The organism is Enterobacter sp. SLBN-59 (assembly GCF_024807915.1).
In the GTDB taxonomy this organism is placed as follows: domain Bacteria; phylum Pseudomonadota; class Gammaproteobacteria; order Enterobacterales; family Enterobacteriaceae; genus Enterobacter; species Enterobacter asburiae_B.
In genome coordinates this window covers 461373-922745 of the sequence record NZ_JANUFI010000001.1, presented here as the reverse complement: position 1 = coordinate 922745, position 461373 = coordinate 461373, and the positions used below count along the sequence as shown (strand labels likewise).

Genomic DNA, 461373 nt, shown 5'->3' with positions numbered 1-461373 from the left:
TGGTGGACGGCGCCGCTATCGTCAATCAGGTGGCGCTGTGCCGGACCTCCTACGGTCCTTATGCCCGCGCGATGGTGAAAATCTGTAAAGAAGAGAGCTTCCACCAGCGCCAGGGCTTTGAGGCCTGCATGGCGCTGGCGCAGGGCAGCGAGGCCCAGCGTCAGATGCTGCAGGACGCCATCAACCGCTTCTGGTGGCCAGCGCTGATGATGTTCGGGCCGAACGACGACAACTCGCCGAACAGCGCCCGCAGCCTGGCCTGGAAAATCAAACGCTTCGGCAATGACGAACTTCGCCAGCGCTTTGTCGACAACACGGTGCCGCAGGTGGAGATGCTGGGCATGACGGTGCCGGATCCCGACCTGCGATTTGATGAAGAGAGCGGTCATTACCGCTTCGGCGAGATCGACTGGCAGGAGTTTGACGAGGTCATTAGCGGGCGCGGCATCTGCAACCACGAGCGCCTGGCCGCGAAACGTAAAGCCTGGGAAGAGGGGGCGTGGGTGCGCGAAGCCGCACTGGCGCACGCGGAAAAACAACACGCCCGCAAAGTGGCTTAAGAGGAATCACGATGAGCAACGTCTACTGGCCGCTGTACGAAGTGTTCGTACGCAGCAAACAAGGGTTATCCCACCGTCACGTGGGCAGTCTGCATGCCGCCGACGATCGCATGGCGCTGGAAAATGCGCGTGATGCCTACACCCGCCGCAGCGAAGGGTGTTCTATCTGGGTGGTTAAGGCGAGCGAAATCGTCGCCTCCCAGCCGGAAGAGAGCGGTGAGTTCTTCGACCCGGCGGAAAGCAAGGTTTACCGCCACCCGACGTTCTACACCATCCCCGACGGCATCGAGCATATGTGAGGCAAAGAATGAATTCAGTGACTGCCTATGCCCTGCGTCTGGGCGACAACGGTCTGGTGCTTTCCCAGCGTCTCGGCGCCTGGTGCGGCCACGCGCCAGAGCTGGAAATTGACCTCGCGCTCGCCAATATCGGTCTCGACCTGCTGGGCCAGGCGCGCAATTTCCTGACCTATGCCGCGGAGCGGGAAGGCCAGGGCGATGAAGACACGCTGGCGTTTGGCCGCGACGAGCGCCAGTTCCGCAACGTTCTGCTGGTGGAGCAGCCGAACGGCAGCTTCGCCGACACCATTGCCCGCCAGTACCTGATGGATGCCTGGAACGTGGCGCTGTACGAACGCCTGACCCGGAGCAGCGACGGCCAGCTTGCGGCCATCGCCGCCAAAGCGATTAAAGAGGCGCGCTACCACCTGCGCTTCAGCCGCGGCTGGCTGGTGCGTCTGGGCGACGGGACCGAAACGTCCGCGCAAAAAATGCAGCAGGCTATCGACAATCTGTGGCGTTTCACGGCCGAGCTGTTTGAAGCCGATGACGTCGAGCTGGCCCTGATTGACGCCGGCGTGGCGGTTGACCCGCGCGTCCTGCGCCAGCCGTGGGAAAGCGAAGTCTTTGCCGGTCTCAATGAAGCCTGCCTGCAGGTTCCCGCAGAGGTGGCGTACCGCACCGGGGGCAAGAGGGGGCTGCATACCGAACATCTGGGCCCGATGCTGGCGGAAATGCAGTACCTCCAGCGCGCGTATCCCGGTCAGCAGTGGTAAAGGAGAACGCTATGCAACGCCTCGTCGACATCGCGCCCGCGCAAATCCCGCAGATCTGGGCGCTGTTAAGCCAGATCCCCGATCCGGAAGTGCCGGTGTTAACCATCACCGATTTAGGCATGGTGCGCAGCGTGAAGGCGCAGGGGGAAGGCTGGGTCATTGGCTTCACGCCAACCTACTCGGGCTGCCCGGCAACGGAGCACCTGCTGGGGGCGCTCCGCGACGCGATGACCGCGAACGGCTTTACCCCGGTACACATTGTGCTCCAGCTTGAACCCGCCTGGACCACCGACTGGATGACCGCCGACGCGCGCGAGCGCCTGCGGTCCTACGGCATCAGCCCGCCCGTGGGGCATAGCTGCCACGCGCACGCGCCTGTGGAGGTGAGCTGCCCGCGCTGCGCCAGCACCGACACCGCGCTTATCAGTGAATTTGGTTCGACGGCCTGCAAAGCGCTCTACCGCTGCAACACCTGCCGCGAGCCCTTCGACTATTTCAAATGTATTTGAGGCTGCCATGACAACGTTTCATTCATTAACAGTGGCAAAAGTGGAACCCGAAACCCGCGACGCGGTGACCATCACGTTCGCGGTGCCGCAGGCGCTGCAGGACGCCTACCGCTTCCGCCCCGGCCAGCACCTGACGTTAAAAACGAAGCTTGACGGGGACGAGCTGCGCCGCTGCTACTCCATCTGCCGGAGTACCGCCCCGGGCGAAATCAGCGTGGCGGTCAAAGCCATCGACGGCGGGCGCTTTTCCCGCTATGCCCGGGATGAGATCAAAGCGGGTATGGCGCTGGAGGTGATGGTGCCTCAGGGGCAGTTTGGCTACCAGCCGCGGGCTGAACGCGAAGGCCACTACCTGGCGATTGCGGCAGGCTCCGGGATCACCCCGATGCTGGCGATTATCTCCGCGACGCTTGCGACCGAACCCAACAGCCAGTTCACCCTGATCTACGGCAACCGCAGCAGCCAGAGCATGATGTTCCGCCAGGCGCTGGCGGACCTGAAGGACAAGTACACGCAGCGGCTGCAGCTGGTCTCCATCTTCAGCCAGGAGCGGCTGGACAGCGATCTGCTTTACGGCCGCATCGACGGGGAAAAGCTGCAGGCGCTGGCGAAAACCCTGATTAACTTCCGCCAGTACGACGAGGCGTTTATCTGCGGCCCGTCGGCGATGATGGACGACGCCGAAGCGACGCTGAAGGCGCTGGGGATGCCGGACAAATCCATTCACCTTGAGCGCTTTAACACCCCGGGGACCACCGCTAAACGCGCGGTGCACGTCCAGGCGGAAGGACAGAAAGTGACCGTGCGCCAGGACGGGCGCGATCGCGAAATCACCCTGACGGCGGACGACGAAAGCATCCTGGATGCCGCCCTGCGTCAGGGGGCGGATCTCCCGTATGCCTGCAAGGGCGGCGTGTGCGCCACCTGTAAATGCAAAGTGCTGCGCGGGAAGGTGGATATGGCGACCAATTACAGCCTGGAGCCGGACGAGCTGGCCGCCGGATACGTGCTGAGCTGCCAGTCGCTGCCGTTAACCGCCGACGTGATTGTCGACTTCGACGCGAAGGGGATGGCATGAGCGAACTGATTGTTACCCGTCATGGCCGCGTGCAGCAGCTGACGCTAAACCGTCCGGCGGCGCGCAACGCCCTCAATAACGCGCTGTTAACGCAGCTTGCTGAGCAGCTTGAGTCCGCCGCCGTCGATGCCGACATCGCCGTCTGCGTGATTTACGGCAGCGAGCGCTGCTTTGCCGCCGGGGCCGATCTCAACGAAATGGCGGAGAAAGATCTGCCCGCCACGCTGAACGATATCCGCCCGCAGCTGTGGGCGCGCATCAACGCTTTTCCTAAACCGCTGATTGCCGCCGTGAACGGCTTCGCGCTGGGCGCAGGCTGCGAGCTGGCGCTGCTGTGCGACGCGATCGTTGCTGGCGATAACGCCCGTTTCGGCCTGCCGGAAATTACGCTGGGCATTATGCCCGGCGCGGGCGGCACCCAGCGTCTTATCCGCAGCGTCGGTAAATCGCTCGCCAGCAAAATGGTGCTGACCGGCGAGAGTATTTCCGCGCAGCAGGCGCTGAGCGCCGGGCTGGTGAGCGACGTTTTCCCGCCAGCGCTGACGCTGGAGTATGCCCTGAAGCAGGCGGCGCTGATGGCGCGCCACTCTCCGCTGGCGCTGCAGGCGGCGAAACAGGCGCTGCGCCAGTCTCAGGAGGTGCCGCTCCAGGCCGGACTCGCGCAGGAGCGTCAGCTGTTTACGCTGCTTTCTGCCACCGAGGATCGCCGGGAGGGCATCGACGCCTTCTTACAAAAACGCACCCCCGACTTTAAAGGACGCTAATTGTGGAATTTATTCTCAGTCATGTTGAGCAGGGCGTAATGACCATTACGCTGAACCGTCCGGAGCGTCTGAACAGCTTTAACGACGTGATGCACCAGCAGCTTGCCGAGTGCCTGAAACAGGCCGAGCGTGATGACACCGTTCGCTGCCTGCTGATCACCGGGGCGGGTCGCGGCTTTTGCGCCGGTCAGGATCTGAACGACCGCAACGTCGACCCCAACGGCCCGGCGCCGGATCTGGGGATGTCCGTTGAAACCTTCTATAACCCGCTGGTGCGCCGCCTGGCAAAGCTGCCGAAACCGGTCATTTGTGCCGTTAACGGCGTGGCGGCCGGCGCGGGTGCCACGCTGGCGCTGGGGTGCGACATGGTCATTGCCGCTCGTTCCGCCAACTTCGTGATGGCCTTCAGCAAGCTCGGCCTGGTGCCGGACTGCGGCGGCACCTGGCTGCTGCCGCGCGTGGCCGGACGCGCCCGCGCTATGGGGCTGGCGCTGCTCGGCGACAAGCTCAGCGCCGAACAGGCGCAGGCCTGGGGAATGATCTGGCAGGTGGTGGATGACGAAGAGCTCTCCGCTACGGCGCAGCAGATGGCGCTGCACTTTGCGTCTCAACCGACCTTCGGGCTGGGGCTGATCAAGCAGGCGATCAATGCCGCGGAAACCAACACCCTGGACGCCCAGCTCGATCTGGAGCGCGACTACCAGCGCCTGGCCGGGCGCAGCGACGATTATCGCGAAGGCGTCAGCGCCTTCCTGGCGAAGCGCGCGCCGAACTTTACGGGGAAATAAGATGCTGAACATACGGACTGTCGCCGTGATTGGCAGCGGCACGATGGGCGCAGGGATTGCCGAAGTCGCCGCCAGCCATGGTCATCAGGTGCTGATCTACGACATCTCCAGCGACGCGATATCGCGGGCCATCGACGGGATCCGCCAGCGTCTGACCTCCCGGGTGACGCGCGGAAAACTCTCCGCCGATACCGGGAGCCAGATCCTCGCCCGGCTGCTTCCGGTCACGGATATCGAGGCGCTCGCCGCGGCCGATCTGGTCATAGAAGCGGCCTCCGAGCGTCTGGAGGTGAAAAAGGCGCTGTTTGCTCGGCTGGCTGAGATCTGCCCGCCGCAGACGGTACTGACCAGCAATACCTCTTCCATCTCCGTCACGGCGATTGCGGCGGACGTCCACCACCCGGAGCGGGTCGCCGGACTGCACTTCTTCAACCCGGCGCCGGTGATGAAGCTGGTGGAGGTGGTCAGCGGGCTGGCGACCTCTCCGGAAGTGGCCGACGCGCTGTGCGAGCTGGCGCTGAACTGGGGCAAACAGCCCGTTCGCTGCCAGTCAACGCCGGGGTTCATCGTCAACCGCGTCGCGCGTCCGTTTTATTCCGAAGCCTGGCGCGCGCTGGAAGAGCAGGTCGCCCCGCCGGAGGTGATTGATGCTGCCCTGCGCGACGGCGGCGGTTTCCCGATGGGGCCGCTGGAGCTGACCGACATGATTGGTCAGGACGTGAATTTCGCGGTGACCTGCTCGGTATTTAACGCCTTCTGGCAGGAGCGTCGTTTTCTGCCTTCGCTGGTCCAGCAGGAGCTGGTGCTGGCAGGAAGGCTGGGCAAAAAGAGCGGGAAGGGCGTCTACGACTGGCAGGGTAACAAACCCGCCGTGCAGTGGGTGCCGGCCGTGAACGACAGCTACAGCCCGATGCGCGTGGAAAGGAGACGTGACGGTGTCACCGAAATTGATGATGTGTACCTGATTGAAACGCAGGGCGAAACCGCTCAGGCGCTGGCGCTTCGGCTCAACGGCGCGGTGGTGGTGGTGGACCGCATTGAGCGCGACGTGGCGGTGATTGCGGCGGCCGCCAGCAACCCGCACACCGCGACGCAAAAGGTCATCCGCTACCTGCAGCAGCAGGGTAACCGGGTGGTGCAAATTGCCGATTATCCCGGCCTGCTGGTCTGGCGCACGCTGGCGATGATTGCCAACGAAGCGCTGGATGCCCTGCAAAAAGGGGTCGCCAGCGAGAAGGACATCGATACCGCTATGCGCCTGGGCGTGAACTACCCGAGCGGGCCGATCGCCTGGGGCGAGCGGCTGGGCTGGCAGCGCCTGCTGACGCTGCTGGAGAACCTGCAGCGTCATTACGGCGAGGAGCGCTATCGCCCCTGTTCACTGCTGCGCCAGCGCGCGCTTCTGGAGAGTAGCTATGAGTCATAACGCCTGGCATAACGCCCGCGCGATGTACGAACGGGACGCCTGCGCGCAGGCGATGGGGATGGACATTGTCGCCATGGACGAGGGCTACGCGGTGGTGACTATGACCATCACCCCGCAGATGCTTAACGGCCACCAAACCTGCCACGGCGGACAGCTTTTTTCGCTGGCAGACACCGCCTTTGCCTACGCCTGCAACAGCCAGGGGCTGGCGGCGGTAGCCTCAGGCTGCTCGATTGATTTTCTGCGTCCGGGCTTTGCCGGGGACACGCTCACCGCCACCGCGCGGGTGATGCACCAGGGCAAACTGACCGGCGTGTACGACATTGAAATCCAGAACCAGCAACAGAAAACCGTCGCCCTTTTTCGCGGGAAATCTCACCGCATCGGCGGCAGCGTGACAGGAGAGGCAGATGCGTGACGCATTTATTTGTGATGGCGTTCGAACCCCGGTGGGGCGCTACGGCGGCGCGCTTGCCGCAGTCCGGACCGACGATCTCGGTGCCGTGCCGCTGCGCGCGCTGCTGGCCCGCTATCCCCAGCTCGACCTCGGGCGGATCGACGATGTGATTTTCGGCTGCGCCAACCAGGCGGGGGAAGATAACCGCAACGTGGCGCGCATGTCGTCCCTGCTGGCCGGGCTGCCGCAGACGGTTTCCGGAACCACCATTAACCGCCTGTGCGGGTCGGGTCTGGACGCGATTGGGTTTGCTGCCCGCGCCATTAAGGCGGGCGATGGCGAGCTGCTGATTGCGGGCGGCGTGGAGTCGATGTCGCGCGCGCCGTTTGTGATGGGCAAAGCTACCGCCGCGTTTCAGCGTCAGGCGGAAATCTTTGATACCACCATCGGCTGGCGATTTGTGAATCCGCTCATGCATCAGCAATTCGGAACTGACAGTATGCCGGAAACGGCAGAGAATGTAGCTGAATTGTTAAATATCAGCCGTGCCGATCAGGACGCGTTCGCGCTGCGCAGCCAGCAGCGTACCGCGCAGGCGCAGCAGAACGGCATTCTGGCGCAGGAGATCGTGCCGGTACCGGTGCTGGGCAAAAAAGGGGCGGTCACTGAGTTCTGCGTGGATGAACACCCGCGCGCGGACACCACGCTCGAACAGCTCGCCGGGCTAAAAACGCCGTTTCGTAAGAACGGGGTGGTTACGGCGGGGAATGCCTCCGGCGTCAACGACGGCGCTGCGGCGCTGATCGTCGCCAGCGAGAAGATGGCGCTGGCGCAGGGATTGGTCCCGCGCACGCGGATCGTGGCGATGGCGACGGCGGGCGTGGAGCCACGTCTGATGGGGCTCGGCCCGGTCCCGGCCACCCGTAAGGTGCTGGAGCGCGCCGGACTCAGCATTAACGATATGGACGTTGTTGAGCTTAACGAAGCTTTCGCCTCGCAGGCGCTGGGCGTGCTGCGTCAGCTGGGCCTGCCGGATGATGCCGCGCACGTCAACCCGAACGGTGGTGCGATTGCGCTGGGCCACCCGCTGGGGATGAGCGGTGCCAGGCTGGCGCTGGCCGCAAGCAATGAACTGCACCGACGCGGCGGGCGCTACGCGCTGTGTACGATGTGCATCGGTGTGGGTCAGGGCATTGCCATGATCCTTGAGCGTGTTTGAGCATAAAAACAATGTGAGTACCCTACAATGACAAATACAACAAAGCTTGATCCGATTGAAACGGCCTCCCTTGACGAGCTACAGGCGCTGCAGACCGAGCGTCTGAAATGGACGCTGCATCACGCCTACAACAACGTGCCGATGTACAAACGCAAGTTTGACGCGGCGGGCGTTCACCCTGACGATTTCAACGAGCTGGCGGATATCCGCAAATTCCCGTGCACCACCAAGCAGGACCTGCGGGATAACTATCCGTTCGATACCTTTGCCGTGCCGATGGAGCAGGTGGTGCGTATTCACGCCTCATCCGGCACGACCGGCAAACCGACCGTTGTCGGCTACACGCAGGGCGACATCGACAACTGGGCCAATCTGGTGGCCCGCTCCCTGCGCGCCGCGGGCGGCAGCGCGAAGGACAAAATTCACGTGGCGTATGGCTATGGCCTGTTTACCGGCGGGCTGGGGGCGCACTATGGCGCCGAGCGTTTAGGCGCGACGGTGATCCCGATGTCCGGCGGCCAGACGGAGAAACAGGCGCAGCTGATCCGTGATTTCCAGCCGGATATGATCATGGTAACGCCGTCCTACTGCCTCAACCTGATTGAGGAGCTGGAGCGCCAGATGGGCGGCGATGCCAGCGGCTGTTCCCTGCGCGTGGGCGTCTTCGGCGCCGAGCCGTGGACGCAGGCCATGCGTCGCGAAATCGAAAAACGCTTAGGCATTACCGCGCTGGATATCTATGGCCTCTCCGAAGTGATGGGGCCGGGCGTGGCGATGGAGTGTATCGAAACCGTCGACGGCCCGACCATCTGGGAAGATCACTTCTACCCGGAGATCGTCAACCCGAACGACGGCACGCCGCTGGATGACGGCCAGCAGGGCGAACTGCTGTTCACCACGCTGACCAAAGAGGCGCTGCCGGTGATCCGCTACCGCACCCGCGACCTGACGCGCCTGCTCCCGGCCACCGCGCGCAGCATGCGCCGCATGGACCGCATCAGCGGGCGCAGTGACGATATGCTGATCATCCGCGGCGTCAACGTCTTCCCGTCGCAGCTGGAAGAGGAGATCGTCAAGTTCGAACACCTTTCTCCGCACTATCAGCTGGAGGTGAACCGTCGCGGGCATCTTGATTCACTTTCCGTGAAGGTCGAGCTGAAAGAGAGTAGCCTCACGCTGACCCACGAGCAGCGCTGCCAGGTGTGCCACCAGCTGCGCCACCGCATTAAGTCGATGGTGGGGATTTCCACCGACGTAATGATTGTTAACTGCGGCAGCATCCCGCGCTCAGAGGGCAAAGCCTGTCGGGTGTTTGACTTGCGTAAAGCTGCGGCCAACGGCTAAGTTTTCCCTCACCCCGGCCCTCTCCCAAAGGGAGAGGGTGTAAAGAGTTCCCTCTCCCTTTGGGAGAGGGTTAGGGTGAGGGGGAAACCCCAAAATCCTATGCTATGATTCATCCAGGACAAAAATAACAACAGAATGAATCACATGAATAAACTCGACGCCTTTATCCAGCACGCGGTCAGCTCCGTTCCCGTCAGCGGGACCTCGCTTATCTCCTCGCTATACGGTGACGCGCTTTCCCATCGCGGCGGTGAGATTTGGCTCGGCAGCCTGGCCGCCCTGCTGGAAGGCATGGGGTTTGGCGAGCGCTTCGTGCGCACCGCGCTGTTTCGCCTCAACAAAGAGGGCTGGCTGGACGTTTCCCGCATCGGGCGTCGCAGCTTTTACCGCCTGAGCGATAAGGGGCTTCGCCTGACGCGTCGCGCGGAGAATAAGATTTACCGCGCGGAACTGCCCGCCTGGGACGGCAAATGGCTGTTGCTGCTCTCCGAAGGTCTGGATAAAACCACCCTTGCCGACGTCAAAAAACAGCTGATCTGGCAGGGGTTTGGCACGCTGGCGCCGAGCCTGATGGCCTCGCCGTCGCAGCATCTGGCGGACGTGCAGTCTCTGCTTCACGATGCCGGCGTGGCGGAAAACGTAATTTTCTTTGAAGCCCACTCGCCGCTGGCTCTCTCCCGTGCCGCGCTGCGTTCGCGGGTGGAGGAGTGCTGGCAGTTAACCGAGCAAAACGCGATGTACGAGACGTTCATCGATTCATTCCGCCCGCTTCTGCCGCTGTTGAAAGAGGCCGCGCCGGAGGAGCTGACGCCGGAACGCTGTTTCCAGATCCAGCTGCTGCTGATTCACTTTTATCGTCGCGTGGTGCTGAAAGATCCGCTGCTGCCGGAAGAGTTGCTGCCCGCGCACTGGGCGGGGCAAAGCGCCCGACAGCTCTGCATTAACATCTATCAGCGTGTCGCGCCGGGGGCGCTGGCGTTTGTCAGCGAGAAGGGCGAAACCTCCGTGGGCGAACTGCCCGTGCCCGGCACGCTCTACTATCAACGCTTTGGTGGTCTTACAAGCGCATAAGGAGCGAAGATGCCAGTTTATCAAATTGACGGTCTGACGCCGGTCGTACCGGACGAGAGCTATGTTCACCCGACGGCGGTGCTGATTGGCGACGTGATTCTGGGCAAAGGCGTTTACGTCGGTCCTAACGCCAGCCTGCGCGGTGATTTTGGCCGTATCGTGGTGAAAGACGGTGCCAACATTCAGGATAACTGCGTGATGCACGGCTTCCCGGAGCAGGACACGGTGGTGGAAGAGGACGGGCATATCGGCCACAGCGCTATTCTCCACGGCTGCGTGATCCGCCGCAATGCGCTGGTGGGCATGAACGCGGTGGTGATGGACGGGGCGGTCATCGGTGAAAACAGCATCGTCGGCGCGGCGGCGTTCGTGAAGGCGAAAGCGGAGATGCCCGCCAACCATTTGATCATCGGCAGCCCGGCCAAAGCGATTCGCGCGCTGAGCGAGCAGGAGCTGGCGTGGAAGCAGCAGGGCACGCGGGAGTATCAGGTGCTGGTGGAGCGCTGCAAGCTCACTATGCACCAGGTGGAGCCGCTGCGAGACGTTGAGCCTGACCGGAAACGGCTGGCGTTTGATGAGAACTTAAGGCCGAAGTCGGCGGTGTAGGGCTCAGACCGTCTTTTTTCGCCATATCCATCAACAGCGCGATGCCGATGTAATTACTCCAGTTAAAGGTATTTTGTAGCACCACCACCGCATTGCCTTTTTCTTTGTCATAGCCGATAAAGCTGGAGTAGCCGCCGATATAGCCGACCTGATAGGTGATTTTTTCCAGGCCGATAAAGTCGGTGGTCCAGGCAATACCCTGCACTCCGTCAGGGCGTTGAATATCGGTATTTCTCACTTCGGCAAAGACATTGTCCAGCAGGGGACTGTGGGTTGTCGAGACGTGATAGCGGGCATAGGCCGCCAGATCTTCGGCGTTGCTGTACAAGCTCGCTGCCGCCACCATGTTGTTGGAAAAATGCCAGTCCGGGGTGAGCTGCCCGCGCGGGATGAATTTAGGCTGATCGCCCGCGTGGCCGAGCGCACGCTGCGGGTAGCCTTTGAGCTGCTGGGGAATAAAGCTGCTGTTAGCCATTTGCAGCGGACGGAAAATATAGCGCGAGGCTAAACTCTGGATATCTTCGCCGGTTTTGTGCTTCAGGATATAGCCGATCAGGGCGTAGCCGGTATTGGAATATTGCGGCACTTTATTCTTTGGCGCCCGCCAGTCGGCGAGGTAACGCAGCACGTTATCGCTGTCCAGCTCGCTATAGAAATTTTCGCCCGTGCTTAAATAGCCGATAAATTTTCCAAGCATCGGAACATCCATATTCTGACGCGGCAGGCCGGAGGTGTGGGTTACCAGTTCGAGCAGGGTGATTTTTTGTGCATCCGCGCTAAGCGGCGTCCCCGGCGGAAGCAATGTCGCCAGGTTATCGTACCAGTTCAGTTGCCCTTCATTGACCAGACAAGCCACCACTTCCGCCGTGATCCCTTTGCTGAGCGAGCCGAGCGCAAACAGGGTGTCGGGCCTGACCGGATAGCGATTGACCGCATCGGTTACGCCCCAGGTGTAAAACTGCGGCGAGCCGTGATTATGGATCACCGCGACCGTCATCCCGGGAACGGATTTTTGCGCCATATAGTGACGCACCACGCTGTCAACGTCGCCATCCAGCGAATCATGGGTGAGAAGTTCCTGAGTACCTTCCGGGGAGGACATCTGTGAGAGCGTGCCACAACCGCTGAGGAGTGGGAGAGTAAGCAGAAGCCAGCGAATTTTTTTTGTTATGTTCTGCATACCTGATAGCGAGTGTGGTGGTCATTGGCGCGCCAGGAATGTATCACAAATAGCCTGCCTGAATGTAAACTTTCTAAACGGCGGCGGCCCTGTTGATGGTCACCGTGACTTTTCGGCCAGCCTTGAGGGATTTCAGTATGACTCGCTTTTATCAACTTACCGCCACCCGCCTGGATGGCCGCCTTATCTCAATGGCCGACTATGCGGGAAAGGTGGTTTTGGTCGTCAATACCGCCAGCCAGTGTGGCTTTACGCCGCAATATGCGGGCCTTGAAGCGCTATACAAGAAATACGCCGATCAAGGACTAGTGGTGCTGGGCTTCCCCTGCAACCAGTTCGGTAAACAGGAACCCGGCGGCGCCGACGAAATCTCGAAAACCTGTTACATCAACTACGGCGTGAGTTTCCCGATGTTTGAGAAGCTGGAGGTTAACGGTAACGCAGCGCACCCGCTGTATCGTTATCTGAAAAACGAATTGCCCGGCGTGCTGGGAGGGCGGATCAAGTGGAACTTTACTAAGTTTCTGATCGGCCGCGACGGTAAACCACTCAAGCGTTTTGCACCGATGACCACGCCAGAGAAAATGGAGAGGGCGATTGTGGAGGCTTTGGGGAGGTGAGAGTTTTGGTGAATGGAATTAACCATGAGTCGGGCACTTCCGGAATACCCGATGTCCGCTTTGTGCCAGGAGCGGACTTTTAGTTCGCTGTAGTTCCGTTTATAACCGTATGAGATGGAAAATAATGAAGCCGCCAACTGGCGGCTTTTGTGCAGGAAGGTAAATTTAGCTGTATTCGGTAATATCAAACCCTTCATCAGCCGTTGGCTCTTCGAAATAGCGCGTTATGATGTCAAATTGTTGGTCTGAGGCAGAAAATTCATGCACGCCTTCTGCATTACGGGCGCGCAAGCGGGATTTACATACTTCATCAGAAACTTTCAGATAGTGCAGCTGATTACTGGCACCTGACTCCTTAATAATGCTCATCATCCATTCACGATTTGTTTGTGTGTTTGCCGGGAAATCAAGAACTACTGATAAACCAGCTTTGAGTAGTGAAACCAGATGAGGCTTCATGGCATTTCTTAGTCTTAATGAATACTGCACATAATCAGATATGGATTGCATTTCATTGGTAAAGAGGGCAGCCAGCCAGCGATCCTCGCTGACAATTACAGTCCCAGGTGATGATCCTAATTTTGCTGACAATGTGGATTTTCCTGATGCAATTTTTCCACATAACAAGTGCAAGACAGGTTTTTCAGGCGTCGTTACTGCATTTGTGTCCATTCTTACCTCACTGGATTGTTACCGGTAAGGCCCACCTTACCGGCGGGAAAATGGCAAACGTTATCCCACCTGAGTCAGACAGGTGATAATAATCATTGAATAGGTTAGGACTGAGTGTGTTTTCATCGTCATTCAACTTAACAGAAAAAGACTCACACCGTTGGTGTAAATAGCATAAGGGTACGCCCACTGTTCGCTCAAAGCAGGCGTTTCCCCCTACTATGCTGCTTTCCAAAAACCATTTATCCCCGCAGCCACGGCGTAATCGTCAGCCCGGTAAGCAAGCCTTCCGGGCTGAGCAGGCGAGTGACGGTTTGCCCCCACGGTTCCAAACGGTTAGCCACCAGCATCCGATAGCCTTTTTCGCTCAGAACGCGTGTAGCCGAGTCCAAATCCTGTACCTCGTACTCAACCCATCCCTGCGGTATCGGGTGCTCAACTGGCCACTTTTCCTCTCCAAAACAGGATGCAGCCGCCTGTGCGAGCGGCCAGACGGCGAAATGCTTCACGCCTTCCAGCTGGCCCTCTTCAGTGAGCAGATAATCGGTGTTTCCCTCCATCGGCTTCAGCGGAAGGCCGAGTGTCTGAACATAAAACGCGCTGCTGGACTCAGTATCCCGCGAAATGGGCCCGAACCCGGCGACGAACAAGACATCAATTTCCGGTAACGTCTGCGGCATATCCACTCCTGAATGAGGTGAAATTCACCCTGAATTTATCTTACGATCGGCGGAAATACGACTCTCAAATCTGGTATCGCGTTCACCGTGCCTGCACGTCCACGACGGGTTTAAAATTCAGCGCGATAACAATCAGCAGCACGACTCCCGCACTCATGATCAGCCATGCGCTGGTCAGCGAGACCGAACTGTCGCGAACGATCCCCGCAATTAACGGCATAAGCGCGGCGATCGTGTATCCGCCTCCCTGAACTTTAGACAGCAACTTCCCGGCCTGCGCGGGCGTTCGCGCATGATCGAACGTGACGATGAGCGACAGCGGGAAGAGGGCGCCGATCCCGGTGCCAAGCAGCAACGTGGATAATACAGGCGTCGTACCCGGCGCAAAGACCAGACACAGTAATCCTGCCAGCAGCAACAGCAATACGGCGATCAGCGGCACGCGACGATCGGGGAATTTACCGATCAGCGCGGAGACGGCAAACCCGGCGACAACCTCGGTTAACGTCAGCCAGGCCAGCATGTAGCCGCTGCTGCGTGCGGACCATCCCGCCTGAATATAGAGCGGGGGCAGCCAGGCCAATACCAGCGTGTAGGCGCCCGTTCCCACGCCGAAAAAGAGCAGCAGTAGCCCTGTACGGGAGGACGAGAGCGTAACGGTTTCGCGTGCTGTTTTTTCCTCCTGAGGATGCTTAACCAGGGTTAACCACAGTATCAGCGCCAGCAGCGCTAACAGCCCGGCCATTGCCAGCGCGGGCTTCAGCGTCAGCCATGAAAATAACGGCTCGGCGCTGGCGGCGGCGACTGCCGCTCCTGCCATAATGCCCGTGCTGAAGAGCGACATCACCGTGCTGGCCGTTTGCGTATATTCCTTTTTTATCAGGGCAGGCATTAACGCCTGGATCGTGCCTATGCTGGCCCCGCCCAGTAACGCGGTGCCCATAAGACTCTCCGGTGAGGCGCTAAAACCGCGCAGCAAGGAGGCCGCAAGCAGGATAAAGAGCCCAAACATAATTCCCCGCACGGCGCCGACTCGGGCTAAAAGCCAGGGGCCACACAGGGCGGCAAGCCCCATCATCGCGACCGGCAGGGTGGTTAGCAGGCTGAATTGCGTAGCGGTCAGCCCCGCTTCGCGCTGCAGCACGGAAAACAGCGGTCCGACAGAAGCCAGAATGGGGCGCAGGTTCAGCCCGACGATAAAAGCGATAACGGCGAAGAGTAAAGGCGACGTGCGTTTCAACATGGAGTCCTTTTCGGTTGTGAATGGCCCGGGCAAATCGCACGAGCATTTATCTTAACGTTAAGATAAAATGCATTTTTGCGTAAGATGTACCGCACAACAGGATAAATTCGCACGCCATCAGGGGTGAAAATGCAAGACCACGTAGACTTCGTTGTCGGCCAGTGGAGCCGCGCCATGCCGGAGCTGGACGCCTCGTCGATGAAAATTTTTGGCCGAATGCTCCGGCTGATGAAGCATCTGGGAAAAGAATGGGCGCAGGCGATGGCGCAGTTTGGTTTTCACGAGGGCGAGTTTGACGTGCTCGCCACGCTGCGTCGCGCCGGTGAGCCGTACTGCCTTTCCCCCACGCAGCTCTATAAATCGCTGTTGGTAACCTCAGGGGCGATGACGAACCGGCTCAGCCATCTCGAACAGCTTGGGCTTATCAGGCGAATTGCCGATCCGGATGACAAGCGCAGCACCCTCGTAAGCCTGACGCCGCACGGGCAGGAGCGCATCGAACAGGCGCTGATCGTCCATACACAAACGCAAAATGCGCTGCTGAGCAACTTGTCTGACGCGCAGCGCGCGCAGCTTGAGTCCCTGCTCAGGGAGCTGCTGATGACGTTCCCGTCTGAGGACCTGAGCGACAAGTCACCGAGTGCCGATAATACAAAAACTGCATAGCTAAACCTCACAGAAAGGGAATGTATGTCTTTACCACCACTGTATGCGCTGCGCGCTTTTGAAGTTGCCGCGCGGCTGAACTCCTTCAGCAAAGCGGCTGAAGCACTGAATATCACGCCGGGCGCGGTCAGCAGGCATGTCCGGACGCTCGAGCAGTGGTTCGACTGTGAGCTCTTTAAACGCCAGGGGCCGAGAGTGGAGGTCAGTGATGCCGGACGTATTCTGGCCGGACAGCTCAGCGAAAGTTTCTCGAATATTGAGTGGGCCTGTCGCGCATTCAGAAGCGAAAACCACCTTCTGCGCCTCAAAGCCCCCAGCACCCTGACGATGCGGTGGCTGCTGAATGTGCTTAAATCCTTTCGCGAGAACCACGCTAAGCCAAAAATTGAAATTGCCAGCGTCTGGATGGACTTCGACACCGTTGACTTCAGCCGTGAGCCCTACGATTGTGCGATCCTGCTCGGTAATGGCTATTTCGGCGAGTCAACGGAAAGCCGGCTGCTCTTCAGTGAATGGCTCATTCCGGTTTGTACCCCGTCTTTGCTTGATTCAGCCCGGCATCAGCTTGCGCAGTGCGAGCTTATCCATCCCTCTCCGGACAGACGGGACTGGAAGCGATGGCTGAAAAGAACCGGGTCATTCCCCGGGCTCGACGTGAGTCGTGGAATCGTGTTCGACACCCTGGAGCAGGGAAGCCTGGCCGCCATGCACGGTCACGGTGTGGCGATGGCCGACCTCCGCCTCACGCTCGACGCGCTGAAAAGCGGCCTGCTCGCGCTGCCCTTCAGGGAAGCTATCGCAACCGGCGATGGCTACTACCTCGTCTGGCCGAAAAATTCGCTCAGAAGACAGAGTATTGAACGGTTGCTGGCGTGGCTTAACCTTAATGCGCCGGTGCTGCCTTCGTTGGATATCGTCTGTCTTGATTACAATGAAAATCGGGTTTAATAAATAGCGGAATATTTAGTGAAGGATATTCCGCATATAGAACATATTTACGCGTAGGGAATATTCGCCATCTGTTTATATCGCTCCGGCAGGGCGCTGTTCAGGTTGAGTAATTTATCCAGAATATAAAGCGCAGGCGTTCCCTTTGCTCGCTCGGCGTCGACCAGCGCAGTGCGTAACAGATTGGCAGCCGAGGTCATGTCACGGAAATACTCCTGCGATTCACGCGTCTGAGCTTCGCCTGACGCGGCGTAACGCACCTTTGGCCAGTCCGCAAAGTCCAGCAGCGGAAGGATCCCATCCTCTTTTGGTAAATGCGCTGAGAGCAACTCTTCGGCGTTACCCGGATTGCTTTGGGCGAAAGCCAAAAGATGCAGTCGATGTATGAAAGGCGATAGCGCTTCTGAGCTTTCCTTTTCTGCTGAAAGTAACGTTATCAGCTCATGCACATTTTTTTGGGCGCTAAATTTATGAGGCGAGATAATATTCAATACAGGGAATAAAACATCGAGTGTCATAGGTGCTCCATACAGGCTTAGTATTATTTATTTTTCTATCCCAGGGGTGAATGGATGGTATTTCAGGTGCGTCACTTTTGAAAAACGATAAATAGTGGCAATTAATGTGAGTTTTACTCAACGTTGCGCTTTGGGGGCGATCGCGCGCATCCTCACGCTGCAGCGATTTGTTTCACAAATGCCATCGCTCATCGACCGTCCAGAATGGTATAACGTCGTGCGGCTAAAGGGTTGCCGTCCGCTGACTCCATTCACAAAGGTGTATATGAAACAAATTACGTTCAGTGACCTGCAGCAACAAAGCGAGCAGGCTGCCAATTCTCCTCGCTTACGCGCGCACCGCAATTTACATCCCGAGCTGAGCGACCCGGTGCAGCGCCTGGCTATCGCGATGGAGCCTGGGACCTATGTTCGCCCTCATCGCCACCCGCACACGTTTGAACTGCTGACGGCTCTGAGCGGTCGCTTTCTGGTGTTGAATTTTGATGACGGCGGTAACGTGACCCAGCGCGTGGTGTTAGGTGAAGACTGCAAAGTGCTGGAGATGGATGCCGGTACCTGGCATGCCGTGCTGTCGCTGGATAAAGGCGGCGTCATTTTCGAGGTAAAACACGGCGGCTATCAGCCTGTTCCGGAGCACGATACCGCCCAATGGTCACCGGCTGAGAACGCGCCCGGTTGCGTGGAGCTGATGAAATGGTACGCCCAGGCGCAGGTGGGTGACGGGGGTTTTACCCTGTAAACCGGTGAATTTTGATAAAAATAATCACAAAAAGGATGTGCGTATGTTGAAAAGATTAGTCGCGGGGCAGATGAGCTTACCAATGACTTTCTGGGGATGGGGATTCTGCGGAGGTTTTCTGCTGGGTCTCATTGGGCTTGCTGGAGTGCATACCGGTCACCCGGCAATGGTTCCGCTTTCCTATATCCTTAAAGCCATTCTGTTCAGTGCTGTACTTTCCGGCATTACTTTCATTCTGCGTCGAAAAATCACAGTCTTGGGTGGGGTCGCTTTTTTTATTATTCTGATTCAGGTGATTATGAGCGTAGTGATGGCGATTGGCCTTTTCTCGTTATTTTTTGAATAATCGCTGGAAAGAGAGTTCCGGTTAGCCAGCAGGATTAAAAGATCGCCCCTGACGGTGGTAGGTGATAACGAGACACGCGCTTCCTTCTGGCGAAGGAGGCGCGCCTTTGCTGTGACTGGATAGCCGGGATTATTTAAGACTCTCTAGCCCCTGCAGGAAATCCTCAACCTGCTCAGGCGTCGCCGCGTCTGCCTGGTAAAGGATATCGAGCTTAACGTTCTTCAACCCGCAGAAGCCAAACACGCCTTCGATTATCTGGGTCTGAATCGCCGTCGAATAGCCGTGTTTGTCGAATCCGGTGAGATCGCTGCCGCCGGTGGCAATCAGGCGGACGGGAACGTCGCGTAAGCTGCCCACAATCCGGCCGTCGTCGGCCACCTTATACGCCCAGTTCAGGGTTAATACGCGATCGAACCAGCCTTTCAACAGCGCGGGGACCGACCACCAGTACACGGGGAAGACAAACACCAGCATATCCGCTCGCTCGACGCGCTGCTGCTCGCGCAGAATATCGTCGGGAAGGGCGCTCGGATCGCCGTGATACAAATCGAGATCGGCGCGGGTCATCGCCGGATTAAACCCTTCAGCATGCAGATCGGCAATCTCAACCTGCGTACCTTGCTCGCGTAATTTTCCGGCAATACGGGCTGCCAGCGAATGGGATAACGAATTGTCGACAGGATGAGCCGTCACGATCAGTGCGTTATTAATGGCATTTGTAGCAGACATAGCGACCTCGAATGGGTGAGAACTGACGCCTATATTACTATTGGTAACTTAGGTGTCAATCCGCCCCCAGCGATCATTTTGTGCTATTCACGTAGGTCTCCAGCACGCCGGTCATGGCGCCGCTGAGCGTATTTTCCGCCACGTTCCGGGCGAGCACGCCGTTGCCCGCGGCGGTGCTGAGCGCGTCCGCCGCGCCAATGATGGCCGTCAGTACCGCTTCTCCCTGAACGCCTTTCAGCGCGACGAACGGGGAAAGCGCGGTACGCAGGCAGTCGGCGCAGTCGGCCACGCATGCCTCACGAAACGTCTGCAGCGCGTGGGATCCGGACAGCGCCGCGGCGATTGGCCCGGTTTCAGGTCCGGCACTAATGGCGCAGTCTATATAGGCGGCGCTGAAAAAGCGGATCGTCTTCTCCAGCGTTTTGCTGTCGACCGCCAGCGTCTCGCGGAACTTCGCCAGCTGCCGGTCGCTATAATCCTGGTACAGCGCCATCAGCAGCCCTTCACGATCGCCAAAGTGATCGTAGGGGATAGGCTTGGTCACGTTGGCTCGTTCGGCCAGGTAGCCAAGGGTCAGCGCCTCCGTGCCTTGCTGACGAACGATTCCGCGCGCAACCTCCAGCAGCTGCACGCGGCGGTCCTCTTTTCTTAAGCGCTTAACAACCATGCTTTCCTCAGAAGTGTTATCTACTCATGGTAGTTTACACGTTTTCTGCAGGGTGCTGCACGCGTTGTTCCGCAGGGCGGATCCGGAACCAGATCGCATACATCGCGGGCAGGAAGACGAGCGTGACGATCGTCCCGCCCAGTGTTCCGCCTATCAGCGTGTAAGCCAGCGTGCCCCAGAACACCGAATGCGTCAGGGGAATAAACGCCAGCACGGCGGCCATGGCGGTTAGCAAGACCGGGCGCGCGCGCTGGACCGTCGCTTCAACCACCGCCTGGAACGGCTCGATGCCCTCCTTCTGGTTATGATCGATTTGACCGATCAGGATCAGCGTATTGCGCATCAGAATGCCGGAAAGGGCGATTAAGCCGACCAGCGCGTTGATGCCAAACGGCTGATTGAAAATCAACAGCACGGGCACTACGCCAATCAGCCCCAGCGGCGCGGTTAAGAACACCATCACCATCGCCGAGATTGAGCGCACCTGCAAAATGATGATCAGCAGCGTCAGGGCAATCATGATCGGAAACAGCGGGATCATGGCCTGCGTGGCTTTGCCCGATTCCTCAATCGAACCCGCCATGTCGATACGGTATCCGGCCGGCAGCGCGTCAACAATCGGCTGGAGCTGCTTCATGACGGCGACCGACACATCCGGTGGCTGAAGATGGTTAGCGATATCGCCCCGCACGGTAATCGTCGGGGTGCGATCGCGGCGGCGAAGGATCGGATCTTCCATACCGATCTCAATCTTGCCGATTTGAGACAGCGGAACGCGCTGTCCCGCATTGCCGACAAGGGTGAAACCCTCGATTTTTGCCGGATCGAGACGGATGTCTCCCGCCGCGCGGCCAATAACCTCTACCGAGCGAATATCTTCCCGCACGGAGGTGACGGGCACGCCAGACAGCAGGAACTGAAGCTGCTCGGCAACGGCACTGGAGGTTAAGCCGGTCGCCTGCAGGCGGTTTTGATCGAGAATGAAATGCAGGACGGGAACGCGCGACCCCCAGTCGGTGTTGACGGTTCTCATCATCGGGCTCGCCTGGAGCACGGCTTTCACCCTGTCAGCGATGTCATGCACCTGTTCGACATCCGGCCCCGACACGCGCCAGGCAACCGGGAAGGGCGAGTACGGGCCAAACACCAGCTGCGTTACCCGGACGCGCGCTTCGGGGGCAAGGCCGTTGGCGACAGCCTCTCTCAGCCGGAGCTTGAGCGCCTCGCGTGACGTCTCGCTGTCCGTCAGGATCACAATTTTCGCAAAAGACGGGTCGGGCAGTTCTGGCGCCATCGCCAGATAAAAACGGGGTGAACCCTGACCAATATAGGCCGTGACAATTTTGGCTTCGGGCTGCTGGCCCAGCCACGCTTCGATTTTTGCGGTTGCGGCGCTGGTTTGCTCAATCGAGGTACCGTAGGGCATCTGCACCTCAACCAGCACTTCCGGGCGGTCGGAGGTTGGGAAAAATTGTTTTTTAACCAGCCCCATGCCGAGCACGGCTAGGATGAAAATGGCGACCACCAACCCGGCCACCCGCCATTTTCTGGCGATAACGCGGGCCAGCAGCCGGCGAAAACGGTTATAGCGAGGCGTGTTATAGATGGCGGCATGACCCCCTTCGACTTTCGGGATCGCCGGCAGGATCTTCACCCCAAGATAGGGCGTGAACACCACCGCGACAAACCACGATGCAATCAGGGCGAGGCCGACAATCCAGAACATATTGCTGGTGTATTCCCCGGCGGTCGACTGGGCAAAGCCATTCGGCATAAAGCCAATGGCCGTCACCAGGGTACCGGCCAGCATGGGCGCGGCGGTATGGCTCCAGGCGAAGGCCGAGGCTTTGATTCTGTCGTAACCTTCCTCCATTTTTACCACCATCATTTCGATGGCGATAATGGCATCATCAACCAGCAGGCCGAGGGCGAGGATCAGGGAGCCCAGCGTCACGCGGTCAAAGTTTATCCCCGCGGCTTCCATCACCACGAAAACGACCGCCAGCGTCAGCGGTACCGCCGCCGCAACGACAACACCCACGCGCCAGCCCATGCTGACAAAACACACCACCATGACCACAAGCAGGGCGACGAAGAATTTGATCATGAACTCATCGACCGACGAGCGAATATTCACGGACTGGTCGGTAACTTTGGTCAGGGACATGCCCAGCGGCAGGCTATCATTTATTTTCGCCGTTTCCGCATCCAGCGCTTTCCCCAGTGCCAGACCGTTCCAGCCTTCACGCATCACGATGCCCAGCAGAAGGGCGGGCTCATGCTGATTGCGTATCAGCATCGCCGGGGGATCTTCGTAGCCTCGCTCAACCGTTGCCACATCGGACAGCTTGAGCGTTTTGCCCTGAGCCACAAAAGGCGTATCGCGGATTTTCTGCAGTTCATCGAACGCGCCGTCCAGGCGGATAAAAATCTGCGCGCCTCGGGTCTCAATAGAGCCCGCTGCAGCTAACGCGTTCTGGCTGTTGAGGGCGTTGAAAATATCCTGGGGTGAGAGCCCTATCGTCGCCAGACGGTCATGGGAGAAGGAGATGTAAATCCGCTCGGCCTGTTCGCCGATAATGTTCACTTTCTTCACGCCGGGAACGTGCAGGAGCTGCTGGCGCAGGCCTTCGGCATCGCGTACCAGCTGCCGCTGCGGTTCGCCTTTCGCTTTCAGGGCAAAGAGGGCAAAGGTGACATCCGAGAATTCGTCATTGATCATCGGGCCGATGACGCCCGCCGGAAGACGCTGAGATTCATCTCCAAGCTTCTTCCGCGCCTGATAGAACTCCTCCTGCACTTCGGCTGGCGGGGTCTTGTCCTGCAATGACAACGTGATAAACGCCATGCCGGGACGGGTATAGGTTTCGGTACGGTCGTACCATTTGAGTTCCTGCAGGCGCTTTTCCAGCGGCTCGGCGACCTGATCCTGAATTTCCTGCGCGGTCGCGCCCGGCCAGACGGTTATCACCGTCATTTGCTTTACCGTGAAGGGCGGATCTTCCGCGCGCCCGAGCCCAAAGAAGGCGTAAATTCCGGCAATCGTGACCAGAACGATCAGAAACAGCGTGACGGAACGTTCGCGGACGGCCAGCGCCGACAGGTTAAAGCGGCTTCCGCTCATGGTGTGTTCTCCGCCAGGGCGGCATTGCGCTGCTTAGCAAGCCTGACGACCTCACCTTCGTGCAGAAGATGGGCGCCTAACGCAACAATCTTCTCACCGGGCTTCACGCCGCCCGTGACCTGCGCCGCATCTTCACCCACGCTCAGCACCCTGACGGGCGTCCATGCGACCTTTGCCGGCTGGGCGGAAATGCGCCAGACGCCGGGACCTTTTCCTGCATCATAGAGTGAAGCCAGCGGGACCTGCATGACCTGACCTTCCGCTTTATTGTCCTGAACGTTCAGCGTGACGGTCGCCCCCAGCGGCGCGTTCGCCAGCAGGCCATCCAGCACGTAGCGGGCTTCATACGTGCGGGTCGCGGCATCGGCCGAATCAGACAGCAGGCGCAGCGTTGCGGTGACAGGATGTTTTTCATTGCCATACAGCGTGGCCTGCGCTTCGCTGCCGACGGCAGGGCGCAGCGTTTCCGGAAGCTGGACGAGCGCTTCACGCTGCCCGGCTCTGGCGAGCCTGATCGCCACCTGTCCGGCGCTGACGACCTGGCCCGGCTCGGCGAGCGTCTCCATGACCACGCCGTCTGAATCCGCCAGCAGCACGGCATACCCCGTGGCGTTTTGCGCCACGCTGGCCTGCGCCCGGGCGGCGCTGAGATCGGCCCTGGCCGTATCGGCCGCCGCTTTGATCTGGTCATATTCTGAGGCAGACACGGCGCCGGACGCCACAAGTCCACGATAGCGCGCCTCATCGCTGGAGGCTTTGCGCGCGCGCGCCTGAGCCGCATCCACCGCGCGCTGCTGCGCCTGAGCCTGTAACTTCAGGTCAACCGGATCCAGGCGCAGCAGGGGCTGGCCCTGTTTGACGGTCTGGCCCGTATCGACCAGCCGCTCAAGGATTTTTCCCTGAACCCTGAAACCTAAATCGCTTTGCGTTCTTGCGACCACCACGCCCGTGAAGGCGCGGGCGCTATTGTTCGCTAGCTCGACGGAGACGGATCTGACGAGCGGTGGCTTTGTGCGCGGATCGTCACTCGCGGAAATATCGCCGCACGCCACCAGGGCAAACGGCAGGAGACAAACGGCAACGCGGGCTGAAGTGAGCCTGATCATGGGAAACCTTTTTGACGTAACAGGACGGTATCCGCATTCTCTGACTAGTGACCAAAATTGTCAATGGTCACAAATTAGGGGGCCAGGCTTCTTAAAATCAGTGAAGAGAGAAGCACCGCCGCGGTGGGGGCCATTTCGAGGTTGTACTGAAGCTGAACGGGGTTAATGTAAGGGCACATCACCATGTAGACGGCACAGGTGACTTCATCCAGCGGCGTTTTTCTTTCAAACTCGCCGGCCTGCCTGCCTTCGATAATGATGCTCTCAATCAGCTTCATCAGGCTTTCGCTGTACTTTTGCGTGGAAGGCCACTGCTCCTGCGCGGCGACGGCGGCGATGTCGTATAGCTTACGGTCGTGGAAAAACAGCTCGCTTCCCGCCTCGGTGAGCGCTTTGAAAAGGCGGCGTAATTTTTCGCTTGCCGACGGCGCACCCTCGATGGCGGAAAGCACTGCCGCCATGATCAGCTCCAGGCGGTTAGCGCAGATCACCTCGCCGATAGCCTGTTTGGAATCGAAAAACTTATAAATGTAGGACTTTGAAAAACCAATGGATTTAGCCAGTTCGGCAACGGTGGTTTTTTCATAGCCGTAGTGGCCGAAGTGCTCAAAAGCCGCTTCGACGATTTGCTCTCTGACAGCGTGGTCAAGGGGACCACGTGATGATGGGGGATTCATATTTTTAGTCATTATTTAAGCTTAGCGTGACAGGCTACGATTAACAACGAGTGACCATTTTGAGATTTGGTTACCGTCATTCATCATGCGCCGTTCAGACGGGACGATCAACCAGGTGCGGTAAGTGTATCACTGTTTTTCGTGCACTATGGCATCTATCTGCCTGCGATAAGCGTGGATTTCAGCGCAACTCCCTTGCGCTGAACGGAGCCGTTTTTGCTCAGGCCGAGCGCGGACGCAATATTTTTTCAACGATAAGCACCAGACGCCTGCGCGTCACGAACCGGTGTAGCTGCCCCAGAAGCCAGTTACCGCATCCGGTAATCAGGTAGTTACGGTTACTCTCCACGGCCTTCAACGCCAGGGTGACCACCTTGTCAGCGGGCATTCGTTTACCGACCGAGGCTTCCTCAGCATTCACCACATCAAAAAAGGCCGTATCCGTTGCGCCGGGGCAAAGCGCCAGGACGCGGATGCCCTTTGAGCGATACTCTCCCCACAACGCGTTCGAAAACGAGAGCAGGAAGGCTTTGGTTGCGCCATAAATCGCCATATAGGGATCCGGCTGCATCGCGGCCGTTGAGGCAACGTTAATAATTACCCCGGAGCCCTGCTGCAGCATTCCCGGCAGCAAGGCGTGAGTCAGCTCCACGGGGACCATGCAGTTTACGTTTATCTCATCACGCTGCCTGTCGATGGACAGCTTTTCGAATGGCCCGTAGGTGGCGAAGCCGGCGCAATTGATCAGAATGTCGGGGACACGTCTTAAGGTTTCAAGCCGTTCCACAATGTGGGGAATGGCTTCCGGCTTCACTAAATCCTGCACGATAATCGTGATGGAGACGCCGTGCTTTCTGACTAACTCTACGGCAAGCGCCTGCAGCTTTGGCTCGCTGCGGGCGACCAGGATCAAGGCCACGCCGCGGGCGGCGAGCTGCCGGGCAAAATCACGGCCTATGCCCGACGACGCTCCGGTAATCAGCGCTGTTTTACCTGTATAATCAAAAGAATTCATATGTTTAATCCCGTTTCCCTAATGTATGCTGCACAGCATAAACCGTGCACTTAGGTACACGGTCAAGCGTGATTTTTACAAGGTGAGGGCGACGCGATGCGAATTGGTGAACTGTGTGCGAAAACGGGATTGTCGAAAGAGACGGTGCGTTACTATGAGCGACAGGGGCTGTTAGAGAATATCCCGCAGCCCAATCGCAGCAATAACTATAAAGTCTATTCCGCCGTCGATTTACAGCGTTTAAACATGATCAAGCATGCCAAAATGCTGGGTTTTACCTTAGCTGAAATTTCAGAGGTTTTGGCTGTCTGGGTTGACGACAAATTTACCGCTGAGCAAAAACAGGCTTCACTGCGCCGCAAGCTGCAGCAGCTTGAAGAGAAAGAAGCGGCGTTAATTGAACTCAGAGCCAGGTTGAAAAACGCCCTTAATAAGGTCGGCCAGCCTTGTGTCGACACGTTTTGAACGCCGGGTGAGAGGAGGCCGCAAAACCGATGCGGCCTTATCTGTCAGGCAGCCAGTTCAGGCATCTGCTCCTTCACGAAATTCAATACTTTCCTCGCGTCGAGAGAGGCATAGGGCAGGCTCTCAATAATGGCGATTGAACGCGTATTGCCCACCGTTTCTTTTATCTCATCGAGTTTGTACTGAATGTGCGGCGCGATGAGGAAACCATCGAAAGCGGGAGCGACGCTGGCGAAGTTATCCAGCCCAACAGCGCTAATCATCAGCGGATAGCCTTCGCGTTCTGCCAGAGACTGCATTTTTTTGGCGAGAGAGTTTGCGGTATTACCAAACAAACAACAGATCAGAAGCTTTTTCATATTTTGTACCTCCTGAAAACCGCACACAGAGTAGTCCTGAGGTTGTCACCGAAATGCGCGCCATCTCTTATTTTGGCGAGAAATTAACCGCAGATGCCTGACGCGATTTAATTTTACTGTTTTTTTAGCCAGTCGAGAAAAAACTGGCTAAACGCCGTGACCTGAAGCGGCTGCAGTTTGCGCTGGGGGTAAACAAGCTGCAGGCCGACATCTTTGCGATCGTATCGGCTAAAGCCGGTGAAGCTGTCGGCAAACAGTACCGTGAGCCTTCCGGTTTCAACATCGTCTTTGACGTCCCACCACGATTTCCCCGCAATGCCAGCCCCGCTGAGTGCCCACTGACGAAGCAAAGCCCCGTCGTCGCACACCATGGCTGGCTCTACGCGAACGACGCTTTCATCGCCATCTTTTTCAAAGCGCCATTCGTTCATCACCACGCCCTGAGACTCAAGCGCCAGGCACCGGTGCTGAGCTAAATCGGCAAACGTGGCGGGGATGCCGCGTTCGTTAAGATACTCCCCGGAGGCGACCAGCACCCGATGGTTCGGGCGGATATTTCTGACGACAAGGCTGCTGTCCGGCAGGTTGCCGAAACGCACGCTCATATCCAGCCGGTTAGCGACCAGATCCTCAACGTGTTCTCTTAGCGAGATGAAAAATTTAACGTCGGGATGGCGTCGGGAGAATTCCACGACGGCGGGGCTAAGATACTGCCTGCCAAAGTCCGAGGGCGCAGAAAGGCGAATGTTGCCGCTGAGCACGCCTTCCTTTTGCGTCATTAACGACTCGGCGTGATGCACTTCTTCCAGCACGCGCAGCGCGGCATGGTAAAACTCTTCCCCGGCGCGGGTCAGCGTGATGGATCGCGTTGAGCGGTGAAACAGGCGCGTCTGGTAACGCTCCTCAATCGCCTTCAGCCTGGCCGTCATGGTGGCGGGAGAAAGCGACAGGCGTCGCCCGGCGGCAGAAAGACCGCCGGCCTCGGCAACTTCCACCAGTAACGCCATGTCTTCGAGTTTACCCATTATTCATATATTCCGAAAAGTGCATCTGATTTTAGCGTAATTATCAAAATCAGATGCCGACTGTAAAGTGATTTCATCCAAACCATAAGGGATGAAAACATGCAACGTACCTCACTTTTTGAACGTTACAGGCTGGGTCAGCAAGACCTGAAGAACCGTATCGTCATGGCGCCGATGACCCGCGCGCGCTCCCTTCAGCCGGGAAATATTCCCTCGGCGCTGATGGCGGAGTATTACCGGCAGCGGGCCAGCGCCGGATTAATCATCACGGAAGCCACCCAGATTTCGCCTCAGGGCCAGGGATACTCCTGGACGCCCGGCATCCATTCGCCTGAGCAGGTTTCAGGATGGCAGCTCACCACGGGCGCCGTGCATCAGGCGGGAGGGGTGATTTTTTCGCAGCTCTGGCACGTCGGGCGGATGTCGCACGCCAGCTTTCATCAGGATGGTCAGCCCGTCGCCCCGTCAGCGCTGGCCCCGGACGCGCAGGTGTGGGTGGTGAATGAAAAGGGGGAAGGCCAAATGGTTGACTGCCCGCAGCCGAGAACCCTCTCGCGCAAGGACATCCTCAGCATCATCGCGGACTATCGTCAGGCGGCACTGAATGCCGTTCAGGCCGGGTTTGACGGCGTGGAGGTTCACGGCGGAAACGGCTATCTGATCGACCAGTTTCTTCGTCAAACCTCCAACAAACGCACGGACGAGTACGGCGGCACGCTGGCGAACCGGATCCGCTTTGCTCAGGAGGTGTTAAGCGCCATTGCCGAGGCCATTGGCCGCGAGCGTACGGGCATTCGCCTTTCCCCGTTTATTACCCAGCGCGGGATGAACGATCCGCAGGTGACGGAAGCCATACTCGCTCTCGCGGCCTGGTGTGAACAAGAAGGGATTGCGTTCATCCACCTGGCGGAGGCCGACTGGGACGATGCGCCGCAGGTGCCTGAGCCGTTCCGACAATCGCTTCGCGAGACGTTTAGCGGAACCCTTATCGTCGCGGGGAACTATGACCTTCAAAAAGCGGAAAAGATCCTTGCTGCCGGCTATGCCGATTTGATTGCCTTCGGACGGCCGTTTATTGCCAACCCGGATTTACCCCACCGTCTGGCGCACCAGCTGCCTCTGGCCCAGGTGCGCGATCCCGCCACGCTGTTTGGCGGCACCGCGACGGGATATACCGATTACCCCATTTACACCCTGCAGGAGAAGACGTTATGACCCGTAAAACCTTAATTATCGGCGGCGCTTCCGGCATCGGTTTCGCCGTGGGCAGCCTGCTTGCCGGGCGCGGCGAGGAGATTATTCTCGCGGGCCGCGACGGCGCGAAGCTGGACGCTGCGCGGCAACGGCTGAGCGCCCACGCCGCGTCTGTTCATACCCTCGTGCTGGACATCAGCCGTGAGGCAGAGCTTGTCGCACTCGGTGAAACGCTGGGTGAGGTCAATAATATTGTCGTTACGGCGGGTTCACAGGCACCGGGAGGGCTTCTTTCCGGGCTGGATCTCCGCGCGGCAAGGCTGGCTTTTGATACAAAATTCTGGGGAAGCATCAATGTCGCCCGCTATCTCAGCGGGAACATCGCCCCCGGCGGTACGCTGACGTTCACCAGCGGGTTCGTGGCGCGTCGCACCGTAGCGGGGGCCATTGTTAAAACGACGATGAATGCCGCCATTGAGGCCGCGACAAAAGTGCTGGCGAAAGAGCTTTCACCGCTGCGCGTCAACGTCGTGAGTCCGGGGCTGACCGACACGGAAGCGTATGCGGGCATGGACGCCGCCGCGCGGGAAAAAATGCTCGCTGGCGCGGCGGAAACCCTGCCAGCCAAAGCCTGGGGAAGGGCGGAGGACATCGCGCAAGGGTATCTTTTCGCCATTGATAATCCTTTTGTCACGGGGTCGGTCATTGATATTGAGGGCGGGGCGTTAATTAACTAACCCTGTCTGATTTGAACCGCAGGAAATCGACTGCGGGTAATGTAATACTCTATTGAGAGATATCATGAAATATACGACGTATTTTCATTCGGCTGTAGCGGTGATTATTTTTGCAGGTCTGTCGGGCAATGCGATTTCCGCGCAGGGGGAATGGCTTCAGCCGAAACAGCTTATAGTGGACAACAGCCTGCCGCAGGCGCAATTAAAGGCGAGTGAAGCCGTTGCCAGAGAATATGCCTCGTTCTGGAACACGGGTAATGAAAACCTGGCGCGTGATGCCCTGGCGGCAGGTTTTATTGATAAAACGCCTCCGGAAGGGCGTAAGCAGGGGCCGGAAGGCGCTATTTTAGCGTCCCGCGCGTTTCGCGCGGCCGTGCCTGATTTGCGCTGTGACGTTGAGCAAATGATTATTTCAGGCGATCGCGTGGTTTCGCATTTACATTTTCACGGCACGTTCACCGGAACATTTGGCAAGCTGAAAGGACAGGGGCAGAAAATAGATTTTATCGCCACGGATATTTATGAGATTGGTGACGGTAAAATTGTGGCTAACTGGCATATTGAGGACAACCTGACGCTGATGAAACAGCTGGGCGCGCTGTAAGTTCATCACTCCGGGGCGGCCCGGAGTGATGCAAAAATCCTATAAGCCAAGATCGCTCAGCGAAGGGTGATCGTCCGGACGTCTGCCCAGCGGCCAGTGGAACAGACGCTCAGAGGCTTTGATTGGCATATCGTTTACGCAGGCAAAGCGGCGCTTCATCAGTCCGTCCGGCTCAAACTCCCAGTTTTCATTGCCGTAAGAGCGGAACCAGTTGCCGGAATCATCATGCCATTCATAGGCATAGCGCACCGCGATCCGGTTCTCCGTAAATGCCCAGAGCTCTTTAATCAGACGATAGTCCAGCTCTTTTTTCCATTTCCGCTCCAGAAACGCCTGGGCTTCTTCACGGTTGGTGGCGAACTCTGCGCGGTTACGCCATTGGGTATCCAGCGTATAGGCAAGCGCGACTTTCGCCGGGTCGCGGCTGTTCCAGCCATCTTCTGCCAGTCTGACTTTTTCGATGGCGCTTTCACGAGTGAAGGGCGGTAAAGGAGGACGTGTGTTCATGGCGATTACCTCAGTGTTATATTATGTAGACAGGTCTGTCTACTTGCGGTAATCTATGCCTGTAAAATAACGCTGTCAACATTATTTTAGAGGCTACCCAAAAGTGAAAACAGAACCCGCAGGCAACGATACAAAAATCAGCGTCAGAGATAAGATATTACTCACGGCGCACGATCTGTTTTATTCCACGGGCTTCAGGGCGACGGGGGTGGATACACTTATTAAAGCGTCTAAAGTGACAAAGGTGACGTTCTATCGCCATTTCCAGAGTAAGAGCTTGCTTATTCTTGCCTATTTGAACTACCGGCATGAAATATGGATTAACTGGTTTGAGACCACGCTGCGTCGACATCTCGATCAAGGCGAAATACCTGCCGATGCGATATCCGCAACGCTTTACGAATGGTTTATTTCGCCCGAGTTCCACGGCTGCGCGTTTATTAACGCCAGCGCAGAGGCGAAATCGGAAGATATTGAAAACGAAATAAAAGAGATATGCCGCAGTCATAAATCAGAAACAAAGAAAATTATTGCCTTGCTGACGAAGAGTGCTGATGAGCGCGTCGTCAATGAAATCATGCTGCTCATTGACGGCGCAATTATTCATGCACAGATGGGTATGGATTCAGAAACGGTAAGACATGCGTTAAAAAAGGGCCTGGAGAAACTGTCCGATCGGTGATATTCCCCGGTGCTTAATCAACTCTCGCACCGAGCCGATTAAGCACCCGCGTTACACTGTGGGAATGGTGCCGCCATCAATCACAAATTCAGTACCGGTGATACTCGCAGCATGCGATGAAGCGAGGAAGACGATGAGGTTGGCCACCTCTATCGGTCTGGCAGGGCGTCCGAGCGGTATTCCACCTAGCGCCTTCATAATGATCTGCTTGCCGCCTTCGTAGTCTGTACCTGCCTGCTTTGCCAGCCTCTCCGCCAGTGCAACCGCCGCTTCAGTTTCGATCCAGCCGGGTGCAACGCGCACCACCCGAACGCCCTTCGGTGAGACTTCCTTTGAAAGGCTTTTACTGTAGGTTGAGAGGGCTGCTTTAGCCGCCGCATAACCCGTTGTTGATTCCGGTAACGGCAGCTCGCGCTGAATAGACGTCACGTGAATAATCACCCCATTTCCCTGCGCGAGCATTCCGGGAAGCAGGGCGCGATCTAAGCGTACTGCAGGCAGCAAATTAAGATTGAGCTCCTGCTGCCACTCTTCTTCGCCAAGCGCAGCAAAACCGCCACCGGGTGAGGTTGAACCGCCCGCAACATGGATAATCACGTCGACGCCTCCCATCTGCTCCTGAACCGCAGATGCGACAGCGGCACATCCAGCGACCGTCGTAAGGTCAGCGGCGACGAAAGTATCTGCGACATCTACGTCCGGCTCGTGGCGCGCAGTGGTGAATACCGTTGCACCGAGCTGTTTTAAAAGTCCGACGACCGCTTTTCCGAGCCCTTTCGTGCCAGCGGTAACAAGCACGCGTTTGCCTTTAAAATCAATATCTAATGACATGACCTTGCACTCCCGTTATTTACAGTACAGGTATATTCAACATAGACTGAGAAATTGACAAGTACGCACGAAAAAGTGAGCTACTGAATTATGAGTAAGTTATATAGTCCGGAATCTGCCGCGAGCGGCGTGGAGCAAGTGTTACGGCTGCTGGAAGGCCGCTGGAAATTAATTATTCTTTTTCATCTTTTCGACGGAAAAGTGCAGCGCTACTCTGATTTCGAAAAACTGATCCCCGGTATTTCCCAGAAGATGCTGGCGCAGCAGCTCAGGCAACTTGAATCCGATGGTATCGTTTCGCGGATGGTCTACCCGCAAGTGCCACCGAAAGTGGAGTATCGCCTCACCGATTGGGGGCAGGCATTATGTCCGGCGCTTGATGCCATGCTGAAATGGGCAGAAAAGCGCGAGGCTTACGCAAGCCAGTAAACCCGGCGGCCAGCACGCTGCAATGGGATAGCGTGCCCGTAACCCATTTATGCAAAGGAAACGAAAAATGAGAACACAGAAGCGATGCCTCGGCTGCGTGGCTATTGTGGTTGATGACTACGATCGCGCCATTGAATACTACACCGACAAGCTGGGGTTTACCCTCGTAGAGGATACGCCTCAACCAGGTAAACGCTGGGTGGTCGTCTCACCCAACCCGGAAAGTGACTGCAACATTTTGCTGGCTCGCGCTTCTAACGAGAGGCAGGAAAGCTTTATCGGCAATCAATGCGGCGGCAGAGTTTTCCTCTTCCTTCAGACGGACGATTTTTGGCGCGATTACCGTGCCATGAAAGACAAGGGCGTCCATTTCTGCGAAGAGCCTCGTGAGGAAGAGTACGGTACGGTAGTGGTGTTTGAAGATATTTACGGCAACCGCTGGGATCTCTACCAAAATGCCCAACGCGGGTGATTACCAGGGAGACTTTCCATGACGCTTCAAATTCGACAGGCCACCCGTGCCGATGCCGCGCTCTTAAGCGAGCTGGGATACCGAATCTATCCCGCCCATTTTCAGCATCTGTGGGTGTCAGACGCAGAGATGAAGGATTTTCTGGACGGCGAGTACGCGCTTTCCGTACTTGAACAGAGCCTGAAAGATAACGCTGTTTCCTGGTATGTTGCCGAGACCGATCGGCCAGTGGGATTTATGAAAGTGACCTGGGAAGCCCTTCTCCCGGAAACGGACATGAAGGGCGTTCTCCTCAACAAGCTCTACCTCGATCCCGCCGAGACCGGCAAGAACTATGGCCAGGTGATGTTCAACAGCATCACCGACATGGCCCGGAGCAGGGGAAAAGACTATCTCTGGCTGGAAGTGCTTGAGCAGAACGCGGGAGCGTACCGGTTCTACCAGAAGCAGGGCATGCTCTGCGTTAAGAACGTCCTTTTCGAAACCGCATCACAGCAGAGCATAATCAGGATTATGGGGATGTCTCTTTAGAGCGAGAGCTCTCGTCGCGCTGTGCCAGCGACAGTGCGCTGGCGCTGGCGGGATCGAACAGCGAGAGGCTCTCAATCTGATTGAGTAAAATCACCTTCCGGAATGACATGGCGCTGCGGGGCTCGGAGTCGAGCGTGATGTCATGCTCCGCATACCATTTGCTGTAGTTATTCTCGATGCGAAAGTTCATCGTCTTCGCATCTCTGTACCCGCTTAACATCGGAATCAGCACGATATTGGCCGTTTTTTCATATTCCAGCGTCGCGGTGTGGATCATGCCGACGTAAATCCGCCTCGACCGCAGCGTGACCTGCGCCAGTTCCCCTTGCTCCATACACTGATACAGCAGCTGTTCAATACCGCTCGACTGCGCCAGACGTTTGTAGAGCTTTTTCCGGCTTTCGCCGTCCAGCCTGGCGCTGCCTGCCCAGTTAGAGCGGTAGAGACAAAACAGGATGGCAAACGCCAGCATCACAACCACCGGCGCCTGAATGCCTAAAAAGCTCCAGTTCATAAAGTCGATTTGCCAGTCGGTATATTTCGGCGAGGCAAAGTGAAAAGCGTTGTTGGCCGCAGAAAGGGCGAGCAGGAGCAGCCAGAGCAGACCGGTGGCAATCACGCCCTGCAGAACGAAAATACAGCCGTACAGCGCCACAAGAAAATAGACGTCCCAGCCAAAGGAGCGCTTGATTTTAAAGCGGGTCGACAGGTCGCGGCTGGTGTACCAGTACCCGCATACCATCAGCACCATAAATATCGCCGTTCCCATATCAGGCCCTCTTCAGCATATTGACGTGACGCAGAAAATCCTGCCGCACCTCGTTGCTTTTGTAGTTCACCGAGGCGTTCCCGTCCTGGTCGATAATGATGCGATCGCCATCTTCGACGGCTTCAATGATTTCCTGCTGGCTCATCACCTGCAGTAAGGATTCCGGGCTGGAGAAAAGAGAGAGAAAGAAACGTTTCATGTCAGGCATCCTTATGAATAAAAAGGATAAGCCTGGAAGAAGACCGGCGAGTTTGCCTTAAGGAAATCCTGAAAGTTAAAGTCGGGTGGCGGCCACTCCTTACCTGGTCTACAAAACTCACTTTTTTACTGTTATTAACTTATTGATATATATTTAAAATAAAAAATAGATCATCACAAACTTGGACAAATAACATTAATTGTGTAAGTTTTAAGTATGCGATTACGCCACGTTGTTTACAGCCAGGATGTGACCCATGAGCACTTTGCCCTCTGTCGTGAGTCGGTTTGTTGAGTACTACGCCGCACTGGATAGCCAGCCGCCGTCCGCGCTGGTGGGGCTTTACCATTCGAATGCCACGCTTATCGATCCGTTTGGCGAGCATGACGGGATTTTCGCGCTTCAGCGCTATTTCACCCATCTGCTGGCCAACGTCGAGCATTGCCGTTTTACCATCGATACGCCGCTGTGCAGCGGGAACCGGTTTGCTGTGACCTGGGTAATGCACTGGTCGCATCCGCGCATTGCCGGGGGAGAGCCGCTCGAACTGCCGGGATGTTCGGTGGTGGACACGGAAAACGATCTCATCACGCACCAGCGCGACTACTACGATGCGGGAGAGATGATTTACGAACATCTTCCTCTGCTGGGCTGGGCGGTACGCGGCGTGAAGCGGAGGGTCAAATCATGAAAACGGTGCTGATCACCGGCGCAAGCTCGGGCATTGGGGCAGGGCTGGCGAAATCCTTTGCCGCAGACGGCTACCACGTGATTGCCTGCGGACGCGATCCGGCGCGCCTCGAAGCGCTGCATCAGACCTGCCCCAATCTCACCGTTCGCCTGTTCGATATGACAGACAGGGATGCCTGTCGCCAGGCGCTGACCGGCAGCTACGCCGATCTGATTATTCTCTGCGCCGGTACCTGCGAATATCTCGATGGAGGCGTGGTGGATGCGGCGCTGGTGGAGCGGGTTATGGCGACAAATTTCCTCGGCCCGGTGAACTGTCTTGACGCGCTGCAGCCCCAGCTGACGGCTGGCAACCGCGTAATGCTGGTGAGTTCCATGGCCCACTGGCTACCTTTCCCACGGGCAGAGGCCTACGGCGCGTCCAAAGCGGCCCTGAGCTGGTTTGCCGAGAGTTTGCGCCTGGACTGGGAGCCAAAAGGAATTGCCGTCACGGTGGTCTCGCCGGGCTTTGTTGATACGCCGCTGACGCGCAAAAACGACTTTGCCATGCCGGGCAGGGTGAGCGTCGACGAGGCGGTCAAGGCGATCCGTACCGGGCTGGCGGCAGGGAAAATGCATATCGCGTTTCCTGACGGGTTTGGCTTTATTTTGCGGTTGCTCTCCGGGCTGCCTGCGTTTCTTCAGCGCGCGCTGCTGCGCAGGATGGTGCGTTCATGAACATTGCGATTATCGGCAGCGGCATCGCCGGGCTGACCTGCGCCTGGCGCCTGGCCGGGCACCATCAGGTGACCCTGTTTGAAGCGGGCGCCGCGCCCGGCGGCCATACCGCAACGGTTGACGTCCCGACGCCACAGGGTACCTACGCGATCGATACCGGGTTTATCGTTTACAACGATCGCACCTATCCGCGCTTTATGGGCCTCCTCAGCGAGCTGGGCATCAGCGGACAAAAAACGCAGATGAGCTTTTCGGTGCACAACCCGGCGACGGGGCTGGAGTACAACGGACACACCCTGACGTCGCTGTTTGCCCAGCGCCGAAACCTGGTGAATCCGGCATTCTGGCGGCTGCTCGGGGAGATCGTCCGCTTCAATCGTCTGGCGAAACAGGCGCTGGACGGGGAGGTGGACCCGAACGCCACGCTGCAAACGTTTCTGGAACAGCACGGCTTCACGCCGTTTTTTGCGCGCCACTACATTCTGCCGATGGGGGCCGCCATCTGGTCCTCGTCGCTACAGGAGATGAAGCGTTTCCCGCTGCCGCTTTTCTTACGTTTCTTCCAGAACCACGGGCTGCTGGATATCACCCAGCGCCCGCAGTGGTACGTGGTGCCGGGCGGCTCGCGGGAGTATATCCGCGCCATGCTCGACAAGCTGGGCGACCGTCTGAATCTGCATCTCAATTCTCCGGTGCAGCGGGTGAGCCGCCACGAGCACGGGGTTACGCTTCAGCTAGAAAACGGCAGTCATACTTTCGATCGGGTGATTTTTGCCTGCCACTCCGCCAGCGCTCTGGCGATGCTTGATGACCCGACGCCCGCAGAGCGCGAGGTGCTGGGCGATATCGGCTGGCAGCGCAACGAGGTCGTTTTACACAGCGATCCGCGCTGGCTGCCGGAGCGGCGGCGCGCGTGGGCCAGCTGGAACTACCGCCTGAGCGCTCACGAGCAGGCCAGCGCCTGCGTCACCTACAACATGAACATCCTGCAGGGGCTCCCTGCGGGCAGTCCGCTGTTCTGCGTCACCCTCAACCCGGACGCGCCGGTGGATGAACGCTTCGTTCTGCAACGCTTTGTCTATGAACATCCGCTGTTTAACCCGCAAAGCTGGCGGGCGCAGGCGCGGCGCGGCGAGATCAACGGTCATAACCGGAGCTGGTACTGCGGTGCCTGGTGGTACAACGGCTTTCATGAAGATGGCGTGCGCAGCGCGCTGGACGTGGTCAACGCGATAGCGGTCGGAGAGGGGAACTGAGATGAACAGCTGCCTCTACCACGGCGTGTTACGCCACCGCCGCCTTCAGCCGAAAACCCACGAATTCAGCTACAGCGTTTTTATGGCCTGGCTGGATCTCGATGAACTGCCGCTGCTGCCGTCAGTCGGCGTGCGGCGCAATCGCTTTGCCGGCGCCTCGTTCCACGACGCGGACTATCCGCTCGGCACGCCGCTTAAAGAGAACGTGCTCAGCAGGCTGGAGAGCCTGACCGGGGAACGTCCGGACGGGCGGGTGATGCTCCTGACGCAGCTGCGCTATTTCGGCTTTCATTTCAATCCGGTCAACTTTTACTACTGCTACGACGGGAAGGGAACGCTGCGCTGGGTTCTGGCGGAGGTCCGCAACACGCCGTGGAATGAACGTCATTACTATGCCGTCAACGGACAGGATGCGCAGCCGACGGAAAAAGCGTTTCACGTTTCCCCCTTCAACCCGATGGACATGATCTACCACTGGCGCTTTAACGACCCGGATAACACGCTGCATATGCACATTGAAAATCATCAGGAAGCGAAGGTTTTTGACGCCACGCTGGCGCTGCGCCGGGAGCCTTTGACGCGCTCCGCGCTGCGCTCGCTGTTGCTGCGCATTCCGCTCATGACCCTGAAAACCGTTTTTGCCATTTACTGGCAGGCGCTGCGCCTGTGGCTCAAGCGCGTGCCGCTGTATAACCATCCCGTCAGCAGGAGTGAACGCTCATGACCGATCCCGTCTTTGCGTTAGAACCCGATATTCCGCGCAACGTCCGCATCGCGCGATGGCTGCTGTTTCGTCTGTTAAGCGGTATCCGCGGCGGCTCGCTCACGCTGCGTGAAGGGGCGCAGACCTTTCATTTTGGCGAGACATCCTTCGCGCTGCACGCCGACGTGCAGATCCTCACGCCCGGCGTCTACTGGCGCGTGTTAACAGGCGGGAGCCTTGCTGCGGCAGAAGCCTGGATGGACGGCGAATGGGAAACTGCGCACCTTACGCCGCTTCTGGAGCTGCTCGCGATAAACGGCCAGGTGCTTGGCCGTCTGGAAAACGGGTTCCGTCTGCTCGGCAGGCCGCTGGAGCGGATACGCCACTGGACGCGGCGTAACTCCCGCATGCAGGCGCGCGAAAATATTGCCGCCCATTACGATCTGGGCAATACCTTTTACGCCCATTTTCTGGATCAAGAGCTGCTCTATTCCAGCGCGCTATTTACCGCTGACGAGCAGGATCTGACGGCGGCCCAGCAGGCCAAAATGGCGCGCCTGTGTGACCAGCTGGCGCTAAGCCCGGGTGACCACCTGCTGGAAATTGGCACCGGCTGGGGCGCGATGGCGGAATACGCGGCCCGTCATTACGGCTGTCGGGTGACGACCACCACGCTGTCGCAGGAGCAATATAGCTGGGCGACAGAGCGGATCGCCCGCGCCGGGTTGCAGGATCGCGTTGAGGTACTGCTCTGCGACTATCGCGACCTCACCGGGCAGTACGACAAGCTGGTCTCGATAGAGATGATTGAGGCCGTCGGGCAACGCTATCTGCCCACGTTTTTCCGCACCTGCCAGGCGCGTTTGCGCCCCGGAGGACGGATGGCGATTCAGGCCATTACCATTCAGGACCAGCGCTATCGCGACTACAGCAAAAGCGTCGATTTTATCCAGCGCTACATTTTCCCGGGCGGCTTCTTGCCGAGCATCACCGCGATGAACGAGCTGATGACGCGCCACACCGATTTCGTGGTGCGCAATCTTTTCGACATGGGCCCCGACTACGCCCGCACGCTGGCCCACTGGCGGCAGCGGTTTGTCCATGCCTGGCAGGAGATTGAAAAGCTCGGCTTCGATGAACGGTTCCGCCGCATGTGGCTGTACTACTTTGGCTACTGCGAAGCCGGGTTTAACGCTCGCACCATCAGCGTGGTGCAGCTGACCGCCGAGCGCGTATGAGACGTTACCTTCAGGTCTTCCTGCTCGCCGTCGCGTTCGATCTCTACTGGGCGCTGGTGGTGCTCTTTCGCGAACAGGGCCTGATTATCTGGCTTGCGCTGGCGATCCTGGCGTGCCTGCTCTTGCCGCCTGCTTACCGTTTTTACGCCATTGGGCTGGCCGCGGCGGGCAGTCTGCTGGACGCACTCTGGGCCCTGACCGGGCTGATTGCCTTTACGGGCGAGTCCCTGATGCCGTTATGGATGGTGGCACTGTGGCTGATGTTCGCCACTGTCTGGACGCAGCTGACGCGCACCACCACGCTACCTGGCTGGCTGCTGACCCTGCTGGCCGCCGTGGGCGGGCCGGTGGCCTACCTGTTCGGAGAGCGGCTGGGGGGCATCACGTTTCTGGAGCCGACCTTTATCGTCGTCAGCTGGATGGCGCCGGGCTGGCTGGTGTTGATGCTGTTTTTCCACCTGCTGATGGGGAGACAAAAATGAGATCTGTGGTTTTGCTGCTTTGGCTGACGCTGGTTGTTCCGGTTGCGCAGGCCGCCGACTGGCTTGCCTGGCGGAAGGTGGGTGACGCCACGCTCACCTGGGGGCCTTTCACCGTCTACACCTCCCAGCTGCGCACCCCGGACGGCCGTTACAGCCGGGACCAGGATCAGGCGCTGATTATTACCTATGCGCGCGACATCGATCGCGATGAACTGGTTGAGGCGACCCGCGACCAGTGGCAGGCGCAGGGGATACTGGCGCAGGAGCCTCAAAGCGAAGCCTGGCTGCGGATGCTCCAGTCGCTGTGGCCGGATGTCCGCCCGGGCTCACAGCTGGCGTTTGTTCTCAACGATAAGCAGGGGCAGTTCTGGTATCGCGCGTCAGCGGCGCAAACATCCTTTATTCCACTCGGACCGCGCCAGTCGGAAGCGTTCAGCACCCGTTTTCTGGCCATCTGGCTCGATCCCCGAACGCAATATCCTGAGCTGCGTCAGCAGTTAATCGGAGGCCAAAAATGAAACGTATCCTGATGATGGGGCTGGCATTCACAATGCTGCTGGCGGGCTGTAGCACTGAGGTGGCCGAGTATCGCCAGCAGCAGCCGCGGCTTGATATCTTTCACTACTTCCAGGGCAAAACCGAAGCGTGGGGGATGGTGCAGGATCGCAGCGGCAAGCAGATCCGCCGTTTCCACGTTGAGATTGCCGGAGACGTTATCGGCGATACGCTGACGCTCAACGAGCACTTCGTCTACGACGATGGCGAGAAGCAGCAGCGGGTCTGGCACATCCGGCGCGTGGGGAACGACCGCTACGAGGGAACGGCAGGGGACATTGAAGGCGTTGCCACGGGGCAGGCTGCAGGCAACGCCTTTAACTGGCATTACAGCATGAACGTGAAGGCCAACGGCAGCACCTGGCTACTGAACTTCGACGACTGGATGTATTTGCAGGATGAGACGCATCTGTTTAATAAAACCGAGATGAAGAAGCTGGGCGTCACCGTCGCCACGGTGACGCTGTTCTTTACAAAGTCGCAGGGAACGTAAAGTGACCGGAATGACCATCACTGCGGTATGTTCCCCTCACCCTAACCCTCTCCCCGAAGGGGCGAGGGGATGTCCGTGCTCGCTGAGCGGGCTTTACTGCCCGAGTAAATGAAAACAAGCGCAATCCCCAGGCAGACAATTGCCCCCAGACGGCTCGTCGAAAACGGAATGGCGGGATTGCCCAGCCAGCCAAAGTTATCAATCAACATACTCATGGCGAGCTGGCCGAATATCACCGCCACCGTGGCGACGGCGGTGCCGATGCGCTGCACCGCCACGACCATGATCACAATGTAGGGCACGCCGAACATCGCCCCGATGAGCTGCCATTTCGGCACGTCCAGCAGCGTGACCGCCTGCTTCGGTTCAAAGAAGAAAATGAGCAGGGCGGTTACCAGCGCGCCGACGGAAAACGTCAGAAACGCGCTTTTAAATACCCCGACATTGCTGCCGAGCTGCCCGTTAATCGCGGCCTGAATGCTCAGCGTTGCGCCGCCGCAGAAGGCCAGAAGAATCATTATCAGCGTCATATCATCACCCCTGCGCGACCAGAACCAGTGCCGCAATAATAAAAACCAGCGCCACGATACGTTTTGCGTTTATCTTCCTGTTCGGCGTACCCAGCAGGCCAAAGTGGTCAATGATCAGGCTTTTAAAAACCTGACCAGCCAGAATGCCAATCATCGTCAGAGCGATGCCGATGGTCGGCGTGGCGATCGTCAGAATGACCACGTAAACAGGGCCAAGCACGCCGCCGAGCAGCTGCCAGCCGGGCTGGGCGAAAAACGACGGGCTGCTGCGCGGGCTGAAAAACAGCATCAGCAGAAACGTCAGCGCGGCGCCGACGCCAAAAATGCTGAACGTCGCCCATAAATCGCCCACTTCTCCCCCTAATGGCCCCAGTAGCCCCGCTTCGACGGAGAGGCCCATCCCGCCGGCAATCACCAGTAAAATCAAAACAAACTGCATTACGCTTCCTCCGTTTTCAGGCGAAGAAGATTACGTCGGTAGACCCGTGAGAAAAATGCCATAATGCAGGAAACACCTTTGCAGGAAATGCATCAATGTCAGATGCCGGAAGCATGAACCTTCGCTCACTGCTGCTGTTTATTGCCGTCTATGAAACGCAGAACTTTTCCGTCGTCGCGCGACGAGAGGGAATATCCGCCTCGCAGGTGTCGCGCATTGTTCATCAGCTTGAAGACGCGCTCGGCCAGCAGCTGTTCTATCGCAATACCCGTGCGGTGATCCCCACGGAAAGCGGGCATCTGTTTATCCGCTATGCCCGGGCGATGGTCGATAACTTCGAAGAGGCGCGCCGTGAGCTGGATGAACGTTCGACCGAACCCTCCGGCACGGTCCGCATAAACGGGCCGGTAATTTTTGCACAGAGACACGTTGCGCCCGGACTGGCAGGTCTGGCCGAGCGTTATCCACGGTTAACCATTGAGCTGACGCTGACCGATGACTTTATCGACCCGCACCGGGATGCCGCCGATCTCATCTTCCGCATCGGCACGCTGACGGATTCGACGTTCCACGCCCGTGTTTTTGGGCAGCAGCGCTACCACCTCGCCGCGTCGCCCGCGTATCTGCGTCAGCACGGCGTCCCGGCCGACCCGACCGAACTGAGCCAGCACAAATGTCTGGTCTATCGCGGTTCGTCCGGGCCTAACCGCTGGCTCGTGCGGCGCAAAGGGGAGAATTGGGTGCATTATCCCGTCGCGCCGCTGATGACGTCCAATAATGCGGAGTCGCTGCTCATTGCCGCGCTGGGTGGGATGGGGATCGTCCTGTTTCCGGACTGGCTGATTGGCGACAGGCTGAAGCGGGGGGAGCTGGTCGCCCTTTTGCCGGAAATGGCGTGCGCCATCAACACGGAGCAACTCAATATTGCGGCGATCTATCCTAACGCACGTCATCCGCCCCTGAACGTCAGGGCGGTGATTGATTATTACGTGGCGTTTTTCGGTACGCCGCTCTACTGGCAAACGTAAGGGATTACGCGCCGAGCTCCTTGCGGATAATCTCTGCGCCGGCGCTGAGCGCTTTCAGCTTGCCGTTAGCCACCTGACGTGAAAGCGGAGCCATGCCGCAGTTGGTTGACGGGTAAAGCTTGTCGGCATCGACGAACTGCAGCGCTTTACGCAGCGTATCGGCGACTTCCTCCGGCGTTTCAACGGCGTTGGTTGCCACATCAATCGCGCCGACCATCACCTTTTTACCGCGGATCAGCTCCAGCAGATCCATCGGCACGCGGGAGTTGTGGCACTCCAGGGAGATAATGTCGATATTAGAGGTCTGCAGCTTAGGGAAGGCCTCTTCGTACTGGCGCCACTCTGAGCCGAGCGTCTTTTTCCAGTCGGTATTGGCTTTGATGCCGTAGCCGTAGCAGATGTGTACCGCGGTTTCGCACTTCAGCCCTTCAATGGCGCGCTCCAGCGCGGCGATACCCCAGTCGTTCACCTCGTCAAAAAAGACGTTAAATGCCGGTTCATCAAACTGGATAATATCCACGCCCGCGGCCTCTAACTCACGCGCTTCCTGATTGAGGATTTTGGCGAATTCCCAGGCCAGCTTTTCGCGGCTTTTATAGTGCGCGTCGTAAAGGGTGTCGATCATGGTCATCGGCCCGGGCAGGGCCCATTTGATCGGCTTGTCCGTGAGCTGACGCAGGTATTTCGCATCGTCCACGAATACCGGTTTCTGACGCGCAACGGCTGAAACCACGGTCGGCACGCTGGCGTCGTAGCGGTTACGAATGCGCACCGTCTGGCGATTTTCAAAATCCACGCCGCTCAGGTGTTCAATAAAGGTGGTGACGAAGTGCTGGCGGGTCTGTTCTCCGTCGCTGACGATATCGATACCCGCGCGGATCTGCTCATCCAGAGACAGGCGCAGCGCGTCCTGTTTACCCGCCAGGAGTTCCTGATCCTGTAATTTCCAGGGTGACCACAGGGTTTCAGGTTGTGCAAGCCAGGTCGGCTTAGGCAGGCTGCCAGCCGTAGAAGTCGGGAGCAATGTTTTCATAATAAAAGACCTTTTTTGATGAATTAAAGCGTGTAGTTATCAGACCACTGCTCAAGAATGTGCTGGTAAGGCTTAATAAAGTACGCTTCGGTAAAGCGACCCTGTTCAATCGCCAGTCGGCTACGCTCTTCCCGGTCATAAACAATTTTGGTTAAGGAGTGATCCTGCTGGTTCAGATCCGGTCGGTAGCACAGTCCCGCCGCCGAGTTTGCGTTATAAATTTCCGGGCGATAGATTTTCTGGAACGTCTCCATCGTGCTGATGGTGGCAATCAGCTCCAGATCGGTGTAGTCACTCAGCAAATCCCCGGTAAAGAAGAACGCGAAAGGCGCCACGCTGTTTTCCGGCATGAAATAGCGAACCTGCAGGCCCATCTTCGCGAAGTACTGTTCCGTTAGCGACTCGCCATCCGGCTGATACTCAACGCCCAGCACAGGATGCTGGTTACCGTTGCGGCGATAGGTGTCTTTGCTGGAGACGCTCAGGCAGATCACCGGACCCTTGCTGAAGTTCTCTTTGTATTCCGGCGAGCTCACAAAGTGGCGGAAAATATTGCCGTGCAGTTCGCCAAACTTTTCCGGAATGCTGAAGTGCTGCTGGTTCTTGTTGTGTTCCAGCAGGCGCACGCTGAAATCATAATCCCGCACGTAAGAAGAGAAGTTATTTCCGACGATGCCAGGGATACGCAGGTTATTTTTTTTGTCGACAATCGTGGTTTGCAATATCTCAATGGCCGGGAACGGTTTTTCCGCGCCAATGTTCAAGTCGACAGAGATGATTTCCAGCTCAACCGCGTAGCGATCGGCGTTTGGGTTATCCCAGCGCGCCAGGGCGTTAAAGCGGTTGTTGATCATCACCAGCGTATTGCGCAGGTTTTCCTGACGCTTTTCCCCGCGCGCCAGGTTGGCAAAGTTGGTGGTCGTACGCGTATTTTCTGACGGGTTGTAATTCTCATCGAAGCAACTGCGCTTAAGGGTATATGTGAAAGCTTTGCTCATTGTGGTTATGCATCCTAAGTTCATGTTGCTAAGAAGTTACCGATGCATAATTTATGCCTGAGCCCGCGGCGCAGGGGAAGTGACTTAATTTCAATGCAACATGAGCGAAGTTCATGAACAGTGTTGCGCACAGGCTGGAGAGGGCAGTGAGAGAAGAGGTATCGGAATGCTTTCGTTATACCTCCTTATTAATGCGATCCAATAGGCTGGTTGAAAATACAACCAGCAATTGATGTTGCGGATTTCAGCTCAACGTATCAATCAGCGTGGACAACAATTCGCTGAGGTTAGCATGTGTTTCAATGGCATAATCCATTGATGCTTTATCACGGATCTCGAAACAGTCATCTGTGAAGTTGTAGGCAAACACGGTCATACCATCTTCACCAATGAGTACCTTGTCAGTAAGGTTCGGATCAACATAGCTTTCGTTGTCACGTATTTCAAAGTTACGAATGTAGATATTCGACCATACGGGTTCACCGTTCTCCGCCCCCACCAGGCTGTACAGCGTCAAACCGTTATACTCAAGGCCATCCATGATTTCGAACATACCAGTGTAGTCCAGCCGGTTAACCATCAGACGTTGGATATCCTGGTAAACTCTTCTCTTCTGAGCATCCCATTCAGCAGGGGCGGCTTTGTACATCAAGTCTGTCATTACGTCAGGATCTACTGGGTTGGCTACCGGGAAATTATTGTCAACCAGCAGTGTTTTAAGGATACCTGGAGTGAAATAACTCTTTAGTTGAGCGGGAAGCAAAGCAGGCATTGCGATTGTTCTTCCTTCCTCATCGCAAAACTCGACAAGATAGCCCCGCGTAGGGGTGTTGAAAACCATAACAATCGTACCAATAGTCCCTTTTACCAGTCCTTCATTCGGTAAATCCTCGCCTAAAATCACTACGTCTAATTCGGCTCTTTTCATTTGTATTTTCTCATTTAACAAATATGGTTGTCAGGCGAGGAACTAACGCGTCTGTTTCATACATCCAACCTGTACGCACGATCGCTGTTTCATCATTGACGCCTAAAATGGACATATCGACAGCAATTGTTTGGCCGTAATTATTTGCCTGCAACACTTTGGCTGGGGCCGATAATACGCCTTCCTTGATTCTTGCGGCTAAAACATCTGCATTAGTTGGGTTGTATCCCAGCGCTGATTCAAATACCCTGGCTTTGTGCCCCCCTGTAGGATGTGTTGAATCTAAAGCATAAGCCGCGAGTTTTTTTGGGTCGATAACGGCGTGTTCAGCATTCACTAATGTACCATTCTCAGAGGTGAAACCTTTTACATATGGGTTTTCTAGTGCTGGTATCTTACCGAGGCCCGATATTTCGTCTATTTCGCTTAAAGGGTTCAACCTGCCAATTGTCAATCCTGCTGCAATGGAGGCACCCGCAATCATTAACCCTTTGTTGTTCATGATTTGATCGTAGCCCGCGGGGGCATCCCCACCAAGCTGCTGTGCGGTTTCATGAAAACCTTTAATATTGCCGTTATACACCCCACCAGCGGCGAGCAGTCGACCAACAGCTTTACTATTCAGCGTTTTCCCCGACGGTGAAGTTGTTGGCCCGTAATAATCATAATGCATCCGTTGAGTGGGAGCAGACTTCCTGCCTTGCCGATCGGCAATAACGTTCCGGTAAGCGCTCATGATTTCGTCCTTATACCATGCATGCCACGATGAGGAAGTAGGGGTAAAAATTAGCTCGCCGTTATTGTCGATATAAAACGGGTTCCGGTCGCTGCTCCAGTGCCTGGAGGTATCTACTCCAACAAGCCAGCCAATTTGAAGTTCGCGTTCTACTTGATCATAAATGGGATCTGCGTAGCTGCATTGCCTTCGTTCATAGGGTCTTTTATGTGGAGATATGCTGTTTTTTCTTTTGGGAAGACCAAAAGAGAGGCTATGACCGTTTGCTTCATAAGACAGATCATAATGTTTACACGCCTCTTTCAGTGAACCTGCTGGAGTAAGAATGTATTGAAAATCTTCAGGGTTTAATTGCCGTGTTAAATCATGTGACCGGTAGAGTCGAAACATGCGGAATCCTTATCGTTAAGCATCATTGTTCCTTTTAAGGGCATATTTTTTTCATTCTCTTAATAAGAAAAAACAGCCTACGCCTGAAGCGATCGCAATTATTCAATCCGCATCATATTCACGAACTGCTCATTTTTTTTTAAGAAAATGACCTGACAATTTTTAATCACTCTTGCGGCTATAACGTTAGTAAACGCTGAATAAATAATAAACAAGGCTCAGGCGACAAAGCGCCATGCCTACTTCTCTGGCACACTCTCCGCAATTCCCGCTATAATCCCCAAAATTTCCAACCGGTTTAGAAACGATCATGACAAAACTCACCTTACAAGAGCAGATGCTGAAAGCGGGCCTGGTCAGCAGCAAAAAAGCGGCAAAAGTGCAGCGCACGGCAAAGAAATCACGCGTTCAGGCGCGTGAAGCTCGGGAAGCGGTAGAAGAGAACAAGAAAGCGCAGATCGAGCGCGACAAGCTGCTGAGCGAGCAGCAGAAGCAGGCCGTGCTGGCGAAAGAGTTTAAAGCACAGGTGAAGCAGCTGATTGAGATGAACCGCATCACCGTGGCGAAAGGTAACATCACCTTTAACTTCACCGACGGTAATCTGATCAAAAAAATCGACGTCGACAAGCAAACCCAGGCTCAGCTGATTAATGGCCGTCTGGCGATTGCCCGTCTGGTCATCAACGCCAGCGGCGACTGTGAATACGCGATTATTCCGGCGGTGGTGGCCGATAAAATTGCCCAGCGCGATGCCGACAGCATCGTGTTAAACAGCGCGCTAAGTCAGGAAGAGCAGGACGAAGACGATCCGTACGCGGACTTCAAAATCCCTGACGATTTGATGTGGTAAACCGCATTCAGAACGGGGCGGCGTGACGGGCGTTAACCGGCTCTCCGCTCACGGGATGAATAAAATTCAGTTCGCTTGCATGCAGCATCAGCCGGGGCGTTTTCTCCGCCCCCGGCGCTTCAAGACCGCCATACAGATCGCAGCCCAGAATCGGGTGCCCCAGCTGCTGACAGTGAATACGCAGCTGATGGGTTCGCCCGGTCTCCGGCGTAAGTATCACCCGCGTTAACGGCAGTCCCGTACCCTGATAAAACCGTTCCACCACCCGATAGCGGGAGCGGGCGGGTTTTCCGTTGAGGGCGCAGATCGACATCAGCGGGAACAGCGCCGGGTCTTTGGCAATCGGCGCGTCTATTATTCCCTCGTCGTTTTCCACATGGCCGCAAAGCAGGGCGCTGTAGATCTTCTCCACGCTGCGCTGGCTGAACTGCTGGCACAGCGCCGCGTTGATGGCCTTATTGCGCGCAACCACCATCAGCCCGGACGTGCCGAAATCCAGACGGTGTACCAGCGTGCAGCCGGGGAACGTCTGGACCAGACGATAATGGACGGAATCAAGGTTTTGCGGATTTTTGCCCGAGAGGCTGAGCAGACCGGAAGGCTTATCGATCAGCAGCAGATGTTCATCCTGCCAGAGGATCTGAATGTCGTCGTGACACGGTGGGGCTATAAAAGAATCAATAATCGCAGACATCAGGCCGCCCGGCTGGAGAGTGGGAGCGGATGATAACGAAATGCGGGGGAAAAGAAAAACCCTCCCACCAGGCGGTGAGAGGGCAAAATCTTAGGCTGCTACCAGGCTGTCGATGGCGGCTTTCGCATCGGTCTGCGCTTTGGTCGCCACTTCCGGACCGTAAGCGATACCTTCAGCGAACACGAAGTTCACGTCGGTGATGCCGATGAAGCCCAGGAACAGGCTCAGGTACGGTGCAACCAGGTCGGTTGGGGTGTCTTTATGGATACCGCCACGGCTGGTCAGTACGATCGCACGTTTACCTTTCACCAGACCTTCAGGGCCGTTCTCGGTGTAACGGAAGGTTACGCCAGCGCGCGCCACCAGGTCGAAGTAGTTCTTCAGCTGGGTAGGGATGTTGAAGTTGTACATTGGGGCGTTGATGACGATAACGTCGTGCGCCTGCAGCTCGGCAATCAGCTCGTCGGACAGGGCCAGGGCTTCCTGCTGACGTGGAGACAGCGGTGCATCGCCTGGACGCAGCGCGCCAACCAGCTCGCCGTCCAGCACAGGAATTGGGTTTGCAGCCAGGTCACGCACGGTGATTTCGTCAGCGGAATGCTGTTCACGCCACTGTTCAACGAAGTAATCAGACAGCTGACCAGACTGAGAGTACCCTGCCAGAATACTGGATTTCAAAACTAATACTTTGCTCATGGGTGATTCCTGTTGTTGCATTTGATTGAAGGGGGTTGCCCCGTTGCTTGTTGACACTCTATTCACAATCCTGCCACAGAGATAGCGCAATATATCGAAGTCTATGTTCGAATTTTTTGAATAAGGCGCGAAAGACGTCAATGTGGTACTCTATAGCAATCATTAAAAAGAGAGTTTATCAGGGCGTGTACTGCCCTTTAACGCTATGACAGAACAACAAAAATTAACCTTCCCGATGCTCCTGCAACAGCTTGATTCTCTGATGTTGCGCGATAAACAGCGCTTTGCCCGCCGTCTGCACGGCGTGAAGAAGGTTAAAAATCCTGATGCACAACAGGCCATTTACCAGGAGATGGCGAAAGAGATTGAACAGGCGGCAGGGAAGGTTGTGCTGCGCGAAGCCGCACGTCCGGCAATTACCTACCCGGAAAACCTGCCCGTCAGCCAGAAAAAACAGGACATCCTTGAGGCCGTCCGCGACCACCAGGTGGTGATTGTTGCGGGGGAAACCGGCTCGGGGAAAACCACCCAGCTGCCGAAAATCTGTATGGAGCTGGGACGCGGGCTAAAAGGGCTGATAGGCCACACCCAGCCGCGTCGACTGGCGGCGCGCACCGTGGCGAACCGTATTGCCGAAGAGCTGCAGACGGAGCCGGGCGGCTGCATCGGTTACAAGGTGCGATTCAGCGACCACGTTAGCGATAACACCATGGTCAAGCTGATGACCGACGGTATTCTGCTGGCGGAAATCCAGCAGGATCGCCTGCTGATGCAGTACGACACCATCATCATTGACGAAGCGCACGAGCGCAGCCTGAACATTGACTTCCTGCTCGGCTACCTGAAAGAGCTGCTGCCGCGTCGCCCGGATCTGAAAATCATCATCACCTCCGCGACCATCGACCCGGAGCGCTTCTCGAAGCATTTCAACAATGCGCCGATTATCGAGGTGTCAGGACGCACGTATCCGGTGGAAGTGCGCTATCGCCCGATTGTGGAAGAGGCGGACGATACCGAGCGCGACCAGCTGCAGGCCATCTTCGACGCCGTTGACGAGCTGGGCAACGAAAGCGCGGGCGACATTCTGATCTTCATGAGCGGCGAGCGCGAAATCCGCGATACCGCCGATGCGCTCAGCAAGCGCGACCTGCGCCACACGGAGATCCTGCCGCTTTACGCGCGCCTGTCAAACAGCGAGCAGAACCGCGTATTCCAGCCGCACGGCGGGCGACGCATCGTTCTGGCGACCAACGTGGCGGAAACCTCGCTGACCGTGCCGGGGATCAAATACGTTATCGACCCGGGCACGGCGCGCATCAGCCGCTACAGCTACCGCACGAAGGTTCAGCGGCTGCCGATTGAGCCGGTCTCCCAGGCGTCCGCGAACCAGCGTAAGGGCCGCTGCGGCCGCGTGTCGGAAGGGATCTGTATTCGTCTCTATTCGGAAGATGATTTCCTGTCGCGTCCGGAGTTTACCGACCCGGAAATTCTCCGCACCAACCTGGCGTCCGTTATCCTGCAGATGACCGCGCTGGGGCTGGGCGACATCGCGGCGTTCCCGTTCGTCGAAGCGCCGGATAAACGCAACATTCAGGACGGCGTGCGTCTGCTGGAAGAGCTCGGGGCGATCACCACCGACGAGCAGGCGACGGTCTACAAGCTAACGCCGCTGGGCCGCCAGCTCAGCCAGCTGCCGGTGGATCCGCGTCTGGCCCGTATGGTGCTGGAAGCGCAAAAGCACGGCTGCGTGCGCGAGGCGATGATCATTACCTCGGCGCTCTCCATTCAGGATCCGCGCGAGCGTCCGATGGACAAGCAGCAGGCGTCTGACGAAAAGCACCGTCGCTTCCACGACAAAGAGTCCGACTTCCTCGCCTTCGTAAACCTGTGGAACTATCTCGGCGAGCAGCAGAAAGCGCTCTCCTCGAACCAGTTCCGCCGCCAGTGCCGCGTGGATTTCCTCAACTACCTGCGCGTGCGCGAGTGGCAGGATATCTACACCCAGCTGCGCCAGGTGGTGAAAGAGCTGGGCATTCCGGTCAACAGCGAGCCGGCGGAGTACCGCGAGATTCATATCGCGCTGCTGACCGGCCTGCTGTCCCACATTGGGATGAAGGACGCGGAAAAGCAGGAATATACCGGCGCGCGCAACGCCCGTTTCTCCATCTTCCCCGGTTCCGGCCTGTTCAAGAAGCCGCCGAAATGGACCATGGTCGCCGAGCTGGTGGAAACCAGCCGCCTGTGGGGGCGTATTGCCGCGCGTATCGATCCGGAATGGGTCGAGCCGGTGGCGCAGCACCTGCTGAAACGCTCGTACAGCGAACCGCACTGGGAGCGCGCGCAGGGAGCGGTAATGGCGACCGAAAAAGTGACCGTTTACGGCCTGCCGGTGGTCGCCGCGCGTAAGGTCAACTACAGCCAGATTGACCCGGCGCTCAGCCGCGAGCTGTTTATCCGTCACGCGCTGGTGGAGGGTGACTGGCAGACGCGCCACGCCTTCTTCCGCGAAAACCTGAAGCTGCGCGCGGAAGTGGAGGAGCTTGAGCACAAGTCCCGCCGCCGCGACATTCTGGTGGACGACGAGGCGCTGTTTGAGTTTTACGACCAGCGCATCAGCCACGATGTTATCTCCGCCCGCCACTTCGACAGCTGGTGGAAGAAGGCCAGCAAAGAGACGCCGGACCTGCTCAACTTTGAAAAGAGCATGCTGATTAAAGAGGGGGCGGAGTCGGTCAGCAAGCTCGACTACCCGAACTTCTGGCATCAGGGCAACCTCAAGCTGCGTCTGACGTATCAGTTTGAACCGGGTGCCGACGCGGACGGCGTGACCGTTCATATTCCGCTGCCGCTGCTAAACCAGGTCGATGAGGGCGGTTTTGAATGGCAAATTCCCGGCCTGCGCCGCGAGCTGGTGATTGCGCTGATCAAATCCCTGCCGAAACCGGTGCGCCGCAACTTTGTGCCTGCGCCAAACTATGCGGAAGCGTTTTTAGGCCGCGTCACGCCGCTGGAGCTGCCGCTGCTGGACGCGCTCGAGCGCGAGTTCCGACGCATGACCGGCACCACCATCGACCGCGAAGACTGGAACTGGGATCAGGTGCCCGATCACCTGAAAATCAGCTTCCGCGTGGTGGATGATAAAAACAAAAAGCTGCTGGAAGGACGTTCGCTGAGCGAGCTGAAAGAGTCGCTGAAAGGGAAAGTTCAGGAGACGCTTTCTGCGGTGGCGGACGACGGTATCGAGCAGAGCGGGCTGCACATCTGGAGCTTTGGTCAGCTTCCGGAAAGCTACGAACAGAAGCGCGGTAACTATAAGGTCAAAGCCTGGCCGGCGCTGGTGGACGAGCGCGACAGCGTGGCGATCAAGCTGTTTGATAATCCGCAGGAACAGCAGCAGATGATGTGGCGCGGGCTGCGTCGCCTGCTGCTGCTCAACATCCCGTCGCCGATCAAGTATCTGCACGAGAAGCTGCCGAACAAGGCTAAGCTCGGGCTGTACTTTAACCCGTACGGCAAGGTGCTGGATCTGATTGACGACTGCATCTCCTGCGGCGTGGACAAGCTGATCCACGAGGCGGGCGGTCCGGTCTGGACGGAAGAGGGCTTTGCTCAGCTTCATGAAAAGGTGCGCGCAGAGCTGAACGACACCGTGGTGGAGATAGCCAAACAGGTCGAGCAGATCCTCACCGCCGTGTTCAATATCAACAAGCGCCTGAAGGGGCGCGTGGATATGACCATGGCGCTGGGGCTGTCGGACGTGAAGGCGCAGATGGCGGGGCTGGTCTATCGCGGCTTCGTCACCGGCAACGGCTTTAAGCGTCTGGGCGATACGCTGCGCTATCTGCAGGCGATTGAAAAACGTCTGGAAAAAATGGCTATCGACCCGCACCGCGATCGCGCGCAGATGCTGAAAGTGGAGAGCGTGCAGCAGGCGTGGCAGCAGTGGCTAAACAAGCTGCCGCCGGCGCGCCGCGACGATGAAGACGTGCAGGCGATCCGCTGGATGATCGAAGAGCTGCGCGTCAGCTTCTTTGCCCAGCAGCTCGGTACGCCGTATCCGATTTCGGATAAGCGTATTCTGCAGGCGATGGAGCAGATTTCCGCTTAAAACTCTTGCCCGGTTTTCTCCCTCTCCCTGTGGGAGAGGGTCGGGGTGAGGGCATCAGGCCGCACAATTTTCACCCGTTCACGATTGCCAGCGTAAACCCATCCCATCCCTTAACCCCCACCGTTTGCAGCGCGGTGGCGGTTAGGCGCGGGTTATCCCCAATCATTTCGATAAAACGCCGCACCCCCAGCACGCGCGCGTCGTCGCTTTGCCCGTTAATCACTTCGCCATCGCGCACCACGTTATCGCCAATGATTATCGTGCCGGGACGTGAATAGTGCAGCGCCCACTCCAGATAGCCGGGATTGTTTGGCTTATCGGCATCAATAAAGATCAGGTCGAACGGCGGAACGTCACCGAAATTCTCCAGTGAGCTCAGCGCCGGGCCTTCAATCAGTTCAATGCGATCGTTCAGCCCCGCGAGGTGAATATTCTGGCGGGCCACATCGGCATGCGTCGGGTCAGCCTCGAGCGTAATCAGCTTTCCGTCCGGCGGCAGGGCGCGCGCCATCCAGATTGAGCTATAGGCGCCCAGCGTACCAATCTCAAGGATGCGTCTTGCCTGGGTCATGCGCACGAACAGCGCCAGCAGTTGCCCCTGATTGGCCGCAACATCGTGTTCGGGTAGCCCGGCGCGTTTATTGTTTTCCAGTACCTGATGAAGCACGTCATCGTCAGGGATTAGCGAAGAAATCATGTAATTATCTACTGCAGACCATTGTTGATGCATAGATTGACTCCTTGGGTTTTTCTCCCTCTCCCTGTGGGAGAGGGTCGGGGTGAGGGCATCAGCGCGCAAGGGGGTTCACGCGCTCTTCCAGCCGCCGCCCAGCGCCCTGTACAAATCGATCTGCGCCAGCAGCAGGTTATTTTTCACCTGCACTACGCTGGTCTGCACCGAGTACAGCGTGCGCTGCGCGTCCAGCACGTCCAGATAGGAAGAGTAGCCGTTGCGATTGCGGTTCTGCGCAATGCGCAGCGTCTCCTGCGCCACCTCCTGCTGGGCAAGCAGCTCGGTCAGCTGTTCCTGATAGCGCGTAATAGCATCAAGGCTGTTATTCACTTCGGCAAACGCGTTACGCACGGTTTTTTCATAGGCGTACAGCGCCTGGTTACGCTGGGACTGGGAAATATCCACCTGCGCATTCAGCGCCTGGCGGTTCAGCAGCGGGGCGAGAATACTGCCCCCGACGCTCCAGAGCTGAAGCGGGTTGTCCAGCAGGCCGGACAGGGTGCGATCCTGTATCGATCCGGTCGCGGTCAGGTTGATCGACGGCAGCAGGCTCGCGCGCGACGCGGCAAGCGAGGCGTCTGCCGCAACCAGCTGGCGTTCGGCCTGAACGATATCCGGTCGACGGTTCAGGAGGGTGGAAGGCAGCTGTGACGGCAGCGTCAGCGGCGTTAGCGCCTCAAAGCTTTCGCTGCGCGCTACCGCGCCGGGATTACTTCCCAGCAGCAGGCTCAGGGCGTTCTCCTGCTGTGCAATCTGATGCTGCAGCACGGGAACCTGCGCTCGCGTCGAGCGGAGTTCGGAATCCGACTGCATCAGCTCCAGACGCGAGCTGTAGCCCGTCTCAAACTGACGTTTCGCGAGGTTAAATGCCTCTTCGCGCGATTTCAGCGTGGATTCGGTCACCCGCAGCTGTTCGTCAAGCGAGAGCAGGGTGACGTACCCGGATGCAACGGAAGACGCGACGGTCAAATCCGCGGCGGCAGCGGCGGCTTTTTGCGCCGCCAGCGAGGCTTCGGCGGCACTGGCCGTGCTGCGGTTGACGCCCCAGATATCCACGTCGTAGCTCGCCGTCAGGCTACCTCTGTACAGCGTGCCGTAGACCGGCAGCCCGGTCGCGGCGGATTGCGAACGGGCGCGGGTCCCCGTTACGCCCGCGTCAAGTGACGGAAACAGGCTGCCGTCGGCCGCAAAGACCCGCGCCTGATACTCGTTAATCCGTTCGCGGGCGATCAGCACGTCGCTGTTGTTCTTTAGCGCCCGATCCACGTAGCGGTTGAGGTTGTTGTCATGAAAATTGCGCCACCAGAGCTGCTCCGCCGGGCTGGCAGGACCGGCGTCAGCACGCCACTGGGCGGGGATTTGCAGCGTCGGCTGCGCAGGTTTTACGTCGACGGACTGGCATCCGGCGAGCATTACCGCCAGCACCAGACCGGCTATCGGGCGAAGGGTCATTGTTTGCCCTCCCGCGTATCAATGGTCACCTGCACCGACATGCCCGGACGCAGCAGGGCGGACTCCTCAGGCTTGCCGAGCACCTCGATGCGCACCGGAATACGCTGGGCGATTTTGACAAAGTTGCCGGTGGCGTTGTCCGGCGTGATGGCGCTGAATTCAACCCCGGTTGCCGGCGAGATGCTCTCCACGCGGCCCTGATACGCTTTGTTGTTCAGGGCATCGACGGTGAATTTTACCGGCTGGCCGACGCGCAGCTCCGCAAGCTGCGTCTCTTTGATATTGGCGATCACCCAGTGCTGCGGCGGAACCAGCGTGGTGAGATGGGTCCCGGCAGTCACGTAGGCCCCGAGACGCACGGCAATCTGGCCGAGCTGGCCGTCGCGCGGGGCGATGATGCGGGTGTTTTGCAGGTCAATTTGCGCCAGCTCCAGTGCCGCTTTCGCATTTTCGACATCCGCCTCCAGCGCGCCGCGGTTCACAATTACCGTCTGCAGATCCTGACGCGACATCTCAAGCGAGGCTTTGGCCTGCTCGATATCGGCGCTGCCCTGGGCCGCGCTGGCCAGCGCCGCGTCGCGCTCGCGAATGGAAAGCGATCCGTCAGCCGTCAAATCCTTCACGCGCTTTAAATCCGCCTGGGTTTTCAGGCTCTGGGCGCGGGCATTTTTCAGCGCCGCGTCATTTTTGGCGATCGTCGCTTCGGCGCTTTTACGCTGCTGCAGGTTGTTATTGAGCGCGGCAATTTTCATCGCCAGCTGCGCCTCGGCCTGATGCACGCGCTGACGATAGATACGGTCATCAATCTGCAGCAGCAGGTCGCCTTTTTTAACCTGTACAAAGTCCTGAACCTTCACCTCGGTGATATAGCCATTCACCTGGGGGCTGATAAACGTCGTCTGACCGCGCACGTAGGCGTTGTCGGTAAACTGCGCGTGGCGGGTGAACGGCGGAAGCTGCCACGCGTAAAGGATCACCAGCACGCCGACAATACCGATGGCGGCGGCGGTGAAAACGGAAACAATGCGCACATTTTTGCGGGTGTTGGCCTGCTCTTTGGCGGCATCCTGCTGACTCATAAACTCTCCAGAAATATTTCAATTATTTATTGCCGGTGGCGTTCTTAAGCGCCATACGGGCAGTAATGCGCAGGCGCAGCAAGCGCCATAAAATCCAGACCAGCGTGGCGGCAGCGATGCCCGCCGTCAGCAGGTAAGTATCGTTGTAAGCCAGAATATTCGCCTCAAGCGTCGTCACCGTTTGCAGCTGCGTTATCGCCTGCGTTCCCAGCAGCGAACTGTCGCCAATCAGGCTTCGGTACATCTGGGTGTAAATCTGGATACGCTCGTTGACCAGCGGATTGAGCGTGGTGAGCTGGTCCGCCAGCAGGCTGGAGTGGTACTTCTCGCGCCAGGTCTGGAAGGTTCCGAGGATCGCGGAGCCCAGCAGGCCGCCGAGGTTCTGGCTCATGCCGAACATCACCGAGAAGCTGACCAGGTTACGCGGATCTGCAATCACCCCGCCAATGGCGGCCAGCATGGCGGGTGCCAGGAAGAAGGCGCTGCCGAAACCCAGCAGAAACTGGCTTAGCATCAGCTGATCCGGCCGGGTCAGGTTGCTGGACTGGCTGTCCAGCAGCGAGGCAACAATCATCAGCGCCAGAGAGGTGATGATTGGCCACGCAAGTTTCGTCGGCTTGATGGTCAGACAGCTGGTGACGATCCCGCAGACGATCCCGGCGAAAATGGACCACGCCAGGTGGGTCATCTGCTCGTTCTGTAACCCCACGTACTGCAGCCAGCCGATGACCCCGGTGTTTTGCTCTGCCAGCACGATACGGATCAGCAGCATGATGAGCCCCAGACGGACGATGCTGCCGCTCGACAGCCAGCGGGTGTTCAGCAGCGGGTTGGCGCGGTTATGTTCAAAGACGATGGCAGCCACAATCAGCACCAGCGATAGCGCCAGCGACCAGCCGATCCACGGCGCCTCGAACCACCAGTCAAGGCGGCCCAACGAGAGCACGGCGCAGAGCAGGGCCATTCCGGGGGCCATTAAAAAGAAGGTGATGAAGTCTTTTTTCTCAAAAACCTTGCGCCTGTCGCCCGGGGGCAGTTTTAAGGCTATTACGCAGGCCAGGGAGATCAGCGCCAGCCCCAGCTCGAAGAAATAGAGCCCGCGCCATTCGTCCAGCTGCAGCAGTTCGGTGGAAAACAGGCGGGCAAGTGGGATAGCGAGCGACGACCCGGTAATCCCGATGGTGAGCGCCTTCAGGCGGTGCTTCGCAGGCCAGGCCTGGATCTGATAGTAAATCCCCAGCGAGCTGAGCGCGGCGGCCACCATCCCGTGCGCGGCGCGCACCATCAGCGCCGAGCTGAGATCGTTAACGAACAGGTGGAAAAAGGTCACCAGCACGTACAGCACCAGAAAACCTTCCGTGAAGGCGCGCAGACCGTACTGCTGGCGGAACTTGACCAGCAGCAGGTTGATAGAGATGTTGGTCATGACGTAGACCGCGGGCAGCCAGGCGATTTCGGTCGACCAGGCCCCGAAGGTCCCCTGCAGGTTTTGCAGGTTGGCGGTCACCACCGCATTTCCCAGCGCCCCCGTCAGGCACACCAGCAGGCCAACGACGCCGTAGGCAATGCGTTTTGGCGTACTGTGCTCGGGTGTGGAAGGCGAACCCAGCAGGGCGGGTTTCTCATGTGGCTGCCACTCGCGAGGAGCATAAGGGTCGCGTTCGGGCAGGCGCATAACGTCGTTTACCTTAGAAATAGTTGAATAATTAGCGGGCTAGCGATTCTACGTCTGCCGCAAATGATAATTCAAGTGAATATGATTTACGCATGTTAATCAAATGTAGAAGGGAAGTTTAAGGAAAAAGAGCGGCCCGATGTCGCCGTTGTGTTGAGAACCTGAAGTCGCTACCCTGAAGGGATAGAGAGAAGGAGTTCATCATGGAACAGCCCCATTTTCCCATCCTGCCGGATGCCACGCTGGCGGCCATCAATACTGTCTGTGAATGGCTGGCGCAGGACGACCTGAGCGACAGCCGCCAGCCCCCGGACGTCGATGCGGTGATCCTGGCAGGAAACGCGGTGATCCCGACCATTGAGGCGGCCTGCCGAATTGCCGTGCAGAGAGACATCCCGCTCCTGATTAGCGGCGGTATTGGTCATTCAACCGCATTTTTATATTCAGCTATCGGCAGTCATCCGCGTTATCACACCTTGCCCGTCGAAGGGCGGGCGGAAGCGAGCATTCTTGCCGACATTGCGCGGGAGTTCTGGCAGATCCCCGAGACGCGCCTGTGGATTGAGGATCAATCCACCAACTGCGGTGAGAACGCGCGTTTTAGCTGGAATATGCTGAAACAGCATCAGCGAGCAACCGGGCGGATGCTGGTGGTACAGGACCCGACGATGCAGCGCCGTACGATGGCGACGTTTGCCCGCGTTTGTCGGGATGAGCCCGTGTCACCGCAGTGGATAAGCCATCCCGGGTTTACGCCAACGCTGCACAATGGCAAAGTGGGCGTGGAGTTTAGCGCGGGCAATAGCGGACTCTGGCCCGTTGACCGCTACCTGTCACTGGTTTTGGGGGAGCTGCCGCGTTTGTATGATGACGTTAACGGCTATGGCCCGGCCGGGCGGGATTTTATCGCGCACGTTGAATTCCCGGATGCTGTGATTGCCGCATGGGGACAGTTACAGCAGGACCCGGTTCTCGCGGATGCGTTGTCCAGGCGCTCGATTTAAGGGTGTAATCAGAAGCGATAACAACCGCTTCAGAATAACATTTGGCTTACAGCAAAGTCCTGGTCCGGCTGTATATCGCCGAAGCGTTTCCGTAAGGCCGGGGCGAGGCGCAGGGATGCGCCGAGAGGGCGTGGCCTGCAGGGATGCAGGCTCATGCCCGACCCGATAGCCTGAAGGAATAAGCTGAGGGGACCGCGAAGCGGCGATTTACCGCCGGGAGCCCGGGTTGCCAGGGTGGTGGCGATTGAGCCACCCTGGCACGTTCACCGGTTATGTCGTTAAAGAGTAGCAAGGAACATAAAGTGAACGGAATGACCACCACACCCGTATGTTCCCCTCACCCTAACCCTCTCCCACAGGGAGAGGGGATGCTTCACTGCTCATATTAGCCCTGAATAAAGGCCTAGAATCACAGCGCCGCAAACTTATCCAGCGTCCGCACCAGCTGCGTCACGAAACCATATTCGTTGTCATACCAGGCTACCGCTTTCACCAGCTGCAGCTCTCCCGCTTCTGACACCTCCGTCTGCGTGGCGTCAAACACCGAACCGTAATGCGAGCCAATTACATCGGACGAGACAATCTCTTCGTCGGTATACCCGAACGATTTATTGCCCTGCGTCGCCTTTTTCAGCGCGGCGTTGATCTCCTCAACGGTCACTTTCTTGCCCAGAATCGCCACCAGCTCGGTGACTGAACCCGTTTTTACCGGCACGCGCTGCGCGTGGCCCTTCAGCTTGCCGCTGAGCGCAGGGATCACCAGACCGATGGCCTTTGCCGCACCGGTAGTGTGGGGAATGATATTCTCTGCCGCCGCCCGCGAGGCGCGAAGGTCTTTTCCGCGCGGGCCATCCACCAGCGCCTGCGTACCGGTATAGGCATGAATGGTGGTCATGGTGCCCACTTTTATTTCAAACGCATCGTTCAGGGCTTTTGCCAGCGGGGCGAGGCAGTTGGTGGTGCAGGATGCGACGGAAATAATGGTGTCACTGGCGTCAATGGTGTCGTCATTCACGCTGTAGACGATGGTTTTCATCTCGCCCGCAGGCGCAGAGATCAGCACTTTCTTCGCCCCGGCGTCCAGGTGCGCCCGTGATTTCTCTTCAGAGGTATAAAAGCCGGTGCACTCCACGACGATATCCACGCCTGCGGCTTTCCACGGAATGTGCTTCGCCTCTTTTTCGGCGTACACCGCAATGGTTTTACCGTCGACAATCAGCGCATCCTCGGTGAAATCGACGCTCCACGGGAAGCCACCGTAGTTGGAATCATGCCTGAGCAGGTAGGCCAGCACTTTCGGTGAGGTGAGGTCGTTGATGGCGACGACGGTATTGCTGTCCTGGGTTTCAAGAAGGCGACGCAGTACAAGGCGCCCAATGCGTCCAAAGCCGTTAATGCCAATTTTACTCATGGTGTTCTCCTGTAAACGTGTCGATGCGACAGTTTGAACTCATCCAGGCTTAGACCATCACGGGCAGGGCGGCAATTGAAGATGCTTCATGCGGGAGGAAGTATTTGAAAAACCATACAGAAAAGTTAATGAATTTTTAAGGAAAGGAGATTATGTTGGCGCGGTAACTGTTTTTAATCGGGAAATCACATGCGCACTAAATATACAAGCCTGCAAATCGGCATCCACTGGCTGGTGTTTCTGTTAATCATCGTCGCCTACTGCGCCATGGAGTTCAAAGGTTTCTTCCCGCGCACCGCGCGTCCAGCGATCAATATGATCCACGTCTCGTGCGGTATCAGTATCCTGGTGCTGATGGTGACGCGTCTGCTGGTTCGCCTGAAATTCCGCGCGCCACCGATTCAGCCGAAGCCAAAAGCGATGGTGACGGGGATGTCCCACCTTGGGCATCTGGTGGTGTATCTGCTGTTTATTGCGCTGCCGCTGATTGGCATTGTGATGATGTACAACCGGGGCAGCGACTGGTTTGCGTTCGGCCTGGCGATGCCGCATGCGGCGGAGTCCAATTTCGACCTGGTTGATATGTTGAAAGAGTGGCACGAGACGCTGGCGAACCTGGGCTACTTTGTGATTGGCCTGCACGCGGCGGCGGCGCTGATGCATCACTATTTCTGGAAAGATAATACTCTTCTGCGCATGATGCCGAAAAAGCGTTCGTAGTGCTGAAACATTGTCGCCACCTTTCTTGCCCGGCGGCGCTTCGCTTGCACGGGCCTACAAACGGCGCTGAATCGTAGGCCGGGTAAGCGCAGCGCCACCCGGCTTGTTTTTTTAACCCAGCAGCGCACGCTCTTCGGCAGTTAACGCCAGCGCCTGAGTTGATCCCGTCTCCGACGACTTCACCGCCGCTTCCAGCACGGCCATGACCGCCAGTGCCTCAACAGGGTGGACAGGATTGGTGATTTTCCCGAGCAGCGCATCACGTACGTTGACGTAATACTGGCGCTGATCGCCTTTCGGGGTTGGGATCGTCTGCGGTGCGCCGTCGGCGCCAAAGAAGACCATGCTGTCGCCGTCTTCGCCCCAGGTTTCACTGCCGGGGATCACCCCTGCGAGCAGCTGCGCTTCCTGCTGGTCAATTCTGGCTTTCACCACGCTGCCCTTGTCCCCGTGGACGCTAAAGCGCGCCGTACCGCCAGCAACCAGCATGCTGGCGTGCAGAATGACCTTATGCTCCGGGTAGTTTAAGACCACGTGCGCCCAGTCGTTAATTTCTGCGCCGTCGCGCAGCGTCGCGATATTCCCCTGAACCGACTCCGGCAGGCCAAAGAGCTGAAGCGTCTGGTCAATCAGGTGAGGGCCCAGATCAAACCACAGACCGCTCCCGGGGACGTTCTGCTCGCGCCAGCGCACGCGCACTTCCGGGCGGAAGCGGTCGATGTGCGATTCCAGGTGTTTAACCTTGCCGAGCGTGCCTTGCTCAATAATCTGCTTAATGCCGAGGAAATCGCTGTCCCAGCGGCGGTTGTGGAAGACGGAGAGCAGCAGCTGCTTTTCATCCGCCAGCGCAATGAGGTCGCGGGCTTCCTGCATATCGAGGGTAAAAGGCTTGTCCACGACCACGTGTTTCCCCGAGTTCAGGGCCAGCGTCGCCAGCGGGGCGTGCGTGGCGTTGGGGGAGGCAATCACCACCAGATCGATATCAGGATGCTGAATGGCCTCTTCCGGTGTCGCCACCACCTGTACGTCCGGCAGATCGCGTTTAACCTTCTCTTCATCACGAGAAGAGACCACGGCCAGCTTAATCCCGTCCACCGACTGGATCAGCGGGGCATGGAAGGTTTTACCGACAAATCCATACCCGATCAGCGCAATGTTGATTGTTTGAACTTTACTCATGACCTTCTCCACGTTAATTCGCGCATACCGTAACCTGCAGTGCGCTATGGTCCCCAAGCTCAGGCCAGGGACGATCTAAAAAGAGTTGTTGAATGCTGGATAACCCGGAAACCAGATACGGTTCGCAGCGGTTAATTTTCAGATGGTCGGCGACAATCCAGTGCGCATGGCTTGCGTCCAGCATCGCGCGTTTCACCTCGGCATCCGCTTCTTTACCGGCGCTCAAACCGAGTTCGGCATGAATGGCGCACGCCCCAAGAATGGCGATATCTGCCCGATAACGGGACAGCAAAGACAGCGTGGCGCTGCCGGCAAACAGTCGCTGCTTGTGGTCCCATTTCCCGCCGAGCAGGATCAGCTCAATGTCTTCCCGGTCGCTAAAATGCTGGGCGATATCCAGCGAGGGGGTAATAACGGTGAGCGGCCCCTGAAGAAAGGTGGCGACGGCCATCACCGTGCTTCCGGCATCCAGAAACAGGGTGGAGCCCGGTGGAACCTGCTGTGCGACCTGTTTACCCAGGCGCTGTTTGGTCTCCGGCAGCAGCGTATTGCGGCCCTGACGGTTCATGGCGGAGAGGTTGAGCGCGATGGCGCCGCCGTGGTTCTTCTGCGCAAGGCCCTGGTTTTCCAGGTCGGTCAGATCCCGACGAATGGTATCCGCCGAAACCTGCAGCTTTTCAGCCAGGTCGGTGATGCTGGCCTGGCCTTGCTCGCTGAGGATATCCAGGACGTAGCGTTGACGAGCGGTTTTGTGCATGGGGTACATTCCTGCAAAATGTCGCAATAGTTTGCATAATACAGCATTTTGACGCAGAGAGAAGGGGAATGTCCTCAGGACGATGTGCGGCGGCGTGATAATTCAGATAGGTGATTATTAAAATTTTATTAAGCAGGTATAAGTAAGCCGTTTTGAATGTTAATCACAATGTTATTGTTATGTTTTATTTGACGATTTGGGTTATGTAACCAGCGTATCGCCATTGAGTGGTGTTAAATGCTGTTTAATAGGGGTTATTCAGGTTTTAATTGCTTTAATTAGTTTTTTAAAAGTTTTTAATTTTAAATATATCCCTTTAGCTACGTAAACTGACACTTCTTTGAAAATCTTTGTGTCTGACTCACGCTGAAATTAACGCAAAAATGTGCACGGAGGGAATTAAGAATTTTCCTTAGATAACAGAGAGTTTATATGTTTCATCTGAAAGGATACTTTTAGAGTTTTGTCCAGAAACCCCATATTTTTTCTTGCTTGTAACACCACATTAACATTGTGGCTGTAGTGGGCTATAACACATTTTGTTATGCTGCTAACCAGTTTAAGAAATAAGTAAATTCTTAATTGAAATAAGATGCGGGCAGATCTCATCTCCGATGGAAATGGGTATGGGGAGTATTACCTGAAATTCAGCAAGGTAGCTAAATAAGATATTTGTCTAATTATCTGTACCTCTTTTTGGGTATTTGCTTGAGTATCACTCAGAGTCAGGGAGATAACATGACGATATTACGAAAGCCTATGTTACATAGATTTACAGCAGCACTGGCATTCATTTCATTAGCCATAAATACGGCTTTCGCCAATAGTAATCAGGTGGGTATTGCCCCGGTGGCAACCACAACCTTAAAAGAAAGTATTCTTTTTGCGATCGATCGCGATCCGTCAATTAGCCAGCAGGCCGCGCAATTAGGTATTGGCCAGGCACAAATAGATGAAGCGCGCAGCGGCTGGATGCCGCAAATATCGTTGAACGGAAGTACGGGGCACAGCCAGACCACCGATTCCAGCGGGTCGCTGAAGAATTCAGCCGCCTGGGGGCTGAGCCTGACGCAGCTGCTGTACGATTTTGGCAAGACCAATAACAGCATCAGCCAGTCCTCCGCCCAGCGCGATAGCTACCGCTATCAGCTGATGGGCACGCTTTCGGACGTGGCGGAAAAAACGGCGCTGAGCTACGTCGAGGTCAAACGCTATTCCGATCTGCTGCAGGCGGCAAAAGATAACGTGCAGGCGCTCAAGAACGTCGAGCAGCTGGCAAAGCTGCGCGCAGACGCGGGCGTGAGTTCGACCTCCGATGAGCTTCAGACCCGCACGCGCATTGCCGGCATGCAGGCGACGGTCGCGCAGTATCGCGCCGCCTTAAACAGCGCGCGCGCCAGGCTTGCGGTATTAACCGGAATGCAGGCAGAGGCCTATTCGCCGATGCCCGCGAATCTTGCCGTGGAGCCGGACTCGCTCAACCGCATCGATTATTCCCTGATACCGGCGGTGATGGCCGCGCAGAACATGGAACGTTCGGCTCAGTATGGCGTGGAAACGGCGAAGTCCCAGCACTGGCCTACGCTAAGCCTGAAGGGGGGGCGCACCCGTTATGAATCGGACAACCGTTCCTACTGGGACGACCAGATACAGCTCAATATCGACGCGCCGCTGTATCAGGGGGGCGCGGTTTCCGCACGCGTTCGGCAGGCGGAAGGCGCACGGGCCATGGCCTCCTCTCAGGTCGATCAGGCGCGTTTCGATGTCCTGCAAAAGGCCTCCGTCGCGCAGGCTGACTGGACCGGCGCGCGGGGACGAATGGAGGCGGGGAAGCAACAGCTGGAAAATGCGCTGCGGGCCCGCGATGTTTATAAAAATGAATACACCCTGAGCAAGCGGAGCATTAACGATCTGCTCAGCGTTGAGCAGGATGTCTGGCAGGCCACCTCAGCGAAAATAATCGCCGAGTATGACGGCTGGAGTTCGGCAATTAATTATGCTTCCGCGGTTGATAATTTAATGCCGCTTATTGGAATAGAGAAAAACGCTGCCGCAAAATTACCCGACTTGAGTTAATAAAAGACGCGCAGTGTTGCGCAAAGTAAGACTGAAAATAATGGGTGTTTTTTCCCAGGGATAGCTACATCCGTCTGGTGGACATATCCACAGGAATCCGTACACCTGCAAGGAGAAGAATATGAGTAACATGAAAGTTGTTGATGTCATCATTCGCAAAACGGCGGAGAAAACGAAATTAACCGGCGAAGGAAATCTGTCGGTCTCTATTTCATCGCCGAGCGTGATTGAAATCCAGGGCTCTGCTCAGGATGTGGCGCGTTATGTCCGCCAGGGTAAAGATCTCCTCATTTATATGAAAGATGGCAGCGTTATTCGCTGCAATAACTATTTTGTCGAAGATCCTGAAACGCATAATCAGTCAGAGCTGGTGTTCAACGATCGTCAGGAACTGACGCATATTTCTTTTGCCGATGCCGGGGAAGCGTCAGGCGCTGCGGTGACCGAGTTAACCGCGCAGGCCACACCGATTAGCAGCATTCAACCTTTCCTCGAGCAGGAAAGTGTTTTAAGCGACGCGCCGTGGGGCTGGATTGCGGGAGCGGCGTTAGGCGGCGGTGCCATCGGGGCACTGCTGGCAAACGGCGGTGACGGCGAAACTAAAACAAAAGTCATTGATAATACAAAAGAAGTTGAAAGCGCCACGCCGACCTTCTTGCTGTCGGATAAAGCGGGTGACAAGCAGGGCGTGCTGAGCGCAAACGAGATCACGGACGACAGCAACCCGACCTTTAGCGGCACCGGTCAGCCGGGCGCGACCATCCAGATCAAAGACAGCAGCGGCAGCACCATTGCCAGCGCCATGGTCGGTAAAGACGGCACCTGGACGGTAATATTACCGACCCAGACGGACGGGGAGCACACCTGGTCAGTCGTGCAGATCGACGGCAGTAAAACCACCTCTGCGGGCAGTATCACCGTGACGGTCTCTACCGCCGACGCCGCCATTACGCTGGCCACCACGGCGGGCGATAACGTGCTGAACGCCAGCGAGCAATCCGCGGGCTTTACGCTTTCCGGTGCCAGCAAAAACCTGGCGCAGGGTACCGCACTCACCGTGACGCTGAACGGCAAAACCTACGCGGCTGAAGTCGGGGCAGACGGCGCGTGGAGTGTTAACGTGCCTGCGGCGGACGCGCAGGCGCTGGGCGACGGTACCTGGACGGTCAACGTGAGCGGTAAAGACGCGGCGGGTAACACCGTCAGCGGAAGCCAGACGATTGGGGTGGATACCACCGCGCCAACCCTCTCTGTCGATACCCTCGCGCAGGACAACATCATTAATGCGGCTGAGCACAGCCAGCCGCTGACCCTGACCGGTAAAACGAATGCGGAAGCCGGTCAGATCGTCACGGTCACGCTGAACGGTAAAAACTATAACGCCACGGTGGGCAGCGACGGCACCTGGTCCGTCACGCTTGATGTGAACGACGTGCAGGCGCTGAGTGAGGGTAATCACACCCTGACGGTTAACGTGAGCGACAAAGCGGGCAACGGCTCGTCCGTGACGGCAGATTTCACGGTGGATACCGCCGCGCCGATCGTCACCATCCATACCGTGGCGGGCGACGATATCCTCAATATCAGCGAGCAGGGCCAGGCGCACATTATTTCCGGCCTGGCGAGCGGTGCCGCCGCGGGCGATGTGGTCACCGTGACGCTTGGCGGCCAGACCTTCACCGGCGTGGTGCTGGCGGACGGCAGCTGGAGCGTGGGCGTTCCGGCGTCCGTGCTGGGCGCGCTGGGTGAAGGCAACCACACGCTTTCGGTTTCCGTCACTGACGCGGCAGGCAACACCGGCAGCGCCACGCACGGCATTACGCTGAGCGGACACCCGCCGGAATTTACGATTGACGCCATCAGCCAGGATAACGTCCTGAATGCCCAGGAGGCGATGCAGCCGCTGAGCCTGACCGGCACCAGCAACCTGCCGGACGGCTCCACCGTCACCGTGACGCTGAACAACGTCAGCTATCAGGCAACCGTCGAAAACGGTATCTGGGCGGTCCAGGTGCCGGTGTCCGACGTCCTGAATCTGGCGAACACGCTTTATACCGTCAGCGTCAGCGGGACCGACAGCGTGGGTAACAGCGGTTCTGCCGAGGCGAATCTGCTGGTGGATACCGTTCTTCCGCAGGTCATTATCAATACGTTTGCGGGCGACAACCTGGTCAATAACGCCGAAGCGGGCGTCGATCAAACCCTCAGCGGTCGCGTTACCGGCGCGGCGGCGGGCGATACCGTCTCCATCACCGCAGGCGGCAAGAGCTACACCGCAACGGTTGGCAGCGACCTGACCTGGAGCGTGAAAATCCCGTCAGCGGATCTTCAGGCGTTCGGCGACGGGGATTTAACCTTCACCGCGTCCATCACCAACGGGCACGGCAATACCGGCACCGGCGAGCGTGATATCAACATCAACGCGGAGCTGCCGGGCCTGCGCGTGAACACCATTTCCGGCGATGACGTGATCAACGCCATCGAACAGCAGCAGGATCTGAGCGTCACCGGCTCCAGCACCCATCTGGCCGCGGGCACGCAGATTGTCGTCACCATCAACAATGTGGAGTACGTCACCGCGGTTAACGCCAGCGGCAGCTGGCAGATCGGCGTTCCGGCGGCGGACCTGCAGGCCTGGACGGCGGGCGGCATGACGGTTAGCGTCAGCGCGGTAGATGCCTGGGGCAATCCCGTTGCGGCTGAACACCCGATTGAACTCGATCTGAACGCCGTGGCGGTCACCATTGATACCGTCTCCGGCGATGACCTGCTGAATGCGGCAGAAAAAGTCAGTGATTTAACCCTTTCCGGCCAGACGCAGGGCGTGGAGGCGGGGCAGACCGTGGTGGTGAAATTCGCCGACCAGACCTTCACCGCGCTGGTGCAGCAGGATGGCTCCTGGAGCCTGACCGTACCCGCCAGCGCCATGGAAACCCTGATCGACGGGCGCGCGCAGGTGAGCGTCAGCGTCACTAACGTCAGCGGCAACAGCGCCGACGCCGCGCGTGTGGTCACGGTGGATACGCAGCCACCGGCGATTACGCTCGATAACCTGACCGCCGACAACATCATCAATGCCGCTGAAGCGCAGCAGGATTTACTGTTAAGCGGCAGCAGCAGTGCGGAACCTGGCCAGACGGTCACCGTGACGCTGAACGGCAAAACGTATCAGACCACGGTTCAGGCGGACGGTACCTGGCAGCTGAGCGTCCCGGCAGCAGACGTGGGTGCCCTGGCGGACGGCATTGTGACCGTGACGGCCACCGTCAGCGACGTGGCGGGCAACGCCAGCAGCGCGGACCGCGTGGGTCTGGTGGACGCAACCGTACCGCAGGTGACGATTAACGACTTTGTCACCAACACCAACACCGTTAACCAGCTCGCCCATTCACAGGCGCAGATCCTGAGCGGCTCCGTCACCGGTGCGGCCGCGGGCGACCTGGTCACCATCACCATTAACAGCGTCGATTACACCACCGTGGTGGATGCGGCGGGGAACTGGAGCCTTGGCCTGCCGGCGTCCGTCGTGCAGGGACTGACTGACGGCACCTGGACCATCGACGTCTCCGTGACCGACAGGTCCGGCAACACCGGAAGCAGTTCGCTGGATGTGGTGGTGAATACCGTGACGCCTGTCATCGGTATCAACACGCTGGCGGCGGACGACGTGATCAACGCGACCGAGAAGGGCGAAGATCTGCTGCTCTCCGGCACCAGCAACCAGCCGGAAGGCACGACCATTACGGTGACCCTGAACGGCATTCAGTACACCGCCACCGCTGACGCCAGCGGTAACTGGAGCGTGACCGTACCGGCCTCCGCCGTAAGCGCGCTGGGAGAAGCCCATTACACCGTGACGGCGAGCGTTACGGATAGCGCAGGCAACAGCGCCTCAACCTCGCACGACGTGCTGGTGGACAGCTCCCTGCCGGTGGTAACGATCGACACGCTGGCGGGCGACAATATCGTTAACGCAGCGGAAGTGGCGGCAGGGCAAACCCTGACCGGTAAGGTGACGAATGCGGCGCCAGGTGACACTGTCACTATTATCCTTGGCGGCCAGACGTACACAGCTACCGTGCAGGACGATCTGACCTGGAGCCTGCCGTTAAGCGAGAGCCAGTTAACCGCGCTCGGCAACGGCGACCTCACCGTATCCGCCAGCGTGACCAACGCGCACGGCAATACCGGCTCTTCTTCTCACGACTTCACCATCGACGCCCAGCTCCCGGGACTGCGTATTGATACCGTGGCGGGTGACGACGTAATTAACGTGATTGAACACGCTCAGAACCTGATTGTATCCGGTACCAGCACCGATCTGGCGGCGGGCAGCGCCGTGACCGTGACCATCAACGGCAAAGATTATTCCGCAACGGTACTGGCGGACGGCACCTGGCAGGCGGCGGTACCGGCGGCCGATGTCTCCCAGTGGGCGGACGGTTCGCTGGATATCAAGGCAAGCGCGCAGGATGCTTCCGGCAACCCGGTGACTATCGGCACCGTTGTGGACGTCGATCTCGCGCCTGTCGCCATCACCATCAGCAGCGTGACCGACGATAACGTGCTCAACGCGGCGGAAAAAGGCCAGGATCTGCTGCTTTCCGGCACCACCTCCAGCGTGGAAGCGGGCCAGACCGTGACTATTACCTTTGCGGGTAAAACCTATACCACTACGGTGGATGCTAACGGCGACTGGACCTGGACCGTTCCGGCAGCCGATTTGAGCGGCCTGAAAGACGGTGACGCCAGCGTGCAGGTATCCATTACCAACGTGAACGGCAACGCCGCGTCTTCGGCGCAGGAGTTCAGCGTCGATACCACCGCGCCAACGGTGACCATCAACACCATCAGCCATGACAATATGCTGAACGCGGCAGAGGCGGCGCAGGATCTGACCCTGAGCGGCACCTCTACTGCCGAAGCGGGCCAGACGGTCACCGTGACCTTCAACGGCAATCAGTACACCGCGCAGGTGCAGGCGGACGGCAGCTGGACGCTCGACGTTCCGGCGGCGGATATGGCAGGCATCGCCGACGGCAGCGCGGCGGTCACGGCGACCGTGTCCGATAAGGCAGGCAACCCGGCCAGCGCGGGCTCCTCGGTGCTGGTCGACACCACCGTACCGCAGATTAGCTTCAACATCGTCGCGGGCGACGACATCGTGAATATTGCCGAGCACGGCCAGGCGCTGATCGTCTCCGGCAAGGTCACGGGCGCGCAGGCGGGTGACGTGATTACCGTGACCCTGAACGGCAAAGACTACACCGCCGTGCTGGACGCGTCCGGCAGCTGGAGCGTGGGCGTTCCGGCGGCGGACGTGGGCGCGCTGGTTAACGGCGAACAGACGATCTCCGCGACACTCACCGATAAAGCCGGTAACAGCACCACCGCTACGCACGAGTTTGACGTTTCCCTGATCGCGCCGGTGGTTGCCATCAATACCCTGGCGGTTGACGACGTGATCAACGCGACCGAGAAAGGCCAGGATCTGCTGGTGTCCGGCACCAGCAACCAGCCGGACGGAACCACCATTACGGTGACCCTGAACGGTATCAGCTATACGGCCACCACCGACGCCAGCGGCAGCTGGAGCATCAGCGTTCCGGCGGCAAACGTCTCCGCGCTGGGCGAAGCGAGCTACGTGGTGACGGCGAGCGTAACCGACGCGGCGGGCAACAGCGCAAGCACCGGCCACAGCGTGCTGGTCGACAGCGCGCTGCCGCAGGTCACCATCAACCCTGTCGCCACGGACGATGTTATTAACGCAGCGGAAGTGGCTGCCGGGCAGACCCTGAGCGGGAAGGTGAGCGGCGCGGCGAGCGGTGACACTGTCACGATTTCAATCGGCGGCAATACCTGGACCGCGACGGTTCAGGACGATCTGAGCTGGTCGGTCAACGTGCCGTCCACGGTCTTAACCGCCATCGGTAACGGCGATCTGACGGTGTCAGCCAGCGTCACCAACGGCCACGGCAACACCGGCACCGGCGAGCGCGAAATCGTGATAGACGCCAACCTGCCGGGCCTGCGCGTCGATACCGTGGCGGGCGACGATGTCATCAACAGCATTGAGCATGCTCAGAACCTGATTATCACCGGCTCCAGCGAGGGCCTGGCAACGGGCGCGGCGTTAACGGTGACCGTCAACGGCAAAACCTATGCGGCGACCGTACTGGCGGACGGCACCTGGACGGCTGCCATTCCGGCGGCAGACGTCAGCGCGCTGAATGCGGGCACGATTGCCGTGACCGTGGAAGGCCAGAGCGCGGCGGGCAATCCGGTTTCCATCAGCCACGACGTGAAGGTGGATCTGGCGGCAGTCGCCATCAGCATTAACCCGATTGCCTCGGACGACGTAATCAACGCGGCGGAGAAAGGCGCGGACCTGGTGCTGTCCGGCTCGACCTCCAACGTGGAAGAAAACCAGACCGTCACCATTACCTTCGGCGGCAAGTCGTACACCGCGACGGTCGATGCCAGCGGCAACTGGACGGCGACCGTACCGTCTGCTGATTTGGGCAGCCTGAAAGACGGCGATGCCAGCGTGCAGGTGAGCGTCACCAACGTGAACGGCAACGGCGCGTCGGCGGGCCGCGAGTACAGCGTGGACGCGACCGCGCCGACGGTATCTATTGAGATCGTCAGCGACAACAACATCATCAATGCTGCCGAAGCGCAGCAGGATCTGGTCGTTAACGGCGTGACCAACGCCGAAGCGGGCCAGACCGTCACCGTGACGCTGAACGGCGTGGACTACACCACCACCGTGCAGGCAAACGGCAGCTGGAGCGTGACCGTGCCGTCCGCGGATCTGAGCGGTATTACCGACGGCAACTACACCATCAGCGCCGCCGTGTCTGATAAGGCGGGCAACCCGGCCTCAGCGGATCGCGACGTGCTGGTCGATACCACCGTCCCGCAGCTGACCATCCACACCGTTTCTGACGACGACGTGATCAACAGCGCCGAGCATGCGCAGGCACTGATTGTCACGGGTTCCGTGACCGGTGCGGCGGCGGGCGATGTGGTCACCGTCACCCTCAACGGCAAATCGTACACCGCCACCCTGGATGCCTCAGGCAACTGGAGCGTGGGCGTGCCTGCGGCGGACGTTACCGCCCTGGCCGCAGGGGATTACACCATCACCGCGGCGCTGACCGATAAAGCGGGCAACAGCAACAGCGCCACGCACGGCGTGGAGGTGAACCTGACCGCGCCGGTGCTGACCATTGACACCGTTTCCGGTGACGATGCGATCAACAACGCCGAGAAAACCCAGGATCTGACGATCTCCGGTACGGCTTCCGGCCTGGCGGCAGGCGCGGTGGTGACCGTGATGCTGAACGGCAAAGCGTACAGCGCGCAGGTGGACGATAACGGAAAATGGACGACTACCGTTCCGGCGAACGAGGTCGGTCAGCTGGGCGAGGCGCTTTATACCGTCACCGCCTCAGCAACGGACAGCGTCGGCAACAATACCAGCGCGTCGCACACCGTGAACGTGGAATCCGTTCTGCCGGGCGTGATTGTTAACACCATTGCAGGTGACGACGTGATTAACGCGGCGGAGCTGGCAGCCGGGCAGACCATCAGCGGTAAGGTGGTGAATGCCGAAGCGGGCAACACCGTGACCGTGACCATTGGCGGCAACAGCTACACCGCCACGGTGCAGAGCGATCTCACCTGGTCCGTTAACGTGCCGGAATCCGTGCTGACCGCGCTGGGCAACGGTGATTTGACGGTGTCGGCCAGCGTCACGAACGGCGTGGGCAATAGCGGAACGGGCGAGCGCGAAATCGTGATAGACGCTAACCTGCCGGGCCTGCGCGTGGATACCGTGGCGGGTGACGACGTGATCAACAGCATCGAACACGGGCAGAATCTGATTATCACCGGCTCCAGCGACGGGCTGGCGGCTGGCGCGGCGCTGACCGTGACCGTAAACGGCAAAACCTATCCGGCAACCGTGCTGGCGGACGGCACCTGGAGCGCGGCGATCCCGGCGGCGGACGTGGGTGCGCTGGCCGCAGGCACGGCTACCGTGACCGTATCGGGCCAGAGCAGCGCCGGTAACCCGGTCTCCATCAGCCACGATGTGACGGTGGATCTGGCGAGCGTTGCCATTAGCATTGATGCCATCGCCACCGACGACGTGATTAACGCGGCCGAGAAGGGCGCGGATCTGGTGCTCTCCGGCACCACCTCGAACGTGGAAGCAAACCAGACCGTTACCATTACCTTTGGCGGCAAGAACTACACCGCCACGGTGGACGCCGACGGCAAATGGACAGCTACCGTGCCGTCTGCGGATCTGGCGGGCCTGAAAGACGGCGACGCCAGCGTGCAGGTGAGCGTCACCAACGTCAACGGCAACAGCGCCTCGGCGGGCCGCGAGTACAGCGTGGATGCGACCGCGCCGTCCGTGACCATCAATACCCTGGCGACCGACGACATTCTGAACGCCGCCGAAGCGAAGAGCGATCTGACCGTATCCGGCACCACCACCGCCGAAGCGGGCCAGACGGTCACCGTATCGCTGAACGGCAAAGACTACACCACAACCGCAGGCGCGGACGGCAGCTGGACGCTGAACGTTCCGGCGGCGGATCTGGCAGGACTCACCGACGGCAGCGTGATCGTCACCGCATCGGTCAGCGATAAAGCGGGTAACCCGGCGTCCGTGGATCACAACCTGGCGGTAGATATCACCGCGCCTGCGGTGACCATTAATACCGTTGCGGGCGACGATGTCATTAACCTCGCAGAGCACGGCCAGGCGCAGATCATCAGCGGCACCGCCACCGGCGCGGCAGCGGGTGATAAGGTGACCGTCACCATCGGCGGCCAGACTTACACCACCGTGCTGGACGCGGCGGGGAACTGGAGCGTGGGCGTACCGGCCAGCGTGATTTCCGGCCTCAGCGACGGCACCGTAACCGTAACGGCGTCAGTCACCGACGCGGCGGGCAACACCGGCACCGGCACGCATAACGTGACCGTCGATACCGGTCTGCCATCGGTGGCCTTCAACGCCATCAGCGATGACAACGTACTGAACGCCGTTGAAAAAGGTCAGGATCTGAGCGTCAGCGGCACCAGCGCCAACCTCGCGGAAGGCACCGTGGTGACCGTGACCCTCAACGGCAAAAACTATACGGCGACGACCGCGGCAGACGGCACCTGGAGCCTGACCGTTCCGGCTGCGGATCTGGCCGGTCTCGGCCAGGCCAATTACACCCTGAACGCGACCGCCACCAACGGCGTGGGCAACAGCGTGAGCAACACCGCGAACCTGCTGGTCGATACCGCGCTGCCGACCGTCACCATCAACACCGTGGCGGGCGACAACGTCATCAACGCGGCGGAAGTGGCGGCAGGCCAGACTCTGAGCGGCACCGTGGCGAACGCCGAAGCGGGCAACACGGTAACCGTGACTATCGGCGGCAACAGCTACACCGCAACGGTGCAGAACGACTTCACCTGGTCCGTGAACGTGCCGTCTGACGTGCTGACCGCGCTGGGCAACGGCAGCCTGAGCGTAACGGCGACCGTCACCAACGGCCACGGCAACACCGGCACCGGCGAGCGCGAAATCGCTATCGACGCTAACCTGCCGGGCCTGCGCGTCGACACCGTCGCGGGTGATGACGTGATCAACACCATCGAACACGCGCAGAACCTGATCGTCACCGGCTCCAGCGACGGGCTGGCGGCAGGCACGGCGCTGACCGTCACCGTCAACGGTAAAGACTATGCGGCCACGGTGCTGGCGGACGGCACCTGGAGCGCGGCGATCCCGTCCACCGACGTGAGCGCGTGGCCGGAAGGCACCGTCAAAATCAGCGTGACCGGCGACAGCTCTGCGGGCAATCCGATCACCATCACTCACGACGTGACGGTGGATCTGGCGACCGTTGCCATCAGCATCAACGCCATCGCCACCGACGACGTGATTAACGCGGCGGAGAAGGGCGCGGATCTAGTGCTGTCCGGTGCGACCACCAACGTGGAAGCCGGGCAGACCGTGACCATCAGCCTGAACGGCAAAATCTATAGCGCGACAGTAGACGACAGCGGTAACTGGACCTACACCGTACCGTCTGCGGACCTGGTACACCTCAGGGACGGTGACGCCAGCGTGCAGGTGAGCGTCACCAACGTGAACGGCAACAGCGCTTCGGCAGGCCGCGAGTACAGCGTGGATGCAACCGCGCCGTCCGTGACCATTCATACCCTGGCGGCTGACGATATTCTGAACGCCGCAGAAGCGCAGTCCGATCTGACCGTATCCGGCACCACCACCGCCGAAGCAGGCCAGACCGTGACCGTGACGCTGAACGGCAAAGACTACACCACAACCGCAGACGCGGACGGCAGCTGGACGCTGAGCGTTCCGGCGGCGGATCTGGCATCGCTCGGCGACGGCAGCGTCACCGTGACGGCGAGCGTCAGCGACAAGGCGGGCAACCCGGCGTCGGCGGATCGCAATCTGACGGTGGACGTGACCGTGCCTGCGGTGACCATCAACACCGTGGCGGGCGATGACGTCATTAACCTCGCAGAACACAGCCAGGCGCATATCGTCAGCGGCACCGCCACCGGCGCGGCAGCGGGCGATAAGGTCACCGTTACGATTGGTGGCCAGACTTACACCACCGTGCTGGACGCGGCGGGGAACTGGAGCGTGGGCGTACCGGCCAGCGTGATTTCCGGCCTCAGCGACGGCACCGTGACCGTCACTGCGTCAGTCACCGACGCGGCGGGCAACACCGGCACCGGCAGCCATAACGTGACCGTCGATACCGGCCTGCCGTCCGTGGCGTTCAACGCCATCAGCGGCGATAACGTGCTGAACGCGGTGGAGAAAGGTCAGGACCTGAGCGTCAGCGGCACCAGCGCCAACCTGGCGGAAGGCACCGTGGTGACCGTGACCCTCAACGGCAAAAACTACACTGCAACGACGGCGGCGGACGGCACCTGGAGCCTGACGGTTCCGGCAGCGGATCTGGCCGGTCTCGGCCAGGCCAATTACACCCTGAACGCGACCACCACCAACGGCGTGGGCAACAGCGTCAGCAACACGGCGACCCTGCTGGTCGATACCGCGCTGCCGACCGTCACCATCAACACCGTGGCGGGCGATAACGTCATCAACGCGGCGGAAGTGGCCGCAGGCCAGACCATCAGCGGTAAGGTAGCGAACGCGGAGGCGGGCAACACGGTAACCGTGACTATCGGCGGCAACAGCTACACCGCAACGGTGCAGAGCGATCTCACCTGGTCCGTGAACGTGCCGGAATCCGTCCTGACGGCGCTGGGCAACGGTGACCTGACGGTGTCAGCATCCGTCACCAACGGCCACGGCAATACCGGCGTGGGCGAGCGCGAAATCACTATCGACGCCAGCCTGCCGGGACTGCGCATTGATACCGTGGCGGGCGACGATGTGATCAACAGCATCGAGCACGGGCAGAATCTGATCGTTACCGGCTCCAGCGACGGGCTGGCGGCAGGCACCACGCTCACCGTGACCGTCAACGGCAAAACCTATGCGGCCTCCGTGCTGGCAGACGGCACATGGAGCGCGGCGATCCCGGCGGCGGACGTTAGCGCGCTGAATGCGGGCACGGTCACCGTGACCGTTGCAGGCCAGAGCGCGGCGGGCAACCCGGTGACCATCAGCCATGACGTGACCGTCGATCTGTCAGCGGTGGCTATCAGCATCGATGCGATTGCCACCGACGACGTGATTAACGCGGCGGAGAAAGGCGCGGATCTGGTGCTGTCCGGCAGCACCTCGAACGTAGAGGAAAACCAGACCGTTACCGTCATCTTCGGCGGCAAGACGTACACCGCGAAAGTCGATGCCGACGGTAACTGGACGGCCACCGTGCCGTCTGCGGATCTCGCGGGCCTTAAAGACGGCGATGCCGGCGTGCAGGTGAGCGTCACCAACGCGCACGGCAACAGCGCCTCGGCGGGCCGCGAGTACAGCGTGGACGCCACCGCGCCAGCCGTGAGCATCGATACGGTCGCAGGCGATAACGTGATTAACGCCAGCGAAGCGGCTGCGGGCGTGGCCATTTCCGGCACCACCACGGCGGAAGTCGGTCAGACGGTCACCGTGACGCTGGGCGGGAAGAGCTATACCGCGCAGGTGCAGCAGGGCGGTATCTGGAGCGTGAACGTGCCGGGCACAGACCTGTCCGCACTGGCGGATAACGGCTACACCGTGCAGGTCAGCGTGAGCGACGCCGCGGGTAACCCGGGCAGCGCGGGCAAAGCGATTACGCTTGATACCACGCCGCCGACCGTCAGCTTTAACGCCGTCGCGGGCGATGACGTCATCAACAGCGTGGAGCACGGGCAGGCGCAGATCGTCAGCGGCACGGCAACCGGCGCGAGCGTCGGCGATAAGCTGGTCATCACCATCGGTTCGAACCAGTACACCACCACCGTTGACGCCAGCGGTAACTGGAGCGTGGGCGTGCCGGCCAGCGTGATTTCCGCGCTGACCGACGGCACCGTGACCCTCAGCGCGACGATTACCGACAGCGCGGGCAACAGCAGCACCCAGACCCACGACGTGGTAGTGAACACGGCCTCCGTGGCGCTGACCATCAATACCCTCAGCGGCGATGACGTCATCAACGCGGCTGAAGCCGGTTCGCCACTGGTGATTAACGGCTCCAGCGCCCAGTTCGCCAGCGGGACGCAGGTCACCGTGACGCTGAACGGCAAGAGCTATACGGCCACCATCCAGAGCGACGGCAGCTGGACGACCACCGTTCCGGCCGCCGACGTGGGCGCCCTGGCCGATGGCGCGAGCTACCAGGTGTCCGTCTCGGCACAGGACAGCGCGGGCAACAGCGCGTCGGCGACGCACGGCATCAGCGTGGATGCCACCGCGCCGGTCGTGAGCATTGCGACGCTGTCGGGTGACGACATGCTGAACGCGCTTGAAGCGCAGCAGCCGCTGACCGTGCACGGATCTTCCAGCGCGGAGGCGGGCCAGACCGTCACCGTGACGCTGGGCGGCAAAACCTACACTGCCACCGTCGCGAACGACGGGACGTGGACGCTGGATGTTCCGGCAGCCGATCTGGCCGCGCTGAGCCAGGGCGCGCTGACGGTGACCGCCTCGGTCAACGATAAAGCGGGTAATAACGGCCAGACCACGCACACCTTAACGGTCGATACCGTCGCGCCAAGCGTGACCATCAGCACCGTGGCCGATGACGATATCGTCAACAACGCGGAGCAGCTGGCGGGCCAGACCATCAGCGGCACCACTACGGCGGAACAGGGCCAGACGGTGACCGTCTCCTTCAACGGGCACAGCTATCAGGCGACCGTCGGGGCGGACGGATCCTGGTCGGTCTTCGTGCCGGGCCGTGATTTCCTCGGCCTGAGCGACGGGGATTACACCATCACCGCTTCGGTAAGCGACAGGGCGGGCAACCCGGGCAGCGCGACGCACGACGTGACGCTGAACGGCGATGTCCCAACCATCACCATCAACACCTTTGCGCAGGACGATATCGTCAACGCCGCCGAGCACGGCACGCCGCTGGTCGTCAGCGGCACCACCGACGCCCCGGCGGGCCAGACGGTGACCATCACGCTGAACGGTAAAACCTACACGGCGACCGTCCAGAATGACGGCAGCTGGAGCTATACGGTCGGCAGCGCAGACGTGACCGCGCTGGCGGACGGCGGTTCGTACGTCATTAACGCGCAGGTCAGCAACACCATCGGCAACAGCGGCAGCGATAACCACACCGTCACCGTGGATCTCACCGCGCCGTCGATGGGCATCAGCATTGATTCGCTGCAAAACGACACCGGCCTGAGCGCGAGTGATTTCATCACCAACGATAGCCAGGTGGTGGTCAACGGCTCGCTGACCGCGCAGCTCGGCAATAACGAGAAGGCGCAGATCAGCCTTGACGGCGGCACCACCTGGATTGACCTGACCGTGACCGGCACCACCTGGCGCTACACCGATGGCCGCACCCTGACGGACGGTACGTATCAGTATCAGGTGCGCGTTATCGATAACGCGGGCAACGTGGGGGCGACGGACAGCCAGGACGTGGTGATCGATCAGACGAAGCCTGTGGCGACGACGATTACGGTGGATTCCATCACCCAGGATACGGGTCTGTCCGGCAGCGACTTTATCACCAGCGACAGCCAGATCAGCCTGAAAGGGACGCTCGGCGCGGCGCTGGGCAGCGGCGACCACGCGCAGATCAGCCTCGACGGCGGCGTTACCTGGACAGACGTCAGCGTCAGCGGCCTGAGCTGGACCTATGTCGATGGCCGCACGTTGGCCGACGGGGATTACAACTACCAGCTGCGCGTGATTGACGACGCGGGCAATATCAGCGCCACCGCCAGCCAGGTGGTGACCATTGATACGGTTGCGCCGGACGCCAGCAAAACGATCGCCATCGACAGCATCAGCGACGATACCGGCCTGAGCAGCAGCGACTTTATCACCAACGATACGTCCCTGACGCTGCACGGCTCGCTCGGCGCGACGCTGGCCGACGGCGAATATGCCCAGATCAGCATCGACGGCGGCGTCACCTGGCAGAACGTGATTGTCACCGGCAACAGCTGGTACTACGTCGATAGCCGCACGCTGGGTAACCAGACCTATGACTACTACGTTCGCGTGGTGGATGCGGCGGGCAACGTGGGGGCCAGCGCCCATCAGCAGGTGACCGTCGATACGGTCGCCCCGGATGCGGCGATTACGGTGACCGTGGATAACATTACCGTGGATACCGGCTTCGACAATAACGACTTCCTGACCAGTTCGACCTCGTACACGCTGCACGGAACGCTCGGCGCAGAGCTGGGCGCGGGTGAATTCGTGCAGGTGAGCATGGACGGCGGCAGCACCTGGGTGTACGCCACCGTCAGCGGTACGCAGTGGAGCTACAGCGACACGCGTACCCTGACCGACGGCAGCCATAACTACCAGGTGCGGGTCGTCGACCAGGCGGGGAATGTCGGGGCAACCACCTCGCAGGCGGTGACGGTGGATACGCAGGCGCCGCAGTACGGCGTCACCATCGACAGCATCAGCGAAGATACCGGCCAGTCCGGGAGTGATTTCATCACCATGGACACCACGCTGACCATCAACGGTTCACTGGGCAGCGCGCTGGCAAACGACGAGCGCGTACAGATCAGCCTGGACGGCGGGAACACCTGGTCAGATGCCACGGTCACCAACCAGCGCTGGAGCTACACCGATACCCGCGATCTGGCTGACGGGGACTACACCTACCAGGTGAGGATTATCGACCAGGCGGGCAACGTCGGCTCCACCGCCTCTCAGGTGGTGACGGTGGACACCACGCCGCCAGCCACCGTAGGCACGGTAGTGAGCTATACCGACGGCGAAGGCGAGCGTCAGGGGACCTTTGGCAGCGCGGTGGCAACGGACGATAACTCGCCGCTGATCAACGGTACGCTTAACCGCGCCCCGGACGACGGTGAAATTGTGCAGCTCTACCGTGACGGGGTCCTGCTCGGCCAGGTGACCATGAACGGCAGCGCAAGCTGGTCCTTCCAGGACAACGGCCTGAGCGACGGCAACCACACCTACATTGTGCGCGTCACCGACAGGGCAGGTAACTACACGGAATCGGACGGCTTTGTGCTGAACGTTGATACCAGCATCCCGACCACCACGGCGGCGATTACCGCGCAGACCACGTCGGACACCACGCCGATTGTCAGCGGTACCGTCTCCGCTGATCTGGTGAACGGTGAATACCTGGTGGTAACGGTAAACGGAAAAACCTACACCTCCCAGACTGGCGGTGCGGTGGTGGTCGATCCGGATCACAACACCTGGTATCTGCAGATCCCGGACGGCGATGCGCTGAGCGTGTCGAGCTACAGCGTGACGGCGCAGGTGAAGAGCAGCGCGGGTAACGGTAATACCACCGGTACGGCGACCGGCAGCCTGGTGATTGATACCACCTCGGTGAATACCGACTGGGCAACCACGGCGGGGAACAGCAACAACTCCACCATGACCCTCGGCATGAACAGCAGCGGTCTGTGGAATATCATTGCTAACGGCCAGTCATACTCCAGCAGCGATAGCTCGACCTATGCCGGAAATGCGCTGACCAACACCCGCGGCTATTACGTGGTGAGCCAGACCGCCGCCGACTTTGACCGTAACGGCACGCAGGATATCTTCGCGACGGAAAATACCTACGCCGGGTCAACGCAGGTGATGTGGACCTACGATGGCAGCACCTATAACGCCAGCCAGCTGGCGATGGGCACCACCATCTGGTACGGCGGCGTGATTGCCTACGACAAAACCGGCGATGGCTATCTGGATCTGGCGTACGGTGATGCCGGCATGGACTCACTGACCTACCTGGTGAACAACAACGGCGTTCTGTCGCCGGACGGCACCGGTGGCGAAGGCGGTTTCTACGGCCAGTTCGATTCCGGGCGTGAAATCTCCGGCGTCGACCTGAACAACGACGGCACGGTGGATATCGTTCAGCACACCAACCGTAGCGGCGCGTACTCGTTAACCGTGATCAACAACAACGGTAACGGCACGCTCTCTATCGGTCAGAACCTGACGAACGTGTTTGTGGCAAACGCCTCGAATACCACCACGGCGGCGTCCATGACGTGGGCGGACTTCAACGGCGATGGCTACATGGATCTGTACCTGGGCAGCAGCTACAACAACAACGGCGGGGTGATCTACTACAACGACGGTACCGGGAAGCTCTCTGCCACCAAGAGCGCGGTGGAAGCCTCTAACGCCACGGCGGGGTATCTGTCGGTGGCGGTGGACTGGAACGGTGACGGGCAGATGGACATCATCAAGCTCAGCACCTACGGCGGCTCGCAGACGGCAACGCTGTTTACCAACAACGGCTACGGTTCCACCTGGACCTCCAGCCAGCTGGCTTCCGGCCTGGCGAACGTTACCGGTGTGGCCGCAGTCGACTACAACTGGGACGGCGCGCAGGATCTGCTGGTCTCTCAGCAGAACGGCAAGGTGGTGCTGGTGCAAAACAGCAAAACCATTGCTGACGGCACCGCGATGCACCTGCACATTGTCGACAGCGAGGGCATCAACGCCTACTACGGCAACACGGTCAATCTGTACAACGCCGCGGGCGTGCTGGTGGCCTCGCAGATCATCAACGCCCAGTCCGGTATCGGGTCGAACGATACTTCTGCGCTGGTGAGCTTCTACGGGCTGGATCCGAATGAAACCTATTCGGCCGAAATCCTGAAGATCACCAACGGCGTGTCGGATAACGTTACCTGGAGCGGTCTGGAAGCGGGCAACGGCAAAGAGGGCTACGTCCTGACGGCCGAAGCCGCCACCGGCGGCCACAGCGGGACCATAACCGGGACCGGGTATAACGACACCTTTATCGCAGAGAACGGCACCTATACCTACAACGGCTCCGGCGGCTGGAATACCCATTCCGACTACGACACCTGGAGCAACACCGGCGGGATGGACGTGGTGGATTACCGCAATGCGACCTCCGGCGTGACCGTTGATTTGCGCCTTTCTACCGCGCAGGACACCGGGTTCGGAACGTCACGACTGCTCAACATTGAGGGGATCAACGGCTCGAACTTCGACGACGTCATTACCGGCAACAGCGGTGATAACCGGTTCGAAGGCCGCGGCGGGAACGACACCTTCAACATCGGCAGCGGCGGTCACGATACGTTGCTCTACAAGCTGATCAACGCCTCGGATGCAACGGGCGGTAACGGTCACGACGTGGTGAACGGCTTTACGGTCGGCACATGGGAAGGGACCGCGGACACGGATCGCATTGATCTGCGCGATCTGCTCTCCGGCAGCGGCTATACCGGCACGGGCTCGGCAAGCTACGTGAACGGCGTCGCCACCCTGGACAGCAGCGCGGGCAATATCAGCGATTATATCCGCGTGGTGCAGAACGGCAGCAATACCGAGATCCAGGTTGACCTGGACGGTACCGGCGGTCAGTTCTCGCCAACCACGCTGGTGACCCTGAACGGCGTGCAGACGGATCTGGCGACGCTGCTGGCGAACCATCAGCTGTTAATTGCGTAAACCAACGCCGCGGGGAGCGATCCCCGCGGCCTTTTGCGTTTCTTTACATGAATAGCCATAACCCTATATTTCACATGATTATTTTGCGGGCTCGTTTAGAAAGCGTTCGATTTTTAATCATTCCGTAAAGGTATCATTTCAGTGCGAAATTACCGCTCTGGACAGGACGTAGCATTATGAAGACACATCCACAGTACGAACCCTGGCTGCAGGGCATGCTCATCATCGCGAAACACTACCGGCTGGACTTTTCGGCGGAGCATGTTCGGGTCACGATTAACCATGAAAGCCAGTCTCCGCGCCAGCTGGTGCTGGAGGAGATGGCGCGCCAGCTTGGGCTGGGGATGCGTATGGTGGCGGCTGAAGCGGTATCCCTCGATCCGTGGCGCCTGCCGCTGCTGGCGGAATTCACCGGCGGACAAATCGCGGTCATTAACCGCATGGACAGCGAAGGCAACGTCAGCCTGCAGTTTAGCGGCGACGCGGGGCTGGAGACGACGCTGACGCGTGACGAACTCGGGGCGCGGTTAAAGGGGCTGATGGTGTTGCGCCCGCTCGAATCCACGCCGGATGCCCGCGTGGACGACTACATCAAACCCTATGAGAAAAACTGGTTCTGGCAGCTGGCGCTGAAGGACTGGCGACGCTATAGCGACATTATGCTGGTGGCGCTGGTGGCCAACGTGCTGGCGCTCTCCGGCATGGTCTTCTCCATGCAGGTGTACGACAGGGTGGTGCCATCGCAGTCGGAAGCCACGCTGTGGGTGCTGTTTGGCGGCGTGATGATCGCCATCGTGTTCGAATTCATCATGCGCATGCTGCGCGTGCATATTTCTGACGTGGTGGGGAAACGCGCCGACCTGCGCATCTCTGAACGCGTGTTTGCCCACGCGCTGCGGATTAAAAACGGCGCGCGCTCCAAATCAACCGGATCCTTTATCGCCCAGATCCGCGAGCTGGAGTCGGTGCGCGAGCTCATTACCTCGACCACCATTGCGGCGATTTCCGATCTGCCGTTCTTCCTGCTGTTCGTCTTTATTCTGTGGATGATTGGCGGGCCGCTGGTGCTGGTGGTCCTGCTCGCCGTGCCGCTGCTGCTCATCCCCGGCCTGCTGGTGCAGCGCCCGCTGGGGAAACTCTCCAGCGAAGGGATGCGTGAATCCGCCATCCGTAACGCCACGCTGGTGGAAGCGGTGCAGGGCATTGAAGACATCAAGCTGATGCGCGCCGAGCAGCGTTTCCAGAACCAGTGGAATAACACCAACGACGTTGCCGCCAGCGTCGGCATGAAGCAGCGCTGGCTGACGGGCCTGCTGCTCACCTGGACGCAGGAGGTGCAGTCCATCGTCTACGCGGTGGTACTGCTGGTGGGCTGTTACCTGGTCATCAGCGGCGACATGACTACCGGTGCGCTGGTGGGAACCTCGATTCTGGCGTCGCGCACCATCGCGCCGCTGTCGCAGATCTCAGGCGTGCTGTCGCGCTGGCAGTCGGCAAAGGTGGCCCGCAAGGGGCTGGACGACCTGATGCAGCGCCCGATTGACGATCCGCAGCACGGCAAGAAGGTGCACAAAGCCCACCTGCGCGGCGACTATGCGCTTGAGGACGTCGGGTTTTATTACGACGAGGAAGAAAAACTCACCGTGCTCAACATCAGCAAGCTGCAGATCCGCGCCGGAGAGCGCGTGGCGGTGCTTGGGCGCAACGGCTCCGGTAAAAGCACGCTGCTGCAGCTGCTGGCGGGCATGCAGGAGCCGCAGCAGGGCAGCATCCTGCTCGACGATATCGCCCTCAATCATCTGGACCCGGCCGACCTGCGTCGCGACATGCAGCTGCTCAGCCAGCAGGCCCGGCTGTTCTTTGGCTCCGTGCGGGACAACATCCTGATGGGGAACCCGTTAGCCACCGACGATGAGATTCATCAGGCGCTGGTTAACAGCGGCGCGCTGGAGTTTGTGCGCAAGCAGAAAATGGGGCTGAACTACATCATCAACGAGGGCGGGGCTGGCCTCTCCGGCGGCCAGCGTCAGGCGCTGCTGCTGGCGCGAGCCCTGATTACTTCGCCGAATATCCTGCTGCTGGACGAGCCTACCGCCTGGCTGGACGAAATGAGCGAGAAGCAGTTTATTCAGCATCTTCACAAATGGCTGGGTAAACGCCGGACGCTGGTGGTGGCGACGCATCGCCTGCCGATTCTGGACCTGGTCGACCGCATCATCGTGCTGGAAAACGGCAAGGTGGTGATGGACGGCCCGCGCGATGCGATCCTGCACCAGCACGGCATGGCGCCGCAGAAAGCCGCGCAGCGCACCGTGACCATGAAGCCGGCGGCGGTTGCAGAGGAGGGCGCGGCATGAATGATTTCTCTCGTTTCAATAGCCGACTGAAGGAGCCGCGCCTGCCGCGCTCGTCGCTGGTGGCATGGTCCCTGTTCGCCCTGCTGGCGGTGTTTATCGCCTGGGCAAGCCTGTTCCATCTGGATGAAGTGACGACCGGCAGCGGCAAGGTCATACCGTCTTCGCATGAGCAGGTCATCCAGTCTCTGGAAGGCGGCATCATTCACAGCCTGATGGTGCGCGAAGGCGACATCGTGGAACGCGGGCAGCAGCTCGCGCAGCTTGACCGGACAAAAACCGAGTCGAGCGTGCTGGAGAGCGAGTCTCGTCTGAATGCGGCGCTGGCAACCGCTGCGCGCCTGAAGGCCGAAGTGAACGACACGGAGCTCGCGTTTCCGGAGGAGCTGGATGACGACGTTGAGCTGGTCAAACAGGAAACGGCGCTCTACCAGTCCCGTCGTGAAAGCCTCGAAAAAGGGCTGGCCGGGTTGCGTCAGGGTGCCGAGCTGGTGCAGCGCGAGCTGTCGTTAACCCGTCCTCTGGTGACCCAGGGAGCGGCCAGCAAGGTTGAGGTGTTACGTCTTGAGCGTCAAAAAAATGAGCTTGAGAATAAAATCACCGAGATGAAAAACCAGTATTACGTTCGCGCCCGTGAGGAGCTGGCGAAAGCCAATGCGGAGATTGAGGCCCAGCGTTCGGTGATGAAAGGGCGTGAGGACTCCCTGACCCGACTGACCTTCAATGCCCCGGTTCGCGGGATCGTGAAGGATATTGACGTCACGACCGTGGGAGGCGTTATTCCGCCGAACGGCAAGCTGATGAGCCTTGTCCCGCTTGACGATCAGATGGTGGTCGAAGCGAAAATCTCGCCGCGCGATGTGGCGTTTATTCATCCCGGCCAGAAAGCGCTGGTGAAAATTACGGCCTATGACTACTCCATTTACGGCGGGCTGGAAGGGGAAGTGACCATGATTTCGCCGGACACCCTGCAGGATGAGGTGAAAAGGGATGTCTATTACTATCGCGTCTATATCCGTACCGACAGTAACCATCTGACCAATAAGCAGGGTCAGGAATTTCCGGTCTTTCCGGGCATGATTGCCACCGTTGATATTAAAACCGGCAGTAAAACCATTCTGGATTATCTATTGAAACCGCTGAACAAGGCAAAAGAGGCGCTGCGGGAACGATAGGGAAATGGCGTTCGGAACTCCGAACGCCTGCTGGATTATACGGTTGACGTCACGTTGTGAGCGTGGCGTCGCTCTTTAGGCACAACGTTGATGTAATGCGTAACATACGCAAAATATAAACCGGCATAATTTTCGACAAGGTCGATAAACGCCGGGTATATCGACATCCGACCATCACCACGATCTTTAAGATAACCCGCCTCTTGTGCCGACTTGACAATTCGGTTGACGTGGATGCGCGAAACAAAAAATTCCTTTGCGAGCGTGCTGGCTGAATAGTCAATGACCGCACCGTGAGCGGATTTATTTTTCATGGCCTGCAGATAGATATAAAGCATAATCATGCGGCCGCCATCTTTATCAATAAATAACCCCACCTCAGGTAACACCTTTCTGAACGTTAATCCCCGGAAAAGATATTCAGCCGCGCGGCGGAAAAAGTTGTTTCTCAAAATATCATTATCCAGCAGGTTAACATTAATATTAAATGCCGGATAAAGAATGCTGACGGGCAAAAAAGCGCCGGACATATAGCGCTTAAGTTCATTGAGTCCTTTTTCGGTTGGCGCGATTCTCGTTTTGCGTCGGTCATCCGTGCAGCGCCAGGTCCTGATGCGCCCGGTGGTTCTCAGTATCGTAATGATCGCAATCACGCTGTTGGGGCTGGCTATTTTATAGCGAGAGCATAACTCTTTAATCTCTGAAACTGACTCGGCCTGATTTCCAAAAATAAAACAACACATGGAGAGGATAATGTTAAACCGTGATTCCTGCAGCATTGTCTTGTAGAACAAAGGTTGTTTTTTGTAGATGGTGTCATTAATTGTGTAGTGCTCTAATATTGCCTCACCGAATCGCGGATTGTTCTTTATAACATCCCTTCGATGTAGCAAGGCCCTGGATGAGATGTGATTATCCATAGCATTTTTCTCGTATTTGAATGAGCCGATAGATGAAGTGTCCACTCTTCTTTTTCGGAATTTTCATTATACCCTGAGAATAAGATATTTGCCGTTGTTATTTGCAAAGAAAAGTATATTTAAACGACGGTGATTAACGCAAAGATGTTCCTGTGAGTTCAGCGGATAACTGTTTCTTACCCTGAGGCTGTACTGTAAAATTAATGTTTATAACAGGTGCGTTAAATTTTACGTATTCACAAATGGAAATGGCGCCTCAGTGCCCAGGAGCAGTTTATGACCCACACAATTTCTCTCAGAAATGAGGCGTGCGATGAACATAAATTTGTCATCTCCGCCTGCGGTTTTACGTTCCAGGGATATCGTCTGATCCTTAACCAGTACGGAATACAGGCTTCGCATATTCACTTTGACGGGGATGAGGTATCCCAACAGGATCTTGAAAATATCCTTATAAATCAGAGTGCTCATATTGTGGTGTTTCTCGGAAAAGGTATCGTCAGTCTCCTGGAGAGCCTGAAGAGACTGGCGTCCGTACTCAATGCACTTCCCGTTATTCGACGCGTCACCCTGTATGGCGACCTGCCGGATAGCTGGCTATATCGCACCCTGGGCACTCTTTTAAATAATAGTTATCAATTATCGTTGATTCGACTGGCCCGCGTTTCAGATGTCATAACCTGTATTCATACACACCATAATGTTTTTAAAGATCGTTCGTACGTATTACGCGATCGCTACAAGGATAATTCTTCGCAAGAAACCGTAAAGTGGCTAACAAAAAGAGAAATTGACGTTTTATTAAATTTCTACCGCGGCATGTCCGTAAAAGAAATGTGCGACGAAATGGGGCTTTCTAATAAAACGGTTTATACCCACCGTAAGGAAGGCGTGCTGAAATTACGCTTAATTAAGCGGTGGCTAAACGATTCGCACAATTTCAGCGCGGAAAGACGTATCAAGCGGCGGAGCCAAAATACGGATTTTACGGATAAAGAATCAGAAATTTTTAATGCATTATATAAAAAAGAGATCTTCCCCGCTTATCAGATCATTACCGATCGTGACAAAAAGGGCGTAGGCTTTGAGATACTGATCCGCTGGAATAAAAACGGTAAAATTGTCAAGCCGGCCAGTTTTCTCACGGATATTTCAAATCATGAGATATGGTTGAAAATAACGGCGTTAGTCATCCATGCCGCCGTGTCAGGGATTAATAAGTATAATGGAAAATACTATTTTTCTGTAAATATTCCGCCTCGTCTGGCTTCCGGAAATGCATTGCCTGATATGGCAAAGAAAGCTATCGACATGCTGCTCAAGCCGCAGTGGGCCGAAAAGCTGGTCTTTGAATTTGCTGAAGATATTGACGTGACGAAGGACAAAAGGATCCCTGAAACCATGCGGCATTTGCGTAATACGGGGTGTCGATTATTTCTGGATGACTGCTTCTCTAACCATCAAACCATGTTCCCGGTGCGGCAGGTGCATTTTGATGGACTCAAGCTGGATCGCGACATCGTTGAGCATTTTGTGGCAAACGACAATGACTATAACCTGATTAAAGCGATACAGATTTATAGCGACATGACCGGAACGGACTGTATTGCCGAGGGGGTTGATAGTGAAGAAAAGTTTGAAAAATTAGTCGCGCTGGGCGTCAAAAATTTTCAGGGGTATTATTTATCGCGCGCAGTGAAAGAGGAAGAGTTAGACCGCATGGTCAGAATGTTTAGCTAAGAAAAATAAAGCCCCGAAGGGCCTTTTATTATTTTCGACCGAGCAGCAGGCCGAGAACAATACCGACCGCACCCGCTGCGACGAGGCCGGTAAGGGGATTATTTCTGACAGCTTCAGTAACGTCGGAAACGGCATCGCTGGCCTGCGCGGCATATTTTTTGGCCGCACCTTTTACCTGATGCTTTGGTGAATCAACGAATTCACCAAACTGCTGCTGCGCGGAACCTGCAAGCTCGTCAAATTTATTTTTTGCTTTATCTTCAGCAAACTGGGTGTTTTTATCAGTACCGAAATCAGACATTTTTGCCTCCTTTTGTTGATTATTAAAGGATAGCCGCTCTTTGTGGATGTGGGAGACGTTAGGCTAAATTCGGTACATATCAGGGGTGTTTTCGGATATATCTCTATACCGGGAACCCGTTATTTCTCATTGTCATCCTGACCGTAATACAGTTTCCCTATGCGAATCAGCGGGCGGCCCTGAGACTTACGATGCAGGTTACTGTCCCTGAGCGAATAAACGCACCCGCAGTATTCCTGCTGGTAAAACTGCTCCCGCTTGCTGATCTCAATCATGCGAGAGGAGCCGCCCTGTTTACGCCAGTTATAGTCCCAGTAAACCATACCCGGATAGCGCGCGGCAGCACGCTGGCCGCAGTCATTTATCTGCTGCATGTTTTTCCAGCGGGAGATCCCCAGCGAGCTGCTGATGACGCTGAATCCATTTTCTGCCGCATAGAGCGCCGTACGCTCGAAACGCATATCGAAGCACATGGTGCAGCGGACGCCGCGCTCGGGTTCCCATTCCATGCCTTTCGCGCGCTCAAACCAGTTATCTGTATCGTAATCGGCATCAACAAACGGCACGCCGTGTTTTTCCGCAAAGCGAATATTCTCCTCCTTACGAATGAGGTATTCCTTTTGTGGATGGATATTGGGGTTGTAGAAGAAAATCGTGTAGTCAATCCCCGAAGCCTGGATAGCCTCCATCACTTCACCCGAGCAGGGGGCGCAGCAGGAGTGCAACAGCAGCCTGTCGGCACCGTCTGGCAGGGAAAGTTGTGGGCGGATAAAAGGGGCTGTCGTCATGGCGTTCTGCAATATGTTTATGAAATTTATGGAAGGGTAGCATAAATTCATCATCTGTTGAGGCGGGATCAAGGCAGGTCAGAGCGACCCCGCGGGGCGGGATCTTCTCGGGTACCACGTGTTGCTATTCGGCAAATTTCAGCAGCGCGTCGCCATCAAGACGATAGCGAACCCATTCGGACTGCGGCAGCGCGCCTATGCTCAGGTAAAAATCAATGGCGGGCTGGTTCCAGTCCAGCACGCTCCATTCAAGGCGGCCGCACTGCCGTTTTACCGCGAGCTGAGCGATATGTTTCAGCAGCGCTCTTCCCGCGCCTTTACCGCGATACTCCGGGGATACGTACAGGTCTTCCATATAAATCCCGTTGCGTCCGAGCCAGGTCGAATAGCTGGTGAAGAACACGGCATAGCCGGCAGTCTTGCCTTCACACTCCGCGATCAACGCTTCGGTTTTTGTGCCTGTGCCAAAGAGCGTTTCGCGGATTTCCTCCGGCGTGGTAACCACTTCTTCCGGCGCTTTTTCATACACCGCCAGCTCGTAGATCATGGCGTATATTGCCGCCGCATCTTCGGGGCGGGCCTGACGAATGGTGATGCTCATTGTTTTTCCTGTGTTTTAGCCTGTGTACGATTGATGGCGTTAAGCATACGGAGTATTGTCCGAAGAATTAAGTGCAATGAAATCAACAAATGATGAATATTATGCATTCGGTACTGAGGCGTCTTGATTTAAACCTGCTGCCCGTTTTCGACTCGATTTACCGCCATCGTTCCGTTCGGCTGGCCGCTGACGAGCTGGCGATGAGCACATCGGCACTGAGCCATGCGCTGTCGCGTTTGCGCATCACCCTTAATGACCCGCTCTTTTTTCGGGAAGGGCATCGCATGTCCCCCAGCGTGTATGCCTCTCAGCTTGCGCCTTCCATTGCTTCCGCATTGTCGTTCCTCAATCATGAGCTGACCCCGCAGCCGGAGTTTGACCCGGCCAGCAGTACCGAAAGCCTACAAATTGGGATTACGGACTTTACCGCGCTGTGCATTTTCCCGGCGCTGATGCACAAACTGCAGCTTGCGGCCCCGGGTTTGCGTTTCGAATTGCGCTATCTGCCGCACAGCCCGGCGCTGACGGAACTGCTGGCGGGCGAAGTGGATCTCGCGCTGGGGTTCAGCACTCAGGATGATATCCGGCACCCGGAACTGGAAGAGATCGCCTGGTTTGAAGATGAGTATGTGGTCATCAGCAACGCGCGGCGGACGCGTCTGACGCTGGAGGAGTATCTCGCGGCCCGACACCTGGTGGTGACGCCATGGAATGAGAAGCAGGGCGTTCTGGACGTGCGGCTCGAACAGCTGGGCTATACCCGACAAATCGCGATCAAAACGCCGTCGATGCTCAGCGCGCCGTTTATCGTTGCCGAAAGCGACCTGCTGATGGCGATCCCCCGTTTTGCCGCTGAGAAGCTGGCTGCGGCAGCGGACCTGAGGATTTTTCCTTTACCGTTTTCGATACGCACGTTTGAAGTGAAAATTTACTCGCATAAACGCAGCGGCCAGCGGGGGGCGACCCGCTGGCTTAAGGAGGAGCTGCAAACGCTGGCGCAGGCGCTTCATTCCGGGCTGTCCGGCTCCCAGGAAAGGATGTCGCCGGGTTGACACTGCAGCGCTTCGCAAATTTTCGCCAGCGTATCAAAACGTATCCCTTTAACCTTGCCGGACTTGAGCAGCGACAGGTTTTGCTCCGTGATCCCCACAAAGGCAGCCAGGGCTCTGGACGTCATTTTCTTTTCTACCAGCATTTTGTCCAGATGAACCACGACAGCCATAATCAGATGAACTCCTTATTTTCTTCTTCCGCTTTGATCCCTTCGACCAGGGAGTGAAACGTTACCAGCAGCAAACCGCCGGTTAATAACAGAACAAAATCCCCAAGCAAAAGGGTGACCTGGTAGTAATGTCCCGGCCACGCGATCGTGAGAGGGATCAAAAAGCGACAGACCGGCAGCGCGATCCCAAGGCTTAGCATTGCGATTGCAATGTTGCGAACGCTGTTCGCCAGGGCCCGGGAGAGGATCTGCTTTTGACGAACCTGTCGCGTGACGCTCATTCCCTGCCAGATAGCGAAGGCAAAAAGCCCCGCCGGGAGATAAAGGATCGCCAGCAGGAGTATCTGGCGTAGCGGCGAAACCGTCGAAACCGCCAGATCGTCATTCTGAACCTCAGCGAGCTTTAGCAGAGTGGAAATGAAAAACGACTCGCCGGTGAAATAAATCCACAAAGGGGTGATTAAAACCAGGATGAGAAATAGCGGCAGCACCCCTGCGATGAGCACCAGACTGAGTTTATCCCTCGCACCATTCACGTCGAACCTTCCTGAATATTTCATATTATTTTAAGACCAGCATGCTCAAGCATGACATAAGCATCAGCGCGATGGCAATCTTGCCACCGTTCAGACAGTTAGCGCCGCGTTTCATCCACGGTTTTGGCCACACGTGATACACGCTAATGGCGAGATAAGAGGCCTGAATCACCCAGGTGAGCATTCTGAAAAAGTAACCTGAACTGTTCAGATGGGTGATGGTCTGCATCATCTCCATGCTATAGAGAATGATTCCGACGGTCAGCATTGTGTTCACCAGCCGAAGTTTATACCGCGCGGCCCAGGCTCCGCACGTAAACAGCAGGGCCGAGACGAAGGTCAGTATCGCCCAGAGAATATCAATCCAGTTCATGATGCGCCTCTGCTGCCTGATATGGCTGGGCTAACAGCAGCCGTATGGCCGGGACAACCACCGGCCACGCGGTGTCGGAAAGGATCACCACGGCGCTTTTACGCTGTCGGTCGAAGGCAATAGCGGAAGCAAACCCTGACGATTCACCATCATGCCAGGTGATATCGCGCCCCTGAATGCGCGTGGTGAACCAGCCATAGCCTACGCGTGAATCGGGATCGTCAGTCGCAAACTGTGGCGTCATTGCGTCGCTCCATGCGAGCTTTCCTTCCAGCAGCGACTGCGCGTAATGGGCCATGTCGACAATGGTTGAGCGCACGCCTGCGGCAGGGGCAAACGCGTGCATGACCCACGGCGCTTCGCTCAGGCCGGAAGCGGACCGACCGCGGCTGAATGCGAAAGAGGCGGGCGTCGTATCGCTGGCGACGACGGAGTCTGTCATATGCGCCTGAGCGAAAATTCGCGTTTGCAGGAGATGAGCAAAAGATTGATGCGATGCACGCGCCAGCGCCAGTCCCAGCAGCGCGTAGCCGGTGTTGGAATAGTCAAATTCAGCCGGGCGTTCGACGCTGGCTTTATTCACCATCTCTATTAATGTCTCCTCATCGAAGTTCCAGATATTGTCACGCAGGATGATGCTTTTAATGACCTGAACTTTCTCGGGTAACGACGTCGCCAGCGGCGGCAGGCCGGAGCGGTGCGAAGCCAGCTGCGCCAGGGTAATATCGCTCGCCAGGCCCGCTATCTCCGGAATAAGTTCACCGACGCGGGTTTGTGGCGCCGCTTCGCCGCGTCGCTGCGCCTCAATCAGCAGGCTGCTGGTCATGGTTTTGGTCAGGCTGGCGATTTCATACTGTTTCGTAAAATCGCTGTCCCACAGAGCGTACTGCACGCCTTTCGGCGTAATGAATGCGACGGCAACGCTGCCTCGCGCACCGCTGAGTAATGGCGTCAGGAACGAGACTATGGTTGCATCTCCCGTCTGGCGCGGGGACGGAGTGCTGACGCCCGGCTGCAGGTAGATGCCTGCAGCAATCAGCGACACAAAAACCACCCCTGCGGCTAAGAGTCGCCTGCGGCTGTACACATACCGTTTATTCATGGTTTTCGCCTCAGAACTCGTACTGGATCATGGATGACAGGGTGTACTGTATGCGGCTTTTCACCAGCGGGCTCTGACCCGCTTCATCAATCAGACAGGCTGCGCGGCCGGCCACCCCAGCCGCCAGATTTTCGCTGATGTGCCAGACCAGTTCGCTATCGACCCCAGCTTCCTGCAAACCCGATGAGGGTGAATATGCCTCAAACCCAGTGCGCTGAGACTGGTTCGCGGTGACGCCATAATGGCGCTGCTGATAGCCGCCGTTCGCCCAGGTGATGTCACCTGCGACCGAAAACTCGACGTCCTGCCCGCGCCAGAGGGTGGACTTTACGCCGCTGTTCACGGTCCTCGCCTGCGGCTGCGTCTCGCCACCGTACCGGTGTTTTTGCGTTGCGCTTAACGCCCGCAGCCATATCGTCCAGTCCTCGCGGTGATAACGCATCTCCGCGCCAGCCATCAGCATGTCGGACATATCGCCCATTCCCTGCAGGTCGCGGTTTTTTCGGGCGGAGAAGGGATAGTTAACTGTCTCTTTTCGCCCCTCATCAGAGGCCAGCAGCAGGCTCACGGCAAACGGGGCGTCGGGGCTATATGTCCATGCAAGACCTTCCGTAGAGAGATCCCACTGCCCATAGTCTTTACTCTTCAGACTCAGGCCGCCTTTAAGTAGCGGCCCGGGCGCGTAATGCTGCGATCCCGAATAAACGGGGCTGACCGCGACGCCCAGTCCCGCGTAACCGGACAGATCCGCACTGCGTGCGGGGGCGCAAAGCGCGATCCCCGCGAGCGAAACGCCATACAGCAGACTTCTTTTCATTCGATGCCTCTCCTGGCAAAGGGTAAGTTGAAGTGCGTGCAGGCTAGCCTGGGGATTATCGTAAAACAATAAACATTTATTGTTTTACACTAAAATTGGTAGGGTTGTTCAAGCGCTCACGATAAAAAGAGATGCGGCCGGGGAGGAAAGTACAATATCGTAACTCTATGATTAAACGTGTAGTTCGCAGGAACACCGTCGCGACAGGACGATAAATGATTGATGACATTCGTTGTGAACAAGGGCTCGTCAATGCCGGGTAAATTATGAAAACACAAATGCCAGGACATATGTCCTGGCATGACACAAGAAAAGAGAGATTAGGGGGACGTTATACTTGCGGCATATCGTTGTGCGGCAGCAATCGCCCTGTCGTCAAAAATATACTGTTCAAAATGATGGCTCGCATCGGTGACGCGATATATTTTCCACTTACCGTCTTCATTGCGCAGATACACGTTTAACTGCAGCTTCTGCTCATGACCCACACCCAGCTCGACGTTAACAAGTTTTCCGGACGCAGAGTTTATCGCGTTGCTTACGCTTAGGTCAGGGATCCACTCCGCGGCATAGTCTTGCGTATAGGTAAAATAGTCGGAACCGATAATTTCCTGCTCATAGAGAGAGAAAATTCTCTGCAGTCGGAAGAGCGTGTCTCGCGCGATATACTCACGCATTTTTGGGGAATCGAGATTATCTTCTTTGCTGTCTGTAACGAAAGCCGTGAGGTAAAACGTATAAAAGTCATGAGTGCGTTTTTCCGGCGTATCCATCTGTGTTGCACATCCTGTCAGTAACAGGCACATCAAAAGAACGTTACGCATCAGCTTTTCCTGTAAATTTTATAAGCAGGGCGTGCGGAGCGATATCCCGGACCACCCCACATATCTCTTTGTCTGAAATCAGAGTACCAGGTTGTACCGTCATAAATCGCCATGTGACCTGCCGGATTTCCTCCCTCATAGGGCTGAATAACAACCACATCGCCTTCCTGTAATGTTTCACCTTGCCCTAAAACTCTGAAACCTGCTCGTTCAAGGTTACTGCCATAGTCTTTTGCATTGGGTGCATTTCCAATATCCACGCCACCTGCTCGTATTGCCTTGCGAGTAAATTCACCACAGCGTTTTTGCGATGAAATGCCGGCACTCTGGCGTGCATGCAGGGCCGCAGCGTGTTTGTTCCATGCCATGTGTTAACTCCTGTTGTATATGAAATCGTCACTAAACAACGGGATCTTCAATTCGGTTAGGCAAATAATGTTATTAAAAAATTATATATTTCATATGGTTATATATTTTTAGGTTTCATTCTCTTGCTTGATGATATGCGGTAGATACGCTGATTTTGCAACGGAAATAGAAGGTTTACATCGCCAGGTAAGTAAAATACCATACCCCCCTATAGTATCAGGAGGGCGTATGCCACATTCACCCGAAGATAAAAAACGTATTCTTACTCGCGTCCGCCGCATTCGGGGTCAGGTTGATGCCCTTGAACGCGCGCTGGAGTCGGGCGACCCCTGTCTGGCCATCCTGCAGCAAATCGCCGCCGTGCGCGGGGCTGCCAATGGCCTGATGGGCGAAATGGTTGAAATTCACCTCAAAGATGAGCTGGTGACGGGGGAAACCACGCCGGATCAGCGAGCCGTACGCATGGCAGAAGTCGGCCATTTGCTGCGCTCTTATCTAAAATAAACCCACACACCTGACAAAAAGGGAAGACATGATGAAATCTCGCGCTGCAGTTGCATTTGGTCCCGGCCAGCCGCTGAAAATCGTTGAAATCGACGTGGCACCGCCGAAGAAAGGCGAAGTGCTGATCAAAATCACCCATACCGGCGTGTGCCATACCGATGCGTTTACGCTCTCCGGTGACGATCCGGAAGGCGTCTTCCCGGCGGTGCTGGGTCATGAAGGCGGCGGGATTGTGGTGGAAGTGGGCGAGGGCGTGACCAGCCTGAAGCCTGGCGATCACGTTATCCCGCTGTACACGGCGGAGTGCGGCGAGTGTAAGTTCTGTAAATCCGGTAAAACCAACCTCTGCCAGGCGGTTCGCGCCACTCAGGGGAAAGGGCTGATGCCGGACGGCACCACCCGTTTCTCCTATAACGGCGAGCCTGTTTATCACTACATGGGCACCAGCACCTTCAGCGAGTACACCGTATGCGCGGAAATTTCCCTGGCGAAGGTGAACCCGCAGGCGCCGCTGGATAAAGTCTGCCTGCTGGGCTGCGGCGTGACCACCGGTATCGGCGCGGTGCATAACACGGCAAAAGTCAAAGAGGGCGACACCGTTGCGGTGTTCGGTCTCGGCGGCATTGGTCTGGCGGTCATTCAGGGCGCGGTGCAGGCGAAAGCCGGTCGTATCATCGCGGTCGACACCAACCCGGAGAAATTCAGGCTGGCGGGTGAAATGGGCGCGACCGATTTCGTTAACCCGAAGGATCACGAAAAACCGATTCAGGATGTCATCGTTGAGATGACCGACGGCGGCGTTGACTTCAGCTTCGAATGTATCGGCAACGTGAACGTGATGCGTTCCGCGCTGGAGTGCTGCCACAAAGGCTGGGGCGAGAGCATCATCATTGGCGTGGCCGGCGCGGGCCAGGAGATTAAAACCCGTCCATTCCAGCTGGTCACCGGGCGCGTGTGGCGCGGTTCCGCGTTTGGCGGCGTGAAGGGCCGTACCCAGCTTCCGGGTATGGTTGAAGATGCCATGGCCGGCAAGATTCAGCTCGACCCGTTCATTACCCACCGTTTGCCGCTGGAGCAGATCAACGACGCGTTCGATCTGATGCACGAAGGAAAATCCATCCGTACCGTCATTCATTTCGGCGACAAGTAGCTCTTCTGCCAGCGGTTTTTCACCGCTGGCGTTTCTTTAATAATCTTCTCTAAAGTGTGACCAGTGCGGCGTTTTTAGCCGTAATCTAAATCTCTGCCGTGCCGATGACTATTTAACAGGCGTGTTTTTACGCATCTTACCTACAAGAGAGTCGACGGTCATGGACAACACTACTTCGATGCAGGCGCAGCGCAAGCTGGGCTTCTTGCATCACATCAGGCTGGTTCCGCTGTTTTCCTCCATTCTCGGTGGCATTATTCTTCTGTTCGCCTTGAGCTCGGGTCTGGCGGGGTATTTCCTGCTGCAGGCCGATAACGATCAGCAGGATGTCACATCCGAAATTCAGGTGCGTATGGGGCTGTCGAACAGCTCAAACCATCTGCGAACCGCGCGTATCAACCTGATCCACGCCGGTGCGGCAAGCCGTATCGCGGAGATGGATGCGATGAAGCAGAACATCAGCGAGGCTGAAAAGCGTATTAAGCAGTCCCAGGAGAGCTTTACCGCCTATATGAATCGTGCCGTGCGCACCGCTGAGGGCGCAGCGCTGGATGAGGATCTCAAGGCGCGGTACGACGCCTATATTGCGGGCATGCAGCCGATGGTGAAATTCGCCAAAAACGGCATGTTCGAAGCGATTATCAACCACGAAAACGAAACGGCGCGTCCGCTGGATGACGCTTACAACGCCGTGCTGCTGAAGGCGATTAAGATCCGTACCGAGCGTGCCAATGCGCTGACGGCGCAGGCGCACAGCCGCACGCAGCTGGGCCTGATGTTTATGGTGGGCGCGTTTGCGCTGGCGCTGGTGCTGACGGCGATGACCTTTGTCGTGCTCCGCCGCACGGTAATCAATCCTTTGCAGCGTGCAGCGAAACGTATCGAGAATATCGCCAAAGGCGACCTGACGATGCCGGACGACGTGGCCGGGCGCAGCGAAATTGGCCGCCTGACGCGCGATCTGCAAACCATGCAGCACTCGCTTGAAAACACCGTAGGCACCGTACGTCAGGGGGCGGAGGAGATCTACCGCGGCACGAGCGAGATTTCCGCCGGTAACACCGATCTCTCTTCGCGCACCGAGCAGCAGGCCGCCGCCATTGAGCAAACCGCTGCAAGCATGGAACAGCTTACCGCGACGGTGAAACAGAACGCCGATAACGCCCATCATGCCAGCAAGCTTGCGGAAGATGCCTCCGGGAAAGCCAGCCGCGGCGGCCAGATGGTCTCAGGCGTGGTCAAAACCATGGGCAATATCTCCACCAGTTCGAAAAAAATCTCCGAGATCACCGCCGTCATCAACAGCATTGCGTTCCAGACCAATATCCTGGCGCTTAACGCGGCGGTAGAAGCGGCGCGGGCGGGCGAGCAGGGGCGCGGTTTTGCCGTGGTGGCAAGCGAAGTCCGAACCCTTGCAAGCCGCAGTGCGAATGCCGCAAAAGAGATCGAAAGCCTGATTAACGAATCGGTGTCGCTGATCGACCAGGGCTCCGGTGAGGTCGTGGCTGCCGGTAACACCATGAATGAAATCGTCGAAGCGGTTAAACGCGTGACCGACATCATGCTGGAGATTGCCGCCGCGTCCGATGAGCAGAGCCGCGGTATCGTGCAGGTGAGCCAGGCGATTTCTGAGATGGATAAAGTGACCCAGCAGAACGCCTCGCTGGTGGAAGAAGCCTCTGCGGCCGCCGCGTCTCTGGAAGAACAGGGCGCGCGTTTGACCGAGGCGGTCGGCGCGTTTCGTCTGAGCAGTACAAAGCCAGGCCGCGCGGTGATGTCTGCGCCAGTATCGAAGAACGCGCCGTTGCGTCCGGCGGCGACGGTTTCCGGGGATAACTGGGAGACGTTCTGAGTTGTCGGCAGTGTCGGGTGGCGCTTCGCTTACCCGACCTACAAAATCTGACCTACAAAAAAGGGACCTTTCGGTCCCTTTTTCACATCTTATTGCTTATCGGGTAACGCGTACGCGATAACGTAATCACCGCGATCCGGCGACTGTCGAGCGCCCCCGGCGTTGATGATGATGTACTGCTTACCGGTTTTCGGCGACACGTAGGTCATCGGGCCGGACTGGCTGCCGACCGGCAGACGGTCTTTCCAGATCTCTTTCCCGGTGGCGGTATCAAACGCGCGCAGATAGAAATCCTGCGTGCCGGCGAAGAACAGCAGGCCGGACTGGGTAGAGAGTGATGCGCCCAGCGTCGGCATGCCGATTGGGATTGGCATGTGCATACGAATGCCCAGCGGGCCGGTATCTTCCACCGTGCCAACAGGCACCTGCCACACCAGCTTGCCGGTTTTCAGGTCAACGGCCGACATGGTGCCAAACGGCGGCTTCTGGCACGGAATGCCCAGCGGCGACAGGAAGCGTTCGCGCATCGCGCCGAACGGCGTGCCGTCCATCGGTACGATGCCCATCTCGATGCCGCTGGCGTTTTTCGCCACGTTAGCGCGCGGCACCATGTAGTTTGCCAGGCCCAGGCGCATATCGTTGACGAACATCAGGCTGTTGTTCGGGTCAACGGAGACGCTGCCCCAGTTCATCCCGCCGAGAGAGCCAGGGAACTGCAGGGAACGGTCGAGACCCGGCGGGGTGAAGACGCCCTGATGACGCATCTCTTTAAACTGAATACGGCACAGCAGCAGGTCGACAGGCGTCGCTCCCCACATGTCGGATTCGGTCAGCGTCTGGTTGCCAATCATCGGCATGCCCACGGAATACGGCTGGGTCGGAGAGTAGCGTTCACCTTCAACGTTACCCGCCGGGACAGGACGTTCTTCTACCTTCGCCACCGGCTTGCCGGTTTCGCGGTTAAGCATGAAGATCATGCCCTGCTTGCTGGTCTGCACCAGCACGGGCATGGTGCCGCCCTTACCGTCGGGCAGATCGTACAGCAGCGGCTGGGAAGGCAGGTCAAAGTCCCACAGGTCGTGATGGGTCGTCTGGAAATGCCAGCGCACCTGACCGGTGGTCGCGTCCACGGCGACGATGGAGGAGCTGTACTTATCGTCCAGCGCGGTACGTTCGCCCGCCCAGAAGTCCGGGGTGGCGTTGCCGGTTGGCAGGTAGATCAGGTTCAGCTTAGCGTCGTAGGACATTGCTGACCAGACGTTCGGCGTGCCGCGGGTGTAGGTCTGGCCTTCCGGCGGCAGGCCGGTCAGGTTCGGATTACCCGGATCCCACGCCCACGCCAGCTTACCGGTGTGCACGTCGTAGGCGCGCACCACGCCCGGCGGTTCGCCGGTGGAGTAGTTATCCGCGACGCGACCGCCGACGACAACCACATTGCCTGCGACCAGCGGCGTGGAGGTCTGCTGATAATACCCGGGCTTGATCTCGCCCATGCCGACGCTCAGATCCACGGTGCCATGGTCGCCGAAGTCTTCACAGACCTTGCCGTCATCCGCGTTGATGGCAATCAGGCGGGCGTCGGTGGTCGGCAGGAACAGGCGGCGAGGGCATGCCGCAGGCGGTGTCTCTGCCTGTGACGTTGTCACGCTGGAATGGTCTTCAAAATAGCCCAGACCGCGGCAGCGCTGCCAGTTAGGCGCCGTGGCTTTGGAATCGTAGCGCCATTTTTCTTTGCCGGAATCCACGTCCAGCGCCAGCACTTTACTGTACGGGGTACAGACGTACAGCGTGTCGCCAATCTGCAATGGCGTGTTCTGATCTTCCGCGCCGGAGCCGTTGCTCTGCGGAATATCGCCGGTGTGCGCAACCCACGCGACTTTCAGATCGCGGACGTTTTGCTTGTTAATCTGGTCCAGCGCGGCAAAACGGTCGCCGTGGGTGGTATTACCCCAGTGCGCCCAGTTCTTTTGCTGCTCGCCGGGGGCGACGGGTTTCACCGGAACGGGCTCGTTCGCTGCCACGAGGGTCTGCGGCTTAAACATCCAGCCCAGGCTGACCAGCATCGCCACCGCGAGCACGGCCGCGACGCCAAAAGCGGGAGCCTTGTTCGCGGCGCTGTGGTTTGCCGCGCGCAGGAAAGGCCAGACGATGGCGCAGAGGAAGGCCAGTACGGCAAAGGTAAACAGGCGAGAGAAGAGCGGCCAGAAATCCCAGCCCGCATCGCCTACCGCCCAGCACAGCGAGGCAATAAAGGCGATGCCGTAAAGCACGATCCCGCTGCTGCGATTGAGGAAAATCAGGATCGCGGCAATCACCATCACCACGCCCATTATCAGGAAGTATCCGCTTCCGCCTACGGTGACGAGCTTAAAGCCCAGCCCGCCGACTGCCAGACCGATGAGCAACATCAGTCCGGCAAGGAGCCACTGCAGGATACGCGGTATCCCACGTGGCGCGCTGCCAAATGCCATTTCTGTCTCCTTAAGATCCCCCCGCCGTGCTGGGTGTGTACCAGTTGGGTAATAAATGCGGAGGGAAGAATGATTAATACGGGTGAATTCGGGGTTGTAAAATTATTTACGAACCATTTGGTGAATTCGTCACTATGATAAAACTGTTAAATTGTTTTACGCAATTGTTAATGAATGATTTCGCATTAATTGATTAGGGCGCAGGAAGTGAGGTCGGATGGAACAGTTTGCTGGCCCTATGGGGGCTGCAGGATCCCCCTGTAATTTCTCAACATGAAGCGATGAATGTTGCTTTAGGGAAAATGAATGGCTTATAGCGACGCCCTGGTCCGGCTGTAAATCGCTGAGGCGTTTGCCTTCCGGCCGGGGCGAGGCGCAGGGATGCGCCGAGAGGGCGGGCTTTACAGGGATGTTACCTCCGCCCGTCCCCGATAAGCCGGAAGGAATAAGCCGAAGGGACCGCGAAGCGGCGATTTACCGCCGGGAGCCCGGGTCGCCAGGGTGGTGGCGACTGAGCCACCCTGGCACGTTCACAGGCCATGTCGTTACAGAGTAGCAAAGAATATAAAGTGAACGGAATGACCACCAGAGCCGTATGTTCCCCCTCACCCCAGCCCTCTCCCTCCAGGGAGAGGGGGCCGTCTGTGCATGCATTATTTTATGGCGAACCCTCAGCCTTTCAGAAAGGGTTAGGGTGAAGGGAGAAAAGTGTCAGACCGGCATTGATTTACGGATAGCGCTCAGCAGCGTCTGCGCGCCCGTTGAAAGCGGCGTGTCTACGCGGGTCAAAATGCCGATAGGTTCACCGGGGCCGGGGGAGGTAATCGGCAGGGCGATCAGCGTTCCCTGACGTAAATCATCTTTCACCGCACCGGAGGGGACGAACCAGACGTAGTCATAATCCAGCGTAAGCTGGCGCGAAAGCGAGGCCGACAGCGTTTCGATACATCCTGAGGGCAGCGTACACCCCTGCATTTGCAGCAAGGTTTCGGCGGTCTGGCGGGGCACGGTTCCTTTCGGGCAAACCACAACCGGCCACTCCATCACGCGGCTTAACGTGACCGTGTCCTGCAGCAGGGGGTGATCGGGACGAACCACCAGCTTCAGGGATTCCAGGAACAGCAGTTCATAGTTGAGGCCGCCCATCAGCTCAGGGTCGGACATGCGGCCGATTCCGAGATCCAGTTCGCCGGATTTCAGCCCCGCGAGCAGCATGGTGTTATTCATGGTGGCGACCTGAATCGTGGTATGCCGCTGCTGCTTGTGGAACTGGCCGATAACGGGCGGAAGAATGCCCAGCGCCGCGGTAGGCAGAGCGCCCACGCGCACCACCTCACTGGATTGCTCTTCTTTTCGGTGCAGGGACTGGCCAGCGGTATTGAGCGCATCCAGCACTTTAACGGCGTGCGTGAGGAACTGTTCGCCCACGATGGTAAGCTGCGCCCCCAGCCGGCCGCGGTCAAAAAGACGGGCGCCGGTCAGCTGTTCCAGCTCGTTGAGGGTTTTTGAGAGCGCAGGCTGGCTCAGGTTGAGAGTTTCAGCCGCACGCCCCAGCGTTCCCTGTTGAGCGACGGCCACAAATGTATGCAAATGGCGCAAGCGTATGCGCTGACTGAACAGACCATTTTTTTCCATAGGCGATGTTAAAAACAGAGCGATGCGGGTGACAAGTTAAGTTGTTTAATTTTGATAACCTGATAGCAAAATATTTTTAACATTTGATCTGTTTGAGTTACAACATGTTTTTTGGCGGGGGAATAAAAGCGAACATCCTTGTTCGTTTATTGCTCACTGCGGAGGGGGATCGTCTACCGGTTTAGATCACGCCGTCGCCGCCATCGGAGCACCACACCTGGCCGGACGTAAATGAACATTCATCCGAGGCCAGCGTGACGTACAGCGGGGCAATCTCGACGGGCTGGCCCGGACGTCCCAGCGGGGTATCGCCACCGAACTCCTTCACTTTTTCCATCGGCTGCCCGCCGCTGGACTGCAGCACCGTCCAGTAAGGGCCAGGAGCAACCGCGTTGACGCGAATGCCTTTCGGACCCAGCTGCTTGGCTAAGGATTTGGTAAACACCGCCAGACAGGCTTTCGTCTGGGCGTAGTCCAGCAGCACGGGGCTGGGCTTCACCGCCTGAACGGAGGAGGTATTAATGATAACGGACGACGCTTTCAGGTGGCGCAGGGCCGCCTTGGTGATCCAGAACGGAGCGTAAACGTTGGTTTTAAACGTTGCGTCAAAATCTTCCGTGGTCAGTTCCTCAAGCGATTCACGGAACTGCTGACGGCCGGCGTTGTTGACCAGAATGTCCAGCCCGCCCAGTTTCGACACGGCTTCTTCGACCAGATTCTGACAGAAGGTTTCGTCCCGGACGTCACCCGGCAACGCGATGGCCTTGCGACCTTCGGCTTCAATCAGGTCGATGACCTCAGCGGCGTCTTTTTCCTCTTCGGGCAGGTAGTTAATGGCAACGTCAGCGCCTTCACGCGCATAGGCGATAGCGACCGCGCGACCAATACCGGAGTCACCGCCGGTAATCAGCGCTTTTTTGCCGGCCAGGCGGCCATGTCCTTTGTAGCTTGTTTCCCCGTGGTCGGGTACAGGCTGCATTTCGGATGCCAGTCCCGGCGGCGTCTGAGGCTGTTCCGGGAACGGGGGCTGCGGGTAAGCGTTCGTACGTTGTTTAGTATCACTCATAGCTGACTCCTTAAGCCAAGGGGTGAGATTTGATGGATAACTGCAGCGTTAACGCTTCGCTGAATTATTTCTGCAAACGATCGACACGGACGACGGCAGGAGATGATTTTTTATCAAGCGAACCGTTGATACTGATCATCTGGTCGGGTTTTACCGTTCTGCCGTCGAAGACTGCCTGGGGAATAATAACGTCGATTTTTCCGGTTTTATCCTGAAATACAAACTTATCGCCGCTACCGTCAATAAGATTACCGCGTAATGAAATTGTCGCACCATCGTGCAATTCTTTTGCCTGCCTGATGGTCATAATACGCGCGTCGTCGGTTCCGCGATATCCGCTATCAAGCGCGTGGGGAGGCGGTGGTGCTTCGCCTTTTTGTAAACCCCCGTTATTATCTGCCCATGCGGCCGGAACCAGAAATATCAATAAAGCGGAAACAAGTGATAATTTCATCCGATATCCTTCATTTTGCGTGTCTTGACTTATTAAGTATTGTTGCTATTCCTTTATGTGGCAAATGTGATAAGTCCTAAAAACATTCGCGTTAGAAATCAAAATTATCGGATAATAAGCGAAACGGTGACGATGACCATGAAGCGTGAAAATGAAAAGTTACCCGGGATAGATGAGAGTTACCGTTTGCTGACGTTTGAATACGCGTTTCGTCAGGTGGGTTTTATTGTTCTGCTGGGTATTATCGTCGCGGCGATTGCCGGTCTGTTTTCCAGCGGAATGGTCAGCGACACGGTCAAAACGAATTCCGCTAAATCATTGACCATAGACTATGAACGCTTTGGACGACGGGAGACAGAGACGCGGATGGCGCTCGCGTTTCCGGTGCAGAGCGAGGGGAAGTATGTCCTCAGTATGACCAGCGAGAGCAGCGATGCGTATGAGCCCGGCAGCGTCTGGCCGCAGCCGGACGCTATGTTCAGCCGCGGGAAGACCCTCTTTTTTGTCTATAACAACCTGAAAAAATCCGACCGCTTCTCCGTGTTACTCTTCACGACACCTTCCAGAGCCGGTAAATGGAACACCGTCATCCGCGTCAACAGCGAGCCGGAAATTAACATCTGGCAATTTATTTACCCCTAGGAGGCTGATATGGATATGGTCTTTCGCGCGCTGGCTATTTATCTGTTTCTGGTGGTGGTATTTAAAGTGGCCGGGCGTCGCGCGCTGCTGCAGATGACCAGCTTCGATCTCATTCTGCTTCTGATAATTAGTGAAGCCACGCAGCAGGCGCTTCTCGGACAGGATTTTTCCGTTACCGGTGCGATGATTACCATTACCACGCTGGTGGTGGTGGATATTATTTTCGGACTAATGAAGAAGTATTTTTCGCCGGTGGAGAATATTCTGGATGGCACGCCTGTTATTCTTGTTGAGAACGGCGTGCCGTTAGCCGATAAACTGAAAAAAGTCGACGTGTCCTGTGATGATATTCTGGTGTCAGCGCGCCAAAATAATGGCATTACGGAAATAAGCGACATTAAATATGCCATACTTGAGCGCAATGGCCATATTTCAATCATTCCTTTCGAGAAATAAGAGGCGGCAAGATGAGCAATCTTTTTCACGACAGCAATAATACCGTGGGTGAACTGACGAAAAAGCTGGCGAGCAAATTAACCGATCTCGGGCTTCGCTTAACCACCGCGGAGTCCTGCACGGGCGGAAAACTCTCGGTGGCGCTTTGCGCAGAGGAAAACACCGCCGAATTTTATGATGTTGGGCTGGTCGTGTTCAGCGATGAAGCTAAAGCGCGGATCCTCGGCGTGCGTCCCGAGACGCTTGAGCGGTTTACGGCCGTGAGCGAGCAGACGGTAACCGAAATGGCCGCCAGTATCCGCGACATCGCCCAGGCCGATATCAGCATCGCCATCAGCGGCTACGCGGGTCCGGAAGGGGGCGACGACGGCACGGCGGCGGGGACGGTCTGCTTCGCGTGGAACATACGCGGCGAGACGAAGACCCGCACCGTGCTTTTCTCCGGTGACTGTCAGGATGTGGTCGAAAAAGCGGTGCATTACTCGCTGGCTGAACTGGTGACAACCTTGTCGGACTGGAATAACGGATAAACTCAGGTGGAGGTTCTATGGCTGTCATAGTGATTACCGGCGGGACGGCGGGCGTGGGAAAAGCCACGGCGCTGCACTTTGCAAAGGCGGGTTACGACGTGGGGCTCATCGCCCGTGATGAAGCCAGCCTGCACTCTACCCAGGAGGAGCTACGGCGCTTTGGCGTTAATGCCCACGCCGTGCAGGCGGACGTCGCCGACAGCCAGGCGGTGGTGGATGCCGCTAACGAAATTGAGTATCGCCTCGGCGCGATTGATGTCTGGGTGAACAACGCGATGGGGGCCGTGCTGGCACCGTTTCGAACCCTCACGCCGGAAGAGTTCCGCCGCGTGACTGACGTGACCTACCTCGGCTACGTGAACGGCACTCGCGCCGCGCTCGAACTTATGGTTCCGCGCGACAGGGGGGTGATTATCCAGGTGGGCTCCGCGCTGGCCTACCGTTCCATTCCGCTGCAGTCAGCCTACTGCGGGGCAAAGGCGGCGATCCGCGGGTTCACCGATGCGGTGCGTACCGAGCTGATGCATGAGAACAGCCGGGTTCAGCTTTCGATGGTCCAGATGCCGGGGCTCAATACCCCGCAGTTCGAATGGGCGAGGAACAAGTTCGCCTGGGCGATGCGCCCGGTGCCGCCGGTCTTTGAGCCTGAGGTGGCCGCCAGCGCCATCTTCAGGGTGGCGCAAAAGCCGGTGCGCGAGCTGTGGGTTGGCAGCAGCACCATTCAGTCAATCGTCGGGCAATTTTTCTTCCCCGGTTTTCTTGACCGGCTGATGGTGAAAAAGGCGTGGGAAGGCCAGATGACCGACGATCTCAACGCGCCGGATCGCCGGGACTACCTCGACCAGCCGGTTAACGATCTGCATAAAATCCATGGCCGTTTTACTGACGAGGCGAAAACCCGCGCGCCGTCCGTCACCTCCGGCATGCCGGGGAAAGTGGCCCTGGGCGCCCTCGCGGTGGCGGGAATAGTGCTGACGCGTCTGATAACTCGCCGGAAACCGTAGTCAGCGCAGCGCGCTACGGTGCGTCCAGAACCAGCGATAGCCGTAGCCGCCAAGGCTGAGCTGAACGGTTTTACCGCAAATCAGCGCGTCATCGTAGCGCTTGTCCTCGAGACAGGCGGTCCAGGTGGCGTTGCGGATCCCTTTGGCGGTGAACTGCACCGGCTGGTCGCTGAAGTTGACGAAGGTCAGGATGCTGCGCTCGTCGGTCTCGTAATAAAGCCCCAGCACCGCGTCATCATCGATTGCGATAAGGCGAAAGGGCGCAACGGCTATTTCGGGGAACTCCGAGCGGGTAGTGGCAATATCGATGATCCGGTGCAAAAGCGAGTTGTGGTGAAGCAGCGAATCGGCGACGTTGACTTTCTGATAGCGGTAAGGGCCATGGTCGATAATCGGCGCGATAAATTTTTCCGGGTCGGCTGCAGAGAAACCGCCTCCTTGCGAACCTGCCCACTGCATCGGCGTGCGGACGGCGTAGCGCTCCTCCAGATCCAGGTCGTCACCCATGCCGATCTCGTCGCCGTAGCGCATCACCGGGACACCCGGCAGGGAAAACAGCACCGCGTGGCAGAACGCCAGCCGCTTCCGATCGCCGTTGAGCATCGGGGCCAGGCGGCGGCGGATCCCGCGCTGATAGACGTTCATCTCCTCATCAGGGGCGAAGGTATCCAGGACAAACTGTTTGTCTTTCTGACTGATGCCTTCCAGATCCAGCTCGTCGTGATTGCGCAGCCAGTTGGCAAAACAGCAGGAGTCAGGCGGGACGATCATCTTCTTCACCGCATTGCGCAGCGGGCGGGCGCTTTTGCGGGCCAGGCTGACGTAGAAATACTTGTTGAGCCAGAAATTGAGCACCAGATTCAGACGGTCGTTATTGCCGAAGTAGTCTTTATAGGCCTCAACGTCTACGTCAACTTCGCCCAGCAGGATCGCGTCCGGATTGCGCTCTTCGATAAGACGCCGCATATGTTCGAGGATCCACAGGCCCTTTTTTTCATCACCGTTTCCCGCCTGGGTGGTGAGGTGGGACGCGGCATCGAGGCGAAATCCCGACACGCCCAGCTTGAGCCAGAAGAGGATGATGTTTTCAATCTCTTTAAGCACCGCGGGCGAGGTGAGGTTCAGATCCGGCTCGTGGCGATAAAACATGTGCCGGTAGTATTGTCCCGCCTCGTCGTCCCAGCTCCAGATGCTCTTTTCCACGCCGGGAAACATGGGGGGCGTATCGTCCTCGTCGTTATCCGACCAGAGGTAGTAATCACGATAGGGTGACGCCGGGTTGCGGCGGGCCTGCTGGAACCAGGGATGCGCGTCCGACGTGTGCTGGATCAGCAGCTCGATAATGACCTGCATGCCCAGCTCGCGGGCCTGCTCGATAAAGGCGATGATATCGGCCAGCTTTCCGAAGCGGGGATCCACCTGGAGGTGGTCGCTGACGTCGTAGCCTTCATCGAGAAAGGGCGTGAGGTAAAACGGGGTGATCCAGATGACCGTCGCCCCCATGCGGCGTATATAGCGCAGCTTGGCCGCGATCCCGGCGATGTCCCCGCAGCCATCGCCGTTCAAATCATAAAAAAGCGCGGTATCAATCTGATAAATAATGGCTCGTGTATGCCAGTCGGTCATAGCGTTCCTCAGTGATAGCCTTCAGTATCAGACACTTTGCCCCGAAAGACGTAGTAGCTCCAGGCGGTGTACACCAGGATCACCGGGATAATCAGCAACGTGCCTACCAGCATAAACAGCTGGCTGGCAGGCGGGGCCGCGGCTTCCCACAGGGTGATGCGCGGCGGAATAATGTTCGGCCAGAGGCTGATGCCGAGCCCGCTAAACCCGAGGAAAATAAGCCCCAGCGTCAGCAGGAAGGGTCGGGAGTGGCTGGCCGGGTTGCGGGTCAGGCGCCAGATCAGCACGCTGAAAAGCGCAACCAGCAGAGGCACCGGCAGGAACCAGACGAAGTTGGGCAGGGTAAACCAGCGGTCGGCCACGTACTGCCAGCCGAGCGGCGTCCAGATGCTCACTACCGCAATCACCACGACCAGCGCCAGCAGCACGTGGCGGGTCAGCTCGCGCATGCGGGCCTGCAGCGCGCCCTCACTTTTCATGATGAGCCAGGTGGTGCCCAGCAGCGTGTAGGCCACAACCAGCCCGATACCGCAGAAGAGGTTAAAGGGGGTGAGCCAGTCAAGCGCGGAGCCGACGAAACGCCGCCCCTCAACGTCAAAGCCGTTAATCACGGCGCCCACCACCACGCCCTGGCTGAAGGTGGCGAGCAGAGAGCCGCCGGCAAAGGAGTAATCCCAGAATTTGCGGTGCGACGGCGTGGCTTTGAAGCGGAACTCAAAGGCGACGCCGCGGAAGATGAGGCCGATCAGCATCGCGGTGAGAGGAATGGTGAGCGCATCAATAATCACCGCATAGGCCAGCGGAAACGCGCCGAAAAGGCCCGCGCCGCCGAGCACCAGCCAGGTCTCGTTGCCGTCCCAGACCGGCGCCACGCTGTTGACCATCACATCGCGCTCCTTCGCATCGCCCACGAAGTTAAACAGCAGGCCGATACCCAAATCGAAGCCATCCATGATGATGTACATCAGCGTGGCAAAGACGATGATGGCAAACCAGATAACTGAGATATCGACGCCCATCAGTTTCTCTCCTGTTCAGGAACAGACTCAGCGGCAGACAGCGGACGGGCGGGTGTGCCCGAGGTGTTTGACGTCAGCGTATCGACAGGCTGCGGTCCTTTCTTAATCAGCCGGATGAGGTAAACATAGCCCACCCCAAACACCGACGAGTAGACGACGAAGAACGCCAGCAGGCTGATGCTCATCTGCAGGGTGCTGTGCAGCGATACCGCGTCGATGGTGCGCAGATAGCCGTAGACCACCCACGGCTGACGGCCCACCTCGGTGGTGACCCAGCCGGCGAGCAGCGCCAGCAGCCCGGCAGGCCCCATGCAGAGGGCAAACCAGTGGAACGGGCGAGAGTGGAAAAGTCGATGACGATAGCGCAGCCAGACGCTAATCAGCCCGAGGGTAATCATCAGCAGCCCCATCCCGACCATGACGCGGAACGACCAGAAGACGATGGTCGAATTAGGGCGATCTTCTTTCGGAAAATCCTTCAGCGCCGGGACCTGCTTATCCAGACTGTGGGTCAGGATAAGGCTGCCAAGCGCGGGGATCTCCAGACCGTATTTGGTGCGCTCCTCCTCCATATCCGGCAGGCCAAACAGCAGCAGCGGGGTGGCCTCGCCCGGCGGATTTTCCCAGTGTCCCTCAATGGCGGCAATTTTGGCCGGCTGATGCTCTAGCGTGTTCAGGCCGTGCATATCGCCCACGACCGCCTGGATGGGAGCGACCAGCAGCGCCATCCACATCGCCATGGAAAACATGGTGCGGACGGCGGGGGTATCGTTACCGCGCAGCAGGTGCCATGCGCCCGACGCGCCAACAAACAGCGCGCTGCTCAGAAACGCGGCGATAGCCATATGAATAAGGCGATAAGGGAAAGAGGGATTAAAGACGATCGCCAGCCAGTCCTGCGGGATAACCTGTCCGTTCTCGATAGTGAAGCCCTGCGGCGTATGCATCCAGCTGTTGGACGCGAGGATCCAGAAGGTCGACATCAGCGTGCCGAGCGCCACCATGCAGGTTGAAAAGAAGTGCAGGCCCGGGCCGACCTTATTCCAGCCGAACATCATGACGCCAAGGAAACCGGCTTCAAGGAAGAAGGCGGTTAAGACTTCATAGGTCAGAAGGGGGCCGGTAATACTGCCCGCGAACTGTGAGAAACCGCTCCAGTTGGTGCCAAACTGGTACGCCATGACCAGCCCGGAAACGACACCCATCCCGAAGTTAACGGCAAATATCTTGAGCCAGAAATGGTACAACGATCGCCAGACGTCGTTTTTGGTGCGCAGCCACATGCCCTCCAGCACCACCAGATAGCTGGCGAGGCCGATGGTGATCGCAGGAAAAAGGATATGAAACGAGACGGTAAAAGCGAACTGAATTCTGGCCAGATGGAACGCGTCGAGTTCGAACATGGTCCGTACCTCTGAAACGATGGGGCACGAGAATTGCCGGGCAGTTTATGGCTGCCCGGCAAAACCGATTACGGTTTAGTCTTACCGGCACCCAGCTCGGCACCGGTCAACGGGTCAGAATGTGGATCGGACTTCGTGCGGGCAGACATCGCCTTGAGCAGGGTTGCCTGTTCGGTCGTGAGCGTGACGCTTGCGCTGCCATCGCCGCCGTCAACCGCAGGCTGGGGGGACTCAACGTAATCGAAATGTTTATCGCTGTTCCAGCTTCCGCGAACCTCTCCACCTTCAGACATATTGTAGTACTTGTTGGTGAATTCCTCGATTGGCGGCAATTTTCCCGGTGGGAAATTATTACGGATGGACTGCAGCGCCTTCTCAAAGGAGAGCTGATGCGCCGCCTCGCGCGTCATCAGAAACGCCAGGGCATCCTTTACGCCGGGATCGTCGGTCACGTTGATCAGCCGTTCATAGATGATTTTCGCTCTGGCCTCTGCTGCCACGTTTGAGCGCAGGTCCGCCGTCGGTTCGCCGATGGTGTCGACGTAGGCCGCCGTCCAGGGCACGCCCGCCGAGTTAGTGAGCGGGGTGCCGCCACCGTACAGCAGGGAGGTGATGTGGCTGTCATTGCCGTTTTCGGTCATGGAGCGATACAGCTCGGCCTCGTTTTCCACCCCTTCCGCCAGCGCGCCTTTGGCGCCTTTATTCAGCATGCCGACCAGGGTACCGATGATTTCGAGGTGGCTTAGCTCCTCGGTCGCGATATCCATCAGCATATCTTTACGGCCCGGATCGTCATCGCTCAATCCTTGGGTAAAGTACCGGCAGGCGGCAGCCAGTTCGCCCTGAGGCCCACCGAACTGTTCCAGTAAAAGGTTGGCGAGGCCTGGGTTCGGTTCGGCAACGCGAACCGTATATTGCAGCTGTTTGACGTGTCGGAACATGGCGATTCTCCCTGATTATTTTTTTGCTTCGACGCCCGATGCGTCTGAACGCAGCAGGAACTGTTCCGTGGTCTGCGGAATATGGCGAATCAGCCAGTCGGCCATTTCGCGTTCTTCGGCCAGAATCGTCTCGATGGCAGGTACCGAGGCCGTGTCGCCTGCTTTCTTCGCCGCCGCGAGCAGGGAGGTATAACAGGCTATTTCAAACTGTTCGAAAACATAGCCGCTGATCGAACCCTTCACGATCTCATCAGACGGGAACATGCCGCCGATGGACTGGCCGAGCGCCGCCATTTTGCTCATCGAATCTTTTAAAACCGAACGAGAAATATCATTACGGTCGAGGATTTCTTCCAGCAATGTAATTTGCCGTTTTGTCTCATTAATATGCTGCTCAATTCTGGCGCGAACATCAGGATAATTATCGATACGGCTGGCCATGGATTCCAGCATAGATTCGGCTTGCTTTTCCATCGCATGGGCATCGCGTAGCCAGTCATGGTAGTGTTCTACGTGATTCATCATTGTATCCTCATTAGGGGTTCGCTTATTTGGTCTCACTTTCAGCAGCCTGATCGGCACGCGCGGCACTGTAGCCAGATAAATGGCCGACAATATTGGCGTAAATGCTGATGATAATGACCCATAGCACGCTGTTCTTCCACCAAATTACGGAGGGAATGGCGAGAATGAACCATATTATGGCTGCCGCTAAATGGCACCGTTTAATTGTCCTGGGACTGATGCTCATTTTATTTAACCTGTATTATTGCGTCATTTCTGCGCTTTTTGGTTAATATTTCCTACGGCCAGGTCGGTGAGTTTAAGGTCGGTCTCTTTTTCTTCTTCCAGCGTTTCGGCAAGAAGCTTAACGGCTTTTTTATAGCCCAGTTGTTCTGCTAATGTGGCAAGGGTACCGTAGCTGGCAATTTCGTAATGTTCGACTTTTTGCGCGGCGGCAATAAGTGCGGCATCACGTACTTCATTTTTTTCCGTGCTTTCGATGACTTCGTTGGCTTCTTCAATTAAGCCTTCCATCGCCACGCACTTCATGCGCTTAAGCTTGATACCGTCTTCCTGCTCGACGATCTGGTCGATACGTTCGATCTGACCCTGCGTCTCCTCAAGGTGTGCGGTAAAAGCGGCGCTCAGCTTCTCGCTGGAGGCGGCGCGGGCAAGTTTGCTTAACGCACGGGTAAGCTGCTTTTCTGCGCTGTAGGTGTCCGACAGAAGATGAATAAAGACATCCTCGACGCTTTTCATATTCATAATAATTACGCTCCGGTAAAATAAAGAAAGGGTACTGCGAGCTTTTCAGCCCGCAGCATGCTCTCTGGTTTTATTAAAAGAGTATTAAATAAGATCAGGAGTTATCAGATTTACGGCCTCCGCCGTGACTGTTCTGTCCTCCTTTTTTACCCGCTTCAGAAGCGCGTTGCGGATCGTTTTTAAAGTTCCCACCGCTATGCTGGCCACCTTTACGTCCAGCTTCTGATGCTTTTTCACGGTCTTCAGCGAAATTACCGGAACCACCACGATGCTCTGCCATATTAAACCTCATAGTCATATATTGGTTATGTCAGTACGATACGAAAATATTCCGTATCACTCGTCGTTCGAGTAATAACTCTAGTCGCTGTGCGTCATCCGTCAAATGCGTTTTGCTATTTGCGGTTGCGTTATTTTTAAATATTTGTAAATTTGCGCTTCGCTTAAAAGAGAAATATGGATAGACAGGAAGGACTTGTAAACAACCATTCAGATTAATCCTAACTTCGAGCTAAAAATTTGAAAGAAGAGGATAAAAATAATGGCGTACTCGAATTGGTTAATTTGCATTCAGAAGAGAGCCAAAAAATACTCCTTTATAGATAGAAAGCGGAACCCTAAATAATTATAAGGAAAATCCTGGATAAAAGCGTTCAGGCTGAAAGGGCGGTTCCGTTCGGCACTGTTCAGGGGCCTGATAGCACACGGTTTGACCACTGTCGTCTTAAGATCACAATTCAGAAATTCTTCCCCCCGGAAGGAACGGGTTTCTCTACACTCCAGGTAATATTCACTGGAGGCATGACATCATGGCGAACACCATCACGGCTGATGACATTCGGGAACACTTTTCGCAGGCTATGTCGGCGATGTACCAGCAGGAAGTTCCGCAGTACGGCACCTTGCTTGAACTGGTTGCGGACGTAAACCTGGCGGTTCTGGAAAATAATCCACTATTACATGAACAACTGGCTAACGCCGATGAGCTTGCGCGCCTGAACGTGGAGCGTCACGGGGCGATCCGCGTGGGCACGGCACAGGAACTTTCAACCCTGCGCCGTATGTTTGCCATTATGGGTATGTACCCGGTCAGCTATTACGATCTCTCTCAGGCGGGGGTGCCCGTCCACTCAACGGCGTTTCGTCCGATAGAGGATGCGGCGCTGTGCCGAAATCCGTTTCGTATCTTTACCTCGCTGCTGCGTCTTGAGCTGATTGAAAACGTCGCGCTGCGCGAGCGGGCCGCGGAGATCCTGTCTCACCGCAACATCTTCACCCCGCGCTGCCTGGAACTGATCGACCTCCACGAGTCGGAAGGGCTGTTTACTGACGCACAGGCGCACGAATTTGTGCAGGAAGCGTTAGAAACCTTCCGCTGGCACCGCCATGCGACGGTCGATCAGGAAACCTATCTGGCGCTGCACAACGAGCACCGTCTGATTGCCGACGTGGTCTGCTTCCCGGGCTGCCACATTAACCACCTCACGCCGCGCACGCTTGACATTGACCGGGTGCAGGAGCTGATGCCGAAGTACGGTATCGAGCCAAAAATTCTGATCGAAGGGCCGCCGCGTCGCGAGGTGCCCGTCTTATTGCGTCAAACCAGCTTCAAGGCGCTGGAAGAGCCGGTGCTGTTTGCCGGTGAACATAAAGGCACCCACACCGCGCGCTTCGGTGAGATTGAACAGCGCGGCGTGGCGCTGACCCCGAAAGGCCGTGAACTGTACGATAGCCTTCTCGCCCAGGCCGGTACCGGTAAAGATAACCTGACCCATCAGCTGCATCTGCGGGAGATCTTTAGCGCCTTCCCGGACAGCGAAATGCTCATGCGCCGTCAGGAGCTGGCTTATTTCCGCTACCGCCTGACGCCAGCCGGGGAAGCGCATCGGCATGCGTTTCGTCCGGGCGACGATCCGCAGCCCCTGATCGAGCGCGGATGGGTGGTTGCCCAGCCGATCACCTACGAAGATTTCCTCCCGGTCAGCGCCGCGGGGATTTTCCAGTCCAACCTCGGGAACGAAACCCAGGCCCGCAGCCACGGTAACGCCAGCCGCGATGCGTTTGAAGACGCGCTGGGATGCCCGGTGTATGACGAGTTTACGCTCTACCAGGAGGCTGAAACGCGCAGTAAACAGCGTTGCGGTTTGCTCTGAAATCGTTACTCTGCTGGGGTGTGATGGAAAAATTAAGGTCGTTATGCAAAATCCTTCCGCCCCTGTGGTTGAAACGCGCCAGGGCGCACTGTCTGGTTTAACCGATGAGAACGTCCACGTCTGGTGCGGTATTCCCTACGCCGCGCCGCCCGTGGGGGAGTGGCGCTGGCGCTCGCCCCGGCCGCCTGAACGCTGGGATGGGCTGCGCGAGGCCACGGCATTCTCGCCCTCAAGCTGGCAAAGCAGCGAGTATTGTCAGGAGCTCGGCGGCGGCGATCCGGGCCAGTTTTCCGAAGATTGCCTCTACCTTAACGTCTGGTCTCCCGCAGAGCGGGCCGAGCCGCTTCCGGTTATGGTCTGGCTGCACGGAGGCGGGTTTACGATTGGTGCCGGAGGCCTGCCGCCGTATAACGGCAAAGCGCTGGCCACGCGCGGCGTGGTTGTGGTCACGATTAACTACCGTCTCGGCCATCTCGGCTTTTTCGCCCATCCCGCGCTGGAAGGCGAGGAAGGGCGCGTGGTGCATAATTTTGCCCTGCTGGATCAGATCGCCGCGCTCGAATGGGTGCGGGATAACATCGCCGGGTTTGGCGGCGATCCCGCCAATGTGACCCTGTTTGGCGAATCCGCTGGCGCGCGGAGCGTGCTCTCGCTGCTGGCCTCTCCGCTGGCAGCAGGATTGTTCCACAAGGCGATTGTGCAAAGCGGATACACCTTACCGGACACGCCGCGCGAGCAGGCGCTGCAAAAAGGGGAAGCGCTGGCCGCCCATTTCGGGCTGGAAAATGCGACCGCCGGGCAGCTGCGCGCCATTTCGCCCGAGGCGTTCTGGCCGCTCACCGCGCCGCTGAACGTCGCTCCGGCGCCTATCGCAGGAGACTGTGTTCTGCCGGAAGCCATGCTTGACGTCTTTTTCGCCGCGCGTCAGCATCCGGTGCCGGTGATGATTGGCTCCAACAGCGATGAAGCCAGCGTGATGGCGGTGTTTGGCATCGATCTCGCCGGACAAATTCAGAAGCTTCGCCGGGAGCGCCGCTTCGGGCTGGGGCTGATTAAGCTGCTCTACCCGGGCGTGAAGGGCGATGAAGAACTGGGCAGGCAGGTGTGTCGCGACATGGCGTTTACCACGATGGGCTACGTGGTGATGCAGGCCCAGCAGCGCGTCGGTGGGTTGTGCTGGCGTTACTGGTTTGACTATGTCGCAGAGGCGGAACATGCCACGTACATCAACGGTGCCTGGCACGGCAACGAAGTTCCCTACGTCTTCGATACGCTCGGTCAGGTGGAGCCTTCACGACAGTACGTCAATGAGCGAGATCTGCAGTTTGCTGCCCAGGTGGCGGATTACTGGGTGAGCTTTGCGCGTGACGCGGGTCGTCGCGACATCCTGCCCGGGCCGACGCACTGGCCCGCGTGCCGTAAAGGGCGGGACGTTCTGTTACGCATTGGCGTGAATAAACATGCAGCTTTCAGGCTTGAAAACCGCTTTATGCGCGCCCGCATGAGCCTCTTCAAACGGGTGATGAAGCACCACGTCAGCCTCGATTAAGCAAACAGGCGCGAAACGCCGCCAGTCCATTTTCCTCGCCTGGCGTTTCGCGCAGCACCAGCCGGTAGCTTGCGCCGGTTTTTATGCTTGTCTCATAGGGCCGTACCAGCCTTCCCGCGTGAATATCTTCTGCCACCAGCGTTTCGTCGGCGATGGCGACGCCGAGCCCCTGAATGGCGGCCGTAATGGCGAGATCCATCGTATCGAAGTGTTGATTTTTATGCATGGCAAAGCCCGGACCTTCCTGTTTCGTCAGCCACAGCGACCAGTCTGTCTTGTCCCTTGTCGGGTGCAGAAACGTCAGCGAACCCAGCGCAGCACCCGCCCGCACCGGGCTGAACACCGGCGTGAGCGCCTCTTCGAACAGCAAATCGCCTGCGCTCATGTGCGTGCCGAACACAATGGCCGCGTCGTAAGATTCGGTTTTGAAATTGACGTTGTGATCGGTGGTGGTGGTCAGCGCGATCTGCAGATCCGGATGCTCGCGCTCCACCTCCAGCAGGCGCGGCACCAGCCAGCGCATGGCGCAGGTGGGGGCCTTCAGACGGATCACGGTGTGTTGGCTGCGGGCCTGGTCGGCCACGGACAGCAGCTGCTCGAAAGCGGACTGCAGCTCCGGAAGCAGGGCGCTACCCTGCGGTGAGAGGCGCAGCCCGCGCGCGTGGCGTTCAAAAAGCGGAAAGCCAAACCACGCCTCAAGGGAGGCAATCTTACGGCTCACGGCCCCCTGCGTCAGACACAGTTCCGCCGCAGCATGGGTAAGATTGAGGTGACGCGCGGTGACTAAAAAAGCGTCGATGGCATTAAGGGGGAGCGAACGGCGTGACATAGAAAACACCTCAGCTATGCATTTTTCTCATGGCTATTATGACAACAATTCGATTGTCCCGACAGCACAGATGTTGTTTGAATAGTTATGCAATGTCCATGAGAAGGGAAAGAGGATGACTTTACGAACGCCAGTGCAAACGCGCTCCAAACTGCCGGATGTGGGAACCACCATTTTTACCGTTATCGGCCAGCTCTCGGCGCAGCATAACGCGATTAACCTTTCTCAGGGCGCACCGAATTTTTCCTGCGACCCGAAGCTGATTGCGGGCGTCACCCGCGCAATGGAGGCGGGGCATAACCAGTACGCGTCGATGACCGGTCTGCAGCCGCTCAGAGAACGTATTGCCGATAAAATTGCCACGCTCTACGGCACGCAGTACGACCCTGCCAGCGAGGTGCTGGTGACCGCCAGCGCCAGCGAAGGGCTCTATTCGGCGATTAGCGGGCTGGTGCATCCGGGCGATGAGGTGATCTACTTTGAGCCGTCCTTTGACAGCTACGCGCCGATTGTCCGTCTGCAGGGGGCAACCCCGATTGCCATCAAGCTCACCGTGCCGGATTTTGCCGTCAACTGGGATGAGGTTCGCGCTGCGATCACCCCGCGCACGCGCATGATCATCATCAACACGCCGCACAACCCGAGCGGTCAGGTCTTCTCCGCCAGTGACCTGCAGCAGCTGGCGGCGCTGACGCGCAATACCGACATCATTATTTTGTCTGACGAAGTGTACGAACACGTCGTTTTTGACGGCGAGCCGCATCACGGGATGGCCACGCACCCGCAGCTGGCGGAGCGCAGCGTGATTATTTCCTCTTTCGGAAAAACCTATCACGTCACCGGGTGGCGCGTGGGTTACTGTGTTGCACCGGCGGTACTGATGGACGAGATTTGTAAAGTCCATCAATTTTTAATGTTTTCTGCCGATACGCCAATGCAGTACGCGTTTGCTGAGCATATGGTCGACCCGCAAACCTGGCTGTCGCTGTCGGCGTTTTACCAGCGCAAGCGCGATCTGCTGCACAGCCTGCTGGCCGATTCGCCGTTTACCCTGCTGCCGAGCGCCGGATCGTTCTTCATGCTGGCGGACTACAGCCAGTTCAGCGACGAGCGCGACAGCGAGCTGGTGAAACGGCTGATCGTTGAGTACGGCGTTGCCACCATTCCGCTGTCGGCGTTTTATGCGGACGGTACGGATAATAAATTGATTCGTCTCTCTTTTGCGAAAGATGAGGCGACATTACGGGCAGGTGCCCAGGCCCTGTGTCGGGTTAAACCACGCTGAGGAGTATGAGATGAAATTACGCGCGTTAGTTGTCGGCATGGGATTGCTGTGTACTTTTTCTTCCTTCGCGGCTACCGAGCTGCGTTACGGGCTGGAAGCGGAATATCCGCCGTTTGAGAGCCGCAATGCGGCGGGCGAACTGGAAGGGTTTGACGTTGAGCTGGGGAATGCCATCTGCAAAGCGGCTGCGCTGAAGTGCAGCTGGGTTGAAACCTCCTTTGATGCGCTGATCCCGGGCCTGGTGGCGAAGAAATTTGACGCCATCAACTCGGCGATGAACATCACCGAGCAGCGCCGCAAGAGCATTGATTTTACCCAGCCGATCTACCGTATTCCGTCGCAGCTGGTCGGCAAGGCAGGTACGGCGGTTGAGGCAACCCCAGAAGGGCTGAAGGGGAAAACCATCGGCGTGCTGCAGGGATCCATCCAGGAAACCTATGCCAAAGAGCACTGGGAAAAGCAGGGTGTCACCGTGGTGTCTTATAAAGATCAGAATATGGCCTGGGGCGATCTGCTGAATGGCCGTATCGACGCCTCGCTGGTCATGTCCGCGGCCGGGCAGGCAGGTTTCCTCAGCAAGCCGCAGGGGAAAGGGTTTGGCTTCATCGGCAAACCGGTGTCTGACGACACTATCCTCGGCAGTGGGATCGGTTTTGGGTTGCGTAAGGGTGACGAGGCCACCAAAAAGCAGCTTGATGCCGCGATTGATAAAGTACGTGCCGACGGCACGATCGCTAAACTCGCTGATAAGTACTTCCCGGGTATCGATGTCAGCGTAAAATAACCGCCTCATTAGCCCCGTCAGCTGATGTCCTGACGGGGCATTTTTAATACACTTCATCCTTCAAGCTGCCTCTGCGTTGGCTGCGTCTGTTCACCCCAGTCACTTACTTAAGTAAGCTCCTGGGGATTCTCAGACTTGCCGCCTTGATCCAGCATGAATGATTTTGTGTATTTACTGTTTTTTACACCACTTTCGGGCCGTTCTGGTCGACAGAAAATATTTCTCACTTTGTTCATATAATCACCGGCCAACAATTGGATTCTTAACCATTTTTGTTTAGGCTGTGCGTTCTTTCTTGCCGTCATTTCGCCGAGCGCGAAACACATTCACACGACCATAAGGACGTTTTTCCAGGCATGAATCGCAGACGTTTTCTAAAAGGCTCGCTGGCAGTGGCAGCCCTGAGCGGCACATCTGGCCTTGCTTCCCTGTTTTCCAAAGCGGCATACGCTGCCGACTCTGACATTGCTGACGGCCAGAGCCGTCGTTTCGACTTCTCCGTACTGCAATCCATGGCGCATGACCTGGCGAAAACCCCGTGGGGTGGCGCGCCGCGTCCGCTGCCGGACACGCTGGCAACCATGACGCCGCAGGCGTACAACGCCATCCGCTACGATGAAAAACAGTCACTGTGGAACAACATTGAAGGGCGTCAGCTGGACGTGCAGTTCTTCCACATGGGGATGGGGTTCCGCCGCCGCGTGCGGATGTTCTCGCTGGACCAGTCAACCTCTATGGCGCGCGAGATCCACTTCCGTCCGGAGCTGTTCAGCTACGGTGAAACGGGTGTGGATACCAAGCAGCTGGAAGGGCAAAGCGATCTCGGCTTTGCGGGCTTCCGCGCCTTTAAGGCGCCTGAGCTGGCGCGTCGCGATATTGTCTCTTTCCTGGGCGCGAGCTATTTCCGCGCGGTAGATGACACCTACCAGTACGGCCTTTCCGCGCGCGGTCTGGCGGTAGACACCTTTACCGACACGCCGGAAGAGTTCCCGGACTTTACCGCCTTCTGGTTTGAAACCGTCAAGCCCGGCGACACGACTTTTACCGTCTACACGCTGCTGGACAGCCCGAGCATCACCGGCGCCTATAAATTCGTGATCCACTGCGAGAAGAGCCAGGTGATTATGGAGGTGGAAAACCATCTCTATGCGCGGAAGGACATCAAGCAGCTCGGCATCGCGCCGATGACCAGCATGTTCAGCTGCGGCAATAACGAACGCCGCATGTGTGACACCATTCACCCGCAAATTCATGACTCCGACCGCCTGGCAATGTGGCGCGGCAACGGGGAGTGGATCTGTCGTCCGCTGAACAACCCGCAGAAGCTGCAGTTTAACGCCTATATGGACAAAAACCCGAAAGGGTTCGGCCTGCTGCAGCTCGACCGCGATTTCTCGCACTATCAGGACGTGATGGGCTGGTATAACAAACGCCCGAGCCTGTGGGTTGAACCGCGTAACGACTGGGGTAAAGGCGCGGTTGGCCTGATGGAGATCCCGACCACCGGCGAAACGCTGGATAACGTGGTCTGCTTCTGGCAGCCGGAAAAAGCGGTGAAGGCGGGCGACGAGCTGGACTTTAAATATCGTCTGTACTGGAGCGCCATGCCGCCGGTGCGTTCTCCGCTGGCCAACGTCTTCGCCACCCGTACCGGTATGGGCGGCTTCCCGGAAGGCTGGGCACCGGGCGAAAATTACCCGAAAGTGTGGGCCCGTCGCTTTGCTATCGACTTCGTCGGTGGCGACCTCAAGGCCGCTGCGCCAAAAGGCATCGAGCCGGTGATTACGCTCTCCAGCGGTGAAGCGAAGCAGGTTGAGATCCTCTACGTTGAGCCGTTTGACGGCTATCGCATCCTGTTTGACTGGTACCCAACCTCGGATTCGACGGAGCCGGTGGATATGCGCCTGTTCCTGCGCTGCCAGGGCGATGCCATCAGTGAAACCTGGCTGTACCAGTATTTCCCACCGGCGCCGGATAAACGTAACTACGTTGACGACCGGATAATGCGTTAACGATCGATTCCCTCTCCCTTTGGGAGAGGGTTAGGGTGAGGGGCAATGACCGCAGCAAAATCCGAAATTATCCCGGTATCTGACGCTCTCGAGCTTCGCGCCGTCGAAGAGCGCTACGCCGCCGATCTGCATAATCTCGTCGTCAAAAACAAAACCTTTCTGCAAACCGCCTTTGACTGGGCGCAGCACGTGGGCAGCGAGGACGATACCCGCCGCAACGTGCAAAGTAACCAGATGCTGCACCAGCGCGGCTACGCCAAAATGTTTTTGATATTCAAGAGTGATGAACTGGTCGGCGTGCTGTCGTTCAATACGATTGAACCAGCCAACAAGGCCGGGTACATCGGCTACTGGCTGGATGAAAGCCATCAGGGGCAGGGCATTCTCTCCCGGTCACTGCAGGCGTTTATGCGCTACTACGTCGAACGCGGGGAGATCCGCCGTTTTGTGATCAAGTGTCGGGTGGCGAATCAGCACAGCAACAGCGTTGCCGTGCGTAACGGTTTTACGCTGGAAGGATGCCTGCGGGAAGCGGAATACCTGAATGGCCGCTTTGACGATGTGAATATCTACGGGAAGATCTACGCCCTATAACGCTCCCAGCAGCGGGGTGCGGGTGATGCGCTGGTCGCCGTTAATCACTTTTTCGCCGCGCAGGTGAATGCTCTCCCCGGTAAACGCTTCGATGACCGCATCATCGGTGATTTCAACCCGGTGCTCGATGAGTACATCCCCGCTGATCCTCGCGCGTCCCTGGATCACCACTTTGTCATCCAGCATGATCGGCCCGCCGCGCAGCCAGGCCTGACCGCCAATCAGAACGTGGTGCTTGATGACGCAGTTTCCCTCCACCACGGCATTCTCCGCAATCTGAGAGCTGTAGCGCACCGTCGGAATAGCATCGTCGTCATAACCGGCAATCACGCGGGCGTTGCCATAGACCTTTGCGCAGTCGCACACCCAGACGTTATTCAGGTCGTTACCTTCGAGGATGGCGTTGTCGAATACTTCGGCGCGGTGCTCAACAAAGGCAAAATTCACCATCGCTTCGCCGTAGATTTGCGCCTGGTGCACAATGCGCGACTGGCTGACGGTGGCCTTATCGTAGATTTGCAGGATCTGGTCATGGTCCGGCGTCAGCCCTTTGGCGGCGATGATAACGCTGTTGTGCAGAATGCGGGCGTCGCCGTAGAGATGGCACTCGCCCCTTACGCAGGAGTGCTGAATGGTGACGTTGTCACTTATACGCGCGCCGTGGCTGACTTCTGCCGCGTCCAGCCAGCAGCTGCCGCTGATATTCGCATCGTGACTAACGATGCACGGCAGGGTAAGACGCGCGTTGCCGGACACGGTTGCACCGGCGAACACCACGCTGTTTTCGTCGTAGATCCAACAGTCGCCGTCCTGCGCGAGGGCGCGCTCATCGTCAACCCAGCCGCCTTTCGTGCCGGCCGTCACGTCGTTAAAATCCACTGTCGCGATAATCTGCCGCAGCGTGACGGAGCGGGTAGTTTCGCCGTTTTTCCATTGCCAGGGGCGGGTTTCGTCGCTAAGGCGATATTTTTTCATCTTTTGGTCTCTGATAAGCGTCTTAACTAAACGTAGCAAATTTTTCGGTTTTCGAGCGGCTGGCAACCAGACGGTAAACGCCTTAAAATGGCATTCAGGATGCACTTTAAACTTATGCAGGCTCAGGAAAAAAAATAATGACCGTTGATGAGAATTACTTCACAGAGAAATATGGCTTAACCCGCACCCATTCAGAGGTGCTGTTCAGTGCGGCAAGGATTAAACCGGGCAAAACGCTGGATCTGGGCTGCGGCAACGGCCGCAACAGCCTTTATCTGGCGGCCAACGGTTACGAGGTGACCGCATGGGACAAGAACCCGATGAGCATCGAGAATATCGAGCGCATTAAGGCGGAAGAAGGGATCGATAACCTCCACACGGCGATTAAAGATCTCAACAACCTCAGTTTTGACGGCGAGTACGATTTCATTCTCTCCACCGTGGTGCTGATGTTCCTGGAGTCAAAAACCATCCCGGGACTTATCGCCAACATGCAGCGCTGCACCAGGCCCGGCGGCTACAACCTGATTGTTGCCGCGATGGACACGGCGGATTACCCGTGCACCGTCGGCTTCCCGTTTGCGTTCAAAAGCGGTGAGCTGAGCAACTACTACGAAGGCTGGGAGTTGCTCAAATACAACGAAGACGTTGGCGAACTGCACCGCACCGACGAAAACGGCAACCGCATCAAGCTGCGCTTTGCCACGATGCTGGCGCGCAAGCCCGCTTAGCGGGCAGCAAGCAGGCAGATCTGCAGGGCGGTGTTGTAAGACGCCTCGAACGACGACAGCGGCAGGAATTCAAACTTCGAGTGGAAGTTATGCGCGCCGGTGAAGAAGTTCGGCGTGAGCAGCCCTTTTGCCGAGAGCGCCGCGCCGTCGGTACCGCCGCGCATGGGCGTCGGCTTCGGCGTGATGCCGAGTGATTCCATTGCCTCGAACATCAGATCGATGGCGCGCCTGTCTTCACCAATCGCATTGCTGATATTGCTGTAGGTATCTTCAATGCGATAGTCCACCCTGGCCGTTGGATGTTGGGCGGCAATCAGCGCGGCTACGTCGGCAATCTGCTGCTTGCGCGCGGCAAAGCTGTCCTTGTCAAAGTCCCGGATATTGGCCTTAAGAATGGCCTCGTTCTGACCGGCCTGAATGCCGTTAAACCAGATATAGCCCTCACGTCCCTCGGTGCACTCCGGCGTTTGCTGGCGGTCAAAATGGTTGATGTAGTCAGTCGCCATCAGCAGGGGATTCACCAGCACGCCTTTGGCGGACATCGGGTGCGCCGTTACGCCGGTAAAGCGGATTTCAGCGGCTGCCGCATTAAAATTCTCGTAGACAATTTCTCCCAGCTCGCAGCAGTCGATGGTCCAGGCGAAGTCGACGTCAAAGCGCTTAAGGTCCAGCGCTTTTGCACCGTTCAGGCCGATCTCTTCGTCAGGCACAAACGCCACGACGATATCCCCGTGCTGATGTTCCGCCGTCAGGTTTTCCAGCACCGTCATGACCACCGTGACCGCCGATTTATTATCCGCGCCCAATACGCTGGTTCCGTCGCTGAAAATAATCTCCTCATTAGGATAAGCCAGAATTTCAGGATGCTCTTTAACCCGCAGCCAGATGTCTTTCTCTTTATTCAGACAGAGATCTTCACCGGTAAAGGTTAATATTTGTGGATGAATATCCGGTGATAATCCCACGTCCACGGTATCAATATGGGTAATAAAGCCGATGCGCGGCGCGCCGGGCACGTTGCCTTTTTTTACCGCCGTTACCGTAGCAAATTCATCAATCACAATGTCGTCTAACCCCAGCTGTGCCAGCTCCTGCGCCAGCTCCCGCGCCATGTCGTGCTGGCCCGGCGTTGAGGGCAGGGTTTTGACTTTGGGATCGCTCTGGCTGGTGATCGCGAGATAGCGGAAAAAACGGTGCGTTAATTGTCTGGAAAGCGGCGAGCCCATAGTGATTTATTCCTTATTTATTTTTCAGGTGTTTGCCACATCACTTTAATGTTATTTATGAAATGGCAAAAGAATTAATTAGCCGTCGAATTAAAAAGACAGGAATAAATGATGAAAAGCAAACTCACAACTATAACGCTGGCGCTTGCTGCACTCACGGTCAGTTCCACCGTCGCCGCGAAAACGCTGGTGTATTGCTCCGAGGGATCGCCGGAAAACTTTAATCCTCAGCTATACACCTCGGGAACCAGCGTGGACGCCAGCGCCGTGCCGGTCTATAACCGGCTGGTTGATTTCAAACCCGGCACCACGGAGCTGGTGCCAAGCCTGGCGGAGCGCTGGGAGGTGAGCGACGACGGCAAGGTTTACACCTTCCATCTGCGTAAAGGCGTCAAATTCCAGAGCAATAAATCCTTCACGCCGACCCGCGACTTTAACGCCGACGACGTGATTTTCTCGTTTATGCGCCAGAAAGACGTGAATCATCCGTATCACAACGTCTCTAACGGTAGCTATTCCAACTTCGAAAGTCTGGAGTTTGGCAGCCTGATTACCGGCATTGATAAAGTTGATGACCACACCGTTCGCTTTACCCTGGCGCACCCGGAAGCGCCGTTTGTCGCCGATCTGGCATGGTATTTTGCCTCGATCCTGTCCGCTGAATATGCCGACGCGATGCTCAAAGCGGGCACGCCGGAGAAGGTGGATATGGAGCCTATAGGTACCGGGCCGTTTAAGCTGGCGCAGTATCAGAAGGATTCGCGGATCCTGTTTACGGCGTTCGACGAATACTGGCAGGGGAAATCGAAGCTGGATCGGCTGGTGTTTAGCATCACGCCGGATGCCTCCGTGCGGTTTGCCAAAATTGAGAAGAACGAATGTCAGGTGATGCCGTTCCCGAACCCGGCGGACCTGCCGCGCATGAAGGCGAACAAAGACATCAACCTGATGAGCAAAGCCGGACTGAATACCGGCTTTCTGGCGTTCAATACCCAAAAGCCGCCGCTGGATAACGTAAAAGTCCGTCAGGCGCTGGCGATGGCCATCAATAAGCCGGCCATTATTGATGCGGTTTTCCACGGCACCGGCACTGCGGCGAAGAACCTGCTGCCGCCGGGCGTCTGGAGCGCAGACAGCGAGCTTAAGGATTACGATTACGATCCTGAAAAGGCGAAAGCGCTGCTGAAAGAGGCCGGTTTTGCCAACGGCGTGAGCGTCGACCTGTGGGCGATGCCGGTGCAGCGTCCGTACAATCCAAATGCGAAACGCATGGCGGAGATGATTCAGGCCGACTGGGCGAAAATCGGCGTACAGACCAAAATCGTCACCTACGAGTGGGGCGAATATCTGAAACGCGTGAAGGGCGGGGAACATCAGGCCGCGCTGATGGGCTGGACGACCGCAACGGGCGATCCCGACAACTTCTTTGGTCCGCTATTTACCTGTACCTCGGCAAACGGTGGCTCAAATTCGGCGAAATGGTGCTATAAGCCCTTCGATAACATTATTGCGGAAGCAAAATCAACCACCGATCGCGATAAACGCGTGGTGCTGTATAAAGAGGCTCAGCAAATAATGCATGATCAAATGCCGGCGGTGATGATTGCGCATTCAACCATTTTCGAACCGGTGCGCAAGGAGGTGACGGGCTATGAAATTGACCCGTTTGGCAAACATCTGTTCTGGCAACTGGATATAAATCAGTAATTTTTCACTGCCCGGCACGCTTCCGGGCAGTCATTTCGCAATTTGTGCTCTCCGCATCATTTTTTGTCACAACAAACCCGCCGGTCTTTTGCTATAACTTCAAATGCATACTTGCAGATAACATGGAAAACTATCATGCGTACTCAAACTTTTTTTAAAGTTGCAGTGCTTACTGGTCTGTTGGCGTTGGCGGGCTGTTCTTCAAAAGTCGCGGCTCCCGAACAATATTCTGGCTTTTTAAAAGACTATTCAGGCTTGCAGCAGACGACGTCTGCGACGGGTAAACCAACGCTGCGTTGGGTTGATCCTTCTTATAACGAAGCTAATTACGACAGTATTCTCTGGACGCCGATTACTTATTATCCTGCGCCTAAACCGACCACTCAAATTGGTCAAAAAACGCTTGATGAGCTGTTGAATTACACCAATAACAAAATGAAAACCGCTATTGGTACCCGTAAGCCAGTTGTGACCACGCCGGGTAAACACAGCCTGATTTTCCGCGGTGCAATTACCGGGGTGAGTTCGCAGAAAGAAGGTCTGCAGTTCTATGAAGTGGTGCCGGTCGCGCTGGTGGTAGCCGGTACGCAGATGGCAACCGGGCATCGCACCATGGATACGCATCTCTTCTTTGAAGGCGAACTGATCGATGCGGCCACCAACAAACCGGTCATGAAAGTGGTGCGTAAAGGCGAAGGTAAAGATCTGACCAACGAAAGTACGCCGATGACCTTTGCAACGCTGAAGCAGGTTGTTGATGACATGGCGACGGACGCCACCATGTTTGATGTGAAAAAGACCGCGAAATAAAATAAAACGGCCTGCGTAATGCAGGCCTTTTTATTTACGCCATTCGTAAGCGTCTGAACCAGGTTTCTGGTTTGGTAAACATCACCATATTTCCCCCCAGAATCAGCAATAACCCCACAATACCGTTGATATGCCAGACGTAGCCTTCATACACCGTAGAAATGGACAGCGCCACCAGCGGGAAGAGCAGCGTACTGTAGGCCGCTTTGCCCGGACCGATACGTCCCACCAGCGTGAAGTAGGCGCCAAAGGCAATCACCGAACCAAACACGGCCAGATAGAGCAGCGCGCCAATGTAGCTGACGGTCCACTCTGGCGCGAAGCTGTCGCCTCTGACCAGGGCAATGCAGCCCATCACCAGCGTACCGTAGAGCATCGCCCAGGCGTTGGTGGCCATGGTTTCAAGGCCTTTGCGCTGGTGACGCATGCTGATCATATTGCCCAGCGAGAAGCCGTAGGTGCCGAGCGCGGAGAGACCAATTCCGGTCAGGAGCGACGCGCTCCAGCCGCTGGCCAGCAGATCGTCCCAGAAGAGGGTGACGATCCCAGTCAGGCCCAGTGCCGCCGCCGTCCAGAAACGCGCGGGCGGGCGCTGCCCGAAGAAGATAAAGCTGTTAATGGCGTTATAGAGCACGGCCATGGAGAAGATCACCGATTCCAGCCCGGTGTTGATGTGCGAGGCTGCGGCGTAAAAACACCAGAAGTTAAAGCAGAAAACGCAGCATCCCTGGAGCATACAAAAAAGGTGATCCCGCAGCGCCAGCTGGCGCAGGCGGCGCAGGGCGATTAATACCACCATCATCGTGAGGCTGGCGACGGCGAAACGCCAGAAAATAGAGACGGGCGCCGCTACGGGACCCTGCTGCAGGAAAATCGCAATCCAGGTGGTTCCCCAGATGACCACCACCAGTCCGTATAATAATGCGTTCATATTTTTCTCTTCTCAAACCACGGAAGCCCGCAGTATGCCGCTGAGATCGGTCAGGGGCTTTCACCGGCTTGCGGTCGACTTGCAAAATCTTGCGCTTTTTTCTTTCCCGGGGGCTGGCAACGGGAGACAACTCTTCTTAGACTGATATTCCAGTCAATCACGCGCTTACGGTCATGTCTCACGCTTACGATACCTTTGAAACGCTTTGCCAACAGAATGCGGTCCTGCGGGAAACCGTCTCGCTGAATTCGGGCATTCAGCTGGCAGCGTGGTACAACAAGCACGATACGATAACGGTAAAAAGTAACCACCATACTCTGAGCCTGTACGTGGCGGACGGCTACGAAAGCTACCAAAAAACGCCGGGCGGCTGGAAGAACGGCGGGGGGCCGGACCGCTTCTGCTTGATGCCAAAAGAGAGCGAATCGACGTGGGATATCCGTGATGACCTGTCGTTTGTGCATCTCTACTGCACCGATGAACACCTGCGCGACGTGGGGGAAAAGATCTGGGACAAGCGACCGCTTTCGCTGACGCTCGACGAGCGCATTTTTGGTAGCGATCCGAAAATCACCGCGCTGTATCGCCAGTTTTTGCTCGGCTGCGACTGGCAGCAGCACGCTAACCAGCTCACCCTTAGCACGGCCTCTACGCTGCTCCTGACCCATCTGCTGCAAAACTACTCTAACGTTCAGTGGAAGCTGCCGGTCGTCACCGGCGGGCTATCGCCATTCGTACTGCGTAACGTGCTGGCCTTTATCGAAGAGAACCTCGGGCAACCTCTGACGCTGGCTGAACTGGCGGCGCAGGCCGCCCTCAGCGAATACCATTTTGCCCGCATGTTCCGCCAGTCGACGGGGCTGGCGCCGCATCAGTACGTGATGCAGAGGCGAATGGAAAAAGCGAAGGCGCTGGTGCAGAACACGGCGACGCCGCTAACGGACATCGCGCTTGCCTGCGGGTTTAACTCCGCCAGCCACTTCAGCAACCGCTTTCGCAGCGCGACGGGCATGACGCCTTCGCAGCTACGCGCGGCGAGCGCGTGAAAACAGGGCATAGCACACGCCGCCCAGCACCAGCCCCCAGAATGCCGAACCGATGCCGAGGATCGTGACGCCGCTCGCGGTCATCAGGAACGTGACGATGGCCGCGTCGCGCTCCGCCTCGTGGCTCAGTGCCTGATATAAACTCCCGCTAATGGTGCCCAGCAGTGCCAGACCGGCGAGCGTCTGGATCCAGCTGAGCGGCAGAGCGGCCATCAGCCCGGTAATCGAGCCGCCGAAAATCCCCGCCAGCAGATAAAATCCTCCGGCTGCGATGGCCGCCAGCCAGCGTTTACCGGCATCCGGATGCGCATCCGGGCTTTGACAAATGGCGGCAGTAATGGCCGCGATGCAGATAGAAAAGACGCCAAAAGGGGATAACAACAGCGCCAGCGCTCCCGTAACGATGATGAGCGGCGAGACCGCCAGCGGATAACCGGAGGCTTTCATCGTGGCGAACCCCGGCGCGTTTTGTGAGGCCATAGTCACCAGGAAGAAGGGCACGCCAATACTCACCAGGCTGGTGAAGGTGAACGTGGGGGCGATAAACTCAGGCATCACAAGCGAGAGCGTGAGCTTATCAGTGACAACGTCACCGCCCGCCCATGCCACGATACCGCCGACCAGCAGCGTGACCACGATGGCGTAGCGCGGTGCCAGCGCTTTTGCTATCAGCCACGCCGCAATCATGCTGCCGCACAGCAGAAAGTGCCCCTCAAGATGCGCAAACGCGTGCAGGCCAAACTGCAGCAACACGCCTGCCAGCATGGCGGCAGCAAGCGAATGGGGGATCAGCCTCATCAGACGGGCGAAGAGCCCGGTGATGCCGCAAAGTAAAATGAGCGCGTTAGCAAAGATGAACACGCCGATCGTTTCCGGCAGCGTTACGCCGTGCAGGCTGGTGGCGAGCAGCGCCGCGCCGGGCGTTGACCAGGCGGTCAGCACCGGCGCTTTGTACCACCAGGAAAGCGCCAGCGTGCTGACCCCCATCCCGATCCCCAGCGCGGTCATCCAGCCTGCGATCTGCTGTGCGCTGGCACCAGCCGCCGCGGCAGCCTGCCAGATGATGGCGGCCGAGCTGGCGTAACCGACCAGCACGGCGACAAATCCAGCCAGGGCGACTGGAACAAAGTGAGAGGAAGGGCGCATGAAAACTCCGTTGTGCGTTATAACGTCCGATATAAGGTAACACTGTGCGCTATAGCGTACAAGTGGTATGCTGATCGCCATCAGGAGGGACTATGGACATCACACTACACCTTGCAACAACGCTGAAAACGCTGCGCCAGGCGCGCGGCTGGAGTTTATCGAAGCTCGCGGACGAGACCGGCGTGTCAAAAGCGATGCTGGGACAAATCGAGCGCAATGAATCCAGCCCGACGGTGTCGACGCTGTGGAAAATTGCCACCGGGCTGAACGTGCCGTTTTCCGCGTTCATCACGCCAGAGGCGGACCGGCAGGCGGTGTTTGACCCGCAGCAGCAGGCGATGGTGGTCAAACCGCTTTTTCCGTGGGACGAGACGCTCGGGTTTGATTATTTCTCCATCACGCTGGCACCCGGCGCGCTGAGTGAATCCACGCCGCATGAGGCCGGGGTGATTGAACATGTGGTGGTGGTCAGCGGCGAGCTGGAGATGAAGCTTGACGGCACGTGGCAGACGATTTCTGCCGATTCGGGCGTCCGTTTCGCCGGCGATAAACCGCACGCCTACCGCAACAGCAGCGACCGGACGGTGCATTTTCACTCCCTGATTCATTATCCCCGCTGACGCTACGCAAAACTGTTTCGCTGGCGCATACTTCTGACTACAATAGCCGCCATTTTGACCATAACGGATAACGACGAAGTATGCGCCTGCAATCCCATCATCTTGAACTTTTAAGCCCGGCCCGCGACGCCGCCATTGCCCGTGAAGCGATCCTTCACGGCGCTGATGCCGTCTACATTGGCGGCCCGGGCTTCGGTGCCCGCCATAACGCCAGCAACAGCCTGAGCGATATTGCTGAACTGGTGCCGTTCGCCCACCGCTTCGGGGCGAAAGTGTTCGTGACCCTGAACACCATTCTTCATGATGATGAGCTGGAGCCTGCGCAACGTCTGATTACCGATCTCTACCAGGCCGGCATTGATGCCCTGATCGTCCAGGATATGGGCGTGCTTGAGCTGGATATTCCGCCCATTGAACTGCATGCCAGTACCCAGTGCGATATCCGCACGGTCGAGAAGGCGAAGTTTCTCTCCGACGTCGGCTTTTCGCAGATCGTTCTGGCGCGCGAGCTGAACCTGAATCAGATCCGCGATATTCACCAGGCGACAGACGCGACGATCGAATTCTTTATCCACGGCGCGCTGTGCGTGGCTTACTCCGGTCAGTGCAATATTTCCCACGCGCAGACGGGCCGCAGCGCCAACCGCGGCGACTGTTCTCAGGCCTGCCGCCTGCCGTATACCCTGAAAGACGATCGGGGCCGCGTCGTGGCGTTCGAAAAACACCTGCTCTCCATGAAGGATAACGATCAGACGGCCAACCTGGGCGCGCTGATCGACGCGGGCGTGCGTTCCTTCAAGATTGAAGGGCGCTACAAAGATATGAGCTACGTGAAGAACATCACCGCGCACTATCGCCAGATGCTGGACGCCATCATCGAAGATCGCGGTGACCTGGCGCGCGCGTCGGCCGGGCGCACCGAACATTTCTTTATTCCGTCGACGGACAAAACGTTCCACCGCGGCAGCACGGACTATTTTGTGAATGCCCGTAAAGGGGATATCGGCGCGTTTGACTCACCGAAGTTTATCGGTTTACCGGTGGGCGAAGTGCTGAAAGTGGCGAAAGATCACCTTGATGTCGAAGTGACGGAACCGCTGGCGAACGGCGATGGCCTTAACGTGATGATTAAGCGTGAGGTCGTGGGCTTCCGTGCCAATATGGTCGAGAAAACCGGCGAGAACCGCTACCGCGTCTGGCCGAATGAAATGCCCGCCGATCTCTACAAGGCTCGGCCGAACGCGGCGCTTAACCGTAATCTCGATCATAACTGGCAGCAGGCGCTGCTGAAAACCTCCAGCGAACGTCGTATCGCCGTGGACATTGAGCTGGGCGGCTGGGAAGAGCAGCTGATTCTGACCATGACCTGCGAAGACGGCATCAGCGTGACGCATACGCTTGATGGTCATTTCGAGGTGGCAAACAACGCCGAAAAAGCGCTTAACAGCCTGAAGGATGGCGTGGCGAAGCTGGGCCAGACGATCTACTACGCGCGCGCGATCGACGTGGCGCTGCCGGACGCGCTGTTCGTGCCAAACAGCCTGCTTAACCAGTTCCGCCGTGAAACGGCAGAGATGCTGGATGCCGCGCGCCTGGCGCAGTATCCGCGCGGAAGCCGTAAAGCGGAAACCGTCCCTGCGCCAGTCTACCCGGACACCCATTTATCCTTCCTCGCCAACGTCTACAACCATAAAGCGCGTGAATTCTATCATCGCCACGGCGTGCAGCTGATCGACGCAGCCTATGAAGCGCATGAAGAGAAGGGCGATGTGCCGGTGATGATCACCAAGCACTGCCTGCGCTTTGCGTTTAACCTGTGTCCTAAGCAGGCGAAAGGGAACATTAAGAGCTGGAAGGCCACCCCCATGCAGCTGGTAAACGGCGATGAGGTTCTGACCCTCAAGTTCGACTGCCGTCCTTGCGAAATGCATGTGATTGGTAAGATGAAAAACCACATCTTCAAAATGCCGCAGCCCGGCAGTATCGTGGCGTCCGTCAGTCCGGACGATCTGATGAAAACGCTGCCGAAACGCAAGGGCAGCTAATTACCGAACGTGCGTGTCCGGTTTGCGCGACTTCTGCCACAGGTGGTGCTCGCGCAAACCCTCCGCCGACTCTTCCGCAGCGCTTCGCAACTCATCGCTGTCGGCTTCATGACGAAGCTGATGCGCCACATTCTTGACCAATAAATATTCGTGTCCTTTGTGCCCGGCCATAAGCTGGCCGGAAAACAGCGCACAGATAAGCATGACGAAAGATAACCCTTTTTTAATCATGGATTCACCGCTGAAAAAGAATGCGGGATAATCATGTCGATTATTTTTTAGGGTTATTATTCAAAAATTAAAATTAGCGAAAAGAAAATGTCAAATAATGTGGGTTCGGAATTACGGCTAAGATATTTCCTAAAAAAACCATGACGCTTTGTAAAGTATCATTTCTGGACCTCAATTAGATATTTGCATTAAGGATAAACCTTATATAATAGTTAGTCTCTGGCTAAGGAACAGGTCATTTCTAAATGAAAAAAATAATAGCGCTTGCGCTTCTGGCGGTTGCTGTTGTGGCCGCTGCAGGGATTCGTTATGCAGGTAATGACGAACCAGAATATATTCGTTCTGCGGAAATTCGCGTGGGTTCCTATTTAACCAGCGATTATGGTGGCGTTGCCTGCTCCAGCAAAAAAATAAACGATCGGCGCTGGGAATTAGATTGTACTCATCAGGCAAGAGGAAAAACATTCCAGTTTGCGGTGTATCCCTCTGAAAAAGCACCTTATGGTGTCGCCCGTTCCTTTTATCTTGAAGCCCTTAATGACGACGCAAAACAGAGCGCTGAGCAGGGGCTTATGCGTTATTTGCAGATCAATACTCATGCAGGTTAATAAGGTTGTTTAGCGTTCGTTAAGACAACAGGTGTTAGGTTGTAAGGGATCCGCAGCCCGGCCACGGAGTGTCGGGACGTAGAGACCAAAACACAAATCTATCCATGCAAGCATTTACCGCCAGTTATTGGCGGTTTTTTTTTGCGCAGGCCGTCGCGATGGTTTTATGGCATCAGCCGATAATGTGACTGCACCAGACCCGAAGGGAAACTGCGGCTTGATACAAGCGTTAAATCGATATCCTGAGGAAGGGTTCCGAACAGCGGTTTTCCCGCTCCGAGCAGGACAGGAACGGTAGCGATCACCATATCGGCCACCAGCCCTTCGCGCAGGAATGACTGGATCACCTGTCCGCCATCGAGATAGACCCGATGAACGTTCTGCGCAGCGAGATCGTCCAGCACCTCCTTTGGCGTGCGGCAAGAGAACTGCACTTTTCCCTTCAGCGCCTCCGGCACGGGCGTACCGGCCAGCTGTCGGGAGAGTACCAGCACGGGCCGTTCATAAGGCCATGCGTCAAAGGTCAGTACCTTCTCATAGCTACCCCGGCCCATCACGATCCACTCTTTGTCCGCGATGAACGCCTCATAGCCATGATCTTCTGCGGGATCGTCTCGCTGCAGCAGCCAGTCGATATCGTCATTCTGTCGGGCGATGTAGCCATCAAGACTAACCGCGATAAAAACGTGTGTAGTGACCATCAGGTGCTCCGTATTACGAAAATTAAAAAATGAATCTTCCTCTTAGCGGAGAGGGGCCCCTTTGTAAACGTGTATTCTGAAGCAATAAGACTGTCTTCAGAATAATGACAGACTTACAGCGATGCCCTGGTCCGGCTGTAAATCGCCGAAGCGTTTCCATAAGGCAGGGGCGAGGCGCAGGGATGCGCCGAGAGGGCGTGGCCTGCAGGGATGCAGGCTCATGCCCGACCCGATAGCCTGAAGGAATAAGCTGAGGGCACCGCGAAGCGGCGATTTACCGCCGGGAGCCCGGGTCGCCAGGGTGGTGGCGATTGAGCCACCCTGGCACGTTCACAGGTTATGTCGTTAAAGAATAGCAAGGAACATAAAGTGAACGGAATGACCACCAGAGCCGTATGTTCCCCCTCACCCCAGCCCTCTCCCTCAAGGGAGAGGGGGGCGTCCGTGCAGGCATTATTTTGTGGGGAACCCTCAACCGTTAGCGAGCAGTACCCGGACGTGAAAATTGTTTGCGATACTGAGCCGGGGAAAGCGCGAACTGCTGGCGAAAATGATGACGCAGTGTCGACGCCTGACCAAACCCGGTCTGTTCAGCGATGCTGTCGATGCTCAACCGGCTGCTTTCCAGATAATCTTTTGCTCTCAGCAGGCGCTCATTGATTAACCAGCGCGCGGGCGTCGTCCCCGTTGCCGCCTCGAAGCGACGAAGGAAGGTGCGCTGGCTCATTCCGACCCGACGCGCCAGGGAGTCGACGCTGTGCGCCTCGATAAGATGCGTGTGCAGAAAGTCAAACAGCTGGCCGAGACGCTGGCTTTCCCGCAGCTGGGCTACCGGGCGGCTCAGCTGCTGTGGCTGTGAACCATCCCGGTGAGGGGGAATGACCAGCCGACGCGCCACGCTGTTGGCGGTTTCCATGCCATAATCCCGCCGCACCACGTGCAGACAGAGATCGATTCCCGCCGCGCTGCCCGCAGACGTCAGAATATCGCCTTCGTCCTGGTAGAGCACATCCTCAACCACGTCGATGTCAGGGTAGCGGGCTTTCAGCGCGTCAATGTAGCGCCAGTGGGTTGTGGCTTTGCGGCCGTTCAGCAGCCCCGTAGCGGCCAGCACAAACACCCCCGAACAGATGGAGAGCAGCCGGCATCCTCGCGCGCTGGCCTGGCGTAGTGCCTCGCAGAGCGCGTCCGGAACCGGTGAATCCAGCCCCCGCCAGCCGGGAACCACAATCAGGTCCGCAGACGCAAGCAGGCTTAAATCACCATCGGTAACGATGCGGATCCCGCCAGTTGCCCGAAGTTCACCGCTGTCCACGCTCGCCACCGCAAAACGATACCATTCATCGCCAAGCTCGGGACGCGGCAGGCCGAAGATCTCCACCGCTACGCCAAACTCAAAGGTACACAGACCGTCATACGCCAGCACGACCACCTGCGGGCGGGCAATTTGTCTTAAGTTTGTCATCTTTTTGCTGTTTTCTGGCATAAGCGAACGCATTCACGGGCTGAATTTGTGGATAGAGTAGTGTTAACACAAACGCCAAAGATGAGGAAGGATCATGAGCTATGTTACTGAATTTCCGGCTGCCGAGCCGCAGGAAGCCGTTACCCATTTTCTGCGCCGCCTGAGCGTTGAAACCGACTGCGCGGATGTGCATCACGCCATCGCCAATAATGAGCAGGACTTCGTGCTGCTGCACGTGGTGGGCAGCCCGGAGCAGTTTGCCCGCCGTCACGTGCCCGGCGCACTGCACCTGCCGCGGAGCCAGATGACCGCCGAGCGCATGGCCCAATGGCCTGAAGGCACGCTGTTCGTCGTTTACTGCGCAGGGCCGCACTGTAACGGCGCGGACAGAGCCGCGCTGAAGCTGGCGCGCCTCGGGCTGCCGGTCAAAATCATGCTCGGGGGGATCACCGGCTGGGAGGATGAAAAGTTCGCCTTTGCCAGCAGCGAAACCGCCGTCGCCCTGTGAAGATGAATTTTTTTCAACACCCGTGAAATTTTCTCGTTTGCCGGAACAGGACAGGTATGACATCTTTTTTGGACATTTAGACATCCAGAAGTCTAAATATTCAAATAATGAATTATCACTGCTGGCAATTATCGCCGGCAGACTGAGGAGATTTCCATGCAACGACAGCACGCCCCGTACCGCGCCGATGTAGTCGGCAGTTTTTTACGCCCGGATGCCATCAAAGAGGCTCGCCTGAAGTTCGCCAGCGGCGAAATTGACGCCGGACAGCTTCGCGCGGTAGAGGATGATGCCATTCGCCACGTCGTTGAGCAGCAGTGTGCGTGCGGCCTGCATGTGGTCACCGACGGTGAATTCCGCCGTGCCTGGTGGCACTTCGACTTCTTCGACGGTCTGCAGGGCGTTGAGCGTTACGATTCGCAGCAGGGCATTCAGTTCAACGGGGTACAAACCAAAGCCCACGGCGTGCGCGTCACCGGCAAGCTGGGCTTTGGCGACCACCCGATGCTCGAAGATTTCCGTTACCTGAAAAGCATCAGCGGCAATGCTCAGCCGAAGATGACCATTCCCAGCCCGAGCGTGCTCCATTTCCGCGGCGGCCGTAAAGACATCGATGCGACGGTCTACCCGGATCTGAATGACTATTTCGACGATCTGGCGACCACCTGGCGCGACGCCATCCGCGCATTTTACGACGCGGGCTGCCGTTACCTGCAGCTGGACGACACCGTCTGGGCCTATCTCTGTTCGGACGATCAGCGCCGTCAGATCCGCGAGCGCGGTGACGATGCCGATGAGCTGGCACGCATCTATGCCCGTGTCCTGAACAAGGCGCTGGAAGGCAAGCCGGACGATCTGACCATCGGCCTGCACGTCTGCCGCGGTAACTTCCGTTCAACCTGGATTTCCGAAGGCGGCTATGAGCCGGTGGCGGAAGTGCTGTTCGGGACGGTCAACGTTGACGCGTTCTTCCTTGAATACGACAACGACCGCAGCGGGGATTTCGCGCCATTGCGCTTCGTTCGCCCGGGCAAGCAGCAGGTGGTGCTGGGCCTGATCACCACGAAAAACGGCGAGCTGGAGAACCCGGAGGGGATTAAAGCCCGTCTGGAAGAGGCGGCGAAATACGTGGCAAAAGAGCAAATTTGCCTCAGCCCGCAGTGCGGCTTTGCCTCTACCGAAGAGGGCAACAGCCTGAGCGAATCCCAGCAGTGGGATAAAGTCCGTCTGGTCACGCAGATCGCCAGCGAAGTCTGGTAAAGCCTCTTCCACAGCGCTGCATTATAAAAGTGCAGCGCTGTGCCATTCTGAGACGTTCTCTTTACATCCCGCGTTCCCCCTCCAGAAATAGCGCTACCTCCATTCTGGCATCCTTTTTGCTCCTGCTTCGCTGACACATTTTTTTCCGCGTCCACGCCGTAACGGACGTTTTCGCACAGCGTTCTTTTTCAGGAGTGAAAATATGCAGCGTCGTACCTTATTAAAAGCCTTTGCGTTATCCGCGTCCGTCGTGACGATGGGAATGAGTTTTGGCGTGCAGGCGGCCGATACCATCAAAGTGGGGATCATGCATTCTCTTTCCGGCACCATGGCCATCTCCGAAACGCCGCTGAAAGACGTCGCGCTGATGACCATCGACGAGATCAACGCGAAAGGCGGCGTGCTGGGTAAAAAACTGGAGCCGGTGGTGGTGGATCCCGCCTCAAACTGGCCGCTGTTTGCCGAGAAGGCGCGCCAGCTGTTAAGTCAGGATAAAGTGGCGGTGGTATTCGGCTGCTGGACGTCGGTATCGCGCAAATCCGTGCTGCCGGTCTTCGAGGAGCTGAACGGTCTGCTGTTTTATCCGGTGCAGTATGAAGGCGAAGAGATGTCGCCAAACGTCTTCTATACCGGCGCCGCGCCGAACCAGCAGGCCATCCCGGCGGTGGAATACCTGATGAGCGAAGACGGCGGCGCGGCGAAGCGCTTCTTCCTGCTGGGTACGGACTATGTTTATCCGCGCACCACCAACAAGATCCTGCGCGCTTTCCTGCATTCGAAAGGGGTGGAGGATAAGGACATCGAGGAGGTTTACACCCCGTTCGGTCATAGCGACTACCAGACCATTGTCGCTAACATCAAGAAATTCTCCGCGGGCGGCAAAACCGCCGTGGTGTCGACCATCAACGGCGATTCCAACGTACCGTTCTATAAAGAGCTGGCTAACCAGGGGCTGAAGGCGACCGACGTGCCGGTGGTGGCGTTCTCCGTGGGCGAAGAAGAGCTGCGCGGGATCGACACCAAACCGCTGGTCGGCAACCTCGCGGCGTGGAACTACTTCGAATCCGTGGATAACCCGACCAACCAGGCCTTCGTGGCGGATTACAAAGCCTATGCGAAGGCGCATAAGCTGCCGAACGCCGATACCGTGGTGACCAACGACCCGATGGAAGCGACTTACGTGGGGATTCATATGTGGGCGCAGGCGGTGGAAAAAGCGGGTACTACCGACGTGGATAAAGTGCGTGCGGCGATGGCTGGCCAGTCCTTTAAGGCGCCGTCAGGCTTTACGCTCACCATGGATGCCACCAACCACCATCTGCATAAGCCGGTCATGATCGGCGAAATCGAAGGCAACGGTCAGTTCAACGTGGTGTGGCAGACGGAACAGCCGGTACGCGCCCAGCCGTGGAGCCCGTTCATCGCCGGTAACGATAAAAAGCCCGACCAGCCGATGAAAACCGCCAGCAACTAAGCCATCACCAGGGAGAAACGTCATGAACGCCATGCGCATGTTCATCGCTCTTGTATGGCTTTCCGGACTGCTGCCAGGGATGGCGCAGGCATCGGATGCCGATCGTTTTGTTGCCGCCAGCCGCAGCCAGCAGGCAGAGTTGCTGACGCAGTGGGCCGCCGCGCCGGACGCCTTGAGGCTGCCGCTGCTGCAGGCACTGCAAAAAGAAAACCTGTATACCGACAGTCAAAAGCACGCCTTTGCGCAGCGCAACGGTCAAATGGTTTCGCTCGGTGACGCTAAGTCGACCGAAGGGGCAACCAAAGCCGTTCGTCTGACCAACCGGCTGCGCGTGCTGGCCGCCACGGCTATCGCTACGCATCAGCTGGTGAGTGACAGTGTCACAGAAAGGCGGGCCGCAGCCCGTCAGCTTCAACGGGATGCCCAGCCCGGAATGCTCGCTTTTCTGGAAAAGCGGGTAAAGGATGAAACGGACGCGGTGGCACGTCAGGCGCTTTTACTGGCGGTGGCGAATCTCCAGCTAGCCAGCCCGCAGGCAGAGGTGCGCCGCAAGGCCGTCGAGTTATTAGGGCAGTCCGACGATCCGGACGTGGAGTCCAGACTTACCCCGTTTACCCAGGCACAGACAGAGCCGGATGCCGGGGTGCGCGCCGCCGCGCAGGAGAGCCTGAGCCAGATCCAGCATCGACTGATGTGGGGCGATCTGCTGGGCCAGGCGTTCATGGGGCTCTCTCTGGGGTCGGTGCTGCTGCTGGCGGCGCTGGGGCTTGCCATCACCTACGGCCTGCTGGGCGTCATCAATATGGCGCACGGTGAGATGCTGATGCTGGGGGCGTATGCCACCTGGATGGTGCAGCAGGCGATGGCCGGGCTTGCACCCCAGTGGCTGGCGCTCTATCCCGTTATCGCGCTTCCAGTCGCGTTCTGCCTGACGGCGGGCATCGGGATGGTGCTGGAGCGCACCGTGATCCGCCATCTGTACGGTCGTCCGCTGGAAACGCTGCTGGCAACGTGGGGGATCAGCCTGATGCTCATTCAGCTAGTGCGCATGACCTTTGGCGCCCAGAACCTGGAGGTGGCCAACCCGGCATGGCTGTCCGGCGGGGTGCAGGTTTTTGCCAACCTGACGCTGCCGTGGAACCGCATCGTGGTGCTGGGCTTCGTGCTGCTGGTGCTGTTCTTTACCTGGCTCATTCTGAATAAAACCCGTCTGGGGCTCAACGTGCGTGCGGTGACGCAGAACCGCAGCATGGCCGCCTGCTGCGGGGTACCGACAGGCCGCGTCGATATGCTGGCGTTTGGGCTTGGCTCAGGAATTGCCGGGTTAGGCGGCGTGGCGCTATCGCAGCTCGGTAACGTCGGGCCGGAGCTGGGTCAGGGCTACATTATTGACTCCTTCCTCGTGGTCGTGCTCGGTGGCGTAGGCCAGCTGGCAGGCAGCGTGGCCGCGGCGTTTAGTCTGGGTATCTTCAATAAAATTCTTGAACCGCAGATGGGGGCGGTGCTGGGCAAGATCGTGATTCTGGTGGCGATCGTGCTGTTTATTCAAAAACGCCCTCAGGGGCTGTTTGCGCTGAAAGGGAGGGTGATTGACTGATGAGCCAGCCGCTGACCTTAACGCTGGCGCGCAAAGCGCCGCGCACAACGCAACTTGCAGGCAGCCTGCTGGTGGTGTGTCTGCTGATATTACCGTTTTTCGCCTTACTGCCTGCGACGCATCCGCTGGCGCTGTCGACCTGGATGCTGACGCTGATTGGCAAGATCCTCTGCTATGCCATCGTTGCGGTGGCGCTGGATCTGGTGTGGGGCTACGCCGGGATGCTCTCTCTTGGGCACGGCATCTTCTTCGCCCTGGGCGGCTACGCGATGGGCATGTACCTGATGCGCCAGGCTGCGGGTGACGGTCTTCCTGCGTTTATGTCGTTTCTCTCATGGAGCGAGCTGCCGTGGTTCTGGTGGGGAACCCAGCATTTTGCCTGGGCGCTGGTGCTGATTGTGATGGTGCCGGGCCTGCTGGCGCTGGTGTTCGGCTGGTTCGCCTTCCGCTCAAAGATCAAAGGGGTCTATTTCTCGATTATGACCCAGGCGCTGACCTATGCCGGGATGCTGCTGTTCTTTCGCAACGAAACCGGTTTTGGCGGCAATAACGGCTTTACCGGCTTCACCACGCTGCTCGGGTTTTCGGTAACGGAAACGACCACCCGTATCGCGCTGTTTCTGGCGACCGTGCTGTTGCTGCTCCTGGCGTTAGGCACCGGATTTGCGCTGGCGAAGAGCAAGTTTGGCCGCATCCTGACCGCCGTTCGCGACGCCGAAAACCGCCTGACGTTTTGCGGCTACGATCCGCGCGGGTTCAAGCTGCTGGTATGGACGCTCTCAGCCGTGCTGTGCGGCCTGGCGGGGGCGCTGTACGTCCCGCAGGTAGGCATTATCAACCCCGGTGAAATGTCGCCGACGAACTCAATAGAAGCGGCAATCTGGGTGGCGCTGGGCGGGCGCGGCACGCTGGTCGGGCCGGTGATTGGCGCGGCGCTGGTGAACGGCGCCAAGAGCTTCTTCACCGTCGCGATGCCGGAATACTGGCAGCTGTTCCTGGGGCTGATTTTCATCGCCGTCACGCTGTTTTTACCGCGCGGCGTCTACGGTCTGTTTCGAAAGGGAGATAAATAATGCAGCCAGCCGAAGGGTTATTTACCCGCCAGTTGCCGGGCGATCGTTACCGTGAACAGACCGACCCGGTGCTGCAGCTTGAGGCCATTAACGTCAATTTTGATGGTTTTCAGGCCCTGACCGATCTGTCGCTGAATATCGGCGTGGGCGAGCTGCGCTGCGTGATTGGCCCTAACGGCGCCGGTAAAACCACGCTGATGGACGTCATCACCGGCAAAACGCGGCCAAAGAGCGGGAGGGCGATTTACGATCAGTCTATCGACCTGACCGCGCTGGAGCCCGCGGCCATTGCCCGCCAGGGGATCGGGCGTAAATTCCAGAAGCCCACGGTTTTTGAAGCGCTGACGGTGTGGGAAAACCTGGAGATCGCCATGAAAACCGATAAATCCGTCTGGGCGAGCCTGCGGGCAAAACTCAACGGTGAACAGCGCGACCGCATCGATGAGATGCTGGTTTTGCTGCGCCTTAGCAGCGAGCGCGACCGCCGCGCCGGGCTGCTTTCGCACGGGCAAAAACAGTTTCTGGAGATCGGTATGCTGCTGGTTCAGGACCCGCACCTGCTGCTGCTGGATGAACCGGCCGCCGGGATGACCGACGCGGAAACGGAATACACCGCCGAGCTGTTCAAAACGCTGGCGGGTAAGCACTCCCTGATGGTGGTGGAGCACGATATGGGCTTTGTTGAGACCATCGCCGACCACGTGACGGTGCTGCATCAGGGACGCGTGCTGGCGGAAGGCTCGCTTCGCGAGGTGCAGGCTAACGAGCAGGTGATTGAGGTCTATCTGGGGCGCTAAGGAGCGATGATGTTACAGGTTAACGAACTGAATCAGTATTACGGCGGCAGCCATATCCTGCGCGGCGTGAGTTTTGAGGCCGCCACCGGAGAGGTCACCTGCTTGCTGGGGCGCAACGGCGTCGGGAAAACCACGCTGCTGAAGTGTCTGATGGGGCTGATCCCGGCGAAAACCGGGGAGGTCATCTGGCAGGGTAAAAAGATCACCCACAGCAGGCCGCACCAGCGGGTGCACTCTGGCGTGGCGTACGTCCCGCAGGGCCGCGAGATTTTCCCGCGCCTGACCGTGGAAGAGAATCTTCTGCTCGGGCTGTCGCGTTTTTCCGCCCGCGAGGCGAAGCAGATTCCGGATGAGATCTGGCAGCTGTTTCCGGTGCTTAAAGAGATGAGGCATCGTCGCGGGGGCGATCTCTCCGGTGGACAGCAGCAGCAGCTGGCGATTGGTCGCGCGCTGGCGAGCCGTCCGCAGCTGTTGATTCTCGATGAGCCGACCGAAGGCATACAGCCATCGGTGATTAAAGAGATTGGACAGGTGATCCGCACCCTGGCGAACCGAGGCGACATGGCGATCCTGCTGGTCGAACAGTTTTACGACTTTGCCGCCGAGCTGGCCGACAGCTATCTGCTGATGTCGCGCGGCACCATTATCCAGCGCGGCCGGGGTGAAAACATGGAGCAGGAGGGCGTTCGCGGATTGGTTGCGATTTAAAATGTTATAATATAACATCCGCATTCTTATAAAACGGAATGAGGGTGTTATGTTGGCTGCACATTTTGGGAAATTTGCCATGACTCTGGGGGCGCTGCTGGTCAGCGGCCAGCTGTTTGCTCACTCGCACGGCCATCAGATGACCGAAGCGGAACAGAGGGCGGCGAACGGCGTGTTTGAGGATAAGGACGTGAAGGACAGAGCGCTGTCTGACTGGGACGGAACCTGGCAGTCGGTCTATCCGTTCCTGCTGGACGGTTCGCTGGATCCGGTGTTTAAACAGAAAGCGCAGAAAGACAAAAGCAAAACCTTTGACGAGGTGAAAGCGTACTACCGCAAGGGCTATGCGACGGACGTGGATGCTATCGGCATCGAAAACAACGTGATGGAATTTCATAAGGGCAAAGCGGTCAGCCGCTGTCAGTATGATTACAGCGGCTACAAAATACTGACCTACGCATCGGGCAAAAAAGGCGTTCGCTACCTGTTTGAGTGTAAGGATGCCGGCAGCAAGGCACCGAAGTTTGTTCAGTTCAGCGACCACACCATCGCACCGAAGGCCTCTTCGCACTTCCACATTTTCATGGGCAACACCTCCCACGAGGCGCTGCTGAAAGAGATGGATAACTGGCCGACCTATTATCCGAATGAGATGTACAAAGAGCAGGTGGTAGAGGAAATGCTGCACCACTGATGCTTTATTGCCGGGTGGCGGCTACGCCTCACCCGGCCTGGAAGCGCTACGCCACGTTGGGCGTTTCACACCACGCCTTCACGCTCATCCCACGCAAAATCATCAGCCACGCAATAACGATGGCGACCATCATGATGACAAATAGCGACCAGTGCGGCAGGTTGGTCAGGATAATACCGGTGATCATCGGGTTTGCCGCCGCGCCGAGCCAGCCCAGCGCCTGCGCGGAAAAATAGCTCGCCTTCATCCCGGGCGGGGCAATGTTGTCGATCAGCATGTATTCGCCCGGTGCATAGATAATCTCACCCAGGGTAAAAATGGCGGCTGCGATACCCCAGTAGACCAGGTTTTCCCCGGAGAGCATAAAGCCACCCAGTCCCACGATAAAAAACAGGGTGGCGAGGGTCATCAGCGGGCGAATATTGCTGGCCGAGATCTTGCGGCCCAGCGCATATTGCAGCGTCACCACCACGGCGGCGTTGACGGGCAATACCACGGCGACCACCTTTTCGGCGAAATTACTGTCTGCATGCGCGGCCAGAACGTATTGCGAAATGCAGGTCGCGAACGATCCGCCGACGTATGACGCCAGCAGGCCAGAGAGCGTATACCAGAACAGCGCGCGGTCTTTCAGCAATACCGACGGCTGCCAGGGCATTTTCTCCTCGGCGATATCCAGCGTAACGCTTTTCTGCACGAAGAAATGGATGAATCCGAGCGGCAGCGCGGCGCAGAAGGCTGCCAGCCAGAACGGCAGCTGCAGGCTGTACATCACCAGCAGGGTGCCAATCGGCGGCCCGATCGTCCAGCCAATGTTCAGAAAGCTGTAGTTAAGCGAGAAGACGCGCGCTTTCTGGCTTGCGGTGAGCACGTCGGAGAACCAGGCCTTCAGCACCGTCGAAAAGACGGAATAGGCGCAGTTGATCAGCGCAAAGAACAGCACCACCAGCGTGACGTTATCGACCAGCGGGATCGCGACAAACCCCGCGATAAAGGCCACGATCGCAATCAGCATGTAGCGCTTTTTATCAAACTTATCGGCAAGAATGCCAAATCCCAGGCTGAACACCACGCCGATTGTCAGCGCAATCGTCAGGGCATAACCAATATTCTCGACGCTCATGCTGTAGACGCGCGTGAGATAAATGGTCATGAACGGCAGCGTTGCTCCCCGACCGATGGTTAATAACAATGACGACGCCAGCAGCGCTGCGGTTGAGCGCCTGAGAGATGGTTTCATATTCCTGCCCGACAGTTGCTTATGCTTTTTTTAGACGTGTGTTAACAGGATTACCATGACATAAGGGGCTTGTATAGCACCTAATTTATCCGTAAGTGCTTCGCCTGACTGCCATAATTAATGATCTTCTCGCCGCGCGCTTTTTTCTGTTACCTTGAACTGTTAACAAATAATTAATAATTCAGGGGCAGGGTATGACGCGTAAAGACGGACTGCTGGCGTTGCTGGTGGTCGTAGTATGGGGGCTCAATTTTGTGGTCATCAAGCTGGGGTTGCACAACATGCCGCCGCTGATGCTGGCCGGTTTACGTTTTTTGCTGGTCGCGTTCCCGGCGCTCTTTTTCGTCGCCCGTCCGAAGATCCCGTTAAAGCTGCTGCTGGGCTATGGCCTGACCATCAGCTTTGGCCAGTTCGCGTTTCTCTTCTGCGCCATCAAGTTCGGGATGCCGGCCGGTCTGGCCTCGCTGGTGCTGCAGGCGCAGGCGTTCTTTACCATCATTCTCGGCGCCTTCGTGTTTGGCGAACGTTTACAGGGAAAACAGCTGGCGGGCATTACGCTGGCGGTGTTTGGCGTGCTGGTGCTTATTGAAGCCAGCCTGAACGGCCAGGATGTGGCGCTGCTCGGCTTTATGCTGACGCTGGCGGCAGGGCTGAGCTGGGCCTGCGGGAATATTTTCAACAAGCTGATTATGCAGCACGAGGCCCGCCCGGCGGTGATGTCCCTGGTTGTCTGGAGCGCGCTGATCCCGATAATCCCGTTTCTGGCGGCGTCGTTTATTCTGGATGGTCCGGATGTAATGCTGAATAGTCTGGTCGAAATCGATCTGACCACAATCCTTTCTCTTGTCTATCTGGCCTTTGTCGCCACCATTGTGGGCTACGGGATTTGGGGATCGCTGCTGGGGCGTTATGAAACCTGGCGCGTTGCGCCGTTATCCCTGCTGGTGCCGGTAGTGGGGCTTGCCAGTGCGGCACTCTTGCTGGATGAAACGCTGAGCGCGCTGCAGCTGTTTGGCGCCGTGCTGATCATGGCCGGGCTGTACATTAACGTGTTTGGTCTGCGGGTTCGTCGGGCGACGCGGGTAAGCGAAAAGGCATAAAAAAAGCCCCGCGTCTGCGGGGCAAAAACGAATCAGAGGCCGTGCTGATTATAATAAGGCACGCCTAATTCGTCGGATTTGTCGCTACCAGCACCCATATGGTTGAAATCATAAGGCGACTGGTCATGTGCTGACGGCAAAATCATCGTATCAGGATTATTTTGCTGCGTTGCACGAGGGGTTTGCTCCGCGAAGGTCTGGCTGGAGAACAGCACCAGCAAGGCGAGGGCGGCGGAGGCGGTAACTTTCATGATTTCCTCGGTTACGTCTTTACAGGCGATGATTAACTACAGTGTTTTAACGGATACAGGTATCGGGATTCGCCCGGCACGCTGGTGATTCGGTACTTATGAGGCGGCACGTCAAAATAGTTCTTGAACGTACGCGTCAGGGTCTGTTGCGATTCAAATCCGTAACGCTCCGCCAGATAAAGGATCGGCTCATTGCTTTCTTTCAGTTTCTGGGCAATTTCCGTCAGCTTGCGGCTGCGAATGTATTGACCTAATGAATGACCGGTCTCTTTTTTGAACATCCGTTGCAGGTGCCATTTGGAGTAACCTGAACGCTCTGACACTTTTTCAAGGGAGAGCGGCGATTCCAGGTTATCTTCGATCCAGTCCAAAATGCTATGAATGGTGATAGCGTCAGTATTGCGTCTGGACATCGTCATACCTCTTTTTCTGTTTACGGCAGTATTTTTTTGAGCAGAAGCTCAAGGGTTGCCACTTCATCTGCCGTTAAGTTTTTTGTTAGTTCCTGATGCAGTGTTTGTCCTACTAATTGATGACATTGCTCGCACATGGCCGCGCCATCGCTGGTCAGCTTCACCAGTACGCCGCGTTTGTCATTCGGGTTAGGGCTTCGTTCTATCCATCCTTTGCAGACGAGACGATCCAGCATGCGGGTTAACGCGCCCAGATCGACAGAGAGCACCTTTTTAAGCTCAACCGGTGTAATACACACTTCGCAGCGAATGGAACACAGCACTTTGAACTGTGTTGCGGTGATATCCAGCGGTGACAGATAGTCGTTGAGCAGGCGATCTTTTTTCTGATTTACCATATGAATAAGACGACCCAGCGGAACAACGTCGTTAAAGATATCACTGGTGCTTTTCACAATGGTTGCCCTGGCAAGTAGTTAGTCACGGCAGATATTATTGCTCAGGCAAGTATAAGTCAACTGAATGAGTCAGCCGATGCCACGAATTGCTAAAACGTTTCATGAACTTTTTTTGAGGTCTTTCAAATCATATAGATAACTGTCAGTTATCTTTCCAGGACGGAAATAATCGTTGCGTTGCACCCATGGCTCAATGTCACACTTTCACCCTATAATTGCTGTGTTAAATATGGATAAGGACGACAACGCACTATGTTGGATTTAATAAAAGCAATCAGCCTTGGGCTGGTGGTCTTGCTGCCGTTGGCTAACCCGTTAACGACGGTGGCGCTGTTCCTCGGGCTGGCAGGGAATATGAACAGCGCCGAGCGCAACCATCAGTCGATGATGGCCTCGGTGTATGTGTTTGCCATCATGATGGTGGCTTACTATGCCGGACAGGTGGTGATGAACACCTTCGGGATTTCCATCCCCGGCCTGCGTATCGCCGGGGGGCTGATTGTGGCCTTTATCGGTTTCCGCATGCTGTTCCCGGCGCAAAAAGCGCATGAGTCGCCGGAAGCGGCCAGCAAATCGGAAGAGCTGGAAACCGAGCCGAGTGCGAATATCGCCTTTGTACCGATTGCCATGCCGAGCACGGCGGGGCCGGGTACGATCGCGATGATCATCAGCTCCGCATCAACGGTGCGTGACAGCGCAACCTTCCCGGACTGGGTGCTGACGGTTGCGCCACCGCTGATTTTTGCGATTATCGGGGTTATCGTGTGGGCGTCGCTGCGCAGTTCTGGGGCCATTATGCGCTGGGTAGGCAAGGGCGGTATCGAGGCGATTTCCCGTCTGATGGGCTTCCTGCTGGTCTGTATGGGCGTGCAGTTTATTATTAACGGCGTGCTGGAAATTATTAAAACCTATCATTGATGTGATTGCCCGGCGGCGCTTCGCTTGCCCGGGCCTGCGGGTTTTGTAGGCCGGGTAAGGCGAAGCCGCCACCCGGCAAGAAGGCTTACCCGTGCTGACCCTGTTCCTCCAGCGCCACCGGCCATTTACGGAAGATGAGCACTGACCAGACCAGCGCCACCAGGGCCGGAATGGCGCCCAGATAGCCAATCGCCGACATCGATACGTGCAGTATTACCTGATTTCCCACCAGCGCGCCCGCGCCAATCCCCAGATTGAAAATCCCTGAGAACAGCGACATGGCGACGTCCGTTGCATCCGGCGCCAGGGCCAGGACCTTCACCTGCATGCCCAGACCAATAATCATGATCGCCACGCCCCAGAACAGGCTGAGGATCGCCAGATGGCTTTCACTGCCTGCGGCAGGCATCAGCAGCAGCAGGCAGGCCAGCAGCAGACCGATAGCGCAGCTCACCAGCGTTGACGCATGCCGGTTACCCAGCTTACCGAACAGCACGCTGCCAATAATGCCCGCTCCGCCGAGGATCAACAGCAGGACGGTGGCAAAGTTGGCGCTAAAGCCCGCCACCACCTGCACAAAGGGTTCAATGTAGCTGTATGCCGTGTAATGGGCCGTCACCACAATAACGGTAAGCAGGTAGATACCCAGCAGCGCCGGGCGACGCATCAGCAGCGGCAGGCTTTTCAGCGAGCCGGAATGCTCGCTCGGCAGCGCGGGGAGCAGCTTAATCAGGCATACCAGCGTAACCAGCGCGCCCATACCAATGGCGAAGAACGTCGTACGCCAGCCGAAGTATTGCCCTACGATGCGGCCAATCGGCAGACCCAGCACCATCGCCAGTGCGGTACCGGTGGCAATCAGGCTCAGCGCCTGGGCGCGTTTACCCGCTGGCGCGAGTCGAATAGCCAGCGACGCGGTGATCGACCAGAACACCGCATGGGCAAAGGCAATGCCGATTCGGCTGATGACCAGCACCGTAAAATTCCACGCCATAAACGACAGAACATGGCTGGCGATGAACAGCACAAACAGGCCGATCAGCAGCCTGCGCCGCTCCATCTGGCTGGTCAGCAGCATAAACGGCAAGGACATCAGCGCCACAACCCAGGCGTAGATGGTCAACATAATGCCCACCTGCGCCGTTTCCATCTGGAAACTTTCAGCGATGTCAGACAACAGCCCAACCGGAACAAATTCTGTGGTGTTAAAAATAAACGCGGCGATGGCCAGCGTGACCACGCGTAGCCACGCAACCCTGCGGGAAACTGTGTTCGTTGTCATAGGGATGTCGGAGATTCGTTGCTGAAAAGAAGAGGAGACGATCTTAAAACGTCGAACGGCGAAAACTCAACCATTATGTGACGCAGATCTCAATATTTACCTTATGAAAGCGGTAGCCGGGAACGCCGTTTTCATTGAATATAAAAGAACAACACAATAAAAACAGGCGGTAAGACAATGCAGGAGATTGATTTTTATCTGGTAGATGCGTTCAGCGACACCTCGTTTGGGGGCAATCCGGCCGCCGTTTGCCCGCTCAAGGAATGGTTACCCGATGAGACCTTGCTGAAAATGGCGCAGCAGCATAATCAGTCGGAAACGGCTTTTTTCGTCTGCAGTAAAGGGGGCATTGAGCTACGCTGGTTTACCACGCTTACCGAAGTCAATCTCTGCGGCCACGCTACGCTGGCGGCCGCGCACGTGCTGTTTACCGAGCTGGATTACCCGGATTCGCGGATCCACTTTGATACCGCCTCTGGCCGCCTCACCGTCAGCCGGGAGGGGGAGTGGATGACGCTGGACTTCCCTGCATGCCCAACCCATGAAGAGACACCCCCGCCGGAGATGCTCTCGGCGCTGGGTATCAGCCGCTACGTTGAAGCCCGTAAAGGGCGCGCATGGCTGATCGTTCTGGAAAATCGCCAGCAGGTTGAAGCGCTTGCGCCGCGCTTCTCGGTGATGACGCCGGGCGAGCATAAGGTGAGCGTTACGGCGCGCGGTGAGGGGAAATATGATTTTGTCAGCCGCTTTTTCTCACCGGGCGTTTCCGTCCCGGAAGACCCGGTCACCGGCTCCGCGCACACCATGTTGATCCCATACTGGAGCGAAAAGCTGGGCAAAACCACGATGTTTGCCCGTCAGGTTTCAGCGCGCGGCGGCGATGTGCGCTGTGAGCTGAAAGGTTCGCGCGTGCTGATGAGCGGGCAGGCCACGCTTTATCTGAAAGGCACAGTTTTTCTGCGCTAAAAACCCATAACAAGAGAGGAAGAGACAATGCAGGAAATTGATTTTTATCTGGTGGATGCCTTCAGCGATAAAACCTTTGGCGGCAACGCCGCAGCGGTATGTCCTCTGGAAGAGTGGCTGCCGGACGAAACGCTGCTCAAAATGGCGCAACAGCATAACCAGTCTGAGACCGCCTTTTTCGTGCGCACCGACGGCGGGTTTGAGCTGCGCTGGTTCACCACGCTGGATGAAATTAACCTGTGCGGTCACGCTACGCTTGCCGCATCGCACGTCATTTTCGAATACCTTGATTATCCGCATACCGAAATCACCTTCACCACGCGCTTCGTGGGCGAGCTGACCGTCAAGCGCAGCGGCGACTGGCTGACGCTGAACTTCCCCGCGTGGACGACGGAAGTCGTCGAAAACCCACCTGAGGTGCTGTTTAGCGCGCTGGGCATCACGGAGGCGAAAGAGGTGCGCGTCGGACGCGATTACATGGTGGTGCTGGAGAGCCAGCAGCAGGTGGAAGCGTTAACGCCGGATATTGGGGCCATGCTTCCGCTGGATAAAATGGTCTGCGTGACGGCGCCGGGAGAAGAATATGACTTCGTCAGCCGCTTCTTCTGCCCTGGCGAAGGGGTGCCGGAAGATCCCGTCACCGGATCCGCCCACAGCATGCTGATCCCTTACTGGAGCGAAAAGCTGGGCAAAATGTCACTCAATGCCCGCCAGGTGTCATACCGTGGCGGGGATCTGCGCTGCGAGCTGAAGGGCGACCGCGTGCTGATTGGCGGCCAGGCTACGCTGTATCTGAAAGGGCGAATCTTCCTGCGCTAGCTGAGTGACGCGCTATAAGTTAATACTATGAACCACCCCGGCAGGCCTGAGCTATGTTGATATAAAAACAGCAAGGAGCCTGCCATGTATTCCATTACCTCTGAATCTGCACGTCATCCGGACATTCTCAACCTGATCGCGGCGCTTGACCGCTATCAGAGCGAACTCTATCCCGCCGAAAGCAATCATCTGCTCGACCTGTCCGCGCTGCCGGAAGCCTCGCTGATCCTGATGGTCATTCGTGACCAGCAGCTGCACGCCGTAGGCTGCGGAGCCATCGTGCTCAACGGCGACGGAACGGGGGAGATGAAGCGGGTCTATATCGATCCGGCCCATCGCGGGCAGCATCTCGGCGAGACGCTGCTGGCCGCTCTGGAAGATGAGGCCCTGAGCCGCCATTGCCACACGGTAAGGCTGGAGACAGGCATCAAACAGCGCGCCGCGGTTCGCCTGTACGAGCAGTGCGGGTACGATTTGCGTCCGGCGTTTGCCCCGTACGCTGACGATCCGCTCAGCCTGTTTATGGAGAAGGCGCTGGTTGAAGACGTTCGTTTAGCAGCGCTATAAAAGCTTCCAGCTGGCGGGTCATCGCTCCGCGCCGCCACACCAGCCAGGTTGTAAGCCAGCGCCAGTTTTCCGCCAGCGGCCAGGCTTCAACCTGATGATGTCCCGGCATACTCTCCAGCATCGAGCGCGGCATCAGCGCGATGCCCGCGCCCGCAATGACGCAGGCGAGCATGCCGTGATAGGACTCCATCTCATGAATGCGGCCGGGCGTGGCTCTGTCCGCATGAAACCAGCTTTCCAGATGTCGACGGTACGAGCAGTTCGCGCGAAAAGCGTAAACGTCGCTGCCGCTAACCTGCGTGGCGCGGGCGACCTCCGCGTGCCCGGCAGGCGTGACCAGCATCATCTCTTCCCGGTAGACCGGCATGCCCTCCAGCTCCGGGTGCGACAGCGGCCCGTCGACGAAGGCGGCGCTGAGGGTTCCCTCCAGTACGCCATCAATCATCGTCCCGGATGGCCCGGTAGAAAGGGCAAACTGGATGCGCGGATAGCGCTGGTTAAACTGCGCCAGCGTTTCAGGAATGCGCACCGCGGCGGTGCTTTCCAGCGCGCCGAGGGCAAATAGCCCCTGCGGCTCATCACCCGCGACGACCATGCGCGCCTCATCCACCAGGGCGAGGATCTGCCTGCTGTAGCGCAGGAAGTTATGTCCGGCGGGAGATAGGCGCAAACGCTGGTTCTCACGAATAAACAGCTCAACGCCAAGATCGGCTTCCAGCTGGCGGATGCGGGTCGTCAGGTTAGACGGCACGCGATGCACCTTCTGCGCCGCCTGGGTGATGCTGCCCGTCAGCGCGACGGCGTTAAACATTTCAAGCTGGGTTAAGTCCATGGCATTCTCGTTTCGTGAATAAGGTGGTTAGTATTATTCATTTTTAAGAAATAGCAGAGTGAGCCACAATGAATCAACCGAAATGCGTGGAGAACATCATGAAATATTCATCTGCTACACATGCCCTGTCCGTTAACCCGGCAACGGGAGAAACCCTCGCTGCGTATCCCTGGGCGACACCGGAAGAGGTTGAACGCGCGATTGCTCAGTCTGACGCGGGGTATCGCCAGTGGCGACGCGAAAGCGTGTCCCACCGGGCGCAGAAGCTGCGGGATCTCGGCGCCGCGCTGCGAAACCGCGCGGAAGAGATGGCGCAGACGATCTCCCGTGAAATGGGGAAACCCATCCTGCAGGCGCGGGCGGAAGTGGCAAAATCAGCCGGTCTGTGCGACTGGTATGCCGGGCATGGCCCGGCGATGCTGCGTGCGGAACCCACGCTGGTGGAAAACCACAACGCTGTTATTGAATATCGTCCTCTGGGGCCGATTCTCGCGGTGATGCCCTGGAACTTCCCGCTCTGGCAGGTGCTGCGCGGCGCGGTGCCCATTCTGCTGGCAGGTAATAGCTATCTGCTTAAGCATGCGCCGAACGTGCTCGGCTCTGCGGAACTTATTGGGCAGATCTTTGCGGATGCCGGTTTCCCTGAAGGCGTATTCGGCTGGGTGAACGCCACCAATGACGGCGTAAGCCAGGCGATTAACGATCGCCGTATTGCGGCGGTGACCGTCACCGGCAGCGTGCGTGCCGGTGCGGCCATTGGCGCGCAGGCAGGAGCCGCGCTGAAAAAATGCGTTCTTGAGCTGGGGGGCTCAGACCCGTTTATCGTCCTTAACGATGCCGATCTGGATCTAGCCGTGAAGGCGGCGGTGGCGGGTCGCTACCAGAATACCGGGCAGGTGTGCGCGGCGGCGAAACGTTTTATCGTCGAGGAGGGTATCGCAGAGACCTTTACCCGGCGTTTTGTCGAGGCCGTCTCTGCGCTGAAACTCGGCGCACCGGATCGGGAAGAGAACTTTATTGGCCCGATGGCGCGTTATGACCTGCGCGACGAACTGCATCAGCAGGTGCAGGTCACCCTGGCCGAAGGGGCAACGCTGCTGCTGGGCGGAGAGAAAATCAGCGGAGAGGGCAATTACTACGCGCCAACCGTGCTGGCCAACGTCACCCCGTCGATGACGGCGTTCCGCCAGGAACTGTTTGGTCCGGTCGCGGCCTTGACTGTCGCAAAAGACGCGGAGCACGCCCTGGCGCTTGCCAACGACAGCGACTTTGGCCTGTCCGCCACCGTCTTTACCGCTGACGCAGCGCTTGCGGATAAATTCTCCCGCGAACTGGAGTGCGGCGGGGTGTTTATCAACGGCTTTAGCGCCAGCGACGCGCGCGTGGCCTTCGGCGGCGTGAAGAAAAGCGGCTTTGGCCGCGAGCTTTCCCACTTTGGTTTGCACGAGTTCTGCAACGTGCAGACGGTGTGGAAGGATCGCGTGTAATTTATTGCCCGCCTGTGATTACGGCCCTCATCACGAGGGCCGTTGTCATTTATCTGCAATGGTTCTGTCATTTTCATTTCGTAGACTCGCACGCGTCTAACGCATTGTTAATGAAGATAATTATGAACATAACGCAAATTTTTCGCCGTATTGCGCAGCGTCTCACCCCTCGTCACTTTGGCCTGTTGACGGGTATCTTTTGCATTATTGGCCTTTTCTCCGCGCTGCAGCTCTCCTCCTCATTCCTGCTTAACGCCTCCCTGAACGACGCCCAGCGCAACGAGCAGCAAAACCTGCTGGCCTGGCAGCAGCAGAGCAAGCTGGATCTGGCCCGCGTTTCCCTGCTGGCGGCAAGCGACCTGCTTAACCGCTCCGGCGTCTGGTTTATGCAGGATAAAGAGACCGGCTCCGATGGGAGCTGGCATAGCCTGATGGACGATGCGCAAAAGGCGCTGGCGGTTTCTCAGCAGGCGTGGAAGGCCTGGCTGGCGCTGAATCCGCCGAAAGACGATGCCCTGGTGAACAGCTATCAGCTTTTCTACGGCGCGATCAACGAGCAGGCTGAAGGTCTGATTAAGACCAACACCATCGACGCTTTTTTTGCCGTACCGGCCCAGGCGTTTCAGTCTGATTTTAACGACAACTATGCGCGCTATCAGCAGGCAAGCGAGAAGCAGGCCATGCAGGGGCGTCAGAGCCTAATGGCGCAGCTCTCCGGCCTGCAAACGTTGTTCCTGTTTGCGCCGGTGCTGTTGCTTGCCATCGCGGCTGTCGTCTGGTTCGGCATGTCCAGATGGGTGATTACGCCGCTGCGTCGGTTGATAGCGCATATTAACCGGCTGGCGGCAGGGGATCTCTCCGGCACGCCGCCGAACGTCATGCGCTTTAACCGGGAGATAGGTCAGCTTAGCGACAGTATTGCGACGATGCAGCACGGTCTGCAGCAGCTGGTGACGCAGGTCAGCCATGCCACCGCGACGATGGTGGAGAACATTGACTCCCTTGCGCAGGGTAACCAGAAGCTGTATCAGCAGTCAGCGCGCCAGGCGAAAGAGCTTGAGGATGTGACGGCGCATATCGCGGCGCTGGAAAGCCATGTGGAAGGGAATACCGGCTATGCCAGGCTCGCCAGCTCGCGGGCCGATGAAGCGCGGCAGGCGGCCGTGGGCGGCGACCGGATGATGTCTACCGTGAATGCGTCCATGCAGGCGATCGTCGACAGATCTTCTGAGATGCGCGGGATCGTGGCGATGATCGACAGCGTGGCGTTTCAGACCAACATCCTGGCGCTGAATGCCGCCATCGAGGCGGCCCATGCCGGAAACCAGGGGCGCGGCTTTGCCGTCGTCGCCCGGGAAGTCGGGCTTCTGGCCAGAAAAAGCAGCCACTCGACGCAGACCATTCAGGAGCTGATCAACCGCTCGCTGCAGGGCATTGAAAACGGTTCCCGCGCCGTTAACCTGATGGAAGAGAATCTGCAGCAGGTCACTGGCCTGGTGGGCAATTTAAGCAGTTTGCTTAATGAGATCTCAACCGCCACGCTCAGCCAGGGAGACAGTATTCACCAGATGACGCGCCAGCTTCAGGCGCTGAATCAGGTCTCCCGGCAGACGGACCTGCTGGTCTCAGACGCCTCGGATGCCTCTGAGCGGCTGCAAAAGCAATCCGATCTTTTATTGCAGGCCGTTTCGCGTTTTCGTCTTAGCGCCTGACGCAATACATAAGCCTCTGTTATACTCGCAGCCCGTTTTAGCCTGAGGGCAAGGAGCAAAGTGTGGCTGCGGTCATCCATAATGAGATGTTGGACGAGATTCTGGCGCAGGTTCGTCCGTTAATTGGAAAGGGGAAGGTTGCCGACTATATTCCCGCCCTTGCCTCGGTGAGCGGGAATAAGCTGGGGATTGCTATCTGTACCATCGACGGACAGCGATACCAGGCAGGCGATGCGACTGAGCGTTTTTCCATTCAGTCCATTTCGAAAGTGCTGAGTCTGGTTGCGGCGATGCGCCAGTATGAAGAAGATGAGATCTGGCAGCGTGTCGGTAAAGATCCTTCCGGCCAGCCTTTTAACTCGCTGCTTCAGCTCGAGATTGAACAGGGTAAACCGCGAAACCCCTTTATCAATGCCGGAGCGCTGGTGGTCTGCGATATGCTGCAAAGTCGCCTCAGCGCACCGCGCCAGCGAATGCTGGAGATTGTTCGCCAGCTCTCGGGCGTTGACGATATTGCCTATGATGCGGTGGTGGCACGCTCGGAGTTTGAACACTCCGCCCGTAACGCGGCTATCGCATGGCTGATGAAATCCTTCGGTAATTTCCACAACGACGTGGCGACCGTGCTGCAAAACTACTTCCATTACTGCGCCCTGAAAATGAGCTGCGTTGAGCTGGCCCAGACGTTCCTGTTCCTTGCGCACCAGGGGCACGCGCCGCATCTCGATCAGGAGGTGGTTTCTCCGCTTCAGGCCCGGCAGGTTAACGCGCTGATGGCCACCAGCGGGATGTATCAAAACGCCGGCGAGTTTGCCTGGCGCGTTGGCCTTCCGGCTAAATCGGGCGTTGGCGGCGGGGTCGTGGCGATTGTGCCGCATGAAATGGCGATAGCCGTCTGGAGCCCGGAACTGGATGAAACGGGAAATTCGCTTGCCGGCGTGGCGGTTCTGGAGAAACTGACCCAGCGCCTGGGACGTTCCGTATACTGATGTCCGATCTGGATCCTCTCTTTTCCCGCCTGGCGCGATCGACATTTCGCTCGCGCTTTCGCCTGGGCGATAAGGAACGACAGTACTGCTGGGACAAAGGCCCCGAAACCATTGATCGGCACGCCGCGGATTTTGTCGAAAAGCGCCTTGCGCCCGCGCACCCCGCAAACGACGGTAAGCAGACGCCCATGCGCGGTCACCCGGTGTTTATCGCCCAGCATGCCACCGCTACCTGTTGTCGGGGCTGTCTGGCAAAATGGCATAATATTCCGCAGGGCGTAACGCTCACGGCGCCGCAACAAAATTATATCGTCAGCGTCATCCACCACTGGCTGGTGCTGCAGATGAACGCCTAAATTTGACGAGTTATGCTCCCGTGGTATTTGTGTTATAGATGCATCCCAAGTTAGTCCCGATCATGCTGACGACCGCAATAATTGCCATAAGCTTTCATATGGAATGATATTTAATGCGTTCTGCTCTTACCGCTTTCAGGCCGTTCCAGGTTGATACGCCGCTGCGAAATGCAGCGACGATCTTCATCCTCACCACCTTATTCTATTTTGTGGGCGCGGAATTACGGCTCGTTGAGGCCCTGTCGCTGTTCTGGCCGCTGAATGGCGTCATGGCAGGGATATTCGCCCGCTATGTTTACCTGAATCGCCTGCATTATTACGCGGTATGTTATGTCGCGATGCTGTTGTACGACGCGGTTACGACCAACTGGGGTATGGCCTCCGTGTTGATCAACCTGTCAAACATGATCTTTATCGTCGTCGTCGCCGTGCTGGTTCAGCGCGACAAGCGGCTGATGAAGAAAACCCCCGATCCGCTTAACGCGCTACGCCTGTTTAACTACTGTCTGATTGCCGCGCTGCTTTGCGCCTTGCTCGGCGCGGTAGGGTCGGTCGGGATTGACAGTCATACTTTCTGGCCGCTATTTGCCGACTGGTTTAGCGAGCAGTTCTCAACCGGCGTGCTTGTTGTGCCCTGTATGCTCACGTTGCGTATGCCCGGGCGTAAACTCAGGCTCCGTCTGGAGCAGCTGCTGCCGGTAATTGCGCTGATCGTCTCGGTGATCGCGTCGGTGGTGATTGGCGGAGCGGGGAGCCTCTCGTTTCCTCTGCCTGCGCTTATCTGGTGTGCGGTTCGCTACTCGCTGCCCGCCACCTGTCTGCTGACGTTTATCACGGGTGCCACTGAAATCATTCTGGTCGCCAACTCGATTATTAATATCGCCGTGGCGACGCCGTTTACGACGCCAATGATGTTTTCAGCCCGGCTGGGGATCGCCACGATGGCGATCTGCCCGGTGATGGTTTCCGTCAGCATGGCGGCGATTAATTCCCTGATCCGCCAGGTTTCACTGAGGGCGGATTATGACTTTTTAACGCACGTCTACTCGCGTTCCGGGCTTTATGAGGCGTTAAAGCATGAAGAGACGTACCGGCACACGCGTTTTCTGACCGTCATGCTGCTGGATATTGATTATTTCAAAAGCATTAATGATAACTACGGCCACGAGTGCGGAGACCGCGTGCTGGCGTCGTTTGCCCGACAGGTGCAGCAGGTCGTCGGCGAAAACGGCATGGTGGCGCGCATGGGCGGGGAAGAGTTCGCCGTGGTGGTCAATTCAGGCGACGCGCAGCACGGTTTTGAACTGGCTGAACGTATCCGATCCACCGTTGCCGGTCATCCTTTTACATGGCGTCACCAGACGCTCTATCTGACGGTCAGCATTGGCCTCGGCAGCGGAAAGGCTGAGTCCTGGCAGCTGACCGAGGTCTTCAACAAGCTTATGGCCGAAGCGGACGATCATCTCTATCGTTCAAAAAAAGCGGGTCGAAACCGTACCAGCGCCCGGGTGGCGGACGAGCAGATTGCCGCGCCCTCCGGGAGTGAAACATAGCTGCGTTAATCGTCATAAGGCATTGACGTGAATAGTAAGCGGCTTAACAGGATGTCAGAACACTGACAATGTCTCTGTTTAAGCTACGCTTTTAGTAACGCTTTACGTCAGGAGACATTATGAAAGCACCTGCAACCCCTGAAAATGAAACAGACAGACTCAACTCGCTACGAGAATCAGGTCTGCTTGAGATCGACAGTTCCCCGGCGTTTGACCGCTTAACGCGTCTGGCAAAACGCTTCTTCCAGGTGCCGCTGGCGATGGTCAATCTCATTGATGAGCATTCGCTGATCGTGAAGTCGGCCGACGGTCAGGCGCCGGGCAGCGTTCCGCGCAATATCTCATTTTGTGGCCATACGATCCTCACCGAAGCGCCGCTGGTGGTGGGGGATATGCTTCAGGACGATCGCTTTGCGGATAACCCGCTGGTGGCCGGTGAGCCTCGCGTGCGGTTTTACGCGGGCTTCCCGCTGCGCCTGCGAGACGGCGCAAGCGTTGGCTCGCTGTGCCTGATTGATTACGCTCCCCGCGAGTTTTCTGCCGCCGACCTCGCCGTGCTGGGGGACCTTGGCGCGCTGGCGGAAGATGAATTTGCTGCCATCAGCGCGGCGACCACGGATGAATTAACCGGGTTATTCAACCGTCGGGGCTTTAATCAGCTCGTGCGGTTCACGCTTTCCGTTGCCCGGCGTCGCGCTGAGCCGCTCACGCTCGGCTGGCTGGATTTGGATCGCTTTAAGGAAATTAACGATCGCTTCGGGCATGAAGAGGGGGATAAGGCGCTGAAAGCGATGGCGCAGCTAATGCGCGCCTCTTTCCGCGAAGCGGATCTGCTGGTGCGTTTTGGCGGGGACGAGTTCGCCGTGCTGTTCGCGGATACGGATGAGCAGGGCGCCTGGATTGCCATGCAGTATCTTGCCGAGCAGGTAGAAAACTATAACGCCCGCAAGCTACATCCCTGGTCGCTCCATTTCTCGTGGGGGCTCAGTGAATTCGATCATAACGGCAACGACCTGCAGCAGTGGTTAAAAGAGGCCGATGAAAAGATGTATGCCATGAAACAGCAGCGACAGCGCTCCCGGTAACATAACAAAAGCGTATGTCCGATCCGTTTGCGTTAAGAAGATGTTAAATGCACAGTGACGGTATTCAACGTAAGGAAAAACAATGAATACCTCACTGCAAATCAAAAACCTCACCCGAGACGACATTCTCACCCATCTTGATGCGCTGGCCGGGATCCTCGAAAACTGTGTGAACGGCGGGGCATCCGTCAGCTTTATGCTTCCCTTTAGTCTGGATAAGGCTCGTTCGTTCTGGCGCGGCATCGCTGAAAGCGTAGGGCGCAACGAGCGTCTGGTGCTGGCCTGTGTCGACCCGCAGGACGGCGTCATCGGTACGGTGCAGCTGATCGTCGACCAGCCGGAAAACCAGCCGCATCGCGCCGATGTGGCGAAGCTGCTGGTTCACGAGAAAGCCCGCCGCAAAGGTGCCGCGATGGCCTTGATGGAAGCGCTTGAAGCGGAGGCCCGGGCCAGAGATATTTCGGTTCTGGTGCTCGATACCTCCACCGGCAGCGGCGCCGAGACGTTCTACCAGCGTGCCGGCTGGCAAAAGGTGGGGGAGATCCCGCGCTATGCCCTGATGCCGGACGGCGCCATGACGGCCACGTCCGTGTTCTATAAGTTCTTATGATTATTTTGTACAACTACGCCGTCCATTGATCAAAACAGGGTTTCTGGTCGTTAAGTTTTGATAAGTTATCGTACCAATATTATCAGGCTGTATGACTAATCATAAAAGGAACCCTCTTGTGAACACGCTCAACCGTCGTGATTTTCCCGGTGCTCAATACCCGGAACGCATTATTCAGTTTGGTGAAGGCAACTTCCTGCGTGCGTTTGTCGACTGGCAAATTGACCTGCTAAATGAACATACCGATCTTAACGCCGGTGTGGTTATCGTCCGTCCTATTCAGAGCGACTTCCCGCCGTCGCTGAACACTCAGGATGGTCTCTATACCACTATCATTCGTGGCCTGAACGGGCAGGGTAAAGCGGTGAGTGAGAGCCGTCTTATCCGCTCGGTTAACCGGGAGATCGACGTCTACGGCCAGTATGATGCGTTCCTGAAACTGGCGCACAATCCGGACATGCGCTTTGTTTTCTCGAACACAACCGAAGCGGGTATCAGCTACCACGCGGGTGACAGATTCGCCGATGCCCCTGCGGTGAGCTACCCGGCGAAGCTGACGCGACTGCTGTTTGAGCGTTATAGCCACTTCAACGGTGCAGCGGATAAAGGCTGGATCATCATTCCGTGCGAGCTGATTGACTACAACGGTGATGCGCTGCGTGAACTTGTCCTGCGCTATGCCCGGGAGTGGGCGCTGCCTGCCGCCTTTATCCAGTGGCTTAACGAGGCAAACAGCTTCTGCTCGACGCTGGTTGACCGTATCGTGACCGGTTATCCGCGCGACGAAGCGGCCACGCTGGAGGCTGAGCTGGGCTATCACGATGGTTTCCTGGATACGGCTGAACATTTCTATCTGTTCGTTATCCAGGGGCCGGCATCCCTTGCGCAGGAACTCCGTCTGGATAAGTACCCGTTGAATGTGCTGATTGTCGACGACATCAGGCCGTACAAAGAGCGCAAAGTCGCTATCCTGAACGGCGCGCATACGGCGCTGGTGCCGGTGGCATTCCAGGCTGGGTTAGAGACGGTAGGCGAGGCGATGAATGATGCAGAGATCTGCGCGTTTGTCGAAAAAGCGATTTATCAGGAGATCATTCCGGTCCTCGATCTGCCGCGTGACGAGCTGGAATCTTTTGCCAGCGCGGTAACAGGGCGTTTTCGCAACCGACACCAGCTGCTTTCCATTGCGCTTAACGGCATGACCAAATACCGCACCCGCATTCTGCCGCAGCTGCTAGCAGGACATAAGGCAAGCGGACAATTGCCTGCACGTCTGACGTTCGCGCTGGCTGCACTGATAGCGTTTTATCGCGGGGAGCGTAACAGGGAAAACTACCCGGTGCAGGATGATGCATTCTGGCTGGAACGTTATCAACAGCTGTGGGCGCAGCATCGCGACCAGCAGTTGAGCACCCGTGAGCTGGTGCAGGCCGTACTGAGCGTGAGCGAGCACTGGGAACTGGATCTCACGCAGGTCTCCGGGCTTGTCGACCAGGTCACCCTGGATCTTGACGCCATTCTCCTGAAGGGAATGCGCGCAGCGGTGAAACCCCTGTGCTAATGACGTCACCCGGCTTCGGCCGGGTTTAATTACACCTTATTTTAGTTACAACATACTATATACTCTTTTTTTAAAAGCGCATGCAGCACCGTGCGGTTATCGCTAAGTAGGTCATAAAATTCAATGTCCCGTTAACATGCTTGCAACCGTGAGGGAGATCACGTTTAATAGCCACGCTCTTTTCCTTCCTGAAACTCACTATGATTGTTCGTCCTAAACAGCACTGGCTACAACTGATTTTTGTCTGGCACGGCTCGGTACTTCCCAAAATTTACACCCGACTGCTGCTGAACTTCCTGCTTTCAATCGCCGTTATCCTGATGCTGCCGTGGTATACCTCGCTGGGTATCAAATTTACCGTGGCGCCATTTAGCATTCTCGGCGTGGCGATCGCTATCTTTCTCGGTTTCAGAAACAACGCCTGTTATTCGCGCTACGTTGAGGCTCGCCTGCTTTGGGGGCAGTTGATGATAGCGGCACGCTCGCTGTTTCGCGAGGTGAAAAACACCTTGCCTGACGATAAGCACCTGGGGGAATTTGTCCGCCTGCAGATAGCTTTTGCCAACTGCCTGCGCATGACCCTCCGCCGGGACCTGAACGCCGAACAGCTCTCTCGCTATCTTGCTCCGGACGATTTACGTCACGTGATGAGCGCCAACTCGCCGGCGAACCGCATTTTACTGATTATGGGGGAGTGGCTGGCCGTGCGGCGGCGTAACGGCCAGCTTTCAGACATCCTGTTCCACAGCCTGAACAACCGTCTGAACGATATGTCCATCGTCCTCTCCGGCTGCGAGCGCATTGCGACAACGCCGGTGCCGTTTGCCTATACGCTGATTTTGCACCGCACTGTGTATCTGTTCTGCATCATGCTGCCGTTCGCGCTGGTTGTAGATCTGCACTACATGACGCCGTTTGTCTCGGCGCTGATCTCCTACACCTTTATCTCGCTGGACACCCTGGCGGAAGAGCTGGAAGACCCGTTCGGTACAGAAGATAACGATCTGCCGCTGGACGCCATCTGCAACATGATGGAACGCGATCTGCTGCAGATGAACGGTGAAGAGAACATTCCGGAAAGGCTGATGCCGGATAAGTATTATCAGCTGACCTGACGGGCGTTCCACTCGTCGCGGGTGATCTCCCACAGTTCGGAATCCAGCATGCCGCTGACGTAGGCTTTTTGTTCCGTTCTGATAAGCCGCATGCCGCTACTGTCTGAAATACGCCGGGAGCGGCTGTTGGCGGCGGCTTTCGGAGCGCGTAACACGGGTTTGTTTAGGGTATTGAACCAGTAATCCGTCGCGGCAATGCTGGCCTCGCGCATGTATCCCTGCCCCTGAAACTCCGGAGCCAACCAGAATCCACGGTTGTTATCTTCAACGTCATACAAACAGATAATACCCATCAACTCATCCGGCACCTCGCGACGACGGATGCTCCAGAACCAGGCGATCCCTTTTGCCATATCCGGCAGCGCCACGTTGTTGACATAGTTTTCCGCGCCGTTATCCGGGTAGGGCCAGGGCACGGAAGAGACCATATAGCGGACGATCTCCCAGCGCGGATAACGCTTTTGTATCTGGGCAGCATCTTCGGCAACCAGCGGTTTTAGCAATAAGCGTTCTGTCGTGAGCGTCGGTATCGTCATCCGCGGATCTCCATATTTAAGCGTTATTCTTTTGTTTGTGTTCTGGTATTTTCACTACTACCACATTCTATTTAGTTGCGTTGAAACTTATTTACTACCAAAATTTTGCTCTGCATAGCGCTCGATTACCGTCAGATTAGTTGGGTTAACTTACCCATCCACATAAGGAGTAATGTATGGTTTTGCCTGGAATGGGTAGCGATTGGCTACGCAGGAACCCTTGCGACCGGGTTGCAATGCGTTAACGGCCTTTATCGTATCTATGATTTGGTTGAAAACGGTGGCGGTAATGTTGCCTGGCTCGATACGCAAGAATGGTACGTCGCCACCTCAACTTCACTGGATGTAATTTCGTTAGCAAGTGCAGGAGGGGCGCTAAAAGAAGCAGTTACCACCTGGCGTGCAATGAAATCTATATCTTCCTTGAAAGCCACTGAGTGGTTAAAAAGTTATCCTCGTCAGGATCGCGCTCGTTTGACCGAATTGATAATTCGCGCGCAAAACCCCGGTATAAGCAACAAGGAAATTAAGGCACTTATACGCGCTGGTCTTTATCCGAAACGATTTCCAACCGGGCCTGTTCAGGTAGAGCTCACTCGACAACTTGGGCAAGTGGTTACAAGTGCCGCAGCATTGGCCGGGAGTGCTGTGAGTGGCGTTATTGCAGCGCCCAGTAATTTACCACAGACCGGTAAATACATTATCGGTACCATTCAGTCACTGGCGGTATTCTGATGAAGTTTTTGAGTTTTTTAACCGGACGGGTTTTCCAGGATCTCCTGCAGCATGGTAAAGAGATAGAGGAGGCTATTGGTCAGCGTGATACCCGTCTCTTGAATTATTCCACGCCAGAGCTGGAACGGTATTTTTCGCGTCCTCTCAGCGAGCTTCCGCGTCAAAATCCTTATCCGGTAGCGGTGCTGTTACCTCTGTTTTTAGTGGCGTTTGCGTTAAACCTTCTGCCTTTTCTCAGCGCGTTGCAGGGGTTATCACCTTTACATCATGCATTGAGCTTTTTCGTACCATCATTGACGATGACAGGCGCGCTCATTGTGATAAGCGTACTCCTGGCTCGTGGGAAGACGTCGGGATTGTTGGGGTTTAGGGCGTTGTTCATCATTCTGCTGATAACGACCCTCGTTCATGTTTTACATATCCTGCTTTCGCATAACGGAGGCCTTTGGCCGCTGGTCATCGCATCCTTCGCACTGTTATTTTGTCGGGTGGTGATGAACAGCAGCGGCTTTGTGCTGTTTACGCTCTATTGTCGTACTCAGCGTCTTGCCAGACTGGCACGGGAAATGCGACTAAAAAGCCGTTAAAGAGGGGTTATGACTTTACGAAAAGCTAAGCCACAGGAAGCCGAAATACTCTGGAATATTCGCAATCAGGCGATTCGTCACGGCTGTAAAACCAGTTACGACGCCGACGTCATTGCGCGCTGGACGCCGGATCTCATGCCCGAACACTATCGGCAGATGGTCATTGAATACCCTTTTTACGTGGTGGAAGATGAAACGGGCGACGTTGCGGCGACCGGCTATCTGGATCTGGATACCCACTGTCTGGAGGCGATATTCACCTTGCCCGCGGCCTTCGGTAAAGGCATGGCGACCCGAATTATCGAGGCGCTCAAAAATGAAGCCCGTAGCCGGGGGATAACCCGCCTGAGGCTGGATGCAACCCCTAATGCCCAGTCGTTTTATCAGAAGCTGGGGTTTGTCACGCTGCGCGAAAACTATCATCACTCGCGTATGGCAGGGGCTGATTTACGCTGTTTTGAAATGGCGATCGACTTGTAATGTGAGGAACACATGGCTGTCACGGTAAGACCTCTACGTGAAGACGATTATTCCCAATGGCGACCGCTGTGGGATGGCTATACCCATTTTTATGACTGTTACCTCGAGGAATCCGTCACCGCATCGACATGGGAAAGGGCGCTCTCAGCGCATTCCTCGATGTTTTGCCGCGTGGTAGAGAAGGATGAAAAGGTCATCGGTTTCGCGATGTGCATTCTGCACGAAGGAACCTGGTCAACGGCCCCCGTTTGCTACCTGGAAGATCTGTTTGTTGATGCCGACGAACGCGGGGCGGGAGCCGGTAAGGCGCTCATTGATGCTCTGATTGAGGAAGGCAAACGCGAAGGGTGGTCAAAACTGTACTGGGTCACCCGGGAGAACAACCCGGCGCGCAAACTTTATGACAAATACGGTCAAGCTGACGATTACGTCCGCTATCGCATCACCCTTTAAGGTGACAAGGCCTGGGTTTGTATCACACTGTATCTGCATCGCTGGTACATACACAGGCTTGCAATAAACCCGCTTTCGCACATATCCGCTATACATTGCCGTGTTGTTATATCCCCGTGAACTGTACTCAACCGGAGATACCAACATGTTTAGCAAACTCGCGTACTCAACTCTCGCACTGACCGTTTCTCTTGGCACCGTGATGTCCTGTCAGGCTGAAGTCACCGGCACAAATTTCGCGGCAGCCTTTGATCATCCGCAGCAAATTAACGCCGGCGATCTGAATGTCGGTTATGTCGACATCGGCCCGAAAAACGGCCAGCCGGTTATTTTACTGCACGGCTGGCCTTACGATATTCACAGCTACGCCGACGTCGCCCCCGCGCTGGCGGCAAAAGGCTATCGGGTGATTGTGCCTTCTCTGCGCGGCTACGGCACCACGCGCTTCCTGTCACCCAAAACGCCGCGCAACGGCCAGCCTTCAGCCATGGCGAAAGATATTGTGAACCTGATGGATGCCCTGAATATTAAGCAGGCGGTATTTGCAGGATATGACTGGGGCGCTCGTACGGCGGATATCGTTGCGGCGCTGTGGCCAGAGCGCGTTAAGTCACTGGTGTCGGTGAGCGGGTATCTCATCAGCAGCCAGCAGATTGGCAAACAGCCGCTGCCGCCAAAAGCGGAACAGCAGTGGTGGTATCAGTTCTATTTCGCTACCGCGCGCGGTGCTGAAGGCTATGCCAAAAACACGCATGACTTCGCCCGTTTGATCTGGTCTCAGGCCTCGCCTGACTGGAAATTTAGCGATGCTGTCTTCAACGCCAGCGCCAAATCCCTCGATAACCCGGATCACGTCGCGGTGACGCTCAGCAACTATCGCTGGCGTTTAGGGCTGGAAAAAGGCGAGCGCAAATACGATAGCTACGAGCAAAAACTCGCTACGCTGCCGAATATCACCGTTCCAACGATCACCATCGAAGGTGGGAACAACGGTGCGCCGCATCCAGCACCGCAGGCCTACGCGGGTAAATTTACCGGTAAATATGAGCACCGCACCTTCGGGGCAACCGTGGGGCACAATCCGCCTCAGGAAGATCCGCAGGATTTCGTCAAGGCCGTCGTTGACGCGGACAAGCTCTGAAATGTGCTATTTTCAGTACGTTACCCTTCGGTCTGGAGATTTCGGTGGAGCATATTGATCATATCCTTGTCGTCGATGACGACAGGGATATTCGTGAACTGATTGTCGATTATCTCGTTAAGTCTGGCTATCGCGCGACGGGCGCGGCCAACGGCAAAGAGATGCGCGTCGTGCTGGATAAACAGCATATCGACCTGGTTGTGCTGGATGTCATGATGCCCGGCGACGACGGGCTTACGTTATGTCGAGAGCTACGCGTCGGGAAATATAAAGATCTGCCCATCCTGATGCTGACGGCCCGCAACGAGGAGACGGACAGGATCCTGGGTCTGGAGATGGGCGCGGATGACTACGTGGTGAAGCCGTTTGTCGCCCGCGAACTGCTGGCGCGTATCAAAGCGATTTTACGGCGTTTTCGCACGATGCCGCCCAATTTGCAGGTGACAGAAGCCGGGCGGCTGGTGATGTTCGGTGAATGGCAGCTCGATACCGTTGCCCGTCACTTAATCGATCCGGAAGGGGTGATCGTCGCGCTCAGCGGGGCGGAGTATCGCCTGCTGCGCGTTTTCCTTGACCATCCTCAGCGTGTGCTGACCCGCGATCAGCTGCTCAACCTGACGCAGGGGCGAGACGCCGAGCTGTTTGAACGTTCTATCGACCTGCTGGTTAGCCGGGTTCGTCAGCGCCTGAACGAAGACGCCCGCACGCCCGCCTATATCAAGACCGTGCGCAGCGAGGGCTACGTTTTTACCATGCCGGTGACCATCAAAGAGGCTAACGAATGACGCTCTGGCCGCGCTCGCTGCTGGCCCGCCTGCTGCTCGTCGTGCTGTCCGGCCTGCTGCTGGCCAACGCCCTGAGCCTGACGCTGGTCATGATTGAACGAATGCACAGCGCCAGAACGGTGATGCTCGGTAATCTGGAAAACGACGTCGCAACCAGCGTCGCCATTTTAGACCGCTTACCGGCCAGCGAGCGCGCGGCCTGGCTTTCGCGCCTCGAACGGGGCAATTACCGTTATATTCTGGGACCGGGAGAGCCCGGCAACGCGCCGACGGATAAGCGTTCGCAGGACGCCATCCGAACCTTAAAAGCGACGCTTGCGTCACAGTACCCGCTCAGCTTCACCGCCGTTCCCGGTGCCGTTTCACACATCCAGGCGCATCTGACGTTACGCGACGGCGCGCCGCTGACCATTGACCTGATCCCACGCATGCCGCCGGTCGCCAGCTGGCTGCCCGTAGTGCTGATCCTGCAGCTGCTGTTGCTGGCTGCGTGCGGCTGGATTGCCGTGCGGCAGGTGGTGCGGCCTTTTTCACAATTTACCCGCGCGGTGGATTCGCTGGATCCGGCGGCCAGCACGCCAATGACGGAGAAAGGGCCGCTTGAGGTGAAGCGTGCAGCGCATGCCTTCAACGCGATGCAGGCGCGCATTCAGTCTTATCTCCGGGAGCGCGCGCAGATCCTGGCGTCCATTTCTCACGATCTTCAGACGCCGATTACCCGCATGAAGCTGCGCGTTGAGATGGCAGGGGAACCTGAACTTCGCGACAAGCTCCTGAACGATCTCGATAGCATGACGCGTCTTGTTCGCGAGGGCATAGCGTATGCCCGGTCATCAGAATCCCTGGAAGAGACCCCGCTGAAGCTGGAGCTGAACGCCTGGGTCAACAGCATCGCCTGCGATTATCAGGACATCGGTAAAAACGTGCAGCTTCAGGCAAACGATACCCGCTTGCCGATCGTTACGCGTCCGCAGGCGCTTCGTCGGGTGATGACCAACCTGCTGGATAACGCCCTTAAGTTCGGTGGGTATGCCGTTATTGCCATTGATAATTCGTCTTCCGAAGAGGTGGTGATTCATATCACTGACGGCGGACCGGGAATACCCGATGACGAGCTTGAGGCGGTATTACAGCCGTTTTACCGGGTGGAAACATCGCGCAACCGCGATACCGGCGGAACAGGACTCGGACTGGCGATTGCCGCGCAGCTCACCGCTCAGCTGGAAGGAAAGCTCAACCTGACGAACCGGGCCGGAGGCGGACTGGATGTCTCCATTACGCTACCGCGCCGTTAATTGTACGGCTTTGTATCTCCCGGCCCGGGTGATACAGAGCCAGACAAAATCTGCGTTTTTACACATATCCTGAACACATCCGCACGATGAAATAGCCTCACTGCAGCGTCGCAGGACTTGTATTGTGAGGTGTCTATGTTTCTGGTAATCGCTTTTCTGGGCGGGATGATAAGCCTGCTCAGTCCATGTACGCTCCCGGTTATCCCACTCCTTTTCGCCGGTTTTCAGGGACAGCGACGACATATTCTGGCCCTGCTGGCGGGGATGATCGTGATGTTCACCCTGGTGGCGATGGCCGTCACCGTCGCCAGCGAGTGGATAGCAGAGGCAACCATCGTCGGGCGCTGGATCGCTCTCGTTATTCTGGCCACGGCCGCGCTGGCCTTAATTTTTCCGTCATTCGCCCAGCGTATTGCGGGTCCGGCCGTCAGCGCGGGAAATGTCCTGAACACCCGAAGCGGGCAAACGCGCGGTCTGGCATCGGCTTTTCTGGCCGGGCTTGCGGTGGGGCTGCTCTGGTCTCCCTGCGCCGGTCCCATACTGGGCGCCATTTTCAGCATTAATATCGCGGGCAATTCGGCAATTACGACGGGCGCACTGCTGGCGGCCTACGGCAGCGGATGCGCGCTAATGCTGAGCCTGCTCGTTTCAGGAGGCCGCACGCTGATGGCGCCGTTAAGAGCAAAATCGGCGCTGATGGAAAAGCTGCGGCAGGGGGCGGGCGTAGCGATGCTGGCGGCTGTCGTATTTAACGCGACGGGAATGACTTCGCTTCTGACAGGAGCAAACGGCGTTGCGGACCGTCTGGAGGCAACACTCCTGACGCTGGCTAAACCCACAGCCGCGCCGGTGAAGCTCCAGCCGGTCGTGATGACAGAGCCCAGCAGCCAGCTGCCTTCATTAAGCGGGGGGACAGGGTGGATTAACGGTGACCCTGTCACGTCTGAATCCTTGCGAGGGAAGGTGGTGTTGATTGATTTCTGGACCTGGGATTGCATTAACTGTCAGCATACGCTCCCGCACGTGCGGGACTGGGCCACGAAGTATCAGTCGCAGGGGCTGGTCGTGATTGGGGTTCACACGCCGGAATATCCCTGGGAAAAACCGCTCGCCTCGGTGAAAAACGCGGTAAATAAATGGCAGCTGCCGTACCGGGTGGTGACGGATAATAACTATCAAATCTGGAACGCTTTCGGGAACCAGTACTGGCCAGCGCATTACTATTTCGATGCCAAAGGCCAGCTACGCTATACCGCCTTTGGCGAAGGAGATTATGCGCAGCAGGAAAAGGTCATTCAGCAGCTGCTGAAAGAAGCCCGGTCATAACCCGTCAGGGCTGGCGTTGCGCCACGATAAACAGCCGCGGAAAAGCGAGCAGTATCTGCCCATTTTCCTGGAGCGGATACTGCTCTTCCAGCAGTTCATGGTAGCGTTTCAGGAAACGTTTCTGCTCGCCCTCGTTCAGTTCCTGGAGCCACGGGTGCAAGCCGGTGGCGCTTACCCAGTCAATAATGGCCTGGTGCGAGCTCATTTTATGGAAATAGGTTGTCCGCCAGATATCCACGTCACAGCCCGCCTCGGACAAGATATCGTAGTAGGCATGCACACCCGGGAGAGGTTCGCGGCCGCGGTCAGGGTAGTCTTGTTCCAGCGCCACTTCGCGCATCGCCACATGAGTAGGTTCAAGCCAGTTGTCAGGCATCTGGATTGCTAATACGCCGTTAAGCGTGAGTAAAGAAACGAGATGAGGCAAGAGATCGTAATGGTCAGGAACCCATTGCAGCGAAGCGTTGGCATAAATCAGGTTCAGCGGCTGGCCAGGCTTATACTGGCGGATATCGGCCTCAACAAAATGGCAGTCAGGCAATGCGGCTCTTGCTTCCTCGAGCATTGCAGGGGAGTTGTCGACCCCGGTAACGCGTGCCGAAGGCCAGCGATGCTTCAACAGCGCGGTGCTGTTTCCCGGCCCGCAGCCTAAATCAGCGATGGTGGAGACCTCATCCAGAGGAATTCTGGCGAGCAGTTCAGCGGCAGGACGCGTTCTTTCCGCGCCGTACTGCAGATAAAGAGAGGGATTCCAGTCGGCCATTTTGGTTCTCCGTTTAGCATGCTTCTGCAAGAGTAGCACAGCATTAAGAACAGAGATAATAGGAGAAAAAATAGAAAAAGGAAATATTACCCCTTAAATACTTAAGGGGCAATACTTTAATTGTAATTATTTTATGATTATCGTTTTTTAATATTTTATCGGCTAAGTGCTTCTTACGCTCTGTACCCGAAACTATAAATATTAGATAATCATGAATGGATATATCCCTGGTGTTTCGTAGGTCTTTGACCTCCTGGCCACTGAGTTTCACGAGGACTTAGTGGCCGGGTACTTTTTAAGTATAAGGAATACCATGCACAATGAAAGCTGTCCTAAAAGACAGGGGATAATAGTTTCAGGTGTTATTATCAGGAATAAGAGCAATGAATTCTGTTATTGAGTTTTTTTTGCATGATTACGATGATTTACCGTCAGCATTAGCCCGCGAACTCTTCCGACTCAGGAGAAAAACCTTTCGGGACCGACTCGACTGGAAAGTTGAATGCGTTGAAGATATGGAAAAGGATCGGTTTGACAACCCAAACACGACATACTTGCTGGGTATGTATGAGGGACAGTTGTTATGCGGCGCACGATTCATTAACTCGACGCATCCGACGATGATAAGCGAAATCTTTCACAATTATTTTGACGAAGCCATTATTTTCCCGGCAGATGTTCCCTGCTGTGAAATTAGCCGTTTATTTTTAGATAAAGAAACGCGAGACTCCGCAAGTCTGCAGGGCGTGCCCGCCAGTAAGGCATTGTTTCTTGCGATGAATATGTATTGCATAAAGCAAAAATACCATGGAATGTACGCAGTCGCCAGTCGCGGTATGTATGCCATATTTCGCCATGCGAACTGGAAAGTTGAAGTTATTCAACGCGGTGTTTCTGAAAAAGGGGAGGTTATTTACTATATTTATATGCCTGCCAGCATCAGCATTATTGAAGACATTATTAGCAAAGATAAATCCAGTCACTGGCTTCGCGAAATGCTGGAGCATTTACGCCACTTATAACCAGTGGCTGAGGCTCAGTCGTCCAGTAAACGTAGTTCTGTTCCAAGCTTTATTGCGTGTCTGGCATTATTCACACCGAGCTTTTTCATTACATTTCCCATATGGAACTTAACGGTGCGTTCAGCAATAGACAAAATAACAGAAATTTCTGCGTAGGTTTTCCCGGCGCTGACCCATTTAAGGATTTGTCGCTCACGTGGCGACAGAAAAACATTCTTTTTCTGTTGATGCTGGCTATACAGATTGAGTGTCTTCTGATGCAGTTGAACAAGGAAGCTTAGAAATTGTGGCCGATATTTTTCTATATCAATACCAGAATGCTTAGGACTGATGACGGATAAGACGACAAGATTATTCAGATAGTCATGCAGAGGAAAAGTCTGTCCCTGGTAGATATCATACTGGACGCTTTCGTTGAAAATGCGCGTCAGGTTATAACCATCCGACAGAATGACATCACTTTCCCAGAAAAAATCTTCAACACAGCGCAAAGCCCGAATGATAACAGGGTCAATGAACTGATATTTCCTGTCGAGGTAGATATCAAACCACTCGGGGCTGTTATTGATTATCCGCATCTGGGAAGGATCTTTCTTGTTCATAATGGCGTAGGCGAAGACGATCCCTTTGAAATCCTCAAAAAACGCGTCCAGCTCACTCTGAATTAGCGTATTGATCGCTATGTCGTTGTAATATGTATCCTTCACGTGAGTTGCTTGCCTCCTGTTCGAGTGGAGGAGCAAGTATAATATGCTTCGTTATCTGTAGCGAGTCGCATTTTAATCCAGCCAACAGATAAGACAGGCTACCTCAACTGGTAGCCTGATCAATGTGTGGCATTTCTAATGGTAAATACAGATGACTCGGCGAATTTTTGAAGATTTTGTCAAATCCCGAAATAGTTCACTAAATATAGTAGGCTGCAAAATTTAGGAGGTTTTCCGCTTTACATTTGAGTAGTGGACAAGCGTACCGACCCAGATTCAAAATCAGGATTTTAACCAGCAGTCTACATAATGCCTTTAAGAGCAATATGATAAAGCAGCATGATGGTTTTACCGTCGACAATCTTGCCTGTTTCAATGCCGCGTAATGCCTCTTCAAGCGTCATTTCCAGCACGTCGATATCTTCTCCCTCAGACTTGATCCCGCCGCCTGCGCCGGTTCTGTCTTTCGGCTGATACTCGGCAAGATAAAAATAGAGTTTTTCCGTGACGGAGCCCGGGCTCATATAGGCTTCAAAGATTTTCTGCACGCTCGAAACCTGAAACCCTGTCTCTTCTTCCGCTTCTGCTTTTATGCGGCTTTCGGGATCCATGTTGTCCAGCAGTCCCGCCGCGGCTTCGATTAAATCGTCCTCATGGCCGTTGATAAAGACGGGAAAGCGGAACTGGCGCGTCAGGATCACCGTTTTTTCCTCACGGTTGTAGAGAAGAATAGTCGCGCCGTTGCCACGGTCGTAGACCTCCCGTTGCTGTCTTTGCCATTCGCCGTCACGGCGCTGCAGGTCGAAGGTGTATTTTTTAAGGTTGTACCAGTTATCTGACAGGGTTTCACTATCAATGATGCGCACATCTGCACGTTTTGATTGCACGTTTGTTCCTCCTTACGTAGAGTAATTATCATAAACAGCATTATCGTGCACTTTCAAGATAAAACATGCAACATCAGGAATTCATGATGCTCACCAGTCAGCGAAAAAAATTGATCCTCGAAAAGCTCGGCGCAGAAGGTCAGGTCCAGTCAAAAGCACTCAGCATGCTCTTTGACGTCTCTGAAGACACCATTCGGCGTGATTTACGCGAGCTGGCGGCAGAAGGGCGTTTACAGCGGGTTCACGGCGGCGCGCTGCCGTCATCTTCTGCTATTGCTCCCTATGCCGAACGGCAATCCGTGAAGATGGATGCAAAAAAGAGGGTCGCCAGGAAAGGGGCACAGCTGATTTCATCAGGGCAGGTGGTGATCGTTGACGGTGGCACGACAACATCGGAGCTGATTACGTTTTTCCCTCCAGACCTGCGCATCACGGTGGTTACGCACAGCCCTAGCATCGCCCTGGGGCTCGTGGATCATCCGTCCATCGAGGTGATTCTGATCGGCGGTCGCTTGTATAAGCACTCCATTGTTGCGGTTGGCGCTGCAGCGATCGAAGGCATCGAAAATATTCATGCAGATCTGTTCTTTATGGGCGTGACAGGGATCCATCCTGAGGCGGGGCTGACAACCGGCGATTTCGAAGAAGCGTGCATCAAACGTGCATTTTCCGGCAGAGCCGCGGAGACGGTCGTCCTGGCTTCTCCGGAAAAGGTCAACACAGCGTCTTCGTTTGTGATTGGCGATGTGTCATCGGTGAACACCATCGTCGTTGAAGACAATACCGATCGGGACTGGATCCGCGCGGTATTGGAAAAAGGGGTCTCCGTCGTGTTGACCTCGGAGAGTGACACTCTCTGATAGCCAGCCTGTGCTCACAGGCTGGCTGGCGGACTGCCTTAAGCCTCAGGAATATTCTCAAGTGCGGTATAAACCTTCAGGCCATATTTGCGGGCGACCTCAATGTCCATATCGGCACCTTTAGACGCACCGGCAATACGATAAATGGCATCACATTTAGCTATGAGCCGGTGAGCAACGGGGTACAGCATCGCTTCACTGATTTCATCACCAACCGCTTTCGATCCTGCGGCTTTTGCCAACGGCAAAGCCATCCATTCGCCAATGACCGGGATGTGACCCCGCTGGTAAACGGCTAGTGCTGCGCTTTCGAGACGCGCCAGATTCTCATCAATGCGTGCCTGAACGCCTTCGGTTCCGCTGCGATAGGGGCCAGCAATTAAAATCAGCTGTTGTGTCATAGGTACCTCTGTCAGTGTTATTGCATGAAATTGCACGTTTACTGCCGATACCATACGGGATTGTGGCCGCGTTATGAAATACTTTCGCGCATTATCGTGCAAAAAGATGCATTACAGATCATTTAATCGCTTCTGACAGAAGGGCTGAGCTACTGACTTTCCGGCGCATGGCACACCGCCTCAATATTGTGGCCATCGGGCGAGATGACAAACGCGGCATAGTAATTTTCACCGTATGACCTCAGCCCCGGCCCGCCGTTATCACGCCCACCGGCGCGCAGGGCGGCATGATAAAACGCATCGACCTGCTGGCGCGTGTTGGCCACAAACGCCAGATGCAAAAGGGCAGGTTTTTCTTTTGTCTGAAAAAGACAGAGCGAAACATCGCCTGAACTCATTTCGACACCGTAGTCTGGCGTGCCCTCATCGATGAGTTCTACACCAAGCGGCTTAAGCGCATGGAGGAAGAAGGTTTTACTTTTTTCATAATCACTGACGCCGAATTTCACATGATCGAACATGGTTCCTTCCTTTATGAGATGGAGAAATAACCAGTATAGAAGGAGAGTGGGGCGACCATACGAAATAACGTGTCAATGTGACAGTCATCAATTTATGCAGTCTTTTCCGATGCCGAAGCGGACAAATGGCATATTTAAAACGTCAGGGTTTGAGCTGGAAAAATAGACCAGTCCGGTTCTGTTGTCCCTTGGGTTGTATTTTTTCAGCATTTCAAGCTCAATGCCGGTGCTCATAAATGTTTTTCCGTTTTTATCAAACAGGAAGAAACACATCTTATTTTCTTTGCCCGGCTCAATACTTTTACCCGACGCGTTATCAAGCGTAACCTTGTAGCTAACCATATATTTTGCTTCGCCCGTTGTACTGTCCCATTGGCTTCCCTGAGACTCTTTTTGAGCGAAAATGGTTATCCCGTTGAGCTTGTCGTCATGGCTCTCTTTCTGAGCGGCCAGAGCCGTCCCGGCGGCGGACACCGCTAACGCAAGACTAATTCCTTTAGTCAGGAGACTTCGCATTTTTCTTCCTCTTTATTTTTACATTGATCTACTATAGCTATAACGCCTTACGTTTCCGTCCAACGAACGTCCAGCGCAGGTAGTCGTAAAGCCAGTTAAACAGCATCGTATAGGGCAGGAAAAACAGCACCAGGCCAATCTCAACAAAAAACGCCTCCGTCACGGTTAGGTTCAGCATAACCATTGCCACAGGGATTAAGGAGATGATAAGTCCCGTTTCAAAACCAACAGCATGGATTGCGCGAACAAGAAATGTGCGTTGAAACTGATGTTTTTTCTGCAGGGAATCAAAGAGCTTATTAAAAATAAAATTCCAGACCGTTGCGGTAAGTGCAGATATCACGGACAACGAGCCTGACTGAAGTACCGACACGTTCATCAGCCAGGCGAGTGACAGCGCGATGATAACGTTGGCCGTCACTTCAAAAATGACAGCATGGAAAACTCTCTCTTTAAAACTTTTATTTAATTCAATTTCCATTTGCTTACGACAGCGTTTTCAAAAGCTGAAGTATATCAGACATTTTTCAACCCTTTCTAAACGTGCAGGTTATGTTAAATACAGCCCAGGCCCGCTAGTGTAGAACGCACGGCCTCGGTAAGAGGGGTCTGCGGTTCATGGCCTAAAAAGGCGATCAGTTTTGAATTATCCATCTCTATTGAGTTCATCCCGCCGCGCCAGCAGAGCCGCAACGGTATCGGCGACATCCGGCAGATAAGCCCACTTATTGATGAGTTATTCACCCATACGCTTGTCGGTTTCGATAATTTAACGCCCTTTATTTTACAGGCACTTAAACAATACCCACAGCCAGGCCCAACGTACCCATAAGAAGCCATAAGAAGCCAGATTTCTTCTGAACCCACGCTGGTGCGCATAATGTATATTATGTTAAATGCAATATGGACATCAGAGAATAAGCCATAAACCGTTCAGTCAACCCCCTCATAGCTGCCTTCCCTCTCACATCAATGCAGTAACCTTTGGATCACTGCATCGGTTACTGAGGAAGTTATCTTTTATTAAGGTATTTATTGAAGAATGCCGTGATGTTATCGAACGGGATCTTATCCATACGATCATATAAATCGACATGCGTGGCATCTTTAACAATCAGCAGCTCTTTTGGCTGATTTGCCGCTTCATAAGCCGTTCTGAAGAAGTAAAGCGAATGCGCTTAAAGTTTTTTTCCGCCGCCTGCAACACTGTAACGAGGTGGCTACCAGCATAAGCAATGCCTCCCCGACACAGCTGCAACAGCTAAAGACTGAGTTGGCTGACGAAATGGGCAAACCTGTAGGTCTACACACCATGGGTATTCCAGCGGCGATCAGTACCCTCGGGGTGATTGTCAGTTTCGCTATTCCTCAGCTGTGGCTGGGGTATGGCGTACTCGCAGGACTCGACCAGTCAGCGGAACACGTATTCGTCTGGGTTGTCCTGATCGCCCTTCTATTCGCTGGCCTTAACGGCGTGACGATGTTTATGATTGGCAAAGGCAGCATGCGCGCCGTGAGGTTACACCTTACGCTGGCGGTGATAAGCCTGGTATTAACAGCAGCCTATATGCTGGTCGCGCTGAGCGGTAGCGCAGCTCCGGGCGTCAGTCTGACCGCGGCGCTAGTGAGTATCGGCATGCTACTGCTTAGCGGCAGCTGTATCCTTTCCACCGCCTTCTATAAGATGCTGCTGTTTACTCTGCATAATCGTGCCTGGCGCAAGCTTCTCAGCCAGACGCGTGCTAAAACAGCGCGCTAAGGGTTCATCCCGTAAAAAACCCGCCATCGCTGGCGGGTTTTTTTATGGCTTTTTATGCCTGCGCAGCCAGATTAACTTGTATGCCGCAGGAATAATAAACAGCGATAACAGCGGCGCCGTGATCATCCCGCCAATCATCGGCGCCGCTATCCGACTCATGACCTCTGACCCTGCCCCCGTTCCCCAAAGAATGGGCAGCAGGCCGGCAATAATCACCGCGACAGTCATGGCCTTTGGCCGCACGCGCAGCACGGCGCCATGGTAAAGGGCGTCATCAAGCCCCTGTTCAGTGAACGTGTCCCGATGGGACAACGCCGGCTGAGCCTCAACGGCATGACGCAAATACATCAGCATGACTACGCCAAATTCTGCCGCCACCCCGGCCAGGGCGATAAAGCCGGTGCCGGTTGCCACAGACATATGGAAGCCCTGCCAGTAGAGGAACCATATTCCCCCGACCAGGGCGAACGGCAGGCTCATCAGGATCAGCAGCGCTTCATCCACGCGGCGGAACGCCAGATACAGCAGAATGAAGATGATCATCACCGTCATCGGCACCATCAGCTTCAGTTTCTTGTTGGCGTGTTCGAGCAGCTCAAACTGCCCGGAGAATGACACGCTGGTACCCGGCCTCAGCTTTACGTTCTGACTGATGGCCGTCTTAATGTCGTTCACCACCGACACCATATCCCTGCCGCGGGCATCAATATAAATCCAGCTCGCAGGCCGGGCATTCTCCGTTTTCAGCATCGTGGGGCCGGAAACCACGTTGATATCCGCCACATCGCCCAGCGTGATCTGCTGTTTCATCGGCGTCAGGATCGGCATTTGCTTCAAGGCGTTCGGGCTGTTCCGGTAGTCCTGCGGATAGCGGATATTAATCGGGTACCGGGCGACGCCTTCCACCGTTTCACCCACCGTCGCCCCGCCGATGGCCGAGGAGACGAACAGCTGCACATCGCCCACCGTCATCCCGTAGCGCGAGGCTTTTTCCCGGTTGATATCGACGTCAATGTAGCGCCCGCCCTCCAGACGTTCAGCCAGGGCTGACACCACGCCCGGCACCGTTTTGGCTACCGCCTCGATGCTCTGCGCCGTGGCGTCGATATCCGACAGAACGGTACCCGACACTTTGATGCCGATGGGGCTTTTGATCCCGGTGGAAAGCATGTCTATCCGGTTACGAATGGGCGGAACCCAGAGGTTCGCCAGGCCGGGCAACCGAACGGTCTTATCGAGTTCGTCAATAATCTTGTCAATCGTCATGCCGGGCCGCCACTCATTCTCAGGTTTGAGCTGGATGGTGGTTTCCACCATTTCGAGCGGAGCGGAATCCGTTGCGGTCTCAGCCTTACCCGTTTTACCAAAAACGGAGGCCACTTCTGGCACGGTTTTGATTAACTTGTCCGTGGTCTGCAACAGTGCGGCCGCTTCTGCCGGAGAAACGCCCGGCAATGTTGACGGCATATACAGCAGATCGCCTTCGTTGATCTTCGGCAGGAACTCGCCGCCCACCTGGCTGAGAGGCCAGATCACCGTGAAGATGGACAAGGCCGCAACCAGCAGGGTTGTTTTTGGCCAGTGGAGCACCTTAATCAGTAGCGGATGGTAGGCTTTAATCAGCAGCCTGTTCAGTGGGTTACTGGTCTCAGCGGGAATTTTACCCCGGATCCAGAATCCCATCAGGATGGGGATAACGATGATGGCCAGCGCGGCCGCACCCGCCATGGAGTACGTTTTGGTGAAGGCCAGCGGACCAAACAGCCGCCCTTCCTGCCCCTCAAGAGTAAAGATGGGAATGAAGGATAAGGTGATAATCAGCAGGCTGATAAACAGCGCGGGGCCGACCTCGACAGAGGCGTTGGTGATCACCTTCCAGCGCGTGGCGTTATCAATCTGTTCTCCCGGATGCTGGTGATCCCACTCTTCGAGCCGTTTGTGCGCGTTTTCAATCATGACGATGGCGGCATCCACCATCGCCCCGACGGCAATGGCAATGCCTCCCAGCGACATAATGTTGGCGTTCAGCCCCTGGAAATGCATGACGATAAAGGCAATACACAGGCCAAGCGGCAGAGAGATAATCGCGACCAGCGCAGAGCGAACGTGCCACAGGAACAGGGCGCAAACAATCGCCACCACGATAAACTCTTCGAGCAGCTTGGAACTCAGGTTGTCGATTGCCCGATCGATGAGCTGGCTGCGATCGTAGGTGGTCACAATCTCAACACCTTCCGGCAGGCTGGCCTTCAGCGTCTCCAGCTTATCTTTCACCGCCGTGATGACTTCACGCGCGTTTTTACCCGAACGCAGGATCACCACGCCACCCGCAACTTCCCCCTGCCCGTTTAATTCGGCAATGCCGCGGCGCATTTCCGGCCCCGTTTGTACGCGGGCGATATCGCGAAGATAAATCGGTACCCCGTTCTCTCCGGATTTCAGGACAATGTTATTGAAATCATCCATCGTCTGCAGATAGCCGCTGGCCCGGACCATATACTCCGCTTCCGCCATTTCAACTGACGATCCCCCCGCCTCCTGGTTAGACGACTCAAGGGCCTGCTTAACCTCCGGCAGGCTAATGCCGTACTGAGCCAGTTTTAACGGATTGACCTGTATCTGATACTGCTTTACCACGCCGCCGACGGAGGCCACTTCAGCCACGTTCGGGATGGTTTTCAATTCAAATTTCAGGAACCAGTCCTGCAGCGAGCGCAACTCTGCGAGATCGTGTTTTCCGCTGCGATCCACCAGCGCATACTCAAATATCCAGCCCACGCCGGTGGCATCAGGACCGATTTCTGAGCTCACGCCGGCAGGCAGCTTGCCCTGAACCTGGTTCAGATACTCCAGCACGCGCGAACGCGCCCAGTACAAATCGGTGCCATCTTCAAAAATGACGTACACGTACGAATCGCCAAACTGCGAAAAACCGCGCACGGTCTTTGCGCCGGGAACCGACAGCATGGTGGTCGTCAGTGGATAGGTGACCTGGTTTTCAACAATCTGCGGGGCCTGGCCGGGGTAACTGGTTTTGATAATCACCTGAACGTCAGAGAGGTCGGGCAAGGCATCGACTGGCGTGTTAATAATCGTCCATGTGCCCCAGACGCTGAGGAACAGCGCCCCCATCATGACCAGGAAACGGTTGGCGACCGACCGCCGGATAATCCATTCAATCATCATCGTCTCCTTAATGGCCAGAATGCGCGTCGTCAGCGGCTTCAGCGTGACGCATGCGCTCCAGCGCGCCGGTAATATTGGCCTCCGAGTCAATCAGGAACAGACCGCTGACCACTACCGACTCCCCTTCTTCCAGTCCGCTACCAATGCCGGACTGCTGCTGAGATTCATGCAGAACGTGGATCCTTTTAGGTACAAAATTCCCGTCCGCATCGACGGTAATCACGCGCTGTTCTTTACCGGTATCGATAACGGCCTGGGAAGGGATCAGCAGCATTTCCTGGCTTTGAGTATTCAGCTTCAGGTACGCGTTCATGCCTGGTTTCAGCAGCTCATCCCTGTTAGAGACCTGCAGGCGCACCTGCAGCGTACGGGTGGTTGGATCCGCGCTCGGCAGAAGACTCCATTTTTCAACCGGGAAGGATTTATCCGGATAAGCCGGTATCGAAACAGCAAACTGCGAAGTCTCTTTCAGCAGATAAGCAATGGATTCAGGCACTGCCGCGCCGATCCAGACCGGATCCATCCCCTGAATTTGCGCCACCACCTTATCTTTGGAAATATTCATGCCGGTACGCAGATCAAAGGCCGTGATCGCTCCGTCGATCGGCGCCCTGATGGTAAACCGGGTCTGAATAGTACGGGTCGCACGCAGCCTCTGAATATCCTCATCCGGCATACCCGCCAGCCGAAGCCGTTCCAGAACCCCTTTGATTTGCGTCGGCGTTCCGCCGGTACCGGATAACAGCAGAAACTCGCTCTGCGCCTCTACCCAGTCAGGAATGGTTATATCAACGAGCGGCGTGCCTTTCTTCACCTTATCGCCCGTCGTCAGCGGGTACACTTTTTCCACAAAGCCCTCCGCGCGCGCCTGCACAATGACAAACTGATAGTCGTTATAGCTGACGTTGGCCGGGATCGTCTGGGCATAATTCAGCGTTCCGCGCGTCACCTTTTGCGTTTTTAATCCCAGGTTCTGAACCTGCGTCGGATCAATACGGATACCGGCACTGCTTTTATTGGCGTTTTCATCCGCATATTTCGGTACCAGATCCATATCCATAAACGGCGATTTGCCGGGCTTATCGAATTTAACGTCGGGCTTCATCGGGTCATACCAGAAAAGCACCTTTCTTTCTGGTGCGCTATTTTCTGTTTTTTCAGATGAATGAAGCGCCTGCCATGCCGTCACCGATATCAGCCCTCCTGCAATAAGGCTGCTGGTTATCACGGCAGCATATTTTATTTTTACTGAGGCCATGCCGCGTCTCGCTATTTAATACTTTTGAGTAAAGAGATATTGCCCTGCTGAACAAACGAGAAATTCACGTGGCTGCCGACTGTTAAGGCATTAATACTCTCGTCAGCCTGAATAAAGGTAAAACGCATGGTCATCGCGGGCCAGCCAATTTCCGGGATCGCTTCATGAGAAATCGTGACTTTTTTATTCGTGAGATCAATGTCCTTCACGATGCCGGTTCCCGTGATGACCTGCTCTGAGGTCCCTTCGCTGGCAGCACTCATCACCTCGTGCTGATGAACCTCAGCCTGGAGGCCGGCAGAAAACACAATGGAGATTGCACCAGATACAACGGCCTTAAGTGAATTGCGCATGGTTATTTTCCTGTTTAATTAAATAAGATTATTCGACCCAACCGCCGCCGAGCGCGGTGAAGAGATTAATTTCATTAACCTGCCGGGCATAAATAAGGTCGAGAATATTTTGCTGGGTAGAGAAAAGAGAACGCTCCGCGTCAAGCACTTCGATATAGCTGACCGCGCCGCTGGAATATAACCCTCTGGCACGTTGAAGCGTGATGCGGAGCGAATCCAGATACCGCTGTTGTGCAGCAAGCTGCTGGTTAATGCTGTCCCGCAGCGCGAGCGCGTCGGCAACCTGTTTAAAGGCGGACTGAATTTTTTGTTCGTAATTAACCACCGACTGCTGCTGGCGAATTTCGGCCAGCTTCAGGTTGGCCTTATTTCTGCCCGCATTAAAAATAGGAATTTCTATTTTAGGAATAAAATTCCACATCCCGCTCCCGGACGTAAAGAGGCTGGACAACTCCGTGCTGCCGGTTGAAAGCCCGCTGGTCAGGGAAATAGACGGGAAAAAGGCGGCGCGCGCCGCACCGATATTCGCATCGGCCGCTTTAAGCTGATACTCCGCCTCCATAATATCCGGGCGCTGCAGCAGTATCGCGGAAGAAAGATGAGGAGGCAGTTTTACCGGCGCAACGTCGCTGGCGTTCATGCCGCCGTCACCCGGCAGCGCGCGATACGTGCCGAGGACCAGCTGCAGGGCGTTATTGGCCTGCGCCAGCTCCCCCTCTCTTTTGGCAATCTCTGCCTGCGTGCTTTCGATCTGTCCCCGGGCCTGTTCCAGCGCCAGGACGTTCGTACTGCCCGTCACCAGCTGCTGCTCAACGAACGCATAAGACTGCCGGTAATTGTTCAGCGTATCCTGCGCGATACGCAGCTGTTTATACGCCAGCTGCTGGTTGAAATAGCTCTGGGAAACGTTAGAGACGAGCAGGATATGCACCGCGCGACGGGCCTCTTCGCTCGCGAAAAAGTTTTGTCGGTCGGCCTCGCTCATGTTCTTCAGCTTGCCGAAGAAATCGAGTTCATAGCTAAGCGTAAGGCCCGCGTCGTACTGCTGTGCGGTGGGTTTGTCATTTTTCAGCCCACCGCTGTACGTGATGCCCGAGGAGGCATTCAGCTGAGGGTAGCGATCCGCATCCGTCACGTTGAACTGCGCCCGTGCCTCTTCGACCTTCAGGGCGGCCATTTTCAGATCGCGATTGTTCTTCAGGGCTTCCGTAATCAGCCCGGCAACCTGAGGGTCGACGAAAAAGTTGCGCCAGCCGGTGTCCTGATACCCCGCCGCCGCGGGCGTCAGGCCGTTACGGGAGAGCGAAAACTGCTGGGGTACCGGTGCTTCCGGTCGCTGGTACTCCGGGGCCAGCGAGACGCAGCCTGCCAGAATAAATACCGTACTGATGCTTAGTCGTTTTAACAGGAACATAACGGTTCAAATAAAGTCCAGAGTAGTTTTAGGGCTACTCTACGCAACGCATCCTGTTTGACGGGTGACAGGATAATGACAATGTTGTCATTTTTAGCGTAAGTCATTGTTAACGGCGGTACGCTCACTAGAATGTCATCAGCAGCCAGTCAGGGGAGCACGATGAAAATACTGATCGTCGAAGACGAAATGAAAACCGGTGAGTACCTGAGTAAGGGGCTGACTGAAGCGGGGTTTGTGGTGGACCACGCGGATAATGGCCTGAATGGCTACCATCTCGCCATGACCGCTGAATACGATCTGCTGATTCTGGATATCATGCTGCCCGATGTGAACGGCTGGGACATTGTCCGCATGCTCCGCTCTGCGGGAAAAGGGATGCCCATCCTGTTACTCACGGCTCTCGGCACGATTGAACACCGGGTTAAAGGGCTTGAGCTGGGCGCGGATGACTATCTGATTAAGCCATTCGCTTTTGCCGAGCTGCTCGCCCGGGTGAGGACGCTGTTGAGACGCGGAAATACGGTGATCGCGGAAAGCCAGCTTCAGGTGGCGGACCTGACGGTTGACCTCGTGTCGAGAAAGGTAAGCCGGGCCGGAAGCCGCATCTCGTTAACCAGCAAAGAGTTCAGCCTGCTGGAGTTTTTCATGCGGCATCAGGGAGAGGTGCTTCCCCGCGCCCTGATTGCCTCCCAGGTGTGGGACATGAATTTTGACAGCGACACAAACGCGATTGACGTGGCGGTAAAGCGGCTTCGGGCGAAAATCGATAACGATTATGAACCTAAGCTAATCCAGACGGTACGCGGCGTAGGCTATATGCTGGAGGTGCCGGATGCGCGTTAAGCTTCCCGGGCGCCCTTTTTCGCTTGCCCTGCGGCTGACCTTTTTTATCAGTCTCTCCACGATACTGGCCTTTTTCGCCTTTACCTGGTTTATGCTGCATTCCGTTGAAAAGCACTTCGCCGAGCAGGATGTCAGCGACCTGCAGCAAATCAGCACCGCGATGCACCGCATCCTGCAGTCTCCGGTCGATCCTGACCAAAAGAAAATCAGTAAAATCAAAGAGTCGATCGCCAGCTACCGCAACGTGGCCGTTCTGCTCCTGGATCCGCAGGGCAATATCCTGTTCAGCTCGGCGCAAGGGGCGGCACTGCGCCCTGCGATGAACGCGGCGGACTTTAGCGAACACCGCCGCGCGCAGGATGTGTTTCTCTGGACGGTTGAAGACTCTGCCAAAAACATGCACGCCGGGTCCGACATGAAAATGGAAACGTACCGGATTATCGCCTCTTCAGGCACGGCGACGCTGCAGGGCAAAACGCAGGGCTACGTTATGCTTATCGGGCTCTCGATTAATTTTCATCTGCACTACCTTGAGGCGCTGAAAAAGAATCTCCTGGCGATTGCCGCGGCGATCAGCCTGCTGATTATTCTTGTCATTCGCATCGCGGTTCGTCAGGGACATTTGCCCCTGCGTAACGTCAGCAACGCCATTAAAAATATCACTTCAGAAAACCTCGACGCGCGGCTGGAGCCGTCCCGCGTGCCCGTTGAGCTGGAACAGCTGGTCATCTCCTTCAACCATATGATCGAAAAGATTGAAGATGTCTTTACCCGCCAGGCGAATTTTTCCGCCGATATCGCGCATGAAATCAGAACCCCCATCACCAACCTGGTGACGCAAACGGAAATCGCGCTGAGCCAGAACCGCTCGCAGAAAGAGCTGGAAGATGTTCTGTACTCCAGCCTGGAAGAGTACAACCGGATGACCCGCATGGTCAGCGACATGCTTTTCCTGGCGCAGGCGGATAATAATCAGCTCATCCCTGACCGGGTGGTGTTTGATTTAAGTGCGGAGGTCATGAAAGTCTTCGATTTCTTCGAAGCCTGGGCGGAAGAACGCAACGTTACGCTGAAATTTAACGGGATGCCCTGCCTGATAGAAGGCGATCCGCAGATGTTCCGGAGAGCAATGAATAATCTGCTCTCCAATGCCCTGCGCTATACGCCAGCCGGGAAAGCGGTGACGGTCTCCATCAGAGAACAGGATAACGACGTTGAACTGATGATAGAAAATCCCGGTACGCCGATCCCTCAGGAACATCTGGCAAAGCTGTTTGACCGTTTCTATCGCGTCGATCCGTCCAGACAGCGCAAAGGCGAAGGCAGCGGGATCGGGCTTGCCATCGTGAAGTCCATCGTCACCGCGCACCACGGAAAAGTCCGCGTGGAATCGGATGCGGCATCGACGCGCTTCATCCTCATCGTGCCGGGAAAAGTGGCCTGAGCGTCAGCGCACGGCCCGACACACGTCCAGCACCTTTTCCCTGAGCCATCGATGCCCCGGATCCCTTTCCATACGCGGATGCCACATCTGTGACACCGTAATGGTCCGGGTTTTAAACGGCAGTTCAAAGACGTGTACGCGCTCGTTCATCGGCTGATTGAGCAGGTACAGCGCCGGCACCATGGCAATCAGATCGGACGCCAGCGCCACGGATAGCGCCGTTGGAAATCCGGGCACCACGCTGGCGACCTTGCGCTTCATCCCCCGTTCCGCCAGCGCGTCATCGACAAACCCGTGTAGCGATCCGTCCGGCGAGGCCACCACGTGGCCCCACGCGACATAATCCTCAAGGCTGACGTCAGGCCGCAATGACAGCGGATGTCCCTTACGCACCGCGCCAACAAACCGATCCTGAAAGAGCCGTTGCAGCCGTATTTCCGGCCCCATATTGCTCTGCACGCCGATCTCCAGGTCGACCAGTCCCTCACGCAAATAGCGCGAGGTTTTTTCAGGTTTCGGCGAGAAGCGGATGCACACCCCGGGCGCAACGCTCGCCACCGCCGCAATCAGCAGTGGCCCAAACGCCACCACAAAACCGTCGTTGGCTCTGATGGTGAACAGCCGCTCGAGACTTTCCACCTTCAGCGCGTCGGTGGAGGGCTGCAGCACCGCCCTCGCCTCATGCACGGCAGTTCTGGCGCGGTCCCGCGCGGATTCGGCCCAGGGCGTCAGCACCATATGACGACCGGCCCGCACCAGAATAGGATCGCCGGTCACCTCCCGCAGCCTGCTCAGGGTGCGGCTCATGGCGGAAGTGCTGAGGTTCAAACGTCGCGCCGCGCCCGCCACGCTGGCTTCGGCCAGCAGAACGTCGAGCGCAACCAGAAGGTTAAAGTCAGGATCGGACACGGTGACTCCTAAGATAAGGCGTTATATGCAACGATTAAATGCAACTGATGCGTCTTCCGCCCTGTATACCGCATGCTTATAGTTTCGTCATCACTATTCTTATGCGGAGTAACGACGATGACGCTTTTTTCAAACCTGCCCGGCGATGAAGGCTTACCCGGTCATGAACGCGCCCGGGTCATGGCCGCCGTCATGACCACCACGCTGATGGGCGTCTTTGACGGCACCATGATCAACATCGCGCTGCCCTCCATGGCAAGGGCGATGCAGGTACCCGCAAACGTTGCGGTCTGGTTCTCCAACGGTTACCTGCTTTCAGCGGCAATGACGTTAGCCATCTTCGCGGCGCTGGCGGCGCGCGTGGGCTATCGCCCGGTGTTTCTTGTTGGGCTTGCCACCTTTACGCTCACCTCGCTCGGCTGCGCGCTGGCAGCGACGCCGGAAATGTTAACCGGCATGCGTATTTTACAAGGCATCGGCGGCGCGGCCACGCTGAGTATCGCCCCGGCGATCCTGCGCTCCGTTTTTCCGGGTCGACTGCTTGGCCGCATTCTGGGGCTGCACGCCCTGCTTATCGCCTCCAGCACGGCGATTGCCCCCGTGCTGGGCGGAACCATACTGGACGCGCTGAGCTGGCAGTGGCTGTTCGCCATTAACATTGTTCCGGGCAGCGTCGCCCTGCTGCTGGCGTGGCGGGCCTTGCCGCGGGAAACGGCCGTTGACCGGTCGCCCTTTGACGCGCCGGGCGCCATGCTCTCCGCCGTGCTGTTAGGTTCAGCAATCATGCTGGCCGACAGCCTTCAGCACGTGACGCAAAACATCAACCAGGTGGCCACGGGCTGGGGGCTGCTCGCGCTGGTCAGCACCCTCGCCTTTATCTGGCGGATTCGGCGCGCGCGAAGTCCCATCCTGCCGCCCGTCATGTTTAAAAACGGACGCTTTACCCTCGCCGCCCTGACCTCGCTGGCCTCGTTTGTCAGTCAGGGCATCACCTTTGTCGCGCTGCCGTTTCTGTTTCAGAGCGTGTATGGCTACAGCCCGGTGGTCTCCGCGCTGCTGTTCACCCCGTGGCCGATTGGCATCGTGCTGATCGCGCCGCACGCGGGACGCTGGGCAGATACGATTTCCGCGCCGCTGATCTCGACAATCGGGCTGATGATTTTTGTCTGTGGGCTGGTCCTGCTGGCGACGTTGCCGGACAGCCCATCCGCATGGAATATCTGCTTGCGCAGTCTGGTTTGCGGGATTGGGTTTGGCTGCTTCCAGAGCCCCAATAACCGGGAGATGCTCTCTAACGTGGCGCGGGAATATGCCAGCTATGCCTCCGGCGTGTTATCGATTGTGAGGACATTCGGCCAGTGTCTCGGCGCCGCCGCGGTGGGCGTGCTGCTTGCAACGGCCGGATCAGACCATGACCGGGCCGTGCATCTGGCGCTATGGATTGCAGTGATAGCCTCGACGGGATCGGTGTTGTTTAGCGTGAGCAGGCTGCGCCCTGCGGTTCGGGCATCAGCGTAAACTGTTGCAGCGCCTTCCGGCGCTGCTCGTTTATAACGCCTACGCTGTAAGGCGTTCATTCCACGCATCAGTGTATTGAATATTTCCGTCCAGGATTTTCCATGTGATTTTTGCGTATCGCAAAGATACATTTTCCAGGTGACCAGTACCGGGACAATCTCTTGTATCATGCATAACTGGAGTTATTGAAATGACTTTCACACCTTCCATAAGAATATTGAAGTATTCCACTTCCTGACCAGCATCATTGATGTGATAGAACTTTAATTCAGCACTTTGAAGAGTCTGACCTGTAGCCACTGCTTTGTATAGATAGGGTGAAGATGAATCAATTGCTTTTGTTAAACTGAAAGCTGAGTGTTGCCTTGTACCTGTAAGTTTACCTGTTGCCTCATCTGTTGGAATGCTCAGGTTATGGATCAGATCTCTAAGCTCTATGCTTCCTTCACGGTCTGCAACATCAGAACCGCCACGGATCATTGCTCCACCATCGTCTTTCAAAAAGAGGTGTACTGGTACAGCCATTTCTAAAACTCCTTATGCTAATTAATCTCTTATTCCATTTGCTATGAGGTTAATTACAGGCATGATCGCTACACCATCTGCATAGAACAGATCCGAATTAGTGAATGAATAAACCTTACCTGTGATTTTTATATTTACCGTGTTCCCATAAGCAGAAGCTGTAACATTGCTTGTATTGGCTTCAAGGAACGGCAAGCGTTCTTTAAGGGCCTTCATAATGTTCCCGCTGCTGTCTTTATCTAAATAGAAGCGGTAAACATCCGACACCGTAGCTCCTCCGTCATCATACTTTGTTATGTACAGTGCGACGGTATCAGATAGTTTCTGTTTGCTGACAAAGCTATCGTGAGGAGGTGCATTAAAATAATATTGATATGTCAGAAACCCGCAAACAATGATCAATAAAATCGTTGTGAGTAAACAATGAAGCCGTTTAATAACCGTGTTTCTTTGCATATTCAATCCCTTGACTTATCCAAAACTGATCGTGAGGATCATCCCCATATGGCGGTTTTTGATACCAGTGCCCCCATTTCTTTTTGGAGGTTTTAGCTCTTTCCTGCGCCCATCCTGCCCCCATCAATAACGTTTCTGATGGTATCCCGGCAGCATAGCCAGCCGAACCATAATTGAAGTTACCAAAGTTCGCTAACTCAGGGTGTCCCTGCTTGTAATCCCAAGGCCCCTTATTTCTTACTTTTTGATAAAACCAAAGATAGGTTGTAGGAATAGCCATATTTCTACTCATACCATGCGCTCTTGCAATCCTCATGTTTGCTAATGCAAGCGCGATTCCTTCTTTTGGTAACAAAGGTATAACAGCCATATTAACCATTCTTTTCACATGGATATATGACCACGTATCGTACACTTTTGCGATAGTAAAAAAGATATCTGTTTCGAGACAAATGACGGAAAAATAACCGATTAAGATATTAATCGCATTAAAAATAAAGAAATTTAGGCTGCGCCTGCAGTTCGGGCATCAGCCTGATTCGCCCGGCGGCGCTACGCTTGCACGGGCCTACAAGGAAGCTTTGCACAATGTAGGCCGGGTAAGCGCAGCGCCACCCGGCAAGAAAGACGGCGCGTTCGTTTACTCCAGCGCCAGCAGCGCAAAGCTCGCCAGCCAGTGCCCGCCGCTGTAGTGGCTGCCGACCACATGCTCAACGCTAGCCGTCAGGTGTTTCGTCACCGCCTCGCGAAGCGCCTGCTGCGCCGGATGGTTTGCGGGAAGCGCTCTGGCAATATGCTTCATGCACCAGGCGCGGCTGAGGTTTAACCCATCGAGATGGGCAATTTTCGGGTCGGTACGATCGCTCACTTCCGCCGGGTTCATCAGCGCCGCAATGGTGCCCACCTCCGGGAGAAATGCGTCAAACCAGGCCGGGAAGTCCTCCAACACTTTGCTCATCAGCAGCGCTTCCGTCAGCGCGCCGGAAATATACTCATCACCGCCGGGCTCGTAGTGGGCAGGATAGCGCGTGTCGGCGAGATAAAACCGCTCCGCCGCCGTGACAATCGCCTGCTCAAGCGCGCTATCTTCCACGGCTCGCGCGTAATCGAGCGCCAGCGCGAGGGCAAACGCCGTGTTGTAGTGCGTCCCGACGCGGATCGGATAGGTGAGCTTGCTGAGATAATCCACCAGGCGGTTACGAATATCCTGGGTTAACGGCTCAAGCGTCCGGTACCAGCCTTCGGCCTGCGGCAGCGACGACTGCTTTAGCTCCTGGGCCAGCGCCAGCAGCCAGCCGTAACCATACGGGCGCTCAAACGAGGCGCGGAACGGCGCGGTGAAATAGGCCAGCTCCTTCGCCACGTTCTCTTCCGTCAGGTGCTCGTCCACAAGCGCGACGATCGCGTCACGGCTCGGCAGATCCGGGTAGATACGCACGCAGCGCAGCAGCAGCCAGTAGCCGTGCACCGCCGAGTGCCAGTCGAAACAGCCGTAGAAAATGGGGTGCAGTTCGCGCGGCGGCAGAACGTCACCATCATCATTCAGCAGGTGCATGATGTGGTTCGGGTATTCCTGGCGCAAATAGGTCAAAGGCATGCGGGCAAACGCGTCAGCCTGATGTTGCGTTAATTCCATAACAGCTCCTTAGCGAAACACGAGGAAATACATGAGGAACACGTTCACCACCAGCAGGGTTAACGCGGTCGGGATCTGGATCTTGATCACCTGGTATTTGTCTTTCAGCTCCAGCAGCGCGGCGGGAACGATGTTGAAGTTCGCGGCCATCGGCGTCATCAGCGTGCCGCAGTAGCCCGCGTACATGCCAATCGCCAGCAGCGGCGCCGGGTTGCCGTGATGCACGTTGATCAGAAACGGCAAGGCGATCCCCGCGCTCAGCACCGGGAAGGCCGCAAACGCATTCCCCATGATCATGGTAAACAGCGCCATCCCCACGCAGTAAATCACCACCAGCATAAAGCGGTTATCCGGGTTAACGAACAGGCTCACCACCTTCTGCACCGAGTCACCGGTATTGGCCGCCACGAACACGCCGCCGAGCATGGCCAGCATCTGCGGCAGGATCACCGCCCAGCCGATGGTATCGACAAGACGGCGAGACTGACGAATGGCGTGCAGCGGCGTGCCTTTGGTCAGCCACCATCCGGTGAGGATCGCCGCGAGGCAGGCCACGCACAGCGCCGCCAGGGTAAGCTGTTTCTGATCGAGCAGGAACACGCCGCCAACCGACACGCCCTTCAGGAACAGCGTCCCGATAACCGTCACCACCGGGATCATCAGCGCGGGCAAAAATAGCCAGTTTTTAAGGCGGTTTGACGACGCGAGACGTTCGTCTTCGGTGGACATTTTATAGTGCCCTTTTCCGACCAGACCAAAACCCGCCAGCAGCGCGATAGCGATGACGCCCCCGCCGATTATCCGGTACGCCAGCGATTTCCCCAGCTCCTGCACCATCAGGTCGCCGAACAGGAAGATCCCGCCGAATAAGAACCAGAACAGCGCGGTGGTAAAACGCTTCGGATTGGCGCGATCGCGCAGGGTCATCACAACCAGCAGCATCACGACGAAGCCGATCAGGTAGTACACGCGGTTTATGGTGATAAGCGTCATCATTGCGCGGCCTCCCGCGTGCTCTGCTCCGCGCGCCAGGCCATGACGTCGCGACGGATGCTGGCATCCAGGCGCAGAAGGCGCGTCATATGAATAACTAATGCCGCAATGGCGGTTGGGATGGCCCACAGGCCGATATGCAGCGGTTCGATGCCCGCAATACCGTTCTCTTTCAGGAACGCGTCGATCAGCAGCACCGCGCCAAAGGCAATAAAGATATCTTCCCCAAAGAAGACCGCGATGTTGTCACACGCGGCGGCATGGGCTTTGATTTTGTCGCGGATGTGCTGCGGCAGCTCGCCGTATTCGTTCAGCGCCGCCCCTTCGGCCATCGGCGCCAGCAGCGGACGCACCGTCTGGGCATGACCGCCCAGCGACATCAGCCCCAGCGCGGCGGTGCCTTCACGGGCGACAAAATAGAGCATCAGAATACGCGCCGAGGTCGCGCTGGCGATCTTCGCCACCCAGGCCTGGGCGCGCTCCTTGAGCCCGTAATATTCCAGCAGACCAATCACGGGCAGAATCAGAATGAAGGTCGCCAGGGATCGGCTATTCACGAACTTTTCGCCAAAGGTCTCCAGCAGCATCCCGAAATCCATCCCGACCAGCAGACCCGTCGCCAGCCCCGCCACCACGACCACCAGCAGCGGGTTGAAGCGCAGTGCAAAACCAATAACCACGATCGGTATCCCGATCAGCGGCAACAGCGTAGTACCGTCCATAACGTTTACCCTATCCAAAGTGAGCGTTGCGCGCCGACGGCTATTTTTTTATTTTGCGGCGAGCGATGTTGTGTTTTTCGACAGGTTTCGGAAAACCTGCGCTAAAAAGCTATATCTGAACCTCAAAAACATGTAAACAAATTATCAATAAAATGTTCTTATTTTATCGATGAGTTTACATTTCTGGCTAAGGAACGTTATGACCTCGGAAAAGAGTGCTACCCCCCCTCACGACGATATCAACGACGGCCGGATCGTCTCGTCCCGCCATCTGGTGTCCGAGCGCTGCGCGGAACTGTCAGAGCTGGAGTACGCGCTGATCATGACCAGCAACGCGTTCAATAAATGGATGGTGCGCTGCATGACCGCAGCCGGCGAGCCCGATATGGGCGCATTTGACGTCTCGCTGCTGCATCACGTAAACCACCGCGACCGCAAGAAAAAGCTGGCCGATATCTGTTTCGTTCTTAACGTGGAAGATACCCACGTGGTGACCTACGCCCTGAAAAAGCTGGTCAAGGCGGGCTACGTGACGAGCGAGAAAGCGGGCAAAGAGCTCTTTTTCTCGACTACCGAGGAAGGGAAAGCGTTGTGTATGAAATACCGGGACGTGCGGGAGGCGTGTTTAATTGCTATCCACGCGGAGAGCGGCATTGCCGGGAAGTCGATTGGCGAAACCGCGCAGCTGTTACGCACGATCTCCTCCCTGTATGACACCGCCGCCCGCGCGGCGGCATCACTCTAGGGCTAAGGACGTCTGAAGAGAGTAATACTGCGTCCGGCCAGTTCGTACTCAACGGTGTCGGTGATCGCTGTCCCGGCGGCAGCGTCATCTGCCGTAGACAGCTCCAGCACCCATCCCCCTTCGCCAAACTGCGGGATCTGGAACGGCACGGTCCCTTCAAACGGGTTGAACAGCATCAGCACGTCGTGCCAGATGCCGTCCTCCTGCCTGAGATCCGGCCTGCTGATGGAGACGCCGAGCGTCGAGCCTTCATCCCACTGCTCGGCCTGCTGCGGGCCGCCGCCGGCATTGAACCAGCGGATCTCCAGCCCGTCGCGCCAGCTTTCACGGCGCAGTAGCGGCTGTTGCGCGCGAAGGTCAATGAGCCGTCGGGTAAACTCGCGCAGCGCAGCGTCGTTTTCGGTTATTCCGTTCCAGTCGATCCACGAGATCTCGCTGTCCTGACAGTAGCCGTTGTTGTTGCCCTTCTGCGTGCGGCCAAACTCGTCCCCCGCCAGCAGCATCGGCGTGCCGTGGGAAAACAGCAGCGTGGTCAGGAAATTACGTTTCTGCCGTTCGCGGGTGGCAATAATATCCGGGTTCTCCGTCGGCCCTTCTTCGCCATAGTTGTACGAGCGATTATCGTTATGCCCGTCGTTATTGTCCTCGCCGTTGTCGGCGTTGTGCTTCTCGTTGTACGACACCAGGTCATTCAGCGTAAAGCCGTCGTGAGCGGTGATGAAGTTGACGCTGGCCCACGGACGACGCCCGCGCAGGTCGTACAGATCCCCGGATCCCAGCAGCCGTGCGGCAAAGTCGTTGGAGACGTTATCGCCCTTCCAGTACTCGCGGACGGTATCGCGGTATTTGTCGTTCCACTCACCCCAGCCGGGCGGGAAACCGCCGACCTGATACCCGCCGGGACCGATGTCCCAGGGTTCACCAATCAGCTTAAGTCTTGATAACACCGGATCCTGAGTCATGGCGTCGAAGAAACCGCCGCGCGGGTCAAACCCTTCCGGCTCTCGGCCCAGTATCGTCCCCAGGTCGAAACGAAAACCGTCAATATGCATCGATTCCGCCCAGTAGCGCAGCGAATCCATCACCATCTGCAGCACGCGCGGGTGCGAGGTGTTGACCGTATTTCCCGTCCCGGTGTCGTTGATATAGTACCGGTGCTGGTCCGGCAAGGTGCGGTAATAGCTGTAGTTATCAATCCCCTTAAACGAGAGCGTGGGGCCAAGCTCGTTCCCTTCCGCCGTGTGGTTGTACACCACGTCCAGAATCACCTCGATGCCCGCATCGTGATACGCGCGTACCATGTCGCGGAAGCCCTGGATCCCCGCCGGGCCGTAGTAGCGCGACGCCGGAGCAAAAAAGCCGAGCGTGTTATAGCCCCAGAAGTTCTTCAGGCCGCGGTCAAGCAGGTGCTGGTCGTCCGGGAACCAGTGAACCGGCAGCAGCTCCACCGAGGTGATGCCAAGACTCTTGATGTAGTCGACCGAGGCTTTGTGTCCCATCCCCTCAAACGTGCCGCGCAGCTCCTGCGGGATGGCCGGGTTCATCTGGGTAAAGCCCTTCACGTGGCTCTCATAGACGACGGCATGCGGCCAGGGCACGTTTGGCCGGCTGTTGTCCTGCCAGTCAAAGGCGTTCGGGTCGATGACCTTGCACTTCGGCGTGAACGGCGCGCTGTCGCGCGTATCAAAACTTAAATCTAATTCGTCATGCCCCAGCTCATAGCCGAAATGGGCGTCGTTCCAGTCGATATCGCCCACCAGTTCGCGGGCGTAGGGGTCGATAAGCAGCTTGTGCGGGTTAAAGCGGTGACCGTTTTCCGGATCGTAAGGGCCGTAGACGCGATAGCCGTACAGCGCGCCGGGCTTCAGGTCCGGCACATAGCCGTGCCAGACCTCATGGGTATATTCCGGCAGCTCCAGCCGGGCGATTTCGTTTTTCCCGGACGGATCAAACAGACAGAGCTCCACCCGCTCGGCGTGAGCGGAGAACAGCGCGAAGTTGACGCCCTTCCCGTCATAATTCGCCCCCAACTGCTGGCCATGACCGGCCCGAATTTCAAACGTAGTATCCTTTGCCATTTTCGTTCTCCACGATTATTCGCAGGTAAGCAGAACCAGTACACATCCCTTTTCTGACGTTAAATCCAGCGTCTCTTGCAGAATGCGGCTCTCACCGCTGAACAGATCCCGATAGCGTTTCCCCGTCAGCTCCTCGGGTATCGCCACCGTGGTATTGACCCACAGCTGATGATTATCAGTGACATCAAAAACCAGACGCGGCACGGCGACAATCAGCGCCTCCTCGTCCTTAACGCGGGCATAGACAATCAGGTTCTCCTCGCGCTCGCCGGAGACCTTAAGCGGCAGCCAGTCGCCGTAGCGGAATAGCGCGTCGTAATGCGGACGCAGCCGCAGCAGCGTGGCGGTGACGAACTGCTTAACGCGCCCGTCTCGCCAGCAGGCCGGGTTATCAAACACTGTGGCATCCGCCGCGCTGAGGTTGTGCACCAGCGCGTTGAAGTCCGGCTCCCGTCGGTTATCCGGGTCAACGAGGCTAAAGTTAAGCGCCTCGCTGCCCTGATAGATATCCGGCACGCCGGGAGCCGTCAGCTTGATTACCGTCTGGCTGAGGCTGTTCATCAACCCGGCGCGGATAAAGGGCTGCATCGCCTCGCTAAAATCCTGCAGGAACAGCGCGTTGTCCGGCGAAAGCAGATGCCGCGCGTAGCTCAGCACCACGCTCTCATAGCTCTCGTTGCTGTCGATCCAGTCGGTGCGCTGTTTTGCCTCGCGCAGCGCTTTCTCGAGGAAGCCGATGAATCGCGCGTCGAGTGCGTTAAGCCCTTCGGCGTCGTCCGGTGACTGCGTGGCGGGCCAGACGCCCGCCAGCGCCTGATAGATCATCCAGGTATCGGCAGCGTTCGGCGCGGTACCGTCATTGAGAAAACGCACCTGAGTCTGGTTCATCTGTCGCCAGCGGGCCAGATTTTCCCCCCAGCGTTCCGGCGCTTCCGTCAGGGTGTAGAGACGCGCCCGGGCGTCTTCCCCGCGCTTGGTATCGTGCGTGGAGGTGCCCAGCAGCGCGTCGGGCTGACGGGCCAGACGAATGCGCATCTCCTGGTGGAAGCGGGATAATGAAAACGCGCGCGGCGTCGGGTCGGCGCCCACTTCATTGAGCGCCAGCTCGAGGTTGTGGCGAAAGAACAGCGTGTCTTCAACGGACTTCGCCATCAGCGGCCCGGTAAGCTGCTGGAAGCGGGTTCTGAACAGCGCGGCGGACTCGCGGCAATCTTCCGGCAGGTCGCCGGTAAGAATGCGCACAATCAGGCTCAGCGCCGCTTCAGACGTCTCCACGCCGGCGACCACGCGGTTAAGCAGCGCCACGTCCGACGGGGTTAATCCCTCCCGGGTGCCGTAGGTGCGGTAGACCGGAAAGGCGATAAGCAGCTCGCGCAGCGCGTGGCGGATCTCCTCGCGCGGCAGCGCAACCTCATTGCGGCGGGCCAGATCGTCAGCAAGGTTAAGCAGCGTGGTGAATTCACCCTCAAAATTGCGATCGGTCATCAGGCCCTTGGCATCGCGCAGTTCCGCGTGGCGATCGACCGTTATTCCCAGCGTTTCGTCGTGGATGGTCTCCAGGCGCGACAGGTTATCGTCGTCGACCAGCACTTCCGCCAGCGAGGCGATAAACTCGTAGCCGGTGGTGCCGGATACCGGCCAGTCGGCGGGGAGCTGTTCTCCCTTCGCGAGGATTTTTTCAACCGTGATGTAGCAGTCGGGCCCGGTTTTCTCCCGCAGGCGCTGCAGATACCCCAGCGGATCGGCCAGGCCGTCGACGTGGTCGATGCGCAGGCCGTCCACCACGCCCGCGTGAACCAGCTCCAGGATCAGCCGGTGCGAATCGTCGAAAACCGCGTCGTCTTCAACCCGAACGCCGACCAGCCCGGTGATCTCGAAGAAGCGCCGCCACGAGAGCTGCTTCGGCGCTTCCCGCCAGGACATCAGCCGCCAGCTTTGCGCTTCATGCAGCTCAGCGATGCTCTTATCCTCGCTGTACGTGCCGGGGTTGAGCGGATACTCGGCGTCGTAGTAAACCAGCGCGGCCTTGTACGTGACAGGGTCACGTTTTAGAGCGATCGCCCCCTTCTCCAGCTCCGCCTCAAAGGTGTCACCGAGGAACGGCAGCGTTAGCGGGCGCGACCCGTCGATATCGAAATAGCGGAAATAGCGGCTCTGCTGGCCGTATTCAATCACGTCCCGCCACCAGGCATTTTCCAGCGAGGTGGACATATGGTTCGGGACAATATCCAGAATCAGCCCCATGCCGGCCTGCTTAAGCGCCGCCGCCATGCGGTCGAAACCGTCTCGTCCGCCGATCGCGGGGTCAATTTCATTCGGGTTGGTCACGTCATAGCCGTGAGTGGAACCCGCTGTGGCGGTAAATACGGGCGATGCGTAGAGATGGCTGATGCCGAGATCTTTCAGGTAAGGCACCAGCGCCGCAACGCGGTCGAAGGTCATGCCATTACGGAACTGAATACGGTACGTGGCGGAAGGGATCATAACGATGCTTCTCCATCAGCAAAGCGAACGACAATACCGTTCGGCGGTAAAACGTCAGTGACTTCCGGCCAGGCAAAGCGCGTCTCACCCGCGAGATCGGGCAGCACGACGGGCTTACTAGCGATATTCAGCGCCAGAGAGAGCGTCCCCGACGGGAAATGCCAGCTCACCGCCACCATGCCGGGCGCGGTCTTGATTACTTTGCCCTCAACGGCGCCGCCATGACGCAGAAGCGGAACGATATGGCGATGACGCAGCGTCAGCAGGTGGCGCGTGAAGCGCAGCCACGTTTTGCCTTCGTCGGTGGCAATCTTATTCCAGTCGAGTTTTGAACGGATAAACGTGCTCAGGTCGTTCGGATCCGGGACGGTTTCATCGTGCCCGGCATGGCCGGTAAACTCTTTCGCGCGCCCTTCCCGCACCGCCTTTGCCAGATCGCCGTGAAAATCGGTGAAGAACAGGAACGGGTGCGTTTCCCCAAACTCCTCGCCCATAAACAGCAGCGGGATATGGGGGGAAAGCAGCAGCGCGGCAAGGAGCACCCGCGTCTTATCGGCCCCCGCCAAGGCGATCAGCCGCTCGCCCTGGGCACGATTCCCGGTCTGATCGTGGTTCTGAATAAAATCGACGAAGAACTGCGGCGGCTGCGTCTGGCACTCCACTCCGCGGGATTCGCCGGTTTGCAGCGAAATCTCGCCCTGGTAGACAAAGCCTTCCGCCAGCGCCCGGGCGAACTTTTTCTCCGGCTCAAAGGCAAAATCCTGGTAGTACGCGTGGGTCTCGCCGGTGGCAAACACGTGGGCAGCGTTGTGGAAGTCATCATTCCACTCGGCGGTGAACAGCGGCGTATTGCCCTGTTCATCGCGCGGATGCAGGAAAATCACGTTGCGGCTGTCTTCCGTGGTCAGGTGAACGTGGCGGTGCGGGATCGCCTCGCGGATTTTTGAGGCAATCTCCTCCAGAATGTGCATCTCCGCGCTGTCTTTAATCTGGTCGATGGCGTCAAAGCGCAGGCCGTCCAGACGATACTCCGTCAGCCAGTAGAGTGGCGCATCGGTAATGTACTGCCTTACCGGCTCGCGTTCGTAAGCAATTCCGTTGCCCCACGGCGTCATCCGCTGTGCATCAAAAAACGCGGGCGACAGCAGCGGCAGATAGTTCCCCTCCGGGCCGAAGTGGTTGAGCACGATATCCAGCACCACGGAGAGTCCCAGCCCGTGCGCGGCGTCGATAAACGCGTGGAAATCCTCCGGCGTACCGTAGGCAGAGTGCGGGGCGTACAGCAGCACGCCGTCATACCCCCAGCCGCGTGTTCCGCCAAACTGAGAGACGGGCATCACTTCAAGCTGGGTAATACCGAGCTCTGCCAGATACGGCAGCTTGTCGATGGCGGCCCGGAAGGTGCCCTCCGGGGTAAACGTGCCGATGTGCAGCTCGTAGATAACCGTATCTTCCCACGGCCGCCCTGCCCAGTCCCGGTTGACCGGCTGATAGCGTTGGGGATCGATAACGATGGAGGGGCCGTTAACGTCGCCTTTTTGCGCGCGCGATGCGGGATCGGGCACCGTCATGCCGTCCTGCAGAACAAATTGATATTCTGCACCGTGCGTGACGCCGGGTACGTCTGCCTGAAACCAGCCGTCGCCAGCTGCCGTCATCGGCACGTCGGCGGCGGCCAGACGTAGCGTAAGTTCTTTCTGTCCTTCTGCCCAGACGCGAAAACGTACAACGTCATCGGAAATAAACTCAGCACCCCACTGCTTTTGAAATGTCCTGAATTCCATTCATTGTCCTCGAATGACCCACATTTTACGCGGAACGAAGTACAAGCTTAGTTCAGGATTAAAAGTGTGTTAGGCCAGCGAATTTAACCGCTTCGTCTATTCTTTATGAAATAACTCACTACCGGGAATACTATGCAGATTCGAAAAGGACTCAGTACCGACCTCGCTCGCCTTGAATGCTGTGACTTTTCTTTCACCATTAGCCACATTGCGCGAGAGCCCTTTATCCACTGCGATTTGCATATCGAAGCCGTCGCCGAGCCCTGGATTAAAACCTACGAGCTCGATATCCAAACCCTTGAAAACCACTGCGTTAATCCGGACGCCATATTTCTTATTGCCGAAACGGATGACGGTGAAATAGCGGGATTTATTACCGCGTCAATCGGCTGGAATAAGTTTATCTCGGTGGATTACATTGCCGTGGAGCGCACGAAACGCAGAACCGGCGCCGCGCAAAAATTAATGGCCGCCGCGCACGTCTGGGCCCGCAGCGTAAACGCGCCGGGATTACGGCTTGAAACACAAAATGTGAACGTCTCGGCCTGTCTGTTTTACCGCAACTACGGGTTTACCCTGGGCGGATACGATCGTTATCTCTACAACGCCTTACCGGAAAAAGACGAAATCGCCCTGTTCTGGTATTACATGCTGGTCTAGCGGTGCGGCCTTCATATTTCTGTCATTGAATTTCATTACGCTTTCGGGATTTTAACCAGGGTGTTGAGGAAAAAAGTGTGAATTCAATGGCTAAGGTATTACTGCTGGCATTACCTGTTTTGAGTGCAACGGCCGCGGCGACGGCCGCCGGGGGCGAGCTGTGTGAACCCAAAGCGTACGAAATGGCGCTGCGCTATCAGCAGAAATCGGCAGAGATCGTGGCCCTTCAGCTGCAGACGTATCGGTTTGCCACCGAGCGTTTCAACGAAAAGTTAAAAGAGCTGAAAACGCCTGAAAATTACGCCGTGGTAATGGACCTGGATGAAACGGTACTGGATAACACCCCTCTGCTGGTGCGCGACACCGAGCAGTGTCACGACTATACAAAATGGGACACCTGGAGCGACTGGGAGAAACAGGGACAACCCGGCTTAATTCCGGGCGCGAAGGCGTTTCTTGACCATGTGAATCAAAGCAAGGTCCGTATCTATTATGTCTCGGACCGCATGCAGGAAAATAAAGCCTATACGCTCAGGACGTTAAAAGCTCTGGGACTTCCGCAGGTGTCCGATGAAAGCGTGCTTCTGGACACGGTCAGCAAGGAAGAGCGTCGCCAGAGCATCCTCAAAAAGCAGCAGATCGTAATGCTGTTTGGCGACAGCCTGCCGGATTTCGCCGTGCAGTTTAAAAATAAAAAGCCGAGCGAGCAGCAGCGCGAGCTGGTTGAAGCCAGCGCGGAACACTTCGGAAACGACTGGATTGTGCTGCCTAATGCCGCTTATGGCTCCTGGTCCAAAGCCACGCCGGACGGCTGGAACGCACCGCTGAAAAAATAAGGTTTTACGGGCCGGGAAAGGCAGCATCGCCACCCGGCTTCTGCGTTGTGCTATCCACCGCGTTTATAGGTCCTATCATTTCTGGGCAGGTTCTTATAATTTTACGAAGAAGTAAGATGAGCGCTTTCAAAGGAGACTCGTATGCTTACCGTGAAAAAACTTGCTCTTTCTACGCTGATTTCCAGTTCATTGCTTTTCTACCCTGCGCTGCAGGCGTCGGCAGAGACGCCCCAGCACGTCGTTAAACAACCGGCGGGCGGATACAGCGTTCAGGTCGGCGACGTTCTGGTCACCTCGTTTACGGACGGGACCGTCGCGCAGGATCTGCACAAGCTGCTGCGCCGGACAACGCCGCAAAAAATCGATGCGCTGCTCGCGAAAAATTTCCAGACCAACCCGCCTGAGGTATCCATCAACGCGTTCCTGATTGCGATGCCCGGACATAAAATTCTGGTGGATACGGGCTCAGGCCAGCTCTTTGGCCCCGGCAACGGCGGACGTCTGATTGAGAGCCTCGCCACCCAGGGGATTAAACCCGAGGACATTACTGAAGTCCTGCTGACCCACGCCCACTCCGATCACGCGGGCGGCCTGGTGAAAGACGGCAAGGTGGTGTTCAGCAACGCGCGCGTTTTCGTTGGCAAACCGGACGTCGACTTTTTCTTTAACGACGAGAATCAGAAAAAAACCGGCTACGGCAAGAACTATTTTGACGTCGCGCAGAAGACCTTAAAACCCTATCTTGACGCCGGTAAAGTGGTGCCGTTTAGCGGCACATCTGAGATTCTCCCGGGGCTGACCGGCACGGTTCATCCCGGCCATACGCCGGGTTCAGCCTTCTACACGCTGACGAGCAACGGCGAGAAGATCACCTTTGTCGGCGACATCATTCATGCCGCGGCGGTTCAGTTCCCGCAGCCTGACGTGACCATTACCTACGATGAAGATCAGAACAAAGCGGCAAGCGTGCGCGAACACGCGTTTGCGGACTTTGTGAAAAATAAAGACCTGGTCGCCGCGCCCCATCTGCCGTTCCCGGGTATCGGGTACGTCACCAAAGGCGAAAACGGCGGCTATGCCTGGGTCCCTGTGACCTATACCAACCGGGACGCCGGCAGCGCGAAATAAAATGACGCTCGTCTCTGACATGGACATCGACCTGATCCTGACCCTGGACGCCCTGCTTCAGGACAGGAATATCACCCATGCGGCCGCGCGGCTGGGCATCAGCCAGCCCGCGCTGTCCGCCCGTCTCGCGCGTCTGCGAACGCTGTTTGGCGAACCGCTGTTTATTCCCTCCCCACATGGACGTGGGGTGCTACCCACGCCGCGAGCGGAAGCGCTTAAGCTGCAGGTGGAGAGCGTGCTGCGCGGCATCAGCGCGCTATTTGCCCCCACCACGTTTGATGCCCAGACCAGTACCCGGACCTTTGTTATCGCCCTGCACGAAAACCCGGCGCTGATGCTGGGCACCGGGCTGCTTAACCAGGTGGGTACCGAAGCTCCAGGTATTCGCCTGCGCTTCGCCCTGCCACAGATGTCCGAACTGCCGCAGCAGCTTGAAAACGGTGATGTGGATATCTACATCGGCGTGAGCGCGGGTGCTCATGACGGCTGGGTGAGACGCAAACTGCTCGACGATACGTTTGCCACCGCCCAGCGTAAAGGCCATCCGCGCGGGACCGGAGAGTTAGACCTGGAAAGCTACTGCGCGCTTTCTCATCTGGTGGTGTCATCGGCGGGAGATCCGTTTACCGGCTTTGTCGATCAAACCCTGGCCGGGCTGGGCTACCAGCGGCACGTCGCGATGTCCACGCAGAGCTACGCCGTGGCGCCTGCGCTTGTTGCCGGTACCGACCTGGCGTGCACCCTGCCGGAACGGATGCTGAAACAGTTTGCCGGCACGCTGGATCTCTTTGCGCCGCCGCTGCCGCTCCAGCCGATTATCATCTACATGTACTGGCACCCGAAAAACAGCCAGGATCCGGCGAATGCCTGGCTGCGCGAGCAGCTGCTGCAGGCCGCCGGGCGTCAGGTGTGATCGAGGGTAACCAGAAACTTTTTAAGCACTTCTGATCGGATAATCCGGTGACAAACCAGCGTCAGCTCGCTTTCACGGAGCCGGTCGAGGATGTCCACGTAAACCACATTCTCGACGCTCACCGCCTTTGCCGAGGCGGGCAGCAGCGCCAGCCCAAACCCCGCCGAGACCAGGCTTATCACCGTGGGCACGTCGGTCGCGTTTTGCACCACGTCCGGCTGAAAGCCCGCCCCGCTGCAGGCGTCATAAAAGTACTGTTCCAGCCCCATTCCCTCCGGGTCGCGCAGGGAGATCCATTTTTCGTCCTTCACTGACGAAAGCGTCAGCGCGGAAGATCCCGCCAGCGGATGCTGACGATACAGCGCAAGTACCGTTTTCTCTGACGTGAACGGACGGCTTTGCAGATCGTCAGGCAGCGACGGCAGCGGTGCCCGGATAATAGCCACATCGAGCTGGTTGCTCTGCACGGCCGCGTAGAGCGTCTGCACGTTTCCCGTCACCAGCGACATGGTAATGGCCGGCCAGCGCGTATGCATCTGGCGCAGCGCGGCGGGCAGCCTGCCGTCGAACATCGCGCTCGACACGCACCCCAGGTTTAATACCCCCTGCTCGCCCCTCGCCGTTTGCCTGGCGTCGAGAACAGCCTGCTCGGTCAGGGAGATGGCGAGCCTGGCTTTCACCAGAAACGCTTCACCTGCGGGCGTCAGGGTTAAGCGGCGGTTCGCCCGGCTGAAAAGAGTGACGCCTAAACGTTCTTCAAGCGCCTTTATCTGCTGGCTCAGGGCCGGTTGCGCCATGTTCAGACGCTCAGCGGCCCGGTGCATGTGGAGCTCTTCGGCCACGACGATGAAATGGCGCATCTGACGAAACTGCACGGAACGCTTCCTTTTTTGATATGAATTTACTTATCAATTTAGCAGTAATGATGCAATTGATGCTATTGGTCATTGCCATAAAAATGGAGGTATTCAAACGAGGGAGGAAAATATGGAAAACCCGATCAACGATCTCCGCAGCGCCATCGCCCTGCTTCAGCGCCACGAAGGGCAGTATCTTGAAACCGATTATCCGGTCGATCCCAACGCGGAGCTGGCGGGAGTCTACCGCCATATCGGCGCGGGCGGCACGGTAAAACGTCCAACCCGTACGGGCCCGGCCATGATGTTCAACAGCGTGAAGGGCTATCCGGGCTCCCGCATCCTGGTGGGCATGCACGCCAGCCGCGAGCGTGCCGCGCTCCTTCTGGGCTGCGAGCCCTCTGAACTCGCAAAACACGTCGGCCAGGCGGTGAAAAAGCCGGTTGCGCCGGTTGTCGTTCCGGCCTCGCAGGCGCCCTGCCAGGAACAGGTTTTCTACGCTGACGACCCTGACTTCGACCTGCGCAAGCTTCTTCCGGCCCCCACAAACACGCCGATTGATGCGGGCCCGTTCTTCTGTCTGGGGCTGGTGCTGGCGAGCGATCCGGAAGACAGCTCGCTGACGGATGTCACCATCCACCGCCTCTGCGTTCAGGAGCGCGACGAGCTTTCCATGTTCCTTGCCGCCGGTCGGCATATCGAAGTCTTCCGCAAAAAGGCGGAAGAGGCCGGAAAACCGCTGCCGGTGACGATCAATATGGGGCTCGATCCTGCCATCTATATCGGCGCGTGCTTTGAGGCGCCCACCACGCCGTTTGGCTACAACGAGCTGGGCGTCGCCGGGGCGCTGCGCCAGCAGCCGGTCGAACTGGTGCAGGGCGTGGCGGTAAAAGAGAAAGCGATCGCGCGGGCGGAAATCATCATCGAGGGCGAACTGCTGCCGGGCGTGCGCGTAAGAGAAGATCAGCATACCAACACCGGCCACGCGATGCCGGAGTTCCCGGGCTACTGCGGCGAGGCGAACACGTCCCTGCCCGTGATCAAAGTGAAAGCCGTGACCATGCGAAACCACGCGATCCTGCAAACGCTGGTGGGACCGGGAGAAGAGCATACCACCCTGGCCGGTTTACCGACGGAAGCCAGCATCCGCAATGCCGTTGAAGAGGCGATTCCGGGCTTCCTGCAAAACGTCTATGCGCATACCGCGGGCGGCGGTAAATTCCTCGGGATCCTGCAGGTGAAAAAACGCCAGCCGTCAGACGAAGGCCGTCAGGGACAGGCGGCGCTCATTGCCTTAGCCACCTATTCGGAGCTGAAGAACATCATTCTTGTCGACGAAGACGTGGATATTTTCGACAGCGACGACATCCTGTGGGCGATGACCACCCGCATGCAGGGCGATGTCAGCATCACCAATATTCCGGGGATCCGCGGCCACCAGCTGGATCCGTCCCAGTCGCCGGATTACAGCACCTCAATTCGCGCAAACGGCATCTCCTGCAAGACCATCTTCGACTGCACGGTGCCGTGGGCGCTGAAGGACCGCTTCGAGCGCGCGCCGTTTATGGAGGTGGATCCGCGTCCGTGGGCGCCGGAGCTGTTCGCTGATAAGAAATAGGGAAATTTCGGGCGTATGGCCCGCAGGTCATACGCTTATTTTCTTTTCAAGCGCGGCAATATTTTTTTTATCTGCCTTTCGCTCCACGGAGAAACGATCGACGCTCAGCAAAATGAGCATCAGCCCCCTGCCGCTCTCCAGTAACGGCGATATTTCACAGAAACGGTCTCGTCTGGCGGCCTCGAGCCGCTCCAGCGGGAACGCATCACCTGCGTCGGTAAAGACAACGCGGACATTATGGTCCCGGATGTCGAACTCTACGCTAAATGTACGTGAAGCATCCTCATGCAGCGCGTGCCGGATGATATTCGTCGCCACTTCACAGACGGCAAGGTCGAGCGCGAAACGCCACTCATCGTCAACGGCAAGCGCGCTCAGACGGTCTCCCAGCCAGCCGGCCAGCGGCATCAGGGAGCCGAGCTCCGCCGGAAATTCTGCATGCTCCGGCGTCGGCATCTACTGCCCCAGCTGCGCAAGCGCGCTGTTTTTATCCGGATAAATGCGGAATATGCGATCCATTCGGGTCAGGGTGAACATATTCATGATCCCGGGGTTCAGGGAGCACAGAGCCATTTCGCCTTTCCCGTTCATCAGTTTAAACAACGATACCAGCATCCCCAGCCCGCTGCTGTCGATAAAGTCCACTTTGCTAAAATCGACAATTAAGGCTTTGCGATCGCTGCCAATTTCTTCCGTGACGGTGGCCTTAAACGTCGCGGCAATGGACGCATCCAGCCGCCGGACCGCTGGCGTAAGAATGTTGGCATGCGGTAATCGTTCAGTGTTAATAATCATTCTGTTCTCCCTGACGCTCAATCACTAACAGTGAAACGTCATCGGTTAAGGCGGTCGGTTCATCACGATTTGCATTGCGCCAGCCGGTCAGGTGTTGTCCGAAACGCAGCAGGAGCTCGTCTACCGGCAGATGGGCATGTTCATGAAGCCAGCGTTCCAGACGTTGCGGGCCAAACTGCTCGCCATCGCTGTTCTCACACTCCGTGATGCCGTCACTGAATAAGCATAAGCGATCCCCTGGATTGAGGGTAAAAGCGACGTCCTCCCAGCTCAGGTCGGGCATCAGTCCGACAGGCGGTCCACCCTCGCCAACGTAAGTGACGGCACTCTCTGCGTTCACAATCACGGGAGTAGGATGCCCCGCCTGACACAACAGTCCCTGACCACTAACGGGGTCGATCACGCCGTAGATGATGGTGAAATAGCTGGTGATGTCGTTTTCTTCACTGCAAAAGCGGCTGTTCAGTATTCTGACGACCTCGGCAGGCGACTGAATTCCGCCCTCTGCGGTAAACAAAAAACGATCCACCACCCGGCCGTGCAGGAACTGACGCGCCACGGCCAGGGACATCATCGCGGCCCCCACGCCGTGACCGGAGACGTCAACGCAGTAGAACCCCAGATGAGAGTCCAGAGGAAAAATATTGAAGACATCGCCCGATACCCAGGCAGACGGTAAGAAAAGCCAGTCGGAAAAGTAGTTCCCGAAGCGCAGGCGGTGTGAAGGCAGCACCGAGTGCTGAACGCGCGCCGCCAGCTCAAGATCCTGTTCAATCTGGCGTAACGCTTCACTCAGGCGCTTATTATGCGCCGCGAGGGTCGCTTCCAGCGTCAAAATACGTACCCCGGCATGGAGCCGCGCCCGTAACTCAGCCTGTTCGACGGGCTTGCTTAAAAAATCATCCGCCCCGGCATCAAAACCCTGCGTTAAATCTCCTGCATTCTCGCGGGCCGTGAGCAGAATGATATACACATAGTGGCCAAACTGACGGCTGCGGATCGTCTGACAGAGCGTAAGCCCGTCCATTTCCGGCATCTCCCAGTCGCTTATCACCATGCTGATCGGCTGGCTGGACAATATTTCCAGCGCGGCGACGCCATTTTCCGCCTCGCTCACGATATACCCCCACTGGGTGAGCATTCGGGAGAGTAACCGACGATAAATCAGCGAATCTTCAACGATTAACACGTGCAGCGCTGACATGTATCCCTCCTATAGCGGTAAGAACCATATAAGACTCACGGTCCCTTCCCTGAATTTTGCGTTACCGTTGCCGTGCCCCGGATAGCGCGTCCCCGCATAGTTCGCGTACTGGATGGAGAACGAACCTGGCGTATAGCCCGCATAGCCAAAGCTGTAGCTGTAATCGCCGTTCCAGGGCTGCTGCTGGCTGCTGTCCGGGAACCAGAACGCCGTTGCGCGAACGAAGAAATGTTGTTTGAAGGTATAGCCGCAGCCGCCGAGCATGACGTTTTTATTTTTGCGGATGTCATCGCTGCTGAGGTCGTAGTAGCGCGGAACCCAGCTGTACCCGACCTGGCAAATGATAGAGTCCCCTTTATTAATCAGGAGCGCGTTTTCAACCGGTTTCGGTAGCGAAAACTTATAGGCCAGCGTAAAGGCGCCCTGTTCGAAATAGGTGTGTCTCCGGCTACCCGACGTCCAGAAGTGGTTATCGCCGTAGTTGCCGTAAACCAGGCTGAACGTGTTGGCATGCCAGTCGTCATAGCCAAAGCTGTAGCGAAAATCCGCGGTGTAGCGGTTGGTATCCCTGACCGGCAGCCGGGAGGTAATGTTGGCAAACCAGAAGCTGTAGGGGGAATACTGCAGACTAAGATTCAGCGTCTGGTTAATTTTTTTCGCCTGCGCGGCGCTGTCCGAGCTGTTGGGCACGCTCACCATCTGCTCTTTCAGCCCAGAACTAAAGCTCAGAGCGCCTGAAAATTTCTTGTCATTGCCTGAGAACAGGCGCCCCCACCGGCTGGTAAAAACGCCTGCCTGAACGGGCTCGCCGTTTTTATCGCGCAACGTCTCTTTCTCGCTGCTTTGCGCCGCATCCGCCGCGGGTATTGCGGCGAGTAAGACGCCCGCCAGGAGCCATTTTTCACGCATAACCGCCATCCTTAGTTAGGTATCCAGCGTGCAGCGACGTTGTATTTTGCCATGAGCCACAAAATGCCCAGTGCCGCAGCATGCACTAACGTATTTTCTATCCAGGCATGACGCCACAAATCGAAGGTGATGAACTGACTCACCAGCAGCACCACGTACACATGCAAAATGAAGGTATAAAGCGAGTGCTGGCCTAACGGAATAAGAAACCATCCCAGCAGGCGGTTGAGCGGCGTCCAGCAGTATGTCAGCACCAGATAGACGGTAACCATCAGGGCGATATCGTTTAATACCCGCACCGGGCCCAGCCCATTTTTCGCCGCCCAGGTGTGATAAAAGGTGTTGAAGCCGTCAGGCGGAATCACGTGCATCAGCAGCGCGGGGGGCATAAACGGGTTGGTATGGTTCTGTGCTATGAACCCCAGAATGAGCGCCACTATCACCAGCGCAACCACCACCACTTTACCTGCAGGCGTGCGTGCGAAAGAGATCAGTTCGGCTTTATACCACCCGCTGGCCATGCCCAGCACAAAGATGAACTGCCAGGCCAGCAGCGGAAAGGCAAATTCGAATTCCGACGGCGTCAGCCGGAGCGGCCACCGCTGCCAAAGGCCGTACACTAGCAGAGACGCCCCCAGCAGCCACCAGACGTTACCCTTCTGTAGCATCCCCAAAAATAGCGGGCTGAGTAGCAGCAAAAAGATATACAGCCCCAGAATTTGCGTCTGATGGGGGCCAATCTGCAAATAGAGAATAATGTTGAACCAGGTCTCTTTTATTTGTGGCGTGACCGGATAAAGCGACCAGCTTTCACCCGAAAAGCGGTCGGTAAAATGAGTGACCTCGAAAAGATTAATATGCGGGATATAGGACAGGAGAATAAACGACACTATGATAATGATATTTACGCGATATATTTTCCACGCCCTGAGATAAAGCCCCCACGAAACCGTGAGTAATACGACTTTTTGCAGACGAGCGCGATTCAACATCCCCAACATAAATCCCGAGAGAATGACAAAGCCTTCTGCGCCGGTTGTTAACCCAAAACGCTCCCAGGAGAATATATTAATTACCGACATCACTTCCGTATGCGCCACGACCATCATGACGAGGGCAATCCCGCGCATAAAGTCAATTCTCAGGTCCCGGGCACCTGCAATGGCATACCGCCATGATCTTGATTTTACTATATCCGCTTGCGCGATCGGCGGCGCAATATGGCTCATAGGGTATCCTTTACCTGGAAACGAAAATTAACGTCTAAATAAAGTAGATAGCCTAAAGGAATAGTAACCGCAATTTATCGTGAACAGATGAGGCGAATTAAGCAGAATTTAACATTAATTAACCACCACTAAATAATAGTAATGAACGTGGCTGGACACTTTTATTCGGCGTTCTACACTTACCTTAAATCTTGTTTATTCGCTATTTTCTTTGACCTTCTGGCAACTGCCTTTGCAGCAGAATGGGTCTGCATATTCACGGAATCAGGAACGCCGGAACTATGGATTTTTATTTTTCCCGTTTTGAACATCGTCGACCTCCGGAACCGTTGAAAACGCCGCGCTGGGTAATGATGACCTGGCAGGTGTTAGCGGTCGCGGCGCTTATTCTGGGCGCAAATTATATTTACTGGCGCTGGACCGCCTCCCTGAACACGGACGCGTTATGGTACGCCATACCGCTGGTCCTCGCCGAAACCCTGGCCTGGATCGGTACCGTGCTGTTTACCATCAACTTATGGAAAGAACAGGATCCTCCCCAGAGTCCGCCCCCGAGCGAGATTAACGACTGCCTGTCACCGGAGGAGGCAGTAGAGCCCCGTCCCGTTAAGGTGGATCTGTTCATTGCCACCTATTCCGAAGACACCGAGCTGGTGAGGCTGTCCATTCGCGACGCCCTGAATATGGATTACCCGTACCCGATTGACTACCGGATCCACGTCCTCGATGACGGCCGTCGCCCGGAGATGAAAGCCGTTTGCGATGAGGAAGGCGTCAATTACATCAGTCGCCAGACCAACATCGGATTTAAGGCCGGTAACCTGCGCAATGGTCTTGAGCAAACCGACGGCGATTTTCTTGTTATCTGCGACGCCGATACCCGTGTATTTCCCACCCTTCTCAGCCATACGCTGGGCTATTTCCGCAACCCTGACGTGGCCTGGGTGCAGACGCCGCAGTGGTTCTTCGATCTCCCGGAAGGAGAAAGTTTGTCGCGCTGGGGCCAGCGGAAAGCCGGAAAAATGGGCTATGGCCTGGGCTGGCTGATCCAAAAGTGTGTCGGCCCGGTCACGGTTGGCCGCGACCCGTTTTTTAACGATCCGCGCATGTTCTATGACGTCATCCTGCGGAGGCGCAACTGGGCCAACGCCGCATTCTGCTGCGGCGCGGCGTCCATCCACCGTCGCGAGGCGGTTATGCAGGCCGCGCTGAGAAGCTACGTCTGGTCCGTCGAAGAGGAGATCCATCGCCATACCCGCGACATACGCGATGACGAAACGCGGAGCGCGCTACAGGAGGCGATGCGCCCCCACGTGGCATTTGACACTGAGTTAACGCCCTACAAATTTCACGTCTCCGAAGATATTTACACCTCGGTGCTGCTGCACGGTGACGCCGCACGACGCTGGCGTTCGGTCATGCACCCGCGCGTTGAGTCGAAGATGCTCTCTCCGCAGGATATGCTGACCTGGATGATTCAACGCTTTAAATATGCCGCAGGTTCGCTGGATATTTTGTTCCATGACAATATCTTCAGCCGTCGTCGCTTCAGGCTTTCACTCCCCCAGACGCTGATGTACGCCACGACCTTCTGGTCCTATATGGCCTGCGTATGGAACACGGTGTTTTTGATTTCACCCATTATTTATCTGTTCACCGGTATTCCGCCGGTATCGGCCTGGTCGACGCCGTTCTATCTCCATTTTCTCCCCTTTTTTATTTTCTCCGAACTGGCCTTTATGTTCGGGACATGGGGGATTTCGGCCTGGGACGGCAGGGCCTCCTACCTCTCCTTCTTTTCCATGAATCTGCGCGCGCTCAATACGGTGCTGCGGGGCGAGCAGATCAAATTTCACGTCACGCCAAAAGAGCGGCAGACGGGCCGTTTTCTCTATCTGGTGAAGCCGCAGATTGCCATCGTAGTGCTGACCCTCGCAGGGCTTATCTGGGGAGGGATTCAGGTTGCACGCGGCCAGGTCGACGACCCTTCCGGCTACGTCATCAATATTTTCTGGGGAGGGGTGAACATCGCCGCCATGCTGCCGCTGATATTCGCAGCCATGTGGACGCCCGCCGAAGAGGATGAGGTCACCCAATGAGAATACGTGATGCCCTGCTTTCCGCGCGCAGTTATCTCACTATTCTGCTGGGGTTCCTGCTCGGCTTTGCCATTGTGGTATGGGTTGAGAAACAAATGCCTTCGCGCGTGGAGAGCAGCGGCGGCATCGCGCTCAGTAAAGATTTCCCTCCGCTGCCCGAAAAACGCGAGCTGACCTATGACGAGGCCATCTGGGCGCGGGTAGCCTGGCAATACTACGTGAATAATACCCAGCCAAACGGCCTGGCGAACGCCAGCGACGGTGAGCCCTGGCTGAGCCTCTGGAGCGTGGGAAGCTACCTGTTTGCGGCCGCTGCCGCAGAGCAGCTCAATATCATTTCCACCGATGAGTTTGACGAGAGGGTCAGCGCGGCCCTGTTTACGCTGGGGCAGCTGCCGCTTAATGAGAAAGGCCTCCCTGCCGCGTATTACCATGCGGACACCCTCAAAATTCTGGGAAAACCTGACGCATCCGCAATAGGCCTGAGCCGCCTGCTGACGGCGCTTCAGACTCTCCTTTGGCGCTATCCTCAGCACGCGGCGGCCATCCGCGATCTGTTTAGCGTCTGGAGCACCGGCACGCTGATCGAAAGCAGCACTCAAAGCCAGGCGGCCGTGCCGCTCCATCACTGGACTCTGACCAATGACGAACAGCGGGACAGCTTTGGCTATCGGCTCTATGCCAGCCATACGCTGCGCTTAATTGACAGTGCGGCGGGACTGGCGGTCACCAATCCGCCCGAAGGGCAAAAGATGATCGACCTGGATGGGATCATGGTTCCCGATGAAGGGCTGCGCACGCCCTGGGGCAAGCAGACCTCCCTGATCAGTCTGCCCTATCTGCTAACCGGACTCGAACTGGGTTTTGACGCGCAGAGCGCTGAAATTGCGTGGCGGATTATGCAGATCCAGCAGCGGCGCCACGGCCTGCGCTCACCAAAACCTCCTATCAGCACGGATTATGCCGAACCGGCACCGGATTACGTTACCGATCTGCCAAACAGGCAGCCGGTACAGGCGCGCGCCCTGCGTGACGAAGTGCCGGAGAAAGTCGCGATCGCCTCCACCCGCACCGCATTTGCCTGGTATGCCCTGTTCCGCAACAGCTGGAGCGAGGCGCTGCGCCAGCAGGTTCTGCCGCTTCTGGTGCCGGGTAAAGGCTGGCAGCGCGGTTTCAATCTTAATAACAGCGTTAACAGCGTCGTGGACGCCGACACCAACGCCATCGTACTGGAAAGTCTGTCGTATATCGCGCACGGCCAGATGCTCTGTCTGGCCTGCCTTCACACGGCCCCCCATTCATCCACTCCCGCAGGAGCAACGCCATGAAGCCACGATCCCCGATCCTTTTCTACCTGCTCACGGGAATAACGATCTGCTGGCTGGCGCTCTCGACCGCGCGCGCGGAAACCGGGTTGCCTGCATCTGGTTACTCCCCTCGCAGCGGCGAGCTGACGGCCCGAGAGATGACCATTGCGAAAAACGCCTGGCAGTATTTCGTCTCAAACTATCAGCCCACGACGGGGCTGGTGAATGCGGTTAATAAATATCCTTCCACCACCATGTGGGACAGCGCCTCCTATCTGGCCGCACTGACGGCGGCGCGCGAGCTGGGGATCATTGATAAAGCAGAATTCGATCGCCGGATGCTGAAATTTCTCGCCACGCTAAACACCCTGGTGCTGTTCCGCAACGAGCTGCCCAACAAAGCCTATAACACCATCAGCGGCCAGAAAGTGGACTATACCAACAAGCCCGGCGAAATTGGCTTCTCGGCTCTGGATATCGGGCGAATGCTGGTCTGGCTGAAAATCATCAAAGAACGTTACCCGGAATACGGCAACAGCGTTGATAACGTGGTGCTCGGCTGGGATTTCAGCCATGCGATCGACCCCTGCGGCACGCTGTACGGAGCCTATCTGGAGAACGGCCAGCCGAAGTATGTTCAGGAAGGCCGGCTGGGCTATGAAGAGTACGGCGCGGCGGGCTACCAGCTGTGGGGGTTCAATACCTGTAAAGCCAGCCGTCCGCAGCCGTACGAGCTGGCCGAAATCTACTGCGTGCTGGTTCCGTATGATTCACGCGACCCGCGCAACACGTCTCAGCATAACTATGTGGTGACGGAATCCTACCTGCTCTACGGTCTGGAGTTCGGCTTCGATAAACCGACCGATCGGGATAACGCTCCGCGCGACTACTCCCTGACGTGGATGAAAAACTTTGCCGATCGCGTTTATCAGGCTCAGGAGAACCGCTACACCATCACCGGCGTCCTCACCGCGCGCTCTGAGCACCAGCTCGATAAAGCGCCATACTTCGTCTATGACACCGTCTTCAGCGACGGGTACAACTGGAACACCATTACCGACAAAGGACAATTCGTCCCTAACGCTGCCGCAATTTCACTGAAGGCGGCGCTGGGAATGTGGGTCCTGTGGAACTCGCCTTATACCGATCGCCTGCTGAACACCATTGAGAATGCCAACGAAGAGGGAAAAGGCTACTACGAAGGGCTGTATGAAAACGGCGACGGGCCGATCAAGGAGTTCACCGCGAACAATAACGGCATCATGCTGGAGGCCCTGTTGTTCAAAAAAGAGGGGAAACTGCTGGCCTTCAACACCGATAACCCGAAGAGCAAGGATTTTGCGCCGTCGCTGTGGGATCAAAAGCTGCTCGATCAGTTTGAAGAGAACAACGCCCTGCGCAGCCGTCCGTTCCTTGCCAGCACGCCGGCCGTAAAAAGCTGGTGCGACCGGACCGGCGTCACGCAGCGCACCAAACCCGCCTGCCAGGCCTGTCAGTGCGCGTCATGCAGCGCGGACGAGCCGGTTAAACTGCCTCCGGTGACTGCGCAATGCTTAAAACCTTAGCCAGAGGGCTCGCGGGATTACTCCTCGCAGGTGTGGTCATCTTTGCTCTGTTTGGCCATCAGGGGGCTGGCTGGCGCTGGCTAATCAATGGCGGCTGGCACTCCAGCGCGCGTATCGCTGCCCTGACGCCGGAAGAACAGAAATGGGCGGCGATCGCCTGGCGCTATTTCGTCAACAATACCCAGCCGCAAACCGGACTGGTCAACGGAAGCGACAAACAGCCCCGCGTCACGCTCTGGCAAATGGGCGATACGCTTATCGCCCTGCTGGCGGCAAAAGAGCTGGGGCTGATTGATGAGGCCGAGTATGACGCCCGCCTGACGCGGCTGATGGGCACTCTCAACCGCCTGATGCTGACCGAGACCCGGACGCCAGGACGGCTCTATTCCAGCCAGACGGCAGCGACGATCGACTTTAGCGGCAAGCCCGCTAAAAATGGCTGGTCCGCGCGCGACATGGCTCGCCTGATGCTCGCCCTGCGCCTCACCGCTGAGCGGGAGCCGCAGTACAGCGAGTATCTGGATAAAATCATTCTGCGCTGGAACTTCTGCCCGGTCATCGATGCTGAAGGCGAACTGTGGTCCTCTTCCCTGCAAAACGGCCAGCCGGTGGTCCGTGAGGAGCTGCGCCTGGGCGAAAGCGAATATGCCGCGACGGCGTTTCATCTGTGGGGATTTTCCCCGGATAAAGCGTTTACGCCCCCGGCGCACCACGTCATCATCGCCCAGCGGCGGCTTGCTGTGGATGCCCGCGATCCGCGTACCACGTGGCAGCCCTCCCTGATAACTACCCTTCCCTATATGCTGCCGGGCCTGGAGTTTGGCTGGGAGCCAGAGGGCGTTGCGGCCGATCGGCAAAAGCGCCTGCGCAAGCAGGCCGAAAACGTCTGGCTCAGCCAGAAAACGCGCTGGGATACCGATAAGATCCTGACGGCAAGGGCAGATTTTGCGCTCCCACAGGCGCCCTGGCATATACAGGATACGGTCTGGGGAAATGGCTATGCCTGGAACTCTGTTGGCGACGATGGCCGGGATTACACCCGCTTCGCGCAGGTGTCGACAAAAGCGGTCTTTGCGCTGTGGGCCTTGTGGGACACCCCTTATACCGACGTGCTGATGTCGGTCACCGAGCACCTTAACGATCCGCAGAAAGGCTGGTACGAAGGCCGCCTTGAAGCCACGGGCGATACCAACGCCTCCCTGACCCTTTCTACCAATGCCACGGTTCTGGAAGCCCTTTTCTTTAAGCACAACGCCGGGCCGCTGTTTGACGCCCGCCGGTCTAAGAAAGAGAGCTACTTTACGCGCCGTGTGGCAGAGGAATATACGCCAGTCGGGCACTGTCTGCCGGGCGAAAACGCCGCAAGGAGGACGCCGTGAAGTTTTACCGCGATCTGTTTGAATCCAGTCTGAACCGCGTTTTTCCGAATAATGACAAAACAGCGTTTTTTCAGACGTTCTATGACGCCTTCGTCCATATGTCACCCGAGACGCAGCAACATTTTTCTCGCCTGCCGGATCGAGAGGGTCAGCAAACCCTGTTTAAAAGTTTCTTCGCCATGCTTGCGGTGGACGGCGCCCTGATCGTCCCTGATTTTCTCGAGCGTCTGGCGCGGGAGCAAAGCGACGACGGCCTGCACCTCCCCCCACGATTTTTCGCGCTCTGGCGAGAAGCGATGTTGAGCGCGGTCAGCGAGCGCGACCCGCAGTGCGACGATGAGATCCTGACGGCCTGGGCGATGGCGATAGCGCCCGGGCTGGAATACCTGCGCCGACAGGCCGAACTGCACTACCGCGCGTAGGGAGGATCACGATGAGCGCATTTACATACGATCTTAACGCGCTGCCAGCTGCCGTCATGATTTATGACCGCGATGAACGCCTGCAGGCCTGGAATTACAACGTGGCCCTTTTTTATCCGGTCATCACCCCGTGGCTGAAGGCGGGCACAACGCTTGAAGCGCTGGCGGAACGCTTTATCGACGCCGTTTATAACGTCGACCCCGGCCTTCGTCAGACGCTGCGCGAGTCGGTTATTCGCAACTGTCGGCAGGATAAACACTGTGAGGTTCGGCAGGCGGGCCAGCGGCGTATCTTCGTCCAGCATCAGCGCCTGGCGGACGGCGGTATTGTCAGCCTGCACAGCGATATTACAGAGCTGGATGAAGCGCAGCGCGCGCGTCACCAGCTGCACGACGATTTTCTGCTGACGGCGGAATCCATTCATATTGGGATCTGGGACTGGCAGGTTTCTGGCGACGCGTTACAGGTTAACGACACCCTGCTTGCCATGCTGGGCCAGTCGCGCACCCAGTGGCGATATCCGGTGCGTTTTCTGCTCAATCAGGTCCACGAGAACGATCGCGCTGCGCTGCGCAAGGCGCTGCACGCTTCGAAGCAGGATCATCGTCCGGTCTTTGAATGTGAAATTCGCGTGCATCACCCTACCGAAGGACTGCGCTGGATGCTGCTCTCCGGCCAGGTGGTCACGCTCTCTATTGAGGGAAACGCCGAGCGCGTGATTGGCACGCTGCAGGATATTACGCGGCGCAAGGAGGCTGAAATACAGGCGTTCACCTCGGCCATTGAGGCACAAAAAGCCAATGAGGCTAAAAGTGCATTTCTGGCAAACATGAGTCATGAAATCCGCACCCCGATGAACGGCATTATTGGCATGACCCAGCTGTGCCTTGACACAACTCTCAACGCCGATCAGCGCGATTACCTGACGCTGGTGATGAGTTCGGCCCAGTCTTTGCTGCATATCATCAACGATATTCTCGACTTTTCCCGTATTGAAGCTGGCAAAGTGGAGCTGGAGGCGGAACCTGTCCCTGTCCGCCCCTTTATCCAGTCGCTTATTCGCCCGCATATGCCGGGCGCGAGCGAAAAAGGCATTGAGCTTCTGGTTGATATTGCCCCAGACGTCCCCGACGTGCTGATGGTCGACGGCGCGCGGCTGCGCCAGATCCTGACCAATCTGCTGGGCAACGCGCTGAAATTTACGCACCAGGGGGAAGTCATCCTGGTTGTTGAGCCCGGCGATAGCGAGGACTACTGGCGTTTTCGGGTGCGCGACAGCGGTATTGGCATCCCGGCTGAAAAGCAGAAGGCCATTTTTGAAGCCTTCAGCCAGGCGGATAACTCAACCACCCGCCGCTACGGCGGCACGGGGCTCGGATTAACCATCTCGGCGCGGCTGGTTGCGGCCATGGGCGGCGAGTTAACGGTCACCAGCGAGCCGGGGAAAGGCAGCGAATTTTCGTTCGCCCTGCCGCTTGCAACGCAGTTTCTTGCCCCGGAGGAACGCCCGCGTAGCCAGCGCTTTAGCGGTGAACCCGTGCTGGTGGTGGATGATAACGAAACTAACCTCCGGCTGCTGGCCGCCATGCTGAGCCAGATGGGGCTGAAACCCACCTGCGTTAACAACGCCAGTGAGGCCATCAACCGGGTTAAAACCGGAACGGCATGGCCGCTGATCCTGCTGGACGCGCAGATGCCGGATATGGACGGCGTGTCGCTGGCCCTTGAGCTTTCGGTGCTGCCGCAGATTTCTGAAAGCCATATCATCATGCTGAGCTCCATGAGCCGACATTTTGATATCAATATGCTGAAGCGGATCGGCATCAAAAACTATCTGCATAAGCCTATCGCTCAGGACGAGCTGCATCAGGCGATTGCCTCGGCGTTTGAACGTGCGCCGAAGACCGTGGGGGAAACCGCCCCCGCCCCCGTCGCCGCCCCGGGCGCTACGGGGCTGCGGATCCTGCTGGCTGAAGATAATCTGGTCAATCAGAAGGTCGCCGCGCGCCTGCTGGAACGCCTCGGCCATGCCTGTCAGATCGTCGATAACGGCGTCACGCTGCTTGAGCGCTGGCGCGCGGGCGTCTGGGACGTTCTGCTTATCGATCTCCAGATGCCAGAGATGGACGGTGAAACCGCCATTCGCCTGCTTCGCGAGGAGGAACGCTCCCGGCCCGGACCGGCTCAGCCTGCCGTCGCCATGACCGCACACGCTATGCAGGGGGATAAAGAGCGCTGTCTTAACATGGGCTTCGACGGCTATATTGCCAAGCCCATCAGCCAGGAGCGTCTCGCTGAGGAGATTGCTCGCGTGCTCGAGCGTCATGATGATTCCCCCGTTTTTCCTGACGAAGCGCGCCTGCTGAAACAGTGCGCTGACGACCCTGTCCTGGTACAGGAGCTGCTGGCCCTGTTTGGCGAAGGGCTGGAGGAGGCCATGAGAGCGATCGCCCGGGCTATCGACAACGATGACCGCGAAGCGCTGCGCCGCGCGGCCCACAAGCTGCGCGGAGAAGCCGTCACGCTGGATTTCGGGCTGCTCGCCCGTCAGCTGCAGGCGCTGGAGAACGAGGCGCACACGCAGGACAGGCAACAGCTTGCGACGCTAAACCGGCGTCTTCAAATGGAATCGCAGCGCCTGATGGCGTGGCTCAACGCGCGAGGGGTAAACGAACCATGACCCGTAGCTGCGCGCTGCTCTTTGCGCTGTTTATTCCACCGCTGGCGGCGAACCCGACACCGGTCAGCTGGTCACTGGCTGGCACCTGGCGGGTTCAGGACGCCAACGACGGCACGCCTCCTCCCGCGTCAGGCTGGCGCGGGCTGAAAGTCCCTGCCAACTGGTACAGCGCGGGGTACGATCATCAGGGCGCGCTGTGGTATAAGCACGCATTTACGCTCCCCCTTCAACCGCCCGACGTGATGAGCACCCTGGTGTTTGACGGCGTCGATTATCTTGCCGATGTGACGCTAAACGGCCAGCCGCTGGGCAAGCACGAGGGCTATTTTCAGCGCTTTTCGCTGGACGCCAGCGCTGCGTTACAACGTCACAACCAGTTGGTGGTTCGGGTGGATAGCCCTTACGAAGATCCGCATAAGGTCTGGCCGCTGCATAAAACGGTCATGAAGGGGATTCTTAATCAGCATGACACGCGTCCCGGCGGCGCCTGGTCGCCGGAAGGACAGGACGCCAACTCTGGCGGCATCTGGGCGCCGGTCAGGCTGCATCTGAGCCGGGGCGCCACCCTGGATGAAATCATCCTTCGGCCTGACTGGTCCCAGGGGCTGAAAAGCCCTGAACTGAAGGCTGAGATTCGCTATCGCGCGCTCGGTCAGGGCCCGGCAACCGTGCGGCTCACCGCCACGCCCGCCAATTTCAGCGGCAAACGCTTCCAGGCAGACTTTCCGGTTACCCTGGAAAGCGGCGCCCATTCCGCGCGTGTTACGCTGCCCATGCCTGCGGCAAAACTGTGGTGGCCGGTCGGCACCGGGAAACCCCACCTGTATAAGGTTCGCGTCTCATTACGGGATGAAAAAGGGTTAATGGATACGGCAGTCACCCGTACCGGACTGCGCAAGATCGCTGAGCAGCCAGACAACAAAGGCTGGCTCATCAACGACAGGCGCCTTTTTGTTAAGGGCAGCAATTACATTGGCTCTCCCTGGCTCGGAACCATGACGCGAGAAAAATATCGTCGCGATCTTCGTCTGGCAGAAGCCATGAACGCCAACGCCATTCGCGTGCACGGACACGTTGCCGGGCGCGCGCTGTATGACGTTGCCGATGAAATGGGCATGATGATCTGGCAGGATGTTCCGCTGCAGTGGGGCTACGACAGCAGCGACGCCTTTACCAAAAATGCGGTTCGACAGACGCGGGAGATGATCGAACAGTTTGGCAACTCACCCGCCATCATCGTCTGGGGCGGCCATAACGAACCGCCCTGGAATTCGCCGTGGATGGAAAAACGCTTCCCGGACTGGAACAAAAACCTCAACCGCGAGCTCACTCAGCAGGTGGCGGACACGCTTGCCGAAGATAGCTCCCGCATCGTGCACCGCTTCTCCGCCGTTGAGGAGCACTACTGGGCGGGCTGGTACTTCGGTACCGTGCGCGACCTGCTGGCGCCAGCTAAAACGGGGATCATTACCGAGTTTGGCGCGCAGGCGCTGCCCCGCTTGTCCACGCTAAAAACCATCATCCCGGCTGCGTATCTCTGGCCCAAAACGACCGCCGCCGACGATCCCGGCTGGAGCGTCTGGAAATACCATAACTTCCAGCCCTTTCAGACGTTTAAATTTGCCGGTATACCGCGCGGAAACAACATTCAGGAAATGATCCGCAATACCCAGGCGTATCAGGCGCGGCTGGTGGCCACGGCGGCCGAGAGCTACCGCCGACAGCGCTACCAGCCGGTGACGGCCCTGTTTCACTTTATGTTTGTCGAGACCTGGCCCTCCATCAACTGGGGCGTGGTGGATTATCTCCGTAAGCCTAAAGCCGGTTTTTACGCGTTAAAACGCGCCTACCAGCCTGTTCTGCCTTCAATTGAACCGGTCACCCCGCAGTGGAAATCCGGCACGGCGGCGACCGTGCGTCTCTGGGCCATCAACGACACCTGGAAACCGTGCAGCGAGTGCCGTCTGTCATGGCGTATCACCCAGCGCGATAAGGTGCTGGCAAAGGGGACGATGACGATGACGATCCCCGCTGATTCGGGAACAATGGTCAAAACGCTAACGGTCACGCCCGTGGGTCAGGATGAGGTGTCGATCGGGTTTACGATTGAAAACAAGGCGGGAAAAAGGGTTGGTGAAAATCAGCGCACGGAGTCCGTCATAAAATGAGCGAGGGAAAAGGAAAATTGCCGCTTCCCCTGCTTTCTTGTACCCTTTCACCGGAAACCCTGCCCCCACAAACATTGAGACATCCGGACACCTATGACTGCACATATTTCCAAAGATCCTTTGCATGGCGTAACGCTGGAGATGATGGTCAATGCCCTGGTGGCAAAATACGGCTGGAGCGAACTGGGCGACCGAATCAAAATTAACTGTTTCAGAAAAGATCCCAGCGTTAAATCGAGCCTGAAGTTTCTGCGCCGCACCCCGTGGGCGCGCGCGGAAGTGGAAGCCCTGTATCTGGACTCCCTCAACGATGAGGTAAGCACAGAACAGGCGGCGCCCGCCTTTAATCCCTGGGCCAACAGTCGGATTATCAAGAGCTAATACGCAAATGACGCGACACGTAAAACGGATTGGTGCGCTGGCTGCCTGCGCGCTTTTACTTGTGAGCTGCTCCTCCAAACCGCCGAAATCACTGGTTACCCCTCTTCCCACCGCGAGCAAACCGACGCAGCAGGCAAACGAGCCGATGCGCGGGATCTGGCTGGCAACCGTCTCTCGTCTCGACTGGCCGCCGGTAGCCTCGGTGAACGGCCGCAGCGCGGACCAGCGCATCGCGATGCAAAAGCAGGCGCTGACAAGCAAGCTCGACAACCTTAAGCGCCTCGGCATTAACACTGTGTTTTTCCAGGTGAAGCCGGACAGCACGGCCCTCTGGTCATCAAAAATTTTGCCGTGGTCGGATATGCTGACGGGCAACATCGGCGAGTATCCGGGATACGATCCGCTGCAGTTTATGCTGGATGAAGCGCACAAGCGCGGCATGAAAGTGCATGCCTGGTTCAACCCGTACCGCGTGTCGACCAACACCAAACCGTCCACCATCGCCGCCCTGAACCGGACCGCCTATCAGACCCCGTCCAGCGTCTATGTCCAGCACCCTGAGTGGGTGCGCATCTCGGGCGATCGCTTTGTGCTCGACCCCGGCATTCCGGAAGTGCGCGACTGGATAACCAAAGTGGTGACCGAAGTGGTGGCGAACTACGCGGTAGACGGCGTGCAGTTCGATGATTACTTTTACGCCGAATCGCCGGGGTCCGCGCTCAATGATTCGCAGACCTGGCGGCAGTACGGCCAGGGATTTGCCTCAAAGGCTGACTGGCGTAGACACAACACGCAGCAGCTGATCGTCCAGGTTTCCCGTGCGATTAAACAGACCAGGCCCGACGTTGAGTTTGGCGTCAGCCCGGCGGGCGTGTGGCGTAACCGCTCCTTTGACCCGGCAGGCTCGGACACCCGTGGCGCTGCGGCCTACGATGAGTCCTACGCCGATACGCGGCAGTGGGTTCAGCAGGGCCTGCTCGACTACATCGCTCCGCAGATTTACTGGCCCTTCTCCCGGGATGCCGCGCGCTACGACGTGCTGACCAAATGGTGGGCCGACGTCGTGAAGCCAACCCACACTCGCCTGTATATCGGCATTGCGTTCTACAAGGTGGGCGAGCCGTCGAGAAACGAGCCGGACTGGACGGTTCAGGGCGGCGTGCCGGAGCTGAAAAAGCAGCTCGATCTCAACGATTCGCTGCCCAACGTGAACGGCACCATCCTGTTCCGGGAAGATTACCTGAACCAGCCGCAGACCCAGCAGGCGGTGAACTACCTGAAAGGACGCTGGGGAAGCTAAATGCCATCAGGCAGAAACGCCCCGTTTCTGCCTGTTTTTTTACGGCTTCGGCCCGAACATCGCCTCAAGCTGCTGCGCATCCGGCATACCGACCACCTGCTGCAGCTCATTTTCCGCATTCAGATAGTAAATGGCCGGCGTGGCGTTAGCGCCCAGGCTGTCCATCAGCGTCTGGTGCTTCTGCAGGATCGCTACCGTTTCGCGGGAAGCCTCGCCCTCTGGCTTCGGTAATTTTTTGCCACCTGAAAGCTCGTATTCGCGCCAGGCCGAAACCGGATCTTTCGCATTCAGAATCGCCGAGGCGTTACGTCCGCTGTTGGGGTTGAGAAACGCCACCAGCAGCGTGTTGAGCTGCACCTTGCCCGCCTTCACCCACGGCTGCGCTTCGGCCCAGAACTGCTTGCAGTACGGACAGAACGGATCGGCGAAGACAAAGACCTTACGCGGGGCGTTATCCGCCCCTTCCTTCAGGGGATGCGCCGCGTTGAGGTTCTTCCACATCTCGCGTCCCATCGGGGCGTAGATCTCTTTCTGGAAATAGCCCTCGCTGAGGTTTTTTCCTTTGTCATCGTACAGATAGCCTGAGATGACGTGCTTGCCGTCCGGCGTTAAAAAGAGCGTCACGCCCATGTCCTGATACTGCCCCAGCCAGGCCGGTGCGCCGCCGGGCGCATCCAGCTTCTTGATAATTTTAATGTTCTGCTGCTCGCTGAAGTGCTTCACCACGTCCGGTATGGCTTCAGCCGCCTGCGCCAGCCCTGACGCCGTCAGCGCTGAAAGTAACAGTAATTTTTTCATTTCCCTCTCCGGTTTGTCGGGGGAATTCCGCCCCCTTCAGGTTAGCGGTTTTTCAGTGCGTCACTGACCATTTCGTCGAACTGTTCAAACGGCACCCAGCCGGGCAGCAGTCCCTCGCCGATGAGCGTGGCGGGCGTGCCCTGGATCCCCATTTTTTCCGCGACAATCAGGCTGCGCTTGATCGTCATCAGGCTCTCCTCATCCGGCGTCGCGACGCTCACGCCCGCCCGCTTCTGCGCCTCCTGAATGCTGGCGTCATCGTGGTACCCCTTTTTTGCCATCAGGGTGTGGTTAAGCTTCATAAACTGCCCGGGCTCCTGACGCCAGAGCGTTAACGCATCGCGCGCGGCGGTCAGCGAACTTTCCGAGCGGAAAGGTAAAAACTTAAAGACTACCGCCACGTCCGGGTGTTTTTCGACGATCTTCTCCAGATACGGATCGAATTTTTTACAGTACGGACAGTTGTAGTCAGTAAACACCACCAGGGTGAGCTTTGGGTTTTTCGCGCCGATGCGCGGGGAGTTTGGATCGTTAAACAGAAAATCATACACCATCTTCTGCGCACGCTGCTCCTGGTCCAGCGTTAGCGGCTGGGCAGCGAACACCTGAACCGGCGCCAGCAGGAGCAGAAGCGTAATAAGGAGTTTTTTCATAATACGTTTAGCCTTTTGCGTTATTCAGGGTGGCGATCAGAGTGCGCTTGTCCAGCAGCGGCGAGAGGATTTCCCCCTCAGGCAGACCGGGGCCATACGCCGCGTTAAACGGAATGGCGTAACGGTTTCGCTTCGCCAGAAAATCGGCGATAAACGCGGACGGCTGGCTCCAGTCTCCGCGAAGGGCCACCACGTCCGGCTGACGCAGCGCGGCAATAACGTCCGGCTGATTCAGCACCCGATGCTCGTTAACTTTGCAGGTCACGCACCAGTCCGCCGAGATATCCACAAACACCCGTTTCCCCTGTGCCAGCGCCTGCTGGATGGCCTCCTCGCTGAGCGGCTGCCACGGGATAGTCTGCGCAGCATTTTGTGCCGGAGCGGCAGGCGGCGCGTTAAGCAGCCCGCGCGCCTGATACCCGCCAAACGCCGACAGCGCGATAACCACGAGCCAGAACAGCGGTGAGGATTTTTGCCCCTTCAGCGCGAACAGCGCCAGCGCGACGGCGGTCAGCACCAGCATCACAATCTGGCTGACCGCCTCGCCCAGATGCACGCTCAACAATGTTGCCAGCCAGAGGCTGGAGGCGAGCATCATCAGACCCAGAACGACTTTTAGCGTGTTCATCCAGCGGCCGGGTTTCGGCAGCAGCATGGCCGTTTTCGGCACCAGGGCGACAAACAGCCACGGCAGGCTCATGCCCACGCCGAGCATCAGGAAGATCAGCCACAGGGAGTGCAGCGGCGCGCCAAGGGCAAAGGCGACCGCGGTACCGAGGAACGGCGCGGAGCACGGCGTGGCAAGCAGCGTGGCGAACATCCCTTCGCAAAAGCTGCCGCCAATCCCCGATCCCCCTGCCGTCGCCAGCCGTCCCGTGGCGGCGGAAGGCAGCAGCATCTCAAACACGCCAAACAGGTTCAGCGCAAACAGGAAGGTGACGGCGACCATCAGGCCGATAAACCACGGGTTCTGGAACTGAATGCCCCACCCCAGCGACGCCCCGGCCAGCTTCAGCGCGGTCACCATCCCCGCCAGCAGCATAAAGGAGGTGAGGATCCCGGTGCTGGTAGCGAGGAAGCGCAGCCTGATCGCGCGCCTGTCCGAACCCGCCTGCAGGATGCTGTTAAGCTTCATGCCCATGACCGGCAGCACGCAGGGCATCAGGTTGAGGATCAGCCCGCCCAGCAGCGCAAAGAGCACCATTTTGCCCGTCCCTTCAGGCGCAGAAGGTGCAGCAGGCGTCGCGCCAACGGTCATGGTGGTTTGCTGCGCGTGACCGCCATTGGTCAGCACAAACGACAGCCTCTTGCCTTCCAGCGAGGCGGGCTTGTCTCCCCATTCGTCGGTCACGGGTACCGTCACCCGAAGGGTATTGCCGTCGTGTTTGATGACCGGCTCGCCGGGAAGAATGTCACCTTCCAGCGGGTCAAAGTAGATCCCCGGATTATCCCACTTCCCGTCCGTCGTACCGGTAATCACCAGCTTGTCGCCAGAGAGCCACGCGGAGAGATCCCTGGATACGCCTGACGTACCGGGCACGGCACGCATCGCCTGCTCGAACTCGCTGCTGAAGCCCTCATCTACCGGCTGGGTAAAATCGAGGTGCAAAGGGTAGTCCGTCAGCAGACAGACGTTACTGCACGTGGAAAGCGTGAGCGTCCCGTCGAGCGTGTCGCCCTTCACTCCGTTGAGCGTAATTGGGATCGTGACCTTATCGTGATAGCCCTGCGTCGTCATGCCGGAGATATCGAAGCGCGACGGGACCGGCCAGGACCAGCTATCCGTCACGCCTTCCGGCCAGCTGATTTTTGGCGCGACGCCGCCCTCGCCCGGCGATCGCCAGTAGGTTTTCCAGCCGGGCTTCAGCTCAACGGTGAGCAGGCCTTTAACGTGCGTTTGCTCCCTCTCCGCCTGAAAGCGGATGCGGGCGTGATCGTTTTGTGGGGAAACCAGCCAGCCTGTGTCCGCCGCATGGACAATGCCGATGCAGGACAGCCACAGGAAGACGAATCCCCTGAAGAGGTTAACCATGTTTTACTCCGTGAACAGTGAAAATTATCGTGAGAGGACGATGATTTTCATTCACGGAAAACGCAGTTTTTAAGGTGTATTCGGGGAGGCGGCGCCTGAACGGGCTGTTCCGCGGGAGCCAATACCCGCCCCTGCGTAAGCAGCTGCAGCAGCGCGAAGAAGATGATAATGGCCGGTAGCGCGCCGTCGAAGAACAGCGGCTGCGCACAAAGCAGCGAGTGTGCGCCCAGCTGACAGGGCGACGGGCCGGGCTGTTCAGTGTTGCTGCTTTGAGCCGGGGCATCTGCACTCAGTGAAATTTGCGGATCCAGTCCCTGTAAAAAATGGTTGGGCATCACCGCACGCTGCACGAGGCAAAGCGCCATCGCGAGACAGGTGACGATCAAAAGCCATTTTCCGAGGAGCTGACGGTTGCGCATAACGTTCCAGAGTAACAAGACGCCCCGATCATAAACGATAGTGATGAATCTACAAGTGCCGGAAGTGTAAGGTTTTGTCTATCGCCGCTATTCGCCCGTCAGCGCGTCGTAGACGTCCCGCAGCCGCATGCGCAGAAACAGCACCGCCTTGTGCTTGCGGGATAACAGAGCCTGTTCGCTGGCACCGGTCTCCTCTGCCAGCATTTTAATGCTATAGCCGTGGAGTTCGGTCTTTTCAAACACCTCCCTCTGCGGCGGCGGCAGTACAGACAGCGCCTGCCCCAGCTCTTCCCACAGCAGCGTTTTGAGGTACTCCTCTTCCGGCGTGTGCGGTACGCCGAACAGGGTTTCGGCCAGCTCGTCCTCCGGGAACCCCTCCTCGTCTTCGCCCGTAAAATAGCCGGAGAGCGGTACCTCGCGCTTTTTACGCGCCCGGTCGGTCATCTCGTTACGCGCCGCGCGGAACAGCCAGGCGGCAACGTTTTCGACCGGCTGCTCCACTTTCATCAGCTGATAGGTGACTTCCTGCAAAATGTCGTCGGCATCATCGCGAACGGACGTCCGTCCGCGAATGAAGGCTGTCAGCCGGGCGCGGCAGGCATTAAGCGCCAACATCAGCATGGATCCGCCCGCCTCCCCGGCTTTCATTTCGCTCACTCTGCTTCCGGCGCTTTTGGCGTGGCGTCATCGCGCTTATCGTCACGATGACCGTGCCAGCCGCAGTGGCCGCGACCGTGGCGACCGAACCCTTCGCGACGCTGCTTAATAAACGCCTCGCGCTGTTCGGGCGTCATGTTCATCCAGCGCTCGTGCATCCGGCGGTGCGCGCCAAACATCCCCGGGCGGAAACCCAGCCCGCCAAACAGAATGCGGCTCAGCACCAGAATGCCCAGCGCCTGCCAGAAGCCAATGGCCTTCACGCCGAGAATGGCCGGGAGCAAGGCGTTCCACAGGGTCATCACCACCAGGCCGAGCACGATAAAAATCACCGCGCCGATGACTAAGCCCTTGCCCATACGGTGGCGACCGAATCCGCGCCCGTGACCTCTGCCGTGCATATCAAAATCTCTCATGGTGTTTACCTCGTTTACAGTAACTGATTATGGCTTGTGATGAGGTAGACGGATGAAGGAGGGAAATATTGCTGGGGTGAATGAATAATTTTGCGGAGAGCGTATTTTCACACGCCCCGTGAAAGCAATTGCTGGCGCTTGTTCACCGTTTAAGGCCGGTTTAGAGCGATCTTATTCCTTATTTCCAGGATTTTATCTGCACACTCTGCCGCTGATAACAGGGCGGTGTCCAATATGAGATGTTCTCTCTCCCAGGGGGCATACTGACGGTTTTTTACCTGTTTCCAGTCAGGAGGTGTGAGCCCTGGGATATCAGAGACTCTGTGCTCCACGCGATAACGATGTTCTTTTTCGTCTGAGCAGACAATTTCAACTTCCAGGAAAGGGACATTCAACGAAAGAGCAATATTGCGAAAAGTATCTCGCACAAGGTTAATATCATTAACGGAATCGGTCACAACGGTGGAGCCGAGCTTAAGATTCTCACTTGCTAAACCATAGATGGCAAAATAGCCCTCCGGCCCCGTTTCCTGACCCGGTTCATAGACTGAACGAATGGCCTGCTCAACAGTATCAACCCGCAGATAGACCGCCCCCAGCCTTTGAGTAACTATTTTTGCAACGGTGCTTTTACCACTGCCGGGTAGCCCACTAAAAATAATTAACATAATTTTCCCTGGTGATAATTAATATTAGATATGTGCTGCCTATAGAGACGTCCTGAATTATACAGAAACGGTTACACCAGATACAAAAAAGGCTCCCGTAGGAGCCCCCCTCATACAATCAAGCCTGCACCGGCAAACTAAAACTCGAAATACTCCGTGAAAGCTGCTGCGCCTGCTCTTCCAGGGATGCCGCTGCCGCGGCGGACTGCTGCACCAGCGCGGCGTTCTGCTGGGTCACGCCATCCATCTCGGTCACTGCCTGGCCGACCTGGCTGATCCCGCGGCTCTGCTCTTCGGAAGCGACGGAGATCTGCTCCATCAGCGTATTCACTTTATTCACCGATGAAATAATCGAGTCAATCACCTCACCCGAGCGGCTGACCAGCTCCGCGCCGTTTTTCACGCTCGAGACCGACTGCGCAATCAGGCTCTCGATGTCCTTAGCCGCCACCGCGCTTTTCTGCGCCAGGGTGCGCACTTCGCTGGCCACGACCGCAAAGCCGCGACCCTGCGTTCCGGCGCGCGCCGCTTCAACCGCCGCGTTCAGCGCCAGGATGTTGGTCTGGAAGGCAATGCTGTTAATGACGCTGGTAATATCTTCGATACGCTTCGAGTTCGCCGCGATGGTGTTCATCGTGTCGATCACTTCACGGGTCACCGCTTCACCTGTGTGGGCATTTTTCACCGCGTCCTGCACCAGTTTCCCTGCCTGGTAAACGTTGTCGGTATTGTTCGCCACCGTCGCGCTCAGCTCCTCCATGCTGGCCGCCGTCTGGGTCAACGCGGAAGCCTGCTGTTCGGTACGTGACGCCAGGTCGATATTTCCGGAGGCAATCTCCTGCGCCGCGTGCGTTACGGTATGGCTCGCATCGCGCACCTGGGCGATGGTCGCCAGCAGCGCCTGACGCATCTGCTCCATTGAGCTCATAAGATGATCTATTTCGTTATGTGCGCTCCCCTTCACCGGCACCGGAACGTCCAGCTTGCCTGCCGCAATCTGGCTGCAGTGCTCGCGCGCCAGGTTGACCGGCGCAAAAACAAAGCGCTTCATCAGCAGGCTGACGGCGACAATCACCACCACAAACAGGCTGGCGATAGCGGCAATGATCGCAAGGCCAGAGACGAAGTTACTGCTCGCATTCTCGTTCAGGCTTTTGGCATATTTCTGGTGGACGGAAAGGACCTGGTCGAGAACGATCTCGTACTGGCGGTCGAGGCGGGAGACCTCCGGGATCAGGGCGTTAAATTTGGCGACATCGTGCGCCTCGGCGGCATCGATCAGCGGCGCCAGCCCCTGGTTGCGGTAGTTTTGCCAGGCATCCTGATAGGCAGTCACCAGCGGCGCTTCATCCGTCAGACGCGGCGAAGCCATAAAGGCCGCAAAGGCGTGGTCCGCTTTGGTCAGCGCCTCCTTCACGGCGGTTAGCTTTGCAGCTCCGTCTGCCGAGTTGCCCGCTTCCACCATCTTCACATACTCCATCACCCGCACGCGCAGCGTACGGCTATGGTTGATGGGGTCAATAATGGACAGCACAACCTGGATCTCTTTGTTGACGTTATCCAGGGAATTATTACTTTTAATGATGAGGCCAACGCTGGTCACAGTGCTGACAACAAAGAAGAAAAGCAGCGAGAACAGGACGATCAGGGACGACTTTTTCAACGACATAAACCAATACCTCAAGGAGAATTATTCCTTATGGTTATCGGCCATTCCAAAACTTAAATTAATTAAAGTTATTGAAGTATCGAACCGGGCTATTTCGCTGGCTTATAGCGTCGCTGCAGGGTGGCATTGAGCTTGCGCTGCAACGGCTGCGGCGTCTCCCCTTCGATCAATTTGCTAATCAAATCAAAGCAATGCCACGCCAGCTGGCGGTTATCCTGACGAATGGTATCCACCGGGATCGTCAGCGAATCGTAGAGATAATGATCGTCAAAACTGGCTAACCTGATATCACTTTGCAACAGGTTGTGCTGGCCCATATAGCGCAGCACCCCTTCCAGCAGCCCGCAGGCGGCGGCGAACAGCGCTTTCGGCGGACGCCCCAGACGGGCGCAGAGTTCAGCAAACATCTCGTAACCGGAGCTCGGGTGATAGTTGCCGTGAATGATCCACTCGGGGCGCAGCTCCACGCCCGCCTCTCGCAGACCTTGCTTAAACCCTTCCAGGCGGTCGCGCGTCGGAGAAAGGCGCGGCTGGCCGCCGAGGAAGTAGAATTCATCAGGGTGCTGGCGCGCAATGTCGGCCACCAGTTCCGCCGTTGGAGTAATCGAATCGGTGATGACCAGCGGCAGCGCGCTGTCGTTGATGTGGCGGTCAAACAGGACAACGGGCAGCTGCTCGCTCAGCTTGTGGTAGTCCGCATCGTTAAGCATGCTGGAGGCCACAATCAGCCCGTCAACCTGACGCGCCACCATGTTGTTCACCACCACCGTCTCCTGGCCCGGGTTTTCATCGCTACAGGAGATCAGCAGCTGAACCCCCGCCTCGCGGCACAGCGTCTCCAGCTCGTGAGAAAACACGGCAAAACCGTAGTTGGTGATCTCCGGAACCACCAGACCAACGGTGTGGCTGCGGTTATCGCGCAGCGACCGGGCGTGAATGCTGGGCTGATAGTGGTGCTCTTTTGCAATCGCCAGCACGCGCTCGCGCGTCTCCTCCGCCACGCGAAGCTCTTTGCTGCGCCCGTTCAGGACCAGGCTGGCGGTGGCTTTTGACACACCCGCCAGCTCCGCGATGTCTTTAATGGTGACGCGTTTTGTTTTTCTCACAACGACTTAGATCCGGCTGCCAAAACCCTCATTCTATCATGCAGGCGCGCAGCGACCAGTAGCGTAATGTGATATCGGACGCACCTTCGAATCGCACCCGGGCCGGATGGTCAGGAAAATAGCGGCTGCTCATCACCCCTTCACCGTGATTGATGAAGATTTCAACGCTGGAGCGGTCGCAGAGAACGCGTAAATGAGTGACGTCGCCCTGCCAGTAGCGGGTCAGCGTTTCACCGGTTTTCAGGCTCGCGCGTTCAAGACGTATGCCCCGCTCATCGACCGTAAGACGCAGCGCGCCGCCAAAATCGACATTCACCTGCGCAGCGCTCAGCTCAAACTCCAGGCGCGTCGCGTCCAGGTCCGGCGCCTCGCTGGCGCGCCCCTGCCAGCGCTGCTCATCTTCACGCAGCGCCGCCAGCTCGCGCGCCGGGGTCTGCCAGAGCCTGCCGTCGCGATAGCGTAATTCGCGCGGGCAGGTCATCTGGTGCATCCAGCCGTGCGCCCGGGTTGGCTGAAGCATCTCTTCCCCGTCCGGTACGCCCATCCAGCCGATCAGAATGCGTCGGCCGTCTTCCGCCAGCGTCGTTTGCGGAGCGTAAAACTCAAAGCCCGCGTCCAGCTCGCGCAGGTCGCCGTGATCGAACGCGGCGTTTGCATAGTCAAACGCCCCGCTCATCCAGGTCGCCGGATAGGTATTGAGATAGCGATGCGGCTCGCGCGCCAGCCCCTGCGGACAGCTGATTAAGATGTGCGTTCCGTCGAGGGCAAACAGGTCCGGACACTCCCACATATACCCCGCGTCCGTCAGGCCGTTGACGCCGTGACCGGCGATTTCCCCGCATGACGTCCAGGCGTGCAAATCGGCTGACTTAAACAGCAGCACCTTGCCGCGCTTTTGCAGATCCTGCGCGCCGAGCACCATGTACCACATCCCGTCGTGCTGCCACACCTTCGGGTCGCGCACGTGGCCGGTATAGCCTTCCGGCAGCGCCAGCACCGGCCCCAGCTTCGTAAAGGTCCCGTCCGGCTGTTCCACTGCGAGGCACTGCCAGGCGGTGCGGCTGCCGTCATCGAACTTGACGTTGCCGGTATAGCACAGTGTTAAAACGCCATCGTTATCCACGGCGCTACCGGAGTAGCAGCCGTTGCGGTCATACTCTTCATCCGGCATCAGCGCCAGCGGCTCGTGCTGCCAGTGCACCAGGTCCGCCGAGCTCCAGTGCCCCCAGCATTTAAACCGATGCTCGCAGTCCAGCGGGTTCCACTGATAGAACAGGTGGTACCGTCCAGCAAACCAGATAAACCCGTTGGGATCGTTCATCAGCCCCGTCACCGGCGCGGGGTGCCACTGCGGGTAGTGGCTATCCGCCAGCGCCTGCGGCTGACCTTTCATAACGGCCTGCAGGATCGCAGGCCAGCGGGAAGGTAACGTCATTATTCAGAGTCCGTTTTATATTTCAGCAGCAGTGAGACGGTAAACGCCACGCCGAAGGCAATCACCATACCGATAATATAGTTGAGCAGCGAGCTGGCCTGCACGATGGCCATGCCCGGAATAGCGGTCAACCCAACGGCGGTCATGTACACATGGACTGAAACCACCCAGGCCCCGCCCACAGCGCCGCCAATCAGCGCGGCGATAAACGGCTTAACAAAGCGCAGGTTGATACCAAAAATGGCCGCTTCAGTGATGCCCAGCATCGCAGAGAACGCCGACGGTAAGGTAATGGCTTTGATTTTGGCATCTTTGGTTTTGAACCAAACCGCCAGACAGGCGCCGCCCTGCGCCACGTTCGCCATGGCCCAAATCGGCAGCAGGAAGTTAACGCCAATCGAAGGGTTGCCCAGCAGCCCGGCTTCGATCGCGTGGAAGCTGTGGTGAATACCGGTGATCACAATCACCGAGTAAAGCCCGCCGAACAGCAGCCCGGCCAGCCAGCCCGCGTGTTCAATTAACGTGCTCAGGATAAAGGAGATGCCGTCGCCCAGCGCGCGCCCCGCCGGGCCGATAATCAGCAAGGCGATAAAGCCGGAGATAACGACGGTGAGGAACGGCGTCAGGATCAGATCTAACGCGTCCGGGATCGCGCGGCGCAGGTTTTTCTCCACGATGCTCATAAACCAGACGGCCAGCAGCACCGGGAACACCGTGCCCTGATAGCCAATCATCGCAATCTCAAGGCCGAAGAAGTTCATGGTGTGGAAGCCGGACGCCACGCCCCAGGCGTTGGTCAGCGCCGGGTGGGTCAGAATGCCGCCCAGCGTCGCGCCGAGATACGGGTTACCGCCAAATTCCCGCGCGGCGGTAAAGCCGATCAGAATAGGCAGAATGATAAACGCCGCGGAGCTGCACATGTCCAGCATGATGTAGATGGCGTTATCCGCATTGACCCAGCCGTAGGTTTTCACCATGCCGAGCAGGCCCATCAGCAGGCCGGATGCCACAATCGCGGGAATGATCGGGACAAAGATGTTGGAGAGCAGACGGGCAATGCGCTGGAACGGGTTCAGCTTGCGCGCCGCCAGATCCGCGGCATCAGATTTACTGGATTCGCTAATCCCCGCCGCCTGAATAAACGCGGCGTAGACCTTGTTGACCACGCCCGTGCCAAAAATCACCTGCATCTGTCCGGCGTTACGAAAACAGCCTTTTACGCCGTCGACCTTGCCGATCGCCTGCTGATCCGCAAGCGCGTCATCAACCAGCACCAGACGAAGACGCGTTGCGCAGTGCGCCGCGCTGGCGATATTTTCCTTGCCACCGAGCAGCGGAATAAGCTCGCGGGCGATTTGATTAAAATCCATAGATACCTCTGCCTGACTTCTTTTTATGATGTGCGAAACGCTCCCGCCGGGCGGGAGCGTGATGGGTTAAAACCAGGTTTCCATCTGGACCCCAAAGTTCCATTCCCCGCCGGCGCTGAAGCCGCTGCTGCCAAAGGCATCATCGCTGGCGTAATGATCCAGTTTGCTGCTCCAGTCCATCCAGGTGGCAAACAGGCGCAGCTCCGGACGGCTGAAGAAATCGCCGATTTTGCTCGCTTTTAACGTCGGCGCAAAGGTCAGCTTGTAGAAACTGCCGTTGACGGCGTTGCGGTCCTTATAGCCTTCCGGATTTAAATCCATGTACTGATAGCTTCCCTCAAACGCCAGGGCGAAGTTCTGCGTCACTTCTTTAATCAGGCGGGTGTTAAGCGTCACCCACTCATAGCTATCGCCCTTGACGTAGCGATCTTTACTGCTCTGCGCCAGTACGGCGGGCGCAACGCTCCAGCCGCCGCCGACTGGCGTGACACCGTAACTTGCGAAGCGCCAGGTATCCGCCTCAGACAGCAGCGCGCCGTCGGAGCCGATGCTTTTCACTTCCGCACCCAGCCCGTGACCGTACAGCAGCGCCGTTTTGGCTGTCCCTTCCCGCAGGCCGTAGAAGCTCTCGTTGTGCAACCCGACCAGCGCATGAACGCCTGTATTGGCGGCGTCAGTTTTGATGAGATCGCCGTTGGTGTCTTTACGGTCGTCGTTATCCTTCGCACGCAGGCCGCTCACCATCAGCTGGAACGGTCCGGCGAAGTGGTTCATGCTGAGAATATAGTTCTGAACGTTATTGTCGGTCTGCTCCACGCTGCCGAAGTTGCGGCCGTAAATGGAGAAGTTGCTGCGCAGCGAATCGTTCCATTTCACGTCGTAGACGCCGCCGCCGGTACCGGCCAGGAACACCACGTCGGAGTCCAGCCAGTGAATATCAAAGTTGTCGCGGTCGAAGCGTTTACCCGCCCAGAAGGTGCTGCCCTTCAGCGCGCCGGTAAAATCAGGCAGGTTGCCCAGCTCCGCGAAGGCCTGGCGAATATTAAGATCGCTGGTATCGGCTGACCAGTCGTTATAGGTCCGCTGACCGTCGGCCAGCATCGCTTTAAAGCGCGTGGTGGCGCCATTATCCAGAGTTTGCTTGTGCTCCAGGTTCAGCTCGACGTAGGTGTCGGCTTCGTTACCCAGACGCCCTACCGCACCGCCGGTTTCACCGGCCGGGGTCAGATAAGGACCGCTTTTGCTGCTGGAGGCCGCATCGTTCATCAGCAGGCCCGAACGGGCGTAGCCGTGGAACTCAAACCCGCTGCTTTGATCCGCCTTCTTCTCCAGCGCGGTGGTGCGCTGCGCCACCGCCTGGGCTGTCGTTTGCGTCTGCTGCTGGGCGGCAACCAGCTGCTGCGTTTTTTGTTCCGCATCGGTGGCGCGTTTCTCAGCCACCTGCGCACGCGTTTCCGCAGCCTGGAGGCGCTGCTCCATCGCGGCAAGACGCGCTTCGATACTTGTCATATCCGACTGGGCAAAAACAGAGGTACTTCCGGCCAGCATGCCTATCATCACGGCAAGTCTGCGTTTTTTATACATTTTGTCGCATCCCTAAAAGAAGTCATTAAACGTGCTAAATTGCTAAACCGGTTTAGGTTGCTGATACTAAACCTCTGAATTTTGGATCGGCAATCTTTTTTGCTAAACCGTTTTAGTAAGTGTGATCGAGGCGACAATTCAGGCCGCCGGATGGCGGCCAGTGAAGGAAGGAATTACAGATCGTGCTGCCACGGCAATGCGGTCATTGCCCCTTTGGCCGTGGTGGCTAATGCGCCGCAGCGCTGGGCTAAGGCGATGACCGGCGTCAGGTCCTGCCCGGCGGCCAGCCCGTAGAGCAGCCCCGCCACAAAGGCATCGCCCGCGCCGGTGGTATCGACACATTCGACGGGCGTTGCCGGATAGTGTTTTACGGTGCCATCATGCCAGGCGATCACCCCCTCTTTTCCCTGGGTGACCAGCACCAGACGCGCCGGACAGCGCGCCATCAGCGCGTCCAGACCGACGTTTACCTCGACATTTCCGGTTAAAAACGCCAGCTCTTCGATGGAGAGTTTCACCACGTCGGCACTCTGCAGGGCCTGTTCCAGGCAGCGGCGCAGCGCGTTCTCATCCGGCCAGAGATCCGGGCGAATATTGGGGTCGAAGCTGACGTAACCACCCGCCTCGCGAATAGCGGCCATCGCCTCAAAAGTCGCAGAACGGCTCGGCTCTGCGCTTAATGCGATGGAACAGACGTGCAGCCACTCCCCGGCGCTGAACATCGGCAGATCGGCGGATTCGAGAAACAGATCGGCGCTCGGACGCACCATAAAGGTAAACGAGCGTTCGCCCTGGTCATCCAGATCGACCACCACCGTTGAGGTGCGGTGCGCCGGGTCAAGGCGCAAAAACTTCACATCGACCCGCTCGTCAGCGAGAGTTTTCGCCATAAAGCACCCGAAGGGATCGTCGCCAACCCTGCCGATAAAGGCGCTCTGGCCGCCCAGCCGGGCAATACCGACCGCAACGTTTGCCGGTGCGCCGCCGGGACACTGCAGCAATCTGCCTTCTCCATCGGGCAGCAAATCCACTACCGCATCGCCAAGTACCCAGATTTTTTTCATGTGATCCTCGTAGCTAAACTACGTTAAACCGTTTTAGCTATTTAAGCACAGGCAGGGCGAAGGGGAAATAACGCGGGAGGAAAATTGGCTAACGCACCAGATGCGGCCAGTGAATATCACCGACGCCATTTAGCTGCGGGCGGGCGAACAGAAAGCCCTGGAAACGGCGGATCCCGGCAGACTCGAGCCAGCACCACTCCTCTATCTTCTCGATCCCTTCGGCCACCAGGGTAATTTCGAGATCGGAGCAACAGCTGACGATGGAGCGCACAATCGCCTGCTTCGGGCCGCTGAGGTGGATATCGCTAACTATCTCCCGGTCGATCTTAATTTTGTCCGGCTGGAAACGAGTCAGCAGCGAGAGACCGGCATAGCCGGAACCGAAATCATCGATCGCCAGGCCAATCCCCTCACCGCGAAGCTGCTTGATGGCGCTATTGAACTGGTTGAAGCCGGAGATCATCTCGTTTTCCGTCACTTCAATGACTACCTGCTCCGGCTGCAGCCCATGTTTTTTTATCTCGCTGACCAGGAATTCCACGGCGTTGGGGACATTCACCAGCGACATCGGCAGCAGGTTTACCGCAATCTTATGGCTGCCAATGCCCAGCTTTTCCGCGAGAGCAAAGGCATACGCTTTCGTCTGGAGATCGACTTCGTAGATTTTGTCCGGGTCGAGGGCGCTGAAGAAATGCTCCGGGCTGCCGCCTTCGTTGCCGCGAATAAGGGCTTCAAGCGAACTGATCTTCCCTTCCGAGGGCTCAACGATGGGCTGAAGCGCAAACTGACAGGGCTGTCCGGCAATCAGTCCCATACTCTCGCCAAAGGGCAACGCCTCGGGTGAAAGCGTCCATTTTTCAGGTACGTAGCGTGCGCCCGACAGGGCCGGACGTTTGCCCGTGATAAACGTCTGGATAAATTTGAACACCCGGTCATCGGATGTGAGATAGCTGTCCAGCTTGCTGTAATTCAGAACCGACTGCAGCACCTCTTTCGGTGACTGCGTCTGCAGATCGAACAGCAGCATACCGACGTTTTCAAAGCGTCTGCGCGGGCCATAGTCCCGCATCAGCTCTACCACTCCACTGTGCCGCTTGTCGTCACGGATTTTATGGAACAGCTTAAGCACGCTCTCTTCCGACCCTTCGAGTATTTGCAGCACGTCGCTGCCTTTTGCGAGCAGAACCCCGGTGATATTCAGACTGGCATTGCGGATCCGGGCGCGCTCCACCAGTTCCCGCAGCTCGGTGGAGGGGCGGGATAAATTCAACTGGCTTCGGTAAATCAGAGTCGTCAGCACAAAAATGGGTTCCGATGAGAAAGAGAGGTGCCTTGAAGCTACTATTTAACATACTTAATCAATGCGACCTAACATATTCACACCGCAGGGGAACGTTACTTTTCCCCGCTGCCAATTCGGCTGTCTATCCGCCCCTGCATGTAGTCGTAAAACGGATTCGAGGTGACCCGCATAAGCGCCTCTTTCCCGACGCTCAACACGGAGGTTTCGCCCCAGAGCGCAATCGTCCCCAGGCTGATACCGTAGCGGTTTTTCACCCGAGGCTCACGGCCATAGAGATCGTCATCCGGCGGGAACGGCACCGCAACGTGCGACAGGGAATAGACATCCTGCGGCCAGGCCTGCGCAAGCGGCACGACCGTCTCCCGGGTGCTGCCTGCCGGAGTGATTTTCGCCACCGTCGAGAAGCTGTGTGCGTCCGCATTGGTAATAATGGTGACACCGTAACGCCTCTTCGCAACCTGCAGCAGCGCCGAAGTTGCCGTCCACGACGACGGTTTGAACAGCGGGCGGAAGCTCGCCGCCTGGTTGATATCAAACACCACCAGCTCGCTGCCGTTTGCCGGAAGCTGGTCAAACAGGCCGGTCACCACCGCGCGGGTGCTGACCGTGGAATCCATGACCGACTGAAACGCCAGGATCGGCGGCAAATTCGCCAGCCTGTTCTCCCGCGCCTCGCGGCTGATTTGCTCCTGCAGGGCCTTCGTCAGCAGCCATGACTGGCGGGCGGCGTTCACCGGGAACGAGTTATATTTGTACGGATTATATTCCGGAGAGATATTCAGCCACGCCGCTTTGGCAAACGCCGGCAGCAGCGCCGGTAACCCGGCGAAACCGGCAAAGCGCGCAAAGGCCGTCACGCCGATCATCGGTGAGAGCAGTATCACCTGCTGCGGTTTACGCAGCGCAGGCGCATCCAGCGCATCGAGGGCATATTTCATCGCCAGCGCCCCGCCGTTGGAGTAGCCCACCAGATGCAGAGGCGCAGCCTCGCCCGCCAGACGCGTGGCTTCCCGCACCGCAAGACGCGTCGCCGCGAGCCACATCTCCCAGTCGACGTCCGTCAGCGCGCCGGGCGCAGTGCCGTGCCCGGGCAGGCGCGGGACCACGGCCACAAAGCCGTGCTGTTGATAGTTCACGGCAAGCCGCCGGACGCTGTAGGGCGAGTCCGTCAGACCGTGCAGCAGCACTACCGCGCCGCGCGGCTTTCCGGCAGGCATCAGCACAAAGGAGCGGTTGGCATCGGGCGTAAACTGTCCCGGCCATACCAGGCTCTGGCGATAATAGCGGTTTAACGGCGTGCGTTCCTCGCCCTCTGTTTTCGCCGTCACCGCATTATCAAGATCGGCGAAAATGGCGTTTTCCCGGGCGATATACCGGGCAAAATCGGCGTTATCCATCTCGCGTACGGACATCTCATCGGCCCGCCAGGTATGCCACAGGTGCAGTTCCGGTCCCTGCTGCGAGAGATACACCCGCACCGCCAGCAGGACGATCAGTACGATCCCGACGACCATCCCTATTTTCTTTGCAAGCGCCATCAGGCGCACGCTGACTCGCCAGGGCAGATTTACCATGCCGGGATCCCTTTTATATTCACACTACATCTATCTTATCAAAAATGTGAACGGACTGACGTATTCACCAAATTCATACCTGCCGCGTCAGACAGTGCACCAAAAGTGAACTACGCTGCACAAATGTTGATCATTGGTTAAGCAAATATTGCATGAAGTTTACTGCACAGCGGGTTTCACCCGCCCTGTGAACATGGCACGCGTCATGCATTGTTAACCAGGTAACAAAAATTTTGCCATTGACAGCCTGTTAACAGCGAGGCGGTATGACGACGAAACCCGAGATGTTGAGCCGTATCGAAGCGACGTTCAGCCAGCTCACGCCCAGCGAAAAGCGGGTCGGAAGCTGGCTGCTGGCGCACGCCGCGCAAATCCCGTTTGAAACGGCGGAGAGCATCGGTCAGGCGAGCGGGACCAGCGGAATTACCGTCGGACGCTTCCTGCGCAAACTGGGGTATCGCAACCTGGAAGATGCCAAAAAGAGCCTGCGCGATCCGTATCAGCCCTGGGGTATGAACGAGCGGCTGGACTCCTGGCAGCAGCAGCGCCCCCTTTCCAGCCGCCTTCAGCATGCCCTGTCGCTGGAAGTGGATGCCATCACGCAGGTGTACCAACTGGCGCAAACGGACGCCTTTCGTCAGGTGGTGCACAACCTCGCCCACGCGGACGCGGTGTTTGTGCTGGGGATCCAGTCCACGCGTGGGATTGCCAACGCCTTCTTCAGCCACCTCGAGTACCTCCGCCCGCGCGTGAGCTATTCGGAAGGCGCTTCCGGCAGCTGGGTGGAATCTCTTAACTCGGGCTTTTCGCATCCGTACGTCGTGCTGACCGATACGCGCACCTACTCCGCGATGGCCCGCCAGTACTGCCGCGTCGCCAGCGAGAAAGGCATTCCGCTGGCCTTAATCACCGATATCTGGTGCCCGTGGGCGCGGGATTACCCGATGGATTTACTGCAGGTGAAAACCGATACCGGTCACTTCTGGGATTCACTTGCCCCCGTGAGCTGTCTGTTCAACCTGCTGCTGTCGGGCGTGGTGGAGGCGCTGGGTGAGGCGCTCCCGGCGCGTCTGGCGGTAAACCGGCAATTACAACAAGAGTTTGGTCAATTCGAACGCTAAAGGAGCGGAGCTATGCCCGAAGAGAGTGAACTGATTGATGTGGCGAAGACGTTTCCCACGCTGCATATCGATCTGAAGTACGCCACCGCCGACAACATCACCGGCCGTCCGATCTATCAGGAGGCGCTGTGCCTGCTGCATACCGACGCGGCCACCGCGCTGGCAAAAGCCATCAGCATTGCCTCGCTGGCCGGGCTGAAGCTGGTGGTGTACGACGCCTATCGGCCGCAGCAGGCGCAGGCTCAGCTGTGGGATGCCTGCCCGAACCCGGAATACGTGGTCGACGTGGCGATTGGCTCCAATCACAGCCGCGGTACGGCCATCGACGTCACCCTGATGGATGAACATAACGCCGTGCTGGATATGGGGGCCGGTTTTGACGAAATGCACGACCGCTCGCATCCGTATCACCCCTCCGTGCCGCCGCACGCCCAGCGCAACCGTCTGCTGTTGAACGCAATCATGTTCGGCGGTGGTTTTGTGGGTATCAGCAGCGAATGGTGGCACTTCGAACTGCCGAACGCCGCCAGCTACCCGCTGCTTGACGACCGTTTTGCCTGTTTTCCCCTGACGCACACTTCTCTCTAAACCTGGAGCACTGCCATGAAAACATCGCTTCTCTCGACGCTGATCGCCGCCACGCTGACCCTGAGCGCACCGCTGGCGCTGGCTGCCGTCCCGAAAGACATGTTAGCGATCGGTAAAGCCGCCGACCCGCAAACGCTCGATCCTGCCATCACCATTGATAACAACGACTGGACCGTCACCTATCCGTCCTACCAGCGTCTGGTCAAGTACAAGCCAGGCTCTACCGAGGTGGAAGGCGATCTGTCGACGGGCTGGAAGGCGTCTGAAGACCAGAAAGAGTGGACCTTTACCCTGGCGGATAACGCGAAATTTTCCGACGGCACGCCGGTCACCGCCGAGGCGGTAAAGCTCTCCTTTGAGCGCCTGCTGAAGCTCGGCCAGGGGCCGTCTGAAGCCTTCCCGAAAGACCTGAAAGTTGATGCCGTCGATGACCATACGGTGAAGTTCACCCTCAGCCAGCCGTTCGCACCGTTCCTCTACACGCTGGCAAACGACGGGGCGTCCATCATTAACCCGGCGGTGCTGAAGGCCAACGCGGCAGACGATGCTCGCGGTTTTCTGGCGCAAAACACCGCCGGTTCCGGGCCGTTTATGCTGAAAAGCTGGCAGAAAGGCCAGCAGCTGATCCTGGTGCCTAACCCCCACTGGCAGGGTGAAAAGCCGCACTTTAAGCGCGTATCGGTGAAAATTATCGGTGAGAGCGCCTCGCGCCGACTGCAGCTTTCCCGCGGCGATCTGGACATTGCCGACTCCCTGCCAGTCGATCAGCTTGCGGCCCTGAAGCAGGAAGGTAAAGTCGCCGTCGCAGAATACCCGTCCCTGCGCGTGACTTACCTCTATCTCAACAACAGCAAAGCGCCGCTCAATCAGGTGGATTTACGCCGGGCCATCTCCTGGGCGACGGATTACCAGGGGATGGTGAAAGGCATTCTGAGCGGCAACGGCAAGCAGATGCGCGGCCCGATCCCGGAAGGCATGTGGGGCTTTGACGCCACGGCAATGCAGTACAGCTTTGACGAGGCCAAAGCCAAAGCGGCGCTGGAGAAGGTCAAAGACAAACCCGCCAGCCTGACCTTCCTCTACTCGGACAACGATCCGAACTGGGAGCCTATCGCCCTCTCCACTCAGGCCAGCCTCGGCAAGATCGGCATTAGCGTCAAGCTGGAAAAACTGGCCAACGCCACCATGCGCGACCGCGTCGGAAAAGGCGATTACGACATTGCCATCGGCAACTGGAGCCCGGACTTTGCCGACCCGTACATGTTCATGAACTACTGGTTCGAATCGGACAAAAAAGGGCTGCCGGGCAACCGCTCGTTCTATGAGAACAAAGAGGTTGATTCGCTGCTGCAGGCCGCGCTGAAAACCACCGACCAGGCGGAACGCACCAAAGATTACCAGCAGGCGCAAAAGGTGGTTATCGACGAGGCGGCCTACGTTTATCTGTTCCAGAAAAACTACCAGCTGGCGATGAACAAAGAGGTCAAAGGCTTCACCTTTAATCCGATGCTCGAGCAGGTGTTCAACATCGCCACCATGAGCAAATAACGGTTCTCGCCGGGGGAAAGCGTATGACGTTCTGGAGCATAGTGCGCCAGCGCTGCTGGGGGTTAATCCTGGTGGTGGCCGGTGTCTGTATTATCACCTTTATTATTTCACACCTGATCCCCGGCGATCCGGCCCGTCTGCTGGCCGGCGACCGCGCCAGCGACGAAATCGTGCAGAACATCCGCCAGCAGTTAGGGCTGGACCAGCCCCTGTATGTTCAGTTTGGCCGCTACGTGGACGCTCTGGCGCACGGTGATTTAGGCACGTCCATCCGCACCGGACGCCCGGTCGCGGAAGACCTGAAGGCCTTTTTCCCCGCCACGCTGGAGCTGGCCTTTTGTTCTCTGCTGCTGGCGCTGGTCATCGGCGTGCCGCTGGGGATTTTGTCGGCGGTTTACCGCAACCGCTGGCTGGATCACCTGGTGCGTTTAATGGCGATGACCGGGATCTCCACGCCAGCCTTCTGGCTTGGGCTGGGCGTCATCGTGCTGTTCTACGGGCACCTGCAGATCCTGCCGGGCGGCGGCAGGCTGGACGACTGGCTCGATCCGCCGACGCACGTCACTGGCTTTTATCTGCTGGACGCGCTGCTGGAGGGCAACGGTGAGGTCTTTTTCAACGCGCTTCAGCACCTGATTTTACCCTCGCTGACGCTAGCGTTTGTTCACCTGGGGATCGTGGCGCGCCAGGTTCGCTCGGCGATGCTGGAGCAGCTTAGTGAGGATTACATCCGCACCGCGCGCGCCAGCGGCCTGCCCGGCTGGTACATCGTCCTGCGCTACGCCCTGCCCAATGCGATGATCCCGTCCATTACCGTGCTCGGGCTGGCGCTGGGCGATCTGCTTTACGGCGCCGTGCTGACCGAAACCGTCTTTGCCTGGCCGGGCATGGGCGCGTGGGTGGTGACGTCCATTCAGGCGCTCGATTTCCCTGCCGTAATGGGGTTTGCCGTCGTCGTTTCGCTGGCCTACGTGCTGGTTAATCTGGTGGTCGATCTGCTTTACCTGTGGATTGACCCGCGAATCGGGCGCGGAGGTGCCGAATGATGTTAACGCAGGAAACGCCCGTCCCGGTTAAAACCGCCAGACAACGCATCAACTGGGCAAAGCTGTTCTGGATGCTGCGTCAAAGCCCGCTCACGATCGTTGGCGGCGTCATTATGATTGCGATGCTCTTTCTGATGGTGGCTTCGCCGTGGATCGTTCCGCATGACCCGAACGCGCTGGATTTGACCGCCCGCCTGCAGGCGCCGTCTGCGCAACACTGGTTTGGTACCGATGAGGTGGGACGCGACCTGTTTAGCCGCGTGCTGACGGGCAGCCAGCAGTCGATTACCGCCGGGCTGGCGGTCGTGGTGATTGCGGGCGGTATTGGCTCGCTGCTGGGCTGTTTGTCCGGCGTACTGGGCGGGCGCGGCGACGCCATCATCATGCGGGTGATGGACATCATGCTCTCCATTCCTTCCCTGGTGCTGACCATGGCGCTGGCCGCCGCGCTCGGTCCGAGCCTGTTCAACGCCATGCTGGCGATTGCGATTGTCCGCATCCCGTTTTACGTCCGCCTGGCGCGCGGGCAAACCCTGGTGGTGCGCCAGTTTACCTACGTTCAGGCCGCCCGCACGTTTGGCGCGTCCCGCTGGCATTTGATCCGCTGGCATATCCTGCGCAACGCCCTGCCGCCGCTGATTGTGCAGGCTTCGCTGGATATCGGCAGCGCCATTCTGATGGCCGCCACGCTGGGGTTTATTGGCCTGGGCGCGCAGCAGCCCACCGCCGAATGGGGCGCGATGGTGGCCGTGGGCCGTAACTACGTGCTGGACCAGTGGTGGTACTGCGCCTTTCCCGGTGCGGCGATTTTAATTACCGCCGTGGGCTTTAACCTGTTTGGCGACGGTATCCGCGATCTGCTGGATCCGAAGTCGGGAGGAAAACAGTGATGACCGAGCCGGTATTACGTATTGAAGACCTGCACCTGAGCTTCCCGATTTTTCGCGGAGAGGTCCACGCGCTGAACCACGTCTCGCTGGAGATCGGCAGGGGCGAAATCGTCGGCGTGGTGGGTGAGTCGGGGTCGGGTAAATCCGTGACTGCCATGCTCGCCATGCGGCTGCTGCCGGAAGGGAGCTACCGCATTCATCACGGTCAGGTGAAGTTACTCGGCGAAAACGTCCTGACGGCGTCCGAGAAGCAGCTTCGCCAGTGGCGCGGTGCACGAGTGGCGATGATTTTTCAGGAGCCCATGACCGCCCTCAACCCGACGCGGCGGATTGGCAAACAGATGGTGGAGGTGATCCGCCAGCATCAGCCGCTTTCGCGGCGCGAGGCGCAGCATAAGGCGATTACCCTGCTGGAAGAGATGCAAATCCCGGACGCGAAGCAGGTCATGGAGCGTTATCCGTTTGAACTCTCCGGCGGCATGCGCCAGCGGGTGATGATCGCCCTTGCCTTCTCCTGTGAGCCGGAGCTGATCGTCGCCGACGAACCGACCACCGCGCTGGACGTTACCGTCCAGCTCCAGGTGCTGCGCCTGCTGAAGCATAAGGCGCGGGCCAGCGGGACCTCGGTGCTGTTTATCAGCCATGATATGGCCGTGGTGTCGCAGCTTTGCGACAGAATGTACGTGATGTATGCGGGCAGCGTGATCGAGAGCGGTGCCACGCAAACGCTGATCCACCGACCCGTGCATCCCTACTCCATCGGCCTGCTGCGGTGCGCCCCGGAAAACGGCCAGCCGCGCGACCTGCTTCCCGCCATCCCCGGCACGGTGCCCAACCTCAGCAAGCTTCCGCAGGGTTGCGCCTTCCGCGAGCGCTGCTTTGCCGCCGGAGCGAAATGCAGCGAAACGCCGCGCTTACAGCCCAACGGTGCAGAGGGCCAACAGGCTGCCTGCTGGTATCCACAACGGGAGAAACACCATGTCTGATGTACTGCTGGAACTGGATAGCGTGCACGTGAACTTTGCGGCGCGCAAAAACTGGCTGGGCCGCGTGACGGAACAGGTCCATGCCCTCAACGGGCTCGATCTCCAGATCCGTCGCGGGGAAACGCTGGGCATTGTCGGGGAATCCGGCTGCGGGAAAAGCACGCTGGCCCAGCTGCTGATGGGCATGCTTAAGCCCAGCACCGGCGCGTGCCAGCGGGCGCACCACGCGGGCGGCATGCAGATGGTGTTTCAGGATCCGCTCTCCTCGCTCGACCCGCGATTGCCGGTCTGGCGCATCATCACCGAGCCGGTGTGGGTGCAAAAACGCAGCAGCGAGCGCGAACGCCGCCAGCTGGCAGAAAACCTGGCGCTGCAGGTGGGCATTCGCCCGGAATATCTCGACAGGCTTCCGCACGCCTTCTCCGGCGGGCAGCGCCAGCGCATCGCCATCGCCCGGGCGCTCTCCTCCAACCCCGATATTATCGTGCTTGATGAACCCACCAGCGCGCTGGATATCTCCGTGCAGGCGCAAATCCTCAACCTGCTGGTGAACCTGCAACAGCAGCGTAATCTGACCTACGTGTTAATCTCGCATAACGTCTCGGTGGTCAGACACATGAGCGACCGCGTGGCGGTGATGTACCTCGGGCAGATTGTGGAGCTGGGCAGCGCCGCGCAGGTGCTTGGCGAGCCGCGCCATCCCTATACCCGTCTGCTGCTCGACTCGGTTCCCCGCACCGGTGAACCGCTGGATGAAAATCTGGCGTTGCGCAAAACGGAGCTTCCCGGCAATCGTCATCTGCCCGAAGGCTGTTTTTTCCGCGACCGTTGTCCGATAGCAGCGCAGGGGTGTGAACAGCCGCAGCCGCTACAGCCCTCACGCGAGGGCCGTAACGTGCGCTGCTGGCGCAGTCTGGGTTAGATTTGCGCCATCCCGCCGTCCACAAACAGCTCGGTGGCGTTAATAAAGCTGGCCGCGTCGGAGGCCAGAAACGCCACCGCTTTACCCACCTCGCCCGGCGCGCCTAAACGCCCCAGCGGTACCTGCGCGGCCAGCGCGTCGTACAGCCCCTGACGGTGTTCTTCCGGCACCAGATCGCCGAGACCCGGCGTTTTGATCGGACCCGGGCTCACCACGTTGACGCGGATCCCGCGGCCCTGCAAATCCAGCGCCCAGGAGCGGGCAAAGTTGCGCACGGCGGCCTTGCTGGCGCTGTAGACGCTGAAATTGGCCGTCCCTTTAATGGACACCGTCGATCCGGTCAGAATAATCGACGATCCGGCGGACAGCAGCGGCAGCGCCTTCTGCACCGTGAACAGCACTCCGCGCACGTTGGTGCCAAAAATCCGGTCAAACTGCTCTTCGGTGATCGCGCCCAGCGGCAGCATATCGCCGCCACCGGCATTGGCGAACAGGATATCAAGACGGCCTTCTTCTTTGGCTATCCGGGCATAAACCTCATCCAGATCGGCAAGCTTTGAGGCGTCCGCGCGAATGCCCACTGCGGTTGAAGCAATTTCCGCCACCGCCGCGTCCAGCTCGGCCTGGCGACGACCGGTGATGTAGACCTTTGCGCCCTGTGCCGCCAGCTCCTGCGCCGTGGCAAGACCAATGCCGGTGCTGCCGCCGGTGACCAGTGCGATTTTTCCTGAGAGAGTCGTGTTCATGTCATTTACCTTTTGTTGGGTTTGCGTTGGACAAACTTTAGCCCTTGCGGCATTAGTGAAAAACGGGCAAAAATGAAAATGACTATTCACAAACAGAAATAATCCGAGGTCATCATGGACCAGCTCATGGCGATGCGCGCCTTTACGCGGGTCGTGGAGTCCGGCAGTTTTACCCGCGCGGCGGACTCGCTGAATATGCCGATCGCCACGCTGAGCAAGCTGGTTAAATCGCTTGAGTCGCACCTGGATATACGCCTTCTGCACCGCACCACTCGCCGGGTGGTCGCGACGCCTGAAGGGATGGAATACTATGAAAAAGCGCTCAGGGTGCTGATTGATATCGAAGATATCGACACCTCGTTTCGCGTTTCCCGCGCGACGCCAAAAGGGCATTTGCGGGTTGACGTGGGCGGATCCACCGCCCGGGACGTGCTCATCCCCCTGCTTCCGGCATTTATGCAGCGCTACCCGGAGATCTGCATCGACCTTGGCGTGGCCGACCGGCCGGTCGATCTCATCAGCGGTAACGTAGACTGCGTGATCCGCGGCGGTCCGCTGGACGACTCGACCCTCATCGCCCGTCATCTCGGTAACGCCGAAATGGTCACCTGCGCGACGCCGGGTTACCTGAAAAATCACGGCGTCCCGGCCTATCCGCAGGAGCTGCGCAACGGCCACAAGCTGATTAGCTATCTCTCGCCCGTCACCGGACGGCCCTTTCCGTTTCGCTTCCGGCAGAACGGCGAGGCGCTGGAAATCAACATTCCGCACTATCTCGGCGTCAATGAAAGTAATGCCCATCTGGCGGCTGCCGCGGCGGGGCTGGGGATCGTTCAAACCTTTGAGTATTCGGCAAAGTCGTATTTACAGGCGGGCACGCTGGCGGCGATCCTGGGCGACTGGCGCCCTGCCGCGTATCCGTTTCATGTGGTTTACCCGCAGAACCGGCATTTGACGCACCGCCTGAAGGTGTTTATTGCCTGGCTGGCGGAGGTGTTCCCCGCCGCGCTGAAGGGATAGCCGGGCGCAAACCCGGCTGTGGCTTAATTGAGCTTATAGTCCAGCGTAATCTCAGCTTTCAGGAGCTGCGAGACCGGACAGCCCGCTTTTGCTTTCTGAATAATGCCGTCGAACTGCTGCGGGGCGATGCCGGGAACGGTCACCTTGCTTTTCAGGGCAACCTTAGTGATGGCAAAGCCGCCGTCGGTTTTATCCAGAGAGACGTCCGCGGTGGTATCAATGGAATCGGCGGTATAACCCGCTTCACCGAGCATCAGCGACAGCGCCATTGAGAAGCAGGCCGCATGTGCCGCGCCAATCAGCTCTTCGGGGTTGGTCCCCTTTTCGCCCTCAAAGCGGGTATTGAAACCATAAGGCTGCTGATTGAGAACGCCGCTCTCGGTGGAAACCGTTCCTTTTCCGCGCTTAATGTCGCCAGACCAGTGTGCCGAACCGTGCTTATGAATAGTCATTCTTGCTCTCCTTTTGGCTTACAAAGGGTTAAGTATAGACTACGCATCTGACCCACCCTGGAACACAGACAATTCCAGGACTTTCACCTGCTGTACCGACAAAAAGGATAATGATATGGCCCTAAAAATCAGGATGGCCGTTGCCGTCACCACGCTGGCTCTGTCGCTCTCTTCACTGGCGAAAACGCCGGAGAACTTTATCTATACCAGCTCGGGCGATCTCGACGCGGCGTTCCCGCTTGTTGCGCGAAGCGATATCGGCGGCGTGCAGATCGTTTACAACTGGCGCCTGCTGGAACCCGAGAAGGACAGCTATGACTTCTCGCGGATTGAACAGGATCTGGCGCGCGTTAAGGCCGCCGGAAAAAAACTCTTTATTCAAATCCAGGACCGTTTCTTTGAGCCGGACGCCCGCTACGTGCCGGACTATCTCATGCGCGACACACAATACGGAGGCGGGATTGCGCCGCAGTTCGATAACCCCGGCGAAGGCAAGCCGGTCGGTTCAGGATGGGTGGCGCGTCAGTGGGATCCCGCCGTGCGCCAGCGCTACCAGGCACTGCTGGCCGCCCTCGCGAAACGCTTTGATGGCGAGGTGTATGGGGTAAACCTGCCCGAAACCGCCATCGATCTCGATGAAAAAAATCCGCCCGTCGGGTTTACCTGCGACGGCTATTTCGCGGGTGAAATGGAAAACCTGGCCTTTGCGCGAAAGGCTTTTCAGAAATCACACGTGGTGCAGTACGTGAACTTCTGGCCGTGCGAATGGGATAATGACCACAACTACATGGGGCGACTGTTTGCGTATGCCAGCGCCAACAATATCGGCCTGGGTGGGCCGGACATTGTTCCCAACCGCAAGGCCCACATGAAGAACGCCTATCCCTTCTTCCATAAAAATAAACAGACGCTGCCGCTCATCGCCATGGCGGTTCAGGAGCCGACCCTGACCTATAAGGATCCTCAGACCGGAAAACCGTTCACCAAAGCGGAATTTGTCCGCTTCGGCGAAAGTTATCTCGGTGCCGATATTATTTTCTGGAGCACGACGTCTCCCTGGCTAAAGGCGAAGTAATCCCTTCTTATGCCAGGTAGCGCGACAGTTCGTCAAGGAACACGCGCAGCGCGGCAGGCTGGTATTCCCGGGACTGATAAATGCCATGGATGGCAAGCGGTTTCGGCTCAAGCGCCTCCAGCACCGGCACCAGCAATCCCTGTTCCAGCGCGGCAGACGCTTCGCGCTCCGGCAGCATGGCGATACCGCAGTGCTTAATCGCCGCGTCCATCAACAGCGAAGAGATGCTGGCGCTCAGGTTGCCGCTGACGGCCACGCTCAGGCTTTCCCCTTCCGGCGTCAGAAAGTGCCAGGACTGCCCGGCAAAAAAGCTGTAGTGCAGACAGTTGTGCTGCGCTAATTCTTCAGGGCTGACGGGGATACCGTGCTGTGCCAGGTACTCCGGCGAGGCGCAAAGCACCGAGCGACACTCCCCCAGCCGGCGGGCAATCATGCCGGGTTCGGGGTTGTCGGTAATGCGCACGGCGACATCAATGCGCTCTCCCACCAGGCTGACCGGGTGGTTATTCACGTCCAGCTCGATGCGCAGCTGCGGGTAGCGCGAGAGCAGCTCAGGCAGGACCGGCGCAATCAGGTGCATGGCGGTAAAATGGGCGCAGGCCACCCGCAGCGTGCCGGACGGCAGATCTTTCTCCGACTGGCCCTCGATTTCCTGCGAAATCTGCGAGAGCGTCCGCGTTTTTTGCAGCACCTTTTCCCCTGCCGCGGTCAGCGTCAGCTTGCGCGTGGAGCGGTTTACCAGGCGCGTTCCCGCCCACTTCTCCATTTGTTCAAGGTAGCGGCTCACCATCGGTCGGGAAATGCCCAACGCGCGGGCCGCCGCGCTCAAACTGCCCAGCTCGCATATCCGGTTGTAAACCTGAGCGGCGATAACGCGATCCATATAAGCTCCATTTGCTCGATTTATGAAACTAAGCATGTCTTGTTTCAGGAATTCTGGCAAATGAGAATATCCGTACAATAGACACATTCCTGAACAACAGAGACAACAGCATGAAATTCACTCACCTTGCCCTGCTTTCCACCCTTTTCACTCCGGCGGTTTTTGCCGCGCCGTTGAACATTGATACCTATAACCCGCAGGAAAAAGGCATTTTCCCGGTCTCCTCCACGCTGGTTTCCGGCCCGAAAGAGGCGGTGCTGTTTGACGCGCAGTTCAGCGTGAAGGATGGCGAAGCGCTGGTAGAGAAAATTCGCCGCAGCGGTAAAACCCTGAACAAGATTGTGATCACCTCCGGCGATCCGGATTTCTATTTTGGCCTGCAGCCGCTGGTCAAAGCCTTCCCGAATGCCAAAGTGGTGGCCACGCAGCATGTGGTTGACCATATTAAAGCCACCAAAGATGCTAAGCTCGCCTTCTGGGGGCCGCAGATGAAGGACGGCGCGCCAACGGAGCTCGTCGTCCCGCAGGTGCTTGCCTCCACCACGTTCATGGTTGACGGGGAAAAGGTCGATATCGAACAGCCAGACAGCTACGCGGCCTATGTGTGGATCCCGTCGGCAAAAACGATCCTCGGCGGCACCGGGGTAGCCTGGGGTATTCACGTCTGGACGGCAGACACCCAGACGCCGGAAAGCCGCAAGCAGTGGCAGGAAACGCTGGAGAATATGGCCGCGCACAAACCTGAACGCGTGATCCCGGGCCACTACCTGGGCACCCCGCCAGCGGGCATTGGCGCGATTGAGTTTACCCGCGACTATCTGCAGCGCTTTGAAAAGGCTTTAGCCGCGCATAAAGATTCCGCAGGCGTTATCAGTACCCTGAAAAAACAGTATCCAGGCCTGGCTGATGAGAGCTCGCTGGAATTAAGCGCCAAAGTGAATACTGGCGAAATGAAGTGGTAATTTAAAAACGGCTCCTGCTATATTTCCGCGATAGCAGGAGCCCCGCCAAAATATCCCCGCCGTTACCCGTCGATATAGCCACACCTTTTAAAAGCGCATAAAAGCATGCACTTATGTCATTTTTATTTCTAAGATGAATCTGAACCACAACCGGGAAAATATTTGCCATTCTGTTTATGAATTAAATTTTTTGCGAGCCGTACCATTAAACAGACAACGACACGGAGGCAGCATGTTTACTTATTACCCGGCTAATACCGCAGCAGCACAACCTGAACTCGTTAACGCGATTGCGCAGGGTCTTCACGCCGAGCACGGTGCTGTGACTGAAGATGACATTTTGATGGAACTGACCAAGTGGGTGGAATCCACAGATAATGACATCCTCAGTGACATCTACCAGCAGACCATTAACTACGTCGTCAGCGGGCAAAACGCACCCTTGTAAAAACCTGCTAAGCTGGATCTGCAACCTAAGGGGTTACATTTCGTTTGCGTGAGCAAACTGGTCCTTAAAACTATCAACAGGATTGAGGAGTTAACATGAAATCGAACCGTCAGGCACGCCATATTCTGGGACTGAATTACAAGCTTTCAAATCAGCGTAAAGTGGTGATTGAAGGCGACCACGAAACGCAGGTCACTCACGCCACCGGCAGAAAACGCCACGCCGGCAAGTAAGTTCCAGACTGAGATCCAGAACACCATCGGTAATCCCGATGGTGTTTTTGTTTATGTGTTGCGGTAATTAATATTTAGCTCCTTTATAATACCGCCTGACCGCACCCCATCGCACAGGCCAGAAAGATGACAAACAGCAGTGTCAGGGACGGATCTTCATAAAAAGAGTGAGTGACATGGACAACAAACTGAAAAAACATCGTTCCTTATACATCCCATACGCCGGACCGGTTTTACTCGAATTCCCCCTGCTCAACAAAGGCAGCGCCTTCAGCATGGAAGAGCGCAGCAGCTTTAACCTGCTGGGTTTACTGCCCGAAGTGGTTGAAACCATTGAAGAACAGGCGGAGCGCGCGTGGATCCAGTATCAGGGTTTCAAAACCGAAATCGACAAGCACATCTACCTGCGCAACATTCAGGACACCAATGAAACCCTCTTCTATCGCCTGGTGCAGAACCATCTCGAAGAGATGATGCCGGTGATCTACACCCCGACGGTGGGCGCGGCCTGCGAGCGTTTCTCAGAGATCTACCGTCGTTCACGCGGGGTATTCATCTCCTATCAGAACCGTCACAACATGGACGATATTCTGCAGAACGTGCCAAACCACAATATCAAAGTGATTGTGGTGACCGACGGCGAACGTATTCTCGGCCTCGGCGACCAGGGCATTGGCGGGATGGGGATCCCAATCGGTAAACTCTCTCTCTACACCGCCTGCGGCGGCATCAGCCCGGCGTATACCCTGCCGGTGGTGCTGGACGTCGGGACCAACAACCAGCAGTTGCTCAACGATCCGCTCTATATGGGCTGGCGCCATCCGCGCATTACCGACGACGAGTACTATCAGTTTGTCGACGATTTCATTCAGGCCGTGAAGCACCGCTGGCCGGACGTTCTGCTGCAGTTTGAAGACTTCGCGCAGAAAAACGCGATGCCGCTGCTGAACCGCTATCGCGATGAAATCTGCTCCTTTAACGACGACATCCAGGGTACCGCAGCCGTGACCGTGGGTACGCTTATCGCCGCCAGCCGCGCAGCCGGCAGCCAGCTGAGCTACCAGAAAATCGTCTTCCTGGGCGCAGGCTCTGCGGGCTGTGGTATCGCCGAGCAGATCATCGCCCAGACGCAGCGCGAAGGCTTAAGCGAAGAGCTGGCCCGCTCCCGCGTCTTTATGGTTGACCGTTTCGGCCTGCTGACCGACGCTATGCCGAACCTGCTGCCGTTCCAGAACAAGCTGGTGCAGAAGCGCGAGAACCTGAAAAACTGGGATACCGACAACGAAGTCCTTTCCCTGCTGGACGTCGTGCGCAACGTGAAGCCGGATATTCTGATCGGCGTTTCCGGGCAAACCGGCCTCTTCACCGAAGAGATCATTCGCGAGATGCACAAGCACTGCGAACGCCCTATCGTGATGCCACTTTCCAACCCGACCTCCCGCGTGGAAGCGACGCCGCAGGACATCATCGCCTGGACCGAAGGTAACGCGCTGGTCGCGACCGGCAGCCCGTTCGACCCGGTGGTGTGGAAGGATAAAACCTATCCGATCGCCCAGTGCAACAACTCTTACATCTTCCCGGGCATTGGGCTGGGCGTGATCGCGTCCGGCGCGTCCCGCATTACCGATGAGATGCTGATGTCGGCGAGCGAAACCCTCGCGGGCTACTCGCCGCTGGTCAACAACGGTGAAGGGCTGGTGCTGCCGGAGCTGAAAGACATTCACAAGGTGTCGCGCGCGATCGCGTTTGCGGTAGGTAAAATGGCGCAGCAGCAGGGCGTGGCGGTGAAAACCTCTGCCGACGCGCTGCAGCAGGCCATCGACGACAACTTCTGGAAACCTGAATACCGCAGCTATCGCCGTACCTCGATTTAATTCGCTTTGACCGTTCCCTTTTCCACAGGGAGACGCAGTGCGGCCCAATCGCCCGGTGGCGCTTCGCTTACCGGGCCTACGGGCGGGGTGTTTTCCCTCTCCCTGTGGGAGAGGGTTAGGGTGAGGGCATCAGACCGCACCATTGAATACCTACTAGCCAAACTCCTTTTCCCCCGCTACACTCCCTTCATCCATTAACCTACTGAATATATAAGGAGGCCAATTATGCTGTATCGTGAAATTTTCAATGTTTCACATACATTTGGTGATCGCACCAGCTCAAGCGTTATCGGTATCGTGCTGCGATAACTTCTGCTTGAGCGAAGACACCAACCCCTGAAATCCCTTCTCTCGGGCTTACTGAGTTATCGTCAGCGATGTTTGACGAGGCATAAACATGCCTGTAACTCTTGGGTAAGCAACAATGAGCACTTTATTCACTGCACAATCTTTACGCGTTGATACGGCGTTTGGCACGCTCTTCGACTCACTCTCCTTTACGCTGAAAAAAGGCGACCGCATTGGCCTGCTGGGCGACAACGGCTGCGGCAAAAGCACGCTGCTGAAGGTGCTGGACGGCACTGACTCCCCCGCCGCCGGAACGGTTTCGCTGGCCGGGCACTGCCTGATGGCGCGCGTGGAGCAACATCTCCCGGACGCCATTTTCCCGTTGACCATGCTGGATGCCGTACTCGCACAGCTGCCTTTAGCCGAGCGCGATAGCCTGCGCTGGAAAGCCGAAACGCTGCTGGCAGGCATGGGCTTCACGCCGCAGGATATGGCGCTGCAATCCGCCACGCTGAGCGGCGGACAGCACACGCGCCTGCTGCTGGCGCGGGCCCTGATTCACGAGCCGGATCTGCTCCTGCTCGATGAACCCAGCAACCACCTTGATTTGCCGACCATGCTCTGGCTGGAACACTTTCTACAGAACTGGTCAGGCAGCTTCGTGCTGGTCTCGCACGACCGACAGCTGCTGGATGCCGTCACTAACGGCAGCTGGATCCTGCGCGATAAAACGCTGCACTACTTCGCCCTTCCCTGCACGGCCGCCCGCAAGGCGCTTGAAGCAAAGGATGAAAGCGACGCGCAGCGCCACAAGGCGGAGCAAAAGGAGATCGACCGCGTGTCCGCCAGCGCGAAGCGGCTGGCGACCTGGGGCAAGGTTTACGACAACGAAGATCTTGCCCGCAAAGCCAAACAGATGGAAAAACAGGTCGAACGGCTGAAGGAGAGCCAGACGGCGCTCACGGCAGGCAGCCCGTGGACGTTAACCCTGCGCGGCGACGCGCTGCGGGCCGACCGTTTGCTGGAAATGGAAAACCTCGACGTTCCTCCTGCACCTGGCCTGCCGGCGTTATTCAGCATCGAAATGGCGCGGCTAAAAAGCGGCGATCGCGTGGCGATTGTCGGTCGTAACGGCTGCGGCAAATCGTCGCTGATGAGGCTTATCTGGCAACAGTTTGCCGATGAGTCCGCAAACAGCGGGTTGAAAATCCATCCGCGCGTGTCGCCAGGCTATTACGACCAGACGCTTCACCAGCTTGCGGACAACGCCACGCTGCTCGACGCGCTGGAGCCTTTCGCACCGGATCCGCAGAACCGCAAAATGGCGCTGATAAGCGCGGGTTTCCCGTGGTCGCGTCACGGGCAAACGGTCAGCACGCTCAGCGGCGGCGAGCGCTCGCGCCTGCTGTTCGTTGGCCTGACGCTTGCCCGCTACAGCCTGCTGATGCTGGATGAGCCGACCAACCACCTCGACATGGAAGGCAAAGAGGCGCTGGCGCAAACCCTTCAGCAGTTTGAAGGCGGCGTTCTGCTGGTCAGCCACGACCGTCAGTTAATTAGCCAAAGCTGCAACCGTTTCTGGCTGATTGAAGAGGGAAAGCTGAGCGAGTGGCACGATGCAGAAGCGGTGTTTGAGCGCCTGCGTGAAAGCGCGGGGCTGGCGACATCCACCGCGCCCGCCATCGACGCGGCGACGGTTCAACCCTCGCCGTATGACGATCTGCTCGAACGGCTGGTCGCGCTGGAAGCGCTGCTGGAAGACGATCTGGCGCGTAAGCCGAAGCATCAAAAGCCGCAGCTGCAGGCGCAATGGCGTAAAGAGATTGAGGAGATAGAGGCACAGCTGTAAGTCTGCGCCCGGCGAGTCTCTCGTCGGGCCAGTATTTTCCCCCTAAATTATTAGAGGAACGCCGTATTCTTATTCTGAAAATGGATTAAATAATGACATTATGTTGCCGTTGCCTTGCATTACAGCGCCAAACCACTAATCCTTGAGGAGTATTACACCTGCTATGCAGATACTCATCATGAACAAGGAGATACACATGAAGGCTGCTGTTGTCACTCAGGATCATCAGGTCAATATCACCGAAAAAACCTTACGCCCGCTAAAGCACGGGGAAGCCCTGCTGAAGATGGAATGCTGTGGCGTATGCCATACCGATCTCCACGTGAAGAACGGTGATTTCGGCGATAAAACCGGGGTTATCCTGGGCCACGAAGGGATTGGTATCGTAAAAGAAGTCGGCCCCGGCGTGAAGTCGCTGAAAGTCGGCGACCGCGCAAGCGTGGCCTGGTTTTTTGAAGGCTGTGGCCACTGCGAATACTGTAATACCGGCAACGAAACCCTGTGCCGCGACGTGAAAAACGCCGGTTACTCCGTTGACGGCGGCATGGCGGAAGAGTGCATCGTCACCGCGGATTACGCCGTAAAAGTGCCGGACGGTCTGGAATCCGCTGCGGCCAGCAGCATCACCTGCGCCGGCGTTACCACCTACAAAGCGGTGAAGGTGTCCGGAATCAAACCAGGCCAGTGGATCGCGATTTACGGTCTGGGCGGTCTGGGCAACCTTGCGCTGCAATATGCCAAAAACGTCTTTAACGCCAAAGTCATCGCTCTCGACGTTAACGACGAACAGCTGAAGCTGGCTGCCAGCATGGGTGCAGATTTAACCATCAACTCCCGCAGCGAAGACGCCGCGAAAATTGTGCAGGAGAAAACCGGCGGCGCGCATGCCGCAGTCGTTACTGCCGTCGCAAAAGCCGCATTCAACTCAGCCGTTGACGCCGTGCGTGCCGGTGGCCGCGTGGTCGCCGTTGGCCTGCCGCCGGAAGCGATGAGCCTCGACATTCCGCGTCTGGTGCTGGACGGCATCCAGTTGGTGGGTTCCCTGGTCGGCACCCGTCAGGATCTGCAGGAAGCCTTCCAGTTCGCCGCTGAAGGTAAGGTGGTGCCGAAAGTCACGATGCGTCCAATCGAGGACATCAACGCCATTTTTAAAGAGATGGAACAGGGCCAGATCCGCGGCCGTATGGTGATCGACCTACGTTCATAATCGTTCATCTTTCATTACCGCTCCTCGCTGGGGCGGTTTTTTTATAGCCATTTTCCGGCAATCCTTATCTTAATTCCTTGGTTCCCTTGTTTTCCCCCGCGCCCGATGATGAATCCGACGCTAACAAGAAGATAACAAAGGAATTCACCATGCAAACCCCATTTCGTCTGCCGCTGCTGACGGCGCTGATTCTGGCGACAACCGCAGCCTGGGCCGCAGATGCGCCCGTCAAAGGCGGCACGCTGATTTATCTGGAGCAACAGGCGCACACCAACCTCTATCCGCCTGCCGGTGGCTTTTACCCGAACGGCGGCATTCTGAATCAAATCACCGACAAACTGACGTGGCAGAACCCAAAAACGCTGCAGGTGGAACCCTGGGTGGCCGAAAGCTGGACCACCAACGCCGATAAAACCGAATACACCTTTAAGCTTCGTCCCGGCATCACCTTCTCCGACGGCACGCCGCTGGACGCCAACGCCGTGGCGAAAAACTTTGATACCTACGGTTTAGGCAATAAGGCGCAGCGCCTGCCGGTGTCAGAAGTGATCAATAACTACGATCGCAGCGAAGTCATCGACCCGCTGACCGTGAAGTTCTACTTCAAAAAACCGTCGCCGGGGTTCCTGCAGGGCACCGCCACCATTGGCTCCGGTTTGGTCTCGCTCAGCACGCTGAAGCGCAACTTCGAAGAGCTGGGAGATTCCCGCCACATCATTGGTTCCGGCCCGTTTGTGGTGAAGGACGAGAAGCTGGGTCGTGAAGTGACGCTCGAAGCGCGCAAAGACTACCAGTGGGGGCCGAAAAATCTGGCGCAGCAGGGGCCAGCCAATCTCGACGGCATCAAGTTTATCGTGACCCAGGAAGACAGCGTGCGCGTGGGCGCCCTGCTGGCCGGTCAGGCCGACTTTATTCGCCAGGTGCAGGCGTATGACGAAAAGCAGGCGACCGATCGGGGCTATAAGATCTACGCCGCCCCGACGCGCGGGGTGAACGACAGCATCAGCTTCCGCCCGGATAACCCGCTGGTCTCCGATATTCGCGTTCGCCAGGCGCTGCTGCATGCCACCAATGCAAAACAGGTGGTCGAGACCCTCTTCTCGGCCAACTATCCGCAGGCGAAGTCCGTGATTGCCGGTTCCGCCGCAGGCTTTGTCGATCTCAGCGACAAATTGACCTTTGACCCGGCAAAAGCCAACCAGCTGCTGGACGAGGCGGGCTGGAAAGCAGGCGGCGACGGGATCCGCGCCAAAGACGGCCAACGTCTGGCGCTGACGGTGTATGAATCCCTGCCGCAGCCGCAAAACAAAGAGGTGCTGCAGCTGGTTGCCCAGCAGTGGCGCCAGGTGGGCGTGGCGCTGAGCGTCAAAGCCGGAGACGCAGGCAGCCGCACGCTGGATAACCTTGACCCGCTGAAAACCCCGTTAACCGTCTCCGAAGTAGGACGCGCCGATCCGGACGTGGTGAAAAGCATGTTCTACCCGGCTAACCGCGACGCGCTGCTGCAAAAAGGCGGATCCAGCGACAAGGTCAAAAACTTCCGTGACGACAGGCTGAATGAACTGCTGGTGAACATTTCGGCTGAGGTCGACCCGCAAAAACGCCTGCAGCTGACGGGGGACGCCCAGCGCTACCTGCTGGATAACGCCTACGTCATTCCGATTTTCGAGGAGCCGCAGGTCTTTGCCGGCGCGCCGTGGCTGAAAGGCGTCAATTTTGAAGCGGTAGGCCGCCCGTCGTTCTACGGCGCGTGGATTGAGAAACACTGAGGAGCTGACGATGCGCCACGCACTTCTTCAACGCTTTGGGCACGGGCTGCTGGTACTGTGGGCCGCCTTTACCCTCTCGTTCGTGTTGCTCCAGGTGCTGCCGGGCGACGCGGTGCTGATTAAATTTCAGAACCCGGACCTGGGCTTAAGCCCGGCGCAAATCGAGGAGATGCGCGTGGCCTACGGCGCGGACAGCCCGCTGTGGCAGCAATACGGCCACACGCTGCTGGCAATGCTGCGCGGGGATTTCGGCTATTCGCTACAGGCAGGCGTGCCGGTCAGCGAGCTGATTGCCAGCAATCTGCCGGATACCCTGAGCCTCGCCCTGCCCGCGTTTGTACTCGCGGTCCTGCTGGCCTTTGCGCTGGCCTTTGCATCGCGTCTGCCGGGTCTGCGCTGGCTGAGCAACACCCTTCAGTCTCTGCCGGTCCTGTTTATCTCCTTACCGACGTTCTGGCTGGGGATTGCCCTCATCCAGCTTTTTTCTTTTCAGCTGCGGCTGATCCCGGTGATTAACCCGACGCCGCTGCAGGGGCTGATCCTGCCGATTGTGACCGTCGCGATCCCGATCTCCGCCCCGCTGGCGCAAATTCTGATGCGCAGTCTGGACCAGGTGGCGACGCAGCCGTTTGTCGCCGTCGCCCGTGCCAAAGGGCTGAGTGAAACCGCCGTCCTGTGGCGTCACGTGACCGGCAACGCCCTGCTGCCGGTCCTGAACATTGCCGGGCTGCTGCTGGGCGAGCTGATTGCCGGGGCGCTGATCACCGAAACCGTTTTTGGCCGCAGCGGGCTCGGGCAGCTGACCCAGCAGGCGGTGAATAATCAGGATATCGCCGTGCTTCAGGCGGTAGTGATGATTTCCGCCCTCGGTTTTGTCCTGATCAATCTGCTGGTGGATCTGCTGATGCCGCTGCTGGATCCCCGTCTGCAAACCGTTACCGGAGGTGCATCATGAGTCTGGTCGATTACGCGGCCGCCGCGCGAAAACGCGTTCCTGCCTGGCAGGGAGTGGAATGGCAGCCGGGACTGTGGCTGGCATGGGGGGTGATTATTCTCGCCGCTTTTGCCGCCGTAGCGCCCGGCCTGTTAACCCACTACAGCCCGATTGAGGGCATCGCCGGGGCACAGCGCCTGGCACCGCAGGCCGGTCACTGGCTCGGGACCGATCAGCTTGGCCGCGATGTTTACACGCGTATCGTATATGGCGCCTCCCATTCCCTGAGCGCGGCGCTGGCCGCCGTGACGATGGGGCTGGTGGTCGGCACCGGCTTAGGGGTGATCGCCGGGGCGTTCGCCGGGCGCGTCGAGTCTCTGCTGATGCGCTTCGTCGACGTGTTGCTCTCCATCCCGTCTCTGCTGCTCTCGCTGACGGTGATTATTCTGCTCGGGTTTGGCACCGTTAACGCCGCGATTGCCGTCGGCGTTGCCTCCATTGCCAGCTTCGCCCGCCTCGCGCGCGGTGAAGTCGTGCGTATCCGCCATACGGATTATGTCGAAGCGGCGTTTGGCAGCGGCGGGACGTTTTTCGCCGTGCTGTGGCGACACATCCTGCCCAACGCGTTAACCGCCGTCCTCGCCTTTGCCACGCTGCAGTTTGGTCAGGCCATCCTGGCGCTCTCCACGCTGAGCTTTCTCGGCTACGGCACCCCGCCGCCGGTGCCGGAATGGGGCTTACTGATTGCCGAAGGCCGTAACTATCTCTCTACCGCCTGGTGGCTCACCACCTTCCCCGGCGTGGTCGTCATCGCCGTGGTGCTGGCCACCAACCGTATCAGCCAACAGTTCAGCGGAGGTCGCTAATGACCGTTCTCTCAGTGGAAAATTTGACGATTAGCTACCGTACCGCTCGCCAGTGGCGAGAGGTGGTGCATAACGTCAGCTTCACGCTCGGACGAGGGGAAATGCTGGCGTTCGTCGGCGAATCCGGATCCGGCAAGACGACCACGGCGCAGGCGATCATTGGCCTGCTGGCCGATAACGCCCGGCGCGATGCGGGAAAAATATCGCTCAACGGCGAGGAGATTAGCCGATGGTCCGCGAAGCGTCTCGATACCCTTCGCGGGGCGAGAATTAGCCTGGTACCGCAGGATCCGGGTAATTCGCTCAACCCGGTGAAAACCATCGGGGCGCAGGTCGGAGAGATCGTTCAGCTCCACCAGAAGGTGACCCGCGCCGAGCGCGACGAGCAGGTGCTCGCCCTGCTGACAAAGGTCGGCCTGAGCCACCCCGAACAGCGCATGACGCAGTATCCCCATCAGCTCTCCGGCGGGATGAAACAGCGCGTGCTGATTGCCATCGCCATTGCCCTGCGCCCGGACGTGATCGTTGCCGATGAGCCCACCAGCGCGCTGGATGTGACGGTGCAAAAACGTATTCTCGATCTGCTGGATATCCTGCGCCGGCAATCGGGTACCGCCGTTCTGTTTGTCACCCACGATCTGGCGCTGGCCGCACAGCGTGCGGACAGGCTGCTGGTGTTTCGCGATGGCGAGGTTCAGGAACAGGGCAACACCGCCGATATCGTCCGCACGCCGCAGCACGCCTACACCCGCCAGCTGTTGAGCGACCTCCAGGGCCAGCGCCTGACCATCGCCCCGGTAGCCGGTCTCCCGCTCGCGTCGCCGGCCATTCGCGCCCGCGCCATCAGCAAGCAATTCTCCCTGGGCAAAGGTCATCAGCTTCAGGCGCTGGATCGGGTGACGTTTGACGTCAGGCGCGGCAGCACGCATGCGCTGGTCGGTGAATCCGGCTCCGGGAAAACCACCCTCGCCCGTATTTTGCTGGGTTTTGAACAGGCCGACAGCGGACAGGTCATCATTGATGATATTGATGCCACCACGCTCAGCCGCGAGGCCCGCCGTCAGCTGCGCCAGAAGATCCAGTTCGTCTACCAGAACCCGTTTGCCTCTCTCGACCCGCGACAGACGCTGTTCGAGATCATCGAGGAGCCCCTGAAGAACTTTTCTCGACTCAGTAAGGCGCAGCGAAAGCTCCGGGTGGAGACGGTGGCGCAGCGGGTTGCCCTGCCCGTCGAATTCCTGACCCGCACCGCCCGGGAGCTTTCAGGCGGACAGCGCCAGCGCGTTGCCATTGCCCGGGCGCTGATCCTGGAGCCGACCATTCTGGTGCTGGACGAAGCCACCTCCGCGCTGGACGTCACCGTGCAGGCGCAGATCCTGGCTCTGCTTCAGCAGCTGCAGCAGCAGCTGAGATTGACCTACCTCTTTATCACGCACGATCTGTCTACCGTCCGCCGGATCGCCCACAGCGTCACGGTGCTGCGCGGCGGTCAGGTGGTCGAACAGGGCGACGTCGGAACCTTATTCGCGTCGCCGCAGAACGACTATACCCGCGAGCTGATTGACGCCATTCCCCATTTTTCACCCGCTACGGAGGAGTTCGCATGACGCGAAAACGCCTGGGATTTTTCACCCGCCTGCTTGACGACGCTGCGCCGAAGGAGCGCTATCGTCTGGCAACTGAACAGATCCGCCACGCCGAACGCCACGGTTTTAACAGCGCCTGGATTGCCCAGCACCACTTCCACGAAAGTGAAGGCGGCCTGCCGTCGCCGCTGCTGTTTCTGGCGCACGTAGCCGCGCATACCGAAACCATCCGCCTGGGCACGGCCATCATCACCCTGCCGATGGAAAACCCGCTGCGCGTCGCGGAAGATGCCGCCGTGCTCGATTTACTCGCCGATGGCCGTCTTGAGGTCGGTTTTGGTTCGGGCGGCACACCGACCTCATTTCTGCCGTTCGGACTGACGTTCGAGGAGCGCGGCGCGGCGTTTGCTGACCATTTGCATGTGATCCAAAGCGCCTGGCGCGGGGATTCGCTGACCCATCCGGATAACCACCTTTACCCGCCTGCGCCACAGCTGGCCGACCGTATCTGGATTGCCACCTTCTCTGTTGACGGAGCCGTTCGCGCCGCCCGGGCCGGACACGGTTTAATGCTCTCCCGCACGCAGCCGCGCCCGGCAGATCGGCTGGATTTAACGCTCGACGAGATCCAGAACCCGATTGTGGATGCCTACCTTGAGGCGCTGCCTGCGGGCATCGCACCGCGCATTCTGGCCTCCCGTACGGCGTTCGTCGCCGACAGCGACGACTATGCGCTCAGGGTCGCAACGCCGGGCCTCACGAAACAGGCCCAGCAGCATCGCGCTGCCGGGCACGTGGTTAAAGGTGACAACGTCACCGATTATCGCCGCCAGTTTGACGCCCATATTGGTTCGCCCGATACGGTGCTGCATTCGCTGAATGCCGACTCCATTCTCAGGCGCGCCACGGATATCTCATTCCAGGTCCATTCGGTCGAACCCACGCATCGCGACACGCTGCGGTCCATCGAACTGATCGCCGAACGTATTGCCCCCCACATTCTTTGAGGAGACACCTATGTCGTTAAGTCAGGACATTCTCGCCGAGCTGGCGGAAATTAAACCCGGTTCCCCTCTGGCAGAGGCGCGCGCCACGCGTGATGCCGCCACGCGACACGCGCAGGGCAGCTACGAAATCCTCTTTAGCCAGCAGGATGCTGATTTTGCACTCGACGAGCGCTTCGCCGTGGCGGCAAAAGTCGCCAGGTGGCACAGCGCGGAGGCGCTGGCAGCACACTATGCGGGGTTTGGCCTGGCCGACCCCACCTCAGAACGCCTGACCCCGGCGCTGAATTTCGCGCGGCTGCTGACGTTCTCCCCCGTCGAAGCGACGCCCGCAGCGTTAAGGGCGCTGACCCAGGCGGGATGGAGCAAGGAAGGCATTGTTACCCTGGCGCAGCTTATTGCGTTTGTGAGCTTCCAGAGCCGACTCATCACCGGGCTGCGGCTGCTGAATGACAGGCCCGTCGCCAAAAGCGATGCGCCGGTGGCGGCAGGCATCTGGCACACGACCGCAACAACGGTCACCGGAAAGGCGGCCCCCGTCGCGTTCACCCAGCAGGAGCTGGGATGGGAACCGTGGATAGCGGCCAAACCGCTGGCGGATTTCAGTGACGATGAGGTTGCCATCCTGGCGAAATTTGGCCATACCGATTCCGAGTACTTCCGCCTGCTGGCGCGCAACCTGCCGGTGCTTGAACAGCGCACGTTAACGGATAAAGGCATTTTTTATACATCGGGGGGATTGCCGCGCGCCGAGCGCGAGCTGGCCGCAACGGTCGCCAGTAAAATCAACGGCTGCATTTACTGCGCATCTGTCCATGCGCGTAAAGCCAGCCAGCTGTCAAAGGATGACGCGGCGGTAGAAGCCCTGCTGGCCGTGAGGCCGGGGCAGTCCCTGAGCGAGGGGCAATCCGCACGCTGGCAGGCGGAAATCGATTTTGCGGCGGCGCTGTCGGTCACGCCGCCTGCCGCCACGCCGCTGCACCTTGCCGCGCTGGAAAAAGAGGGGCTGGATACCTTAGCGCAGCTCGATCTGGTGCAGTCCGCCGCGTTCTTCGCCTGGGCCAACCGCCTGATGCTGACCCTGGGTGAGCCCTGGCTTGCCTGAAATCTGTCAGGCTAGCGCGCGAGCGTTAGCCTGAGCCCGTCTGGCCCGCAGGTGGCCGTAGATCAGCAGTGCACTCATGGCCGAGAACGAAAGTATTGCCGCCGGCAGCGTGACGTAACGCCAGCTAAAGCCGAGGACAATCATCATCCCGCCAAAGTACGCGCCAATTGCACTGCCGAGATTAAACGCCATCTGTCCCCCTGCCGCCCCCAGCATCTCACCGCCCTTCGCATTTTGCAGAAGCAGAATTTGTAGCGGCGCAGAGAGCGCGAACAGCCCGGCGCAGCAGATAAAGCCCATGACCAGCGAGGCCGTTTTCAGTTCACCAAAGGCGAAAAGCAGCAGCAACGAGGCGACAATCACCATGTCGGTGGTGGCCGCAATGCGCAGCGGGCTAAAACGCCCCGAGAGCTTACCGCTCAGCAGATTGCCCAACACCATGCCAAGCCCCATCAGCATCATGATGGCCGTCATCATCCCTTCTGAATAACCGGAGACGTTGACCATAAACGGCTTAACGAAGCTGAACCACGCGAACACCCCGGCGTTGCCAAACATGGTGGCGGCAAAAATCAGCCAGGGTTCTGGTTTTTTCAGAAAGTGGAACTGCTCGGTTAATTTGATTTCTGATGTGTCGCGGATGTCCGGCACCCAGAGCAGAACCGAAAGGATCACCAGCGCATCGAACACGGCAATCAGAAAAAAGGTATAGCGCCAGCTAAACTGGTGCCCGAGCCAGGTCCCCAGCGGAACGCCCATCAGGTTGGCCACGGTCATGCCGGCGATCATCCCAGCCACCGCGACCGTCACCTTACCCGGAGGCGCAATTTTAGACAGGATAATCGCCCCGACGCCAAAAATAGCCCCGTGCGGAAAGCCGGAAATCAGCCGCCCCACCGCCAGCCAGAAATAGGACGTGGAAAACGTGAACAGGGCATTGCCGACCGCGGACATCGCCACCAGAAACAGCAGCGTGGTTTTTAACGAAAACTTGCCTGAGAACAGCGCCACAATCGGGGCGCCAATCACCACGCCGAACGCATAAAACGAGATCATATTCCCGGCTGAGGGAATCGAAATACCGGTGTCATGTGCCAGCTCGGTTAACACGCCCATAATGCCAAATTCGGCCATTCCCAGGCCAAATGTGCCAAGCGCCAACGAAAAAATTGTCTTTTTCATACTTCAACCACTGGTTAATCACACGCGACGGACATTATTGAATAATCTTGTATGGTGAGCCAGTTCAAATCCGTTGGCTGGCAGGTTAATCCATTAATTCAGGTGGATTACACTTCATAGTGCGGCCTCGCTTTTTTCCGCGCCGGACAATCTGAGGATGACCATCATGGGAAGCAAAAAGAAAACCAGTGTCGCTGTTGATGTCGTAAAGAATGCTCCGTTAAAGACCAAAGAGTATGAACAAGAGCTACGTCGCCTCCACGTTGAACTGGTTAAGCTCCAGCAGTGGGTCGTCGCCAAAGGGCTAAAAGTGTGTATTGTTTTTGAAGGACGCGACGGAGCGGGTAAAGGCGGCACCATTAAAGCGATCACCGAGCGCGTCAGCCCTCGCGTGTTTCGCGTTGTTGCCCTCCCTGCACCCACCGAGAAAGAGAAAACCCAGCTCTATTTTCAGCGTTATGTTCCCCATCTGCCTGCCGCCGGTGAGATCGTCATTTTCGACCGAAGCTGGTACAACCGCGCGGGTGTCGAGCGGGTAATGGGATTCTGCACCCCCGAGCAGGTTGAGAAGTTTCTTGATGGTGCGCCGGTGATGGAAAAAGCGATGGTGGATGCCGGGATTATCCTGCTGAAGTACTGGCTGGAGGTCACGCCTAAAGAGCAGGAGCGCCGCCTGCGCGACCGTATTAACGATGGTCGTAAAATATGGAAGCTATCGCCGATGGATATTAAGTCCTTTAACCTGTGGGACGAGTATACTCTCGCGCGCGACGCCATGTTTGAAGCGACAGATACCGCCTGGGCGCCGTGGTTTGTAGCGCGTTCAGAAGATAAAAAACGCGTGCGTCTGAATATTATTTCTCACCTGCTCACCCAAATCCCCTATAAAGAAATTCACGTCGAAAAAGTGGATTTACCGAAACGTAAAATTGGTAAAGTCAAACCCACAAAATATCCGTTCCGGTATGTGGAGGAGCGGTTCTGAAATTACTGGAATACGCCTCGCAGAATGTAGATTACCAGGGGATACGGTATTGTTTTTTGTTGGCTGCGGTTGATAATGACCGCACCAACAAAGGAGATACTATGACATACCCAGCAGAGCACACACCCTCCCAACGCATAAAATCGGCAAAACCGTCGAGCAACACCGCACCAGACTCCGCTGACCCGCGTCAGCCATCAGAAGCGGATCGTTCATTTATTCGCTCTATGAATGAGTTTGTCGAAAAACATGGAACCATTACTGATGATGAGTTTTTCAGGGTGCTTTAATGCTGAGACAATTTAATGTTTTCCGAAATACATCTGCGGCCACCCGGGATAAGCTTCCCTATTATATGCTCATTCAGGATGATTGTTATGATGATCTTGCCACGCGCGTCATTGTGCCGCTCGCGAGAAATAATAAATTACCGTTATGGCAGAGCCATCTGGCTCCAGGCGTAAATATCGATTTTGAAACATTTCTGATTTATTCGCCAATGATAACCAACCTTAACAATAACAAAATAAATCCTAAAGACTTTGTTTGTAACTTACGCCACGCACGTCATGACGTTATAGCGGCAGTTGATCGTTTATTGACTAACACATGACGCCAGCCGGTCAGGCATTTGCCCTGTCCGCGCAAGCGCAGCGCCGCCGGGCAAAGCCGACGGCGCAGGTCTTACTTCATTCCTTCCGTGCTTTCCCGTTTCGCTTCCAGTCGTTCCACATCACGATACCAGCGCGGGTGGTGTTTCTGCGCCCAGCGGCGGCTCACCTTCCCTTCAATCATCCCTTTAATCGATCCCTTTACCCAGAATGCCATATACATATGGATCAGGATGGCGTGGATGAGAATGATGGCCGAGGTGGCGTGGATCAGCAGCGCGTAGCGAATCACCTGAATCGGAAAATAGTGCGCAAAATACGGGCGCCAGATAATCACGCCGGTCACCAGAAGCACAAAAATCATGCTCATGATGGTCCAGAACATCATTTTCTGCCCGGCGTTGTATTTTCCCACCTTCGCGACCTTATGCTCGTTGCCCTTCAGGACTTCGACGATCCCTTTCACCCACGGGATATCCTGCTTGTCCGGGATGTTGTGGTGGACAAAGCGCACGAACATAAACATCAGCACCACGAAAATCAGCACGCCAAAGAACGGATGCAGAATGCGTCCCATCTGCGGCGTGCCGAAGGTTTCAGTCAGCCACTGCAGCGTCGGGAAGAAGAACGAAATCCCCGATACCGCCACCAGGAAGAAGCAAATCACGACCGTCCAGTGACAGGCGCGGTCAACAAACTTCGTGCGCACGATCGTTTTCGACTTACTCATGATGCTCCTCCTCGTCCTCATCCACCTCTTTGTTTGGCCCGACCCCAATGTAGTGGTAAATCAGCCCGGCAAAGGTGGCGATAAAGCCCGCCGCCGAGAGCGGCTTAAGCGCCCCTTTCCACAGGTTGATGGAGGTATCGATCGTCGGATCCATCGGCAGGTTGTGGTACAGCTCCGGCTGGTCGTTATGGTGCAGCACATACATCACGTGCGTACCGCCCACGCCCGGCGGGTTATAAATGCCCGCATTCTCGTAGCCGCGCGCTTTCAGCTTGTCCACGCGCTGTTGCGCCACGTCCAGCATCTCTTTTTTGGTGCCGAAGTGGATCGCCCCTGTCGGACAGGTTTTCACACACGCAGGCTCCTGCCCGACGCTGACGCGGTCCACGCACAGGGTGCATTTGTATACCCGGTTATCCTCTTTATTGAGGCGCGGGATATTAAACGGACAGCCCGCGATGCAGTACCCGCAGCCGATGCAGTTGTCCTGCTGGAAGTCGACGATACCGTTGGCGTACTGAATAATCGCGCCGGCAGACGGGCACGCCTTCAGGCAGCCCGGATCTTCACAGTGCATGCAACCGTCTTTACGGATGAGCCATTCCAGCCTGCCGTTCTGCTCGGTTTCGCTAAAGCACATCACCGTCCAGGATTTGGCGCTCAGATCCGCCGGATTGTCGTAGACCCCCACGCAGTGCCCCACCTCGTCGCGGATATCGTTCCACTCCGAGCAGGCCACCTGGCAGGCCTTACAGCCCACGCAAGAGGAGACGTCGATAAGCTTGGCGACCTCTGCCTTATAGTCCCGCGCGCGGGGCGCGGGGGTAATCGGGTTGGTCGCGGAGCGTTTGATAACGTCTTGTGTTTCCATCGCCATTGAATCGCTCCTTACGCTTTCTCGATGTTGACCAGAAACGCCTTGTACTCCGGCGTTTGCGAGTTGGAATCGCCGACGTTTGGCGTCAGGGTGTTGGCGATGTAGCCTTTCTGCGCCACGCCCTCAAAGCCCCAGTGCAGCGGGATCCCGACGGTTTCCACCTGCTGGCCGTGCACGTTCAGGCATTGAAGACGACGGGTCACCACCGCCACCGCGCGAATAAAGCCGCGCTTGCTGCTCACCTTCACGCGGTCGCCGTTGGCGATGCCTTTCGCCTTCGCAAGCGTCTCGCTGATCTCCACAAACTGTTCCGGCTGCGCGATGGCGTTAAGCCGCGCGTGCTTGGTCCAGGTGTGGAAATGCTCGGTCAGGCGATAGGTCGTCCCTACGTACGGGAACTTGTCCTTTTTGCCTAAGCGCAGGACGTCGTCTTCGTAGATACGCACCACCGGGCTGGAGACCACGTTCGGATGCAGCGGGTTGGTGCCGAGCGGCGTTTCCATCGGCTCGTAGTGTTCCGGGAACGGCCCTTCCGCCAGCTTGTTGAGGGCAAACAGGCGTCCCAGCCCTTCCGGCTGCATGATGAATGGCCCGGTGTTGCTGCCCGGCGCGGCGGTGTTGTAGTCCGGGATATCGTTCCCCGCCCACTTCGCCCCGTTCCACTGGATCAGCATGCGTTTCGGATCCCACGGCCTGCCGTTTACGTCTGCAGACGCGCGGTTGTACAGCACGCGACGGTTCAGCGGCCACGCCCATGCCCAGCCCAGCGTATTGCCCAGCCCGGACGGATCGGCGTTGTCGCGGTTGGCCATCTGGTTGCCCTGCTCCGTCCAGCTGCCGGCGTAGATCCAGCAGGACGACGCCGTCGTGCCGTCATCGCGCAGCAGCGCGAAGCTGTTCAGCAGCTGGCCTTTCTTCGCCACCAGGTTGCCGCTGGCGTCATAGAGATCCGCCAGCGCCACGCCGTTGTTCTCTTTGGCGACTTCCTCTGACTCAGGATGGTCAGGCTGCTTGTAGCTCCAGCCCATCTTCAGCAGCGGCTCAGCGCCCTTGCCGCCTTCGGTGCGGTACATTTCGCGCAGGCGATGGTAAATCCCGGCCAGGATCTCGCCGTCGTTACGCGCTTCGCCCGGCGCATCCTGGCCTTTCCAGTGCCACTGCAGCCAGCGGCCAGAGTTAGCGATTGAACCGTCTTCTTCCGCAAAGCAGGTGGACGGCAGGCGGAACACTTCGGTCTGAATCGACGCCGGATCGACATCGTTTGATTCCCCGTGGTTCTGCCAGAAGGTGGACGTTTCGGTCACCAGCGGGTCGATAACCACCATGTACTTCAGCTTGCTCAGGCTGCGAACGACTTTGTTCTTGTCCGGGAAGGAGGCCACCGGGTTAAAGCCCTGGCAGATATACCCCGTGACGTCGCCCTTATCCATCATGTTGAAATACTTGATGACGTCGTAAGCCTGGTCCCACTTCGGCAGCCACTCAAAGCCCCAGTCGTTCTCCTTCTGCGCCGCGTCGCCGTAGAAGGATTTCATCAGGCTGACGTAGAACTTCGGATAGTTGCTCCAGTAGTTCACCTGGTCCGGCAGCGTCGCTTTCGGCGTATTGGCCTCAAGATACGTTTGCAGGTCGGCCTGCTTTTCCGACGGCAGCGTCAGGTAGCCCGGCAGGCTGGTGGAGAGCAGACCGAGGTCGGTCAGCCCCTGAATGTTGGAGTGCCCGCGCAGCGCGTTTACGCCGCCCCCCGCCATGCCCATGTTGCCGAGCAGCAGCTGGATCATCGCCATGGTGCGGATGTTCTGCGCGCCAACGGTGTGCTGCGTCCAGCCCAGCGCGTACAGGAACGTGGTGGTTCTGTCGGCGGCGCTGGTGGAGGCAAGCACTTCACACACCTTCAGGAAGTCCGCTTTCGGCGTGCCGCAGATGTTTTCCACCACCTCCGGCGTATAGCGGGAAACGTGCTGTTTTAGCAGGTTCCACACGCAGCGCGGGTGCGTCAGGGTTTCATCACGCAGCGCGTAGCCGTTTTCATCGAACTGATAGTTCCAGGACGTTTTATCGTACTGGCGTTTTTCGGCGTCATAGCCGCTAAACAGCCCGTCATCGAAGGCAAAATCATCCCGCACCAGCAGGTTCGCGTTGGTGTAGTGCTTAACGTATTCCGCGTTAATTTTGTTGTTTTCGATCAGGTACAGCAGCACGCCGGACAGGAACGTAATGTCCGTACCGGAGCGGATTGGCGCATAGATATCGGCAACCGATGCCGTACGCGTAAAGCGCGGATCGACGACGATAAGCGTCGCATCGTTGTTGTTTTTCGCTTCCATCGCCCAGCGGAACCCCACCGGATGGGCTTCCGCGGCGTTACCGCCCATCACCACCACGACGTTAGCGTTTTTGATATCAACCCAGTGGTTGGTCATCGCACCGCGACCAAATGTTGGAGCAAGACTTGCTACCGTTGGTCCGTGTCAGACGCGCGCCTGGTTGTCTACCGCCAGCATGCCGAGAGAGCGCACAAATTTTTGCGTCAGCATGCCGGTTTCATTACTCGCCGCAGACGCGCACAGCATCCCGGTGGAAAGCCAGCGGTTAACCGTCACGCCCTGGGCGTTCTTTTCAATAAAGTTGGCGTCGCGGTCGGCTTTCATTAATTTGGCAATACGGGAGAAGGCCTCATCCCAGGAGATACGCTGCCACTTGTCGGAACCCGGCGCGCGGTATTCCGGGTAGCGCAGGCGGTTTTCGCTGTGAACGTAGTCCAGCAGCCCCGCCCCTTTCGGGCAAAGCGCCCCGCGGCTCACCGGATGATCCGGATCCCCTTCAATATGGTAAATCGCTTCTCTGGCGTTCTTCGCGCCATCGCCCAGGCTATACATCAAAAGCCCACAACCTACGGAGCAGTATGTGCAGGTGTTACGGATCTCTTTCGCGCGCAGCAGCTTATAGTTGCGTGCCTGAGCCAGCGCCATTTTGGGAGCAAATCCCAGCATGGCTGCCGTTGTTCCGGCCATACCGCCCGCGCAGATTTTAAAAAATTGTCTGCGGCTGACGTCCATTGTTGTCCTCGTTTTCATATAAGACTTCGCGCCGCAAACTAACAGCAAAGCCCCTGTTTTTTTTGCGTCAAATCAAGGTCATCTGCCTTCACCCCCTTAATAGTCACCCCCGGAACCTTTAAATACTCCTTTTTGATTAACGGTTTAAGAGAATAATTGGCGACAGCGTCAGGATGAATGCGATACATTTTTCCTCTGATTTTTATTGCAATGGCGAAGTAATGGACAGAAAGAGAGCAACGCTTATTGGGCTGGCGGCAATACTGTTATGGAGCACCATGGTCGGCCTTATTCGCAGCGTGAGTGAGGGACTGGGCCCGGTAGGCGGTGCGGCGATGATCTACACCCTCAGCGGATTACTGTGTCTGGTGACGGTAGGATTTCCTGATATCAGGCGGTTTTCACCCCGCTATCTTATTGCCGGCAGCGTTTTATTTGTCAGCTACGAAATATGCCTGGCGCTGTCGCTGGGCTATGCCGCAACGCGATCGCAGGCGATTGAAGTGGGCATGGTCAATTACCTTTGGCCAAGCCTGACCATTGTGTTTGCCATCTTGTTCAACGGGCAGAAATCGACCCTGTGGGTGATCCCCGGCTTAGCCGTCTCATTGCTGGGCGTATGCTGGGTATTGGGCGGTGAACAGGGTTTACATCTCGATGAAATAACCCGCAATATCGTTTCCAGCCCGCTGAGCTACGCGCTGGCGTTTGCCGGGGCATTTATCTGGGCCGCCTACTGCACGGTCACAAGTAAATTTGCGAAAGGACAAAACGGCATTACGCTGTTTGTTTTGCTGACCGCGCTGAGCCTGTGGGTGAAATATTTCCTGAGCGATCAGCCCGAGATGGTGTTCACGCTTCCGGTGATGGTGAAACTGGTCATGTGCGGTATTGCGCTTGGGTTTGGTTACGCCGCATGGAATATTGGCATCCTTCACGGTAACGTCACGGTACTCGCTGCCGTATCCTATTTTACCCCTGTCCTCTCCGCCGCGCTTGCCGCCGCAGTGCTGAGTTCGCCCCTCTCATTCTCGTTCTGGCAAGGCGCGCTGATGGTCTGCGCCGGGTCGTTGCTCTGCTGGTACGCAACAAGAAAATAATGCTTCTCTAACGGCCGGGCGAATTTCAGCCCGGCAACATAATTAACATAAATTTAAAGTGTGATCGCTCCTCGGAATATTTATCATAATTATCGCATTTCCGTTTAAATTCGGTTTATATTTGCCGTCTTCTGTAAACGGCCGAAAAGATAATTGACACAAACTGACAACACCATGAAATTAATTAACTGCGAATATTAACGTCATGGATAGCATTAAATGCAATAATTCATTTCTGACTGTTCATGGCAATATTCGCAATATACGTCGTGATTTACCCCTAACCTACTGTTCTTAAGTCAAAACAATAATAATAACCCTCTCAAAGCATCGACAATACCGAAATCTAACGCAATAGACTAAAACACGCAGAAATTATAGCGATAGCAATAGTCCCGCAGAATACACAATTATTAATCGTATGAAATTCGGTCGCATTGTTTGAATAATCGCCTTTTTGCACGATCGAGATCACACTAATTGAAATTATCTCTAATATTTTGAAACTTATTATTGAAATAAGACTACGAGATTTTTAAAAATAGCATGCCATTGACGAACAGCCTCGTTTAGAAATCGTTTACAGTGGTTCAGGAAATACTCAAAAAAAAATTATAAGGAACATTTAAGATGAAACTTAAATTAGTTGCAGTGGCAGTCACTTCCATGCTGGCAGCAGGCGTTGTTAACGCTGCCGAAATTTACAACAAAGACGGTAACAAGCTGGATCTGTACGGTAAAGTAACAGGTCTGCACTATTTCTCTGATGACGCTGGCGCAGATGGCGATAAAACCTACATGCGTATCGGCTTCAAGGGCGAAACCCAGGTTAACGACCAGCTGTCCGGCTACGGCCAGTGGGAATACCAGATTCAGGGTAACAAAGACGAAGGCGACAACCAGTCCTGGACCCGTGTGGCGTTTGCAGGTCTGAAGTTTGCTGAAGCAGGCTCCTTTGATTACGGTCGTAACTACGGCGTAATTTACGACGTGACCTCCTGGACCGACGTCCTGCCAGAATTCGGCGGCGACACCTACGGTGCCGACAACTTCCTGCAGTCTCGTGCAAACGGCGTTGCGACCTACCGTAACCAGGACTTCTTTGGTCTGGTTGACGGCCTGAACTTTGCTCTGCAGTATCAGGGCAAAAACGGCAGCGTAAGCGGTGAAAACACCAGCGGTCGCAGCCTGCTGAACCAGAACGGCGACGGTTACGGCGCGTCCCTGACTTACGATCTGGGTGAAGGCTTCAGCGTGGGTGGCGCAATGTCCTCTTCACGTCGTACCGCTGACCAGAATGCGGCTGGCGTATACGGTGAAGGCGACCGCGCTGAAGTGTACAGCGGTGGTGTGAAATACGACGCAAACAACATTTACCTTGCTGCACAGTACTCTCAGACCTATAACGCAACCCGCTTCGGTACCTCTAACGGTAATCGCAGCGACATCTACGGTTTTGCAAACAAGGCGCAAAACTTCGAAGTTGTGGCTCAGTATCAGTTCGACTTTGGCCTGCGCCCATCCATCGCTTACCTGCAGTCTAAAGGTAAAGATATCGAGAACTTCGGCGACCAGGATCTGGTTAAATACATCGATGTTGGCACGACCTACTATTTTAACAAAAACATGTCCACCTACGTGGATTACAAAATCAACCTGCTCGACGACAACCAGTTCACTCGCCAGGCAGGCATCGGTACCGACAACATCGTTGCGCTGGGTCTGACCTACCAGTTCTAAATCTTGTCTGTACAAAAGCCAGCTGAACAAGCTGGCTTTTTTTTATCCGTCACTTTTACCCGGATGACGGCTCCCCGCTCGCCGCCCGGCGCAGCCAGTTTTGCAGCAGCTTACCGTCCTCGGTCATCTCCGAATCCGAACGCACGCAGAGGTGATAGTCGCGCCCGTCATCGATGGGTAAGTCAAATATCTTCACCAGCTCGCCGCTCTCAAGATAAGGCGCGATCAGCGGCTCGCGCATCAGCGCGCAGCCCAGCCCGGCCTGCACGCCCGCCAGCGTTAACAGCCCGTCTTCAAACAGGGGGCCGCTGCGCCGAAGAGGACGTTTTACCCCCTGCAGCAGAAACCACTGTGGCCACGTGGTGCGCTCCTCATCATGCAGCAGCGGCATTTGCAGCAGTTGCTCAGGCGTGTCGATATGGCCATGAATGCGCAAAAACGCGCGGCTGCACACCGGCACCATCTGTCCGGAAATCAGCTTTTCGCTCTGATAGCCCGCCCACTGGCCGTTACCAAAACGAATCGACATATCCGACGCATCGCTCAGATAGTTACGATGGTTGGCATACACTACGTTGATCTCGGTCTGCGGATTGGCACGCATAAAATCAGGCAGACGCGGGATAAACCACCCCATGCCAAAAAGCGGGATCAGGCTGATGGTGACCTGACGCGTTTGCGCCTGCCCGGCCAGATGCTCCGTTGCCTGGCGCAGCACGTTAAACGCCGCACGGATCGAACGGTAATATTCCCGTCCGTGCTGGCTCAGCACCAGCCTGCGCCCCTGACGTTCCGTCAGCGGCATTTGCAGATACCCTTCGAGAACCTTGAGCTGATGGCTGACCGCCGACGGTGAAATATCCAGCTCCTGCGCGGCAAGCGTGACGCTGCCCAGCCGGGCGATGGCCTCAAAGGCACGGACAGCCCGAAGCGGCGGATCGTTTGCCAGACGGCTGTCTGCATACGCAGGCAAACCCGCCAATTGTTCTGTTTTATTCATATGTTGATTTCTTTAGGCTTTTCACAAGAGAACGCGATTACATTATCTTCATATAAATCATTAAGATAAAACAATAGCGGTTTATCATAAGAAATAATATATGTGTATTTTACAATTAAATTCATTTATCGGATGGTAGCCGCAGAAAGAAGACTTTGCGGGAACAGACGTTGGATACACTCATACAACAATTGATCAACGGTGTGATGCTGGGCAGCATTTACGCGCTGATCGCGCTGGGCTATACCATGGTGTATGGCATCTTGCGCATTATTAACTTTGCTCACGGCGATATTCTGATGGTCGGTGCGCTCACCTCCCTTTCCGCCATTAACGCCCTGAACACTACCTTTCCTCACATGCCTCTGCTGTTGCAGCTTGGCGTTGCCCTGGCGATTGCCATGGCCGTTTGCGCCCTGCTGGCAATGGCCGTAGAGCGCTTTGCCTACCGTCGACTGCGCAACGCGCCGCGCCTGGCACCGCTTATTTCGGGTATCGGCGTCTCGGTCCTGCTGCAAACCGTGGCGATGATTATCTGGACGCGCAATCCGCTGATGTTCCCGCAGATCCTGCCCATGGAACCGATCGCCGTAACGTCGGGAAGTGAAATGCATCCCCCCGCCATTGTGACCGTCACCGGCATTGTTACCGTGGCGCTGGCGCTTGCGGTGATGACGGGGCTATGGCTGCTGGTGGAATACACCCGCCTGGGGCGCGGCATGCGCGCCGTGGCGGAAAACCCGCGCGTGGCCACGCTGATGGGGGTTAACCCCAATGCCATTATTACCCTGACGTTCGCCATTGGCGGCGTATTTGCCGCGCTGGCAGGCGTCATGATGGCCAGCAACTACGGCAACGCCAGCTTCTCGATGGGCTTTTTACCCGGGATCAAAGCCTTTACCGCCGCCGTGCTGGGAGGCATTGGCAACATTCGTGGCGCAATGATTGGCGGGATCCTGCTCGGCATTATCGAAGCGCTGGGCGCAGGTTACCTGGGTGAACTGACCCACGGCGTCTTCGGCAGTAACTATCAGGACGTCTTTGCCTTCATGGTCCTGATTCTGGTGCTGGTCTTCCGTCCGGCAGGCCTGCTGGGCGAGCGCGTAGCGCACAGGGCGTGAGGGAAACAATGACAACGCTTCAACTACAAACCCCGGCGGCGACGCGCAAATTCTGGTCAGGCATGAGCTTGTTCTGCCTCGCGCTGCTGGTTGCTCCCGTGGTGGCCACGCAGCTTGGCGGCAACTACTGGGTGCGCGTTATCGACTTCGCCCTGCTCTACATCATGCTGGCGCTGGGACTCAATATTGTGGTGGGCTATACGGGCCTGCTGGATATGGGGTTTATCGCCTTTTACGCGGTCGGCGCCTATCTCGCCGCGCTGATGGCCTCGCCACACCTGCTGGAGGTGTTTCCTCTCCTCGGCGTCTGGTTCCCGGACGGGCTGCACACCTCATATCTGCTGATTATTCCGCTGGCGGCGCTCGTCGCTGCGGTCTGCGGCATTTTACTGGGTGCTCCCACGCTGAAGCTGCGCGGGGACTACCTGGCGATAGTGACCCTCGGCTTTGGCGAAATCATCCGCATCCTGATGCGCAACCTCGACCGTCCGGTGAACATCACCAACGGTGCAAAGGGCATTACCGGGGTGGATACGCTGAATCTGTTCGGCCTGAAGTTTAGCGGCGTATACCACTGGTTTGGTTTCAAAGTGCCCGCGCTATGGCTGTGGTACTACCTGCTGATGCTGGTGATTGTGGCGATTATTTTTGTCTGCCTGCGCCTGCAGCATTCCCGTATTGGCCGCGCCTGGCACGCCATCCGTGAAGATGAGGATGTGGCCCGCGCGATGGGCATCAACGTGCGTAACTATAAGCTGTTGGCCTTTGCGATGGGTGCCTCTTTTGGCGGCGTGGCGGGTGCCCTGTTCGGCGCGTTCCAGGGCTTTGTCTCCCCGGAATCCTTCACGTTACAGGAATCCATTGCCGTGCTGGCGATGGTGGTGCTGGGCGGGATGGGACACATTCCGGGCGTGATCCTCGGCGCGATACTGCTCACCGCCCTGCCGGAACTGCTGCGCAGTCAGGCAGCTCCGGTTCAGCAGGCGCTGTTCGGTACGGTACTGATTGACCCGGAAGTGCTGCGTCAGCTGTTCTACGGCCTGGCGCTGGTGCTGGTCATGCTGGTGCGTCCTGCCGGGATCTGGCCGGTACGCCACAAGGAGGTGAATACATGAGTCTGTTAACCGTACGCAACATGTCCAAACGCTTCGGCGGGCTTACCGCCGTGGATGACGTTTCGATCGCCGTGAACAAGGGCGAGATCTACGGCCTGATTGGTCCTAACGGGGCGGGAAAAACCACCTGTTTTAACCTGATCACCGGGCTTTATCCGGCGGACAGCGGTGAATTTTCCATTGCAGATAAGCCCTATTTCCCAAAGCACATTGAGAAAGTCACCGCCGCCGGGATCGCGCGCACCTTCCAGAACGTGCGCCTCTTTAACGACATGTCGGTGCTGGAAAACGTGATGGTGGGCCGCCACGTGCGCACCCGCAACGGCCTGTGGGCCGCGCTGAGCCGTCACAAACGCGCTCGCGAAGAAGAGAAACAGACCCGGGAGCTGGCCTGGCACTGGCTGGAGTACACCGGCATTGCGAAGTTCGCCCACTACCGCGCCTGCGATCTGGCGTATGGCCATCAGCGACGTCTGGAGATTGCCCGCGCGCTGGCAACGGATCCGCTGCTGCTGGCGCTGGACGAACCCGCCGCCGGGATGAACGCAGCGGAAAAAGTGGCGCTCGGCGAGCTGCTTATCCGCCTTCGCGATGACGGCAAAACCCTGCTGATGATTGAACATGACGTCAAGCTGGTGATGGGCATCTGCGATCGCCTGACGGTGCTTGATTACGGCAAAACGCTCGCCAGCGGCACGCCGGAGAGCGTGCGTCGCGACCCGGCGGTGATCGCCGCCTGGCTTGGAGGCAACGCCCATGTCTGAATTACTGAAGGTGGAACGCGTGGACGTGCATTACGGCGGCATTCAGGCCGTACGCGATGTCTCTTTTACCCTGCGCGAGGGCGAACAGGCTACGCTGATCGGCGCTAACGGCGCGGGGAAAAGCTCCACGGTGCGCGCTATTACCGGGCTGGAAAGCTTTAGCGGCCGTATTGAATTCAACGGTAAAGCGGTGCGTAAGCACAGGCCCGAAACCCTGCTCCGTGACGGTCTGGTGATGGTCCCGGAAGGCCGGGGGATCTTCTCCCGAATGACGGTGCTGGAAAACCTGCAGATGGGCGCCTGGCTCAGGCGTGACACTGTCACCGTTAAGCGTGAGATGAACGAGACCTTCGAGCGCTTCCCGCGCCTGGGAGAACGCCAGCATCAGCTCGCTGGCCTGCTGTCCGGCGGTGAGCAACAGCTGCTGGCCCTTAACCGCGCCCTGCTCAGCCGCCCGCGCCTGCTGATCCTCGACGAACCCTCGATGGGCCTTGCCCCGAAGATGGTCGAGAACATTTTTGCCGTCATTGCCAGCCTGCGCGAGCGCGGCGTTGCCCTGCTACTCATCGAACAAAACGCCCGTCTCGCGCTGGAAGTCACCGACAGCGCGTGGGTGATGGACAGCGGCAGCATTGTTCATCATGGCGAATCGAAAGCGCTGCTCAATGACGACCAGATTGCACAGATTTATTTGGGCGAAATGCCCGTTTAACAACACCAGCCAACATCAGGGAAATACAATGAAAACAGTAAAAATCAGTGCGCTTAGCGCCGCTATCCTCCTCGGCAGTTTTGCCTCTACCGGAGCCTGGGCCGCCGACGGCGAAACCGTGGTTATCGGTCTGGCGGGCCCGCTCACCGGCCCGTCTGCCCGTATCGGTAAGGACCTGGAGAACGGCGCGCAGCTGGCCATTGACGACATTAACAAGCAGCACCTGACCATCGGCGGCAAAGCGGTGACCTTCAAACTGCAGTCCGAAGACGATCAGTCCGACCCGCGCACCGCCGTGGCCGTGGCGCAGCGTCTGGTGGATAGCGGCGTGGCGGGCGTTGTCGGTCACTGGAACACCGGAACAAGCATTCCTGCCGCACGCGTCTATCACGATGCGGGCATCGCACAGGTGGCACCGGTCGCGACCGGTCACGCCTATACCAGGCAGGGTTTTGATACCAGCTTTCGCGTGATGGGCCACGACGACGACGGCGGTCAGCTAGCCGGTCAGTACGCGGTCAATACGCTGAAAGCCAAACGCATTGCGGTGATCGACGACCGTACCGCCTTTGGTCAGGGTCTGGCGGACCAGTTTATTAAATCGCTGGAAGCACAGGGCGTGAAGGTTGTCGATCGTCAGTACGTTGATGACAAAACGGTGGACTTCAGCGCCGTGCTGACCGCCATCCGGAGTAAAAACGCCGATCTGATCTTCTTCGGCGGCGTTGACAGCCAGGCCGCACCGCTGGCGCGTCGTATCAAACAGCTGAGCATGAACGCCACCCTGATGGGCGCGGGCGGATTTGTCAGCCAGACGTTCCTGCAGCTGGCGCAGAAAGAAGGCGAAGGCGTGGTGGCGCTGGAGCCGGGTCTGCCCGTTGACCAGATGCCGGGTGGAAAGGCATTCGAACAGGCCTATCAGTCCCGCTACCATACCCATATCGAACTGCACGCCCCGTTCGCCTATGACGCCACCCGCGTGCTGGTTGCGGCGATGGAAAAAGCAGACTCCGTTGAGCCATCCGACTATCTGCCCGCCCTGCGCGCCATCAGCTACTCCGGCGTCACCGGCCAGATCGCGTTTGATAAAGAAGGTAACCTGAAATCGCCGTCGTTCACCGTTTACAAAGTTGTCGACGGCAAATGGCAGCCGCAGACCGTGCTGGGTGGCGCAAAAGCGAAGTAACGCAGCGAGGGCAATGTGATGAGTGATAATAACGAGCTGGGCATTCTCGCCCGCCGCAAAATTGAAGCAGAAATTATTAAGCCAATTTATGAAATCCTGGTGCGCGAGATAGGAAAATCCCGCGCCCAGGCGGTCATTGGCGAGGCCATTGAGCAGGCCGCGATTGACGCTGGCAAAGCTTTTGCCAGCAAAGAACCCAACGGCGCGGACGTCAAGAGTTTCATCGCCCTGCAGTATCTGTGGGAGAAAGATAACGCCCTGGACGTGAAGGTGATCGACGCCGACGACCAGCAGTACAACTACAACGTAACCCGCTGTCGCTACGCGGAGATGTATCACGAAATGGGGCTGGGCGAGATTGGTCATCTGCTCTCCTGCGCGCGCGATGAAAAATTCATCGTTGGCTATGCGCCTGACGTGAAGCTGACCCGCACGACCACCATCATGCAGGGCGGTTCGTGCTGTGATTTCCGCTACCGCAGCAGTAAGGACAAGTCATGATCCGCGTCAACGCCGCACGGCTGTGGTCAACGCTTGAGATGATGGCGCAGATCGGCGGCACGCCCGCCGGAGGCGTGACCCGTCTGGCGCTGAGCGAGGAAGATCGTATTGCGCGTAACCTGCTGCGCGACTGGGCGCTGGACGCAGGTTTCACCTGCGAGGTCGACAGCATGGGCAATATGTTTATCCGTCGCACGGGGAAAAAACCGCAGCTTGCCCCGGTCATGACGGGTTCACATGTGGATACCCAGCCGCTGGGCGGTAACTACGACGGTGTTTACGGCGTGCTGGCCGGGCTGGAGCTGCTGCGCACCCTTAACGATCATAACGTTGAGACAGAACGCGACGTTGTGCTGGTGAACTGGACTAACGAAGAGGGCGCGCGCTTTGCGCCGGCCATGCTCTCTTCAGGGGTCTGGACGGGACAGTTTAGCGAAGCGTACGCCCATGCCCGCGCGGATAACGATGGCATCACCGTGGGCGAAGCGCTGGAGAGCATTGGCTACCGGGGTGAAACCCCTGCCCGCGCGTTTCCGGTTCACGCCTGCTACGAACTGCACATCGAACAGGGCCCGATCCTGGAAGATGAAGCCATTGATATCGGGTTAGTCCGCGCGGCAATGGGCCAGCGCTGGTTTACCCTGACGCTGGACGGATTCGCCGCCCACGCGGGCACGACGCCGATGCACAGCCGCCGCGACGCGCTGACCGCCTTCGCAGAGCTGGCGCTGAAGGTGGAAGAGATTGGCTACCGGCATGCGCCGGACGGACGCGCGACGATCGGTATGGCGAAGGTTACGCCAAACTCGCGCAACGTCGTGCCGTCTCGCGTGGAATGCAGCGTTGAGTTTCGCCATCCTATGCAGCAGGCGCTGGAAGCCATGGAAGCTGCGCTGCATAAGGTGGCTGAAAGCCTCAGCCTGCGCGGCGTCGCGGCTGCCGTTGAGCGTATTTTCGACTACGCGCCCATCGCGTTTGACGCCGAATGCCTGGCGCGTTCGGAGAAGGCCGTGGCGGAACTGGGCTATTCGTCGAAACCGATGGTCTCCGGGGCGGGACACGACGCCTGCTATGTCAGCAAAATGGCGCCCGCCAGCATGATCTTTATCCCCTGCGTGAAAGGCATCAGCCATAACGAAGCGGAAAGGATCCTGCCAGAATGGGCGGAGAAAGGGGCGAATGTGTTATTGCATAGCGTCCTGTCTGCGGCCCTTGAGAGATAGAACGGTGCGAAAGCAGAGGACCTCTGCTTTCGCCAGAGTCTACACGGCAACGCGTCGGCTGATTTCGACAACCCGATCGCTGGGAAGGTGATAGTGGTTGATGACGTGCGTGCAGTTGCGCTTCATGAACGCAAAGATGTGCCGTTGCCAGGCCGCCATCCCTGCCTCACCCTCGCCTGCCACAATGGTTTCATGCCCGACATACCAGGTAGCGTCATCCGTGGCGAAAAGCGCGTTAATCTCGCTGACACCCTGCAGCAAACGCGGGATGTCCGGATGTTCCATAAAGCCATACTGGGCCACGCCGTGCCAGTAGCCCGGCGCGCGCTGCTCTACCCTGATGCGTTGTTCTTCCCCCACGTAGGGCACATTCAGAATATCAATGGTAAGCGACAACACATCCTGCTGTAGCGCCCGGTTTCGCGCGACGTGCCAGCGCATGACCGGCGGGATATTGTTCTGCGTACGGGTCAAAAAGACGGCGGAGCCCGCCACTCTGGGCACCGTCTTTTGCTGAAGCTGGGCAAAGAACGCATCCACGCTGACGCCCTTCTCGCCCACCGATGCGGATACCGCCTTAACGCCGCGGTGCCAGATCAGCATCACCGTACAAATAGCGGCGGCCATCAGGAGCGGAATATAGCCGCCCTCCAGGACCTTAATCAGATTGGCAAACAAGAAGGTGGCATCAATCACCAGGAAACAGAGGGCAATCACCGCGCTGCTGGCCAGGCTCCAGCGCCACACTTCGCGCATTGCCACAAACAGCAGCCCCGTGGTCATCAGCATGGTTAACGACACGGCAATGCCGTACGCGGCGGCGAGCTTATCGGAGGATTTAAAGAACACCACCAGCCCGATGGTCACCCCCATCAGCAGCCAGTTGATTATCCCGATATAAATCTGGCCGTAGCTTTCCGCCGCCGTCTGCTTGATGCGTAATCGGGGTAACCAGCCAAGCTGTATGGCCTGGCGCGTCATGGAAAAAGCGCCGGTAATAATCGCCTGACTGGCGATGATCGTCGCCAGCGCGGCAAGAATGATGAGCGGAACCTGCAGCACCGGCGGACAGAGCGTATAGAAAAGGTTTTGTTTGCTGTCGGCACCGGCCAGAATCAGCGCTGACTGGCCGGCATAGTTGAGCAGCAGCGAAGGAAAGACGATGCCGTACCAGGCAAGCCAGATGGGCTTTTTGCCAAAATGCCCCATGTCTGCATACAGGGCCTCGGCCCCCGTCACGCAGAGAAAAACGCCGCCCAGGACCAGGAAACTGGTGTACCCGTTCGAAAACAAAAACGCGATGCCGTACGCAGGGTTGAGGGCCAGCAATACCGAGGGGTGTTGTACGATCCCCCGCACGCCCAGGGCAGCAATCGCCAAAAACCAAACCGCCATGACCGGGCCAAATATTTTCCCTATTCGCGCAGTGCCAAAAGGCTGAAGAAGAAACAGCCCCAGCAGAACCGCCACCGTCAGGGGCAATATGTACGGCTGAGATTCAGGAATGACCATCTCCAGCCCTTCAAGGGCAGAAAGCACGGAGATAGCCGGGGTTATCGCGCCGTCACCGTAAATTAAAGCGGCGCCGATAAGGGCGGAAAAAATAACCCAGCGCCCGCCTTTGCCTTTCTCCACCAGAAGCGACATTAAGGCCATGATGCCTCCCTCGCCATGATTATCAATTCGCATGGCGAAGGCGGCATATTTTATGGACGTTACCAGGATGAGTGTCCAGGTAATCAGGGAGAGCAGGCCCAGTATGACGCCGGGCGTAGGGTCATGCTCAGAGAGCGACAGCACCGTGCGGAAGGTATAAAGCGGGCTGGTGCCGATATCACCAAAAACGACGCCCAGCGCGCCCCCTGCAAGCAGGGTTAACCGGGAGAGCGGTTGGGACGGTTCACTGCTGTGGCGAGGGCTCATATTTTCCAGCAAGAGTCAGATAATCCTTTAAAAAACATAGCCCATCTGCCCCACCCGTGCCAACCGCGCGCCCTGTATTACTGCGGCTTGACCCTCGCCAGGCTGAACCAGATCCCCACTGCCAGCAACAGCAGCATTCCGCCCGCGCTGCCCAGCGCCACGCTGTGCGAGGTGATAAACGCGCTTTTCGCCGCCTCAATCACCGACTCCGCCAGCGTCGGGGTCAGATCCTGCGCCACCTTCATCGCCTCACCAATGGATGACGAGGCTTTATCTGCGAGCGAGGCGTTCAGCCCCTGCGGCAGGTCAATCGACGCAGAGAAGCTGCGGGTCAACAGCAGACCAAAGATGGCGATCCCCAGCCCGGCGCCCAGTTCATAGGACATGGTTTCAATGGCCCCCGCGGCGGCGGCTTTCTCTTTCGGCGCAGCGGCCATAATCGCCGAGGTCGAGGCCAGCAGCGCGCTGGCGGCGCTAAAGCCGAGCAGAACCATCAGGGCAGAAGCCAGCAGCTGCTGCGTGCTGAAATCAAGCATCGACAGGCCGATAAAGCTAACGGCGCTGAGCCCCATTCCGCCAGCCGCGACGATGCGTAGCCCTAATCGCCCCACCAGCACACCCGCGATCGGGCCGCTAAACCCGCTCGCCACCATCAGCGGCAGCATGAACATTCCCGCTTCAAACGGCGTAAAGCCATGAACAAACTGCAGCTCCTGGGCCATCAGCAGCTCAAACCCGACCAGGGCAATCATGGCGGTCATCGCCATCACCACGCCGCTCAAAATGATGCGATGGCAGAACAGACGCATGTCGATCATCGGCACGCGGGCGCGGAGCTGAATACGCACGAAGATAAACAGCAGCACCGAGCCGGTAACCAGCGCGGACGCGACCACCCACGGCGACAGTGCGCCTTTGAGGGCTGTTTTTGCGCTGTAGACCAGCAGCAAAATCGCCACAATCAGCATAATGGCATGGCTGATATTCAGCGGCTGCTCCGGGCGTCCCTGCTGAGGAGGCACAAAACGCGCCGCCAGCGAAACCACCACCAGCACGATCGGTACGTTGATTAAAAACACCGAGCCCCAGTAGAAATGCTCGAGCAGCATACCGCCAATCAGCGGGCCAAACGCCGCGCCACCGGACCCCACCGCGGCCCAGACGCCGAGCGCAATATTACGATCCCGCGCGTTGATAAACAGCGTGCGGATCCCAGCCAGCGTAGCCGGAATAATCATCGCCGCGCCGATTGCCAGCGAGGCGCGCGCCGCAATCAGCCACCCTGCTGACGGGGCAAACGCTGCCGCCAGCGACGACAGGCCAAACAGCGTGCTGCCAATCATGAGCAGTCGTTTAAAGCCAATGCGGTCACCCAGGGCGCCCATCGGCAGCACCATTCCCGCCATCACCAGCGAGTAAATATCGATGATCCACAGCAATTCATTGCCGCTGGCGCCCAGCGTCATGCTCAATGTCGGCGCCGCCACGTGCAGCACCGTCGCGTCGATCGCCACCGGGATATACACCAGCACGATAATCACTAACGCTAACCACTGACGAAACATAAATTTCCTTTTCTTTTAAAACATGGACACATGTCCAGGATGTGATCCTACGTAAAGTTGAACGCATGTCCAGCTTTTTGTTACACTCGTTTCATTCCCATTGAGAGTGAGTAAACATGCGATATCTGAGCAAGGATGAACGGCGGGAAGCCATCTTACAGGCCGCCATGCGCGTGGCGCTGGCTGAAGGACTGGCGGCAATGACGGTACGCCGTATTGCTGCCGAGGCCGGAGTCGCCACCGGCCAGGTGCATCATCATTTTACGTCCGGCGGCGAGCTAAAATCGCTGGCCTTCGTACGGCTAATTCGCGAGCTGCTGGATGCGGATGTCGCGGGTAAACAGGCCGGCTGGCGGGAACAGCTTCATGCCATGCTCGGCAGCGATGACGGGAGGTTTGAGCCCTATATTCGCCTGTGGCGTGAGGCGCAGATCCTCGCCAGCCGCGATGCCGACATCAAAGGCGCCTATGTGATGACCATGGAGATGTGGCACCAGGAAACGGTGGCGCTTATCAAAGCGGGAACGGAGGCCGGGGCATTAAATCCGGGCGATCGGGCGGAAAATATTGCCTGGCGCTTGATTGGTCTGGTGTGCGGTCTTGACGGAATGTATATCTTAAACATGCCCGAAATGGACGAAGCCGCCTTTAACAACCATCTTGATAAATTAATCACGCTCGAGTTGTTTAATACGCCGTCTAAGCAGTGATGTTGCCGGGTAGCGGCGACGCCTTACCCGGCCTGCGCATTATTTCCCGGCCTGAGGATGTGTATCAAAGCCCGCCATTACCGCCGTCAGCTCTGCCAGTGAAAATCCGTGTTTTGCATCGTCAACGCCCAGCCCAAAGCGTTCCTGCATCAGCTGGTAAAGCGCCTCAGCATCCGGCAAATGGATCTGCTCTTCTACGTGACCGTTCTGCCAGTGGGTAAAGTTGAAGTTGGTTAGCGTCAGCTTGCCGCCGTCCGGCAGATGGCGACACATCAACAGATGATGACGAAAATGCGACTGCGGCCAGTGCGCCGACCAGAAATTCCCCATCACGTAATCGCTGAAATACTGCGTCGTCAGGTCAAACTGGTACATCGACTGCCAGTGCTCGTGGTGACGGAACTGCAGCACCCAGTCGTTCCCCTCGCTCAGCAGACGATACAGCCCGTGCGGCGTCTCCTGTTCTTCATTAGCGAGCAGTCGAATCGGCGCCGTCAGCGTCTGGCCGCCAAACCCCACATCGGCAATCCAGCGCTCACCGTTAAGCTCAACCAGCAGCAGACGGTGCGTGCGCGGAGGCATTTGCGGCGGATTCGCTAATACCACGCGCCCCAGCACGCTACGCACCGTAAACCCGACTTCACGCAGGACGCGCTCGAACAGGCCGTTTTGCTCAAAGCAGTACCCTCCGCGACGTGCGGTGACCAGCTTGTCGACCAGACACCGATCGTCAAGCTGGATTTCGCGTGGCAGAACGACATCAATATTCTCAAAAGGGATGGCACAGTTGTGATGTAAATGCAGCGCGCGCAGGGTATCGATATCCACCCGCGTCGGTTGCGCCCAGCCGATGCGGGCAAAATAGGCGGTCAGAAATGGGGACATGCATCAGTTTCCTTTGATTGAGATGTTCTGTTTATAAACTAATTTTACGCATCCACTTTGATTTCCGTGCTTTTTCGTCATACTCATCGGTGTAGATGAGGAGATCCTATGAGCCACTTTCGCCCCGTTGAATTACGTCATGCCAGCCGTCTGCTGAACCACGGCCCTACTGTGCTTATCACCAGTCGGGATGAAAGCCTCGACAGACGCAACGTGATGGCAGCCGCATGGTCAATGCCCGTTGAGTTTGAACCGCCGCGCATCGCGATAGTCGTGGATAAAAGTACCTGGTCACGCGAGCTGATTGAGCGCAGCGGGAAGTTTGGCATCGTCATCCCCGGCGTGGCGGCAGCCAACTGGACATACGCGGTCGGTAGCGTCAGCGGGCGCGATGAAGACAAATTCAACTGCTACGGGATCCCGGTCGTGAACGGTCCTGAACTTGGCCTGCCGGTGATTGAGGAAAAATGTCTGGCGTGGATGGAGTGTCGGTTATTACCCGTCACCTCCGCGGCTGAGAAATACGATACCCTGTTTGGTGAAGTGGTTTCAGCGGCAGCCGATGAACGCGCGTTTATCGCCGGGCGCTGGCAGTTTGACGGGGATAAGCTGAATACGCTGCATCATCTTGGTGCCGGGACGTTTGTCGCGAGCGGGAAGATGGTGAAGGCGCTGGATTGATTTACTTAATCATATCTTACTGAATTATAGTAAATTTCTATGGCATTTTATGTTTACCATTGCGTTTTAAAACGGAGGATATTTCCGGAGTTGCTGCATTAGCACTCTCGCGTTAAGGAAATATCAATGACATGGAATAAAGATGGCGCAATCTCGTATGCCAAATCACACGCCCAACCGAAGAGTACGGGTTATTGTGCTCACTACGTCACCGAAGCGATCAGAACGGGTGGAAGATTAAAAATCCTCAATACGCGTCTGGCAAAAGACATGGGGCGAACATTGGTCAATGCTGGATTCCGCCTGGTATACGATCAACCTCATGCTGGTGACGTAGCCGTTATCCAGAATATTGCGGGCCACGATAGCGGGCACGTTTGCATATACGATGGTCAGCAGTGGATCAGCGATTTTGTACAACGCTCTCTGTATCCAGGACCGGCCTACCGAAACATACAGCCTCATTACGAACTGTTCAGGCATGACTAATGAAAACACTCTTCTTTTTACTTTTCGCCCTGTCTCCGTTCGCTGTCGCAGATAACATTTATGCACCGGGCCAGGCGGCGCTTAAATTCAATCAATGGTATATCGCGCAGTTAGATCAGAACAAACCGCCCGTACTCAATCCGGACATTATGAATAATTACGTTGCCGCAGAGACTATCGCAGCAATTAAAGAAATGTACTCTGGCGACAGTAACGAAAAAGACATGCCAGATGCGGATATGTTCATCAAATCGCAGGACTGGGATGAAGACTGGGATCAGATAACCGTCTTACATTCTGATTTTGATGCCGTTTGCACAAACGTCTATATCGCGTTTGGGAAGAAACAAGATCACGTTGTAGCAGATTGTCTCGTTCAGGAAAAAGGCGTATGGAAAGTTCGCTCGGCCACGCTGATTAAGTAACAACGTAATATGAAAGGAAACGCCCTCTGTCGCAGAGGAAAAAGCACATGGTAGCCCAACGACTACCATGTGCAGTTAATTAACTCTTCGCACGTCGTGAAATAATCTCATCCGCAACATTCCGCGGGGCTTCCGCAAAATGATGGAACTCCATCGTATACGTCGCGCGTCCCTGGGACATCGAGCGCAATGTCGTGGCATAACCAAACATCTCTGCCAGCGGCACGTCAGCGCGAATAATCTGACTTCCGTACTGCTCTGCCATCCCCTGCACCATGCCGCGGCGGGAAGAGAGATCGCCCATAATGTTACCGGCGTACTCTTCCGGTGTTTCCACCTCCACGTGCATGACCGGCTCGAGAATCACCGGATCCGCCCTGCGGGCGCCCTCTTTGAAGCCGAGTATCGCCGCCATGCGGAACGCCATCTCCGAGGAGTCAACGTCGTGATACGAGCCAAACGTCAGCGTCGCTTTGACATCGACGACCGGATAGCCCGCCAGCACGCCGCTGTTCATCGCTTCCCGCAGCCCTTTCTCAACGGACGGGATATACTCCCGCGGTACCACGCCGCCCTTGGTGGCATCTTCAAATTTAAAACCACTTCCAGGCTCCAGCGGCTCCAGGCTCAGCACCACATGGCCGTACTGCCCTTTACCGCCGGACTGACGGACAAATTTGCCTTCGATATCCTTCACCGTTTTACGCAGGGTTTCACGGTAGGTCACCTGCGGGCGACCGATGTTCGCCTCGACGCCAAACTCGCGCTTCATGCGATCAACGATAATCTCGAGGTGTAGCTCCCCCATTCCGGAGATAATGGTCTGACCGGACTCTTCGTCAGTATGCAGGCGGAAAGACGGATCTTCCGCCGCCAGACGCTGCAAGGCAATCCCCATTTTCTCCTGATCGGCCTTGGTTTTCGGCTCGATCGCCAGCGAGATAACCGGGTCCGGGAACTCCATGCGTTCAAGCGTGATCACGGCATTCGGATCGGTGAGCGTGTCGCCGGTGGTCACATCCTTCAGCCCCACGCAGGCCGCGATGTCTCCGGCGCGCAGTTCGTCCACCTCGTGGCGATCGTTGGCATGCATCAGCACGATACGCCCGATGCGCTCTTTCTTCCCTTTCACCGGGTTGTACACCGCGTCGCCTTTGCGCAGCACGCCAGAGTACACGCGGATAAAGGTCAGTTGACCGACGTACGGGTCGCTCATCAGCTTGAATGCCAGGGCCGAGAACGGCTCATCATCGCTTGGATGACGCTCCGCGTGCTGCCCTTTTTCATCCACGCCATCAATGGCAGGCACGTCCAGCGGCGATGGCATGAGCTCAATGACCGCATCGAGCATGCGCTGCACACCTTTATTTTTGAACGCGCTGCCGCACAGCATCGGCTGAATTTCACCCGAGATGGTGCGAATACGCAGCCCTTTGATAATTTCCGCTTCCGTCAGGTCGCCGGTTTCCAGGTATTTGTCCATCAGTTCATCGCTGGCTTCCGCCGCCGCAGAGACCATTTTTTCCCGCCATTCCTGGGCGGTACTGACCAAATCGTCCGGCACGGGCGCATAGGTAAACACCATGCCCTGCGTCGCGTCGTCCCACAGAATGGTGCGCATCTTGATGAGATCCACCACGCCGGTGAAATGATCTTCTGCGCCCACCGGGATGACAATCGGCACCGGATTGGCCTTCAGGCGCTCCTGCATCATCCGCACGACGCGGAAGAAATCGGCACCCGGACGGTCCATTTTGTTGACGAAGGCCAGACGCGGAACGTGATATTTATTGGCCTGACGCCAGACGGTTTCCGACTGCGGCTGCACGCCGCCCACGGAGTCATACACCATCACGGCGCCGTCGAGCACGCGCATAGAACGTTCCACCTCAATGGTGAAATCCACGTGCCCCGGGGTGTCAATGATGTTGATCCGGTGCGGCTCATAGCCTCTGTCCATACCCGGCCAGAAGCAGCTTACGGCCGCGGAGGTAATCGTGATCCCGCGCTCTTGCTCCTGCGCCATCCAGTCAGTGGTTGCCGCGCCATCGTGTACTTCACCCAGCTTGTGGCTCATCCCGGTGTAAAACAGGATGCGCTCAGTGGTGGTGGTTTTACCGGCATCGATATGCGCGGAGATACCGATGTTGCGATAACGTTCGAGAGGGATGGGTCGGGGCATGATATTTCCTTAGTCACTATGACTTGTCTGTGACGACCAGGATGGTCGTGCATTCGTTCGTTTGCTATAATAGTCCTATTGTACGAGTATTATCGAACTATTTTTTAACGGTTGACCTATTGTTGATATAGCTCAATCTGACGCCAAACGCAGGAAAACGATGATCCCAAACCACCCTGAAACTGAACAAATACTGCTGGAAAATGTGCTGTTTGCCCTCGGCAACCCGCTCCGGCTTGCGATCATTCGCCGTCTGGCCGATGGTAGCGAACTCAGCTGTAACGCGCTGCGCCCGGAGGATGTAGTGAAATCGACAATGACCCACCACTGGCGCGTACTGCGCGACAGCGGCGTTATCTGGCAGCGCCCGCAGGGGCGGGAGAACATGATTTCGTTGCGAAGAGAGGATCTGGATGCCCGTTTTCCAGGGCTGATGGAGATACTTTTACAAGCTAAATCATAAGGATATACCTGTTACCCCCTGAAAAATGCCCCGTAAAGATGTAAGGGGCATAATGTCAGCAGAGGGGTTTATCTTACGTGCATACGATATTCAATCATTCCACTTTTCTTCGCAATCCAGTCGTACAATCGTTGCCCGCGATAGTTGGCTTCATGCGTATGCCAGTAAAGGTGACTGGCGTGATGTTTTCTGGCTTCTCTCTGAACATATTCTATTAACTGTTTGCCAATGTGTTTGCCCCTTACGGCTTCGCAGACGTATAAATCTTCGAGGTAGCAGTAATCGCTCTCAGCCCATGTCGAACGGTGAAAAAGATAATGCGCAAAACCCACTACGTCTCCATTACATCGTGCCACCACGCAGAATAGCGGCTCAACGGGGCTGAAAAATCGTTGCCAGGTTCGTTCAGTAATGGTCCCGGACAGATCGACGTTGTAAAACGCCTGATATTTTCCCCATAGCGGCATCCAGCTTTCAAAATCACGTTCTTTAACTGCCTCAATTATTACGCTCGTATTATTCATATTGCCTCTTTGCTCACCCGTTTATTCGTTTCAGGAAGAGTGTATTCGCTGAATGGCACGTTTTGCCCCGCCAATTCTCGCCATCAAGGCAGACCAATTTTTCATCCTGCTGCGTGCACTATTGCTTTAGAATCAAGAGATACAGAGGGAAAGTGGACAACGTAATGTTTAAGCACGCGCAGCTAGAAACGGTTAAGGCATGGATTATCGACCCCGCTAACGGATCGCTACCGCTTCATGAAAGGATCCAGAGAGCAATACGAATGCTGATACTGGAAGGGATATTATCTCACGGTAAGGCCCTTCCTGCTTCACGCGCGCTGGCGGCTTCTCTCAGCGTTTCCCGGGACACCATTGAAGCGGCCTACTCCAGCCTGCATGCCGAAGGTTTTATTGAGAGACAAACAGGCAGAGGGAGCTTCGTCTCTTCCAGCGCGCGTTTTTTAAAACCCCGTCCTCGACAGCATCAGCCAACCGCTGAGATACGAAAAGCAAAACTCAGCGTCCGGGGAAAGACCGTTTATGAAAGCGGCGGGATCCGCGAGTTTTCTTCACCTCGCCCCCTTGCGCCCGGCATTCCTGAAACCCGCATGTTTCCCCTTCCGATCTGGGAGCGTCTTCAGCGACAGGTACTGAAGGAGTTTCAGCACCAGGCGTTAGAGCAAAGTCCACCCCAGGGTATAGAGCGCCTGCGACGGGCAATTGCGGAATATGTCAACCTTGAGCGCGGAACGCGTGCGAGGGCAGAACAGGTCATCGTTCTGACAAGTTCTCAACAGGCGCTTGCGCTCTGTTCCCACGTGCTGATGGACGCCGGGGATGGCATTGTCATTGAAGATCCCTCCTATCAAGGGGCACACAAAGCGTTCAGCGCTGCAGGGCTTCTCTGTATTCCGGTTCCTCTTGATGAAAAAGGCATCTCGGTTGACGGGCTTAATTCTCTGACCGAGCCTGCCAGGGCGATCTACCTTACGCCTTCTCATCAGTACCCCACCGGGGTGACGCTCTCTCTTGACCGACGACTGGCAGTTGTTAAATGGGCAAACCGTTACGGAGCCTGGATTATTGAGGATGACTATGACAGCGAGTTTCACTACGAAGGTAAGCCTATGGCCAGTCTTCAGGGGCTTGATACGTATAACCGGACAATTTATATCGGCACGTTCACCAAGTCTCTGTTCCCTGGGCTGCGTATTGCCTACGTGATCGTTCCCTCAGAATTGACAGAGCCCTTTACCATGGCGAGGACGTTAATGGATGGTCACACCGCCTCAATAACCCAGCTGACGCTGGCTAAATTTCTGGAGGGAGGCCATTTTGGCGCCTATGTTCGTAAGATGCGGAGTATTTATGTTGCTCGTCGCGACACGCTGGCAAGCATGATGGACGAATATCTCTCCGAATATGTTACCTGTGAAACGCCAGCGGGGGGAATGCAAATGCCTTGTCACCTGAAGCACGGCATATCCGAGAAAGAAATAGCCACCGCCGCCCGCCGCGCGGGTGTTGATATACTTGGCCTTACCGATTTATATGCAGGTCCCCCCGCGTCCACCGGTTTTTTGATGGGATTTGCTGCTTACACGGAAATGGAAATAGAAGACGCTGTAAAAAAACTGGCCGCAATTTTCCGTCATGTTTGATGCCGTCGACCGGTCAGCGGCGAATACTCATTCCGGGCGAGCAAGGCTATAAACAGGGATCCGCCGGGTTGTTTTGGTGAGCGTATCAAACACCTCGGCGTCGGACGTCGCGATCCTCATCCCCGTTTTGCGTAATCTCTGCACATCGGCCGCGATGCGCTGAATGCCAAACCAGAAAAGCCCGTCGAGTGCCGTCACGGACAGCCCGTTTTCCAGCGCCAGCCTGAGGCGTTCCTTTGGGGCTTTAACCTGCTGGGCAATTTGCCGGTAAGGCAGTTCATTGCATCCTGTCGCGTCACTGCGCTGGATACGCGTTTTCAGCTGATAGGTAAATTCGTCAGGTATTCCGTCGAGATCCCTTTTCAGGCTATAGACGCAGCCAAAGCGCTTGCCGTTGAACAGAACATTTTTCTGACTGAGCTGAAGCTCTTTTCTGACAATGTCTATCAGCTGGGGCGCACGGGTAAGGAGCAGCCTGAAGGGCAGCTCGAAGCTGGTGACGTAATCCACATTGAGCAACGCGAGGCGCAGCCGCTCCTCTGCACCGGACTGTTGCTCACGACACTCCTCCATCACCTCTGCCCACTGGCGCGTCAGGCGCTCCGGCTCGGCGGCTTCGGTAAGGAGATATTTTTCAATCTGATAATCAACTCTTCCGGTCATCGTGTGGTATCCCGTCACTGTGGGTGCGGTAATTCTATACAGCGCGGTGAGTTTTATAAAGGACTGAACCGCAGCGGCACCCTGAAAATGTCGTTGCGATTCAGCATCCTGACGTTTCGGATCAGTGCGCCATTATCCAGCCCATCAGCAGCGTGGCGAAAATCACCGTCGACGCGCCGCCGATGCGGGTGGCGATCTGCGCGAACGGCATGAGCGACATTCGGTTAGACGCGGACAAAATGGCCACGTCCCCCGTTCCGCCCAGCCCGCTGTGGCAGCAGGTCACAATGGCCGCTTCCACAGGATACATATTCAGACGCGACGCGATAACGTAGCCGCTCAGCGCCATCGCAATCACAACCGAACCGCATACCACCACGTATCCCACCGAGAAGACCGACACCACGCTTTCAAGCGGCACGTATAACATTCCGAGGCCGATCATCAGCGGCCAGACCAGCGCAGCCGAGACGAATTTATAGCAGCTGTGCGCGCCCTGCTCCATTGAGGCCGGGATCACCCTGAAGTATTTACACAGGACGGCAATCAGGATCATCAGCACCGGGCCGGGAATGTGTACCAGTTTTTCAAACAATCCGCCGACGATGAAAAACGCGCACACCATCAGCAATCCGCCCCCCATCAGATGAAAATCCGTCTGCTGCGTGCTTTGCGCCCCGGCAAACAGGCTGGCGTCGTCTTTACTCCGCGTAAGCATGCCATCTCCCGAAAGCGCAGGGCGTTTCGCGCCGAGACGCGCCAGCGAGCCCGCACAAATAATGGCGAAGATATTCCCGACGACCGCAGCGGGTGCCAGCTGCGCAACGTAGACGTCCGGCGTCTGCCCCAGTATTGCCGAATAGGCCAGGGACAGCGGCAAAATCCCCTCGCCAATCCCACCGCCGATGATGGGCACAATGATGAAGAAGAAGGTGTGGTAAGGCGTATAACCAAACAGTGAGCCCACAATGAGGCCGCTCAGCACGGCCATGCATGTTCCCGCCACCAGCGGAACAAACATGCGCATCATCCCCTGGATCAGCAGCACCCGGTTCATCCCCAGAATGCTGCCGACCACCAGGCAGGCGATGACGAAATAGAGCAGATTCGCCTCTTTCATCAGCAAATGCACGGTATCAAGGGTATGTTTCCCGAATACGCCAAAATAGACCAGCACGGAGGGGACCATCAGGCACAGGATCGCCGGGCCGCCGATATCTTTCAGCACCGGGATTTGACGCCCTACTTTGGCAAACGCGAAGCCGAGGGTCATGATGACCGCGAGTCCACCAATCATATTTTTTGGCAGCAGCCCTGCCCAGGCGGACGTCGCCACAATCGCGGCGATCCCGACGAACAGCATCAACGGGACCGTGCCCACCTCGGTATTGTTGAGCCCAAAGGCAAAACGCGAGGTCGACAGTTCAGAAGTCGGTACAGGATTATCTTTCATATAATCACCTGAATTTGTGTTCGGATAAACAGAGAAAGGAATAACTGAAACTATTCCTGATACGAATAAATGTTCTTAAATATAAATAAAGACTTAGATGGCCTTTTCTAAAAACAGGCTCAACATGAAATTAGCACGGGCCTGCCGGAAGAAATGTGAACAATTCGGCTCTTTGCTTTTAAATAACTTAATTCAGCATTAAGTAACTAAAGTTATTTATGGCGCCCATTGTCGCTTTCTTGCGTCTTATCAATATTTGACGAAAGTATTAGTTATCCAACTAATGCAATCTTTTTGAAATTAATAAAACCAGAGAGAGTGTGACCCTTGTCACTCCTGCCCTGCTTTCTAAGCGCTAGATTAGCGCTGCAATAAAACACATAAAATACCCTACAGGAAATACTATGCCTTCATTACTATTACAGTCACTGTTTCCGCTCGTCTTTATAATGTTACTTGGATGGCTAAGTGGAAAGCTGGGATATTCCCGGCGTGAAGATGCAAACGTTATGGCAACCGTGGTGATTCGTTTCGCCCTTCCTTTCCATCTTTTTATCGGCGCATTGCATACCGACCCGAATAAAATTAAGAATCTGACCTTTATGGCCGTTTTAGTTGTCGGTTTAATGGGGTCGTATTTACTGACGCTATTTATTTCGCGCTACGTTTTCCGCCACGATATCAAAACCAGCGCCATTCAGTCTCTGGTTTGCGCCTTTCCGGATATGGCCTACTTTGGCGCACCGGTCCTGGCGGTATTGATTGGGCCGGAAGGATTTATCGGCGTGCTGATTGGCAATATTATTACCAGCGTTATCATGATCCCTCTGACTATCGTCCTGATTCGTATGGGTGATAAAAACGGTCAAGATGGCCTGGAGGCACTGCACCCGGGCGCGATGATCGTGCAAAACCTCATCAAAGCGGCACGCAATCCTATCGTCTGGATCCCGGTTTCCGGCGTCTTGCTCAGCCTGGCCGGCGTGCAGATACCTTCCATTCTCAGCATGCCTATTGAGATGGTTGGCAAGGTTTCAGGCGGGCTGTCCCTGTTTGCCCTCGGCCTGTTGTTTTACGGTGAACGTCCAAAACTGAACGTGCAGACGTTTACCAACATCAGTATTAAAAACCTTATTCAGCCGGCAATGATGGCCGCAGCGGGGATCGCCTTTGGCCTGAGCCACACCTTACTGCAGCAGGTCGTTATTATTGGCGCAACGCCTTCCGCGATTGCCGCGGGGATGTTTGCCTTACGCAGCGATACCTATATTGATACCGCATCCTCTTCCATATTAATTGGCACTGCCGTCGGGGTCGTGACCGAAGGCATTATGATCTATTTCATCTCTTAATCTGCTTTATATAAAAAATTCAGGAGTTAACCATGTCCCGGAAAGAAGTTCTGTACACCCCCTATAACGGGGCCGTATTGCTGGAAAATCCGCTGCTAAATAAAGGACTCGCATTTATTAAAGAAGAGCGTGACAATTTTAATCTGCATGGGTTATTGCCGCACAACGTTGAAACTATTGAGGAACAAACCGAGCGCGCCTGGGTGCAGTTCTGCCATTTTAAAAGCGATATTTCGCGTCATGTTTACCTGCGAAATATTCAGGACACCAACGAAACGCTCTTTTATAACCTCCTGCGTTCGCATCTGAAAGAGACGCTACCGATTATCTATACCCCGACGGTCGGTGAAGCCTGCGAGCATTTCTCCACGATTTATCGACGCGCGCGCGGCCTGTTTATTTCATGGCCGAATCGACATCGTATTGATGAGATGCTGCAAAGCTTTTCGCGCAACGACGTTCGTGTGATTGTGGTGACGGACGGGGAACGTATTTTAGGGCTTGGCGATCAGGGTATCGGCGGAATGGGTATCCCAATTGGCAAGCTGTCGCTGTATACCGCCTGCGGCGGGATCCATCCGGCCTCTACCCTGCCGATTATGCTGGATGTCGGCACCAATAATCAGCAGCACCTCGACGACCCGATGTACATGGGCTGGCGCCACCCGCGCATCAGCGACGATCAGTACGCTGAGTTTATGGATATGTTTGTCAGCACCGTTAAAGCGCGCTGGCCCAATGTGCTCCTGCAATTTGAAGACTTTGCGCAGAAAAACGCCACCAGGCTGCTGCAGCGCTACCGCGACCAGCTGTGCTGCTTCAATGATGATATCCAGGGCACGGCCGCCGTGACCGCCGGTACGCTGATGGCGGCGGCACATGCGGCGGGCACGCGCATTCGCGACCAGCGCGTGGTCTTCCTGGGCAGCGGCTCTGCCGGATGCGGGATAGCTGAAAAAATTGTGGCGCTAATGGTGGATGACGGCCTGGCCGAGCCGGAAGCGCGCAGCCGGATCTTTATGGTCGATCGCTTCGGCCTGCTGACCGACGACATGACCAACCTGCTCGATTTCCAGAAAAACCTGCTTACCGCGCGCGACGCCGTTTGCAGCTGGCAGGTAGACTCGCAAAATATTTCCCTGCTGGACGTGGTGAAAAACGCGCATCCCACGGTGATGATCGGCGTTTCGGGCCAGCCGGGGCTGTTCAGCGAAGAGATTGTCAAAGAGATGCATCGCCACTGTCCGCGCCCGATCATCATGCCGCTCTCGAACCCGACCTCGCGGGCGGAAGCCCAGCCGCAGGATCTTATCGCCTGGACCCAGGGTGCCGCGCTGGTGGCCACCGGCAGCCCGTTCGCCCCGGTATTCTGGGAGAATGAACACTACGAGATCGCCCAGTGTAACAACGCCTATATTTTCCCGGGCCTGGGGCTGGGCGTGCTGGCCTGCAACGCGCGCCGGGTGACGGAAGAGATGCTGATGGCAGCAAGCCGCAGCCTGGCCGCGCAGTCTCCGCTGGTCACCACGGAAAAAGGCGGATTGCTGCCGCCGGTAGATCAGATTGAAACGGTTTCACGCCAGATTGCCGTCGCCGTCGCCCGGGCCGCGATTGAACAGGGCGTGGCTCCGGCGACAGATGATGAGACGCTGATGGCGCGTATTGAGAAGACCTGGTGGCAGGCGGACTATGCGCCGTACCGCAGGTCTGCGCTGTAAGCCTCGATCCTGCCCTCGCTGCACGGTGAGGGCAGGATTGCTGCCTCAGTGCTGGACGCCCGATCGGTCGGAAAGATCGGCGGCGGACAGGATATCAGCCCGTGGTGCCACGCTCTTGCGGCGGGCATACCGGTCAGGCTGACCTTCAGGACGCGTTTTGAAGCGCCGGTGTAGCCACATATACTGTTCTGGCGCCATCCGTACCGCCTGCTCAATCGCCCTGTTCATCTGCGTCGCAACAGATTCTTTATCGCCCCCCTGCAGCGCCTCGCTGATATCCTCCAGAATAATCAGTTCGTAGCCGGTACCGTCCGCCCTGCGGCGCGGCACAAAGGGAATGACGGCTGGCTTAGCGCTTTTGACCAGCATATAGCTTCCAGCGGTCGTGGCGGCATCCGCAACCGCAAAGAACGGCACAAAGACGCTATTGGTTTTGCCATAGTCATGGTCCGGGGCGTACCACAAAATTTCATTCTGCTTCAGCGAGCGGATCATGCCCTTTAAATCATGACGATCGAGCATGGTTTTATTGGAGCGCAGGCGCCCGCGCGTCTGAAGCCAGTCCAGCAGCGCGTTATTATTCGGACGATACACCCCAATGCCGGGGTTGAGCATGCCAAAGATCCGCGCGCCCAGCTCAAGGGTGAGAAAATGCATGCCAACGAGCACCACGCCATTTCCCTTTGCCCGCGCCTTTTCCATGTGCTCATAACCCGTCACGGTAAAGCATTTCTTCACCCGCCACGCGGGCCAGAACCATGCCATCCCGGTTTCGATTACCCCCATTCCTACCGATTCAAAATTACGCTGCAGCAGTGACTCTCGCTCCGCCTTTTTCATCTCCGGAAAACAGAGTTCCAGGTTGCGGCGGGCAATCTCAACGCGGCGCGGAAGCAGGCGCATCGCCAGCCGTCCAAGACTGTGGCCGATTCGGAACAGCAGCGGATAAGGGAGCAGCATGATGAGCCACAGCGCGGCGATGCCAGCCCAGCTTAGCCAGTAACGAGGGTGAAGAAAGGCGAGTGAAAAACGGGGTAATTTTGTCATGAGAAAATTATCCTTTAGCGTGTCTGTCCTTAACTGATTCTGTTTGAGATCTTTCCTAAGGATGTATGAAATGCCAGTCAGAAACGTAAAGTGTAACGGATAAGATAAAACGCATTTTTATCGATTTTTGCGAAAAAGCGGGAAGACGAGACGGGAAAAACCGGGGAGGAGAGTTCCCCCCCGGCAATTGCGCTTACATTGAATAGCCTGGCTTTTTGATTAATTCGTCCAGCTTCGGTCCTATTTCGGTATCCCAGACCTGCGCTTTCCAGTCCTCCTGGTTCACCTGATTCAACGCAACGGACACCGAGCTGTCTTTGCTGTTGAAATGGCGAATAATGACCTCAGCAATATCCTCGGCCAGTGCGGTTTTTTGTTCGTCGTTCAAATCGCGGGGAAAACATTTGATATCTACGTGTGGCATATGCAGGCTTCCAGTTGTGAGTCAGGGCTCCACGTTATCAGATAATACCGTTGGCCTTTAACACCTTGTGCAGTTCCGGCAGCTGACATACGGTATCTGCGATGGCCGTCAGTTTCGGCGTATTGGTTGCAAACCAGTCATGGCGTGGCCCCCAGGTGCGCGCCACCGCGATATACACGTCCAGCAGCGTCAGCCGTTCCCCCAGCGCAAACGGGGCGGCCTTGAGCTGAGTTTCGAACCACAAATAGAGGGACTTCCGGTATCCGATGCAGTTTTTCTGCAGCTGTTCAGGCGCATCCTGCGCCCAGCGTTCGGGATAGTCCGCATACGTAAACGTGGGATAGACGTTGGCCACAAACCAGATCAGCAAGCGCTGAAACTGCTGGCGTTCGGCCTGCCCCACGGGCGGCGCAAGATCGGGACATCTGTCGAGCACCATCATGGCAATCGCCGCCGTTTCGGTCATGATGGCGCCATTTTCCAGCTCCAGCGTGGGCACCTGACACAGCGGGTTAAGCTTTTGCAGCAGCTCACGCTGCGGACCGGGCTGGTCAAACCCGTCCACGTTGATAAATTGATAAGGGATATCGGCCAGGGTTAGCATCACTTCACCGATCGCCGAGCCCCAGCCGGGTACGCCATAGAGTTTAATCATGTTGCCTCCGCAGGGATGAAAACCCTAAGTGTATACCCGTCATACTTCAAGTTGCAGGTGCGTTGGCTGCACTCACTCACCCCAGTCACGTACTTGTGTACGCTCCCGGGGATTCGTTCCCTTGCCGCGTTACTCGGCCTGTAGCCTCGCCCCTTCGGGGCCAGCGCAAGCGCTGTTCAAAACGGCAAGCCGTTTTGTCCTGCAACTCGAATTATTTTGGGTATAGAGCACCATTAGTAGGTTATCCCAGGCGGGTTGACCTCCGACTGCGCCACCGCTTCGCCCTGCTCACCCCAGCGCGCCAGCACCTTCTGGTAATCTCCGCGCTTAATCGCGCCGTCCAGCGCGGCCTGCAGCGCGTACACCAGCTCATTGCCCTTTTTGGTGGTGGTGGCGACATAGGCTTTTTTCGGCCCTAAACCGACGACGCGGGTTTTGCCCGTGAGCGCAGCCTTATAGGCCGATACCGACTGCGGGCCGAAGAACACGTCAGCCCTGCCGGACTGAATATAGAGATTGCCCGAGGCATCGTCGTGGAGATAGACCGGCAGCGCAGGCGCCCTTCCCGCCTTTTTGTTCTCTTCGTTCCAGCCCAGCAGGATGCGTTCCTGATTCGTACCAGAGCCGACGATCACCTTTTTCCCGGCCAGATCTTCCGCGCTTTTGATTGACTGAATCTCGCTGGTGGATTTCACCGAAAACGCCAGCGAATCGACGCGGTAGGTCGCAAAATCAAATTTCTCTTTACGCTGTTCGGTCACCGCAATGTTCACCAGCGCCACGTCGTAGCGCCCGGAGGCGATCCCGAGCGGCCAGTCTTCCCACGCCGTCGGCACCAGCTTCAGCTTTAGCCCCAGGCTGCCCGCCAGCAGGCGGGCGATATCCGGGTCGCTGCCGATGCGCGTGCGGTTATCGCTGGCCAGCAGCGCCAGCGGCGGAGAATTCAGCGCCGAAACAGCGACCGTCAGCGTACCCGGCTCAACGAATTTGTAATTGGCGGGGATCTTCGCCACAGCCAGCCTATCCACCGTCACCGGCAGCGGCTGCTCGTTGGCTTTCAAATCAATGCTGGCGTGGCTCGCCGTCGTGAAGACCAGCCCCGCCAGAAGTCCATATTTCATTGGCACTCCTTACAAGACTTTGGAGAGAAACTGGCGCGTTCGCGCATGTGACGGACGGTTTAATACCTCGTCACTGCTTCCCTGCTCGATGATTTTTCCGTCGACCATAAACACCACCTGATCCGCCACCTCCCGGGCAAAGCCGATCTCGTGGGTAACCACCACCAGCGTGGTGCCGGACCGCGCCAGCTTTTTGATCACGTCCAGCACTTCCCCCACCAGCTCCGGATCCAGCGCCGAGGTGGGCTCATCAAACAGCATCACGCGGGGACGCAGCGCCAGCGCGCGGGCAATGGCAATACGCTGCTGCTGCCCGCCGGAGAGATGACGAGACCAGGCATCGGCTTTATCCCGCAGCCCGACCACGTCCAGCAGGCTGTACGCCCTTTCCACCGCCTCTTTTTTGCTGAGCTTTTTATGCGCGATGGGCGCCTCAATCAGGTTTTCCAGCACCGTGAGGTGCGGAAAGAGATTGAAGTTCTGGAACACGTAGCCCACGTTGACGCGCTGCTTGAGGATCTCCTTCTCCTTCAGCTCATAGAGCCTGTCGCCCTGACGACGGTAGCCGATGTAGTCTCCGTCGATCTGAATAAAACCTTCATCGACGCGCTCCAGGTGGTTAATAGTGCGCAGCAGCGTCGATTTACCAGAGCCGGACGGCCCGAGGATGACCGTCACGGACCCGGGCGGGATCTCAAGCGAAACGTTGTCGAGCGCCTTATGGCGACCGAAATACTTGCTGACGCCGGTAATCGAAATATGTCCTTCAGGAGAGGCTTGCATGGACGGGCTCCTGTGCTGGCGTGGTGGTGACAGAACGGGTGCGACGAGCGGCACGGTTCTGGTTAACGGCAGAGCGGCGTTCGCTGCGGGCAAGCGCGCGCTCGACGCCATACTGGATAGCGGACAGGACGGTGGTGATCGCCAGATACCAGGCGGCACCGACCATCAGCAGCGGGATCACCTCCTGCGTGCGGTTGTAGATCATCTGGATGGTATAGAACAGCTCCGGCATCGCCAGGACGTACACCATCGCCGTGCCCTTGGCGAGGCTGATGATTTCATTGAACCCCGACGGCAGAATGGTGCGCAGCGCCTGAGGCAAAATGATGCGCACCGTGCGTCGCCAGGCCGGCAGACCGAGCGCGGCGGCGGCCTCATACTGGCCGTGATCGACCCCGAGGAATCCGCCGCGAACGATCTCGGCGGTATAGGCGCTCTGCACCAGGGTGAGCCCCACCACGGCGGTAGAAAACTGACCCAGCACGTTGATGGTTTCAAAGCTGCCCCAGGTGATGCCGGTGAACGGCACGCCGAGCGAGAGCGTGTCGTAGAGATAGGAGAAGTTGTAGAGAATGATCAGCACCACGATCAGCGGCAGCGACCGAAACAGCCAGATGTAGGCCCACGCCAGGCTGCTCAGCAGCCAGGATGAAGAGAGTCTCGCCAGCGCCAGCATGCCGCCAAGCACCACGCTCAGCGCGGTGCCGATCAGCGTCAGCAGCAGGGTCTGCCCGACACCTTCGAGGATCACCGGGTCAAAGAACCAGCGGGCAAACACCGTCCACTCCCAGCGCGGGTTAAAGGCCACGGACTGAATCACGACCGCCAGGACAAACAGCGCCACCGCGGCGCCGACGGCCCGCAGCGGATAACGCGCCGGGACCACCTTAATGGTTTCAACGTTGCTCATCGTCGTTCCTCATGCGGTTTTACTGAACGCTTCGCGTACCAGCGTTTTGGTGAAGCGCAGCCGGCCGTCAAACGGCGGCTGGCTGTACTCTTCCGGATCGCGGTTCAGATCGAACTGCGCCTGATAGCCCTGGCTGAGATAGAGCCTGACCGCTTCCGGCTGGCGAAAGCCGGTTGTCAGATAAATTTGGCTATATCCTGCCAGCACCGCCCTGCGCTCAAGCTCCTGCACCACGCGCCCGGCAAGCCCCTGCTGACGCAGGGTTTTGTCCGTCCAGATGCGTTTGATTTCCGCGGTGCGTTCGTCGAAAGGTTTGTACGCGCCGGTGGCGATAATCTTCCCGTCGCGCTCCAGTACGATAAACAGCCCCTGCGGCGCTAAATACCACTCTGTAAGCTCAACTTCCGCGTCTTTGGAGAAGTAGTCCCCGTAGCGGGCGGCATATTCACCGAACAGCCCTTCGATAATGGGCTGAAGCTCGGCGTCTTCCGGGGAAACATCACGAAATCGTTCGCTCATCACGCCTCCTTAATCGCCCAGGCCAGCCGGGTTCACTTCTGACTGAGGAATACGCTCAACGCCTTCCCCCCAGCGGTTCAGCACTTTGTCGTAGTCGCCGTTTTTGATCACGCCGTTCAGCGCGGTTTGCACCGGCTCAACCAGCCCGCTGCCTTTTTTCAGCGTTACGGCAATGTGCGCCGCCTTCGGCCAGCCGCCGTCGACGCTACCCACCAGCTTAGTTTTCCCGTTCAGCGCCGCTTTCCACGCGCCAATCACGTTCGGACCGAAGTAGGCATCCGCGCGCCCGGACTGCAGCGCCAGCGTTTGTGCCGCATCGTCTTTGGTGTAGATCGGGGTAAAGGGCTTCAGCCCCTTCTTGAGGTTTTCGGCATTCCAGGCCAGCAGGATGGCCTCCTGGTTGGTGCCGGAGCCGACGATAATCCGCAGCCCGGCGATGTCTTCCGCCTTCTGCAGCGACTTGATCGGGCTGGTTGATTTCACGTAGAACCCGAGGGAATCTTTGCGGTAGGTGGCGAAATCAAACTTCTCTTTACGCTCTTTGGTGACGGTGATGTTGCTGATGGCCGCGTCATATTTTCCGGAAGCCACGCCCAGCGGCCAGTCTTCCCAGGAGGTTGGCACCACGTTCAGCTCCAGCCCGAGGCTGTCTGCGACCAGACGGGCGACGTCAACCTCGCTTCCCAGCAGCGTTTTGTTGTCGTCGGAAAACACCGTCAGCGGCGGTTGATTGAGGCCCGCCACCGCCACGGTAAATTTCCCCGGCACGGCAAAGCGATAGTCTTTCGGCAGCTGTGCCACCGCCTCGCTGTTTTTGACGGTATTAACCGGCGTTTTATTGGCCTCGATGCTCACGCCGGTGCCGTTAATATTCACATTCTCTGCCCAGACGGCAGGGGTAAAGGCCAGCGCGAGCGCCAGAATAAGCGTTGTTTTCTGCATAGCGGGGTTCTCTTTTATTGTTGTGTGTATTGGTTTTTAGGTTCGTCTAAGCCGAGGCTTTCGCGCAGCGTGGTGCCCGGGTAGTCGGTACGGAACAGGCCGCGCGCCTGTAAAACGGGCACCACCTGGTCAACAAAGCGCGGGAAGGTGTCCGGCGTACCGCCCTGAATGATGAAGCCGTCTGCGGCATAGCCTTCAAACCAGGCCTGCAGACCGTCGGCCACCTCTTCCGGCGTACCGGAAAAGCGCGGTCGCGGCGAGGCGGCTTCCAGCGCCACCTGACGCAGGGTTAAGCTGCGCTCGCGGGCGTTACGCTTGATTTCATCGGTGGTGCTGCGGAAGCTGTTTTTGCCTAAGTCGCCGATATCCGGGAACGGCTCGTCGAGCGGGTACTGGCTGAAATCGTGATGTTCGAAATAGCGTCCGAGGTAGTTGAGGGCATCGTTAATCGACACCAGCGCCGCCGTGGTTTGATACTGGTTTTCCACGTCATCGGCGTCTTTACCCACAATCACGCTGACGCCCTGGAAAATATGTAAATCTGACGCGCGGCGTCCGTTACTTTCCAGCTGCTGCTTCACGTCGCGATAAAACGCTTTTGCCTCATCGAGGGTCTCGTGATGGGTAAAAATGGCGTCGGCATGTTTCGCCGCCAGCTTTTTCCCGTCGTCCGACGCGCCCGCCTGAAAAACGATCGGCCGCCCCTGCGGCGTTCGACCAATATTCAGCGGCCCGGCGACCTGGAAGAAATCACCGTGGTGGTCCAGGGTATGCAATTTTGCCGGGTCAAAAAACTGACCGCTCTCTTTGTTGCGCACAAATGCGTCGCCTTCCCAGGAATCCCATAGCCCTTTCACCACGTCGAGATATTCATCCGCAATGCGATAGCGCAGCGCGTGCTCGGGATGTTTTTCACGGGAAAAGTTCTTCGCTGACCCTTCCAGCGGCGAAGTCACCACGTTCCAGCCCGCGCGCCCGTTGCTCAGGTGGTCGAGGCTGGCGAACTGGCGCGCCGTGGTGAAAGGCTCGCTGTAGGAGGTGGATAAGGTTCCCACCAGCCCCAGGCGCGAGGTGATGCTGGCGAGAGCGGATAACACCGTCAGCGGTTCAAAGCGATTTAAAAAATGCGGGATCGATTTCTCGTTGATATAGAGACCGTCGGCAACGAATAAAAAATCGAGTTTGCCCTCCTCCGCCTTTAACGCCGTCGCTTTGACGAAATCAAAATTGATGCTGGCATCGGCGACGGCCTCAGGGTGACGCCAGGCGGACATATTTCCCGATGCACCATGCAAAATGGTCCCGAGCCGCAGTTGACGATGTGCAGACATATTCACCTCTTCAGAATTAAACGTGTTGCAGGGCTTTTTCCGCAAGCTGTGCAAAATAGCGGGCAGCGGGCTCAATTAGGGCTTCATCCGGATTGAAGGCCGGATGGTGTAAACCGTACGGGCTGTTGCTGCCGATGCTGACAAACGCCCCCGGGATCTGCTGCAGATAGACCGCGAAATCTTCCCCGCCCATATGCAGCTCGGCGTGCCGGGTTTCGTAGCCTGCTTCTCTGGCGACCGAGGTGGCGAAATCGGCCCAGCGCTCGTCGTTCACCAGCGCGGTGGGCCCGGCATACCAGGTGATATCAATCTGCGCGCTAAAGGCGCTGGCAAACCCGGCGGCGATTTCGCCCACGCGGGCTTTCACGTTCTGCTGCACTTCCGTGCGGTGGGTGCGCAGCGTGCCTTCCAGCTCGACGCTTTCCGGCAGCACGTTCCAGGTGTTACCGCCTGCAATGCGCGTCACGCTCAGCACCACCGAATCCAGCGTATTGACGTTGCGGCTGGCGACGCTTTGCAGCGCCGTCACCAGCTGGCTCGCCAGCACGATGGCGTCATTACCTTCGTGCGGACGTGCGGCGTGCGCGCCCTTACCGGTAATGCGGATCACGAAGCGATCGACGTTGGCATAAAACGGCCCGCCGCGGGTAGCGAACTCACCGACCGGCAGGCCGGGTTCGTTGTGCATGCCGAAGATGGCGCTGACGTCGCGCAGGGCACCGGCCCGCACCATGCTCTTCGCACCGCCAAAGTTCTCTTCGGCAGGCTGAAACAGGATCCGCACCCGGCCGTTAAGCGAGGCTTCCCGCTCTTTCAGCTTTAACGCGGCGCCGAGGATCACGCTGGTGTGGATATCGTGTCCGCAGGCATGCATTACGCCTGCACGCTGGGAGCTAAACGGCACGCCGCTGCGCTCTTCAATCGGCAGGGCATCAATATCTGCGCGCAGCGCAATCAGTTTGTTGCCCGAGCCGATTTCCGCCACCAGCCCGGTCGACAGGTCGTAAGGCTGCGGGGTGATCCCGGCATTCGTCAGCCACTGGCGCAGGCGCGTTGTGGTCTCCACTTCCTGGCCGGAGAGTTCCGGGTTCTGGTGCAGCTCGCGACGCCAGGCAATCAGCCGTTCGCCAAAGCTCATACGGTGACCTCCTTGTTAAGACGCGCCTCGGCAAGCAGGCGCAGCGACGCGACGCGCGTTGCCCCCTCCGCGACCGGCGTGTCGATGATAAATTCGTCAATGCCCCACTTTTCATGCAGGGCGTTAAGCTGTTCGAGTACCGATTCAGCCGTACCCGCCAGCAGCGACTGCGCCCGACGTGCAATGCGCACCGGCTCGCTGCCCGCCTGACGCGCAAAGGCGTAGGCCTGCTCTTCGCTGGCCACGGTGACACGCTGGCCGTTTGCCAGCTCAACGCCCCACACTTCGACCTTCTGCGCCAGGGCTTCCGCCTCTGCCTGCGTCGGCGCAACAATCGCCTGTACCGCCACAATCACGTCCCGCGCGCTGTTCTTACGCCAGGTCGAGACCACCTCGCGCAGCAGGTCAGGGTCACCGTTCAGATGCGCGGCAAACACAAAGTGCCAGCCGAGCCCGGCGGCCAGCAGCGCGCTATCGATACTCGCGCCCAGCAGGAAACCCTCTGCAGGCAGCGGCGGCAGCGGCGTGGCGCGAACGGCCTCTTCATGAGACTGATGCTCAGGACGGATCCAGCGATCGAGCTGGGCCAGCTGTTCGGCGAAGCTGCCCTTTTCCTCTTGATTCAGGCCCTGCTGCAGCGCGCGGGTTGAGAGCGGTAGCCCGCCGGGGGCTTTCCCGACGCCGAGGTCCACGCGACCGGGCGCCAGCGCGGCCAGCACGTTGAAATTCTCGGCGACTTTATAAGGGCTGTAGTGCTGGAGCATCACGCCGCCGGATCCGACGCGGATGCGCGTGGTTTGCCCGAGGATCCAGGCAATCAGCAGCTCCGGTGAGGGGCTGGCAAGGTGGGGAGTGTTGTGGTGTTCGGCAATCCAGAAGCGGTGATAGCCCAGATTTTCTGCCTGCTGCGCCAGCGCCAGCGTACGCGCCAGCGCATCGGCAGCCGTTTCGTTTTCAGCGATGGGGCTTTTATCCAGAATGCTGATTCGCCATGACATGTTGCGTTCTCGTTTGACTTAACATGTCGACATTATTAAAGGCGCATTTCACCACTGAGAAACAATTAATTTACATTTAGTTTGCCGGAAATCAGATATATAAAACCATGCTAAGAATAAGACTTTAACTCGGCAATCAGCGTTTTCCCCTGCTCGCGGCGGGTAATGCGGATGAAGCGAATATGCCCATACTGCGGGTTTTGCAGATCGGCTTCATAACGCGTGCGGTTGTTATGCCAGGTTTTCATCGTCCAGATGAGAATGGACTCTCTGCTGAAGAACGCGCGCCGGAAACTCTCTTTGTTCCCGGTTCCGGGCCAGAGCTCATGCTTATGCCAGGCCCGTTTGACTGCCCTGATGACGGCCTGCCAGAGGGTGCGGGCAAAGCTATAATCGACCCAAACCACCACGTCGACATTACGCCATTTCACCGGCCGCGTGCGGTTATAGTTGCCGTCAAGCACCCAGTCTGGCGAAGCCTGTAGCGCCTGCTCCAGCTTTTCCTGAAACACATCGTCCGGCGTTCCCTGCCAGTCGGGTCGCCAGTAGAGTCTGTCCATCTCGATATAGGGAATAGCCAGTTCGGTTGCAATCTGCTTCGCCAGCGTGCTTTTTCCGCTCCCGCTGGTTCCGATGACGTTAATTTTCACCTCAGCCTCACTGTAATAACGAAAACTGACCAAATGATAGCGTTTTCATCCTGTTAACGAAACGCTATTTCAGCATGGCAATTTTTCCTGAGAGACGATCTCGCTCTTTCAGTTTGGGTTATGTCATTTATTTGCAGTGCCGCCTAAAAACACCCCTGAAAATATTTTCATTTTTATTACATTCGCTAGCATTAACAGATTAAAAATAATGAACGACGGGTATTTCAGGCGGTCTGAATTTCAGAGAGAATATGCATCAGAGCGTTATATAAAAATAATCACATTAATCTTCCCGGAGCATTTTCCGGGCATTTTTTATTCTTGCACATCATCATGGAGTTACTCATGAGGCGTAACAGTCCCGTTACACAAAACGAGTATTTACTTAACGATGGTTCGACGTTAATGTCGACCACCGATACCAAAAGCCATATTACCTATGCTAATTCCGCTTTTATTGAAGCCAGCGGATATAAAGAAGAACATCTTCTGGGTGAGCCGCATAACCTCATCCGCCATCCCGACATGCCTGCCGAAGCGTTTGGCGACATGTGGTTTACCCTGCAGCAAGGTGAGACCTGGACGGGGCTGGTGAAGAACCGTCGTCATAATGGCGACCACTACTGGGTGCGGGCTAACGTGACGCCGGTCTGGCAGGGTGGATCCCTGACGGGGTATATTTCCGTGCGAAATATACCCGCACGGGATGAGATTGCGGCCAGTGAAAAACTGTATGCAAAAGCGCGTAATAACGAATTAAAACATCACCGCTTTTATAAAGGGTTACTGGTCCGGCGCGGTTTATTTTCGTTTATGTCGATCTTTAAATGTCTCAGCACCAGTAAACGCATCCATCTGGGTATTGCGACGACGGCGTTACTCTCCTGCCTGGCGGTGTATTTATTCCCTGATAAACTTATGCAGTCGGGAAGTCTGGCGCTGCTGTTTATTGCCCTGACCTATTATCTTCATGCGCAGATCGCCCGTCCGGTAAAATCTATTGTGCAACAGATGCAGCGCGTGGTTTCAGGGCGTAAAACGGACTATTACCATTTTGACAGGATCGACGACATCGGGCTGATGATGCGTCTGGTCAATCAATCAGGTTTGAACCTGAATTCGCTGGTTGACGATGTCGGGGCGCAAATCAGCGGGATTGGCACCATCAGCCAGCAGGTCGCGAAAGAAGGTGCGGCGCTGCAGACGCGTTCAGAAGAGACCGCAGACTTCCTGCAGCAAACCGCGTCCGCGGTGGAAGAGATCGCCAGCGCGGTGGAGCAGACGGCAGAAACAGCGAAAGAAGCCACGGAGATGGCGGATCGCACCCGCGACAGCGCCCACCGCGGTGAAGCGATGATGAAAGAGACCATCGGTATGATGCAATCCGTGTCGCAGGATAACAGCCAGATCGTCGATATTATCAGCGTTATCGATCGTATCGCCTTCCAGACCAATATTCTTGCGCTGAATGCGGCCGTGGAAGCGGCGCGTGCAGGTGAAGCCGGGCGCGGTTTTGCCGTGGTGGCGGCCGAGGTGCGCAATCTTGCGCAGCACTCCGCGACGGCGGCGAAAGAGATCAAAGCGCTGATTGAGAAAAACGTCGCCAGCGTCAACGCTGGCGTGGAGAAGGTAGAACAAACCGAAACGCAGCTGACGGTTATGATCGACAACGTGCTGCGGGTCTCCTCCCTGATTAAGGAGATCGGCCACGCCACGCAGGAGCAAACCCAGGCGCTGACGCTCATCAACGCATCCATCTCCCGTATCGGCGCAATGACCCACAACAATACGGGGATGGTGGATAACGTCACTCACGCGGCGAATCACCTGACGCAGCGCACCACGCGCCTGCAGCAGGCGATTGCCGTTTTTGGCGGTTAGCCGTTCGGATACTGCTCGTCGGTGACTTTTTCCAGCCATGCAACCGGGCTGCCGTTAACGGATTCGGCGATGGCAATATGCGTCATCGCCGTTTGCGCGCTTGCGCCGTGCCAGTGCTTTACGCCGGGTGGGATCCAGGCGATATCGCCCTGATTCAATATTTCCGCCGCTTTGCCCCACTCCTGTAACCAGCCGCGACCCTGCGTCACAATCAGCGTTTGCCCAAGGGGATGCGTATGCCACGCGGTGCGCGCGCCCGGCTCAAAGGTCACGGTTGCCCCGCCGACGCTGGCAGGTTCGCTCGCCTGAAATGGTGCGTCAATGCGGACGGTGCCGGTGAACCAGGCTTCCGGTCCTTTTGCTGAAGGTAATGATCCGCTGCGGATAATTTTCATCTTATGCTCCTCGTTTACTGTTGCGTTAACAGTAGCGCAAAGCAATCCGGAGCATTAGTGTGCATAATCAGATAGGAAATATGATTGAAATTCATAAATAGAGGCAATCGCGATGCTAAAAGATAATTTCAACGACCTGCTCTCTTTTATGGTGGTCGCCCGCGAGCGCAGCTTTACGCGCGCGGCGGCGCAGCTGGGCGTCTCGCAATCGGCGCTGAGTCATGCCATGCGCAAGCTTGAAGCGCGGCTCGACGTTCGCCTTTTAACCCGCACAACCCGCAGCGTTGTTCCCACCCAGGCGGGTGAGCAGCTCTTTACGCGCTTAAGCCCGCATTTGATGGAGATTGAGCAGGAGCTCACGACGCTTCGCAGCGCACGCAACAAACCCGCAGGTTCTGTTCGCATCGTCGCCGGCGAGCATGCGATGGACGCCGTGCTCTGGCCGGTACTGAAGGCGTTTATGGTGCAGTATCCTGAGATTAACGTCGAAGTGACGGTAGATAACGGCCTGACGGATATCGTGGATGGCCGTTTCGACGCGGGAGTACGCCTGGGTGAACAGGTGGCAAAAGATATGATTGCGGTACGGATAGCGCCGGATATGCGCATGGCCGTGGTCGGTTCCAGGGATTATCTGGCTCGCTTTGGCGTGCCGCAGACGCCGGAGCAGCTTGCTGAACACCGCTGCATCAACATGCGCCTGCCCACGCGCGGCGGACTGTATCACTGGGAATTTGAACGCGACGGGCGCGAGCTTCGCGTTCGGGTTGAGGGGCAGCTTACGCTGAGCAGCCTGTCGCAGCGCATCGACGCCGCTGAGAATGGCCTCGGATTAGCCTACGTGCCGGAGGCGTCGGTTCTGGGGGCGCTTAATCACGGACGGCTCGTCAGGGTCCTTGAATCGTGGTGCCCTACTTTCGAGGGGTATCACCTTTATTATCCGAGCCGTCGCCAGCACACTACCGCTTTCAGGTTACTGTTAGATGCTCTCCAGCAGTCAAAATCTTTACCACCTGGTAATAATTAAGAGATTCTGATGATTAAATAATCAACCCGCCAAATGTTTTGTCTAAAAACTCATCACGATTCAGCGTGTTGTGATCGCCGTCTGCTCTGACCACACGATTTCCTTCGACGTGCATCACTTTCGGCACGGTTATATTTTGCGTCGCTTATGAATTGCAGGTAGGATGCCTCGCCATGTTTCGCCTTATCCATACGCAGAATGACTGGGAAGGCGACATGTGTTTGCGCAGAAGCAATCGTTTGTATTGCGCTCTGCCAGGCAGGACTATCACGATAATGGTTCAGACAGGCAAACAGGTAACTCAATGAAAACAAGCAATAAAAGCGCAGCCGATCATCATGCTGCTAAACGTCGCTGGTTGAACTCCCACGAAGAGGGCTACCACAAAGCGATGGGCAACCGTCAGGTTCAAATGATCGCCATCGGCGGCGCTATCGGAACGGGGCTGTTTTTAGGTGCGGGTGCGCGTCTGCAAATGGCTGGCCCGGCTCTCGCCCTGGTCTATCTGGTGTGCGGGATCTTCTCTTTCTTCATTCTTCGTGCGCTGGGCGAACTGGTACTGCATCGCCCTTCCAGCGGAAGCTTCGTCTCTTACGCCCGTGAATTCCTCGGTGAAAAAGCGGCCTACGTTGCGGGCTGGATGTACTTCGTCAACTGGGCGATGACCGGTATTGTCGATATCACCGCCGTTGCGCTGTATATGCACTACTGGGGCGCGTTTGGCGATGTGCCGCAGTGGGTCTTTGCGCTTGGCGCGCTGGCGATTGTCGGCACCATGAACATGATCGGCGTGAAGTGGTTCGCGGAGATGGAGTTCTGGTTTGCGCTGGTAAAAGTGCTGGCCATCGTGGTGTTCCTGGTCGTGGGTACCGTCTTCCTCGGCAGCGGTAAACCGCTGGACGGCAATGCCACCGGCTTCCATCTGATAACCGATAACGGCGGATTCTTCCCGCACGGTCTGCTGCCTGCGCTGGTCCTGGTTCAGGGCGTGGTGTTCGCCTTCGCCTCCATCGAACTGGTGGGTACCGCAGCAGGTGAATGTAAAGATCCGCAGACCATGGTGCCAAAAGCCATTAACAGCGTGATCTGGCGTATCGGTCTGTTCTACGTCGGTTCCGTGGTGCTGCTGGTTCTGCTGCTGCCGTGGACTGCCTATCAGGCAGGTCAGAGTCCGTTTGTGACCTTCTTCTCTAAGCTGGGCGTGCCTTACGTTGGCAGCATCATGAACATCGTGGTCCTGACCGCGGCGCTCTCCAGCCTGAACTCCGGTCTTTACTCTACCGGTCGTATCCTGCGCTCCATGTCGATGGGCGGTTCTGCGCCGAAGTTCATGTCGAAGATGAGCAAGCAGCAGGTTCCCTATGCGGGGATTCTGGCAACGCTGGTGGTTTACGTCTTTGGCGTGTTCCTGAACTATCTGGTGCCGTCCCGCGTATTTGAGATCGTTCTGAACGTGGCTGCACTGGGGATTATCGCCTCCTGGGCCTTCATCGTGGTCTGCCAGATGCGTCTGCGCAAAGCGATCAAAGAAGGCAAAGCGGCTGATGTGAGCTTCAAGATGCCGGGCGCACCGGTGACCTCCTGGCTCACCCTGCTGTTCCTGTTCAGCGTGCTGGTGCTGATGGCGTTTGACTACCCGAACGGTACCTACACCATCGCAACGATTCCGCTGCTGGCGGTACTGCTGATTGCCGGCTGGTTCGGCGTGCGTAAGCGCGTTCACGAGATCCACAGCACCGCGCCGGTTCATCACGACGATGAAAAACACGACGCACCGCTGGTGGAAGAAACCTCGCGTTAAGCGTCCGTAAGCATCAAAAAGGGAAGGCAAATGCCTTCCCTTTTTTTATTTACAGCGCGATACGAATGACGTCGTCAGGCTGGGTGGCTTCCTGCTGGCGAGTCGATTTTTGTTTCACCGTCACGTACAGGGTTTTGCCATCGGCAGAGAGCGCCAGGCTGTTCGGGTAGACCGGCGTGTCAAAGGTTTTTGTGACCTTATACGTTTTCGCGTCAATCACGCTCACCTTACCGGCTTCACGGTGCGTCACATAGGCTTCACTGCGGGCCGGGTTAAACAGGACCGCCAGTGATTCAGGTGCGGCGATCTTCTCGATCACGCTGCCGTCTTTCAGGTTCACCACCAGCACTTCCGGCTGTTTTGAATCGGTCAGGAACGCGCGCTGGCCGGCGGTATCGAGGCTGAGGTTCAGGTAGAAGTGCTCTTTACCGTCATCCTGCACCTTTTTGCGGCTCAGGATTTTATTGGTGGCCGTATCTATGGTTACCAGCTCGCCGTCCGCATTCGTGGTATAGAGGCGTTTCGCCTGCGCATCCAGCGCCAGACCGGTGCTGTACGTACCGGTATTGGCAATGGTCTCTTTCAGCTTCAGCGTGGCGCCATCCACCACCCAAATCACGCTCTCTTTGCCGACGCCGGTGATGTAAATCGTGTTGCTCGCGTCATCCGCCACCAGCTGGCGCGGCTGCAGCGGTTTGACGGTTTCACTGCGCTGGCGATTATCAAGCACCAGACGCCCTTTCACGTCGCCCGTTTTCGCATCGATGGCCGTCACAGCGCCGTTGATGGTGTTGCCAAACCACAGGGTTTGCGTCGCGCCGTCGAGCGTGGCGCCAAAGGGTTTGAGATCGCTATGAATCGCCTGCGTCACGTCCAGCGTGACCGGGTCAAGTCGATAGATAACTCCGCCCTTATCGGTTTTGCGGCTTTGCGAGGTCGCCACCCACAGCGCATTCTCCTGCTGGCTGACCGCCATTTCATACGCCCCTTTGCCCACAGCTTTACGCAGCACCTCTTCGGCGGCATGCACCTGGAACGTCCCGGCAAGCAGTAAAGTGGCAGACAGCAGTGACAGGCTCAGACGCGGCGAGCACAGATGACGTAAAGACATAACAATTCCTTTTTTGAAAAGAGGGGGTTGGGCTGACATCACTTCCGGCAGGCAACGTCATGGCATTGCCTTTTGATAATGAGAATAGTAATCATTAATGAACTGAATGTGGAGTTTTTCTTTCGCGCTTCGCCTTTCATTAACGCAATGTGCGGTTATAGTTTTCAAAACATTTACAAAACCTTTAACATGTATGGACATGTTCCATTTGGTTCGTTTATACACCACAACCGGTTTTATTCATGAAAATCATTTCTGCCCGTAAGGCTTCTCTCCCGCTGCTGCTGGTTCCCGTTATTTTCGCGCCGCTAACCGCAATGAGCGCGGAGGAACAGACCATGATCGTCAGCGCCACGCCGCAAACCGTATCGGAACTGGATACCCCGGCCGCGGTCAGCGTCGTCAATGGCGATGACATGCGCCACGCCGCGCCGCGCATCAACCTGTCTGAATCTCTTGGCAGCGTCCCGGGACTGCAAATTCAGAACCGCCAGAACTATGCCCAGGATCTCCAGCTTTCAATGCGTGGGTTTGGTGCCCGCTCAACGTTTGGCGTGCGCGGTATCCGTATGTATGTCGACGGTATCCCTGCCACCATGCCGGACGGACAGGGCCAGACCTCCAACATCGATCTCTCCAGCGTGGAGAGCGTTGAAGTGCTGCGCGGCCCCTTCTCTGCCCTGTACGGCAACGCCTCCGGCGGCGTGATTAACATCAACACCCAGACCGGGCAGCAGCCGCCGACCATTGAAGCCAGCAGCTATTACGGCAGCTACGGTACCTGGCGCTACGGCATGAAAGCCACCGGCGCGATGGGTGACGGCACCCACGCGGGCGATGTGGATTACACCGTTTCCACCACCCGCTTCACCACCAAAGGCTACCGCGACCACAGCGGCGCGCGGAAAAACCTCGCTAACGCCAAACTGGGCGTGCGCATTGACGACGTCAGCAAGCTGACGCTGATTTTTAACAGCGTGGACATGAAGGCCAACGATCCGGGCGGGCTGAGCTATCAGGAGTGGCAGAACAATCCGCGTCAGTCTCCGCGCGGCGCTCAGTACAACACCCGCAAGACCATCAAGCAGACCCAGGCCGGTCTGCGCTACGATCGTCAGCTCAGCACCCAGGACGATCTCAGCGTGATGATGTACGCCGGCGAGCGTGAAATGACGCAGTACCAGTCGATTCCGTATCAGCCGCAGCTGAAAGCCTCCCACTCCGGCGGCGTGATTGATATGCAGCGACACTATCAGGGCGTGGATACCCGCTGGACACACCGCGGCGAGCTGCTGGTGCCGGTGACGTTTACTACCGGCCTGAACTACGAAAACCTGAGCGAAGATCGTCGCGGATACGAGAACTTCGTGATGAACAACGGCGTGCCGGATTACGGCGTGAAGGGTGACAAGCGTCGAAACGAACGTAACCTGATGTGGAACGTTGACCCTTACCTGCAAACCAGCTGGCAGCTGACGCAGAAACTGTCGGTAGATGCGGGAGTGCGCTACAGCTCGGTCTGGTTTGATTCCAACGACCATTACGTTACGCCGGGCAACGGCGATGACAGCGGTGACGCGAGCTATCACAAGTGGCTCCCGGCCGGTTCCGTGAAGTATGCGGTGACGGACGCATGGAACCTCTACGCTGCCGCAGGGCGTGGATTCGAAACGCCAACCATCAACGAGCTTTCCTATCGCGCCGATAACCAGGGCGGCCTGAACATCGGCCTGCAGCCGTCCACCAACAACACGTATGAAGTGGGCAGCAAAACCCGCATCGGCAATGGCCTGCTGACCGCGGCGCTGTTCCGCACCGATACGGATGATGAGATCGTGGTGGATGCCAGCTCTGGCGGGCGTACCAGCTATAAAAATGCCGGTAAAACCCGTCGTCAGGGGGTGGAAGTCTCCCTCGACCAGCAGTTTGCCGAGAACTGGAAGCTGAAGATGGCGTGGACTTACCTGGATGCCACCTACCGGACTAACGTCTGCAGCGACGCAGACTGTAACGGTAACCGGATGCCGGGCATTGCCCGCAACATGGGTTACGCCTCGTTTGGCTGGCAGCCGGAGGAAGGCTGGTACGCGGGTTCAGACGTGCGCTACATGAGCGATATCATGGCCGACGACGAGAATACGGCGAAAGCGCCGTCGTATACGGTGGTCGGGCTGAACACCGGGTATAAATTCAACTACGGCAGCTGGGGCATGGACGTCTTTGGCCGCGTCGATAACCTGTTCGATAAAGAGTACGCGGGCTCGGTTATTGTCAACGAGTCAAACGGTCGTTATTACGAGCCTGCACCAGGCCGTAACTACGGGGTCGGGCTGTCGGTCTCTTATCGCTTCGAGTAAGCGATAAGAAAAGTTTATTTAATTAATGAAATAACGCTCCTGATGGCAATAAACCATCAGGAGTTATTCACCAGATAAATAATTAGGGGCGAAATATAGTCGCTCTGCTAAATAATCTCTTAGTTAAAATATTGTCGCTGTAAAAGCAAATTCGCTTCATCAATCACCTTATCAATCGCCTTCTGGCAGGCAACAACATCTCTTCGCTCCAGGGCGGAAAGCAGTTCGTCATAGTGATATGTCGAGGCTTTGATGTCGTTAAGCTCCTGATGTAGATAGTTCATACAGGGCCCGATGCGCACCCACAGCTGCTCAATTAAGGCATTAAGCGTAGGCATTTCCGCATACTGATAAAGCGTAAACCGGAAGACGCGATTCGCATGCAATGCCTGCTGGACGTTCCCGTTGCGCATGGCCTCATGAAAGGCATCCGACAATTTGCGCAACGCCTCCAGTTTGCTATCAGACATATTCTGACAGGCCGCGGCGACCGCCATCGGCTCAAGCTGCTTGCGGATAGCGTTAATCTCGTTATAGCGCTCCAGCGTGACCTCCGGAACCAGAAATGCCTGCGCCGGCGTGGCGTGTAGCGCCCCTGATGACACCAGGCGCAACAGCGCCTCGCGAACAGGGGTAATACTGGTTCCTAATTTATCGGCAATCTCTTTCGTAATCAGTCGTGCCCCAGGTTTGAGTGAGCCTGTAATTAACGCTCCTTTCAAACTGTGTTCAACTTGCATGGTAAGACTGACCCTTTGGGCTTTTTCTAAGTGGTCCAAATCAAGCATGTTCAATTCCTGTAGCTAAAACTTAATGCTATTTTTAAACGCCAGTTTTAATAAAACGACGCTGGTCCGATATATCCTGTATCGTCATGCCTGGTGGTGGGAAGTACGTAAAAACATCAAAAAAGTAAAGTTTGTTTTTTTTATTGGTTCCGGGCCCATCCGGGATGCGGGCGCGAAATGCCATGTCCATTAATTAAAGACAATATATCGTATCTTCACAAATAAATATGGCGGGAAACCCCGCCATAATGCTGTTTATTTATTGTCACCCGCGACGCGAATCACGACTTTGCCGAAGTTACGCCCTTCGAGCAGGCCAATCAGCGCCTCGGGCGCGTTCTCCAGCCCGTCCGTTATCTGTTCACGATAGTGGATTTTGCCCTCCTGCACCCAGCGTCCCATTGCTTCCTGGAACTCTTTAATGCGGTGACCGTAATCCTGGCCGATGATAAAGCCCTGCATACGAATGCGTTTCTTCAGGATGGTCGCCATCAGTAGCGGCAGGCGATCCGGCCCCTCGGGCAGGCCCGTCGCGTTGTAGCCGCTCACCAGGCCGCACACCGGCACGCGCGCGGAGGTATTCAGTAACGGCAGCACGGCGTCAAATACTTTCCCGCCGACGTTTTCATAATAGACGTCAATTCCTTGCGGACAGGCGCGTTTCAGCTGTTCGGCAAAGTCGGCCGCGTGGTGATCCAGACACAGGTCAAACCCGAGGACCTCAACGGCATGGCGGCATTTTTCAGCCCCACCGGCGACCCCGACCACCCGGCAACCTTTGATTTTACCGATCTGCCCGACGGTCGCGCCAACCGGGCCTGTCGCCGCGGCGACCACCAGCGTTTCGCCCGCTTTTGGCTGCCCGATATCCAGCAATCCCATATAGGCGGTAAAGCCCGGCATACCCAGAATACCCAGCGCCCAGGAAGGATGTGACGGATTTTCGCCCAGCTTCACCAGGCCGCTGCCGTCCGAGAGTTCATATTCCTGCCAGCCGCTGTAGCCCAGCACCCACTCCCCGGCTTTGAAGTCGGGATGATTTGACTGCTCAACGCGGCTGACCGTTCCCCCCACCATCACCGCGCCCAGCTCAACCGGTGGTGAATAGGATGGCGCATCGCTCATGCGCCCCCGCATGTACGGGTCCAGCGACAGCCAGACGGTACGCAGCAAAAGCTGCCCTTCAGCCGGGGCGGGAACCGGCTGCGTTTCGAGACGAAAATTTTCCGCGACCGGCGCACCCTGAGGACGGGAGGCCAGTACCCAGCGGCGATTTTGCGAAACAGGTTGATTCATCGGGATCTCCTTCTGGTGCAAATGTCATTACAGCCTGGCTCACGAACGGCGTTATCGCATTAGCATTACGAGGCAGACTGGTTAAGCCGTACAACCAGATAGATGCAGGTTTCATTCGTTTCGTTGATGAACCGGCAGTCATTTGGCGGCCCCAGCTCGAGACAGTCTCCGGCGAGCATCTCGTGGCGCGTATCGCCCTCCTGAAACACCAGCTCGCCGGACTGGAGCCAGATAAGCTGACGTGCCAGCGCGTAAGAAGATGCAGGCATCGGAACATCGCTGCCCGCGGGCAGTTCAACCTGAACAAGGTCGATGGGCAGATCGGTGCGGGGAGAAACGTGGCGGCGGAGGTAGTGCGTCTGAGGGTCGCGCCAGACGGGCTGGTTTGCAAGGCGCAGCAGCTTGCCCTCCTGCATTTCGGCCCGGGCAATGAGCGTGGACATGCTGATGCCAAACGCGCCTGACAGGCGGGCCAGCAAGGTGGCTGTCGGGCTGCTGTCTCCGCGCTCTATCTTGTGGATCATCGCGCGCGAGACCCCTGCCCGGTCAGCAAGCTCGCTCAGGGACCATCCGCGAGACTCGCGTTCAAGGCGAATTCTTGCGCTAATCCGTTGATTCATTGTGTCTGTTATGGTGTTCATGACGTCATACTATAGTGTATGAACGGCATTTCAATGGGCTTTTGATAACAAAAAAATATGGCTTATGCCGTAGCGATCGGGCGATACGATTGTGTAATATCGTAGGAATAACGTAATACTATAGTAAACAACACACAGAGGGTTAATCATGATCGTTCGTCATGCCTGCAAGGAAGACTGCGCTGCGATAGGCGAAATCTACAACCACGCGGTGCTGCATACTGCCGCGATCTGGAACGATAAAACCGTCGATACCGATAACCGAATCGCGTGGTTTGAGGCGCGCACGCTCGCGGGTTACCCGGTTCTGGTGAGCGAGGAAGACGGAGCGATCACCGGTTACGCCTCTTTTGGCGACTGGCGCGCCTTCGACGGTTTCCGTCATACGGTCGAACATTCGGTCTACGTCCACCCGGACCATCAGGGAAAAGGTATTGGCCGCACGCTAATGATCGCGCTGATAAACGAGGCCCGCGCCATCGGCAAACACGTGATGGTGGCCGGTATTGAAGCGCAAAACCATGCTTCGATTCACCTCCACGAAACGCTTGGTTTTGTCACCACTGGGCAGATGCCGCAGGTGGGAACCAAGTTTGGCCGCTGGCTGGACTTAACCTTTATGCAGCTGCAGCTGGACGAGCGCAGCGATCCGGACGCCATCCCATGAATCAATCCCTGACCCTGGCGTTTCTGGTGGCGGCGGGAATTGGTCTGGTGGTGCAAAACACCTTAATGGTGCGCATCACCCAGTCCTCCTCCACGATCCTTATCGCGATGCTGCTGAACTCCCTGGTCGGCATTGTGCTGTTTGTCAGCATTCTGCTGCTGAAACAGGGCGCAGCCGGATTCAGCGAGCTGGCCGCAACGGTGCGCTGGTGGACGCTTATCCCGGGGCTGCTGGGGTCATTTTTCGTGTTTGCCAGCATCAGCGGGTATCAGAACGTTGGCGCGGCCACGACTATCGCCGTGCTGGTAGCAAGCCAGCTGATTGGCGGGCTGGTGATGGACGTGCTGAGAAGCAACGGCATTCCGCTCCGCGCCCTGATTGGCCCGGTGTGCGGCGCGGTGATGCTGGTCGTCGGGGCCTGGCTGGTGGCGCGACGCCAGTTTTGAACGTTACAGTATGGTGCCGCCTTTGGTCAGCTGTTCCTCACGCGCGTCCAACTCCTCTTTATGCTGCTTACCGTGGTGCGAAATCGCGGTACGCAGACGCTGCTGCTGGGTGTAGCGTTCTTCACGGCTGAGCTCTGCATCATCACTTAATTCGATCAGCAGTTCATTCATGTGGGTAATCACGCTCTCTTCGATGGCGGTATCCACACGGGCGGTAACTTCATTTAAATGTGACATTGTCACTCCTTGTTATGTGCCCGGTGGCGCTACGCTTACCGGGCCTACGGGGTCCAAATGTAGGCCGGGTAAGGCGTAGCCGCCACCCGGCGATAAAACGCTTAGTTCAGCTTCGCTTTAGAGAAATCGCTGCCCATCAGGCTCACGCTGTATCCGGTCACGTTGCTGCGGGTTGCATAGAACGTTTTCCCGTTTGCCAGTGCGATCCACGGCGCCTGCTGGTAGAAAATCTCCTGCGCCTGGCCGTAGAGTTTCGCACGCTCGGCCGGGCTGCTGGTCAGCTTCGCTTTTTGCACCAGATCATCATAACCCTTATCGCACCAGCGCGCGGCGTTTGATCCGGTTTTAATGCTGTTGCACCCCAGTAGCACGTCGGCAAAGTTGTCAGGGTCGCCGTTATCGGACATCCAGCCAAACAGCGCGGAGTCATGTTCGCCTTTACGCATTCCGGAGAGATATTCACCCCACTCGTAAGAGACAATTTTGGCCTTCACGCCGACTTTCGCCCAGTCGCTCTGGATCATCTCCGCGATACGACGCGAGTTCGGGTTGTACGGACGCTGAACCGGCATTGACCACAGCGTGACTTCCGCCCCCTTCTCCAGCCCCGCCTGCTTCAGCAGCGCTTTCGCTTTTTCAGGATCGTAGCTGTAGTCCTTCAGGTCTTTATTAAAGCCCAGCATATTTGGCGGGATCGGCGATTTTGCCACCGTACCGGAACCCATAAAGACCGCATTGACGATAGCCTTCTTGTCGGTCGCGTAGTTAAGCGCCTGGCGCACCAGCACGTTATCAAACGGTTTTTTCTCGGTGTTAAACGCCAGATAGCCGACGTTTAGCGCATCGACCGAGTGCAGCGTCAGGTCTTTGTTGTTCTTGATGGCGTCAAACTGAACCGGGGACGGTGCAGGAATAATCTGGCACTCGTTGGTCTGCAGCTTCGCCAGACGGGTTTCCACATTCGGCGTGATGGAGAAGATGAGATGTTTCGTCGGCACCTCGCCTTCCCAGTAGTTCGGGTTAGCGACGTAGCGAATCAGCGAATCTACCTTGTACTGCTGCAGGACATAAGGCCCGGTACCAATCGGCCAGGTGTCCACGTTTTCAGGCGTGCCTTTTTTCAGCATCGCGTCGGCGTATTCGGCGGAAAGAATCGAGGCGAAATCCATCCCCCAGTCGGCCAGAAACGCGGCGTTAGGCTCGCTGAGGGTGAACTGAACGTGATAGTCGTCGACCTTTTTCACGTCCTGAATCAGCTTATCGAGCCCGACATCGTTAAAGTATTCGTAGTTGCCCTGCGACACGTTGTGATACGGGTGTTTAGGGTCTTTCTGACGCAGAACCGAGAAAATAACGTCATCGGCGTTAAAGTCGCGCGTCGGTTTGAAGTATTTATTGCTGTTGAACTTCACCCCTTTGCGCAGGGCAAAGGTATAGGTCTTACCGTCCGGCGAAATCGTCCAGGACTCCGCCAGCGACGGGACCGGGGTGTTTTTCACCGGGTCAAAATTGATCAGACGGTTGTAAAGCACCTGAGAACTGGCCACAAAAGACGGGCCAGAGCTGGCTATTTGCGGGTTGAAGGACTCGGGGGACGCTTCAGAACAGTAAATAAGGGTGTCGTTGTTCGCCGCCCATGCGGCACCGGCTGGTAACAGCGCGCTCAGCGCAAGGGCGAGCAGTGTTTTCCCTGTAGACATGGTTATAACCCTGACAGTTTTATTATATAAGACAGTAATAACAGCACAGGCGATATGACCTGGCAAATAACGAAACACTATCAGGTTATTCTAAAGCCGCGTTTTTTGCTGTTTTAACAGCCAGCGCCCGAAAAGGTGATTTGCCTTAAGGGCCGTTATTCGTCAAGCACAACCGTCACTTTCTATGCCGCAAGAAATCGGTCCTTTTAGCGTCTCTTCCCCCGTTTGGTTGCTTCCTCGTTTCGTTAAAGTAACGGTGTGAAGAAGTATATGGGATCAAATCGTGGCAAAAACTCTTTTACGCAGCGGTAACCTGGATGACTTTCAGGCCGTTGGCGGCGGCGGACAAGCCGTTTTTGAATCAGCGTTACAAATCCGGGAAGCGCTCCGGTTGCGCAAACAACAGGCCATCGTCGACTGTCTGGCTATTCCTCAGGTCAACGACAGCGGTGACCGCGTGGACTGGTATTCCCCCGTTGAAGGGAGCGTAACCAGCTGGAAAGCGGCCGATGAAGATGACCGTTATCGCGCCCTGCGCTATCTGGAAAACACGCTAGCCAGCGTTGAGTCGTTAAGCAAAAAATGCCTCCAGTCGCCCAAAACCGCGCAGCAGCTTTTTGGGTCTCTGCTGTCAAAGGCGTTTCAGTTCCCGGGTGAAAACTTCCTCTTCCTGGTGGACGGAAAGCCGGTCATCAGCTTCTGGGGGTTTGTAAACCTGAACGAAAATGCGCGCGACGATGTCCTCGACTGCCTGCGTGAATCGCTGGTCCCTGAGCCCGCCCCCGTTGTGATTGAAGATCCTGAACCCGAGCCTGAGCCAGAACCGGTGGTGGCCTTTGAACACGCCGACGAACCGCTGATCGCCCCTTCCACGGTGGTGCGTATCACGCCGGAAGATCTGTATGAGCCTGAACCGGCCCCGGCCGTTGCGCAACCCGTTCAGGAACCGGCTGTGCCGATCGTCGCGAAAAAGCGCCGCGTTCCCCTGTGGACGCTGCCGGTTGCCGTCGCGATCGTTGCCGCCATTGCCGCACCGCTGCTGTGGCCAAAACAGTCGCCTTCCGCTGAGCCCGCCCCGGTGCCCGCACCTCAGCCCGTAGAGATTGCGCCAAAGCCGATCAAAACGGTTGAGCCGCTGGCCATGAAATTACCGCTGCATCAGGCAGAGGTCCTGGCAAGCAAAGAAAAAGAGCCTGCGCCTGCGCCTGCGCCACAGGCTGCCCCGGTGGTGATTGTCGCCATCCCGAAAGATGCCATGGTGATGGAAGCGAATCAGGTGAAAGCGGGATCGACGCGTTTCCTGAACGGTACCTGGCGTGCGGTTCTCGACGTGAAAGATCCGGTTACCGGCAAGCCGCCGTCAATGCGCTATCAGATCCAGAACAATAAGGGCTTCGCCCGGGTTGTCCATGGCGACAACGTTGTCTGCCGCGCGGAAGTGTTCTCCGGCCTGCACAGCAACGGCGAGCTGATGATTAAAAGTCGCGGTACAGCCCGCTGCACCGACGGCTCCCGCTACCCGATGCCGGAGGTTGCCTGTAAAGCAGGCGCCAGCGATATCGCAGAATGTCGCGCCCGTTATGATGCCAATACCGTCGTTCCCCTGACGTTCAAGAAAGCAGGTGCCTGATCCTATGCTGGTTAATCTTTGCGACTATAAACAAAGCGTCACGCTTATTGCCAACAGCGGCGTGCAGTTCCTTGATTTCGGTCTGACGCCGCAGGACACCGCCAGCAACGGGCGCTTCGTACGTAAAACCGCGAACGGCCCGCTGCTGCGGCTCGATTTCGACCTGGTTAACGGGCGCTATACCGTGCCGGGAACGAACGGTGGTCAGCCTGAAGTGGTTAAACCGGAAACCACCATCCCGCTGCATCAGTCCCTGGCGGTGCTGGACGGCGTCTGGCTTCCGGTTCCGTTCCTGCGCTTCAACCCGCCGCGAACCTTTGTTGAGGGGCCGGATAACTGGGCCCGCGTTCAGGTGCGCAGGCTGGATACACCCGATACGGCAGGCAATACGCACCGCGTCACGCTCGCCCTTGACAGCCAGATTGCAGAACACGCCACGTCCGCCCTGTCCCCGGTTGAAAACGATATTCTGAACGGGACCCGATTCGCGCTGGCCTGGCGAGACAACGAAGTTGAAAGTTTCCTCGACCAGACCTGGATTGACGGCTGGCTGCGCGAGGCCTTTACCCAGTATGCCGACGGCGTTGAAAACCGCTCAGAACGCGATCTCCAGCAGGCGATGCGCGGGTTTGAATATCAGGCCCACTGGCTTAACCTGCTGACCATGCTCGGTGAACAGCTCACCGTGCCGGAAGTGAAATTTGTTACCCATACGCTCAGCACGCCTGCCATCCCGGTCGACCTGATCCTCGACGTGGGCAATACCCACACCTGCGGCGTCATTATTGAAGACCACGGCGACGCCAACGATGGCCTGCGCCAGACCGCCGAGCTGCAGGTCCGCTCGCTAAGCGAGCCGCAGTTCCTGAATGCGCCGCTGTTCACCAGCCGTCTTGAGTTTTCGGAAGCGCGTTTTGGCAAACAGCACTTCTCGGTAGAGAGCGGTCGCGAAGATGCCTTTGTCTGGCCGTCGATTGTTCGCGTGGGCGATGAAGCCCGCAAGCTGGCGATGCAGCGTCTTGGGACCGAAGGCAACAGCGGCATCTCCAGCCCGCGTCGATACCTGTGGGATGAAACGCCGGTCGTGCAGGACTGGCGCTTTAGCCAGATGAACAGCAAAACCCAGCGTGAGCCGCTTGCCACCGCGTTTCCGCTGATGAACCTGATGAACGATGACGGAGAACCGCTCTTCACGCTGCCGCAGGACGAGCGGCTGCCGGTCTTCTCGCCGCAGTACAGCCGCAGCACGCTGATGACGCACATGCTGTGCGAGCTGCTGGCGCAGGCGCTGGGACAGATCAACAGCGTCGCCACGCGCCTGCGTCTGGGCTTCCCCGCGTCGCCGCGCCAGCTGCGCACCCTGATCCTGACCCTGCCCTCGGCCATGCCAAAGCAGGAGCGCGAGATTTTCCGTCGCCGCATGTTTGAAGCCATCGCCATCGTCTGGAAAGCGATGGGCTGGCACCCGCAGGATGAGGATTTTGTCACCCGCAAACAGCAGGATAAAAGCGTGGTGCCGGTTCCTGAAATCCAGATGGAGTGGGATGAAGCCAGCTGCGGTCAGCTGGTCTGGCTGTATAACGAAGCGATCTCCCGCTTTGGCGGTCAGACCGAAGCCTTCTTCGCCTCCCTGGCCCGCCCGGACCGTGAGCCTGAGCCGGGTAGCCAGCCGGGCCGCGCGCTGCGCGTCGCGTCCATCGACATCGGCGGCGGCACAACGGATATGGCGATTACCCATTATCAGCTGGATGACGGTTCCGGCAATAACGTCAAAATCACCCCGCAGCTGCTGTTCCGTGAAGGCTTTAAGGTCGCGGGCGACGATACGCTTCTGGACGTGATTCAGCGCTACGTGTTGCCTGCCCTGCAAACGCAGCTGCAAAAATCCGGTATCGCGGACGCCTCGCTGCTGATGGCGTCACTCTTCGGTGACTCCGGGCGCATAGACACCCAGGCCGTACTCCGCCAGCAGACGGCGCTTCAGCTGTTTATGCCGATTGGCCACGCTATTCTTGCCGCGTGGGAATCGAGCGACGTTGACGATCCGTTGGCCGGTCTGCATGCCACCTTTGGCGATCTCCTGCCGCAGAAACCAACCCGCAACGTCATGAATTACCTGCAGCAGGCGATCGATCATGCCCTGCCTGCGGGTTCAGACGCGTTTGACCTGTTCGCCGTGCCGCTGCACGTGAACTTCCGCGAAATGCAGGATGCGATGCTGGCCGGGCAGTTTACGCTGGCCTCGCCGCTCCACGCGGTGTGCGAGGCGATATCCCATTACAGCTGCGATATTCTGCTGATCACCGGACGCCCCGGCTGCCTGCCTGGCGTTCAGGCGCTGATTCGTCATCTGCAGCCGGTGCCGGTCAACCGTATCGTCTGGCTGGATAAATACCAGGTGCACGAGTGGTATCCGTTCAGCCAGCAGGGGCGCATTGGCAACCCTAAATCGACGGCCGCGGTGGGAGCCATGCTCTGCAGCCTGGCGCTCGACCTGCGTCTGCCGCGCTTCAACTTTAAAGCTGCGGACATTGGCGCGTATTCAACCGTGCGGTATCTCGGCGTGCTGGATAACACCGTTAATACCCTGCGCGAGGAAAACGTCTGGTATCAGGATATCGATCTTGATAAGCCGGGCGCGAAGCTCGACGCGCGTCTGCACTTCCCGCTGCGCGGTAACGTTACCCTCGGCTTCCGCCAGCTGGCGAACGCGCGCTGGCCCGCCACGCCGCTCTACACGCTCAGCATCAACTCGGCTGAACTGGCGAAAGCCATTGCCGGTGACGGCGTGCTGAACGTGCGGCTGAAGCTCTGCGGCGGCAGCAAGCAGGAAGGTCCTGAGGCCTTCGAGCTGAGCGATGCCTGGCTGCAGGACGGCACGCCGGTTGCCCCTGACGCATTAACCTTCAAACTGAATACCTTGGCCGATCGCCGACACAGCGGTAGCCACTACTGGATCGACAGCGGGAGCGTATACCTGAAATGACAGTGACGACGACCACCACTCAGGCCTTAATCGGGTGGATTAATGAGACGCGCCTGAACGCCCCTGTGCTGGATAACGATGCCGACGCCCTGCTTGCTCGCATCAACGCGGCGCAGGCGCGGGAGCAGGCCATTGAACGCGCCATGACCCGCCAGAGCAGTATTGGGCTTTACGGTCATTCACAGAGCGCGAAAGCCCATCTGCTGTTATCCCTGTGCGGCAGCGGTAATGGACGCCTGAACGTGACGCCGGGCCAGCGCACCTTTGACTATTTTTCGCATATCAATCCGGGACATGCCCTGACCAACATGGCCGTCCGCTTCACGCCGGAAAGCCCGGAGGTGGCGGATGAGGCGTTCCCGCTGCGTCTGAGCCTGGTCACCGAGGCCGAGCTGGTACAGCTGTTTATTGCCCGCACGACGCTGCATCCGCAGATGCGCGCGGTGGATAAGGCGGTCATTGAGACACGTCTGGAGAAATGGCGCGGGCTGCGCCAGCCGCAGGGCGTGCCCGGCATAACGGCTCAGGAAGTGGGTGCGATTGCCCGCTTCTGGCAAAGCACCGTACCCGCCGCTAAGCAGCAAATCGATGATGCCCTGTGGCATGAGTTCGCCCGGCTGGTGCCTTCTCTCGATCTCAGCACGCGGGCCAGCGTCTGGTCGCTGCTGTGGGGCGAGCAGCAGGAGTTGACCCAGCAGTGGTTAAAACTGGCCCATGTGCTGCACCAGACCAGCCATGCCGGCGAGCTTGCTGCCCCGCTTAGCCTGCTGGTGGACAGCTTTGGCCTGCCGGGTGAAGGGTTCCTGACGCACGACGGCACGTTAGATCTTCAGGACGCGCAGGAGACGCTGCTTCATCCGCTAAATAGCGGTGAAATGCTTAACGCCATCAGCATCCCCGTCGACGTGCTGGCCTTCCTGACCCGCGAGCTGGTGCTGCCGGTTGAGAACGGCGCGCTGGATAACGTCGATATTATTGATATTCCTGTTTTTGAAGATAACCGTGCCGACCCGCTACGCCAGGCGAAGTCCCAGTGGCTGCTCGAGCATTACCGTCAACAGCTTCAGCCGGATGTGCTGGTGATTTGTAATGCGACGGCGCAGCACGAACAGACGGCCAAAAAAGCAAAAGTGCTGATGAACTGGGTCAAGGAGACGCAGCCTGCTGAAGAATCTGCCCTGCCGGGGCTGGTATGGGCGATTACGCCACACGACGCCCGCTTTACCACCCGACAGAATCTCGATGAAGCCGTACAGCATCTGCTCGGAAAGCCGGGTTTACGCTGGGGCACGCTGCAGGCGCTGGACAGCCACAGCATGCAGCGCGTCATCGAATGGCTGTCTCAGGCCACGCTGCCCGCGCAGCGACAGAAGCGTCTCGGCACGCTGAAAGGCTTGCTGCGACAGGAGCTCTCATCGCTGATGCAGAGCTATCTGGCACCGCTGGTTGAAGAGCCGGGGACAAGACGCGCTCAGGCCGAAAATATGGTGCGCACGCTGCAAAGCAGCGCCGCCCGCCACGGCGAACTGCTTGAAGGCCTGCTGCCGCCGCTGAAAGCCTTTGAAACGCTGCTCGCCGTTCAGCAGCCGCGCGAGGAGCAGGTGAACGGGCTGTTTACGGACACTATTGACCTGTTTGCCGAGAATACCCAGGAAAGCACCGGCCTGTTCCAGACAAAAGACAAAGCGCGCCTGGCGCACAGAGTCTGGATAAATCATCTGCGTCAGTGGAGCCGCAATGAGGCCACGGCCGCGCGCCTCGGGCTGGAGCCTTCGGTATTACAGCAAATCGCGGATGTGCTGGTGGTCACCAGCTACCGGCTTAATCTGCCTCAACAGCTTCAGCGTATCGTCGAAGCGGATAAAAGCAGCGCGGCACAGCTGCATGCCGTGATGGGCAATTTCATTGGCTGGCTGGGTTATGACCAGACGCCCGTGGCTACACGTCCGGCAAGCCGCATCCGCAAGGGGCAGGCAATCTTCGTTACGCCGGTGGTCAGCAGCGCCGAGCCTCGCTTGACGCGACTGGGAGAACAGCCTGTGCATGCGGCCACCGCGTACGTATACGACTGGCTGGTCGCACTCTATAGCCGCGCGATAGAGAACATTGATTACCGGCATCCGCATGATGTTCAGCCTGACGCACGTCAGGCCTTGCACGCATTATTGCGCTGAACGCTGATTAACAATGTAGCCGCATTTCTTGCCGGGTGGCGCTGCGCTTACCCGGCCTACATTTCGCAACGGTGCAAGCGTAGCGCCGCCGGGCGAAACTTTTGCGCACATCACTCCGTCATACACCCGGCTAACGTCTGTGCCAGGGCAGACGGATTTTCCCACGACATCGAATGCCCCGCCGCAGGGATAATTTTTACCTCAACGCCCTTTTGCTTCAGATTGTCCACATCGTCATCCGGCAGAGACAGCTCGCCGAAAATCAACGTTACCGGGCAAGGAAGTGACAGGAACTGCGCTTCCCATTCGGGCTCTATGCCCGCCATCAGGCTCGATGCGCCCCGCCAGACGGCATACGGCGCATTACTCTGCAGACACCCTGCCCACGCCGTTTTTTCCGCACTGAGCATGGAGTCATAGCCCTGCGTCAGAAACTGCTGCTCGGTTTGCGCTGCAATAGACCGGCTGAACATCCCCCCACCCGAATGAAAATTGGGCTCTGACACCATCAGCCCCTTCACGCGCGTTGCAAGCAGCCCCGCCGTTTCGATAGCAATGCTGCCGCCCATACTGTGGCCGTATAACCAGAAGGCATCCAGCTTAAGGTGGTCAATCAGCTCCGCCACAACGTGGGCCTGGTCGGTGGTTTTATAGCTGTAGCGTTCAGGCTTGTCGCTGTAGCCGCTGCCGGGCAAGTCGATGAGAATCGCTCTGCGCGCGCCAAACAGCGGGTCATGAACGACACGGGGATATTCATAGGAAGAGGCGCAGCCCAGCCCGTGAATGAACACCACGGGATCGCCGGTGCCGGGCAGGTCATGCCAGCGCACGGTACAGCCGGCCTGCTGCGAGTAAAAACTGTTCATAAGCACTCCTTTTACGATGCACTGTGTATTTATACAGTTACCGTATCGGGAATGCCATATTCATCTTTTAAAAATGGAAGCGTGCTTCAGAAAAGCGAGACCAGCAGCGCAACGGGAAAGCTCATTGGCCAGGTTGACCCCACCAGAAAAGCGCTGAGCAGGCGGATACGTTTGCGGTCTTTAGAGAGGAACCAGGTAATTAATGCGCAGATGGAAGCCATGATTGCGTAAAAAACCAACATCTTTTGATACAACGTCATTCTGTATACCAGAGCCGAAAAAATAACCGCACGCAATATGCGTCATATGTTGATACAGATCAAGTTTTTTCGTTACAGGATAACCACTTAAAGATTATGGATAATAACAGCTGAGTATCTTGCGTAACACTCATGGCGGGCGCGGGAAACGCCTGGCCGCGCATGCGGCCAGGCAGGGCGGACTTAGTGTTTGATCATGACATGCCGCACGACCGTATAATCCTCAAGCCCGTAGACCGACATATCTTTGCCGTAGCCGGATAATTTCATGCCGCCGTGCGGCATTTCGCTCACCAGCATAAAATGGGTATTCACCCAAGTGCAGCCGTACTGCAGGCGCGCGCTCAGGCGATGGGCGCGGCCCACGTCTTTGGTCCAGACAGATGACGCCAGGCCATACTGCGAATCGTTCGCCCAGGCCAGCACCTGCGCCTCGTCGTCAAATTCGGTGACGCTCACCACCGGGCCAAACACCTCCCGCTGAACGATGGCGTCGTCCTGTTTTGCCCCCGCCAGCAGGGTTGGCTGGAAGTAGTAGCCTGCCCCCTCTTTTTTGCTCCCGCCGGTGACAACGCGGATATGACCGAGCGCTTTCGCCTCATCGACCGCCTGACAGACGCGTGAAAGATGGGCGGCCGAGCTGAGCGGGCCCAGTTCGGTCGAGGCATCCTCCGGCGCACCCATTTTAAGGCTGGCGACCGCTGCGCCCAGCTTTTCCACCAGCGCGGCATAAATGCCCTTCTGGGCATAAATCCGGCAGGCCGCCGTACAGTCCTGTCCGGCATTGTAGAAACCAAACGTCCGCACCCCTTCGACAACCGCATCCAGGTCGGCATCATCAAAGACGATAACCGGCGCTTTACCGCCCAGCTCCATGTGGGTGCGTTTAATGGAGGACGCGGTATGGCCGATGATATGTTCCCCGGTAGCAATCGAACCGGTCAGCGAGACCATACGGACCTTTTCATGCCCGGTAAGCGGGTCACCGACCGTTTTACCCCGGCCAAACAGGACGTTCAGAACGCCTGCCGGGAAGATATCTTTTGCCAGCTCCCCCAGCTTCAGCGCGGTCAGGGGCGTGATCTCTGAGGGCTTAATCACCACGCAGTTCCCAGCCGCCAGCGCGGGTGCCAGCTTCCAGGCCGCCATCATCAGCGGATAGTTCCAGGGGGCAATAGAGGCAACCACGCCCACCGGATCGCGGCGGATCATCGACGTGTGGCCGTCAAGGTACTCCCCGGCGGCCAGCCCGTTCAAACAGCGGGCGGCCCCGGCAAAGAAACGGAAAACGTCGACCACCGCCGGAATTTCATCTCCCAGAGCACAGTGCAGCGGCTTGCCGCAGTTGAGGGATTCGAGCCGGGCAAAGTCCTCCCCATGCGCTTCAATCGCATCCGCCAGCTTCAGCAGGCACTCGGCGCGCGTCTTCGGCGTGGTTTGCCCCCACTCCGCAAAAGCACGGTCGGCCGCCTGAACCGCCGCGTCGACCTGAGCCGCTGACGCCTCGGCAATCTCCAGCAGGAGTTCTCCAGTGGCCGGGTTATAGACCGGCTGTTTTTCTCCCTCTCCGGTTACCAGTTTTCCCTCTATCAGCAGTTGTGTTTGCATAGCATTTTCCTGTTGAATTCACTGTTATTTCCCGCTGCCGGCGATGTTCTCGCCGTCGCGGGTTAGCCACCAGGCTCCCAGAATGGGGATAGTTGTCACCAGCATCACCAGCAGTGCTACAACGTTGGTGACCGGCACGTCGCGCGGACGACCGAGCTGATTGAGCAACCACAGCGGTAACGTGCGCTCGTGTCCCGCCGTAAACGTTGTGACGATTATCTCGTCAAACGACAGGGCAAACGCCAGCATTCCCCCGGCCAGCAGCGCGGAACCCAGATTGGGCAGCACCACATAGCGGAAGGTTTGCCATCCGTCGGCCCCGAGATCCATCGACGCTTCCACCAGGCTCCAGGAGGTGCGTCTGAACCGGGCAATCACGTTGTTAAACACCACCACCACGCAAAAGGTGGCGTGTCCCACCACGATGGTGAAAAAACCCGGCTCAAGGTCAATCGTTTTGAATGCCGTCAGCAGCGCCAGACCGGTGATGATCCCCGGTAACGCAATCGGCAACAGCAGCAACAGCGAGATCGCATTCTTGCCAAAAAACTCGCTTCGCCACAGCGCCGCTGCAGCAAGCGTGCCAAGCACAAGGGCAATCGCGGTGGAGAGCGCGGCAATCTGAAGTGACAACGTCACGGATTCAATAATATCGCCGCGCCCCGCCGCCACGCTGAACCACTTCAGCGTCAGCCCCTGCGGCGGAAAGCTGAAGGCAGCGTCTTCGGTATTAAAGGCATAGGTCGCGATAATCAGCAGCGGGAAGTGCAGGAAGATAACGCCTCCCCACGCTGCCACTTTCAGGAACAGCGGTGCGCGTTCAGAGTGCATCGAATGCTCCCAGACGTTTCACGAACGCCAGATAGAGTGAAATCAGCACGATGGGCACCAGCGTGAACGCGGCGGCCATGGGCATATTGCCAATGGCACCCTGCTGCGAGTAGACCATGTTACCGATGAAGTAACCCGGCGGCCCCACCAGCTGTGGAACGATGAAATCCCCCAGCGTCAGGGAAAAGGTGAATATTGAGCCCGCGGCAATACCCGGGATCGCCAGCGGCAGAACGACGTAGCGAAAGGTCTGACGAGGGCGCGCGCCGAGGTCGGCTGAGGCCTGCAGTAGCGAGGCAGGCAGGCGTTCCAGCGCCGCCTGGACGGGCAGGATCATAAACGGCAGCCAGATGTAGACGAAGACCAGAAACCGTCCCAGCCCGGAGGTGGACAAGGTGTTGCCGCCAATCGCCGGGAGCGTAAGGAGTGAGGTCAGGATCGGCTCCAGCCCCATGTGGTTGAGAAACCACTGCGCCACCCCGTCCTTCGCCAGCAGCAGCGTCCAGGCGTAGGCTTTGACGATGTAGCTCGCCCACATTGGCAGCATCACGGCGATATAGAAAAACGCTTTCCACTTGCCGTGGGTGTATCGCGCCATGTACCAGGCCATCGGGAATGCCAGGATGGCGCTGGCTATCGTCACCGCAATCGCCATGGTTAACGTGCGCAGGATGATGTCGTAGTTTGCCGGGTTGAAAAGCGCCTGAATGTTCGCCAGGGTCAGATCCGGCGTGACGGCCATGGTGAAATCGTCAAAGGTGTAAAACCCTTGCCACAGCAGGGTCAGAAGCGATCCTAAATAGACGATGCCAAACCACATGAGCGGCGCGAGCAGAAGCAGGAACAGGCCGAGCGACGGTTTACGCCAGAACAGCGCCGTCATGCGGCTTAAGCCCCCATGCGAGGCGGGAGGATGCGCAACGCTCATAGACATTTCACCTCTCCTCGTGCAGGCGAATCATCGCCTCGCGTGACCACGACGCCATCACCGCCTGCCCCGGCGCAATGCCGCTCAGCGACGAGGTTTCACTGAGATTGGCCTGGCTCACCAGCAGCTTGGCGCCATCTGCGAGCTTCAGCTCCAGACGCGTGGCCGCTCCCTGATACTGAACGGCCTGCACGATGCCCTGAACCTGAACGTCTCCGCCCTCATTAAGGCGAATATGTTCCGGGCGCAGGGAATAGCTGCCTTCCATACCGCAAATTTTCTGCGCAAGGCCCGCATCAAAGACGTTGGACGTGCCGACAAAACCGGCGACAAACGGCGTGCGCGGACGCATGTAGAGATCGCGCGGGGTATCCACCTGCTCGATGCGCCCGTTATTGAACACCGCCACCCGGTCTGACATGGAAAGGGCCTCGCCCTGATCGTGGGTGACAAAAATAAAGGTGATGCCGAGTTCCTGCTGAAGCTTCTTCAGCTCGAACTGCATCTGTTCACGCAGTTTGAGATCGAGCGCACCTAAGGGCTCATCCAACAGCAGGACGCGCGGCTCATTGACCAGCGCCCGGGCGATGGCGACACGCTGTCGCTGGCCGCCGGAAAGTTGCGAGGGTTTGCGGGCAACGGCAAAGCTCAGGCCCACTTTTTCCAGGGCATCACGGGCCTGCGCATGGCGTTTTTTCTTGTCGATGCCTTTGACCATCAGCCCGTAGGCAACATTGTCGAGAATCGACATATGCGGGAACAGCGCGTAGTCCTGAAAGACGGTGTTCACATCCCGCTCCCAGGGAGGCAGTTCGCTCGCCTCTTTGCCGAAGATAGAAATCGTGCCGCCTGACAGCTGTTCAAAACCCGCGATCAGACGCAGGCAGGTGGTTTTGCCGGAGCCCGAAGGCCCCAGCATGGAGAAAAACTCTCCGTCACGAATAGCAATGGTGACCCCATCCACCGCCCGTACGTCGCCGTACAGACGGGAAACGTTGTTAAACTCTACCGCGTACGTCATGTTCTGCTCCCGGGCAATTAACGACCGCCCATGATGGCGATGTAATCCTGCGTCCAGCGGCTGTAAGGGACAAATTTGCCGCCTTCTGCGATGGGGGTTTTCCAGAACATGATTTTGTCGAACTCGTTATAACCGTTTGTTTCGCAGCCTTTATCACCCAGCAGCGTGCTGGCCTTACACCCTTCTGCAACCACGGGCAGGGAGCCAAACCAGGCCGCCAGATCGCCCTGCACTTTCGGCGTCAGCGACCAGTTCATCCATTTGTAGGCGCACATCGGGTGTTTTGCCTGCGCGTGCAGCATGGTGGTGTCCGCCCAGCCGGTCACCCCCTCTTTCGGGAAGACGGTGGCAACGGGCTGGTTCTCAGCCTTCAGGGCATTCGCCTGATACGGCCAGGCGCTGGAGGCCACGACGCCTTCATTTTTAAAGTCGCTCATCTGAACGGTGGTGTCGTGCCAGTAGCGGTGGATCAGCGCGTGCTGGTCGCGAAGCACCTTGAGCACGGCGGCATACTGTTTTTCGGTGAGCTGGTACGGGTCTTTGATACCCAGCTGCGGCTGAGTGGCTTTGACGAACAGCGCGGCATCGGCGATATAGATCGGGCCGTCGTAGGCCTGCACGCGTCCCTGATTGGTTTTACCGTCCGGCAGATCCTGTTTGGTAAAGACCACGCTCCAGCTGTCCGGTGGCGTCGGGAAGGTTTTGGTGTTGTACATCAGCAGGTTTGGCCCCCACTGGTACGGCGTGCCGTAGACTTTACCGCCGACGTTATACCATTCCCCTTTCACAATCCGCGCGTCGAGCGTTTTCCAGTTGGGGATGAGGTCGGGGTTAATGGGCTGAACGCGTTTCCCCATGATCAGGCGCAGCGAGGCGTCACCCGAGGCGGTGACCAGGTCATATCCCCCTTTCGCCATCAGGCTGACCATTTCATCCGACGTGGCCGCCGTCTTGACGTTGACCGCACACCCGGTCTCTTTTTCAAACTGGGTGACCCAGTCATAATTTTTATCCGTCTGTCCGCGTTCGATGTATCCCGGCCAGGCGATAATATCCAGCCGACCTTCCCCGTCGCCGATGGCCTTTGGTGGTTCTGCGGCTTGCGCTGTCATGATAGTCATGCCGAGCGCGCACAGGCTGCTGCGGGCAAAATGTTTGCTCATAAGAGTTACTCCTGTCGCAATGAAATTTAGCGGCAGCCGTGCCGTAAAAATATCTCCCTTATTAAACGTAGACCGCGCAAATGCGCCGCACCGTACGGCTTCAGGAAATTTCATCAAGGTGTGACCGAGGGCGCATTCCCCGTTAACTGGATTATAGACAAGGAGTTAGCCGCGAGAGACGGTATGCAGATTTCCTATGACAGGGCACCGCGAAATATTCGCAGTGCCGTCATCAGGATAAGAATTGATTATTTAAATAACGGAGAAAAGCTTATTCCAGCATCGTGCTAATTAATTTTCCTAACTGAATGACCGCCTGCTCTTCTCGCTCTCCCCAGGCCCAGGAGGTATTAAACCGGAAGAACGGTGTCCATGCGTCGGAGGTGGAAAACATCTTTCCGGGCGCAATGCTGATGTGGTGCGTTAAGGCTTTTTCGCTGAGCAGACCCGCATCCAGCTGCGCCGGAAGCTCCAGCCATAAAAAGTAGCCGCTGTCGTTATGGTGGATTTTGACGCCTGCAGGCATATGGCGCAAAAGGGACTGCCAGGCCTGCTGTTTTCGCTCGGCGAGGGTACGCCGCAGGCGGCGCAGATGGGCGTCGTAGCGTTTCGTCGCCAGATAATCCACCAGCGCCAGCTGCACGGGTGAGCTGGTGGAGAGCGTGCTCATCAGCTGCAGCTGCTGAATGCGTCTCGCGTGTTTTCCTGCCGCAACCCAGCCGATGCGAAAACCGGCCACCAGGCATTTTGAAAAGGACGAGCAGTGCAGCGTCATGTCCTGGCGATCCCATGCTTTCGCCGGGAGCGGTTTTTCGCGGCCAAAATAGAGTTCGCTGTAGACATCGTCTTCAATCAGGGGGACGTTGTGCTGCGTTAACAGCGCGACAAGCTGCGCTTTTTTCTCCGCGCTCAGCGTGAAGCCAAGCGGGTTCTGACTGTTGGTCATGATCCAGCAGGCTTTAACCGGGTACTCCTTCAGCGCCTGTTCAAGGGCATTCAGATCAATCCCCTCGCGGACATCCGTCGCAATCGACAACGCTTTGAGCTTCAGGCGTTCCAGCGCCTGCAGCGCGCCGTAGAAACACGGGTTTTCGACTATCACCCAGTCGCCCGGCTCGGTTACCGCCTGCAGGCTGAGATTGAGCGCTTCAAGCGCGCCTGCGGTGATCACAATCTCTTCCGGGGAGATGTTCATCCCCTGCTGCGCGTAGCGACGGGCAATGGCGTGGCGGAGATCGACGTTACCCGGCGGCAGGTTCTCAATCACGCTCATCGCCGTCGCGGTTTTGCTGACGTTCGCCAGCGAGCGGTTGAGCTGCTGCAGCGGGAAAAGTCGGGGATCGGGAAACGCGGAGGCAAAAGGAACAACGGACGGGTCGCGGCTGGCCTGTAAGACGTCGAAGATGTAGGTATTAATATCCACCACTTCGTCACGCATCACCTGGGCAGGTGGAGCAGGCTGATGGGCGGTCGGGCGCGAGGCAACGTAATAGCCCGACTGCGGTCTGGCGACAATGCGCCCCTGACTTTCCAGCATCTGATACGCGTGGCCAACGGTCATAAAACTCATGCCGCTGCTCGCCACCTGCTCTCGCAGCGAAGGCAGCTTATCGCCCGGCAGCCATACGCCAAGCTCAATCTGCGAGATAATTTGTTGCGCCAGACGCTGGTATTTTTTCATCAAATTCTCCTTGTGACCGACAGTGTATATCAGCAGGAGAAAAAGAGAAGATTTAGCTAACTGTTATAGTTCGTGAAGCGAATTACTTACGGTACTCGGTAACGTGGCTTTGCGCCTGACGCGCGGCGGCCAGGTGATCGAGCGTGATCATCGACGATTTGCAAAAGATGCATTTCGCGCCGAGTGGGTTTTTCTCAGACATATCAAAGACTGAGGTACGGTACTGCGAGCCATGACAGCATGGGCAGCGGAAATGAATATAAGAAGTCATAGGATTCTCCTGTGAACGTAAAAACGTAAATTACTAATGGGCCGATTGGGCAATAATGGTTTTAAACAAAACGAATCGGAAAGTAGATAAAGACCCAAGAGAGGCTGCGGAGAGGCACAACGTGATGAGAACTGCTTTATAAAACTACGTCAGATATTTATTTGGACTCAAAACCAGAGGACCATTAACGCACGGCGCAGACGACAAGGCAAGCAGTTTTATGCGTAAAATTCATAAAAAGACGGTTTTTATTCCTCACGCGAGGTATATCAGATGCCTAAAGCATGAGCTTTAAGCCAACTGTTATGGTTAAAAATCACTTTTCTGCGTCTGATAGTCCGAACGTTGCCCCTATACCATAACAGCACACCGTTTGACATTGAGGCTGTGCATGTTTGGTTTGGATGCTTTTCACCTTGCACGGATACAGTTTGCCTTTACCGTATCCTTTCACATTATTTTCCCGGCGATCACCATCGGCCTGGCAAGCTATCTTGCCGTACTCGAAGGGCTGTGGCTGAAAACCAAAAATCCGGTCTGGCGCTCGCTGTACCATTTCTGGTCGAAGATTTTTGCCGTCAACTTTGGCATGGGCGTGGTCTCCGGGCTGGTGATGGCCTACCAGTTCGGCACCAACTGGAGCGGATTTTCACAGTTTGCGGGCAGCATTACCGGCCCGCTGCTGACCTATGAAGTGCTGACCGCCTTCTTCCTCGAAGCCGGATTCCTCGGCGTGATGCTGTTCGGCTGGAACAAAGTCGGGCCGGGTCTGCACTTCTTCTCCACCTGCATGGTGGCGTTGGGCACTATTATTTCTACCTTCTGGATCCTCTCGTCGAACAGCTGGATGCAGACCCCGCAGGGCTATGAGATCGTCAACGGTCAGGTCGTGCCGGTGGACTGGTTCGCCGTGGTGTTTAACCCCTCCTTCCCTTACCGCCTGCTGCATATGTCGATAGCCGCATTCCTAAGCAGCGCCCTGTTTGTGGCCGCATCCGCGGCATGGCATCTGCTGCGCGGCAATAATACCCCTGCCATACGGGCAATGTTTTCGATGGCGCTGTGGATGACGCTGATTGTCGCCCCCATCCAGGCCATGGTTGGCGATATGCACGGTCTGAACACCTTAAAGCACCAGCCCGCCAAGATTGCCGCCATTGAAGGCCACTGGGAAAATCCGCCGGGTGAGCCTACCCCGCTGCTGCTGTTTGGCTGGCCGGATATGGAGCAGGAGCGCACCCGCTTTGGGCTGGAGATCCCAGCGCTGGGGAGTCTTATCCTGACGCACAGCCTGGATAAACAGGTTCCGGCCCTCAAAGAGTTCCCGAAGGAAGACCGTCCGAATTCCACCATCGTGTTCTGGTCATTCCGCATCATGGCGGGCCTGGGCATGCTGATGCTGCTGCTCGGGGTGATGGCTCTCTGGCTGCGCTACAAAAAACGCGTGTATTCGTCGCGCCCTTTCCTGTGGTTTGCGCTGCTGATGGGGCCAACCGGGCTGATTGCCATCCTGGCTGGGTGGATCACCACCGAAGTGGGCCGCCAGCCGTGGGTGGTCTACGGACTCCAGCGAACGAAGGATGCGGTTTCTGCCCACGGTGACCTGCATATGAGCGTGAGCCTGCTGGCCTTCTTCGTCGTCTATACCTCGGTATTCGGCGTGGGTTACAGCTATATGGTACGCCTCATCCGAAAAGGCCCGCAGCCGCATGAAACTTTCGCCACCGAGTCCGACGGACGTCCGGCGCGCCCGCTTTCTGCCGTCACAGCTGAACATAAGGAGCAGCCATAATGGGTATCGATCTTTCCATTATCTGGTTTGTGATCATCGTCTTCGCCACGCTGATGTATATCGTGATGGACGGTTTTGATCTGGGGATTGGCATTCTGTTCCCGGCCACGCAGAACGCCGACGATCGCGACGTGATGGTCAACAGCGTCGCGCCGGTGTGGGACGGAAATGAAACCTGGCTGGTGCTTGGCGGTGCCGCCCTGTTCGGCGCATTCCCGCTGGCCTATGCGGTGATCGTTGATGCCCTCACCATTCCGCTAACATTAATGCTGATCGGACTTATTTTCCGCGGAGTGGCATTTGAGTTTCGCTTTAAAGCCACGCCGGCCCACCGCCCCTTCTGGGATAAGGCGTTTATTGGCGGTTCAATTCTGGCAACGTTCACCCAGGGCGTGACGGTAGGCGCCGTCATTAACGGCTTTACCGTCACCGGCCGGGCCTATACCGGCGGCCCCTTTGACTGGTTTACCGCGTTTAACCTGTTTTGCGGCGCGGGGCTGGTGGTGGCTTATGCGCTGTTAGGCTCTACCTGGCTGGTGATGAAAAGCGAAAACGCGCTGCAGGAGCGGATGCGTGAGGTGTCGAAAACGCTGTTAATCGTGCTGCTGGCGTTTATTGCGGCGATCAGCCTCTGGACGCCGCTGGCGCAACCGGCCATCGCTGCGCGCTGGTTTACGCTACCGAATCTGTTTTATCTGCTGCCGGTCCCTGCTCTGGTGGTGATTTTTAGCCTGTACCAGTGGCGCTGCCTGAATAATCCCGCCAGCCATAGCCGTCCGTTTATTCTGACGCTGGGGCTGATATTCCTCGGCTTTAGCGGGCTTGGGATCAGCATCTGGCCGCATATTATTCCACCGTCGATCACCCTGTGGCAGGCCGCCGCCCCGACGCAAAGCCAGGGCTTTATGCTGGTGGGCGCGCTGTTGATCATTCCCGTTATTCTGGTCTACACCTTCTGGAGCTACTACGTGTTTCGCGGCAAAGTTCAGCATGGGGAGGGTTATCACTGATGCAACAACCGGTCTGGAAAAGATTGCTGTGGCTGGCCATTATCTGGGGCGGCAGCGTACTGGCGCTGGCTGCTGTCAGTATGCTCTTCCGCATGCTGATGACGGCGGCAGGATTTAAATCGCATTAACGTTATTCCGGGCAACCGCTGCGTTGCCCGCTCCTCCCAGCACTTTCAGATAAACCCCATTAACGCACGGCAGAGTATCGTTACACTGGAAAAAGATTCACGGTATTTATAGTTTGAGAAGAAAAATGAAAAAGCTCATTGCGTTAAGCGTTATTAGTCTTGTCCTTTCCGGCTGCGTTAATCCGGGCAAAGCCTCCGTACAGCCGGAGCAACTTAAAAACCACCGCTTTGTGCTGGAAAATGTCAACGGTAAGGCCGTGAAGACCGCGACAACGCAACCTGAGCTCAGCTTTGGCGCGCTGCCAGATATCAGCCTGGTGAATAACATCAGCGTTTCTGGCCAGATGTGTAACCGCTTCAACGGACAGGGGAAATTGTCCGAAGGCGAGCTGAAGGTTAAAACGCTGGCCATGACGCGCAAGCTCTGTACTGAGCCGCAGCTGAATGAGCTGGATCAGACCATCGGCGACATGCTGCGCAAAGGGGCGCAGGTCGACCTGACTGAGGACCAGTTAACCCTGGCGACAGCCGATAAAACGCTGATGTTTAAGCGTGTAGAATAATCAGTAGTTACCGCAGCTTCCAACGGCAAGCGACTGTTCGCTACAGCGTTTGCCGTTTGGCAAGGCGCACATCCCAATAGCAGAACCATCAAGCTGGCGGGCGACAGACAGCGAACCGCCAATCATTGCGCAGTTGGCCTGGCCTGAACTGGACATCGCCGCTTTCATTCCCGGCGCCACGTGGGCTGCCGTTGCCTGCTGGACTGGTTCACTGCTACATGCCGACAACAATAACGCGGCACACCCTACCCAAAATGCTGAGCGCATGCTCTCTCCCCCATGAATAATGCGAAACCTATGCATAATAGGCATCACATCCCGTGTCGTCGAGAGCGGAAGTGCGTATTTATGCGCTCCAGAAACAATTTCTCGCAATTTTTTCGCCAAAAGTTTGATCTACTCATTGATGGAGAGAATACCAAGGACACAAAAGCGAAAATCGTAAAATCCCCCGTTTGCTAGAATACACAGATAATATTCAGGGTTTGTTGCCGTAATACAGACCCCTATTTTTTTGCGCAATGTAAGGGTGTTGTCCTATGCAAACTATTGACGGTAATGGTGCAGTTGCCTCAGTCGCGTTTCGCACCAGTGAAGTTATCGCCATCTACCCGATTACGCCAAGTTCTACCATGGCCGAGCAGGCGGATGCCTGGGCGGGTAACGGGTTAAAAAACGTCTGGGGCGATGTCCCGAGAGTGGTTGAGATGCAGTCTGAAGCCGGTGCGATTGCCACGGTACACGGTGCGCTTCAGACCGGCGCGCTTTCCACGTCGTTTACCTCCTCACAGGGATTGCTGTTAATGATCCCTACGCTTTACAAACTCGCCGGTCAGCTGACCCCCTTCGTTCTGCACGTTGCCGCGCGCACCGTTGCTACCCACGCGCTCTCTATCTTTGGCGACCACTCCGACGTGATGGCCGTGCGCCAGACCGGCTGCGCGATGCTATGCGCCAGCAGCGTTCAGGAAGCGCAAGACTTTGCCTTAATTTCGCATATCGCCACGCTTAAAAGCCGCGTGCCGTTTATTCACTTCTTTGATGGTTTCCGCACCTCTCACGAAATCAACAAAATCGTCCCGCTGGCTGACGATACTATCCTCAATCTGCTGCCGCAGGCGGAAATCGACGCGCATCGCGGACGGGCACTTAATCCTGAACACCCGGTTATTCGCGGGACATCGGCAAACCCGGATACCTATTTCCAGTCCCGCGAGGCCACGAACCCCTGGTACAACGCGGTTTACAACCATGTTGAACAGGCAATGAATGACTTTGCCGCCGCGACCGGCCGTGAGTACAAACCCTTTGAGTACTACGGCCATCCGCAGGCGGAACGGGTGATCGTGCTGATGGGGTCAGCCATTGGGACCTGTGAAGAGGTGGTTGACGAGCTGCTGACGCGCGGCGAAAAGGTCGGCGTGCTTAAGGTGCGTCTCTATCGTCCGTTCTCGGCTAAACATCTGCTTTCGGCTCTGCCTGAAAGCGCCCGCGCTGTGGCGGTGCTCGACCGTACCAAAGAGCCGGGCGCGCAGGCGGAACCCCTCTATCTGGATGTGATGACCGCCCTGGCAGAAGCCTTTAATCAGGGCGAACGTGAAACGCTGCCGCGCGTAATCGGGGGTCGCTATGGCTTGTCCTCCAAGGAGTTTGGGCCGGACTGCGTGCTGGCGGTATTCAACGAGTTAAGCGAGGCAAAACCTAAGCCGCGCTTTACCGTCGGCATTTATGATGATGTGACGAACCTTTCCCTTTCGCTGCCGGAAAACACCCTGCCCTCGACCGCCAAACTTGAGGCGCTGTTCTATGGTCTGGGCAGCGACGGCAGCGTCTCCGCGACCAAAAACAACATCAAAATTATCGGCAACTCCACGCCGTGGTACGCCCAGGGGTACTTCGTCTACGACTCCAAAAAAGCAGGCGGCCTGACCGTTTCCCACCTGCGCGTGAGCGAACAACCCATCCGCTCCGCGTATCTTATCTCTCAGGCCGATTTTGTTGGCTGCCACCAGCTGCAGTTTATCGATAAATACCAGATGGCCGAGCGCCTTAAGCCCGGCGGTATTTTCCTCCTCAATACGCCGTACAGCGCAGACGAAGTCTGGGCGCGCCTGCCGCAGGAAGTTCAGGCGGTGCTGAACCAGAAAAAAGCCCGTTTCTACGTGGTCAACGCTGCGAAAATTGCCCGCGAATGTGGCCTGGCTGCGCGTATTAATACCGTTATGCAGATGGCCTTCTTCCATCTGACCAATATTCTGCCGGGCGACAGCGCGCTGGTGGAGCTGCAGGGTGCGATTGCTAAAAGCTACAGCAGCAAGGGCCAGGAGCTGGTCGAGCGAAACTGGCAGGCGCTGGCGCTGGCGCGCGAATCGCTGTTTGAGGTACCGCTGCAGCCGGTGAATGCGACAAGCCCGAACCGCCCTCCGGTGGTGTCCGATGCGGCGCCTGATTTCGTTAAGACCGTGACGGCGGCGATGCTGGCTGGTCTGGGCGATGCCCTGCCCGTCTCCGCGCTACCGCCGGATGGCACCTGGCCGATGGGCACCACGCGCTGGGAAAAACGCAACATTGCCGAAGCGATCCCTATCTGGAAAGAAGAGCTGTGTACCCAGTGCAACCACTGCGTTGCGGCCTGCCCGCACTCTGCTATTCGTGCCAAAGTGGTTTCACCGGAAGAGATGGAAGCCGCGCCTGCAAGCCTGCATTCGCTGGATGTGAAATCTCGCGATATGCGCGGACAGAAATACGTACTGCAGGTCGCGCCGGAAGATTGCACCGGCTGTAACCTGTGCGTCGAGGTCTGTCCGGCGAAAGACAGGCAGGATCCGGAGATCAAAGCCATCAATATGATGTCGCGTCTGGAGCACGTCGAAGAGGAGAAGGTCAATTATGACTTCTTCCTGAATCTGCCGGAAATCGATCGCAGCAAACTGGAACGTATTGATATTCGTACGTCACAGCTGATTACGCCGCTGTTTGAGTACTCCGGGGCCTGCTCCGGCTGCGGTGAGACGCCGTATATCAAGCTGCTTACCCAGCTGTACGGTGACCGGATGCTGATTGCCAACGCAACCGGCTGTTCATCCATCTACGGGGGCAATTTGCCTTCTACGCCGTACACCACCGACGCGAATGGGCGCGGTCCGGCGTGGGCAAACTCGCTATTCGAGGACAACGCCGAATTCGGCCTGGGCTTCCGCCTGACCGTCGACCAGCACCGCGCGCGCGTGATGCGCCTGCTGGAGCAGTTTGCCGGGCAGATCCCCGCTGAGCTCAATGACGCGCTTCATGCGGACGCGACGCCAGAAGAACGTCGTGAGCAGGTTGCTGAGCTGCGCCGCGCGCTGCAGGGCGTTGCGGGGGCTGAACAGCTGCTGACCAACGCTGACGCTCTGGTCGAAAAATCAATCTGGCTGATTGGCGGTGACGGCTGGGCTTACGATATCGGCTTTGGCGGACTGGATCACGTGTTGAGCCTGACCGAAAACGTCAACATCCTGGTTCTGGATACGCAGTGTTATTCCAATACCGGTGGCCAGGCGTCGAAAGCGACGCCGTTAGGCGCGGTAACGAAATTCGGCGAACACGGTAAACGCAAGGCGCGCAAAGATCTCGGCGTGAGCATGATGATGTACGGTCACGTTTACGTCGCGCAAATCTCGCTGGGTGCCCAGCTTAACCAGACGGTGAAAGCGATTCAGGAAGCGGAAGCGTATCCTGGCCCGTCGCTGATCATTGCCTACAGCCCTTGCGAAGAGCATGGCTACGATCTGGCCCTCAGCCACGACCAGATGCGCCAGCTGACCGCGACCGGCTTCTGGCCGCTGTACCGGTTCGACCCGCGTCGTGCAGACGAGGGTAAATTACCGCTGGCGCTGGATTCGCGTCCGCCGTCGGATGCCCTGGCCGAGACGTTAATGCAGGAACAGCGCTTCCGTCGCCTTAACGCCCAGCAGCCGGAAGTGGCCGAGCAGCTCTGGAAAGATGCCGCTGCTGACCTGCAAAAACGCTATGACTTCCTGGCGCAGATGGCGGGTAAAGCCGAAAAACCGACCAGCGACTAGTTCCCCTGCCCGGCTTGTCCGGGCATTTTTTTGCCATAAAAAAAGCCCGGCGTATTCACACCGGGCGAATCCAGATAATCATTGAATATCTATTTAGTTTCCTTAATAGCATTCACGTTAATTATGGATGAATCATCTTACAGGCATATAACGCCGGGCAGATTACCTTAATTAACGCCTGATTAATAATTTCAATTTAATATAGTTACTTTTAAATCATTCATCAAACCAATGATCATTTCCGCCGATTTATTCGGTTTAGATTTTACTTAGTTCGTAACAATTATATTTTATTACTCTTACACAGGAGTGATTTAGCATGAGACAACTTTCTCATTCTGAAAGTTCAACAGGTAATTAAATAAAAACAACTGCAAAGGAATATCACAATGCAAAGAAAAGTACTGGCTCTGATGATTCCGGCTCTGTTAATAGCTGGTTCTGCTCAAGCAGCAGAAATTTATAATAAAGACGGTAACAAATTAGATCTGTACGGAAAAGTAGATGGTCTGCACTACTTTTCCGATAACAAAGGTGCTGACGGCGATCAAACCTATATGCGTCTGGGTTTCAAGGGTGAAACGCAGATCAACAACACGATGACCGGCTATGCGCAGTGGGAATACAACATTCAGGCCAATAACACGGAAGGGTCTGATAATCAGTCCTGGACGCGTCTGGCCTTCGCCGGTGTAAAAGTGGGTGACTACGGCTCCTTCGATTACGGTCGTAACTACGGTGTCCTGTACGACGTGGAAGGCTGGACCGATATGCTTCCTGAGTTCGGTGGCGACTCCTACACCAAAGCCGACAACTTCATGACCGGCCGCGCAAACGGCGTGGCAACCTACCGTAACACCGACTTCTACGGTCTGGTGCAGGGCCTGAACTTTGCGCTGCAGTATCAGGGCAAAAATGAAGACGCCAGCAACAACCAGGAAGGTACCAACAACGGTCGCGACACGCGTCACGAGAACGGTGATGGCTTTGGTATCTCCACAACCTATGACTTTGGCATGGGGATTACTGCAGGGGCCGCGTATACCTCTTCTGACCGCACCAACGAGCAGGTCATGAATACCACTGCGGGTGGAGACAAAGCGGATGCCTGGACGGCGGGTCTGAAGTATGACGCCAATAACATCTATCTGGCGGCAATGTATTCTGAAACCCGCAATATGACCCCATATGGTGATAACACCGACGCCGTGGCGAACAAAACCCAGAACTTCGAAGTGACCGCGCAGTACCAGTTCGACTTCGGCCTGCGTCCGTCCCTTTCCTACCTGCAGTCGAAAGGTAAGGATCTGGGCAACGGCCAGGGCGACCAGGATCTGGTTAAATACGCTGACGTAGGGGTCACCTATTACTTCAACAAAAACATGTCCACCTACGTTGATTACAAAATCAACCTGCTGGATGAAGATGACAACTTCTACAAAGACAACGGCATCAGCACCGATGATGTTGTAGCGTTAGGCCTGGTTTACCAGTTCTGATTGTCAGAGCCCGCATAATCATGCGGGCTCGCTTGTTTTATGAAGTTCGTCACATAAGACAGTTTAAGAAAGGGGTTGGTTGAGGGAAAGTTGAAAGTAAGCTGGTTAAACTGCGGTGATAGCCCTTTCTTCACTAAGGATAACAGCGTTGTTTGGTCGTGTATCCCTTGCCTTACTTACCCTTTTAGCATTGCTGTGGATGGCGTTAATTTTTGATTTTGGTGATATCGTCGGGCATCTCGGGGCGCTATTAAACCATCTGGACGGCAGTTAACTATTGTCCCTGGAAATAAAAAGCCACCAGCGGTGCCGGTGGCGGGTAAACGCGTATGTCGCGTTATTTTTTCACAGGTTGAGGCTTTTTATCACCTGATTCAGGGGCCTCACGCGGATCGTCTTTTTCAACACAGAGCATAGTTTCTCCTGTTTCAGTTACCCACTGCCTACTATAGCCGGAGGAGTAAAAGAGTGGCCAGGCGGCAATCATGCCTCCTTTTCCCCTTTCTCGCGAAAAGAGAGATAACCAAATACCCCACTTCCCCCATCCATAGGATGGTTAACGCCGTCCATCACCTTCACCTCTGGAAAATCAAAAGGTGAAACGTTTTCAAATCAGGCGACATTAACGCCATATTCGTTTGGGTTAGAACGCCGCTGATGGAACGTGTAAATCCCGCACACCGAGCAGAAGAAATGCCGTGCCGTTCCCGTGTTAAAGCGGTACTCGGTGAGCTTATCTTCACCTTTGGTCACCTTAATCCCTGACAACGGCGCAGAGACAACGACCGCGCCCCGCATACGACAAAAGGAACAGCTGCAGCGCCGTGCGGTATTGAGTCCATCAGTGAGCTCAACGGTGAACGCCACCGCGCCGCAATGGCACTTCGCATTTCGTTTTTCAGCCATGGGCTATACCCCTTTTCTCACCAACTCGGCAGCCTTAACGAAAACCTCATCTTCTACGCCATCGCCTTTTTGCCTGCCGAGCCTGACCAGTTCATCGACAATGCTGTTGCGATGGATCGGTTTCTGCGCTGAAACCAGTCCAATAACGGCGGCCCCAATCGCCAGCCCCACTAATCCGGTTTGTTCATCTTTGTTTTTCATATTCATGCTCCTGGTACAACAAACAAGCGTAGCAGGAATACGGTAAAACGGAATGCGGGACGCATGCTCTGTGAATGTTATTTAAACAGTTCAGACAGGTACGACTTCTAAAATCGACAGATACGAACGGGTGTCTATTATTTTGTTCAACTTCAGATTGGTCTGCTCAAACAAGTGCTGATACTCAGACTCTGTTCGTGTACGTCCGCCATCAAAGCTTGTTAACAGAAGAAGGTCAATTTCAAATCGTCCCAGCTCATTATTTTCTTTTTTAATAAGCGGCTCAAAAATTAATAGTCGGGCGTTTTCTTTCATAGCCGTTCTGCAGCATTGAAGGATCTGAATGGCCTTCTCATCAGGCCAGTCCATCAAAATGTATTTAAGCAGGTAAATGTCCGCTACAGGACAGGCTTCAAAAAAGCTGCCCTCAATGGTCTCCCATCGACGATTATCCTTTAACAGGTGCAGTCGATTTCGCTCAAGCACGTCTTTTTGATCGAAAAGGATCCCCGTTAAGGTCGGATTTCGACGTAAAACGGTCAGCAATAAGTTACCCAACCCACCGGCGATATCGGCAACGACAGCGTTTTCAGGGAACGAATAGCTATCTGCAATGACCTCATTCTCTACGGATGACATAGAGGCCATACCGGCATGAAAAACGTTGCTTTCAGATCCCCTATCGTCATGCTGCCAGTAGTCGTAAAAAGGCTTACCAAACAATTCATTAAAAACAGGTTTACCTTGCAATATCTCATCCATTTTAGCCGCTGGCTGCCAGAATGTTTGGTCAGTCAGCATGAGCACCGCCGCACGCAAGGAAAATTCATGCTCAGAACAGAGGAATTGTGCTGAATGGCTAAGACTGTATTCAGCTTCGGATAATTCGTTGAAAACTCCACGAGAAGACACTAAGCGCATGATTCGATGAAGATATTCAGCGTCGACATTCAACTCTTTCGCCAGTTGTTTGACGGATTTTTTTCCTTCAACCAGACGATCTGCGACGCCTAAGACCGCGACCGCCCGAAGCGCTGCCTGCCAGACAAAACCCATGCTTTGCTCTAACAGACACATTCCTTCTTTACGGCTTAGTAAATCCAGACTATTACGTTGCGACATTTTCTGCTCCTTACCAGTAAAGATGTGTTGAACAACTAAAACGCCGCTAGCAAGCGTAAGTCTGGTAATGAGCTTTATCCATAACGTCAGAAAGGATTATTTATGAGGTTTTGTACCGTTTAGCATACAGTCCGTTTAAATACGTAAAAAACCAAGGCCACTTACCTTCAATGTTTAATAGTAATGCATTAAAACTATTAACTTAAAAATGATTGCGTTACATCCCCAAAAAAAAATGCCTGTCGTAATACAGGCATTTCATAGTTAGAATCTCGGCGCCAGTCCATATTTTGGCGTTTTGATGTTTGCAGCCCAAATCTTGATATCGTTTTGCAGGAGGATCGTGAAATCGGATTTTAAATGCGTCACCATGCTATTGACGCTGTCCGCATCAACCACTGAAAAATGTTCAATTCTGTTTTGTCCTACCTGAACACAATAATATTTGGCGGGCAGTACTTTACCATTCACATTTAGCGGCAGGTTTTTCTCACCGCAACGGCCTTCAGTAATATAGGACACCAGTAAATTAGCGGATTTTCTTCCTGGCTGGGAGACACTCACCATGACCGGGAAACCTTCCGAGGTCTGCGTCATATCATAAAGGACCGCATTTTTTATATACCAGGTATTATATTCCCGCTCCTGAAAAGCAGACCAGGAAGGCGCAGAAAAGAGCACCAGCACTGCCAGAATAAGAGATTCTATTTTCATGGGATGTTGTCGTCCGTGTTGTTGCACGTATTATTCAGATTGTGCAAAAAACAGCAACCACTTAAGAATAGTCCTACTACTATTGGCAGTGACGGAGGAGTAAATTAAAGATATGCCTTACCGTCAGCAGTCCCTGCCAACGCTCATAAAAGAGAATAAGAAGAAAAATGATAAACGGCCGCCATCATGGCGATGCTGACGACGACGCTGATGAAAAAGTAGCTTTTGAAGGGCTGCTTTTGGGTTTTATGGCGAAAGAGTTGTTGGCCGACAATGGCGCCAGGCCAGCCACCTGTCACGCCAAATACCAGCAATGTCGCTTCCGGAACCCTGCGCATCCCCTTCCGCGCCGCCATTTTATCGGCGCCATACATGAACAACGTCATCACGTTGATCGCCAGAAACCACATGACCAGAGAATGGGTAGCAAGAAGGCTGCCGATCGCAGCGATAATCAGGAGTAAATAACAAAAGCGATTAAGGGTCATAGCACGAGCCACGGGGTGTTTAGCAGTTTTGGATGACGCATTATACGTTAACTGACGAAAATCTCAGAGTGAGACGGCTATTCTAAAATGCAAACTGCGCCCCGGGCCTTTACTGGTTAACATTTAAACTGCGGTAATAAGTAAGCATTATTTCATTATGCGTTGACCGCTAGCATTTTTTTCTTAAAAAATTAACCTGAAACATCTTACGTCGAAAACACAGCGTAAGCGCATTGTTTTAACAAAACAATAATCATTGCATCCATCAATCTAAAGAGGGCGCGACAATATTGATTAAAGTCAAATTAAACGTTAGCCAGCTAATATTCAAAGTCATCCATTCGTTTAAGAACACCCAAAACAATGTTGAAAACAATTAATTTGACCATCCGGTCAATGCATAACAAAATATTACCGTGTTTAAAGCAATAATGGTCTGCATTTTTGGGGGATGATGTCCCCCCTTTTTATTTTCTCAGAAACAACCAAATAAACATTATTCCACCCTGATCTTAACTTTTGGCTTCGACAAGAGAACTTTGACCAGTTCCTTGAAAGGAAGAGGTTTGTAGAAGAAAAAACCCTGTAAAAACCGGATATGATTGCGTGTGAGGTAATCGAGTTGCTCTTCTGTTTCAACGCCTTCCGCCACGATGCTAATTGAGAGTTTTCTGGCCAACTCCAGTACCGAATCAAGGATTAGGGTTGAGTCCTCATTCGCATTAACCCTGGCAACAAAGCTCTGGTCGATTTTAATGTAGTCAATGTGCAGATCCTGCAGATAGGACAGACCGGAATAACCCGTACCAAAGTCATCCAGCGCAATGGCAAATCCGTTGCTATGTAACTCATTCAATGTATTAACGAGATGTTCATCAATGTCGAGCGGTTCACGCTCCGTCACCTCAACGACGAGGTTAAGATCCTGTTGAGTGAAGCTGCGCTTGTAGTGGAGACACTCTTCAACAAAGGTGGGCGCAACGATATGAGAAGCGCTGAAGTTAATCCCTACGTGAAAGCCTTCTGGCAGCAATGTCGCAATAGCATTCATGTGTATTGCAACCTGCCTCATTAAGCTTTGAGTCAAAGGAATAATTAAACCGGACTTCTCAGCAAGAGGAATGAAGGATGCGGGAGAAATAAACCCTGATTGAGGATGCTTCCATCTGGCCAGCACCTCCACACCCCGTAAGGTTCCCTCTTTGCCGCTCACAACGGGTTGGTAATACGGAATAATTTCATTTCTGTAAATAGCGATGCGCAGTGACTCTTCGGGTGAAACATCCTTAGAAATATAGCGTTGAAGAATATAAGCAGAGAGAGACGATATTATCAGCAGGAATAACACCACGCCTCCGGCTCGATTGAATAATCTCTTAAGACTAAAAAGAGGTGGAGAGTTGAATTGTACCGAGAAAGGATAATTAGAGGCTTTTACCATTAATACCTCTTTCTTCGTAGGGTCTGCCGCCGTCACATCGCCTGTCAGACCTAAAAGGGTATTGCCTACTCTCAGGGAATATTCTACGCCATTTAATGGCATATCCAGCGCATCCCGGATATGGCTATCGCTGATGCTAACGATGATTCGGCTTCCGGCGTGAATTGTCTGGTATAAGAGAACCGGAAGACCGTTGACGGTACTGGCCGAAGGGACGAGGAGCAATGATGACTCAGGCAGCACTGAGCTGTTGACCAACAATACGCGGTTTCCCGGTAACGAGGAGCACCAGACCGCATCATTTTTCAGAATAACGATCGTTCTCAGGTGAGGCTGTAATGCCGCCTCGGTGCCCAGCCGATATTGCCCTTCAGCATCACACTCATTCTCGGCAAGTTGCATTGCCATCTCAGTCGCATGACGAGCTTCTTTAAGAATAACATTCATGTTCCGCACGACATAGTGCGCCTCTGCCAGGCTATCAACCCGTGCAGAATACCAAACCTGTAAATTGATGATAAAAACGCCGAGCAAAAACATTGTCGTGGCTGCAGCTACGGGGATAGATGCATGGCGCATTTAGGGTTCTCGATTTAAGTGAAGTAGCCGCTTCAACGATGCTGAAGTGATTGAATTGTCATCGTCTTAAGCATGGTTGATAACGTAATAAATACCATGACAGGCGTCAGAAAAGTTCTCGTAAACCAGATTCAGGGGAAACAAAAGGCCGCCGAACGGCAGCCCTGGTGGATAAGTGTCTATTAATATCGCTTTATTGTATTGATCGGGGTTCTTTCTGACCAGTCTGGCCGCTCGCCGGCCATGATGGCACGCTGTTGCGTTGGCGTCACAGACTGGGTTATTTCAGGCATTGACTTGTATTCGGGTTGCTTAGGTGGACTGAGAACCAGATCGGAGCTACAGCCTGACAGCAGGAAAATGGCCAGTAGAGATGAACTAAGCTTGAACACGTTAAACCCTTCCAATGGGATAAAATTTTAAGAAAAAGCGTGGTGCTGGTTGCATCCAGGTGACTCGTTACTGATATTCAAAGCCACGCGCCTGGCTGCAGACAGCAGATTCACCACACAGATAACCTCGTAAGGATATATTTACGAGGGCAATACGCGCAACGCTTTGTTTTCCTTCCCACCCGAACTAAAAATGCAAGGAAAGGCGACTATGCTTCTACAGTCGAGGGGGTTTATGCTAAAACCGCTATTCCGATTCTTTTGGTTAAGAGTTAAGAAGGGATTTGAATGGTTCAGGTTGAAGAATTAAAAATGAAGTACCCAGGCGCAGTGGCCTGGCAAATGGGTGACGGCCCGGAACTGGCGAGCGTGCTTGCGGACCTGATTAAAAAAGGAATCAAAACGGCCACCTGCGGATCTTTTGCCTCGTACGCGCAGGATGTGTCTGCTCCGCGGATGGGGAGCTACAACATAATTCTTGATGGCCAGAATGTCCCGGTCTGTGTGATCCGGCTGGTTTCAATGCGGCTGGTGCGTTTTTGCGATGTAAATGAAGAATTCGCTCGCAAAGAGGGTGAAGGCGATTTAAGCCTTGAATACTGGCAGAAAGAGCATCAGCGATTTTTCTTCCGCGAAGGCCATTTTTCTGAAGATATGGAACTGATCGCGGAAGAATTTGAATTGGTTGAGGTGCTGTAAGCTGAGATAAAAGTGATACTTATCCCAGCGAGCCTGCACCCTTCTGATGCCCTCCCAGGTTTGTCAGGCTTTTTAAAGCTACCCTTGTCGATATAACGCATCACCCCGGCATCACTAGCCATTACCCTTAAGCCTGCATGATGTGAATCATTATAGGGCTCCAGATTTAACGCAGCTGTAAAACGTGCTGGTATTCGCCGCCGGAATCCGTACCATACGCGGCATACAATGTTTGCCCCTGCTGGCTCCGAAGGTAGTACTAAATGCAACAGAATCAAGAAATTAACAAAAAAGAGCAATACAACCTGAATAAACTGCAAAAGCGACTGCGCCGTAACGTGGGCGAAGCCATTGCAGACTTCAACATGATTGAAGAAGGTGACCGCATCATGGTTTGCCTGTCAGGGGGTAAAGACAGCTATACCATGCTGGAGATCCTGCGTAATCTTCAGCAAAGTGCACCGGTGAAATTTTCCCTGGTGGCGGTCAACCTTGACCAGAAACAGCCGGGCTTCCCGGAGCACATTCTGCCGGAATACCTCGAGAAGCTGGGCGTTGAGTACAAAATCGTCGAAGAAAACACCTACGGCATTGTGAAAGAGAAAATCCCTGAGGGGAAAACCACCTGCTCACTCTGCTCTCGCCTGCGCCGCGGCATTTTGTATCGTACCGCGACGGAGCTGGGCGCGACCAAAATTGCGCTGGGCCATCACCGCGACGATATCCTGCAAACGCTGTTCCTCAATATGTTCTACGGCGGCAAGATGAAAGGCATGCCGCCTAAGCTGATGAGCGATGACGGCAAGCACATTGTGATCCGCCCTCTCGCCTACTGCCGCGAAAAAGACATTGAGCGTTTTTCTCAGGCTAAAGGTTTCCCGATCATTCCATGTAACCTGTGCGGCTCTCAGCCGAACCTGCAGCGTCAGGTAATTGGCGACATGCTGCGCGACTGGGATAAGCGTTATCCAGGGCGTATCGAAACCATGTTCAGCGCGATGCAAAACGTTGTCCCTTCCCATCTCGCGGATGTGGAGCTGTTCGACTTTAAAGGCATCAACCACGAGTCAGAAGTCGTGAACGGCGGAGACCTGGCGTTTGATCGGGAAGATATTCCCATGCAGCCAGCGGGCTGGCAGCCGGAAGAAGATGACAATCAGTTTGAAGAGCTGCGTCTCAACGTGCTTGAAGTGAAGTAAGCGATTAGCGTCTCAGAAACACCTTCTGAGACGCTTCATTCTTTATTTCAGCAGACGTACGCGACAGGTTTTACCCTTAATTTTCCCGTTTTGCAGCTGCTTCCATGCCTTATTGGCTACCGCCTGGCGAACCGCTACGTAGACATGCGCCGGATGGACCGCAATCTTGCCGATATCCGCCCCGTCCAGACCCACATCCCCGGTCAGCGCCCCTAATACGTCACCTGGACGCATCTTGGCTTTTTTACCGCCATCAATGCACAGCGTCGCCATTTCAGCCTCCAGCGGCACCAGGCTGACGCCAGCAGGGGCATTCATCCAGTTCAGCTTAATCTGCAGCATCTCAGAGAGAATGTTGGCGCGCTGCGCCTCTTCCGGCGCGCAGAAGCTGATCGCCAGACCGCTGTTTCCCGCGCGCGCGGTACGGCCAATACGGTGCACGTGCACTTCAGGATCCCACGCCAGCTCAAAGTTCACCACCAGCTCCAGGGATTTAATATCCAGACCGCGCGCAGCGACGTCGGTTGCGACAAGAACGCGGGCGCTGCCGTTAGCGAAGCGGACCAGCGTCTGATCGCGATCGCGCTGTTCCAGATCGCCATGCAGAGACAATGCGCTCTGGCCGGCGGCATTCAGGGCGTCACAGACCGACTGACAGTCTTTTTTGGTATTACAGAACACCACGCAGGACGCAGGCTGATGCTGGCTCAGCAGTTTCTGCAGGAGCGAAATTTTCCCCTGCTGCGAGGTTTCAAAGAACTGCTGCTCGATAGCGGGCAGCGCATCTACGCTGTCGATTTCAATGGTGAGCGGATTTTTCTGCACGCGCCCGCTGATGGCGGCGATGGCCTCCGGCCAGGTCGCGGAGAACAGCAGCGTCTGACGATCGGCCGAGGCGAAACGGATCACCTCGTCAATCGCATCGCTGAAGCCCATATCCAGCATCCTGTCTGCCTCGTCCATCACCAGCGTTTGTAACGCATCCAGCGAGACGGTGCCTTTTTGCAGGTGATCCAGCAGGCGGCCGGGCGTTGCGACAATAATGTGCGGCGCATGCTGAAGTGAATCACGCTGCGCGCCGAACGGCTGTCCGCCACAGAGGGTTAAAATCTTGGTGTTTGGCAGGAAACGCGCCAGGCGACGCAGTTCACCCGCGACCTGGTCTGCCAGTTCGCGGGTCGGGCACAGCACCAGAGACTGGGTCTGAAAAAGCGCCGCATCGATATGCTGCAACAGGCCAAGGCCAAATGCCGCCGTTTTCCCGCTGCCCGTTTTCGCCTGCACGCGCACGTCACGGCCCTCAAGGATGGCGGGCAACGCGGCCGCCTGAACAGGCGTCATCGTGAGGTAACCCAACTCGTTGAGGTTATCGAGTTGGGCGGCGGGCAGAACATTCAGGGTAGAAAAAGCGGTCACAGTAGTCTCTCGTGGTCATCTTTGCGGTCAGATGGCGCGTATCCTCGCAGATCTCGCGGTTCGATGCGACAATTTAATCGGTTCTTGATCTGGCGGCGGGTCGGGCATCGGCTGCGGACGCGGGATGGGATCGGGCATTGGCACCGGATCGGTGGGGACGGGATCGGATTGACGCGATTGTTGCAGTAGCAGAGCGTTCAGGATGCTCATCATTCCCTCCAGAATTTGCTGTCGTCCCTTTTAGGGTAGACGCTGGGAATCAGGAGGCAAAAAAAAGCCGACTATGAAGTCGGCGTCGTACGAATCAATTGTGCTATGCAGTAATTCAAAAAAGGAAGTAAGACAATATGGAGCGCAACGCCCATCGCTTGACGTTGCATTCACCTGCGGGAGTAATATTGCACCTTACGGGGTAGATGTTTATTGACTTCGCTCAATTAAAAGAGCGTTTTGATCCCGTTGAAAGCTGGAAAAAGCGTAAATTTACAGCCATTTACTACGATGCAACCACCATGCAACACCACCAATCAAAACAACTAACATCACGCAAAACGCGGTAAAGCCGTAGCGATAAGCGCCACCCGGAATTCCACCCAGATTCACGCCAAACAGCCCGGTAAGAAACGTGCTGGGTAAAAACACCATCGCCATCAGGGACATCGTATAGGTTCTTCTCGACAGCGACTCCTGCATCACCTGCGCGATTTCGTCCGCCATCACCGCCGTTCTGGCAATACAGGAATCAATCTCGTCCAGCCCGCGCCCCAGCCTGTCGGCAATATCCTGCATTCTGCGTCGCTGATCGTCATTCATCCAGGCGAGCCTTTCGCTGGCAAGACGCGCATACACGTCGCGCTGCGGCGTCATGTAGCGGCGCATCACAATCAACTGCTTACGCAATAAGGCCAGAAAACCGCGCGGCGGGATCTGCTGATCGAGCAGGTTATCTTCCAGGTCGATGATTTTGTCGTGCAGCTCTTCAATAAATTCACTCGCATGATCGGTAAGGGCGTCGCAGACGTCCACCAGCCAGCTGCCGCAGTCGACCGGCCCGGTGCCCTCTTTCAGATCGTTGACGATGTCATCCAGCGCCAGAACTTTTCGCTGGCGGGTCGACACAATGAGCCCGTCGTCCATGTAGACACGCATCGCAACCAGCTGATCCGGGCGTTCATCCGTGCTGCCGTTAATGCAGCGCAGGGTGATCAGCGTCCCGTCACCCATTCGACTCACGCGGGGCCGCAGGCTTTCACCCGCCAGCGCATCGCGCACGTTATTGGGCAAGAGCGGCGTCGAGGCCAGCCAGTCAGCGCTGTCCGGGTGGGTGTAGTTCAGATGTAGCCAGCAGGGATGCGCACTATCGATCACATCATTATCTTCCAGCGGTCGCGCACCGCCGCGACCATCCAGCACCCACGCAAAAACTGCGTCTGGAACGTTAAGTTCAGATCCTTTAATGCTTTCCACAGCGCCTCCACCTTTTTAGCTCTTCGGTGTCAGTCTAGCTTTCATCAGGGGTTAAGCAACAAGTATGTATCCCATCGCGCTGAAATCGCTCAGGAATTGTACATACCAGGCGGAGGCGTGAAAAAAGCCTGGCATGCCAGGCTTTGAGGTGCTGTCAGAGAGAGTGCTCTGGCCGCTGCATGAAGGATGGCGAGCCGCCAGGTGATGAGGATAAGGATGACTGATCGAGCCTGAAATTACGCGTCCGGGTTTGCAGCTCAATCACCTGATTACGCAGTACATCAGACGAACCGTTGAGTTCCTCTGCCATTGCCACGTTACTTTGTGTGACCCGCTCCAGCTCCGATAGCGCCAGGGTAATCTGAGAAATGCCTTTCTCCTGCTCTGAGGTTGACGCGGAAATGTCGTCCATTAAGCGGCTGACATTTCCCGAGCCGGTCACGATTTCATGCATGTTTTTCTCTGCCTGTGACACAACGCTGGCTCCCTGCGTGACGTTACTGCTGGTGACTTCAATCAGCGTTTTGATATTCTTCGCGGCCTCCGCGCTGCGGTGTGCCAGGTTTCTTACCTCTTCCGCGACGACAGAAAAACCCTTGCCATGATCGCCCGCCCTTGCCGCCTCCACGGCCGCGTTGAGCGCCAGGATATTTGTCTGGAACGCAATGCCGTCAATGAGCGAAATAATCTCCGTCATCTGCTGCGCGCATTCGGTAATGGACTGCATATTGCTGGCGACCTGCCCCATCAGCTCGCCGCCCTTGCGCGCCTGTAACGTCGCCACATTTGCCTGCTCGCTCGCCAAGCGGGTGTTATCGGCATTGTTTTTGGTGCTCGCGGCCATTTGCTCCATGCTGGCTGCGGTTTGCACCAAAGACGCAGACTGCTGTTCGGTTTTCACCGAAAGCTGAGCGCTACGTGCCGAGAGTTGATCCGATAAGGTCATGGCGGTTTGCGATGACGCCCTGATCTCACGCACCAGCGTCGCAATATTGCCGGAAAGGCTATTAATGCCGGGGATGAGCCGGCCCGCGCAGTTATTGCCAAATTCTGGGATAGAGACGCCAAGGTTACCTGCGGTCACCTCCTCAATACTTCTCTTCACCGTATTGATCGGCGTCACAAGATACTTCGTCATATAGACCCAGAGCAAAAATAGCGCAACGAAATTGATGACATTAAGCGAAATAAAGAGAGACGTATTGCTGGAAAATAGAACAACGACACCTGCACTTACCAAAAAAAGAGAGAAAAGGAACCCGATAATAAAGGTCCTTACACTAATATTTCTTAGCATGATAATACCCACGTTTTATATTTTGGTCGGCACTTAGACTTATAGCATTGGCCCGGAAGTTTTTCATCGCAAACAACGCTTGTTTTTTGTTTCGCCGTTAGCATCCTGAGATTTACGTTAAGTCAGATAAAAAGAGCGTATTAGTGAAAATGTTTTGCTCAGCATGCTGTGATACTGGTCTCCAGCCATGTTAAGCGATAGTATCGCCCGCGGTGAGACGACACAATCGCCCTCATATTTAAGGAGCTTTGCTACTGTTATTCGTTCTTGTTTAGCAATGCTTAATATATTAACAAGAGAATATATTTTATATTCTTAATAAGTTTTAGAGTATTAATATGACTGGTCATTTTTCACGATAAATAACTAATATGGTTTGAATGCGCATGTTCGTTGCCCGATAAAGATGTACCCGGCAGGCGAAATCGGTAACCCTCTCAGGCGTGGGATTGCATAATGCTCAATATATCGTGGGACCCTGTGTTAATCGCTATCTCTTATCTGGTGGCGTTTATCGCCTCCTTTGTGGCGCTGGACAGCGCCGGAAAGATCCCCCTCTCCAGCCGAAAGGCTGCCCTGTTCTGGCGCATTGCCGGTGGGGTCACGCTGGGCATTGGCATTTGGTCGATGCACTTTATCGGCATGCTGTCGATGCAAATGCCCATGATGATGAGCTACGACCTCTGGTTAACCCTTGCGTCACTGGGCGTCGCGGTGGTTGCATCGGCCACGGCACTTAATATTGCCGTCGCGGGCAAAAAACTTTCTCCCTTTCGACTGATCTTTGCCACGGCGATCCTGAGCGCTGGCGTGGTGTCGATGCACTACATCGGTATGGCGGCCCTGATGCTGGATGGCAGCATCATCTGGGATCGCCGCCTCGTGGGGTTGTCCGTGGTTATTGCGGTTGTTGCCTCCGGCACGGCGTTGTGGCTGGCTTTCCGCCTGCGGGATAAACACAAAGGCGTCTTTATCAATCGCATTCTCGCGGCCTTCGTCATGGGTGCCGCCATTTGTGCGATGCACTATACCGGCATGAGTGCCGCGCAGTTTCAGGAAATGGCGCATACCCGCCCGGGCGGGATCGGCGAGCTGGGGTTATCCATCTGGGTTTCGGTCACCACGCTCTGCCTGCTCGGCGTGATGTTAATCATTTCGCTGATCGATTCCCACCGGCGCACCAGCAGGCTGACGGATAATCTGCATCAGCTCAACCGCCAGCTTGAGCTACAGGCGCGGTTTGACGCGCTCACCGGGCTCGCAAACCGCCACCAGATGGATCTCCGCATGCAGGATTGTCTGCGCAGCGCGCTGCTGAGCAAGAAGCCATTTGCGGTTATTTTCCTGAACGTCGATCACTTCAAACGCGTTAACGATACGTGGGGTCACAGCGTCGGTGATGAGCTATTGATCACGGTCGCGCAGCGCATCACGGCCCGGCTCACGCGTGAGATGACCCTGGCAAGGCTGGGAGGCGACGCCTTTATCCTGCTGGTGCCGGAATGTGACGACGACAGGCTCAACGCCCTGGTCACCGCGCTGCTTGAAGATGTGCGACGCCCTCTGTCTGTCTGCGGGCATACGTTTAGCACGACGATCAGCGCGGGCGTCAGCCTCTATCCTCAGGACGGCGAAACGCTGCATGAACTGAAGCTCAAGGCGGATGCAGCATTACATCGCGTCAAGGAAGATGGCCGCAACGGCTGGGCGATTTACCGGACCGAGATGTCAACAGCGATCCCGGCGAAACCCGGTTTCCTGCAGGAGCTTTCTCAGGCGCTTGAGCGCGATCAGTTTGAGCTGTGGTACCAGCCAACCTGGCATGCGGGAGAGAAAACCATTCACGGTTTTGAAGCCCTTCTGCGCTGGCGGCATCCTGAGCAAGGGGTTGTGCTGCCTAATCTGTTTATCCCCTCCCTGGAACAAACGGGCTTAATTATTCCGGTAGGTAACTGGGCCATTGAAGCGGCATGCCGACAGCTTCATTTCTGGACTGAGCAAGGCTTCAGCCAGTGGACGCTGTCTCTCAACCTATCCCCCATCCAGTTTGAACAGCCTGATATTTTCCAGATCGTCTCGTCGATGCTGGAAAAATATAGCTTGTCTCCGTCCCGGCTGATCCTGGAGGTAACGGAAAGCACCGCGCTTAAAAATCTCGACCGCAGCATTGAGTTGCTCAATGCGTTTAATCACGCGGGGATCGTTGTCTCGATTGATGATTTTGGGACGGGCTATTCCAACCTTTTGATGCTGAGCGTGCTGCCAGCAAAAGAGCTCAAGATCGACAGAAGCTTTGTCACGTCGATGCTGGAAAATGAAAAAAGCTACAAGCTGGTTGAAACCATTATCAGTATCGCCCGGACCATGGAGATGAATGTGGTGGCAGAAGGGATCGAGACGGAAGAACAGCAGGCGATTCTCACCCGACTCGGCTGCGATTACCTGCAGGGATATCTTTTCTCCCGCCCCTTACCTGCCGAACAGGTACCGTGGCTACTGCTGCAGATAAACTCAGACAAACAGATTATACCCATTAATAAAATTCAAACGGACCCCGCATTTATTTCTCAAAAAAATCATGCCTGACGGGGTTAAGTGGAGTATGTTTCAAGGGAGTACACGCGAGTCAATTCTGTCATGATTGTCAGGCACATGTTGTCGATGAACAGGAAACGCCTATGTCGCAACCTTGTTTTGATGCGTTGAATGTAATTAAAACACCCGTGTGGCTCGTTTCACCCGTGTCGGAAAAGATCGTTTTTGCGAATGTGGCCGCAACGCAGATCATGGGAGATAAAACGCTCGATGACCTGCGCAAAGGGATCTATTCAGCCAGTGCGCAAACCGTCCTGTCGATGTATGTATCTGAACTGAAAACAGAGCAGGAGATCGTCGAAATCTGGACAACGAACCGGGATGGACAGGATACGCCGTTAAGCTGTCGCCTCTCGCTTGCCCACTACGCGCCCTGGGGCGATGTGATTGTTTTCGAGGGCATCTCCCAACAAATACTCTCAGGATTGAAGGCCAGCCGTTCCGCTAACTACCGGCGGAAAAAACAGGGTTTTTATGCGCGCTTTTTTCTGACCAACAGCGCCCCAATGCTGTTAATCGATCCGGCCCGCGACGGTCAAATCGTCGATGCGAATCTGGCCGCGCTCAATTTTTATGGTTATTCACATGATGACATGTGCACTAAGCATACCTGGGAAATCAATACGCTGGGGCGAGATGTGATGCCCATTATGACTGCGATTGCCGCGCTGCCCGGTGGTCACAAGCCGCTCAATTTTGTTCACCGCCTTGCCGATGGATCCACCCGCCACGTTCAGACGTATGCCGGGCCCATTGAGATCTACGGTGACAAGCTGATGCTGTGCATCATCCACGATATCACCGAGCAAAAAAGGCTGGAGCAGGAGCTGGAACATGCGGCGTTACGTGACTCCATGACGGGGTTACTCAACCGGCGCCAGTTCTACGCGATTACCGATCAAAGCAATCTGAATAAACTTCCCGCGCAGCAGCAATTTAGCCTGCTGCTGGTGGATACCGACCATTTCAAAAACATTAATGACCTGTTCGGCCATCTGAAAGGCGATGAGGTGCTTATCGCCCTTTCCCGGACGCTGGAAGCCTGTAGTCGGGAGGGAGATATGGTCTTCCGCTGGGGTGGCGAAGAGTTCGTTATCCTGCTGCCGCGCACCTCTCTCGACACCGCGATGCAGATTGCCGAGTCAGTCCGTGCAGCCGTTGCCCGCATTACGATTCCAGGCTTGCCGCGGTTTACCGTCAGCATCGGCGTAGCGCGGCACAATCAGGGTGAAAGTATTGACGAGCTGTTTAAGCGTGTGGACGATGCGCTGTATCGCGCTAAAAATGACGGACGCAATAAAGTCCTTGCGGCATGAAACTGGAGTATCCGGAAAAGCCCCGCTACAATGCCCACCTCGAATCAATTAGCGTCAGGTGGGTAAAAACCGCAATGGGAAAAACAGAAATAATACTCACCTTAATTATTTTACTCCTTATTATATTTGGCTTCTGGTTTATTTTTAGCGGTGAGATCTGGTATCTCGTCGAGTTTCTGGAAAATAGCCTTTACCCGACCTTCGACGCACCGTAACGCACGTTTAATCGCTTGTTTCACCTACCGAATATGTCAGGTATCTGCTTCCCTTACAGCCGCGTAAAATACGCGGCGTTATCCTCCAACAACGTTGATAACGAATCACTTATTCATTTGCTTATGTTGCCCGTGCTCTGACGGGCTTTTTTATTTCCGGCAATTCAGCCACGCCAGGCTATATCTTAATCATCTTTATTGATAGAGGTGAGGAAAGATGAGCAAGAAGATCCTGATGCTGGTTGGCGATTACGCCGAAGATTACGAAACCATGGTGCCTTTTCAGGCGTTGCAGATGATTGGTCATCAGGTGGATGCGGTCTGCCCCGACAAACCGAAGGGCGATTACATCATGACGGCAATCCATGACTTTGACGGCGCCCAGACCTACAGCGAAAAGCCCGGTCACCGCTTTACCCTCAACGCCGATTTTTCAGCCGTAAAGGAGCAGGACTACGACGCGCTGCTCATCCCCGGCGGGAGAGCCCCCGAGTATCTGCGGTTAAATGAGGACGTCTTAAAGCTGGTACAGGCATTTGACGCCGCGCGTAAGCCGATTGCCGCGGTGTGCCACGGCCCGCAGCTGCTTGCTGCCGCGGGCATTCTGAAAGGACGCACCTGTAGCGCCTACCCGGCCTGCGCGCCTGAGGTCCGTCTCAGCGGCGGACACTACGCCGCTATCGGCATCGATCAGGCCCATGTAGACGGTAACCTGGTGACGGCTCCCGCATGGCCCGCACATCCGCAGTGGCTGGCGAAGTTTAATGCGCTGTTAGAATAACAGAGACCCGGTATAGGGCCACGCATAGCGAATGAAGCGGTACCGAGTTTTGCAGACCTGGCGCATTCTCGCGCCAGGCCTCATAAAACATCAGTGCTTCTCGATAAACATCGTCCGGCTATACGCCACGTCTTCCGGGTTATTGATGGGGTAGCCTTTCACCCAGGGCTTAATCAGGCGACCATTGGTGTACTGGTAAATGGGCGCGATAGGCGCTTTCTCCAGGAGGTTTTTCTCCGCCATGTTGTAGTCGGTATTACGCGCTTTCGCCGTGGTTTCCAGCGTCGCCTGGTGGATAATTTTATCGTAGGCCGGGTCGTTGAAACGCGAGATATTGCCGCTGTGGGTGGAGGTCAGCAGGGACAGGAAGGTCGACGGCTCATTGTAATCGCCTACCCATGACGCGCGGATCACATCAAAATTGCCGGTATTACGGCTGTCGATATAGGTTTTCCACTCCTGGTTTTGCAGTTTGACGTCCACACCGAGATTTTTCTTCCACATGGACGCCACCGCAATGGCGATTTTCTGATGGTTTTCCGAGGTGTTGTACAGCAGGGTCAACTTCAGCGGACGCTGCGGGCCGTAACCTGCGGCCTGGAGCAAAGTTTTCGCCTGAACGTTCAGCTCCTGCTGGGACATCTGCTCGAACGGTGAAGCCTCAGGGGTGAAGCCCGCCGTCACGTCAGGGGTGAAATGCCAGGCCGGCTTCTCGCCTGTACCTAATACCTTTTCCGCCATAATGCGGCGATCGATAGTCATGCTCAGCGCAAGACGCACCCGGGCATCGGCCGTCGGGCCCTTTTGCGTGTTAAACGCATAGTAATAGGTCCCGAGCTGAGGCGGCGTATACACCTGTCCCGGAATGTCCTTCAGGAGCTTCTGATACATGTTTTTCGGGAACGATTCGGTGATATCAATATCTCCCGCCAGATAGCGCTTAGTGGCGGAGGATTCCTGATTAATCGGAATGAAAGTCACTTTTTTCAGGACAGTTTTCGCATTGTCCCAGTAGTGCGTATTCGGCACGACAACCAGTTTTTCATTCACCACCCGGTCGTTCAGGACGTACGCGCCGTTACCCACCAGAGCGCCCGGACGCGTCCACTCTTTCCCGCTTTCAACGTTCGCTTTTTGCACCGGATAGAAGGCAAAGTTCGCCGTCAGGTTGCTAAACCACGGGAGCGGTTTGTCCAGCTGGACGCGTAAGGTTCTGGCATCCACCGCCGTCACGCCCAGGGTATCTGGCGCCGCTTTGCCATCGATAATGGCCTGCGCGTTGTTGATGCCTGCCAGCGCCGCAAACCAGGCAAACGGAGACGTGGTTTTCGGGTCAACCAGACGCTGCCAGCTGTAGACAAAATCCTGCGCGGTAACGGGCGTACCGTCAGACCATTTCGCGTTATCGCGCAGGATGAACGTCCAGATACGGTTATCGTTGCTCTGCCAGCGCGTCGCCACGCCGGGGGTCAGCTCCCCTTTCTCGTTCTGATTCACCAGCCCTTCGAAAAGATCGCGAATTACCTGAATCTCGGGTAATCCCACCGCTTTTGCCGGATCGAGCGAAGCCGGCTCGTCTTTAATATGCCTGACCAGCTCCTGTTTTTGCGCCAGTACCGTGCCCTGGGGCACATCAGCAGCGTACGAGAGTGTAGAGAGTCCGCACAGGTACAGTGCAGCGCAAAGACGCGAAACAGGATGCTTCATAAGATCCCCTTTGATGAATTCAGGTAACAAGCAGATGCGTAATTATTTGTTTCGAAACAGAGAAATGCAAATACCTTACGCCTGAATAGTGATTTAAGGCAATTCTCAAGCGTTACGGAAACTATTTGATTAACAGCGGGTTTTGCACAACACTGCCAGTAGAGACTTCTTTATCAGGATTTCGTATGGCAATCACCCGACCACGAGCGGAACGCGGAGCCTTTCCGCCGGGCGCTGAGCAATATGGCCGCTCATTTTTAGGCGCATCGCTGATCTGGTTCCCGGCGCTCGATGCCGATCGCAGCAGCGGTTTGATCATTGCCGGCACGCACGGAGACGAGAACTCGTCCATCGTCACGCTTTCCTGCGCGCTGCGGACGCTGACGCCTTCATTGCGCCGTCACCACGTGATTCTTGCCGTCAATCCGGACGGCTGTCAGCTTGGATTACGGGCGAATGCGAGGGGCGTTGACCTGAACCGTAATTTCCCGGCGGCAAACTGGCGCGCCGGAGAAACGGTTTATCGCTGGAACAGCTCCGCCGAGGAGCGGGACGTGGTGCTGCTGACGGGAGACAAGCCCGGCTCGGAGCCGGAAACGCAGGCGCTGTGCCAGCTTATCCATAAGATCCACCCCGCCTGGGTTGTCTCCTTCCACGATCCGCTGGCCTGCATTGAAGATCCGCGTCACTCCGAACTGGGCGCGTGGCTGGCGCAGGCTTTCGCCCTGCCGCTCGTCACCAGCGTCGGCTATGAAACACCCGGATCCTTCGGTAGCTGGTGCGCCGATTTGAGCCTGCCCTGCATCACCGCTGAATTCCCGCCAATTTCCTCCGACGAAGCCAGCGAAAAATATTTAAACGCGATGATGGAGCTACTGCGCTGGCAGCCTCAAAGATGAAGCACGCCGCTGGTAAAATTAAGCGCCGGTGAAACGTCGACCGCCAGCCACGTCGGGCCGTCCAGATCGGCGAAACGGACCTGATTGACCAGCGGCAGCACCGCGCCGATCGCCCGGGATGTGCAGAGCATGCATCCCAGCATCAGGGAAAAGCCCTGCGCCTGCGCTTCCGCCGCCAGGGCCAGCGCTTCTGTCAGCCCGCCGGTCTTGTCGAGCTTGATATTGACCATCTCATAGCTGCCCTTAAGCGCGCTCAAATTCTCGCGGGTATGACAGCTTTCATCCGCACAGACGGGCAGCGGATGGATAAAATTCTTCAGCGCCGCATCATCCTTCGCTGGCAGAGGCTGTTCCAGCATCGCCACGCCCAGGTCAGCCAGCAGCTGGCATCGCGCGGCAAGCCCCTCGGGATGCCACGACTCGTTGGCGTCAACAATCAGCGTGGCCGAGGGAACCGCCGAGCGAATGGCGACCATCCGCTCGCTGATCAGGCGATCGTCGAGCTTCACTTTTAAGAGCGTGGCCCCGGCGTCATAGAGCGCTTTTGCGCTGGCAGCCATCTGCTCCGGCTCACCAATCACGACCGTTTGCGCCGTCACGACGGACTCCGGCAGCGCCACCCCCAGCAAGGACGTCAGCGATTGTTGCTGCCTGGCGGCCTCAAGGCTCCAGAGCGCACAGTCGATGGCGTTGCGCGCAGCCCCGGCGGGTAAACGCTGCTGTAACGCCTCGCGCGTGAGCCCTTTTTGCAGGTCAGGCACCAGGGTCATGATATGCGCCATCACCGACGCAGGACTTTCTCCATAGCGCGGGTAAGGCGTACATTCCCCAACGCCTTTAACCCCCTCTTCTTCAATTTCAACCACGACCACGCTGGCTTCACTTCGACTGCCGCGGGAGATCACAAACGGGGTATGCAATGGCCAGGCTTCTTCATAGACCTTAACGCTTCTCATCACTGACTCCTTGCGGCCCGGAAAGGCGAAAAATTTGGTTTGCCGTGTTATCCGCTGATGGCATACACTAGCCCCGACGTTAACTATATGTAAACAGGAAGATATCTATGTCACAACTCGTTCATTTCCAGGGCAACCCGGTTGCTGTTGCAGGTTCCATTCCGCAGGCTGGCAGCAAAGCGCAGGCTTTTACTCTGGTGGCTAAAGATCTGTCTGACGTCACACTGGCTCAGTTTGCGGGTAAACGCAAAGTACTGAACATTTTCCCAAGCATTGATACCGGCGTTTGTGCCGCGTCCGTGCGTAAATTCAACCAGCTGGCGACTGAAATGGACAACACCGTTGTGCTGTGCATTTCCGCTGACCTGCCGTTTGCCCAGTCCCGTTTCTGCGGTGCCGAAGGCCTGAGCAACGTTATCACCCTCTCCACCCTGCGCAGCGCAGATTTCCTCGAGAAATACGGCGTCAGCATCGCGGAAGGCCCACTGAAAGGTCTGGCAGCACGTGCCGTACTGGTTCTGGATGAAAACGACACCGTTGTCTTCAGCGAACTGGTTAACGAAATCACCACCGAGCCGGACTACACTGCCGCGCTGGACGTGCTGAAAGCATAATAAGTACTTAGCATTCTATACAACTTATTCTCAACCTCGCCGCGGCGGGGTTTTTTATTATAATAAAGCTGAATCGTTAAAGCATAAATGCTCACAAATCACATTAGTCATGCAATAAAAACGTCGACGCGTAACATTAACGTGATCAATAACGCATAATAATCGTTAAAATTCTCTATTTTCGACCGCAGTGAAGCACATCACATTTCCCTTTTTGCCTAAACATTAGATTTGCTTACGAAAGAAAATAATCGTTTCAGCAAAAAGGATAAAATATGAAAATTAAATTCGCTTTTACGCTCCTTGCGGTACTGATTTCTGGCCATGCAGCGGCCAAAACCTGGGTGCTGACAAGCGCTGAAAGCAGCGTAGAGAAAGGAAACTGGAAGATTTCCAGTGATGAGCTGAAAGTTAAAGACCAAACGTTCAGCATTGAGCAAAAAGTCTTACACGGTGGTAAACAGGAAGGCAGCAAAGTCATCATTATTAGCAGCAAAGATGGCCTCACCATCACCCTGAGCCCGACCCGCGGGATGAACCTTCTGCATGTAGAAGGCTTTGGCACCCGACTGGGGTGGAATTCGCCCGTTAAAGAGGTCGTTAATCCTGCATATATCAATCTTGAGAGCCGCAACGGTCTCGGCTGGCTGGATGGTTTCAACGAGATGATGGTGCGCTGTGGCTATGAGTGGACAGGACACCCGGTTACCGCTGACGGGCAAATTTACACCCTGCACGGCAGGGCCGGTAATACCCCCGTTTCGCAGGTCGAGGTTGAAATCGCCGATGCCGCCCCGCATGAAATCCGCGTTCGGGGTTTGATCAAAGAGAGCACGTTTAAAAAATCGGATCTGCAAACCATGACCGAACTGCGCTACGTTCCCGGAACTAACCAGTTCAGCCTGCACGATGTTCTGACCAACCATGCGGATTACCCTCACGATTACCAAATCATCTATCACAGCAACTTCGGCACGCCGATCCTCGAAGAAGGCGCCCGTTTCCTTGCGCCGGCGGCGAGCGTGAGCCCGTTCAATGACTACGCCAAAGCGGGGGTTAACAACTGGCAAACCTATGCCGGGCCGACAAAAGGCTTTGATGAGATGGTCTTTAACATTAAACCGCTCGCGGACAATAACCACGAAACGCTTGCGGCGGTGGTCAATAAAGCCGGAGATAAAGGCGCGTCAATCCAGTTTGATACCCGCCAGCTGCCCGTGCTGACCTTATGGAAGAACACCGACACGCTGAAGCAGGGCTACGTCACGGGCATTGAGCCAGGCACCAGCTACGCCTACCCCGTTACGATTGAACGCGAGCAGAAGCGGGTTAAGCAGCTGCAGCCCGGTGCCAGCGCGCAGTTTGACCTGACCTATACCCTGCTGCACAGCCCGCAGCAGGTGAAAGAGGTCGAAAACAGGATTGCATCGATTCAGGGAGAGACAAAAACAGAAATCGTTAACACGCCGATGGCGAAGGAATAAACGCAAAGTAAAAAGCCTCTTTACAGAGGCTTTTTGTTATTCGTCGCCTTTCTTATGATTCAAACCGTACTCACGCAGCTTGTTCGCGATCGCGGTATGCGAGACGCCAAGGCGTTTTGCCAGCTTGCGGGTGCTGGGATAGCTGCGGTACAGCTGCGTCAGCACTGAACGCTCAAAACGGCTGGTGATATCGTCCAGCGAACCTTCCATCGCCTCTTCGCCAACCGATACCGTCCCCGCGTCGTAATCAGGCAACAGAATATCCTGCGGACGCAGTTCATAGCCTTCCAGCTGGGTCAGCGCACGATAAACGGCGTTTTTAAGCTGGCGAATGTTGCCCGGCCAGCCGTAGCGCATGAGCACCGTGCCGAGATCGGCAGACAGCTTCGGACGCGGCACCCCCTGCTCGTCGGCAAAGCGGGCGACGAACAGCTCCGTTAGCGGCATGATGTCCTGCGGGCAATCGCGCAGCGGGGGAATATTCAGCGTCAGGACGTTGAGGCGGTAATAGAGATCCTCGCGGAAGATCCCCTTTTGCACCAGTTCCACCAGGTTTTTCTGGGTGGCGCAAATGACGCGCACGTCCACATGCACTTCGTGATCCTCACCGACGCGGCGGAAGGTTCCGTCGTTCAGGAAACGCAGCAGCTTAGCCTGCATGCGCGGCGACATTTCGCCGATTTCGTCCAGCAGCACGGAGCCACCGTTAGCCTGCTCGAAGAACCCCTTCTTGCCTTCCGGCGCGTGGCCAAACAGCTCGCTTTCAACGGCATCTTCCGGAATAGAGGCGCAGTTAAGTGCCAGATAAGGCTTAGCCGCACGCGGGCTCGCCAGATGCACCGCATGAGCCAGCAGGTCTTTCCCGGTGCCGGTATCCCCGGTAATCAGCAGCGGCGCGGTCAGGCTTGCAAGCTTGCGCGCCTGGTCAACCACATGGCGCATTTTCGGGCTGACGGCAATAATCTGGCTGAACGCGCCAACATCCTGGCTGGAAATGTTCTGCAGCTGGCGACCCATGCGTAACGTCGAGCGCAGCATGATCACCGCCCCGGTCAACACGCGGGTATTCCCTTCCCCTTTCAGATAGACCGGCGTGATCTCCATCAGGAAATTCTGCCCGTTAATCACCACATGCTCGCTAAGCGTGTTCTGCGGATTGCTGTCCAGCCAGCGCTGGAAGTTAAAGCCGGGGATCAGCTGCGCGGCGTTATGATTGCTGAGCTTCTCCTGGCTCTGCGCGAAAAGCTGGCAGCTCGCGTGGTTAACGCGCTCAACTTTGCTTTTCAAATCCAGGGAGAGGAACGGCTCAGGCATCGCTTCCAGCAGCGCGCTCAGCGCCAGGTGCTCACGCTCAGAGGGCATCCAGGGAATGGTGCGTACATCCGTAACGCCAGCGATACGGCGGATTTCCGCCATCAGGCTGCTGAAGGTATTAAATTCAATTTCGGCAAAATTGAGGTAAATTCGCCCGACAGGATCGATCTCAATGCCACGTAAATCAATGCTACGTAAAACAAGAAGATCGAGTAACTCGCGGGTCAGACCGAGACGGTCTTCACAGAAGACTTCAAGACGCATGGGAAATTCACCGTTTTAAGCCAATAACAGTAAAATGATATGCCAGAACACGGTGATCGGGAAGATGGCTGTCAACAAATATTGACAGCCAGCACGATAAGTGAACAAAACCTCACGGAGCCGGTTTTTTATTGAGCGTCTCTTTGAGCTGGCCGATCAGCTCGCGCCTGAAATCCCCCAGCCGGGGCTTATCGCCATCAATCCACGGCAGCGGACGGCAGACTTCCATCGCTTTAATCCCCAAACGCGCGGTCAATAATCCCGCGCCGATACCCTGCGCGGCACGAGCGGAAAGACGCGCCGCCAGATCCTGCGACATCCAGTCCATTCCCACTTCGCGCACCAGTTCACTCGCCCCGGCAAACGCGATATTGAGCAGGACCAGCTTGAACAGGCGGAGTCGACTGTAGTAACCCAGCTCTATGCCGTAAAGGTTCGCGATACGGTTGATCAGGCGCAGGTTACGCCAGGCGATAAAGGCCATATCGACCAGCGCCAGCGGGCTGACGGCAATCATCAGGGTGGATTCCGCCGCAGAACGGCTAATCTCGCGTCGCGCCTGGGCATCCAGTACCGGCTGAACCATATGGGAGTAGAGCGTCACCACTTCCCGGTCATTCTGGGTTTCATGGATGGCGGCATACCAGCGCTGAAGCGCCGGATGCGACTGATCGATTCCCGCCTGGCTGGCCAGCTTTTCACAGAACGCGCGGCCTTTACCGGTGCCGTGACTGTGGAGCAGATCCCGCGCTTCATCACGCTCGTGCGCGCGCTGGCGCAAACGCCAGAGCCGCCGCCACTCGGTGGCAACCGACCCGATGCCCGCCCCCACAATCAGCGCGCCCGCGGCACATCCGCCCAGCGCGACCCAGTCCTGAGTTTGCCAGGCATTCATCGTCCACTGCACGCCCTGCCCAACCACGCTTACGCCAAACAGCGCCAGACCGGCGGTGACCATCCTGCGCCACAGGCTGCGTTTTGGACGCAGGGCGGCTTCCACAACCGCCTCTGCCGGACCTTCCTCGACGCCGGGCTCCTCTGTCAGGGCCGGAGCAAAGTTATCAGCCTGCGTGCCGCTGAACGTCTGCGCGGTTTTGAACGCCTCCTGAGGATCCTGCTCAAGCGTTCCGGTAAAGTCTATGCGCGGTTTTAACGGTTCCGTCATCGCAATTTATCTCCAATCAAAAACTCCAGCGCCGCATCCAGACGGATGTGTGGTAATGGCCTATCGACGCTCATTGCCTGCGGGCGGAAGGCTTCAAACTGGAAACCCTGATTCTGCCAGAAGGCCTGACCCGGCAGCCGCGCAGGCACTTCGCCCGGATAGACGGTAAGCGGTTCACCGTCGCTGAGCCGGTTCCCGCGTAATGCCGGTATTTTCTCGCCGTTAAGATCAATCAGCCCGCTTTGCGTTGCCTGCACGGACGCAAGCCCAAGGCAATCCATGCCGATCCCTTCGAAGGCGGCGTTTTGCCAGGCGTCCTGCACCAGCTGCTGCAGCAGCGATACCATATTGGCATGCTGGTCGACCGTGACGTGATCGGCCTTGGTGGCCGCAAAGAGCAGTTTATCGATCACCGGTGAGAACAGACGGCGAAACAGCGTCCGCTGCCCGTAGTGAAAACTTTGCATCAGCTGCGTCAGCGCCAGGCGCATATCGTTGAAGGCCTGCGGCCCGCTGTTGAGCGGCTGCAGACAATCCACCAGCACAATCTGACGGTCAAATCGCAAAAAGTGGTTTTTATAGAATCCCTTGACCACTTTTTCACAGTAGTAATTGTAACGCTCGCGCAGCATCCCGGCGTTAGTGTGCCTGTCGGCCTGCGCCAGCTTCGACTCGCCCACCCCGTCCACGTCCGGCCAGGGGAAGAACTGAAGCGCAGGCGCGCCCGCTAAATCACCCGGCAGGACAAAGCGACCCGGCTGAATGAAGTGCAACCCTTCCTGCTTGCACTGGTGCAGATACGCCGTCCAGGCTTCGGCAATGGCCGCCAGACGGTTTTCATCGGCCGGCGCAAGCGGGTCCAGGCCTTCGCACAGCTGTCGCCATTTGGCCGACCACCCGGCGCGCTGCCCCTGCAACAAGCCCGTCATCTGGCGGGACCAGCTGAGGTAATCCTGCGCCAGCATCGGCAGGTCGAGCAACCATTCACCGGGGTAATCGACGATTTCAAGGTACAGCGTAGAAGTATCCTTGAAGTGGCGCATCAGGGATTCATTCGAGCGAAAGCGGAGCGCGAGGCGAATTTCACTCACCCCTCGCGTCGGCGTCGGCCACGTGGGCGGATCGCCATAGAGCTGCGCCAGCCCTTCGTCATAGGTAAAACGTGGAATCCCAAAATCACGCTGAGGAACGCGCTTCACGCCCAGCAGGCGTTCTTCCCGCACCGCGCTGAGCAGCGGCAGACGCGCCCCGGCGTGCAGGTTCAGGAGCTGGTTCACCATCGCGGTGATAAACGCCGTCTTACCGCTGCGGCTCAGCCCCGTCACGGCCAGACGCAGATGACGGTCAACGCCGCGGTTCACCAGTGAATTGATTTCGTTTTTAAGTCGCTTCATCGCCGTCCTTCGTTGCCTGGAAGCCTTGAATGCATGGCTTCAGAATACAATAAATGGGGGCAGATCGTTGATTATCAATTCTTATTTATTGCTATTGCCGTTTTCTCTCCAGTAAGATGAACGGTATTGCTGTCAGTCCGGAGTGAGTAAGGTGTATGTCACCCACCATCTATGATATCGCACGGGTTGCGGGCGTATCGAAATCAACCGTTTCCCGCGTTCTGAATAAACAAACGAATATTTCTCCCGAAGCGCGTGAAAAAGTGCTGAAGGCGATTGACGAATTAAATTATCAGCCCAACAAACTGGCCCGCGCCCTGACCTCTTCAGGCTTCGATGCCATTATGGTTATTTCGACCCGTTCAACCAAAACCACTGCCGGTAATCCTTTTTTCTCCGATGTCCTGCATGCCATTACGGCAAAAGCGGAAGAAGAAGGATTTGACGTTATTTTACAAACATCAAAAAGCAGCGAAGACGATCTGCTGAAATGCGTGAGTAAAATAAAACAGAAGATGATCAAAGGGATCATTATGCTGAGCTCACCGGCAAATGAATCCTTTTTCACCACGCTGGATGCGTATGGCGTACCGGTGGTGGTTATCGGTAAAGTGGAAGGTGAGTATCAAAATATCTATTCCGTCGACACGGATAATTTCCATGACAGCGCCACGCTGACCGAAACCTTTATTAAAAACGGACGCCGTAAAATTGCCTGTCTGCATGCCCCGCTTGATTATCATGTTTCGATCGATCGCCTTGCGGGCTATAAAGCCAGTCTGGAAAAGCACCATATTGCCCTTAACCCGGACTGGATCAGGGATGGCGGTTATACCCATGAGAGTGCGCTTACGGCAGCGCTGGAATTGTTGTCTTCACCCACGCCGCCTGATGCAGTATTCGCTACCGACAGCATGAAGTTACTTAGCCTCTATCGCGCGGCGGATGAGTTGAACCTGATGATCCCGGAGCAGGTGGTGATAGCCGGATACAGTGACCCGATGCTGTCTCTCATTTTAACGCCCTCGCCTGGCGGCTTTGATATCCCCACCCGAAAACTGGGGGAAGAGAGCTGCGATCTTCTTTTCAGGCGTATTGCGGGTCATCCCGCCCCGCAAAAAGTGCTGGTTGATACCCACTTTTTGTTGGCTGCTTCCCTTCGCTAAAACCAGGGGCGAAGTGCCCCTGGCGTGCAGTCGGTCAGAACGCGTAGTTTACGCCAACCCCCGCATAGTGGAAGTGGTCGCTTTCGCCTTCATCGTGGTTTTCCCACTCATAGGCGTATTCCAGCGTCATGGATAAACCATTGTTGAAATCGTAAGCGTAGAGGAGACCGAGTCGGTTGAAATCGTGTCCTTCACGCTCAGGATCGTCCTGCCAGTCCCAGTTCGACCAGCGATCGAGCCCCAGGCGGGTATAAGGCGTTAAGGTGGTCTGGCCTAACGAAATGGGCAGATAGGCACGAATTTCCTGAGTAGAAAACTCGCCGTTATTACGGGAACTGTCCATATTGAAGCCGCGCTCTAAATAATAATTCACTTTAGCCGCAAAGGTTTCGTTAATGGTCCAGGTAAAGCCCGTTTCGGTTTCAACGCGGCTGTCAGCATAGCCGGTTTTTTGCAGATCGTTAGCAAACTGATACATGGCAAACCAGCCGCCAAAACGCCAGTCGTCGGTTAATTTAATATCCCAGTCAGGCTGAACTTTGTAGCGCTGCATATTAGCGCTGCCGTCTTTGGCACCGTACTCATCTTTAAAGTGATAACCATAATTACGGAAACCGCCAGTCAGACCGAAGGTGAAATTATCGGTTCCGATAAAGCGATAGCGTAATTGAAATTCAGGACGATCGAAATAGGTTCCACGGGTCATACTGCTGTAATCAACCGGCCCCTCCTGATACATCGCCAGCGAAATAGTCCACGCATCCCAGGTTGCATTAAACCACACGGAAGGTTCATATAATCCATCTTTATCGTCGCCCTGCCCCTCAACGTTTTCGATTTCATACATCGCCCCAATATTAAATTCCCACTGTTTAGCTGCTTCTGATGCTTGTGCACAGCTAACTCCTGCGCACAGAACGAGCGCAGCACTTCTTAGTAGAGTACTCATTTAATTTTCCCTTTATAAGTAACAAACAAAAAAACCGGAAATTTTCATTTCCGGCGAACACCTTTCTTATCTAATAGCCGCTTCGGTTTCAGCGTCGAAGAAATGGCACTTATTCATATCGAACTGGATATTGATATTATCCCCTGCGGCATAATCATTCGCCGCGCCAGCGCGAACCACCAGCTCATGACCGCCAACGGTGGCGTAAAGCATAAATTCTGCGCCGGTCAGTTCGGCTACGCTGACTTTCGCCGCGATATTTTTACCACTGCTCTGCAGAGTGAGAATATCTTCCGGGCGGATCCCAAATACCACCGCTTTGCGCTGATACCCTGCGGCATTCAGTGAAGCGAGCTTGTCTTCCGGGATCGCCAGACGCAGCGTTTCCGTGACGAAATAGCGATCGTCGATAGCGCCGCGAATGAAATTCATGGCTGGCGATCCAATAAACCCTGCAACAAACATATTTGCCGGTTCGTTGTACACCTGCTTCGGAGCGCCGACCTGCTGAATAATGCCGTCTTTTAAGATCACGATGCGGGTCGCCATCGTCATGGCTTCCGTCTGGTCGTGGGTCACGTAAATCATCGTGGTGTTGAGCTTCTGGTGCAACTTGCTGATTTCAGCCCGCATCTGCACGCGAAGCTTGGCATCAAGGTTGGAGAGCGGTTCATCCATCAGGAACACGCCCGCTTCGCGCACGATCGCCCTGCCCAACGCCACGCGCTGTCGCTGGCCGCCGGACAGCGCGCCCGGTTTACGCTTGAGGTACTCGCGTAATCCGAGGATCTGTGCCGCCCAGTTAACGCGCTCGTCGATAACCACAGGCGCAATTTTTTGCATCTTCAGGCCGAACGCCATGTTGTCGTAGACCGTCATATGCGGATAAAGCGCATAGTTCTGGAACACCATCGCGATATCGCGTGACTTGGCGGGCACGTCATTCATGCACACCCCGTCAATAATCAGTTCACCCGCGCTGATCTCCTCCAGACCGGCAATCATGCGCAGCGTCGTGGATTTACCACAGCCCGAAGGCCCAACGAAGACGATGAACTCCTTGTCTTCGATTTCGAGGCTGAAATCCTTAACCACGTGGACCTGGTTATCATAGATTTTCTGAATGTGTTTCAGGGACAGTTGAGCCATTGTTAATTCCTTATCAATACGTCCGGGATGCCCAAAACTCGGTCAGGCATTTCCAGGTCAGTTCCCGCGTTGAATGAAGTTGTAAACCCGCATGGTTCAGGCCAGATCCAATCCCAACCGATAGCATTCCCGCCGCGTTGATCGCCTCAACGCCTGCAGGTGCATCTTCGATACCTATAGCCGCGCCAGGACGCACATTCAGGCCTGCACAGGCAGCAAGGAAAATCTCCGGGTCTGGTTTTGAGCGGCGAATACGGGAAGCATCGGCACAAAAATCGAAGGCCTGATGAATGCCCAGCGCGTGCAGGATCCCCGGGGCATTCAGGGAAACGGAGGCGAGCCCAATTTTGACCTTCGCCGCACGGATATCCGCCAGCACGTCGCGAATACCGGGAAGCAGTGAATCCTCCGTCAGCGACGCCAGAGACTGGACATAGAGCGCGTTCTTTTTCGTCGCCAGCGCGAGGCCCTGCTCATGGCTGAACATTCCCTCTTTCCCGCCATGCTTCAGGATGCGCTGCAGGGAATCCATGCGGCTAATCCCCTTCAGCTGTTCGTTAAATACTTCGTCGAAGGTGATGCCGATTTCATCCGCCACTGCACGCCAGGCCAGAAAATGGAGGTTTGCGGTATCGGTGATCACACCGTCCAGATCGAATACAACCGCCTTAAGCGTCATGGCGCCCCTCCGTGGTAGCGGTCCCATTAACAGGTGCAAGAAAATCCTTATAAGCGCAAACTGTCCGCCCCGATACGTGTAGCGTCTTGCCCCACAGCGTCAACATGGAAGGTGCCGAAGCTTCAATGGTTAACACCTCGTTTTCACAGGTGAAGTGCAGCGTTGCATTTCGCCAGCGCAGCGGGAATGCCAGTCTTCGCCAGTGGGCCGGCAACCTGGGCGAAAGATGCAGCTCCCCATCCACTATCTGCATACCGGCAAAGCCCTGAATGACGCCGGACCAGATAGCGCCGGTCGCAGCGGCGTGAATTCCGTCATCGCAGCTGTGCGGGTCGTCCCCAAGATCGATAGCGACGCCATCGCGCCAGAAGGCGTAGGCACCTTCGACGTCACCACAGCGGGCAGTCACAATGCCGTGAATGGCCTTGCTCAGCGAAGAGTCATGGATCGTGCGGGGCTCGTAGAACGCCAGATTGGCGGCACACTGCTGCGGGGTAAACCGCTCCGGCAACAGGTAGGTAAGCATCACCACATCAGCCTGCTTAAGGATCTGCATGTCGTTGACTTCCGCCCGGGAATAATCGAGCAGAATGGTCTGCTTACCCGCTTTGGCTTTGTAGCGGCTGAGATCGATGGCCGGTTTGGCCATGAAGGTATCATCCTGCGGGATCACACCGTCTGGATTGGCCTCCGGCAGCCATAAGCACGTCAGGAACCGTGTCGCTTTCTGCGTAAAACCTTCATCCTCGCGCCCAAACATCGCCATAAACTGGCGAGCGCAGGCGACGTTGTGCCAGGCCAGATAGTTGGTATACGCGTTGTTGTTCACATGCTCGGTGTATTCGTCCGGTCCGATAACGTCATGGATTTCGAGACGACCATTAATTTCCGTCGCGCGGCCCATCCAGAACGCAGCGGTTTCCATCAGCAGCGTCAGGCCTTCGTTTCGCATAAAGGCATCATCGTGCGTCGCCTGCCAGTAAGCGACGACGGCCCAGGCAATGTCCGCCACGATGTGGTGTTCCGCCAGCGCGGAGGCCACCTTCTGGCGCGTGCCGGTTCGGATGTTGATAGCCGCGAACTCCGGCGTCTCTTCCAGCCCGCTGGCGGCGCTTTCCCATGGGAACAACACGCCGGGCCAGCCGTTGCGACGGGCTTTTTCCCGCGCCCCGGCCAGGTTGAGCCAACGATAGCGCAGCAGGCTACGGGCGATTTGGGGCCGGGTGAAGAGATGGAAAGGCAGCAGGAAAATTTCGGTATCCCAGAAGACGTGGCCTTTATACCCCTCACCCGTCAGCCCTTTGGCGGCGATACTGCTTCGCTCATCATGGGCTGGCGTCATGGTCGTCAAATGCCAGACGGCGTAATCCAGCGCCATCTGATCCTGATGTTCCGTAGAGTCCACCTCCACCCGAGCGTTACGCCAGACCTCTTGCCAGGCACACGCCGAACTCTCAAGCAAGGCGTCGTAGCCTCTTGCCGCACAGACCTTAAGATCGGCCAGCGCGTTTCGGGCGAACGAGGCCTGCGACAGTGCTTTATCACTGCGATGTGCCACCCAGACGATTTTTTCAAGCGTGACAGTGTCACCCTTAGCAATCGTCAGCGAATGATGAACGCTGAGACGACGATTTTTGGCGGTGAAACAGCTATCGCTCTTCGCGGAGAGCTGACAATATGCTGAAACAACAATCTCAGACGCGCGGTCCTGCGTTTCATACACGCCCTGCATATATTGCTGGTCGAACACTCTGACCGACATTTCATCCAGATGCTGTCTGCCGCTGTTCGTTTGCGTTGCGTCAATGCCGGTTTGCACCACGGCCTGCGTGGCGGTATCGAGCGGTGTAATCGAAAGCTGCATGGCCACTAAGGGCAACTGGTCCAGCGACACAAAACGACGGCTCTCCAGACGATAGCGTTTCCCGTCAGGCGAGCGCCAGACGACGCTGCGACGAAGCTCGCCATTAGCAAACGCCAGCTCGCGCTGCCACTCGAGGATTTCGCCTGACAGGAGCGTGAAATTGAAGCCATCCAGCTCAACATCGATACCGATGATATCCGGCAGATTGATCAGCTCAGTGGTCTCGTTGCGACCAGCACGATGATAGAGGCCCGCAAGATACATGCCTCTGGTTTGCTGGGTGTAATCTTCTTCGTGCGCAGCGCGGATCCCCATGTAGCCATTACCGCAGGCCATGATGGAGGCGTATTTATTCAGGCTGTGTGGACAAAAGCCCGGGTCGGTTAATACAGACACGTTTAGCATATCGTCACGCTTTCCCCTGTTTCTGCTGATTCATACAGCGCGGCGACAAGCTGCTGGATAACCAGCCCCTGCTCCGCATCAGCGATCATGACGGGCTCTCCCTGCACATGCCGCACAAAGGCATCCATACTGCGCATATGACGCTGGTCGTCAGCCTCTTCACGCTGCGTGAGGGTGACTAAAGTCCCGGCTTCGTCGTTGTAGATGTGCGCCGGGAACAGCATGGCGCCAGCCTTTTCACCGCAGAATGCGACGTTCATGATGGATTGTTCACGGATATTGAGCGCAAACGACGTGTCCAGACGCAGAATGCCGCCGTTGCAAAATTCAATGGTGCCAAACAGGGCATCTTCAACGGTAAACTGCGTGGGATCCCACGCACCAAACTGGCCGCTGCTTTTACGGTTCCCCAGCCTCTGGAAGCTGTGTGCCGTCACCTTTTTTACCGCCGGGAACCCCAGCACGTACATCGCGGCATCGAGCATATGGATGCCGATATCAATCAGCGGCCCACCGCCCTGAAGCGTTTTGTTGGTAAAGACGCCCCAGCCGGGAACCCCGCAGCGGCGTAGCGCCTGCGCCGTGGTGTAATAAATTTCTCCCAGCGCCCCCTTTATCACAGCTTCACGCAGCAGTTGCGTATCGAGAGCAAAACGATGGTGAAAATCATACGCCAGCACTTTTCCCGCCTTGCGCGCGGCCATGCGCATCCGATCTGCCTCCTGCGGCGTCATAGCTGGCGGTTTTTCACACATCACGTGGCAGCCTGCTTCCAGCGCTGCCATGACGTGCCCGAAATGGAACCGGTTAGGCGAACAGACGCTCACCACATCCGGCTTAACCGCCTCGAGCATCTCTCGCGCATCCTGCCATGCCGAGGGAATACCATGACGTTCCGCAAACGCCCGAGCCTGTTCAGGGTGGCTGTCCATGACAGCCACCATCTGAACATCCCTGCGCGTGGCGTAATACGAGGCATGCACTTTATCCGCGACCTGCCCGGCGCCAATGATGGCGACGCGCAGAGGCGAAGGTGTAGAAGCACTCATCACGCTCGTCATCCTTAGCATTTACGCAAGTAAGTGAGCGAATCCCGGTATGCCTGAGCCGGATCCTCGGCGCGAACACGGCACTCATACACCACGTAACCCCGGTAGTTATCAGCACGCAGCTGAGCGAACAGGCTGGCAAAATCGAGGCTGCCGCTCCCAGGCTGGTAGCGGTGGTTATCTGCGATGTGCACATGGCCCAGCAGATCGCGGTGCTGATGCAGCGCATCCGTCAGCGAGTCTTCTTCGATGTTCATATGATAGAAATCGCCGATGATCTGCACGTGCTTCAGGCCGTTCTCTTCGATATAGCGACGCGCGTCAGCAAGAGTGTTGATCATGTGATCCTGATAGCGGTTCAGCGGCTCCAGGTAGACGGTTGTTCCGGTGCGAGCCGCCACCTCATCCAGCCAGCGCAGGGAGGCGCTTACGGCTTTGCGGTCACCGTCCAGGCTGCGTGGAGAGGTCATTGGCGGTAGACGGAAGGTAAACATCCCCCAGGCAGCAGGCACGATAATGCCCTTTCCGCCAACTTCCGCCAGCGCTTTCAGAATGCGTTCAATCTGCTGTAACCCGTTCAGACGGCGTTCTTCGATGAAATCACCGATCCAGCCATCGTATCCGCCACATGCTGTCGTCACCGGCAGACCGGTGGCTTTGATGGCCGCTTTCACTTCATCGAGGTTTTCCACCAGCAGGCGGCCGTCAATTTCGTAACCATCAAAGCCCATCGCTTTGATGTACTCGAATTTCTCCATGATATTGACCGGGAAAAAGGCCTGGTTTTGTGTTGCGATCTTCATGATTTGCTGTCCTTAGCTTAAAAAGTGACGCCCATTTTGATACTGAGTTCCGGGTGCTGATCGACATACTTCATATAGCTTTCCGGGGTGGTGGCGAAGGTCACGACCGGGTCGATCAGATCTTCACAATTCAGATAACCGTTCATCAGCAATTCCCAGCAGGTCTCTTCAATACGCTTGCGGCTCCAGCGCGGGTAGTCCGGGTTGGGTTCGCTACAGGCGCGGGAGAAGACAATCTTCGCGTTATTGAAATGCGCTTCGCGGCCGAGGTTAAAGCCTTCCGCGAACGGTTTTGCGAAAGCTACATAGGAGATGGTGCCGCCGTAGGCAAGTCCGCGCAGCGCGGACTGCAGCGCATCTGCAAAGCCGCTGGTTTCGATGATCGCGTCCGCGCCCTGCTTCCCGGTCAGCTTTTTGATTTCCAGACCGACATCGGTGCCGATTGGGTTCAGACAGTGGTCTGCCCCATGACGGCGGGCAATCTCACAGCGGTGTTCGATAGGGTCGACGCCGATGACGATTGACGCACCGGCTTTTTTCGCCAGCTGGATCGCAATTTGCCCAATGGCTCCCAGACCGACCACGACAACAAAGTCGCCCACGCGGACGTTGGCATCACGCACGCCGCTCATGGCGAACTGCGCCGGATCGTAGCAAACGGCGTTTTTCCAGGAGGCGCCCTGCGGCATTTTGCGCAGCTTATAGTTATTCACCGCGTTAACGATCACCGTTTCCTGCAGCGGTGCGTAGCAGCAGACGCTGTCGCCGATCTGGTATTCCGTGACGTCAGCACCGCATTCGATAATCTCGCCAACAATCATATTGCCCAGCTGGAACTTACCGAATTCGATCCCGCGGGCCGCCCCCTCTTCACGCGGGGTAAACATCTGCCACTCCGCATTGAACTCTTCATCGATAAACGGACTGGCGGCGCGGAAATCCACCACTTCGGTACCGTGTTTCGGCGCGCCAAAGCGGGCGCGAATTTTCACTTCATGGACGGCAACCGGACGATCTTCATATTCCACCAGCGCCGCTACACGAGGCGCTGTCGCAACTAATTTTTTCATGACTGACTCCTTGTTAAAATTGGCCGCCTCAGCCCTTCACGCCACCGGCGGTCAAACCACTTTTAATAAAACGTTCAGACAGGGCGTACATGATGACAACCGGAAGCGCCGTCACCAGCGATGCCGCCATCATGCGACCCCAGATATAATCTGGCGTGCTAAAGAGCGTGTTCAGCCCAACCGGCAAGGTGAAATGGCTGGCGCTGGACAGGAAAATGGACGCAAACAGATAGTCGTTCCACGCCACCATGAAGCAGTAGACAAACACCGACACGAGCCCGGAAATCGCCAGCGGCACGGTGATGCGAAAGATGATTTGCAGGCGGTTAAGGCCGTCCATCATCGCGGCTTCTTCGATTTCGTCCGGGATGGTGTCGAAATAGCTGCGCAGCATGAACACCGCTGTCGGTAACGTTTGGGTCACCATGGTGATAATCAGCGCCAGCTCGGTGTCGTAGATCCCAAGGGCAGTGATGATTTTGAACAGCGGCACCACCAGCAATATCCCGGAGAACATGTAGACGGTGTAGAAACTCGCATTGATCGTCATGCGGCCCTTAAAACGCAGTTTGGACAAGGCGTAAGCCCCCAGCGTGCCGAGAAATACGGCAATCACCGAGGAGGTCAGCGACACCATCATGCTGTTTTTGAAATAGTCCACGAATGGGAAAATCAGCGGATTAAAGATGTCGACGTAATGCTGCAGCGTCCACGCCTGCGGCAATATGGTCGGGTTAAGCGATATCGCCTCTTTCGCACTCTTAAACGACGTCATCAGCATCACGAAGAACGGGAACAGCGTGATGACCAGGAACACCGCCAGACCGAGATAAAAACCAATACGGCTCAGTACGCGTTTATTTGTTGCCATTGAGGTTTACCCTTTTTCTGGTCAGCAGAATCACCGCGAAGATGATCACAAACAGCACGACGGAGATCGCCGCAGCCTTACCCAAATCATTGAAAGCAAATGCCGTTTTGTAGAGGTAGACGCCCAAAATATCGACCTTGGTCGTCAACAGGTAGACATCCGCAAACATGTAGAACATCCAGATAGTGCGGAGCGTCACCACCGTTGCCAGCACCGGCATAATCGCGGGCAGCGTAACGATTCGAAAACGCTGCCAGGCATTCGCGCCGTCCATTTCCGCCGCTTCATACAGCGACTTATCAATGGTCTGCAAAATCGCGAGGAACGAAATGAACGCGTACGGGAAGTAGCGCCAGATGGCGAACAGCACCACCAGCACAAAGCTGCTGCCAGGATTGTCGAACCACAGCGGCGCCTGGTCATACAGATGCAGCAGGTCAACGCCCAGATAGTTCACAATGCCGTAGCCGTTGTTGAACATGTATTTCCATGCAAACACCAGCGAAATGGACGGGGTGACGTAGGACAAAATCACCAGTGAACGTGCCGTTTTCCGCAGACGGAATTCACGGTTAAAGAAGATCGCCACCGCCAGCCCCAACCCCGTGCTGCCGATCACCACCAGCGCGGTGTACCAGAACGTCATCCACAGGGAGTGCCAGAATGCTGCATCACTGAGAATGCGAATGTAATTATCCAGCCCGACAAACACAGCGCTAATGCGCGGGTTAAGCGGCAGACGTAAGAAACTGATTTCAATATTGGAAATCATTGGCCAGGCCACCAGGCCCCCCAGCAAAATCAGGCTGGGGGCCAACAGCAGCATGGCGAAAGGCATATCTGAACGACCAGAAAACAACGTCTTCATAATTTCCTTCCGCAGAGCGCTCCTATCGTTGTGAAATCAGATCGGTCAGACGCTTCTGGCTGTTACTAAGCGTGTTGCTGAGATCTTTTTTCCCCACCGTGACGTTATGCACCATGGAACTGATGATGCCGGACCCGGTAACATCGCCCATGCGTGTGAAGTTTTTGTCCCCCACCGCGCCAAACACCTGCACATTCGGGAACTGCGCAATCAGTTCGTAAGGCAGTTGTCCAAACGCTTTGATCACATCGTTGTTTTTCCAGGTATCGGTGCCCACCACCAGCTTGTTCACCGGCAGTGCCGCGCCGGGCGACATCATGACCCAGTCGGTTGCGTTTTGAGCCTGCTCCATCCAGGTCACAAACTTTTCAGCCGCCTGAGTCTCATCTTCGGTTTGACCGGTGGTAATCGTCAGCGACGTGACCATGCCGTAAACGGCAGAAGAGGTTTCTGTTGGGACGACGAAGCCCAGGTTGGCAGGGTTTCCGTCCTGGAATACCGCCGGAAGGATGTAGGTGGAGTAAACCGCCATCGGCGCAGAACCGTTCATGAAGGCATCTTTGATCTCCATGACGTCGTTTGAACCCGGCATGGTGGTCGCGGCCAGATCTTTATAAAACGCCAGGGCTTTTGCCATTTCAGGGGTATCGATGTTGACGTTCCCTTTGGCATCAAAAACGTTCGCGCCGCCAGAAAGCGCAAACTGGGAGAATGCCTGCTCCGTCATCACGCTTTCCGCGGTGGGCAGCGCAATGCCGTAATGTTTTTTGGCCGGGTCGTTAAGGCTCTGGCTGGCTTTCAGCAGCTGCGCCCAGTTATGCGGCTCCTGGATACCCGCCGCAGCCAGCGCATCTTTGTGATACCAGACGCCGGATAGCCAGGCGCTAACTGGCACACCCGTCCAGGCAGAACCGTCTTCCGTACGAACAACACGCAAGATGCCGTCATAGAAGGTGTCCTCGCCTACCGCTTTAATGGCTTCGCCGATAGCTTTGCGATCCAGCAGCTGTTCCTTGTCCATGACTTTCGCGTAGTCATGGCTGACTTCAATCACCTCTGGCAGCGCGCCCGTTCTGGCGAGCGTAATAACCTTGGTGTTGTAGGCATCCTCTTCGACCGGGACCTGTTTCACCGTGATGCCAGGGTTCTCTTTCTCGAACTTTTCGATAAGCTTCGTGATAACCGCCTGGCGCTCCTGCTCGACTGACGAGTGCATAAACTCAATGGTGACAGCAGACTTTTTGTCGTCCTTGCACCCTGATAACAAGGCGCACGAAACCAGTGCTGAAATCAGCACAATTCTGGGCATTTTCATTTTAAGGTCCTTTTTAGTTTTCTTTAATCCACAACACCTGCCATGGATATAGGGTCAGCGTTTTATCTGTAATATCTTTCCCGGAAATCAACTCCGTTCCGGAATGAATATCGGATTCCATCGTTTGAATGCCATCACTGAAATTAAACAGCGCCGTTACTTTCTCACCACAATCCGCCACGCGAACGATTTTTAAAACATGTTTACCTGACGCACTGAAATAAGCTTCACTGTCAGGATGGAATGCTTTCTCCGCCCGACGCAGCGCGATTAACTGGCTTAACGAGCGATAGATCTGAGAACGCAGGCTATTTTTATCTTCAAGCAGGCTATCAATTTGCCCTGCCGTGTATTTCTCACGATTAATCGCACGGTTATATCCCAGGTGTTCAACACCTGCATAATCATTACGGGAACCGAGAATGCTCTGGATATAAACCGCAGGCACGCCGGGGAAGCTTAAAAGGACGGCATGCGCCAGAATAAACCGGGCAATCCGTTGGCTATCAAGACTGTCACGCGTACTTAAAGCATCCAGATAGGTCACATTAATTTCATAAGGACTGCGTGTACCATCCGGGTTATTTTTCCAGTTAACCAACGCCCCTTCAGCCTGAAGTTTTTCCACAAGCGAGAGGATTTCCGACTCGGGTAAAATTCCGCGTAACGGATTCAGACCAATCCCGTCATGCGAGGCCAGGAAGTTAAACCAGGTGGTTTTCGTGGAAGGCAACGTCAGCGACGCTGCCCACTGGCTCAGCGTCCCGACGTCCTGAGAATGCACCGCATGCAGCACCAGCGGGGGCAAAGAGAACTGATAAACCATCTGCGCTTCATTTTCGCCGTCACCGAAGTAAGCAACGTTATCTTTATGCGGAACGTTCGTCTCGGTAATAATCACCGTTCCAGGGGCGACAGCCTCGGTAATCGCGCGGAAAAGCTGGATGAGCTGGTGGGTTTGCTCAAGGTGGATGCAGTTTGTTCCGGGTATTTTCCACATGAATCCCACCGCATCCAGACGAATGTATCGCGCCCCTTCAATCAGGTAATGCAGCAGCACGTCGACCATCGCGATCAGCACCTGCGGAGAGGCGAAATTGAGATCGACCTGGTCCTCGCTGAAGGTGGTCCACAGGTGTCGCACGCTGCCGTCATGCAGCGTGAAAGGTGTAAGAAGCGGTAAGGCACGCGGACGCGTCACCGCGGATAAGTCTGTTTCAGGATCGACAGAAATAAAGAAATCTTCATATCCTGGCATTTGCTTCAGGTAATTAGCGAACCATTTGCTTTTGGCTGACATATGGTTGCATACGAAATCGAACATTAAACTGGCTGACTGTTTTAATTCAGCAACGTCTCGCCACGTTCCGGTTTCCGGTGCAACCTCGTGATAATCGATAACAGAAAAACCGTCGTCCGAAGACCATGGATAAAAAGGCAAGAGATGAACATGAGAAAAAGAACGAGAAAGCCACCTGTTATAAAAACGTGTAAACACCGGTAGCGCCTTCTCCCCTTTCGCTGAAAACTGATCGGCATAGGTAATCAGGACAACGTCTTTTTCATCCCAACCCGTTTTACGTTTTTCCGTAATAACAGAAGCGGCATTTCCAATATTTTCCAGCAGCACATTAAGATGGGCATCAGAAAACGTTTCCCCGTAAACAAGATTAATGAGTTCTTTAATTTTTGTATTCATTTCATTTTCCATGGTAGCGGTCCCACGAAGTGGCAATCTACTCCCATGAAAAATATCTGTCAACGGACCAGAAAGGAGAAAAAGGTGATTGCAAAGCAGCTCAGCGCAATATTGTGAGCTGCCGCAAAGAAAGAACCGGGAAAAGAGGAAATGCGGTTAACCGTCGCCAGTCCCTCCCCCGTCAGGGAAAGGGCTAACGCCAGCAGGAATTATTGGGATAAGTAGCGGCGAGATAGCCGTTTTGCCACCTTTTGCAGCAGCGGTTCGAGCGCCACGGCCAGCACCATTCTGACCGGTTTGCGGGCAACGGATTTGATCGCCCAACCCGCCACACCTGCCGGGCCGAACCGTAACGCGGTCAGCAGGACCAGTTTACCTGCGATTTTCAGGCCGGGTTTTACCTTCTGACCGGCCTGTTGCCAGTGTTGTTTCATCTCATCTCTCTCTTAAAGCTGACGAAAGCGACTTCTCAGCGTAAAGGTATCCGACGTGACATAGCGTTCCATTTCCCGTAGCCGCTTCTCACCGGCGGCGAGTTGCTCATCAACGGCATTGAGAAGATCGCTGCTGGTCGGGGCTCCCTCCGCAGCCAGTTCTCCTTCGGGCATCGGGTCAAGAACAAACGACAGGACGATATATGCCACCAGGGTAATAAACGCCAGGCCAAAGAAGATCGATAGCACCGCGACCACGCGGACCAGTTTTACCGGGACATCAAGATAGTGAGCCAGCCCGGCACAAACGCCGCGCACCATGCCCTGCTGTGGAATTCGCCACAACTTTTTGTTCAGATTCAGTCCAGACATTAACGGTCCCTCCAGTTTGGATGCTCAGCATCCAGGATGGCTTCCAGCGCCTGAATGCGTTCGCGCATTTTGTTCGCCTCGTCGGAGAGCTGTACCAGACGCTGTTGTTCACTCTGGGAGAGTTCGCCCCGAGAAGAACGGTTGCTGTAGTGCAGCCATAGCCAAATCGGCAAAACGAACAGCACGAAAATTGTCAGGGGAATGGCCAGAAAAAGCGCGCTCATGTGTACTCCTTGTCTTATGATGCGGCACGCTCAGGTGCCGCAGGAATTATTATTGGTTGTCTTGCTTCATTTTGGCTTTCAGTGCCGCCAGCTGCTCGCTGATTTCATCATCAGCCTTCAGATCGGCGAACTGTTGATCCAGCGACTTCTGCTTGCCGATGCCGTGGCTTTCGGCTTCCGCTTCCATGTGGTCGATACGACGTTCAAACGATTCAAAACGCGCCATCGCTTCATCAAGCTTACCGCTGTCCAGCTGACGACGCACGTCGCGGGAAGAGCTTGCCGCCTGGTGACGCAGGGCCAGCGCCTGCTGACGCGCGCGGGTTTCGTTAAGTTTATTTTCAAGCTCACCAATCTCTTTCTTCATACGGGTGAGCGTGTCATCCACCAGCGTGACTTCATGCTCGAGCGTCGCGACCATATCAGCCAGCTTCTGTTTTTCGATCAGCGCCGCACGGGCCAGATCCTCTTTGTCTTTACGCAGCGCCAGCTCCGCTTTTTCCTGCCATTCGTTCAGCTGAGCGGTTGCCTGTTCAATACGACGCGTAAGCTGTTTTTTCTCCGCCAGCGCGCGGGCGGAGGTTGAACGCACTTCAACCAGCGTGTCTTCCATCTCCTGAATCATCAGGCGGACCAGCTTCTGCGGATCTTCCGCTTTCTCAAGCAGTGAGTTGATGTTGGCGTTCACGATGTCGGCAAAACGAGAAAAAATACCCATAATCTAATCCTCATAGTTCTGTTATCGGGCGATGCCCTGCTGTACGGATAATACAAACATCATGCCAGGTTTTTATCTTATTGATTTTTCAGAGTCTGATTGATTTTTGCGCAGCAACAGACTATTCTTCCCTGGTGAATATCGCTAAGGAGTGGTTAATTTCATCATGCCCGGATACAAAGACAATTTACTCGGCGAAGCAAACAGCTTTCTCGAAGTGCTGGAACAGGTCTCTCGCCTGGCGCCGCTCAATAAACCGGTGCTGATCGTCGGTGAACGCGGAACGGGGAAAGAACTGATAGCCAACCGTCTGCATTACCTCTCCGGGCGCTGGGATGGCCCCTTCATTTCCCTTAACTGCGCGGCGCTGAATGAAAACCTGCTCGACACCGAGCTCTTCGGCCATGAAGCGGGGGCGTTTACCGGCGCCCAGAAACGCCATCCCGGACGCTTTGAGCGCGCCGACGGCGGTACGCTGTTTCTGGATGAGCTGGCCACCGCGCCCATGCTGGTGCAGGAAAAACTGCTGCGCGTGATTGAGTACGGCGAGCTGGAGCGAGTCGGCGGCAGCCAGCCGCTGCAGGTTAACGTACGCCTGGTGTGCGCCACGAACGCCAACCTGCCGGAGATGGTGGCGGAGGAGAAATTCCGTGCCGACCTGCTTGACCGCCTGGCCTTTGACGTCGTTCAGCTTCCACCCCTGCGCGAGCGCAGAAGCGACATCATGCTGCTGGCAGACCAGTTTGCGATTCAGATGTGCCGCGAGCTCGGACTGCCGCTGTTCCCCGGCTTCAGCGATTATGCGCAGGAGACGCTGCTGGCTTACCACTGGCCGGGAAATATCCGTGAACTGAAAAACGTCGTGGAGCGCTCCGTCTATCGCCACGGCAGCAGCGAGACGGAGCTGGACAATATCATTATCGATCCTTTTCAGCGCAGCGCAGCGCCGCTACCCACACCAGCGTCTTCAGGCGATCTCCCTACTCTCCCCCTTGATTTACGCCAGTTCCAGAACGTTCAGGAGAAACAGCTGCTGGAGCAAAGCCTGAAGACGGCAAAATATAACCAGAAACGGGCGGCTGAACTGCTGGGTCTGACCTACCATCAGTTAAGGGCATTGCTCAAAAAGCATCAAATGCGCTGACAATATCAGCACTTACCTGCAGACATTTTTACGAAGCAGGCGTAAGTGCGATACACTTTGCAGATCGAACCTAAAAACCTTAAAAATTATGCGTCTGGTTTTATCGTCCTTTTTAGCACTCGGTCTGTTTAGCAGCCTGGCCTTTGCCGCGCCCGGGCAAACTCCCCAGCCTGACATTCGTGACAGCGGCTTTGTCTATTGCGTAAGCGGCCAGGTGGATACCTTCAACCCGCAAAAAGCGGGCAGCGGCCTGATCGTGGATACCCTGGCCGCGCAGCTTTACGACCGTCTGCTTGATGTTGACCCATACACCTACCGTCTGGTGCCTGAGCTGGCGGAAAGCTGGGAAGTGCTGGATAACGGCGCAACCTACCGTTTTCACCTGCGCGATGACGTCGCGTTTCAGCGCACGCCTTGGTTTACCCCCACGCGCAGGCTGAACGCAGATGACGTGGTCTTCACCTTCCAGCGTATCTTTAACCGCAACCATCCGTGGCATAACGTTAACGGGGATAATTTCCCCTATTTCGACAGCCTGCAGTTTGCTGACACCGTCAAAAGCGTGCGCAAGCTGGACAATCGGACGGTTGAATTTACGCTGACGCGCCCGGATGCCTCCTTCCTCTGGCATCTGGCGACCCACTATGCGTCAGTCATGTCCGCTGAATACGCGGCAAACCTGACGAAAAAAGATCGTCAGGAGTTGCTCGATCGTCAGCCGGTCGGCACCGGTCCGTTCCAGCTCGCTGAATACCGCGCAGGGCAGTATATTCGTCTGCAGCGCCATGAGCATTTCTGGCGCGGCACTCCGCTGATGCCGCAGGTGGTGGTCGATCTCGGTTCAGGTGGAACGGGACGTCTGTCGAAACTGCTCACCGGGGAGTGCGACGTGCTCGCCTGGCCCGCGGCCAGCCAGCTCACCATTTTGCGTGACGATCCGCGCCTGCGCCTGACGTTACGCCCCGGCATGAATATCGCTTATCTGGCCTTTAACACGGATAAGCCGCCGTTGAATAACCCTGCCGTACGCCACGCTCTGGCGCTGGCGATTAACAACCAGCGTTTGATGCAGTCGATCTACTACGGCACGGCGGAAACCGCCGCCTCAATTTTACCGCGCGCCTCGTGGGCCTATGACGGTGAAGCTAAAATTACGGAATACAATCCGGCAAAAGCGCGTGAACAGCTGAAGGCGCTGGGGGCGGAAAACCTAACTTTGCAGCTTTGGGTGCCAACCAGTTCCCAGGCGTGGAACCCGAGCCCGCTCAAGACCGCCGAACTGCTGCAGGCAGATATGGCGCAGGTGGGCGTCAAAGTGATCATCGTACCGGTTGAGGGCCGTTTCCAGGAGGCGCGCCTGATGGACATGAATCATGATTTAACCCTGACCGGCTGGGCGACCGACAGTAACGATCCGGACAGTTTCTTCCGGCCACTGCTAAGCTGTGCGGCGATAAATTCGCAGACCAACTACGCCCACTGGTGTAACCGGGAGTTTGACGCCGTGCTGCAAAAAGCGCTGGCTTCCCAGCAGCTGGCCTCACGCATCGACGCCTATGATGAAGCGCAGAAGATCCTTGCCCAGGAACTGCCGGTGCTGCCGCTGGCCTCTTCCCTGCGTCTTCAGGCCTATCGTTACGATATTAAAGGCCTGGTGCTGAGTCCGTTCGGCAACGCCTCGTTCGCCGGCGTGTCGCGTGAAAAAGAACAAGAGGTGAAAAAACCATGATTATTTTTACCTTACGTCGGCTCCTTTTGCTGCTGGTGACGCTCTTTTTCCTGAACTTTGTCGGCTTCAGCCTGAGCTATTTCACGCCCCACGCCCCGCTCCAGGGGTCGTCGCTGTGGGATGCCTGGCTGTTCTGGTTTAACGGGCTGCTGCACTGGGATTTCGGCGTGTCCAGCATTAACGGGCAGCTGATTTCCCAGCAGCTGAAAGAGGTTTTCCCGGCCACGATGGAGCTGTGCATTCTGGCCTTCGGCTTTGCCCTGATGGTCGGAATCCCCGTGGGCATGCTGGCCGGGATCTATCGCAACAAATGGCAGGATAAGTTTATCAGCGCCCTCGCCCTGTTCGGCTTTTCCATCCCGGTATTCTGGCTGGCGCTGCTGCTGACGCTGTTCTTCTCGCTGACGATGGGCTGGCTGCCGGTTTCGGGTCGTTTTGACCTGCTCTATACGGTTAAAACGGTGACGGGTTTTGCCATCATTGACGCGTGGCTGTCCGATTCGGTATGGCGCCATGAGATGATCGTCAGCGCCGTGCGCCATATGGTATTGCCGGTGCTGACGCTGGCGGTTGCGCCAACCACCGAAGTGATCCGCCTGATGCGCCTGAGCACCATTGAGGTATTTGACCAGAACTACGTCAAAGCCGCCGCCACGCGCGGGTTGTCACGCCTGACCATACTGCGCCGCAACGTCCTGCACAACGCGCTGCCGCCGGTAATTCCGCGTCTGGGATTACAGTTTTCCACCATGCTGACGCTGGCGATGATCACCGAGATGGTCTTCAGCTGGCCGGGCCTGGGGCGATGGCTGATTAACGCCATCCGCCAGCAGGACTACGCCGCTATTTCTGCGGGCGTGATGGTGATTGGTTCGCTGGTGATTATTGTTAACGTGTTGTCCGATATTCTGGGTGCCATGGCTAACCCATTGAAGCATAAGGAATGGTATGCCTTACGATAGCGTATACAGTGAAAAGCGCACGCCCGGCGTGCTGCGTACCGTGTGGCGTAAATTCTATGGTGACACCACGGCAATGATCGGCCTTTACGGCTGCGCCGGCCTGGTGTTGCTTTGCGTCTTTGGCTCGTGGTTTGCGCCGTACGGCATCGACCAGCAGTTCCTTGGCTATCAGCTGCTGCCGCCGTCCTGGTCACGCTACGGCGAAGTCTCTTTCTTCCTGGGAACGGACGACCTCGGACGTGACGTGTTGAGCCGCCTGCTGAGCGGTGCAGCCCCGACGGTCGGCGGCGCATTTGTGGTGACGCTCGCGGCTACGATCTGCGGGCTGGCGCTCGGTATTTTTGCGGGATCCACCCATGGCCTGCGTTCGGCGGTCCTTAACCACATTCTGGATACGCTGCTGTCGATTCCATCCCTGCTGCTGGCAATCATTGTTGTTGCCTTTGCCGGTCCGCATCTGTCGCATGCCATGTTCGCCGTCTGGCTGGCTATCCTGCCCCGCATCGTGCGCTCGGTTTACAGCATGGTGCATGATGAGCTGGAAAAAGAGTACGTCGTCGCCGCGCGTCTGGACGGCGCGACGACCTTCAACATTCTGTGGTTTGCCGTGCTGCCCAACATCGCCGCCGGGCTGGTCACAGAGATCACCCGCGCCCTGTCGATGGCGATCCTGGACATCGCGGCGCTCGGCTTCCTCGATCTCGGTGCACAGCTGCCGTCGCCCGAATGGGGTGCAATGCTCGGCGACGCGCTGGAGTTGATCTACGTAGCACCCTGGACGGTCATGCTGCCGGGTGCGGCCATTATGGTGAGCGTGCTGCTTATCAACCTGCTGGGCGACGGTATTCGCCGTGCAATTAACGCGGGGGTGCAATAATGCCGCTTCTTGATATTCGCAACCTCACTATCGAATTCAAAACCGGTGAAGGCTGGGTTAAAGCCGTCGATCGCATCAGTATCACCCTTGCAGAGGGAGAAATACGCGGGCTGGTGGGGGAATCCGGCTCGGGAAAAAGCCTGATTGCCAAGGCTATCTGCGGCGTGGCGAAAGACAACTGGCGCGTGACGGCAGACCGTATGCGTTTTGACGATATCGATCTGCTGCGCCTCTCCCCCCGCGAGCGGCGTAAGCTTGTCGGGCATAACGTCTCGATGATTTTCCAGGAGCCGCAGTCCTGTCTCGACCCGTCCGAACGCGTGGGTAAACAGCTCATGCAGAACATTCCCGGCTGGACCTATAAAGGCCGCTGGTGGCAACGCGTTGGCTGGCGCAAGCGCCGCGCCATCGAGCTTTTACACCGCGTCGGGATCAAAGATCACAAAGATGCGATGCGCAGCTTCCCCTATGAGCTGACCGACGGCGAATGTCAGAAAGTGATGATTGCCATCGCGCTGGCAAATCAGCCGCGTTTGCTGATTGCGGATGAGCCCACCAACGCGATGGAACCCACCACGCAGGCGCAAATTTTCCGCCTGCTGTCGCGTCTCAACCAGAATAACAACACCACCATTTTGCTGATCAGCCATGACCTGCAAATGCTCAGCAAATGGGCGGATAAAATTGACGTCATGTACTGCGGGCAAACGGTCGAAACCGCGCCGAGTGAAGATCTGATCGGCGCGCCGCATCATCCGTATACGCAGGCGCTTATCCGCGCCATTCCGGATTTTGGCAGCGCGATGCCGCATAAGAGCCGCCTGAATACCCTGCCGGGGGCGATTCCGCTGCTGGAATCCCTGCCGATAGGCTGTCGTCTGGGGCCAAGGTGCCCCTATGCTCAGCGTAAATGTATCGAAACACCACGCCTGACCGGGGCCAAGAATCATCTGTACGCCTGTCATTTCCCGCTGAACATGGAGAGAGAGTGAAATGGTCGAAACCTTACTGGAAGTTCGCAACCTGAGTAAGACCTTTCGCTACCGCACGGGGCTGTTTCATCGTCAAACTGTCGACGCGGTGAAGCCGCTGAGCTTTACGCTGCGTGAAAAACAGACCCTGGCGATCATCGGCGAGAACGGTTCCGGGAAATCCACCCTGGCGAAAATGCTCGCCGGCATGGTTGAACCGACTGCAGGCGAAGTGTTGATTGACGATCATCCTCTGACGTTCGGCGATTACTCTTTCCGCAGCCAGCGCATCCGCATGATTTTCCAGGATCCCTCGACCTCGCTTAACCCGCGCCAGCGCATCTCTCAGATCCTCGATTTTCCGCTGCGTCTGAACACCGACCTGGAGCCAGAGGCGCGCCGTAAGCGCGTATTTGAAACCCTGCGTATGGTTGGGCTGTTACCGGATCACGAAAGCTACTACCCGCATATGTTGGCCCCCGGCCAGAAACAGCGTCTGGGCCTGGCGCGTGCGTTGATTTTGCGGCCAAAAGTGATCATTGCGGATGAAGCGCTTGCCTCGCTGGATATGTCGATGCGCTCGCAGCTGATTAACCTGATGCTGGAATTACAGGAAAAACAGGGGATCTCGTATATCTACGTCACCCAGCATCTGGGAATGATGAAGCACATCAGCGATCAGGTGATGGTCATGCACCAGGGCGAAGTGGTCGAGCGCGGCAGCACGGCGGATGTGATGGCCTCTCCGCTTCATGAGCTGACAAAACGACTGATTGCCGGGCATTTCGGTGAAGCATTGACCGCCGATGCGTGGAGAAAGGACCGCTAAGCGCGACGCTCAGCAAAAATCACCCCATTAAATTAAGGATTAAATAGTCTGAGTACGCTATTTAATCCTTTAATTTTTCGTCTCCATCCCTGCTCCATATTTTAAGCAATATCAATCAACAGTTCTTCTCCAGAATATCCGGACATTACGGAGGAGAAGAAATGAACACCGCCACTTACATTTTAAAATACACAGAGTATCTCATCAGAAAATGCCGCTCATTTTTAATGACGGACCTGCATTTTCATACCGTGAGGCTTAAGAGAACAACCGGGGAAACCCCTGACATTAACTCGCCCACGACGTTGAGTGAAAAAATATGTCATCGACTGGTCTATGACCATAATAACTTCTACACGATGCTTGCCGATAAACTCGCCGTTCGGGCATACGTTTCCTCCAGAACAACGCGCGTGAAAACGGTGCCATTAATCGGCGTTTATACCAGGCCGTCGCAGATTGATTTTTCAGTTCTTCCTGACAAATTCGTCCTTAAGTGCAACCATGACAGCGGCAGCACAATAATATGTACAAACAAAGCGCAATTTAATGAAAAAGAAGCGTGTAAAAAGCTGAGCCTCGCGTTAAAGAAAAATCTTTACTACACCACGCGCGAATGGCAGTACAAAAACATTACGCCGAGTATACTTTGCGAGCCGTTTGTCGATCTCTTCGACGATGCTGACAGGAACACAACGCCCGAAATGCTGAGGATCCATTGTTTTCACGGCGTTGCCCACTATGTAGAAGCGGATTTTACGGATGATAACGGCAAAGGGTTTATCAACGTTTATGACAGGTACTGGAACTTACAACCCTTCCGGATGGAATATCCAAATACTTCAGCAGAACCAGGCGAACCGCTCTTATTCCGCCAGGCTTTGTTGGCCTCCCAGGAGCTGGCGGATGGAATTGACTACTGCCGCGTTGACCTTATGCTAAAAAAAGATGAAATCTATTTCAGCGAAATAACCTTAAGCCCGAGACGCGGTAAGCTGACGATTACCCCGCAGGAGTGGGATGCTAAGTTAGGAAAAATATGGCATTTATCGCCGGCAGGCACATTTGACCTGCCGCTGAAGCTCACGAGTCGGGCCAGGTGAGTTTAAATATCGAGTGGTTTTGCGTCGATAAGGTATAGGTAACATCGCCACCATGAGCCAGCATGAGCCAGCATGATGGCTTTTACCACCGACAAGCCCAAACCACAGCCTTCCGGGTTCACATGTCTGGCGCCATTATCGCGCTGAAAGGGCTGAAACAGGAAATCATGAAACTCTCTGGGGATGCCCGGTCCCCCGTCCTGAATAAGGATAAAATTGCCTTTATCAGAAACGCCATTTTTCACGATGAGCGTGCGCGAGGTTGAATAGTGTAAGGCATTATCAAATAAAACGGTCAAACACTGATTGATGCGCAATGGATCGAATACGCACTGCTGCTCCCTCAGGTCTGTATTGACGGTAAAAGCCTTACGGCTGAACTCGGGCATGAACGTATCGAGTGCGTTCTGTATTGTCCCTTTTAGATCCGTTCTTGACTGGCATAACGTGTATCCCGCCCCGCCATCCGAACTGATAACCCGGAGATCTTCAATCAGGCGGGTTAACCCTTCCGTCTGTTTGAGAAGATTATTAAACAGCACCGGATCCGGGGTAAAAACGCCGTCAACCAACCCCTGAAGCCGTCCGCGTAAGATCGTGACAGGGGTTCTCAGCTCATGCGCAATAGCGGCATTCCAGGATTTCCTCTGAATATCCAGCGTCTGTAGTTTTTCCGCCATTTCATTGAAATCCGTCACCAGGTGATTGATCTCACCCAGCCGGGAACTGGCGCAGAATGCCCGGGCGTCCAGATCGCCCTGAGAAATCTTTTTCAGGCTGGACGCTACCGCGTTTAGCGGGGTGAGGATCCGCGATGACAGTTTGACCGTGAAAAAGAGGGCAATAATCATACTGATCGTAGTCGCGGTCCCAATCCATACCCAGTCCCACATCGTCATCTGCTCGTCATCGCCCGCAGCAGGGCCGCCCGGGAGATGATCCAGAATAAAGGAGTAAAAAAACCAGGAGCCGAGTATGGCGATGGCAATGATCGTAAACGTCAGCAACAGCATATACGTTAAGATCTGACGGCTCAGGACAGACTCTTTGTTCATTTCTTTTCCCCAAGCCGGTAGCCCATGCCTCTGATGCTCTCGGGAACACCATAGAGGCCGGCAAGCTCCAGTTTTTTACGCAACTTGCTCATATGGCTGTCGACCGTTCTGTCGAGCGTATCCCCTTCCGGCAGACACGCGTTGAGCAGCTCTTCGCGGGAGCAGACCTTTCGCGGATATCTCACCAGGTATGTGAGCAATTTAAATTCGGTCGTCGTTAATACCGGGGAGACAACCTCTGCGCCCACGGTGACTTCCACGTAGAAGTCATCCGGATAGACCGTAATAAATGGCGTTCTGAGCGGCTGGGAACCCGCCTGCTGAAGCGCGGGTTTTGTCCTGCGCAGCACCGCCTCAACCCGGGCGACAACTTCAGAAGGGTTGAAGGGTTTGATCACGTAATCATCCGCGCCCAGCCTCAGCCCCATGAGCTTATCGACATCCTGATCGAGAGCGGAAACCATAATGACGGGGACAGCGCTTTCCTGACGAAGCGTGGTAAGTACGCTCCAGCCGTCACATACGGGCAGGTGAATGTCCAGCAATATGAGATCCGGTTTATGGAGGCGATTGAGCGCTATGGCCTGTTCGCCCTGCCTGGCTCGGAGCGTTTTCATTCCCGAACGCTCCAGGTAGCTCATCAGTATATCGGCGATTTCGTCTTCATCTTCAACAACAAGGATCAGCGTATTTTTGTGCATTTTATCTCCGCGGGTGAAATCCCTTTGAGCTCGCTATCAGATATCTTTAGCACAATAAGACACAGCCTCCGGGAAAAAGTGCCGTAGCTAAGAAAATTTCCCGGCTGATTTACCTGCCCGGTTATTTCTCCATACAGCCTACACATTCCGTCAATAATGACTCGACAATGCCCGTTCAAAATCGCTATTGAGACAAAACTCTTTTTACATTTAGCGTTGCACATTATCCCTGTTACTTAAAGATTTTATGAAGTTGGCTGAAATAATGAACATGGAACTTTCTAAATATTTCTCTCCTAAAAAACTGGGCTTATATTCCCTGTTCCTGCTGCTGTCCTGGGGATTACTTTATATCTGGCTGATGCTGGTACACAAAATGGATGAAAAAGTCGCCTCAACGCTGCTCTCTTCACCCATTATCTATGGCTGCATCGCATTGTCGGTTGTCTCTCTGATAATCCAGAATAAAGCCGGCGCGTTGACTGAGCTACTCGTCGTCGCCTTCTGGCTGTTGGTGATTTTTGTTTATCTCATTATTACGTTCACCGTGCTGTTAAACGCGATGCCCGACATCGAGGATCTGGTCTTTTACTACGAGTGTTATTTGATCATTTTTTTTGGTGGAGCCCCGCTGTACCTTATTATGAGAATGATTTGAGCCGTTGCTCCACACAGCCTCCACAAACCGCCCATGTCCGCTAAACAGGCGCGCGGTAGACTCTCCCTCACGCTATTTTGCACAAAAATAACTCACCTAATAAATCTGATAAAAATTACCCATAATGATGAACCGTAATAATCTTCGTTCTTCTGAACCTGCCGGAGTGATGCACTCGCTAAAAAAACTCGCGATACGGCACCGGAAAAAACTGGTTGTCACTTTTTTCCTGGTGGTGGCCGAAAACGTGACGTTTTTACTTTATCCCGTTCTGGCAGGCATCGCGATAAATGCCATCCTCGCCGGTGAAACGCTTAACGCCGCGCTGTATGGCCTGATGGTACTTTGTATGTGGTTCATCGGTGCGGCCAGACGGAGCGTTGATACGCGCACGTTTGCACGCATTTATGCCGGACTCGCGGTATCCGTCGTCCTGGCACAGCGCAAATATCAGCTAAACCATTCGGCAATCGCCGCCAGGGTAACGCTCTCGCGCGAATATGTGGATTTCTTTGAAATGCACCTTCCCCTGCTTATTACCTCGCTGAGCTCACTTTTTGGTGCCGCCATCATGTTGCTGTTTATTGAATTTTGGGCCGGCGTCATGTGCTTTGCGATTGTATTTATCCTGCTCGGATTTGTCTCAGGATATGCCCGTAAAAATGAATGGCTGTTCATGCGCCTGAATAATCGACTGGAAAAAGAAGTGGATTATGTCCATAAGGCGGGCACGGCTACCCTTCACCGCCATTACTCCACGCTGGCGCGTTTGCGTATCGCATTATCTGACCGCGAGGCGTGGGGTTATTTGTGGGTTGGGGTACTCGTTGCCGCGCTTTTTACGCTGACCATCGTCTGGATGACGCGCTCAACCGGCATCACCGCCGGACATATTTACTCCGTGATGACCTACATGTGGATGTTCGCGACGAGCCTCGATGACGCGCCGCAGCTTCTGGAGAAATTTTCACAGCTCAGGGATATCGGCAAGCGCGTATCTACTGATGATGAAATTCACGTAACGGGACGTTAATTTAATGCCGCATTTTTTTATTGAACGCCCCGTTTTCGCCTGGGTAGTGGCGCTTTTTATCGTCCTGGCAGGACTCCTGTCTATCCCCCGTTTGCCGGTTGCGCAGTATCCGGCGGTGGCACCGCCTGGAATCATTATTTCCGTCAGTTACCCGGGGGCCAGTCCCGATATCATGAATACGTCGGTGGTATCGTTAATCGAGCGCGAAATCTCCGGCGTAGATAATTTGCTCTACTTTGAATCATCCAGTGACACAACCGGTTCGGCATCAATTACCGTCACGTTTAAACCGGGCACGGACATCAAGCTGGCGCAGATGGATCTGCAGAATCAGATTAAGATCGTCGAGCCTCGTCTGCCTCAGGCGGTAAGGCAAAACGGCATCAACGTCGAGGCCGCTAACTCTGGCTTTTTAATGATGGTGGGGCTAAAATCCGCGACGGGTCAATTTGAGGAAGCCGATTTAAGCGACTATTTTGCCAGAAACGTCAGTGACGAGCTTCGTCGCGTGCCCGGCGTAGGGAAAGTTCAGCTGTTTGGCGGCGAAAAAGCCCTGCGCATCTGGCTGGATCCCATGAAGCTCCACGGCTACGGGCTTTCGGTAAGCGATGTTCTTACCGCCGTTAGCCAGCAAAATGCCCTTGTTTCGCCCGGCAAAACGGGAGATGAGCCAGCCTCTGCAGAACAAGGGGTGACGTATCCCATCACCGTGAAGGGACAGCTCTCCTCGGTAGAGGCGTTCAGGAATATCACCCTGAAATCTGACGCATCCGGTGCCCGCCTGAAACTGTCCGACATTGCGCGGATTGAATCTGGCCTGCAAAGCTACGCCTTTGGTATCCGTGAAAATGGCGTGCCCGCAACGGCGGCAGCAATCCAGCTCTCGCCTGGCGCGAATGCGATGAGCACGGCTTCCGGCGTACGGGCGCGCATCGACGAACTTTCCCGGGTGTTACCCGAAGGAATGGCGTTTACGATCCCCTTCGACACCGCGCCGTTCGTGAAACTTTCTATCATGAAGGTTGTTCAGACATTTGTGGAAGCGATGGTCCTCGTCTTCCTGGTTATGCTGCTGTTTCTGCACAAGATACGCTGTACGCTTATCCCGGCGATTGTTGCTCCCGTCGCGCTTCTTGGCACCTTCACGGTGATGCTGTTGAGCGGCTACTCCATCAATATTCTGACGATGTTCGGCATGGTGCTGGCGATAGGGATTATCGTTGATGATGCCATCGTGGTCGTGGAGAACGTTGAACGACTGATGGAGGAAAAAAGCCTGTCCCCGCGTGACGCCACGCGGCAAGCCATGCAGGAAATCACTCCGGCGATTATTGGCATCACGCTGGTGCTGACCGCCGTCTTTATCCCCATGGGGTTTGCGGAAGGATCCGTCGGGATTATCTACCGACAATTTTGTATTTCCATGGCGGTCTCCATACTGCTGTCCGCGTTTCTTGCCCTGACGCTGACGCCTGCCCTGTGCGCAACGCTACTCAAGCCGCATAAGCCAGGAAAGAGAGGCGGAAGGTTCGCGGTCGGGTTTAACGCGCGCTTTCGTTCGCTCACCGCCAGTTACGAAGCCGGGCTGGGTGCCGTTCTGAAGCGAACCGGGCGTATGCTGCTCCTGTACGCTGCGCTTTGTGCTGCGCTGTTTTTGGGATTGTCTTCGTTACCGTCGTCCTTTCTGCCGGACGAAGATCAGGGCTACTTTATGTCCTCAATCCAGCTGCCTTCTGATGCCACGATGCAGCGTACCCTCAACGTGGTTAAAAAATTTGAAGAGGAAATTGCGGCCCGGCCGGATATTGAAAGCAACATTATGATCCTGGGGTTTGGATTTTCAGGTTCAGGACCTAACTCGGCTATGGCCTTCACCACGCTGAAGGACTGGAAAAATCGGCAGGGTTCGACGGCTCAGGGTGAAGCCGACCATATACAGGCCAGCATGGCGAACGTCTCTGATGCCGTCACGATGAGCCTGCTCCCGCCGGCCATTTCGGATATGGGCACCTCGTCGGGCTTCACCTGGTACGTGCAGGACAGAGCGGGACTGGGCTACGAGGCGTTAAAGCGCGCTGCCGACGCTCTGGTCCTGCAGGCCAACCAGCGTCCTGAACTGAGTGACGTGTATATAGACGGTCTGCCGGAAGGAACAAGCCTTGCGCTCCAGGTGGACAGAGAAAAGGCGGAAGCGATGGGCGTCTCGTTTGATGAAATCAACCAGACGCTCTCCGTCACCCTGGGCTCAAATTATGTCAACGACTATACGAACAACGGCCGCGTTCAGCAGGTGATCATTCAGGCCGATGCGCCCTACCGAATGCAGCCTGAGCAGATACTGACATTATCAGTGAAAAACCGGATGGGACAGATGGTGCCGGTATCGACGTTTGCCACGCTTTCCTGGCACGTTGCGCCCCAGCAGTTGACGCGTTATCAGGGATATTCGGCTATTCGCATTACCGGAAATGCGGCGCCGGGAGAGTCCAGCGGCACCGCAATGAAGGTTATGGAGGACGTGTCCAGGAGTCTGCCTCAGGGCATGGCTGGCGAGTGGGCCGGGAGTTCATTGCAGGAGAGAAAATCGGAATCTCAGCTTCCGGGCCTTATCGTCCTGTCGATACTGGTCGTGTTTATGGTGCTCGCCGCCCTGTATGAGAGCTGGTCTATTCCTTTTGCGGTCATGCTGGTCGTTCCGCTGGGTCTTATCGGCGCGGTGATCGCGGTGTCCGTTGCCGGCATGACGAATGACGTTTTCTTCAAGGTCGGCCTGATTACGCTTATCGGCCTGTCGGCCAAGAACGCCATTCTGATTGTTGAATTTGCCAGGCAACTCCATCGCCAGGGGCAGCCCCTGCTGGCGGCAACCATTCATGCCGCCGGCCAGCGCCTGCGCCCTATTCTGATGACGTCGTTAGCCTTCACCTTAGGGGTTGTTCCGTTGATGCTGGCCCGTGGTGCGAGCGACAGTACGCAGCATGCCATCGGTACCGGCGTATTTGGCGGCATGATTAGCGGTACGCTTCTCGCCATTTTCTTCGTACCGGTTTTCTTTATCGTCATCGCGCGCTTCATCGACAACCTCAGGAAAGCGTGAATACCCTCGCGGGATCGCGCTTCCTCGCTGGTTGGATGAGGTGAACCTGTTGCCGGGTGATATACTGGACGAATGCTGAAATTTTGAGCCCCCGCGAGTCCGCGGCGCATTCTTCGGGGCAGGCGTCTTCAGAGAAGAGCGAGAAATATCGTGACACAAGGGGCTGTGAGTGGGCTATAATTTCGAGCTAATTTCGAATGATTTTGAAATACTGCCTGTAACGCTATGAATTACAAGGCAAAATTAGCAATGAATATAAGGATTAAAGCTATGGGTTTTCTTTCCGGTAAGCGCATTCTGGTGACTGGCGTTGCCAGCAAACTGTCCATCGCATACGGCATCGCACAGGCAATGCATCGCGAAGGCGCTGAGCTGGCGTTCACCTACCAGAACGACAAGCTGAAAGGCCGTGTTGAAGAGTTTGCCGCGCAGCTGGGTTCCAGCATTGTTCTGGAATGTGACGTTGCACAAGACGAAAGCATCGACGGCATGTTTGCTGAACTGGCAAAAGCATGGCCGAAATTCGACGGTTTCGTTCACTCCATTGGCTTCGCTCCTGGCGACCAGCTGGACGGCGACTACGTGAACGCGGTTACCCGTGATGGCTTCAAAATCGCTCACGACATCAGCTCCTACAGCTTCGTTGCGATGGCGAAATCCTGCCGCGCGATGCTGAACCCGGGCGCAGCCCTGCTGACCCTGTCCTATCTGGGCGCTGAGCGTGCTATTCCTAACTACAACGTTATGGGCCTGGCGAAAGCCTCTCTGGAAGCCAACGTACGCTACATGGCGAACGCAATGGGTCCTGAAGGCGTGCGCGTTAACGCCATCTCTGCAGGTCCTATCCGCACCCTGGCAGCTTCCGGTATTAAAGATTTCCGTAAAATGCTGGCACACTGCGAAGCGGTTACCCCGATTCGTCGTACCGTTACCATTGAAGATGTGGGTAACTCTGCAGCATTCCTGTGCTCTGACCTTTCCGCTGGTATCTCCGGTGAAGTGGTTCACGTTGACGGCGGCTTCAACATCGCTGCAATGAACGAGCTGGAAATTAAATAAGCTGTGACTCTCTTCCCGCCCGGGAAGAGAGTTTTCCCCCTGCACCACCCCTTCGTTATTCCGTTCTGCTATTTGTTATCACCTAACAATATTTTTCCCTTTATCTGCCTTACGCCAGGATATTGATCGCCATTTTGAGATCAAGGAACGCACATGGAACAACGCCGTTTTTCCGGCAAAGGCCACTGGTATCACGAGACCCAGTCGAACCACGCGCAGAAAGATGTTCTGCCTCTGGTGCCCGAAGCCGCTAACGTCGACGATCGTTTTTTGCTCGATTTAGCCCTGCCTGATGAGATTGTCGCCGCCTGTTCTGGCTGGCTTACCCCTGCCAGGGCCTTGTGCCACCAGCTGTTTCCGCTCTCGATTCCCGTGAACCGCCTGCATACGCTCAGCGCATACGATCGGCTCAGCACCGCGCTAACGGTCGCACAGGCCTGTGGCGTTCAGCGGCTTTGTAACCATTACGCCGCCCTCCTCGCCCCGCTTCCCGGCCCGGACTCCTCGCGCGAAAGTAACCGACGTCTGGCGCAAATTACGCAGTATGCCCGCCAGCTCGCCAGCTCTCCTGATGTGATTGATGATAAAGCGCAGAACCAGCTTGATGAGGTTGGCCTGTCAATATATGACATTGTGGTGATTAACCAGATTATCGGGTTTATTGGTTTTCAGGCGCGCGTAGTCGCGGTTTTTCAGGCGCTGTTAGGACACCCCGTTCGCTGGTTGCCAGGCCATCATATTCAGCCGCACACGCTGCCCGCGAGCCACGCCGCCTGGGTGCCGCTGTTGCCCGTCGTCGAGCTGCGCTATGCGAGTGCGCATCAGCTTGAGTCGCTGTCCCGCTGGCAGGCAGAACCCGCGCTGGAGGCGCTGACGCCGGTCCTTTGCCATGAGCCTTCGCTGCTCGACCTGACCGGAGAAATCCTGTTAAACACCCGCGAAGCGATCCCGCTGACGTCCCCCGCACTTTCGGCGGCGGTCGAACTGCTGACACGCTCTCCGGACCGCTTCAGCGCCGCGCAGTTTACCCCGCTAACGGATCAGGGACTCCCCGGCGAACATGCCATCATGCTGCTTACCCGAAGCGCGTTTGATGGCTGGCTCAATCGTCTGAAAGTCGCGTTTGGTAAAGAGGAATAACCATACTAATTACCCAAAGAGCGCTTGCTGAGACAGTGAGAATCGCGTAAAACTGTCAGCCGCTCAATGGCTACGAAAATAGAACATTATGTTTCAGGACAACCCGCTGCTAGCGCAGCTTAAACAGCAACTGCATTCCCAGACGCCGCGTGCAGAAGGGGTCGTAAAAGCCACGGAAAAGGGCTTTGGCTTCCTTGAGGTTGACGCGCAGAAAAGCTACTTCATTCCGCCACCGCAGATGAAGAAAGTGATGCATGGCGATCGCGTCATGGCCGTCATTCATACCGAGAAGGACCGCGAGTCTGCCGAGCCGGAAGAACTGATCGAACCGTTCCTGACCCGTTTTGTGGGTAAGGTGCAGAGAAAAGACGATCGTCTTGCTATCGTGCCGGATCATCCCCTGCTGAAAGATGCCATTCCCTGCCGCGCCGCCCGTGGCGTTGAGCATGATTTTAAAGAAGGTGACTGGGCCGTAGCAGAAATGCGCCGTCATCCTCTGAAAGGCGATCGCGGTTTTTATGCTGAGCTGACCCAGTTCATTACCTTTGGCGCCGACCATTTCGTACCATGGTGGGTCACGCTGGCACGCCATAATCTTGAAAAAGAAGCACCTAACGGCGTAGCGACCGAGATGCAGGACGAAGGTCTGACGCGCCGCGATCTCACCGCACTGGAGTTTGTCACCATCGACAGCGCCAGCACGGAAGATATGGATGACGCGCTGTACGCTGAAGAAGGCGCCGATGGCAAACTCCATCTGACCGTCGCCATTGCCGATCCAACCGCCTGGATTGCCGAAGGCAGCAAGCTGGATGACGCGGCGAAAATCCGTGCGTTCACCAACTACCTGCCGGGCTTTAACATTCCGATGCTGCCGCGCGAATTGTCAGACGATCTCTGCTCGCTGCGTCCAAATGAAGTGCGCCCGGTCCTTGCCTGCCGCATGACTATCGCCGCAGATGGCGCGATTGAAGACGATATCGAGTTCTTTGCCGCTACCATCGAATCGAAAGCCAAGCTGGCCTACGATAACGTCTCCGACTGGCTTGAAAATACCGGTAGCTGGAAACCTGAATCAGACGCCATTGCCGCGCAAATCCGTCTGCTGCATCGCATCTGCCTCAACCGCGGCGAGTGGCGTAAAACCCACGCGCTGGTGTTCAAAGACCGCCCGGATTATCGCTTTGTTCTGGGCGAGAAAGGCGAAGTGCTGGACATCGTGGCCGAACCGCGACGCATTGCGAACCGCATCGTTGAAGAGGCGATGATTTCCGCCAACATCTGCGCCGCACGCGTGCTGCGCGACAGGCTGGGCTTTGGCATTTACAACGTCCACACCGGGTTTGATCCGGCGAATACCGAAGCGCTGGCGGCCCTGCTGAAGACTCACGATGTGCACGTTGATCCGGAAGAAGTGCTGACGCTGCCGGGCTTCTGCAAGCTTCGCCGCGAACTGGACGCGCAGCCGTCGGGCTTCCTGGACAGCCGCATTCGTCGCTTCCAGTCCTTCGCTGAAATCAGCACCGAGCCTGGCCCGCACTTTGGCCTTGGCCTCGAAGCTTACGCCACCTGGACATCGCCGATCCGTAAGTATGGCGATATGGTTAACCACCGTCTGCTGAAAGCGATTATCAAAGGTGAAACCATTGCCCGTCCTCAGGAGGACACCACGCTGCAGATGGCCGATCGTCGCCGTCTGAACCGCATGGCCGAGCGTGACGTTGGTGACTGGCTGTACGCACGCTTCCTGCAGGATAAAGCCGGTACGGATACCCGTTTCGCCGCAGAAATCATCGATATCAGCCGCGGGGGCATGCGCGTCCGTCTGGTCGATAACGGTGCTGTCGCGTTTATTCCTGCGCCGTTCCTGCACGCGGTTCGTGACGAAATGGTCTGTAGCCAGGAAAACGGTACCGTGCAAATTAAAGGTGAAACAGTTTACAAAGTCACCGACGTGATTGACGTTACTATCGCCGAAGTTCGCATGGAAACCCGCAGTATTATCGCGCGCCCTGTCGCCTGATAACCGGTTCAATTGTCGGCTAATTCCTCTCCGGAAGGGCCGACAATTTTTCTTTTTATCCCCGCCACAAAATCATTATTTTTCCTTACTATTTTCAGTATCCCTTCGCCCAAAACCGCCATAATTATCTACAGTAAAAGAGTGTTGTTATATTCGGTTACGTGAATTTCTATACGCTCAGTATCCTTTTTAACCTGACTCGTTTTATTATAAGAAAGCAGGGAAAAACAACAGGTTCACTTCGGTTTTGCCGCTGTTTCTCAACGGAAAAGTCGACAGCAAATGAATAATTTGTGCGCTAATGAACAGCTGCGGGAGAAAACATGATGGACGATCTGGAGCAGAATTTGCTGTTTCGCTACATGGGGACTCACAGCCCGTGGTGGCGCCTGTCAGCTGACAGCAACGCTCTGCACCTTTCCACCAGCGAAAATGCCGATGTCACTCAGGTCGTGGCGCTGGATGATGAACAGGCCGATCTCATCCGTCATTTAACCGTTATTACCTCCAGCATTTCCATGTCGCTCTCCCTGTACGGAGAAGATGTCCCGGTTCATCTTGTAGGCCGTAAAATTACCCGCAACGAGTGGGCAGGCACCGCTTCCGCCTGGAACGATACGCCCTCCGTGGCGCGCGATCTGGCTCAGGGGCTCTCTTTCGCGGAGCAGGTTGTCTCTGAGGCCAACTCCGTCATTGTTATTCTCGATCAGCACGGCAATATTCAGCGTTTTAACCGGCTTAGCGAAGAGTACACCGGCCTGAAAGAGCAAGAAGTGATTGGGCAGAACGTGTTTAAGCTGTTTATGAGCCGCAGCGAAGCGGCAGCCTCAAAGCGCAATATTACCGGTTTTTTTCGCAACGGCAGCTCCTACGAAGTTGAACGCTGGATCAAAACGCGTAAAGGGCAGCGGCTGTTTCTGTTCAGAAACAAATTCGTGCACAGCGGCAGCGGTAAAAATGAAATTTTCCTTATCTGTTCCGGGACAGATATTACGGAAGAGCGCCGCGCTCAGGAGCGGCTGCGCGTGCTGGCCAATACCGATACCATCACCGGCCTGCCAAACCGCAATGCGATCCACGATCTGATTTCTGACGCCATCGACAACCGCGGCGACACGCAGGTGGGCGTGGTGTATCTCGATCTGGATAACTTTAAAAAGGTCAACGACGCTTACGGGCATATGTTTGGCGATCAGCTGTTGCAGGCTGTCGCCCTCGCCATCTTGAGCTGTCTGGACGAGGAACAGGTGCTGGCGCGTCTTGGCGGCGATGAGTTTATCGTCATGGCCACCAATACCTCTCAGGGCTCTCTGGAGGCGATGGCGTCGCGCATTTTAACCCGTCTGCGCCAGCCGTTCCGAATCGGTCTGATTGAGATTTATACCGGCTGCTCTCTGGGTATCGCCCTCGCCCCGCAGCACGGGAACGACCGGGAAAGCGTTATTCGCAACGCCGATACCGCCATGTACACCGCCAAAGAGAACGGCCGGGGCAAGTTCTGCGTCTTCTCACCCGAGATGAACCAGCGCGTGTTTGAGTATCTTTGGCTGGATACCAACCTGCGTAAGGCACTGGATAACGATCAGCTTCTGATCCACTATCAGCCGAAAATAACCTGGCGTGGAGAAGTCAGAAGCCTTGAAGCGCTGGTACGCTGGCAATCGCCAGAACGCGGCCTGATCCCGCCGCTGGAGTTTATCTCTTATGCCGAGGAGTCGGGGTTGATTGTGCCGCTGGGCCGCTGGGTGATGCTCGACGTGGTTCGTCAGGTGGCAAAATGGCGCGATAAGGGAATAAACCTGCGCGTGGCGGTGAACGTCTCTGCACGCCAGCTGGCCGACCAGACCATCTTCAGCGACTTAAAGCAGGCGCTGAAGGATCTGAATTTTGAATACTGCCCGGTCGACGTCGAGTTGACCGAAAGCTGTCTTATCGAAAATGAAGAGCTGGCGCTGTCCGTGATCCAGCAGTTCAGCCGACTCGGGGCGCAAATTCATCTGGATGATTTTGGCACCGGCTACTCTTCCCTTTCTCAGCTGGCCCGCTTCCCTATCGACGCCATTAAGCTCGATCAATCTTTCGTCAGGGATATTCATAAGCAGTCTATTTCCCAGTCACTGGTGCGCGCTATCGTCGCGGTGGCGCAGGCGTTAAATCTGCAGGTGATTGCCGAGGGTGTGGAGAATGCAAAAGAAGACGCCTTTCTGACCAAGAACGGCGTCAACGAACGGCAGGGTTTTCTATTTGCTAAGCCGATGCCCGCTGCCGCATTCGAGCGATGGCTAAAACGATATCAAGCGCGAAATCAACGTTAACTGGCTTTACGCAGGCCCGTCGCGTGATGGCGGTTTTGCAGCGTGACCAGACGCTCCATGTAGGCGATATCTTTCGGCTCCAGGCAGAAAGCGGCATCAACCCAGTCTTCCGTGATGTCCATCAGTTCACTGCGAGGCAATTGCAGAACGCGAGTACGGGCGCGCAGCATCGCCCTTACGCCATTCAGTTTTGGCCGCAGCGTATCGATGAAGGTTCGGGTGGAGACATAGCTTTGTCCCGGTTCAAACAGGACATCCACCAGCCCGTGCTGTTCGTACCATTCAGCCGTATGGGATTCCCCTTTGTAGATGAGTTCCTCCGCCAGCTTCATGCCTGAACGGCGTGCAACCAGGGAATATCCTCCCATACCCGGAAACAGGTTGAAGGCAATCTCCGGGAAACCTAAACGGGCATCGCGCTGAGCCAGGACGAAATGGTGCGCCAGAGCGGCCTCAAACCCGCCCCCTAACGCACTGCCTTCTACCATTGCCAGAGTGATGGCTCCCGTATCAAACCCCCGTGAGGCCGCATGGACGCAATCAACGCAGGCGCGAGCGTACGCCCGTAACGCTTCCCGACGTCCGTTCTGAATGCACTCGACGAAGAACTGTAAATCTCCGCCCGTATTGTACATCTCGGGAACCAGCGATCCGGTTACCCAAAAATCAACCGCAAACCCAGACTGGCGAACCAGCCATGAAAAGTTCATGATCTCCTCTATTAACGCATGGTTAAAGCAAGGACGTGGCTGAGCCCTCAGCATCATCCAGACCGTGTGACGCTCCGCCTCGTAATACCCTGACAGCTGCGTGAACCGTTCAGTATCGGTAAACAGTGTGCAGGTAGGCTGATTGATAACTGTCATAGTCTAATTCCTCTTATAAAAAAGCGCCTTGCGCGCAGTTTTAGACTAATCCACTCATTAAGCCTGCTGCATGAGGGGGAATAAATTTATCACTTACGTTTATGTAATTTAGTTATTGCATTTTTTCCCTTCTCTTTTGATCCTATTTTCTGCATCATTGAAAATATTAACTTTTCGCGCCTGGGGTGAGATTATGTCGACTATTGACGCACAAGCTGTAGCACAACGAATTGATACCGTGCTGGATATCCTGGTGGCGGGCGATTATCACTCTGCTATCCGTAATCTCGAGATCCTGAAGTCTGAACTTCTTGCTCAGAATGGTGCTGACAATGCGCCAGAAAACAGACAGCCAAAAGCGCCGTGGGAAGTTTAATCCCACCGTCTCCGACCTCGTTTCGCTTTATTAAATGGATGCTATGAATTCCCGACAACAACTCATTTTGCAGATGGTCATCGATCAGGGACGCGTAAGCGTAGTCGACCTCGCTAAAACCACTGGCGTGTCTGAAGTCACCATCCGCCAGGATCTTAATCTGCTGGAAAAACAGAGCTACCTGCGTCGCGCGCACGGATATGCTGTCCCGCTGGACAGCGATGACGTGGAGACGCGCATGATGAATAACTACGCGCTCAAACGTGAACTGGCGGAATTTGCCGCGTCCCTGGTGAACAACGGCGAGACCGTCTTTATTGAAAACGGCAGCAGCAATGCCCTTCTGGCGCGCACGCTTGCCGATCAAAAAGACGTTACCATCATCACCGTCAGCAGCTATATCGCGCATTTGCTCAAAGAGACGCGCTGCGAGGTGATTCTGCTGGGCGGTATTTACCAGAAAAAAAGTGAAAGCATGGTTGGCCCGCTGACCCGTCAGTATGTTCAGCAGGTTCATTTCAGCAAGGCCTTTATCGGGATTGACGGCTGGCAGCCGGAGACAGGTTTTACCGGCCGGGATATGATGCGCTCCGACGTGGTGAATGCCGTGCTGGAAAAAGAGTGTGAAGCCATTGTGCTGACCGACAGCTCTAAATTTGGCGCCGTTCACCCTTATACGATGGGCCCCGTGTCACGCTTTAGCCGCGTGATTACCGATGAACGGTTGAGCGATGCGCACCGTAATAAACTGGAAGATGACGGGCTGATCGTCAATATTATTAAAACGACCGCCTGAGTTCCCTCCGCGCCCGAATTTCGGGCGCATACGCCCTTCTTTCTCTGAGATGATTCCTGGTACTTCTTTAAGAGTTTTTACCTGTTTAACCTGCATTAAAGTCGTAAAATTAATGTTAGCGATATAACAGGAAGTGACTATCACCTGCGTGATTACGTAACGCCTGCGCGACCAGCTTTCACGGAGAACAGAATTAAGTATTCGATTCGTCTATACTTAACGTGTACATCTTTCCGTGAATCGATAATTCAGGAGAAAGTATTATGACCTTAACCAGCAAAAAATTAGCCGCCGCTGTTCTGGCAATCACTGTAGCAATGTCCCTGAGCGCGTGCTCTAACTGGTCTAAACGTGACCGTAACACCGCTATTGGTGCCGGTGCCGGTGCTCTCGGTGGTGCAGTATTAACGGATGGTAGTACGCTGGGTACATTAGGTGGCGCTGCTGTCGGTGGTATTATCGGTCACCAGGTTGGCAAATAATTATTCTCTAAGCCTTCCCCGTTATTGCGATATTTGAACGCATTTCAGGTCTGACATACGCACGTATATAACACGAGCCACGGCATTTGCCGTGGCTCATTTATTTTAACCGCCTGCCAGTTTGACTTTCATCCCTTTGGCTTCCAGCAGAGATTTTATTAAATCGCGCTTATCTCCCTGGATTTCAATAATGCCGTCTTTCACGGCGCCGCCGCAGCCACATTTCTTTTTCAACTCGGCCGCCAGCTTTGCCAGTTCAGCATCATCCAGGTCAATGCCGGAGATAAGGCAAACCCCTTTCCCTTTTCGTCCACTGGTCTGGCGCTGGATCCGAACGATGCCGTCTCCCTTTGGACGTTCAACTTTCGCTTTCGGCTCGTCTATACGCCCGCTATCGGTTGAATAGACCAGACGGCTGTTGGAATCGGTCATTACGCCCCCTTTTTCAGCGATGCGTTGATAGCCTTAAGCGTCTCAGCCGGGTTGGCAGACTGCGTTACCGGACGCCCGATGACCATGTAGTCAACGCCAGCAGCCAGCGCCTGTTCAGGCGTCATAATACGGCGCTGATCGCCCACTTCGCTGCCTGCAGGACGGATACCCGGCGTAACCAGTTTAAAATCCTGGCCCAGCGCTGATTTGAAACGTACCGCTTCCTGCGCGGAGCAGACGACGCCATCCAGGCCGCAATGCTGCGTCAGACGCGCGAGACGTTCGGCATGCTCGGCGGGTGACAACGTCACGCCCAGGTCGCGAAGATCGTTTTCGTCCATACTGGTCAGCACCGTGACCGCAATCAGCAACGGTGCATCTTTACCGAACGGCAGGAGCGCCTCACGGGCGGCCGTCATCATTCTTGCCCCACCCGATGCGTGGACGTTGACCATCCATACGCCCAGCTCTGCGGCTGCGGCAACCGCGTGCGCCGTGGTATTCGGGATATCGTGGAATTTCAGGTCGAGGAAAACGTCAAAGCCGCGCTGCTGCAGATCGCGAACGATTTGCGGTCCAAACAGCGTGAACATCTCTTTGCCAACTTTCAAACGGCAGTCGCGAGGGTCGATGCCGTCGACAAACGCCAGTGCAGCGTCACGCTTATTGTAATCAAGCGCAACAACAACAGGAGAATCCGTAATTACGCGGGAAGTGGAGGATGTAACAGACGTCATGACCAGCCCTTTTCGTCTATGGGCGCGCAGCGCCGCGGAACAGATAAACGGCCAGCATTCTACCTGCCGACGCCGCAAATTGACAGGATCCATTTACGTGCCTGCCAGACCGGCAAACCGCACGGAGTTCAGGACAGCGGAAAAACCATCAGTATGTTGTAACTAAAATGCGGCGTTTTAAAAAATTACTGCCCGTCCAGGCCACGGATTGGCTTGATGGTGGACCAGGCGCGGCAGGAAGGACAGTGCCAATAGAGCGTATACGCGGTAAAACCACACTTCTGGCAGCGATAGCGCGGCTTGCTGCGCACCTGTTCGCCAACCATGTCGCGCAGCACCATCAGGCTCTCTTTGGCGCGCCCTTCTTCTGCGTCGTTCAGGTGGTAATCCATCAGCTTGTGGAACACCCGCATGGTCGGGTGACGCTGCAGCTGACGCGTAATATAAACCTGCGCGGTGTCGCTGCCCTCATACTGCTCAACGACGTCTGAGAGCATCAGTTCAGCGGTGGCGCCGGTATTCTCTTCCACGCAGCGACGCAGGAACGCTACCCACTCTTCCTGCTTGTCCAGCTGTTGATAGCAGGTTTGCAGCATTTCCAGCGTTTCACTGACCAGCTCTTTGTCCTGGTCGATAACCCGCAGCAGGCTTTCAACGGCTTTGGCGTAGTCGCCATTCGCCATAAAGACGCGCCCCATCATGATGGAGATGCGCGCGCTGTTGCGGTCCGCCGCGGCGCCTTTCTTCAGCAGCGCCATGGCTTTATCCATGTCGTCGTTGCCCATCTGCTGAAGAGCGAGCTCACAGTAGAAATGGGCGATCTCAACGCGCTGCTTATCTTTACCCAGCTTCACCAGACGTTCAGCGGTATCAATGGCTTTCTGCCAGTCGCTGGTGGCCTGATAAATCTGCAGGAGTTGCTGCAACGCGCCGATGCGGAAATCTGTTTCATCCACCAGCTGCGCGAACATATCTTCAGCGCGATCGTACAACCCCGCGGCCATGTAATCCCGCCCCAGCTGTTGCACCGCAAGGAGACGTTGATCGTAGGTCAGCGAGGCGCTTTCCATCAGGGTCTGGTGAATACGAATGGCGCGATCGACCTCGCCGCGCGAGCGGAACAGGTTGCCCAGGGTGAGATGCGCTTCAACCGTCCCCGTATCCTCTTTCAGCATATCGAGGAACAGGTCTACCGCTTTGTCCTGCTGATTGCTCAGGAGGAAGTTCACCCCCGCAACGTAGTCGCGGGAGAGCCGGTTGGCCTCATCCTGTTTTGTTTGTTGCGCACTTCTGCGGCCCATATACCAGCCATAGGCTGCGGCTACAGGCAAAAGCAGAAACAACAACTCCAGCATAGTCGATTATTCCTTCACGACCGGCACACCAGAGCTTTCCGGGATGTCAGACGCAGGGGCAATGTTATTTTCGAGTCGCTTAATTTTACGTTCAGCGCGCGCAAGAGAAACACGGACTTTCAGCCAGAACAGACCGCAAACCAGCCAGCCAATGGCAAAGCCGGCAGCAAACAAGACCGCCAGCAGGCTCGAGACGCGATACTCACCCTGAGCCAGCAGATAGTTAAACGTCACCTGCTGATCGTTTTGTGCACCCAACGTGACTGAAATGACAAAAATCGCCAATACCAGTAAGAAAATGAGTAAATATTTCACATTACTTCCCGTTATGTGGTTCAAGCGAATAAAGTGTGTTCAATTCACCGCAATCAGCCTTATAAACTACCATTTTAGCGACGAGCGCGAAACGGAAAAAGTGACGCGCAGGTCATGGATCTATGGGCAAAATGCGGAATATCAACCGTCAGGCGTCTGTCTGATCCCTTTCGGCTATTTCTTCTTTCTCTTCTGGCGGTGGCGTTAGCGGGCCGCAGAATCGTTCAGTGAGCCAGGTCGCCATCATAATCAGCAGCCATGAGATGAGCGTGGCGACGACCAGGTCGCGCGGCCAGTGCATCCCCAGCAGCAGGCGGCTTCCAATAACCCCCGTCGCCCAGATCAGTAAAACCACGATAGTGATCGTTCGACGCCTTGGCCAAAGCAGCCCAACCCCCAGCAACGCCCAGCTGGCCGCAAACATGGTGTGGCCGGAAGGAAACGCGAACCCGGTCTCTTTCTGCCAGTGTTTGCGCAAGAATTTCGGGATATCCTGCTGTTCCGCAAGCTGTTCTTTCACCAGCGCGCCACGATCTTTACGCTTTAAATTGTAGAACTCATCTACCGGAACATGATGCGTTTTTTCCAGCCAGACGACAAAAGGACGCGGCTCCTGAACGCGATCTTTAACCCAGGACTTCACGCCCTGACCGACAAGGATAGCGCCCCCGAGGATCGCAAAGAGCATCAGTGCCGCGCGCAGACGAAAGCGCAGGCACCACAGAAACCAGGCGCAGAGGAGTACGTGGGTAATAATCCCCCACGGCTGGGTGACCGTTTCCGTTATCCAGTATAACGTTTTCAGCCACGTGGCGTTCTGCCCGGGCTGCCACATCCAGCCTGAAAGCCATACGGCCAGAGGCATAATCAGTAAAATGGCCGCACCTGCTGCCGTACGTCTGGCGATTGAAAGCATGTCTTCTCCTTTTTCGCTAAGCGTCACAATCATAACTGAAATTAATCATCCGGGTGGATATGTCGGATCGTGCGTTTAACGTTCATATAGCATGGTGCCCATTAGGCGAACCTGCTGAGCTTGTGGCAAAATGAACTGATACAGAAAGCAAAACAGGGCAAAGGCACGAAACGTGTCAGCCTACTCTGGAGAATCACATGCAGCTTAAACGTGTGGCAGAAGCCAAACTGCCAACCCCATGGGGCGATTTCCTGATGGTGGGTTTTGAAGAACTGGCAACCGGACAGGATCATGTCGCGCTGGTTTATGGTGACATTTCAGGGCAGACGCCGGTTCTGTCCCGCGTCCATTCAGAGTGTCTTACCGGCGACGCGCTGTTCAGCCTGCGCTGTGATTGTGGTTTCCAGCTGGAAGCCGCCCTGTCTCATATTGCAGAAGAAGGTCGCGGTGTGCTGCTTTATCACCGTCAGGAAGGTCGTAATATTGGTCTGCTGAATAAAATCCGCGCCTACGCGCTTCAGGACCAGGGCTACGATACGGTTGAAGCAAACCATCAGCTTGGCTTTGCCGCTGACGAACGCGACTTCACCTTATGCGCCGATATGTTCAAGCTGCTGGGCGTCGACGAAGTTCGCCTGCTGACCAATAACCCGAAAAAAGTGGAGATCCTGACCGAAGCGGGGATCAACATCGTCGAGCGCGTACCGCTGATTGTCGGCCGAAACCCGAAAAACGCCCACTACCTGGATACCAAAGCCGCCAAAATGGGCCATCTGCTGAAAGAGTGATGCTAAAAAGCCCGGCACGAGTGCCGGGCTCGTTTCATCAGTCCAGCATCTTACGAATCACATAATGTAAAATGCCGTCATTCTGGTAATAGGTCAGCTCGGTTGCCGTATCAATACGGCACCGGCAATCCAGCACCTCGATTTTCCCGTCTGCCCGCGTTAACTTCACCGGCACCGTTTTACCCGGCTGCAGGTTTTGCAAACCGCTAATCTCAATCTGCTCTTCCCCGGTCAGTCCCAGCGTTTTACGCGTCACCCCCTGCGGGAACTCGAGCGGCAGGATCCCCATACCGATCAGATTCGAGCGGTGAATACGTTCAAACGATTCGGCGATAACCACGCGAACGCCAAGCAGACGCGGACCTTTCGCCGCCCAGTCGCGGCTGGAGCCGGAACCGTACTCTTTCCCGGCGATCACCGCCAGCGGCGTACCTTCCTGTTGATATTTGACCGCCGCATCATAGATCGAAACGACTTCCATCCCCGGCAGATGGCGCGTCATGCCCCCTTCCACGCCCGGTACCATTTCGTTACGAATGCGGATGTTGGCAAAGGTCCCGCGCATCATGACCTCATGATTGCCGCGACGCGATCCGTAGGAGTTAAAATCGCGGCGTTCGACGCCCCGGCTCTGCAGATAACGGCCTGCCGGGCTATCGGCTTTGATACTTCCGGCCGGAGAGATATGGTCGGTCGTGACGGAATCTCCCAGCATCGCCAGTATGCGCGCGCCGTGGATATCCTTAAGCGGTGCCGGCTCGGCCAGCATCTCATCAAAGAACGGCGACAGACGAATATAGGTCGAGTCATCCTGCCAGTCGTAGGTATCTGAGCCCACGACGTTGATGGTTTTCCATTCCGGCGTGCCTTCAAAGACCTCCGCATACTCTTTGCGGAACATCTCGGTTGAGACCTTTTCGACGGCCAGCGCGATTTCACGCGAAGATGGCCAGATATCTTTCAGGTAGACAGGATCGTTCTTGCGATCGTGACCAATCGGATCGGTCGCCAGGTTGATATTCATGTTCCCTGCCAGGGCATACGCCACAACCAGCGGCGGTGAGGCGAGCCAGTTGGTTTTCACCAGCGGGTGAATACGCCCTTCAAAGTTTCGGTTACCGGACAGGACCGCGCCTACCGTCAGGTCACCCTGCCTGATCGCCGTTTCAATGGGTTCAGGCAGCGGGCCGGAGTTACCAATACAGGTCGTACAGCCGTAGCCCACGAGGTTGAAACCCAGTTCGTCAAGGTACGGCGTCAGTTTGGCCTGCGCGAGGTAATCCGATACCACTTTGGAACCCGGTGCCAGCGAGGCCTTGACCCATGGCTGAGGTTTTAGCCCAAGCTCTACCGCCTTTTTCGCCAGCAGACCGGCCGCCATTAATACGCTGGGGTTCGAGGTGTTGGTGCAGGAGGTAATGGCCGCAATCACAACCGCGCCATCCGGGAGCTGATACTGATGTCCGTTCAGAACATAGTCGACCGGACGGTGATCTTTCTGCGCCACGTTCACTTCAAGGGCATTGCTGGCGGCAAAGGCTTTTGGCACGTCACTCAGCGCAACCCGATCCTGCGGACGTTTAGGGCCGGCGAGGCTCGCCTCAACGCTTCCCATATCGAGTTCAAGCGTGCTTGTGAAGACCGGTTCATCGCCCGGGTTTCGCCACATGCCCTGCGCTTTGGTATAGGCCTCCACCAGCGCGACCTGCTCTTCGCTGCGTCCGCTAAGGCGCATGTATTCCAGCGTGACGTCATCGATGGGGAAAAAGCCGCAGGTTGCACCGTATTCCGGCGCCATATTGGCAATGGTGGCGCGGTCGGCCAGCGGCAGCGAATCCAGACCATCCCCGTAGAATTCTACAAACTTGCCCACCACACCATGCTTACGCAGCATCTGGGTGACGGTGAGCACCAGATCGGTGGCGGTAATGCCTTCAGACAGCTTGCCGGTGAGCTTGAAGCCCACCACGTCAGGGATAAGCATGGACACCGGCTGGCCGAGCATGGCCGCTTCCGCTTCGATACCCCCGACGCCCCAGCCCAGCACGCCCAGACCGTTGATCATGGTGGTATGGGAGTCCGTGCCCACCAGCGTGTCCGGATAGGCGACCCACTCTTTATCCTGCAATTCACTCCAGACGGCTTTACCCAGATATTCAAGGTTAACCTGGTGACAAATACCGGTACCCGGCGGGACCACGCTAAACCGGCTGAACGCCTGCTGCCCCCACTTCAGGAACACGTAGCGCTCGTGGTTGCGCTCCATCTCCAGACGCACGTTCTCGCCAAAGGCGTCGTCATCCCCAAAGCGGTCAACGGTTACGGAGTGGTCAATGACGAGGTCAACGGGGGAAAGCGGATTCACTTTTGCCGTATCTCCGCCGAGACGCTTAACGGCCTCGCGCATCGCGGCTAAATCAACGACGGCAGGAACACCGGTAAAGTCCTGCATCAGCACCCTGGCGGGGCGGTAGGCGATTTCTCTGTCGGCATGGGCATTTTCCAGCCACCCTGCCAGCGCCTGGATATCATCGAGGGTGACAGAGTCACCGTCCTGCCAGCGCAATAGATTTTCCAGTAAAACTTTCAATGACTTGGGTAAACGCGAAATGTCCCCAAGCGTTCTGGCAGCCAGCGGCAGGCTGTAGTAATGCCAGGTTTTATTTTCTGCCTGTAACGTATCCTTACTGGCTTCGCGTAGGGTTAACGACATAAGCTCCTCCTTAATCACAGAGATGCCCCGACAATCATCAGGGCCGTAATTAAAGATAACACAAAGATGTCGTAACGTTTTGATAACAACCCAAATTGATAAATTTAGGATTGGTCCAGAAAGGAAAAACAAAAAACCCCGCCGTAGCGAGGTTTTACAATTTAGTGGAGGGCCAACCAGATGAGCTGACTCCAGAACAGAATCGACACGGTAAAAACGCCGATCCATGACCAGTATTTGTGAGACGTCATGTTATTCATCATAGGGACACCAGGCATTATTTATTAAAAGTTCCGAGGTAAGTCCTCAGTGCTATATTGCTGATGTGTATTTATTAAAGAGTACGAAAGTGCAGAGTCGATATTCAGACTATTTGCATCATTACGCAATTAACTAAATTATTGTTTTTTGGGTTCGTCTTCTGCGAACACATCAATAAACGCTTGCTGCTGCGGCGTCAGTTTCCAGGACGCGGGTACAACAGTCGCAGGTGCTTTACGCCCTCTGTGGCCGTTGTCACGATGCTGACACATCTGTTTTACCGTTTCTGTACGTACCGTCACTGCCATATTTAACCCCAATATTTCCAGGCCAGGAGAGCAACCACCACCCAAAACAGGGTAGAGACGAGAAAGACCGCCAGCCAGGCTTTACGCTTGAGCGCAGGATCCCTTTGCGGTTCTTCACTTCCTGAAGGCATTGCTAACCTCATACAATCGACATCGCTTATCATTTAGGACCAAACAATTGGTACAATTAATCATCTGTTGAGATAAATCCTAAAGAAACTTTAGCCGAAAAGCCAGTGAATTTACGCACCGGAAGGTATGAAATATTCAATCTTTTGACCAGAAATAAATAATTGAAAAGAAAAATTTGCGAAGGCGTAAATTAGTTTCTACTTTTGTCGCCAATTCACGACATTATAACCTTACGAATTAAATGGATAATGACATTATATGACAGGGGATACGCAGATGATGATAATTCTAATTTAGCTTTGAGGCGTTATTTCGGTATCTTTCCCTAAGGGAAAGATACCGGGTGTGATTATTTTTCGGGGAGTTTGATGTCTTTAAACATCTCTTCAATATCTTCATTTGAGCGTAATGCAACGGCGGTATCAACCACGTCACGCGTTAAATGAGGGGCAAAGCGCTGAATAAAATCATACATATAGCTGCGCAGGAAGGTGCTGCGACGGAAGCCAATCTTTGTGGTGCTATGACTGAAAACATCATGCGCATCAAGACGCACCAGGTCAGGGTCTGACACCGGATCCACCGCCATGCTGGCAATAACGCCCACCCCCAGACCAAGTCGCACATAGGTTTTAATCACGTCGGCATCCGTCGCGGTAAAGACAATGCGCGGCGTTAACCCTGCCCGGTTAAAGGCCGTATCAAGCTCGGACCGTCCGGTAAAGCCAAACGTATACGTTACCAGCGGATATTGCGCCAGCTCTTCGATAGTGACCGACCCTTTGCCCGCCAGGGGGTGATCGGGGGTCACCACGATAGAACGGTTCCAGTGATAGCATGGAAGCATCACCAGATCGTCATACAGGTGAAGCGCTTCGGTGGCGATGGCAAAGTCTGCATTCCCCTTGGAAACGGCTTCAGCAATTTGCGTTGGCGAGCCCTGGTGCATATGCAAAGAGACGCGGGGATAACGCTCGATAAAGCCTTTGATAACGCCGGGAAGCGCATAGCGCGCCTGGGTATGCGTCGTGGCAATATACAGCGAACCTTTATCCGGCCAGGTGTGTTCCCCTGCCACCGACTTAATCGCGTCGACTTTAGAGAGGACTTCACGCGCAATGCGGATGATTTCCTGCCCCGCAGGCGTCACCTGGGTGAGATGCTTACCGCTGCGGGCAAATATCTGGATACCTAACTCATCCTCCAGCATACGAACTTGTTTGCTGATGCCCGGTTGAGAGGTATACAACCCCTCGGCGGTAGAAGAGACGTTAAGGTTATGATTCACCACCTCAACGATATAACGAAGCTGCTGTAATTTCATGCCAGACCATCCGATTTAGCGCATGCGGTCAATCGCTTAAGACGATTTAATAATAAGAAACAGGTTAACTATAACCACTATATCATTTATAGCCTGACTGTATAGTACGGAACAAAAAATAATAACAAGGAAATAAAAAAGGGCCGGAAATCCGGCCCTTTTACAGGTAAGTTACGGTAAGGGAAGATTATTTCTTGCCTTCGACCCATTTGCCATCGACAAAGAAGGCTGACCATCCGGTCGCTTTACCCTCTTTCTCGGCCGCAACATACTGCTGCTTAGTTTTACGGCTAAACCGTACCACGGTTTTGTTGCCTTCCGGATCCTGCTGTGGCGCATCGGCCAGATAACGCAGTTTCTCAGGCAGACGATCGCGGAAGCGATGCAACTCTTCCACCAGCGGCGCGCGCGTTTCACGCGATTTCGGGAAGGTGTTGGCGGCCAGGAAGACACCTGCGGCACCATCACGCAGCACGAAATACGCGTCGGATTTCTCGCACGGCAGTTCTGGTAGCGGAACCGGATCTTCCTTCGGAGGAGCCACTTCGCCGTTACGCAGAATTTTGCGCGTGTTTTTACACTCGTCGTTGGTACAGGCCATGTACTTACCGAAACGCCCCATTTTCAGGTGCATTTCAGAGCCGCACTTCTCGCATTCCACAATCGGGCCGTCATAGCCTTTAATGCGGAACTCGCCCTCTTCGATCTCATACCCGTCACACGTTGGGTTATTACCGCAGACGTGCAGCTTACGTTTTGGATCGATCAGGTAGCTGTCCATTGCCGTGCCGCATTTCTTGCAGCGGCGTTTGGCACGCAGAGCGTTAGTTTCCGCATCGTCACCTTCCAGCACGTTGAGAACTTCGTTCTCAGGCACCAGGTTGATGGTGGTTTTGCAGCGCTCTTTTGGTGACAGCGCATAGCCGGAGCAGCCAAGGAATACGCCCGTGGTTGCGGTGCGGATCCCCATCTTGCGGCCGCAGGTTGGGCAGTCGATGCTGGTCAGAACCATCTGGTTAGGCAGCATGCCGCCCTCTTCAGGGTCTTTCTCCGCTTTTTCAAGCTGGTCGGTAAAGTCGCTGAAGAAGCTGTCGAGTACCTTTTTCCATTCCGCCTGATGGCTGGCAACCTGGTCGAGGCTGTCTTCCATTTGCGCGGTGAAATCGTAGTTCATCAACTCGCGGAAGTTTGCTTCCAGACGGTCAGTGACGATCTCACCCATTTTTTCCGCATAGAAACGGCGGTTTTCAACGCGTACGTAGCCACGGTCCTGGATCGTCGAGATGATGGACGCGTAGGTCGATGGACGACCAATACCGCGTTTTTCCAGCTCTTTCACCAGGGACGCTTCACTGAAGCGCGCAGGCGGCTTGGTGAAGTGCTGGGCTGGCACGAGGTCAACCAGCGAGAGCTCATCCCCTTTATTTACCGCCGGCAGCGTTCGGTCTTCATCACCTTTACGCAGCGCTGGCATCACCTTCGTCCAGCCGTCGAAACGCAGGATACGACCGCGCGCTTTGAGACGGAACTCACCCGCACCAACGGTCAGCGTGGTGGAGTCGTACTGCGCTGGCGTCATCTGGCACGCCACGAACTGGCGCCAGATCAGCTGATACAGCTTCTGCGCGTCGGCTTCCATGTCTTTCAGCGATTCCGCTAACACCGAGACGTCAGAAGGACGAATCGCTTCGTGTGCTTCCTGAGAGTTCTCTTTGCTGGCGAACTGGTTAGCGCTTTCCGGCAGGTATTTCTTACCGAAATTGTCACTGATGTAGCCGCGCACCATGCTGACCGCGTCCTGGCTCAGGTTGGTTGAGTCGGTACGCATGTAGGTGATGTAGCCCGCTTCATACAGGCGCTGCGCCATCATCATGGTCTTCTTCACGCCATAACCCAGACGCGTGCTTGCAGCCTGTTGCAGCGTGGAGGTAATAAACGGTGCCCCCGGCTTGCTGCTGGTCGGTTTGTCTTCACGTTCCAGCACCTGATAGCGTGCTTTTTCCAGCAGCGCTACGGCGGCCATGGTCTGGTCGCGGTTTTCTGGACGGAAAGGCTTGTCGTTGTGATGGCTCACCTGCAGCGGCAGAGCGTCACCGCCAGGCGTGGTCACATTGGCATCGACTTCCCAGAACTCTTCCGGCACGAAGGCTTTAATTTCGCGCTCACGCTCAACGACCAGACGCACGGCGACGGATTGCACACGCCCTGCGGACAGGCCACGGGCAATCTTCTTCCACAGCAGTGGAGAGACCATGTAGCCCACAACGCGGTCCATAAAGCGACGTGCCTGCTGTGCGTTTACGCGGTCAATATTCAGTTCGCCCGGCTTCTCAAACGCCTGACGAATCGCATTCTTCGTAATTTCGTTAAACACTACACGGCTGTAGCGTTTGTCATCACCACCGATCACTTCCCGCAGGTGCCAGGCAATGGCTTCCCCTTCGCGGTCAAGGTCGGTTGCGAGATAGATGTGGTCTGCTTTTTCAGCAAGCTGCTTCAGCTCGTTAACGACTTTTTCTTTCCCGGGCAGCACTTCATATTGTGCATCCCAGTTATGCCATGGGTTAACACCCATGCGGTTGACAAGCGCGCTACGTTCATCCTTTTTAGGCTTTTTAGCCCCTTTGGTGGAGGTAGAGTCTGCGCTCTTTTTGCTGGCTGAGCCACTGGTCGGCAAATCGCGGATATGACCCACGCTGGACTTAACCACGTAGTCATTACCCAGATACTTATTGATCGTTTTGGCTTTTGCCGGGGACTCAACGATGACGAGAGCTTTACCCATATTCACCTTTACCTAATTTAATTCTTCCAGGAATACGCCGCACGTTGATTTCCCTTCCGCTGACGACGAGCCAATGATATTGCGACTGCGTCAGGAGATATCAACCCCTTTGTCTTACCGGACGTTAATGAGAAGACGCCCAGGTGATTGAGTTTTCGGGTATTTTTCTCACATCTCGTGTAATTCGTGACGAATTCCCGGTTGAATGTCAAGCAATTCTGTTGCCAGAATGACGAAAGCGCACACTCTACCTGATAAAATTCGTTACGCAACTTTATTAGCATGCAAAAGCAGATCCCGCCAGCCAGGACCCTGCACCTTATCCCCTCACATTACAGGGAAAATTTGCCCCCAAAGCGCCCTCGGCGTAGACTATTGTCACTGTTTAAGGAGTGGATTATGCAGAATACGACCCAACCTATTGACCGAGCCTCTCTGCTTATCGAAGCAAACAAGCTTATCCGTGACCATGAAGATACGCTGGCGGGCATTGAAGCCACCGGCGTAGAGCAGCGTAATGGCGTGCTGATTTTCAGCGGCGAATACTTCCTTGACGAACAGGGTTTACCGACCCCGAAAAGCACCGCCGTGTTTAACATGTTCAAATACCTGGCGCATACGCTTTCAGAGAAATATCACCTGGTCGATTAACGCAAAACGCGAGGCATATGCCTCGCGTTTTTGTTTACAGCAGCGGTTTTTGTCCGCGCTGAAGCCAGCGCAGCAGCAGACGGTCCGCGCTTTCTGCGGCACTGTTGGTAAAGCGGTCAAGGAGTCGCTTACGCTGGGTAAAGCGCACGCCCACCAGTTCCCGGCCTTCCATCAGATTGAGCAGCAGATCGTCGCTGGTTCCGACTTCATCCACCAGCCCTTTCTCCTGCGCCTGGACGCCGTACCAGTGCTCGCCCGTCGCGACCTGTTCAATATCGAGCGTTGGGCGCATACGGTGTACAAAATCTTTAAAGAGATGATGCGTTTCGTTGAGATCTTCGCGGAATTTTTGGCGCCCTTCTTCCGTGTTTTCCCCCAGCAGCGTCAGGGTACGTTTGTACTGACCCGCCGTGTGAAGTTCGATATCAATCTCTTTATTTTTCAGGAAGCGGTTAAAGTTCGGAATTTGTGCGACCACGCCGATCGAGCCAATAATGGAGAACGGCGCGGCAACAATTTTGTCCGCCACGCAGGCCATCATGTAGCCACCGCTCGCGGCCACTTTATCCACGGCAACGGTCAGCGGGATCTGTTTTTCACGCAGGCGCTGCAGCTGTGAGGCGGCCAGTCCGTAACCGTGAACGACCCCGCCCGGGCTTTCAAGACGCACGACAACCTGATCCTGCGGTGTCGCCACGGCCAGAACGGCAGTCACTTCTTCCCGCAGAGAAGACACTTCATGCGCATCCATACTGCCTTTAAAATCGAGCACATAGACGCGCGGCGTGGCCTTATCCTGCGGCGCATTAAGCTTTGCTTTTGCCTTTGCCGCTTTGGCTTCCTGTTTATGCTTTTTCTTCTGCGCTTTCAACCAGAGTTTCTGTTGATGACTATCAAGCAGCGCCAGAGACATCTCTTCCTGCATCTCTTTATACTGCTCGCTAAGGCGGGTGATGCGTAACTCCCCACGCTGACGCTTGCGCTGCGTCAGGTTGGCAATCAGAACGGCTACCACCGCAATGGCAACCACCACCGTCGCGATTTTGGCCAAAAACAACCCATATTGAGAAAGTAATTCCACGCGTTCCACCTTGATTTAACCACGAATCTTTCACGGCAGTGTACAACAGCCCTGCCCATGCGTCTCGCTCGTGACATTACCTCTGCGAGCCGCCTTCAGGAATCCCCGGACTGGAGTTTAAATATTTGCAAATTGTTAATTTTACAGTAATGCGTCCTGTAGACTGATTGAATTATTAGGCTAATTCGGGCATAAAGCCGAAAAGTCATCATAAAGGCGCCATTGCGTCACCGGTCGCCTGAGGAGTCACCGTGCATTATCAACCGCAAAAAAATCTGCTGCAAAACCGGATTATTCTTGTCACCGGTGCCAGCGACGGGATTGGCCGCGAGGCAGCCCTGACATACGCCGAATATGGCGCCAACGTCATTCTGATCGGGCGCAACGAAGAAAAACTGAAAAGCGTCGCCCAGGAGATTGAGGCCGTATGCGGCACGCCGGCCCCGTGGTATACGCTCGATTTACTGACCTGCACGCCTGCGGTGTGCCAGGAATTAGCCCAGCGCATCAGCGCTCACTATCCGAGACTCGACGGCGTGCTGCATAACGCCGGTTTGTTAGGTGAAGTGCGTCCGATGGATGAACAGGATCCAGATATCTGGCAGCAGGTGATGCAGGTCAACGTCAACGGCACGTTTTTCCTCACACAGGCATTGCTTCCTTTATTACTCAAATCCGAGTCCGGGTCCCTGGTCTTTACCTCGTCCAGCGTTGGCCGTGAAGGACGCGCAAACTGGGGAGCCTATGCCGTATCAAAATTCGCGACCGAAGGCATGATGCAGGTGCTGGCGGAGGAGTACCAGAGCCGCCATCTGCGCGTAAACTGCATTAACCCGGGCGGTACGCGCACCAAAATGCGCGCCAGCGCGTTCCCGAGCGAAGATCCGCAGAAGCTGAAAACCCCGGCAGACATTATGCCGCTCTATCTCTGGCTGATGGGCGACGACAGCCGCCGCAAAACCGGGATGACCTTTGACGCCCAGCCGGGACGTAAACCAGGAATTTCGCAATGAGTGAAGAACGTCATCAGCAGCGCCAGCAGCGTCTGAAAGAACAGGTCGATGCGCGCGTCGCGGCAGCCCAGGACGAACGTGGGATCGTCATCGTTTTTACCGGCAACGGAAAAGGGAAAACCACCGCCGCATTCGGCACGGCGACACGCGCCGTTGGACACGGTCAAAAAGTGGGCGTGATCCAGTTTATCAAAGGCGAATGGCCCAACGGTGAGCGGAATTTGCTTGAGCCTCACGGCGTTGAGTTTCAGGTGATGGCGACCGGGTTTACGTGGGATACCCAGAACCGGGAAACGGATACTGCAGCCTGTCTCGCCGTCTGGGAGCATGCAAAGAGAATGCTGGCCGATCCCTCGCTGAATATGGTTCTGCTGGATGAGATCACCTATATGGTCGCCTACGACTACCTGCCGCTGGAAGCCGTGCTGGATGCTCTGAAGAATCGTCCTGTACACCAGACGGTTATCGTCACGGGGCGCGGATGTCATCGGGATATTCTGGAGATGGCCGATACCGTCAGCGAGCTGCGTCCGGTCAAACATGCGTTTGATGCAGGCATCAAAGCGCAAATTGGAATTGATTACTAAAGAAAAAAGCCCGGTTCGTTGACCGGGCTTTTATATTAACCGTTGTTGTTACGGCTGCCGGAGCGGCGACTGCTGCTCACCTGGCTGTGTCGCTTCACTGCGCGACGGATCTGATTCGCCTTCATGCGACGACGATCTTTTTCCACCGCCACTTTTGAGGTGGTTTCCGGCGTCAGGCCGACCAGCTCGCGCAGGTAGTTGGTTTGGGTCAGATCCAGTTCGGTATAACCCCCGCGCGGCAGACCTTTCGGCAGCAGAATGTCGCCGTAACGGACGCGGATCAAGCGGCTAACCTGCACGCCTACCGCTTCCCAGAGACGACGAACTTCGCGGTTACGGCCTTCGGTCAGGGTCACGTTGTACCACTGGTTAATGCCTTCCCCACCGGTAAATTTGATGGTTTTGAATGCCGCAGGACCGTCTTCCAGCTGAACGCCACGCGACAGATCGCGCAGTTTATTTTCGTCAACCTGGCCAAATACGCGCACCGCGTATTCACGTTCCACTTCACGGCTTGGGTGCATCAGACGGTTTGCCAGTTCACCATCGGTGGTAAACAGCAGCAGACCGCAGGTGTTCACGTCCAGACGGCCGACGGCAATCCAGCGAGCGCCACGCAGTTTAGGCAGACGGTCAAACACCGTCGGACGACCTTCCGGGTCGTTGCGGGTGCACAGCTCGCCTTCCGGCTTGTAGTAAGCCAGTACGCGGCAGATCTGTTCAGCGGACTCTTTAACGGAGATAAGATGACCGTCGATGCGGATCTTCAGCCCCGGTACGATTTCTACGCGGTCACCCAGCGTGGCGATTTTACCGTCCACACTCACGCGGCCCGCTTCAATAATGGCTTCGATTTCACGGCGTGAACCGTGGCCGGCACGCGCCAGCACTTTCTGTAACTTCTCGCTCATTGAGCTTCCTCAGGTGTCGCCTTCACAGGCGTCGAATCAGGTCAAAAGAGGGCTGAGCCCTGCTTTGATGGCCGCGTAGTATATCTGCTTATACCTTTACAAGAAAGGCTTTACGTCACCCACGCCTTCACGAATCACTTCCGGTGCATCTTCGGTTAAGTCGACCACGGTGGTCGGCTGCTGGCCGAGATAGCCGCCGTGAATAATCAGCTCAACCACCTTCTCCAGACGATCTTTGATCTCTTCCGGATCGGACTCGGTAAACTCGCTTCCGGGCAGCATCAGCGAGGTGGAGAGCATCGGCTCGCCGAGGGTTTCCAGCAGCGCCTGCGCAATCGGGTTCGACGGCACGCGCATGCCGATGGTTTTGCGTTTTTCCTGCAGCAGACGACGCGGTACTTCCTTCGTGCCCTTCAGGATGAAGGTGTAGTTACCCGGCGTGTTGTTCTTAATCAGGCGAAACGCCACGTTATCAACATACGCATAGGTCGACAGCTCAGAGAGATCGCGGCACATCAGGGTAAAGTTATGGCCGTCCGGCAGCTGGCGAATACGGCAAATGCGTTCCATTGCCCCTTTATCTTCGATTTTGCAGCCCAGCGCGTAGCCTGAATCGGTCGGGTAGACAATTACGCCGCCTTTGCGGACGATCTCCACGGCCTGGTTGATCAGACGTGGCTGCGGGTTATCCGGATGGATATAGAAAAACTGACTCATACTTCCCTCTCTTCAATTTGCTGCGGCTGTTCCCAGAGCTGCCAGACCGGCTCAACGCCAGCGGGCAACCAGAGCTTGCGCCCCAGTTCGATCCACGCGCAGGGCTGATGGAAATCAGAGCCCTGTGACCCAAGCAGGCCGAACTGGCGGGCATAGGTCGCGAGCTGCGCGCGCTCGTTGGGCGCCTGCTGACACTGGGCGACTTCCATCGCCTCGCCACCGCATTCGGCAAAGTGTGCCAGCAGCCTTTTCAGCCATTTAGCAGAAAGATTATACCGCCCAGGATGGGCCAGCACGGCCTTACCGCCAGAATGATGAATCACATCAATAGCTTGTTTTATTGTACACCACTGTGGCGGAACGTATCCGGTTTTACCGCGCGCCAGATACTTTTTAAAGACGTCCGCCATGGTCGTCGCTTTGCCCGCGTCGACCAGAAAACGGGCGAAATGACCGCGGGTGACCGCCCCGCCGTTCGCCATCTTTTGCGCGCCTTCCAGCGCGCCCGGAATATGCGCCTTTTCCAGACGCTCGCCGATCATCTCTGCGCGCTGGTTGCGGCGCGTTTTTTGTTCTTGCAAAAATGCCGTAAGTGCCGGATGGTCTATATCGATATTCAGGCCAACAATATGAATCTCATGGTTTTCCCAGACGGTCGAGATCTCGACGCCGGACACCAGATTCAGCGCCAGCCCGCTGCGGGCAATCTCGGCGCGCGCCGCCGGAATGGCATCTGTCGTATCGTGATCGGTTATCGCCAGCGTGCCGACGCGCATTTCAACGGCGCGATGAACCAGGGCTTCGGGTGTCAGCAGGCCGTCAGAGGCCTGAGTATGGCTGTGTAAATCATAAATAATGGCGTAGGTGGTATCGCTCAAAGCACTTCCCATAACAGGTTGGAGACATCCGAAAACACCATGATACCGACTTAACGCGAAATTCTGAAATCAAGGGTTGACAACTTGCCATCGAACTAGTTAACTAGTACGCAAGTTCACACGAGAAAGGTATCTGAAAATGACAGCACATTTCACTCTGCGCGGCTGGTGGCGCACTTCCTGATCTTCGGGCAGTGTCACGCGTCTGCGAAATGCAAACAGATACCCGCCCGCTACCCAGCGGGCTTTTTTTTGAACAAAATATGAGAACAACAACATGCAAACAGCCAAACCTCATCTCGAACTGCTGACCTGCGAGGCGGCCTATCGCCACAACCCGACCGCGCTGTTTCATCAGGTGTGCGGGGCTCGTCCGGCAACGCTGCTGCTGGAATCGGCGGATATCGACAGCAAGGACGATCTCAAGAGCCTGCTGCTGGTCGACAGCGCGCTGCGCATTACCGCTTTAGGTGACACCGTCACCATCAAGGCATTGTCAGACAATGGCGCATCGCTGCTGCCGCTGCTGGATGCCGCCCTGCCGTCAGGCATTGAAAATGAACGCCATCCAGAAATGCGCATTCTGCATTTCCCGCCGGTGAGCCAGCTGCTGGACGAAGACGCGCGCCTCTGCTCCCTGTCCGTTTTCGATGCCTTCCGCCTGCTGCAGAATCTGGTCACCGTGCCGGAAGACGAGCGTGAAGCGATGTTCTTCGGCGGGCTGTTTGCTTACGACCTGGTTGCCGGTTTTGAAGATTTGCCGGAAACCGAGCAGGGTAATCGCTGCCCGGACTATTGCTTCTATCTGGCTGAAACCCTGCTGGTGATCGATCACCAGAAGCAATACACCCGCATCCAGGCGAGCCTGTTCACGCCGTCTGCCGCTGAGAAAAACCGTCTCGAGCACCGCATCGCTCAGCTGCAGCAGCAGATGACGGAAGCGCCGCCCGCGCTGCCGGTGCAGCGCGTGGAGAAAATGACCTGCGACGTTAACCAGACTGACGATCAGTACGGCGCCGTGGTTCGCCAGATGCAAAAAGCGATTCGCGCCGGGGAAATTTTCCAGGTCGTGCCGTCACGTCGCTTCTCGCTGCCCTGCCCGTCGCCGCTCGCAGCCTACGACGTGCTGAAAAAGAGTAACCCAAGCCCGTACATGTTTTTCATGCAGGACAACGAATTCACGCTGTTCGGCGCCTCGCCGGAAAGCTCGCTGAAATACGACGCCACCAGCCGTCAGATTGAGATCTACCCGATTGCCGGTACCCGTCCGCGCGGGCGTCGCGCCGATGGCTCGCTGGATCGCGATCTCGACAGCCGTATCGAACTGGAGATGCGTACCGACCACAAAGAACTCTCCGAGCACCTGATGCTGGTTGACCTGGCGCGTAACGATCTGGCACGCATTTGTACTCCCGGCAGCCGCTACGTGGCGGACCTGACCAAAGTCGACCGCTATTCGTTCGTGATGCACCTGGTCTCCCGCGTGGTCGGCGAGCTGCGCCACGATCTCGACGTGCTGCACGCCTACCGCGCCTGCATGAACATGGGCACCCTGAGCGGCGCGCCGAAAGTACGCGCCATGCAGCTGATTGCCGCCGCCGAAGGACGCCGTCGCGGCAGCTACGGCGGCGCGGTGGGTTACTTCACCGCCCACGGCGATCTCGATACCTGCATCGTAATCCGCTCCGCCTACGTTGAAGACGGTATTGCCACCGTTCAGGCGGGTGCCGGGATTGTTCTTGATTCTGTTCCGCAGTCTGAAGCTGACGAAACGCGCAGTAAAGCCCGTGCGGTCCTTCGCGCCATTGCTACCGCACACCATGCACAGGAGATTTTCTGATGGCTGACATTCTGCTGCTCGATAATATCGACTCCTTTACCTATAACCTGGCAGATCAGCTGCGTGCGAATGGCCACAACGTCGTTATCTACCGCAACCACGTTCCGGCGCAGACCCTGATTGACCGTCTGGCCACCATGCAAAACCCGGTGCTGATGCTCTCCCCGGGGCCAGGCGCACCGAGCGAAGCGGGCTGTATGCCGGAGCTGCTGACCCGCATGCGCGGCAAACTGCCGATCGTCGGCATCTGCCTCGGCCATCAGGCGATTGTTGAAGCCTACGGCGGCTACGTTGGCCAGGCGGGTGAGATCCTGCACGGTAAAGCGTCCAGCATTGAACATGACGGCCAGGCGATGTTTGCCGGGCTGCCGAACCCGCTCCCGGTCGCGCGCTATCACTCGCTGGTTGGCAGCAATATTCCCGCCGGGCTGACAATCAACGCCTCGTTTGAAGGTATGGTGATGGCGGTGCGCCACGACGCGGACCGCGTCTGCGGCCTGCAGTTCCACCCGGAATCGATCCTGACCTCCCACGGCGCCCGCCTGCTGGAGCAGACGCTGGACTGGGCGTTACAGAAGCTGGAGCAGACCAATACCCTGCAGCCGATTCTGGAAAAACTGTATCAGGCGCAGACCCTGAGCCAGCAGGAGAGCCATCAGCTCTTCTCCGCCGTGGTTCGCGGCGAGCTGAAGCCTGAACAGCTGGCAGCCGCGCTGGTGAGCATGAAGGTGCGCGGCGAAAGCCCGCAGGAGATCGCCGGTGCCGCTACGGCCCTGCTGGAAAATGCCGCCCCGTTCCCGCGCCCGGACTATCAGTTTGCGGATATCGTCGGTACCGGCGGTGACGGCAGTAACAGCATCAATATCTCCACCGCCAGCGCCTTCGTGGCGGCGGCGTGCGGTTTGAAGGTCGCGAAGCACGGTAACCGCAGCGTTTCCAGCCGGTCAGGTTCTTCCGATCTGCTCGCCGCATTCGGTATTAACCTCGATATGAACGCCGAGCGTTCCCGCGAAGCGCTGGATGACCTGGGCGTCTGCTTCCTGTTTGCGCCGAAGTACCACACCGGTTTCCGCCACGCGATGCCGGTTCGTCAGCAGCTCAAAACCCGCACGCTGTTTAACGTGCTCGGCCCGCTGATCAACCCGGCCCACCCGCCGCTGGCGCTGATTGGCGTTTACAGCCCTGAGCTGGTTCTGCCGATTGCCGAGACGCTGCGCGTGCTGGGCTATCAGCGTGCCGCCGTGGTGCACAGCGGCGGTATGGATGAGGTTTCTCTTCATGCGCCAACGCTGGTGGCCGAACTGCGCGACGGCGAAATCCTGAGCTATCAGCTGGACGCTGCCGACTTCGGCCTTGCGCCATACCATCAGGAAGCGCTGGCAGGCGGTACGCCGGAAGAAAACCGTGACATTCTCACGCGCTTATTACAAGGTAAGGGAGAGGTCGCCCATGAGGCCGCCGTTGCTGCCAACGTCGCCATGCTGATGCGTTTGCACGGTGAGGAAGACCTGAAGGCCAACGTTCAAAAAGTTCTGGATGTACTGCGCTCCGGTGCAGCTTACGATCGCGTTACCGCACTTGCGGCAAGAGGGTAAAGAATGCAGACCGTTTTAGCGAAAATCGTTGCCGATAAGGCCATCTGGGTGGAAGCCCGCAAGCAACAGCAGCCGCTTGCCAGTTTCCAGAATGACGTCGCCCCGAGCAGCCGTCGTTTCTATGACGCCCTGCGGGGTACGCGCACCGCGTTTATTCTTGAGTGCAAAAAAGCGTCCCCGTCCAAAGGCGTTATTCGTGACGATTTCGACCCGGCGCGTATTGCCGGCATTTATAAGCATCATGCTTCAGCCATCTCCGTGCTGACGGATGAGAAATATTTTCAGGGCAGCTTCGATTTTCTGCCGATCGTCAGCGGCATCGCGCCGCAGCCGATCCTGTGCAAAGACTTTATTATCGACCCGTATCAGATCTGGCTGGCGCGTTTTTACCAGGCCGACGCCTGCTTGCTGATGCTCTCGGTGCTCGACGACGAGCACTATCGCCAGCTTTCCGCCGTGGCGCACAGCCTGAATATGGGCGTGCTGACCGAGGTGAGCAACGAAGAGGAGCTGGAGCGCGCGATTGCGCTGGAAGCCAAAGTGGTCGGCATTAACAACCGCGATCTGCGCGACCTGTCCATTGACCTTAACCGTACGCGTCAGCTGGCGCCGCGTCTGGGGTCTGGCGTCACGGTGATCAGCGAGTCCGGCATTAACAGCTACGCCCAGGTGCGCGAGCTGAGCCACTTCGCCAACGGTTTCCTGATTGGCTCCGCCATGATGGAGCATGACGATCTCAATGCGGCCGTGCGTCGCGTGCTGCTGGGTGAAAACAAAGTCTGCGGCTTAACCCGCGAACAGGATGCCCAGGCCGCGTATGAAGCCGGGGCGATTTATGGCGGGCTGATCTTTGTGGACTCCTCTCCTCGCGCGGTCAGCGTAGAACTGGCGCGTAAGGTCATCGCAGCGGCTCCGCTCGGCTACGTGGGCGTTTTCCGCAACGCAGATATTGCAGACGTTGCGGCCAAAGCCGACGCGTTATCCCTGAGCGCGGTGCAGCTCCACGGCGATGAAGACCAGAGCTACATCGATGCCCTGCGCGCCGCGCTGGCACCACAGGTGCAGATCTGGAAAGCGCAAAGCGTTGGCGATACGTTGCCCTCGCGTAACCTGAACCATGTGGATAAATACGTCCTCGATAACGGCCAGGGCGGTACCGGCCAGCGTTTTGACTGGTCGCTGCTGAACGCCGAAAAGCTGGACAACGTCCTGCTGGCGGGCGGATTAAGCCCGGATAACTGCGTAGAAGCCGCTAAAACCGGCTGCGCAGGCCTCGATTTCAATTCAGGCGTAGAGTCCCAACCGGGTATCAAAGATGCCAGCAAGCTGGCCTCGGTTTTTAAAACTCTGCGTGCATATTAAGGAAGAGAAGATGACAACATTACTTAACCCGTATTTTGGTGAGTTCGGCGGGATGTACGTCCCGCAAATCCTGATGCCCGCGCTGCGCCAGCTGGAAGAAGCGTTTGTCAGCGCGCAGAAAGATCCGGCGTTTCAGGCGGAATTTACCGACCTGCTGAAAAATTACGCCGGTCGTCCGACCGCGCTGACCAAATGCCGCAACCTGACGGAAGGCACCAAAACCACGCTGTATCTGAAGCGTGAAGACCTGCTGCACGGCGGCGCGCATAAAACTAACCAGGTGCTGGGCCAGGCGCTGCTCGCGAAGCGTATGGGCAAAACCGAAATCATCGCCGAAACCGGTGCGGGTCAGCACGGCGTGGCCTCTGCGCTTGCCAGCGCCCTGCTCGGTCTGAAATGCCGCATCTATATGGGAGCGAAAGACGTTGAGCGTCAGTCTCCGAACGTCTTCCGTATGCGTCTGATGGGAGCAGAAGTGATCCCGGTGCACAGCGGCTCCGCGACGCTGAAGGATGCCTGTAACGAAGCGCTTCGCGACTGGTCTGGCAGCTATGAAACCGCGCACTATATGCTCGGTACCGCGGCGGGCCCGCACCCGTTCCCGACTATCGTGCGCGAATTCCAGCGCATGATCGGTGAAGAGACCAAAGCGCAGATCCTCGAAAAAGAGGGGCGTCTGCCGGATGCGGTGATCGCCTGCGTTGGCGGCGGATCTAACGCCATCGGCATGTTCGCAGACTTTATCGACGACGCCAGCGTGGGTCTGATTGGCGTCGAGCCAGCCGGGCACGGCATTGAATCGGGTGAACACGGCGCGCCGCTGAAGCATGGCCGCGTGGGGATCTACTTCGGGATGAAATCCCCGATGATGCAAACCGATGAAGGCCAGATTGAAGAGTCTTACTCTATTTCTGCCGGCCTCGACTTCCCGTCCGTCGGGCCGCAGCATGCGTATCTGAACAGCACCGGCCGCGCGGAATATGTCTCCATTACCGATGACGAAGCGCTGGAAGCCTTTAAAACGCTGTGCCGCAGCGAAGGGATCATCCCGGCGCTGGAGTCTTCGCACGCGCTGGCGCACGCGCTGAAAATGATGAAAGAAAACCCGGAAAAAGAACAGCTGCTGGTGGTGAACCTTTCCGGCCGCGGTGACAAAGATATCTTCACCGTTCACGATATTCTGAAAGCACGAGGGGAAATCTGATGGAACGCTACGATAACGTATTTGCAGAGCTGAAATCCCGCCAGGAAGGCGCGTTCGTTCCCTTCGTCACCCTGGGCGATCCGGGCCCGGAACAGTCGCTGAAGATTATCGACACCCTGATTGAGGCCGGTGCCGACGCGCTGGAGCTGGGTATTCCGTTCTCCGATCCGCTGGCGGATGGCCCGACCATCCAGAACGCAACGCTGCGCGCATTTGCTTCGGGCGTAACACCAACCCAGTGCTTCGAGATGCTGGCGGCGATTCGCCAGAAGCACCCGACCATTCCGATTGGCCTGCTGATGTACGCCAACCTGGTGTTCAACCGCGGTATCGATGAGTTTTACGCCGAGTGCGCACGCGTGGGCGTCGACTCCGTTCTGGTGGCAGACGTGCCGGTCGAGGAATCTGCGCCATTCCGTCAGGCGGCCATGCGCCATAACGTCGCCCCGATTTTCATCTGCCCGCCGAACGCCGATGACGCCCTGCTGCGCCAGATTGCCTCTTACGGACGCGGCTATACCTACCTGCTCTCCCGCGCGGGCGTGACCGGTGCCGAGAATAAAGCGGCGTTGCCTCTGCATCATCTGGTGGAGAAGCTGGCCGAGTACCATGCCGCGCCTCCGCTGCAGGGGTTCGGGATTTCATCCCCGGATCAGGTCACCGCAGCGATTGACGCGAAGGCGGCTGGTGCCATCTCCGGCTCCGCGATTGTGAAGATCATCGAGAAGAACGTGGACAAGCCAGAGCAGATGCTGGCCGAGCTGAAAGCGTTTGTGACCGCAATGAAAGCGGCGACGCGTAAAGCCTAACCCCTCCACCGTCTGGCATCCCTGCCAGACGGTTACCCTTTCTTCCCCACCATCAACAAAGGATTACGTCAAAATTGATCCTTTCGATATTTTCGGTATGAATGGCTTTTCAAACTGTCATGTAAGCGTATGATCTGGACTCTTTTTTATCTTTAATCCTTCTGAGTTCAGAGGCTTATTCATGTCATGGCAATACTTCAAACAGACTTACCTGGTTAAGTTCTGGTCACCTGTTCCGGCCGTTATCGCGGCGGGCATTCTCTCTACCTACTATTTCGGCATTACCGGCACCTTCTGGGCCGTGACCGGCGAGTTCACCCGCTGGGGTGGTCAATTGCTGCAGCTCGCTGGCGTGCATACCGAAGAGTGGGGTTACTTTAAACTCATTCATCTGGACGGCACACCGCTTACCCGCATCGACGGGATGATGATCGTCGGCATGTTCGGCGGCTGTTTCGCGGCGGCGCTGTGGGCAAACAACGTTAAGTTACGTATGCCCAAAAGCCGTATTCGTATTATGCAGGCTGTGGTCGGCGGTATCATTGCCGGGTTTGGGGCCCGTCTGGCGATGGGCTGTAACCTTGCCGCTTTCTTTACGGGGATTCCTCAGTTTTCGCTTCACGCCTGGTTCTTTGCTGTCGCCACGGCGATTGGCTCTTACTTTGGTGCCAAATTTACCCTGCTGCCGCTGTTCCGCATTCCGGTGAAAATGACAAAAGTCAGCGCAGCGTCTCCGTTAACCCAAAAGCCCTCTCAGGCGCGTCGCCGTTTCCGCCTCGGTATGCTGGTCTTTTTTGCTATGGTCGCCTGGGCAATGTGCACTGCGATGAACCAGCCCAAACTTGGCCTGGCGATGCTGTTCGGCGTGGGTTTTGGTCTGCTCATTGAACGCGCGCAGATCTGCTTTACCTCCGCGTTTCGCGATATGTGGATCACCGGTCGGACGATGATGGCGAAGGCGATTATCGCCGGGATGGCGGTCAGCGCCATCGGTATCTTCAGCTATGTTCAGCTCGGCGTCGAACCGAAAATCATGTGGGCCGGTCCTAACGCGGTGATTGGCGGCCTGCTGTTCGGCTTCGGGATCGTACTGGCTGGCGGATGCGAAACCGGCTGGATGTACCGCGCCGTTGAAGGTCAGGTGCATTACTGGTGGGTAGGACTGGGAAATGTTATCGGCTCGACGATCCTGGCGTACTTCTGGGACGATCTGTCTCCGGCGCTTGCCACGAGTTGGGACAAGGTCAACCTGCTGAGCACCTTCGGCCCCCTCGGCGGCCTGCTCGTTACCTACGCCCTGCTGCTGGTCGCTTTTTTACTGGTTGTCGCGCAGGAGAAACGCTTCTTCCGTCGTGCGAGTGTTAAAACAGAAACCCAGGAGAATGCTGCATGAAAGAGATCGTGCCCGATTACCGTCTGGATATGGTTGGTGAACCCTGCCCTTATCCGGCTGTTGCCACGCTTGAAGCCCTACCGCAGCTCAAAAAAGGGGAAATTCTGGAAGTGGTCAGCGACTGTCCGCAGTCCATCAACAACATTCCGCTGGATGCGAAAAACCACGGCTACACGGTGCTGGATATCCAGCAGGATGGCCCGACCATTCGCTATTTGATTCAAAAATGATCGCTAAGGGCCTCGCGAGGGGCCTTTATCGCATTGAATTATAAGACATCTTGATCCACGGCAAAAACGCGATCTTTGACTTAAGTAAAATCTCACTTCCCTTTTGAAGGAGGTTTTCGCGGTTTGATGTATTTACGAGCTTTACTGGTTTTCGCCTTATTAATTCCCTTCCATGCGCTGCCCCTGAATTTCTCTTCTACCTTCCTGCGCCTTAATTGTCCGCAAAGAGGACTTGTCGAGGTCATTCTGCACGTTTATGACCATACCCAGGAGCGATGGCACGGTCATTTTGAAACCGGTGCGGGACATAAACGTGCGGGAGATACTGAAATCATCCCGTTTGCCAACGGCGATATTCTTTTTCATTCCCTGTCCAGCGACGCTTTCAGCTATTTATATGATGGGGAAAATATCCTGAGGCACTGCGTAAAGCTTGATGAGCGGCCGGTTTATCCGTCGTTTTGAAGTGAGCAAAGCAAACTGGCCACCCTGTGGCCAGTTTGACGGGGGATCAGAAACGATAACCCGCAGAGAACATAAACACCCACGGATCCAGGCGAGTATTGATACTTTGCTGCTGACCGCCCGCCTTGAAGCGTACGTCCGTATCAATATCCATGTACCAGACCGAGGCGTTAATCAGCCAGTCGCGGTTAATCAGATAGTCCAGACCGACCTGCCCCGCCATACCCCACGAATCTTTCAGGCTGAGGTCAGTCAGACCGGCCTCTTTACCGGTATCGTTAAACTTCTCGTCGAAGAAGGTGGTGTAGTTCACACCGGCGCCAATATAAGGACGCACCTTGCTGCTGGCATCGCCAAAGTACCATTGCGCCATCAGCGTTGGCGGTAAATGGTGAACCGTAGCGATATCACCGGTTGCGCCCAGACCCACGCGATGACGGAACGGCGTTGCAGCCAGAAGCTCAACACCAACGTTTTCCGTCGCCATATAAGTGAACGTTAACCCTAACTGGGTGTTATTACTGACGTTAAAACCGCCCATACCCAGCACGTTATCCGATCCTTCAGTCGGGCGAACCGTAGCCGAACCGGCACGAATAAAGAATTCGCCTGCTTCATGCGCATACGCGCCGCCAGAGAGACTGCTTAATACAAGGGCTGCCACCGCTAATTTTTTCATATCCGCTCCATCGTTGTGGTTTTAATCGCGGATGAGAATATACTCACAAATGAGTAATAAGTGATCTGCTACAGATCACATTAAAACCAGTAACTTAACATTCATTGATCTGGATTAATTTTTTGTTACGCGTCCAAAAGCGATAAGTTGTTTCCATGTCAATTTTTGGCATTTCACGGTTACAAAATTTTCCCTTTTTCCCCTCTTGCTCTTCCTCTGACGGCTGGATAATTTATCGCTCTCACAAGTTGATTTGATGCGTTCTTCTTTTGCAGGTGTGCCATGAGTGATATCAACCCGTGCATGACGTGCGGAGCCTGTTGTGCGTATTTTCGAGTCTCTTTCTACTGGGCCGAAGCCAGCGATGGCGGCGGTACCGTTCCGGTTCATCTTACTGAGCCGTTAACGCCCTTTCTGCGCTGCATGAGCGGCACAAACCAAAAGCAGGCCCGCTGCGTAGCGCTACAGGGTGAGCCAGGGGTCTCTACCCGATGTTCCATTTATGAGGATCGGCCCAGCCCGTGCCGGGAATTTGCCATGTCGGGGGAAGATGGGCAGGTCAACGAAGCCTGCAATCGCGCCCGGGCGCGCGTTGGATTACCGCCGCTTTACAAAGATATGCTTTTCCATACAAGCCTTGATGCTGCCACAGCAGGTGCATCCGGTGTACAATTGCCGGCTAATTAACACCTGCAATACTCAAGGAGAGTGCATGTCTATCACGGCGAAGTCTGTCTACCGTGACACGGGAAACTTTTTCCGCAATCAGTTCATAACCTTTTTACTGATCGCGTTGCTATGTGCCTTTATCACGGTGGTGCTGGGCCATGCCTTCTCACCGAGTGAAGAACAGATTGCCAGCCTGAGCCAGGGCGACCATCTTGCCGGCAGCGTGGGGCTGTTTGAACTGGTGCAAAACATGACGCCGGAGCAGCAGCAGATTCTGCTGCGGGCGTCTGCCGCGTCAACGTTCTCAGGCCTGATTGGTAATGCGGTTCTGGCGGGCGGCGTTTTGCTGATGATTCAGCTGGTCTCGGCGGGTCACCGGGTCAGCGCCTTACGGGCGATTGGTGCGAGTGCGCAAGTCTTACCTAAGCTGTTTATCCTGATCTTTTTAACCACCATGCTGGTGCAAATGGGGATTATGCTGGTCGTGGTGCCGGGCGTATTACTGGCTATCGTGCTCTCATTTGCGCCTGTGATGGTGGTGCAGGATAAGATGGGGATTTTTACCGCGATGCGCAGCAGCATCAGACTGGCATGGGCGAATATGCGTCTGGTGGCTCCCGCCGTGATCGGCTGGCTGCTCGCCAAAACGCTCCTGCTGTTGTTTGCACCGAATTTTGCGGTATTAACGCCCAATGTTGGCGCGGTAGTGGCGAATACGCTGAGCAATCTGATTTCAGCGATACTGCTGGTCTATCTGTTCCGCCTGTATATGTTAATTCGTCAGTAATCCTGAGGCGGGCGGCATCGCTGCCACCCGCCCCGTTCAGAAGATGGAATCACAGAATGAAGCAGTTTCTTGATTTTTTACCGCTCGTGGTCTTTTTTGCTTTTTATAAGCTGTATGACATTTATGCCGCGACCACTGCGCTGATCGTTGCAACGGCTGTTGTTCTGATCTACAGCTGGGTTCGCTATCGTAAAGTCGAAAAGATGGCGCTGATAACGTTCGTCCTGGTCGCCGTGTTCGGCGGGCTTACGCTGTTCTTCCACAATGATGAATTTATTAAGTGGAAAGTAACCGTTATTTACGCGTTGTTTGCGGGCGCATTGTTAATTAGCCAGTGGGTCATGAAAAAGCCGCTGATCCAGCGCATGCTGGGCAAAGAGCTGACGCTGCCTCAGGAAGTCTGGTCCCGTCTGAATATCGCCTGGGCGGTCTTCTTTATTCTCTGTGGTCTTGCCAATATCTATATCGCCTTCTGGCTGCCGCAAAATATATGGGTCAACTTCAAGGTCTTTGGCCTGACCGCGCTGACCCTTATCTTCACGCTGTTAAGCGGCGTATACATCTATCGTCATATGCCCCAGGATGACAACCACTGATTAACGACTGACCAGAACGTCTACGACAGGCGTTCTGGTCTATTCTCTCCGCTGTGAAATCATAGTAGCATCCCGCCTGAAGTCTTCCGTTACGAGTTAAAACAATGACAACAACTAACGCCCCGCAGGGCGAACTGGTTTTACGCACACTGGCAATGCCCGCTGACACCAATGCCAATGGCGATATTTTTGGCGGCTGGCTGATGTCGCAGATGGATATGGGCGGCGCAATTCTGGCAAAAGAGATTGCCCACGGGCGCGTGGTGACTGTGCGAGTGGACGGCATGACCTTCCTGCGCCCGGTTGCGGTGGGAGATGTGGTTTGCTGCTACGCGCGCTGCGTCAAACGCGGCAACACCTCTATTTCAATCAACATCGAAGTATGGGTTAAGAAAGTCTCTTCTGAACCCATTGGACAGCGTTATAAGGCCACTGAAGCGCTGTTTATTTATGTTGCAGTGGATAGCGAGGGAAAACCCCGTCAACTTCCGCAGGCCTGATTGACAGGCAAAAAAAAAGCCTCCATCAGGAGGCTTTTTTTATTCCATCTGCGCCCCGCCGTTCAGGCGGAAAACAATATTCACAATCAGTCCGCTGCCCGGTTTTCCGGCTTCATAGCGCCATCTGCGCATCGCCGATTTCACTTCGCGCTCAAACATATTGGAAGGCTGAGCGGACAAGATTTCCACGTTATCCACGCGGCCATCGGCAGTGACGTCAAATTTAACCCGTACGCGGCCTTCAATACGTAAGGCCTGCGCCCGCGCCGGATACTGAGGCTGGTTGCGACTCAGCGCGCGCGGGCCCGCAGGGGCACTGACTGTCGGCTTAGGCGCGGTTGCGGTGTTATTCATCACCGGACGCGAAGGCGCCGCATTCTCGACCGTCTGGGTCGCACGTGGTTCAACCGGACGTTCCTCGCGTTTCGGACGCTCCTCGACCTTCTTCACCGGTTTTGGCTTCGGCTTAGGTTTTGGCTTCGGTTCAGGCTTGTGGATCACCACCGGCGCTTCCTTCGGTGGCGGCGGAACAGGCTCGGGCTCTGGCTCAGGTTCAGCCACCGGCTGCGGTGGCGGAGGTGCAGCCTGCGGCGGTTCGAGATCCGCTGGCGATACCATCGTCACCGAAATCGGCTGCGCGGGCGCGGGCATTTCAATAACCTGATGAACCGAGGTATACAGCAAACCCGCCACAACAGCACCGTGAATCACGACAGAAAGCAGCGTCGGCCAGGGGAAGCGGCGAGGTAAATCAAGGGTCATCGAAGTCATAATCATCAACGTTAAAAAACCGAACACTGATTTTAAATGCAAATAGCAATCATATTCAATAAGACACTTTGTTCTGGCGCAACTTTAGCGCATGAGAGGCCAAAAAAGGCGCATTCAGATCAGGGTGTTAACATTGTTTTTATTTTACATTGCAGTCGTTTGCCCTTTCACATAACGTAACTGACACTTTTACCGGTTAAGGAGCTTCGCCGTGTTTTACGTGATTTACTCTGAAGATGTTGCTGATTCGCTCGAAAAACGCCAGTCTGTGCGCCCTGCGCATCTGGCACGTTTGCAGCTGCTCCAGGATGAAGGCCGTTTACTGACCGCTGGCCCAATGCCCGCAGTAGACAGCAACGATCCGGGCGCCGCCGGTTTTGCCGGTTCCACCGTGATTGCTGAGTTTGAATCTCAGGAAAGCGCTCAGGCATGGGCTGACGCAGATCCGTATGTTGCCGCAGGTGTGTATGCGAAAGTGACGGTTCGACCGTATAAGAAAGTGTTCTGAAACCAAAGCGGCTCCGAAAGGAGCCTTTTTTATGGTGGAAGTTACGCGTCTCTGCGCCGGGTAAACTGCTGCTCCGTTATAAGGGTTCCCCACTGATCGCCCTCCCACTCTTTAACGAGCGTAAATCCAAACGATTCGTATAAACGCCGTGCGGCGGTCAGCTTATTGAATGTCCAGAGATGCACGGCAGAGAAACCTACGCTGTCGCAAAAGCGCATCGCTTCGGTCAGCAGTTTTTTCCCCACCCCGTGTCCCCGGCAGCCATCGTCGAGAATAAACCAGCGCAGATGGGCTTCACCTGGCGCTAAATCCTCGCCATCTATCGCCACTGACCCCAATATCCTGCCGTTCATCACCGCCAGCCAGATCTGGTTGCATGGCTTATCCAGGCGGTCACTAAATTCCGCAACTCCCGTAGCCACTTTGGCCTCAAAAAAACGGCCAAAATGATGCTCGCGCGCGTAATAGATCCCGTGCATCTCCGCGACACGACCAATCATGCCGGGAATATATCCCTGCACTATCGTGAGCTCGTCGGGGCGCATGTCGCTACCCGTCTCACGGCACGCCAGCAGCGCGTTGGCATAAAGGGAGAGTCCTTCAGAAATGGTCTGCTGCTGCGCAGGAGCCAGACTTTTTATTGCTGAGACCACGCGCTCGTTGCTAAAGGTATTAATTTTACTGACCGTCTCATGACCTTTCGCGGTCAGCCTGAGACTCTTCGCTCTCGCATCTTCAGGTGAAGTCACTTCCTCGAGTTCGCCCGCGGCAATCAGGCGAGCCAGCATCCGGCTGACGCTGGATTTATCCAGGCCCAGCAGCTGCACCAGCTGACTCGCCGTCGTCTCTTTGCGTAGGGCTATTTCGACCAGGGTATGGACGGCAGACGGTGAGTAATTCGTTGAGGCCAGGGTCGAGGCCATAAAACCTAACTCCCGCACCATCAGGCGCGAGGAACGTCGAATAACACTGACTACCGGGGTTTCGCTGTGCATGTTGTGCCCTCATCATTTAGTTGCACTATACAACTAACCGATGAGGGGTTGTCAAACATAATAAAAAAAGCTCCTTCAGGAGCCTTTCAAACCATCAATGCAGCGACGCTAGCCTCGCCGCAAACCCGACAAACAGCAGCCCTATCAGTCCGTTCCCCAGCTTTGCCAGTTTCTTTTTCGTTTTCAGATAACGCGTGACAAACGCGCCTGAGAAGATCAGGAAGCTCATGTACATAAAGCTTATCAACTCCAGCGTCGTCGCGAGGATCAGGAAAGAAGTTCCAGTGCTCTGTGCATTCACGTCAATGAACTGAACGAAGAACGATACGTAGAACAGAATCGCTTTGGGATTGGTCAGGCTTAATACCAGCGAACGTTTCATGATCATACTGGCTGGTTCGGGGCCGCTCTCATTCGCGTTTTTCTGGCGGTTCACCACCGACCAGAGCATTTTGCCGCCCAGCCAGAGCAGATAGAAAGCCCCGAGATAGCGCACGATATTAAACAGTACCGGCGTGGTCTGGATTAATGCCGCGACGCCCGCCCAGGCCAGAAACATCAGCACCGCATCGCCGATAAATACGCCCGTGGCGGCAAGATACCCTTTTTTAACGCCGTGACCGATCCCGGTTTAGAGCACAAACAGGGTATTCGGCCCTGGCACCAGCACGATAAAAAACGCGCCGACAACATACGTCCAGAAATTCAGTACGCCAAACTCCGCAAACACTTCTCCCTCCTTTTGCTAAACACAACAGGAATATCGCTGCAAATACGCTATTCCTAAAAAATCAGACGCTATAAAATCAGCGGGCACCCGTTACGGTGCCCTCATGGTTTCAGATATCCTGGACTGCGAACAGCAACGCATTGCGGTGCCTGGTCAATCCACATTTTCTGATGGCGTGAATACGCATATTGCGGCGGGATTGTGCTTCCAGCCAACGAGCCTTGCGACGACTCACCTGTCGCAACATGCGCCAGCGCCCTACTTCTGTTCTACTGCGCTTCATGTCTACAACTCTTTAACTTACAGAGTCGCCATTATAAACCCAACCCGGCAGCAAACCAGCGCTTTTACCTGGCGTTTTTATTTGCCAGATGAATCCTGATGCGTACACTCATAACAATACGCTTTCAAAAGGATTTTTTTACCTATGACAACCTTCTACACCGTGGTGAGTTGGCTGGTCATTTTGGGATACTGGCTGTTAATCGCGGGTGTGACATTACGCATCCTGATGAAGCGCAGAGCCGTACCCTCTGCCATGGCCTGGCTTCTAATCATTTATATCCTCCCGCTGGTGGGAATTATTGCCTATCTCTCTTTCGGCGAGCTTCATCTGGGTAAACGCCGCGCCGAGCGTGCCCGTGCCATGTGGCCCTCCACCGCGAAGTGGCTGAACGATCTTAAGGCCTGCAAACATATTTTTGCCGAGGAGAACAGCAGCGTCGCCTCCTCACTGTTTAAGCTGTGTGAGCGCCGTCAGGGGATTGGCGGCGTTAAAGGCAATCAACTGCAGCTGCTGACTTCGTCCGACGACGTCATGCAGGCGTTAATCCGCGATATTCAGCTGGCTCGTCATAATATCGAGATGGTTTTTTATATCTGGCAGCCCGGCGGGATGGCTGACCAGGTCGCTGAGTCGCTGATGGCCGCCGCGCGGCGCGGCATTCATTGCCGCCTGATGCTTGATTCCGCGGGTAGCGTGGCATTTTTCCGTAGCCCCTGGGCCGGCATGATGCGTAATGCCGGGATCGAAGTGGTCGAAGCGCTGAAGGTCAATCTCCTTCGCGTGTTTCTGCGTAGGATGGATCTCCGCCAGCATCGCAAAATGATCATGATCGATAACTATATTGCCTACACCGGCAGCATGAATATGGTTGACCCGCGCTTCTTCAAGCAGGACTCAGGAGTAGGTCAATGGGTTGATTTGATGGCGCGAATGGAGGGGCCGATTGCCACCTCGATGGGCATCGTTTATTCCTGCGACTGGGAAATAGAAACCGGCAAGCGTATCCTGCCGCCACCGCCGGACGGCAATATTATGCCGTTTGAAGAGGCCAGCGGTCACACCATTCATACCATTGCTTCAGGGCCGGGCTTCCCGGAGGACTTAATTCATCAGGCGCTGCTGACGGCAACCTACTCGGCGCGTGAATACCTGATCATGACGACGCCCTACTTTGTCCCCAGCGACGACCTCCTGCACGCGATCTGTACCGCCGCGCAGCGCGGTGTCGATGTGAGCATCATTTTGCCTCGCAAAAATGACTCCCTACTGGTGGGCTGGGCCAGCCGGGCATTCTTCAGCGAACTGCTGGCCGCAGGGGTGAAAATTTACCAGTTTGAAGGCGGATTGCTCCACACCAAGAGCGTTCTCGTCGACGGTGAGCTGAGCCTGGTGGGCACGGTCAACCTGGATATGCGCAGCCTGTGGCTTAACTTTGAAATCACGCTGGTCATTGATGATGCCGGCTTTGGCGGCGACCTTGCAGCGGTGCAGGATGATTATATCTCCCGCTCGCGGCTGCTGGATGCCAGACTGTGGGTAAAACGTCCGATGTGGCAGAGAATTGCCGAACGACTGTTTTACTTCTTTAGTCCGTTGCTGTAAAACGTGCCCAACGATGTTAAACAGGTAGTCATCATGGAAATGGATCTGAACAATCGCCTGACCGAAGACGAAACGCTCGAGCAGGCCTATGACATTTTTCTCGAACTGGCGGTTGATAATCTCGATCCCGCAGACGTGATCCTCTTCAATCTGCAGTTCGAAGAGCGCGGCGGCGCTGAATTGTTCGACCCTTCAGAAGACTGGGCTGAGCATGTGGATTTCGACCTGAATCCGGACTTCTTTGCCGAAGTGGTGATTGGGCTGGCCGATGAAGACGGCGGCGAAATTAACGATATTTTCGCCCGCGTCCTGCTCTGTCGCGAGAAAGACCACAAGCTGTGCCATATTCTCTGGCGCGAATAATAAAAAAGGCTGCGATTGCAGCCTTTTTTATTTACTCCGGCAATTCACTGCCGCAGCGGTAACAAAACCGCGCGCTGTGTTCATGTTCGCCCTGCTGGCAATGAGGACACTTGCGCTGCTGCTTGCGGTTCTGGAAGGCGCTGCTCATATGTGTGGTAATAAGTCCCGTCGGGATCGCAATCACCGAATAGCCAATCAAAATCAGCACGGACGCCACGATGCGCCCAAGTGGCGTATGGGGCGTAATATCACCGTAGCCCACGGTGGTGACGGTCACAATAGCCCAGTAGACGGACGCATTGAGCGTCGTAAAGCCATATTTGGGCCCTTCTATTAAATACATCAGCGCGCCAAAAACAATCATGACGATGGCAATAAACGAGTAGAACAAAATAAGCTGATGGCGGGCGCTGACGATCGCACTCCAGAACACGCGTAATGACGGCATAAAACGCAGCAATTTCAGAATACGTAATACCCGAATCACGCGCATCGCGCGCCAGGCAAAGACATAGCTCAGGCTGATCTCCGGCCACAGCCACATGACATAGAGCGGCAGGATGGTGGCTAAATCGATAAATCCCCAGAAGCTGAAAACATATCTGGCCGGGTTGGGCCAGGCTATTACCCGGAGGAGATATTCAGCGGTAAAAACCAGGGTAATCGCCAGCTCAAGCCAGACAAAGATATGCCATTCGTCAAACGTCAGGTGGTATTGCGTCCCGGCACCCGATTCAATAAAGATGACAACCACGCTGAGGAGCGCAAATAAACCGCACAGACCTTCGAAGCGTCGCCCGGAAACCGTTTCAGGATCGAATAAAAAATGATATAGCCGCCGACGGGCTGACGTGAATAAACGCGACACAGTTACCTCGCAAAAAATAAGGGCTGACATCATGTCAGCCCTTGCGATTATAACGGGTCTACTTTCAGGCAGGAAACTGCATGTCGGAAACTGCCTTCCAGAACCGGTCGCGTTTTTGCACATTCCGGCCCGGCCATCGGGCAGCGCGTGCGGAAGACGCAGCCTGACGGTGGGTTAATCGGCGAGGGTAATTCCCCTTCCAGAAGCTGGATGGTTTTATTTTTCTCCAGATCGGGATCGGGGATCGGCACCGCGGACATCAGCGCTCTGGTGTATGGATGCAATGGATTATGGTACACCTCGTCATAGGTGCCCAGCTCCACGGCATGCCCCAGATACATTACCAGCACGCGGTCAGAGATGTGTTTCACCACGGCCAGGTCATGCGCGATGAAGATCAGCGACAGCCCCATTTCGCGCTGCAGCTTCTGCAGCAGGTTAACCACCTGCGCCTGAATGGAGACGTCCAGCGCGGAAACCGGCTCATCGCAGATAATCAGCTTCGGTTCGAGGATCAGCGCACGGGCAATACCAATACGCTGGCACTGACCGCCGGAGAACTCATGCGGATAGCGGTTGATGAGGTTTGGCAACAGGCCGACTTTCATCATCATCGCCTTCACGCGGTCGCGCACTTCCTGACGAGACATCTTCGGATGATAGGTGCGCAGCGGCTCGGCAATAATCTCGCCGATAGTCATGCGCGGGTTTAATGATGCCAGCGGATCCTGGAAAATCATCTGGATATCGCTGCGCACCTCGCGCCACTCGTCGGGTTTCATGCCCAGCAGATCTTTACCCAGCCAGGCCACTTTTCCGTCGGTGGCTTTGACCAGACCGATGATGGCTCGCGCAAAGGTCGATTTACCGCAGCCGGACTCTCCCACCACGCCCAGGGTTTCCCCTTCGTACAGGCGCAGCGTGACGCCGTCCACCGCTTTCAGGGTCTTCGGCGGCTGCCAGAACCACTGTTTGCCGTCTTTGATGTCGAAATGCACTTTAAGATCGGCGATTTCGAGCAGCACGTTGCGTTTTTCATCTAATGCGTTCATACCAGCTCCTCCTGCGGCTTAAAGCAGGCGCGCAGACGGCCTGGTGCAAACTCTTCCAGCGGCGGAGCGCTGTTGCAGATTTCCATCGCGTGCGGGCAGCGCGGCTGGAACGGACAGCCTTTCGGCAGTCGCAGCAGGTTAGGCGGATTGCCCGGAATGGTGAGCAGAGATTCCCCTTCTGCATCAAGACGCGGCACCGCGTTCAGCAGACCAATCGAGTACGGATGGGCTGGCTGATAGAAGACATCGCGCGCTTTGCCGTATTCCATGGTACGACCGGCGTACATCACCAGCACTTTGTCACAGATGCCCGCCACTACGCCCAGGTCGTGGGTGATCATGATAATCGCCGTGTTGAACTCGCGCTTCAGCTCGTTCAACAGGGTCATGATCTGCGCCTGAACGGTAACGTCCAGCGCGGTGGTAGGTTCATCGGCAATCAGCAGCTTTGGCCGGCACAGCAGCGCCATCGCAATCATCACGCGCTGACGCATACCGCCAGAAAACTCGTGCGGGAACATGCGCATACGCTTGCGCGCTTCCGGCATTTTCACCGCATCCAGCATTTTGACCGACTCTTCAAAGGCTTCCGCTTTGCCCAGGCCTTTGTGCAGCATCAGGACTTCCATCAGCTGCTCGCCTACGCGCATATACGGGTTCAGCGAGGTCATGGGATCCTGGAAAATCATCGAGATCTGCTCAGCGCGCAGCTTGTTCAGCTCGTGTTCCGGCAGGTTGAGGATTTCGCGACCGTTGAATTTAGCGGAGCCGCCAATCACGCCGTTAGCAGCCAGCAGGCCCATCAGCGCAAAAGCGGTCTGCGATTTTCCGGAACCGGACTCCCCCACGATCCCCAGCGTTTCGCCCGCGCGCAGGTTGAAGTTGAGATCGTTGACGGCGGTAACATCCCCGTCCGGCGTTTTAAAGGTCACGCGGAGGTCTTTCACATCCAGCAGAAGATTATTCTGCTGTTGCGCCTGTGGCGCAGTGGCCGTTTCAATAATTGTCATGACGGCGCTCCTTAACGGTCTTTCGGGTCGAGGGCATCACGCAGGCCATCGCCGATAAAGTTAAAACAGAACAGGGTAACGACCAGGAAACCCGCCGGATAAAGCAGTAGCCACGGTGAAACTTCCATCGAGTTTGCGCCATCGCTTAGCAGCGCGCCCCAGCTGCTCAGTGGCTCTTGTGTACCCAGACCCAGGAAGCTCAGGAAAGATTCAAACAGGATCATGCTTGGTACCAGCAGTGAGGCATAAACCACCACCACGCCCAGCACGTTAGGAACGATATGGCGAACCACGATATTCCCGGTGGACACACCGCCTACCTGCGCCGCTTCAATAAACTCTTTGCGTTTGAGGCTCAGCGTCTGGCCGCGAACAATACGCGCCATATCCAGCCAGGAAACCATCCCGATAGCTACGAAGATCAGCAGGATATTCTGGCCGAAGAAGGTCACCAGCAGGATGACGAAGAACATGAACGGGAAGGAGTTCAGGATTTCCAGCAGACGCATCATTACCGAGTCTATTTTGCCGCCGAGGTAGCCGGAAAGTGAACCGTAGAGCGTACCCACGATCACCGCGACCAGCGCGGCAGCAATACCGACCATCAGCGAGATACGGCCACCGATAGCGACACGCACCAGCAGATCGCGTCCCGAGGAGTCCGTGCCAAAATAGTGGCCTGATTCCATATCCGGCGCGCTGGACATCATGCCCCAGTCGGTGTCGAAATAGGTAAATTGCGACAGCATCGGTGCCAGGGTCACAAACAGCGCGATGATCACCAGAACAACCAGACTGGCAACCGCTGCACGGTTGTGCATAAAGCGACGGCGCGCGTCCTGCCAGAGGCTACGACCTTCTACTTCCAGTTTTTCACTGAAGTTTTCCAGCGCCTCGCTGTTTTTCTTACTCAACATCATGGCGTGCTCCAGCGTTAGTAACGAATTTTCGGATCGATGACGGCATACAGCACATCGACGATAGCGTTAAAGAGAATGGTCAGCGCACCGACGAGAATGGTCAGGCTCAGCACCAGCGAATAGTCGCGGTTGAGCGCGCCGTTAACGAACAGCTGACCAATGCCGGGCAGGCCGTAGATTGTTTCGATAACCATAGAGCCGGTGATGATCCCGACGAATGCCGGTCCCATGTAGGAAAGCACGGGCAACAGCGCCGGTTTGAGCGCGTGGCGGAAGATAATCCGACGCATCGGCAGCCCTTTAGCGCGCGCGGTACGAATGAAGTTCGAGTGCAGCACTTCGATCATTGAACCACGGGTGATACGCGCGATACTGGCGATGTACGCCAGCGATAATGCCACCATCGGCAAAATCATGAACTTCAATGCCCCGCCGTTCCAGCCGCCGCCAGGCAGCCACTTCAGCGTGATGGCAAATATCATCACCAGTAATGGCGCGACAACGAAGCTGGGTATCACTACCCCGGTCATTGCCACCCCCATTACGGCATAATCCCATTTGGTATTTTGTCTTAGCGCGGCGATGACGCCAGCGGTGACCCCGAAAACGATGGCCAGAATAAATGCCGCAGCACCCAACTTAGCCGAAACCGGGAAGCTGGACGCGACCAGGTCGTTAACGGAATAGTCTTTATATTTAAATGACGGTCCAAAATCACCGTGGGCCAGCTGCTTCAGGTAATTGAAGTACTGGGTGGAGATTGGATCGTTTAAGTGGTATTTCGCTTCGATATTTGCCATAACTTCAGGCGGCAGCGTACGCTCACCGGTAAATGGACTGCCCGGCGCAAGACGCATCATGAAGAAGGAAATCGTGATGAGAATAAATAGCGTTGGAATCGCTTCAAGACAGCGACGTAGGATAAATTTCAACATTGCCCGTACCTTCTGGCGTGTGCCTATATTATGTGACGTTGGTTAGACACCGTGGGGCGAGCATGCCCGCCCCACTCATTGCCATTAATGCTTGATAATATACAAGTTTTTAACGTAGATATTATCCATCGGGTCTTTACCGGTATATCCACCTACCCACGGTTTCACCAGACGGGCGTTAACGTAGTAGTAAACCGGAACGATCGCGGAATCTTTATCCAGCTGCTGCTCGGCTTTAGAGTACAATTCTGTACGCTGCGCTTCGTCAGTGGTTTTCAGCGTGTCGCCAATCAGCTTGTCGAACGCCGGGCTCTTATAGTGCGCGGTGTTGTTCGAGCTGTCGCTCAGCATGGTGTTCAGGAAGGAGGTCGGTTCGTTATAGTCCGCACACCAGCCAGCACGAGCCACATCAAAGGTGCCCTGATGACGGCTGTCGAGGAAGGTTTTCCACTCCTGGTTTTCCAGCTTCACGTTCGCGCCCAGGTTCTTTTTCCAGATTGAGGCAACGGCGATAGCCAGTTTTTTGTGCAGATCGGAAGTGTTGTACAACAGGCTGAAGGTCAGCGGCTTATCTGCGGTGTAGCCCGCTTCGGCCAGCAGTTTCTTCGCTTCTGCGTTACGCTGTTCCTGAGTCTGTTTAAACCACTCTGGCTCGGTCAGTTTTGCGCCATCGGTGTATGGAGGGGTATAGCTGTACGCCGGCAGATCGCCCTGGTTTTTCACTTTGTTTACGATGATATCGCGATCCAGTGCCAGCTTCAGCGCGGTACGAACACGTACGTCGGTAAACGGTGCTTTCTGGTTGTTGATTTCATAGTAATAGGTGCACAGGTACGGATCGACGTGAACTTCTTTAGGGATCTCTTTTTTCAGTTTCTGGAACAGTTCAATCGGCATGTTGTTATAGGTCATGTCGATTTCACCGCTGCGATAGCGGTTAACGTCAGTCACTTCGGACGAAATTGGCAGGTAGGTCACCTGGTCAATAACGGTTTTCGCGTTATCCCAATACTGCGGGTTACGGTCAAGCACCATACGTTCGTTGACCACCCAGTCTTTCAGCTTATAGGCACCGTTGGTCACGATATTGGCAGGCTGCGTCCATTTCTCACCAAATTTTTCCACGGCGGATTTTGGTACCGGGGAGACGGACGGGTGAACCAGCAGCTTATAGAAGTACGGAACAGGTTCGCTCAACGTCACTTCAAAGGTATTGGCATCGATCGCTTTTACGCCCAGGTCGGTAACAGGTTTTTTGCCCGCGATGATATCATCAATATTGGCGATGTGGCCATATTGCAGGTAGCTCGCATACGGAGAGGCGGTGGTTGGATTCGCCAGACGCTGCCAGCTATAAACGAAATCTTCGGCCGTGACCGGTGTACCGTCGGACCATTTCGCATCTTTACGCAGATGGAAGGTCCAGACTTTGAAATCTTTGTTTTCCCATTTTTCTGCAACACCCGGCGCCGGGTGGCCGTCTACGTCTGTCACCAGCAGGCCTTCGAACAGGTCGCGGTTAACGTTAGACTCAGGAACACCTTCAATTTTGTGCGGGTCAAGAGACTGAACTTCCGCACCGTTGTTACGCACCAGCGTCTGTTTCTCCGCCAGTTGAACACCTGCAGGAACGTCCGCAGCCATTGCAGCGTTGCCCGCGATTAGCGCAGTTAAAATCCCCGCCGCTACCAGATTTTTTTTTGTGATGATGGACATTGTGTTGGTACTCCACTCATTATAATGACTGGCCTTCGCCAGCTGTGTAATCCCCTTTTGGGGCCTGTACAGCGCAGGAGTTTTTTTTGCTGCTGTCAGGTTCTTCTTTTACTGCTTGCTATCACCGACTTTTTTATTACTGACCGCTCGTATGGCCGTCTTGCGTCGATTCTTTACAGGCCTCCCCTGTTTGAGACCTGCACTGGATATCTGAGAAGAGAACTATATGAAAATAATTCTCATCTGCTTGTTTTATGCTGCAAAATATTAGGCCGGAAAGTATCAAATGGCGTAAACGCGCGCCAATACATTTTGCAAATTTGTTAAGCAATTCTCTTTTACGGTGAGTACCGCATCGTTGAGGGCAGCCCTGCCGGACATCGAAAACCACTTAAAAATCATGACATTCAATAAGATAGAGAAAGTTTTCTCTACACGCGCGTCGCTGCGCTATCATCGAGTGATTTTGTACAAAAATTTAACAACTGGTTATTATTTAGCACATTCATCTAGGGGAATGTTGAATTTACTAATATCATTTCGGTTATCTCTCAGCAAGCCCCAGAGTATCATGTGAGTAAAATAACAGATCGATCGAAGGTTTTCTGCGCAGGCGGTTTTGGCGGGAATTAATAACTCATTGAAATACAAGCAATGAACATTATTAGTAGAATTTATTATGATATGTGAGCATTTCAACTTTAGTTATAGGATTTACTGATAATGACGTAAAAAACGGAGCCGTGGCTCCGTTCTTTCATACGAAATATCAGTGCAGCAAACCGGGGAAAATGCTTTTAATTCCTGTAACGATGAATTCAATCCCTAACGCCATCAACAGCAGACCCATAATACGCGTTATGACGTTAATGCCCGTCTGCCCCAGCAGGCGCACCAGCCAGGGCGCCATGCGGAATACTCCCCAACAGCAGAGTGCGAAAAGCGCAATGGCAACGGAAAAGCCAATCAGGTGCATCAGGCTATGGTAACGCGTGCCCCAGACAATGGTTGAACTGATGGCGCCAGGGCCAGCCATGAGCGGTAAGGCCAGCGGCACCACGCCAATACTCTCGCGGATGGCGGTTTCTGACTTCTCCTGCTTATTCTGTTTATCCTCGCCCAGCTTACCGCTGATCATGGACATGGCGATGGTCACGACCAGAATCCCACCCGCTATGCGGAAAGAGTCAATTGAAATACCGAAGAGTTGGAGAATGGCGTCCCCAAGAAAAAGGGAGGTGAGCAATATGATAGCCACTGACAGGTTAGCGGTGAGGTTGGTCTTATTCCTCGCCGCCGCCGTCTGGTAACTCGTCATACTAATAAAGACAGGAATGATCCCCACCGGGTTGACCAGGGCAAACAAACCAATAAAAAATTTAAAATACGTTGGAAAATCAAAGAGCGTTTGGATCACGTTTTGCTCCGCTTATACACATGCCCGGGACTGACACTTTGTCATGAGAAATCGCGCTGAAGATACCCTTTTTATTAGCATACTTCACTCGAAATCTGTGGCAAAACGTTATCATTTCAGGATGTTAAACATATGTATAATCAATGATAGCGTCGCTTCCATTACTTACGTAATTATTTAACACTTGAAAAATCTCAACGAAATAACCCTGCTGAAAGGTATCAGCTTGGGGGAAAATTGACGCAGATCATGATTTCCGTACTCAGAAGTGAGTAATCTTGGTTACGCCCCCAGGGAGATCACCTGACAAAAAGGGATGATGCTAAGGTAAGGCTCTTTTAGTAAATTAGTGTGCTGACGCAGAAAGTAACTCTTTGTTTTACTTTGTGTTACGCAAGTCGTATCGGCTCTGTCTATACTGTGTGACGTATCGAGCGCTGGTTTACTAAAAGAGTTTAAACATTATCAGGAGAGCATTATGGCTGTTACTAATATCGCTGAACTGAACGCCCTCGTCGAGCGCGTTAAAAAAGCCCAGCGTGAATATGCCAATTTCACCCAAGAACAGGTTGATAAAATCTTCCGCGCGGCCGCACTGGCTGCTGCAGATGCTCGAATCCCTCTCGCTAAAATGGCCGTTGCCGAATCCGGCATGGGTATCGTGGAAGATAAAGTGATCAAAAACCACTTTGCTTC

General features: G+C 56.5%; 431 protein-coding genes, 7 pseudogenes and 1 other annotated feature (2 of these 439 running past the window's edge). Of the genes and pseudogenes, 221 read left to right on the top strand and 217 right to left on the bottom strand.

The genetic code is table 11. The features are described from left to right. The 13 genes from paaA to paaY all read left to right on the top strand — a co-directional run. A protein-coding gene (gene paaA / locus M2422_RS04315; protein ID WP_047061739.1) for a 1,2-phenylacetyl-CoA epoxidase subunit PaaA crosses the window boundary here: on the top strand, positions 1-560 show its 3' portion. 370 nt of this gene lie to the left of the window's left edge; the window shows 560 of its 930 coding nt (coding positions 371-930); its start codon lies off the left edge, out of view; it ends in the stop codon at positions 558-560. An 11-nt stretch (positions 561-571) separates the two neighbouring features. After that, positions 572-859, top strand: coding sequence for a 1,2-phenylacetyl-CoA epoxidase subunit PaaB (paaB, locus tag M2422_RS04310; RefSeq protein ID WP_003857353.1), 288 nt, complete (start codon positions 572-574; stop codon positions 857-859). Positions 860-867: 8 nt separating this feature from the next. After that, positions 868-1614 (top strand): 1,2-phenylacetyl-CoA epoxidase subunit PaaC, encoded by a 747-nt coding sequence (paaC, locus tag M2422_RS04305; protein WP_064672425.1) that lies wholly within the window; start codon positions 868-870, stop codon positions 1612-1614. Positions 1615-1625: 11 nt separating this feature from the next. Further along, entirely contained in the window at positions 1626-2123 is a 498-nt protein-coding gene (gene paaD, locus M2422_RS04300; protein ID WP_259140056.1) for a 1,2-phenylacetyl-CoA epoxidase subunit PaaD, read from the top strand. A gap of 7 nt (positions 2124-2130) precedes the next feature. Further along, positions 2131-3201: a 1,2-phenylacetyl-CoA epoxidase subunit PaaE gene (gene paaE, locus M2422_RS04295; protein WP_064672427.1), complete on the top strand. Its 1071-nt coding sequence runs from the start codon at positions 2131-2133 to the stop codon at positions 3199-3201. Beyond that, positions 3198-3965: a 2,3-dehydroadipyl-CoA hydratase PaaF gene (gene paaF / locus M2422_RS04290; protein WP_064672428.1), complete on the top strand. Its 768-nt coding sequence runs from the start codon at positions 3198-3200 to the stop codon at positions 3963-3965. Before paaE ends, paaF begins: the two co-directional genes overlap by 4 nt. Next, positions 3965-4753 (top strand): 2-(1,2-epoxy-1,2-dihydrophenyl)acetyl-CoA isomerase PaaG, encoded by a 789-nt coding sequence (paaG, locus tag M2422_RS04285; RefSeq protein ID WP_155739937.1) that lies wholly within the window; start codon positions 3965-3967, stop codon positions 4751-4753. The genes paaF and paaG overlap by 1 nt, the downstream gene beginning before the upstream one ends. A 1-nt stretch (position 4754) precedes the next feature. Further along, the gene (paaH, locus tag M2422_RS04280; protein ID WP_064672429.1) at positions 4755-6179 is read left to right on the top strand and encodes a 3-hydroxyacyl-CoA dehydrogenase PaaH; all 1425 of its coding nucleotides are present in this window, start codon (positions 4755-4757) and stop codon (positions 6177-6179) included. Next, entirely contained in the window at positions 6169-6597 is a 429-nt protein-coding gene (paaI, locus tag M2422_RS04275) for a hydroxyphenylacetyl-CoA thioesterase PaaI (protein ID WP_032657412.1), read from the top strand. Before paaH ends, paaI begins: the two co-directional genes overlap by 11 nt. Continuing rightward, positions 6590-7795 (top strand): 3-oxoadipyl-CoA thiolase, encoded by a 1206-nt coding sequence (gene pcaF / locus M2422_RS04270; RefSeq protein WP_064672430.1) that lies wholly within the window; start codon positions 6590-6592, stop codon positions 7793-7795. The genes paaI and pcaF overlap by 8 nt, the downstream gene beginning before the upstream one ends. 27 nt (positions 7796-7822) lie before the next feature. Next, positions 7823-9139 carry a phenylacetate--CoA ligase PaaK gene (gene paaK / locus M2422_RS04265; protein ID WP_045888536.1) on the top strand — a complete coding sequence of 439 codons (1317 nt, stop codon included), beginning with the start codon at positions 7823-7825 and terminating at the stop codon, positions 9137-9139. Between the two features lie 135 nt (positions 9140-9274). Further along, the gene (gene paaX / locus M2422_RS04260; protein ID WP_033145431.1) at positions 9275-10210 is read left to right on the top strand and encodes a phenylacetic acid degradation operon negative regulatory protein PaaX; all 936 of its coding nucleotides are present in this window, start codon (positions 9275-9277) and stop codon (positions 10208-10210) included. A 9-nt stretch (positions 10211-10219) separates the two neighbouring features. Beyond that, entirely contained in the window at positions 10220-10816 is a 597-nt protein-coding gene (gene paaY, locus M2422_RS04255; protein WP_064672431.1) for a phenylacetic acid degradation protein PaaY, read from the top strand. Here paaY and M2422_RS04250 read toward each other — a convergent pair. After that, the gene (locus M2422_RS04250) at positions 10725-11996 is read right to left on the bottom strand and encodes a serine hydrolase (RefSeq protein WP_064672432.1); all 1272 of its coding nucleotides are present in this window, start codon (positions 11994-11996) and stop codon (positions 10725-10727) included. The genes paaY and M2422_RS04250 overlap by 92 nt on opposite strands. Positions 11997-12133: 137 nt before the next feature. Between M2422_RS04250 and M2422_RS04245 the strand changes: the two genes are divergently transcribed. Continuing rightward, positions 12134-12616 carry a glutathione peroxidase gene (locus M2422_RS04245; protein ID WP_064672433.1) on the top strand — a complete coding sequence of 161 codons (483 nt, stop codon included), beginning with the start codon at positions 12134-12136 and terminating at the stop codon, positions 12614-12616. A 165-nt stretch (positions 12617-12781) separates the two neighbouring features. On the opposite strand, the gene M2422_RS04240 is transcribed toward M2422_RS04245, so the two are convergent. The 3 genes from M2422_RS04240 to M2422_RS04230 all read right to left on the bottom strand — a co-directional run bounded on the left by M2422_RS04240 (position 12782) and on the right by M2422_RS04230 (position 15211). Further along, the gene (locus M2422_RS04240; RefSeq protein WP_047061757.1) at positions 12782-13288 is read right to left on the bottom strand and encodes an ATP-binding protein; all 507 of its coding nucleotides are present in this window, start codon (positions 13286-13288) and stop codon (positions 12782-12784) included. A gap of 242 nt (positions 13289-13530) precedes the next feature. After that, complete coding sequence (locus M2422_RS04235; RefSeq protein ID WP_058840670.1) at positions 13531-13968, bottom strand: VOC family protein; 438 nt, start codon at positions 13966-13968, stop codon at positions 13531-13533. A gap of 82 nt (positions 13969-14050) precedes the next feature. Next, positions 14051-15211 (bottom strand): MFS transporter, encoded by a 1161-nt coding sequence (locus tag M2422_RS04230; RefSeq protein WP_064672434.1) that lies wholly within the window; start codon positions 15209-15211, stop codon positions 14051-14053. 129 nt (positions 15212-15340) lie between these two features. Between M2422_RS04230 and M2422_RS04225 the strand changes: the two genes are divergently transcribed. After that, complete coding sequence (locus tag M2422_RS04225; protein WP_064672435.1) at positions 15341-15877, top strand: MarR family winged helix-turn-helix transcriptional regulator; 537 nt, start codon at positions 15341-15343, stop codon at positions 15875-15877. Positions 15878-15901: 24 nt separating this feature from the next. Continuing rightward, positions 15902-16825 (top strand): LysR substrate-binding domain-containing protein, encoded by a 924-nt coding sequence (locus M2422_RS04220; RefSeq protein WP_064672436.1) that lies wholly within the window; start codon positions 15902-15904, stop codon positions 16823-16825. A gap of 47 nt (positions 16826-16872) precedes the next feature. On the opposite strand, the gene M2422_RS04215 is transcribed toward M2422_RS04220, so the two are convergent. After that, entirely contained in the window at positions 16873-17343 is a 471-nt protein-coding gene (locus M2422_RS04215) for a hypothetical protein (RefSeq protein WP_064672437.1), read from the bottom strand. 265 nt (positions 17344-17608) lie between these two features. Between M2422_RS04215 and M2422_RS04210 the strand changes: the two genes are divergently transcribed. Next, positions 17609-18085, top strand: a complete 477-nt coding sequence (locus M2422_RS04210) for a WbuC family cupin fold metalloprotein (protein WP_064672438.1) — start codon at positions 17609-17611, stop codon at positions 18083-18085. Positions 18086-18128: 43 nt separating this feature from the next. Next, positions 18129-18431 (top strand): hypothetical protein, encoded by a 303-nt coding sequence (locus M2422_RS04205; protein WP_033145442.1) that lies wholly within the window; start codon positions 18129-18131, stop codon positions 18429-18431. A 129-nt stretch (positions 18432-18560) separates the two neighbouring features. Here the strand turns inward: M2422_RS04205 and M2422_RS04200 are convergent, their stop codons facing one another. The 6 genes from M2422_RS04200 to M2422_RS04175 all read right to left on the bottom strand — a co-directional run bounded on the left by M2422_RS04200 (position 18561) and on the right by M2422_RS04175 (position 25749). Then, the gene (locus M2422_RS04200; RefSeq protein ID WP_064672439.1) at positions 18561-19160 is read right to left on the bottom strand and encodes an NAD(P)H-dependent oxidoreductase; all 600 of its coding nucleotides are present in this window, start codon (positions 19158-19160) and stop codon (positions 18561-18563) included. Positions 19161-19233: 73 nt separating this feature from the next. After that, a complete protein-coding gene (locus tag M2422_RS04195) occupies positions 19234-19827 on the bottom strand; it encodes a TetR/AcrR family transcriptional regulator (protein WP_064672440.1) in 594 nt (197 codons plus the stop codon). A gap of 34 nt (positions 19828-19861) precedes the next feature. Continuing rightward, positions 19862-22951, bottom strand: coding sequence for an efflux RND transporter permease subunit (locus tag M2422_RS04190; RefSeq protein WP_064672441.1), 3090 nt, complete (start codon positions 22949-22951; stop codon positions 19862-19864). Beyond that, positions 22948-24057 carry an efflux RND transporter periplasmic adaptor subunit gene (locus M2422_RS04185; RefSeq protein WP_064672442.1) on the bottom strand — a complete coding sequence of 370 codons (1110 nt, stop codon included), beginning with the start codon at positions 24055-24057 and terminating at the stop codon, positions 22948-22950. Before M2422_RS04185 ends, M2422_RS04190 begins: the two co-directional genes overlap by 4 nt. A gap of 74 nt (positions 24058-24131) precedes the next feature. Next, a complete protein-coding gene (locus M2422_RS04180; RefSeq protein WP_064672443.1) occupies positions 24132-24746 on the bottom strand; it encodes a TetR/AcrR family transcriptional regulator in 615 nt (204 codons plus the stop codon). 208 nt (positions 24747-24954) lie between these two features. Beyond that, positions 24955-25749, bottom strand: a complete 795-nt coding sequence (locus tag M2422_RS04175; protein WP_064672444.1) for an SDR family oxidoreductase — start codon at positions 25747-25749, stop codon at positions 24955-24957. Positions 25750-25845: 96 nt separating this feature from the next. On the opposite strand from M2422_RS04175, the gene M2422_RS04170 reads away from it, so the two are divergent. Next, entirely contained in the window at positions 25846-26214 is a 369-nt protein-coding gene (locus tag M2422_RS04170) for a MerR family transcriptional regulator (RefSeq protein ID WP_048981118.1), read from the top strand. A gap of 44 nt (positions 26215-26258) precedes the next feature. On the opposite strand, the gene M2422_RS04165 is transcribed toward M2422_RS04170, so the two are convergent. Then, on the bottom strand, positions 26259-26573 hold the full coding sequence (locus M2422_RS04165) for a PTS sugar transporter subunit IIB (protein ID WP_033145449.1): 315 nt from the start codon (positions 26571-26573) through the stop codon (positions 26259-26261). A gap of 113 nt (positions 26574-26686) precedes the next feature. Beyond that, positions 26687-27598 (bottom strand): LysR family transcriptional regulator, encoded by a 912-nt coding sequence (locus tag M2422_RS04160; protein WP_064672445.1) that lies wholly within the window; start codon positions 27596-27598, stop codon positions 26687-26689. Positions 27599-27697: 99 nt separating this feature from the next. On the opposite strand from M2422_RS04160, the gene M2422_RS04155 reads away from it, so the two are divergent. The 3 genes from M2422_RS04155 (at position 27698) to M2422_RS04145 (ending at position 30133) form a co-directional block, all read left to right on the top strand. Further along, the gene (locus M2422_RS04155) at positions 27698-28813 is read left to right on the top strand and encodes an alkene reductase (protein WP_045888561.1); all 1116 of its coding nucleotides are present in this window, start codon (positions 27698-27700) and stop codon (positions 28811-28813) included. Next, positions 28810-29529 carry an SDR family oxidoreductase gene (locus M2422_RS04150; RefSeq protein WP_064672446.1) on the top strand — a complete coding sequence of 240 codons (720 nt, stop codon included), beginning with the start codon at positions 28810-28812 and terminating at the stop codon, positions 29527-29529. Before M2422_RS04155 ends, M2422_RS04150 begins: the two co-directional genes overlap by 4 nt. A 64-nt stretch (positions 29530-29593) precedes the next feature. Then, positions 29594-30133: an ester cyclase gene (locus tag M2422_RS04145; RefSeq protein ID WP_033145453.1), complete on the top strand. Its 540-nt coding sequence runs from the start codon at positions 29594-29596 to the stop codon at positions 30131-30133. Positions 30134-30172: 39 nt separating this feature from the next. Here the strand turns inward: M2422_RS04145 and M2422_RS04140 are convergent, their stop codons facing one another. Continuing rightward, positions 30173-30640 carry a DUF1348 family protein gene (locus M2422_RS04140; RefSeq protein ID WP_023311608.1) on the bottom strand — a complete coding sequence of 156 codons (468 nt, stop codon included), beginning with the start codon at positions 30638-30640 and terminating at the stop codon, positions 30173-30175. A gap of 103 nt (positions 30641-30743) precedes the next feature. Between M2422_RS04140 and M2422_RS04135 the strand changes: the two genes are divergently transcribed. Continuing rightward, entirely contained in the window at positions 30744-31322 is a 579-nt protein-coding gene (locus M2422_RS04135) for a TetR/AcrR family transcriptional regulator (RefSeq protein ID WP_064672447.1), read from the top strand. A 51-nt stretch (positions 31323-31373) separates the two neighbouring features. Here M2422_RS04135 and M2422_RS04130 read toward each other — a convergent pair whose 3' ends face one another. Next, the gene (locus M2422_RS04130; RefSeq protein ID WP_033145455.1) at positions 31374-32153 is read right to left on the bottom strand and encodes an SDR family oxidoreductase; all 780 of its coding nucleotides are present in this window, start codon (positions 32151-32153) and stop codon (positions 31374-31376) included. 90 nt (positions 32154-32243) lie between these two features. Between M2422_RS04130 and M2422_RS04125 the strand changes: the two genes are divergently transcribed. The 3 genes from M2422_RS04125 (at position 32244) to M2422_RS04115 (ending at position 33585) form a co-directional block, all read left to right on the top strand. Next, entirely contained in the window at positions 32244-32582 is a 339-nt protein-coding gene (locus M2422_RS04125) for a helix-turn-helix domain-containing protein (RefSeq protein WP_023311611.1), read from the top strand. 67 nt (positions 32583-32649) lie between these two features. Next, positions 32650-33054 (top strand): VOC family protein, encoded by a 405-nt coding sequence (locus M2422_RS04120; RefSeq protein WP_032639272.1) that lies wholly within the window; start codon positions 32650-32652, stop codon positions 33052-33054. Positions 33055-33072: 18 nt separating this feature from the next. Beyond that, positions 33073-33585, top strand: a complete 513-nt coding sequence (locus M2422_RS04115; protein WP_064672448.1) for a GNAT family N-acetyltransferase — start codon at positions 33073-33075, stop codon at positions 33583-33585. Here M2422_RS04115 and M2422_RS04110 read toward each other — a convergent pair. Beyond that, the gene (locus M2422_RS04110) at positions 33566-34354 is read right to left on the bottom strand and encodes a hypothetical protein (RefSeq protein WP_032657321.1); all 789 of its coding nucleotides are present in this window, start codon (positions 34352-34354) and stop codon (positions 33566-33568) included. The two genes, M2422_RS04115 and M2422_RS04110, sit on opposite strands and share 20 nt — an antisense overlap. A 1-nt stretch (position 34355) precedes the next feature. Continuing rightward, positions 34356-34553, bottom strand: a complete 198-nt coding sequence (locus M2422_RS04105) for a hypothetical protein (RefSeq protein WP_023311615.1) — start codon at positions 34551-34553, stop codon at positions 34356-34358. Between the two features lie 256 nt (positions 34554-34809). Here M2422_RS04105 and M2422_RS04100 point away from each other — a divergent pair, with 256 nt between their 5' ends. From M2422_RS04100 to M2422_RS04065, 8 genes are read left to right on the top strand one after another with little or no spacing between them, the layout of a single operon-like run. Next, a complete protein-coding gene (locus M2422_RS04100; protein WP_048977880.1) occupies positions 34810-35244 on the top strand; it encodes a nuclear transport factor 2 family protein in 435 nt (144 codons plus the stop codon). Next, positions 35241-35960, top strand: coding sequence for an SDR family NAD(P)-dependent oxidoreductase (locus M2422_RS04095; RefSeq protein WP_064672449.1), 720 nt, complete (start codon positions 35241-35243; stop codon positions 35958-35960). Before M2422_RS04100 ends, M2422_RS04095 begins: the two co-directional genes overlap by 4 nt. Next, the gene (locus M2422_RS04090; protein ID WP_064672450.1) at positions 35957-37216 is read left to right on the top strand and encodes an NAD(P)/FAD-dependent oxidoreductase; all 1260 of its coding nucleotides are present in this window, start codon (positions 35957-35959) and stop codon (positions 37214-37216) included. Before M2422_RS04095 ends, M2422_RS04090 begins: the two co-directional genes overlap by 4 nt. Position 37217: 1 nt before the next feature. Beyond that, positions 37218-37940, top strand: a complete 723-nt coding sequence (locus tag M2422_RS04085) for a DUF1365 domain-containing protein (protein ID WP_048981092.1) — start codon at positions 37218-37220, stop codon at positions 37938-37940. Next, on the top strand, positions 37937-39157 hold the full coding sequence (locus M2422_RS04080) for a cyclopropane-fatty-acyl-phospholipid synthase family protein (protein WP_064672451.1): 1221 nt from the start codon (positions 37937-37939) through the stop codon (positions 39155-39157). Before M2422_RS04085 ends, M2422_RS04080 begins: the two co-directional genes overlap by 4 nt. Beyond that, the gene (locus tag M2422_RS04075; RefSeq protein WP_032657304.1) at positions 39154-39639 is read left to right on the top strand and encodes a DUF2878 domain-containing protein; all 486 of its coding nucleotides are present in this window, start codon (positions 39154-39156) and stop codon (positions 39637-39639) included. Before M2422_RS04080 ends, M2422_RS04075 begins: the two co-directional genes overlap by 4 nt. Beyond that, a complete protein-coding gene (locus M2422_RS04070) occupies positions 39636-40157 on the top strand; it encodes a hypothetical protein (protein WP_058840651.1) in 522 nt (173 codons plus the stop codon). The genes M2422_RS04075 and M2422_RS04070 overlap by 4 nt, the downstream gene beginning before the upstream one ends. Next, complete coding sequence (locus tag M2422_RS04065; protein ID WP_064672452.1) at positions 40154-40687, top strand: DUF3833 domain-containing protein; 534 nt, start codon at positions 40154-40156, stop codon at positions 40685-40687. Before M2422_RS04070 ends, M2422_RS04065 begins: the two co-directional genes overlap by 4 nt. A gap of 41 nt (positions 40688-40728) precedes the next feature. Here M2422_RS04065 and M2422_RS04060 read toward each other — a convergent pair whose 3' ends face one another. Together M2422_RS04060 and M2422_RS04055 are read right to left on the bottom strand one after the other, a co-directional pair. Next, positions 40729-41217 (bottom strand): DMT family transporter, encoded by a 489-nt coding sequence (locus M2422_RS04060; protein WP_064672453.1) that lies wholly within the window; start codon positions 41215-41217, stop codon positions 40729-40731. 4 nt (positions 41218-41221) lie between these two features. Beyond that, entirely contained in the window at positions 41222-41656 is a 435-nt protein-coding gene (locus tag M2422_RS04055; RefSeq protein WP_064672454.1) for a DMT family transporter, read from the bottom strand. Between the two features lie 95 nt (positions 41657-41751). On the opposite strand from M2422_RS04055, the gene M2422_RS04050 reads away from it, so the two are divergent. Continuing rightward, positions 41752-42684 (top strand): LysR family transcriptional regulator, encoded by a 933-nt coding sequence (locus tag M2422_RS04050; RefSeq protein WP_064672455.1) that lies wholly within the window; start codon positions 41752-41754, stop codon positions 42682-42684. A 4-nt stretch (positions 42685-42688) separates the two neighbouring features. Here the strand turns inward: M2422_RS04050 and M2422_RS04045 are convergent, their stop codons facing one another. From M2422_RS04045 to M2422_RS04030, 4 genes are all read right to left on the bottom strand, one after another. Then, entirely contained in the window at positions 42689-43717 is a 1029-nt protein-coding gene (locus tag M2422_RS04045) for a methionine synthase (protein ID WP_023311627.1), read from the bottom strand. 23 nt (positions 43718-43740) lie between these two features. After that, positions 43741-44715, bottom strand: a complete 975-nt coding sequence (locus tag M2422_RS04040) for a DUF1852 domain-containing protein (RefSeq protein WP_064672456.1) — start codon at positions 44713-44715, stop codon at positions 43741-43743. Between the two features lie 244 nt (positions 44716-44959). Beyond that, positions 44960-45643: a YrhA family protein gene (locus M2422_RS04035; RefSeq protein WP_064672457.1), complete on the bottom strand. Its 684-nt coding sequence runs from the start codon at positions 45641-45643 to the stop codon at positions 44960-44962. A gap of 10 nt (positions 45644-45653) precedes the next feature. Next, complete coding sequence (locus tag M2422_RS04030) at positions 45654-46769, bottom strand: DUF6883 domain-containing protein (protein ID WP_064672458.1); 1116 nt, start codon at positions 46767-46769, stop codon at positions 45654-45656. Between the two features lie 310 nt (positions 46770-47079). Here M2422_RS04030 and M2422_RS04025 point away from each other — a divergent pair, with 310 nt between their 5' ends. Continuing rightward, on the top strand, positions 47080-47619 hold the full coding sequence (locus M2422_RS04025; RefSeq protein WP_023311631.1) for a DUF2058 domain-containing protein: 540 nt from the start codon (positions 47080-47082) through the stop codon (positions 47617-47619). A gap of 7 nt (positions 47620-47626) precedes the next feature. Here M2422_RS04025 and M2422_RS04020 read toward each other — a convergent pair whose 3' ends face one another. Together M2422_RS04020 and azoR are read right to left on the bottom strand one after the other, a co-directional pair. Next, positions 47627-48313: an RluA family pseudouridine synthase gene (locus tag M2422_RS04020; RefSeq protein WP_064672459.1), complete on the bottom strand. Its 687-nt coding sequence runs from the start codon at positions 48311-48313 to the stop codon at positions 47627-47629. Positions 48314-48403: 90 nt separating this feature from the next. After that, the gene (azoR, locus tag M2422_RS04015) at positions 48404-49009 is read right to left on the bottom strand and encodes an FMN-dependent NADH-azoreductase (RefSeq protein ID WP_059311330.1); all 606 of its coding nucleotides are present in this window, start codon (positions 49007-49009) and stop codon (positions 48404-48406) included. 205 nt (positions 49010-49214) lie between these two features. Here azoR and hrpA point away from each other — a divergent pair, with 205 nt between their 5' ends. Then, positions 49215-53117: an ATP-dependent RNA helicase HrpA gene (gene hrpA / locus M2422_RS04010; protein ID WP_039262562.1), complete on the top strand. Its 3903-nt coding sequence runs from the start codon at positions 49215-49217 to the stop codon at positions 53115-53117. A 70-nt stretch (positions 53118-53187) separates the two neighbouring features. Here hrpA and M2422_RS04005 read toward each other — a convergent pair whose 3' ends face one another. The 4 genes from M2422_RS04005 to M2422_RS03990 form a co-directional block, all read right to left on the bottom strand. Further along, entirely contained in the window at positions 53188-53847 is a 660-nt protein-coding gene (locus M2422_RS04005) for an O-methyltransferase (protein ID WP_064672460.1), read from the bottom strand. A gap of 75 nt (positions 53848-53922) precedes the next feature. After that, complete coding sequence (locus M2422_RS04000) at positions 53923-55302, bottom strand: efflux transporter outer membrane subunit (protein WP_259140032.1); 1380 nt, start codon at positions 55300-55302, stop codon at positions 53923-53925. Beyond that, on the bottom strand, positions 55299-56381 hold the full coding sequence (locus tag M2422_RS03995) for an HlyD family secretion protein (protein ID WP_064672462.1): 1083 nt from the start codon (positions 56379-56381) through the stop codon (positions 55299-55301). Before M2422_RS03995 ends, M2422_RS04000 begins: the two co-directional genes overlap by 4 nt. Before the next feature lie 22 nt (positions 56382-56403). Next, positions 56404-58056: an MFS transporter gene (locus M2422_RS03990; protein ID WP_064672463.1), complete on the bottom strand. Its 1653-nt coding sequence runs from the start codon at positions 58054-58056 to the stop codon at positions 56404-56406. Between the two features lie 203 nt (positions 58057-58259). Here M2422_RS03990 and M2422_RS03985 point away from each other — a divergent pair, with 203 nt between their 5' ends. Beyond that, a complete protein-coding gene (locus tag M2422_RS03985; RefSeq protein ID WP_064672464.1) occupies positions 58260-59060 on the top strand; it encodes a YdcF family protein in 801 nt (266 codons plus the stop codon). Between the two features lie 409 nt (positions 59061-59469). Here the strand turns inward: M2422_RS03985 and gap are convergent, their stop codons facing one another. Beyond that, a complete protein-coding gene (gap, locus tag M2422_RS03980) occupies positions 59470-60471 on the bottom strand; it encodes a type I glyceraldehyde-3-phosphate dehydrogenase (RefSeq protein ID WP_029740556.1) in 1002 nt (333 codons plus the stop codon). Between the two features lie 189 nt (positions 60472-60660). On the opposite strand from gap, the gene cybB reads away from it, so the two are divergent. Next, the gene (gene cybB / locus M2422_RS03975; RefSeq protein ID WP_023311642.1) at positions 60661-61191 is read left to right on the top strand and encodes a cytochrome b561; all 531 of its coding nucleotides are present in this window, start codon (positions 60661-60663) and stop codon (positions 61189-61191) included. Positions 61192-61302: 111 nt separating this feature from the next. Here cybB and M2422_RS03970 read toward each other — a convergent pair whose 3' ends face one another. Next, on the bottom strand, positions 61303-62370 hold the full coding sequence (locus M2422_RS03970; protein ID WP_064672465.1) for an oxidoreductase: 1068 nt from the start codon (positions 62368-62370) through the stop codon (positions 61303-61305). Positions 62371-62383: 13 nt separating this feature from the next. Then, positions 62384-63127 (bottom strand): DeoR/GlpR family DNA-binding transcription regulator, encoded by a 744-nt coding sequence (locus M2422_RS03965; protein WP_033145477.1) that lies wholly within the window; start codon positions 63125-63127, stop codon positions 62384-62386. Positions 63128-63865: 738 nt separating this feature from the next. Between M2422_RS03965 and M2422_RS03960 the strand changes: the two genes are divergently transcribed. The 5 genes and pseudogenes from M2422_RS03960 to M2422_RS03945 all read left to right on the top strand — a co-directional run bounded on the left by M2422_RS03960 (position 63866) and on the right by M2422_RS03945 (position 86859). Continuing rightward, positions 63866-65203, top strand: coding sequence for a TolC family outer membrane protein (locus M2422_RS03960; RefSeq protein WP_064672466.1), 1338 nt, complete (start codon positions 63866-63868; stop codon positions 65201-65203). A gap of 121 nt (positions 65204-65324) precedes the next feature. Next, positions 65325-67538: pseudogene (locus M2422_RS23915) on the top strand (Ig-like domain-containing protein); the annotation flags it as partial. Between the two features lie 108 nt (positions 67539-67646). Further along, positions 67647-83330: an Ig-like domain-containing protein gene (locus tag M2422_RS03955; RefSeq protein WP_404997312.1), complete on the top strand. Its 15684-nt coding sequence runs from the start codon at positions 67647-67649 to the stop codon at positions 83328-83330. Between the two features lie 176 nt (positions 83331-83506). Next, positions 83507-85687 (top strand): type I secretion system permease/ATPase, encoded by a 2181-nt coding sequence (locus M2422_RS03950; RefSeq protein ID WP_064672468.1) that lies wholly within the window; start codon positions 83507-83509, stop codon positions 85685-85687. Then, positions 85684-86859, top strand: a complete 1176-nt coding sequence (locus M2422_RS03945; protein ID WP_029740549.1) for an HlyD family type I secretion periplasmic adaptor subunit — start codon at positions 85684-85686, stop codon at positions 86857-86859. The genes M2422_RS03950 and M2422_RS03945 overlap by 4 nt, the downstream gene beginning before the upstream one ends. Positions 86860-86894: 35 nt before the next feature. On the opposite strand, the gene M2422_RS03940 is transcribed toward M2422_RS03945, so the two are convergent. Continuing rightward, positions 86895-87779 carry a hypothetical protein gene (locus M2422_RS03940; RefSeq protein ID WP_033145482.1) on the bottom strand — a complete coding sequence of 295 codons (885 nt, stop codon included), beginning with the start codon at positions 87777-87779 and terminating at the stop codon, positions 86895-86897. Between the two features lie 276 nt (positions 87780-88055). On the opposite strand from M2422_RS03940, the gene M2422_RS03935 reads away from it, so the two are divergent. After that, positions 88056-89519, top strand: coding sequence for an EAL domain-containing protein (locus M2422_RS03935; protein ID WP_064672469.1), 1464 nt, complete (start codon positions 88056-88058; stop codon positions 89517-89519). A 28-nt stretch (positions 89520-89547) separates the two neighbouring features. Here the strand turns inward: M2422_RS03935 and M2422_RS03930 are convergent, their stop codons facing one another. From M2422_RS03930 to M2422_RS03920, 3 genes are all read right to left on the bottom strand, one after another. Next, entirely contained in the window at positions 89548-89820 is a 273-nt protein-coding gene (locus M2422_RS03930) for a YqjD family protein (protein WP_023311651.1), read from the bottom strand. Between the two features lie 119 nt (positions 89821-89939). After that, the gene (locus M2422_RS03925) at positions 89940-90608 is read right to left on the bottom strand and encodes an epoxyqueuosine reductase QueH (RefSeq protein WP_023311652.1); all 669 of its coding nucleotides are present in this window, start codon (positions 90606-90608) and stop codon (positions 89940-89942) included. A 124-nt stretch (positions 90609-90732) separates the two neighbouring features. After that, a complete protein-coding gene (locus M2422_RS03920) occupies positions 90733-91209 on the bottom strand; it encodes a GNAT family N-acetyltransferase (protein ID WP_064672470.1) in 477 nt (158 codons plus the stop codon). Between the two features lie 89 nt (positions 91210-91298). Between M2422_RS03920 and M2422_RS03915 the strand changes: the two genes are divergently transcribed. Continuing rightward, positions 91299-92261, top strand: a complete 963-nt coding sequence (locus tag M2422_RS03915; protein ID WP_064672471.1) for a LysR family transcriptional regulator — start codon at positions 91299-91301, stop codon at positions 92259-92261. On the opposite strand, the gene M2422_RS03910 is transcribed toward M2422_RS03915, so the two are convergent. The 7 genes from M2422_RS03910 to M2422_RS03880 form a co-directional block, all read right to left on the bottom strand. Next, a complete protein-coding gene (locus tag M2422_RS03910) occupies positions 92216-92431 on the bottom strand; it encodes a helix-turn-helix transcriptional regulator (protein WP_024908393.1) in 216 nt (71 codons plus the stop codon). The two genes, M2422_RS03915 and M2422_RS03910, sit on opposite strands and share 46 nt — an antisense overlap. Positions 92432-92433: 2 nt before the next feature. Next, on the bottom strand, positions 92434-92967 hold the full coding sequence (locus tag M2422_RS03905; protein ID WP_096149881.1) for a DUF2975 domain-containing protein: 534 nt from the start codon (positions 92965-92967) through the stop codon (positions 92434-92436). A 25-nt stretch (positions 92968-92992) separates the two neighbouring features. Then, positions 92993-93340 (bottom strand): hypothetical protein, encoded by a 348-nt coding sequence (locus M2422_RS03900; protein WP_048978814.1) that lies wholly within the window; start codon positions 93338-93340, stop codon positions 92993-92995. Next, entirely contained in the window at positions 93327-94442 is a 1116-nt protein-coding gene (locus M2422_RS03895; protein WP_058840632.1) for a serine hydrolase, read from the bottom strand. Before M2422_RS03895 ends, M2422_RS03900 begins: the two co-directional genes overlap by 14 nt. Positions 94443-94452: 10 nt before the next feature. Then, complete coding sequence (locus M2422_RS03890; RefSeq protein WP_048978812.1) at positions 94453-95259, bottom strand: MipA/OmpV family protein; 807 nt, start codon at positions 95257-95259, stop codon at positions 94453-94455. Positions 95260-95579: 320 nt separating this feature from the next. Further along, positions 95580-96083, bottom strand: a complete 504-nt coding sequence (locus M2422_RS03885) for a YbjP/YqhG family protein (protein ID WP_047061850.1) — start codon at positions 96081-96083, stop codon at positions 95580-95582. Then, on the bottom strand, positions 96083-96451 hold the full coding sequence (locus M2422_RS03880) for an NlpC/P60 family protein (RefSeq protein ID WP_073000557.1): 369 nt from the start codon (positions 96449-96451) through the stop codon (positions 96083-96085). Before M2422_RS03880 ends, M2422_RS03885 begins: the two co-directional genes overlap by 1 nt. 229 nt (positions 96452-96680) lie before the next feature. Between M2422_RS03880 and M2422_RS03875 the strand changes: the two genes are divergently transcribed. The 3 genes from M2422_RS03875 to M2422_RS03865 all read left to right on the top strand — a co-directional run bounded on the left by M2422_RS03875 (position 96681) and on the right by M2422_RS03865 (position 99958). After that, a complete protein-coding gene (locus tag M2422_RS03875) occupies positions 96681-96956 on the top strand; it encodes a metal/formaldehyde-sensitive transcriptional repressor (RefSeq protein WP_003857256.1) in 276 nt (91 codons plus the stop codon). 31 nt (positions 96957-96987) lie between these two features. Next, the gene (locus tag M2422_RS03870) at positions 96988-98106 is read left to right on the top strand and encodes an S-(hydroxymethyl)glutathione dehydrogenase/class III alcohol dehydrogenase (RefSeq protein WP_064672938.1); all 1119 of its coding nucleotides are present in this window, start codon (positions 96988-96990) and stop codon (positions 98104-98106) included. 160 nt (positions 98107-98266) lie between these two features. After that, positions 98267-99958, top strand: a complete 1692-nt coding sequence (locus M2422_RS03865) for a methyl-accepting chemotaxis protein (protein ID WP_064672474.1) — start codon at positions 98267-98269, stop codon at positions 99956-99958. An 89-nt stretch (positions 99959-100047) separates the two neighbouring features. On the opposite strand, the gene M2422_RS03860 is transcribed toward M2422_RS03865, so the two are convergent. The 4 genes from M2422_RS03860 to M2422_RS03845 form a co-directional block, all read right to left on the bottom strand. Further along, entirely contained in the window at positions 100048-102429 is a 2382-nt protein-coding gene (locus M2422_RS03860; RefSeq protein WP_064672475.1) for a glucose/quinate/shikimate family membrane-bound PQQ-dependent dehydrogenase, read from the bottom strand. Between the two features lie 711 nt (positions 102430-103140). After that, positions 103141-104064 (bottom strand): LysR substrate-binding domain-containing protein, encoded by a 924-nt coding sequence (locus M2422_RS03855; protein ID WP_033145495.1) that lies wholly within the window; start codon positions 104062-104064, stop codon positions 103141-103143. Between the two features lie 181 nt (positions 104065-104245). Then, positions 104246-105130: an SDR family oxidoreductase gene (locus M2422_RS03850; RefSeq protein ID WP_023311668.1), complete on the bottom strand. Its 885-nt coding sequence runs from the start codon at positions 105128-105130 to the stop codon at positions 104246-104248. A 64-nt stretch (positions 105131-105194) separates the two neighbouring features. Then, entirely contained in the window at positions 105195-105584 is a 390-nt protein-coding gene (locus M2422_RS03845; protein WP_048974692.1) for a YdeI family stress tolerance OB fold protein, read from the bottom strand. Between the two features lie 138 nt (positions 105585-105722). Between M2422_RS03845 and M2422_RS03840 the strand changes: the two genes are divergently transcribed. The 4 genes from M2422_RS03840 to M2422_RS03825 are packed head-to-tail and all read left to right on the top strand — an operon-like array spanning position 105723 to position 108216. Continuing rightward, positions 105723-106226: a hypothetical protein gene (locus M2422_RS03840; protein ID WP_064672939.1), complete on the top strand. Its 504-nt coding sequence runs from the start codon at positions 105723-105725 to the stop codon at positions 106224-106226. A 9-nt stretch (positions 106227-106235) separates the two neighbouring features. Continuing rightward, on the top strand, positions 106236-106682 hold the full coding sequence (locus tag M2422_RS03835; RefSeq protein ID WP_023311671.1) for a DUF421 domain-containing protein: 447 nt from the start codon (positions 106236-106238) through the stop codon (positions 106680-106682). Between the two features lie 11 nt (positions 106683-106693). Then, the gene (locus M2422_RS03830; RefSeq protein ID WP_064672476.1) at positions 106694-107212 is read left to right on the top strand and encodes a 2-oxo-tetronate isomerase; all 519 of its coding nucleotides are present in this window, start codon (positions 106694-106696) and stop codon (positions 107210-107212) included. A gap of 17 nt (positions 107213-107229) precedes the next feature. Next, positions 107230-108216: an SDR family oxidoreductase gene (locus M2422_RS03825; RefSeq protein ID WP_064672477.1), complete on the top strand. Its 987-nt coding sequence runs from the start codon at positions 107230-107232 to the stop codon at positions 108214-108216. On the opposite strand, the gene M2422_RS03820 is transcribed toward M2422_RS03825, so the two are convergent. The 8 genes from M2422_RS03820 to M2422_RS03785 all read right to left on the bottom strand — a co-directional run bounded on the left by M2422_RS03820 (position 108217) and on the right by M2422_RS03785 (position 114754). Further along, on the bottom strand, positions 108217-109842 hold the full coding sequence (locus M2422_RS03820) for an alpha-amylase family protein (RefSeq protein WP_045888404.1): 1626 nt from the start codon (positions 109840-109842) through the stop codon (positions 108217-108219). It lies immediately after the preceding gene. Between the two features lie 8 nt (positions 109843-109850). Beyond that, positions 109851-110861, bottom strand: a complete 1011-nt coding sequence (gene cydB / locus M2422_RS03815) for a cytochrome d ubiquinol oxidase subunit II (protein ID WP_064672478.1) — start codon at positions 110859-110861, stop codon at positions 109851-109853. Next, positions 110861-112264, bottom strand: a complete 1404-nt coding sequence (locus M2422_RS03810; protein WP_033145500.1) for a cytochrome ubiquinol oxidase subunit I — start codon at positions 112262-112264, stop codon at positions 110861-110863. The genes cydB (M2422_RS03815) and M2422_RS03810 overlap by 1 nt, the downstream gene beginning before the upstream one ends. A 68-nt stretch (positions 112265-112332) precedes the next feature. Then, on the bottom strand, positions 112333-113205 hold the full coding sequence (locus M2422_RS03805; protein ID WP_064672479.1) for a manganese catalase family protein: 873 nt from the start codon (positions 113203-113205) through the stop codon (positions 112333-112335). 15 nt (positions 113206-113220) lie between these two features. Then, positions 113221-113727: a ferritin-like domain-containing protein gene (locus M2422_RS03800; RefSeq protein WP_014831871.1), complete on the bottom strand. Its 507-nt coding sequence runs from the start codon at positions 113725-113727 to the stop codon at positions 113221-113223. A 25-nt stretch (positions 113728-113752) separates the two neighbouring features. Next, the gene (locus M2422_RS03795) at positions 113753-113956 is read right to left on the bottom strand and encodes a hypothetical protein (RefSeq protein WP_008502273.1); all 204 of its coding nucleotides are present in this window, start codon (positions 113954-113956) and stop codon (positions 113753-113755) included. A 23-nt stretch (positions 113957-113979) separates the two neighbouring features. Further along, complete coding sequence (locus M2422_RS03790; protein ID WP_008502272.1) at positions 113980-114474, bottom strand: ferritin-like domain-containing protein; 495 nt, start codon at positions 114472-114474, stop codon at positions 113980-113982. A 94-nt stretch (positions 114475-114568) separates the two neighbouring features. Continuing rightward, positions 114569-114754 carry a general stress protein gene (locus M2422_RS03785; RefSeq protein WP_004150795.1) on the bottom strand — a complete coding sequence of 62 codons (186 nt, stop codon included), beginning with the start codon at positions 114752-114754 and terminating at the stop codon, positions 114569-114571. 529 nt (positions 114755-115283) lie between these two features. Here M2422_RS03785 and M2422_RS03780 point away from each other — a divergent pair. Beyond that, the gene (locus M2422_RS03780) at positions 115284-116627 is read left to right on the top strand and encodes a VOC family protein (protein WP_064672480.1); all 1344 of its coding nucleotides are present in this window, start codon (positions 115284-115286) and stop codon (positions 116625-116627) included. A gap of 43 nt (positions 116628-116670) precedes the next feature. Further along, on the top strand, positions 116671-118176 hold the full coding sequence (locus tag M2422_RS03775) for a carboxylesterase/lipase family protein (RefSeq protein WP_064672481.1): 1506 nt from the start codon (positions 116671-116673) through the stop codon (positions 118174-118176). Here M2422_RS03775 and M2422_RS03770 read toward each other — a convergent pair. Further along, positions 118163-119005: a LysR family transcriptional regulator gene (locus tag M2422_RS03770; RefSeq protein WP_033145505.1), complete on the bottom strand. Its 843-nt coding sequence runs from the start codon at positions 119003-119005 to the stop codon at positions 118163-118165. The two genes, M2422_RS03775 and M2422_RS03770, sit on opposite strands and share 14 nt — an antisense overlap. Before the next feature lie 115 nt (positions 119006-119120). Here M2422_RS03770 and M2422_RS03765 point away from each other — a divergent pair, with 115 nt between their 5' ends. The 4 genes from M2422_RS03765 to rimL all read left to right on the top strand — a co-directional run bounded on the left by M2422_RS03765 (position 119121) and on the right by rimL (position 123680). Continuing rightward, positions 119121-120290: a pyridoxal phosphate-dependent aminotransferase gene (locus tag M2422_RS03765; RefSeq protein ID WP_064672482.1), complete on the top strand. Its 1170-nt coding sequence runs from the start codon at positions 119121-119123 to the stop codon at positions 120288-120290. A gap of 10 nt (positions 120291-120300) precedes the next feature. Beyond that, the gene (locus M2422_RS03760) at positions 120301-121074 is read left to right on the top strand and encodes a transporter substrate-binding domain-containing protein (RefSeq protein ID WP_025756391.1); all 774 of its coding nucleotides are present in this window, start codon (positions 120301-120303) and stop codon (positions 121072-121074) included. A 356-nt stretch (positions 121075-121430) separates the two neighbouring features. Next, positions 121431-123086: a glucan biosynthesis protein D gene (locus M2422_RS03755; RefSeq protein ID WP_033145508.1), complete on the top strand. Its 1656-nt coding sequence runs from the start codon at positions 121431-121433 to the stop codon at positions 123084-123086. A gap of 45 nt (positions 123087-123131) precedes the next feature. Then, positions 123132-123680 carry a 50S ribosomal protein L7/L12-serine acetyltransferase gene (rimL, locus tag M2422_RS03750; protein ID WP_033145509.1) on the top strand — a complete coding sequence of 183 codons (549 nt, stop codon included), beginning with the start codon at positions 123132-123134 and terminating at the stop codon, positions 123678-123680. Here the strand turns inward: rimL and ydcK are convergent. After that, complete coding sequence (ydcK, locus tag M2422_RS03745) at positions 123675-124655, bottom strand: YdcK family protein (protein WP_259139977.1); 981 nt, start codon at positions 124653-124655, stop codon at positions 123675-123677. The two genes, rimL and ydcK, sit on opposite strands and share 6 nt — an antisense overlap. Positions 124656-124789: 134 nt before the next feature. On the opposite strand from ydcK, the gene tehB reads away from it, so the two are divergent. After that, positions 124790-125386, top strand: coding sequence for a tellurite resistance methyltransferase TehB (gene tehB / locus M2422_RS03740; protein ID WP_155739938.1), 597 nt, complete (start codon positions 124790-124792; stop codon positions 125384-125386). Here the strand turns inward: tehB and pepT are convergent. Continuing rightward, positions 125383-126612 carry a peptidase T gene (gene pepT / locus M2422_RS03735; RefSeq protein ID WP_064672485.1) on the bottom strand — a complete coding sequence of 410 codons (1230 nt, stop codon included), beginning with the start codon at positions 126610-126612 and terminating at the stop codon, positions 125383-125385. The genes tehB and pepT overlap by 4 nt on opposite strands. A gap of 111 nt (positions 126613-126723) precedes the next feature. Between pepT and M2422_RS03730 the strand changes: the two genes are divergently transcribed. Beyond that, the gene (locus M2422_RS03730) at positions 126724-128319 is read left to right on the top strand and encodes an ABC transporter substrate-binding protein (RefSeq protein ID WP_064672486.1); all 1596 of its coding nucleotides are present in this window, start codon (positions 126724-126726) and stop codon (positions 128317-128319) included. Positions 128320-128454: 135 nt separating this feature from the next. Then, the gene (locus tag M2422_RS03725; RefSeq protein ID WP_047060838.1) at positions 128455-129129 is read left to right on the top strand and encodes a DUF3313 domain-containing protein; all 675 of its coding nucleotides are present in this window, start codon (positions 128455-128457) and stop codon (positions 129127-129129) included. A 34-nt stretch (positions 129130-129163) separates the two neighbouring features. Here M2422_RS03725 and M2422_RS03720 read toward each other — a convergent pair whose 3' ends face one another. Next, positions 129164-130060 (bottom strand): DMT family transporter, encoded by an 897-nt coding sequence (locus M2422_RS03720; protein WP_064672487.1) that lies wholly within the window; start codon positions 130058-130060, stop codon positions 129164-129166. Positions 130061-130233: 173 nt separating this feature from the next. Here M2422_RS03720 and M2422_RS03715 point away from each other — a divergent pair, with 173 nt between their 5' ends. Continuing rightward, positions 130234-131106, top strand: coding sequence for a helix-turn-helix transcriptional regulator (locus M2422_RS03715; RefSeq protein WP_032657103.1), 873 nt, complete (start codon positions 130234-130236; stop codon positions 131104-131106). Here the strand turns inward: M2422_RS03715 and M2422_RS03710 are convergent. Beyond that, positions 131086-132252, bottom strand: coding sequence for a benzoate/H(+) symporter BenE family transporter (locus tag M2422_RS03710; RefSeq protein WP_064672488.1), 1167 nt, complete (start codon positions 132250-132252; stop codon positions 131086-131088). The genes M2422_RS03715 and M2422_RS03710 overlap by 21 nt on opposite strands. A 92-nt stretch (positions 132253-132344) precedes the next feature. Here M2422_RS03710 and M2422_RS03705 point away from each other — a divergent pair, with 92 nt between their 5' ends. Then, complete coding sequence (locus M2422_RS03705) at positions 132345-132872, top strand: helix-turn-helix domain-containing protein (RefSeq protein ID WP_023311758.1); 528 nt, start codon at positions 132345-132347, stop codon at positions 132870-132872. 80 nt (positions 132873-132952) lie between these two features. After that, positions 132953-134917, top strand: a complete 1965-nt coding sequence (locus M2422_RS03700) for a U32 family peptidase (protein WP_064672489.1) — start codon at positions 132953-132955, stop codon at positions 134915-134917. Here M2422_RS03700 and M2422_RS03695 read toward each other — a convergent pair whose 3' ends face one another. Then, the gene (locus M2422_RS03695; RefSeq protein WP_033145520.1) at positions 134918-135148 is read right to left on the bottom strand and encodes a DUF2554 family protein; all 231 of its coding nucleotides are present in this window, start codon (positions 135146-135148) and stop codon (positions 134918-134920) included. A 245-nt stretch (positions 135149-135393) separates the two neighbouring features. On the opposite strand from M2422_RS03695, the gene M2422_RS03690 reads away from it, so the two are divergent. Beyond that, complete coding sequence (locus tag M2422_RS03690) at positions 135394-135756, top strand: hypothetical protein (RefSeq protein ID WP_033145521.1); 363 nt, start codon at positions 135394-135396, stop codon at positions 135754-135756. Positions 135757-135920: 164 nt separating this feature from the next. Here M2422_RS03690 and M2422_RS03685 read toward each other — a convergent pair whose 3' ends face one another. Together M2422_RS03685 and ftrA are read right to left on the bottom strand one after the other, a co-directional pair. Continuing rightward, entirely contained in the window at positions 135921-136457 is a 537-nt protein-coding gene (locus M2422_RS03685) for a dihydrofolate reductase family protein (RefSeq protein ID WP_064672490.1), read from the bottom strand. Between the two features lie 478 nt (positions 136458-136935). After that, complete coding sequence (gene ftrA / locus M2422_RS03680) at positions 136936-137943, bottom strand: transcriptional regulator FtrA (RefSeq protein ID WP_167819207.1); 1008 nt, start codon at positions 137941-137943, stop codon at positions 136936-136938. 73 nt (positions 137944-138016) lie between these two features. On the opposite strand from ftrA, the gene M2422_RS03675 reads away from it, so the two are divergent. The 8 genes from M2422_RS03675 to zinT all read left to right on the top strand — a co-directional run bounded on the left by M2422_RS03675 (position 138017) and on the right by zinT (position 146033). Next, on the top strand, positions 138017-138430 hold the full coding sequence (locus tag M2422_RS03675; protein ID WP_047060853.1) for a rhodanese-like domain-containing protein: 414 nt from the start codon (positions 138017-138019) through the stop codon (positions 138428-138430). 156 nt (positions 138431-138586) lie between these two features. Continuing rightward, positions 138587-139690 (top strand): cobalamin-independent methionine synthase II family protein, encoded by a 1104-nt coding sequence (locus M2422_RS03670; protein WP_064672492.1) that lies wholly within the window; start codon positions 138587-138589, stop codon positions 139688-139690. A 202-nt stretch (positions 139691-139892) separates the two neighbouring features. Further along, positions 139893-141164, top strand: a complete 1272-nt coding sequence (urtA, locus tag M2422_RS03665; RefSeq protein ID WP_033145526.1) for an urea ABC transporter substrate-binding protein — start codon at positions 139893-139895, stop codon at positions 141162-141164. 22 nt (positions 141165-141186) lie between these two features. Further along, positions 141187-142761, top strand: coding sequence for an urea ABC transporter permease subunit UrtB (urtB, locus tag M2422_RS03660; RefSeq protein ID WP_064672493.1), 1575 nt, complete (start codon positions 141187-141189; stop codon positions 142759-142761). Then, entirely contained in the window at positions 142761-143834 is a 1074-nt protein-coding gene (urtC, locus tag M2422_RS03655; protein ID WP_064672494.1) for an urea ABC transporter permease subunit UrtC, read from the top strand. The genes urtB and urtC overlap by 1 nt, the downstream gene beginning before the upstream one ends. Further along, the gene (urtD, locus tag M2422_RS03650; RefSeq protein WP_023311769.1) at positions 143834-144631 is read left to right on the top strand and encodes an urea ABC transporter ATP-binding protein UrtD; all 798 of its coding nucleotides are present in this window, start codon (positions 143834-143836) and stop codon (positions 144629-144631) included. The genes urtC and urtD overlap by 1 nt, the downstream gene beginning before the upstream one ends. A gap of 9 nt (positions 144632-144640) precedes the next feature. Beyond that, positions 144641-145339 (top strand): urea ABC transporter ATP-binding subunit UrtE, encoded by a 699-nt coding sequence (urtE, locus tag M2422_RS03645; RefSeq protein ID WP_064672495.1) that lies wholly within the window; start codon positions 144641-144643, stop codon positions 145337-145339. A 52-nt stretch (positions 145340-145391) separates the two neighbouring features. Then, entirely contained in the window at positions 145392-146033 is a 642-nt protein-coding gene (gene zinT, locus M2422_RS03640) for a metal-binding protein ZinT (RefSeq protein ID WP_045888408.1), read from the top strand. Positions 146034-146079: 46 nt separating this feature from the next. Here the strand turns inward: zinT and ydeE are convergent, their stop codons facing one another. Further along, positions 146080-147273: an efflux MFS transporter YdeE gene (gene ydeE / locus M2422_RS03635; protein ID WP_064672496.1), complete on the bottom strand. Its 1194-nt coding sequence runs from the start codon at positions 147271-147273 to the stop codon at positions 146080-146082. A 194-nt stretch (positions 147274-147467) separates the two neighbouring features. On the opposite strand from ydeE, the gene eamA reads away from it, so the two are divergent. Further along, positions 147468-148373 (top strand): O-acetylserine/cysteine exporter, encoded by a 906-nt coding sequence (gene eamA / locus M2422_RS03630; RefSeq protein ID WP_033145532.1) that lies wholly within the window; start codon positions 147468-147470, stop codon positions 148371-148373. A 32-nt stretch (positions 148374-148405) separates the two neighbouring features. Here the strand turns inward: eamA and marB are convergent, their stop codons facing one another. The 3 genes from marB to marR are packed head-to-tail and all read right to left on the bottom strand — an operon-like array spanning position 148406 to position 149492. Further along, a complete protein-coding gene (marB, locus tag M2422_RS03625; RefSeq protein ID WP_029741246.1) occupies positions 148406-148624 on the bottom strand; it encodes a multiple antibiotic resistance protein MarB in 219 nt (72 codons plus the stop codon). Positions 148625-148656: 32 nt separating this feature from the next. Next, positions 148657-149037 (bottom strand): MDR efflux pump AcrAB transcriptional activator MarA, encoded by a 381-nt coding sequence (marA, locus tag M2422_RS03620; RefSeq protein ID WP_008502237.1) that lies wholly within the window; start codon positions 149035-149037, stop codon positions 148657-148659. 20 nt (positions 149038-149057) lie between these two features. Next, the gene (gene marR / locus M2422_RS03615; protein ID WP_008502236.1) at positions 149058-149492 is read right to left on the bottom strand and encodes a multiple antibiotic resistance transcriptional regulator MarR; all 435 of its coding nucleotides are present in this window, start codon (positions 149490-149492) and stop codon (positions 149058-149060) included. Positions 149493-149747: 255 nt separating this feature from the next. Between marR and M2422_RS03610 the strand changes: the two genes are divergently transcribed. After that, complete coding sequence (locus M2422_RS03610; protein WP_023311775.1) at positions 149748-150413, top strand: MarC family NAAT transporter; 666 nt, start codon at positions 149748-149750, stop codon at positions 150411-150413. An 85-nt stretch (positions 150414-150498) separates the two neighbouring features. Here the strand turns inward: M2422_RS03610 and M2422_RS03605 are convergent, their stop codons facing one another. Next, positions 150499-151695 carry a sugar transporter gene (locus M2422_RS03605; RefSeq protein ID WP_033145533.1) on the bottom strand — a complete coding sequence of 399 codons (1197 nt, stop codon included), beginning with the start codon at positions 151693-151695 and terminating at the stop codon, positions 150499-150501. 177 nt (positions 151696-151872) lie between these two features. On the opposite strand from M2422_RS03605, the gene M2422_RS03600 reads away from it, so the two are divergent. The 3 genes from M2422_RS03600 to M2422_RS03590 all read left to right on the top strand — a co-directional run bounded on the left by M2422_RS03600 (position 151873) and on the right by M2422_RS03590 (position 154047). Further along, positions 151873-152661, top strand: coding sequence for a PhzF family phenazine biosynthesis protein (locus M2422_RS03600; protein WP_064672497.1), 789 nt, complete (start codon positions 151873-151875; stop codon positions 152659-152661). A gap of 27 nt (positions 152662-152688) precedes the next feature. After that, entirely contained in the window at positions 152689-153480 is a 792-nt protein-coding gene (locus tag M2422_RS03595; protein WP_033145535.1) for a PhzF family phenazine biosynthesis protein, read from the top strand. Positions 153481-153564: 84 nt separating this feature from the next. Further along, the gene (locus M2422_RS03590; RefSeq protein ID WP_029741250.1) at positions 153565-154047 is read left to right on the top strand and encodes a GNAT family N-acetyltransferase; all 483 of its coding nucleotides are present in this window, start codon (positions 153565-153567) and stop codon (positions 154045-154047) included. Here M2422_RS03590 and M2422_RS03585 read toward each other — a convergent pair. Further along, positions 154001-154879: a putrescine utilization regulator PtrR gene (locus tag M2422_RS03585; protein WP_033145537.1), complete on the bottom strand. Its 879-nt coding sequence runs from the start codon at positions 154877-154879 to the stop codon at positions 154001-154003. The genes M2422_RS03590 and M2422_RS03585 overlap by 47 nt on opposite strands. 98 nt (positions 154880-154977) lie before the next feature. On the opposite strand from M2422_RS03585, the gene sad reads away from it, so the two are divergent. From sad to M2422_RS03540, 9 genes are all read left to right on the top strand, one after another. After that, positions 154978-156366 (top strand): succinate-semialdehyde dehydrogenase, encoded by a 1389-nt coding sequence (gene sad, locus M2422_RS03580; protein WP_064672498.1) that lies wholly within the window; start codon positions 154978-154980, stop codon positions 156364-156366. Between the two features lie 122 nt (positions 156367-156488). After that, a complete protein-coding gene (locus M2422_RS03575) occupies positions 156489-158078 on the top strand; it encodes a methyl-accepting chemotaxis protein (RefSeq protein ID WP_064672499.1) in 1590 nt (529 codons plus the stop codon). Positions 158079-158140: 62 nt separating this feature from the next. Continuing rightward, positions 158141-159067 (top strand): glutaminase B, encoded by a 927-nt coding sequence (gene glsB, locus M2422_RS03570; RefSeq protein WP_047741855.1) that lies wholly within the window; start codon positions 158141-158143, stop codon positions 159065-159067. Further along, positions 159067-159423 (top strand): DUF4186 domain-containing protein, encoded by a 357-nt coding sequence (locus M2422_RS03565; protein WP_047060875.1) that lies wholly within the window; start codon positions 159067-159069, stop codon positions 159421-159423. Before glsB ends, M2422_RS03565 begins: the two co-directional genes overlap by 1 nt. A 113-nt stretch (positions 159424-159536) precedes the next feature. Continuing rightward, positions 159537-160976 carry a GGDEF domain-containing protein gene (locus tag M2422_RS03560; RefSeq protein WP_064672500.1) on the top strand — a complete coding sequence of 480 codons (1440 nt, stop codon included), beginning with the start codon at positions 159537-159539 and terminating at the stop codon, positions 160974-160976. Positions 160977-161095: 119 nt separating this feature from the next. Next, a complete protein-coding gene (locus tag M2422_RS03555) occupies positions 161096-162061 on the top strand; it encodes a sensor domain-containing diguanylate cyclase (protein WP_039262472.1) in 966 nt (321 codons plus the stop codon). Positions 162062-162143: 82 nt separating this feature from the next. Beyond that, positions 162144-162671 (top strand): GNAT family N-acetyltransferase, encoded by a 528-nt coding sequence (locus M2422_RS03550; RefSeq protein ID WP_033145544.1) that lies wholly within the window; start codon positions 162144-162146, stop codon positions 162669-162671. Positions 162672-162789: 118 nt separating this feature from the next. After that, positions 162790-164232, top strand: coding sequence for a tagaturonate reductase (locus M2422_RS03545; RefSeq protein ID WP_259139958.1), 1443 nt, complete (start codon positions 162790-162792; stop codon positions 164230-164232). A 200-nt stretch (positions 164233-164432) separates the two neighbouring features. After that, positions 164433-165347 (top strand): bestrophin family protein, encoded by a 915-nt coding sequence (locus M2422_RS03540; protein ID WP_048981356.1) that lies wholly within the window; start codon positions 164433-164435, stop codon positions 165345-165347. On the opposite strand, the gene M2422_RS03535 is transcribed toward M2422_RS03540, so the two are convergent. Beyond that, positions 165335-165883 (bottom strand): GNAT family N-acetyltransferase, encoded by a 549-nt coding sequence (locus M2422_RS03535; protein WP_064672502.1) that lies wholly within the window; start codon positions 165881-165883, stop codon positions 165335-165337. The two genes, M2422_RS03540 and M2422_RS03535, sit on opposite strands and share 13 nt — an antisense overlap. Before the next feature lie 231 nt (positions 165884-166114). Between M2422_RS03535 and M2422_RS03530 the strand changes: the two genes are divergently transcribed. The 8 genes from M2422_RS03530 (at position 166115) to M2422_RS03495 (ending at position 172685) form a co-directional block, all read left to right on the top strand. Further along, entirely contained in the window at positions 166115-166618 is a 504-nt protein-coding gene (locus M2422_RS03530; protein ID WP_231113487.1) for a hypothetical protein, read from the top strand. Further along, positions 166618-167205 carry a hypothetical protein gene (locus M2422_RS03525; RefSeq protein WP_064672503.1) on the top strand — a complete coding sequence of 196 codons (588 nt, stop codon included), beginning with the start codon at positions 166618-166620 and terminating at the stop codon, positions 167203-167205. Before M2422_RS03530 ends, M2422_RS03525 begins: the two co-directional genes overlap by 1 nt. A 9-nt stretch (positions 167206-167214) precedes the next feature. After that, a complete protein-coding gene (locus M2422_RS03520; RefSeq protein ID WP_033145550.1) occupies positions 167215-167685 on the top strand; it encodes a GNAT family N-acetyltransferase in 471 nt (156 codons plus the stop codon). Positions 167686-167697: 12 nt separating this feature from the next. Continuing rightward, positions 167698-168138 carry a GNAT family N-acetyltransferase gene (locus M2422_RS03515; protein ID WP_064672504.1) on the top strand — a complete coding sequence of 147 codons (441 nt, stop codon included), beginning with the start codon at positions 167698-167700 and terminating at the stop codon, positions 168136-168138. Between the two features lie 145 nt (positions 168139-168283). Next, positions 168284-169279, top strand: coding sequence for an alpha/beta fold hydrolase (locus tag M2422_RS03510; protein WP_033145552.1), 996 nt, complete (start codon positions 168284-168286; stop codon positions 169277-169279). Positions 169280-169323: 44 nt separating this feature from the next. Then, positions 169324-170064 (top strand): response regulator, encoded by a 741-nt coding sequence (locus M2422_RS03505; protein ID WP_033145553.1) that lies wholly within the window; start codon positions 169324-169326, stop codon positions 170062-170064. Next, positions 170061-171359: an ATP-binding protein gene (locus tag M2422_RS03500; RefSeq protein ID WP_064672505.1), complete on the top strand. Its 1299-nt coding sequence runs from the start codon at positions 170061-170063 to the stop codon at positions 171357-171359. Before M2422_RS03505 ends, M2422_RS03500 begins: the two co-directional genes overlap by 4 nt. Before the next feature lie 135 nt (positions 171360-171494). After that, positions 171495-172685, top strand: coding sequence for a cytochrome c biogenesis protein/redoxin (locus tag M2422_RS03495; protein WP_064672506.1), 1191 nt, complete (start codon positions 171495-171497; stop codon positions 172683-172685). Between the two features lie 4 nt (positions 172686-172689). Here the strand turns inward: M2422_RS03495 and tam are convergent, their stop codons facing one another. Further along, positions 172690-173448, bottom strand: a complete 759-nt coding sequence (gene tam, locus M2422_RS03490; protein ID WP_064672507.1) for a trans-aconitate 2-methyltransferase — start codon at positions 173446-173448, stop codon at positions 172690-172692. 383 nt (positions 173449-173831) lie between these two features. Between tam and M2422_RS03485 the strand changes: the two genes are divergently transcribed. Further along, on the top strand, positions 173832-174470 hold the full coding sequence (locus tag M2422_RS03485) for an acyl-homoserine-lactone synthase (RefSeq protein ID WP_064672508.1): 639 nt from the start codon (positions 173832-173834) through the stop codon (positions 174468-174470). A gap of 14 nt (positions 174471-174484) precedes the next feature. Here the strand turns inward: M2422_RS03485 and M2422_RS03480 are convergent, their stop codons facing one another. Next, complete coding sequence (locus tag M2422_RS03480) at positions 174485-175177, bottom strand: LuxR family transcriptional regulator (protein ID WP_023311808.1); 693 nt, start codon at positions 175175-175177, stop codon at positions 174485-174487. Positions 175178-175479: 302 nt separating this feature from the next. Further along, positions 175480-176064 (bottom strand): NUDIX domain-containing protein, encoded by a 585-nt coding sequence (locus tag M2422_RS03475; protein WP_064672509.1) that lies wholly within the window; start codon positions 176062-176064, stop codon positions 175480-175482. A gap of 86 nt (positions 176065-176150) precedes the next feature. Here M2422_RS03475 and M2422_RS03470 point away from each other — a divergent pair, with 86 nt between their 5' ends. Then, entirely contained in the window at positions 176151-176924 is a 774-nt protein-coding gene (locus M2422_RS03470) for a DeoR/GlpR family DNA-binding transcription regulator (RefSeq protein WP_064672510.1), read from the top strand. A 38-nt stretch (positions 176925-176962) separates the two neighbouring features. Here the strand turns inward: M2422_RS03470 and M2422_RS03465 are convergent, their stop codons facing one another. The 5 genes and pseudogenes from M2422_RS03465 to M2422_RS03440 form a co-directional block, all read right to left on the bottom strand. Continuing rightward, positions 176963-177325: a DUF4406 domain-containing protein gene (locus M2422_RS03465; protein WP_048981347.1), complete on the bottom strand. Its 363-nt coding sequence runs from the start codon at positions 177323-177325 to the stop codon at positions 176963-176965. A gap of 149 nt (positions 177326-177474) precedes the next feature. After that, on the bottom strand, positions 177475-177846 hold the full coding sequence (locus tag M2422_RS03460) for a VOC family protein (RefSeq protein WP_064672511.1): 372 nt from the start codon (positions 177844-177846) through the stop codon (positions 177475-177477). An 87-nt stretch (positions 177847-177933) separates the two neighbouring features. Beyond that, entirely contained in the window at positions 177934-178362 is a 429-nt protein-coding gene (locus tag M2422_RS03455; RefSeq protein WP_064672512.1) for a DUF4354 family protein, read from the bottom strand. Positions 178363-178399: 37 nt separating this feature from the next. Continuing rightward, complete coding sequence (locus M2422_RS03450; RefSeq protein WP_064672513.1) at positions 178400-178843, bottom strand: PACE efflux transporter; 444 nt, start codon at positions 178841-178843, stop codon at positions 178400-178402. Between the two features lie 532 nt (positions 178844-179375). Then, a pseudogene (locus tag M2422_RS03440) lies at positions 179376-179540 on the bottom strand (alpha/beta hydrolase); the annotation flags it as partial. A 38-nt stretch (positions 179541-179578) separates the two neighbouring features. Between M2422_RS03440 and M2422_RS03435 the strand changes: the two are divergent. Beyond that, positions 179579-180121, top strand: coding sequence for a hypothetical protein (locus tag M2422_RS03435; protein WP_248202860.1), 543 nt, complete (start codon positions 179579-179581; stop codon positions 180119-180121). Between the two features lie 42 nt (positions 180122-180163). On the opposite strand, the gene silA is transcribed toward M2422_RS03435, so the two are convergent. From silA to M2422_RS03415, 4 genes are read right to left on the bottom strand one after another with little or no spacing between them, the layout of a single operon-like run. Further along, positions 180164-183304: a Cu(+)/Ag(+) efflux RND transporter permease subunit SilA gene (silA, locus tag M2422_RS03430; protein ID WP_064672540.1), complete on the bottom strand. Its 3141-nt coding sequence runs from the start codon at positions 183302-183304 to the stop codon at positions 180164-180166. A 10-nt stretch (positions 183305-183314) separates the two neighbouring features. Continuing rightward, on the bottom strand, positions 183315-184565 hold the full coding sequence (locus tag M2422_RS03425; RefSeq protein ID WP_064672541.1) for an efflux RND transporter periplasmic adaptor subunit: 1251 nt from the start codon (positions 184563-184565) through the stop codon (positions 183315-183317). An 11-nt stretch (positions 184566-184576) separates the two neighbouring features. Beyond that, complete coding sequence (cusF, locus tag M2422_RS03420; protein WP_064672542.1) at positions 184577-184918, bottom strand: cation efflux system protein CusF; 342 nt, start codon at positions 184916-184918, stop codon at positions 184577-184579. A gap of 28 nt (positions 184919-184946) precedes the next feature. Next, positions 184947-186332, bottom strand: coding sequence for an efflux transporter outer membrane subunit (locus M2422_RS03415; RefSeq protein ID WP_064672543.1), 1386 nt, complete (start codon positions 186330-186332; stop codon positions 184947-184949). 162 nt (positions 186333-186494) lie between these two features. Between M2422_RS03415 and M2422_RS03410 the strand changes: the two genes are divergently transcribed. Both M2422_RS03410 and M2422_RS03405 read left to right on the top strand, forming a co-directional pair. Next, positions 186495-187178: a copper/silver response regulator transcription factor gene (locus M2422_RS03410; RefSeq protein WP_064672544.1), complete on the top strand. Its 684-nt coding sequence runs from the start codon at positions 186495-186497 to the stop codon at positions 187176-187178. Next, positions 187168-188622, top strand: coding sequence for a Cu(+)/Ag(+) sensor histidine kinase (locus M2422_RS03405; RefSeq protein WP_064672545.1), 1455 nt, complete (start codon positions 187168-187170; stop codon positions 188620-188622). Before M2422_RS03410 ends, M2422_RS03405 begins: the two co-directional genes overlap by 11 nt. 3 nt (positions 188623-188625) lie before the next feature. Here the strand turns inward: M2422_RS03405 and M2422_RS03400 are convergent, their stop codons facing one another. After that, a complete protein-coding gene (locus tag M2422_RS03400) occupies positions 188626-189531 on the bottom strand; it encodes a LysR family transcriptional regulator (protein ID WP_064672546.1) in 906 nt (301 codons plus the stop codon). Between the two features lie 117 nt (positions 189532-189648). On the opposite strand from M2422_RS03400, the gene M2422_RS03395 reads away from it, so the two are divergent. Continuing rightward, a complete protein-coding gene (locus M2422_RS03395; RefSeq protein ID WP_064672547.1) occupies positions 189649-191049 on the top strand; it encodes an MFS transporter in 1401 nt (466 codons plus the stop codon). 39 nt (positions 191050-191088) lie between these two features. Here M2422_RS03395 and M2422_RS03390 read toward each other — a convergent pair whose 3' ends face one another. The 6 genes from M2422_RS03390 to M2422_RS03365 form a co-directional block, all read right to left on the bottom strand. Continuing rightward, on the bottom strand, positions 191089-191574 hold the full coding sequence (locus M2422_RS03390) for a type VI secretion system tube protein TssD (protein ID WP_023311839.1): 486 nt from the start codon (positions 191572-191574) through the stop codon (positions 191089-191091). A gap of 21 nt (positions 191575-191595) precedes the next feature. Then, complete coding sequence (locus tag M2422_RS03385; protein WP_064672548.1) at positions 191596-192030, bottom strand: hypothetical protein; 435 nt, start codon at positions 192028-192030, stop codon at positions 191596-191598. Continuing rightward, the gene (locus M2422_RS03380) at positions 192008-192400 is read right to left on the bottom strand and encodes a polymorphic toxin type 44 domain-containing protein (protein ID WP_032668456.1); all 393 of its coding nucleotides are present in this window, start codon (positions 192398-192400) and stop codon (positions 192008-192010) included. The genes M2422_RS03385 and M2422_RS03380 overlap by 23 nt, the downstream gene beginning before the upstream one ends. Positions 192401-192670: 270 nt before the next feature. Next, entirely contained in the window at positions 192671-193666 is a 996-nt protein-coding gene (locus tag M2422_RS03375) for a DUF2891 domain-containing protein (protein WP_064672549.1), read from the bottom strand. 9 nt (positions 193667-193675) lie between these two features. After that, positions 193676-194662 carry a DUF979 domain-containing protein gene (locus M2422_RS03370; RefSeq protein WP_064672550.1) on the bottom strand — a complete coding sequence of 329 codons (987 nt, stop codon included), beginning with the start codon at positions 194660-194662 and terminating at the stop codon, positions 193676-193678. After that, complete coding sequence (locus M2422_RS03365) at positions 194659-195381, bottom strand: DUF969 domain-containing protein (protein WP_064672551.1); 723 nt, start codon at positions 195379-195381, stop codon at positions 194659-194661. The genes M2422_RS03370 and M2422_RS03365 overlap by 4 nt, the downstream gene beginning before the upstream one ends. A 199-nt stretch (positions 195382-195580) precedes the next feature. Between M2422_RS03365 and M2422_RS03360 the strand changes: the two genes are divergently transcribed. Further along, complete coding sequence (locus M2422_RS03360; RefSeq protein WP_039262429.1) at positions 195581-196126, top strand: winged helix DNA-binding protein; 546 nt, start codon at positions 195581-195583, stop codon at positions 196124-196126. Positions 196127-196128: 2 nt separating this feature from the next. On the opposite strand, the gene glgX is transcribed toward M2422_RS03360, so the two are convergent. From glgX to treZ, 3 genes are read right to left on the bottom strand one after another with little or no spacing between them, the layout of a single operon-like run. Then, a complete protein-coding gene (gene glgX / locus M2422_RS03355; RefSeq protein WP_064672552.1) occupies positions 196129-198204 on the bottom strand; it encodes a glycogen debranching protein GlgX in 2076 nt (691 codons plus the stop codon). Positions 198205-198219: 15 nt separating this feature from the next. Further along, the gene (treY, locus tag M2422_RS03350) at positions 198220-200688 is read right to left on the bottom strand and encodes a malto-oligosyltrehalose synthase (RefSeq protein ID WP_064672553.1); all 2469 of its coding nucleotides are present in this window, start codon (positions 200686-200688) and stop codon (positions 198220-198222) included. Beyond that, positions 200685-202472, bottom strand: coding sequence for a malto-oligosyltrehalose trehalohydrolase (gene treZ / locus M2422_RS03345; RefSeq protein ID WP_064672554.1), 1788 nt, complete (start codon positions 202470-202472; stop codon positions 200685-200687). The genes treY and treZ overlap by 4 nt, the downstream gene beginning before the upstream one ends. Before the next feature lie 132 nt (positions 202473-202604). Here treZ and M2422_RS03340 point away from each other — a divergent pair, with 132 nt between their 5' ends. The 4 genes from M2422_RS03340 (at position 202605) to M2422_RS03325 (ending at position 206009) form a co-directional block, all read left to right on the top strand. Then, entirely contained in the window at positions 202605-203132 is a 528-nt protein-coding gene (locus M2422_RS03340) for a GNAT family N-acetyltransferase (protein ID WP_064672555.1), read from the top strand. An 86-nt stretch (positions 203133-203218) separates the two neighbouring features. Next, positions 203219-203968 carry a 5'-nucleotidase, lipoprotein e(P4) family gene (locus tag M2422_RS03335; RefSeq protein WP_404997265.1) on the top strand — a complete coding sequence of 250 codons (750 nt, stop codon included), beginning with the start codon at positions 203219-203221 and terminating at the stop codon, positions 203966-203968. A gap of 141 nt (positions 203969-204109) precedes the next feature. Further along, positions 204110-205096: an MBL fold metallo-hydrolase gene (locus M2422_RS03330; protein ID WP_064672557.1), complete on the top strand. Its 987-nt coding sequence runs from the start codon at positions 204110-204112 to the stop codon at positions 205094-205096. Position 205097: 1 nt separating this feature from the next. Then, positions 205098-206009 carry a LysR family transcriptional regulator gene (locus M2422_RS03325; protein ID WP_064672558.1) on the top strand — a complete coding sequence of 304 codons (912 nt, stop codon included), beginning with the start codon at positions 205098-205100 and terminating at the stop codon, positions 206007-206009. On the opposite strand, the gene M2422_RS03320 is transcribed toward M2422_RS03325, so the two are convergent. Further along, on the bottom strand, positions 206000-206884 hold the full coding sequence (locus M2422_RS03320) for a LysR substrate-binding domain-containing protein (RefSeq protein WP_045888228.1): 885 nt from the start codon (positions 206882-206884) through the stop codon (positions 206000-206002). The genes M2422_RS03325 and M2422_RS03320 overlap by 10 nt on opposite strands. Before the next feature lie 112 nt (positions 206885-206996). Here M2422_RS03320 and M2422_RS03315 point away from each other — a divergent pair, with 112 nt between their 5' ends. Further along, positions 206997-208484, top strand: a complete 1488-nt coding sequence (locus M2422_RS03315) for a UbiD family decarboxylase (protein WP_248202856.1) — start codon at positions 206997-206999, stop codon at positions 208482-208484. 27 nt (positions 208485-208511) lie between these two features. Here M2422_RS03315 and M2422_RS03310 read toward each other — a convergent pair whose 3' ends face one another. The 5 genes from M2422_RS03310 to opgC are packed head-to-tail and all read right to left on the bottom strand — an operon-like array spanning position 208512 to position 212621. Beyond that, positions 208512-208940, bottom strand: a complete 429-nt coding sequence (locus tag M2422_RS03310; RefSeq protein WP_064672560.1) for an ATP-binding protein — start codon at positions 208938-208940, stop codon at positions 208512-208514. Beyond that, positions 208941-209279, bottom strand: coding sequence for an STAS domain-containing protein (locus M2422_RS03305; RefSeq protein WP_048974795.1), 339 nt, complete (start codon positions 209277-209279; stop codon positions 208941-208943). Then, a complete protein-coding gene (locus M2422_RS03300; RefSeq protein ID WP_064672561.1) occupies positions 209269-210483 on the bottom strand; it encodes a PP2C family protein-serine/threonine phosphatase in 1215 nt (404 codons plus the stop codon). The genes M2422_RS03305 and M2422_RS03300 overlap by 11 nt, the downstream gene beginning before the upstream one ends. Positions 210484-210492: 9 nt before the next feature. Next, on the bottom strand, positions 210493-211392 hold the full coding sequence (locus tag M2422_RS03295; protein ID WP_081273716.1) for a hypothetical protein: 900 nt from the start codon (positions 211390-211392) through the stop codon (positions 210493-210495). Positions 211393-211403: 11 nt separating this feature from the next. Beyond that, positions 211404-212621: an OpgC domain-containing protein gene (gene opgC / locus M2422_RS03290; protein ID WP_064672563.1), complete on the bottom strand. Its 1218-nt coding sequence runs from the start codon at positions 212619-212621 to the stop codon at positions 211404-211406. Positions 212622-212902: 281 nt separating this feature from the next. Here opgC and M2422_RS03285 point away from each other — a divergent pair, with 281 nt between their 5' ends. The 9 genes from M2422_RS03285 to M2422_RS03245 all read left to right on the top strand — a co-directional run bounded on the left by M2422_RS03285 (position 212903) and on the right by M2422_RS03245 (position 225923). Further along, complete coding sequence (locus M2422_RS03285) at positions 212903-214720, top strand: glycosyltransferase (RefSeq protein ID WP_064672564.1); 1818 nt, start codon at positions 212903-212905, stop codon at positions 214718-214720. Next, entirely contained in the window at positions 214717-216048 is a 1332-nt protein-coding gene (locus M2422_RS03280) for a DUF3131 domain-containing protein (protein WP_064672565.1), read from the top strand. The genes M2422_RS03285 and M2422_RS03280 overlap by 4 nt, the downstream gene beginning before the upstream one ends. Then, entirely contained in the window at positions 216045-217592 is a 1548-nt protein-coding gene (locus tag M2422_RS03275; RefSeq protein ID WP_033145598.1) for a DUF3131 domain-containing protein, read from the top strand. The genes M2422_RS03280 and M2422_RS03275 overlap by 4 nt, the downstream gene beginning before the upstream one ends. Further along, positions 217577-218971, top strand: a complete 1395-nt coding sequence (locus tag M2422_RS03270) for a DUF3131 domain-containing protein (protein WP_064672566.1) — start codon at positions 217577-217579, stop codon at positions 218969-218971. The genes M2422_RS03275 and M2422_RS03270 overlap by 16 nt, the downstream gene beginning before the upstream one ends. Continuing rightward, complete coding sequence (locus tag M2422_RS03265; RefSeq protein ID WP_033145600.1) at positions 218968-219393, top strand: globin; 426 nt, start codon at positions 218968-218970, stop codon at positions 219391-219393. Before M2422_RS03270 ends, M2422_RS03265 begins: the two co-directional genes overlap by 4 nt. 11 nt (positions 219394-219404) lie before the next feature. After that, complete coding sequence (locus tag M2422_RS03260; protein ID WP_064672567.1) at positions 219405-222074, top strand: response regulator; 2670 nt, start codon at positions 219405-219407, stop codon at positions 222072-222074. Continuing rightward, positions 222071-224242, top strand: a complete 2172-nt coding sequence (locus M2422_RS03255) for a glycosyl hydrolase 2 galactose-binding domain-containing protein (protein WP_064672568.1) — start codon at positions 222071-222073, stop codon at positions 224240-224242. The genes M2422_RS03260 and M2422_RS03255 overlap by 4 nt, the downstream gene beginning before the upstream one ends. Positions 224243-224335: 93 nt before the next feature. After that, positions 224336-224623 (top strand): VF530 family DNA-binding protein, encoded by a 288-nt coding sequence (locus M2422_RS03250; RefSeq protein ID WP_033145603.1) that lies wholly within the window; start codon positions 224336-224338, stop codon positions 224621-224623. 7 nt (positions 224624-224630) lie between these two features. Next, entirely contained in the window at positions 224631-225923 is a 1293-nt protein-coding gene (locus M2422_RS03245; protein WP_033145604.1) for a glycoside hydrolase family 10 protein, read from the top strand. A 39-nt stretch (positions 225924-225962) separates the two neighbouring features. Here the strand turns inward: M2422_RS03245 and dsbG are convergent, their stop codons facing one another. The 15 genes from dsbG to M2422_RS03170 all read right to left on the bottom strand — a co-directional run bounded on the left by dsbG (position 225963) and on the right by M2422_RS03170 (position 242671). Then, entirely contained in the window at positions 225963-226721 is a 759-nt protein-coding gene (gene dsbG / locus M2422_RS03240) for a thiol:disulfide interchange protein DsbG (protein WP_047060912.1), read from the bottom strand. 41 nt (positions 226722-226762) lie between these two features. Then, positions 226763-227374, bottom strand: a complete 612-nt coding sequence (locus tag M2422_RS03235; RefSeq protein WP_064672569.1) for a DsbA family protein — start codon at positions 227372-227374, stop codon at positions 226763-226765. Positions 227375-227381: 7 nt separating this feature from the next. Next, positions 227382-229406 carry a protein-disulfide reductase DsbD gene (locus M2422_RS03230; protein WP_064672570.1) on the bottom strand — a complete coding sequence of 675 codons (2025 nt, stop codon included), beginning with the start codon at positions 229404-229406 and terminating at the stop codon, positions 227382-227384. A 47-nt stretch (positions 229407-229453) separates the two neighbouring features. Next, positions 229454-229825 (bottom strand): hypothetical protein, encoded by a 372-nt coding sequence (locus tag M2422_RS03225; RefSeq protein WP_064672571.1) that lies wholly within the window; start codon positions 229823-229825, stop codon positions 229454-229456. Between the two features lie 87 nt (positions 229826-229912). Next, positions 229913-230473 (bottom strand): RNA polymerase sigma factor, encoded by a 561-nt coding sequence (locus M2422_RS03220; protein WP_064672943.1) that lies wholly within the window; start codon positions 230471-230473, stop codon positions 229913-229915. A 5-nt stretch (positions 230474-230478) separates the two neighbouring features. Then, positions 230479-230898, bottom strand: a complete 420-nt coding sequence (locus tag M2422_RS03215; RefSeq protein ID WP_064672572.1) for a hypothetical protein — start codon at positions 230896-230898, stop codon at positions 230479-230481. A 149-nt stretch (positions 230899-231047) separates the two neighbouring features. Further along, positions 231048-231566: an AAA family ATPase gene (locus M2422_RS03210; protein ID WP_064672573.1), complete on the bottom strand. Its 519-nt coding sequence runs from the start codon at positions 231564-231566 to the stop codon at positions 231048-231050. 118 nt (positions 231567-231684) lie between these two features. Then, positions 231685-233235 (bottom strand): methyl-accepting chemotaxis protein, encoded by a 1551-nt coding sequence (locus M2422_RS03205; protein WP_064672574.1) that lies wholly within the window; start codon positions 233233-233235, stop codon positions 231685-231687. 89 nt (positions 233236-233324) lie between these two features. Beyond that, complete coding sequence (locus tag M2422_RS03200; RefSeq protein ID WP_029741322.1) at positions 233325-234341, bottom strand: LacI family DNA-binding transcriptional regulator; 1017 nt, start codon at positions 234339-234341, stop codon at positions 233325-233327. 28 nt (positions 234342-234369) lie between these two features. Beyond that, positions 234370-235776, bottom strand: coding sequence for a sucrose-6-phosphate hydrolase (locus M2422_RS03195; protein ID WP_064672575.1), 1407 nt, complete (start codon positions 235774-235776; stop codon positions 234370-234372). After that, entirely contained in the window at positions 235776-237146 is a 1371-nt protein-coding gene (locus M2422_RS03190; protein WP_064672576.1) for a sucrose-specific PTS transporter subunit IIBC, read from the bottom strand. Before M2422_RS03190 ends, M2422_RS03195 begins: the two co-directional genes overlap by 1 nt. Before the next feature lie 66 nt (positions 237147-237212). After that, a complete protein-coding gene (locus M2422_RS03185) occupies positions 237213-238730 on the bottom strand; it encodes a carbohydrate porin (protein WP_064672577.1) in 1518 nt (505 codons plus the stop codon). 173 nt (positions 238731-238903) lie between these two features. Beyond that, positions 238904-239794 (bottom strand): aminoimidazole riboside kinase, encoded by an 891-nt coding sequence (locus M2422_RS03180; protein ID WP_064672578.1) that lies wholly within the window; start codon positions 239792-239794, stop codon positions 238904-238906. A gap of 88 nt (positions 239795-239882) precedes the next feature. Next, entirely contained in the window at positions 239883-241094 is a 1212-nt protein-coding gene (locus tag M2422_RS03175) for a diguanylate phosphodiesterase (RefSeq protein WP_064672579.1), read from the bottom strand. 95 nt (positions 241095-241189) lie between these two features. Continuing rightward, positions 241190-242671, bottom strand: a complete 1482-nt coding sequence (locus tag M2422_RS03170) for an alpha/beta hydrolase (protein WP_064672580.1) — start codon at positions 242669-242671, stop codon at positions 241190-241192. 266 nt (positions 242672-242937) lie between these two features. Here M2422_RS03170 and M2422_RS03165 point away from each other — a divergent pair, with 266 nt between their 5' ends. The 7 genes from M2422_RS03165 to M2422_RS03135 are packed head-to-tail and all read left to right on the top strand — an operon-like array spanning position 242938 to position 249772. Then, the gene (locus M2422_RS03165; protein ID WP_033145617.1) at positions 242938-243792 is read left to right on the top strand and encodes a MurR/RpiR family transcriptional regulator; all 855 of its coding nucleotides are present in this window, start codon (positions 242938-242940) and stop codon (positions 243790-243792) included. A 12-nt stretch (positions 243793-243804) separates the two neighbouring features. Further along, positions 243805-244380 (top strand): D-alanyl-D-alanine dipeptidase, encoded by a 576-nt coding sequence (ddpX, locus tag M2422_RS03160; protein WP_023311885.1) that lies wholly within the window; start codon positions 243805-243807, stop codon positions 244378-244380. A gap of 15 nt (positions 244381-244395) precedes the next feature. Next, positions 244396-245928 (top strand): ABC transporter substrate-binding protein, encoded by a 1533-nt coding sequence (locus M2422_RS03155; protein ID WP_064672581.1) that lies wholly within the window; start codon positions 244396-244398, stop codon positions 245926-245928. Positions 245929-245951: 23 nt separating this feature from the next. Continuing rightward, the gene (locus M2422_RS03150; protein ID WP_033145620.1) at positions 245952-246974 is read left to right on the top strand and encodes an ABC transporter permease; all 1023 of its coding nucleotides are present in this window, start codon (positions 245952-245954) and stop codon (positions 246972-246974) included. Next, positions 246971-247864 carry a D,D-dipeptide ABC transporter permease gene (gene ddpC / locus M2422_RS03145; RefSeq protein WP_047647662.1) on the top strand — a complete coding sequence of 298 codons (894 nt, stop codon included), beginning with the start codon at positions 246971-246973 and terminating at the stop codon, positions 247862-247864. The genes M2422_RS03150 and ddpC overlap by 4 nt, the downstream gene beginning before the upstream one ends. Continuing rightward, positions 247864-248850 carry an ABC transporter ATP-binding protein gene (locus tag M2422_RS03140; protein ID WP_064672582.1) on the top strand — a complete coding sequence of 329 codons (987 nt, stop codon included), beginning with the start codon at positions 247864-247866 and terminating at the stop codon, positions 248848-248850. Before ddpC ends, M2422_RS03140 begins: the two co-directional genes overlap by 1 nt. Beyond that, positions 248843-249772 (top strand): ABC transporter ATP-binding protein, encoded by a 930-nt coding sequence (locus M2422_RS03135; protein WP_064672583.1) that lies wholly within the window; start codon positions 248843-248845, stop codon positions 249770-249772. Before M2422_RS03140 ends, M2422_RS03135 begins: the two co-directional genes overlap by 8 nt. On the opposite strand, the gene M2422_RS03130 is transcribed toward M2422_RS03135, so the two are convergent. Further along, the gene (locus M2422_RS03130; RefSeq protein ID WP_058840956.1) at positions 249769-250518 is read right to left on the bottom strand and encodes an SDR family NAD(P)-dependent oxidoreductase; all 750 of its coding nucleotides are present in this window, start codon (positions 250516-250518) and stop codon (positions 249769-249771) included. The two genes, M2422_RS03135 and M2422_RS03130, sit on opposite strands and share 4 nt — an antisense overlap. A gap of 114 nt (positions 250519-250632) precedes the next feature. Between M2422_RS03130 and M2422_RS03125 the strand changes: the two genes are divergently transcribed. After that, positions 250633-251538 carry a LysR family transcriptional regulator gene (locus M2422_RS03125; RefSeq protein WP_064672584.1) on the top strand — a complete coding sequence of 302 codons (906 nt, stop codon included), beginning with the start codon at positions 250633-250635 and terminating at the stop codon, positions 251536-251538. Positions 251539-251561: 23 nt separating this feature from the next. Here M2422_RS03125 and M2422_RS03120 read toward each other — a convergent pair whose 3' ends face one another. Beyond that, on the bottom strand, positions 251562-251990 hold the full coding sequence (locus M2422_RS03120) for an OsmC family protein (protein ID WP_023311893.1): 429 nt from the start codon (positions 251988-251990) through the stop codon (positions 251562-251564). A gap of 115 nt (positions 251991-252105) precedes the next feature. Here M2422_RS03120 and M2422_RS03115 point away from each other — a divergent pair, with 115 nt between their 5' ends. Further along, a complete protein-coding gene (locus M2422_RS03115; protein ID WP_064672585.1) occupies positions 252106-253065 on the top strand; it encodes a hypothetical protein in 960 nt (319 codons plus the stop codon). 7 nt (positions 253066-253072) lie between these two features. Here the strand turns inward: M2422_RS03115 and M2422_RS03110 are convergent, their stop codons facing one another. Beyond that, positions 253073-253948: a LysR family transcriptional regulator gene (locus M2422_RS03110; protein ID WP_064672586.1), complete on the bottom strand. Its 876-nt coding sequence runs from the start codon at positions 253946-253948 to the stop codon at positions 253073-253075. Positions 253949-254058: 110 nt separating this feature from the next. Here M2422_RS03110 and M2422_RS03105 point away from each other — a divergent pair, with 110 nt between their 5' ends. From M2422_RS03105 to M2422_RS03050, 12 genes are all read left to right on the top strand, one after another. Continuing rightward, positions 254059-254910: a Vmh family MBL fold metallo-hydrolase gene (locus tag M2422_RS03105; protein WP_064672587.1), complete on the top strand. Its 852-nt coding sequence runs from the start codon at positions 254059-254061 to the stop codon at positions 254908-254910. A 232-nt stretch (positions 254911-255142) separates the two neighbouring features. Further along, positions 255143-255358 carry a biofilm-dependent modulation protein gene (gene bdm, locus M2422_RS03100; RefSeq protein ID WP_013096534.1) on the top strand — a complete coding sequence of 72 codons (216 nt, stop codon included), beginning with the start codon at positions 255143-255145 and terminating at the stop codon, positions 255356-255358. Positions 255359-255453: 95 nt separating this feature from the next. Continuing rightward, positions 255454-255591: a stationary-phase-induced ribosome-associated protein gene (gene sra / locus M2422_RS03095; RefSeq protein WP_008501714.1), complete on the top strand. Its 138-nt coding sequence runs from the start codon at positions 255454-255456 to the stop codon at positions 255589-255591. Positions 255592-255767: 176 nt separating this feature from the next. Continuing rightward, complete coding sequence (locus tag M2422_RS03090) at positions 255768-257465, top strand: NAD-dependent malic enzyme (protein ID WP_023311897.1); 1698 nt, start codon at positions 255768-255770, stop codon at positions 257463-257465. 424 nt (positions 257466-257889) lie between these two features. Then, positions 257890-259602 (top strand): ABC-F family ATP-binding cassette domain-containing protein, encoded by a 1713-nt coding sequence (locus tag M2422_RS03085; protein WP_064672588.1) that lies wholly within the window; start codon positions 257890-257892, stop codon positions 259600-259602. A 196-nt stretch (positions 259603-259798) separates the two neighbouring features. Beyond that, positions 259799-260809 (top strand): alcohol dehydrogenase AdhP, encoded by a 1011-nt coding sequence (adhP, locus tag M2422_RS03080; RefSeq protein WP_259139929.1) that lies wholly within the window; start codon positions 259799-259801, stop codon positions 260807-260809. Between the two features lie 149 nt (positions 260810-260958). Next, complete coding sequence (locus M2422_RS03075; protein ID WP_064672589.1) at positions 260959-262578, top strand: TIGR04028 family ABC transporter substrate-binding protein; 1620 nt, start codon at positions 260959-260961, stop codon at positions 262576-262578. Positions 262579-262588: 10 nt separating this feature from the next. Beyond that, positions 262589-263533 carry an ABC transporter permease gene (locus M2422_RS03070; RefSeq protein WP_024909556.1) on the top strand — a complete coding sequence of 315 codons (945 nt, stop codon included), beginning with the start codon at positions 262589-262591 and terminating at the stop codon, positions 263531-263533. Beyond that, positions 263530-264378: an ABC transporter permease gene (locus M2422_RS03065; RefSeq protein ID WP_047060936.1), complete on the top strand. Its 849-nt coding sequence runs from the start codon at positions 263530-263532 to the stop codon at positions 264376-264378. The genes M2422_RS03070 and M2422_RS03065 overlap by 4 nt, the downstream gene beginning before the upstream one ends. After that, positions 264378-265985 (top strand): ABC transporter ATP-binding protein, encoded by a 1608-nt coding sequence (locus M2422_RS03060; protein WP_064672590.1) that lies wholly within the window; start codon positions 264378-264380, stop codon positions 265983-265985. The genes M2422_RS03065 and M2422_RS03060 overlap by 1 nt, the downstream gene beginning before the upstream one ends. Continuing rightward, positions 265982-266971 carry a putative FMN-dependent luciferase-like monooxygenase gene (locus M2422_RS03055; RefSeq protein ID WP_064672591.1) on the top strand — a complete coding sequence of 330 codons (990 nt, stop codon included), beginning with the start codon at positions 265982-265984 and terminating at the stop codon, positions 266969-266971. The genes M2422_RS03060 and M2422_RS03055 overlap by 4 nt, the downstream gene beginning before the upstream one ends. A 10-nt stretch (positions 266972-266981) precedes the next feature. Continuing rightward, complete coding sequence (locus M2422_RS03050; protein WP_064672592.1) at positions 266982-268073, top strand: alkylhydroperoxidase domain protein; 1092 nt, start codon at positions 266982-266984, stop codon at positions 268071-268073. A 6-nt stretch (positions 268074-268079) separates the two neighbouring features. On the opposite strand, the gene araJ is transcribed toward M2422_RS03050, so the two are convergent. After that, positions 268080-269255: an MFS transporter AraJ gene (gene araJ, locus M2422_RS03045; protein WP_064672593.1), complete on the bottom strand. Its 1176-nt coding sequence runs from the start codon at positions 269253-269255 to the stop codon at positions 268080-268082. Positions 269256-269421: 166 nt separating this feature from the next. Here araJ and ppk2 point away from each other — a divergent pair, with 166 nt between their 5' ends. The 3 genes from ppk2 to M2422_RS03030 all read left to right on the top strand — a co-directional run bounded on the left by ppk2 (position 269422) and on the right by M2422_RS03030 (position 270853). Beyond that, positions 269422-270240, top strand: coding sequence for a polyphosphate kinase 2 (gene ppk2 / locus M2422_RS03040; protein WP_033145639.1), 819 nt, complete (start codon positions 269422-269424; stop codon positions 270238-270240). Between the two features lie 101 nt (positions 270241-270341). Continuing rightward, positions 270342-270530, top strand: a complete 189-nt coding sequence (locus M2422_RS03035; RefSeq protein ID WP_048976763.1) for a hypothetical protein — start codon at positions 270342-270344, stop codon at positions 270528-270530. Continuing rightward, the gene (locus tag M2422_RS03030; protein WP_072057726.1) at positions 270530-270853 is read left to right on the top strand and encodes a CcdB family protein; all 324 of its coding nucleotides are present in this window, start codon (positions 270530-270532) and stop codon (positions 270851-270853) included. The genes M2422_RS03035 and M2422_RS03030 overlap by 1 nt, the downstream gene beginning before the upstream one ends. 71 nt (positions 270854-270924) lie before the next feature. On the opposite strand, the gene fdnI is transcribed toward M2422_RS03030, so the two are convergent. The 3 genes from fdnI to fdnG are packed head-to-tail and all read right to left on the bottom strand — an operon-like array spanning position 270925 to position 275517. Further along, the gene (gene fdnI, locus M2422_RS03025; RefSeq protein ID WP_054829650.1) at positions 270925-271581 is read right to left on the bottom strand and encodes a formate dehydrogenase-N subunit gamma; all 657 of its coding nucleotides are present in this window, start codon (positions 271579-271581) and stop codon (positions 270925-270927) included. Next, positions 271574-272458: a formate dehydrogenase subunit beta gene (gene fdxH, locus M2422_RS03020; RefSeq protein ID WP_064672594.1), complete on the bottom strand. Its 885-nt coding sequence runs from the start codon at positions 272456-272458 to the stop codon at positions 271574-271576. The genes fdnI and fdxH overlap by 8 nt, the downstream gene beginning before the upstream one ends. Positions 272459-272469: 11 nt before the next feature. Then, entirely contained in the window at positions 272470-275517 is a 3048-nt protein-coding gene (gene fdnG / locus M2422_RS03015) for a formate dehydrogenase-N subunit alpha (protein ID WP_155739945.1), read from the bottom strand. A gap of 221 nt (positions 275518-275738) precedes the next feature. Between fdnG and yddG the strand changes: the two genes are divergently transcribed. Beyond that, a complete protein-coding gene (gene yddG / locus M2422_RS03010; protein WP_047060943.1) occupies positions 275739-276617 on the top strand; it encodes an aromatic amino acid DMT transporter YddG in 879 nt (292 codons plus the stop codon). 630 nt (positions 276618-277247) lie between these two features. Continuing rightward, complete coding sequence (locus M2422_RS03005) at positions 277248-278357, top strand: porin OmpC (protein WP_033145646.1); 1110 nt, start codon at positions 277248-277250, stop codon at positions 278355-278357. 55 nt (positions 278358-278412) lie between these two features. Here the strand turns inward: M2422_RS03005 and M2422_RS03000 are convergent, their stop codons facing one another. Beyond that, positions 278413-279357 carry a LysR substrate-binding domain-containing protein gene (locus tag M2422_RS03000; protein WP_064672596.1) on the bottom strand — a complete coding sequence of 315 codons (945 nt, stop codon included), beginning with the start codon at positions 279355-279357 and terminating at the stop codon, positions 278413-278415. A 170-nt stretch (positions 279358-279527) separates the two neighbouring features. Here M2422_RS03000 and M2422_RS02995 point away from each other — a divergent pair, with 170 nt between their 5' ends. The 7 genes from M2422_RS02995 to M2422_RS02965 are packed head-to-tail and all read left to right on the top strand — an operon-like array spanning position 279528 to position 285979. Next, complete coding sequence (locus M2422_RS02995) at positions 279528-280478, top strand: branched-chain amino acid ABC transporter permease (RefSeq protein ID WP_064672944.1); 951 nt, start codon at positions 279528-279530, stop codon at positions 280476-280478. Between the two features lie 8 nt (positions 280479-280486). Beyond that, positions 280487-281593, top strand: a complete 1107-nt coding sequence (locus tag M2422_RS02990; protein ID WP_064672597.1) for a branched-chain amino acid ABC transporter permease — start codon at positions 280487-280489, stop codon at positions 281591-281593. Further along, positions 281590-282357: an ABC transporter ATP-binding protein gene (locus M2422_RS02985; RefSeq protein WP_039262838.1), complete on the top strand. Its 768-nt coding sequence runs from the start codon at positions 281590-281592 to the stop codon at positions 282355-282357. Before M2422_RS02990 ends, M2422_RS02985 begins: the two co-directional genes overlap by 4 nt. Further along, positions 282350-283069, top strand: coding sequence for an ABC transporter ATP-binding protein (locus tag M2422_RS02980; RefSeq protein WP_064672598.1), 720 nt, complete (start codon positions 282350-282352; stop codon positions 283067-283069). Before M2422_RS02985 ends, M2422_RS02980 begins: the two co-directional genes overlap by 8 nt. A 28-nt stretch (positions 283070-283097) precedes the next feature. After that, positions 283098-284255: a branched-chain amino acid ABC transporter substrate-binding protein gene (locus M2422_RS02975; RefSeq protein WP_064672599.1), complete on the top strand. Its 1158-nt coding sequence runs from the start codon at positions 283098-283100 to the stop codon at positions 284253-284255. A gap of 18 nt (positions 284256-284273) precedes the next feature. Next, complete coding sequence (locus M2422_RS02970; RefSeq protein ID WP_064672600.1) at positions 284274-284756, top strand: L-2-amino-thiazoline-4-carboxylic acid hydrolase; 483 nt, start codon at positions 284274-284276, stop codon at positions 284754-284756. Then, the gene (locus tag M2422_RS02965; protein ID WP_064672601.1) at positions 284753-285979 is read left to right on the top strand and encodes a Zn-dependent hydrolase; all 1227 of its coding nucleotides are present in this window, start codon (positions 284753-284755) and stop codon (positions 285977-285979) included. Before M2422_RS02970 ends, M2422_RS02965 begins: the two co-directional genes overlap by 4 nt. Positions 285980-286018: 39 nt before the next feature. Here the strand turns inward: M2422_RS02965 and M2422_RS02960 are convergent, their stop codons facing one another. Together M2422_RS02960 and M2422_RS02955 are read right to left on the bottom strand one after the other, a co-directional pair. Continuing rightward, complete coding sequence (locus M2422_RS02960; RefSeq protein WP_064672945.1) at positions 286019-287902, bottom strand: potassium transporter Kup; 1884 nt, start codon at positions 287900-287902, stop codon at positions 286019-286021. A gap of 77 nt (positions 287903-287979) precedes the next feature. Continuing rightward, positions 287980-289467 (bottom strand): MFS transporter, encoded by a 1488-nt coding sequence (locus M2422_RS02955; protein WP_064672602.1) that lies wholly within the window; start codon positions 289465-289467, stop codon positions 287980-287982. 116 nt (positions 289468-289583) lie between these two features. On the opposite strand from M2422_RS02955, the gene M2422_RS02950 reads away from it, so the two are divergent. Continuing rightward, positions 289584-290177 carry a TetR family transcriptional regulator gene (locus M2422_RS02950; protein WP_045399983.1) on the top strand — a complete coding sequence of 198 codons (594 nt, stop codon included), beginning with the start codon at positions 289584-289586 and terminating at the stop codon, positions 290175-290177. A gap of 39 nt (positions 290178-290216) precedes the next feature. On the opposite strand, the gene nhoA is transcribed toward M2422_RS02950, so the two are convergent. After that, the gene (gene nhoA, locus M2422_RS02945; RefSeq protein ID WP_048978826.1) at positions 290217-291062 is read right to left on the bottom strand and encodes an N-hydroxyarylamine O-acetyltransferase; all 846 of its coding nucleotides are present in this window, start codon (positions 291060-291062) and stop codon (positions 290217-290219) included. Positions 291063-291170: 108 nt separating this feature from the next. Between nhoA and M2422_RS02940 the strand changes: the two genes are divergently transcribed. From M2422_RS02940 to M2422_RS02930, 3 genes are all read left to right on the top strand, one after another. Beyond that, positions 291171-291743 carry a flavin reductase family protein gene (locus tag M2422_RS02940; protein ID WP_033145657.1) on the top strand — a complete coding sequence of 191 codons (573 nt, stop codon included), beginning with the start codon at positions 291171-291173 and terminating at the stop codon, positions 291741-291743. A gap of 126 nt (positions 291744-291869) precedes the next feature. Continuing rightward, positions 291870-292232: a hypothetical protein gene (locus tag M2422_RS02935; RefSeq protein WP_064672603.1), complete on the top strand. Its 363-nt coding sequence runs from the start codon at positions 291870-291872 to the stop codon at positions 292230-292232. Continuing rightward, positions 292232-292657, top strand: coding sequence for a DUF3828 domain-containing protein (locus M2422_RS02930; RefSeq protein WP_064672604.1), 426 nt, complete (start codon positions 292232-292234; stop codon positions 292655-292657). The genes M2422_RS02935 and M2422_RS02930 overlap by 1 nt, the downstream gene beginning before the upstream one ends. A 79-nt stretch (positions 292658-292736) precedes the next feature. On the opposite strand, the gene fusA is transcribed toward M2422_RS02930, so the two are convergent. Then, a complete protein-coding gene (fusA, locus tag M2422_RS02925) occupies positions 292737-294839 on the bottom strand; it encodes an elongation factor G (RefSeq protein WP_064672605.1) in 2103 nt (700 codons plus the stop codon). A 160-nt stretch (positions 294840-294999) separates the two neighbouring features. Between fusA and M2422_RS02920 the strand changes: the two genes are divergently transcribed. Further along, positions 295000-295302, top strand: coding sequence for a helix-turn-helix transcriptional regulator (locus M2422_RS02920; protein WP_033145659.1), 303 nt, complete (start codon positions 295000-295002; stop codon positions 295300-295302). Positions 295303-295370: 68 nt separating this feature from the next. Here M2422_RS02920 and M2422_RS02915 read toward each other — a convergent pair whose 3' ends face one another. Further along, on the bottom strand, positions 295371-295826 hold the full coding sequence (locus tag M2422_RS02915; RefSeq protein WP_033145660.1) for a GNAT family N-acetyltransferase: 456 nt from the start codon (positions 295824-295826) through the stop codon (positions 295371-295373). A gap of 164 nt (positions 295827-295990) precedes the next feature. On the opposite strand from M2422_RS02915, the gene M2422_RS02910 reads away from it, so the two are divergent. Then, a complete protein-coding gene (locus M2422_RS02910) occupies positions 295991-297469 on the top strand; it encodes a PLP-dependent aminotransferase family protein (protein WP_064672606.1) in 1479 nt (492 codons plus the stop codon). Between the two features lie 27 nt (positions 297470-297496). Here the strand turns inward: M2422_RS02910 and M2422_RS02905 are convergent, their stop codons facing one another. Next, positions 297497-298132 carry a helix-turn-helix domain-containing protein gene (locus M2422_RS02905; RefSeq protein ID WP_048978823.1) on the bottom strand — a complete coding sequence of 212 codons (636 nt, stop codon included), beginning with the start codon at positions 298130-298132 and terminating at the stop codon, positions 297497-297499. Positions 298133-298253: 121 nt separating this feature from the next. Next, complete coding sequence (locus tag M2422_RS02900; RefSeq protein ID WP_048977588.1) at positions 298254-299585, bottom strand: 2-hydroxycarboxylate transporter family protein; 1332 nt, start codon at positions 299583-299585, stop codon at positions 298254-298256. 404 nt (positions 299586-299989) lie between these two features. On the opposite strand from M2422_RS02900, the gene M2422_RS02895 reads away from it, so the two are divergent. Both M2422_RS02895 and M2422_RS02890 read left to right on the top strand, forming a co-directional pair. Next, positions 299990-300937: an AEC family transporter gene (locus M2422_RS02895; RefSeq protein ID WP_023311961.1), complete on the top strand. Its 948-nt coding sequence runs from the start codon at positions 299990-299992 to the stop codon at positions 300935-300937. A gap of 32 nt (positions 300938-300969) precedes the next feature. Next, complete coding sequence (locus tag M2422_RS02890) at positions 300970-302655, top strand: NAD-dependent malic enzyme (protein ID WP_064672607.1); 1686 nt, start codon at positions 300970-300972, stop codon at positions 302653-302655. A 45-nt stretch (positions 302656-302700) separates the two neighbouring features. On the opposite strand, the gene M2422_RS02885 is transcribed toward M2422_RS02890, so the two are convergent. The 11 genes and pseudogenes from M2422_RS02885 to M2422_RS02835 all read right to left on the bottom strand — a co-directional run bounded on the left by M2422_RS02885 (position 302701) and on the right by M2422_RS02835 (position 313173). Then, a complete protein-coding gene (locus M2422_RS02885; RefSeq protein WP_039262853.1) occupies positions 302701-303702 on the bottom strand; it encodes a Kdo(2)-lipid IV(A) acyltransferase in 1002 nt (333 codons plus the stop codon). Between the two features lie 193 nt (positions 303703-303895). Further along, entirely contained in the window at positions 303896-304126 is a 231-nt protein-coding gene (gene pptA / locus M2422_RS02880; RefSeq protein ID WP_023335848.1) for a tautomerase PptA, read from the bottom strand. Positions 304127-304163: 37 nt separating this feature from the next. Then, positions 304164-304781 (bottom strand): glutathione S-transferase family protein, encoded by a 618-nt coding sequence (locus tag M2422_RS02875; RefSeq protein ID WP_064672608.1) that lies wholly within the window; start codon positions 304779-304781, stop codon positions 304164-304166. 233 nt (positions 304782-305014) lie between these two features. Next, entirely contained in the window at positions 305015-305902 is an 888-nt protein-coding gene (locus M2422_RS02870; protein WP_048977262.1) for an ABC transporter substrate-binding protein, read from the bottom strand. A 9-nt stretch (positions 305903-305911) separates the two neighbouring features. Next, positions 305912-306685, bottom strand: coding sequence for an amino acid ABC transporter ATP-binding protein (locus M2422_RS02865; protein WP_064672609.1), 774 nt, complete (start codon positions 306683-306685; stop codon positions 305912-305914). Continuing rightward, positions 306669-307595, bottom strand: coding sequence for an amino acid ABC transporter permease (locus tag M2422_RS02860; RefSeq protein ID WP_033145670.1), 927 nt, complete (start codon positions 307593-307595; stop codon positions 306669-306671). Before M2422_RS02860 ends, M2422_RS02865 begins: the two co-directional genes overlap by 17 nt. Positions 307596-307604: 9 nt before the next feature. Then, the gene (locus M2422_RS02855) at positions 307605-308114 is read right to left on the bottom strand and encodes a GNAT family N-acetyltransferase (RefSeq protein WP_032656866.1); all 510 of its coding nucleotides are present in this window, start codon (positions 308112-308114) and stop codon (positions 307605-307607) included. Positions 308115-308123: 9 nt separating this feature from the next. After that, positions 308124-310387: pseudogene (locus M2422_RS02850) on the bottom strand (NtaA/DmoA family FMN-dependent monooxygenase). Between the two features lie 16 nt (positions 310388-310403). Next, entirely contained in the window at positions 310404-311525 is a 1122-nt protein-coding gene (locus M2422_RS02845; RefSeq protein ID WP_064672610.1) for an amidohydrolase, read from the bottom strand. Further along, on the bottom strand, positions 311522-312523 hold the full coding sequence (locus tag M2422_RS02840; RefSeq protein WP_032656861.1) for an LLM class flavin-dependent oxidoreductase: 1002 nt from the start codon (positions 312521-312523) through the stop codon (positions 311522-311524). The genes M2422_RS02845 and M2422_RS02840 overlap by 4 nt, the downstream gene beginning before the upstream one ends. Positions 312524-312633: 110 nt before the next feature. After that, a complete protein-coding gene (locus M2422_RS02835; RefSeq protein ID WP_064672946.1) occupies positions 312634-313173 on the bottom strand; it encodes an AAA family ATPase in 540 nt (179 codons plus the stop codon). A gap of 345 nt (positions 313174-313518) precedes the next feature. Here M2422_RS02835 and M2422_RS02830 point away from each other — a divergent pair, with 345 nt between their 5' ends. Beyond that, on the top strand, positions 313519-315054 hold the full coding sequence (locus tag M2422_RS02830) for a methyl-accepting chemotaxis protein (RefSeq protein WP_064672611.1): 1536 nt from the start codon (positions 313519-313521) through the stop codon (positions 315052-315054). Here the strand turns inward: M2422_RS02830 and M2422_RS02825 are convergent. Beyond that, on the bottom strand, positions 315051-315449 hold the full coding sequence (locus M2422_RS02825; RefSeq protein WP_023311976.1) for a cupin domain-containing protein: 399 nt from the start codon (positions 315447-315449) through the stop codon (positions 315051-315053). The two genes, M2422_RS02830 and M2422_RS02825, sit on opposite strands and share 4 nt — an antisense overlap. Positions 315450-315561: 112 nt before the next feature. Here M2422_RS02825 and M2422_RS02820 point away from each other — a divergent pair, with 112 nt between their 5' ends. Further along, a complete protein-coding gene (locus M2422_RS02820; RefSeq protein ID WP_064672612.1) occupies positions 315562-316476 on the top strand; it encodes a LysR family transcriptional regulator in 915 nt (304 codons plus the stop codon). A 304-nt stretch (positions 316477-316780) separates the two neighbouring features. Further along, complete coding sequence (ansP, locus tag M2422_RS02815; RefSeq protein ID WP_023311978.1) at positions 316781-318277, top strand: L-asparagine permease; 1497 nt, start codon at positions 316781-316783, stop codon at positions 318275-318277. 49 nt (positions 318278-318326) lie between these two features. Here ansP and M2422_RS02810 read toward each other — a convergent pair whose 3' ends face one another. After that, positions 318327-319388, bottom strand: coding sequence for a YncE family protein (locus M2422_RS02810; RefSeq protein WP_064672613.1), 1062 nt, complete (start codon positions 319386-319388; stop codon positions 318327-318329). Between the two features lie 242 nt (positions 319389-319630). On the opposite strand from M2422_RS02810, the gene pqqU reads away from it, so the two are divergent. Then, positions 319631-321745 (top strand): TonB-dependent receptor PqqU, encoded by a 2115-nt coding sequence (gene pqqU, locus M2422_RS02805; protein ID WP_064672614.1) that lies wholly within the window; start codon positions 319631-319633, stop codon positions 321743-321745. Between the two features lie 119 nt (positions 321746-321864). Here the strand turns inward: pqqU and M2422_RS02800 are convergent, their stop codons facing one another. The 3 genes from M2422_RS02800 to M2422_RS02790 all read right to left on the bottom strand — a co-directional run bounded on the left by M2422_RS02800 (position 321865) and on the right by M2422_RS02790 (position 324470). Then, on the bottom strand, positions 321865-322533 hold the full coding sequence (locus M2422_RS02800; RefSeq protein ID WP_023311981.1) for a GntR family transcriptional regulator: 669 nt from the start codon (positions 322531-322533) through the stop codon (positions 321865-321867). A gap of 255 nt (positions 322534-322788) precedes the next feature. Next, the gene (locus M2422_RS02795; RefSeq protein ID WP_047060971.1) at positions 322789-323829 is read right to left on the bottom strand and encodes an NADP-dependent oxidoreductase; all 1041 of its coding nucleotides are present in this window, start codon (positions 323827-323829) and stop codon (positions 322789-322791) included. 65 nt (positions 323830-323894) lie between these two features. After that, the gene (locus tag M2422_RS02790; protein ID WP_069302889.1) at positions 323895-324470 is read right to left on the bottom strand and encodes an XRE family transcriptional regulator; all 576 of its coding nucleotides are present in this window, start codon (positions 324468-324470) and stop codon (positions 323895-323897) included. Between the two features lie 148 nt (positions 324471-324618). On the opposite strand from M2422_RS02790, the gene M2422_RS02785 reads away from it, so the two are divergent. Next, positions 324619-325137: a GNAT family N-acetyltransferase gene (locus M2422_RS02785; RefSeq protein ID WP_063408838.1), complete on the top strand. Its 519-nt coding sequence runs from the start codon at positions 324619-324621 to the stop codon at positions 325135-325137. After that, positions 325134-325583 carry a DMT family transporter gene (locus M2422_RS02780; RefSeq protein ID WP_033145681.1) on the top strand — a complete coding sequence of 150 codons (450 nt, stop codon included), beginning with the start codon at positions 325134-325136 and terminating at the stop codon, positions 325581-325583. Before M2422_RS02785 ends, M2422_RS02780 begins: the two co-directional genes overlap by 4 nt. Before the next feature lie 3 nt (positions 325584-325586). Here the strand turns inward: M2422_RS02780 and M2422_RS02775 are convergent, their stop codons facing one another. Beyond that, on the bottom strand, positions 325587-325820 hold the full coding sequence (locus tag M2422_RS02775) for a YdcY family protein (protein WP_064672616.1): 234 nt from the start codon (positions 325818-325820) through the stop codon (positions 325587-325589). Positions 325821-325921: 101 nt separating this feature from the next. Next, entirely contained in the window at positions 325922-327520 is a 1599-nt protein-coding gene (locus M2422_RS02770; RefSeq protein WP_032656839.1) for an ABC transporter substrate-binding protein, read from the bottom strand. Positions 327521-327803: 283 nt separating this feature from the next. Here M2422_RS02770 and M2422_RS02765 point away from each other — a divergent pair, with 283 nt between their 5' ends. From M2422_RS02765 to M2422_RS02755, 3 genes are read left to right on the top strand one after another with little or no spacing between them, the layout of a single operon-like run. Then, entirely contained in the window at positions 327804-329150 is a 1347-nt protein-coding gene (locus M2422_RS02765) for an SrfA family protein (RefSeq protein ID WP_064672617.1), read from the top strand. A 4-nt stretch (positions 329151-329154) separates the two neighbouring features. Further along, positions 329155-332136: a virulence factor SrfB gene (locus tag M2422_RS02760; RefSeq protein ID WP_048977278.1), complete on the top strand. Its 2982-nt coding sequence runs from the start codon at positions 329155-329157 to the stop codon at positions 332134-332136. Further along, entirely contained in the window at positions 332133-334310 is a 2178-nt protein-coding gene (locus tag M2422_RS02755) for a virulence factor SrfC family protein (RefSeq protein WP_064672618.1), read from the top strand. Before M2422_RS02760 ends, M2422_RS02755 begins: the two co-directional genes overlap by 4 nt. Before the next feature lie 110 nt (positions 334311-334420). Here M2422_RS02755 and M2422_RS02750 read toward each other — a convergent pair whose 3' ends face one another. The 9 genes from M2422_RS02750 to M2422_RS02710 form a co-directional block, all read right to left on the bottom strand. Beyond that, a complete protein-coding gene (locus M2422_RS02750; RefSeq protein WP_064672619.1) occupies positions 334421-335176 on the bottom strand; it encodes an alpha/beta fold hydrolase in 756 nt (251 codons plus the stop codon). Between the two features lie 86 nt (positions 335177-335262). Then, a complete protein-coding gene (locus M2422_RS02745; RefSeq protein WP_013096478.1) occupies positions 335263-335436 on the bottom strand; it encodes a GhoT/OrtT family toxin in 174 nt (57 codons plus the stop codon). Between the two features lie 183 nt (positions 335437-335619). Next, positions 335620-337044, bottom strand: coding sequence for an aminobutyraldehyde dehydrogenase (patD, locus tag M2422_RS02740; RefSeq protein WP_032656831.1), 1425 nt, complete (start codon positions 337042-337044; stop codon positions 335620-335622). 24 nt (positions 337045-337068) lie between these two features. Beyond that, positions 337069-337875, bottom strand: a complete 807-nt coding sequence (locus M2422_RS02735; RefSeq protein ID WP_029741505.1) for an ABC transporter permease — start codon at positions 337873-337875, stop codon at positions 337069-337071. Further along, the gene (locus tag M2422_RS02730; protein WP_064672620.1) at positions 337865-338809 is read right to left on the bottom strand and encodes an ABC transporter permease; all 945 of its coding nucleotides are present in this window, start codon (positions 338807-338809) and stop codon (positions 337865-337867) included. Before M2422_RS02730 ends, M2422_RS02735 begins: the two co-directional genes overlap by 11 nt. Position 338810: 1 nt before the next feature. Continuing rightward, positions 338811-339824: an ABC transporter ATP-binding protein gene (locus M2422_RS02725; RefSeq protein WP_064672621.1), complete on the bottom strand. Its 1014-nt coding sequence runs from the start codon at positions 339822-339824 to the stop codon at positions 338811-338813. A 17-nt stretch (positions 339825-339841) separates the two neighbouring features. Next, entirely contained in the window at positions 339842-340987 is a 1146-nt protein-coding gene (gene ydcS / locus M2422_RS02720) for a putative ABC transporter substrate-binding protein YdcS (protein ID WP_064672622.1), read from the bottom strand. A 271-nt stretch (positions 340988-341258) separates the two neighbouring features. Beyond that, positions 341259-342668, bottom strand: coding sequence for a PLP-dependent aminotransferase family protein (locus M2422_RS02715; RefSeq protein ID WP_033145692.1), 1410 nt, complete (start codon positions 342666-342668; stop codon positions 341259-341261). Between the two features lie 82 nt (positions 342669-342750). Continuing rightward, complete coding sequence (locus M2422_RS02710; RefSeq protein ID WP_023335881.1) at positions 342751-342939, bottom strand: hypothetical protein; 189 nt, start codon at positions 342937-342939, stop codon at positions 342751-342753. Between the two features lie 391 nt (positions 342940-343330). On the opposite strand from M2422_RS02710, the gene M2422_RS02705 reads away from it, so the two are divergent. The 4 genes from M2422_RS02705 to hslJ all read left to right on the top strand — a co-directional run bounded on the left by M2422_RS02705 (position 343331) and on the right by hslJ (position 346432). Further along, positions 343331-344731 carry a cytochrome ubiquinol oxidase subunit I gene (locus tag M2422_RS02705; RefSeq protein WP_064672623.1) on the top strand — a complete coding sequence of 467 codons (1401 nt, stop codon included), beginning with the start codon at positions 343331-343333 and terminating at the stop codon, positions 344729-344731. Continuing rightward, on the top strand, positions 344731-345741 hold the full coding sequence (gene cydB / locus M2422_RS02700) for a cytochrome d ubiquinol oxidase subunit II (RefSeq protein WP_033145694.1): 1011 nt from the start codon (positions 344731-344733) through the stop codon (positions 345739-345741). The genes M2422_RS02705 and cydB (M2422_RS02700) overlap by 1 nt, the downstream gene beginning before the upstream one ends. Continuing rightward, a complete protein-coding gene (locus M2422_RS02695; RefSeq protein ID WP_008501283.1) occupies positions 345741-345869 on the top strand; it encodes a DUF2474 domain-containing protein in 129 nt (42 codons plus the stop codon). Before cydB (M2422_RS02700) ends, M2422_RS02695 begins: the two co-directional genes overlap by 1 nt. Before the next feature lie 125 nt (positions 345870-345994). Further along, on the top strand, positions 345995-346432 hold the full coding sequence (gene hslJ / locus M2422_RS02690) for a heat shock protein HslJ (protein ID WP_058841012.1): 438 nt from the start codon (positions 345995-345997) through the stop codon (positions 346430-346432). On the opposite strand, the gene M2422_RS02685 is transcribed toward hslJ, so the two are convergent. Further along, entirely contained in the window at positions 346433-346699 is a 267-nt protein-coding gene (locus M2422_RS02685) for a DUF333 domain-containing protein (RefSeq protein WP_023312003.1), read from the bottom strand. Between the two features lie 272 nt (positions 346700-346971). Here M2422_RS02685 and nifJ point away from each other — a divergent pair, with 272 nt between their 5' ends. Continuing rightward, positions 346972-350496 (top strand): pyruvate:ferredoxin (flavodoxin) oxidoreductase, encoded by a 3525-nt coding sequence (gene nifJ / locus M2422_RS02680; protein ID WP_064672624.1) that lies wholly within the window; start codon positions 346972-346974, stop codon positions 350494-350496. Positions 350497-350885: 389 nt separating this feature from the next. Further along, positions 350886-351995 carry a porin OmpC gene (gene ompC, locus M2422_RS02675; protein ID WP_047060983.1) on the top strand — a complete coding sequence of 370 codons (1110 nt, stop codon included), beginning with the start codon at positions 350886-350888 and terminating at the stop codon, positions 351993-351995. A gap of 337 nt (positions 351996-352332) precedes the next feature. Here the strand turns inward: ompC and M2422_RS02670 are convergent, their stop codons facing one another. From M2422_RS02670 to M2422_RS02640, 7 genes and pseudogenes are all read right to left on the bottom strand, one after another. Next, positions 352333-352410, bottom strand: coding sequence for a hypothetical protein (locus M2422_RS02670; protein ID WP_223239581.1), 78 nt, complete (start codon positions 352408-352410; stop codon positions 352333-352335). A gap of 68 nt (positions 352411-352478) precedes the next feature. Continuing rightward, a pseudogene (locus M2422_RS02665) lies at positions 352479-352901 on the bottom strand (GFA family protein). A gap of 3 nt (positions 352902-352904) precedes the next feature. Next, positions 352905-353102, bottom strand: coding sequence for a hypothetical protein (locus tag M2422_RS02660; protein ID WP_023312007.1), 198 nt, complete (start codon positions 353100-353102; stop codon positions 352905-352907). Positions 353103-353192: 90 nt separating this feature from the next. Then, positions 353193-354224, bottom strand: a complete 1032-nt coding sequence (locus tag M2422_RS02655) for a methyltransferase (RefSeq protein ID WP_064672625.1) — start codon at positions 354222-354224, stop codon at positions 353193-353195. 264 nt (positions 354225-354488) lie between these two features. Then, on the bottom strand, positions 354489-354938 hold the full coding sequence (locus M2422_RS02650; RefSeq protein WP_064672626.1) for a hypothetical protein: 450 nt from the start codon (positions 354936-354938) through the stop codon (positions 354489-354491). A 143-nt stretch (positions 354939-355081) separates the two neighbouring features. Further along, positions 355082-355426, bottom strand: a complete 345-nt coding sequence (locus M2422_RS02645; RefSeq protein ID WP_064672627.1) for a DUF1294 domain-containing protein — start codon at positions 355424-355426, stop codon at positions 355082-355084. Between the two features lie 496 nt (positions 355427-355922). Next, positions 355923-357446: a cyclic diguanylate phosphodiesterase gene (locus M2422_RS02640; RefSeq protein WP_064672628.1), complete on the bottom strand. Its 1524-nt coding sequence runs from the start codon at positions 357444-357446 to the stop codon at positions 355923-355925. Positions 357447-358126: 680 nt separating this feature from the next. Between M2422_RS02640 and M2422_RS02635 the strand changes: the two genes are divergently transcribed. The 3 genes and pseudogenes from M2422_RS02635 to ttcA all read left to right on the top strand — a co-directional run bounded on the left by M2422_RS02635 (position 358127) and on the right by ttcA (position 359736). Beyond that, complete coding sequence (locus tag M2422_RS02635) at positions 358127-358537, top strand: ASCH domain-containing protein (RefSeq protein ID WP_039262890.1); 411 nt, start codon at positions 358127-358129, stop codon at positions 358535-358537. Between the two features lie 156 nt (positions 358538-358693). Then, positions 358694-358765, top strand: a pseudogene (locus tag M2422_RS02630) (hypothetical protein); the annotation flags it as partial. A 35-nt stretch (positions 358766-358800) separates the two neighbouring features. After that, positions 358801-359736: a tRNA 2-thiocytidine(32) synthetase TtcA gene (gene ttcA, locus M2422_RS02625; protein WP_033145703.1), complete on the top strand. Its 936-nt coding sequence runs from the start codon at positions 358801-358803 to the stop codon at positions 359734-359736. A 42-nt stretch (positions 359737-359778) separates the two neighbouring features. Here ttcA and dbpA read toward each other — a convergent pair whose 3' ends face one another. The 4 genes from dbpA to M2422_RS02610 all read right to left on the bottom strand — a co-directional run bounded on the left by dbpA (position 359779) and on the right by M2422_RS02610 (position 363916). Continuing rightward, the gene (gene dbpA, locus M2422_RS02620; RefSeq protein WP_064672629.1) at positions 359779-361152 is read right to left on the bottom strand and encodes an ATP-dependent RNA helicase DbpA; all 1374 of its coding nucleotides are present in this window, start codon (positions 361150-361152) and stop codon (positions 359779-359781) included. A 27-nt stretch (positions 361153-361179) separates the two neighbouring features. Further along, complete coding sequence (locus M2422_RS23865) at positions 361180-361353, bottom strand: hypothetical protein (RefSeq protein WP_305089335.1); 174 nt, start codon at positions 361351-361353, stop codon at positions 361180-361182. A gap of 282 nt (positions 361354-361635) precedes the next feature. Then, positions 361636-362619 (bottom strand): zinc transporter ZntB, encoded by a 984-nt coding sequence (gene zntB, locus M2422_RS02615; protein WP_033145705.1) that lies wholly within the window; start codon positions 362617-362619, stop codon positions 361636-361638. A gap of 154 nt (positions 362620-362773) precedes the next feature. After that, complete coding sequence (locus M2422_RS02610; RefSeq protein ID WP_064672630.1) at positions 362774-363916, bottom strand: methyl-accepting chemotaxis protein; 1143 nt, start codon at positions 363914-363916, stop codon at positions 362774-362776. A 456-nt stretch (positions 363917-364372) separates the two neighbouring features. Between M2422_RS02610 and M2422_RS02605 the strand changes: the two genes are divergently transcribed. The 4 genes from M2422_RS02605 to M2422_RS02590 all read left to right on the top strand — a co-directional run bounded on the left by M2422_RS02605 (position 364373) and on the right by M2422_RS02590 (position 368823). Beyond that, complete coding sequence (locus M2422_RS02605; protein ID WP_064672631.1) at positions 364373-366502, top strand: bifunctional diguanylate cyclase/phosphodiesterase; 2130 nt, start codon at positions 364373-364375, stop codon at positions 366500-366502. A 92-nt stretch (positions 366503-366594) separates the two neighbouring features. Then, positions 366595-367827 (top strand): sensor domain-containing diguanylate cyclase, encoded by a 1233-nt coding sequence (locus M2422_RS02600; RefSeq protein WP_064672632.1) that lies wholly within the window; start codon positions 366595-366597, stop codon positions 367825-367827. A gap of 74 nt (positions 367828-367901) precedes the next feature. Continuing rightward, positions 367902-368042 carry an Ecr family regulatory small membrane protein gene (locus M2422_RS02595; protein ID WP_021240268.1) on the top strand — a complete coding sequence of 47 codons (141 nt, stop codon included), beginning with the start codon at positions 367902-367904 and terminating at the stop codon, positions 368040-368042. 217 nt (positions 368043-368259) lie between these two features. Further along, complete coding sequence (locus tag M2422_RS02590; RefSeq protein WP_033145709.1) at positions 368260-368823, top strand: DJ-1/PfpI family protein; 564 nt, start codon at positions 368260-368262, stop codon at positions 368821-368823. Positions 368824-368913: 90 nt separating this feature from the next. Here M2422_RS02590 and M2422_RS02585 read toward each other — a convergent pair whose 3' ends face one another. Beyond that, positions 368914-370530 carry a peptide ABC transporter substrate-binding protein gene (locus tag M2422_RS02585; RefSeq protein ID WP_259139888.1) on the bottom strand — a complete coding sequence of 539 codons (1617 nt, stop codon included), beginning with the start codon at positions 370528-370530 and terminating at the stop codon, positions 368914-368916. A gap of 185 nt (positions 370531-370715) precedes the next feature. Between M2422_RS02585 and mpaA the strand changes: the two genes are divergently transcribed. After that, positions 370716-371429 (top strand): murein tripeptide amidase MpaA, encoded by a 714-nt coding sequence (mpaA, locus tag M2422_RS02580; RefSeq protein WP_039262896.1) that lies wholly within the window; start codon positions 370716-370718, stop codon positions 371427-371429. Here mpaA and ycjG read toward each other — a convergent pair. Next, positions 371420-372385, bottom strand: coding sequence for an L-Ala-D/L-Glu epimerase (gene ycjG / locus M2422_RS02575; protein WP_064672634.1), 966 nt, complete (start codon positions 372383-372385; stop codon positions 371420-371422). The two genes, mpaA and ycjG, sit on opposite strands and share 10 nt — an antisense overlap. Before the next feature lie 107 nt (positions 372386-372492). Here ycjG and tpx point away from each other — a divergent pair, with 107 nt between their 5' ends. Together tpx and M2422_RS02565 are read left to right on the top strand one after the other, a co-directional pair. Continuing rightward, positions 372493-372999 (top strand): thiol peroxidase, encoded by a 507-nt coding sequence (gene tpx / locus M2422_RS02570; protein ID WP_023335907.1) that lies wholly within the window; start codon positions 372493-372495, stop codon positions 372997-372999. A gap of 275 nt (positions 373000-373274) precedes the next feature. Beyond that, entirely contained in the window at positions 373275-374483 is a 1209-nt protein-coding gene (locus tag M2422_RS02565) for an aldose 1-epimerase family protein (RefSeq protein ID WP_064672635.1), read from the top strand. A gap of 36 nt (positions 374484-374519) precedes the next feature. Here the strand turns inward: M2422_RS02565 and tyrR are convergent, their stop codons facing one another. The 3 genes from tyrR to M2422_RS02550 form a co-directional block, all read right to left on the bottom strand. Then, complete coding sequence (tyrR, locus tag M2422_RS02560) at positions 374520-376061, bottom strand: transcriptional regulator TyrR (protein WP_023335909.1); 1542 nt, start codon at positions 376059-376061, stop codon at positions 374520-374522. Between the two features lie 112 nt (positions 376062-376173). Continuing rightward, positions 376174-377226 carry a YcjF family protein gene (locus tag M2422_RS02555; protein WP_045400123.1) on the bottom strand — a complete coding sequence of 351 codons (1053 nt, stop codon included), beginning with the start codon at positions 377224-377226 and terminating at the stop codon, positions 376174-376176. Continuing rightward, positions 377223-378620, bottom strand: a complete 1398-nt coding sequence (locus tag M2422_RS02550) for a YcjX family protein (protein ID WP_023312030.1) — start codon at positions 378618-378620, stop codon at positions 377223-377225. The genes M2422_RS02555 and M2422_RS02550 overlap by 4 nt, the downstream gene beginning before the upstream one ends. Before the next feature lie 155 nt (positions 378621-378775). On the opposite strand from M2422_RS02550, the gene M2422_RS02545 reads away from it, so the two are divergent. Beyond that, entirely contained in the window at positions 378776-379786 is a 1011-nt protein-coding gene (locus M2422_RS02545; protein ID WP_033145717.1) for a LacI family DNA-binding transcriptional regulator, read from the top strand. Positions 379787-379820: 34 nt separating this feature from the next. Here the strand turns inward: M2422_RS02545 and M2422_RS02540 are convergent, their stop codons facing one another. The 15 genes from M2422_RS02540 to pspA form a co-directional block, all read right to left on the bottom strand. Continuing rightward, a complete protein-coding gene (locus M2422_RS02540; protein ID WP_064672636.1) occupies positions 379821-380735 on the bottom strand; it encodes an OmpG family monomeric porin in 915 nt (304 codons plus the stop codon). A gap of 66 nt (positions 380736-380801) precedes the next feature. Beyond that, entirely contained in the window at positions 380802-381884 is a 1083-nt protein-coding gene (locus M2422_RS02535) for an ABC transporter ATP-binding protein (RefSeq protein ID WP_039262901.1), read from the bottom strand. Positions 381885-381897: 13 nt separating this feature from the next. Then, positions 381898-382563: a beta-phosphoglucomutase gene (gene pgmB / locus M2422_RS02530; protein WP_064672637.1), complete on the bottom strand. Its 666-nt coding sequence runs from the start codon at positions 382561-382563 to the stop codon at positions 381898-381900. Beyond that, positions 382553-384832 carry a glycoside hydrolase family 65 protein gene (locus M2422_RS02525; protein ID WP_064672638.1) on the bottom strand — a complete coding sequence of 760 codons (2280 nt, stop codon included), beginning with the start codon at positions 384830-384832 and terminating at the stop codon, positions 382553-382555. The genes pgmB and M2422_RS02525 overlap by 11 nt, the downstream gene beginning before the upstream one ends. Further along, entirely contained in the window at positions 384826-385884 is a 1059-nt protein-coding gene (locus M2422_RS02520; RefSeq protein WP_155739940.1) for a Gfo/Idh/MocA family protein, read from the bottom strand. Before M2422_RS02520 ends, M2422_RS02525 begins: the two co-directional genes overlap by 7 nt. Before the next feature lie 11 nt (positions 385885-385895). Further along, positions 385896-386684 carry a sugar phosphate isomerase/epimerase gene (locus tag M2422_RS02515; protein WP_064672640.1) on the bottom strand — a complete coding sequence of 263 codons (789 nt, stop codon included), beginning with the start codon at positions 386682-386684 and terminating at the stop codon, positions 385896-385898. A gap of 17 nt (positions 386685-386701) precedes the next feature. Continuing rightward, the gene (locus M2422_RS02510; RefSeq protein WP_064672641.1) at positions 386702-387754 is read right to left on the bottom strand and encodes a zinc-binding alcohol dehydrogenase; all 1053 of its coding nucleotides are present in this window, start codon (positions 387752-387754) and stop codon (positions 386702-386704) included. Positions 387755-387782: 28 nt separating this feature from the next. Continuing rightward, the gene (locus M2422_RS02505) at positions 387783-388625 is read right to left on the bottom strand and encodes a carbohydrate ABC transporter permease (RefSeq protein WP_064672642.1); all 843 of its coding nucleotides are present in this window, start codon (positions 388623-388625) and stop codon (positions 387783-387785) included. Next, positions 388612-389493 carry a carbohydrate ABC transporter permease gene (locus M2422_RS02500; RefSeq protein ID WP_023312040.1) on the bottom strand — a complete coding sequence of 294 codons (882 nt, stop codon included), beginning with the start codon at positions 389491-389493 and terminating at the stop codon, positions 388612-388614. The genes M2422_RS02505 and M2422_RS02500 overlap by 14 nt, the downstream gene beginning before the upstream one ends. A gap of 22 nt (positions 389494-389515) precedes the next feature. Then, complete coding sequence (locus M2422_RS02495; RefSeq protein WP_033145727.1) at positions 389516-390808, bottom strand: ABC transporter substrate-binding protein; 1293 nt, start codon at positions 390806-390808, stop codon at positions 389516-389518. Positions 390809-390821: 13 nt separating this feature from the next. Continuing rightward, positions 390822-392519, bottom strand: coding sequence for a sugar phosphorylase (locus M2422_RS02490; RefSeq protein WP_069302917.1), 1698 nt, complete (start codon positions 392517-392519; stop codon positions 390822-390824). Positions 392520-392716: 197 nt separating this feature from the next. Beyond that, positions 392717-392941: a phage shock protein PspD gene (gene pspD / locus M2422_RS02485; RefSeq protein ID WP_023312043.1), complete on the bottom strand. Its 225-nt coding sequence runs from the start codon at positions 392939-392941 to the stop codon at positions 392717-392719. A gap of 12 nt (positions 392942-392953) precedes the next feature. Beyond that, positions 392954-393313: an envelope stress response membrane protein PspC gene (pspC, locus tag M2422_RS02480; protein WP_023312044.1), complete on the bottom strand. Its 360-nt coding sequence runs from the start codon at positions 393311-393313 to the stop codon at positions 392954-392956. Beyond that, positions 393313-393537, bottom strand: coding sequence for an envelope stress response membrane protein PspB (gene pspB / locus M2422_RS02475; protein WP_023312045.1), 225 nt, complete (start codon positions 393535-393537; stop codon positions 393313-393315). The genes pspC and pspB overlap by 1 nt, the downstream gene beginning before the upstream one ends. A gap of 49 nt (positions 393538-393586) precedes the next feature. Beyond that, on the bottom strand, positions 393587-394255 hold the full coding sequence (gene pspA / locus M2422_RS02470; protein WP_064672643.1) for a phage shock protein PspA: 669 nt from the start codon (positions 394253-394255) through the stop codon (positions 393587-393589). Between the two features lie 166 nt (positions 394256-394421). Here pspA and pspF point away from each other — a divergent pair, with 166 nt between their 5' ends. The 7 genes from pspF to M2422_RS02435 all read left to right on the top strand — a co-directional run bounded on the left by pspF (position 394422) and on the right by M2422_RS02435 (position 401870). Beyond that, positions 394422-395399: a phage shock protein operon transcriptional activator gene (gene pspF / locus M2422_RS02465; protein ID WP_064672644.1), complete on the top strand. Its 978-nt coding sequence runs from the start codon at positions 394422-394424 to the stop codon at positions 395397-395399. Between the two features lie 88 nt (positions 395400-395487). Then, positions 395488-397128, top strand: coding sequence for an ABC transporter substrate-binding protein SapA (gene sapA / locus M2422_RS02460; protein WP_033145731.1), 1641 nt, complete (start codon positions 395488-395490; stop codon positions 397126-397128). After that, a complete protein-coding gene (gene sapB / locus M2422_RS02455; RefSeq protein ID WP_023312049.1) occupies positions 397125-398090 on the top strand; it encodes a putrescine export ABC transporter permease SapB in 966 nt (321 codons plus the stop codon). Before sapA ends, sapB begins: the two co-directional genes overlap by 4 nt. After that, the gene (gene sapC, locus M2422_RS02450; RefSeq protein ID WP_032656751.1) at positions 398077-398967 is read left to right on the top strand and encodes a putrescine export ABC transporter permease SapC; all 891 of its coding nucleotides are present in this window, start codon (positions 398077-398079) and stop codon (positions 398965-398967) included. Before sapB ends, sapC begins: the two co-directional genes overlap by 14 nt. Next, positions 398967-399959 (top strand): putrescine export ABC transporter ATP-binding protein SapD, encoded by a 993-nt coding sequence (gene sapD, locus M2422_RS02445; RefSeq protein WP_033145732.1) that lies wholly within the window; start codon positions 398967-398969, stop codon positions 399957-399959. The genes sapC and sapD overlap by 1 nt, the downstream gene beginning before the upstream one ends. A 1-nt stretch (position 399960) precedes the next feature. Next, a complete protein-coding gene (gene sapF / locus M2422_RS02440) occupies positions 399961-400767 on the top strand; it encodes a putrescine export ABC transporter ATP-binding protein SapF (RefSeq protein ID WP_023312051.1) in 807 nt (268 codons plus the stop codon). Positions 400768-400928: 161 nt separating this feature from the next. Beyond that, positions 400929-401870 carry an ATP-grasp fold amidoligase family protein gene (locus M2422_RS02435; RefSeq protein ID WP_033145733.1) on the top strand — a complete coding sequence of 314 codons (942 nt, stop codon included), beginning with the start codon at positions 400929-400931 and terminating at the stop codon, positions 401868-401870. Here M2422_RS02435 and M2422_RS02430 read toward each other — a convergent pair. Both M2422_RS02430 and M2422_RS02425 read right to left on the bottom strand, forming a co-directional pair. Next, a pseudogene (locus M2422_RS02430) lies at positions 401851-402925 on the bottom strand (ATP-binding protein). The gene M2422_RS02435 and the pseudogene M2422_RS02430 sit on opposite strands and share 20 nt — an antisense overlap. Beyond that, positions 402922-403626 carry a response regulator gene (locus M2422_RS02425; RefSeq protein WP_025756601.1) on the bottom strand — a complete coding sequence of 235 codons (705 nt, stop codon included), beginning with the start codon at positions 403624-403626 and terminating at the stop codon, positions 402922-402924. Before M2422_RS02425 ends, M2422_RS02430 begins: the two are co-directional and overlap by 4 nt. A gap of 271 nt (positions 403627-403897) precedes the next feature. Between M2422_RS02425 and M2422_RS02420 the strand changes: the two genes are divergently transcribed. From M2422_RS02420 to pdeR, 7 genes are all read left to right on the top strand, one after another. Next, the gene (locus tag M2422_RS02420) at positions 403898-404284 is read left to right on the top strand and encodes a hypothetical protein (protein ID WP_064672645.1); all 387 of its coding nucleotides are present in this window, start codon (positions 403898-403900) and stop codon (positions 404282-404284) included. A gap of 124 nt (positions 404285-404408) precedes the next feature. Then, a complete protein-coding gene (locus tag M2422_RS02415) occupies positions 404409-405317 on the top strand; it encodes an ABC transporter six-transmembrane domain-containing protein (protein ID WP_063441951.1) in 909 nt (302 codons plus the stop codon). Between the two features lie 4 nt (positions 405318-405321). After that, positions 405322-408414, top strand: coding sequence for a multidrug efflux RND transporter permease subunit (locus tag M2422_RS02410; RefSeq protein ID WP_064672646.1), 3093 nt, complete (start codon positions 405322-405324; stop codon positions 408412-408414). 270 nt (positions 408415-408684) lie between these two features. Next, on the top strand, positions 408685-409473 hold the full coding sequence (gene fabI / locus M2422_RS02405) for an enoyl-ACP reductase FabI (protein WP_003856831.1): 789 nt from the start codon (positions 408685-408687) through the stop codon (positions 409471-409473). 153 nt (positions 409474-409626) lie between these two features. Further along, on the top strand, positions 409627-410613 hold the full coding sequence (locus tag M2422_RS02400) for a CMD domain-containing protein (protein WP_064672647.1): 987 nt from the start codon (positions 409627-409629) through the stop codon (positions 410611-410613). 88 nt (positions 410614-410701) lie between these two features. Next, positions 410702-412636 (top strand): exoribonuclease II, encoded by a 1935-nt coding sequence (locus M2422_RS02395; RefSeq protein ID WP_032656735.1) that lies wholly within the window; start codon positions 410702-410704, stop codon positions 412634-412636. A gap of 323 nt (positions 412637-412959) precedes the next feature. Then, positions 412960-414951: a cyclic di-GMP phosphodiesterase gene (gene pdeR, locus M2422_RS02390; protein ID WP_029740520.1), complete on the top strand. Its 1992-nt coding sequence runs from the start codon at positions 412960-412962 to the stop codon at positions 414949-414951. Here pdeR and M2422_RS02385 read toward each other — a convergent pair. Continuing rightward, on the bottom strand, positions 414948-415817 hold the full coding sequence (locus tag M2422_RS02385; RefSeq protein WP_064672648.1) for a crotonase/enoyl-CoA hydratase family protein: 870 nt from the start codon (positions 415815-415817) through the stop codon (positions 414948-414950). The genes pdeR and M2422_RS02385 overlap by 4 nt on opposite strands. A gap of 193 nt (positions 415818-416010) precedes the next feature. Here M2422_RS02385 and M2422_RS02380 point away from each other — a divergent pair, with 193 nt between their 5' ends. From M2422_RS02380 to osmB, 3 genes are all read left to right on the top strand, one after another. After that, a complete protein-coding gene (locus M2422_RS02380; protein ID WP_024907126.1) occupies positions 416011-416193 on the top strand; it encodes a hypothetical protein in 183 nt (60 codons plus the stop codon). Between the two features lie 43 nt (positions 416194-416236). Continuing rightward, the gene (locus tag M2422_RS02375; protein ID WP_023312063.1) at positions 416237-416989 is read left to right on the top strand and encodes a DNA-binding transcriptional regulator YciT; all 753 of its coding nucleotides are present in this window, start codon (positions 416237-416239) and stop codon (positions 416987-416989) included. Between the two features lie 263 nt (positions 416990-417252). Then, on the top strand, positions 417253-417471 hold the full coding sequence (gene osmB / locus M2422_RS02370) for an osmotically-inducible lipoprotein OsmB (RefSeq protein WP_008501216.1): 219 nt from the start codon (positions 417253-417255) through the stop codon (positions 417469-417471). A 105-nt stretch (positions 417472-417576) separates the two neighbouring features. Here the strand turns inward: osmB and yciH are convergent, their stop codons facing one another. The 5 genes from yciH to pgpB all read right to left on the bottom strand — a co-directional run bounded on the left by yciH (position 417577) and on the right by pgpB (position 421226). Beyond that, the gene (gene yciH / locus M2422_RS02365; RefSeq protein ID WP_023312064.1) at positions 417577-417903 is read right to left on the bottom strand and encodes a stress response translation initiation inhibitor YciH; all 327 of its coding nucleotides are present in this window, start codon (positions 417901-417903) and stop codon (positions 417577-417579) included. Further along, the gene (pyrF, locus tag M2422_RS02360; protein ID WP_045355906.1) at positions 417903-418640 is read right to left on the bottom strand and encodes an orotidine-5'-phosphate decarboxylase; all 738 of its coding nucleotides are present in this window, start codon (positions 418638-418640) and stop codon (positions 417903-417905) included. Before pyrF ends, yciH begins: the two co-directional genes overlap by 1 nt. A gap of 185 nt (positions 418641-418825) precedes the next feature. Beyond that, positions 418826-419995 (bottom strand): lipopolysaccharide assembly protein LapB, encoded by a 1170-nt coding sequence (gene lapB, locus M2422_RS02355; protein ID WP_023335944.1) that lies wholly within the window; start codon positions 419993-419995, stop codon positions 418826-418828. Positions 419996-420001: 6 nt separating this feature from the next. Beyond that, entirely contained in the window at positions 420002-420310 is a 309-nt protein-coding gene (locus M2422_RS02350) for a LapA family protein (RefSeq protein ID WP_023312067.1), read from the bottom strand. Between the two features lie 148 nt (positions 420311-420458). Further along, positions 420459-421226 carry a phosphatidylglycerophosphatase B gene (pgpB, locus tag M2422_RS02345; RefSeq protein WP_064672649.1) on the bottom strand — a complete coding sequence of 256 codons (768 nt, stop codon included), beginning with the start codon at positions 421224-421226 and terminating at the stop codon, positions 420459-420461. A gap of 197 nt (positions 421227-421423) precedes the next feature. Between pgpB and ribA the strand changes: the two genes are divergently transcribed. Beyond that, on the top strand, positions 421424-422014 hold the full coding sequence (gene ribA, locus M2422_RS02340) for a GTP cyclohydrolase II (RefSeq protein WP_008501210.1): 591 nt from the start codon (positions 421424-421426) through the stop codon (positions 422012-422014). Positions 422015-422051: 37 nt separating this feature from the next. Here the strand turns inward: ribA and acnA are convergent, their stop codons facing one another. From acnA to topA, 6 genes are all read right to left on the bottom strand, one after another. After that, entirely contained in the window at positions 422052-424727 is a 2676-nt protein-coding gene (gene acnA, locus M2422_RS02335) for an aconitate hydratase AcnA (protein WP_064672650.1), read from the bottom strand. A gap of 161 nt (positions 424728-424888) precedes the next feature. Further along, complete coding sequence (gene ymiC, locus M2422_RS02330) at positions 424889-424987, bottom strand: small membrane protein YmiC (RefSeq protein WP_032623144.1); 99 nt, start codon at positions 424985-424987, stop codon at positions 424889-424891. Between the two features lie 138 nt (positions 424988-425125). Continuing rightward, the gene (locus M2422_RS02325) at positions 425126-425296 is read right to left on the bottom strand and encodes a hypothetical protein (RefSeq protein WP_032656727.1); all 171 of its coding nucleotides are present in this window, start codon (positions 425294-425296) and stop codon (positions 425126-425128) included. Between the two features lie 2 nt (positions 425297-425298). After that, a complete protein-coding gene (locus tag M2422_RS02320) occupies positions 425299-425439 on the bottom strand; it encodes a YmiA family putative membrane protein (protein WP_213327741.1) in 141 nt (46 codons plus the stop codon). A 338-nt stretch (positions 425440-425777) separates the two neighbouring features. Continuing rightward, complete coding sequence (gene cysB / locus M2422_RS02315; RefSeq protein WP_008502814.1) at positions 425778-426752, bottom strand: HTH-type transcriptional regulator CysB; 975 nt, start codon at positions 426750-426752, stop codon at positions 425778-425780. A 187-nt stretch (positions 426753-426939) separates the two neighbouring features. Then, positions 426940-429537 carry a type I DNA topoisomerase gene (topA, locus tag M2422_RS02310; RefSeq protein ID WP_033145741.1) on the bottom strand — a complete coding sequence of 866 codons (2598 nt, stop codon included), beginning with the start codon at positions 429535-429537 and terminating at the stop codon, positions 426940-426942. Positions 429538-429936: 399 nt separating this feature from the next. Here topA and M2422_RS02305 point away from each other — a divergent pair, with 399 nt between their 5' ends. Further along, the gene (locus tag M2422_RS02305; RefSeq protein ID WP_023312072.1) at positions 429937-430188 is read left to right on the top strand and encodes a YciN family protein; all 252 of its coding nucleotides are present in this window, start codon (positions 429937-429939) and stop codon (positions 430186-430188) included. 34 nt (positions 430189-430222) lie between these two features. Here the strand turns inward: M2422_RS02305 and sohB are convergent, their stop codons facing one another. Then, positions 430223-431269: a protease SohB gene (gene sohB / locus M2422_RS02300; protein WP_047061016.1), complete on the bottom strand. Its 1047-nt coding sequence runs from the start codon at positions 431267-431269 to the stop codon at positions 430223-430225. A 251-nt stretch (positions 431270-431520) separates the two neighbouring features. On the opposite strand from sohB, the gene M2422_RS02295 reads away from it, so the two are divergent. Then, positions 431521-432282 carry a YciK family oxidoreductase gene (locus M2422_RS02295; protein WP_064672651.1) on the top strand — a complete coding sequence of 254 codons (762 nt, stop codon included), beginning with the start codon at positions 431521-431523 and terminating at the stop codon, positions 432280-432282. After that, the gene (cobO, locus tag M2422_RS02290) at positions 432279-432869 is read left to right on the top strand and encodes a cob(I)yrinic acid a,c-diamide adenosyltransferase (RefSeq protein WP_023312075.1); all 591 of its coding nucleotides are present in this window, start codon (positions 432279-432281) and stop codon (positions 432867-432869) included. Before M2422_RS02295 ends, cobO begins: the two co-directional genes overlap by 4 nt. Positions 432870-432904: 35 nt before the next feature. On the opposite strand, the gene rluB is transcribed toward cobO, so the two are convergent. The 3 genes from rluB to rnm form a co-directional block, all read right to left on the bottom strand. Then, the gene (gene rluB, locus M2422_RS02285) at positions 432905-433780 is read right to left on the bottom strand and encodes a 23S rRNA pseudouridine(2605) synthase RluB (protein ID WP_023312076.1); all 876 of its coding nucleotides are present in this window, start codon (positions 433778-433780) and stop codon (positions 432905-432907) included. A gap of 96 nt (positions 433781-433876) precedes the next feature. After that, a complete protein-coding gene (locus M2422_RS02280) occupies positions 433877-434497 on the bottom strand; it encodes an L-threonylcarbamoyladenylate synthase (protein WP_003856793.1) in 621 nt (206 codons plus the stop codon). Beyond that, the gene (rnm, locus tag M2422_RS02275) at positions 434494-435375 is read right to left on the bottom strand and encodes an RNase RNM (protein WP_032656720.1); all 882 of its coding nucleotides are present in this window, start codon (positions 435373-435375) and stop codon (positions 434494-434496) included. The genes M2422_RS02280 and rnm overlap by 4 nt, the downstream gene beginning before the upstream one ends. A gap of 160 nt (positions 435376-435535) precedes the next feature. Then, positions 435536-435629 (top strand) — a sequence feature (Trp leader region). 23 nt (positions 435630-435652) lie between these two features. Here rnm and M2422_RS02270 point away from each other — a divergent pair. From M2422_RS02270 to M2422_RS02235, 8 genes are all read left to right on the top strand, one after another. Continuing rightward, the gene (locus M2422_RS02270) at positions 435653-437215 is read left to right on the top strand and encodes an anthranilate synthase component 1 (protein ID WP_047174183.1); all 1563 of its coding nucleotides are present in this window, start codon (positions 435653-435655) and stop codon (positions 437213-437215) included. Beyond that, a complete protein-coding gene (gene trpD, locus M2422_RS02265) occupies positions 437215-438810 on the top strand; it encodes a bifunctional anthranilate synthase glutamate amidotransferase component TrpG/anthranilate phosphoribosyltransferase TrpD (protein WP_058841298.1) in 1596 nt (531 codons plus the stop codon). The genes M2422_RS02270 and trpD overlap by 1 nt, the downstream gene beginning before the upstream one ends. Before the next feature lie 3 nt (positions 438811-438813). Further along, entirely contained in the window at positions 438814-440172 is a 1359-nt protein-coding gene (gene trpCF, locus M2422_RS02260) for a bifunctional indole-3-glycerol-phosphate synthase TrpC/phosphoribosylanthranilate isomerase TrpF (RefSeq protein WP_064672652.1), read from the top strand. 10 nt (positions 440173-440182) lie between these two features. Next, on the top strand, positions 440183-441376 hold the full coding sequence (gene trpB, locus M2422_RS02255; protein WP_064672653.1) for a tryptophan synthase subunit beta: 1194 nt from the start codon (positions 440183-440185) through the stop codon (positions 441374-441376). Next, positions 441376-442185 carry a tryptophan synthase subunit alpha gene (gene trpA, locus M2422_RS02250; RefSeq protein ID WP_029740534.1) on the top strand — a complete coding sequence of 270 codons (810 nt, stop codon included), beginning with the start codon at positions 441376-441378 and terminating at the stop codon, positions 442183-442185. The genes trpB and trpA overlap by 1 nt, the downstream gene beginning before the upstream one ends. Before the next feature lie 181 nt (positions 442186-442366). Continuing rightward, entirely contained in the window at positions 442367-443578 is a 1212-nt protein-coding gene (yedE, locus tag M2422_RS02245; protein WP_064672654.1) for a selenium metabolism membrane protein YedE/FdhT, read from the top strand. Then, positions 443575-443808 carry a sulfurtransferase-like selenium metabolism protein YedF gene (gene yedF / locus M2422_RS02240; protein WP_003856774.1) on the top strand — a complete coding sequence of 78 codons (234 nt, stop codon included), beginning with the start codon at positions 443575-443577 and terminating at the stop codon, positions 443806-443808. The genes yedE and yedF overlap by 4 nt, the downstream gene beginning before the upstream one ends. Before the next feature lie 126 nt (positions 443809-443934). Next, positions 443935-444273: a hypothetical protein gene (locus M2422_RS02235; RefSeq protein ID WP_071891551.1), complete on the top strand. Its 339-nt coding sequence runs from the start codon at positions 443935-443937 to the stop codon at positions 444271-444273. 46 nt (positions 444274-444319) lie between these two features. Here the strand turns inward: M2422_RS02235 and ompW are convergent, their stop codons facing one another. Then, positions 444320-444952 (bottom strand): outer membrane protein OmpW, encoded by a 633-nt coding sequence (ompW, locus tag M2422_RS02230; protein ID WP_023312086.1) that lies wholly within the window; start codon positions 444950-444952, stop codon positions 444320-444322. Positions 444953-445234: 282 nt separating this feature from the next. Here ompW and M2422_RS02225 point away from each other — a divergent pair, with 282 nt between their 5' ends. From M2422_RS02225 to yciA, 4 genes are all read left to right on the top strand, one after another. Further along, positions 445235-445639: a YkgJ family cysteine cluster protein gene (locus M2422_RS02225; protein WP_021240310.1), complete on the top strand. Its 405-nt coding sequence runs from the start codon at positions 445235-445237 to the stop codon at positions 445637-445639. Positions 445640-445664: 25 nt separating this feature from the next. Then, positions 445665-446408: a YciC family protein gene (locus M2422_RS02220; protein ID WP_064672656.1), complete on the top strand. Its 744-nt coding sequence runs from the start codon at positions 445665-445667 to the stop codon at positions 446406-446408. A gap of 56 nt (positions 446409-446464) precedes the next feature. Next, the gene (locus tag M2422_RS02215) at positions 446465-447004 is read left to right on the top strand and encodes a septation protein A (protein ID WP_047647550.1); all 540 of its coding nucleotides are present in this window, start codon (positions 446465-446467) and stop codon (positions 447002-447004) included. 104 nt (positions 447005-447108) lie between these two features. Beyond that, positions 447109-447504: an acyl-CoA thioester hydrolase YciA gene (yciA, locus tag M2422_RS02210; RefSeq protein ID WP_008502796.1), complete on the top strand. Its 396-nt coding sequence runs from the start codon at positions 447109-447111 to the stop codon at positions 447502-447504. Between the two features lie 39 nt (positions 447505-447543). On the opposite strand, the gene tonB is transcribed toward yciA, so the two are convergent. Beyond that, positions 447544-448266 carry a TonB system transport protein TonB gene (tonB, locus tag M2422_RS02205; RefSeq protein WP_058841307.1) on the bottom strand — a complete coding sequence of 241 codons (723 nt, stop codon included), beginning with the start codon at positions 448264-448266 and terminating at the stop codon, positions 447544-447546. 220 nt (positions 448267-448486) lie between these two features. Here tonB and M2422_RS02200 point away from each other — a divergent pair, with 220 nt between their 5' ends. Beyond that, complete coding sequence (locus M2422_RS02200; RefSeq protein ID WP_023312090.1) at positions 448487-448783, top strand: YciI family protein; 297 nt, start codon at positions 448487-448489, stop codon at positions 448781-448783. 41 nt (positions 448784-448824) lie between these two features. Here M2422_RS02200 and M2422_RS02195 read toward each other — a convergent pair whose 3' ends face one another. The 3 genes and pseudogenes from M2422_RS02195 to M2422_RS02185 form a co-directional block, all read right to left on the bottom strand. Further along, a complete protein-coding gene (locus tag M2422_RS02195; RefSeq protein ID WP_064672657.1) occupies positions 448825-449778 on the bottom strand; it encodes a helix-turn-helix domain-containing GNAT family N-acetyltransferase in 954 nt (317 codons plus the stop codon). A gap of 94 nt (positions 449779-449872) precedes the next feature. Continuing rightward, a pseudogene (gene leuE, locus M2422_RS02190) lies at positions 449873-450508 on the bottom strand (leucine efflux protein LeuE). A 109-nt stretch (positions 450509-450617) separates the two neighbouring features. Next, positions 450618-450791 carry a YciY family protein gene (locus tag M2422_RS02185; protein ID WP_086379783.1) on the bottom strand — a complete coding sequence of 58 codons (174 nt, stop codon included), beginning with the start codon at positions 450789-450791 and terminating at the stop codon, positions 450618-450620. A 144-nt stretch (positions 450792-450935) separates the two neighbouring features. On the opposite strand from M2422_RS02185, the gene cls reads away from it, so the two are divergent. Continuing rightward, positions 450936-452396, top strand: a complete 1461-nt coding sequence (cls, locus tag M2422_RS02180; RefSeq protein ID WP_029741729.1) for a cardiolipin synthase — start codon at positions 450936-450938, stop codon at positions 452394-452396. Between the two features lie 33 nt (positions 452397-452429). Beyond that, positions 452430-452759, top strand: coding sequence for an HI1450 family dsDNA-mimic protein (locus tag M2422_RS02175; RefSeq protein WP_006810881.1), 330 nt, complete (start codon positions 452430-452432; stop codon positions 452757-452759). Positions 452760-452790: 31 nt separating this feature from the next. Here M2422_RS02175 and M2422_RS02170 read toward each other — a convergent pair whose 3' ends face one another. From M2422_RS02170 to M2422_RS02140, 7 genes are all read right to left on the bottom strand, one after another. Continuing rightward, entirely contained in the window at positions 452791-453660 is an 870-nt protein-coding gene (locus tag M2422_RS02170; protein WP_048975814.1) for an ion transporter, read from the bottom strand. 14 nt (positions 453661-453674) lie between these two features. Further along, a complete protein-coding gene (gene oppF, locus M2422_RS02165) occupies positions 453675-454679 on the bottom strand; it encodes a murein tripeptide/oligopeptide ABC transporter ATP-binding protein OppF (protein ID WP_023312094.1) in 1005 nt (334 codons plus the stop codon). Continuing rightward, a complete protein-coding gene (locus M2422_RS02160) occupies positions 454676-455689 on the bottom strand; it encodes an ABC transporter ATP-binding protein (RefSeq protein ID WP_023312095.1) in 1014 nt (337 codons plus the stop codon). Before M2422_RS02160 ends, oppF begins: the two co-directional genes overlap by 4 nt. Before the next feature lie 11 nt (positions 455690-455700). Beyond that, entirely contained in the window at positions 455701-456609 is a 909-nt protein-coding gene (gene oppC, locus M2422_RS02155; protein WP_023312096.1) for an oligopeptide ABC transporter permease OppC, read from the bottom strand. A gap of 14 nt (positions 456610-456623) precedes the next feature. Further along, positions 456624-457544, bottom strand: a complete 921-nt coding sequence (gene oppB / locus M2422_RS02150) for an oligopeptide ABC transporter permease OppB (RefSeq protein ID WP_008502786.1) — start codon at positions 457542-457544, stop codon at positions 456624-456626. Positions 457545-457628: 84 nt separating this feature from the next. After that, entirely contained in the window at positions 457629-459260 is a 1632-nt protein-coding gene (gene oppA / locus M2422_RS02145; protein ID WP_033145757.1) for an oligopeptide ABC transporter substrate-binding protein OppA, read from the bottom strand. Positions 459261-460029: 769 nt separating this feature from the next. Beyond that, positions 460030-460677 carry a YchE family NAAT transporter gene (locus M2422_RS02140; RefSeq protein WP_023312098.1) on the bottom strand — a complete coding sequence of 216 codons (648 nt, stop codon included), beginning with the start codon at positions 460675-460677 and terminating at the stop codon, positions 460030-460032. Between the two features lie 478 nt (positions 460678-461155). Here M2422_RS02140 and adhE point away from each other — a divergent pair, with 478 nt between their 5' ends. Further along, positions 461156-461373: the start of a bifunctional acetaldehyde-CoA/alcohol dehydrogenase gene (gene adhE, locus M2422_RS02135; protein ID WP_023312099.1), read on the top strand. The gene runs 2461 nt beyond the window's last position; 218 of the gene's 2679 nt are visible here — the first part of the coding sequence; it begins with the start codon at positions 461156-461158; the stop codon falls past the right edge of the window.

Excerpts from the sequence above, each read along its gene's own strand:
- paaB (WP_003857353.1), top strand. The coding sequence starts at position 572 with ATGAGCAACGTCTACTGGCCGCTGTACGAAGTGTTCGTACGCAGCAAA.
- paaC (WP_064672425.1), top strand. The coding sequence starts at position 868 with ATGAATTCAGTGACTGCCTATGCCCTGCGTCTGGGCGACAACGGTCTG.
- paaD (WP_259140056.1), top strand. The coding sequence starts at position 1,626 with ATGCAACGCCTCGTCGACATCGCGCCCGCGCAAATCCCGCAGATCTGG.
- paaE (WP_064672427.1), top strand. The coding sequence starts at position 2,131 with ATGACAACGTTTCATTCATTAACAGTGGCAAAAGTGGAACCCGAAACC.
- paaF (WP_064672428.1), top strand. The coding sequence starts at position 3,198 with ATGAGCGAACTGATTGTTACCCGTCATGGCCGCGTGCAGCAGCTGACG.
- paaH (WP_064672429.1), top strand. The coding sequence starts at position 4,755 with ATGCTGAACATACGGACTGTCGCCGTGATTGGCAGCGGCACGATGGGC.
- paaI (WP_032657412.1), top strand. The coding sequence starts at position 6,169 with ATGAGTCATAACGCCTGGCATAACGCCCGCGCGATGTACGAACGGGAC.
- pcaF (WP_064672430.1), top strand. The coding sequence starts at position 6,590 with ATGCGTGACGCATTTATTTGTGATGGCGTTCGAACCCCGGTGGGGCGC.
- paaK (WP_045888536.1), top strand. The coding sequence starts at position 7,823 with ATGACAAATACAACAAAGCTTGATCCGATTGAAACGGCCTCCCTTGAC.
- paaX (WP_033145431.1), top strand. The coding sequence starts at position 9,275 with ATGAATCACATGAATAAACTCGACGCCTTTATCCAGCACGCGGTCAGC.
- paaY (WP_064672431.1), top strand. The coding sequence starts at position 10,220 with ATGCCAGTTTATCAAATTGACGGTCTGACGCCGGTCGTACCGGACGAG.
- M2422_RS04250 (WP_064672432.1), bottom strand. The coding sequence starts at position 11,996 with ATGCAGAACATAACAAAAAAAATTCGCTGGCTTCTGCTTACTCTCCCA.
- M2422_RS04245 (WP_064672433.1), top strand. The coding sequence starts at position 12,134 with ATGACTCGCTTTTATCAACTTACCGCCACCCGCCTGGATGGCCGCCTT.
- M2422_RS04240 (WP_047061757.1), bottom strand. The coding sequence starts at position 13,288 with ATGGACACAAATGCAGTAACGACGCCTGAAAAACCTGTCTTGCACTTG.
- M2422_RS04235 (WP_058840670.1), bottom strand. The coding sequence starts at position 13,968 with ATGCCGCAGACGTTACCGGAAATTGATGTCTTGTTCGTCGCCGGGTTC.
- M2422_RS04230 (WP_064672434.1), bottom strand. The coding sequence starts at position 15,211 with ATGTTGAAACGCACGTCGCCTTTACTCTTCGCCGTTATCGCTTTTATC.
- M2422_RS04225 (WP_064672435.1), top strand. The coding sequence starts at position 15,341 with ATGCAAGACCACGTAGACTTCGTTGTCGGCCAGTGGAGCCGCGCCATG.
- M2422_RS04220 (WP_064672436.1), top strand. The coding sequence starts at position 15,902 with ATGTCTTTACCACCACTGTATGCGCTGCGCGCTTTTGAAGTTGCCGCG.
- M2422_RS04215 (WP_064672437.1), bottom strand. The coding sequence starts at position 17,343 with ATGACACTCGATGTTTTATTCCCTGTATTGAATATTATCTCGCCTCAT.
- M2422_RS04210 (WP_064672438.1), top strand. The coding sequence starts at position 17,609 with ATGAAACAAATTACGTTCAGTGACCTGCAGCAACAAAGCGAGCAGGCT.
- M2422_RS04205 (WP_033145442.1), top strand. The coding sequence starts at position 18,129 with ATGTTGAAAAGATTAGTCGCGGGGCAGATGAGCTTACCAATGACTTTC.
- M2422_RS04200 (WP_064672439.1), bottom strand. The coding sequence starts at position 19,160 with ATGTCTGCTACAAATGCCATTAATAACGCACTGATCGTGACGGCTCAT.
- M2422_RS04195 (WP_064672440.1), bottom strand. The coding sequence starts at position 19,827 with ATGGTTGTTAAGCGCTTAAGAAAAGAGGACCGCCGCGTGCAGCTGCTG.
- M2422_RS04190 (WP_064672441.1), bottom strand. The coding sequence starts at position 22,951 with ATGAGCGGAAGCCGCTTTAACCTGTCGGCGCTGGCCGTCCGCGAACGT.
- M2422_RS04185 (WP_064672442.1), bottom strand. The coding sequence starts at position 24,057 with ATGATCAGGCTCACTTCAGCCCGCGTTGCCGTTTGTCTCCTGCCGTTT.
- M2422_RS04180 (WP_064672443.1), bottom strand. The coding sequence starts at position 24,746 with ATGACTAAAAATATGAATCCCCCATCATCACGTGGTCCCCTTGACCAC.
- M2422_RS04175 (WP_064672444.1), bottom strand. The coding sequence starts at position 25,749 with ATGAATTCTTTTGATTATACAGGTAAAACAGCGCTGATTACCGGAGCG.
- M2422_RS04170 (WP_048981118.1), top strand. The coding sequence starts at position 25,846 with ATGCGAATTGGTGAACTGTGTGCGAAAACGGGATTGTCGAAAGAGACG.
- M2422_RS04165 (WP_033145449.1), bottom strand. The coding sequence starts at position 26,573 with ATGAAAAAGCTTCTGATCTGTTGTTTGTTTGGTAATACCGCAAACTCT.
- M2422_RS04160 (WP_064672445.1), bottom strand. The coding sequence starts at position 27,598 with ATGGGTAAACTCGAAGACATGGCGTTACTGGTGGAAGTTGCCGAGGCC.
- M2422_RS04155 (WP_045888561.1), top strand. The coding sequence starts at position 27,698 with ATGCAACGTACCTCACTTTTTGAACGTTACAGGCTGGGTCAGCAAGAC.
- M2422_RS04150 (WP_064672446.1), top strand. The coding sequence starts at position 28,810 with ATGACCCGTAAAACCTTAATTATCGGCGGCGCTTCCGGCATCGGTTTC.
- M2422_RS04145 (WP_033145453.1), top strand. The coding sequence starts at position 29,594 with ATGAAATATACGACGTATTTTCATTCGGCTGTAGCGGTGATTATTTTT.
- M2422_RS04140 (WP_023311608.1), bottom strand. The coding sequence starts at position 30,640 with ATGAACACACGTCCTCCTTTACCGCCCTTCACTCGTGAAAGCGCCATC.
- M2422_RS04130 (WP_033145455.1), bottom strand. The coding sequence starts at position 32,153 with ATGTCATTAGATATTGATTTTAAAGGCAAACGCGTGCTTGTTACCGCT.
- M2422_RS04125 (WP_023311611.1), top strand. The coding sequence starts at position 32,244 with ATGAGTAAGTTATATAGTCCGGAATCTGCCGCGAGCGGCGTGGAGCAA.
- M2422_RS04120 (WP_032639272.1), top strand. The coding sequence starts at position 32,650 with ATGAGAACACAGAAGCGATGCCTCGGCTGCGTGGCTATTGTGGTTGAT.
- M2422_RS04115 (WP_064672448.1), top strand. The coding sequence starts at position 33,073 with ATGACGCTTCAAATTCGACAGGCCACCCGTGCCGATGCCGCGCTCTTA.
- M2422_RS04110 (WP_032657321.1), bottom strand. The coding sequence starts at position 34,354 with ATGGGAACGGCGATATTTATGGTGCTGATGGTATGCGGGTACTGGTAC.
- M2422_RS04105 (WP_023311615.1), bottom strand. The coding sequence starts at position 34,553 with ATGAAACGTTTCTTTCTCTCTCTTTTCTCCAGCCCGGAATCCTTACTG.
- M2422_RS04100 (WP_048977880.1), top strand. The coding sequence starts at position 34,810 with ATGAGCACTTTGCCCTCTGTCGTGAGTCGGTTTGTTGAGTACTACGCC.
- M2422_RS04095 (WP_064672449.1), top strand. The coding sequence starts at position 35,241 with ATGAAAACGGTGCTGATCACCGGCGCAAGCTCGGGCATTGGGGCAGGG.
- M2422_RS04090 (WP_064672450.1), top strand. The coding sequence starts at position 35,957 with ATGAACATTGCGATTATCGGCAGCGGCATCGCCGGGCTGACCTGCGCC.
- M2422_RS04085 (WP_048981092.1), top strand. The coding sequence starts at position 37,218 with ATGAACAGCTGCCTCTACCACGGCGTGTTACGCCACCGCCGCCTTCAG.
- M2422_RS04080 (WP_064672451.1), top strand. The coding sequence starts at position 37,937 with ATGACCGATCCCGTCTTTGCGTTAGAACCCGATATTCCGCGCAACGTC.
- M2422_RS04075 (WP_032657304.1), top strand. The coding sequence starts at position 39,154 with ATGAGACGTTACCTTCAGGTCTTCCTGCTCGCCGTCGCGTTCGATCTC.
- M2422_RS04070 (WP_058840651.1), top strand. The coding sequence starts at position 39,636 with ATGAGATCTGTGGTTTTGCTGCTTTGGCTGACGCTGGTTGTTCCGGTT.
- M2422_RS04065 (WP_064672452.1), top strand. The coding sequence starts at position 40,154 with ATGAAACGTATCCTGATGATGGGGCTGGCATTCACAATGCTGCTGGCG.
- M2422_RS04060 (WP_064672453.1), bottom strand. The coding sequence starts at position 41,217 with ATGACGCTGATAATGATTCTTCTGGCCTTCTGCGGCGGCGCAACGCTG.
- M2422_RS04055 (WP_064672454.1), bottom strand. The coding sequence starts at position 41,656 with ATGCAGTTTGTTTTGATTTTACTGGTGATTGCCGGCGGGATGGGCCTC.
- M2422_RS04050 (WP_064672455.1), top strand. The coding sequence starts at position 41,752 with ATGTCAGATGCCGGAAGCATGAACCTTCGCTCACTGCTGCTGTTTATT.
- M2422_RS04045 (WP_023311627.1), bottom strand. The coding sequence starts at position 43,717 with ATGAAAACATTGCTCCCGACTTCTACGGCTGGCAGCCTGCCTAAGCCG.
- M2422_RS04040 (WP_064672456.1), bottom strand. The coding sequence starts at position 44,715 with ATGAGCAAAGCTTTCACATATACCCTTAAGCGCAGTTGCTTCGATGAG.
- M2422_RS04035 (WP_064672457.1), bottom strand. The coding sequence starts at position 45,643 with ATGAAAAGAGCCGAATTAGACGTAGTGATTTTAGGCGAGGATTTACCG.
- M2422_RS04030 (WP_064672458.1), bottom strand. The coding sequence starts at position 46,769 with ATGTTTCGACTCTACCGGTCACATGATTTAACACGGCAATTAAACCCT.
- M2422_RS04025 (WP_023311631.1), top strand. The coding sequence starts at position 47,080 with ATGACAAAACTCACCTTACAAGAGCAGATGCTGAAAGCGGGCCTGGTC.
- M2422_RS04020 (WP_064672459.1), bottom strand. The coding sequence starts at position 48,313 with ATGTCTGCGATTATTGATTCTTTTATAGCCCCACCGTGTCACGACGAC.
- azoR (WP_059311330.1), bottom strand. The coding sequence starts at position 49,009 with ATGAGCAAAGTATTAGTTTTGAAATCCAGTATTCTGGCAGGGTACTCT.
- hrpA (WP_039262562.1), top strand. The coding sequence starts at position 49,215 with ATGACAGAACAACAAAAATTAACCTTCCCGATGCTCCTGCAACAGCTT.
- M2422_RS04005 (WP_064672460.1), bottom strand. The coding sequence starts at position 53,847 with ATGCATCAACAATGGTCTGCAGTAGATAATTACATGATTTCTTCGCTA.
- M2422_RS04000 (WP_259140032.1), bottom strand. The coding sequence starts at position 55,302 with ATGACCCTTCGCCCGATAGCCGGTCTGGTGCTGGCGGTAATGCTCGCC.
- M2422_RS03995 (WP_064672462.1), bottom strand. The coding sequence starts at position 56,381 with ATGAGTCAGCAGGATGCCGCCAAAGAGCAGGCCAACACCCGCAAAAAT.
- M2422_RS03990 (WP_064672463.1), bottom strand. The coding sequence starts at position 58,056 with ATGCGCCTGCCCGAACGCGACCCTTATGCTCCTCGCGAGTGGCAGCCA.
- M2422_RS03985 (WP_064672464.1), top strand. The coding sequence starts at position 58,260 with ATGGAACAGCCCCATTTTCCCATCCTGCCGGATGCCACGCTGGCGGCC.
- gap (WP_029740556.1), bottom strand. The coding sequence starts at position 60,471 with ATGAGTAAAATTGGCATTAACGGCTTTGGACGCATTGGGCGCCTTGTA.
- cybB (WP_023311642.1), top strand. The coding sequence starts at position 60,661 with ATGCGCACTAAATATACAAGCCTGCAAATCGGCATCCACTGGCTGGTG.
- M2422_RS03970 (WP_064672465.1), bottom strand. The coding sequence starts at position 62,370 with ATGAGTAAAGTTCAAACAATCAACATTGCGCTGATCGGGTATGGATTT.
- M2422_RS03965 (WP_033145477.1), bottom strand. The coding sequence starts at position 63,127 with ATGCACAAAACCGCTCGTCAACGCTACGTCCTGGATATCCTCAGCGAG.
- M2422_RS03960 (WP_064672466.1), top strand. The coding sequence starts at position 63,866 with ATGACGATATTACGAAAGCCTATGTTACATAGATTTACAGCAGCACTG.
- M2422_RS03950 (WP_064672468.1), top strand. The coding sequence starts at position 83,507 with ATGAAGACACATCCACAGTACGAACCCTGGCTGCAGGGCATGCTCATC.
- M2422_RS03945 (WP_029740549.1), top strand. The coding sequence starts at position 85,684 with ATGAATGATTTCTCTCGTTTCAATAGCCGACTGAAGGAGCCGCGCCTG.
- M2422_RS03940 (WP_033145482.1), bottom strand. The coding sequence starts at position 87,779 with ATGGATAATCACATCTCATCCAGGGCCTTGCTACATCGAAGGGATGTT.
- M2422_RS03935 (WP_064672469.1), top strand. The coding sequence starts at position 88,056 with ATGACCCACACAATTTCTCTCAGAAATGAGGCGTGCGATGAACATAAA.
- M2422_RS03930 (WP_023311651.1), bottom strand. The coding sequence starts at position 89,820 with ATGTCTGATTTCGGTACTGATAAAAACACCCAGTTTGCTGAAGATAAA.
- M2422_RS03925 (WP_023311652.1), bottom strand. The coding sequence starts at position 90,608 with ATGACGACAGCCCCTTTTATCCGCCCACAACTTTCCCTGCCAGACGGT.
- M2422_RS03920 (WP_064672470.1), bottom strand. The coding sequence starts at position 91,209 with ATGAGCATCACCATTCGTCAGGCCCGCCCCGAAGATGCGGCGGCAATA.
- M2422_RS03915 (WP_064672471.1), top strand. The coding sequence starts at position 91,299 with ATGATGAATATTATGCATTCGGTACTGAGGCGTCTTGATTTAAACCTG.
- M2422_RS03910 (WP_024908393.1), bottom strand. The coding sequence starts at position 92,431 with ATGGCTGTCGTGGTTCATCTGGACAAAATGCTGGTAGAAAAGAAAATG.
- M2422_RS03900 (WP_048978814.1), bottom strand. The coding sequence starts at position 93,340 with ATGAACTGGATTGATATTCTCTGGGCGATACTGACCTTCGTCTCGGCC.
- M2422_RS03895 (WP_058840632.1), bottom strand. The coding sequence starts at position 94,442 with ATGAATAAACGGTATGTGTACAGCCGCAGGCGACTCTTAGCCGCAGGG.
- M2422_RS03890 (WP_048978812.1), bottom strand. The coding sequence starts at position 95,259 with ATGAAAAGAAGTCTGCTGTATGGCGTTTCGCTCGCGGGGATCGCGCTT.
- M2422_RS03885 (WP_047061850.1), bottom strand. The coding sequence starts at position 96,083 with ATGCGTAACGTTCTTTTGATGTGCCTGTTACTGACAGGATGTGCAACA.
- M2422_RS03880 (WP_073000557.1), bottom strand. The coding sequence starts at position 96,451 with ATGGCATGGAACAAACACGCTGCGGCCCTGCATGCACGCCAGAGTGCC.
- M2422_RS03875 (WP_003857256.1), top strand. The coding sequence starts at position 96,681 with ATGCCACATTCACCCGAAGATAAAAAACGTATTCTTACTCGCGTCCGC.
- M2422_RS03870 (WP_064672938.1), top strand. The coding sequence starts at position 96,988 with ATGAAATCTCGCGCTGCAGTTGCATTTGGTCCCGGCCAGCCGCTGAAA.
- M2422_RS03865 (WP_064672474.1), top strand. The coding sequence starts at position 98,267 with ATGGACAACACTACTTCGATGCAGGCGCAGCGCAAGCTGGGCTTCTTG.
- M2422_RS03860 (WP_064672475.1), bottom strand. The coding sequence starts at position 102,429 with ATGGCATTTGGCAGCGCGCCACGTGGGATACCGCGTATCCTGCAGTGG.
- M2422_RS03855 (WP_033145495.1), bottom strand. The coding sequence starts at position 104,064 with ATGGAAAAAAATGGTCTGTTCAGTCAGCGCATACGCTTGCGCCATTTG.
- M2422_RS03850 (WP_023311668.1), bottom strand. The coding sequence starts at position 105,130 with ATGAGTGATACTAAACAACGTACGAACGCTTACCCGCAGCCCCCGTTC.
- M2422_RS03845 (WP_048974692.1), bottom strand. The coding sequence starts at position 105,584 with ATGAAATTATCACTTGTTTCCGCTTTATTGATATTTCTGGTTCCGGCC.
- M2422_RS03840 (WP_064672939.1), top strand. The coding sequence starts at position 105,723 with ATGAAGCGTGAAAATGAAAAGTTACCCGGGATAGATGAGAGTTACCGT.
- M2422_RS03835 (WP_023311671.1), top strand. The coding sequence starts at position 106,236 with ATGGATATGGTCTTTCGCGCGCTGGCTATTTATCTGTTTCTGGTGGTG.
- M2422_RS03830 (WP_064672476.1), top strand. The coding sequence starts at position 106,694 with ATGAGCAATCTTTTTCACGACAGCAATAATACCGTGGGTGAACTGACG.
- M2422_RS03825 (WP_064672477.1), top strand. The coding sequence starts at position 107,230 with ATGGCTGTCATAGTGATTACCGGCGGGACGGCGGGCGTGGGAAAAGCC.
- M2422_RS03820 (WP_045888404.1), bottom strand. The coding sequence starts at position 109,842 with ATGACCGACTGGCATACACGAGCCATTATTTATCAGATTGATACCGCG.
- cydB (WP_064672478.1), bottom strand. The coding sequence starts at position 110,861 with ATGGGCGTCGATATCTCAGTTATCTGGTTTGCCATCATCGTCTTTGCC.
- M2422_RS03810 (WP_033145500.1), bottom strand. The coding sequence starts at position 112,264 with ATGTTCGAACTCGACGCGTTCCATCTGGCCAGAATTCAGTTCGCTTTT.
- M2422_RS03805 (WP_064672479.1), bottom strand. The coding sequence starts at position 113,205 with ATGTTCCGACACGTCAAACAGCTGCAATATACGGTTCGCGTTGCCGAA.
- M2422_RS03800 (WP_014831871.1), bottom strand. The coding sequence starts at position 113,727 with ATGAATCACGTAGAACACTACCATGACTGGCTACGCGATGCCCATGCG.
- M2422_RS03795 (WP_008502273.1), bottom strand. The coding sequence starts at position 113,956 with ATGAGCATCAGTCCCAGGACAATTAAACGGTGCCATTTAGCGGCAGCC.
- M2422_RS03790 (WP_008502272.1), bottom strand. The coding sequence starts at position 114,474 with ATGAATATGAAAAGCGTCGAGGATGTCTTTATTCATCTTCTGTCGGAC.
- M2422_RS03785 (WP_004150795.1), bottom strand. The coding sequence starts at position 114,754 with ATGGCAGAGCATCGTGGTGGTTCCGGTAATTTCGCTGAAGACCGTGAA.
- M2422_RS03780 (WP_064672480.1), top strand. The coding sequence starts at position 115,284 with ATGGCGAACACCATCACGGCTGATGACATTCGGGAACACTTTTCGCAG.
- M2422_RS03775 (WP_064672481.1), top strand. The coding sequence starts at position 116,671 with ATGCAAAATCCTTCCGCCCCTGTGGTTGAAACGCGCCAGGGCGCACTG.
- M2422_RS03770 (WP_033145505.1), bottom strand. The coding sequence starts at position 119,005 with ATGTCACGCCGTTCGCTCCCCCTTAATGCCATCGACGCTTTTTTAGTC.
- M2422_RS03765 (WP_064672482.1), top strand. The coding sequence starts at position 119,121 with ATGACTTTACGAACGCCAGTGCAAACGCGCTCCAAACTGCCGGATGTG.
- M2422_RS03760 (WP_025756391.1), top strand. The coding sequence starts at position 120,301 with ATGAAATTACGCGCGTTAGTTGTCGGCATGGGATTGCTGTGTACTTTT.
- M2422_RS03755 (WP_033145508.1), top strand. The coding sequence starts at position 121,431 with ATGAATCGCAGACGTTTTCTAAAAGGCTCGCTGGCAGTGGCAGCCCTG.
- rimL (WP_033145509.1), top strand. The coding sequence starts at position 123,132 with ATGACCGCAGCAAAATCCGAAATTATCCCGGTATCTGACGCTCTCGAG.
- ydcK (WP_259139977.1), bottom strand. The coding sequence starts at position 124,655 with ATGAAAAAATATCGCCTTAGCGACGAAACCCGCCCCTGGCAATGGAAA.
- pepT (WP_064672485.1), bottom strand. The coding sequence starts at position 126,612 with ATGGGCTCGCCGCTTTCCAGACAATTAACGCACCGTTTTTTCCGCTAT.
- M2422_RS03730 (WP_064672486.1), top strand. The coding sequence starts at position 126,724 with ATGAAAAGCAAACTCACAACTATAACGCTGGCGCTTGCTGCACTCACG.
- M2422_RS03725 (WP_047060838.1), top strand. The coding sequence starts at position 128,455 with ATGCGTACTCAAACTTTTTTTAAAGTTGCAGTGCTTACTGGTCTGTTG.
- M2422_RS03720 (WP_064672487.1), bottom strand. The coding sequence starts at position 130,060 with ATGAACGCATTATTATACGGACTGGTGGTGGTCATCTGGGGAACCACC.
- M2422_RS03715 (WP_032657103.1), top strand. The coding sequence starts at position 130,234 with ATGTCTCACGCTTACGATACCTTTGAAACGCTTTGCCAACAGAATGCG.
- M2422_RS03710 (WP_064672488.1), bottom strand. The coding sequence starts at position 132,252 with ATGCGCCCTTCCTCTCACTTTGTTCCAGTCGCCCTGGCTGGATTTGTC.
- M2422_RS03705 (WP_023311758.1), top strand. The coding sequence starts at position 132,345 with ATGGACATCACACTACACCTTGCAACAACGCTGAAAACGCTGCGCCAG.
- M2422_RS03700 (WP_064672489.1), top strand. The coding sequence starts at position 132,953 with ATGCGCCTGCAATCCCATCATCTTGAACTTTTAAGCCCGGCCCGCGAC.
- M2422_RS03695 (WP_033145520.1), bottom strand. The coding sequence starts at position 135,148 with ATGATTAAAAAAGGGTTATCTTTCGTCATGCTTATCTGTGCGCTGTTT.
- M2422_RS03690 (WP_033145521.1), top strand. The coding sequence starts at position 135,394 with ATGAAAAAAATAATAGCGCTTGCGCTTCTGGCGGTTGCTGTTGTGGCC.
- M2422_RS03685 (WP_064672490.1), bottom strand. The coding sequence starts at position 136,457 with ATGGTCACTACACACGTTTTTATCGCGGTTAGTCTTGATGGCTACATC.
- ftrA (WP_167819207.1), bottom strand. The coding sequence starts at position 137,943 with ATGCCAGAAAACAGCAAAAAGATGACAAACTTAAGACAAATTGCCCGC.
- M2422_RS03675 (WP_047060853.1), top strand. The coding sequence starts at position 138,017 with ATGAGCTATGTTACTGAATTTCCGGCTGCCGAGCCGCAGGAAGCCGTT.
- M2422_RS03670 (WP_064672492.1), top strand. The coding sequence starts at position 138,587 with ATGCAACGACAGCACGCCCCGTACCGCGCCGATGTAGTCGGCAGTTTT.
- urtA (WP_033145526.1), top strand. The coding sequence starts at position 139,893 with ATGCAGCGTCGTACCTTATTAAAAGCCTTTGCGTTATCCGCGTCCGTC.
- urtB (WP_064672493.1), top strand. The coding sequence starts at position 141,187 with ATGAACGCCATGCGCATGTTCATCGCTCTTGTATGGCTTTCCGGACTG.
- urtC (WP_064672494.1), top strand. The coding sequence starts at position 142,761 with ATGAGCCAGCCGCTGACCTTAACGCTGGCGCGCAAAGCGCCGCGCACA.
- urtD (WP_023311769.1), top strand. The coding sequence starts at position 143,834 with ATGCAGCCAGCCGAAGGGTTATTTACCCGCCAGTTGCCGGGCGATCGT.
- urtE (WP_064672495.1), top strand. The coding sequence starts at position 144,641 with ATGTTACAGGTTAACGAACTGAATCAGTATTACGGCGGCAGCCATATC.
- ydeE (WP_064672496.1), bottom strand. The coding sequence starts at position 147,273 with ATGAAACCATCTCTCAGGCGCTCAACCGCAGCGCTGCTGGCGTCGTCA.
- eamA (WP_033145532.1), top strand. The coding sequence starts at position 147,468 with ATGACGCGTAAAGACGGACTGCTGGCGTTGCTGGTGGTCGTAGTATGG.
- marB (WP_029741246.1), bottom strand. The coding sequence starts at position 148,624 with ATGAAAGTTACCGCCTCCGCCGCCCTCGCCTTGCTGGTGCTGTTCTCC.
- marA (WP_008502237.1), bottom strand. The coding sequence starts at position 149,037 with ATGTCCAGACGCAATACTGACGCTATCACCATTCATAGCATTTTGGAC.
- M2422_RS03610 (WP_023311775.1), top strand. The coding sequence starts at position 149,748 with ATGTTGGATTTAATAAAAGCAATCAGCCTTGGGCTGGTGGTCTTGCTG.
- M2422_RS03605 (WP_033145533.1), bottom strand. The coding sequence starts at position 151,695 with ATGACAACGAACACAGTTTCCCGCAGGGTTGCGTGGCTACGCGTGGTC.
- M2422_RS03600 (WP_064672497.1), top strand. The coding sequence starts at position 151,873 with ATGCAGGAGATTGATTTTTATCTGGTAGATGCGTTCAGCGACACCTCG.
- M2422_RS03595 (WP_033145535.1), top strand. The coding sequence starts at position 152,689 with ATGCAGGAAATTGATTTTTATCTGGTGGATGCCTTCAGCGATAAAACC.
- M2422_RS03590 (WP_029741250.1), top strand. The coding sequence starts at position 153,565 with ATGTATTCCATTACCTCTGAATCTGCACGTCATCCGGACATTCTCAAC.
- M2422_RS03585 (WP_033145537.1), bottom strand. The coding sequence starts at position 154,879 with ATGGACTTAACCCAGCTTGAAATGTTTAACGCCGTCGCGCTGACGGGC.
- sad (WP_064672498.1), top strand. The coding sequence starts at position 154,978 with ATGAAATATTCATCTGCTACACATGCCCTGTCCGTTAACCCGGCAACG.
- M2422_RS03575 (WP_064672499.1), top strand. The coding sequence starts at position 156,489 with ATGAACATAACGCAAATTTTTCGCCGTATTGCGCAGCGTCTCACCCCT.
- M2422_RS03565 (WP_047060875.1), top strand. The coding sequence starts at position 159,067 with ATGTCCGATCTGGATCCTCTCTTTTCCCGCCTGGCGCGATCGACATTT.
- M2422_RS03560 (WP_064672500.1), top strand. The coding sequence starts at position 159,537 with ATGCGTTCTGCTCTTACCGCTTTCAGGCCGTTCCAGGTTGATACGCCG.
- M2422_RS03555 (WP_039262472.1), top strand. The coding sequence starts at position 161,096 with ATGAAAGCACCTGCAACCCCTGAAAATGAAACAGACAGACTCAACTCG.
- M2422_RS03550 (WP_033145544.1), top strand. The coding sequence starts at position 162,144 with ATGAATACCTCACTGCAAATCAAAAACCTCACCCGAGACGACATTCTC.
- M2422_RS03540 (WP_048981356.1), top strand. The coding sequence starts at position 164,433 with ATGATTGTTCGTCCTAAACAGCACTGGCTACAACTGATTTTTGTCTGG.
- M2422_RS03535 (WP_064672502.1), bottom strand. The coding sequence starts at position 165,883 with ATGACGATACCGACGCTCACGACAGAACGCTTATTGCTAAAACCGCTG.
- M2422_RS03525 (WP_064672503.1), top strand. The coding sequence starts at position 166,618 with ATGAAGTTTTTGAGTTTTTTAACCGGACGGGTTTTCCAGGATCTCCTG.
- M2422_RS03520 (WP_033145550.1), top strand. The coding sequence starts at position 167,215 with ATGACTTTACGAAAAGCTAAGCCACAGGAAGCCGAAATACTCTGGAAT.
- M2422_RS03515 (WP_064672504.1), top strand. The coding sequence starts at position 167,698 with ATGGCTGTCACGGTAAGACCTCTACGTGAAGACGATTATTCCCAATGG.
- M2422_RS03510 (WP_033145552.1), top strand. The coding sequence starts at position 168,284 with ATGTTTAGCAAACTCGCGTACTCAACTCTCGCACTGACCGTTTCTCTT.
- M2422_RS03500 (WP_064672505.1), top strand. The coding sequence starts at position 170,061 with ATGACGCTCTGGCCGCGCTCGCTGCTGGCCCGCCTGCTGCTCGTCGTG.
- M2422_RS03495 (WP_064672506.1), top strand. The coding sequence starts at position 171,495 with ATGTTTCTGGTAATCGCTTTTCTGGGCGGGATGATAAGCCTGCTCAGT.
- tam (WP_064672507.1), bottom strand. The coding sequence starts at position 173,448 with ATGGCCGACTGGAATCCCTCTCTTTATCTGCAGTACGGCGCGGAAAGA.
- M2422_RS03485 (WP_064672508.1), top strand. The coding sequence starts at position 173,832 with ATGAATTCTGTTATTGAGTTTTTTTTGCATGATTACGATGATTTACCG.
- M2422_RS03470 (WP_064672510.1), top strand. The coding sequence starts at position 176,151 with ATGCTCACCAGTCAGCGAAAAAAATTGATCCTCGAAAAGCTCGGCGCA.
- M2422_RS03465 (WP_048981347.1), bottom strand. The coding sequence starts at position 177,325 with ATGACACAACAGCTGATTTTAATTGCTGGCCCCTATCGCAGCGGAACC.
- M2422_RS03460 (WP_064672511.1), bottom strand. The coding sequence starts at position 177,846 with ATGTTCGATCATGTGAAATTCGGCGTCAGTGATTATGAAAAAAGTAAA.
- M2422_RS03455 (WP_064672512.1), bottom strand. The coding sequence starts at position 178,362 with ATGCGAAGTCTCCTGACTAAAGGAATTAGTCTTGCGTTAGCGGTGTCC.
- M2422_RS03450 (WP_064672513.1), bottom strand. The coding sequence starts at position 178,843 with ATGGAAATTGAATTAAATAAAAGTTTTAAAGAGAGAGTTTTCCATGCT.
- silA (WP_064672540.1), bottom strand. The coding sequence starts at position 183,304 with ATGATTGAATGGATTATCCGGCGGTCGGTCGCCAACCGTTTCCTGGTC.
- M2422_RS03425 (WP_064672541.1), bottom strand. The coding sequence starts at position 184,565 with ATGGCCTCAGTAAAAATAAAATATGCTGCCGTGATAACCAGCAGCCTT.
- cusF (WP_064672542.1), bottom strand. The coding sequence starts at position 184,918 with ATGCGCAATTCACTTAAGGCCGTTGTATCTGGTGCAATCTCCATTGTG.
- M2422_RS03415 (WP_064672543.1), bottom strand. The coding sequence starts at position 186,332 with ATGTTCCTGTTAAAACGACTAAGCATCAGTACGGTATTTATTCTGGCA.
- M2422_RS03410 (WP_064672544.1), top strand. The coding sequence starts at position 186,495 with ATGAAAATACTGATCGTCGAAGACGAAATGAAAACCGGTGAGTACCTG.
- M2422_RS03405 (WP_064672545.1), top strand. The coding sequence starts at position 187,168 with ATGCGCGTTAAGCTTCCCGGGCGCCCTTTTTCGCTTGCCCTGCGGCTG.
- M2422_RS03395 (WP_064672547.1), top strand. The coding sequence starts at position 189,649 with ATGACGCTTTTTTCAAACCTGCCCGGCGATGAAGGCTTACCCGGTCAT.
- M2422_RS03390 (WP_023311839.1), bottom strand. The coding sequence starts at position 191,574 with ATGGCTGTACCAGTACACCTCTTTTTGAAAGACGATGGTGGAGCAATG.
- M2422_RS03385 (WP_064672548.1), bottom strand. The coding sequence starts at position 192,030 with ATGCAAAGAAACACGGTTATTAAACGGCTTCATTGTTTACTCACAACG.
- M2422_RS03380 (WP_032668456.1), bottom strand. The coding sequence starts at position 192,400 with ATGGCTGTTATACCTTTGTTACCAAAAGAAGGAATCGCGCTTGCATTA.
- M2422_RS03375 (WP_064672549.1), bottom strand. The coding sequence starts at position 193,666 with ATGGAATTAACGCAACATCAGGCTGACGCGTTTGCCCGCATGCCTTTG.
- M2422_RS03370 (WP_064672550.1), bottom strand. The coding sequence starts at position 194,662 with ATGATGACGCTTATCACCATAAACCGCGTGTACTACCTGATCGGCTTC.
- M2422_RS03365 (WP_064672551.1), bottom strand. The coding sequence starts at position 195,381 with ATGGACGGTACTACGCTGTTGCCGCTGATCGGGATACCGATCGTGGTT.
- M2422_RS03360 (WP_039262429.1), top strand. The coding sequence starts at position 195,581 with ATGACCTCGGAAAAGAGTGCTACCCCCCCTCACGACGATATCAACGAC.
- glgX (WP_064672552.1), bottom strand. The coding sequence starts at position 198,204 with ATGGCAAAGGATACTACGTTTGAAATTCGGGCCGGTCATGGCCAGCAG.
- treY (WP_064672553.1), bottom strand. The coding sequence starts at position 200,688 with ATGATCCCTTCCGCCACGTACCGTATTCAGTTCCGTAATGGCATGACC.
- treZ (WP_064672554.1), bottom strand. The coding sequence starts at position 202,472 with ATGGAATTCAGGACATTTCAAAAGCAGTGGGGTGCTGAGTTTATTTCC.
- M2422_RS03340 (WP_064672555.1), top strand. The coding sequence starts at position 202,605 with ATGCAGATTCGAAAAGGACTCAGTACCGACCTCGCTCGCCTTGAATGC.
- M2422_RS03335 (WP_404997265.1), top strand. The coding sequence starts at position 203,219 with ATGGCTAAGGTATTACTGCTGGCATTACCTGTTTTGAGTGCAACGGCC.
- M2422_RS03330 (WP_064672557.1), top strand. The coding sequence starts at position 204,110 with ATGCTTACCGTGAAAAAACTTGCTCTTTCTACGCTGATTTCCAGTTCA.
- M2422_RS03325 (WP_064672558.1), top strand. The coding sequence starts at position 205,098 with ATGACGCTCGTCTCTGACATGGACATCGACCTGATCCTGACCCTGGAC.
- M2422_RS03315 (WP_248202856.1), top strand. The coding sequence starts at position 206,997 with ATGGAAAACCCGATCAACGATCTCCGCAGCGCCATCGCCCTGCTTCAG.
- M2422_RS03310 (WP_064672560.1), bottom strand. The coding sequence starts at position 208,940 with ATGCCGACGCCGGAGCATGCAGAATTTCCGGCGGAGCTCGGCTCCCTG.
- M2422_RS03305 (WP_048974795.1), bottom strand. The coding sequence starts at position 209,279 with ATGATTATTAACACTGAACGATTACCGCATGCCAACATTCTTACGCCA.
- M2422_RS03300 (WP_064672561.1), bottom strand. The coding sequence starts at position 210,483 with ATGTCAGCGCTGCACGTGTTAATCGTTGAAGATTCGCTGATTTATCGT.
- M2422_RS03295 (WP_081273716.1), bottom strand. The coding sequence starts at position 211,392 with ATGCGTGAAAAATGGCTCCTGGCGGGCGTCTTACTCGCCGCAATACCC.
- opgC (WP_064672563.1), bottom strand. The coding sequence starts at position 212,621 with ATGAGCCATATTGCGCCGCCGATCGCGCAAGCGGATATAGTAAAATCA.
- M2422_RS03285 (WP_064672564.1), top strand. The coding sequence starts at position 212,903 with ATGGATTTTTATTTTTCCCGTTTTGAACATCGTCGACCTCCGGAACCG.
- M2422_RS03280 (WP_064672565.1), top strand. The coding sequence starts at position 214,717 with ATGAGAATACGTGATGCCCTGCTTTCCGCGCGCAGTTATCTCACTATT.
- M2422_RS03275 (WP_033145598.1), top strand. The coding sequence starts at position 216,045 with ATGAAGCCACGATCCCCGATCCTTTTCTACCTGCTCACGGGAATAACG.
- M2422_RS03270 (WP_064672566.1), top strand. The coding sequence starts at position 217,577 with ATGCTTAAAACCTTAGCCAGAGGGCTCGCGGGATTACTCCTCGCAGGT.
- M2422_RS03260 (WP_064672567.1), top strand. The coding sequence starts at position 219,405 with ATGAGCGCATTTACATACGATCTTAACGCGCTGCCAGCTGCCGTCATG.
- M2422_RS03255 (WP_064672568.1), top strand. The coding sequence starts at position 222,071 with ATGACCCGTAGCTGCGCGCTGCTCTTTGCGCTGTTTATTCCACCGCTG.
- M2422_RS03250 (WP_033145603.1), top strand. The coding sequence starts at position 224,336 with ATGACTGCACATATTTCCAAAGATCCTTTGCATGGCGTAACGCTGGAG.
- M2422_RS03245 (WP_033145604.1), top strand. The coding sequence starts at position 224,631 with ATGACGCGACACGTAAAACGGATTGGTGCGCTGGCTGCCTGCGCGCTT.
- dsbG (WP_047060912.1), bottom strand. The coding sequence starts at position 226,721 with ATGAAAAAATTACTGTTACTTTCAGCGCTGACGGCGTCAGGGCTGGCG.
- M2422_RS03235 (WP_064672569.1), bottom strand. The coding sequence starts at position 227,374 with ATGAAAAAACTCCTTATTACGCTTCTGCTCCTGCTGGCGCCGGTTCAG.
- M2422_RS03230 (WP_064672570.1), bottom strand. The coding sequence starts at position 229,406 with ATGGTTAACCTCTTCAGGGGATTCGTCTTCCTGTGGCTGTCCTGCATC.
- M2422_RS03225 (WP_064672571.1), bottom strand. The coding sequence starts at position 229,825 with ATGCGCAACCGTCAGCTCCTCGGAAAATGGCTTTTGATCGTCACCTGT.
- M2422_RS03220 (WP_064672943.1), bottom strand. The coding sequence starts at position 230,473 with ATGAAAGCCGGGGAGGCGGGCGGATCCATGCTGATGTTGGCGCTTAAT.
- M2422_RS03215 (WP_064672572.1), bottom strand. The coding sequence starts at position 230,898 with ATGAGAGATTTTGATATGCACGGCAGAGGTCACGGGCGCGGATTCGGT.
- M2422_RS03210 (WP_064672573.1), bottom strand. The coding sequence starts at position 231,566 with ATGTTAATTATTTTTAGTGGGCTACCCGGCAGTGGTAAAAGCACCGTT.
- M2422_RS03205 (WP_064672574.1), bottom strand. The coding sequence starts at position 233,235 with ATGTCGTTGAAAAAGTCGTCCCTGATCGTCCTGTTCTCGCTGCTTTTC.
- M2422_RS03195 (WP_064672575.1), bottom strand. The coding sequence starts at position 235,776 with ATGACGTTACCTTCCCGCTGGCCTGCGATCCTGCAGGCCGTTATGAAA.
- M2422_RS03190 (WP_064672576.1), bottom strand. The coding sequence starts at position 237,146 with ATGGATTTTAATCAAATCGCCCGCGAGCTTATTCCGCTGCTCGGTGGC.
- M2422_RS03185 (WP_064672577.1), bottom strand. The coding sequence starts at position 238,730 with ATGTATAAAAAACGCAGACTTGCCGTGATGATAGGCATGCTGGCCGGA.
- M2422_RS03180 (WP_064672578.1), bottom strand. The coding sequence starts at position 239,794 with ATGAAAAAAATCTGGGTACTTGGCGATGCGGTAGTGGATTTGCTGCCC.
- M2422_RS03170 (WP_064672580.1), bottom strand. The coding sequence starts at position 242,671 with ATGGTAAATCTGCCCTGGCGAGTCAGCGTGCGCCTGATGGCGCTTGCA.
- M2422_RS03165 (WP_033145617.1), top strand. The coding sequence starts at position 242,938 with ATGACGACGAAACCCGAGATGTTGAGCCGTATCGAAGCGACGTTCAGC.
- ddpX (WP_023311885.1), top strand. The coding sequence starts at position 243,805 with ATGCCCGAAGAGAGTGAACTGATTGATGTGGCGAAGACGTTTCCCACG.
- M2422_RS03155 (WP_064672581.1), top strand. The coding sequence starts at position 244,396 with ATGAAAACATCGCTTCTCTCGACGCTGATCGCCGCCACGCTGACCCTG.
- M2422_RS03150 (WP_033145620.1), top strand. The coding sequence starts at position 245,952 with ATGACGTTCTGGAGCATAGTGCGCCAGCGCTGCTGGGGGTTAATCCTG.
- ddpC (WP_047647662.1), top strand. The coding sequence starts at position 246,971 with ATGATGTTAACGCAGGAAACGCCCGTCCCGGTTAAAACCGCCAGACAA.
- M2422_RS03140 (WP_064672582.1), top strand. The coding sequence starts at position 247,864 with ATGACCGAGCCGGTATTACGTATTGAAGACCTGCACCTGAGCTTCCCG.
- M2422_RS03135 (WP_064672583.1), top strand. The coding sequence starts at position 248,843 with ATGTCTGATGTACTGCTGGAACTGGATAGCGTGCACGTGAACTTTGCG.
- M2422_RS03130 (WP_058840956.1), bottom strand. The coding sequence starts at position 250,518 with ATGAACACGACTCTCTCAGGAAAAATCGCACTGGTCACCGGCGGCAGC.
- M2422_RS03125 (WP_064672584.1), top strand. The coding sequence starts at position 250,633 with ATGGACCAGCTCATGGCGATGCGCGCCTTTACGCGGGTCGTGGAGTCC.
- M2422_RS03120 (WP_023311893.1), bottom strand. The coding sequence starts at position 251,990 with ATGACTATTCATAAGCACGGTTCGGCACACTGGTCTGGCGACATTAAG.
- M2422_RS03115 (WP_064672585.1), top strand. The coding sequence starts at position 252,106 with ATGGCCCTAAAAATCAGGATGGCCGTTGCCGTCACCACGCTGGCTCTG.
- M2422_RS03110 (WP_064672586.1), bottom strand. The coding sequence starts at position 253,948 with ATGGATCGCGTTATCGCCGCTCAGGTTTACAACCGGATATGCGAGCTG.
- M2422_RS03105 (WP_064672587.1), top strand. The coding sequence starts at position 254,059 with ATGAAATTCACTCACCTTGCCCTGCTTTCCACCCTTTTCACTCCGGCG.
- bdm (WP_013096534.1), top strand. The coding sequence starts at position 255,143 with ATGTTTACTTATTACCCGGCTAATACCGCAGCAGCACAACCTGAACTC.
- sra (WP_008501714.1), top strand. The coding sequence starts at position 255,454 with ATGAAATCGAACCGTCAGGCACGCCATATTCTGGGACTGAATTACAAG.
- M2422_RS03090 (WP_023311897.1), top strand. The coding sequence starts at position 255,768 with ATGGACAACAAACTGAAAAAACATCGTTCCTTATACATCCCATACGCC.
- M2422_RS03085 (WP_064672588.1), top strand. The coding sequence starts at position 257,890 with ATGAGCACTTTATTCACTGCACAATCTTTACGCGTTGATACGGCGTTT.
- adhP (WP_259139929.1), top strand. The coding sequence starts at position 259,799 with ATGAAGGCTGCTGTTGTCACTCAGGATCATCAGGTCAATATCACCGAA.
- M2422_RS03075 (WP_064672589.1), top strand. The coding sequence starts at position 260,959 with ATGCAAACCCCATTTCGTCTGCCGCTGCTGACGGCGCTGATTCTGGCG.
- M2422_RS03070 (WP_024909556.1), top strand. The coding sequence starts at position 262,589 with ATGCGCCACGCACTTCTTCAACGCTTTGGGCACGGGCTGCTGGTACTG.
- M2422_RS03065 (WP_047060936.1), top strand. The coding sequence starts at position 263,530 with ATGAGTCTGGTCGATTACGCGGCCGCCGCGCGAAAACGCGTTCCTGCC.
- M2422_RS03060 (WP_064672590.1), top strand. The coding sequence starts at position 264,378 with ATGACCGTTCTCTCAGTGGAAAATTTGACGATTAGCTACCGTACCGCT.
- M2422_RS03055 (WP_064672591.1), top strand. The coding sequence starts at position 265,982 with ATGACGCGAAAACGCCTGGGATTTTTCACCCGCCTGCTTGACGACGCT.
- M2422_RS03050 (WP_064672592.1), top strand. The coding sequence starts at position 266,982 with ATGTCGTTAAGTCAGGACATTCTCGCCGAGCTGGCGGAAATTAAACCC.
- araJ (WP_064672593.1), bottom strand. The coding sequence starts at position 269,255 with ATGAAAAAGACAATTTTTTCGTTGGCGCTTGGCACATTTGGCCTGGGA.
- ppk2 (WP_033145639.1), top strand. The coding sequence starts at position 269,422 with ATGGGAAGCAAAAAGAAAACCAGTGTCGCTGTTGATGTCGTAAAGAAT.
- M2422_RS03035 (WP_048976763.1), top strand. The coding sequence starts at position 270,342 with ATGACATACCCAGCAGAGCACACACCCTCCCAACGCATAAAATCGGCA.
- M2422_RS03030 (WP_072057726.1), top strand. The coding sequence starts at position 270,530 with ATGCTGAGACAATTTAATGTTTTCCGAAATACATCTGCGGCCACCCGG.
- fdnI (WP_054829650.1), bottom strand. The coding sequence starts at position 271,581 with ATGAGTAAGTCGAAAACGATCGTGCGCACGAAGTTTGTTGACCGCGCC.
- fdxH (WP_064672594.1), bottom strand. The coding sequence starts at position 272,458 with ATGGCGATGGAAACACAAGACGTTATCAAACGCTCCGCGACCAACCCG.
- yddG (WP_047060943.1), top strand. The coding sequence starts at position 275,739 with ATGGACAGAAAGAGAGCAACGCTTATTGGGCTGGCGGCAATACTGTTA.
- M2422_RS03005 (WP_033145646.1), top strand. The coding sequence starts at position 277,248 with ATGAAACTTAAATTAGTTGCAGTGGCAGTCACTTCCATGCTGGCAGCA.
- M2422_RS03000 (WP_064672596.1), bottom strand. The coding sequence starts at position 279,357 with ATGAATAAAACAGAACAATTGGCGGGTTTGCCTGCGTATGCAGACAGC.
- M2422_RS02990 (WP_064672597.1), top strand. The coding sequence starts at position 280,487 with ATGACAACGCTTCAACTACAAACCCCGGCGGCGACGCGCAAATTCTGG.
- M2422_RS02985 (WP_039262838.1), top strand. The coding sequence starts at position 281,590 with ATGAGTCTGTTAACCGTACGCAACATGTCCAAACGCTTCGGCGGGCTT.
- M2422_RS02980 (WP_064672598.1), top strand. The coding sequence starts at position 282,350 with ATGTCTGAATTACTGAAGGTGGAACGCGTGGACGTGCATTACGGCGGC.
- M2422_RS02975 (WP_064672599.1), top strand. The coding sequence starts at position 283,098 with ATGAAAACAGTAAAAATCAGTGCGCTTAGCGCCGCTATCCTCCTCGGC.
- M2422_RS02970 (WP_064672600.1), top strand. The coding sequence starts at position 284,274 with ATGAGTGATAATAACGAGCTGGGCATTCTCGCCCGCCGCAAAATTGAA.
- M2422_RS02965 (WP_064672601.1), top strand. The coding sequence starts at position 284,753 with ATGATCCGCGTCAACGCCGCACGGCTGTGGTCAACGCTTGAGATGATG.
- M2422_RS02960 (WP_064672945.1), bottom strand. The coding sequence starts at position 287,902 with ATGAGCCCTCGCCACAGCAGTGAACCGTCCCAACCGCTCTCCCGGTTA.
- M2422_RS02955 (WP_064672602.1), bottom strand. The coding sequence starts at position 289,467 with ATGTTTCGTCAGTGGTTAGCGTTAGTGATTATCGTGCTGGTGTATATC.
- M2422_RS02950 (WP_045399983.1), top strand. The coding sequence starts at position 289,584 with ATGCGATATCTGAGCAAGGATGAACGGCGGGAAGCCATCTTACAGGCC.
- nhoA (WP_048978826.1), bottom strand. The coding sequence starts at position 291,062 with ATGTCCCCATTTCTGACCGCCTATTTTGCCCGCATCGGCTGGGCGCAA.
- M2422_RS02940 (WP_033145657.1), top strand. The coding sequence starts at position 291,171 with ATGAGCCACTTTCGCCCCGTTGAATTACGTCATGCCAGCCGTCTGCTG.
- M2422_RS02935 (WP_064672603.1), top strand. The coding sequence starts at position 291,870 with ATGACATGGAATAAAGATGGCGCAATCTCGTATGCCAAATCACACGCC.
- M2422_RS02930 (WP_064672604.1), top strand. The coding sequence starts at position 292,232 with ATGAAAACACTCTTCTTTTTACTTTTCGCCCTGTCTCCGTTCGCTGTC.
- fusA (WP_064672605.1), bottom strand. The coding sequence starts at position 294,839 with ATGCCCCGACCCATCCCTCTCGAACGTTATCGCAACATCGGTATCTCC.
- M2422_RS02920 (WP_033145659.1), top strand. The coding sequence starts at position 295,000 with ATGATCCCAAACCACCCTGAAACTGAACAAATACTGCTGGAAAATGTG.
- M2422_RS02915 (WP_033145660.1), bottom strand. The coding sequence starts at position 295,826 with ATGAATAATACGAGCGTAATAATTGAGGCAGTTAAAGAACGTGATTTT.
- M2422_RS02910 (WP_064672606.1), top strand. The coding sequence starts at position 295,991 with ATGTTTAAGCACGCGCAGCTAGAAACGGTTAAGGCATGGATTATCGAC.
- M2422_RS02905 (WP_048978823.1), bottom strand. The coding sequence starts at position 298,132 with ATGACCGGAAGAGTTGATTATCAGATTGAAAAATATCTCCTTACCGAA.
- M2422_RS02900 (WP_048977588.1), bottom strand. The coding sequence starts at position 299,585 with ATGAAAGATAATCCTGTACCGACTTCTGAACTGTCGACCTCGCGTTTT.
- M2422_RS02895 (WP_023311961.1), top strand. The coding sequence starts at position 299,990 with ATGCCTTCATTACTATTACAGTCACTGTTTCCGCTCGTCTTTATAATG.
- M2422_RS02890 (WP_064672607.1), top strand. The coding sequence starts at position 300,970 with ATGTCCCGGAAAGAAGTTCTGTACACCCCCTATAACGGGGCCGTATTG.
- M2422_RS02885 (WP_039262853.1), bottom strand. The coding sequence starts at position 303,702 with ATGACAAAATTACCCCGTTTTTCACTCGCCTTTCTTCACCCTCGTTAC.
- pptA (WP_023335848.1), bottom strand. The coding sequence starts at position 304,126 with ATGCCACACGTAGATATCAAATGTTTTCCCCGCGATTTGAACGACGAA.
- M2422_RS02875 (WP_064672608.1), bottom strand. The coding sequence starts at position 304,781 with ATGATTAAACTCTATGGCGTACCCGGCTGGGGCTCGGCGATCGGTGAA.
- M2422_RS02870 (WP_048977262.1), bottom strand. The coding sequence starts at position 305,902 with ATGAAATATGGACTTCTGGCGGGGCTGGTCTTCACGACGGCGAGCCAC.
- M2422_RS02865 (WP_064672609.1), bottom strand. The coding sequence starts at position 306,685 with ATGCAAGCCTCTCCTGAAGGACATATTTCGATTACCGGCGTCAGCAAG.
- M2422_RS02860 (WP_033145670.1), bottom strand. The coding sequence starts at position 307,595 with ATGAGCAACGTTGAAACCATTAAGGTGGTCCCGGCGCGTTATCCGCTG.
- M2422_RS02855 (WP_032656866.1), bottom strand. The coding sequence starts at position 308,114 with ATGAGCGAACGATTTCGTGATGTTTCCCCGGAAGACGCCGAGCTTCAG.
- M2422_RS02845 (WP_064672610.1), bottom strand. The coding sequence starts at position 311,525 with ATGAGCTTTGGCGAACGGCTGATTGCCTGGCGTCGCGAGCTGCACCAG.
- M2422_RS02840 (WP_032656861.1), bottom strand. The coding sequence starts at position 312,523 with ATGTCATGGCGAATCAGCATTCTGGATAAAAGCCCCATCGCTGAAAAC.
- M2422_RS02830 (WP_064672611.1), top strand. The coding sequence starts at position 313,519 with ATGAGGCGTAACAGTCCCGTTACACAAAACGAGTATTTACTTAACGAT.
- M2422_RS02825 (WP_023311976.1), bottom strand. The coding sequence starts at position 315,449 with ATGAAAATTATCCGCAGCGGATCATTACCTTCAGCAAAAGGACCGGAA.
- M2422_RS02820 (WP_064672612.1), top strand. The coding sequence starts at position 315,562 with ATGCTAAAAGATAATTTCAACGACCTGCTCTCTTTTATGGTGGTCGCC.
- ansP (WP_023311978.1), top strand. The coding sequence starts at position 316,781 with ATGAAAACAAGCAATAAAAGCGCAGCCGATCATCATGCTGCTAAACGT.
- M2422_RS02810 (WP_064672613.1), bottom strand. The coding sequence starts at position 319,388 with ATGTCTTTACGTCATCTGTGCTCGCCGCGTCTGAGCCTGTCACTGCTG.
- pqqU (WP_064672614.1), top strand. The coding sequence starts at position 319,631 with ATGAAAATCATTTCTGCCCGTAAGGCTTCTCTCCCGCTGCTGCTGGTT.
- M2422_RS02800 (WP_023311981.1), bottom strand. The coding sequence starts at position 322,533 with ATGCTTGATTTGGACCACTTAGAAAAAGCCCAAAGGGTCAGTCTTACC.
- M2422_RS02795 (WP_047060971.1), bottom strand. The coding sequence starts at position 323,829 with ATGAATCAACCTGTTTCGCAAAATCGCCGCTGGGTACTGGCCTCCCGT.
- M2422_RS02790 (WP_069302889.1), bottom strand. The coding sequence starts at position 324,470 with ATGAACACCATAACAGACACAATGAATCAACGGATTAGCGCAAGAATT.
- M2422_RS02785 (WP_063408838.1), top strand. The coding sequence starts at position 324,619 with ATGATCGTTCGTCATGCCTGCAAGGAAGACTGCGCTGCGATAGGCGAA.
- M2422_RS02780 (WP_033145681.1), top strand. The coding sequence starts at position 325,134 with ATGAATCAATCCCTGACCCTGGCGTTTCTGGTGGCGGCGGGAATTGGT.
- M2422_RS02775 (WP_064672616.1), bottom strand. The coding sequence starts at position 325,820 with ATGTCACATTTAAATGAAGTTACCGCCCGTGTGGATACCGCCATCGAA.
- M2422_RS02770 (WP_032656839.1), bottom strand. The coding sequence starts at position 327,520 with ATGTCTACAGGGAAAACACTGCTCGCCCTTGCGCTGAGCGCGCTGTTA.
- M2422_RS02760 (WP_048977278.1), top strand. The coding sequence starts at position 329,155 with ATGCTGGTTAATCTTTGCGACTATAAACAAAGCGTCACGCTTATTGCC.
- M2422_RS02755 (WP_064672618.1), top strand. The coding sequence starts at position 332,133 with ATGACAGTGACGACGACCACCACTCAGGCCTTAATCGGGTGGATTAAT.
- M2422_RS02750 (WP_064672619.1), bottom strand. The coding sequence starts at position 335,176 with ATGAACAGTTTTTACTCGCAGCAGGCCGGCTGTACCGTGCGCTGGCAT.
- M2422_RS02745 (WP_013096478.1), bottom strand. The coding sequence starts at position 335,436 with ATGACGTTGTATCAAAAGATGTTGGTTTTTTACGCAATCATGGCTTCC.
- patD (WP_032656831.1), bottom strand. The coding sequence starts at position 337,044 with ATGCAAACACAACTGCTGATAGAGGGAAAACTGGTAACCGGAGAGGGA.
- M2422_RS02735 (WP_029741505.1), bottom strand. The coding sequence starts at position 337,875 with ATGCACTCTGAACGCGCACCGCTGTTCCTGAAAGTGGCAGCGTGGGGA.
- M2422_RS02730 (WP_064672620.1), bottom strand. The coding sequence starts at position 338,809 with ATGTCTATGAGCGTTGCGCATCCTCCCGCCTCGCATGGGGGCTTAAGC.
- M2422_RS02725 (WP_064672621.1), bottom strand. The coding sequence starts at position 339,824 with ATGACGTACGCGGTAGAGTTTAACAACGTTTCCCGTCTGTACGGCGAC.
- ydcS (WP_064672622.1), bottom strand. The coding sequence starts at position 340,987 with ATGAGCAAACATTTTGCCCGCAGCAGCCTGTGCGCGCTCGGCATGACT.
- M2422_RS02715 (WP_033145692.1), bottom strand. The coding sequence starts at position 342,668 with ATGAAAAAATACCAGCGTCTGGCGCAACAAATTATCTCGCAGATTGAG.
- M2422_RS02710 (WP_023335881.1), bottom strand. The coding sequence starts at position 342,939 with ATGACTTCTTATATTCATTTCCGCTGCCCATGCTGTCATGGCTCGCAG.
- M2422_RS02705 (WP_064672623.1), top strand. The coding sequence starts at position 343,331 with ATGTTTGGTTTGGATGCTTTTCACCTTGCACGGATACAGTTTGCCTTT.
- cydB (WP_033145694.1), top strand. The coding sequence starts at position 344,731 with ATGGGTATCGATCTTTCCATTATCTGGTTTGTGATCATCGTCTTCGCC.
- M2422_RS02695 (WP_008501283.1), top strand. The coding sequence starts at position 345,741 with ATGCAACAACCGGTCTGGAAAAGATTGCTGTGGCTGGCCATTATCTGG.
- hslJ (WP_058841012.1), top strand. The coding sequence starts at position 345,995 with ATGAAAAAGCTCATTGCGTTAAGCGTTATTAGTCTTGTCCTTTCCGGC.
- M2422_RS02685 (WP_023312003.1), bottom strand. The coding sequence starts at position 346,699 with ATGCGCTCAGCATTTTGGGTAGGGTGTGCCGCGTTATTGTTGTCGGCA.
- nifJ (WP_064672624.1), top strand. The coding sequence starts at position 346,972 with ATGCAAACTATTGACGGTAATGGTGCAGTTGCCTCAGTCGCGTTTCGC.
- ompC (WP_047060983.1), top strand. The coding sequence starts at position 350,886 with ATGCAAAGAAAAGTACTGGCTCTGATGATTCCGGCTCTGTTAATAGCT.
- M2422_RS02670 (WP_223239581.1), bottom strand. The coding sequence starts at position 352,410 with ATGCTCTGTGTTGAAAAAGACGATCCGCGTGAGGCCCCTGAATCAGGT.
- M2422_RS02660 (WP_023312007.1), bottom strand. The coding sequence starts at position 353,102 with ATGAAAAACAAAGATGAACAAACCGGATTAGTGGGGCTGGCGATTGGG.
- M2422_RS02655 (WP_064672625.1), bottom strand. The coding sequence starts at position 354,224 with ATGTCGCAACGTAATAGTCTGGATTTACTAAGCCGTAAAGAAGGAATG.
- M2422_RS02650 (WP_064672626.1), bottom strand. The coding sequence starts at position 354,938 with ATGAAAATAGAATCTCTTATTCTGGCAGTGCTGGTGCTCTTTTCTGCG.
- M2422_RS02645 (WP_064672627.1), bottom strand. The coding sequence starts at position 355,426 with ATGACCCTTAATCGCTTTTGTTATTTACTCCTGATTATCGCTGCGATC.
- M2422_RS02640 (WP_064672628.1), bottom strand. The coding sequence starts at position 357,446 with ATGCGCCATGCATCTATCCCCGTAGCTGCAGCCACGACAATGTTTTTG.
- M2422_RS02635 (WP_039262890.1), top strand. The coding sequence starts at position 358,127 with ATGGTTCAGGTTGAAGAATTAAAAATGAAGTACCCAGGCGCAGTGGCC.
- ttcA (WP_033145703.1), top strand. The coding sequence starts at position 358,801 with ATGCAACAGAATCAAGAAATTAACAAAAAAGAGCAATACAACCTGAAT.
- M2422_RS02610 (WP_064672630.1), bottom strand. The coding sequence starts at position 363,916 with ATGCTAAGAAATATTAGTGTAAGGACCTTTATTATCGGGTTCCTTTTC.
- M2422_RS02605 (WP_064672631.1), top strand. The coding sequence starts at position 364,373 with ATGCTCAATATATCGTGGGACCCTGTGTTAATCGCTATCTCTTATCTG.
- M2422_RS02600 (WP_064672632.1), top strand. The coding sequence starts at position 366,595 with ATGTCGCAACCTTGTTTTGATGCGTTGAATGTAATTAAAACACCCGTG.
- M2422_RS02595 (WP_021240268.1), top strand. The coding sequence starts at position 367,902 with ATGGGAAAAACAGAAATAATACTCACCTTAATTATTTTACTCCTTATT.
- M2422_RS02590 (WP_033145709.1), top strand. The coding sequence starts at position 368,260 with ATGAGCAAGAAGATCCTGATGCTGGTTGGCGATTACGCCGAAGATTAC.
- M2422_RS02585 (WP_259139888.1), bottom strand. The coding sequence starts at position 370,530 with ATGAAGCATCCTGTTTCGCGTCTTTGCGCTGCACTGTACCTGTGCGGA.
- mpaA (WP_039262896.1), top strand. The coding sequence starts at position 370,716 with ATGGCAATCACCCGACCACGAGCGGAACGCGGAGCCTTTCCGCCGGGC.
- ycjG (WP_064672634.1), bottom strand. The coding sequence starts at position 372,385 with ATGAGAAGCGTTAAGGTCTATGAAGAAGCCTGGCCATTGCATACCCCG.
- tpx (WP_023335907.1), top strand. The coding sequence starts at position 372,493 with ATGTCACAACTCGTTCATTTCCAGGGCAACCCGGTTGCTGTTGCAGGT.
- M2422_RS02565 (WP_064672635.1), top strand. The coding sequence starts at position 373,275 with ATGAAAATTAAATTCGCTTTTACGCTCCTTGCGGTACTGATTTCTGGC.
- tyrR (WP_023335909.1), bottom strand. The coding sequence starts at position 376,061 with ATGCGTCTTGAAGTCTTCTGTGAAGACCGTCTCGGTCTGACCCGCGAG.
- M2422_RS02555 (WP_045400123.1), bottom strand. The coding sequence starts at position 377,226 with ATGACGGAACCGTTAAAACCGCGCATAGACTTTACCGGAACGCTTGAG.
- M2422_RS02550 (WP_023312030.1), bottom strand. The coding sequence starts at position 378,620 with ATGAAGCGACTTAAAAACGAAATCAATTCACTGGTGAACCGCGGCGTT.
- M2422_RS02545 (WP_033145717.1), top strand. The coding sequence starts at position 378,776 with ATGTCACCCACCATCTATGATATCGCACGGGTTGCGGGCGTATCGAAA.
- M2422_RS02540 (WP_064672636.1), bottom strand. The coding sequence starts at position 380,735 with ATGAGTACTCTACTAAGAAGTGCTGCGCTCGTTCTGTGCGCAGGAGTT.
- M2422_RS02535 (WP_039262901.1), bottom strand. The coding sequence starts at position 381,884 with ATGGCTCAACTGTCCCTGAAACACATTCAGAAAATCTATGATAACCAG.
- pgmB (WP_064672637.1), bottom strand. The coding sequence starts at position 382,563 with ATGACGCTTAAGGCGGTTGTATTCGATCTGGACGGTGTGATCACCGAT.
- M2422_RS02525 (WP_064672638.1), bottom strand. The coding sequence starts at position 384,832 with ATGCTAAACGTGTCTGTATTAACCGACCCGGGCTTTTGTCCACACAGC.
- M2422_RS02515 (WP_064672640.1), bottom strand. The coding sequence starts at position 386,684 with ATGAAGATCGCAACACAAAACCAGGCCTTTTTCCCGGTCAATATCATG.
- M2422_RS02510 (WP_064672641.1), bottom strand. The coding sequence starts at position 387,754 with ATGAAAAAATTAGTTGCGACAGCGCCTCGTGTAGCGGCGCTGGTGGAA.
- M2422_RS02505 (WP_064672642.1), bottom strand. The coding sequence starts at position 388,625 with ATGGCAACAAATAAACGCGTACTGAGCCGTATTGGTTTTTATCTCGGT.
- M2422_RS02500 (WP_023312040.1), bottom strand. The coding sequence starts at position 389,493 with ATGAAGACGTTGTTTTCTGGTCGTTCAGATATGCCTTTCGCCATGCTG.
- M2422_RS02495 (WP_033145727.1), bottom strand. The coding sequence starts at position 390,808 with ATGAAAATGCCCAGAATTGTGCTGATTTCAGCACTGGTTTCGTGCGCC.
- M2422_RS02490 (WP_069302917.1), bottom strand. The coding sequence starts at position 392,519 with ATGGAAAATGAAATGAATACAAAAATTAAAGAACTCATTAATCTTGTT.
- pspD (WP_023312043.1), bottom strand. The coding sequence starts at position 392,941 with ATGAAACAACACTGGCAACAGGCCGGTCAGAAGGTAAAACCCGGCCTG.
- pspC (WP_023312044.1), bottom strand. The coding sequence starts at position 393,313 with ATGTCTGGACTGAATCTGAACAAAAAGTTGTGGCGAATTCCACAGCAG.
- pspB (WP_023312045.1), bottom strand. The coding sequence starts at position 393,537 with ATGAGCGCGCTTTTTCTGGCCATTCCCCTGACAATTTTCGTGCTGTTC.
- pspA (WP_064672643.1), bottom strand. The coding sequence starts at position 394,255 with ATGGGTATTTTTTCTCGTTTTGCCGACATCGTGAACGCCAACATCAAC.
- pspF (WP_064672644.1), top strand. The coding sequence starts at position 394,422 with ATGCCCGGATACAAAGACAATTTACTCGGCGAAGCAAACAGCTTTCTC.
- sapA (WP_033145731.1), top strand. The coding sequence starts at position 395,488 with ATGCGTCTGGTTTTATCGTCCTTTTTAGCACTCGGTCTGTTTAGCAGC.
- sapB (WP_023312049.1), top strand. The coding sequence starts at position 397,125 with ATGATTATTTTTACCTTACGTCGGCTCCTTTTGCTGCTGGTGACGCTC.
- sapC (WP_032656751.1), top strand. The coding sequence starts at position 398,077 with ATGCCTTACGATAGCGTATACAGTGAAAAGCGCACGCCCGGCGTGCTG.
- sapD (WP_033145732.1), top strand. The coding sequence starts at position 398,967 with ATGCCGCTTCTTGATATTCGCAACCTCACTATCGAATTCAAAACCGGT.
- sapF (WP_023312051.1), top strand. The coding sequence starts at position 399,961 with ATGGTCGAAACCTTACTGGAAGTTCGCAACCTGAGTAAGACCTTTCGC.
- M2422_RS02435 (WP_033145733.1), top strand. The coding sequence starts at position 400,929 with ATGAACACCGCCACTTACATTTTAAAATACACAGAGTATCTCATCAGA.
- M2422_RS02425 (WP_025756601.1), bottom strand. The coding sequence starts at position 403,626 with ATGCACAAAAATACGCTGATCCTTGTTGTTGAAGATGAAGACGAAATC.
- M2422_RS02420 (WP_064672645.1), top strand. The coding sequence starts at position 403,898 with ATGGAACTTTCTAAATATTTCTCTCCTAAAAAACTGGGCTTATATTCC.
- M2422_RS02415 (WP_063441951.1), top strand. The coding sequence starts at position 404,409 with ATGATGAACCGTAATAATCTTCGTTCTTCTGAACCTGCCGGAGTGATG.
- M2422_RS02410 (WP_064672646.1), top strand. The coding sequence starts at position 405,322 with ATGCCGCATTTTTTTATTGAACGCCCCGTTTTCGCCTGGGTAGTGGCG.
- fabI (WP_003856831.1), top strand. The coding sequence starts at position 408,685 with ATGGGTTTTCTTTCCGGTAAGCGCATTCTGGTGACTGGCGTTGCCAGC.
- M2422_RS02400 (WP_064672647.1), top strand. The coding sequence starts at position 409,627 with ATGGAACAACGCCGTTTTTCCGGCAAAGGCCACTGGTATCACGAGACC.
- M2422_RS02395 (WP_032656735.1), top strand. The coding sequence starts at position 410,702 with ATGTTTCAGGACAACCCGCTGCTAGCGCAGCTTAAACAGCAACTGCAT.
- pdeR (WP_029740520.1), top strand. The coding sequence starts at position 412,960 with ATGATGGACGATCTGGAGCAGAATTTGCTGTTTCGCTACATGGGGACT.
- M2422_RS02385 (WP_064672648.1), bottom strand. The coding sequence starts at position 415,817 with ATGACAGTTATCAATCAGCCTACCTGCACACTGTTTACCGATACTGAA.
- M2422_RS02380 (WP_024907126.1), top strand. The coding sequence starts at position 416,011 with ATGTCGACTATTGACGCACAAGCTGTAGCACAACGAATTGATACCGTG.
- M2422_RS02375 (WP_023312063.1), top strand. The coding sequence starts at position 416,237 with ATGAATTCCCGACAACAACTCATTTTGCAGATGGTCATCGATCAGGGA.
- osmB (WP_008501216.1), top strand. The coding sequence starts at position 417,253 with ATGACCTTAACCAGCAAAAAATTAGCCGCCGCTGTTCTGGCAATCACT.
- yciH (WP_023312064.1), bottom strand. The coding sequence starts at position 417,903 with ATGACCGATTCCAACAGCCGTCTGGTCTATTCAACCGATAGCGGGCGT.
- pyrF (WP_045355906.1), bottom strand. The coding sequence starts at position 418,640 with ATGACGTCTGTTACATCCTCCACTTCCCGCGTAATTACGGATTCTCCT.
- lapB (WP_023335944.1), bottom strand. The coding sequence starts at position 419,995 with ATGCTGGAGTTGTTGTTTCTGCTTTTGCCTGTAGCCGCAGCCTATGGC.
- pgpB (WP_064672649.1), bottom strand. The coding sequence starts at position 421,226 with ATGCTTTCAATCGCCAGACGTACGGCAGCAGGTGCGGCCATTTTACTG.
- ribA (WP_008501210.1), top strand. The coding sequence starts at position 421,424 with ATGCAGCTTAAACGTGTGGCAGAAGCCAAACTGCCAACCCCATGGGGC.
- acnA (WP_064672650.1), bottom strand. The coding sequence starts at position 424,727 with ATGTCGTTAACCCTACGCGAAGCCAGTAAGGATACGTTACAGGCAGAA.
- ymiC (WP_032623144.1), bottom strand. The coding sequence starts at position 424,987 with ATGAATAACATGACGTCTCACAAATACTGGTCATGGATCGGCGTTTTT.
- M2422_RS02325 (WP_032656727.1), bottom strand. The coding sequence starts at position 425,296 with ATGGCAGTGACGGTACGTACAGAAACGGTAAAACAGATGTGTCAGCAT.
- M2422_RS02320 (WP_213327741.1), bottom strand. The coding sequence starts at position 425,439 with ATGAGGTTAGCAATGCCTTCAGGAAGTGAAGAACCGCAAAGGGATCCT.
- cysB (WP_008502814.1), bottom strand. The coding sequence starts at position 426,752 with ATGAAATTACAGCAGCTTCGTTATATCGTTGAGGTGGTGAATCATAAC.
- topA (WP_033145741.1), bottom strand. The coding sequence starts at position 429,537 with ATGGGTAAAGCTCTCGTCATCGTTGAGTCCCCGGCAAAAGCCAAAACG.
- M2422_RS02305 (WP_023312072.1), top strand. The coding sequence starts at position 429,937 with ATGCAGAATACGACCCAACCTATTGACCGAGCCTCTCTGCTTATCGAA.
- cobO (WP_023312075.1), top strand. The coding sequence starts at position 432,279 with ATGAGTGAAGAACGTCATCAGCAGCGCCAGCAGCGTCTGAAAGAACAG.
- rluB (WP_023312076.1), bottom strand. The coding sequence starts at position 433,780 with ATGAGCGAGAAGTTACAGAAAGTGCTGGCGCGTGCCGGCCACGGTTCA.
- M2422_RS02280 (WP_003856793.1), bottom strand. The coding sequence starts at position 434,497 with ATGAGTCAGTTTTTCTATATCCATCCGGATAACCCGCAGCCACGTCTG.
- M2422_RS02270 (WP_047174183.1), top strand. The coding sequence starts at position 435,653 with ATGCAAACAGCCAAACCTCATCTCGAACTGCTGACCTGCGAGGCGGCC.
- trpD (WP_058841298.1), top strand. The coding sequence starts at position 437,215 with ATGGCTGACATTCTGCTGCTCGATAATATCGACTCCTTTACCTATAAC.
- trpCF (WP_064672652.1), top strand. The coding sequence starts at position 438,814 with ATGCAGACCGTTTTAGCGAAAATCGTTGCCGATAAGGCCATCTGGGTG.
- trpB (WP_064672653.1), top strand. The coding sequence starts at position 440,183 with ATGACAACATTACTTAACCCGTATTTTGGTGAGTTCGGCGGGATGTAC.
- trpA (WP_029740534.1), top strand. The coding sequence starts at position 441,376 with ATGGAACGCTACGATAACGTATTTGCAGAGCTGAAATCCCGCCAGGAA.
- yedE (WP_064672654.1), top strand. The coding sequence starts at position 442,367 with ATGTCATGGCAATACTTCAAACAGACTTACCTGGTTAAGTTCTGGTCA.
- yedF (WP_003856774.1), top strand. The coding sequence starts at position 443,575 with ATGAAAGAGATCGTGCCCGATTACCGTCTGGATATGGTTGGTGAACCC.
- M2422_RS02235 (WP_071891551.1), top strand. The coding sequence starts at position 443,935 with ATGTATTTACGAGCTTTACTGGTTTTCGCCTTATTAATTCCCTTCCAT.
- ompW (WP_023312086.1), bottom strand. The coding sequence starts at position 444,952 with ATGAAAAAATTAGCGGTGGCAGCCCTTGTATTAAGCAGTCTCTCTGGC.
- M2422_RS02225 (WP_021240310.1), top strand. The coding sequence starts at position 445,235 with ATGAGTGATATCAACCCGTGCATGACGTGCGGAGCCTGTTGTGCGTAT.
- M2422_RS02220 (WP_064672656.1), top strand. The coding sequence starts at position 445,665 with ATGTCTATCACGGCGAAGTCTGTCTACCGTGACACGGGAAACTTTTTC.
- M2422_RS02215 (WP_047647550.1), top strand. The coding sequence starts at position 446,465 with ATGAAGCAGTTTCTTGATTTTTTACCGCTCGTGGTCTTTTTTGCTTTT.
- yciA (WP_008502796.1), top strand. The coding sequence starts at position 447,109 with ATGACAACAACTAACGCCCCGCAGGGCGAACTGGTTTTACGCACACTG.
- tonB (WP_058841307.1), bottom strand. The coding sequence starts at position 448,266 with ATGACCCTTGATTTACCTCGCCGCTTCCCCTGGCCGACGCTGCTTTCT.
- M2422_RS02195 (WP_064672657.1), bottom strand. The coding sequence starts at position 449,778 with ATGCACAGCGAAACCCCGGTAGTCAGTGTTATTCGACGTTCCTCGCGC.
- M2422_RS02185 (WP_086379783.1), bottom strand. The coding sequence starts at position 450,791 with ATGAAGCGCAGTAGAACAGAAGTAGGGCGCTGGCGCATGTTGCGACAG.
- cls (WP_029741729.1), top strand. The coding sequence starts at position 450,936 with ATGACAACCTTCTACACCGTGGTGAGTTGGCTGGTCATTTTGGGATAC.
- M2422_RS02175 (WP_006810881.1), top strand. The coding sequence starts at position 452,430 with ATGGAAATGGATCTGAACAATCGCCTGACCGAAGACGAAACGCTCGAG.
- M2422_RS02170 (WP_048975814.1), bottom strand. The coding sequence starts at position 453,660 with ATGATGTCAGCCCTTATTTTTTGCGAGGTAACTGTGTCGCGTTTATTC.
- oppF (WP_023312094.1), bottom strand. The coding sequence starts at position 454,679 with ATGAACGCATTAGATGAAAAACGCAACGTGCTGCTCGAAATCGCCGAT.
- M2422_RS02160 (WP_023312095.1), bottom strand. The coding sequence starts at position 455,689 with ATGACAATTATTGAAACGGCCACTGCGCCACAGGCGCAACAGCAGAAT.
- oppC (WP_023312096.1), bottom strand. The coding sequence starts at position 456,609 with ATGATGTTGAGTAAGAAAAACAGCGAGGCGCTGGAAAACTTCAGTGAA.
- oppB (WP_008502786.1), bottom strand. The coding sequence starts at position 457,544 with ATGTTGAAATTTATCCTACGTCGCTGTCTTGAAGCGATTCCAACGCTA.
- oppA (WP_033145757.1), bottom strand. The coding sequence starts at position 459,260 with ATGTCCATCATCACAAAAAAAAATCTGGTAGCGGCGGGGATTTTAACT.